We start from the raw sequence: 449,237 nt of genomic DNA, 5'->3' as shown, positions 1-449,237 counted from the left end.
ACCCGGCGGCGGGCCTGTACGAGCATCTCGGCTGGGAACGGCAGCAGGTGCACGTCTTCGCGCGCTGGCTGGCCTGAGGCGATTTGGAGCGCTCGCGAAAGTAAGGCATGATGGGCCCGAAAGGAACCCGTCATGACCGAGCCTTCCCGCCCCAGCCGCCGCGAGCTGATCGCCGCCGCCGCCGCCCTCACCGCCGCGCCCGCCCTGCTCCATGCCGCTGTCCCCGATGCGCCGTCGCTGAAAGGACGCACCATATTGATTACCGGCGCATCGAGCGGTTTCGGCCGCGTCGGCGCGCTGCTCTATGCGCGGGCGGGTGCCAGGGTGATTGCGACGATGCGCGGCGTCCCGCGTCCGGAGGCCGAGACGCTGGCGGCCGAGGCCGCCAAGGACGGTCTGGACCTGCACATCGTCGAGATCGACGTGACCGACGACGCATCGGTCGCCGCGGGCACCGCGAAGGCGCTCGCCCTCGCCGGCGGGCGCATCGACACGCTGATCAACAATGCCGGGATCGGCATCACCGGCCCCGTCGAGGTGCAGGATATGGAGGCGACGAAGCTGATCTTCGACACCAACGTCCTCGGTATCCAGCGCATGCTTCGCGCGCTCCTGCCGCAGATGCGGGCGGCGAAAAGCGGACAGATCTTCAACATCTCGTCGCAGCTCGGCCGCGTCATCGTGCCCGGCGGCGGCCATTATTCGGCAACCAAGTTCGCGGTCGAGGCTTTGTCCGAACAGCTTGCCTATGAACTCGTCCCGCACGGGATCGAAGTGACGATCATCCAGCCCGGCGGCTATCCGACGCGCGTGTGGCAGAACCGCAATGTCTATACCGGCGCGTTGAAACAGCGCAGCGATGCCGCGCTGCTCGCCGCCTATGAGCCTTTCACCAAGGGCATGGGCGAGGAGGACGGCAGCGGGCGCAGCGCCGATCCCGCCGATGTACCGCGCGCGATCGCCGAGATCATGGCGATGCCGGCGGGCACGCGCCCGCTCCGCCGTGCGGTGCACCCCGGCGCCAAGCCGCAGGAAGCGATCAACAAGATCTCGTCGGACGTGCAACTCGCCTGGCTCGGCGAATCGCCGCTGGGACCGCTGATCAAGGCGGTGCACGACTGAGCGGAGCGGCTCCTGTCACAGGAGCGTCACCGAAGTCGCATCGTCCCGACATGCCGGAGCAATGCTGCTGACACCTGCCTCTGCAATCGGGGGGCTCCACCGGGACCAGTCAGGCCCGGGGCCCACCAAAAACAGGGGATCTGCATGTCACATCTTACCGACGAGGCGCGCGCGCCTTATCGCCGCGAAACCGCCGATCTCGGCGGCAGCGGCAGCCTCGAGGCGATCGTTGCCGAAAATCCGTCGCGCCGTTCGATCCTCCGCCAGGGCCTGTTCGGCCTGTCGGTGATTCCCGCCGCTGTGCTGGCGGGCTGCGACAGTGATGGCAGCGAACCGCCGGTCACCGTCCCGCCGACGCCCACCCCGACGCCGACGCCGACCCCCACCCCGCCGCCGAGCTATACGGTCAGCTTCGCGTCGGTCGCGGCGAACCAGAACGACACCGTCACCGTGCCCGAGGGTTACAGCGTCGACGTCCTCCTGAAAGCCGGCGATTCGATCGAGAGCGGCACCGCTTATGCGGGCAGCTACCCGACCCCGGCGGTTGCCGAGAAATGGGCCGGCGGCAACCACGACGGAATGGAATATTTCGCGCTTTCGGGCGTCGATCCCAACGTCGGCGGCCTGCTGGCGATGAATTACGAATATCCCGACTTCAACATCCTGATGGCGGACGCGTATGACGCCGCCATCGCGACGCCCGAGCAAAAAGCGCTCGCGCTGTCGGCGGTCGGGATCGGCGTCGTCGAGGTCGCCAAGGGCAGCGACGGCAAATGGGCCGTCAAGGCGGGTTCGACCTACAACAAGCGTTACACCGGCAACAGCAGCTATCGCGCCGGCGGCCCCGCCGCGGGCCTGCTGTCGGGCACGATCAAGGGCATGCTCAACAATTGTTCGAGCGGCCGCACGCCGTGGAACACCTATCTGACCTGCGAAGAAACGATGAACAATTATTTCGATCCGACGCAGCCGGCGACCAACTATGGCTGGGTGGTCGAGATCGATCCGCTGCGCGAACTGGCGCAGCCGACGAAGCGCACCGCGATGGGCCGCTTCAACCACGAGAATGTCGCCTTCATGGCGAACAGCGACCGCCGCGTCGCTTTCTATATGGGCGACGATACGACGCCGGGCTGCATCTATAAGTTCATCCCCGAACGCGCGTACAGCGACGCAAACCGGGCGGCGAACACCGATCTGCTCGACTATGGCACGCTCTATGTCGCGCGCTTCAACGCCGACGGATCGGGCGAATGGCGCGCGCTCGTTGTCGGTGAGAACGGCCTGGTCGCCGGCGCGCCGGACCCCGGCAACGTCAGCCAGAGCACGACGCCGCCGACGCCGGTAACGGTCGATTTCAACAATCAGGCCGACGTGCTGATCAACTGCCAGGCGGCGGCGCGCGTCGCCGGGGGCACCGTAATGGACCGCCCCGAATGGCTGACCGTCGCTCCCGACAACAAGGCGGTGTTCGTGACGCTGACCAACAACAGCGGCCGCAAGGTCACCGACGCCGCCAATCCGCGCGTGACCAACCTCCACGGTCATATCGTCAAGTTCCGCGAGGAAGGCGATTCACCGGTGGCGACGAAGTTCAGCTGGGAAATCTTCCTGCTGGCGGGCGATCCGGCGCTGGCGTCGGGGGGCAGCAACCTGGTCGGCAATATCGACGGCGACACCTTCTCCAGCCCCGACGGGCTGCGGATCGACCCGCAGGGCCGCCTGTGGGTGCAGACCGACCATAGCGTCCCGGGCAATTCGGGCGTCGCGGGCACGACGATCGATCAGGCGTTCGGCCACAATGCGATGTTCTATGTCGACCAGACGACGAAGAAGTCAAAGCGCTTCCTCGTCGGGCCCGTCGGCTGCGAGATCACCGGCCTCGCCTATACCCCCGATCTCACGACCTTCTTCGTGAACATCCAGCATCCGACGGGCGACTGGCCGATCGCAGGCGAAGAGCCGCGTTCGTCGACCGTCGTGGTGCGGCGCACCGACAGCCAGCCGGTCGGCAACTGACCGGACCGGGGCCGGCTTCGTATCAAGGCCGGCCCCGTCCTTCGCTTATTCGGCTTTCGCCGCAGGCCTTCCCGGCGGCGGGGCCGATCCGTCGGGAGTCTGCGACATCAGGGTCACGCACATCGTCCGGTGCACCGGATGCCGGCCGCACGCGATGCCGACATAACGATGCGTCGGCCGGAGCAGGCTGTGACGGTGGCCGCGATCGGGTACCCCGTCGTCGATCAGCAATTGCTGGATCACGCCTTCGGGACTGTGATGGCCATAGGTGATCACCTCGTTGACATAGGGCCCGCCGCCGATTGCCTTCATCCGCTCGCCCGGACCGCGCCCCTTTGTATAATGGCCGACCGCGCCCGACCGCGACTGATCGGCGACATGGCTGGCAGCGGCGCGCGCGAGCAGGTCGCTTTGCGCGAGGCGCGACAAGGGCTTCTGGTGGCGAAGGTCGCGGATCGCCTCGTCGACCGCCGCCACGCCTTCGTTGGTCATGATGTCGATCTCGCCGCCCTCTTCGGCGAGCAATATCTTGCCGTCGAAGCGCGGGCGATAGCTGCGCAGGATGTCGGCATAGCCCGCGGGATCCTCGCGAAAATAATTGAGTTCGGCGAGCACGTCGACCTCGAAGCGGCTGGGTGCGGCCGCAGCGCCGGCCGCGCCGAGCGCCAGCGGCAGCGCTGCGGCGATCCATCGGGACGATCTGATCATGCTATGGCGAATAAAGGCGCGAGGCTGAACGCGCCACAACCATATTGAGCGGAAGGCTGGCGCCGGGGCGCACTTGGCGCTAGGGGCGCTGCAACACCGGCCTCTTGCCGATCTACGGAGTTTTTATGGGTTTCAAATGCGGGATCGTCGGGCTGCCCAATGTCGGCAAGTCCACCCTGTTCAATGCGCTGACCGAAACGGCGGCGGCGCAGGCGGCCAACTATCCTTTCTGCACGATCGAGCCGAATATCGGCAATGTCGCGGTGCCCGACGCGCGCCTCGAAAAACTGGCGGCGATCGCGAGCAGCAAGAAGATCATCGCGACACAGCTCGCCTTCGTCGATATCGCCGGGCTCGTCCGGGGCGCGTCGAAGGGCGAAGGGCTCGGCAACCAGTTCCTCGGCAATATTCGCGAGGTCGATGCGATCGTCCACGTGCTGCGCTGCTTCGAGGATGACGACATCCAGCATGTCGAGAACAAGGTCGACCCGGTCGCCGACGCCGAGACGGTCGAGACCGAGCTGTTGCTCGCCGACCTCGAAAGCCTCGAGAAGCGCGTTCCCGCCTTTGCCAAGAAGGCGGCGCAGGGCGACAAGGAAGCGAAGATCGCCGCCTCAGTGCTCGGTCAGGCGCTCGACCTGCTCCGCGACGGCAAGCCCGCGCGGCTCGTCGAACCGAAGGATGTCGAGGAAGCCCGCGTCCTTCGCACTGCGCAATTGCTGACCTCGAAGCCCGTCCTCTATGTCTGCAACGTCGACGAGGGCAGCGCCGCGAACGGCAACGCCTTTTCCGAAAAGGTGTTCGCTAAGGCGGCCAGCGAGGGTGCGCAGGCGGTCGTCGTTTCGGCCGCGATCGAAAGCGAGCTGGTGACGATGGACATGGCCGACCGGATGGAATTCCTGTCCGAAATGGGGCTCAGCGAAACCGGTCTCGCGCGCGTCATCCGCGCCGGCTACGAACTGCTTCACCTGATCACCTTCTTCACCGTCGGCCCGCAGGAAGCGCGGGCATGGACCGTCCACACCGGCGCCACCGCGCCCGAAGCCGCGGGCGAAATCCACAGCGATTTCCAGAAGGGCTTCATCCGCGCCGAGACGATCGCCTATGACGATTATGTCACGCTGGGCGGCGAAGCGCGCGCCCGCGAAGCCGGCAAGCTACGCGCCGAAGGCAAGGCCTATGTCGTGCATGACGGCGATGTGATGCACTTCCTGCATAGTTGATAAATTCGTCATTGCGAGGAGCGCAGCGACGGCTTTGGGGATGGAGAGCAGCCATCTCCAATCTTCGTCATCCCCGCGAAAGCGGGGACCCAGTGTGGGGTAAGCTGACGCACGCCCTGGGTCCCCGCTTTCGCGGGGATGACGAAGTAAGGAATGGCAACTACCGGCCGGAACCGTCCCTTCGGATGCCCAAATATCACGGCTCGAACGCCGCAAGGATCGGGCACGGCCCCTTCTCGCTCGCCGCGCATTGATCGGCGAGGCGCGCCAGCGCGGCGCGGGTTTCGGTCATCTGCGCGATCTTGGCGTCGAGCGCGTCGATCCGCTGGCGCGCGAGGCTGCGCACGCGAGCGCGGTCGTCGCTCGCTTCGAGCGCCAGCAGTTCGGAAATCTCGTCGAGCGTGAATCCCGAGGCCTGCGCCGCGCGGATGAACTTCAGACGGCGCAGGTCGCCGCCGCTATAGCGGCGAACCCCGCCGCCCCAGCCGTCGCCGCCGCTGCGTACCGGCGTGTCGAGCAGGCCGCGGCGCTGGTAATAGCGGACCGTTTCGACGCCGACATCGCCTGCCTGTGCCAATTTGCCGATCGTAAATTGCATCGCTTGACTCCGTACCATGGTACGGAAGCTATATGGGGTGGATGACGAAACACGCAACACTCTATCGCATGGTCATGCCCGGCCATATCTGCCCCTATGGCTTGAAGTCGAAGCACCTTCTCGAAAGCCAAGGCTTCGCGGTCGACGACCGCTGGCTGACCACCCGCGAAGAGACCGACGCGTTCAAGGCCGAACATGGCGTCAGGACGACGCCGCAGACCTTCATCGACGGGGTGCGCATCGGCGGCCACGACGATTTGCGCCGCCATTTCGGGCTGACGGTGGCCGATCCCGACGCCACCAGCTACACGCCGGTGATCGCATTGTTCGCGATGACGGCACTGATGGCGTCCGCCGCGAGCTTCGCGGTAGAAGGGCATGTCCTGACCATCCGCGCCGCCGAGTGGTTCATCTCGTTCAGCATGGTCGTGCTCGCGCTGCTCAAGCTGCAGGACGTCGACAGGTTTGCGACGATGTTCCTCAATTACGACCTGCTCGCGCGGCGCTGGGTTCCCTATGCGAGTATCTACCCCTTTGCCGAAGGCCTTGCCGGCGTGCTGATGACCGCGCATGCGCTGCCCTGGCTGTCGATCCCGGTCGCGCTCTTCATCGGCGGCATAGGCGCCGTATCGGTGTTCAAGGCGGTCTATATCGACAAGCGCGACATCAAATGCGCGTGCGTCGGCGGCAGCAGCAAGGTGCCGCTGGGTTTCGTGTCGCTGACCGAGAATGTGATGATGATCGCGATGGCGCTGTGGATGCTCGGGAGGATGATGTGAGCATGGTTATCGGCCGGCGATCGCTCCTCGCTGCGGGCGGCGCCGCAGCGCTGGTGCCGTGGCTTCCCGCCTGGGCGCAGCCGATATCGTCGGGCCTCCCGACCGTCGTCGGCAGCGACATCCACCTCAAGATCGCGCACCGCATGCTGACCGTCGACGGCAAGACGAGCCATGCGATCGGGATCAACGGCACGATTCCCGGCCCGCTCGTGCGGCTGAAGGAAGGGACAGAGGCGCGCATCCACGTCACCAACGCGCTGCCGGACGAGGACAGCTCGATCCACTGGCACGGGCTGATCCTGCCCTTTCACATGGACGGCGTCCCCGGCATCAGCTTCCCCGGCATCGCACCGGGCGCGACCTTCACTTACGAATTCCCGGTCAAACAGTCGGGCACCTACTGGTACCACAGCCATTCGGGGTTGCAGGAACAGATGGGCCATTACGGCCCGCTGGTCATCGATCCCGCAGGTACCGACCCGGTCGCTTACGACCGCGAGCATGTCATCGTCCTGTCGGATCACAGCCCGCTTCATCCGCACGTCATCTTCAAGAAGCTCAAGCAGATGGGCGGTTATTTCAACCATCAGAAGCAGACGCTGGCAGGGCTGCTCGCGGGCAAGGACCAGCCGCTGAAGGACCGCATGGCGTGGGGTGCGATGCGGATGGACCCGACCGACATCAGCGACGTCACCGGCGCCGCCTACACCTATCTGGTCAACGGCCTCGGCCCCGATGACAACTGGACCGGATTGTTCCGGCCGGGCGAACGGGTGCGGCTGCGGATCATCAACGCTTCGGCGATGACGACCTTCAACGTCCGTATCCGGGGGCTGAAGATGGAGGTGGTGCAGGCCGATGGGCTCAATGTACGGCCGGTCGAGGTCGGCGAGTTCCAGATCGCGGTCGCCGAAACCTATGATGTCGTCGTCACGCCGGGCGACGGGGCGTATTCGCTGATCGCCGAAAGCTCCGACCGCTCAGGCATGGCGCGCGCGACCTTGGCGCCGCGCGCCGGGATGACCGCGCCGGTTCCGCCGCTGCGCCGGCGCCCGCTCGCGACGATGCAGGATATGGGGATGGGCGGCATGGATCATGGCGCGATGGACCATGGCGGGGAAACCATGAAGCACAGCATGCGCGACATGAGCCTTGCCCCCGCGGTCAAGGACACGCCGACCGTGCAGAGCATCTCGCCGATGCCCGTCGATCGCACCGGCGATCCCGGACAGGGCCTGGACGGCGAACCCGGTGTGCTGACCTACCGCGACCTCGTCGCGCTCGACCGCAATCCCGACACGCGCACGCCGTCGCGGCAGCTGCAGATCCACCTCACCGGCAATATGGAACGCTATATGTGGGCGTTCGACGGGGTGAAGATGAACGAGGTCAAGGCGCCGATCCCCTTTACCGAGGGCGAACGGGTGCGGGTGACGCTGGTCAACGACACCATGATGACGCACCCCATCCACCTGCACGGCCATTTCTTCGAACTGGTGACCGGCAAGGGCGACCATGCGCCGCGCAAGCACACCGTCAACGTCCAGCCGGGCGGCAAGGTGACGTTCGACCTCACCGCCGATGCGCCGGGCGACTGGGCGTTCCACTGTCACCTGCTCTATCACATGCACGCCGGGATGATGCAGGTGGTGACGGTCCGGCCGGCGGGGGAAGCCGCATGAGCCTGCTCGCCCTCCTCCTCCTTGCCGCGCAGCACCAGCATCACGAGATGCCCGCTCCCGCGCCCGCCTGTTCGCCCGAACACGCCGCGATGGGGCATTGCACGACGCCGGTGCCTGCCCCGCCGCCCCCGCCCGCCTGCACCGCGGAACATGCCGCGATGGGTCATTGCACGCTCCCCGAAACACCTCCCACCCCCGGCGCGGGCAACGCCGCTCCCCCGCCCGCGCCGCGCGTGGGCGCCGCAGATGCAATCTTCGGCGCCGATGCGATGGCGGCCGCGCGCGCGCGGCTCTATGCCGAACATGGCGGCGGCACGATCTCGCAGGTCATGGTCGACATGGCCGAAGCGCGCATCGGCAAGGGCGGTGACAGCTATGCTTGGGATGCCGAAGCGCGTTTCGGCGGCGATATCGACAAGCTGGCGATCAAGTCCGAAGGCGAAGGCGATTTCGGCGGCCGGCTGGAAGGCGCCGAGGTTCAGGCACTGTGGAGCCATGCGGTCGGGCCCTATTTCGACGTGCAGGCCGGGGTGAGGCAGGATTTCGGCCCCGGCCCGTCGCCGACGCACGCCGTGCTCGGCTTCGAAGGTCTCGCACCCTATTGGTTCGACGTCGAAGGCGCGCTGTTCCTGTCCGACAAGGGCGACGTCACCGCGCGCCTCGCGGGCAGCTATGACCAGCGCATTACCCAGCGGCTGATCGTGCAACCGATGACTGAAGTCGAGGCGGCGTTTCAGGATGTCGCCGAGCGCGGCATCGGCGGCGGCTTTTCGAATATCGAGTTCGGTGTCCGCCTGCGCTACGAAATCGCCCGCGAATTTGCGCCCTATGTCGGCTTCGCGTGGGAGCGCAAGCTCGGCAAGACGGCGCGGCTGGCGCGCGCGGCTGGTGACGACATATCGCGCCCGGCCTTCGTCGCGGGCATTCGTTTCTGGTTCTGACGACGCATTGATGTAACTTTCGGCTCGTCTAGCGAAAGCCATCGATTCGCATCTCCACGGAGCCGCCATGGTCAGCCGCCGCCACTTCCTTGCCTCTGCGACGCTCGTGGGGCTTGCCGCCCCCGCGATCCTTCGTGCCGAAGGCGGGCTGTTCCGCGAGTTCCCGTTCAGCCTCGGCGTCGCGGCGGGCGATCCGGTGAGCGATGGTTTCGTCATCTGGACCCGCCTCGCGCCCGAGCCGATGGCGCCGCACGGCGGCATGCCGCTGGCGCCGGTGCCCGTCGACTGGGAGGTTGCAAACGACAGCGGCTTTCGCGAGATCGTCGCGAAGGGCATCGAACTGGCGCGACCCGAACTCGGTCACAGCGTCCATGTCGAGGTCGCCGGGCTGCAACCCGACCGTCCCTATTATTACCGCTTCACCGCCGGCGGCGAACGCAGCCTGCGCGGCCGTGCGCGCACCCTGCCGCGTGTCGGCGCACCCGTCGAGGCGCTCAAATTCGGCGTCTGCGGCTGTCAGCATTTCGAAAGCGGCTTTTTCGGCGCCTACCGCCACCTCGCGCGCGAGGAGCTCGCCTTCGTCTATCATTATGGCGACTTCATTTACGAATATAGCCAGGACTATCTGTTCAACGACGGCCTGCCGAGCCGTCCGGTGCGCAAGCATGCGTTCCGCAATCTTGTCGACCTTGGCGACTACCGCCTCGCCTATGCGCAGCAGCTCGGCGACATGGACCTGCAGGCGGCGCGCTGCACCCACGCCTTTCTGTCGAGCTTCGACGACCATGAAATCCGCAACGACTGGGTTTCGGACATCGACAACTGGAAGCTCGGCCTCGCCACCAACGACCCCGACGCGCCGCCGCCCGAAGTTTTCATGCTGAAGAAGCAGGCGGCGATTCAGGCGTGGTACGAACATATGCCGGTACGCCGCGCGCTGTTGCCGCGCGGCGGCATGGTCGCACTCAACCGCGAGCTTCGGTACGGCGACCTGATGGCGATGCAATTGCTCGACACGCGGCAATATCGCAGCGACCAGCCGTGCGACGACGGGTTCAAACCCGCCTGCCCCGGCGTCTATGACAAAAATGCCGCGGTGCTCGGCAAGGCACAGGAAGACTGGCTGAACCGCAACCTCGGCGCGGGCGGCGCGACGTGGAATGCGCTGGCGCAGCAGGTGACGATGATGTCGCTCGACCGCCGCCGCGACCCGGCCGAGCCCGCGAAGATCCTGAACCTCGATAGCTGGGCGGGTTACGAGGCGCCGCGCGAGCGGATGCTGGCGCGCATGGGCGGACTAAAGAATGTCGTCGTGCTGACCGGCGACGAGCATCAGAATTTCTGCGGCGACCTGATTCACAGGGACAAGGTCGTCGGCGGCGAATTCGTCGGCACCTCGATTTCGAGCGGCGGCGACGGCAGTGACAAGCGCAAGGGCAGCGACGAATGGCTCGCGCTGAACCCCGAACTCAAATTCGCCAACGACCAGCGCGGCTATATGGTCTGCGACGTCGGCCGCGCGGCGTGGCAGACGCACTTCATGGTCGTCGACAAGGTGACGACCCCGGTCAACACGCTGTCGAAGCGCGCGACGGGGGTGGTCGAGAATGGCCGCGCCGGGATCACGATGGCGTGACCCCGGCGTGATCCGGCGGCGTCAGGCGCCGCAGGCCCATTCGCCGTCGAAGCTCTGCTCGCCGCCATAGGTCCGGCTGGCGACCAGCTTGGCCGGATAGACGGTCTGCTCGTTCCCGGTCTTCTTCGACATTTCCGACGTCCGCTCGACCGCCAGCTTCAGGCCGGGGCCCGACAATTCCATGCCTTTTTCGAGCGCGCCGAAACCGCCCGAGCCCGCGACGCGCTGGACGCGATCGCCGATCTTCACCGCACCCTCGGTCAGGGCGTCGGCGCCGACGTCGGCCTTGGCGACCAGCGCCGCGCCATCCTGTCCCTTGACGGTGAAGCTGCAACCGAGTTCACCCTTGAGCGCGAGCAGTTCGCCCTTGCCGATGGCCTTAAGCTCGATCGGCGTATCGCCGCCGGTGTCGGGCAGCTTCTTCTCGGCGGTTTCGGTCTTGGCGGGGGGTGTCTTGGCTTCGGACTGGGGTTCGCCCGAACAGCCGGCAAGCAGAAGCAAGGCGCACAGCGGCGCCGCAAGAGGGGATTTCATCGACTTTTTTCTCCTTTGGTCGGGGGACTGGCGAGCAAGGGGAGCCCGTTCGTTTCGACGACGCTGAGCTTACTAACGATCGAGGTTAAGGGGTGCAATACCGTGAAAGCGGCGGTGCGGTGTACGTGGGCTTTCGGCCGGTTTTTGCCGTTTGGGCCAACCTTACCCGTTCGCATCGAGCGAAGTCGAGATGCCCCTCAGGCTGGGCGTAAGGCCGACGGGTGTCTCGACTTCGCTCGACACGAACGGAAATAGAGGACGGTCAGGAATCCACCCCGAAACGGCCGTTCCTCATTTGCGCCCGAACAGCTTCTCCACATCGTCCATCGCCAGCTTCACCCAGGTCGGACGGCCATGGTTGCACTGGCCCGAATGCGGGGTGATTTCCATCTGGCGGAGCAGCGCATTCATCTCGGCAACGTTGAGCGTCCGGCCGGCGCGCACCGATCCGTGACAGGCCATCGTGGCGGCGACGAGTTCGAGCTTTTCATTGAGGCCGAGCGCCGCGTCATAGCCGGCGAGATCGTCGGCGATGTCGGTGACCAGCTTCTGGCAATCGACGGCGCCGAGCATCGCCGGGGTTGCGCGAACCATGACCGCCGCGGGGCCAAAGCGTTCGACCTCGACGCCCAGCGCAGCGAGTTCGGCCGTCGCCGCCTCGACCCGGTCGCACGCCGGTTCGTCGAGTTCGACGACCTCGGGCAGCAGCAGCCCCTGCGACGGCACGCGCTGGCCGCTCATCCCGCGGCGCAATTGTTCGAGCACCAGCCGTTCGTGCGCCGCATGTTGGTCGACGATGACGAGTCCGTCCTCCGCCTCGGCGACGATATAGGTGCGCGCGATCTGGCCGCGCGCGATGCCGAGCGGATGCTCGGCGGCGTGCGGCACCGGCGCGGTTGCGGCTTCGGCGCGTCCCATCGGCAGCGTGTCAGGTGCCGCTTCGCGCGGCGCCGAAAAATCGACGACGCGGTCGCGGAGCAGCGCAAGCGTCGCGGTGTCGCCGTCGGCCCCAAACAGGTGCGTCGCGGGCGCGTGCGGATACGGCAGATGTGCCGCGAACAGAGTCGGCACCGGCGCCACCGGTTCCTGCTGCCATGCGACCGCCGCAACTTCAGCGGGACGCTGGATGCTGCGAAAGCCATGTTCGTCGAGTGCACGGCGAAGCCCGCCGACGATCATCCCGCGGATAAGCTGCGGGTCGCGAAAGCGCACTTCGGTCTTGGCGGGATGGACGTTCACGTCGACCTCGCTGGTCGGCACGTCGAGGAACAAGGCGACGACGGGATGACGGTCGCGCGCGAGCAGGTCGGCATAGGCGCCGCGCAGCGCCCCGACGAGCAGCCGGTCCTTCACCGGCCGCCCGTTGACGAACAGATATTGGTGATCGGCGATGCCGCGATTGTAGGTCGGCAGGCTGATCACGCCGCCGAGATGGACCTCGCCGCGGTCCAAATCGACGCCGATGCTGTTCGCAGCGAGTTCGCGCTGGGTCAGCGCCGCGACGCGCGCCAGCCGGTCCTGCCCGCCCTGCACGTCCAGCACACGGCGCCCGTCATGCTCAACGGTGAAGCCCACGTCGGGCCGCGCCATCGCCAGCCGCCGAACGACATCGAGGCAGGCGGCATATTCGCTCCGCCCGCTGCGCAGGAATTTGCGCCGTGCCGGAACGCGGGCGAACAGGTCCTCGACGAGGACGCGCGTTCCCTTGCCGAGCGCCGCCGGGCCTTCGGCAACGACCGCGCCATTATCGACGATGCGCCTCCAGCCATCGCCGCCGGCGACGCGGCTTTCGAGCGTGAGCCGCGCGACGCTGGCAATCGAGGGCAGCGCCTCGCCGCGAAAGCCCAATGTCGTGACATCCTCGATCGCATCGTCGGGCAGCTTCGACGTAGCATGGCGTTCGAGCGCCAGCGCTATGTCGGCGGCGGTCATGCCGCACCCGTCGTCCTCGACTTCAAGGCGTAATATTCCGCCCTCGGCGATTCGCACCGAAATGCGAGTCGCACCGGCGTCGATGGCGTTTTCAACCAGTTCTTTGAGCGCCGCGGCGGGTCTTTCGACCACTTCACCGGCTGCGATCCGATTTACGAGCTTTTCCGGCAGGCGGCGTATTGACATAAGGCCTCTCGTAGCGCAGTCGGACGCAAATCGCGACCCACCCGCACAGCCCCGATCATTTTGTCCAGCCAGCCCCCGTGGACGAGCCGGAATCTCCCCCTGATTGCTGCTGTCGCCGGCCGGGCGCGCGGGTAAAAATCACGACAGGGGCGCACTCCGTTCGGGGCGCGGCTTCGATGACAGGAAGCAGTATCGATGTCCTTCTTTTCTCGCTGGTTCAAATTCAATTCCCAAGACATGGCGATCGACCTCGGCACCGCGAACACCGTCGTGTACGTGCGTGGCAAGGGTATCGTGCTGAACGAACCTTCGGTCGTCGCGGTCGAGACGCTGAACGGGATCAAGCGGGTGAAGGCGGTCGGCGACGACGCGAAGCTGATGATGGGCAAGACCCCCGACAGCATCGAGGCGATCCGCCCGCTGCGCGATGGCGTCATCGCCGACATCGACGTCGCCGAGCAGATGATCAAGCATTTCATCACCAAGGTGCACGGCGGCAAGCCCAACGCGTTCCGCAGCCCCGAAATCGTGATCTGCGTCCCCTCGGGCTCGACCAGCGTCGAACGCCGCGCCATCCGCGACGCCGCGTCGAACGCCGGCGCCAGCGAAGTGTGGCTGATCGAGGAGCCGATGGCCGCCGCGATCGGCGCCGACATGCCGGTGACCGAACCGATCGGCTCGATGGTTGTCGACATCGGCGGCGGCACCACCGAAGTCGCGGTGCTCTCGCTCCGCGGCCTCGCATACACCACCTCGGTCCGCGCCGGCGGCGACAAGATGGACGAAGCGATCGTCTCCTACGTCCGCCGCCACCACAACCTCCTGATCGGCGAAGCGACCGCCGAGCGGATCAAGAAGGATTTCGGCATCGCCCGCATCCCCGCCGACGGCGTCGGCATGACGATCCACATCAAGGGCCGCGATCTCGTCAACGGCGTACCCAAGGAAATCTCGATCAACCAGGCGCAGATCGCCGAGGCGCTGTCCGAACCGATCGGCACGATCGTCGAAGGCGTGCGCATCGCGCTCGAAAACACCGCGCCCGAACTCGCGGCCGATATCGTCGATCAGGGCATCGTTCTGACCGGTGGCGGCGCGCTGATCAGCGAGCTCGACGAACTGCTGCGCGACGCGACCGGCCTGCCCGTCACCGTCGCCGAGGATCCGCTGACCTGCGTCGCGATCGGCACCGGCCGGGCGATGGAAGATCCCGCCTTCCGCGGCGTGTTGCAGCAAGCTTGATACCCAGGCGCTGAACCATGGCTCGCCCGGCACATCGGCGTCCGGGGCAATCCCGAAAGGCCCAGTACAGCCTGTTCGCTGCCTATGTCATCGCGGTGACCGGGGCGGTGGCGGGACTGTTGCTCGCGATCCTTTCGGTCGTTGATCCCGTCGGCTTCGCCGCGCTGCGCGTGGCGAGCCAGGAAGTCACCGCGCCCATCGCGCGCGTGACGCGATCGGTGACGGGGTCGATTTCGGGGATCGACGACAGCGTCGGCGCCTATGTCGCAGCGGGATCGCAGAACCGGCGGCTGCGCAAGGAACTGGCCGAAACGCGCCGCAAGCTCGTCGCGACGAGTTCATTGCAGGAAGAGAATCGGCAACTCAAGGGCCTGCTGGACCTGCAGCAGATCGATAAGGCGGCGCTCGCCAACGGCTATCTGCTGACCTCGACGTCGACGAGCAGCAAGCGCATCGCGCTGCTCAGCATCGGCCGCAATCTCGGCGTCGCGTCGGGACAGCCGGTGCGCGGTGCCGACGGACTGATCGGCCGCGTACTCAGCGCCGGTCCATCGGTGTCGCAGGTCCTGCTGCTCACCGACGTCGATAATGTCGTTCCGGTCCGCCGCGCCAGCGACGGTCTGCCCGCGCTCGCCACCGGCCGCGGCAACGGCGACCTCGACGTGCGGACGCTCAACATCGCCAACAACCCGTTCAAGCCCGGCGACATCCTCGTCACATCGGGCACCGGCGGGCTCTATCCGCCCAATATCCCGGTCGCGATCGTCGTGCGCCGCCAGGACGACGGCGCGCTGGCGCGGCCGCTCGCCGATCCCGGCAAGGTCGATGCGGTTGCAGTGCTGCGCCCCTATACGCCCGATAATATCGAGGCGCAGGCCGCACCGGCGCCGCCGCCCGCCGCTGCGCCATGAACCAGAAGGGCCCTCGCCTCGGCGAACCGGCATCGCTGTGGCGGATGCGAATCGTTCCGGTCGCGACGGTGATGGTCGCGTCCGCACTGCCGCTGATGCTGCCGCTGATCGCCAATTCGCCCGTGCTGCCGCCGCTCGGCCTGCTCTTCTTCCTGTGCTGGCAGCTCCTGCGCACCGAAATGTGGCCGGTGTGGGTCGGCCTGCCGCTCGGTCTGTGGGACGATCTGTTCAGCGGCGCACCGATCGGCACGGCGGTCGGGCTGTGGACGCTCGCGAGCATCGCGATCCATTATTCGTCGCAGCGCATCTATTGGCGCGGCTTCTTCCACGACTGGGCGATTGCCGCGCTGCTGATCGCGATCATCCAGTCGCTTGCGGCGTTGATCGCGCATCCCCACGCGGCGCCGGGCCATGTCCTCGGGCTCGTCGTGCCGCAGATCGTTATATCGGCACTGCTCGTCCCGCTCTTCCTTCGCCTCACCGGCAAGTTTGACAATTTCCGCCTGAAACGCAGATAAACCCACGACAATGTTTGGCCGCAAGAACCAGCGCAAGAGCCCGCCGATCACCGAGGCATGGCGGGGTATTACCTTCACACGCCGCGCGCTGGTCGTCGGCGGCGCGCAAGCGGCGGTCGGCGTCGCGCTCGCCGCGCGCATGGCCTATATTTCGGTCATCGACAACGACCGCTATGTGCTTGAATCGGAAAGCAACCGCGTCAACCTGACGCTCGTGCCGCCCCGCCGGGGCTGGATCGTCGACCGGCACGGCAAGGCGCTGGCGAACAACCGTGTGTCGCTGCGCGTCGACATCATCCCCGACCGGCTTCACAACAAGGATCTGGTGCTCGGCCAATTGAAGACGCTGCTCCGGCTCGACGGCGATGCAATGGAGCGGATCGAACGTGACCTGAAGGCGGCATCGGGTTTCCAGCCGGTCGCGGTCGCCGAAGACATGACCGAGGCCGAATATTCGTCGATCCTCGTCCGCCTGCCCGAGCTCCCCGGCATTGCGCCGCAGCGCGGCTTCGCCCGCAATTATCCGACAGGCGCCGCGGTCGGACACCTGATCGGCTATGTCGGCGCGCCAACCGCCGAGGAATATGAGAAGGTCAAGGACCCGCTCTACATCACTCCGGGCTTCCGCACGGGCAAGGACGGGCTCGAGAAATATTTCCAGCCGATGTTGCGCGGCAAACCCGGTGCGAAGCGCGTCGAGGTCACTGCGCGCGGCAAGGTGGTGCGCGAACTGGATACGACGCCCGACACCCAGGGCAAGACGGTTCATCTGACGATCGACGCCGACCTGCAGGAATATGTGGCACGGCGCATGGGGCGCGAATCGGGCGCGGCGATCGTCATCGATTGCCAGAACGGCGACATCCTCGCCTTTTGTTCGATGCCGAGCTTCGATCCGAACAGCTTTTCGGACGGGATCAGCAATAGCGAATATAGCTGGCTGCGCGCCGACGACCATCAGCCGCTGATCAACAAGGCGACGCGCGGCCTTTATCCGCCCGGATCGACGCTGAAGCCGATGGCCGCGATCGCGGCGATCGAACATGGCGTCGACCCGAGCGAGCGCCACACCTGCATCGGCGGCTATCGCCTCGGCAGCCGCTTCTTCCGCTGCCTCGGAGTCCACGGCAGCCTCGACATGCCGTCGGCGATCATGAAAAGCTGCAACAGCTATTTCTACTGGCTGGCGCACCGGCTCGGCTACGACGCGATCGCACCGACCGCCCGCTTGATGGGGCTCGGCGAGGAATTTCAGCTCGCGGGCAGCAACCAGCGTTATGGCACCATCCCCGACAGCGCGTGGAAGATGAAGAAATATAAACAGGCCTGGTCGGCATCGGATTCGCTGAATGCGGTGATCGGTCAGGGCTATGTCAGCGTCAATCCGCTCCAGCTCGCGGTGATGGCGGCGCGGATCGCATCGGGGCGCCGGCTGTATCCGCGCCTGATCAACCGCGAATTCAAGAACGAACCCTTGCCCTTCTCGGCCGAAGCGCTCGCCACCGCGCGCCACGGCATGGACCTGGTGGTCAACGGCGCCGGCACCGCGGTGCGCAGCCGCCTGCCGCTCGACGGCATCACCATGGCGGGCAAGACTGGCACCGCACAGGTGCGCGGGCTCGGCACCGGCAACGGCAAGAGCGGGACGTGGAAGTTCCGCGACCATGGCCTGTTCATCGGTTTCGCGCCGGTCGACAATCCGCGTTATGCCACGGCGGTGGTCATCGAGCACGGCATGGGCGGCAGCCGCGCGGCGGCACCGGTCGCCAAGGATTTCATGACCTTCCTGTTCGACCGCGAAAAGGCGATGGAAGCACTCGAAGGTTTCGAGGCCGGCTGGGGCGGCACGATCAAGGAACGCATGGACCGCGATTACGCGGCTTGGAAATCGGGCGCCTCGCGCGGCCCCGATCCGGAGCCGCCGGCATGATCCCCGTTCCGCCAGCGATCCAGCGCATCCCGTGGAAACTGATCGCGCTGCTGTCCGCGATCACCGGTTTCGGGCTGCTCGTGCTCTATTCGGCGGCGGGCGGCAGCTTCACGCCATGGGCGTTGCAGCAAGGCGTGCGCTTCCTCGTTTTCCTCGGCGTCGCGCTGATAATCGGCCGCTTTCCCCTGCGGATTTTCGAGGATTTCGCCTATCTCGGCTATATCGGGGTCCTGATATTGCTCGTCGCGGTCGAACTGCTCGGCTTCGTCGGCGGCGGCAGCCAGCGATGGCTTAACCTCGGCTTCATGAACCTGCAGCCGTCCGAACTGATGAAGGTGGCGATCGTGCTCGCGCTCGCGCGCTTCTACGCGCAGCTCCCGCCCGGCGAGACACGCAACTGGACCGCGCTGTGGCCCGCGCTGATCGTCATCGGGCTGCCCGCCGCGCTCGTCATGCTCCAGCCGGACCTTGGAACCGCGCTCGCCATCTGCGCGAGCGGTATCATCGTGATGTTCGTCGCCGGCCTGCCCTTCTGGTGGTTCGGCGGCGCCGCCATCGCCGGGGCTGCTGCCTTGCCGGTGCTGTTCTCGATGCTGCACGACTATCAGCAAAAGCGCGTGCTGATCTTCCTCGACCCCGAAAGCGACCCCTTGGGCGCCGGTTACCACATCAGCCAGTCGAAGATCGCGATCGGCTCGGGCGGGATCGGCGGCAAGGGCTTCCTCAACGGATCGCAGAGCCACCTCGATTATCTCCCCGAAGGCCACACCGACTTCATCTTCGCGACGATGGCCGAGGAATGGGGTCTGATCGGCGGCATCGGGCTGCTATTCGCCTTCTTCCTGCTGCTCCGCTGGTCGACGCGCGTGGCGCTGCGGGCACGGACGCGCTTCGGTCAGCTCGTTGCGGCCGGCCTCACCATGACGATCTTCTTCTACATCGCGATCAACCTGTCGATGGTGATGGGCATGGCGCCGGTGGTCGGCATTCCCCTGCCCCTCTTCTCCTATGGCGGCTCGTCGATGCTGACGATCATGGCGTGCGTCGGCATCATTCTCGCGATCGAAAACGACAGCAAAACCGGCACCCGCCGCTTCCACTGACAAAAACTTCAATCAGCCCATTGCCATCCCCGCAACGCCATGATAGCTGGCCGCTCGCTTAGCAGCAAAGAGGCTCTCTCGATGCTGCAAGGTGCGCCGGAAAACGGCACGTGGACGCATAGCTCAGTTGGTAGAGCAGCTGACTCTTAATCAGCGGGTCCTAGGTTCGAGCCCTAGTGCGTCCACCACCTTCCCCTTGAAAATATTAGACTTTTTCGGAGCGCTGCTTCGCGCACCGTCATAGAATCCGAATTATGACGGTAATTATGACGGTGGAATCGATTCGAATCATGATCGGAAGATTCGAACTGTGCGGAGCGATTTCGCTCGGCGAGCACCAGGCTGAATAGCACGAAGCCGGCACCGACTTTTGTCGCTACCGGCCTCCCACTGTCTCTCAGCCATTTTGGTCAGTCCCGGCGACGTTCCCTTGCGAACACCCGATCCGAGGCGATGAAGCGCGCGATCATCGGTCCGACCAACTTCTCCGGGCTCAACGGCTCGCTCAGACTGTTTAGTCTCGCGTGGACACGGGCATAGTCAACCAGTTCGCGATGGGCGTGTCCTGTCAGTTCGATCGTAAGGCGAACCGGCTTCTCTTCGGCGATAGCGCCGAGCCGCAAGCCCGTCATTGTCTCTCCTCCCTGCTCTCGAGGATCAGGTCACGCGTTACGATCACACGAAAGGCGAAGCCCGGTCGCACCTCGATTGTTGGCGCGATCCCGATCTCGCGCTCCACAAGCCTCCTCCCGGCTTGGCTGAACGCATCCTGTGACCCGTCGCGAAGCGCGCGGACGAGCTGGTCATCCCCATCCGAACCTAGCTCGGCGCCGGCTCCAAGAAGCGTGGATGTCAAACGGCGTTCAAAAGGGACCCCCGATCGGCGTCGAAGAGGGACCCCCTTTTCGGATAATATGATGCTGGTTTGTTGAAGATGGCCTTGCGCTGCGTGCGGCGGAGGGCGGGCGTAGCCCGACCGGAGGCGCGCGCAGCGCAAGATAGATTTTTGAAGGCGCCGAAGGTGGCTGTCAGCTGCGGTTTTTGAAGCGCCAGCTGTCGTTGCCCGTCTCGACGATATCGCAGTGGTGGGTGACGCGGTCGAGCAGCGCCGTGGTCATCTTGGGATCGCCGAACACGGTCGGCCATTCGCCGAAGGCGAGGTTCGTGGTGATGATGACGCTGGTCCGCTCATAAAGCTTGCTGATGAGGTGGAACAGCAACTGCCCTCCCGAGCGGGCGAACGGCAGATAACCGAGCTCGTCGAGCACGATCAGGTCGAGCCGCGACAGCTGCGCCGCCAGGGTCCCGCCTTTGCCGATCCGGGTCTCCTCTTCGAGGCGTGTCACCAGATCGACGGTGTTGAAGTAGCGGGCGCGAGCGCCCCTTCGCACGACATTGGCGGTGATCGCGATGGCGAGGTGGGTCTTGCCTGTCCCCGTGCCGCCGACCAGCACGATATTGCGGCGAGGCGGGAGGAAGGAGCCATCGTGAAGGGAGCGGATCATCTCCTCATTGATCGGTGTGCCCTCGAAGCTGAACCGCTCCAGGTCCTTCACCACGGGCAGCCTCGCAGCCGTCATCCGATAGCGGATGGAGGCTGCATCCCGGTGGGTCGCCTCAGCACGGAGCAGGTCGGTCAGTATCTCCATGGTGGTGCGCTTGCGCTGGAGGCCGGTGGTGACCGCCTCGTCGAACGCCGCCGCCATGCCCTTGAGTCCGAGGCCGCGCATCGTGTCGATCATATCATGCCGCTGCATCATAGCCTCGCAGCAGATCATAGCGGGCACAGTCGGCGAGCGGAGGATGCTGCAGCATCCGGTCTTCCGAAGTGACGATGCTGTGGGGTGTCGCCGGCTCGCGGCGCCGGGAGAGGATGTTGAGGATCAGCTCGTCGCTGGCCGTTCCGTTCGCCAACGCTTCGCGCACGGCAGCCTCTACCGGCTCCAGGCCATCGGTGAGCACCGCCGAGAGGACCCGCACGAACCTGCGATCGGCCTCGTCCCCGGTGCCGAGCCTTCGCCGTAATCGGTGCAGGGCGGGCGGCAGATCCCAGTCCTGGAACGGTGCGCCGTTACGCAGCGCGCCGGGCTTGTGCGCGAGGACCGGCAGATAATGCCAGGGATCGTATATCGTGCGGTTCCGACCGAAGTGGCGCTCATGCTCCCCGACGATCGCATCGCCGCAGCGTATGACGATGCGATCGGCATAGGAGCGCACCTGAACGGTCCGGCGTGCGGCCGTCGACATGACCGAGTAGCGGTTGCGATCGAAGCTGATGAGGCAGGTGCCGGTGACGGCATGCTCGCTCTCATGGAAGCCGTCGAACGGTGCCAGGATCGGCTGCAGGGCCGGTCGCTCCATATCCAGCGCCTCGGCGACGGTAATATCCCCGCGTTCGGGATGGGCATGATGCTCGGCCCAGCGCCGGCACTCGGCCTCCAGCCACCCGTTGAGCTCGGCCAGGCTGGCGAACCGGAGTCGCGGCTGGAAGAAGCGGCCTCGGATCGTCTGGACCTGCTGCTCGACCTGGCCCTTCTCCCATCCCGCCGCCGGCGAGCAGGCGGTCGGCTCGACCATGTAATGATCGGTCATGATCAGGAAGCGGCGGTTGAACACACGCTCCTTGCCGGTGAACACGGCCGTCACCGCCGTCTTCATATTATCGTAGATACCGCGTCGCGGCACACCGCCGAAGAACGCGAACGCCCGGGCATGGGCATCGAACAGCATCTCCTGGCCCTCGCGCGGATAGGCCCGGACATAGGGTGCGCGCGAGTCGCAGAGACGCATATGCGCCACCTTCACCCGCATCGGCTTGCCGGCGATCTCCACATCCTCGTGGCTCCAGTCGAACTGGTAGGCCTCACCCGGCTGGAAGGTCATCGGGATGAACGCCGGTGCGCCTTCGCCAGCATCCTTCCGCCGCGCAGCACGCCAGCGCGCCGCATAGCGGCGCACCGCATCATAGGATCCATCGAACCCCTCGCGCACCAGCAGGTCATGGATACGCGTCATCCGTAGCCGATCGCGGCGGCCGCGACCTTCGTTCTCCTCAAGCAGCGCATCGAGACGATCCTGATAAGGACCGATCCGCGGCAGCGGCTGGACTTTGCGCTGATAGTTGAACGCCGCCTCCGGCGACCGGATCGCTTTGCGGACGACCTTCCGCGACAAACGAAGGTCACGAGCGATCGCCTTGATCGCCTTACCCGCTGCATGCTCACGCCGAATCCGAACCACTGTCTCCACGATCAACATCCCGTTCTCGCCAACTGATCAAAACCAGTCGGCCGACTAAATCCCCGGGATGAAGGGGTCCTTTTTGCACGCCGATCACCCCACGAAGGGGGTGCCTATTGCACGCTGATCCTCAGTTGTACGGGTCAAAGCCCAGATAGCCATTCCGGATCATCGGTGGACGCTGGTCAAAGACATTAGCGGCGACAAGTTGCACCTCCGCATCGGCCAATGCGGGCGACTTCGTGAGGCGCCCGAGATCGAACCCTAGGAACAGCGACGCGGTCGTGTAGGAGCCGACTTTAGCCGGCGTCACACCCGGACGGTTGTCGGTAAAACCGTCCACATAGTTTACCACCGAGCCGATCGATAAACCGCCGCGCCCCCACACCAAGCTGCCATTGAGCCTCAGATCCGAAGCCTGCGCATAGCCGTCGAGACGCGAAACCGGCGCGCCGCTTCCCGCGCGCAAATCAAGGTTCAATATGTACTGCCCGGTGACATGCAGTCGCGCGGTTCCGCCAAACAGGCCCGTGTCATAGGCAAGATCGAGATCGATCCCGTCGGTAGACTCGACCGCAAAATTCTGCGGTCTGATATCGATGATCGCCTGAACCTGCGAGATCAGGTCGCCCGGTATTTCGCTCGCGGCGTTCCAGACCAGTGTCTCGCCGCCATTGATGAACGGAACATTCGCCGCAAACCAGCGGAAGGTCGTCGGATTGTCGATAATGTCCCCCACCTGCCCTGCACTCGGATTCAGCAGGTTGAACCGTTGAAGGTCCGCCAACGTCGCCGCATCATCCTGCGACGGGGTAACGACCCGGCCCTTGATCTTGATGCGGTAATAGCCCGCCTTGACCGTTAGCCCCGGAAGAAAAACTGGAGTGAAGTCGGCTCCCACCGTAAATGAATCGGCCTGCTGCGTGCCGAGTCCAGGGTTGGCTCCGGCACGATAGATGACGAGTGCATCGCCATCGGGAATCGCCGGGTTCTGCTGCCCGGCGGGCAGATAAGGAAAAGGCTGGCTCCAGAAGGACACCTGCTCGGCGATGCCGATCGTGTCGCGAAAGCGCGGGACTAAGAAGGAGCGTGCAAAGGTGCCGCGCAGGGCCAGCGAACGATCGATTTGCCAGCGCACACCGACCTTTGGCGCGAGCGCGGAATCGAAACCCAGATCCTCATAGCGCGCTGCCGCCGACAGGGTCAGGCTCCGGACAAGCGGCACCGCCATGTCGGGGCCGACGATCGGCACATTCACTTCGCCGAACAGCGATTTCGCGCGCCGCTTCGCGCCGGCAAGGTGGAAGAAGATGGCGGCGTCGGTTGCGAGCGTCTCGACGCGATACTGCGCGCCGCCTGCAACGATGAGCGGCCCGGCAGGAAGCGCCGCGAGCGCGGTCTGTCCCGTGGCCTCCGCGACAAATAAAGTATTGCGGTGATTATAGCCGGTGACCCGTCCGCTGCCATAGGTGAGACGGCTGCCCGAATCCGTTTCGCCATAGTCGAAGTTCACATCGACTGCGGTCTCGCCCTCGCCGTCCCAGTGCATATTGCCATTGATCGTCCAGCCCGTCGTCTTGCTTCGATAGTCGCGGTTGCTGCGCGGGGTGTCGGGGAAATCGAGCCGCGCGCGCCGGTCGCGTCGGAAGCGCGAAGCATCGAGCGAGAGGGTGATATCACCGGCTTCCTGGCGGATGCCCGCATAAAAACCGCTCAAATCTTCCTGCGGCAACTGGCTGATCTGCAGCGGTGTTCCGCTCGAGACGACGGGATCGCCGACGAACTCGTCGCGGCGTTGATAGCTCGCCATCCCATAGATACTGCCGCTGCCCCAGCTGGTCGCGGCGAGCGCGCTGGCATCCCAGCTCTTCGCCCCCGTCTCGGTCATGACCCCGCCCCGCGCGCGCAGTTCGACCCCGTCCGTCGCCTTGCGAGTCACGATATTGACCACTCCTGCAACCGCGTCGGCGCCATAGGTCGCGGACGCCCCGTCGGAGATGATGTCGATCCGTTCTATGAGCGCCGAGGGGATGACCGAGACGGTCGAGGCCTCGACCATTCCGACCGAGGGCATGCGCCGGCCATTTACAAGCGTCAGCGTCGCGTCGGAAGCAAGACCGCGCAATGCGAAGGCGGAGAAGGCGTCGAACTGGTTGTAGGATGTCGCGGTGCTCAGCGAAGTCCCGATGCTGGTCGCCGCCGTGCCGAAATCGCTGAGGTCGGATGCGAAGTTCTGCGGGATAGTGAGGATATATTCCGACATCGAGTTCGAACCCGAACGCACAACGTCGCTCTTGTCATAAGTGAAGACCGGACTTGCTATATATTCGCGCGGCAGGCCGCGGATCAGCGAGCCGGTGACGACTATGTCCTTCCCTTCATCGACCGAAGATGTGTCTTCTGTCGGCTCACCCGTTTCATCGACAAGCTGCGCGCATACAGGTGATCCAAACAACAGGCACGCCGCGGCAACCGCGGCTCTCGAATATTCCATCGAATCCCCCAAGGCAGAAATGATATAGTATATCCTATCATTCGTGCCACCCTGTTCCGTCAAGCCGCAATCGGGTCCGCAACAAAATCGGCTTGGCATCACATCCGGGTTTGGCCGTTTGCGGACTGTCCGTTTTCGGTGCGATCCTGGATGAAACAGACATAGATATGCAGCTCGCATTGTCACGTGCGGGACAGGAACTGCCAAACTCGTCGCTTCCCGACGTCCGCTGAAAGCTGCGAACGTCGGGGCGATGACCTCAGAGGGTCGGAACCGTGCCGCCGTCAATAACGAACTCGGCGCCGTGGATCGCGGCAGCGTGATCCGAAGCGAGGTAGGCGATGAGGTCGGCGACCTCATGAGGATCGGCCGGACGCCCGATCGGGATCCCGCCGAGGCCGTCGAGAACGACCTGCCGCGCGTCCTCGATCGTACCGCCCTTGGCAGCCTGCAGCCGCTTCAGCAATTCCTCGGACGCTTCGGTCATGATCCAGCCCGGGGACACGACGTTGACCCGCACGCCCTTCGGCCCGAGCTACTTGGACACGGACTTGCTGTAGGTCCTGAGCGCGGCCTTCGCGGCGGCATAGGCAGTCGTCGATTCAGGAAGCGGCAGCACCGACTGGATGGAGGTGACATGCACCACCGCGCCGGCGCCACGCTCGATCATCTGCGGGACCAGAAGGCGATCGAGCCGGACCGTGGCCAGAAGGTTGAGGTTCAGTTCGTCGAGCCAGTGATCGTCGGTCAGGGCGACAAAGCCGCCCCCCGGCGAGGACGAGCCACCTATCACATGGGCCAAGATGTCCACGCCCCCCATATGCGCGAGCGCCGCTGCAGCGAGGCTCTCCCCGCCCGCCGCTGTCGTCAGGTCGGCCCGGACGAACTCTACGCCAGCAATGGGGTCAGGGTTTCCGCGGGCCGCGGTTATCACTCTGGCGCCACCTGCCAGGAAACGCTCGACGGTGGCGCGGCCCAACCCCTTGGTGCCGCCGCTGACGACGACACGCTTGCCGGCGAACTCGGTCGGATCAACGGTGACGCTCATAGCGTGATCTCCAGCGTCTGGATGGCGTCGTTCTCGAGCGTGAAGTCATAGGTGAAGCGGATCGGGCTGCCCTTGAAGTCGCCATGTGCGGGGCCCTCGACAACGATCTTGCCGTTCTCTTGGCGCACGCTGTCCGGCGTGAAGATCGCTTTTACGGCGACGACCTCGTCTTCGAACAGGGTCCTGATTTCGGGGAGGCCCGCGTGACGGTGGCCGTTGTCCACAATGAGCGCATCGGCTGCGAACGGCTTCAGCATGCCGTCAACGTCGAGCCGTGCATTGGCCTCGACAAAGTCGGCAATGGGTTTGGGCAGGGATGCAACAACCGCTTGGGTGCCGCGCTGCTTGGTGTCGGATTCGCTCCTGGTCTGCATGACAAGTCTCCTTCATTTGACTTGCCCCCGTTGTAAGACCAGCGCACTATCCAGATAAGTAGGCCAATCTGGCATGAGCTAGTGAAGGATTCGGGATAATGTCGCGACTGGCGCTTCGGGACTTCGACGCCGTTCTGGGCGTTGCACGCCGCGGATCCTTCCGGCAGGCCGCAATCGATCTGGGCATGTCGACGACGGCGCTCAGTCACATGATTGCGCGGATCGAAGCCGAGCTTGGCGTGCGCCTGTTCAACCGCACAACACGGAGCGTCGCATTGACCGACGCCGGTAGGATCTTCGTCGATCGCCTAGGTCCCTCGCTTCAGGACGTTCGCGAAACCATCGAGATCGTCCGCGAGCGCCGTGCAACGCCGACAGGAACGCTGCGGATCAACGCGCCGCCATTCGCAGCGCGTTCGCCTGCCTTCACCACTCTTCTCCTGGAATATTCGCGCCGCTATCCCGACATGCATGTCGATGTCGTGACCGAGGGACAACTGCGCGACATCGTCGCCGAGGGTTTCGACCTTGGCATTCGTGTGGCCTCGCTCGTTCCGACCGATATGATCGCCCTGTCACTCGGCGAGGCGCAGCGCTTCGCGGTGGTCGCCTCGCCAGCCTATCTGGCCACGCGATCACCACCGCTCGTGCCGACCGATCTCGTTTCACACGACTGCATTCGTGTCCGCTTGCCCGATGGCGCGCTCTACCGCTGGCATTTCGAGAAGGGCGGCGACACGGCGCAGATCGAGGTGAACGGCCCGATGACGTTCGACGAATTCAACCTGTCGCGCGCCGCTGTGCTGGCGGGCTTCGGTATCGGCTTCTATTTCGAACAGGATGTGATCGCCTATACCGAATCAGGAACGCTCGTCCGCCTGCTCGAAGACTGGACACCGCCTTTTCCGGGCCTTTGTCTTTACTATCCCGGCCGAAGGCATCCTTCCGCCGGGTTGGCCGCCTTCCTGTCTGTCGCTCGCGAGCTGGCGTCAACCCAGGCAAAATCGTAAACATCGACTGGGGGCCGAAAGAGGTCAGTCCTGTTCGGTACCTAATGATATGAAAGCAGCACTCTGGCTGGCTGACGCTTTCTCCCATCACGAACAGAGCAAAAGCTCGCCCGAACGTCGTCTTGATCAGTCAGAACCACTCATCTGGACTATGGTGGCCATACGCACGAGATCGGACAATGTTCTCGCCTGCATCTTCATCATTGCATTGGCGCGGTATACTTCAACGGTTCGCGCGCTGATCGAGAGATCGAAGGCGATCGCTTTGTTCGCTTTTCCGGCGACCAGCCTGTCGACGACCTCGCGCTCTCGAGCTGATAATGTCGCCAGTCGTTCGCCGATCGCTTTCGTCTCAGCACGCGCGGCTTCGCTCCCCGCCTGATGAGCCAGCGCCTGACGGATCGCACCAAGCATCGCCTCATCGTCGAACGGTTTTTCGATGAACTCGGCGACGCCGGCCTTCATCGCCTGAATCGCGAGCGGAACGTCAGCGTGGCCGGTGATGACGATGACGGGAGCCGTACCCCCCTGCGCTCTGATTTTCTCGACGAGTTCCATCCCGTTCGTGCCGGGCATACGTACGTCGGTCACAATACAGGCGCCGTCAAGCGCCGGCGACGCCGTCAGGAAGGCGTCGGCCGACGCGAAACCGCGAACGCGAATGCCGGCGCAGTCGAGCAGAAACTCCAGCGAATGCCGCGCCGCGTCGTCGTCATCGATCACATAGACGATTGGATCACTCGCCATCCAAAAATTCCTCCTCGCTGGCGGCCGGCAATGTGAAATGAAATTTCGAACCCCGACCGTTTTCGGACTCGACCCCGATTTTTCCCCCATGGGCTTCCACAATGGTCCGGGAAATCGACAAGCCTACGCCCATGCCTGTGCGTTTTGTCGTCACGAAGGGCTGAAACAACTGGCTTGCGATTTCCGGGGCAATGCCTGGCCCATTATCGGTCACACTGACCCGCGCCATGTCGGCATCCGGATCAATTGAGATGGTGAGCTCGCGCGTCCCGGGCAGCGATCCGGCCAGAGCATCAACGGCGTTGCGGACCAGATTGAGCACCACCTGCTGAATCTGAACCTTGTCGACGAGGACCCGGTCGATGACGGGATCGAAGGCGAATCTCACATGAATGTCATGCTCGCGCGCCCCGACGAGCGCGAGCGCGCTCGCCTCCTCGACGAGCTTGGGCAGGCTTTCAACGGCGCGTTCGGTTTCGCCGCGCGCTACGAAATCGCGCAAGCGCCGAATGATATCGCCCGCGCGAAGCGCCTCGCTCGCCGCCCGATCAACCGCATCGCCGAGGCGGTCGTGCGGCACTTCGTCGCGTGCCAATAACATCCGGCTGCCTTTCAGATAGTTTGCGATCGCCGAGAGGGGCTGATTGATCTCGTGGGCGAGCGCCGAGGCCATTTCGCCGAGGCTGGTCAGGCGCGAGACATGAACCAGCTCGTTCTGCAGTTCCTGCAGGCGCGTCTCTGCCTGCTGCCGCTCGGTGAGATCGCGAATGAAGCCGGTAAAGAAACGTTCGCCGCCCGCGCGCATCTCGCCGACCGATAATTCGATTGGGAAGGTCGAGCCGTCGCGGCGTTCGCCGACGACGACGCGACCCTTGCCGATGATACGCCGTTCGCCTGTCCGGTAATATCGGTCGAGATAATCATCGTGCGCGGTGCGGTAGGGCTCGGGCATGAGCATGCGGACGTTGCGTCCGATCGCTTCATGCGCCTGCCAGCCGAACATGCGTGTGGCGGCCGGACTGAAGTCCCGAACCGTTCCGCCTTCGTCGATGACGACCATCGCGTCGGGTACGGTTTCGAGGATCGAGCGCAGATGCGCCTCACGACCGGCGAGGCTAGCGGCAGCGGCCTCGGTCTCCACCCGTGCGTGCTGAAACCATTCGCCACCAACCGCAATTGCAAGGGAGATCACAAGAAAGGCCGATGCCGCGATCCAGCTGCCGCTCTCGACAGGGCCGATGCGGCTGTCACACAACAGCCCCGCGACGGCGCCCGCGAGCGCCGCCAGGACCCCGGCCCGCCAGCCCGACAAGGCGCCAGCGAGGACGACGCCGGGCACGAAGAAGATGAACGTCGCACGCTGGCCAAGATCGTCGGCGAACAATAGCCGGATGCCGGCGCCAGCCGCAATCGCCAGCATCGCAATCCCGAAGGCGGCAGCCACCGGGATACGCGGCAGAAAGCGGCTCGCAAAGCTCGCGCGAGGTACCTCCGTTAAATCCCCTAGGGGAGTTGCGGTAGGGACATCATCCAAATTTCAGCGCTCCAGCAACCAGCCTATTCCCGATCCAACGACGGCATCCGTAACCCCTGCCGCCGGAACGGAGAAGTTCCCATGACCGCACCTTTCATCGATCTCAGCGTCCATCACAACCCCAAGGGCGTATCCGATCGGGTCGCTTACGGCTTCACCAAAGTTCTGAGGTGGTGCGCCGATACCTTCTTTGCCGAACGCTATGGGCATCGCGCAGTGGTGCTGGAGACGGTGGCGGCCGTCCCGGGAATGGTCGGCGCGACAATCAACCATCTCGCTTGCCTCCGGCGCATGTGCGACGACAGGGGCTGGATCAAGACGCTCATGGACGAAGCCGAGAATGAGCGCATGCACCTGATGACCTTTATCGAGATTTCGAAGCCGACGCTCTTCGAACGGGCCGTGATTATCGGCGTCCAGTGGGTATTTTATCTGTGCTTCTTCGCGCTGTATCTCGTCAGCTCGAAGACCGCACACCGCGTCGTCGGCTATTTCGAGGAAGAGGCGGTGATCAGCTATACGCATTATCTCGCCGAGATCGACGAAGGCCGCAGCATGAATGTGCCGGCGCCGAAAATCGCGCGCGATTATTGGGGACTGCCGTTCAATGCGACCTTGCGCGATGTCGTTCTGGTCGTGCGGGCGGACGAAGCGCACCACCGCGACGTGAACCATGGCTTCGCTAACGAACTCGCCGGCTTGCCCGTCGGTCCCGTCGCCGAATGCCCGCCGCACATCACGCTCGAGCCGCATTGGAAGACGGCCGCCTGACGGCTCGCGGAGGAAGGAGAAGGATCATGGATCGCACCATCGCACTCTTTGGGAGCGATCCTGCCCTTCTCTCCTCGCTCCGGTTCGCGCTGACGCTCGACGGCTTCACGCTCTCGCAGGAGGCCAAGGAACCCGCAAGCGAGGCTTGCCTCATAATCGACCAGGACTTCCAGGGCGACGGCCTCGCCTGGCTCGCAAGCCAGCGGGCGTTGGGAAACCTGTCGCCGGCCCTCCTGCTCGTGACCCATCCCGACCGCGCCTTGCGGGCATCAGCGGCCGCGCTTGGTTGCCGACTGATCGACAAACCGCTGACCGGTGACGAACTCACGGAAGCCCTGACCGATATATTCGCGGACCGACAAATTGCCTGACCGGCCGCTCCCTCGCCTCCCCAAAAAAGGATTACACAATGCGCACTGCATCCGCCGAAGCCATGGTCATCGTCAAATCGACGGCCCCGGCGCTGGAAAAGCACGGGCTTGCAATCACGACGGCGATGTACGCCCGCCTGTTCCAAAACCGCGACATTGAAGCAATGTTCGATCGCGCCGCCCAGGACAGCGGCGAGCAGCCCAAGCGGCTGGCCGGAGCGATCATTGCTTATGCGCGCAACATCGACAAGCTGCCCAATCTTGGTCCCGCCGTCTCGCGCATGGTGGCGCGTCACCTAGAAACCGGGGTCAAACCGGATCATTATCCCCATGTCGCCGAGGCGCTTCTCCCTGCTATCCGCGAGGTGCTGGGTGACGAGGTGGCGACCGACGAAGTCCTGGCGGCGTGGGGCGAAGCCTATTGGATGCTCGCCGACATTCTCATAGCGGCGGAGGCGCAGGCATATGAAGATACCGCTGCCGCATAGGAGAACTTTGATGTCGGATGAAAAGCTCTCGGAACAGGATATTAATCACCTCATTCCGGAATTCTATAGTCGGGTGCGCGCCGATACGATCTTGGGTCCGATTTTCGACGGAGCCATCACGGACTGGCCTGATCATCTTCGCAAGCTTCAGGATTTCTGGCATTCGATCATGTTCACGAGCGGGCGCTACAAGGGACAGCCGATGGTCGCGCATGTCCGGCACGCAGAGCACATGACATCGCAGAATTTCGAGCGCTGGCTGAGTATCTGGCGGCGTACAACCGACGAGCTGCTCGCCCCCGATGTCGCTGCAACGCTCCAGGTCAAGGCAGATCGCATCGCCGAAAGCCTGCAACTCGGGGTCCAATTTCACCGCGAGCGATCGGCGACGTCATGACCACGGAACTGCCGCGCGACGTCAAGCCCTATAAACGCACCCCAAGCTTTACCGAAGCGACCATTCCCGCGGGCCTGCTCGGGGATCATGCGACGAAAGCCGGCACTTGGGGCCTGATCCGCGTCGAGGAAGGCCTACTGCGCTATATAGTGAGCGACCCGCGCCGGCCGCGTCGGGTATCGATCCTGTCCGCCGGCGGTGACGCTGGCATTGTCGAGCCGACAATTATTCATTGCGTCGAACCCGTCGGATCAGTTCGCTTCCACGTCGAATTTTTCCGCGAGGAGTGAAACGCTGGCCGGTTGCAGTCAGGCAAGTTTCAGGCAGGAAATTTCGGAAGCGGACGTCGCCGTCGCCGAGCCGCTACGATGGATCGGTGGGCGGAAAGCGCAATGTGGTCGCGATCTGAGCTTCGGCCGTGGTTGCTTCAGCAATGAGCAGGCGCAGTGCCTTTACGGTGTCTTCCAAAAGCCCATCACCGAGAGGCCGCTCGCCATTAATGAAACGGCGGACGGCCCGCTCGTCTATGCCAAGGCGCCGCGAGAATGCCGTGGTGCCGCCAAACAGTTGGACGCAATAAGCAAAATGCTCGCGTCGCTCGTCCACTGAAAATGACGCGGCCATTGTTTCCCCTTTTCGTTCGCTGCCAGTGGCCATAGGCGATCTGTCGGATGAGGCGCAATCGACCAATTGCGGGTATTGGAAGTTGCGCCAAGCCGCGCACCGCGGGAGTTGGCCGACAGCGGCTACCCTATCAGAATTTGAGAGTGTTCGTGGTTTTGCCTGAGCAGTTTGTGCGCTGAAAGCGATGACCGCCGGGTGGGATGTCGGGCGGCATCGACGTGGCGGGCGGGAGGTGACGCCGGGCAAAAGCGCCTAACGGTTCGTCGCAATTAACAATGTTTGCCGAAGCTTTGTTTACGCGATTTCGCGAGTGATTTTCCGTTGCACAGAGCCGGGGGGCACACTGCGGCAGAAGCCGCGCGACGGAGAATCGAAGTGCTCGAAAACCAGAAAATACGGCCGGCGGCGGTGATCGGCCCGCACGGCGAAGAATTGACATTGGATAATCTTCCACCGCCGGAAACGACGCGCTGGGTCAGCCGGCGCAAGGCACAGGTCGTCGCCGCCATCGAAGGCGGGTTGATTACCTCCGAAGAAGCGTGCGCCCGTTATCGAATGAGCCGGGAGGAACTCGCGAATTGGCAGCGTCTGTTCGACCGGATCGGCGTACCCGGCCTGCGCACGACGCGCATACAGCATTATCGCGAGCAATTTCCCGATCGGTTGTTGTCTTCATAGCGCCCCGCGCGGCAACTCGTCGCAAAGCGGCCCTGAAATCAATATTTCGTTAACTATATCGGACGATCCTCTCCGCATCGGAACATCGATGCCGCAAAGTCTCCTAACCCCCACGGGCGGCAGCGATCAGGGCGGCGGTTGCTGGTCCCAGCCGCCGCCCTTTCCGTGCCGGTTCCGATCGGGTTCCGCGCGGGCGTCCGATACAGCGCCGGTCGTGCAAATCTTGTCGAAAGAGACCGATCGGCCGCTTCGACCCGCCATGCCCGGTCGGGCGGCGATGATGCTGCGAGCCAGGCGGTCCGCCCCGTACATCGCCGTCGGATCCGGCGTCGCGTTATACCTCGGCGCACGCGGCCACGCCGAGTTCTGCTATGCGACAACTATCGGATCGACGTCGAGCATGCGTCATCGGCGATGGCGATGGCACGAATGCAAGCTAGATCGGCCCGCGTTCAATGGGGCCCAGCAGCATGATTTTCACGGAGCGCCCTCTAAGCGGCTTCCGGCCGATCCATCGTCTACATGCGTCATAGAGTGGCCGCTCGCTGACCCTCCTAACTTAACCGCGCATTCTTGGGCGGCAGGAATGCGCGGGTGAAGATACTGCGCGTTGCCGGGGTTCGCGGGAGAGATTTGGTTTCGACCATCGCGGCGATCGCACGCGACAGGCGCGCGTCGCTGGCGTCGCCGATACCCAGCGCAGCGCGTTCGGCATGGTTCATTTCGTGGCGCAGCGTTTCGGTAAGGCGCGATAACTCCACTTCGCGGCGCAGACTCGAATCGCGGCGCATCGCCGCTGCCACAGCCGCCTCCGGATCGCGGACGGCATCGATCACGCCACGATTGAAGGCTCGCACGATCCGCTTCACGTCGTGGGGGTTGACGTGCTCCCCTGAAATGTGACCGATTTTGAGTAGAGTCCGACGCGAAGGAGTCGGACGTAATGAAGCGAAGCAGGTTCAGCGAAGAGCAGATCATCGCGATATTGAAGGAGCATGAGGCGGGGATGCCGACGGCGGATGTATGCCGCCGGCACGGGATCAGCTCGGCGACCTTCTACAAGTATAAGGCCAAGTTCGGGGGTCTGGACGTGTCGGAGGCGCGGCGGCTTCGGGCGCTTGAGGACGAGAATGCGAAGCTGAAGAAGCTTCTGGCCGAGGCGATGCTGGACAATGCGGTGCTGAAGGATCTGACATCAAAAAAATGGTGACGCCCGGCGCCAAGCGGGAAGCCGTCGCATATGCTCGTGACCATCACGGGCTGAGCGAGCGTCGGGCGTGCAGCCTGGTCGGCGTGAGCCGCCGGGTGATCAGATATGAGCCGACGAGGCCGGATGACGGTGCTCTGCGGCAACGCCTGCGCGAGCTGGCGGCCGAGCGCCGCCGGTTCGGCTATCGTCGTCTGGGGTATCTTCTGGCGCGGGAGGGCATGCGCCCGAACCACAAGAAGCTGCTGCGTATCTATCGCGAAGAGGGACTGCGGGTCCGCCGCCGTGGTGGCCGCAAGCGGGCCTTGGGCACGCGGGCGCCGATGGCACTGCCGCAGGGTCCGAACCAGCGCTGGTCGCTCGACTTCGTATCGGACAGCCTGGTGTGCGGTCGGCGGTTCCGCATCCTGTGCATCGTCGATGACTTTACGCGGGAGTGTCTGGCGCTGGTGGCCGATACGTCGCTGTCGGGCATCCGCGTTGCCCGGGAACTGACGACGCTGATCGGCCTGCAGGGGAAGCCTCACATGGTCGTCAGCGACAACGGCACCGAACTGACCTCGTCGGCGATCCTGCGCTGGTCGCAGGAGCGTCAGGTCGAATGGCATTATATCGCGCCGGGGAAGCCGATGCAGAACGGCTTCGTTGAAAGCTTCAACGGACGCCTGCGTGACGAATGCCTCAACGAGACCCTGTTCACGTCGCTGGCGCATGCCCGCTTCGTGCTCATGGCTTGGCGATACGATTATAATCACGTCAGGCCGCACTCGAAACTGGGCGGGCAAACACCCGCCGAGATCGCCGCCATCCCATCAATCAACCATCATGAAGGAGCCGGACTCTACCTCTGACTGGTAACAATCAGGGGAGCACGTCAATCCGGACACCTACATCTGGATGGAAGGCTGCTTTCGGGCGTCAGGCAATCGAGGTCGGAACGGCCGACATCGGGCGCGAAGCGGCCAGCTTTGACCTGCCCATAGAGAGCCGATTCAACGCGTGTCTGCGCTCCTGCAAGATGGATGGGCAGGGCGGATTGTAAGGCGCGTCCCGCTTCCCATGTCGCCTCAAGATTTAGGCTCTATCGAGTAGCAAGGTGACCGCATCATACGGCTCAGACCTACTTACGGCGGATGAATTCGCTCTGAAGGCTCGGCTTTCGCGGCGCCAGATCGACCGATTGCGGAAACAACGACCGGACGGATTCCCCAGAGAGTATGAACTTGGTAGCGGACGGAGCAAACATCGGAACTGCCCCCGCTTCCGGTTGTCCGATGTCGAGGCGTGGCTGGATTCGCGCGCTCTCTGGTAGGTTGAACCGCACGGAATAGCTCGCCGGCTTTGGCGCAACAGCATCAGGAACACCAAGCTGCGCCGCAACGCCGATCCGCTTCGCGATGCTCACAATCTCCTGCTCCCATTTGAGAAACCAAGCCGCCTTTTCTTCTTCATACTCATAGCCATCGTAGATGCGCTCCATTCCGGAACGCAGATGATTCAACATGGCTTCCGCCGTCTCGAAATCGACCTTGAGACGTTTTGTATTGCTGCGGACAGTCCGCCGCAGGTCATGCGGGGTAAAGCGTTCGACAGGATGACCGGCGATGACCGCCATCCGCGCAAGCACCCGGTCGCGCGCCTTGTACCAGATGCTTTCGTTTCGCGGCCCACCCTTGCGCGGCGCGGGAAAGACCCACTCGTCGTCGCTCGCGATGAGCGAGCGTCCCCAAGGTCCGAGCGCGATTGTGTGGGCAGAAGAGTTTTTGGAGCGCGACACCGGAATCGTCCAGACCCCCGCGACGACCTCGTCCGAGCGCGCACCGCCGACCTCCGATATGCGCGCCGCAGTCAGCAGCCAGAGCAGCATTCCTCTTTGGAACTCCCGCTTTTCGTCGACCAAGGCTTTCAGAAACCACTCGATCTCCAAAAGACTGAGTTTCCTGGTGCGAGACTTCTCCGGAAAGCGAAGATCGTTGAGCCGCTTCGAGGGATCGCTTTCAAGCCCGACCTCCAGACCTCGAAGTGAAGCGGCCCACCCGAAGAACACTTTCAGTTCAGCCGCGAGGCGGTTCGCGCGCACCTTGGCAGTCTTGCCTTTCGCCTGAACGAGCTTGATGAGATCGCGCTCTGTCACGTCGTAGATGCAGCGCTTGCCGAGCTTCGGCTCGATGTCGCACGCGAAAATCTTGCGCTTGTCCTTGATAGTCCGCGGCTTGTTCGGCCGCCTTGCGCGCGAAGATCGCCCTTCATCCACCGCTATCATGTAGAGGGCATGTGCCTTGGCAACCGTCATTCCGGACCGCTTCTCCGCCTCGCGGCGCGCCTCCCGAGGATCGATTCCGGCTTCCACCTGCTCGTTGAGCGGGCGTGCCCACTCCCGCGCCGTAGCGATCGACGTCGCCGGATATCGACCCCCGAAGACCGAAATAATGACAAGTTTTCCGGCAATCTTGCGCCGAAAACGCCAGCGTTTCTTGCCGCCTTCCAAGACCTCGATCATCAATCCGGGCGTCAGTGGATCTGATAAATGCCCATTTTTCAACGCGTCCAGCGTCGCAGGCGTGAATGCAATCGTCTTTGCCATGCCGAACTCCGTCGGCTCCCGGCGCAAATCAAATCATGACAAGAATCGTGACAACAGAGCCGTCAAACCCGGTCTATCCGAGGCGGACCGAGTCTAACTGAGGCGCGGAGGCGCCGATTGTCCATCTTGTGCTAAGTTGCTGCGCGGGCTCCGAATTTTAAGGATTCAGAGCCCGGTTCCTAGGTTCCGGCTGGCTGGGGCGGCAGGATTCGAACCTGCGAATGGCGGCATCAAAAGCCGCTGCCTTACCACTTGGCGACGCCCCAACGGGCCGGTGCGAGCGCGTCTATAGCGCCTGACGGCTGCTTGGCAAGCGAAGGGTCAGAGCCGCGTGACCCAGCCGTGCGGGTCTTCGGCGCGGCCGCGCTGGATGTCGACGAGCTTGCTCTTGAGCATCTCGGTAACCTGTCCCGGACCGCCGGCGCCGATCGTGAAGCTCGTCTCGCCGCGCGTCACCTTGCCGACCGGCGTCACCACCGCCGCGGTGCCGCAGGCAAAGCTTTCGGTCAGGCGGCCGCTTTCCGCATCGGCCTGCCACTGGTCGATCGCATAGGGCTCTTCGCGCACCGTCAGGCCGGCATCGCGGGCCAGCGTGATGATCGCGTCGCGGGTGATGCCGGGCAGGATCGTACCCGTCAGCGGCGGCGTCACGATGCTGCCGTCGTCGAAGACGAAGAACATGTTCATGCCACCCAGTTCCTCGATCCAGCGATGCTCGGCGGCGTCGAGGAAAACGACCTGGTCGTGCCCCTTGGCGATCGCCTCGCGCTGCGCGATGAGGCTGGAGGCATAGTTGCCGCCGCATTTCGCGGCGCCGGTGCCGCCCGGGGCGGCGCGCGTATAATCTTCCGACACCCACAGCGAGATCGCCGGCGCCCCCGACTTGAAATAATTGCCGACCGGCGAGGTGATGACGAGGAACTGATATTCCGACGCCGGCTTGACGCCGAGGAACACCTCGCTCGCGAACATGAAGGGGCGCAGGTACAGCGCGCCGCCGTCGACCGGCGGGAACCAGTGTGCGTCGGCGGCGACGGCTTCCTTTACCGCGGCGATGAACATCTCCTCGGGCAGTTCGGCCATCGCCATCCGGCGCGCGCTGGCGTTGAAACGCGCGGCATTGGCTCCGGGGCGGAACAGCGCCATCGAGCCGTCTTCGAGCCGATAGGCCTTCAGCCCTTCAAAGATTTCCTGCGCATAATGGAGCACCGCGGTCGCGGGATCGATCGCCAGCGGTCCGCGCGGCATCACCTGCGCATCGTGCCAGCCCTTGTCGTCCGAATAGCGGATTGAGACCATGTGATCGGTGAAAACGCGCCCGAACGCCGGGTCCGCGATCGCCGCCGCGCGTACATCGTCCGCAGTCGGGTTGGGATGCGGCAGACGGTTGAAGGCGGGAGCGAGCATGGCGTAAATACCTGTTGGCTGGGGTTGAATGGTGCGCGCCTCTTGCCAAAGCACGGCCTCGCGCGCAACGGTAGCGACTATGCCGGATGAAAATTTTCTTTCACAAGTTCCTGCCGCCTCTGCCCTTTTCTTGCGCGAGGAGGAGGTGCGCCGGGGTATCGAATATCTGTTTTTCGCCCATGGTGCGCTGTGGCGCGCGATCGACGCGCGCCTTGCCGAAAACGAGCTTGGACGGGCGCATTACCGGGCGCTTTATTTCATCGCGCGCCAACCGGGACTGACGATTACCGACCTTCTGACCCTGCTCGGCATCACCAAGCAGTCGCTCGGCCGGGTGGTCAAGGAACTCGAAGCGCGCGAGATGCTGGTCACGCGTCCGGGCAACCGCGACCGACGGCAAAAGGAACTGCGCCTGACCGAAGCAGGCCGCGCGCTCGAAAAATCGGTCTTCGTGTTACTTCGCGACGCGATGAGCCGCGCCTACACCCACGCCGGACAGGCCGCCGTGACCGGCTTCTGGCAGGTCAGCGAAGCGCTGGTTCCGGCGCGCGAGCGTAGCCGGATCGCGGCGCTGGGGCGGGAGCCCGGTTAGGGTCAGCCGTCGCCGCGCGCGATGTCGGCGAGTTCGCGGCCGCGATCGCGCGCTGCGCGCAGCACATTGGTCATCAACGCGACAAGCTGCCCACCCTCATCGAGCACGTCGAGCCCGGCCTGCGTCGTGCCGCCCTTGCTCGCGACCTGCGCCGCGAGCGCGCCCGGCTTCTCACCGCTGCTTTCGAGCAGCGCGGTCGCGCCGCCGAAGGTCGCGATCGCCAGTCGCAGCGAATCGTCGGCCGACAGGCCCAGCCGCTCGCCCGCGGCGGCATAGGATTCGATCAGGCGAAACACGAAGGCAGGACCGCTGCCGGTAAAGGCCGTGACGAGGTCCATCGTCGAATCGTCGGCAAGCGCGACAACCGTGCCCAGCGGCTTGAGAAGCGATGTGACGGCCGCCTCGTCGATCTCGCCCAGGCTGGCGACCGCCGACACGCCCGCGCCGATGCGCGCGGCAAGGTTGGGCAGGATGCGCACCTGCGCCTTCGCGGCGGGAAAGCGCGCGGCCAGATCGGCAAGCGAGACGCCAGCGAGGATCGAGAGCAGGTGCGTATCGCCCTGCACGACCGGCGCGAGATCGCCCGCCACTTCGCCGAGCTGCTGCGGCTTCATGCCCAGCATCACCCATTCGGCGGCACCCTCGGCGGCCGACCAGTCGGCGAGCGAGGCGAAATGCGCGATTCCCTCGCGCGGCGCCGCAAACGGATCGACGATCGCGACCTGCGCCGGATCGAGCCCCGCCGCGAGCCAGCGGTCGAGCATGGCCCCCGCCATATTCCCGCAGCCGACCAGCAGCATGCGCCCCGCAAATTTCCCCAATGTTTTCGTCATGGTCCCTGTCTTCTTGTCCGTTTTCTTTTATGTTTCTCTACCGGCAACTGCTTTCGGGGCCCGAAATCAGGTCGAGGCAGCGCCCATCGATCTTGCTCGCGTCGACCGTCAGGCCGATCAGCGATGCCAGCGTCGGCAGGATATCGACCGTCATCACCGCGTTGCTCTGCTCGAAACCGGCAAGGCCCTTGCGCCAGAACAGCATCGGCACCCGCCGGTCATAATCCCATACCGAGCCGTGCGTCGCAACATAACCGCGGCTCATATCGGCGATCGGCGTGACGCGCGACTTCAGCACGACGATGAAGTCGCCCGACCGCTGCGCATTATAGGAGGCGCGCAGCTTGTCCAGCATGCTCCAGCTATCGGGTGCTTCTTTCGAGATCGGCCGTGCCGCAAGCTCCTCGCCCGTCACCACCGCCTCGACCTGCGGAAAGGCCCGGAAGCGCGCGATGAATTCGGCCATTGCCGCCTTGCGCTGCGCCACGGTCAGCATTTTCGCCAGATACATGTCGCCGAACGGTCCGTCGCTGTAGAGCAGCGGCTCTGGCAGCCCGAGCTTCTCGGCGACCGCCTTGGCGATCGCATCGGGATTGATCGCGGTATCGACCCGCGTGGCGGCGGGCCAGCCGTTCTGGCGATTGCGCTCGGGAATATCGTGCCCGCCATGATCTGCGGTCAGCGCCACGGCATAGTCGATCCCCGTCGCATCGAGCCGCGCAAAGAAATCGCCGAGTTCGCGGTCGAGGCCCATGATCTGCAGGCACATTTCAGTGCCCTCGGTCCCGAAGCCATGGCCAACATAGTCGGTCGCGGACAGGCCGAGGATAAGGAGGTCGGTCGTGCTTCCCTCGCCCAGCTTGCGCGCCTGACGGAGTGCTGCCCCGGCGGCAAGGACGGCGCCATCGGCCTCGGGCGACGCCATGAAGCGGCGGAAGTCGCCGCCATCGCGGGCGAGGCGGCCGTTGCCGACGACCCGGTCACCGACCGGGATCGCTACGTCCTGACCCGAACAATCGGCGGGAAGCGGCAAGCCTTGGCGCGGCTGGGCGATCGCGGCGGCGATCGCCGCGCCCGCCTGCGTCGCGGTCGGCGACAGCGGCGTTCCGCGATAGCTGGTGAGCCCCGTCGGCGCGAGCCAAAGCAGCTCGTCCGCCTTGCGTCCGCCCATCATGATCGCGGCGCGATCCTTGCCGGCGACCGACACCACCTGCGCGTTCGGATCACGCGCCTTCATCAGATCGCCGAGCGTCGGCACGAGCAAATGATCGACCGACGGCGCATATTTGCCGCTGCCCGAACTGGTGCCCGGCACCTTTTCGTCCTCGGCGCAATAGAGTCGCTTGTCCTCGCGCGCCGCCGACAGGTCGAAATAATTGTTCGCGATGATCCCGGTGTGCGCCGGATGGTTGCCGGTCAGGATCGTCGAATGGCCGGGACATGTCTCGGTCGCGCCGTGCGCCTGATAGCCCGACGGGAAGACGACGCCCGACGCAAGCCGCGCCAGGCCGCCCGTGAAATGGCCACGATATTGCGCGAACAGGTCGGCCGAAAACTGGTCGACCGAGATCATCACTATTAACTTGGGAGGCGGCGTCGCTGCGGTGACCTTCTGCGCCGGCGGCGCTGCATCCTGCGCCAGGCCTGTGCCGGGACCCGCGACACAGAGCACGGCTGCCAGCGCAGTCGTCAGATATTTGAGCTTCACGGACGGCTTCTCCATTTGCGGGGTGTCAGCGCGGGCTGTCCTCTCGACGAAAGCCGCCTATATGGCAAGCCTCGAACTACGGGCAGGCGCGGGTTGAGCATGGAACGCGGGCAAGACGGATTTGTGACAAGGACGTGGCGCGGCGCGCTCGCGCTGCTGGCGCTTGCCGCGCTTGCATTTACGCCCGCCGCCGCCCGCTCGACGCATATCACGCCAAAGCTGGTGGCCGAATCGGCGGCGCCGGCCCCCGGCGGTACGACGACGCTGGCGCTGACCATGGTCCCCGAAAAGACCTGGCACGGCTATTGGTCGAACGGCGGCGACGCCGGTTTCGGTCTGCAGGTCGAATGGAATGCGCCTGAAGGCGTCACCGTCGAACCGTTTCGCTATCCGGTCCCCGACGCGCTGATCCTCTTCGGCATGATGAACCATGTCTACGAGCACCCCTATGCGCTGCTCGCCGACGTGCACATCGACAAAAGCATCGCGCCCGGCACCGACCTTACCCTGTCGGGCATCGCCAACTGGCTCGCCTGCACCGACAAGGTGTGCGTCCCCGAAAAGGCGGTGATCTCGGCCGCGTTGAAGGCCGGCGACGGCAAGGTTGCTGCCTCCGACCGTGAGCGCTTCGACGCATGGCGCGCGCTGCTCCCGCAGCCGCTCGACCGCCATGGCACCTGGGAACGCCGCGGCGACACCCTGCGCTTTGCCATCCCCCTACCCGCGAGTACGGCGATCGACGCGCCGCATCTGTTCGTCGAGACACGCAATCTGGTCGACTATGCGGCCCCGCAAAATTTCAGCCGCAACGGCGACCAGATCATCGTCGAAACACGCACCAAGGGCGAGGCGGGCGGACCGGTCACAGCGCTGCTAAAGCTTGGCAGCGGGCGCGGGCTGTCGCTGGAACTCGAACCGGGCACCGTCCCCGCCGCCGGAGAAGCCATTGCCGGGCTGTCGGACGAGGTCGACATGGGACTGTTCTGGACCGCGCTCGGCGGCGCGATCGTCGGCGGGTTGATCCTCAACCTGATGCCCTGCGTCTTCCCGATCCTCAGCCTCAAGGCGCTCAGCCTCGCGCGCTCGGGCGGCGACGCGCGCGCGGCAAAGGTGGAGGCGCTGGCCTATACCGCAGGCGCCGCCCTCACCGCGCTGTTGCTCGGCGCCATCCTGCTCGGACTGCGCGCCGCCGGCGAGCAGGTCGGCTGGGCATTCCAGCTCCAGCATCCGCTCAGCGTGTTCGTGCTGCTATTGCTGGCCATAGCTATCACGCTCAATCTCGCCGGAGTTTATGAGCTGCCGTCGTTCGGCGGCGGTCAAAAGCTTGTGGAGCAGGGCGGCGCGGCGGGCGGCTTCTGGACCGGCGCCCTCGCCGCCTTTGTCGCGACCCCATGCAGCGGGCCGTTGCTCGGCGCCGCACTCGGCGCGACGCTCGTCCTGCCGGCATGGGCCGCGCTACCGATCTTCGGCGGCCTCGGTTTCGGCATTGCCCTCCCCTTCCTCGCCATCGGCTTCGTCCCGGCACTCCGCAACCGCCTCCCCAAGCCCGGTCCGTGGATGGCCCGTTTCCGCAAATGGATGGCGGTGCCGATGGCGCTGACCGCGCTCGCGCTCGCGGTGCTGCTGTGGCGGCAAATCGATGGCGGATGGCAGGATCGCGGCGCGCAAACTGCGGCCTCGGCAAATAGCTTCTCCCCCGCCGCACTCGCCAAGGCGCGAGCCACCGGCAAACCCGTCTTCGTCTATTTCACCGCCGACTGGTGCCTGTCGTGCAAGGCGAACGAGGCGGGCGCGATCAACCGCGAGGCCGTGCAGGACGTCTTCAAGGACAAGGGCGTCGTCACGCTCGTCGGCGACTGGACGAACGGCGATCCCGTCATCACCCGCACGCTTGCCGAGCACGGCCGCAACAGCGTGCCGCTCTATCTCTGGTACGCGCCCGGCGCGGCGAAACCCGAAATTCTGCCGCAGATCCTCACCCCCGGCCTGCTCACCGACAAGGCTGGCGGCTGATGGCGAAACAGCGCGCCGACCAGTTGCTCGTCGACCGCGGCCTCGCCGAAAGCCGGACGCGCGCGCAGGCACTAATTCTCGCCGGGCTCGCCTTCGTCGGCGACCGCAAGATCGACAAGGCGGGGCAACAGGTCGCCGATGATGCCGAGATCAGCGTCAAGGGCCGCGACCATCCGTGGGTGTCGCGCGGCGGGATCAAGCTCGACCATGCGCTGAGCCACCTCAACTGGGACGTAACCGGCGCGATCGCGATCGACGTCGGATCGTCGACCGGCGGCTTTACCGACGTGCTGCTCGGCCGCGGCGCGGCGCGCGTCTATGCCGTCGATTCGGGTACCAACCAGCTCGCGTGGAAATTGCGGCAGGACGAGCGCGTCGTCGTCCACGAACAAACGAGCGCGCGCATCCTGACGCCCGCGCATATCCCCGAACCCGTCGACCTGATCGTCTGCGACGCCAGCTTCATCGCCCTGTCGAAAGTGCTTCCGGTGCCGATGTCCTTCGCGAAAGACCGCGCCCGCCTCGTCGCGCTGATCAAACCGCAGTTCGAGGCCGAACGCCACGAGGTCGGCAAAAAGGGCGTCGTGCGCGATGCCGCCGTCCATGCCCGCGTCTGCGCTGCAGTCCGCGGCTGGCTCGAAAGCGAAGGCTGGCGCGTCGCCGATCTGGTTGAAAGCCCGATCACCGGACCCGAGGGCAATGTCGAATTCCTGATTGCGGCCACAAAATCTGCGGCTTGACGCTGGGCACGCCAGCCGCGACACCTCATCCGTTGGGAATCAAGAAATTGGTGGGGTCGCGTCGATGAGTGAAATCGCCACTGCGGGGCAGCTGCGCCTGTCCTATCTGCGCTGGGCGCTCGTCACCGTGCCCGCGATCGTGCTGATCGGCAGCCTGTCGGGGCTGCTCTCGAACAGCGGCTATGGCAACCGCTGGTTCGACGCCCTCGACCTGCCGCCGATCACCCCAGAGGGCTGGGTTTTCGCGACTGTCTGGCCGATCCTCTATATCTGCCTCGGCCTGTCGCTCGCGATGGTGCTGCACGCGCGCGGCGCGAAGGGACGCGGGTTTGCGCTCATCCTCTTCTTCGTCCAACTCGTCGCCAACTTCGCCTGGTCGCCGCTCTTCTTCGGCGCCCATCAGGTGACCACCGCGCTGTACCTGATCATCTTCATCCTGATGGTGACGATCGCGACCGCCTTCGCCTTCGCGCCGATCCGCAAGGCGGCAGCATGGCTGCTCGTCCCCTATATGGCGTGGCTTTGCTTCGCGGCGATCCTCAATTTCCAGATCGACCAGCGCAATCCGGACGCCGAGACCCTTGTCCCGCGCGCCGCGAGCACCCAGATATAGGCCGGCAAGGGGCATTCCCCGACGAAGGAATTTGAAATGCAGAGCGAAAACCGCTTTTTCGACGATCTCGCCAAGATGGTGAACGGCATCGCCGGAACCGTCGCCGGCGCCGGCCGCGAGGCAGAGTCCGCGATGCGCGAACGCGCGAAGGAATTTGTCGGCCGCATGGACTTCGTCAGCCGCGAGGAATTCGAGGCGGTGAAGGAAATGGCCGCGAAAGCCCGTGCCGAAGCCGAAGCGCTGAAGGCGCGGCTCGACAAGCTGGAAGGCGCATCGAAGCCTGCGGCAGCGCCAAAAGCCGCCGCGAAGCCCGCTGCCGCTCCGAAAGCGGCAAAGCCGGCCGCCAAACCGGCAGCGCGCAAGCCCAAGGCCTGACGCGCCACCAACGTCGATACCCAAAGATGTTACCCCCAATCCGGTGGGGACGCGGACTCGCGTCTCCGCCGTTTTCCGTCTAAGGCGCAGGGATGAGCGACGATATTTACGACGATGACGACGGCCAGGAAGCGGCACCGATGGAGATGCTGGCATCCTATTTCGCCGCGCACGACTGGCCGCACGAAATGGTCGGCGAGGACGAGATCGTCGCGACGGCGCAGGGTAGCTGGACGGCCTATGAGCTGCGCGCGGTGTGGCGTGCCGACGACGGCGTCATCCAGCTTCTCGCCTTCCCCGATATCCGCGTCGTCGAGGACAAGCGTGCCGTCGCGCACGAAGCGCTCGCGATGATCAACGAACAGCTATGGCTTGGCCATTTCGAACTGTGGTCGAACAGCGGTACGATCCTGTTCCGCCACGGCATGCTCGTCGGCAGCGACGCCGCGCTGCCGCTCGACCTGACCGAGACACTGATCGAAAGTGCGATCGACGAGTGCGAGCGCTTCTATCCGGTGTTCCAGTTCGTGCTGTGGGGCGGCAAGACCCCTGCCGAAGCGCTCGCCGCATCGCTGATCGAAACGCGCGGCGAGGCTTAGAGACAGCCTTTATTTTCCGTTCGCATCGAGCGAAGTCGAGATGCCCCTCGATCTTACGCGATCCCGATGGGTGTCTCGACTTCGCTCGACACGAACGGATTGAGGTATCGGTTTACCGCTTCTCGAACTTCGTCAGCCCCGCGCCCAATTCGTTGGGCCCGATCGCCAGCGCTTCGCCGCTCCAGTCGGCGACGAACACCGTCTTGCCCGACAGTTCGGCCGGCACGCTGGCGCGGTTGCCGGTGATCGACAGGCCGCGCGACGGGTTCTTGCGTTCCTCGGCCGCAACCGCGATCAGCGCCGAGTGATTTTCCTTGTCGCGGCCCTGGATGATCAGGTTGTTCGCGATCCGCCCGGTCGAACCCGACGGCAGGTCGATCGCATAGTTGGTCGCTTTGCCCTGCGTATCGTCGAAGCTGTTGTCGCTGATGTCGACCTGCACGCCGCGCGTTTTCAGATAATGGCCGCCGCTGCCCTTTTCGAAGCGCGAACGGGTGACGGTGACGCGGCCATAGACACCGGTATAGACGCTGTGCGCGCAGCTCAGACCGCGGTCGCAGCGGCCGAGGCGCGAGAAGGTCGAGCGGTCGATGGTCAGAGCCGCCCCTTCATCGTCGCCGGTCAAAATGCCCTCTTCGCTGTTGCGGAACAGGCTGTTGACGATGTCGAGGTTGCTCTTCTCCAGCCGGATGCCCGCGCCGTTGCCGTCGGGCACGCGGATATTCTGGAATACGATGCCGTCGACCTTCGCGCCGTCGCCGCGCAGCACCAGCGCCGCCTTGTCCTCGCAGGCCACCCCGTCGAAGATCGCCCGGCCGGGTTCGACCGCGACGAAGGCGATGCGACCCTCGGTCTGGACCGCGCAATCGCGGTGATAGCCGGGCGCGATGCGGATCGTGCCGCCACCCTCGCCGATCGCGTCGACCGCGTCCTGCAGCCGCCCGAAAGCGCGGCCCGATTCGGCCACCACATAGGGTCCGCCGCCTGCCTGCGCCGGCAGCGGCGCGGGGGCGAAAAGCAACGGAAGGGCGAGCAGCGGCAGCAACGGCCGGCGAAAAAGAGACTGTGCCATGAAGGGCTTATAGCCGATCCGGCGCCCCCAGTCGTGTCCAAGGCTGGTTAACCGCACGGCCGTCCCTTTTTCGGACAGCCGCGCGGGGCAAAGTTAATCGAGGTTGGGGCGCAGCCAGCGCGTTGCGGTCTCGATATCGACCCCGCGCCGCTGTGCATAATCCTCGAGCTGGTCGCTGCCGATCCGCGCCACCCCGAAATACTGGCTTTCGGGATGTCCGAAATAAAAGCCGCTGACCGCCGCAGTCGGCAGCATGGCAAAGCTTTCGGTCAGCACCAGCCCGGCATTGTCGCCCGCCTGCAACAGGTCGAACAGGATCGGCTTCAGACTGTGGTCGGGGCACGCCGGATAGCCCGGCGCCGGACGAATACCGCGATATTCCTCCTTGATCAGCGCCTCATTGGTGAGCTGTTCGCCGGGCGCATAGCCCCAGAGGGTCGTGCGGACATGCTGGTGCAGCCGCTCGGCAAAGGCTTCGGCGAAGCGGTCCGCCAGCGCCTTCAGCAAGATGTCCGAATAATCGTCCTTGTCGGCGCGGAAGCGTTCCGAATAGGGTTCGATGCCGTGGATGCCGACCGCGAAACCGCCCATCCAGTCGCCCGCCGGGTCGATGAAATCGGCAAGGCACATGTTCGCCCGGTCGCGGCTCTTCTTGATCTGCTGGCGCAGGAAGGGCAGCGTCACATGCCGCTCCTCCTCGGCAAGATGGATCGTCACGCTGTCGCCGTCGCGCGCGCACGGCCAGAAGGCGCAGACGCCGCGCGCGGTCAGCCACTTCTCGGCGATCAGCTTGTCGAGCATCGCATCGGCGTCGGCCTTCAAGGCCCGCGCCGTTTCGCCGACGACATCGTCGTCGAGGATCGACGGGTAAGTGCCGTGCAACTCCCATGCGCGAAAGAAGGGCGTCCAGTCGATGCATTCGCGCAGGTCTTCGAGCGACCAGTCGTCGAACCGGTGCAGTCCGGGCTGCAGCGGCGGTGCGGGCTTGTCGCTGAGATAGGCGTCGTAATAATTGGCCCGCGCCTCCTCGAGGGTGTGAAGCACGCTCTGCCCCTTGCCCGCGCGCACGTCGCGGATATGCTCATAATCCTGCTTGTAGCCGCCGACGAAGGCGTCGAACCCGGTATCGCTGACCAGCGCGGTCGCAACGCCCACCGCGCGGCTGGCGTCGAGGACATGAAGCACCGGCCCCTGATAGGCCGGATCGATACGCAGCGCGGTATGAACCTTCGACGTCGTCGCGCCGCCGATCAGCAGCGGCATCGTCATGCCTGCGCGCTGCATCTCCTCGGCCACCGTCACCATCTCGTCGAGCGACGGCGTGATGAGGCCCGACAGTCCGATCATGTCGGCGTCATTCTCGTTCGCCGCCTCGAGTATCTTGCTCCACGGCACCATGACGCCGAGGTCGACGATCTCGAAGCCGTTGCACTGGAGGACGACGCCGACGATGTTCTTGCCAATGTCATGGACGTCGCCCTTGACGGTCGCCATCACGACCTTGCCCTTGCCCTTCGCGCCAGGTTCCTTCGACGCCTCGATAAACGGCAGCAGGTGCGCGACCGCCTTTTTCATCACGCGCGCCGATTTCACCACTTGCGGCAGGAACATCTTGCCCGATCCGAACAGGTCGCCGACGACGTTCATTCCGTCCATCAGCGGACCTTCGATCACCTCGATCGGCCGGTCCATTGCCAGGCGCATTTCCTCGGTATCCGGGACGATATGCGCGTCGATGCCCTTGACCAGCGCATGTTCGAGCCGCTTGCGCACCTCCCAGCCGCGCCATTCCTCGGCCGCCTTTTCCTGCGCGGCATTGGTGCCTTTGTAGCGTTCGGCAAGCGCGATCAGCCGCTCGGTCGGGCTCAGTTCCTCGCCTTCGACCTTGCGGTTGAGGATGACATCCTCGCACGCATTGCGCAGTTCGGGATCGATCGTGTCATAGACGTCGAGTTGCCCCGCATTGACGATCGCCATATCGAGCCCGGCGGGGATCGCATGATAGAGGAAGACGCTGTGCATCGCGCGGCGCACCGTCTCGTTGCCGCGAAACCCGAACGACAAGTTGGAAAGCCCGCCCGAAAAATGGACATGCGGGCAGCGGACACGGATTTCCTTCACCGCCTCGATGAAATCGACTGCATAATTGTCATGCTCCTCGAGCCCCGTCGCGACCGCGAAGATATTGGGATCGAAGATGATATCTTCGGGTGGAAAACCGATGGTCATCAGCAATTTATAGGCGCGCTCGCAAATCTCGACCTTGCGCGCCTCGGTATCGGCCTGTCCGACCTCGTCGAACGCCATGACGACGACCGCGGCGCCATAGGCCATGCACTTGCGGGCATGCGCAAGGAACGGTTCCTCGCCTTCCTTCATGCTGATTGAATTGACGATCGGCTTGCCCGGCACGCATTTCAGGCCCGCTTCGATAACGTCCCATTTCGAACTGTCGATCATGACCGGCACCCGCGCGATGTCGGGCTCGGCGGCGATCAGCTTCAAAAATGTCGTCATCGCATATTCGGCGTCGAGCAGACCCTCGTCCATGTTGACGTCGATAACTTGCGCGCCGTTCTCGACCTGCTGGCGCGCGACCTCGACCGCCGCGGTATAGTCGTCGGCGAGGATCAGCTTCTTGAACGCCGCCGATCCGGTGACGTTGGTGCGCTCGCCGATGTTGACGAAGCTGGAAGACGCGGCGGTGGTCATCGGATCATCCTGGGCATGAGCATTAGGCGGCGAGCGGACGGGCAAGCACGAGATCGTCATAGAGCTTGCCGCCGACATTGAACCGGCGGGTGCCGAGGTCGGCAAACCCCTGTTTGCGATAAAAGGCGAGCGCCCGGTCGTTCTGCGCATAAACGCCAAGCAACAGGCGGCGATGGCCGCGGGCGGCTTCCAGCGCCTGATTCATCAACGCGGCGCCGAGGCCGGTGCCATGAAAGCGCGACAGCGAATAGATGCGCTTCAATTCGATATCGCCGTCGCGGGCGGCCGCAAGGTCGGGCTTGCCGACGAGCACGAATCCGACGGGCGCCCCGCCAGGCTGCGCTTCGGCAAGCCACGCCCGGGCGCCGTCGGCCAGGGCGGCGCGATAGGCCGCTTCGCAATGCTGCGCGGCGCAATGGCCGACGATCGCATCGCCATCGAGGATGCCGGCAAAGGTTTCGAGAAAGGTCGCCGCGCCGATCAGCGCGAGCGCCGGCGCGTCATCCGCTCCGGCCTCCCGGATCGTCCATGTCGGAATGTCCGTCATCGGTTCAGGCGGCCATGGTGAAGGGCTCAAGCCCCGCGAGCCGCGTCCGCACCGGGACGTCGGGGACGGGCCGCGGTGCCAGCCCCTCGATCGCCTTCGCCATCGCCGCGATATGCGCCGGGGTCGACCCGCAGCAACCGCCGAGGATGTTGACCTGGCCGTTTTCGGCCCATTCGCCGACGAGCCCCGCGGTGGTGTCGGGCAGCTCGTCATATTCGCCGAGCTCATTGGGCAAACCGGCGTTCGGGTAAACCATCACCAGCGCGTCGGCGAGGTCCGAGAGCACCTTCACATGCGGGCGAAGCTGCGATGCGCCGAACGAGCAGTTGAGTCCGATCGTCAGCGGCTTCGCATGGCGCACCGCATACCAGAAGGCCTCGACCGTATGTCCCGACAGGTTGCGGCCGCTGAGGTCAGTCAGCGTCATCGAGATCATCAGTGGCAATTCGCGCCCGACCTTCGCCTCGGCCTCGAGTGTCGCGGCGATCCCCGCCTTGGCATTGAGCGTGTCGAAGATCGTCTCGATCAGGATGAAATCGGCACCGCCCTCGGCGAGCGCCACGACCTGATCGAGATAGACGTCCTTCAACTCGTCGAAATCGATCTCGCGATAGCCCGGGTTGTTGACGTCGGGCGACAGCGACAAGGTCTTGTTCGTCGGCCCGACCGCGCCGGCCACAAAGCGGCGGCGGCCGTCGATCGCTTCATATTTCACCGCCGTCTCGCGGCCCAGCCGGGCGCTTTCGATATTGATGTCGGCGACCAGATGCTCGGCGCCATAATCGGCCTGGCTGATCCGGTTGGCGCTGAAGGTGTTGGTGGAGACGATGTCCGACCCCGCCGCCAGATAGGCCTCGCCGATTGCGGTCACGACATCGGGCCGCGTCAGCGCGAGGATGTCGTTATTGCCCTTCTGGTCGTGCGACAAGCCAAGGTTGCCGGCATAATCGGCCTCGGCGAGCTTGCGGAGCTGGATCTGCGTGCCCCAGCCGCCGTCGGTGAGCAGGATGCGTTCTTTCGCTGCCGCTTGCAGCGCTTCACGTGCACTCGTCATGCCGCCTGATCCTTTGCCGTCGCCACCGGCCGCAGCCCCAGCAAATGACAGATCGCATAGCTGAGTTCGGCCCGGTTGAGCGTGTAGAAGTGGAAATCGCGTACCCCGCCCGCATAAAGACGGCGGCACATTTCGGCCGCGATCGTGGCCGCGACGAGCTGGCGTGCCGCCGGATGATCGTCGAGCCCGTCGAACAGCGACACCATCCAAGCCGGAATTGCGGTGCCGCACATATCCGCCATGCGGCGCGTCTGCGCCACGCTCGATACGGGCAGAATGCCGGGGATGATCGGCGCTGTGATCCCCGCCGCCGCGGCCGTGTCGCGAAACCGCAGAAAGCTGTCGGGCGAGAAGAAGAATTGCGTGATCGCGCGCGTCGCACCCGCGTCGAGCTTGCGCTTCAGATTGTCGAGGTCGGACTGCGCGCAGTCGGCGTCGGGATGGACCTCGGGATAGGCGGCAACCGAAATGTCGAACGGCGCAACCGCCTTCAGCCCTGCGACCAGCTCGATCGCATTGGCATAGCCTTGCGCGTGCGGACGATAGGGACCGCCCGACGGCACGTCACCGCGTAAGGCCACGATGTGCCGCACCCCGGCTTCCCAATAGGCCTCGGCCACCGCGTCGATCTCGGCGCGCGACGCCTCGACGCAGGTCAGATGTGCGGCGGGCGGCACGCCGCTCGTCGCCGCGATCCGCGCGACCGTCGCGTGGGTGCGCTCGCGTGTCGATCCCCCCGCCCCGTAGGTCACCGACACGAAACGCGGCGCGAGCGGTTCGAGCGCATGGAAAGTATCCCATAGCTGGGCTTCCATCTTCTCGGTCTTGGGTGGGAAAAATTCGAAGCTGACGCCGATATCGCCGTCGAGATTGGCGAACAAAGGCGAAGCCGCGGCGCGGCGGGCTTCCGCGAGCGAGTCGAGGTTCGATGTCATGCCGCAAGCCTTTTACGCTGGCCGTCGCTGCCTTGCGCGACGGGGGATTGATCTTCGTCACTGCGCCGCCGGCCAAGCCACAGCTTGACCGCCAGTTCGCCGCCTTCGAGCGTCTGCGAGGTTTCCAGCCCCATGCCCGCCGATGCGAACCAGCCGCGGATCTGGGCATCGGAAAAGCCAAGGCGGGCATGCGCTGCAAGCGTCCGCATCTCCTCATCCTCATGCGGCGCGAAATCGACGATCAGTAGGTGCCCGCCGCCGCGCAGCACGCGGCCCGCCTCGGCGATCACGCGGTCGGGTTCGTGCGCGAAGTGCAGCGCCTGGTGGATGACAATGCTGTCGACGCTGGCATCGGCCACTGGCAGGTTCAGGAAATCGCCCTGCACCAGATCGATCGGCACCGGCTGGCCGGCAAGCTTGGCGCGCGCGATGCGCAGCATTTCGGGGCTGCGGTCGAGCGCGGTGATGCGGCGCGCGGTCGGCGCGAAAATCTCCGCCATCCGCCCGGTCCCGGTCCCGATGTCGAGCAGGTGGCCGAGCCGGCGATTGTGCATGATCGCGAGGATCGCCGCCTCGACCTCGCTCTCGGCGACATGGCGCGAGCGGATAGCATCCCATTCGGCGGCATGTTCGGCGAAATAGCGCTCGGCGGCGGCGGCACGTTCGGTCCGGACCGCGACGAGGCGGCGGGCGTCGTGCGCGATCACCAGCGCCTCGCGCGGCGAGAAGGGCCATTTATCGGCGCGCGCGATCGTTTCGCCGACGGGTCCGTCCTGCGCAAGGCGGAGGAAGACCCAGCTCCCCTCGCGACGGCGTTCGACAACCCCCGCGTCGACGAGGATACGGACGTGCCGCGACACGCGCGGCTGGCTCTGGTCGAGCACGACCGCGAGTTCGCCGATCGCCAGCTCCATCTCGCGCAGCAGCGCAAGGATACGCAGGCGCGTCGGGTCGGCAAGGGCACGAAAAATGTCGAGCAGCTCAGTCACAAACTAACATATAAAGCTTTCTTTATATCTGGTCAATCGTTGACGAAGCCCCATTTCCCGCCACTTGCGGCGCCGCGATCCACTCGATCCATCGATTTGCGCCCATGATCACACAAAAGGCCGTTGCGCCCATTTTGGCGAGATTGTAGCTCTTTGGGCGATTGGCAATTTGCCGGGTCGAAAGGTTCGTGTCCGAAATGCCGGTCGATCAATTCAATCGAGAGGGGTATTCCCAAATGAAGAAATCGATCACTCTGTCGCTCGTTCTCGCGGCCTCGATGGGCCTCGCCGCTTGTGGTGAAAAGGCTGCCGAAGCCCCCGCCACCACCGACGAATCGGCGGCAACCGTCGAAGGCGCTGCTGACGGCGCGATGGAAGCAGCCGAAGGCGCTGCCGACGCAAGCGCTGCTGCCGGCGACGCTGCTGCCGCTGCCGGCGCTGCTGGCGACGCCGCTGCTGCTGGCGACGCTGCGACCGCGACCGACAAGGCCGCCGAAGCTGCCGGCGCTGCCAAGGAAGCGACCGACGCTGCCAAGGCTGCAACCGAAGAAGCCAAGAAGTAAGCTTCTTTCGGGCCATTCGGCCAGAATAAGGAGGGGGGTTGCCGACTTGGTCGGCCGCCCCTTTTCTTTTGGCCATGCGGCAGGAACCCTGGGCATGCAGGGTAGTTGCCAAGCCCTGAATCCACAGCTAATCCTTCACGACCGTGCCCGGTCTCGGTCACTCGGATGTTCGAAAGGAAATTTCATGCGCAAAATCATCATCGCCTCGATGGCCGCTGCAGCCTTCAGCCTCGCCGCTTGCTCGGAAAAGGCGCAGGAAGAAACCTCGGAAGCTGGCGCCGCCGTCGCTGATGATGCCGCCGCTGCCGGTGACGCCGTCGCCGAAGGCGCCGCTGATGCCGCCGATGCCACCGCCGCCGCTGCGGGCGAAGCTGCCGACGCGACCGCCGCTGCCGCCAAGGATGCCGGCAACGCCGTCGAAGGCACGGTGAATGCCGCTGGCGACGCCGCTGACAAGGCCGGCGACAAGATCGCCGAAGAAACGAAGAAGGCGGAAGCCAACGACAAGCAGTAATCGGGCCTGCGCGCTTCGGCGCGCGACCCGGAACAGGGGCCCCATTCGCACGAATGGGGCCCTTTTTCGTCGGAGACAAGAATGCCGAGAATGGGTCTTGCCCTGTGCGCCGCCGCGACGGTCCTGACCGGGGGATGCAGCCGTACCGACAATGAACCCGGCCCCGGCGGGGTGACGGTCAGCGAAGCGAAAGCGCTCGACGATGCCGCCGAAATGCTCGAAAGCCGCGACGGCGTCCCGGCCCCCGAACCGCAAAAGGCCGTGAAGGCCGAGGCTGGGGAATAGCACCTTCCGTTTGGCCGGGCGCAAGACTAGACTGCAGCGTCCCGCAACTGGCGCTGATGATGGAGCTCCATCGGGAAGCGGGATTGGTCGAAAGCCGGAGAGCCGCGCGCCTGGGTGATCCGTTGCAACGCAAGGACCATCCGCATGACCGAACCCCAGCTCGCGCCGATCCAGATCGTCTTCCTTCTCTTTCCTGGCATCACCCAGCTCGACTTCACCGCGCCGGCGCAGGCGCTTTCACGCATGCCCGGCGCTCGCTTGGCCGGGGCCGCCGCCACCCGCGACCCGATCGTGACCGACAGCGGCTTTTCCATCCTGCCGACCCATGATTTCGCGAGCTGTCCGCAGGCGGATATTCTCTGCGTCCCCGGCGGGCATGGCGTCGCCGAGGCATTGGGCGATGCCGCGACCATCAATTTTATCGCGCAGCAAGCGGCCGACGCGCGCTGGGTAACGAGCGTCTGCACCGGCGCCTTCCTGCTCGGCCGGGCCGGGCTGCTGGCTGGCAGGCGCGCAACGACGCATTGGGGCTATACCCATTTGTTGCCGCTCATCGGCGCCGAAGCCGTTCCCGGGCGCGTCATCGAGGACGGGAATATCGTCACCAGTGGCGGAGTGACCTCGGGGCTCGACTTCGCGCTGACATTGATCGCGCGGCTCCAGGGTGACGCGGTCGCGCAGGCGATCCAGCTCGCCATCGAATATGACCCCGCCCCGCCCTTCGCCAGCGGCCATCCGGATCGCGCCCCGGCCGCTGTCACCGCCGGACTGCAGGCACGCGTCTATGATGCCGCGGCGGCGCGAATGGAAGAAGCGCTCAAGACTTAACGGCAGTCGGCGAGCGCGATCTCGTAGAGTTTGGGCCAATATTTTCCGGTCACGAACAAGCGTTTCTTCTTCGCATCCCATGCGATGCCGTTGAGGACGCTGTCGTCGCCCGAAACGCCTGCATCGGCCTTCAGCCCCGACAGGTCGACGAGCGAGGCGACGTCACCGCTCGCCGGGTCGATCCGGACGATGAAATCGGTCATCCAGATATTGGCCCAGACCTGTCCCTCGATCGCCTCAAGCTCGTTGATCATGCCGATCGGCCGACCGCCGAAGCGCACGGTAACCCGCCTTTTCTCGGTCATCGTTTCGGGATCGAGGAACCGGAGTTCCGAGGTGCCGTCGCTCAGCACCAGCTGGTCGCCGACCGTCGTCAGCCCCCACCCTTCGCCCGCATAAGCAAAGTTACCCTGCGGCTTCAGATCCTTGATCGACCAGCGATGGCCGACGCCGTTCTGCCAGGTCACACCGATGATCTGGTCCTTCCACCGCGCGATGCCTTCGCCGAACTGGTCGACGGGCAAGCTGGTCTGAGCCACCGCCTTGCCGGTGTCGAGATCGAGCCGGGCGATACGCGACTTACCATATTGGCCCGTGCCCTCGTAAAGATAACCGTCGTCCCAGAACAGACCCTGTGTGAAGCTGGTCGTATCGTGCGGATAGCTTTGCACGATGCGATAACCGCAGCGCTCGACCGGGGCGGGGTCCGCGGCGGCGGCGGCAAGGGCGAAGAGCAGGATCATCCTGCATAGCTATGCCGGGCGGAATGAACTGGCAATGTCCCACTTTCGTCACCCCGGACTTGATCCGGGGTCCCGCTCCGCAACGGTGAAAAGCGGGACCTCGGATCAAGTCCGGGGTGACGGGATGGTAAAAGCCCAAAGAAAAAGGGCCGGAGCATCGCTGCTCCGGCCCTTGTTTCTGTCGGCGGGTGGCCGAACGGTTTGGACTTAGAAGTCCATGCCGCCCATGCCGCCCATGCCGCCGCCACCCATGGGCATGGCGGGCTTGTCGTCGGGCAGTTCGCTCACCGCCGCTTCGGTGGTGATGAGCAGACCGGCAACCGAGGCCGAATCCTGCAGCGCGGTGCGGACGACCTTGGTCGGGTCGATGACGCCGGCCTTGACCAGGTCTTCATAGACGTCGGTCGAAGCGTTGAAGCCGAAGTTGCTGTCGTTCTGGTCGAACAGCTTGCCCGCGACGACACCGCCGTCGAAGCCCGCGTTCTCGGCGATCTGGCGGACCGGAGCCTGCAGCGCGCGACGGATGATGTCGATGCCGCGGGTCTGGTCTTCGTTCGCACCGGCGAGGCCGTCGAGCGCCTTGGTCGCATAGAGGAGCGCGGTACCGCCGCCGGGGACGATGCCTTCCTCGACCGCAGCGCGGGTCGCGTGCAGCGCGTCGTCGACGCGGTCCTTGCGTTCCTTCACTTCGACTTCCGACGCACCACCGACCTTGATCACCGCAACACCGCCGGCGAGCTTCGCCAGACGTTCCTGCAGCTTTTCACGGTCGTAATCCGACGTCGTGGTTTCGATCTGCGCGCGGATCTGTTCGACGCGACCCTTGATCGCATCGGCTTCACCCGCACCATCGACGATGGTGGTGTTGTCCTTGTCGATGGTGACGCGCTTGGCCTGACCGAGCATGTTCAGCGTGACCGACTCGAGCTTGATGCCGAGGTCTTCGCTGATCATTTCACCGGCGGTGAGGATCGCGATGTCCTGCAGCATCGCCTTGCGACGATCGCCGAAGCCCGGCGCCTTGACGGCCGCGACCTTCAGACCGCCGCGCAGGCGGTTGACGACGAGGGTGGCGAGCGCTTCGCCTTCGATGTCCTCGGCGATGATCAGCAGCGGACGGCCTGACTGCACCACGGCTTCGAGGATCGGCAGCATCGACTGGAGATTCGACAACTTCTTCTCGAAGATCAGGATGTACGGATCATTCAGCTCGACGAGCATCTTTTCGGGGTTGGTGATGAAGTAGGGCGACAGGTAGCCGCGGTCGAACTGCATGCCTTCGACGACGTCGAGTTCGAAATCGAGGCCCTTGGCTTCCTCGACGGTGATCACGCCTTCCTTGCCAACCTTTTCCATCGCTTCGGCGATCTTCTCACCGACTTCGGTGTCGCCATTGGCCGAGATGATGCCGACCTGCGCGATTTCCGAGGTGCCCGAAACGGGCTTCGACTGCGCCTTCAGCGTCTCGACGACCTTGGTCACCGCGAGGTCGATGCCGCGCTTCAGGTCCATCGGGTTCATGCCGGCGGCAACCGACTTCATGCCTTCGCGGACGATCGCCTGCGCGAGCACGGTCGCGGTGGTGGTGCCGTCGCCGGCCTTGTCGTTCGCCTTCGATGCGACTTCGCGCAGCATCTGAGCGCCCATATTCTCGAACTTGTCCTTCAGTTCGATTTCCTTGGCGACAGTGACGCCGTCCTTGGTGATGCGGGGCGCGCCGAAGCTCTTGTCGATGACGACGTTACGGCCCTTGGGGCCGAGGGTCACCTTCACCGCATCGGCGAGGGTGTCGACGCCGCGCAGGATGCGCTCACGCGCGTCGCGGCTGAATTTTACGTCTTTAGCAGCCATGTGCTTATTCCTTTCAAAGGCGCAGAAAACTGCGCAACTTTACTCGCAAATCGATGAAATCGCTCAGGCGATGACGCCGAGGATGTCCGATTCCTTCATGATCAGCAGCTCTTCGCCGTCGACCTTGACTTCGGTGCCCGACCATTTGCCGAACAGGATGCGGTCGCCGGCCTTGACGTCGAGCGGGGTCACCTTGCCGTCGTCGGCGCGGGCGCCGGTGCCGACGGAGACGACTTCGCCTTCCTGCGGCTTTTCCTTGGCGGTGTCGGGGATGATGATGCCGCCGGCCGTCTTTTCTTCGGCTTCGATACGGCGAACGAGCACGCGGTCGTGCAGCGGTCGGAACTGGGTCATGAAACTCCCTCCAGAAGTGCAAATGATATCATTTTAGCACTCACATGCCGGGAGCGCTAACAGGCGGGCATATGGGTGGGAGTCAGAAGGCCGTCAAGCAGCGGCGGTCAACTTTTTTGCGTCAGGCCGGAAGAAGGCCGAGACGGCCGCGCATCCGCCAGCGCGTCAGCAGCACCGCCGACACGACGATCAGCCCGACCGCCAGCCCGATCCACACCCCGACACCGCGCAGCGGCGTCCAGAAGCCGAGGTAGATGGCGGTGCCGTATCCGGCGATCCAGTAACCGCACACCGCGATGATCATCGGGATGCGCGTGTCCTGCAGCCCGCGCAGCACCCCCGCCGCCACCGCCTGTGCGCCGTCGAAGAGCTGGAACGCCGCCGCGACGACGAGAAACTGCATCGCAAAGCCGACCAGCGCGGCATTGCGCGCCGCATCGACGTCGACATAGATCGACAGCACCAGCTTCGGGAACAGCCACATGATCAGCGCGGTAAAGGCCATGAAGCCGATGCCGAGCAGCAGCGACGCCTGCCCCGCGAAGCCGATGCCGCGATGGTCGCGCGCGCCATAGGCCAGCCCGACGCGGATCGTCGCCGCCTGCGCCACCCCGAACGGGATCTGGAACGCGAGCGCCGCGACCTGCAGCGCGATCGTGTGCCCCGCCAGTTCGGTCTCGCCGATCCGCCCCATCAGGAAAGCGGCGCCGGTGAACAGCCCCGCTTCAGCAAGGATGGTCAGACTGATCGGCGTGCCGATGCGCAGCATCTCGAAGAAGCGCGACCATTCGGAGCGCCACCAGTTGCCGAACAGGCGGTAACGCCGCAGCCGCCGGTCGGTCTGGATGACGACGACATAGGCGAGCAGCATCAGCGCGCTGGTCATCACGCTCGAAATCGCCGAACCGTGGAGCCCGAGCGCGGGGAGGCCGAGATGGCCGAAGACGAGCACCCAGTTGCCGAGCGCATTGACGCCGAGCGCGAAGAAGGTGATCGCCGTCGCAATCGTCGGCCGGCCGAGCGCCGAAACGAAGATACGCAGCACGCTCGCCGCGATCATCGGAAACATGCCGAACATCAGGATGAGGAGGAAGCTCGCCGCGCGCGCCGTCAGGTCGGCGGGCTGGCCGGTCGCGCGCATGATCGGGCCGCCCGCTGCGCACACGCCCATGAAAATGAGCGACACCAGCGCGCTCAGCCAGAGTGCCATGCGCACCGTGCGCCGTACTTCGCGCACGCTGTGCTTGCGGCGGCCGAGTTCCGCCGCGATCAGCGGCGCCGCCGCGCCGACCAGACCCGTCCCTGTCCAGAGAAGCAGCCCGAAGATTGAAACGCCGAGCGACGAAGCGGCGAGCGCCGTATCGCCCAGCCGGGCGACGAAGATCACGTCGATCGCGTGCACCATCATCTGGAGCAGGTTCGCCGCCGCCAGCGGCAGCGCAAGCGCCCACGTCGCGCGGAATTCAGCGCGGAAATTCTGCGGACGATCCGCAGTCAGGGGGTGGGCCTGCTCGAGCATAGCCGGCCCGGATAGGCGCGGGCGCGCGGCGCTTCAATCCCCCGGCAGCGCGCGAAGCGAAATTCCCGTCCATGGTGGCAAATCGGCCACATCGGCCGTTGGTCAGCGCGATGGGTCGAGGTAGATTTCGACGCGGCGATTGGCGATCGCATCGACCGCCCTCCCCGCCAGCGGCCGGGCATCACCATATCCTGCGGTCGCAATCGCTTTCGGATCGATCCCGCGCGCGCGCAATTCGTTCGCGACGATATCGGCCATCCTCCGGCTATCGGCCAGAGTGCCGCCGCCGCTTTCGACATGACCTTCGACGCGAACCGGACCACGGCATTCGCGCCACGCAAGCCAGGCGTTGCCGATCGTCAGATTGCCCACGGGCGGCATGTCGGTGCGCCGGGCAACGAAGGACAGGACAAAGGGATCATCGGGACGGCAGAAGAGCGGCTTGCCGCCGCCGGCCGCCGCCATCGGAACGACCTCCGCCGGTCGCGGCAGGATGGGAAGGTCCGACGATGCGGTCGCGGCGACGGGCGCCTGCTGCGGCGGATCGGGGTCGTCACGTCCAAAGGTGAGTGCGGCGACCGCGACGAGCAGCAGGATACTCCCGGCGAACAACGGCCAATAGCGTGCCGGCCCGCCGCGAGCAGCTTCCGCCGCCACCGGATTTGCGGGAGCGGCCCGGGCCGGGCCCGGCAGCGCGCGATGCGCCAGTGCAGCGACACGCTGCTGCGCGGTTTCGACGAGCGGATCGCCCGGATTGGCGGCAATCCAGCCGCGCCACAGCCCCGCATCGGCCGCCTGTTCGCAGCGGACATAATCGCCCAGCCCCGGCCGCCCGACGAGGCGACCGATCCGCCCGACCACCTGCCGCCAGCCCTCGCCAGTGTGGAAATCGCGGCGGTCGAACAGGTCGACCGCCTGCACCGAGGCGAATTCCAGCGGCGGCAGGCAATCGTCGAGCCGCGCCGCGACGAGCCGCTCGTTCTGCCGCCCGGTGCGCGCCTCGGCGCGGATCCAGTCGCTGTCGGCGGCGAGCGCCGACCAGAGCACGAGAACGGCTTTCGCCGAGCGCACCTCGCGCTCGATCTCGCGGTCGAAATCGGTGCCGGGCTCGATATGGGCATCGAACCAGACCGCCAGTTTCAGATCGACAAGCGCGTTATAGATGGCGACGCAGCGGCCGCGCTCCTCGCGCTTGTAGCTGATGAAGACGTCGGTCATCGTCCCGGGATAATGCGCAGGACGGCTATTTGCTCCACAGCATCGCCATCTCGACGGCGAAGGCGATGAAGGTCAGCGTCAGCCCGACCACGAACAGTCGGTAGGCATAAGCGAGATAGCGGTATTTGCGCCGCGCCAGCACGATGCCGTTCTGATAGGTGTCGCGCAGCATCGTCTCGTACAGATCTTCCTCGGTCCGGAGGCGCGCCTTCACCGCCCCGATGAACTCGTCCTCGTCCATCTGCGCGAAGCGGCCGAAGAAGAGGATATTGCTGTGATCCTTGCCGTCGCGATAGACGACCGGCGGCGCCTTGCCGACGCGCGGCAGCACCGCCGAAATCGCAAACAGCGCCGACAGGAAGGAAAAGGTCGCAAGGATCGCGAGCGGCATCGCCAGCGCCCCGCCCCCCGACCGGGCCTGCCCGATCGCAAGCGTGAAGACGACGAAGGTCGCGCCCATCAGGATCGATGCCTTCTGGTCGGCCATCTGCGACAATTGCATCGTGATCTGCTGGTTCGTGCGGACGAGATGCACGGCGTTCGGCGGGAAGGAAATCGGCGGCGGCGCCGGCGATGTCGTTGATTCTGCGCTGTCCATGCTGCCATGCCCCCTGCCAGCGACCCTGTCACAGGAATGGCATGAAGTACCGCAACCGGCAAGATGCTGCCCTGTTCCCGCCGCATTCGCTTGCCAATCGGGCGGCAGCGCGGCATTCCCGCGCGCAATCTTATTTCTTTACGGGACGCACCTGCATGAGCACCGCCCTTCGCGACCAAATTTACGGCCTGATCGCCCCCTTCAACAAAAAGGGCGTCGAGTTGACCGATGCGACCACCTTTGCCGGCGACCTCGAATGGGACAGCCTGACGGTGATGGATTTCGTAGCCGAGGTCGAGGACACGTTCGACATCATCATCAGCATGAACATGCAGGCCGAAATCGAAACCGTCGGCCAGCTCGTCGCCGCGGTCGAGAAACTGCAGGGCTGACACCGCGATGACCGATCTTTTCAGCAAGTTCGACCCGCTGATCCAGCAGCGCGAGGCGCTGCTCGCGACCGGCGTCACGGACCCGTTCAGCCTGGTGATGGAAAAGGTTGTCTCGCCGACCGTCGCGATCTGCAACGGGCGCGAGACGATCCTGCTCGGCACTTATAATTATATGGGGATGACCTTCGACGACGACGTCATCGCCGCCGGCAAGGACGCGCTCGACAAGTTCGGCAGCGGCACGACCGGCAGCCGCGTCCTCAACGGCACCTATCAGGGGCACAAGGAGTGCGAGGAAGCGCTCAAGGAATTTTACGCCATGGATCATGCCATGGTGTTTTCGACCGGCTATCAGGCGAATCTCGGCATCATTTCGACGATCGCCGGCAAGGGCGATTATGTCATCCTCGACATCGACAGCCATGCGTCGATCTATGACGGGTGCAAGATGGGCGACGCCGAAATCGTCGCCTTCCGCCACAACGACGTCGAGGCGCTCGAAAAGCGGCTGAAGCGCCTGCCCCCCGAAGCGGGCAAGCTCGTCGTGCTCGAAGGCGTCTATTCGATGCTCGGCGACGTCGCGCCGCTGAAAGAGATGATCCGCGTCTCCAAGGAAGCCGGCGCGATGGTTCTGGTCGACGAAGCGCATTCGATGGGTTTCATTGGCGAGCATGGCCGCGGCGTCGCCGAGGCGCAGGGCGTCATCGACGACGTCGATTTCATCATCGGAACGTTCAGCAAGAGCGTCGGCACCGTCGGCGGCTTCTGCGTGTCGAACCACCCGAAATTCGAAATCATGCGGCTCGTCTGCCGTCCCTATGTCTTCACCGCCTCGCTGCCGCCGAGCGTCGTCGCGACCGCTGCGACGAGCATCCGCAAGCTGATGCACGGGTCGAACAAGCGCGCGCACCTGTGGGAAAATTCGAAGACGCTGCACAAGGGCCTCAAGGACCTTGGCTTCCAGCTCGGCACCGAAGAGCCGCAGTCGGCGATCATTGCGGTGATCATGCCCGACCTCGAAAAGGGCGCGATGATGTGGGAAGCGCTGCTCGAGGAAGGGCTCTACGTCAATCTCGCGCGTCCGCCGGCGACCCCCGCGGGTATGACGCTGCTGCGCTGCTCGCTCTGCGCCGAGCATTCGAGCGAGCAGGTCGGCGAGATCCTTACGCGCTTCGAGCGCGCGGGCAAACGCGTCGGCATCATCGGCTGAAACCCCCGCACGACCCGACCAGCGGATTCCTTTTCGGGTTGAATCGAAGCATCGTCGGCGCGCTGCCCGCTTCGCCGCTTTGCGGCCGGGCGCTTGTCCGGTAAAGACGGCGGGTGTTCGAGAGGGATTTCGATATCGAGACCGAAAGCCGGCGGGAGCGTGTTCGCTTCTGGCTGACGATCGGGGTCGCGACCATCCTGGTCGGCGTCGTCGCGGCGCTCGTCCTGCTGCTGTCGCGCGCCAACGACAATTACGAACGCTCGCTCGGCTGGCAGACGCAGAGCATGGAGGTCATCTCGCAGACCCGCTCGCTCGACGCCTCGCTCGCGCGTGCGGAAGCCGCGCTCGGCCGCTTCGCGGTCGGTTTGCAGAAGGAAGACGGGCGCGTCTTCGAGCAGCAATGGGGCCGCGCGCGCCAATATCGCGTCCAGCTCCAGCGCAACGTCCGCGACAATCCGGCGCAGGCAAAGCTGGTCGCGGAACTGACGCACGAAATGGACCGGCGCGGCGCCCAGCTCGGCGACGCGGCGCTCAGCGCCAACTACCGCCAGACCGTCGCCGCCATTTCCAAATATCACGCCGCCGGGCACGATCAGGGGCTCGGCAAGATCGACAAGCTGCTGACGCGGATTATCGACAACGAACGCACCTTGCTCCGCGAACGCAACCGCCTCGCGGCGGCCGATCGCGCCAGCCTCAACCAAGCGATGCTGCTCTTCTCACTGCTCGGCGCCGGCGCCGCGGTGATCGCGATCGGCGCGACCTTTTCGCTCGTCCGCGCCGATGCCGAACGGCGGCTGGCGCGACGCGAGCAGCTCGCCGAAAGCGACCGTGCGATGCAACTCGAAGCCGCCGTCGAGGCGCGCACCGCCGAACTGGAACAGGCGAACACCGCACTGCGCGGCGAAATGACCGAGCGCCTCTCGGCCGAGGAACAACTGCGCCAGGCGCAGAAGATGGAGGCCGTCGGCCAGCTTACCGGCGGCATCGCGCACGACTTCAACAATATGCTCGCGGTCGTCGTCGGCGGGCTCGAACTTGCGCAGCGCTGGTTGTCGGAAGCCCCCGACAAGGCACAGCGTCACCTCGCCAACGCCCTCGACGGCGCTAACCGCGCCGCCGACCTGACCCGGCGGCTGCTGACCTTTGCGCGATCCGAACCGGCACGCCCCGAAATGACGGTGGTCGACGAATGCATCGCGTCGTTCGCCGAACTCATAGAGCGGACGATCGGTGACCGGATCGCACTGACGCTCGATCTTCAGGCGGCCGACCTTACTTGCCTGCTCGACCGGCGCCAGTTCGAAAACGCTTTGCTCAACCTCGCGGTCAATGCGCGCGACGCGATGGACGGCCACGGGTCGCTGACCATCCGTACCCTGCGCGACGAGGAAGAGGAAACCGCGGCGCTGGCGGTGCAGGTGATCGATACCGGCTGCGGCATGTCGCCCGAAGTCCTCGAACGCGTCTTCGATCCCTTCTACACCACCAAGCCCGCCGGCCAGGGCACCGGTCTCGGCATGAGCCAGGTCTTCGCCTTTTGCCGCCAGTCGGGCGGCGAGGTGCAGATTTCGTCGACCGAGGGCGAAGGAACGAGCGTCGCGATGCTGCTGCCCGTCGCCCGCGCCGAGGACGCCGCCGACGCCGACGGCGATACCGGCGAAGGTGTGGCGCACCCCACCCTCGCCGATGCGCTCAGCATCCTCGTCGTCGAGGACGACCAGCGCGTCCTTGCCGCGACCGTCGACGCGGTCGCCGAACTGGGCCACAGGCCCGTCGCGTGCGGCAATCCGCTGGAGGCCGAGGCCCTTGTCGAGGGGCAGTTCGCCGCCGGCGGCGGTTTCGACCTTATCCTCTCCGACGTGTTGATGCCCGAACTCACCGGGCCCGAAATGGTCGCGCAACTCAAGCAGCGCTGGCCCGAACTGTCGGTGCTGTTCGTCACCGGCTATGCCGGCGATGCCAGCGAAGACGCCGCCTTCGGCGACCATGACGTGCTGCGCAAGCCCTTCACGCTGAGCGCGCTCGACCAGGCGATCCGGCGGAGCGGCGATACGCGGCCGGGCGATGGACAACGGCTGGCAAGCTAGCTCTTTCTGTCATCCCGGCGAAGGCCGGGATCTCGCCGGAGCGTAATAGTGTGACGTTGAGATCCCGGCCTTCGCCGGGATGACGACAGGGTTACCGTATCGCACCGCTTTTCATCAATCGCGGCACTAACGTCAGCGCCGCGACGAGCGGCCAGCGGCGTTGCCAAGGCTTGATCTCGATCTTCGTGCCCGCGTGGCGGTTGATCTTCCACGCCAGATAATCGATCCCGCCGGCATAGGTCAGGCTCGCCTTGGCCAGCCGGACGATGCTGAGCGCCTTACCTTCGGCGCGGCGCCGCGCCCATCCCCCGCTCCGCACGCCCGCCGGGATCGCGGCGATCGCCGGGGTGCTGAAAGCGAGATAGCGCCCGGCATCGGCGTCAACCACCGACTGCGCACGCCCCGTCCGCTCGGCGCGGAGTTCAACCGAATAGGTCAGCGCAAAGGCGCGCCGCCACCAGTCGAGCGGCGCTTCGCCTGCGACGCCCCCCGCCGCCGCGAGCAACGCCGGCGCGGCGCGGGCGACCGCTGCGACTGCGCGGTCCGCCGCGGTATCGTCGACCGCCCAGACCAGTCGCGACGGCTGCGCGAAACGCGCCCAGACCGACACATTGCGTGTTTCCGGCCCGTTCAACCGGTGAAAATCGGCTTCGCTGAGCACCGCATATTTGGCAATCAGCCCGTCATGCTGGAACGGATAGACGTTCGGCGGGATCAGCCGGTTCGCGACGGCCTGCCAGCGCTTCGGATAGGCATCGCCATAATCCGACACGATCAGGTAGAAATCGAGCATCAGCCCGTCGAGCTCGCTTTCGCGGAGGCAGCTTCCGTAAAACAGCACCGCGCGCGCACTGCCCGGATATTCGGCCGCAATCGCCGCCGCCATCGCCGCGACGCGCGGATCGACCGGGGCCGATAATTCGGCGCGGACCAGTTCCCCGATATCGGTCATGACGCGATGCTTCTCAGGCGGCGAGGCGCAGGAACGGCACCGGCTGCGTCGAGGTCAGGATGATCGGTTGGCCGCCCTTCGCCTCGAAAATCTCGCCGTCGAGGATGACGTTCGACCGCTCGCCCTCGATGCGGATCTCGTCGCCTTGCTGGAAATGCACGCCCTCCAGCTCTTTCTGCCCCAGCGTCCCCCGCCAGGTCGCGCCGAGCATGCGGAACAGCGCGCCGACGCTGCTGTCGGTCGCCAGCAATTTCATATGACCGTTCGTCCCGCCGCCGTCGCTCGTCCGGATGCTGAGCAGCAGCTTTTCGAGCGTCGTGACGATGAGCAGCGAGAATTTGCCCTTGAACTCGCCCTGCCGCACCAGCGACACGGTCATCGGTTCGGGCTTGGGCGGCAGGCGTCCGCCGCCGAGGCCGAAGATGATCGAAAACAGCCCGAGCACCGCAGCCAGAAAATGCGACAGTCCGTTCGGCAGGCCGAGCGGATAGATGCGGTTGCGGCAATAGAGCATGACGTCGGCCAGATAGGCGCCGCCCAGGAACATGCCGAGCACCGGCCGCGTCTCGCCGCCGCTGTCGAGCGAAATCAGCTGGCGCTCGATCACATGATCCTCGAGCCGCCCCGATTCGACCAGTTCGACGACGCGTTCGAGCGCCTTCAGCGGGTCGCCTTCGGCGCCGAGGTCGAGCGCGATCAAATTGGTCTTGCCGTTGGGAAGCACCGCGACCGGCGGCGGCGAACCACCGAAATGGCCGCCCGAATAAAGTTCGGTCAGCGCCGCCTGCACCGTGCCGTCGCCGCCATTGATCACGATGATCCGCGGGCTGACCATCGCGATGGTGCGGATCGCCTCGCCGATCTGGTCGACGTCCTCGACCTCGTAATGAAAAATGTCGGGGTGCGCCGCGCAATATTCGCGAACCCGGGGCAACAGGGCACGGTTGCCCGTCGAACGCGGATTGGAAAGAAGCGCGACGCTGGCCATTGCCCCTTACATATATTTCATCGTGATGGAGATCGTCCGGGGGGCGTCTCCAACCGAAAAGGCCGTCTTCTTGTAGCTCGGCTTGCCGAGGTTGAAGACGTTGATGCTGGGATTGTTCGACATCCCGCCGCCGTCCTTCGACAGATCGGTCTTGCCGTTACCGTTGACGTCGTGACGCACCGCAATGCCATAGGTCCCGGCTTCGGGCAGCGGCACGCAGACGGTCATCGACCCGGCGCGCGCCGGCACTTCGATACGCGTGATCCAGCGGCCCTTGGCAAGCCAGTCGGCGGCGGTGCCGCGATAGCTTTGCACGCGAATCTTGCCGGTCGACGCCTTGACGCCGCTGATCTGGACCAGGGTCGACGGTCCGCTCTTGCACTTCGACAGATCGTTCGAGATGACCCGGCCTTCGGCCTGCGCCGAGGCTGCGAAAGCCAACAGAGCAATGCACAGCGAGGCGGATACAAATTTCGACATGACCTCAAAACCTCCAGACGCTATAGCCATGCCAGCCACGCAAAAAGCATGTGCCGGCACGGGTCCCTGTCGCCCTTGAATCGGTATATCGGAACCATTTGCGGCCAAATCATGGTGATGGGGCGACGAAAGATTGAATAAGCTACCTGCCATCGACCGCTATATCGCGCGGCTCATCTTCTTTCCCATGCTCGGCACGCTCGTCCTGTCGGCGATGCTGCTCGTGCTCGAAAAAATGCTGCGGCTGTTCGATTTCGTTGCCACCGAAGGCGGCCCGGTCAGCGTCGTGTGGCGGATGCTCGCCAACCTGATCCCCGAATATCTCTCGCTCGGCATCCCCATCGGGCTGATGCTCGGCATCCTGCTCGCCTTCCGCCGGCTCGCGACGTCGAGCGAACTCGACGTGCTGAAGGGCGTCGGCATGAGCTTCGGGCGGCTGATGCGCGTACCCTTTGCCTATGCCGTTGCGCTGGCCGCGCTCAATCTCGCGATTGTCGGCTTTATTCAGCCAGTTGCGCGCTATGCTTATGAAGGCCTCCAGTTCGAGCTGCGCTCGGGCGCGCTCGGCGCGTCGATCAAGGTCGGCGAATTCACCAAGCTCGGAGAGCGCATGACGTTGCGGATCGAGGAAAGCTACAACGACGGCCGCAGCCTGCGCGGCATCTTCGTGCGCGGCGAGCAAAAGGATGGGCAGAGTGTCTCGGCGACCGCCTCGCAGGGGCAGTTCCTCGCGACCGACGATCCCGACACGATCATCCTCCGCCTGACGCAGGGCGTGCTGATCCACGAATCGCCGAAATTCGCGGTGCCGCGCGTGCTCAGTTTCGACAACCACGATCTGCCGATCCCGCTGCCCAAGATCGAAGCTTTCCGCACCCGCGGCGGGTCGGACCGCGAAATGACGATCCCCGAACTGTTCGTCGCCGGCAAGGACAAGGCCGAATCCGCCGCCACCCGGCTGGAAATACGCGCGAATTTCCATTTTCGTATCGTCGAGGTGATGTCGATGTTCCTGATCCCGCTGATTGCGATCGCGCTCGCCATCCCCCCGAAGCGGTCGACCTCGTCGCTCGGCGTCTTTCTGTCGATCGTCCTCCTCGTCACCCAGCACAAGATCAACCAATATGCCGAGGATCTCGGCGCCCGCGGTACCGTCGACCCGATCATCGCGCTATGGGTGCCCTTCCTCTTGTTCGCGGCGCTCGCGGTGTGGATGTATTATACCGTCGCGCACGTCCCCGGCGGCCAGCCGATCGGCGCGCTCGAACGCGTCGCCGCCAAGGCCGGCCAGAAAGTCCGCAAGCTGCTCACCATTTTCCAGCGCAAGCCCAAGATCGCCTGATGCACCAGCTCCATTTCTTCCCGTCGCGCACGATGGCGCTTTACGTCGGACGCCTGTTCCTCGTCCGCAGCTTCGCGATCCTGTTCGCGCTGGTGCTGATCCTGCAGACGCTCGACCTGCTCGGCGAGAGCGGCAAGATCCTCGCGGTCGCGGGCAACAGCGACAGCGACGTCTGGCGCTATGTCGGCTTGCGCCTGCCGCAGATCGTCGAGACCTTCCTGCCCTTTTCGGTGCTGCTCGGGACGATCCTGACGCTGATCACGCTCAACCAGAACAGCGAGGTGATCGCGATGAAGGCGTCGGGCATGTCGGCGCACCAGGTGCTCGCGCCGCTGTTCCTCGCCGCGCTGCTCGTCGCCGGGATCAGCTTCGTCTTCAACGAACGCATCGTGACGCGCGCCAACGCCGCGCTCAGCGCGTGGCAGAAGGTGCAATACGCGCAGGTGCCCGCCGACAGCGGACTGCGCAGCAACATCTGGGTGCGCGCCGGCGACGACCTGATCAACGCGCAGACGGTGCAGACCGGCGGGCCGACTGTCGTCTTGGGCAAGGTCGCGATCTACGAACGCACGCAGGGCGTCCTCTCGTCGATCCTGTCGGCCGACAGCGCCCGTGCGGTCGACGGCGGCTGGGAGCTCACCAATGCCAAGCGCTTCCTGCGCCGCTCGGGAACGCTCGAATCGCTCGGCAACATCGTCGCGGCGAAGGGCGTGCGTCCCGACCAGTTCACGCTGGCGCAGGTCGACGGCGACGAACTGCCCTTCCTCCAGCTCCAGTCGGCGATCGCCGATCTCGAAGCCGCCGGGCGGCCGGTCGACGCGCTGAAGGGCGTGCTCTGGCACAAGATTTCGGGGCCGCTGTCGGCGATATTGATGCCGCTCTTGGGCGCCGTCGCGGCCTTCGGCCTCGCGCGCTCGGGTAAACTGTTCGTCCGCGCGATCCTCGGCATGGCATTGGGCTTCGCCTATTTCGTCGCCGACAATTTCGCCCTCGCGATGGGCGATCTCGGCGCCTACACGCCCTTCCTCGCGGCATGGGGACCGTTCATCCTCTTCGCGCTGATCGGTGAGATGATCTTGATCCGGACCGAGGAATAGCTTTTTCTTGCTCAGGCGGTGGGGCTGCTTTCGGCCGTTTGCAAACCTTCGTCATCCCCGCGAAGGCGGGGATCCCGCTTGACAACGGTGGAGGAAAAGCGGGATTCCCGCCTTCGCGCGAATGACGAAATGAAGAAGTGCGAGACGTGCGCTTCCGGCCGGTTGCTGACGTTTGTTTCTTCGTCACCCTGAACTTGTTTCAGGGTCCATGGCCTGCCGTTTCCTGCGACGCAGCGCTAGCCGAGAGTGCTGGTCATGGATGCTGAAACAAGTTCAGCATGACGAACTTTAGAGGCAGTTTCCCATCCCAAGGCCGACATCTGCCGCACCGCTAGCAGCCTTTAAATTCAGGCCGCCGCCCCGCCTCGTGTCGACCCCGCCACCAGCCGCGCGACCAGCCCCGGAAGCCCGGCGTAATTGGCGCCATGATATTGCGAGTCCGCAGGCAGCGCGTCCTTAAGGCGGCGATGCGCCTCCGGGAGCGCATGATAGGGAACCCCCGGCAGCAGATGGTGGAGCGCATGATAGCGCAGCCCCACGGGCGCCCATAGTTCGGGCAACAGCCCCGGCGGCGGAACGTTGACGCTGTCGAGGAACTGCGCGGTCACGGTGAGCACGCCGCCGTCATTTTCCCACAGATGCGCAACGAGGGTACGAATCTGGTTGAGCACGACGGTCGCCGACGCGATGGCGCCGAAGATGATCAGCGCGCGCAGCGGCACCCAGCCGAAAACGCCCGCGGCGATCAGCAAGGTCGACCACGCCCACGCGCCGCCTTCCTGCCACGCCCATTGGCGGCGGAATTCGCCTTCGGGCGGCTTGCGCCGGAACATCGGGTTGATGATCAGCCCCGAATAGCGTTCGACGACGATCCGGCGCAGCGGCGGGATCAGGAACGACAGCGGGGTCAGCACCGCATAGCGGAAGACGAAGGCCAGCGGGCCAAAGGCGGCCGCGACGACGAACAACGGCACCGTCCACGGCTTCATCAGCGCGAGGGGCAGATATTCGGGATCGTCGACCGTGCCATATTTGGTGCGATTGTGGTGCAGGCTGTGAATGCCCTCATACATGAACGACGGGATCAGCAGCGGCACGCCGATGAGCAGGTTCCAGCCGAGGCGGAACCCCGGCAGCGCATTCTTCCGGATATGCGTGATCTCGTGGATGAAGCTGCCGGCGCGATAGAGGGCGAGCACGGCGACCAGCGACGCGGCGAGCACCCACGGCGTCGACGGCGCGAAAATCGCCGCGGCGATGCCGGCATAGCCGACGAAGGCCGAGAGCAGGAAATCGCTCCAGTAGATGCGCGGGCTGGGCGCGGTCAGGTCGCGCGTCAACTCCGACGCCGCGCGGATCATCGCCATATCGTCGGCGATCGCCGATTTCGGGGTCGCCGCCGCGGACGGCTCCGACGCCCGGTCGACAAGAGTGTTCATCGCAAACATAGGCTGCTCTTCATCATGATTTCGTGGCAGCAAAATGGCCGAATGCGGGTCGCCAGTGCCTCATCAATGCCCTAATGCGTCGCCAGCAAAGATAGGAAGCCTTCTTCAGGAAACCAGTATGAGCGGACATTCGCAAGGCCCCGTCACTATCCATCCCGTCAAGTCCAAGGCCGATCTGCGCGAGTTCGTCGAACTGGCTTTCCGGCTCAATCGCGGCGATCCGGCGTGGGTGCCGCCGCTGAAGGGCGAAGTCTACGGCCTGCTTACCCCCGGCGAGAATCCGTGGTTCGAACATGGCAAAGCGCAGTTTTTCCTCGCCCGGCTCGACGGGCGGACGGTGGGCCGGATTTCGGCGCATATCGACGATCTCGCGCTCGCGCAGCCTGTCGAGCAAGGCATGGGCCCCGGCACCGGCAACTGGGGCTTGCTCGAGGCCGAGGACGCCGAGGTGACCCATGCGCTGCTCGTCGCCGCCGAGGACTGGCTGCGCAGGCAGGGGATGCACCGCGCGCTCGGGCCGCTGTCGATTTCGATCTGGGACGAACCCGGCCTGCTGGTCGAGGGGTTCGAACGGCCGCCGACGATCATGCTCGGCCACAACAGTCCGCTCTACCGCGACTGGATCGAGGCCGAGGGCTATCGGCCGGTCAAGAAGCTCCAGAACTTCTCGGTCGAGATATTGGATGGCTTTCCGCCGCTGGTGAACCGCATTGTCGCGGCGGGCGAAAAGAACGAACGCATCCGCATCCGCCGCGTCGACAAGCGCCGGTTCAACGAGGAAGCGCGCCTGATCATGGGCATCCTCAACGATGCCTGGTCGGACAATTGGGGCTTTGTCCCGCTCACCGACAGCGAGATCGCCTATATCGGCAAGAAGCTGAAAGACATCGTCTTCGAGGATCTGATCCGCGTCGCGGAAGTCGATGGCGAAGCGGTCGCGTTCATGATCGTGCTGCCGAATATCAACGAAAAGCTGATCGACATGGACGGGTCGCTATGGCCCTTCAACTGGGCGCGCCTGCTCTGGTGGCTGCGCAAACCCAAAAGCCGGCGGCTGCGCGTGCCGCTGATGGGCGTCGTCAAGAAATTGCAGAACAGCCGCATGGCGAGCACCCTCGCCTTCATGATGATCGAATATATCCGCCGCGACGGCGTCGCCGAATATGGCGCCGCAGAAGGCGACATCGGCTGGGTGCTCGACGACAATCAGGGCATGAATGCGGTCGCCGAAGCGATCAACGCGACGGTAAACCGCGTCTATCAGATTTACGACAAGCCGCTGGGCTGAAAAAACCCGCTGCCGCTCGGGCAGCGGGCCTCCGCATGATCAGAACGAAAAGCCGAGCGAGAAGACGACGCCCGAATCGAAATATTTGTCGACCGCCTTCACCCCGGTGGTCGGAATGTCGGTGTCGACATATTTGACCCCGGCGGTGATCGGCCCGAAGCTTGCCGAGGCGCCGATCGACCAGTCCCAATAATGGCCCGCCGGCGCCAGCGCGCCGAGCCCGCCGTCGGTGTAGCCCGCCTGCGCCGACAGCGTCACCGGCGTCGTCGGAATGCCCGCCGAAAGCCCGGCGCTGAGATAGATGCTGTCTTCACCGCCCAGTGACTGCTGATCCCAGGCATAGCCGACGGTGCCCGTCGCCTCGACCGGCCCTAGCGTGTGCGACACCTTGCCGATGATCTCGAAATAATCGGCCGGGCCCGCCGCCTTCTCGCCGCCGGGATAGCCGTAATAGGTCAGCCCGATGTCGAATTCGGTCCCCGGCGCGATTTCGGTCGCATAGCCGCCATAGATGTCGATCTCGGTCTTGCCATAGGTCGGCGTGTCTTCGAGGTTCGAGCCCCAGGCGCCGAGATAAAGGCCGCTGTCGTGGCTGACGGTGAGCGTCGGCTGGACCGCGACATCGCCGCCGGTCAGCGATATGCCGCGAAACCGGTAGTCGGAGACGACCTCGATCCCGCCCGAAACGGTGATCGGACCGGCGGAAACGCCGCCCTCCTCTTCCTCCGCCATGGCCGGCGTCGACATTGCGGACGCCGCGAGCAGCACGCCGAGGCACGCCTTGCTGAGAAACTTCATGGATGATCCCCTCACATTGTTTTTCCGGATCGTCCCCACCCTGCCGAACGCGCTCTCACCTGTCTGATGCGGGCCTGCAGCGACGAACGCGCTAAAAAGTGCCGATTTTGACGCAATGCACAATCGGAAACTGCACCTGCGGTCCATTCCGGCCATCGGGTGTGACATTGCCGCCACATTGCCGGTCTGCACGCTTCGCTTTGCCAAGCGCCGCCCGCGGGGCTAAAGAGCGGCGCATATCTCCCCCTTCACGAGCATCGTCGAGCAGCATCATGAGCGATCACAATCCCGGCCTGCGCCCTTGGCGCGACATCGCGCGGCGGACCAGCCGCCAGATCATGGTCGGCAGCGTCCCGGTCGGCGGCGGCGCGCCGATCACGGTGCAGACGATGACCAACACGCTGACGTCGGATGCGGTGGCAACGATCGACCAGATCCGCCGCTGCGAAGAGGCGGGCGCCGACCTCATCCGCGTCTCCTGCCCCGACACCGACAGCACCGCGGCGCTCGGCAAGATCGTCCGCGCGGCGCGCATCCCGATCATCGCCGACATCCATTTCCATTATAAACGCGCGCTCGAAGCCGCCGACGCCGGTGCCGCGTGCCTGCGGATCAACCCCGGCAACATCGGCAGCAGCGAACGTGTCGGCGAGGTCGTCCGCGCCGCCAAGGCCAACGGCTGCGCGATCCGCATCGGCGTCAATGCCGGCAGTCTCGAAAAGGACCTGCTCGAAAAATATGGTGAGCCTTGCCCCGAGGCGCTCGTCGAAAGCGCGCTCGACCATATCAAGCTGCTGCAGGATCACGACTTCCACGAATATAAGGTCGCGGTGAAGGCGAGCGACGTCTTCCTTGCGGTCGCAGCCTATATGCAGCTCGCCGACGCGGTCGACTGCCCGCTCCACCTCGGCATTACCGAGGCGGGCGGGCTGATCGGCGGCACTGTCAAATCGGCGCTTGGCATCGGCAATCTGCTGTGGGGCGGCGTCGGCGACACGATCCGTGTCAGCCTGTCGGCCGAACCCGAAGAGGAAGTGCGCGTCGGCTATGAAATCCTGAAAGCGCTCGGGCTGCGCACCCGCGGCGTTCGCGTCGTATCGTGCCCGAGCTGCGCGCGGCAGGGCTTCGACGTCATCCGCACCGTCCAGGCGCTCGAAGATGCGCTCGGCCATATCAAGACCCCGATGTCGCTCTCTGTCCTCGGCTGCGTCGTAAACGGCCCCGGCGAGGCGCGCGAAACCGACATCGGCATCACCGGCGGCGGCAACGGCAAGCATATGGTCTATCTCTCGGGCGTCACCGATCATCATGTCGAAGACGCCGACATGATCGCGCATATCGTCCGGCTCGTCGAAGCCAAGGCGGCTGAAATCGACGCCGGCAGCGCGGTGAGCATGGACACGCTGCACGGCAAGGCGGCGTAGAGCGGGCCAGCCCTCCGTCACCCCGGACTTGATCCGGGGTCCAGACAGCGCCGGTCGTCATGGATCCCGGATCAAGTCCGGGATGACGAGAATTGGTGCACAATCGCCTTTTACATCGCTGTCAGCAAGCGCTAGCCTCGCGCCATCGCGAGGAGCACCGCCATGCCCGACAAGTTCGATAGCTTCGACCGCATCGCCCAGTTGCTGCTGTTGATCGCGGCGGTCACCACCGTCGCCAACGGCGCCTTCATGCTGGTCAAGCCGCTCGACTGGTATGTCTTCGTCCCCACCGTCGTCACCACCGGCCCGCCGAACGCCCATTTCATCCGCGACATCGGCCTCGCCTATCTCGGGTCGGGGCTGATCCTCTTTTACGCGGCATTCGACCCCGTTCGGCGCTGGCGCGCAGCGGTGGTCGGCGGGCTGTGGCTGAGCTTCCATGGCCTGCTGCATATCTATGAGGTCGCCGCCGGTATCTGCGGTCCCGCGACCTTCTGGGCCGATGCGCCGGCGGTGATCGGCCAGCCGGCGCTCGTCATCGCGGCGCTCGTCCTGCTGCGCGTGCGAAAGCGCATTTGACAGCGGCGGCGGCGTTCGACAGACGGGCGCGATGACGCTTTCGATCCGCCCCGCCACCCCCGCCGACCTGCCGCTGATCGCGCAGTTCATCCGCGACCTTGCCGACTATGAAAAGCTCGCCCACGAGGTGCGCTTCGATGAGGCAAAGCTGGGCGAAAAGCTGTTCGGCCCGCGCCCCTATGCCGAAGTCCTGATCGGCGAGATCGAGGGCACGGCGCAGGGCTTCGCGCTGTTCTTCCACAATTTCTCGACCTTCGAGGGGCGGCCCGGCATCTATCTCGAAGATCTGTTCGTCCGCCCCGGAGCGCGCGGCTCGGGGCTCGGCAAGGCGCTGCTCGCGCATCTCGCCAAGCTCTGCGTCGAACGCGATTGCGCGCGGCTCGAATGGTGGGTGCTCGACTGGAACACCCCGTCGATCGGCTTTTACCAGAGCCTCGGGGCAAAGCTGATGGACGAATGGACGGTGATGCGCGTCGATGGCGCGGCGCTGACGGGACTTGCCGCCAGCGCGCACGCCTGACGCCTTCACTTCGGCTTGCGGAACCGCAGCACGAACTGGTCGGTCTTGCCCTGCACCGCGGGATCGAACACCGGCTTCGTCCGGTCGTCGCTTACGTTCGCCAGCAGGTTGCTTTCGCCGTCGAGGACGAATCCCGCCGCCTGCACCTCGGTCTTCACCGCCTCGGCATCGATGCGGTGCAGGCTGCCGGCGTCGCGCGCGCCCGATCCCGCTGCGGCGCTGTGGTCGGTGACGATATAGGTGCCGCCGGGCTTCAGCGCCGCGAACGCCGCGCGGTTGACCTGCTCGGCGAGGTCCGAAGACGCATCGCCGCCTTTCAGGTCGTGATAATTGCGCGATGTCCACACGACGTCGGCGGGGCCCGCGCGGGCGAGGTCGGCGAGCGCCCCGATCTGGAGCTTCACATTGCCGCGGCCCGGCTCGCGCACCAGCTTGCGCAGCGGATCGGATTCGCGCGGGATCACCGCGACGACCGTGCCGCGCGGACCGACCGCCGCCGACAGGACGCGCGTGAAATAACCGCCGCCGGGCAGGATTTCGACGACACGCTGCCCTGCCTTGACGTTCGCAAAGCGCAGCATCATCCCGGGCTTGCGTGCCGCGTCCTCGGCAATATCGGCGGCGGGTCGCGATGGCTTTGCGGTTCCCATCATCTGGGCGGCGGAGGGCATGGACGGCAAGGCGATCGCGCCCGCCAAGGCAAGGCCGCAAACGGTGAGCAGGCGAATCTTGTGCGATGGTTTCAGCATGGCCAACCTCCCTGAATATATGCCGGACCGGGAATAGCCGGACCGCCGCCATCAGAGGCGTGTTATTCGACCAATACAGTTCAGGTGCCGACCAACCGACGAATGGCGGAACGATGGCCACGGGCGCCGCGTTTTCTCGGCATGTTCGACCATACCGGAATCGTCGTCAGCGACCTCGCCCGCGCCCGCGCCTTTTACGATGCGATCGGCAAGCCGCTCGGTCTCGTCACCGCCGACAATGGCGAGCAGGCCTTTATCTTCGGCAAAAGCAAGGCGGAGCCGATCCCCTATCTGTGGGTCGGCACGCTTCGCCCGAGCTATTGGGCCGACGGCTCGCGCACCGGCGTCAACCAGATGCACGTCGCTTTCGTCGCGCCGTCGAAAGACGCTGTCGACGCGTTTCACGCGGCAGGCATCGCGGCGGGCGGGACTGATCATGGCGCGCCGGGTCCGCGCGAAGGCGCCGAGGGCTATTATGGCGCCTTCCTGCTCGACCCCGACGGCAATAATATCGAGGCCGCCTTTCGCGACAATCTGCCCTATCTGCATGCAAGCTGAAGCTACCACTCCCGTCATCCCGGCGAAGGCCGGGACCTCGCCGGTGCGTTTTATGGCGAAGGCGAGATCCCGGCCTTCGCCGGGATGACGATCGAGTAGGTCAGCGCGCCGGAGCGGGCTTGCGCCGCTCCATCGGCCGGCTCGGCATATGCGTGTCGGACAGTTTCTTCGCTTCGCCCGCCTCGACGCCCAGGTCGGTGAGTACGCGCACCAGCGCCTCGGCGGGCGGAACCGCGATATCGGGTTGCACTCCGTCGCCTTCCCAATCCTTGCCCGTCACCGGATCATAGGTGCGCCCGACCGGGATGAACGCCTCATAACCGCTGCCCAGTTCCTCGCCGCGGCCGAAATGATTGGCGCCCGCGGTCGGCGCGCCGACCAGCGTCCCGCGCCCCGTGTGCTTCATTGCCAGCGAGAAATGCTCGGCCGCCGACGCGGTGCCGCCCGATGTCAGCACATAGACTTTTGCATCGCGCAGCCGCGCGTCGCCGTTCGGGGTCGCCCAATGTTCGCGCGTCACCATCCCCGGATCGCCGTCGACCTTGCGCATTGAGGGGATGCCTTCGATCGGCGAACCGCCCTCGGCATCGACCGAGGCGCGCGTCGCCATCGTCACCAGCCGGGTCGGCGCCGAAAACAGCCAGGGGAACATCACGTCCATCTGGTCCATGCCGCCGCCGCCGTTGGTGCGCAGGTCGAAAATGATCGCCCTCGCGTCGGCATGATCGGCGATGAATTTCGCCGCCGCCGCGGTCACCGCCGGATCGTCGGGGAAGATGTTGAAGCGGATATAGGCGATCCCCGGCGCGATCCACCCCGGCTGTTCGATCGGCACCCGCGGCGGGTAGCGCGTCGGCGCAGTGCCGCCCGGCGCGGCGGCGCCCTCCGGCACGCGGACCCTCAGATGCCCGTCGGGAGACACGGCATTGACATCGGCATCGATCGCCTCGCCCAATGCCTCGCCGGAGAGCGGCGCATAGCGGCCCGCGGCGATGGCCGCGCGGATCGCCGCGGCATAGCGCTTGCCGGTCTCGGGATAGACATAATCACTCTCGAGCAGCGCGGCATATTTTTCGGCGATGGCGTTGGCGCTGTCATCGTCGGCGGCCAGCACCGGGGCCGTGGGCAAGGCGGCAACCGCAGCAACGCTCGCGGCAATCAGCAAGGCAGGCAAAATGCGCATGATTCTTGTCTCCATCGGCCCCTGTCGGAACGAGGTGTATCACACTTACAACACGGATCAACTACATTTGTAGTCGATGGTTCAGGCTCGACGGTTGCGCGAGAACCAGACCAGCGCCGCGCCGACGGCGGCAAGGATCGCGCCGTTGCGCGTCCAGGTCGTATCGCCGAGCATGAAGCTGCTCGCCGGCCAGCGTATGATATCGAGCCCCTGCAGCATCCAGAGCCCGCCCATCAGCAACGCCGCGACGCCGACAACCGCCATGACCGCTTTCAATGCTCCCATGTCGTCTCCCCTACCCGCGCTGCAATCCGATCAGCGGCCGCAGCCAGCCGATGCTGCGCCCGATCGCGTAGAAAAGCCAGCATCCCGATACGGTCGCGGCAAAAAGGATCAGGAACGACGGCAGCGCTGAAACCTCGCCGCGCAGCAGGTACCAGCCCACCACGACGATGATCGTCTGATGGATGATGTAAAAAGGGAACACTGCCTCGGCGAGCGTCGCGCGCCAGCGGTGGTCGCGATTCCAATAATGGTCGGCGATCCCGACCAGCGCGACGATCGCCGCCCAGCCCTGCACCAGCCGCGCGATGTGATAGGGCGGAAACACCCAGTCGGGCGCGATCGTGTCGCCCGGCCAAGTCCATTCGATCCATGCCACGGGTACGAAGGCGACAACGGCCAGCACCGCCGCGACCTTCCACCAGCGCGCCACCGCGTCGAACAGCAACGGCCGGACGCGGAGCAGCCAGCCGGCGGCAAAGGCCACCAGATAATGGAGGTGCGACGGCCCGTCGTCGAACAGCGCATGCGTCTCGTCATGGCCCGGAAACAGCGCATAGACGACCAGCCACGCCGCAAGCGGCCATACGAGCAGCCCCCAGCCGCCCAGCCACCGCGCCGCCGCGTCGGCGATCCGCGCCCGGACGCCTTCGGGCACGACCGCGAGCAGCAACGCCGCGAGCATCGTATAAACCCACAGATAGACGACGAACCACAGATGCTGCCAGGTCGGCAGCGCAATGCCGTCGATGAACCGGAAACCGAAATAGTCGTGCAGCCAGAAGTGCAGGAAGCCTTGGCGGTAGCCATGCTGCCCGACAAGGTCGATCCACGGCTGCGGCGGGATGACGACGGCCATGCCGAACAGCAGCGGTACCAGCAGCCGCGCGCTGCGCGACCGCGCGAAGGTTCCGCTGCCACCGAGCTTCGCGAACAGCGCCGCGCTGGCATAGCCCGAGACGAGGAACAGCAGGGCCAGCCGCCAGCCATTGGTTGCCAGCATCGGGATCGCGACCCAGTCGATCGGCTCGGCGATCTTCACATGCCAGTCCCACGGCACGAAATACATGCCGATATGATAGAGGATCAGCAGCGCAAACGCGCCGATCCGCAGCCAGTCCATCCCGTAATGGCGTGCGGTGGTCATGCCTCTCCCCTCCCCGTCATTGCGAGGGCCAAAGGCCCGCGGCAATCCAGAGTCGCCTATTCCGCTCTGGATTGCTTCGCTTCGCTCGCAATGACGAGCCCTTTTCTACAAACGGCTGTTCAGCACCCGCCAGGCCAGTTCGGCAAATTCGCACAGCAACGGCCGCGTATCGCGCGGGTCGATGATATCCTCGACGCCGAACTTCTCCGCCGTCCGGAACGGCGAACGCACCCGGTTCAATCTTTCGCGGATCGCCTCGAGATGGGCCGCCGGATCCGCAGCCGCCTCCAGCTCGCTCTTGTAGGCAACCTCGACCCCGCCCTCGATCGGCAGGCTGCCCCAGTCGCCCGACGGCCAGGCGAAGCGATACTGGAAACGCTCGGCGTTCGACATCGCGCTCCCCGCGATCCCGTAAGCCCGCCGCACCACGACCGACGCCAGCGGCACCGTCGCGCGATAGATGGCGTTCATCGCCTGCACCCCGTAACGGATCGTCCCCGTCCGCTCGGCCTCGCCGCCGATCATGAAGCCCGGATTGTCGACGAGATGGACGATCGGCAGCCGGAACTGGTCCGCCAGTTTCACGAAGCGCTCGGCCTTCTCGCTCGTCTTCGCGTCCCACGATCCGCCGAGATAGGATGGATCGCTCGCGAGCACCGCAACCGGATAACCGTCGAGCCGCGCGAAGGCGGTGATCACCGCCCGCCCCCAGCGCGCGCCCATTTCGAAGAAACTGCCTTGATCGAACACCGCATTGGCGATGCGCCGCATCGAATAGACCATCTTCGCCTCGCGCGGCACGACCGACAGCAGCGCCTCCTCGCGGCGATCCACCGGATCGCGGCTTTCGGTCCGCGCCGCGCGCTCATGGATCGACGACGGCAGGTATGACAGGAAACGCCGCGCCGCGGCGAAGGCTTCGGCCTCCGACGCCACCTCGTCATCGACGACGCCGTTGCGCGTATGCACATCGGTTCCGCCCAATTCCTCGCGATCCAGCGTGTCGCCGATCGCCGCCGCAACCGCTGGCCCCGCCGCGAAGAGCTGCGACAGCCCGCGCACCATCACGCTGTAATGGCTCGCGACAACGCGCGCCGCGCCCAGCCCCGCGGTTGGTCCGAGCGCGAGCGCCACCACCGGCACGGTATCGAGATTGGCGATGATCTCGTGCCACCCCGGAACGTGCGGGATATAGGTATAGCCCATATCCTCCAGCGTCTTGACCGACCCGCCGCCGCCGGTGCCGTCGATCATGCGGATCAGCGGCAGGCGATATTCGTGCGCCATCGCCTCGCACTGGACGAACTTGCGGTGCAGCGCCGCGTCGGCAGCGCCGCCGCGCACCGTGAAATCGTCGGCCGAGGCGACGACCGGGCGACCGTCGATATTCGCCCGCCCGAAGATGAAGTTAGACGCCGCCAGATCTTCGAGTTCGCCGTCGGCGCCGTAACTGCCGCGCCCCGCGATCTTGCCGATCTCGCGAAAACTGTCCGCGTCGACCAGCCCGGCGAGCCGCGCCCGCGCGTCCATCTTGCCGCGCCCGTGCTGGCGCGCGACCTTTTCCGCGCCGCCCATCTTCTCGGCCATCGCGCGGCGCTGCGCGAGTTCCTCGATCTCTTTTTTCCAGCTCATGGGGACGGAGGCTATCTTACGTTGACGGAAACGTCATGCAAAACCTATCGTCCGACCATGACGCGCCGGTTCGCCCTTCCCCTCGCCATCGCGCTGCTGGCGCTCGCGCCTGCCGCCGCCGGCGAAACGCGCGCCATCCCCGGCGTCGAAGACCCGTATCAGACCGACGCCTTCGTCGCCGACCCGATGCCGGCGATCGACGCCGCACTCGCGAGGGCGCGGCAGGCGGGTAAGCCGGTCCTCCTCGTCATGGGCGCGAACAATTGTCACGACAGCGCCTGGCTTGCCAACCTGCTCGGAACCGCGCGCTTCGCGCCGGTCCGCGACCGCTACGAGATCGTCTATGCCGATATCGGCATGCCGCATGTCCGCGGTCTCGGCCGCAGCCCCGGGGTGCCGAAACGCTTCGGCTTCCGGATCAGGGGCACGCCGACCGTCGCGATCCTCGATGACGAGGGCCGCGTCCTCAACCGCAAGGCCGCACCGAAGTGGCGCAATGCCGCCAGCCGCAGCGACGTTGAAATCTATCAAGAACTTATGGGGAGAGACTGATGACCGACATGAACCTTGCGGGGCGCGTCGCGCTCGTCACCGGCGCGTCGCGCGGGATCGGCCGCGGCATTGCGATCGGCCTCGCCGAAGCGGGCGCCGATGTCGCGGTCAACTATACGCGTGGCGAGGAAGCCGCCGCCGAAACCGTCGCCGCGATCCGGGCGCTCGGCCGCAGGGCAAAGGCCTATCAGGCGTCGGTCATCGACGAGGCCGCCTGCGCCGCGATGGTCGCAGGCATCGAAGCCGACCTCGGCCCGCTGTCGATCCTCGTCAACAATGCCGGCATCGCCAGCCGCGGCCTCGCGGTCGCCGACACCGACCCCGCCGAGGTCGACAAGCTCTTCGCCGTCCATGCCGCCGGCCCGCACCGCCTGTCGCGCCTTGCGCTGCCGCAGCTTCGCCGGCACGACCGCAGCGACATTATCGTCATTTCGAGCATCGCGACGCTTGCCAACGCCCCGAACGGCGCCCCCTATACGATGGCGAAAGCGGCCGGCGAGGCGCTCGCGCTGACCCTCGCGAAAGAGGAGCTCAAGCACGGCGTCCGCGTCAACATCGTCGCCCCCGCGCTCACCGTCAGCGACATGGGCGAAAAGCTCTCGCGCGCGATCACCGGCAACGACGACATCCACCACCTCGACACCAGAATGCCCTTCGGCCGCGTCGCCGTCCCCGCCGACGTCGCCGCGGCGGTCGTCTGGTTCGTCAGCGACGCGAACCCCTATTGTTCGGGGCAGAAGCTCAACATCGACGGCGCCAGGCAAGCGACGTTTCGGTAAATCGCACACCCCAGCTTTGAGACGGGCGCGGCTGGACGCGGAGAACTGGAGACGGCCGGCAGTGGGCATTGAAATTCTCCCCACGGCTTCGCTGCAGGGAGGATAATGTCTTCGTCACCCCGGACTTGATCCGGGGTCCATGACTTCGGCGCCGCAGTGGATCCCGGATCAAGTCCGGGATGACGAAAATGTGGGAAGCAACGTCCGCTCCCCACCCCAAAGCCGACATTCGAACCACCATCTCTAAAGCAAGACGCGCTCCACGCATCATTCTCGGCTACAGCCGCTGCCATGCGCCCCGATTCGGCCTCTCCCCTTGTCCCGTTCCTGATCGCGTGCGCGGGCATTGCGACCTTTTCGGCGATGGACGTGCTGATGAAGGGGCTGTCGATCGACATCGGCGCCTATAATGCAGTGCTCTGGCGCACCGGGACGGGGACGCTGGTCAGCGGCGCGATCTATCTGGCGACGCGGCCGAAATGGCCCGACAGCGCGGCGATGCAGATCCACGCATGGCGCTCGCTGTTCGTATCGGGGATGGCGCTCAGCTTTTTCTGGGGGCTCGCGCGGCTGCCGATGGCCGAAGCCATCGCCCTCGCCTTCGTCGCCCCGCTGATGGCGCTTTATATGGCCGCGATTTTCCTCGGCGAGAAGATCGGACCGCGCTCGATCGCCGCCTCGCTGCTCGGTCTTGCGGGGGTGGTCGTGATCGTCGCGGGCAAACTGGGCGGCAGCGACTATTCGGACGAGGCGCTCTGGGCGGTCGGCGCCGTATTCCTGTCGGCGATCTTCTACGCCTATAATCTCATCCTCGCGCGGCGGCAGGCCAAGATGGCCGAGCCGCTGGAGATCGCCTTCTTCCAGAATTTCTTCGTCGCCGCGATCCTCGCGCTCGGCGCGCCATGGTTCCTCGCGGTGCCCGACGCCGGACAGGCGCCGCATATCTTCGGCGCCGCAGTGCTGGCGACCACCTCGCTGCTGCTCCTGAGCTGGGCCTATGCCCGCGCCGAGACGCAGATCCTTGCGACGACCGAATATACCGGTTTCCTGTGGGCGATGCTGTTCGGCTGGTTCTTCTTCGATGAGGCGGTAGCATTGCCGACGCTCGCAGGCGCCGCGCTGATCGTCGCGGCCTGTCTGATCGTCATCCGCAAGGCGCCGCACGGCGACCCGATCGAGCCGGCGGCGGCCTAGCTTCTCCTCTCCCATTTATGGGAGCGGTCGGGGGAGGGCATGTCGACTTGGGGAATGGCTGACACAGGCCCTCCCCTAACCCCTCCCGCAAGCGGGAGGGGAACTTACACCGCAGCTCTCGCCAGCCGGTCGTTGATCGCGGCGCCCAGCCCGTCCTCGGGGATCGCCGCCACCGCAATCCGCCCCTTCGCGCTCGCTGCGCCCGCGTGCAGCGCGTCGAACAGTCGCGCCGCCGCCTCGGTCAGGTCGCCCGCCGCGCTCAGATCATAATCGCCCGCGACGGCGCCGAAGCCTATCCCATATTCGTCGTCGGCAAATTCCGTCGCGCCCAACCGCACCGGTTTCCCCGGCGCATAATGGCTGGCGAGCATGCCCGGCGCGACGACCTCCGATCCCGCCACCCCCGTCACCGGCAGCCCGCTCGCCTCGCCGAGCATCGCGGCGGTCACCGGGCCCGGCCGCAGCATTTCGACCGCGCCGTCCCCGACCCGCGCGATCGTCGATTCGACCCCCGCCGTCGTGGGTCCGTCGTCGATCACCAGCGCGATCCGCCCGTCGAGGCTGGCGAGCACATGCTCCGCCCTTGTCGGACTCACCTTCCCGCTGGCATTGGCGCTCGGCGCCGCCAGCGGCGCGCCGGTGGCGACGAGCAGCGCCTGCATCGCGCGATGCCCGGGCACCCGGATCGCGATCGTCCCCAGCCCCGCCGTCGCGATGCTCGCGACCGGGCAGTCGTGGGTGCGCGGCACGACCAACGTCAGCGGCCCGGGCCAGAAGGCCGCTGCCAGCGCGCGCTCGGCAGCGCCGAAGACCCCCAGCTTTTCGGCCGCCGCCAGATGCGGGACATGGACGATCAGTGGGTTGAAATCAGGCCGGCCTTTCGCCGCATAGATACCCGCGACCGCCCCCGAATCGCGCGCGTCGGCGGCGAGGCCATAGACGGTCTCGGTCGGCACCGCGACCGGCTGGCCGCGTGCGACCAGCGCCGCCGCGCGCGAAATCGCGTCGCTGCCGTAGGGGCAGGTTTCGGTATTCATGCTCTCGTTTGACCCTCAGCCATGCCGCGCTATAGCGCCCGCGAATGGGGATTCACCAGTAAAGTCGGGACAAGAGATGACCTATACTCCGCCCACCACCGAACAATTGTTCGTTCTCGACCATATCGCCCGCGTCGACGCGATGGCCAGCCACGACAAATTCGCCGCGGCGACCCCCGACATGGTCGAAGCGATCGTCACCGGCATCGGCGACTTCGCTGCCGAGGTTTACGCCCCGCTCAACCGCGTCGGCGACGTCCAATACCCCAAATGGGACAATGGCAAGGTCACCATGCCGCCGGGCTTCAAGGAAGCGTACCGGCAGTTCGTCGAGGCGGGCTGGGGCAGCCTCGACGGCCCCGGCGAATATGGCGGGCAGGACCTGCCCTTCACGCTCGCGACCGTGGTGATCGAGACGCTCGGCAGCGGCAACATGGGCTTCACGCTTTGCCCAATTCTGACCGCGGGCGCGATCCACGCGCTGATGGCCTATGGCACCGAGGAGCAGCGCCAGACCTGGCTGCCCAAGCTGGTCAACGGCGAGTGGAACGGCACGATGAACCTGACCGAGCCCGCCGCGGGCAGCGACGTCGGCGCGCTGCGCTCGACCGCCGAGAAAGTGACCGAGGGCGAGCACGCGGGCCTCTACAGGATCAAGGGCCAGAAGATCTTCATCACCTTCGGCGAGCATGACCTCACCGACAATATCGTTCACCTCGTCCTCGCGCGTACGCCCGGCGCGCCCGAGGGAACGCGTGGTATCTCGCTGTTCCTCGTCCCCAAATACCGCCTCGACGAGGCCGGCAATCCGACGATTTCGAACGGTGTCCATTGTGCCTCGATCGAGCACAAGCTTGGTATCCACGGCTCGCCGACCGCGGTGATGGTCTATGGCGACGGCGAGGATTGCCTCGGCGAGATCGTCGGCGACGAGATGGGCGGCATGCGCGCGATGTTCGTGATGATGAACAACGCCCGTCTGATGGTCGGCTGTCAGGGCGTTCAGATCGCCGAGCGTGCGACGCAGCAGGCGCAGCGCTACGCCGCCGAACGCGTCCAGTCGTCGCTCGCTGGTTCGCCCGACCGCACCCCGGTGACGATCGACCAGCACCCCGACGTCCGCCGCATGCTGTGGCGGATGCGCGCGCAGACCGAGGCCGCACGCGCGCTGACCTATTATGCCGCAGCGCAAATCGACTTCGGAAAATTGGGCGACGAGGCCGCAGCGATGCGCGCCGAGGTGCTCATCCCGCTGGTCAAGGCGCATGCGACCGACATCGGCTGCGAGGTCGCCAGCCTTGGCGTGCAGGTGCACGGCGGCATGGGCTTCATCGAGGAAACCGGCGCCGCACAGCATTATCGCGACGCGCGTATCGCGCCGATCTATGAAGGCACCAACGGCATCCAGGCCGCCGATCTCGTCGGGCGCAAGCTCGGCATGGCGGGCGGCGACCTTGTCCGTGGCCTGATCGACGACATCGCGCACGGCGCCGCCGACTTCCCCGAACTCCAGCAGCTCGTCGACGCCTGCCGCGCGGTCACCGACTGGATGGTCAATGCGAACACCGGCGACCGGCTCGCGGGCAGCTACCCCTATCTCACCATGCTTTCGACCGCGACGTGCGGCTGGCTGATGGCGCTCCAGCACAAGGCGGCGAAGACCGCGCTCGACGAAGGCAATGGCGACGCCGCCTTCCTCGAAGCGAAAATCGCCTCGACGCGCTTCTACCTGCAGCAGATCGTGCCTGCGGCGACCGGCCTCGCCCCCTCGGCGCTCGCCGGCGACGCGGCGCTCGCGCCGCTGCCCGCGCTCGGCTGAGCGGAAGCAGCGGCGAAATAGCGAGCGGCGGTCGCGCCACCAACTTTCGTCACCCCGGACTTGATCCGGGGTCCAAGCAACGGGCATTGTCATGGATCCCGGATCAAGTCCGGGATGACGAAGGGAGACATACCCTCCCTGTCGCGCAGCGATGGGGAGGTGGCAGCCCATAGGGCTGACGGAGGGGCTAATGGCGCAAGCCTCGCGGCCCCTCCACCATCCTACGGATGGTCCCCCTCCCCACGGCTTCGCCGCAGGGAGGATTCAGTCGCCGCTCAATAAGCCAGCGCACAGCCGTCGGCGCGCATCTCGCTTGCCGCGGCGTAGACGCGCGTGTCGCCGTCCATCCGGTGTTCGACGCACTGGTAACGGCCGAACCCGCCATCGGGCTCGCCCAGCGTCCAGCCGATATCGGCGAGCCGCTGCCGCGTCGCCTCGGGCACCCCGCTTTCGAGGCGGAGCAGGCCGTTCGTGCCGAGGTCGGGGGCGTCCTCGCCCATCGTTTCCGACGACCCCTCATGGTGCCAGCGCGGCGAATCGCCCGCCGCCTGAATTTCCAGCCCGTAATCGACGCGGTTGACGACGATCTGCGTCTGCCCCTGCGGCTGCATGTCGCCGCCCATCACGCCAAAGCTCATCCACGGCACCTGACCACGCGCCGCGAAACCCGGGATGATCGTCTGGAACGGCCGCTTGCCCGGCGCATAGATGTTCGGATGCCCGTCAGCCAAGCTGAAGAGCTGCCCGCGGTCCTGGAACATGAAGCCGAGCCCGTCGGCGACGAGCCCCGACCCCATGCCGCGGAAGTTCGACTGGATCATCGACACCATCATGCCGTCCTTGTCGGCGCAACTGAAATAGGTCGTATCGCCGCGGCTCGGCGCCTGCCCCGGATGGACCGGCGACAGCAGCCGGTCGGGGCGGATCAGCTTGGCGCGCTCGACAGCATATTCCTTGGAGATCAGCCATTTGACCGGCACCTGGGCGAAGTGCGGATCGGCGTAATATCGCGCGCGATCCTCGTAAGCGAGGCGCTTCGCCTCGGCCTGCAGGTGGATCGAAAGCGCCGACTGGAATCCTGCGCCCTTCAGGTCGAAATTCTCGAGGATATTGAGCATTTGCAGCGTCGCGATGCCCTGCGTGTTGGCGCCGAGCGCATAGACGTCGGTGCCGCGATAGGCCGTCCGGTGCGGCTCGATCCATTCGGATTTGTGCGCGGCCATGTCCTCGTAGCGCAACCAGCCGCCGATCCGCTTGAAATAGGCGTCGATCGTCCGCGCGATCTCGCCTTCGTAAAAGGCATCGCGGCCACCCTCGGCGATCAGGCGGAAAGTGCGCGCTAGGTCGGGGTTGCGAAAGACCTGCCCCGCCGCCGGTCCCTTGCCGTCTTCGAGGCCATAGGTCCGCAGCGCATTGTCGACCTCCTCGATGCCGCGCCCCGGCTGGCGAAAGCCCGTCAGGCTGCGGCGGATATAATAAGCGATCATGTCGGGCACCGGCGCCCCTGCCTCGGCATGCGCGATCACCGGTTCGAACAATTCCTTCCACGGCAGCTTGCCGTAGCGCTGGTGCATCGTCCACCAGCCATCGACCGCCCCCGGCACCGACACGCTGATCGCGCCATGGGCCGGCAGCGTGCCGCCCTTGGCGCGGCTGCGCACCGTCGCGAGGTCGAGCCCACGCGGGCTTTTCCCCGAACCGGCCAGACCCGCCAGCTTCTTTGCCTTCGGGTCCCAGATCATCGCATAGACGTCGCCGCCGATGCCGTTCGCCGTCGGTTCGAGCAGCCCGAGGCAGGCGTTGATCGCGATCGCCGCGTCCACCGCCGATCCGCCGCGCTTCAACATGTCGATCCCCGCCTGCGTCGCCAGCGGATGCGCCGTCCCCGCGGCACCGCTCAGCCCGTAGGCCGCGGTCCGCGACGCAAAGCTTGCGCCGACCGGCCGGTCGCCGCCCTGGACATCGGGCCGGACGAAGCGGTCCGCGCCGGCTTCCCAGACCGGCGGCTGCGCGGCGGCACCGCCTGCTTTCGGGGTGGCCTTCGGCTTGCCCTCCTGCGCGAAGCCGACCGTGGGCAACATTGCGGCGGCGGGTACGGCGGCCAGAAGTGTGCGACGATCCATGGACTTGTCTCCCGGGGAAAAATCCACTTTCGCGGCAAGCGATGAGGATGACAAGACCGGATATCCCAGGGTCAGAACCCATCTTTCGCCGCGACCGCTAACCTTCTTTTAACCGGCGAAACCCAACAACCGGATATGGCCATTTCCGGATATTTTCTTCCCTCGCCGCAGAGCACCGACAAACGTCAGGACGCGCGCCGAAAACTCAGCCTTCTGGCCCACGGCGTCCAACATGACGGCACAGGCATCGCGGTACAAATCCACAATATCTCGGGCACCGGCCTGCTGTTCGAAAGCGACATCGAACTCGCGTCCGGCGACCGGATCGAAATCGCGCTGCCGCACGCGGGCGACATCAGCGCGGTGGTCATCTGGGCCAGCGGGCGGCTGTTCGGATGCCAGTTCGAAGGCCCCGTCTCGCCCGCGACGCTGAGCGCGGTGGAACTCAAGAGCGCTCCCGCCCCGGCGCCCGTCTTCGACGAAGAAACCGCGGCCCCGGCAATGGACGACAGCTTCGGGCTCCGCCTGCAGCGGCTTCGCACCATGGCCGGGCTCAAACAGGCCGATCTCGCGGTGCGCATGGGCGTCGGCGCGGCGTCGGTTTCGAGCTGGGAAAAGGGCCGCGCGCGCCCCAAGCGGAGCAGCATGGCAAAGCTCGCCGCCATTCTCGGCGTTCAGACCGCCGACCTGATCGAGGACGCCGCGCCCGAGGGATTGCAGAAGCTGCTCGACCGTTGCCGCGAACAGATTGCGCGCGCCGTCGGCACCCGCCCCGACCGGATCCGGATCGTCGTCGAACTCTAGCGTGATACCCTAGGGTCCGTACTCAATCACAGCGGCGTCGAGGTTTGTAGCAAAATGGCCCAGTGCGAGGACAGAAGGCGAAGACATATGTCGATATTTCAAGACTTCTCGACGAAGCAATGGGCCATTTTGATCAAATCCCTGCGGGACGCCGCTGTAATTGAGTACGGACCCTAGGCGGCGAGCACCTTCGCCATCATCCGCTCTTCCTTTTCGATCCACGGCGCCATGCTCGGCCGCGACAGGATCGCTTCGCTCCACGCCGCAATCTTCGGATGAACCGCCGGGTCGATGACGGTCCCGCAATGGCGAAAATTCATCAGCGGCGACGCGACGGCAAGGTCGGCAAGCGTCAACCGGTCGCCGACGAGGAACCCCGATGCCGGGATCGCGCCTTCGAGATAGTCGAGCAATTTCGGCAGCTCCTCGCTCTCGGCCAGCGCCGCGGCGGCAAGGTCGCCCTCGCGCCCGAGGAATTTCGGCGCGACGATGCGGTTGAAGAACATCTTGCCGCTGCACAGCGCAAACACCGTATCGGCAAATTCCTCCCACCAGATCACCTGTCCGCGCTGCTGTGGATCGGCTGGGATCAGCGGCGGCTCGGGATGCTTGGCTTCAAGATACTGGATGATCGCGCTCGAATCGGCGAGCAGGAAACCGTCGTCGTCCATCGCGGGCATCTTGCCCAGCGGCGACGCCGCGCGGAACCCCGGATCGGGGTCGCCGATCCCGACGCCCTTCAACTCGAACGCCAACCCCTTTTCGCCAAGATAGCCCAGCAATTTGCGGACAAATGGCGACACGACCGACCCGTAAACGATCATCTTTTTCCTCCTCGGCAGGCTGTCCAGCATAGGAGAAAGGTTGCCCGTTGCAACCCGTCGCAGCGTCCGCATCCGAGCTGCTGCGAAAGGCGCTTGCCTTCGTCCCATCAGCGTGGAAAAGATTGCTGCAGGGGTCGCTGCCGCGGCAGATATCATGCGGGGATAATCGCCAATGCGTCCTTCGCTCTGGGCAGACCGGTTGATGGGGCTGCTCGTCCGTTTCGTCGGGCTGCTCATCCTGCTGGCCACCCTCGCCGCTTCGGCCGCGAGCTTCTTCTACAATCAGTCGCAGGAATCGGATCAGGCCGCGCGCGTCGCGATGCAGGTCAATATGCGGCTGCGCGATCAGGTCGCGATCCTCGAAGGCGTGCGTGCGCTCTATCAGTCGGACAGCGCGACCAGCGGTCCCGGCATCAAGGCCTATCTCGGCGCGCTGCAGCCGCAAGTGCAGGCGCCGGGGATGGAGGGCGTCGGTATCGCCGCCGCGATGCGCGCCGCGACCCCCGCCGCGCTCGAGGCAAAGCTGCGCGAAAACTATGGCGAGGATATCAAGGTCTGGCCGGCGACCGACCAGCCGATCGGCTTCGCGGTCGTCCTTGTCGAGCCCTACACGCCGCGCCGCCACGTCGCGCTCGGCTTCGATATGTACAGCGAACCGGTCCGGCGCGCAGCGATGCGCCGCGCCTGGCAGACGGGCCGCCCGGCGGCGAGCGGTATCGTCCAGCTCGCGCAGGAAAAAGCCGCCAAGGTCAAGCAGCCCGGTTTCCTCGTCTACATCCCCGTCTACACCCGCGATCCGCTGCCCGGTGAAGAACCGGGCGGCGACACCATCGCGACCACCGCCGGCACCCGCCCGGTGGAGGCGTTCGTCTATGCGCCGTTCCGGGTCCACGACCTGATGCGCGCGGTGCTCGGCACCCAGCTCGATTCAATCGACGGGATCGAAGTGCGCGCCGGCGCCGGCCCGGCCGCCCCGGTCGTTTTCCGGCAGGGCAAGATCGGCTGGGACGCGCACGAACAGACGCTGCGCATCGCCGACCGCGAATGGACGATGCGCATCTCCTACGGCCGGTTCATCGACCGGCTCGGCCGCCCGCTCGGCATCCTGCTGTTCGGTATCGCGCTCGCCCTGCTCGCGACCCAGCTTCACCGCGTCCAGCGCCGCCGGATCGACGTCGCGCAGGCGCTCGCCGAACAGCAGGCGCGCCATGCCGAGGATCGCGAGCTGATGATCGGCGAAATGGCGCACCGGATGAAGAACGCCTTTGCCCGCATCGGCGCGCTGGCGCGGATCACGCTGCGCGAAGCGAAGGATCTCGGCGACTTTGAAACCAAGTTCGACGGCCGGATGCGCGCGCTCTCCGATGCGAAGCAGATGCTGGTGACCGGCGCGGTCGATCATGTCGAGCTTGGCCGGATCGTCCGCCGCGAACTCGAACTCGCTGGCCGCTCCGCCGACCAGCTCGCCGCCGTCGAGGGCCCCGAAGTCCGCCTCGACGACGACGGCGCGCAGGCGATCTCGCTCGCGATCCACGAATTCGTCACCAACAGCATCAAATATGGCGCGCTCGCCGGCAGGGGCGACCTCGCCGTCGGCTGGCGGCGCGATGCGGGCGACATCGAATTGTCGTGGGTCGAAAGCGGCCTGCCCGAAACGCCGCAGATCGACCATGAAAGCTTCGGGACGCAATTCATCCGCACCCTGATCGAGCGGCAATTGAAGGGAAGCTGGGAGCGGACCGCGGTTGACAAGCGCCTCGCCATCGTCATTCGCTGGCCGGACAATGCCCCCACCGACTGACGTTAGGGTCAGAATCCATGGATTGCGTGCCCGAGGTTTGAAGCGATTTTGTCTAGGGCTAGGAGGCAAGGCGCAGGAATATGTCAATATTTCAAGACTTGCCGACAACGCCATGGACAAAATCGGTCAAGTCCCGAAGGGACACCGAAATGGCTTCGATCTCGCATTCGCGCAACCTTGCGGGTAGCGCTGCTACCCGCGGCGGCAGCGCGAACACGATATCTTCGCCATTTCGGCGCCTCGGACGTGCAATCCATGGGTTCTGACCCTTACTGGCATATCTGGATCGACCGCGGCGGCACCTTCACCGACGTCGTCGCGCGCGCTCCCGATGGCGCGGTGGTTACCGCCAAATATCTCAGCGAAGACCCCGCCCGCCCCGGCGACGCAGCGGTTAATGCGATCCACGACCTGACCGGCTCGGGCGGCGGTACCCTTCCCCCGCTCGCGATCCGCATGGGCAGCACCGTCGCCACCAACGCACTGCTCGAACGCAAGGGCGAGCCGACCTTGCTTGCGATCACCAAGGGATTCGGCGATGCGCTGACCATCGGCTATCAGGACCGCTCCGAACTGTTCGCGCGCAGGCTCGACCGCACCCCGCCGCCCCATGCGGAAGTGGCGGAAATCATCGAACGCGCCGGCCCCGGCGGCGATATCCTGACCCCGCTCGACGAGGATGCCGCACGCGCGGCGCTGCAGTCGGCGCGCGACGCCGGTCTCACCAGCATCGCGATCGTGCTGATGCACGGCTACCGCTATCCCGCGCACGAACAGCGGCTTGCTGAAATCGCCGCCGAAATCGGCTTCGCGCAAATCTCGACCAGCCACGACGTCAGCGCGCTGATCAAGCTGGTCGGACGCGGCGACACGACGCTCGCCGACGCCTATCTTTCGCCAGTCTTGCACCACTATGTCGATCAATTCTCAGCGCAGCTCGGTGACGGCATCGACCCGCAATTCATGAAAAGCTCAGGCGGCCTTGCCGCAGGCGGCGCCTTCCATGGCCGCGATGCGATCCTCTCGGGCCCCGCGGGCGGCATCGTCGGCATGGTCGGCAGCGCTGCCCCCTTGGGTAAGAACCGCCTCATCGGCTTCGACATGGGGGGCACCTCGACCGACGTCAGCCATTATGCCGGCCGTCTCGAGCGCGATAACGAGACGATCGTCGCGGGCACTCGCATCCGCTCCCCGATGCTGCGGATCCACACCGTGGCGGCGGGTGGCGGCTCGATCTGCCGCTGGGACGGCGCGCGCCTGCTCGTCGGTCCCGAAAGCGCCGGCGCCAACCCCGGCCCGGCCGCTTATGGCCGCGGCGGACCGCTCACCGTCACCGACTGCAATGTCCTGCTCGGCAAGATCCAGCCCGATCATTTCCCCAAGCTGTTCGGCCCGAACGGCGACCAACCGCTCGACCGCGATATCGTCGTGCAGAAATTCGCCGCGATGGCGGCCGAGGTCGGAGGCATCACCCCCGAAACGCTCGCCGAAGGGCTGCTCGCCATCGCGGTGCAGCAGATGGCGAACGCCATCAAGCGCATCACCATCGCGCGCGGCCACGACATTACGCAGGGTTACAGCCTCGTCGGCTTCGGCGGCGCGGCGGGCCAGCATGTCTGCCTCGTCGCCGACGCGCTCGGCATCGACGAAATCCTCCTTCACCCGCTTGCCGGGGTGCTCTCGGCCTATGGCATGGGCCTCGCCCGCCCCTCGGCGATCCGCGAGCAGACGCTGGCGCTGAAACTCGACGAAGACTGCGCGGCCACACTCGCAGCCGCCGAAGCCGAATTAGCGGACGCGGCCCGCGCCGACCTCGCGGCGAACGCCGAAACCGCCCGCGAAACCTTGCTCTTTGTCCGACTCGCCGACAGCGACAATGCGATCGAACTCCCGCTCGCCCCGCCAGCCGAGGTCGCAAGCGCCTTCGCCGCTGCCTTCCGCCAACGCTTCGGCTACGCCCCGCACGCCAATCTCGTCGTAGACCGCATCCGCGTCGAACTCACCGAGCGCGGCGATGCGCCCGCGACGCTGCCGCCACCATCCGCCGCCGCCGAGACCGAGCCCGAAACCGTCACCGCCTCGCTCGCCGGGGGCGAGCATCGAGTCCCGCTCCATCGGCGTAGCGCTCTCGCTCCCGGCCGCACCGTCGCCGGCCCTGCGATCATCATCGACGCGCTCTCGACCACGGTCGTCGAGCCGGGCTGGACTGCGACGGTCGAGCAGGAAGGGACGCTGCGCCTCGCAAAAACATCGAACATCCTCCCCATCGACGTGCGATGGGGAGGTGGCAGCCCCGCAGGGGCTGACGGAGGGGCCGAGCGCGCAGCGCTCGCTGACGCTCGCGACCCCTCCACCACCGCTTCGCGGAGTGCTGGGTCGTCCAGTCCCCCGGACTGGACTTGGATTGCTGGGGGCAATCCAACCCAGCACTCCCCCTCCCCATCGCAAGTCGATGGGGAGGATCAATCGACCCCCGACCCCGTCCGCCTCGAAATCTTCAACAGCCTGTTCATGGCGATCGCCGAGGAAATGGGCGGCGCGCTCCAGCACAGCGCCTCGTCGATCAACATCCGCGAGCGGCTCGACTTCTCCTGCGCGATCTTTGACGCGGGCGGCAGCCTCGTCGCCAATGCGCCGCACATGCCCGTCCACCTCGGCTCGATGGGCGAGAGCGTCCGCACCATCCTGCGCCAACGCACGGGCGACGGGCGCGGCATTCGCAAGGGCGACGCCTACGCCCTCAACGCCCCCTACGACGGCGGCACGCACCTCCCCGACATCACCGTCATCATGCCGGTATTCGTAGAGGGCAATGCGCCGAGCTTCTTCGTCGCCGCACGCGGCCATCACGCCGACCTCGGCGGCATCGCCCCGGGCTCGATGCCGCCTGACAGCACGAGCATCGCCGACGAAGGCATTCTCTTCGACAATGTCCTGATCGTCGACGACGGCAATTTTCTCGACGCAAAGGTCCACGCACACCTGCTCGACAGCGAATGGCCCGCGCGCAACCCCGCGCTCAACATCGCCGACCTGAAGGCGCAGGTCGCCGCCTGTCAGCGCGGCGCCGGCGCGCTCGCCGACCTTGCGACCACCCACGGCGCCGCCACCGTCGCCGCCTATATGGCGCACGGCCAGCGGCAGGCCGAAGCGGCGGTGCGTCTGCTCGTCGCGCGCCTCGACGACGGTGCTTTCCGCTATGCGATGGACAATGGCGCCGAGGTCGCCGTCGCGGTCACGGTCGATCGCGAGGCACGCCATGTCACCATCGACTTCACCGGTTCGTCGGCGACGCTGCCCGACAATTTCAACGCCCCGCTGCCCGTCGTCCGCGCTGCGGTCCTCTATGTCCTGCGCACGATGCTCGACGATCCGATCCCGATGAACGAAGGCTGCCTCGCGCCGGTGACGCTGATCGTTCCGGAAAACTCGATGCTCTCGCCGGCCTTTCCCGCCGCGGTCGTCGCGGGCAATGTCGAAACGAGCCAGGTCATCACCGACGCCCTTTTCATCGCCTTCGGCGCGATGGCGGGGGCGCAGGGAACGATGAACAATTTCACCTTCGGCGGCGACGCGCATCAATATTACGAAACGATCGCCGGCGGCTCGGGCGCCGGTCCCGGCTTCGACGGCACCAGCGTCATCCAGACGCATATGACCAACAGCCGCATGACCGACCCCGAAGTGATGGAAACGCGCTTCCCCGTCATCGTCGAGGAATTTTCGATCCGCCGCGGCTCGGGCGGTACGGGCAAGTGGCACGGCGGCGACGGCGCGACCCGCCGCATCCGCTTCCGCGAGCCGATGACCGCCAACATCCTCGCCAACCGCCGCAGGATCGCTCCCGCGGGCCTCGCCGGCGGCGGAGACGGCGCACCGGGCCGCAACCGGGTCGAGCGCGCCGATGGCTCGGTCGAAACGCTCGGCGCCACGGGCAGCGCGACACTCAAAGCCGGCGATGCTTTCGTGATCGAAACCCCCGGCGGCGGCGGCTACGGGAAAGCGGAGGGGGATTGATGGGGCGGCCAACACTGTTGCTGTTCCCCGGCGAAGGCCGGGGTCCAGAGCGTTCTAAAACCGGCGTCGCTTTGTACCGCTCTGGACCCCGGCCTTCGCCGGGGAACTGGCCTGGACAAGGCCGATAATATGCTCGTCCTGATCGGCATCCTGATCATCATCGCGGGCTTCCTGCTCCGCTTCAATCCTTTGCTCGTGATCATGGCCTCGGCGCTCGCGACCGGGCTCGCCGCAGGGCTCGATATCACAGCCATCGTCGCCGCGTTCGGCAAGGCGTTCAACGACACGCGCTATGTCTCGATTATCTGGATCGTCCTTCCCGTCATCGGTCTGCTTGAGGCCTATGGCCTGCAACAACATGCGCGCAACATCATCGGCCGCTTGAAGGGCGCAACGCTGGGCCGCCTGCTCACCGGCTATCTTTTCCTGCGTCAGGCCTTCGCCGCCGTCGGCCTCACCTCGGTCGCGGGCCACGCCCAGACCGTCCGTCCGCTCGTCGCGCCGATGGCTGAAGCCGCGGCCGAAGCGCAGAGCCCGGCCCTGACCGACGACGAGCGCGAAGAAGTAAAGGCCTATGCCGCGGCGACCGACAATGTCGGCGTCTTTTTCGGCGAGGATATCTTTCTCGCTTTCGGTTCGATCCTGCTGATGCGCAGCATCCTCGAAGGCTATGGCTACCAGATCGAGCCGCTCCACCTCTCGCTCTGGGCGATCCCGACCGCGATCGCCGCCTTCCTGATCCACGGCTTCCGTCTCCGGCGCTTCGACCGAAGGATCCGCGCGACCGGGGACGGCGGCGCATGATCACGCTCGGGCACGTCTATCTCTTTGCGGGCCTGATCTTCGCGCTCTTCGCGCTGCTCGGCCTCTATGACCGCAGCAATTCCAAACGCTTCGGCAACGCCGCCTTCTGGGGGCTGGTCGCGACCTCGATGATCGCGGGGGATTATCTCGGCGATTTCGGCAACGGGCTGCTCGTGCTCGCGCTCGTCGCGATTGCCGGCGCGGGCCAGATCGGCCGTGCCCCCGGCGGCGAAGTTCCCGCCGAGGTGCAGGCCGAACGTGCCACGAAATACGGCAATTTCCTGCTCCTCGTCGCGCTCATCATCCCCGCGACCGCGCTGATCGGCACCTTCCTGTTCAAATGGGTCCCCGGCCTCGCCGATCCGAAGCAGGCGACGCTGATCTCGCTCGCACTCGGTGTCCTCATCGCGCTCGCGGTCGGCATGGCGCGGCTCAAACCGCCGCCTTTGCTCCCGCTTCAGCAGGGCCGCCGCCTGCTCGACGCGGTCGGCTGGGCGGCGATCCTGCCGCAGATGCTCGCCAGCCTCGGTGCGGTCTTCGCGCTCGCGGGAGTCGGCGAAGTCGTCGGCGACCTGATCGGTACCACGATTCCAAAGGGCAGCCTGTTCGGTGCGACGCTCGCCTTCGGGCTCGGCATGGCGCTGTTCACGATGGTGATGGGCAATGCCTTCGCGGCGTTCCCCGTGATGCTCGCCGCGGTCGGCATGCCCTTGCTCATCAAGCAATATGACGGCGACCCCGCGGTCGTCGCGGCGATCGGCATGCTCGCCGGCTTCTGCGGCACGCTGATGACCCCGATGGCGGCGAACTTCAATCTGGTGCCCGCCGCGCTGCTCGAACTCAAAAACCCCTATGGCGTGATCAAGGCGCAGATCGGTACGGCGGTGCCGCTGCTCGCGGTCAACATCGTCTTCATCTACTTGTTCGCTTTCTAGCGCCCCTGTTTCCGTTCGTGTCGAGCGAAGTCGAGACACCCCGAAGGCACGCACAACCGATGGGCATCTCGACTTCGCTCGATGCGAACGGATAAGGAGGTCCCATGCACCTCACCCCCGAACACGCCACCCGCTTCGCGACAGCAACGCTCGCCCACCTCGGCCGCGAATATCCCTACAAGATGGACCTGGTGCTGAACGGCCCCGAGGATGCGAGGCCACCGCGCGAGCATCACCCGATCTTCCACGGCAGTTTCGACTGGCATAGCGGCGTCCATGGCTGGTGGCAGATCCTCCGCCTCGCGCGCCGCTTCCCCGATCTTCCTGTCGCCGCTGATATCCGCGCCCGTGCCGACGCGATGCTCGTCCCCGACAAGGTTGCGGGCGAGCTGGCGTTCCTCAGTCGCCCCTATTCCGCCGCCTTCGAGCGCCCCTATGGCTGGGCGTGGCTCCTCGCGCTGCATGCCGAAGCCGCCCGCCACGACGCCCCCTGGGCCGCCGCCCTCGAACCGCTCGCCGCCGCTTTCGCGGCGCGCTTCCACGCCTTCCTGCCCAAGCTCACCTATCCGCTGCGCGTCGGCACCCATTTCAACATCGCCTTTGCGCTCCTGCTCGCCCGCCACTGGGCCGAGACCCGCGACCCCGCGCTCGTCGCCCTTATCGACACCCGCGCCCGCGACTGGTTCGCCGCCGACCGCGACTGTCAGGCGTGGGAGCCCGGCGGCGACGAATTCCTCTCCCCGGCACTCACCGAAGCGCATCTGATGGTAGCCGTCCTCGGGGACAGCTTCGCCCCATGGTTCGACGCCTTCCTCCCGCGCACAGCCGCCGGACAACCCGCGACCCTCTTCACCCCCGCCACAGTCTCCGATCGCAGCGACGGCAAGATCGCCCATCTCGATGGACTCAATCTCAGCCGCGCATGGAGCTGGCGCACCATCGGCGCCGCGCTCGGCTCCGCCCATCCCGCCAGCCCCGTCGCCGAAGCCACCGCGCAGCGCCATCTCGACGCCGCGCTTCCGCACGTCACCGGCGACTATATGGGCGAACATTGGCTCGCGAGCTTCGCGCTGCTTGCACTCGACGGCCTCACCGATTGACAAGCCTCCCCCTCGCGGCGACAGACGGCGCAAAGGGGAGAAGGACTGCCATGAAGACGCTGCGCCCGACATCGTTCGACGTCGCCGAACGCGCCGGGGTTTCGCAATCGACCGTCTCGCGTGCGCTACGGAACAGTCCGGGCGTCAATGCCGAGACACGGGCGCGCGTCTCCACCGCCGCGCGCGAACTCGGCTATGTCGTCGACCGCCATGCCTCGTCGCTGCGCCTCAAGAGCAGCGAGACGATCGCGCTCGTCACCATCTGCCGCCCCGGCGAAGATCGCAGCGCGATCAACCCCTTCTATTTCGCCTTGCTCGGCAGCATCGCCGCCGCGACCTCGGCACGCGGCTTCAACCTGCTCGTCTCGTTTCAGGAGAGCGAGGCCAATTTCCGTGCCGATTTCGTCGCCTCGGGGCTCGCCGACGCGATGATCGTCATCGGCACCACCAGCAACCGCGCCGCTTGGCAATATTTCGCCGAGGCGCAGGCGTCGGGCCTCGATTTCGTCTGCTGGGGCAGCCCCGGCAGCCCGTTCCACTGGATGCGCAGCGAAAATGACGAGGGCGGCCAGCTCGCCGCCGCGCATTTCGCGAAGACCGGGCGCCGCCGCATCGCCTTCATCGGGTCGCAGCAGTCGCCGCAGCGCCAGTTCGACGAACGGCGCGACGGTTTCGCGGCGACGCTCGCCGGACACGGCCTGACCCCCATCGTCGTCGAGCCGCCCGCCGCGGCCGACCGGCACGCGCAGGGCGTCGCCGCAACGCGCGCCTTGCTGGAGGCCCATCCCGACATCGACGCCATCTTTGCCGCGTCGGACATGCTCGCGCTCGGCGTGCTGCAGGGGCTGAAGGATGCCGGACGCCGCGTGCCGCAGGATATCGCGCTGATCGGCTTCGACGGTATTCGCGCGGGCACGCTGGCCGATCCCGCGCTCACCACGCTCGAACCCGATCTCGACGCCGCCGGCGAAGCGCTCGTCGCGATGGCGCTCGAGGACGACGAGCATACGCGCAGCGGCACGCGCATCCCCGTCCACCTCGTCATACGCGGCACCGCCTGACAGAAATTCTGCGGTAACCGTGACTTAACTCCCCAAAAAGTAACTTCCTGTTATCCACGCCGGCGTATCCCGGACGGGCGGGAGGCGGGAACGGCAAATTGAACGGACAGCTTTTCATTTCGCTGCTCAATCCGGGCATCGGCCTGCTGTTCGCCGCTGCCTTTTTCCTGCTGTGGCTGAACCGCCGCGAAGCCTATGTCGCTTATGCCTCTGCCGCCTATGTCGCCACCGCCGCCGCCTTCCTGATCCAGGACGTCGCGCCCGCGCTGCCGATGGAGTTGCAGCGCCTGCCCGCCAATTTCGGCTTCCTGCTCACCGGCATGCTGTTCGCCGCCGCGATCATCAAACGCTATGCGCTGCCCGTTCCCTGGCGCGCGATGGCGGTGACGATTGCGATATCGATGGCCTTCTTCACCTGGTTCCTGCTCGTCCAGCCCGACATCCCCGCGCGCATCTATTCGGTCAGCGTCGGCGCCGGCGTGATCGCGCTGATGATCGTCCGCGCGCTGTGGCCGCTCGACAAACCCCATCTGATCGACCGCGTGCTGTTCTGGGTCTCGGCGCTGTCGGCGGCCAATCTGATCGTCCGCCCGGTCGTGATCCTCACCTTCAGCGGCGGCTTCGACGATTATGTCGGTTTCCAGCAGTCGGTCTATTGGACCACCGTCCAGTTCAGCCAGGCGATGGTGTCGATCGCCGCGGCGATCAGCCTGATGGTCGCGGTCGCCATCGACATCATCGCCGAACTGCGCCAGCAGGTCGACGACGACGAGCTTTCGGGCCTGCTCAACCGCCGCGGTTTCGAGGCAAAGGCGGGCGCGGCGCTTCGCCGCTCGGCCGACGAAGGCCTTCCCGCGGCGCTGCTGATCGCAGACCTCGACAATTTCAAGCAGGTCAACGACAGCCACGGCCACGCGTGCGGCGACGCGATCATCGCCGCCTTTGGCGCCCACGTCCGCGCCGTCGGCCCCGACAGCATGATCGCCGGACGGATCGGCGGCGAGGAATTCGCCCTGCTGCTTCCCGGCACCGGAATCGAGGCGGCACGCCGGCTCGCCGAAGCGGTGCGCACCGGCCTTGCCGACGCCTGCGGCGACCAGATTCCGCCCGCCCTGACCCCGACGGCCAGCATCGGCCTTGCCGCGAACGTCCCCGGCACCGGGCTGTCGCAATTGATGCGGCAGGCCGACGAGGCGCTTTATGTGGCGAAGCGTTCGGGTCGCAACTGCGTCCGCACCTTCACCCCCGCCCCGGTCCTTCTCGCCACCGCCTGAAATTTCCGGCCGCGCCGGACCTGCGCGCCCCGCGCCTCCTGTCCGCTCGCGATTTTTGTGCATTGCACACTAAGCAGGCATATACTAACATAGCTTATTAATTTCACTCAGGGGGTTCCCATGCGTTTCCATTTCGTCATCGCACCGTTCATTCTCGCCGCCGCGACCGTGCCCGCGGTCGCCGCGCAAGCCACCGACACGTCGGCCGCTAGCGCGCTGCCCCGCGCGCCCGTCGAAGGCGAAGTTCTGCGCGACGCCAAGGCGCGCATCCTTGGCAAGGTCTACAAAGTCCAGCCGTCGGGCGGCGTCCTCGCCATCGTCAACCGCCAGACCGTCCGCATCCCCGCCGACACGCTCAGCATCGTCGGCGGCAAGCTGGTCACCAGCCTGACCAAGAGCGAAGCGCTCAAGCAGAAATAGGGCCCGGCGCCGTCCCAATCGGTAGCTTCTGCAATGGCCGGTTGGAGGTGGAGAGCGGACGTTCCAAATCTTTGTCATTCCCGCGAAAGCGGGAACCCAGTGTGGGGTAAGCGCACACACGCTCTGGGTCCCCGCTTTCGCGGGGATGACAAAACAGGAAAGAATGAGCCGTCCGACTTCGGCCGATAACCGCCCCGCGGTCGCTTCTACCCCGCCTCGCGCGGGTCACACCCTGCGACCACCGCCGGATCGACATCGCCGCCCAGATTGGCGGCGATGCGTTCGAGCATCACGTCGAGCGCGGCGATTTCGGTGGCGCTGAAGCCGGCCAGCGCGTCGGCATCCTCGGCCGCACCGATCGCCGCCAGCTCGGCAAGCAGCGGATCGATCGCGCCGGTCAGGTGGATGCGATAGGCACGCCGGTCGGCGGGGTCGGCGCGGCGTTCGAGCCAGCCCGCCTCAGCCAGCCGGTCGATTGAGCGTCCGACCGTTACTTCGCCGACTTCGAGCAGCCCGGCAATCTCGCGCTGCGTCGCGCCGGGAAAGCGCCGCACGCACGCGATCGTCCGCCACTGCGCGCTGGTCAGCCCGGCGCCCGCCGCGCGGCGGTCGAAGCGCAGCCGCAACAGGCGCGACAGCTTCATGATCCGCATGCCCAGCGTCATGTCGCCCTCTGCCTCCACGCCCGCCTCCCTTCGCACCTTCCGTGTCGCAGCCGCGCCCGCGCGGCGCAAGAGGGCGCAGCGCCCGTCCCTGTGATTGCTGTCACCCCGCAGCCACCGGTTTCGGACCATATCCCCGGCAACAGGGTCGACAAAGAAAGACAGATGCGATTGCGCCATATTCTCAAACTTTTGCCGCTACTGCTGCTGATCCCTGCGACCGCCGCCGACGCGCGGCTGACCGGCAAGGCGGGCGCGCAGGCTCCGTCGATCCCCGTACCGCCGCTGCGCGAAAGCTGGCGCTATCGCTGCGATGCCGAACGGGTGCTGGCGGGCGGGACGGTCAGCCTAACGCGCCTCTATGCCGACGAAGGAAAGCTCGACGGCGGCGACTTCATGCGCTGGACCCCGGCCGCCTATGATCCGCAGCGACCGCAGCGACCTCTCGATCTCGAACTTTCCTATATTTGGGACCCCGCGCGCCAGCCCGCGGTCGAGCCGCGCGCGATCGAGGTCAAGCTCCGCGTCGGGATCGAAACCGACCTGCCCGAGGTCGCGCTGATCCGCATGCAGCGCCCTTTCCCGGTCGAACCGCACGGCATCATCGGCAGCACCGCGCTTTCGACACAGGTCTTCCCCTACGCGGCTTATGACATGCGGAACGGCCATGGCGAACTGCCGCTCGGCGACCTCCTCGCCTATGCCGAGGGCTATGATGTGCTGGATTGGACGCTTGTCCGCCCGTCCGACCGGCTGGGCGGCGACAAGGAGCTCGCCCGCGGCACGATCGACATCGCGGCACTGCGCGAAGCGGTGGCCGCGATCCCGGCGCTGCGAACCATGCTCGCGGCGAAGACCGCCGAGCCAAAGACGCGCTGCGAACGCGTGCTATGGCCCGAACATATCCTCTATTGACCGCGCCCCGCGATCAGAAGCCGAAGCGGATCGTCGCGCGCACGTTCCGCGGTTCGCCATAGACATAGCCGTCGAACCACAGATTGTTGTTGAAATAGCGCTTGTCGAACAGATTGTTGACGTTGACCTGCAACTCGACATGCTCGCCGAGCGCATAGCGCGCCATCGCATTGACCAGCAGATAGGCAGGCTGCCCGACCGCGACAATCTCATCGGTCGCCGGGTTGGTCGCCGTCTTCGGCGGGGTGCTTTCCCAGCGCAGCGAACCGCCGAGGCTCAGCCCGTCGAGCGCGCCGCCGAAATCATAGCGGGTCGCCATACGCAGCACCCGCCGCGGGTGATGCGCCTGCACCGCCAGGCCATCGATATCGCGCGCCGAAAACTCGCTCCAGCCGAGGTTGAGGTCCCAGCCGGGCAGGATCTCGCCGGCCAGTTCGGCCTCATATCCCTTCGACACCGTGCCCATCGCTGGACGGAACGCGGGGTCCTGTGTGCCGGGAACCTTATGTGGGAAATCCACCACCGCAAAATTGTCCTGCTCGATGCGGAACACCGCCGCCGATGCACGCAACCGTCCGTCCAGCCATTCGCCCTTCAGCCCCGCCTCATAATTGGCGCCTTCGAGCGGCGGCAGATAATCGCCATTGCGGTCCTTTGCCGTCTGCGGGTTGAAGATGCTGGTATAACTTGCATAGGCCGACAGATTGTCGGTCACGTCGAACACCAGCCCCGCATAGGGGGTGAAGCGGTGATTGTGGCGGATCGTATAAGCTTCGGGGGTGTAAAGCGCGACCTCTTCGCTCCGCTTGTACCAGCTCAGCCGCCCGCCCGCGATCAGCTTCAGCCGCGCGCCGAGCTGCAGCCGCGTCGCGCCATAGACCGCATATTGCTCAGTGGTGCCGATGCCGCTCATGTCATAGCGCGGCCCCCATGTCGGCTCGGGATAGACATTGCCGTCCCATTCGTTGAAATCCTCGATCGGCGCGACGCTGGCGGCGTCGGGATCGCGGTTGGTCCAGCCGGTCTTCAGATGGCTGTACATGCCGCCGACGATCAGCTCGTGGCGCTGCCCGAACAGGTCGAACCCGCCCTTGACCGTCGCGCTGCCGTGCCACTGCTCGGGCTTGCTCTCGTACCAATAGGCCCAGGGGTTGATCCCCGCGCCGGTAACCGGGTCGGGATAGCCGTCGGTCCACAGCAGCTTCGATTCTTCGAATTGCTGGTGATAGCTGACGTCGCCGCGCAGCGTCCAGTCACTGCCCAGCCGCTGCTCGATCGTCAGGAAGGCGGTCTTTTCGACCGTGTCCCACAGGTTCCACCGCGCGCCAGTCGTCTTCGGCCGCGGCCAGTTGGTGCGCGACCCGTCGCTGTACCAATAGGGAAGCTGCCCCCACAAAATCCCGTCGCGATTGTCGCGCTGGTAACTCGCGCCGACGCTGACGCGCGTGCTGTCGCCCAGATCGGCGTCGATCACGCCATAGAAGAGGTAACCGTCGCTCTTCTCGAGGTCGACGAAGCTCTCCTGCGTATAATATTGCGCGACGAAGCGGCCGCGCACCGACCCGTCGCTGGTCAGCGGCACGGTGACGTCGCCGGTCGCCGCCATCCGTCCCCACGAGCCCGCTTCGAGCTCGAAGCTGCCGGTCAGCGAACGCGAGTCCGCGTGCTTGCGAACGAGGTTGATCGTTGCCGACGGCTCGCCCAGCCCCTGCATCAGCCCGTTGGCGCCGCGGATCACCTCGACCCGGTCGTACAGCGCGCTGCTGTTTTCCTCGAGCCCGATATTGCCGGTGGCAAAGGGCGCTCCGTCGAGCTGGAAATTGCTGATCTCGAAACCGCGCGCCGCCAGCATGTTGCGGCCGCGGTCGACCGCCTTGACCGAGACGCCAGTGGTATAGGAAAGCACGTCGGCGATATTGACCGCGCCCTGATCCTCGATCTGCTCGCGGGTGATGACGCTGATCGACTGCGGCGTCTGGCGCGGTGACAGCGACAGTCCGGTCGCCAGCGTATTGTCCTCTTCGCCGCGACCATAGACGACGATCTCGTCCTTGCGGTCCTGATCGTCGGTGCCGGCGTCCGCACCGGCATCGCCCTCGGCCGCCATCGCGCCTGCCGGGACTGTCAGCGCGCCCGCAAAAAGCGCCAGCGCGCTCGTCGCAGCGGTCAGCAAGCGATGCGTTCTCATCATAATCCCCTTTTCGAACCGGCACGTCCGTGCCCGCCGCCGATGCGGCGCGCGGCGTCGGGGCGGGCCCTAGGGGTTAACGCTATTGCAAGTCAATCTTAATTACGCCCGGTCGCTGCGACGCCTGCGCCGCGCCACAAGGGATCAGACCGGCACCGCCGCCGGCCGGATTTCGCCAGGTCTCAGGTCGATGCGGATCGATGCCCGCGTGCCGGGCTGCGTCTTCGCCGGGTCGACCGGCACATAGGAAACCGCCGCCTTGTGCGTCCGCGCGAGGGCTTCGATCAGCCGCGTGCCGAGCCCGGTGCCGCGCGCGACGCCGTCGTCCGGCATCCCCGCCCCGTCGTCCTCGACCGCCAGCTCAATCGTCGCGCTGCCCATCTGGCGCAGCGACAGGCGGATTTCCCCGCCATGATCGTGGGCATAGGCATATTTGCACGCATTGCTGACCCACTCGTTCGCGATCATGCCCAGCGCCACCGCCTTGTCGGTCGCAACGCGGACGGGCTCGACGGCGGCGGTGACCCGCCGGACGCCCGCGCCGTTCGACCAGGTTTCGGACAGGTCGTGCGCCAATCCTTCGAGATAATCGTCCATCGCGACGAATTCGACGTCGTCGGTGGTGTAGAGGCGGCGGTTCACCTGCGCGACCGTCGCGATCCGCTGCTGCGTCTTTTGCAGCGCCTCGCGCGCGCCGGCGTCGGCGAGGCTTTTCGACTGCAGCGCGACGAACGACATGATCATCTGGAGGTTGTTCGCGACCCGGTGGTTCACTTCCTTGAGCAGCGCCTCCAGCCGGGCGTTGCTGGCGCGCAGCTCGGCCTCGGCGGCTTCGCGGCCCCGACGGAGCTCGGCGCGGTCGAGCACCTGATCGAAGCTCGACGCGAGCAGGTCGAAGAAATCCTCGCCCACCGATTTCACGACATAATCGTCGGCGCCCGCCTTGAGCGCCGCGACCGCGATCCGGCTTTCCTCGGACCCCGTGACATAGACGACCGGCGGGCATTCGGGCAGCGCGCGCAGCGCCTCCAGCGTCGCGAGGCCGTCCTGCCCAGGCATATAATGGTCGACCGCGATCAGGTCGAAGGCCGCGGCCTTCGCCATTTCGAAGCCCTCGCCGCCGCTCGCCGCGAGGCTGACCTCGAAGCCCTTGCGCGCAAGCGCCCGCGACGCAAGCCGGCGCATGCCCTCGTCGTCGTCGATATAAAGAATGTGGGTCAGCGTGGGTCTCAGGCGAGATCGGGATCGGGGACCTGGATCACCGACAGGAACAGCCCGAGCTGACGGATCGCATCGGCGAAATTCTCGTAATTGACCGGCTTGGTGATATAGACGTTGCAGCCGAGATCGTAGCAGCGCTGGATCTCGATCTTGTCGTCGGTCGTCGTCAGCACGACGACCGGCGTCCGGCGCAGCGGGCTGCTCTCGGCCTTCAACTTCGCAAGGATGTCGGTGCCGCTCATGTCGGGCAGGTTGAGGTCGAGCAGCACGAGCGCCGGCCCGTTGCGCACCGGCCCCTCGGCACCGTCATAGAGGAATTCCAGCGCCGACGTGCCGTCGAGGAAATGGTGGATCGCGTTCGAGATGCCGGCGCGGCGGATATTCTTCTCGATCAGGCGCGCATGCCCCTCATCGTCCTCGATCATCACGATATTGACGGGTTTCTGGTCAGGCATCCTCTTCTCCGCTTTGCCATTCGAGTGGCAGGATCAGCCGGAAGGTGGACCCCACACCTGGTTCGGACTGGATTTCGATAGTACCGCCGAGGCGATATGCGAGCGCGCGGGCGTGCGCAAGCCCGATCCCTTCGCCCGGCTGGTCCTGCATGCCCGAGCGGCGGAACAGGTCGAACACCCGTTCATGGTCGCGCGGTTCGATGCCGCGGCCATTGTCGGTCACCGCGACCCACGCGCGCCCCAGATCGGCGCCGCCGCTCACGCCGATGACGCCCGCACGGCCCGGCTGCAGATATTTGAGCGCATTTTCGATCAGGTTCGACAGGATCTGTTCGACCGCCACCCGGTCGTTGACCACCACCGGCAGATTGCCGACCGCGACATCGGTCCCCGTTTCGTCGATCCGGTGCTGCAGGCTGCCGACGATCCCCTCCACCAGCGCGGTCAGGTCAAGCCGTTCGGGCGCCAGCGTCCGCCGCCCCTGCCGCGACAGGTTGAGGATGGCGTTGATCAGCCGGTCCATCTTCTGCGTCGAGGTGCGGATAAAGCCGATCGATTCGGGCAGATCCTCCTCGATCGCCAGCCGCGTCGCCGCATCGGGCGGCCCCCACCCCTCGGCATCCCCCTTGTCCAGATAGGCCGCGATCGCCTTGCGCGCCGTCTCCAGCTCGGCGGTAAAGCCCATGACGTTGACAAGCGGCGAGCGCAGGTCATGGCTGACGATATAGGCAAAGCGCTGGATTTCGGCATTGGCGCGCTTGAGCTCGCCGGTGCGCGCCTCGACCAGCTCTTCCAGCCCGTCGTTAAGCCGCCGCAGCTCGGCGCGCGAGGTCCGCAGTTCGACCAGATTGCGCCGCACCAGCAACAGGGTGGCCGCCGCTACGGCCACGACCAGCAGCCCGGTTGCGAGCAGCAGCGTGCTGAACAGCCGCTGCGTCCGCCGCTGCCGCTCTTCGCGGTCGCGGAGCAGCGCCAGTTCGTCGTTCAGCATCGCCTCGACCACCGCGCGCGAGGCGCGCACCTCCTGCACGCCCTTGTCCAACGAAAAGGAGGCGAGCAGCGCGTCGCGATCGGCGCCGCGCAGCCCGAGCGTCCGGCGATAATGGGCGCCATAGACGTCCAGATGCGTGCGCAGCCGCGCCACCCGCGCCCGCTGCTCCGGATTGTCGGCGATCAGCCGCGCCAGCGCGTCGAGCTGGTTGCGCGACACCTTCTCGGCCTCGGCCATGATCGCCGAAAATTCGGGGTTCTGGGTGAGGATCAGCCCGCGCCGCGCGGTCTCCATACGTTCGGTCGCGCTCGCATAGGCGCCCAGCGCCGCCTCGACCGCCAGCGTATGCGCGACCAGCTGTGCATCGGCCTCATTCTGCCGCTGGACGTAAAAGGCAACGCTCGCCGCCACCAGAATCGCGGCAAAGCCCACCGCGAGCAGCGTGATGATCAGCCGGTTCGCGCGCGTATCACGGCCGAGCGAGGACAGTCTGGTCGATTCCATATTCTCCCAATGCCCTGCGAAGACCCGCCCCGCAAGCATTGGCCAGCCGCCCGCGCCGCGGCGCGTTGATCTGGGTTATAAGTTTCGCACAAAAGGCCGCTTGCCCCGGCTCGGCTCTCTGCAGGGAAAAGAGCGATGCCGGGGGAAAGTCGGCTTCGGGGGGCTGAAAACGGCCGGTTGGGGACGTTGCCATGCTGTACCCTGGCGAAAGCCGGGGCCCAGAGCGCGATTACGCCACATCAGCTTTCCAGCGTCCCCTCCCCGCCCCCGAACCGGCGCCCCCGATCACCCCTAATCGACCGGCTCACCGCAGTTGTCGCACAGCGGCGTGTTGAGCCCGCGCTGCTTGCGCAGGATGGCGAGCCGCGCGACGATCGCCGCGTCGGTCTCCTCGGACGTCGGCCGCTGCACCTTGCCGCCGTCGCGCCCGTCAAAGGTGATGCCGCCGTAAAACTCGTCGACCGACAGGAAGCGGTGCGCGACCGCCGCGGGCAGCACATAGGCCGCAGCCTCCTCGGCCGTCAGATGCAGATTCTGCCCGCCTTTCAGGTCGCCGCGCTTGATCAGCAGCCCCAGCATCGAATCCGACGGCATGATCCGCCGCTCGACCTCGCGCCCGTCGCGAATGACGACCATCTCGCGCCCCTCGACCGCGCGCTCGTAAGCGACCGCCTCCAGCCCGCGCAGCGCCCGCGCGATCGCCTCGCCGCACGCCGCGTCGAAGGGAGGAAACAGCGCCCGCGAGCGATTGACCGACGTCCGGCTGACCCCCGCGATCCGCGCCGCGTCGGTGATGCACCCCGTCTGCCCCAGCGTCGCCAGAAACACCTGCGTCCGCGCCGCCGTCCACCCGTCCGAGCGTACGCGCAGCCCGGGCATGAAGGGATTCTCGCGCTCGCGCACCCCGGACTTGATCCAGGGCCCGGCGGCGCCACGCGCGTTGCTCCCCTCCCGCTTGCGGGAGGGGGCGATCGGAGACCCGTGGCCCCGACCACGGGAGGGCCTGTTCCGGCCTTCACCGCTGCCTGAAGCCGCAGCCACACCTCCCGATTTCCCCCGCGAACCCCGCGCCATTTTACGCCCCATAACTCCATCTCCCGAATCACTTGGAATGAATCGGAGTGATTTTGAACCTATTTGGATAATGTAGGAAAGAGGGGAAATACGCTATGGCCCTCATCAGCAGCGGGCTTGATGTTCTAAGTATAGGAAAATATAAATCTCTCTATCTGACGCAGGGGGCGGAACGGATATGGAATTAGACAGATATCAGAATCTATGCTCGAAAACGCTCAGGACTGACGATATTGAAGTCCTTACCCTTGGCTTACTCGGAGAAGCCGGAAGCGTTGCAAGCTCTATAAAGAAGATAAAGCGCGACAACAAAACCCCTGATGTTGTCAAAAAGGAGATCGCTACAGAGCTAGGAGACACGCTCTGGTATCTCTCCGCTGTTGCTTCATATTGTGATCTTAAACTTTCTCAGATCGCATCTGATAATCTCGTGAAGACGCTGTATCTTTTTTCCGATGACAAGCGCGACTTCGATGAAAAATCGCCTCACGATCAGCGTTTACCGGAAAAGGGCGAGTTCGTTTTTCACCAAAATCCGAAAGATGGGCGAGTGCGAATTGAGTTCGAAGGAAGAGATTTAGGGGACTCGTTAGATGACAATGCCTACATCGACGATGGGTACCGCTTCCATGACGTGTTCCATTTGGCTTACGTCGCGAAGTTAGGCTGGTCACCTGTTTTCAGAAAACTGATGAATGCAAAGAGGCGCTACAATCCGGAGATAGATCGCGTCGAGGACGGCGCTCGTTCGATTTTCTTAGAAGAAGGTATTAGCGTTTTTGTCTTCAACCAGAACAAAATATCTGCAAACGGAGTTTCATCATTTTCCGACAGGGGAAATATTCCTTTTACTATCGGACAAACGATAAAAACGATGACAAGCGGCCTAGAAGTTAATTCTAGAAGTATTTCCGACTGGTTTGACGCAATATCCTTTGGATTTAGATGTTATGACAAATTGGTTAGGAACAGCGGAGGAATAATAAGGATAAATAGGAAAAGAAAAACTATAACCTACACGATGAAGTGATATGGATATTTCCGAACCCGACATTGTTACCGCATGGCGTAGTGCGAGCGATTTGCTCCTCGGAAACAATGCGCCATACATTCTGACGCTCAGCGCGAGCGGCGCGTCTGAGTTTACGGCGGCCGACCTTAGACGTGTTGACGCGGCCGCGAGGGCGGTTCGAACCGAGACGCCGTCATCCGTCGCCAACATGCTTCTTCCCGCTGTGGTTGAGCGCCACGCAGGAACTGTGGCTGAAGCAACCGAAGCCGGGCTAAACCTATTTGGCAGAGGCCGTCGACGAGGCCGCAAATTTAGCCAATGGCAACACACCTATTTCGAACGGCTCGTGGGATCATCCGTTCTCGGGAACGGAACACGAGTCGAGTTCGGGGATAACAAATTGGCGGCGTTGATCCAGGTCGCGTCCGTCAAGGTGGTGTAATTTCGGCTGTGGCCGTGGGCCATCGTCAGGCGGCTTTGGCGGTGATGTGTAGGGGCTGATTTTCCTCCTCGATCATGGGTTGGTTGAGTTCGGCCATGCCTTCGATCTGCATGTATCGGTGCTGGAGCTGCCACTCGTCGTTCTGCTCCATCAGCACAGCCCCGACGAGGCGGATGATGCTGTCTTCGTTCGGGAAGATTCCGACGACGTCGGCGCGGCGCTTGACCTCCTTGTTGAGCCGCTCGAGCGGATTGGTTGAGTGTAACTTCGTGCGGTGCTGGGTGGGGAAGCCGGTGTAGGCGAGCACGTCGGTTTCGGCCTCGTCCATGCAGGCGCCGAGCTTGGGCCAACGGGTGCGCAACTGGTCGGCGACCTGTCGCCAGACCTGCGTTGCGCTTTTCTGATCGGGCTGCAGGAAGACCTGGCGGATCGCGGCGGCGACGACAGTGTTCTGGCCCTTGGGCACATAGGACAGGGCATTGCGCATGAAGTGCACCCGGCAGCGCTGCCAGGTGGCGCCCATGACGCGGGTGATCGCGCCCTTGAGGCCCTCGTGAGCATCGGAGATGACCAGCTTCACGCCGGTAAGACCGCGCCGAACAAGGTCCTTCAGGAAGTCGGACCAGAAGACCTCCGCTTCCGAGGGGCCGATATGCAGGCCGACGATCTCGCGCCGGCCCTCGGTGTTGACGGCCATGGCGATTATTGCGGCAACGCTGATGATCCGCCCGCCTTCGCGTACCTTGAGATAGGTGGCATCGAGCCAGAGATACGGCCATTCGCCGGTGAGCGGGCGTTTCAGAAAGGCATGGACGCGCTCGTCAATGTCCTTGCAAAGCTTGGAGACGGTGGACTTGGAGATGCCGGTCATGCCCATGGCCTGGACGAGTTCATCGACCCGCCGGGTGCTGACCCCGCCGATCCACGCTTCCTGGATCACCGCAACCAGCGCTTTCTCGACCATCTTGCGGGGCTCAAGGAAGCCCGGAAAATAGGACCCAGCACGCAGCTTGGGGATTTTCAGGTTCAGCGTGCCTACCCGGGTATCCAGCGAACGGTCGCGATAGCCGTTGCGCCAGGTCGCGCGCTCGCTGCTGCGTTCGTGGCGACCCGCGCCGATCAGGCCATCAACGTCGGCCTCCATGATCAGCTGCAGCACGTTCTCGGCGATGGTGCGCAAAAAATCCGGTTGGCCGCCCTTTGCAGCCAGCTCTTCGATCAGTAATCTGTCCTCGGTCATCGGGAACTCCTCTTCGTCACGGTTGAAGTGTGCAAACTCCACCATAACGATGAACCCGGTGGCCACCAGCGACGCCGCATTCCGGGGTGGGGCATGCCCCACCCCGGAATACACCATCGCCTACACCGGAAATTACACCACGAGCGCGGACGCTAACTTGATCCATAAGCTTCTAACTTGGCCCAATGACGTTCAAGCAGCCTTGTATCTCCACAATTTTCGACCAACTGACACATTCCGAACTCGTGGAAGCCCTTGCCTCCAGTATCTTCAGTTTCGACCACACTCGCGAGGTCGACTCGATCTAGTCGCCCTTTATCGTTCGCACGACTACAGCGCCAAGGCTCTTGGAAATCTCATAGCATTACAGAGACTTGGTCAGTTTGTTGCTCGGCACAGCGGTCGCCGTTATGAGGCGACGCAAGTGGTTTCACTGCACCCTCACATATCTTTGTCGAAAGGCCTTCAGCGACGTTATGCTGACGACGTTCTCGGAAATTGAATTTGATAAGTTGGTAGACGACGTATCCGCCTGTCGAAAATGCGCCCGCATGGAAGGTTGCGTCAGGGTATTGAGCTGGGCGAACGGAAGCATTGAAGCTCCCTTGATGTTCATCGGCGAGGCGCCGGGGCGGCTCGGCGCCGATCGAACTGCCATTCCCTTCCATGGTGACAAGTCGGGAGACAACTTTGAAAAGCTTCTCGACACTGCTGGAATATCGAGAAAAGATATATTCGTTACCAATGCCGTCCTTTGTAACCCAAAGGACGAAAAGGGAAACAACTCTCCTCCCGCGAAGAGGGAAATAGAAAACTGCGTTGATAATCTTCAACGCCAGATTGAGCTTATCAAACCCGCCTTGGTTATGACGTTAGGCGGCGTCGCCCTTGAAGCTACGCGGATAATAGAACATCATGATCTAACACTTAGAGATTCTGTAAGAACCAGTAACAAATGGAATAGTCGCCTCCTTTTGCCTTTGTACCACCCTGGCGCTCGGGCGATGATTCATCGCAGTTTTCATAATCAAGTTTCCGATTACTACTTCGTCGGTGAAACCCTAAAACGCCTCGGGAACAAAAAACGGCGCGCCTCGACGAGCATTCGTGATGACAACTCTTGGAACGTGGTGGCGAAAGTACTGAAGATTCATGGAAGTATCTCACTGTTTCGGCTTCACAAAATTCTATATTTGATCGACAACTTGGCCGCCGCCCGCCTCGGCGGCCCGATAACGCGGTTTTTCTATATTCGCCAGAAAGACGGACCTTATTGCGTCGATCTAGGCGGTCGTTGGTATAGCCGTTTTCCTGATAGCCTTGAGGCGACTAAAAGCGCGATGCCAATTCTGACTTGGCGGACGCGCGGACTCTTCGACGAGGAAGAACATCAGGTCTCTGATGAGGCTTTGGCTTTAATCAGAGAAGTCGCCAATCAAACCGAGATGTTGAATGAAGGCCAACTCAAAACGAAAGTCTATCTTACGGAACCCATGAAGCGTTATCTGAAAATGGAAAAGCAGGGCTTCTCCTCGCTCAACATGCGGCTTCTGTAAGTTACCTCACCCCCTTGCATTTCCCCACCCCCGGCGTAAGGCGGCGCCAACATAAACCTGCGCGTGCGACTCCCGCTGGCCCCGCTCTCCTGCTTTGCCACCGGACGGTCATTCCCCGCCGCGCCAACATGGGGACTGCTTGTTCTATGACCACCACGGGCAACGACACGCTGGGCACCCGTTCGACGCTGAGCGTCGGCGGCAAGGACTATGCCTATTATTCGCTCGACAAGGCCGCGGCACAGCTCGGCGACGTCTCGCGCCTGCCCTTCTCGATGAAGGTGCTGCTCGAAAATCTGCTGCGCTTCGAGGATGGCGGCTTCACCGTTTCGACCGACGATGTGCAGGCGCTGGTCGACTGGCAGAAGGACCCGCATTCGAACCGCGAGATCCAGTATCGCCCGGCGCGCGTGCTGCTCCAGGATTTCACCGGCGTCCCTTGTGTGGTCGACCTCGCCGCGATGCGCGATGCGATCGCCAAGCTCGGCGGCGACACGACGAAGATCAACCCGCTCGTCCCCGTTCACCTCGTCATCGACCACTCGGTGATGGTCGACGAATTCGGCACCCCGAAAGCGTTCGAGCAGAATGTCGAGATCGAATATTATCGCAACGGCGAGCGTTACGACTTCCTGAAATGGGGATCGAAGTCGCTGTCGAACTTCAAGGCGGTGCCCCCGGGCACCGGCATCTGCCACCAGGTCAATCTGGAACATATCGCGCAGGCGGTGTGGTCGAGCGAGGATGCGGACGGCACCACGGTCGCCTATCCCGACACCTGCGTCGGCACCGACAGCCACACGACGATGATCAACGGGCTGGGCGTGCTCGGCTGGGGCGTCGGCGGGATCGAGGCCGAGGCCGCAATGCTTGGCCAGCCGGTGTCGATGCTGATCCCCGAAGTCGTCGGCTTCAAATTCACCGGGACGCTGAAGGAAGGCGTCACCGCGACCGACCTTGTGCTCACCGCGACGCAGATGCTGCGCGCCAAGGGCGTCGTCGGCCGCTTCGTCGAATATTTCGGCCCCGGGCTCGCCTCGCTGACCCTCGCCGACCGCGCGACGCTCGCCAATATGGCGCCCGAATATGGCGCGACCTGCGGTTTCTTCGGCGTCGACGACAAGACGCTCGATTATATGCGCCTGACCGGCCGCTCGGAAGAGAATATCGCGCTGGTCGAGGCTTATGCCAAGCGCCAAGGGCTGTGGATCGTCGAGGGCGCGGCGGACCCCGTGTTCACCGACACGCTCGAACTCGATCTTGCCACCGTCGTGCCGTCGCTCGCGGGGCCGAAGCGGCCGCAGGACCGCGTCTCGCTTCCCGATGTCGACGATGTGTTCAATGCCGACATGGTCAACACTTACAAAAAGGCGCAGACGCGCGTTCCGGTCGAGGGCAAGGATTTCGACATCGGCGACGGCGACGTCACCATCGCCGCGATCACCAGCTGCACCAACACCTCGAACCCCGGCGTCCTCGTCGCCGCTGGGCTGGTCGCGAAAAAGGCCGATGCATTCGGGCTGAAGCCCAAACCGTGGGTCAAGACCTCGCTCGCGCCGGGGTCGCAGGTCGTCACCGACTATCTCGAAAAGGCGGGCCTGCAGAAGCATCTCGACAATATCGGTTTCAACCTCGTCGGCTATGGCTGCACGACCTGCATCGGTAACTCGGGCCCGCTGGCCGAGCCGATTTCGAAGGCGATCAACGAGAACGGCCTCGTCGCCGCGGCGGTGATCTCGGGCAACCGCAACTTCGAAGGCCGCGTGTCGCCCGACGTGCGCGCCAACTTCCTCGCCTCGCCGCCGCTCGTCGTTGCCTATGCGCTGAAGGGCACCGTGATCGAGGATTTCACCACCACCCCGATCGGGCAGGCCGAGAACGGTCAGGACGTCTTCCTCAAGGATATCTGGCCGACCAACCAGGAGGTTGCCGACGTAATGGCCGGGGCGCTCGACCGCGGCATGTTCGAGGCGCGCTACGCCAATGTCTACAAGGGCGACGAGCACTGGCAGAAGATTTCGGTCGAAGGGTCGGACACCTATCAGTGGCGCGCCGGCTCGACCTATGTCGCCAACCCGCCCTATTTCGAGGGCATGACGATGACCCCGGCGCCGGTCGCCGATATCATCGACGCCAAGCCGCTCGCGATCCTCGGCGACAGCATCACGACCGACCACATCAGCCCCGCCGGCAGCATCAAGGCAGACAGCCCGGCCGGAAAATGGCTGATGGAACATCAGGTTAGCAAGGCCGACTTCAACAGCTACGGCGCCCGCCGCGGCCACCACGACGTCATGATGCGCGGCACCTTCGCCAACATCCGCATCAAGAACGAAATGGTCCCCGGCATCGAGGGCGGCATGTCGCGCTACGGCACCGAGGTCATGCCGATCTACGACGCCGCGATGCGCCACAAGGCGGACGGCACCCCGCTGGTCGTGATCGCGGGCAAGGAATATGGCACCGGCTCGTCGCGCGACTGGGCGGCGAAGGGCACCAACCTGCTCGGCGTCCGCGCGGTGATCGTCGAGAGCTTCGAGCGCATCCACCGCTCGAACCTCGTCGGCATGGGCGTGCTGCCGCTGCAGTTCCTCGAGGGCGACACGCGCGAAACGCTCGGCCTGACCGGCGACGATATTTTCACCATCACCGGCGTCGCGGATCTGAAGCCGCGCCAGACGGTCACGGTGAACGTCACCCGCGCCGACGGCTCGACATTCAGCTTCGACACGCTCTGCCGCATCGATACAGCGAACGAGGTCGAATATTATATGAACGGCGGCATTCTGCACTACGTACTGCGCAAGCTCGCAGCGTAACGGATAGGGACCGGCGGCGATGGTCGGCAAACTGCTCTTTCTCGCCGCCGGCCTGCTGATCGGGCTTCTCCTCGCGCGCTTCCTGCGCGGCGGCGGGCGCCGCGACCTCACCGCGCCGCCGCCGGCGCGCCCGCCGATGCCGCGCATCGGCGAAGCGCGGGTCGTCGATGCGCAGATCGACGACGATGAAATCCGCGAATTGATCCGTCAGAACCGCAAGATTGAGGCGATCAAGCGGCTCCGCGACCAGACCGGCCTCGGTCTCAAGGAAGCGAAAGACGCAGTCGAGGCGATCGAAGTCCGGATGCCGCGCTAGGCGCGCTCACCCGAAAAGGACAGGTTATGGACGCGCTGGGACTGGCGATCGAAGTCATCGGCTGGTCGGCCGCGGTGGTGATCCTCGTCGCCTATGTGCTGCTGTCGCTCGGCAAGCTCGAGGCGCGGAGCTATCTCTATCAATGGATGAACGTCATCGGCGCCGCCGGTTTCATTCTCAACTCGGGCTATAACGGCGCGATCCCGTCGGCGGTGCTCAACGTCATCTGGGCCGGGATCGGCCTTTTCACCATCGGCATCGTCTGGCGCGCACGCCGGACGCCGCTGGTGCACTAGGGCTTCGCAGCCTCCCCCTTCCACGCCGCGACCTTCGCGCGGGTGTCGGCGAGCATCTTGTCCAGCGCCGCGCGGTCGTGCACCTGCCCCCGCATCACCACCGTATGGATCGCGCGCGTCGCCGCGATGTCCTGCAGCGGGTTCTTGTCGAGCAAGACCAGATTGGCTGCCATGCCTGGCTTGACCGCGCCATAGCGGTCGAGCCAGCCGAACCACGCGGGCCCAGCGCGCGTCGCAGAAGCGAGCGCCTGCGCGGGGGTCAGGCCTCTTTTCGTGAACAGCTCGATCTCGTCGTGCAGCCCGAAGCCCGGATAGTTAAAGCTGTTGAGGAAGCCCGCGTCGGTTCCGGCGATGATCGGAACGCCGGCCTCGGCGAGCATCGGCAGCACCTCGCTCACCGCATCGCTGTGCGCGTGGCGCGCCGCGATCGCCGCAGCATCCGCCTTCGCCGCGCGTTCGATGCGCCAGTCATAAGTCTTGCGCAGCTTCGGGCCGATATAGGCGAGGCCGGCATCCATGCTGTGATCGTCGCGGTCGAGATAGTCGAGAATGCGGCTGCCGTTGAGCGTCGGGGTAACATACACGCCTTTAGCGGCAAAATCGCGATAGGCGGCTATCGCGGTGGCGCGATCGAATCCGGCGCTCAGCCGCCGGTTCGCCTCGGCGCGATCGATCCGTCCCGCCGCGAAATCGGCGGCGATCGCGGCCTCGTCCTTCGCTCCCGCATTATAGGCATAGTCGAGATGCTCGATCGAGCTGATCCCTGCATCGACCGCCTGCTCGACCGTCAGCGCCATGGGAATATGCCCCGAGGTGCGGAGCCCCAGCGCCTTCGCCTGCCGCAGCGCATAGAGGAACAGCTCGGGTTTCAGCGTATTGTCGGTGATCTTGACGAAATCGACCTTGTCGCGGTTTTTCAGCCGATCGAGCGCCGCATCGACATCGGCCTCGCTGCCGACCTCGATCGTCCCCTTCCACACCGGCGCGATCCCCTCGATCTTCGCGCCCGAGGTCAGCAGGCGCGGGCCGAACAGGCTGCCGTTCGCGATCTCGCTCCGCCACGCCAGCACCTGATCGGCAAGGTCGCCCGAACAGTCGCGGATCGTCGTGATTCCGTTCGCGACATAGAGCGGGAACAGCGCCCGGTTCTCCTCGATCAGTTCGGGCCCGCCACCGAAATGGACATGCATGTCCCACAGGCCGGGGATGAGGTAGCGCTCCTTGCCCTCGATCGTCCGTTCTGCACGCCAGCCCTTCGCGACGCCGGCGTCATCGCCGACCGCAACGATATCGGCCCCGCGCAGCACGACCGCCTGCCCGGCGACGGCCTTCGCCGCCTCGACATCGATGACGGTCACATGGCGGATGATGACATCGCCCTGTTGCGGCCCGGCAAGCGCAGGCGAAGCAAGTGACAGCGCGGCAGCAAGGGTGACAAGCAGGCGTTTCATCAGGCGACCTTTCGGATCAGGGCAGTTCCATAATATACCGGGAAATATCATCCGGCACCGCGAGAGAAAGAACAAAGCGCGCCGTGGCATCATCATGCCCCGCGCTCATATCCGCAATGACCCAACGGTCTTTGCGACGTTGCCCCCGGCCAACTACGCTCCTTCCCCGCCGGAAGACCGACCGGCGAAGAGGAAGGATATCGCCCCGATGGATGCCGCCCGCACGGAGATCGAAGCCCTCGAACGCGACCGTGCCGCCGCGATTGCTGTCGGCGATCTCGATCGGCTCGCGGCCATGGTGACCGATGACTATCACCATGTCGATGCCGATGGTTGCGTGCGCGACAAGGCCGGCTATCTTGCCGCCATCCGCTCGGCCGCCGGCCGCTATCTGGACTATAAACTGCGCGACAACCGGATCGAGGTGTCCGGAACCGTCGCCTGGGTTCATGGCAGTTTCGACAATCGGTTCGAGGCCGCGGATCGCTCGGTCAGACGCAAGCTCGCCCGACACATGCGCCTCTACCGGTTCGAAAACGGCGGCTGGCGCAATTTCTATCATCAGGGCACTTTGATCGCGGCGGCCGAATGACCTCGCTGCGAAGCCCGAAAATTGACGCGCGCCGTGCAGCCGCTATCAGATTTGCGGATCGGGGTGCGAGGAACCCGGCCCGCCGGCGGCCGGATCTGTGAAGGTGGGCGCGATGGAACTCAGGCAACTGCGCTATTTCAAGGCGGTCGCCGATGCGTCCAGTTTCGTCCGCGGCGCCTATTATCTGAATGTCGCGCAGCCCGCGCTCAGCCGATCGATCGCCAAGCTGGAGGATGATGTCGGGCAGGCGCTTTTCGTTCGCCACAACAAGGGTGTCTCGCTGACCGACGCCGGCGAGCGCTTCTACGAACGCGCCGCCGCCATCCTCGAATCGGTCCGCCAGCTCGGCGACGAAATGGCGACCGAGGGCGGCGACTTCTCCGGCATCGCCACCCTCGGCGCGCCGCAGTCGATCCACAACAAGCTGTTGCTCCCGGTGATGACCAGCTTCCTCGCACGCTACCCCGAGTGCCGCGTCGACCTGGTGCAGGGGTCGAGCTCCTATCTGCGCGACAAGGTCGCCGACGGCGATATCGATGTGGCGCTGGTATCGAACATGCCCGAGGCCAGCGGTGTCCTGATGACCCCGCTCGTTGACGAAAGCTTCTGCCTGATCTGCCCGAAGGAACGGCTCGGCGATTTCGGGGCGAGCGTGGACGTTCCCGATCTCGTCGGCCTGCCGCTGATCCTCGTCGGCTATCCGAACAGCATTGTCGACAAATTTCAGGAAACGCATCCCGAACACGCCGCCAAGCTCATCGTCCGCAGCAAGGTGAACAGTTCCGCGCTCATGAGCGACCTTGTCGAACGCGGTGCGGGTTTCGGCATCGCGCCGAGCTGCGTGATGGCGCCGCAAGGCAATTCCTCCGTCGGCTTCGTCCCGATCGAGGGCCTGCGCACGTCATGGGCGATCGCCACCCACTGGAACCGGCAGGGATTCAAGGCGATTTGCGAGATACAGGACATGCTCGTCGCCTTGTGCGACGACCTGCTGGAGCGCGGCGAATGGCCGACGGCCGAGAGCAGGAGAGCCACCGCTGCCTAGCCGGACAGGCCGCATGCCCCCCAGGCATATGTTCGATGAAAACTCAGTCTTGGACAGGCAGCGCCCGCGGTTCCTATGCATGACAATAAGGTGACACGGCAGGCTTTTGCGGTGATGACGCTGGGAGATCGGGCCATGGAACGGGCCATTGCTGAGACAGTCGCGCTGCGCTTCGACGAAAACGGGCGCGGCGAACCGCTTATCCTGCTGCACGGCAGCAACGCCGATCGCCGCCAATATGCGAATTTCATGCCGCTGCTCGGCGAAGGCATTCGCGCCATCGCGACCGACCAGCGCGATTCGCCCGACAGCCCCTGCGCGCCCGAGCCTTATGGCATGGCGGACCATGCACACGACCTCGCGCATTTTCTCGACGAGCGCGGGATCGATCGGACGCATGTCTTCGGCGCCTCCTATGGCGGGGCGGTCGCGATGACCTTCGCGATCCTCTATCCCGACCGCGTCAAAAGCCTGATATTGGGGGTGACCGGTTCGGAGCGCTCGCGCTTTCACGCCCCCGATCTCAGCGCGCTTCGCAACGACGATCCCGATGCCGTCCGCCGCTTCATGATGGAAGCGGTGATCAGCCCCGAGGCGATCGATAACGAGCCCGATCTCGTCGCCGAAATCAACGACGTCCTGCTCATCCGCGAGCCCGAGGCTTTTGCCCGGCGCGCGGCCGCCATCGAGGCGCATGATATGACCGCGCGCCTCGGCGAAATAACCGCGCCGACCCTTGTCCTTGCCGGCGAGCATGATCCGATCGCACACGCCGCAGAAGCCCGCGAAATGGCCGCCGCCATTCCCGGTGCGCGTTTCGAGATGCTGACAGACAGCCGCCACGGCATCACGCTGCAGTATCGCGAACGCACGGCGAAGATGATTCGCGACTTCGTCCTCATCAACAGCCAGGAGGCGGAAGCATGAGCCGCGCACGCAAAGCTCTGGTCAGCGGCGCCAGCATCGCAGGTCCGACCGTCGCCTACTGGCTCGACCGCCATGGCTTCGATGTCACCGTCGTCGAACGCGCCGACGCGCTCCGCAGCGGCGGCTATGCCATCGACATTCGCGGCACGGCGATCGATGCGGTCGAACGGATGGGCATGCTGCCCGAGCTTCGCGAAGCGCATATCCGCACCCGCCACTGGCGCTTTCGCGGTCCGCGCGGCGTCATCGCGAGCATCCCCATGGAGGATATTACAGGCGGCGTGGCCGGCCGCGACGTCGAGATTCCGCGCGGCGCGCTCGCCGAGATTCTCTATGCGCGAACCCGCGACAACATACCCTATCGGTTCAACGACTGCATCGTCGCGATGAAGGAAGATCGCGACGGCATCGACGTCACCTTCCGCAGCGGCCTCGAGGAACGCTATGACGTCGTCATCGCCGCCGACGGCCTGCATTCGACGACGCGCGAGCAGGCCTTCGGCCCCGAAAGCCGGTTCAGCAGCTATCTCGGCTGCTGCTTCATCGGCTTCACGGCGCCGAACAGCTTCGGCTTCGACCACGAACTCAATATCTACAATGTCCCGGGGCTTGCCGCCGGCGCTTATGAAACCGGCGCGGAGAGGATGAATTGCCTCTTCGCCTATCGCCGGCCGGAACCCGCCTCGTCCGAATATGCCGACCTCGACGGCGTTCGCCGCGATATTCGCGCGCGCTACGCCGGACAGGGCTGGATCATTCCCCAGCTCCTCGACGCGATGGATGCCGCGGACGATCTCTATTTCGATTCAATGATGCAGATCCATATGCCGAAATGGTCGAGCGGCCGTGTCGCCGTCGTCGGCGATGCAGCCTACGGGCCGTCCTTCTTTTCGGGACAGGGCACGAGCACCGCGATCGCCGGCGCCTATGTTCTCGCGGGCGAACTCGCCGCGCATGACAGCCATCAGGCGGCCTTCGACGCCTATGACCGCGAAGCGAGAAAGTTTATCGAGGATAATCAGGCAACGGCCTATGGCGGCAGCGACCTGATGGTGCCGCCGACCCGGCTGAAGCTCTGGAAACGCAACCGCATGATGAATCTGGCGCCGATCCTCACCCGCCTCGGGATGATGCGGCAGGAAGAGCGCGACATCAACAGCTCGCTGAAATTGAAGGATTATACGCCGCAGCCCAAGGCGCAGGCGGCAGCCTGACGGCGCGGCCCCAAGGCCGCCCCGCAAGGAAGCACGGAACGAAAATCATTCGCTGCGAGGTGACTCGCGGCACGGGAAACCATTGCCCGCGTCAGACGGGCGGGAACCACGGCAACGAGATAAAGGGGATGGAGTTATGCACGTTCGAAAGTTGATCCTGACCGGCTCTGCTCTCGCGGCCCTCGTCGCGCCGCTGATGGCGGCGCCATCGGCCCATGCGCAGGAAGCGACGGAGCAAGCCGAAGAGCAGAGCTATCCCAACGAGATCGTCGTCATGGCGCGCAAGCGCGCCGAGCGCCTTATCGACATTCCCGAAACCATCGCGGCGATCAGCGCCGACACAATCAAGGATGCCGGCATCGCCTCGCTCGAGGATGTCGGCCGCCAGACGCCGAACATCGTCCTCAACCGGCGCCAAGATAACGAACCCAATGTGGTCATTCGCGGCGTCGGCGGCTTCGGCAACACCCAGGGCGTCGGCTTCTATGTCGACGACGTCCAGAATTTCACCGATCAGTCGGCGGCGATCGAAGATGTCGAGCGGATCGAAATCCTGAAAGGCCCGCAGGGCACGCTCTATGGCGGCAGCAATATCGGCGGCGCGATCAAATATGTGCTGAAGCGCCCGACCGACACATTCGGCGGCGAAGCCCGCGTCGAATATGGCAGCTTCGACACGATCAACGCCTTCGGCGCGGTGAACCTTCCCGTGGGCGAGACTTTCGCCGCCCGCGTGTCAGCCTATTATAACCACACCCGCGGCTTCGTCGCCAACACTTTCCTCGGCGGATATGCCGACCGCAGCACCGAATGGGGCACGCGCATCGCGATCGGCTGGCAGCCGACCGACAATCTCGATATCCAGCTCAGCTATCGCCATAACGAACTCGCCAACGGCGGCAACGTCTATACGACCGCGACCGAACGCCCCGACGGCAGCGCCATCTATCGCCGGACGATCGAACTCAACACCGATGTCGAGAACCGGAAGCGCGTCGACGGCGTCATCTTCAGCCTTGCCTATGACATGGGGCCGGTCGAACTCACCAATGTAACGTCTTACACCCGCCGCAAGGTCAACTTCGCTTGGGATCTCGATTACAGCGCAGCCGATGCGGTCGTCGCCTTCAATGGCGACCGCAACACGGCGAAGGTCTTTACGCAGGAACTCCGCCTCGCCTCGACAGGGACTAGCGACTTCGACTGGCTCGTCGGCGCCTATTATTCGTCGGTCGCCGACCGCGGCATCACCAACAACGCCGACCTGTACCTCGGCCCCGATGCCGGCGGGCCGGTCTTCATTCCCGATTTCAACAACGGCGACTCGCTCGAGAAGCAATATGCGCTGTTCGGGACCGCCAACTACCGGATGGGCGCTTTCCGGATCGGCGCCGGCGTCCGCGTCGGCCGCGTCGAGTTCAAGGGCACCGACAACAACATCCCGATCACTGTCCCGGTCAACGAAACGGTGGTGCTGCCGAAGATCACCCTGTCCTACGACGTCGCTCCCGATGTCATGCTTTATGCCAACTACGCGCTCGGCACCGAGCCCGGCCGGGTCAACCTGACCAGCGGCACGGCGGGCGCCTACAGGTCGGAAAAGGCCTCGGCGTTCGAGGCGGGTATCAAGGGCACAACGCTCGACCGCACGCTGACCTTCGAGCTCGCGGGCTACTACATCGACTACAAGCGCCGCCAGTTTGAAACGCAGATTGTACTGCCGAGCGGCGTGATCACTGAGGAAGTGGCGAATATCGGCCGCTCGGTCAGTTGGGGTTTTGAAGGGGGTCTGACCTATCGTCCGATCGACGGTCTCACCCTCTCTGGCTCGGCGGGCTATCTGAATTCGAAGTGGAAGGACAAGAACGCCCTCTACTATCTCCAGCCGGTCGACGGCCTCACCGTTCCCAATGCCCCCGAATTCACGGCCAACGCCAGCATCGACTACAAGATCCTGGTCGGCAGCGACCTCGAGATCGGACTGCGTGCCGATTACAATCACGTCAGCAAATTCTTCTGGAATATCAGGAACACCGCGAACCAGCCGGCTTATGATCTGGTCAACCTGCGGGCGTCGATCGGCGATCCCGAAGGGCGCTGGGAGTTCGCCGTCCGCGCCGAAAATGTGTTCAACCAGAAATATTTCAACGAGCTGACAGCGGACGTGTTCACGGTCGGCGAAGCGCTCGCGGTGCCGGGTGCTCCCGCGCGCGTCATGGCGTCGCTTTCCTTCAAGATGTGAAGCCGCGCGGCCGGGCGTCATGTGTCCGGCCGCGCCCCGTCCGCCAAGCGAAGCGGGCGACGGATACAGACCAGCAGCACTCCGACAGCCGATACGTTTCAAGGAATCCCTCCCCATGACCGAATTCACCACGCGTCCCGAACTCAGCGGCACCTTCGGCGCCGTCGCGTCGACGCACTGGATCGCGAGCGCGGTCGGCATGCGGTTGCTGGAGGCCGGGGGCAATGCGTTCGACGCCGCGGTGGCGGCGGGCTTTACGCTGCAGATCGTCGAGCCGCACCTCAACGGCCCGGGCGGCGACGCGCCGATCCTCGCCGCGCGCGCAGACGATGCGCAGCCGACGGTTATTTGCGGACAGGGTCCTTCGCCGTCGACGGCAACCATCGCCGCTTTCGACGAGCGCGGCCTCGAAATGATCCCGGGGACCGGCCTGCTCGCCGCCTGCGTGCCGGGTGCATTCGGCGCATGGATGACGCTGCTTCGCGATTTCGGCACCCGGTCGCTGCGCGACGTCATCGAGCCCGCGGTCTATTATGCACGCGCCGGCCATCCTTTGCTGGGCAATGCGGCCGATGCGATCGCTTCGGTCGCCACGCTGTTTGCCGACGAGTGGACCAGTTCGGCGGAGCTCTACCTCGGGCGCGACGGCGTCCCCGCGGCGGGCTCGCTGTTCCGTAACCTAGTGCTGGCGGATTTTTACGAGACACTCATCGATCACGCCGAAGCCGTGTCGGGGAATCGCGAGGCGCAGATCGAGGCCGCGCTCGCTTACTGGTATGACGGACGCGTCGCCGAAACGATCGACCGCTTCATGCGCACCACCGAAGCGATGGACACCAGCGGCCGGCGCCACCACGGCCTGCTCAGCGGCGCCGACATGAACGGCTGGCGGCCGCCGGTCGAGCGGCCGATCAGCATCGACCACGGCGATTACCGGCTGTTCAAATGCGGCGCATGGAGCCAGGGACCCGCCTTGCTTCAGGCCATCCAGATTCTGAAGGGCACCGATATCGGCGCGATGCCGCCCGAATCCGCCGACTATGTCCATATCGTCGGCGAAACATTGAAGCTCGTCATGGCCGATCGCGACGCCTGGTACGGTGACGCGATCCCGGGCGGCGTGCTCGAAGAACTGCTCAGCGAAACCTATGCCGCGGAAAGGCGGGCGCTGATCGGCAGCGCGGCGAGTCACGAATTGCGCCCCGGATCGCCGCTCGGCTTGGCGCCGCGCATTCCGTCGCGTCGGCAGAAGACGGCCAGCGCCGGCGTCGCCGGCGGCGGCGTCGCCGGCGGCGGCGAACCCACGATGGCGCGGCCGCTCGAAGTCAACGCGTTGCAACGCGGCGATACCTGTCATGTCGATGTCGTCGACAAATGGGGCAATATGGTTTCGGCGACGCCATCGGGCGGCTGGCTCCAGTCGAGCCCGGCGGTTCCCGGTCTCGGCTTCGCGCTCGGCACGCGCATGCAGATGTTCTGGCTCGACGAGGGTCTGCCCGGGTCGCTCGCGCCATCGACCCGGCCGCGCACGACGCTGACCCCTTCGCTCGCCTACCGCGACGGCAAGCCCTATCTCGCCTTCGGCACCCCCGGCGGCGACCAGCAGGAACAATGGTCGCTGCTCCTTTGGCTGGCGCATGCGGTCCACGGCCGCCCCTTGCAGGCGGCGATCGAAACCCCGGCCTTCCACACTAATCACATGCTCGCGAGCTTCTGGCCGCGCGAGGCGCAACTCGGTTCGCTTGTCCTCGAAAGCCGCTTCCCCGCGGCGACAATTGCCGGACTGAAAGCCCGTGGCCACCAGGTCACGCTGGGTGGTCCATGGTCCGAAGGGCGCCTGTCGGCCTGCGCCCTCGACCGGCAGCCCGGCGGATCGCTGCTTCGCGCCGCCGCGAACCCGCGCGGCATGCAGGGCTATGCCATCGCTCGCTGATCGTTCGATCGCGCCGCCGGTCTGTCAGGACAGCGCAGGTACCAGGAACTGGGCGATAATCCTTGCCGCCGCGATGTCATCATCGGAAAAGCTGCCTTCGGCATCGAGAATGTTGAACGTACCGAGGCATCGTCCGTTATACAGCACCGGGGTGTTGATCACCGCGCCGAGCCCCATGCCGGCGAGTGTCGCATGATCGTCGAACGCCCAGCGCAGCGCCTCGGCGTCGCGGCCGACATATTGCTCGCCGCGGATCAGGACCAGCTCGCCCCATGGCACCCCGCGCTTCGATTTGCGCCCGCCGACCGGATATTCGGCGCCGACGCTCGTAAACAGGCGTTCGAGCGCCATCTCCTCGGGATGAAATCGCATGACGGTGCAGAGGCGGTGGCCGATGATCTGCCGTGCGCAATCGGAAGTCGCCCCGAACAGTGCCGACGGCGTATGCGGGCCGCGCGATACGGCAGCCAGCGCCGCGAGCGAAGCAAATAAGGCCTGACTGCTCACCCCATCGTCTCCGTGTCAGTGCGCAGCTGGATCACCCGTTCGCGGGCACCACAGCCGCGACCGGCGCCTCTGCCTGCCCCCGCCGGACATAGCGCCGCGCAAGGGCCGAGCAAGCGACGAGCTGCAACGGATGATAGAGCATCAACGGCAACAGGATCGCGCCGAGCGCCGGATTGGCTCCGAAGATGATCTTCGCGATCGGCGCGCCGTTGGCGAGGCTCTTCTGCGAGCCACAGAACACCGCCGTGATCTCGTCTTCGCGCGAGAAGCCCAACGCGCGGCCGGTCAGCGTTGTCGCTGCAATCACGGCCAAGAGCATCACGATCACCAGCGCCGCGACGATGATCATCGTCGTCACCGGATAGCGCGACCATATCCCCTGCGCCGTCGAATTGCAGAAGGCGGCATAGACGATCAGCAGAATGACCCCGCGATCGAGCTTGGTCACGACCGGCTTGTGCTTCGAGACGAAACCGACGAGCCAGCGGCGGAGCAACTGGCCGACCGCAAAGGGCAGCAACAGCTTGGTCGCAATGTCGATCACCGTATCGGCGAGCGGAAGCTGGTGCGCGGTGCCGGTGGTCTGGAGCAGCGCGATCAGCGCCGGCGTGATGAGCATCCCGGCAAGGCTCGACAGCGTGACGTTGAATATCGCCGCGGGAATATTGCCCTGCGCCATCGATACCGTCGCAACCGACGACGAAATGGTGGTCGAGAGCGCACAGAGGTAGAAGAAGCCCAGCCGCATCTCGGGCGCGATGAAGCCGGCCGTGCCGACATAGACCAGCGCGCCCAGCAACGGGAACAGCCCGAAGGTGCAGAGCTGGACGACGATATGCAGTTTCCAGGCCTGCGCCCCTGCCCTCAAGGCCTGCGGCGACAGGTTGACCCCGTGGAGGAAGAAGACGAGCGCGATGCCCGCTTCGGTAATTGGCGCGAGCGGAATAGGGCCGCCCGAAGCGCCGATCCCCGGCGCGACAAGGGCCAACCCGACGGCTGCGACGAGAGCCAGGACGAAGCCGTCGGGAAGAAAACGCCGGAGGCCGGTATCGGAGGTCTGAGAGCTTGCCATGGCCGGCCGTTAGCACCCCGCCCGGCCCCGGGGCCAAGACTGTCTTTTCATCGCCCGGATACCCGGGGTGAATAGCGATCCGCCCGCGTCACACCTTGTCGCGAAAACGCGGCAGCAGCGTGAAGAGGATCATCGTCACGATCAGCAGCGCCGCGCCGGCCCACAGCCCGATCATATAATTGCCGAACCGGTCATAGAGAAAGCCGAGGATCAGCGGGCTGACCCCCGTGCCGGCGATGAAGGCGGCATAGAGCCAGCCGAAAGCACGGGTATACCCCTGGCGCCCGAAATAGCGCGAGACGAGATAGGCCATCAGGTCGGCCTCGGCACCCAGCGAAAAGCCGATCGTGACCGCCGCGATCGCCGCATAGGTCGCGCCCCAAACCGCCAGCAATGCAAAGCCGGTGACGGCGGCGCACGAGATCAGGATCAGCACGTGCGGCGCAAAGAAACGGTCAGCCGCGGCACCTCCTGCGACGCGCCCGACCATGCCCGACAATCCAATCAGCCCAGCCATCGCCGCTGCGTCGGCGCCGCTGAGGCCCGCATCGGTCAGCATCGGTACGAAATGGACGAGCAGCCCGCCGATCGAGAGTGCGAAAAAGCCGAAAGCGCAGAACAGGATGACAAAGATCCGGCGAAGCTGCGGCGCCGGGTAAAGCGGTCCGGTCACCGGCGCGCCCTCGAGCGTGAGCGGAACCGCGGGCGCATTGTCGCGCAGCAGGAGCAGGAACGGCAGCATCGCCGCGATCAACGCCGCGAGCATCAGATAACCGCCGCTCCACCCGCCGCGGTCGATCGCCGCCGACACCAACGGCGGCCCGATGGTGGCGGCGAGGCTCGGACCGAGCAGCGTGATGCCGAGCGCGAGACCCCGCGCCTTGGCGAAATGATTGGTAACGACGCGGGTATAGGCGATCGGCGCCGCCGCCGCGCCGACGGCAGCGATCAATATGTGACCGGCGTAAAGGAGTGCGAGCCCCGAAAGAAAGAAGGCGAGCGCGACATAGAGCGACGAGGCGCCGACGATCGAAAATGCAACCGTCCGCCGGACGCCGAAACGGTCGATGACCCGCCCGACCACGGGCGAGGCCGCCGCCAGCGCCAGTGTGAAGAGGAGCACCGCCAGCGACAACTCGGCTCGCCCCCAGCCGAAATCCTTCTCCAGATGCGGAATGAAGACGCCCGCCGTATAGATCGGCAAGGCCGATACGCCGAGGCAGCAGCCGAGCATACCCGCCAGCAACAGCGGCCACCCCGTCCGGAACTCGCCCGTCGCTCCGCGCTCGATCGCCATCGTCACACCATGTCTCCCGTCCCTTGCCGCCGCCGACCGCTCGCCCCGCCCATCATCCCAAGGCGCGACCATGTCCGTGACCCGCAGACATAGGAAGCGCGGCCGACATATGTCCAAGACCCTTGAGGAATGCGGCCCATGACTATGTTCTATATGACCGGAACCGGCCGATGCGATATGCCCCTTCCCCAACAGGCGTCCCCGCGCGGATCGCGCCCGGCGCTCACAAACGAGCGGTCGGGAGCCCCGGCATCGCGGTGATCGACGAAGATATCGCCGTCAATCGGGACGGTCAGGAAAGGAGCCGCACATGCACCTGAAAGGCCTCGATCATGTTACGATCAACACCGCCGACCTTGATGCAACCCTCGCCTATTATTCGCGCTTCCTCGGCATGGAGTCGGGCTGGCGGCCGGTGATGCCGGTGCCAGGCATCTGGCTCTACGCGCCCGGCGGCGATTATCCGATCCTGCATGTCATCAGCGTCAGCGCGACGACCACGCCCGACGAGCGCCGCGCCGTCGACCACCTTGCCTTCCGCTGCGAGGGGCTTGCCGATCATCTCGCCAAGATGGACGCGGCCGGCGAAAGTTATGAGGCGCGCCCGGTCCCAGAAACCAACCTTGTGCAGGTTCACCAGAACGACCCGAACGGCATCCGTGTCGAACTGACGTTCGAGGACGAACCGCTTCCCGATCATATCGTCTGGACCGATTTCCAGGCGGCTTCGGACGAGTGACCGCTACGCCGGCACTTTCCCGCCCGCAGATCGAGGGCAAGCGCCACGTCGTCTCGTGCGGCAATTTCCTCGCGGCGCGGGTCGCCGACGCCATTCTCGCCGCCGGCGGTAACGCGGTCGATGCCGGGGTTGCCGCGGGCATCGCGCTCGGCGTCGTCGAAAGCGAGATGGTCGGCTTCGCAGGTGTTGCGCCGATCGTGGTCCGGATGGCCGCCACCGGCGATGTGATCACGATCGCGGGCCTCGGCTGGTGGCCGAAGCTCGCGACGGAGGGCATGTATGCCGATACCGGCGCGATTCCCGACGGGCTCGGGCGGACCGTCGTCCCTGCGGCGCCCGACGCCTGGCTGACGGCGCTCGAAAATTACGGCACCATGTCCTTCGCCGAAGTCGCGGCGGGAGCCGAGGATCTCGCGACCAACGGCTTCACCATGTACCCCTTCATGTCCGAAATCATCGGCATGTTCGCCGCCGATCATGCGCGGTGGGAAAGCAATGCTGCAATCTACCTCCCGGGCGGAAAGCCGCCCGAGCCCGGCAGCCTCTTCGTCCAGTCGGATCTCGGCGCGACGATCCGCTATCTCATCGATCAGGAAAAGGCGCACGCGAAAGGCGACCGGCGCCGCGGCCTGCAAGCGGTCCGCGATGCCTTTTATCGGGGCGACATCGCGCGCACGATCGTTGCCTATCATGAAGCGAACGGCGGACTCCTGCGCATGGACGATCTGGCGGGCTACAGCTCGGAGATCGAACGCGCGGTAAGCCGCAAGTTCGGCAACGCCGACGTCCACAGCTGCGCGCCATGGTGTCAGGGCCCGGCGCTGCTCCAGATGCTGGCGATGGTCGACAGGCACGCCGTCGCGGCGATGGGCCACAACAGCGCCGATTATGTCCACCATCTCGCCGAAATCATCAAACTGGCCTTCGCCGACCGGCACGCCTTTTTCGGCGACCCGCGGTTCGTCGACGTGCCGGTCGAGCGTCTGATATCGGATGCCTATGCGGCCGAAAGGCGGCAGATGATCGATCGCGCAAGGGCGGCGCCTGAAATGCCCGCCCCCGGCCCTGCGCTCGGCCCCGCACTTCAAGCCCCCGTCCTCGAACCAAGCGCCGCCGCGGGACGCTCGCTCGACACCTCTTACGTTGCGGTGGTCGACCAATGGGGTAACGCCTTTTCGGCAACGCCGAGCGACATATCGAACGACACGCCGGTGATCCCGGGCCTCGGCATCGCGGTTTCGTCGCGCGGCAGCCAGAGTTGGGCGTCTGCCTCGCATCCCTGCTCGATCGCCCCCGGCAAGCGCCCGCGGCTGACCCCCAGCCCGGCGCTCGTCTCCTATGCCGACGGCTCGGTGATGGCGTTCGGCACCCCCGGCGGCGATGTCCAGTTGCAGTCGCTGCTGCAGGTCTTCCTCGCGATCGAACTGTTCGGCATGGAGCCGCAGGCGGCCGTCGAGGCACCGCGCTTCGCAAGCTACAGCTTCCCCGACTCGTTCGAACCGCACAATTATCTGCCGGGCCGGCTGGCGATCGAAAAGCGGCTCGCGGATCGGGTCGGCGAAGATCTTGCGGCGCGCGGCCACGACATCCAGACATGGCCCGATTATCCGTGGCGGGCTGGCGCCGTCTGTATTGCGCGGCGCGACGGCAAGAGCGGCCGCCTCACTGCCGCCGCCGACCCGCGCCGGCCAGCCTACGCCATTGGCTGGTAGGGGCCTCCGTAACGCGAAAAGGGGAGCAAATGACAGGCGAGTTCGACAGCGCACATGGCCGCGCCACGCGCGCCCGCATCATGGGCGACGAGTTGGTGGACGCGGTCTATTCGGCCGCCGACGATATGCAGCAGGATGTGCAGGATTATGTCAGCGCCTTATGCTGGGGCGAGATATTCAACCGCGACGGCCTGTCGCAACAGGTGCGGATTCTCATCAACATCGCCGCGCTGGCGTCGATCGGCGAACGCGACACGATGAAGCATCATGTCCGCGCTGCCGTCCGCCTCGGCTGTTCGCGCGTCGAGATTCGCGAAGCGATCATCCAGGCCGCAGCATGACCGGCATCGGCCGCCCGCCCTCGCCTGCCGCGCCGCGAGCGAAGCGCTCGGCGAAGAGTAACCCCGGTCCGCAGACAGCGCCTTGCGGCGTCTACCGACCGCGCTCGATGCCGCGGAGAAAGTCTGCACATCCGGATCGTTACGGGGCACTCCGGACACGAATCATCCCGAACGCCGCACGAAGCTTTGTCCTTAATGGATGGCTACGGATGTCGGGGAGACCCCGGCGCAGGGCTTGTATCGAACTTATATATTAAACCATTGACTTAATTTATTTTTTCTTTGAACGAGAACTCCCTTCCTCCACACTCTCCCCCACATTTCCGACGGTCTAACGCTTGTTGGATTCCCAAAAAGATGCGCTTGATCTGGTTTTGGGTAAGCTATGGCGGATCCCGGCAAGGCGTTTTCGGGCACGGCAATCAAATGCCCGAATCCCAAAAACGGGCCGTCTTCAATCCAGTCCGTATCGGTCGTGAATCGCCGATTTGGATGGAATGAGCGATGCTGTCGAGGCGGCGCGGAATGCCGCAAGGCTCAGCGAGACGTAGGTCTCCCTGGAGACCATCCCTGCAGCGTGAGCAGGGACAGGCCGGGCTTAAGGAAACGGCGCGCACGCAAAGCGCCGCAGCGCATGCGAAGGACGGAAGGAACGGCGCTTTTTAGACCCGGGAACCGCGTCGGCGCGAGGAGCCCACACGGCCTGCGGGGTAAAAAGCGTGAGGGACGGCCGTTGCGCGGCGTTTCGCGCCCGGCCAGACGGCTCACTCGGGCACCGGGATGGTCCCGGCGGTGACAGGCACGAAGCGCGGCTAAAGAATTTTTGCTGAACACTTCATCGAAATTGGCATGGCCAGCGCCGGGGGATCGGAGCAATGCGTGAGCACGCGGTCACCGGATTCGCGGACGGGGCGGTCCGCGGCGGGTTTTCGACCGCGACGAGGGCGCGGACCAGGGGGATCGAATGGAAGGCAGGGCAGAGCTTCTGATCGCGGGCGAGCATGGCGATATCCAGCAGATCGCTGCGCGCAGCGCGGGAATCTGGGTTGGATTATCGATCGACGATGCCGCGCATGCCGCCCTGCGCCGCGACGGGCTCGATCCGGCACGGCTGCGGCTGACGGGGCTCCACCCGTTCGAATTTTCCGGTGCGGCCGATGGCGGGCTCCAGGTCGTGGCGTGCGCGAACGACAATGAGACGGCGGAAGCGCTGCTCGACCTGTTCCGGATTTACTTCCTCCGGCGCCTGCTCGCGTGATCATAGCTTTCGGGGATGCGCCGCCGGGCCCCGACCGGGGCTGAAGGCGGATAGCCGTCACGACAATCGGGCGAAGGCCTCGGCGATGAAATCGCGGCCGAGCCGCAATCCGACCGGATCGACACTGTGGCCCACGCCATAGGAGACGTGCGTCGTGACATCGACGCCAAGGCGCTTGAGGTCGCTTTCGGACATGTGGAGCGCGGCAATCGGTACGACCGGATCGGCCGTTCCGTGCACCAACAGCACCGGCGGCTTTGGGGAGGCGTCATGGGCAAGGCCGAGCGTTCCGGCGAGCATGCCCGAGTAACCGACGATCGCGGCGACGGCGCGCGGCCGACGCAGACCGACATGAAGCGCCATCATCGTGCCCTGGCTGAAGCCGACGAGCGCGAGATCGGCTTCGGTCAGTTCATATTGGGCGAGCTTGCGGTCGATGAAGGCGTCGATCGCCGGTGCAGCCGATGCCGCGCCGGCCGCCAGTGCCGAGGGTGCAAATCCCGACAGGCCCCACCATTGATAGCCTGCGCCCATCATGCTGCAACGCTGCGGCGCGTGCGGCGCGAGGAACAGCGTGTCGGGGAGCGCCTCCTGCCACTGGGGCGCGAGCGAAATCATGTCGGTGCCGCTCGATCCGAAGCCGTGCAACAGCAAGACGATCTTTTTCGGTGCGTTGCCCGAGCGCGGTTGCAGGCTGGCGCCATTCACGATTTTCGACAAATATGACCTCTTTCCGGTTGCCGAAGGTTATTTGGTCATTGGCAATTCGCTCGACAAGCCATGAGTGGTCCGGCGCTGCGGTCAGGATTTGCACGACCACCGGAGCGTTGCGGTCGCGTGAGCACTGCTTGCCGGGTCTTGAGACGGACGTCAGGGCCGCGCCGCCGCTGCCCCCATCGCAGCGGGACCAGTCGATGCGGGTGACGACGGGTCGGCCGCTCGTCGCCCGCCGAAGTAACGGATTGAATGAAGGTCGTTCAGACAGTCTGCAACCTGGGACCAGAATTCGTCTTCCCGATCTTCTCCGCGGGCCCGAAGCGCCTGAATCCTATCGGCAATGATTGCCGACGCGCGGTCGCCATATCGGGTTTCGAGTGCGAGCACCTGACCCCAAAGGTCATGGTCGGCATTACTTCCCATCGCTGCGACTCCGATGTGTTTGCCCAACGCTAGCACATCGACGCCAGTGCACCAAAAGGCCGGTAGCCGACCAACGCTCAACCCAGCTCCTCGGCAAGCCCGATGAGAATCCCTTCGGGTCCACGGATATAGCAGAGCCGGTATATGTCCTGATAGTCGACGACCTCGCCTACGAGCTCCGCGCCGCGCGCGCGAACCCGTTCCAGCGTGTCGTCGATGTCGTCGACGGCGAACATCGCGCGAAGATAGCCGAGGGCGTTGACGGGGGCGTGTCGGTGATCGGCAACGACGGACGGCCGCAAAAAGCGAGAAAGCTCAAGCCTGCTGTGGCCGTCGGGTGTGCGCATCATCGCAACTTCGACATGCTGGTCGCCGAGACCCGTGACACGGCCCGCCCATTCACCTTCGATCGTAGCCCGCCCCTCGAGCTCGAGGCCGAGTTCGAGAAAGAAATCCACCGTCGCATCGAGATCCTCGACGACGATTCCCATATTATCCATCCGCTTGATCGCCATGATGCCAGTCTCCTGATGTCGCGCTTGTTGTCAGGGCGTCCCTGCCCCTAACCGCCCTTCTTTTGCGCCCGCGCCGCCCTGACACCGGCGAGGAACTGTTTTTCATCGACCTTCATCGCCAGCCCTCGCGCTGACAGAAAAAATGCCGCCCGCGGCATGGTGATATTGCCCTCGCTGGTGGTCAGTATTGCGCCCTGAGGCGCCATCGCCATGACCTTGCCGAGCACCGTGGCACCGTCGGCGCTCCGCACCTCGGCGCCAGGTTTCAATGCTCCATCGACCGCCGCTGCATCGGCCTCGGCCTGCCTCAGGACCGCGACAATCTTCGCCTTCGGGGCTTTCAGCGCCGGGCCCTTGGCGCTCTTCACGAAGGCATTCTTCGGCACGACGAGCCCGTTGCCATCGATGGACACCGCAACCCTGTCTCCGGACACTTTCGCGATCTCGCCGACCTGTTCGCCATTCTGGTCATAGACCCTGGTCCCGACAACCAGCGAAACAGCAGGCGCGGCATCCTGCGCGTGCGCGGCGGGCGCAGCGAGCACTAGGGCGCTCGCAAGGCACAGCGCCGCCGTCGGGGTGAATGATCTGGGCATGAAAGACTCCTCTGGAACCAGAGTGCCTTCCCGTGCCGCACTGCATGACAGCACGCCAAATGCGATGCTGATCGGGCGTGCAATGGACGCGGCGAGACGACGTCCCTGCCCCTCAAAGCCATCGGACGCGTCCCTGCCGGCTGCCGGCGTCCGCCGCGAGGTGCGAGCGTCGGGGCAATGACCTCAGACGGTCGGAACGGTGCCGCCGTCGATGACGAACTCGGCGCCGTGGATGGCGGCAGCGCGATCCGAAGCCAGATAGGCGATGAGATCCGCAACCTCATGCGGATCGGCCGGACGCCCGATCGGGATTCCGCCAAGGCCTTCAAGGACGACCTGCCGCGCGTCTTCGATCGTACCGCCATTGGCGGCCTGCAGCCGCTTCAGCAGTTCCTCGGACGCTTCGGTCATAATCCAGCCGGGGGAGACGATATTGACCCGCACCCCCTTCGACCCGAGCTCCTTGGACACCGACTTGCTGTAGGTCCTGAGCGCAGCCTTGGCGGCGGCGTAGGCGGTCGTCGATTCCGGAAGCGGCAGCACCGACTGGATCGAGGTGACATGCACCACCGTGCCGGCGCCGCGTTCGACCATCTGCGGAATCAGAAGTCGATCAAGGCGAACCGTGGCCAAAAGGTTGAGGTTCAGCTCTCCGAGCCAGTGATCGTCGGTCAGGGCGGCGAAGCCCCCGCCCGGTGAGGATGAACCGCCGATCACATGGGCGACGATGTCGACGCCGCCCATTTGCGCGAGCGCCGCGGCAGCGAGGCTTTCCCCGCCCGCCGCTGTCGTCAGGTCGGCCCGGACGAACTCGACGCCGGCAATGGGGTCGGGGTTTCCGCGGGCGGCGGTCATCACCCGGGCGCCGCCGGCAAGCAAACGCTCGACGGTGGCGCGGCCCAAACCCTTGGTGCCGCCGCTGACGATAACGCGCTTGCCCGCGAACTCGGTCGGATCAACGTTAATGCTCATAGGGTGATCTCCAGCGTCTTGATCAGGTCATTCTCGAGCGTGAAGGCATAGGTGAAGCGGATCGGGCTGCCCTTGAAGTCGCCATGGGCCGGGCCTTCTACGACGATCCTGCCCTTCTCGTGGCGCACGCTGTCCGGCGTGAAGATGGCCTTCACGGCGACGACCTCGTCTTCGAACAGCGTCCTGATTTCGGGGTGGCCCGCGTGGCGATGGCCATTGTCCACAATAAGCGCATCGGCGGCAAACGGCTTCAGCATTCCGTCGACATCCAGCCGCGCGTTGGCCTCGACAAAGTCAGCGATCGGTTTGGGCAAGGCTGCGACAAGCGCTTCTGCGCCGGGATTATTGGTGTCGGATTTGCTCTTGGTCTGCATGACAAGTCTCCTTCATTTGACTTGCCCCCGTTTTAAGACCAGCACACTATCCGGATAAGTAGGCCAATCTGGCATGAGCCAGTGAAGGATTCGGGATAATGTCGCGACTGGCGCTTAGGGACTTCGATGCCGTTCTGGCCGTTGCGCGGCGCACATCCTTCCGGCAGGCGGCCATTGATCTCGGCATGTCGACCACCGCACTCAGCCATATGATTGCGCGGATCGAAGTCGAACTCGGTGTGCGCCTGTTTAACCGGACGACGCGGAGCGTCGCGCTGACCGACGCGGGACGGGTCTTCGTCGATCGCCTTGGTCCCTCGCTTCAGGATGTTCGCGAAACTATCGAGATCGTCCGCGAACGCCGCGCGACGCCGACAGGCACGCTGCGGATCAATGCGCCGCCCTTCGCGGTACGCTCGCCCGCTTTCACCCATTTGCTCCTGGAATATTCGCGCCGCTATCCCGACATGCATGTCGACGTCGTAACCGAGGGCCAGCTGCGCGACATCGTCGCCGAAGGTTTCGATCTCGGCGTTCGCGTCGCCTCGCTCGTTCCGACCGACATGATCGCCCTGTCGCTCGGGGAAGCGCAGCGCTTCGCGGCGGTCGTCTCGCCAGCCTATCTTAAGACACGGTCGGGACCGCTGGTACCGACCGATCTCCTTTCCCACGACTGCATTCGCGTCCGCCTACCCGATGGCGCGCTCTACCGTTGGCATTTCGAGAAGGGCGGCGACCTCGCGCAGATCGAGGTGAGCGGCCCGATGACGTTCGATGAGTTCAACCTGTCGCGCGCCGCTGTAATCGCGGGACGCGGGATTGGTTTTTATTTCGAACAGGATGTCATCGCCGATATCGAAGCAGGAACGCTTGTCCGCCTGCTTGAAGACTGGACCCCGCCCTTTCCCGGCCTCTGTCTTTATTATCCAGGCCGGAGGCATCCGTCCGCCGGGCTGGCCGCATTCCTTTCGGTCGCTCGCGAGCTGGCGTCAACTGGAACAAAATCGTAGATCTCGGCGCGTGCTGGTCGATAACGGTCAGGCAGCTTTCCGGTGAATTACAACGAAAGCCGACGTAACTGTCACGGGGCAGAGTTGTGTCGTTAAACCGAGCGCATGCCTCATTTTGTCGGCCTGGCTGTCGGCGCAATTGCCGACCCCGAATTTCCGATGCCGGAGCAAGCCGCATGGACCGAAGATATGCATAGCGGGGTGGAGCTTCCCGAGGTGACGTCCGCCTATTTGCGCAATCCTGCACCCAAGTCTGCGTTCCGCGACCAGCCTGCGCCGGAGTAAAGCCAAATCCTTTTCGCGGGCCTCAGCCAAAGCTGCCGGCGGAAGCACGGGTCTCCTAGCCTTCGATCAGCATCAGGCTCGCTGGTGTCTCCGCTGCAACCGCCAGGCTGGCTTCGTTCTGTATTGCCAGACCTTCGTGGCGTGTCATGCGATGGCGCCCGATCACGACCTTGCCAGCCATGACGACGAGATAAACGAACTCGCTTGCGAGACGAACATCGATTGCCTGCCCCGCCGCCACATCCAGCCATCTCACCCGCGCCAATGTCCGAAGGCGAACGGGGGCAACATCGTCGTTCTCGCCGCTGGCCAGCCAGTCGGGTACGGCCGGCAAGGCAAGAGATTCGCGAAAGGCGGCGGGCTCATCAGCGAAGCTCGACAGCCCGACCGTTGTAAAGGAAGCGGGCTTCGGCGATCGATTGGCGATACCGAACTCCGCGCCAGTGCCCGCGGCGACATAGGCGAACCGGTTTCGCCCGATCACCATGTCACGGTCCGAAGGGCGCGTGATGCGGATTTCGCCCTCATCGACGATCACAAGCATTTCAACTGCGAAATGGAAACTGGGTTGCAGCTCGGCGCCACCGGCAAGAACATCGTGATTGAGATAGCGCGTGCGCCCCCATTCGAGGCGCTCGACATCCTGGTAGCCGGCGAAACAGAAATGGTGCCGCGCCTGAAGCCATGCGAGGTCGGTCTCGCCAAGACCCAACGCGGGGCGATATTCGATCATGGCCGCGCGCGTTCGACCGGGGTCATGACCCACCACAGTTCGAGCCTGGCACCGCCTGCCGCCATCCGTACCGATTCTTCGGGCAAGCCGAGCGCGGCGGCGACTTTCGCGCGCCGGGCCGGATTGCCGCCCACGATATCGAGGGCCAGATCGCGCCGCCGCGCGGCCCATGCTGCCGTCCCCACGGCCTCACGGCCAGTGGCGTCCAGTTCATCCTTGTCGAACGTCACCGCCGGTAAGTCGAGAACCGGCGGCACAAGCTCGACGGTCCAGTTCGGCTCGGTGTGCGCGACACGCGCTTCGAGTTCGCGATAGGTCGCAAGATCGGCCGTACCGATCCTGGCCGCCCGGACCAGCGCGCGGCGCCGCTCGGCATCGACCAGGACTTTTTCCCTGTCGACCCCGGAAACGAGCGCCAGCTTGTCGGCCACCCGCTCACCTGCAAGTCCGCGCGCGGGACCGCGTGCGGCCGCGACCTGATTGGTCTCGGCGTCGCCGCTGCCGACACGTAGCTGATCGATTTCGAGCCGCACGGGCTGACCGAGCGACAGTGTCAGCGCCGCGGCCGCGGACCGCTCGGCGTCTTTGACCAGGGCCGGGGTGAGCACGGTCGTGGTGATGGCGAGTGGCCGTGCCTCATAATCGATCTGGAGATCGCTGATCCGCGCATCACGGCCGAACTGTCCGGCAACAATTTCGCCGGTCTGACGCGACGTCACGGCTTCCCACGCGATTTGCTTCAACGCGAGGCCGAGCGGAACGCCGAGCGCCAGAAAGACGATCATGATCAGGGTCGCCTGAAGTCGCGTCTGCTGGGGCGACAGCGTATGGCCGAAGCCATAAAGCCGCGCCATGATGGCCGCGGCCAGCGCGATCACCATCAGGTTGGTCAGAAACAGCAGACCGGCCCCGGCGAATACGGTGCCATTTCCCGTCGCAAGTCCGAAGCCGATTGTCGCGAGCGGCGGCATGAGGGCGGTGGCGATCGCCACGCCGACGATCGCGCCGTGGCGGCCGCGCACCATCGCATATGCACCCGCAAGGCCCGAAAAGAGGGCGACGAGAAGATCGAAGAAGTTGGGGCGGGTGCGCGCCGCAATTTCGGCGGTCACCGTCTGGAGCGGCGAGAGCACGACGATGATCGCGCTGAAGCCGACAGCCAGAATGATGCCGAGCCCGAGGGCGACGAGCGAGCGATAAACCTCCTCGGAATCGAAGGTCGCGAGCCCGAAACCGAGCGCGACGATCGGCCCCATCAGCGGCGATATGAGCATCGCGCCGATCACAACGGCAGGCGAAGACAGCAGAAGGCCGAGTATGGCGATGCCGCCCGACATCAGCGTCATGAAGACGTAATGGCCATTCCAGCCACCTTCGTCGCGGACGCGATCGACGACATCGGCATAATCGACGGTGCCGACGACCTCGCGCAGCCACCACCGCTCCAGCAAGCCGGTGCGCCGCGACGAAAAGAAGCTTCTCCATGCCTTCATTCGTTTGTGCCTGTCGCAGCGAGGCTTAGAACGCAAGGCAAGACGACCTAGACTGGTTTGGCGCCAGCGCGTCGCGCGGGTCGCCGAGCGGCCGGAAGCTTGGCCGGAATCCGGCGAAATCGTGACTTGCAGGAGCGAAAGAGCCGCTCCGAAAGGACCGCCCATACATGCCGCAATGCCACCCTTGAAGCTTTTCGCGCTTTGCGCTTTCCTTGCCATGATGGTGGGGGGAATGGGTTTTTCGCTCTACAACATGATCCCGACGCGGCGGGCACGGCTTGCGGTTCTCGCTATTGGCCTGTCAGGCCTTGCGGTAGGCGCTATCCTGCTCCTTCCACTATGAGCGCTTGAGGACCGCCGCGCGGTGATAGGCAACAACGTCATGATCGCGGGCGGACATAGGTCAGGGAGCAGGTCAACGACCAGAGAGCGGGTGCAACTATGTGGGTCAGCAGCGCGCAACGTCGCCGTTCTGCTCGATCTCCTCATTCAGCACGGCTTCTTCGCGCAGCGGCCCGGACGCGGGTGGTGCACGGCGCAACAGGATATATCCGAGCAGCGCGGCCAGCAGCGAACCCGTCAATGTGCCGAGCTTTGCTTCCTTGACAAGCGAGGGATCGGCAAATGCCAGACCACCAATGAAGAGACTCATGGTGAATCCGATGCCGCACAGCACCGAGACGGCATAGATTTGCAGCCATGTGGCGCCGCGCGGACACGTGGCGAACCCGGTCTTTACGGCAACCCAGACCGCGCCGAAGATGCCGAGTTGTTTCCCGAGAAACAGTCCGGCCGCGATCCCCACCGGCAGAGGGGCAAGGATTTCGTTCCATGTGATCCCGGCCAGATGCACACCGGCGTTCGCGAACCCGAAAAGCGGAACGATGAAGAAAGCCACGGGTGCATCGAGAAGATGTTCGAGCCTTTGGAGCGGCGAGTCCGCATCGTCGGGAGTGCCCGGCGTCGCGATCAGAGGGACCGCAAAGGCTGCGACAACGCCCGCAATCGTCGCGTGGATGCCCGACAGCAGGACGGCGTACCAGAGCATGGCAAAGCCGAGAAGATAAAGGGAGATCGCCCGAACGCCGAGGCAATTGAGGATGAACAGCGCGGCGACGATAGCTGCAGCCGCCGCGAGCGGAACGAGCGCGAGACTCGAGGTATAGAAGGCGGCAATGATCGCGACGGCACCCATGTCGTCGACGATGGCGACGGTCACGAGAAAGAGTTTCAGCGACGTCGGTGCGCGGCGGCCAAGAAGCGCCAGCACGCCCATGGCGAAAGCGATATCGGTGGCCGACGGGATGGCCCAGCCGTTTGCAAGCGCCGGGTCGGCACCAGCAATGAGCAGGTAAATGACGGCCGGAAAGGCCATGCCGGCGGCGGCCGCGAGAATGGGCAACCGGCGCTGATCCATGTCGAGAGGCGTCCATCGACAAGCTCGCGCTTGATCTCGAGGCCAACGAACAGGAAGAAAATCGCCATCAACCCGTCGTTGATCCACAGGTGTGGCGTCATCGGTCCGAGCTTGTCGTTGATCCCCGGACTGACCGGCATGTGCAGCCAGTCGTGATACTGCGATGCGAAAGGTGAATTTGCGACGGTCATGGCAAGCGCGGCGGCAAACATCAGGATGATGCCGCCCGCCGCTTCGCTGGCCATGAAAGCGCGGAGCGCTGATCGGGTTTTTGGAGCCATGCGAGGCTCCCTAGCTCGCGCCCGCGCCGCACCAAAGGTGCGCAGGAAAAAAGAATGACCGAGCCGTAACCGGTTCAGGCAAGGTCGGCGCCCCCTGTCCGGTCAATGGCGCCACTGTCGAGCAGGGGAGCGGCGTCCATTTCCCCGGCGTCCAGCAAGGCCACCAGGCGTTCGGTGCTGGCGAGGATCATCGCCTGCTCCCACGGCGGAAGCGCGGCAAAGCGGTCGATGAAGATTCCCTGCAGCATATCGGGCGCCTCGGCCACGCGGCGGCGTCCCTCGGCGGTCGCGCTCAAGAGGATTTGACGCTTGTCGCGATCGTTGCGCGTTCGAACCGCGAGGTCGAGGGCGACGAGCCGGTCGACGATGGCCGTGATCGTCGCCTGGCTGAACTGCAACTGCTTGGCGAGAGCACTCGGCGTGCCTTCGGCATGGGCATCGATTTCGCGCAGGACGAGCATTTGCGACGGCGTGAGGCCGGTCGCCACGGCGAGCTTGCGGCTGCCACCTTCGGTCGCCCGCAGGATACGCCGAAGCGCTTTCAAGGTGGCATTTGCAATCTCGGATTCCATCCGGATTTGTTAGCCGCACAGCGAGCCCGGACAACCCAGTATTTCAATATCAACCCATTTTATTATATTTCAGTGTATGAAGTATATTTGGTCGCACGGGTTGAACGCCTCGACGTTTGCCCTATATTTTTCGTATCCACTCGGCGAGTCGCGATGTGCTCGCCCCAAATTATCTTTCAGGAGATGAACAATATTTGACCGGCAACAGGACGAAGAGTCATTGCCTTCAGAAAAAGAAGCGGGCGTCCCATCTTCCCCCGTCGGGTTCGCGTTCAGAGTGCCCGTCGCCACAGACGGACCGGCGATAACGGCGCTTATCTCGCGCTGCCCGCCGCTTGATCGTAATTCGGCTTACTGCAATCTCATCCAGTCGACCCATTTCGCCGACCATTGCGTGGTCGCGCAGCAGGGCGAGCGGATCGTCGGTTGGGTATCGGGACATCGTCCCCCATCCGACCCCACGAGCTTTTTCGTCTGGCAGGTCGCCGTCGCGTCAGAGGGACGCGGACAAGGCCTTGCAAAGCGGATGATCAAGTCTCTGCTCGTGCGGCCAGCGCAGCGGGGCGTCACCTCCCTGACGACCACCGTGACCGAAGACAATAACGCGTCCTGGGCACTGTTTCACTCGCTCGCTCGCGACTGGAATGCGCCGCTCGAACGCACCGCGCTGTTCGAGCGCGAGGCGCACTTCGCCGGGGCCTATCCGACCGAATATGAGGCCCGCATCGGCCCGTTCGATCTCAAAAAGATTAAAGAAGCACAGGGGTAAATCCATGACTATGCAACCGAAGCCGTCCGGCGCGATTCCGGACAGGACCCTCTATGAGCGCCGCGAGTCCGGGGTGCGAAGCTATGCCCGGTCGATGCCGCGCCAGTTCGGCAAGGCCGAAGGGGTCTGGATGCACGATAGCGAGGGTGGGCGCTATATCGACTTCCTGTCGGGCTGCTCGACGCTCAACTATGGTCACAACCATCCACTGCTGAAACAGGCGCTGCTCGATTATATCGCCGCCGACGGGATCGCGCATGGTCTCGACCTGCACACCGACGCCAAGGAGGCCTTTCTTCGCGCGTTCGAGGATGTCATCCTCACTCCGCGGGAGCTCGATTATCGCATCATGTTCACTGGCCCGACCGGGACCAATGCGGTCGAGGCCGCGATCAAGCTCGCGCGCAAGATCACGGGCCGCGAGATGGTCATCGCCTTTACCAATGGTTTTCACGGCATGACGCTTGGCGCGCTCGCCTGCACCGGCAACGCCGCCAAGCGCGGCGGCGCCGGGGTGCCGCTCAGTCACGTCGCGCACGAACCTTATGATGGCTATTATGGCCCCGAGGTCGACACTGCCGATTTGCTTGAACAGCGATTGTCCGATCCGTCGAGCGGCCTCGACGCGCCAGCCGCCATTCTCGTCGAAACCGTCCAGGGCGAAGGCGGGCTCAACGCCGCGTCGCCCGAATGGCTGCGCCGGATCGCGGCCATCGCAAAGGCACATGGCGCCCTCTTGATCGTCGATGACATCCAGGCGGGCTGCGGCCGGACCGGCGGCTTCTTCAGCTTCGAGACGATGGGGTTCACCCCCGACATCATCACGATGGCCAAATCGCTGTCGGGCATGGGACTGCCCTTCGCGCTCACGCTTTTCCGTCCCGAGTTCGACCAGTTCTCGCCCGGCGAGCATAATGGCACCTTCCGCGGCAATAACCATGCCTTTGTTACAGCAACCGCGGCCCTCCGCCACTTCTGGAGCGACGACGCCTTCCAAAGCGACGTCCGTCGCCGCGGTGACCTGCTCGAAGGCCGGCTGGCGCGCATCGCGGCGGAGCATGGCTTCGAACTTCGCGGGCGCGGCATGATGCGCGGCGTGAGCACAGGCTCGGGCGACCTCGCGGGCGCGATTACCGCCGCCTGCTTCGACGCCGGCCTGATCATCGAAACCAGCGGCGCGCACGACGAGGTGATCAAGGTGCTGGCGCCGCTCGTCATCGACGATGCCGTGTTCAGCGCCGGCCTCGACATTCTCGAAACCCGGATCCGCGAAGCGATGGCCGCCGATTACGCCGCCGCCGCCGAATAAATCAGGAGACAGACATGATCATTCGTAACCTCAACGACGTCCGCAAGACCGACCGCAATGTCCGTTCGGACGGCTGGGCCAGCGCCCGAATGCTGCTCAAGGACGACGGGATGGGCTTTTCCTTCCACATCACCACCATGTTCGCCGGCACCGAATTGAAGATGCATTACCAAAACCATCTGGAATCGGTCTTCGTGCTGAAGGGCAAGGGCACCATCGAAGATCTCGCCACCGGAGAGATTCACAAACTCGAGCCGGGCGTCATGTACGCGCTCAACGACAATGATCGCCACATCGTGCGCCCCGAGACCGATATCTTGACCGCCTGCGCCTTCAATCCGCCGGTGACCGGCACGGAAGTGCATGACGAAACCGGCGCCTATCCCGCCGATCCGGACCATGTGCGCGCGACCGTTCTTGCCGAATGATAGAAGAAAAACAGGGATTTTCCATGATTGACCTCTACCCCTCGCGCCATGCCGCGGCCGCAGAGATGCGGCCGCGGCAGGATCCGGTCGTTCATAGCGAATGGAGCAATGACGCGCCGATCAGCCCGGCGCAGGCCGCGCAGTTCGACCGCGACGGCTATATCGTGCTCGAAGATATCTTCTCGGCTGATGAAGTGGCCTTTCTGCAAAAGGCCGCTGGCGCGCTGCTCGCCGATCCCGCCGCGCTCGACGAGGACACAATCGTCACCGAGCCGCAGGAAAAGGAAATCCGTTCGATCTTCGAGATTCACCGGCAGAATGCGGTGATGGCCCGCCTCGCCGCCGACGCACGCCTCGCCGACGTTGCAAGGTTCCTGCTCGGCGACGAGGTTTATATTCACCAGTCGCGTCTCAACTATAAACCGGGTTTTACCGGCAAGGAATTCTATTGGCACAGCGATTTCGAAACCTGGCATGTCGAGGACGGCATGCCGCGGATGCGCGCGCTGTCGATGTCGATCCTGCTCGCCGAGAATACCCCGCACAATGGCCCGCTGATGGTCCTGCCGGGATCGCACCGCACCTTTCTCACCTGCATCGGCGAGACGCCCGACGATCATTATCTGAGCTCGCTCAAGCGCCAGGAATATGGTGTTCCCGACGAGGTGAGCCTCGCCGAGCTGGCGCATAGGCACGGTATCGTCGCGCCGACCGGCAATCCCGGGACAGTAATCCTGTTCGACTGCAACCTGATGCATGGCTCGAACGGCAACATCACGCCCTTCCCGCGCGCCAATGCCTTTCTGGTCTATAACGCCGTCAGCAACCGGCTCGAAGAACCGTTTGGCGCGCCCAAGCCCCGCCCCTGGTTTCTCGCTCATCGCGGCGATCCGAAGCCCTTGCGGAGCGAACGCGGGCGTCTCGACGAACCGGTGCCCGTATGACGGGCCGTCATAGCGTCGAGAAGATCGGCGGCACCTCGATGGTTGCGACCGAGACGCTGCTCGACAATGTCCTCATCGCAGACCGCAAGGGCTCCGATCTCTACCAGCGCATCTTCGTCGTCTCGGCTTACGCAGGCATGACCGATCTGCTGCTTGAGAACAAGAAAACCGGCGCCCCCGGCGTCTATGGGCGCTTCGTCGCCGACGAAAGCGCCGAAGGCTGGCGCAACGCGCTCGGCATCGTCCGCGAAGCGGTGCGCGATCGCAACGCCGCGATGTTCGCGCGGGCGAAGAGCCGCGCCGAAGCCGATGCCTTTATCGAGCAACGGATCAGGGCCGTTGCCGCGTGCCTTGAGGATCTGGCGCGGCTGCGCAGTCACGGCCGCTTCTGCGTCAAGGAGCAGTTGCTGACGCTTCGCGAGCTTCTCGCGGGGATCGGCGAAGCGCATAGCGCCCACAGCCTGGCACTGTTGCTGCGCGATCGCGACGTGAATGCCCGGTTCGTCGATCTCAGCTTGTGGGACCAGGATGACCTGCGCAGCCTCGACCAAAGGATCGAGGAGGCGTTCGCGACGATCAACCTGGCCAACACCCTGCCGATCGTCACCGGCTATGCTGGCTGTGAAGGTGGAATGGTACGCCGCTACGCACGCGGCTATACCGAAATGACCTTTTCGCGCCTCGCGGTGCTGACCGGCGCGCGCGAGGCGATTATCCACAAGGAATTCCATCTGTCGAGCGCCGACCCGAAACTGGTCGGCGCCGACAAGGCGCGCAAGATCGGGCGGACAAATTATGACGTTGCCGACCAGCTTGCCAATCTCGGCATGGAGGCGATCCATCCGGGCGCGGGGCGCGGGCTTCGCCAGACCGATATTCCGCTGCGCGTCCGCAATACGTTCGATCGCGAGGATGAAGGCACGCTGGTGACCGGGGACTATGTTTCGGACGTCCCGCGGGTCGAGATCGTCACCGGCATTCGCCAAATGCAGGCGCTGCAGTTCTTCGAACAGGACATGGTGGGAATCAAGGGTTATGACTCCGCGATCCTCGATGCACTGGCGCGCCACGGGCTGTGGATCGTCAGCAAATCGTCGAACGCCAACACGATCACCCATTATCTCGCGGCCTCTCCCGACGCGGTGAAGAAGGTGATCGCCGACCTGCAGAAAGACTATCCGGAGGCCGCCATCTCGGCCCACCCCGTGGCGATGGTCTCAGCGATCGGCAGCGATATCTCGCGTCCCGGGCTCGTCCCCGATGCCCTGCGTGCGCTCGATGAAGCGGGCATCCCGATGATCGCCATGCAGCACCAGATCCGAAACGTCGATATCCAGTTCATCATCGAGACCCGCGATTTCGATGAAGCGGTGCGCGCGCTCCATCGGGCGCTGGTCGAGAATGAGGGTCTTCAGGCTGCCGAAGGCCGGCGCGCCGCCTGACGCGGCCCTGCGACGACGCCTGATGCTTGCAACGATCCTGCCGGTCCGCAGTCTGCTGATCGCCATCTTTATCATGATGGCGGGCAGCGGCTTTCTGTCGACCTTGATCGGGCTCCGGCTTGAGCGCGCCGGCAGCGGGACGATGATCATCGGTCTCGTCGCAACCGCCTATTTTGCCGGACTTGTGATCGGCGCGCTCAGGGCGGGCGATATCGTCCGCCGCGTCGGCCATATTCGCGCCTTTGCGGCGCTTGTCGCACTACTGTCCGCGAGCACCCTCGCCTATGCGCTGTTCGCGCATCCCCTGCTTTGGGGCGCGCTGCGACTGGTTGACGGTCTCTGCGTCGCCGGCGTTTTTGTTTGTGTCGAGAGCTGGCTCAACGACCGGGCCGAAACCGGCACGCGTGGCACCATACTCGCGTGGTATATGGTCGCGCTCTATTCGGGGCAGGCGTTCGGCCAGTTGATCCTGCGTTCGGGCAACACCGCGCCGCAGGTCCCTTTCGAAATCGCCGCGATCCTGATTTCGCTCGCGATCATCCCGGTCTGTCTGACCCGGAGTAGCGCGCCGGTTCTCGAGGAGGCCGCGTCGCTGCCACTGCGGCGCCTGTTCGAGGCCTCGCCGCTCGGCGTCGTGGGAGCGGGCGTCACCGGGCTTTTGCTTGGCGCCTTCTATGGCCTCGCAGCCATCTACGCGCGTCGGATCGGCCTCGATCTCGGCGAGACCGCGACCTTCATGATGACGGTCATCCTCGGCGGCGTCGCGCTGCAATGGCCGCTCGGCCGGTTGTCGGACCGCTATGACCGCCGCCGGGTCATCCTCGCCTGCTTCGCCGCCACCTGGGCAGCGAGCATCGCGCTGGCGACGCAGCCGCAGGGCCTGCTCCTTTTCGGCCTTGGCGCCGCCTTTGGCGGCCTGAGCTTCGCGCTCTATCCGCTCTGCGTCGCCTATGCGAACGACCGGCTTCTTCCGTCCGAGCGAGTCTCGGCAAGCGGTCAGCTCGTGCTTCTCTATTCCGCCGGCGCCGCGCTCGGCCCGCTCGGCGCGGCCGCCTCGATGACGCTCACCGATGCGGGCGGGCTCTTCCTCTTCATCGCGCTGGCCGCCGCGGCGATGCTGGCCTTCGGCATGTGGCGCGTCGCGATGAGCGATCCCGTCCCTGGAGACCGGCAGCAGGATTTCCAGATTCTGCCGCGCACGACCCCGGTCGCCGCGCTGCTCGACCCCGCCGGCCCCGATCAGCCCGTCTTGTCAACCGAACCCAACACCATAGGTGACCAATGGATAACCCGATGACGCTTCACGCCCCCGGGCACCCCCCGCCCTTTCCCGAGCCTTCGCCGCTCCACCGCGCGGTCGGCGCCTCGGCGCTCGGCAATGCGGTCGAATGGTTCGATTATGGCATATATGCCTATGGCCTGACCTATATTTCGGCCGCACTTTTCCCGGGCGATACCGAAGAGGCGGTGCTGTTCGCGCTCGCAACCTTCGCTATATCCTTCCTCATCCGCCCGCTTGGTGGCCTGTTCTGGGGACCGCTCGGCGACCGGATCGGCCGCAAGTCGGTGCTCGCGATGACGATCCTCCTGATGGCGGGCGCGACCTTCGCCGTCGGGCTGATTCCGTCCTATGACACGGTGGGTTTCTGGGCTCCGACGGCGCTCGTCATCCTGCGCATGCTCCAGGGATTTTCGACCGGCGGCGAATATGGCGGCGCCGCGACCTTCATGGCCGAATATGCCCCCGACGACCGCCGCGGCTTCTATGGCAGCTTCCTCGAATTCGGTACGCTGGCGGGCTTCTCGCTCGGCGCGGCCATCATGCTTGGTTATTCGCTTCACCTCGGCGACAAGGCGATGCACGAGTGGGGCTGGCGTATTCCGTTTCTGATCGCCGGGCCGATCGGTCTCGTTGGCATGTATCTGCGGTCAAAGATGGAAGACACGCCGATCTTCCGCGAAGAAATGGCGGCCGCCGCGGAACGCAAGCCGCCGGGTCTCGGGTCCCTGATACGCAATCACTGGCGCCCCTTGCTCGTCGTCAGCGGACTTGTCGTCGCGCTCAACGTCGTCAACTATTCGCTGCTGAGCTATATGCCGACCTATCTGCAGCGGCGCATCGGCCTGTCCAGCGAGGAGGCCTTGCTCGTGCCGATCATCGGCATGGTCTTCATGATGGTCTTCCTGCCCTTCGCCGGCGCCCTCTCGGATCGCGTCGGCCGCAAGCCGATGTGGCGCTGGTCGCTGATCGGCCTGCTCGTTTTCGTCGTACCGCTCTACATGTTGATCGGAACGGGGTTCGCGGGCGCAATCATCGGCTTCATGGCGCTGGGGCTGCTCTACGTCCCGCAGCTCGCGACCATCTCGGCGACCTTTCCTGCCATGTTCCCGACCGCCGTGCGGTTCGCGGGCTTCGCGATCGCTTACAATGTCTCGACGTCGATCTTCGGCGGCACTGCGCCGATCGTCGGGAGCGGCCTGATCAGCCTGACCCGCGATCCGCTGATGCCGGCCTATTATATGGTGCTCGCGTGCCTGATGGGGCTCGTCGCCTTGCGCTTCATGCCCGAGACAGCCGGCCGGTCGCTGCGCGAAGATCCGTTCGCCCCCAACACCGTCGCCAAAAACGAATGAAAGGAGACCGATCCGCATCGCACGGACCCGAAACCATGCAGAACATGATGAGCGAAGCTTTTCCGACCGTGACCGACATCCGCTTGCTTGCCGGCACGCCGCCATGGGCCGAAACCCTCATTGCGCTCGCCATACTCGGCGCGGTTGCCTGGCTCGCGAATTTCGTCGTCCGGAAAATTGTCCTGCGTTTCGTCCTGCGCTGGCTGCCGCATGACGGTCCCACCCCCGCGCCGATCGCGGCGCGTCTCGCCAATATCGTCCCGGCGCTCATCATCGCGTCGGGCATCAGCGCAGTCCCGCATCTCGCGCCGACCGTCGCGATCGTCGTCGGCAATGTCGTTTCCGCCTCGATCATCCTGTTCGCCGCCACGGCAATCGGCGAAGCGCTCGGTCTGGCCAACCAGCTTTACGAGCGCCGGCCCGAATCGGCGAACCGCCCGATCAAGGGCTATGTTCAGGTCCTCAAGATCCTTCTGTATGCGGGTGCGGCGATCCTGATCGTCGCCGCGCTGATGGAGCAGTCGCCGCTGCTATTGCTCTCGGGCCTGGGCGCTATGGCCGCCGTGCTGATGCTGGTGTTCAAGGACACGATTCTCTCGCTGGTCGCTTCGGTCCAGCTGACGTCGAACGACATGCTGCGCGTCGGCGACTGGATCGAGATGCCCCAGCTCAATGCGGACGGCGATGTGATCGATATCGCGCTTCACACGATCAAGGTGCAGAATTGGGACAAGACGATCACGACCATCCCCACCCACCGCTTGATCGCCGACAGCTTCAAGAACTGGCGCGGCATGGCGGAATCCGGCGGGCGGCGGATCAAGCGCGCGCTCCTGCTCGACCAGAATTGCATCCGCTTCCTGTCCACCGGGGAGCGAAGGGAACTGGGCCGGATTGCACTGATCCGCGATTATCTCGATCGTAAGCAGGACGAGCTTGGCGAATGGAACGCGCGCCTTGGCGATGCCGGACGCGAGCCGGCGAATGCCCGCCGCGTGACGAACATCGGGACTTTCCGAGCCTATGTCTTAGCCTATCTGCGGGCGAATGCCGACATTGCCGGCGGAATGACGCTGATCGTTCGCCAGCTCGCCCCGACGCCGCAAGGCCTGCCGCTCGAGATATATTGCTTCACCGGCACGACCGCCTGGAGCGAGTATGAGGACATCCAGGCCGACATCTTCGACCATCTGCTGGCGATCCTGCCGGCATTTCATCTGCGCGCATTTCAAGAACCGAGCGGCCGCGACCTGCAAGTTCGTCTAGCGGCATGACGACGTGGCAAGCGCACCAACCCCAACCGCCACAGCCCGTCTGGCAGCAAGCTGAGCATGACCGATGACCGTACAGGAACGGGCGCGCAGCTGGTCGGGCTGATGATCCTGACCTTGCCGGCGCTGCTCGTGTTTCGATTTGATTTGCGTTGGCCAAGCCCGATGTCTCGGGGAAGCGGCCACCTATTTCATCAGCTGGTCAGGATTGCCTTTCCCCCGGGCGCCCGCACATTGCCGCTTTCATGCTCCGCGACGAGGCTGAGCCTCCCCTGTGCAATTCAGCCGGATTGCGGGTCGGGCGCAGCGTTTCGAGCGACCGTCCGCGGGCAGCTTCCATTTCTGCAGCGGATGTGGTTCGACGCTCTGGTGGGCGCCCGAAACAAATGCCGCATCTGATCGGCGTCGCCGTCGGGTCCTTCGCCGACCCGATTTTCCAATGCCGGGCCAAGCGGTCTGGGCACAGGATCGGCATCCCTGGCTCGAACTTCCGCATGGCGTTCGGGTCCACGACCGAACCCCGAAAAAGTCGTCTGCGACGACTGATCGTCTGCGGCCGCAGGGCCAAGCGCCGAGGGTCAGAGGCCGGGAGATTGCGGCGCGTCACGCCGCGGATCGTCCGAGGTGCGCGCCGAAGATACCACCCGCTTCGACAGCCCGTGGTACAGGCGGGTGGGACAAATCTGCGCGCTCGCCCAGTCGGCGATCAGGGCGGTGGCGAATAGCGGCAGGATGACGCCACGGGCCGCGGTTGCCTCGATCAGGATGATGACCGCCGTCAAGGGCGCACGGACGACGCCGACGAAATAGGCCACCATGCCCATCATGACGACAGCGCCCGCAGGACTGCCGGGAAAGATCGGCGTCAGGAGATTTCCGAAGCCCGCGCCGACTGCGAGCGAAGGCGCGAAAATCCCTCCGGGCGCACCGCTCAAGGTCGATGCCAGGGCGGCCGTGAATTTGGCTGGGAAGAGCCAGAGTTCTCCGCGATGGCCTTCGACGAGGAATTTTGTGATGTCATAGCCTGTGCCCCAGGTCGCGCCGCCCGACGCGATACCGACGATCGCGACGACGAGGCCGCAGCCGGCTGCAAAAAGGACGGGCCGCGACGCGGCGCGGCGCGCCCACGGCGACGCCCGTTCGCTCGCGGCAAGGACGACGCGCGAAAACAGGCCGCCGAGCAGGCCGCCACCTAAACCGACCACGGGTGCGACCAGCAGCACATCGGATACGGGCAGCGTGTCGCGCATCACACCGAAATAGATATAGTCGCCAGCGATCGAGAGGCTGACAAGACCGGAGATCATCACCGCGCCCATTGTGAGGACGGCCACGCGCTGCTCATAAGCCGCCGCAAGTTCTTCGATCGCAAATGCGATCCCGCCCAACGGCGTGTTGAACGCCGCCGCGACGCCCGCTGCGCCGCCTGCAATGAAGACGCCGGGGGTAATGCGCACGCGCAGCAAGCGGTGCACCGCTACCATGATTGCCGCGCTTACCTGCACCGTCGGCCCCTCACGGCCGACCGATCCGCCCACCGCGAGTGTGGCGAGCGTGAGCCCCAGCTTGGCAAAGGCTGTGCGAAGCGAGACCAGCGGTCCCTTCGCTTCCTGCTCGGGACGCCGGCTCGCGGCAATGATCTGGGGGATGCCCGACCCGCGCGATGCCGGGAAATAGCGGTTCGCAGTCCACACGATCAACGCGAAGCCGGCGGGCGTGATCAGGAGCGGAAGCCACCATATCCGGGCGGTCGCCATGAAGATCAGTCGCTGGGCGCGATCGCCGGCAGCGGCGAATGCCAGCGCCACAAGACCGAGCAGCACCGCGCCGCTGATCATCGCGATGCGGCGGTGAATATCGACCACTTCGGTTTTCGCGCGTCGGTTGATGCGCAGCTGCCAGAGGCGCAGCCAGCGCGGACGAGTCGGCTTGGCGGGCATGGGTCCCTGTGGACGCAGCGTCGTGCGGGTGCAACCCTGCCGGGGATTCGAGCAAGGCCAAGCCAAGCTCTGCCGTCGTCTTTGTCGGAAGGTTTCCAACGGGAGACCTATCGACAATTTCGGCTTTGGCCTTCCAGAGACGCGTGATTGCCTGTAATCGACAATTGGCCGTTTGCGGACGGTCTGCATTACGGGCGCGAGACGGGAAAAGCAGCCGTACCAACCAACGCCCACCACTATGCGCCTTCCGGCCAAACCAAGATTTGGGAGCGAACTTCACACGGCCGCCGGCCGCCGCGCATAGATGCCGAACGCCGCGATGATCGCGTAGCAAGCGGCTGGCAACAGCAGCGCCAGCCCGAGACTCCCGGTCACATCGGCGAGCGCGCCGGTTGCGAGCGGGATGACCGCGCCGCCGAAGATGGCGACATTGATGATTCCCGAACCGTCGGCCGCCCGGCTGCCGAGCCGCTCGGACGCGAGGCTGAAGATCGTCGGGAACATGATGGCGTTCATCAGGCCGATCGCGAGCAGGCTGTAGCCCGAGACGGCGCCGGTCGTGCTGATCGAGATCAGGATCAGCCCGATCGCACCCGCCGCGACACAGGCGAGCAGCTTGCCCGGGCTCACCAGACGCATCGCCGCCGAGCCGATGAAGCGGCCGATCATCGCGCCACCCCAGTACAGCCCGATCAGCTTGCCCGCCGCCTGTTCGGGCAGCGCCATGACATGCCCCTGCATCAGATAGCTGACGATCAGCGACCCGATCGACACTTCGGCGCCGACATAAAGGAAGATGCAGAGCGCGCCGAAGCCGAAGCGCGGGCGCTTCAGCAGGTCGAAGCCCGCCAGCCCGGCGCTCGCCTCGTGCCGTTCGCCCTGCAGCCGGTTACGGAACAGCCACACCGCGCCCGCGACCACCAGCAGCGCGACCGCGATGCCCAGATAGCCATGGACGATCGCCTGGCTCTCGGCGATGCGATAGGCGTCGAGTTCGGCGCCCGAAAGCTGGTCGGCGGTGACCGTCGCAAGACTGCCGAGGATCAGCGCCGACCCGGCGATCGGAAAGATCGTCGTGCCCAGCGAATTGAACGCCTGCGCAAAGGTCAGCCGGCTGTGTGCGGTCTCGGGCTTGCCGAGCAGCGAGATCAGCGGATTGGCGACGACCTGGACGATCACCACCCCGCTCGCCAGCACGAACAGCGCGAAGAGGAACAGTTCGTAGACCGCGTTCTGCGATGCCGGAATGAACAGCAGGCAGCCGACGTGAAGCAGTCGAACGGCGTCATCCACGTTATCGACACGGTTTTGATGCCAAACTGATATAGGCGCGCTCGGCCTGCCTCACTCGCTGATTGGGGCAGGTCGGAGCCGTTCGAAGCCGGCCCATCTACTTTCCTTACCAGCGCAGTAGCGGAGTGAGAATGAGCCGGCCAGCGGCCGCCGACGATATGACGACCAGGCCGTGCCAGACAGCGATGTGGACCATATCGTCCGACGAACAGTGCAGCGCGAGGATCGTCGCACCCGCCGCTCCGGCAGCAACCCCGACAACCCAGCCCGCACGCGTGGGCGAGGTCGGTGCGCTGCTCTTTAGCCAGCAGAAGAGCGCAATTCCGACGCCAAGTCCTCCGACCAACCCGTCGAGGGTGCATCGCAATCCGTTCTGGGGGCGCATTGCTTCCATGGCGCCATGGCTGTCGCCGAAGCCCATGAACAGCGCAGTGAGCGGCAACGCGAGCGATGCCAACCCGGCCCAGCGCCAGCCGCTATAATCCCGCCCGACCCCCGGCAACCCCATGCGCAGCGCACTCCACGCGGCCGACAGGCCGAGCGCTGCGATCAGCCAGAAGGCCAACATCGGCAGCGGTGCCATCATCGCGCCCGCCGCAAGATCGTGTCGCATGCCGAGCAGCCACAGCAGCAGCGTGCCGACGGCAATCCACGCGGCCGCGACCCAAAGCCCGCCCTGAGCCAACCGCCGCGGCCGCACCGGCCTGAGATCGTCGGCCAGCCCGTCGATGAGCGCGTCGGTCGATGCGTCGGTCATTCTCATTCGCTTTCAATCAGGGAGGCAAGTTTTTTGAGCCCACGGTGGATATTCACTTTGACCAGGCTCTCGCTCTGGCCGCAAATTTTCGATGCCTCGGCGATCGAGGCGCCCTCGATCTTGACGAGCGTGATGGCCTGCGCCTGCTTTGGCGGCAGCAACGTCATCAGATGATCGATGCTGAGCCGCGCATGGACCGACTCATCTTCTGCACCGACCGCTGCGTCATTGTCGCCGAGTTCGGCCTCGTCGCGCTGACGGCGCAGCATGTCGATCCAGCGATAGCGTGCGATCGCCGCGATCCAGGGCAAGAAGGGCCGCCGGTTATCCCATGTCGCAAGCTTGCGATGCATCGATGCAAGTGTATCCTGCACCAGGTCGTCAATGTGATGCGGCGCGATGCGGCGGGCGAAGTAGCGTTCAAGCCATTTGCGGCAGTCCCCGAGCAACGCACGATAGGCCGCACGATCCCCTCGCTGCGATGCAGCCATCAAGCGCGCGAGCGAGGATTCATCGAGGCTCATTGCGCGCGCATTCTAGCAGCCAGCGCGTCGAGCGAGAACAGTCCGCCGCCGCGGACGATCAGGATCGCCGCCATCGCCACCCACAACGAATGCTCTGGCCACCAGGCATCCGGAAAGACGAATATCTGGATGACGAGCGTCATCACCAGCAAAGCGCCAGCAGAAAAGCGCGTCGCGAGGCCGAAGAGGAGCAGGAACGGGAAGATATGCTCGGCATAGGTGGTCAGCGGCACCGCGAAGACAGGATCGAGCGGCAGGCCCGAAAATTCGGATGCGAACAGATCATATTGCGACGGGTTGATCCGCAGGAAGGTGCCTTCGACCACCTTCGTCTGACCCGACCGCCAAAACACGCCCGCAAGCGCGAGGCGGAGCAGGAATAAAGCGGCGGATTCGGGAATATGCGAGGCAGCGATCTCTATGCCGCGGTCGTAGAATGCGACTAAGCGTTTCATCATCAAAGCCTTTCGAATGCCCTGCGCCGATCGGTACCGCTCATCCGGCAGCACCCTCGGGCTGATCTTCGGCGAAACGCACGAGAAAGTTACCGGGCGGCAAGCACGAAGCTGTGAAACATGTCGCTCCGCAAAACGGAAGCGCCGGGCAGCGTGCGCGCCGCCCGACGCTCGCGTGGGCCGAGACGCGTCAGGCCTTTGGCGTCAGCGATCCGGTGCCCTTGGGTGTCTTGATCGCAGTACAGGTACCGGCCTTCACCAGCTTCCACGCATTACCCTGGTAGTCGACCTTGGACGTACCCGCACAGCTGGTTCCCGCGCCGGCCTTGCAGTCATTCTTCCCGGCGAGCGAAACGCCATAGCATTTCTCCATGGCCTTGGGCGCCGCAGAGGCATTGGTCGCGGTCGCAGCGATCGCGAGCGCCAGCGTTGCAGCGACGGTGGCATAGGTCTTGATCATCATCATTCTCCTGAAAAGGGGATGCCCACTCACGAGGTCGGGCATGAACAGGAGTTCGCGGACCATCGACGGATGGTTACAAAGACGTGCTGTGCGATGCGCAACAGCTTCGCTCTGTGAACGAGATGGTCGCACGCACCGCCCGTTGTCCACAATCCGTGCCACCGCGCCGCGGCGACGCGGCCCGCGAGCTTTGACACTGTGGCCGCGCCTCGCCTTTTGCGTTGGGGATGTAACCCCGGGGCGGTCCGCGACGAACTGGAGAGGCCAATCCGGCGAAAAATTCTCCAGGAGACCGATATGATCACGCTTCGTACCAGCACCAGCATCGCCGCTTCCGCCGCCCTCATCGCCATGGGCGCTGCAGCCGTCCCGACGGCGGCCGTCGCCAAGGGCGCCACCACTACCGTCCATTGCTATGGCATCAACACCTGCAAGGGCACGTCGGACTGCAAGACCGCGCACAACGAATGCAAGGGCCTGAACGACTGCAAGGGCCAGGGCTTCAAGGCGATGTCCGCCAAGAAATGTGCTGCCGCCGGCGGCAGCCTGACCGAGAAATAATCCCCCCGGTCCGGCGGGTTTCCCTGACGCCCCCCTCCCGCCGGGCCACCTTCCTTCTGTTCCGCGAGGTCCCGATGACCCCTCCCTTTTCCGGCTTCGGTCTCGGCCTGCGCAAGCCGCATTATGCCGAATTTCTCGAACAGCGCGTTGCGGTTGATTTTGTTGAGGTCATCTCGGAAAATTTCATGGTCGACGGCGGCCGCCCGAAACGCATCCTGCAGGAGATACGCGAGCGCTATCCGGTCGCCTTGCACGGCGTGTCGATGTCGGTCGGTTCGGCTGATGGCCTGAACGCGGTTTATCTCGCGCGATTGAGGGCCCTCGTCGATGAAATTGAGCCCTTGTTCGTGTCGGACCATCTCTGCTGGACGCAATTCGACGGGTTCAACTCGCACGATCTTCTGCCGCTCCCCTACACGGATGAAGCGCTCGACATCGTCTGTGCGAATGTAGACCAGACGCAGGACATGTTGGGCCGGCAGATGCTGATCGAAAATCCGTCGAGCTATATCGAATTCGATGGCGACACGATGCGCGAATGGGGATTTCTCGATGCGCTGTGCGCACGCACGGGATGCGGATTGCTGCTCGACATCAACAATATCTTCGTCAGCGCGACCAACCATGGTTTCGACCCGATCGCCTATCTCGAGGGTGTCCCGCACGACCGCGTCCGCCAGATCCACCTGGCCGGACATTCGCAGGGAGACAAGATGCTGATCGATACGCATGACAGCCCCGTGCCGTCGTCGGTATGGGACTTGTATGCGCATGTCCTGCCGCGCCTCGGGCCGGTTGCGACGATGATCGAGCGCGACGACGCGATCCCGCCGCTGCATGAGTTGCTCGCCGAACTGGATCATGCCCGCGCCACCAGCACGGCGGCGCGGTCGCTAGCAGCATGAGCCTCGCTCAAACGCAGCGCGCGTTCAGCGCCTGGTTGCGAACCGGAGCGAGCGACGACGCCATGCCTTTCGGGTCCAGCGCACTGCCAGGCTTGGCCATCTACCAGAATAACTTCCGGGCGCAGCTCGCTGACTGTCTGGAAGACAGCTTCCCGCAAACGCGCCAATGGATCGGCGGTGAGGCTTTTCACGATGCCGTCGTCCACCATGTCGAGCGCGTACCGCCGAGCAGCTGGACGCTAGACGCCTATCCGCGCGATTTCCCTGCGACGCTCGCGCTGCTCTATCCGGACGATCCCGAAGTCAATGAACTGGCGGATCTCGAATTGGCATTGGCCGAGGCCTTCGTGGGGCCGGATGCCGAACCGCTCGCTGCCGAGCGCATCGCGCAGGTCGATTGGGATCGTGCCATCCTGCGGTTCACGCCGACGCTCGATCTGAGGCCCTTGACGACCAACGCGCCCGACATATGGAAGACTCTTACCGGGGAAGAAATGCCGCCAGCCGCCGCGCTCTTGCCGGAGCAAGCCGCGTTGATGACCTGGCGCCAAGGCGAAATGTCGCGATTTCGTGTCATTGACGGCGCCGAACAACGGGGCATCCTGCTGACGCGCAATGGCCTGCCGTTCGCAGCGCTCTGCGCGCAACTGGTCGACGAGATGGGCGAGAGCGAAGGCGTGGCGCTGGGCGGGGCCTGGCTCGGCAGCTGGCTGGCCGATGGTCTTCTGACGGACATTGCCTGACAGGACCAATGATCCTGGGCCCCATCCCGCCCACGCGTCTCGCCAGTGAGGCCATTTCTGCGCGCGCCGGTCGGCGTCGGCGTCTATTTCGCGGCGCCGACGATCGACCCCGTCAGCGACGAACTTGCGGGCCGCGCCGGCACGGCGCTCGGCCTCGGCATATTTGCGAGCCCCGTGGGCCTGATCATTCCGTTCATCGATCCCGGCGATGCGAAGGCGGCGCAGTGCGGTCCGGTGCTCGCGGGCGCCACCGCGGCGGCCCAGCGTACCAGCAAGGATAAGCCGCGCGACGATGTCGGCAAGGGCACCACCGCGAAGTCCGAGGATGGCAAGCAGTCGGCCGACGGCCAGAAGAAGAAGCACAAGAAATTTCTCGGGATATTCTGAGGCTTCGCAGGTGCAAGGGAGCTTTCGTCACGGCGCGGCGGTTCATCGCAGCCTGCAGAAGGCGGGCGCGGGTGACCCCGAAGACCGCGCCAACGCGCGGGTGTTGCTGTGACGCCTGCCATTCTGCCCTGCCCGCTCAGTCCATCGCGGAGAGCATTGCCTCGATCGTGGTGGTCGCAAAGCCGATGGCGCTATCCGAAATGCCGTAAGGGATGAACAGCTGCCCGCCGACCCGGGTGGCGCCGCAGGTGTACACGACGTTCGGCACATAGCCTTCGCGGTCGCTCTCGGCAGCGGACAAGATCGGGCAACGCGTCCGCGCGATGACCCGCGACGGATCTTCGCGGTCGAGGAGCGCCGCTCCGAGGCTGTACTTGCGCATCGCGCCGACGCCATGGGTGAGCAAAATCCAGCCTTCGTCGCATTCGATCGGGCTGCCGCAGTTGCCCATCTGGACAAATTCCCAGGGAAATTCGGGCCGGATGAGGATCTGCCCCTCGTCGTTCCACTCATCGAGGCTGTCCGACGTCAGGATCGTGATATTTTTTCCGTCCTGGCGCGCGACCATCCGGTAACGGCCGTCGATACGGCGCGGGAAAAGAGCCATCCCCTTGTGCCGCGCCGCGTGCCCCCGGAGCGGCTCGAGACAGAAGCTGCTGAAATCCCGCGTCCGGAGCAGCTCCGACCGGATCGCGCGACCCGAATAGGCGGTGTAGGTGCCGAGATATTCGATCTCGCCATCGTCCTCGACGAAGCGGACCAGGCGCAGGTCTTCGAGACCGTTGCGCTGTGCCTCGGTAACGGGGAACAACACGCTGTTCGAAATCGCGCTGCCTGCGTGGCGATGGACGCTGACCGCCTCGTCGTGGCCCATCTGGTGACGGTCGTCGGCGACGGCCGCCATCGCCGGTCCTGACTGCGGCCAAAGCTGGAAACCGGCCCCCGGACCGATGATCCCCTCACGGAAGGCGACCGAAGAAATATGCCCTTCGCCAACCGCGCGCATCGACATGATAAAGCGGAGCTGCTCGCCGCCAAGACCGCTTTGATCGGGATGCGGGACGATGCTCGGGTTCATGAGCGCCGCGGCGGCATAGCTATATTCGTGGCAGAAATAGGCGCCGATAAGGCGGCGTTTGACAGGCGACACCGCCTGATCGTCGAGATCGAGGTCTTCCGAGATTTCGCGATAGCGCTCGTCGAAAATCTCCCCGATCTGCCAGTGGCGCTCCGAGAAATCCTTCCAGATCAATCCGAGTTCGAGCTCGGCCTGATCGTCGTCGAGACCGAGAATGTCGCTTACCAGCTGCGCCGCGCGCGGGGGCTCCGAGACGTTCGACTGCCAGGCAAGGTGGAACGGCCGCAGCACCACACGACCGGGATCGGCCGTCAGCTTTTCATCAAGAATCTTAAGCGGGGACTGCTCGGGCCGGCAGATCAGCATGGATGGTCTCGACCTTTCATATCGTCGCCTTCCACCGGCAACTGGTCGCGCACGATGAAGCGATCGGGGAGAAAAGCAAATGGTCTTCGCGCCGCAACGTTCCCGTCGCCCGATCAAAATCGACCGCGCAAGGTGCGCCGCCGGACACGGCCGGGCGGCCTCGCCCTCGCTGTCGCTGCTTCGAAGGCGGCTATGTCGCGCTAGGCGGACGAAGATCCGGCCCCGGCGCCGGGCATGGCGGGGGCTTCGCGCCGCGACGGCGCACGGGCCGTTCGCACGCCGCCGATCTGCCACATATTGGCGCCCGATTTCGTCATCCGGGCGAGGAGATGTTCGCCTTCGAACAGCTCGACCTCGACGCCGTCCTTTTCGTTGCGGGCCAACAGGAAAGCCTGTTCGGGACTGTCCGCATGAAAATCGACGCGGCGATGTCGCGCCGACGCGTCGGTGACGATCATATGAAATACGCCCATGGCCATGATCCTCGAACATTCGAGACGGCACGCATGCCGGCGCCGGCTTGGCGAATGGCGCAATCACCCGCGATTGTGCCGGCAGCCGTGCAAGCCATCGGATGCGACCCGATTCCCTTCGCCTCTGTATAGCAGCAACGGGGGTCTTTTCCGACTCCCGCGCGGCCGCGCCGGTGCTCCCCGCACAGCGACAGCTTGGCGCCGTAGAGCGCGGAATTCGCATGGTTTGGCCGCGCAGCGCCTTTTCGGTGACCCGGCTGCCGGGCGGCGGAATCGTTATAACCTGAGTTAATCGGAGGGCTTTATTTCCCGATCCCATCATGTTGCACTGCAACCCGAACGCACGTGCCGCGTTAAGCATGCACACAATCAGCCAGTTCCCGAGCCCGGTCTTGAGGCCGGCCTCTTCTTCGCGCGCATCCGCGAGCGAGGCGGAAGGCGCGCGCGTGCGAGGGAATGCCAGCCACGAGGACGGATATGAAGCACGACAGCGAAGGCCGTTTTTTCCGGAATGTTTGCGAAAACGATGGTCCCGTCTCTGATATCGCTCTTGCCGCCAGCGGTATCGAGACGACCGCGCGCGTGGCCCTGATCGGATGTTTCAGACCGCGTCGATGCGGCATCGCGACCTTTACCGCCGACACCCATGATCATCTGCGCGCGGTCCGGCCCGATCTCGCCATCGACGTCTATGCGATGTGCGGCGAAGGCGATCGGGCGCTTGGCGCCGAAGTGGCGTGCACGATCCGCGAGCAAGAGGCCGCAAGCTATCGCGCGGCCGCCGAGGCGATCAACGACAGCGACGCGAGCGCGATATGGCTTCAGCATGAGTTCGGCATTTTCGGCGGCGTCGCCGGCGACATGATCCTCGAGCTGATCGATCGGGTTGCCGCGCCGCTGATCGTGACGCTTCACACGGTGCTCGCCGAGCCTAACCCCGACCAGCGCCGGGTCATGGAACGACTGATCGCCCGCGCAAGCAAGCTTGTGGTGATGAGCGATTTCGGCCGCGAAATCTTACGCGACGTCTACGGGGCGAGCAGCGACCAGATCGTCCATATCGAGCATGGCACGCCCGATCGCCCCTTCGTCGATGTCACGCCGCTGCGCGAGACCTTGGGAATCGCCGACCGACCGGTTCTCTCGACCTTCGGTCTCATCGGGCCGGGGAAAGGCCTCGAAACGGCGATCCGGGCCCTGCCGGCGATCACCGCCCAATATCCCGATATTCTCTACCGGATCGTCGGCGCGACCCATCCCAACCTGGTCGCCGCCGAGGGGGAAGCCTATCGGCAAAGCCTCGAACGGCTCGCCGAGAGCCTCGGCGTCGAAGATAATATCGCCTGGGAAAATCGCTTCCTCGATACCGGCGAACTGCTCGACCAGATCGAACTCTGCGACATCTATCTTGCCCCCTACCCCAATCTTCAGCAAATCACCTCGGGCACGCTGGCATATGCCGTCGCGCTGGGCCGCGCGGTCGTATCGACCCCGTTCGTTCATGCGCGCGAACTGCTGGGCGATGACGTCGGCATCTTGCTCCCCGGCGCCGACAGCGAGGCGATCGCGGAGGCGGTGCTCCTGCTTCTCGCGGTCCCGGAAGAACGGCGCGCGTTGCAGCGCCGCGCCTATGCCCGCGGCCGGCGGACCGCCTGGACGGTCATCGCACAGACGTGCGGTGCGTTGGTCGACGGAGTCACCCGGCGCGATCGACCGACGGCGCGCGGGCGCGCCGCGCCTGCGCTGGAGGGCGCATGGTCGCTCTGCGACGAAGTCGGCATGTTCCAGCACTGCAACCACTTTGTCCCCGACCGCGCGCATGGTTACTGCATCGACGACAATGCGCGCGCGCTCATGCTCTTGCACAGCCTGCCGCCGCGAGCGCAGGAAGAAGCGATGTCGCGCGCGCAAACCTTCGCGAGCTTTATCCAGCACGGATGGAACGCCGAGCGCGGCCGCTTCCGCAATTTCATGGGTTACGACCGCCGGTGGCTGGAAGACGCAGGGTCGGAAGACAGCAATGGCCGGACATTGTGGGCGCTGGGCCATGCCGCCGCGCACGCCGCGGCGCCCGCGATGCGCGATTGGGCGGCGAGCTGGTTCGATCGAAGCGCCGCCATGTTCGAGCAGTTCGAGAATCCGCGGGCGATTGCCTTCGCGATGCTCGGCGCCGACGACCGGCTCGGACACGACCCCGGAAATGCGCATGCGCGCGCGATCGTCGAGCGCGGCGCGGCCTTTCTCTCGGCGCTATGGAAAACGGAACGCCGTCCCGGCTGGGACTGGTTCGAAGCCGATCTCGCGTACGACAACGCGCGTCTCGCCGAAGCCCTCATCCGCGCCGGGAGGCGGCTGCCATCGGTTCCGCTCGTGGAGATCGGTCTCGACGCCCTGGCTTGGCTGACCTCTTACCAAACGGCGCCGGACGGTCATTTTCGTCCGGTCGGATCCGAAAGCTTCGGCAAGCCTGGCGAAAGCCTGCCTTTCGACCAGCAGCCGCTCGAGGCGTGGGCGACGATCGCGGCCTGCGCGGCCGCGTCGGCAGCCACGGGCAACGCGCTCTGGTCGACGCACGCCGAGACCGCCTACGCTTGGTTCCTCGGCCGGAACGACCGCCACCTGCCGCTGGGCGATGCCAGAACGGGGCGCTGCTTCGACGGGCTCACCCCGCGCGGCGTCAATCGCAACAGCGGTGCTGAGTCGGTGCTCGCCTTTCATCTCGCCTATCGGACGATGGCCGACATGTTCTGGCGCGAAGCCATAGCCGATTCCCCGGACTGGCGCAGCGCCGGCACGGGTCCGCTTCCTGCCGCGGCACCGGCGCCGGCGCCGGCGCTCGCCCACTGAGGAGACTGCGAATGAGCGCGCCGATCCAACCCGTCATCCTTTGCGGGGGTGCCGGGACCCGCCTTTGGCCTGCGTCCCGCGGCGCCCGCGCGAAGCAGTTCCTCGATATCGTCGACGACGAAAGCCTGTTCGCGCAGACTCTCGCGCGCGTCGCGGGGCCGGCCTTCGCCGACCCGCTGGTCATTTGCGGCGCCTCACACGTCGAGACGGTCCGCGAGCAGGCAGGCGGACGCGCGATCCGGCTGCTCGTCGAGTCGTCCGCCCGCAATACCGCGCCCGCGATCGCGCTCGCGGTCGCAGCGTCGTCGCCCGATGCCCTTCTGCTCATCATGCCGAGCGATCATATTATCGACGATGTCCCGGCCTTCCACGCCGCGATCGAACGGGGCTCGCAGCTCGCGCGCGACGGCTGGATCGTGACCTTCGGAATTGCGCCCGACCGTCCCGACACGGGTTTCGGCTATATCGCGAGCGGCATGGCCATCGGCAACACCGGTTTCGCCGTCGAGCGGTTCGTCGAAAAGCCGCCCCTAGATGTCGCAAAGTCCATGATCGCCGCCGGCGGCTACAGCTGGAATGCAGGGATATTCCTGTTTCGTGCCGGGGCCATGCGCGACGCGATGCGCGTCCATTGTCCCGACATCCTTGCCGCAGCCGAAGACGCGCTGGCCAACGGGGGTGACAACGGCACCGCACGCTATGCCGACCTCGCCAGCTTCGAGGCGGCGCCCGCCGTCTCGATCGATTATGCCGTCATGGAGAAGTACGACCGGGTGGCCGTCGTACCCGTGTCGATGGGCTGGTCCGACCTTGGAAGCTGGCATGCCGTTCACAGCCGTGCCGCGCACGATATGGCCGACAACAGTTGCCGCGGCGACGGGCTCTTTCACGACAGCAGGGGTTGTCTCGTGCGCGCCGACGGGCGCCGCGTCTCGCTCATCGGCATGGAAAATGTCGCAGTGGTCGTCGACGGCGACGATATTCTCGTGATGCCGCTCGCCCGATCGCAAGAGGTTCGCGCGGCGGCTGCGCTGCGCGAATGAACTTGCCGGGCACTGCCGGATCAGAGGCCGAAACGGTGCTTCGGAATGTGAGTGATCCGGCACGCGAGGTCGGATTCACCCGAGGCGACGATATAATGATCGCCGGCATCGGCGATCCCCGTGGTGAAGACGATATCGCGAACATACATCCTGTCTTCGATCGGCCGGGTAAGCTCGGGGTTCGCCTCGAGCAGCGGACCATGGTCACCGCGCAGGACCCGCGACGGATCGTCCGGATCGAGCAGGGACCAATAGGTGCGATAGATGCCCACGATCTCCTTCGGTTCCACCCCGTGCCAGAGCGTCAACCAACCGTCCGGCGTCAGGATCGGCGGCGTTCCGCCGCCCATTCGCGCGGTCGCAACGGTGTCGGCATGCGGGCGCAGGCCGGGCTCGCGATGGGGCTTCCAGTGCAGCGCGTCGGGCGAGGTCGCGAGGTTGATCGAAGGACCCGCACGCCACGGGCTTCCCGGCGGGTAAGCGAAATAGAGGCTGCCGAGCGGGCGCGTCTGGGCCCAGTATTGCCCGTCGATCCGTCCCTCGAAGATCAGCATGTCCTTGTTCTGATGATCGAGGACGATGTCTTCAAAGCGCCAGTCGAGGCCGTTGTCGGAACTGTAGAGCGTCGTCGAATGGCGCTCGGGGCTCACCGAGCAACAGGTCATCAGCCATCGGCCGTCGACGCGGCTGATGCGCGCGTCTTCGATACCATAGCATTGGAAGGGCGCCGCGGGTGCGATGGCGCGGTCATAATGGATCGCGACGATGGCGAGCCCGTCCGGCGTCAGCTCGACCGGCAGGAGCCAGGAAAGCGATGTCAGCGCGATAACCTGCCAAGCGCCGCCGCGCACGAGAAACGTGCGCGGGTCGGACGTATCGCAAAGTTCGAGCGGCCAGGCATCGCGCGCATAGCGACCGGCGTCCCATCTTATGCTGTGGACATGGCCGTTTTCGACTGGTTCGCGCAGCGCCTCGGCTACGCGCACCATCATCAGCAAATTGCCGCTCGCGAGGCGGGTCAGGCCGGGATTGAAAGCGCCGAGCACAAAGGTTTCGGCATCGAGCGAGCCCGCAAGCGGCGAACGGGAGAGATCGACATCGTCGGGGCCGAAAATCAGGCGATCGGTTTCGAATGGCATCGGGCACTCCGGTTGACGGCGCGGGAGCGGCTTCGCGACCTCGAGGCCGCCCCGCCGATGCTTCATCAAGGCTCGAAGCGGGCCAATGTTCCTCTTCTGCGCGTCCGGATCGTCATTCACGCGGCGCGCGCTGCCGCCCATCGCATATCGTACGGCCCCTCCAAGGAATTTATCGCATGAAACAACTCATTGCCTTCGACCTCGATGGAACGCTCGCCGAAAGCAAGCAGCCGCTCGAGGCCGAAATGGGGGAGGCATTGGCGGATCTGCTGGAAGTCGCCGATGTCGCCGTCATTTCGGGGGGCGACTGGCCGCAGTTCGACAAGCAGGTCGCGAGCCGCCTCCCGGCTCGCGCCGACCGGTTTCGCCTGTGGTTGATGCCGACGACCGGCACCAAGCTCTACACGCATCGCGAGGGCGCGTGGGCGGCCGTCTATGCTGAGCTTTTCGACGATGAGCAGAAGCGCCATATCTTGGACGCCTTCGACGCGTCGCTCGAAGCGACCGGATTTGTACCCGAGGAAACCTGGGGCGAACGGATCGAGGATCGCGGCAGCCAGATCACCTTCTCCGCGCTCGGGCAACAGGCACCTATCCACGCGAAAGAGATATGGGATCCCGATTTCGCGAAGCGCAAGATCATCCAGGCCGACCTGACGAGCCGGCTCCCGGGCCTGTCGATCAACATGGGCGGCGCCACGTCGATCGACATCACGCGCGAAGGCGTCGACAAGGGTTACGGACTGAAGAAACTTGCCGAGGCGAGCGGCTTCCCGCTCGATGCGATGCTGTTCATCGGCGACGCGATCTTCCCGGGGGGCAATGACTATCCGGCCAAACAGATCGGCCTCGACACCGTTCGCGTCCGCGACCCGCAAGAGACGCTTGCCGTCGTCTCCGCGATCATCGCCTGCCAGAGATAGGCCGGCGCGACCTTCGTCGGGCACCGGTCGGCCCCGGCAGGACCGGCGGTATGTTCCGCGCCCGTCCGCCGCTGCGCGAGGCAAGCAAAGATGGCGCCGGGATCAGGGATGCTCCAGCCGCGTCTCGACGCGAATGAGCGACACCGCGGAGCGCCGCGGCTGGGTCAGCATGAAGTGGACCGCCACCGCGATATCCTCGGCGCGAAGCATCTTGTCCTCGTTGATGAGCTCGCGCTGCTTCTCGGGCGGGAACTCGGGATATTGGAAGTCGGCGCCGGTGAATCCGGGCTCGATTAGCCCGACCTTGATGTCTTCTTCGGCAAGCTCCTTGCGGAAGGAGGGCACAAAGCCCTGGATGCCCGATTTGGCGGCCACATAGATCGAACCACCCGCTCCTCTCGATACCGCCGACATCGATCCGATGAAGACGATGTCGCTCCCCGCCGACATCCTTCGGGCCGCTTCCTGCGCGCAGATGAGATAGGCAGTGAGGTCGGTGTCGAGCTGGTAGCGCGTTTCGCTCTCCCCGCTGTCGGCGAGCGCTGCCGCAGGGATCGCAGCGTTGATAATCGCGATGTCGATCTCGCCGAGATAGGCGGCCGCTGCCTCGAAGAAGCGATCGACATCGTCGGCGATCGAGAGATCGACATTGATGCCGTCGCCCTCGCCCACCTCGTCGATGCGGCGCAGCGCATCGGCAAGATGCTCGGGGGTGCGCCCGCAAACGAAAACCCGCACGCCGTAGCTTGCCAGCAGGACGGCGATGGCACGCCCGATCCCCGTCGTGCCGCCGGTTATGATGGCGCGGCGACCGTCGAGACCGGGCTGCTGCGTATGCGCGTCCTGTTCGTCTATCATTCCGGGCTCCTTCCTGTCGCGCCGCGCGCGGGGCCCCGCCCTCCCCTCAGCGACGTCTGGAGACCGCCGAAGTTCCCGTCGGACGGGTTGAAGCGAGGCTGCGCCGCGCGAGCGGCCGGTCGCCATCGCGAAAAAATTCGCCTGGCCTCACGCTCGCGGGCCCGACGCTCGTCGTGGCGGGCACCGGCGATGCATTCATCGGCCGAATAGCGGATTGTTCCGGGTCAGAACTTGCGATGAAAGCTGACCAGATCGGCGTCAGGATCGCCATAACCGCAAATCAGGCCGCGCAGCATCTGCGCCGCCATCATCGAGAAGGTGATCCCGTTTCCGCCATATCCCATCGCCGCATAGCAGTTCGGCATACCGGGAATGCGGCCGATGGTCGGAGTCCCGACCGGGCTGTCGCCGAAACTTCCGGCCCAGCTATACGCAGGTGCCGCGTCCACCCCCGGCAACAGCGCAGCAAGCTTTCGCGACAGCGTCGCTGCCTTGTCGGGTAGCTTCGCGTCACGAAGAGCCGCATCGGCTATTTCCTCATCCTCGCCGCCGCAGATGATTTCTCCGCGCGGGGTGGTTCGGATGTAGAGATAGGGGTCGGCCGCTTCCCATATCATCGCCGCGGTCGGCCAGATTGCGCGGGGCTGCGGGCGCGTCGCGATCGACCAGCTCGAGATGATCCTGTTTCCCTTGCGCGGGATTCCCTTTATCATCTCATAGCCCGTCGCCATGACGACATGGCGCGCGCGAATGCTCGGCCCGCGAACCGAGACCAAGGTGACCCCCTCGCCCATCGGCGCGATGTCATAGATATCGACGGGCGCGTAGAGCCGGGCGCCCCGCGCCAGCGCGACATTCAGATAACCTGCAGTGAGACGCCGCGGATCGGCGGAGTAATTGCCGAATCCAATCAGCGCATGGCGTCCCTTGATTCCGTAACGCTCCTGAACCGCAGCGGGTTTGAGCAATTCCACCTCGAAGCCCGCACGCCGCCGGGCGTCGGCTTCGACCGCAAGCCCGGCAGCATCGAGCACATTGCCGTCGAGATAGATCGAGCCGCGCGTCGCACCATCGACGGCAAGGCCCAGCCGTTCGGTCCGTTCACGGAGCGCGTCGACCGACTGGCGGGATCGCCGCCAGATGCGTTCGGCCTTTTCACGACCGATCCGCTCGGCCATCAAGGTCAGCGGCGTGTCGAGTTCATATTGCAGCATCGCGGTCGACGCCGCGGTTGATCCCTCTGCCGGTCCCCGGCGATCGACGATAACGGTCTTGAGCCCCGCTTCCGACAACGCCTCAGCGATCAGGGCGCCCGACACGCCTGCCCCCACGACGACTACATCGCACGCAATGTCCCTTGTCAGCGGCTGCGCAGCGATCGCAGGACGACGCCGAGCCGACCAGATCGACTGGCCGGTCCGGAGGTCGCGATGATGGGTCGCCGATGCGCGGTTCACCATGACGGGCGATCAGGCAAGATCGCGCACCTTGGTTTCGCGCGCCCAGTGGCGCCGCGTTCCAACGTCGGCGAACTTGTCGATCGCAACGACCCCGCCGTCCTTTTCGACCCCCGCCTTGTCGAGCAGCAACTGTGTCGCCTCGTCATGCGCGATCGTCTTGCAATGGCCATAGGCGTCCATGAACCACTGGACCGCGGCGCCCTGCTTTGAGAGAGCCTCGGCCTGTTCATCGGTCAGGATCGACGCCACCGCATCGAACAATACCGAGGGCGAGCCCGCAAGCTGGCCGTCGGCCTTAAGCGTGCCGCCCTTGACCTTGATCCCGCCGACTTTCGGCGCGACGAGGAAGGCGGTGCCGCCGGCGCTTTCGATATCGCCTTTCAGCTTGTCGATCGCCGCCTTGTCCGATCCTTCGGCGAACAGGATCGCGACCTTGCGTCCCTCCATCGTGTCGTCGGCATTCTTCTGGATCGACAGCGCGTCGGAAGGTTCAAGATCGACCGGCGCGCGCGCGGCCTTTTCCTTCGCTGGCAGGTCGATCGCGAGACCCGCGGCGACACGCTTGGCCAGGTCCTCATCGATGTTGCGGAGCTGACCGACGACGCGGGCGCGAACATGATCGAGCGTGACCTTCGACAGTTCAAAGACCAGCGCCGAGGCGATATGCGCCTGCTCATTCTCGGTCTGCGAGAGGTAGAACAGCCGTGCCTGGCTGAAATGATCGGCGAAAAGCTCGGCGCGAATGCGCAGCTTCTGCGCAGGGTCGTTCCGCTCGTCATTGGCCGTGAAGGTCTTGAAGCCCGTTTCGGCGCTTGCGCGCGGACCGCCATTCTCGCCCGCCTCGGCCAAGCTGTTCGGCTCGTAATTCGCGCGCCCGGTCGGGACGAGCGTCTGCATCATCCCGTCGCGCTGGAAATTGTGGAACGGGCATTTGGGCGCATTGATCGGGATCTGGTGGAAGTTGGTCGTCCCCAGCCGCGATTTCTGCGTGTCGAGATAAGAGAAGAGCCGGCCCTGAAGGAGTGGGTCGTTGCTGAAATCGATGCCCGGAATGATATTCGACGGCAGAAAGGCGACCTGTTCGGTTTCGGCGAAGAAATTGTCGACATTGCGGTTGAGCGTCATGCGGCCGACGATCTCGACCGGGATATCCTCCTCCGGGATCAGCTTGGTCGCGTCGAGCACGTCATAAGGTTGCTTGGCCGCAAACGCTTCGTCGAAGACCTGCACGCCGAGGTCCCACGCCGGGAAATCGCCCGCGTCGATCGCCTCGAACAGGTCGCGGCGGTGGAAGTCGGGATCGGCCCCCGCGATCTTGACCGCTTCGTCCCATGTCGTCGACTGGATGCCTAGCACCGGCTTCCAGTGGAATTTGACGAATTTGCCGTCACCCTTTTCATTGACGAAACGGAAGGTGTGGACGCCGAAGCCCTCGATCATGCGAAAGCTGCGCGGGATCGTGCGGTCGGACATCGCCCACATGATCATGTGCATCGCCTCGGGCATCAGTCCGATGAAGTCCCAGAAGGTGTCGTGCGCGCTCGCCGCCTGCGGATATCCGCGATCGGCCTCCATCTTGACGCTGTGGACGAGGTCGGGGAACTTCATCGCGTCCTGGATGAAGAACACCGGGATGTTGTTGCCGACGAGGTCCCAGTTGCCGCTGTCGGTGTAGAGCTTGACCGCAAAGCCGCGCACGTCGCGCGGGGTGTCGACCGAGCCCGCGCCGCCCGCGACGGTCGAGAAGCGCACGAAGACCGGGCAGGTCGCGCCCTCCTTCTGGAAGATCGACGCCTTGGTAAGCCCGGGGATCGCCTTGGTGCATTCGAACACGCCGTGTGCGCCCGACCCGCGGGCGTGGACGATACGCTCGGGGATGCGCTCGTGGTCGAAGTGGAAAATCTTCTCGCGGAGAACAAAGTCCTCGAGCAGCGTCGGCCCACGCTCGCCGGCGCGCAGCGAATTCTGGTTGTCGGATATGCGATGGCCGAAATTGTCGGTGAGATAGGCGCCCGCATCGGCCCCCTTATCGCCGACGTCCTGATGGAGTTCGTCGCCATTTCCCCGGCGGTCGGCCGGCGCAGCTTGCCCCGCTCCCGGCTGATGGTCGCGAAGGGCGTGCTCGGTGGTAGGGGACGGTGCGGGCTTCTTGGCCATGGTCGGTTCCTTGGATTTCGAGGGAATTGCATCTTCAACCCCCCGCTCGCCCTTAGGTTTCGCGGCGCGCCCGCATTCTGTCCTATTTCTGGTCCGCCATCACATGCCCCTCCTGTTCGCGGAGCCAGTTGTGGAGCCGCGTCGCCGCCATCGCGCCCTGCCCCGTCGCGACGCTGATCTGGTCGAGACCTTCAAGGACGTCGCCCGCGGCATAAACGCCGGGAAGCAGTCCGTCCGAAAAAGCGCTGAACGGGATGCAGCCATTGGGGTCGGTCCACGGCCCCAGCATCGCGGCGAGTTCGCTGCGCGGCGTCGATCCGAACGCCGGATAGAGCGTATCGAACCGGCGCGGCGCGGCTTCGCCCTCGATTGCGACGAGCATCGCGTCCTTCGTCGCGTCGAGGCGCATCACCCGGCCTTCGAGGACATCGACGCCGCTCGCCGCCAGTTCGCTGCGCTGCGCGTCGGTGAGCGCTACCTGCCATTTCGGGATGAGCGTGACATCGCTCGAATATTGCCGCAGGAACATCGCCTCGGCCGCGCCATGAAGGTCGGAGCCGAGGACCGCGATCCGTTCGTCGCTATGCTCAAATCCGTCGCAGATCGGGCAATAGCGCAGCACGCCGCTGCGCACGGCCGCCCCATGATCGCCGCTGTCGAGCTGAGCCAGATTGGTGTCGACGCCGGTCGCGAGGATCAGTCCGCGCGCGTCGATGATCGCACCGCCTTCGAGGATTGCGCGAAAGCCGCCCTCGTCGTCTCGCCGCGCGATTTCGACAACTTTCCCCTCGGCAATCTCGGCGCCGTAACGCATGGCGTGGTCGGTCATGCGCGCGATGAGATCGGCCCCGATGATCCCATCAGGAAAGCCCGGAACGTTGCGCGAGCGCGGGACCCAGAGCGCGCGCGAACTGCCGTCGTGCACGATCCGGACTCGGCGCCTATAGCGTGCGATATACAAGCCGGCCGCAAGACCGGCGGGGCCCGCGCCCACGATCAGAACATCTATCATGTCGCCGTCCGCACGCTGTTCCGTCTCCATCAGCGCGACACCTGCGAAACAAGTTCAAACGCGTCACCCATCGCCGCCATCGCGGCAGTGTTGTCGAAAATGCACCATGCTGGTGCCTCTCCCTGGCCCTCGCGCTCGATCAGCGTTGCATAACCTCTGAGCCGCTCGGCGCCATAAGGCGAACGATATATGGTCGGCGATCCGTGGAGGCGCCAATAGGAGAGCCCGCGCCAGCCGCCCGGCACCCCGGCCGCAGGGACGCGCGCCGGATCGGCGGCGACGCGCGCGACTTCGCGCGTCGCCAGCAGGCGCCCAGCGCCGGGTTCGAACCAGCTCGCATGGCGCGGCTCGCAGGCGATACGAGCGGATGTCGAGGCTCCAAGCTCGGTAAAGAAGCGCTCGGCCACTTCGACATCGAGCGTCAGATTGGGTGGCAACTGAACGAGCAGGACGCCGAGCTTCGGCCCCAGCCCGGCGATCTCATCGACGAAACGCGCAATCAAGTCACCGCAATCGCGAAGGCGGCGTTCATGCGTGATCGTGCGCGGCACTTTCACCGCAAAGCGAAAGTCCTCGGGTACGATCGCCGCCCACCGCGTCCAGGTGGCGGGACGATGCGAGCGGTAAAAGGAGGAATTGATCTCTACGCACGAAAAGCGGTGCGCATAGCGTTCGAGCGCAAAGCCCGCATCCGGAAACCGGTCGGCATATTGCGACGCGATGCTCCACCCTGCTGTTCCGATCCGCCATCTCATCGTTCGAGAACGCAGCTTCCGTCAACTGGATGCGCGTGACGGCGATTTGGCGATATGTCGGAAGAGGTGCCGCGACGAGATCATGCGCGGGTCGAACGCATCCCCCCTCGCCGCAGCGCTGCTCGCGTAGCGCGGCAGCATTGGTCACACACTAACCTGGATCAAGTCTCCTCGCGTTAGATGTGGGCTACGCACAGGAACGTTTCGCGGCGAACGGGATTTGACGATCGGCAAGCAGGGAGAATGACGGCGAATGGCGACAGCAGACACTCCGCGCAGTCGCTTTCCCAAAAAGGCAAAAATCGCCGTCGGGGCTATCGTCATTGCAATCGTCGCCGTGGTGCTTGCGGCCGCCGCTTTTCCCGTCGGGCTGTTGAAGGGCGTCGCCGAGCGCCGGCTTTCGGCCGAGTTCGGCGCGCCGGTTACGATCGGCGCGCTGTCACGAACGAGCATCTTTTCCTTCACCCCCGAGATTGTCGTGAACGACCTGCGGATCGCACAACCGGCATGGGCCGGCAAAGGCGATTTCCTGAAAATCGTCCGCGCCAGCGCACACCTGTCGATCTTCGATGTCATGACCGGCAACGCCCATCCGCGGTCGATCAACGTCACGGGCCTCGATGTCGCGCTCGTGCGCGACGCCAAAGGCAACAGCAATTGGGCGGGACGCCCCGACAAGAAATCGTCGCCGGGCAATGATGCGCCATCTCTCGATCGCCTGCTGATCGACAAGGGCCGCTTCACACTGCGCGATGCGAAGCGCCGACTCGACATTGCGGGCACGATCACCGCCAACGGCGCCACCGGCCTCGCGGTCGACGCCGCGGGCAGCTTCGACGGAGCGCCCGCTCGCCTCACGGCGCGCGGCAAGCCGGTAACGGGTCAAGGCACAAGCGATGCCTGGCCCTTTTCTGCAAACCTCGCCTCCGCTGTTCTCGACCTCACCGCAACCGGCACAACCGCCGGCCCACTCAACTTCCGCGACATGACGATGAAGATGACGGCGAGGGGCACCAGCCTCAAGAAGCTCGACCATGTCATCGAGGCCGGCCTGTTCGGAACGCAGGATATCGATCTCGCCGGTTGGGTGCGCCACGTCGGCGAGGACTGGTTCATCGACCGGCTGAACGGCACGATCGGCCGCTCGCGGATCAACGCAAAAGCGACGGTCCTGAAACGCGACGGCCGCACGAAGATCGATGCGACGATCGATGCGCCGCAGTTCGATTTCGACGACCTCGCCGACGATGCGGGGCTGGCTGCAGCGCGCGCCAAAGAGGCACGGATCGGCAAGCGCGTCATTCCCGACACGCGGATCGATCTCAGCCGGATGGGACCGACCGACGGCATCATTCGATTCTCCATCGCCCGGCTCCTCGTCGAGGGCGGATCGGCCTTCCGGAGCCTGAAGGGCAATCTCACGCTCGATCACCGTGTCCTCAAGCTCGAGAATGCCGTCGCCAAGCTCGACTCCGGGCGCATGACCGGCTGGGTGAAGGTCGATTCCACGAAGCCCATGCCGACCTTCTCGACCGAACTCAGGGTCGAGGGCGCGCTGCTCGAAACGCTGGTCGGTCAGCCCGACATGATCCGTGGCGCGGTGCAGGGCCTCGTCCGGATAACGGGCCACGGGACGACGATCCGCGAGGCTTTCGGCAACGGGTCGGGCAAGATCGCCTTTACCGCCAGCCGCGGCTCGATGAACCGGGCCGCCGCCTTCGTGCTCGGCCAGGATCTGGGCGGTGCCATCGGCCAGAAGCTCGGCGACGATGACGCGATGACCCCGCTTACCTGCGCGATCATTGCCTTCGATGCCAAAAATGGCGTTCTTCGGCCCGCACCGTTCCTGATCGCGACCGCCGTGTCGCGCGGCAGCGGCCGTGGACAGATCAACCTCGACGGCGAAACGGTCGCGCTGACGGTAGTCGGAGCGTCGAAAGACAAGCCTGTCCTGAAGCTCGTCGACCCGTTGCGGGTCGGAGGCACCTTCTCGGCCCCCTCGATCACCGTCGAGAGCCAACCGGCTAAAGGCAAGGGTTCCGGCAAGGGCATCATCGGATCGATCGGCCGTTCGATCGGCAGTGCTCTGGGCCTGCGAAAGAGCGACGGCAAAAAAGCCGAAGCTCCGCCTCCTTCGGCGGCCAATTGCAAGGCGCTGACGCAGGCAGCGCTACGCTAGTCCGGACCGCGCACGCGCGGCCCGGTAGAAAGCGTTCAATCCTTCGTGTTTTGAAGCTCGGCGTAGATACGCGGATATTCCCAAGCGGTTCCATTCACGCGAAATTTTCCGGCGGCCCGGAAAAATCGCCGCACGAGCAGATGATCGGACGCCGGTCAGTGCCTGCAGGGTTTTTGCAACCGGTCGACGGGCGGGTCGGCAACGAACCTCGACAAATATCTGCTGATTGCAAAGCGAATCTTTCCGAGGGTGGCAGTCCCGGTGTTTCCCGATTGCAGGCCTCGCCGATCTGTCGGCCCATTCGAACGTCCTGGCTCCGGGCAGCAGGCCCCGCGGAACAATTCGCTCTGGAGACCGTAATCCCCGGCAGAGGGCAATTCGCCTTCGCTGTCGGAGAAAGTGAATGAAGAAGCTTCTGACAATATTCGCAATCAGTTCGATGCTGGTTCTTTCGGCCTGCAATACGGTCAAGGGCGCCGGACGGGATGTCGAATCCGCCGGAGACTGTGTCGACGGCGTCAAAGGCAACTGTTGAGCCGCCAGCCAAAGTTTAGCGCGGCCCAGGCTTTCAGGAGCGACATGCTATGTCAGGTCGCCGCGAGACTCATGCGAAACGCAAAGCGCGTTTCGGTCGGCGAAGACTGGACTGTCAGACTGCCGCCATGCGCCTTGGCGATCGTCGAGGCGATATAGAGGCCGAGGCCGAGGCTTCCGCTTGCGTGCGATTCTGCGCCCTGTTCGAAGGGCTGGAACAATGTTTCGCGCACCTGCATCGGGATCTCGGGGCCATTGTTCGTGACCGACAAGGTGAATTCGTCGTCGCTTTCGCGGCACGCGACGACGACCGGCGTCCCCTGCTCGCCATGCGTTAGCGCATTACCGACGAGATTGGACACGAGCTGGCCGATCCGCTGGGCGTCGCACATCAGCGGCGTAGCGGAATCGCAATGCAAGACGATCTCTCGGTCCGGATGGGCAATCGCCAGTTCGTTTACGATCTGCGTCACGATCGCTTCCGCAGACTCGGCCTTGAAGCGGAGCGGCAAATCGCCGACCAGCCGTCCGCGCGCGAAATCGAGGATATTGCCGACCATGGCATTCATGCGGTCGATCGTCGTCTGCATAGCCGACATGATGAATTCGGCCCGCTTCTGGTCGGGCGCCCGCTTCATCAAGGAAAGCCCAGCCTCTAGTGCCGCCAGCGGATTGCGAAGATCGTGGCCCAGCACGGCGATGAACTGCTCGCGCTGGATTCCGGTCTGGCGCTCGCGACCCAGATCCGCCTGCGTTTCGGACAGCTCCTGCCCCATGCCCAGATGAAAGCCGATCAGGTCGGCGAACATCCGGAAGATGTTGCCCACCTCGGGCCGGTCAAGATCGCGCGGTTCGGGATCGATCGCACACAAGGTTCCGAAAAAACGCCCGTCGCGAAGGACGATCGGAAAGGAGATATAGCTGCGGAACCCGTAATGGGCGGGGGTATGGTGGTTGCGGTAGACAGCGTCCCTCGCGACGTCGGGTATGACCACGGCCTGCCGGCTGTCACGTATCTCGTGGCAGATTGTGGTCTCGAGCTTCAACTCGCCGCCCGGTTCGAGGCCGAATGCAATGTCGTCCTTGACGCTGCACGCGACCCAGCGCGCTTCGGTAACGCGGGCAATGGCGGCAAAGCCCATCCCCGTCACGCGGCACACGGTATCGAGGATGGCAGGCACGACATCGATCGCGCGGATCGCTTCGACACTGCTGGCCGGGTCGATTTCCACTCATCCTCCGTCGTTCAGTGAGTTGTGGTCGCGCTGTAAATGGACCTAGACGGCAGCAGGGCGCCGGCGTCAATCGCGAACGCCAAGCCCATGAGCAGTTCACCGCGCAGCCTCGAGGGCGGCGGCGTCACTGGAGCGCAAGGATTTTGGCGGTAAGGTCGTTCGCGCTATAGGGTTTGCGCAGGAACTGCCCTTGCGGCGGGAGCGACGTTTCGCCAACGCGCACACCGCCCGAGGTCACGAGTATCTTGATATCGGGCCATCGCTCGCGAATGCAGGTCGCGAGCTCCAGCCCGTCCATCGAACCGGGCATCTCGATATCGGTAAAGACGATGCCAATCTCGGAACTCCGCTCAAGCAGGACCATGGCCTCGTCGGCATCGGACGCTTTGAGAACGATATATCCCTCGTCTTCGATGATGCCGAGAGCCATCATCAAAATCAGCGGATCGTCCTCCACGACGAGTATATGCGAGACCGGCATCAAATTCTCCTTGCGGCCCAAAACCGCAAAGCCGGATCGGCACCTCATGTGCCCCATATGGCACAGACAGGGAAGCAACGCCCGGGATCGCGATTCGTCCCACGGTTCGTCCGATATTGTCGCTCCCTACCCACTTTCGTTTACGTTCGCAGCTTTCGACGTCGCCATCCGTATAAAAGACGACGGATCCGCCTTTCATACGACTCCCATCAAGGGCTCCAATCAATGATTCAACACATCGCGCCGCGCAGCGGCACCGCCTTTTCCTTGCGCGAGGGCGATATCTTGCGGGTGATCGATCCCGAAGGCGGCCAGGTGAGCGACCTGCTCGCCTTCATGCAGGGCGATATCCGCGAAGCGCTCTCGAACGGCCGCACCTTCGATTATGAAGAGACGATCCGGCTCACGACGGGGAACTGGCTCTGGTCCAACCGATCGAACCCGATGCTCGAAATCGTCGAGGACGGCGTCGGCACGCATGACTTTCTTCTGACGCCGTGCAGCGAGGCGACCTTCCGCCATTTCTATGCCGACAAGCCGGTCCACCGCGGCTGCTTCGGCAACCTCGCCGCGGCCCTCGCCCCTTTTGGAATCGGCGAAGACGCCATTCCGGTTGCCTTCAACATCTTCATGAATGTCCCGTTGGATGGAAAGGGAACGCTCAAAGTATTGCCGCCGCCGACCGCACCTGGCGACTATATCCGGCTGCGCGCCCTGAGCGATCTAGTGATCGGCCTCACCGCCTGTTCGGCTTACGACAGCTGCGGAGGCAGTTTCAAACCGATCCATTATGAGATCGAGAGCCAGGCCGGCACAGCTGCTGCGACCGGCGACCTTTAAAGACCGGCACCCGCGATGTGAGGCCTGCGATGGAATGCCGGCCGCCGCACCTTGTCGGCGAATGCCCGTTACGATGGTCTCGGTTCAGATCGCGCCCGCCGGCCGATCTCTCTTGCTTCCCGCCACATCGTCAGTCGCCGGTGTGCGCATGCGAAGCCGCAACCGCCTTCGATTCGGGAGATTCCTTCTGACGCAGAAAGATCGAAAGCAGCACGAGCACGGCGGTCGACAGAAATTCGCTTTGCCAGTTCTGGAAGGATTCAAACCACAGTTGCGGATCGCCAAGATAGGCGATCGTCGACAGTGCGGCCTCGCCATGGTCTTTCGCCTCGATAGCCGCAGCGCGCGCGCTTTGCGTCCAGTGCATCACGAAGGAGAGGAGAAAGAGCAGGAACAATGCGATGCCGAGCGAACGGGCATAGAGCGCACGTGCGAGGCGGCCTTTGCGCAAGATGGCCGGCGCGCCCGGCTTCGATGCCTGCGCCGCGAGGTCGGCGTCGCGCGGCGGGCTGTCGGGGTCCTTCGATTCCGACGAGCCGCGCTGGATGAGCATGGCGGTCAGCACGACATAGGCCGACATCTGCAGAAATTCGCTTTCCCAATTCTCGAACACGCTCGACAGAAATTCCGGGCTTTGCGTGTAATTCATCAGCGACGTCGCTGCCCGGCCATGTTGCAACGCGTCCGCAGTCGCCACTTGCCAGCCGGTCAGCCACTGACCAACGATGGTGGCACCAAAGAGCAGCAGCAAAACGACAGTGAGGCTGTTGTTCCTAAACAGTCGCATGCACATCCTCCTTGTCGACGGCGGAACGCCGCGAAGCTTCCGATTTCCGGCGATCCGCACCCGGCACATGCGCCGGCCACTCGCCCGCGCCGAGTTCGGGGCGACGTTCGAACTGCGATTTCGCCTCCAGGAGAATGAGCCCGTCGGCATGGCAGTCGACGCTGGCGAGCGGGACGGGGCGCAGCGTCTCCTCGATCCCCCCAAGGCCGCCGCTCGCAACGACGACATAGCTTACCCGCCCGGTTTCGCATTCGATCATCGCATCGACCGAGGATCCTACGGTCTCTCCGCGCATATCGCTCACCGGCAGGCCCGACAGGCTGGTGGCGGAAAACAAGCTCGAACCAGGGCTTTTCCGGCTGGACCTCGATGCCGACCGCGCTCCATCCTCATAGCCGCGCTGCCGCCCGAGCCATCGCCACACGCCGACAAGATTGACGAGGGTCAGGAAGACATTGGTCGCAACGAGATTGGTCTGACCGGATCCGAGGCCGACGAGCGACCAGCCGATCGAGCCGACCGTGAAGACGACGAACCCCCAGCCGGTGACACGCGCGCCAAGATTGGCGGCGGTCATCATCGCGGCAATCATCGTGGCGACCGGCGCCACCAGCCCAGCAATCAGTTCCAGCCCGTTATCCTTTCACATGATCGTCATCGCCGCATCCTCGCGGCGCATCGGCGCCAATCAACGCGCCCGCGAGCGCCCTGTTCGACCTGGCTTCCGTTCCGCAACCTTCAACCGGCGGACATTTGCCCGCACCTGACCGCGCACGGGCGCCAGGCTCGCCGAACCAAGCCTTGCACCGGCCTCCACGGAGCGTAACGCGAGAACGGCACTGCGCTGCCCGAGGTCGGCGAGTTCGGCGACGGTTGGCGGTCGTCCGCGCATGGCCATGACGCCAAGGTGCTGCAGATATTTCATCCACAGCGATTCATTGTCCCACCAGACGGTGGCGATCGCGGAGCCGGCAAGCGCGAAGGCTTCCATCTTTTCGGGGATCATGCGCCCGAGCTCGGCATGATCGGCGGTCCAGGGCGATACAAGGGCCTCGCCGATGATCGCGCTGCGCGCCGCGACGACGCGGCTCGCGCCATCGAGCGTTTCGGCGGCGTGCCGGCCCGTGGCGTGCATCGAATGGCCGGCCGAGAGATAGCGGCTCCACTGGCCGAACGGGTCAAACATCGCCGTTCGCCCTCTGTGCTTCGGCAATCGCCGCCGCGTCGATCAGGCTTTGACCGGTCCGCGCCGCAGCATCGGCGGTCATCGTCTTGGCGATCCCGTCGGGCCCGTCGAGGAAAACAAGCCCCCCTTCGGCGCTGGCGATGCCGGGTTCGGTTTCGGGCTCGAGTCCGGCTGGGATGGATCTCATGATTTTGGCCTTTGGCGGGAGGAGAGATGCTCGACGTCGTGGTTGTTGTAGAGATAGGCGGGGTTGAACTGGCCGCGCGCCGCCAGACCGGCCGGATCGAGGATTTCGACGAGCGACGAACGGAAGATGCATAATTTCTCTTCGCGAAGCTGACGCATCACGCGGTTCACATGCACCGTCGTGAGCCCGCAGATTTCGGCGAGGTCGGCCTGCGTCAGCCCGAGCGCGAACCTTCGTCCGTCGCTGAGTCCGGCCGAAAAGAGCCTTGCGTTCGTCTCGCAGAGGAAGTGGGCAACGCGCCCGGTGGCGTCGAGCCGCCCGAGACGAAAAAGCCAGGCGCGATGAATCGCCGCATCGAGCAATGTCGCGAACCAGAGCTTGCGGACGAGCTGCGGCATTTCCTCGGCGATCGCCTCGAGCTCGGCGTGGGGCACGATTGCGACCGTCGCGGGGGTCAGCGTCGCCACGTCGTGATCGAGCACCTTGAGCGGGAAAGCGTGAAGATCGAGAAAATCGCCCGGAAGGTGGATCGCGACCAACTGCCGGAGTCCGTTCCGGTCGTCGAGATAGCGCGACATGATGCCTTCGACGAGCAATGTGCTCTGATCGAGCGGCTCGCCTGCACGCGCGATCATCTTGCGTGCAGCAAAGGTCTTCACCTCGCTGATCGCCGCCTCGAGCCGCGTGCGTTCGGCGGTATCGAGGCTTGCGCCGCGTTTGTCTCTCAGGAAGCGTTCGGTGAACATGTCTGACGATCCTCGTTCGGTTTCGGGAAGCATCAGTGGAAGGCCTGTGCTTCCTCGCAACGACCGATAAGCGCGAGCGTTGCATCGGGCGCCAGGGCATTCGTCATGACGGAGATTCAGTTCGCCGGGGCGACCCGCGGGCCGCTCGCTGAAGAGGCGGTCCAACGGGTCGGGCATTGGGCCGGTTACTTACCGGCCGCGGCCATCAGTTCGGCCTTTCGCGCAGCGAGCTGAACGCCCAGCGCCTTCAGGTCGAGATCGCTGTCGCGCGCCTCGGGGAACATTTCCTCTTCTTCTTCCCCGACATGATGATCGATATATTCGCCGAGCACGATGACCTTGGCGTCGAACAGACGGTCGCCGGCCTTCATCGCCTGGATTTCCGCGATCAACTGCTTCGCGCTGCCATGCTCGACCTCGGCTTCGTCGAAGAGGGCATCGTCGTCGACCGCCGGTCGCGCGGCGGGATAGAAGATTTCCTCCTCGATCTGCGCGTGAACGGTGAGCGCGAGGCAAATTTTGTCGGCGAGCGCCTGCTTGTCGCCCTTCGCGTCGAGTTTTTCATATTCCTTGAACCAGGTCTTCACTTCCTTGTGATCGGCCTTGAGCAGCTTGATCGCGTCGACGGGGTGCTGCGCGGAAGGGCCGGGCTTGCCGTCGCCCTTCGCTTTCGATGCGCGCTCGGATTGTTTTCCGGCGCCGCTCGAAGCGGCTTTCCGGGAGGCGGTTTTGGTTGCAGCCATGATGGTCATCCTGTGACGAGGAGCGGAATGTGCCCGTTCAACGAACGAACGCCGGGCGCGGGCAATCGTCGCGCCGCGCGCGCGATTATTAACCTCGCTCAATCTCTTTTGCCGCCGTGCGGACAATCGCCACGATCCGGATTGCGCTTTGCGCGCGCGGCGAGGTCATTACCCGAACCTCGGACGGTGCCTCGGCGAAATGCCCTCGGTGGCCGCGATGGCCAATCGCAGACAGTCGGTCGTCGCGGACGACAGGCCGCGCTGCGGACCGCGCCCATTCGATCAGTCGCCGCGGCCTGCCAGGACATTTCGTGGTGCAGGTGCGCCGCTCCGCCCCGCGAAGGGACAGACCCAGTCGCTGCCGACCGCCCGTCCCGAATATTGGCGCGCCTCCGACATGGTCCCATGGCGCGCGAGCATCGGATTGATGTCGCCGGCGAGCGCGACATCGCGCGCCAGGATCGTGCTGCGCATTTTGTCATAGACCCCGCTCGCGCGAAGCTGTTCGAACTGGTCGTGCAGGTTGAAGACCAGCGCCGGCCGCTCGAAGCGCCGCGCCGGACGGCTCGCGCGCGGGTGAAGACCGACGACGAAAAAGGCCTCGCCGCCAAAGCTCAGCGAGAAATGCGGGTCGCCGGGATCGGCGCTGACTCGCGGGTCGGCGATCTGGCCGTGGAAGTCGTCCTTCCGGGTCAGCGATTCGAGACGCTCCCACAGGCAGCGTTCGAACCCTTCCTCATCGAGCCCGCTATCCTCCTCGAACACGACCGCTAGCGAATGAAAGAGGCTCGGTTCGCGCGCGTAAGTCCAGGCCAGATCGAGCAGGTTGGGATAGATGCGCAGGTCGTCCCACGCCGACCGCATGTCGCGGCCGACGACGATCCGTATCTGCCCCTTGGCGAGGGCGGATTTGGCACCAACACAAGGAAAAGCCGGATCGCGCACGAAGGCGTCGAAGCGGCGAGCCAGCGGGTGGTCGCGATCGTCGGTGGGTGGCAGCATGACCGGTAAACCGCTGAGAGGGTGGCCAGTTGCGCCCGACTAACTTCGGTTATAGCGATTTGCAGCAATTCGCGTGCCCGCCGATACGGGAAAATCTCAGTCGCGTCGCGGCGGCGGATACACCACGGCATCGCTCCGTTTCTCGGGACGGATGTAGATCGAGCTGATCCGCGGTTCGGCCATCTTGAGTTCGGTCTCCATCTCCTCGATCAAGCTTTCCACACGGCCCATCGAGAGAGCGTCGTCGAAGTCGGCGCTGACCGCGACGAAGACGGTGTCGGGCGACGTGTGGATCGTTCGCACATGGTTCACCGCCGTAATCTCGGGGCGGCGATCGACGAGGCGCCAGATCGCGGCGACCAGATCGGGATCGGCGCTCTCGCCGATCAGCAGCCCTTTGGCCTCGCGCGCGAGAAGAACCGCGACGGCCGCCAGCACGCCGCCGATCGCAACCGACGCGATGCCGTCGATCCGTGCATCGCCGGTCCAGTGGCTCGCCCAGACACCCAGAGCGGCGATCGCAAGCCCGAGCAGCGCGGCGCTGTCTTCGAACAGCACGATGAAGCCTGCCGGGTCCTTCGAGCGTCTGACCGCTTCCCACCACCCCCGATCGCCCCGCGCGGTATTGAATTCGCGAACCGCGATGCTCCACGACATGCCTTCGAGGACGAAGGCGATGCCGAGCACCATATAGTTGATCGTCGGATCGCGCAGCGGCTCGGGGTCGAGGATATGGCTCCAGCCTTCATAGATCGACACCCCCGCGCCGATCGCGAAAATCAGGATCGCGACGACAAAGGCCCAGAAATAGAGCTCGCGCCCATAGCCGAAGGGGTGGAAGGCGTCGGCGGGCCGTTTCGCGCGTGACTGGCCATAGAGGAGCAGCAACTGGTTCCCGCTGTCGACGAGCGAGTGGACCCCCTCGGTCAGCATCGAGGACGAGCCGCTGATGGCGGCGGCGATGAACTTGGCGATGGCGATGCCAAGATTGGCGATCAGCGCGCCGTAGAGCACGATATTCGCTTTCATGTGACGATAGGCGGACGCGCTCTGCATGATTTCTCCGGGGCATCGTCTGGGAAAAAGCCATGGCCCGGCGGTCGGTTCCGCGAGCACGCCGGGCCTTCTGCCGCCCATTCCACAAACGGACTGATCCAGATCAACCCGGCAACCTTGGCCGCAGCGCGCCGTTTCTTCCTCGAAGAGGAGAAGATCATGACCGCAGCAACCCATCAACCCGGAAAATCCTCGGGCATCGGCAAGATCATGAGCGTCGCCGTAATCGGCGCGCTCTATTGGTTCACGCGCAAGAAAGCACCGAAATTTCCGAAGAGCGATACGCATTCGGCGGCTTTCGCCGACAGCGAAACCGATCCTGAAAATTTCGACCAGACGCGTTCGGCCGGACCCGACGGCATGCGCAGCGATGCGCGGCGCGCCTGGGACGGCGTCGATCAGGCGGCCGACGAATCCTTCCCCGCCAGCGATCCGCCCTCGACATATTGAGCGGCTGAACCTCCACACCCGAAAAGGAGATCGTCATGACCGATAAAGCTTCCACGCCGGGCTCGCTCCCGTCCGAGAATGCCGAGGACCGCGACAATGTCGGAACGGTTCGTCCCGGCGATTACCCGAAAGAGGAACGCGACGACGGCGATATTACCGGCGCCTCGAACCGTGCGCACCGCGCGAACAAGGCCGGCAGCGGCCCGGTCACGGGCAGCGGTGCCGGCGCGGGCGGCGGTGGAAATCCGGAGGACTATGATTCGGATACACAGGCCGGCGGAGGCCATAAGCCGGTCCGCACCGGCAATGGGCCGAGGACCGGAGCGGATGCTCCGCTTGGCGGGAGCCGCTGATTCCCCTGCATCGTGAGGGGCGCGGGCGCAAGGCCGCCCGCGCCCTTCCCGCTTCCCTCACTGCGCCTTGGGCCTGCCGTGCCGATCAGCGCCATGATCGCTTCCTGTGCCGCCCCGCGCGCAGGCCCGGCCGCTTCGGCGGCGCGATCGCGCGCCACGCCGATACGTTCACGGCGTCCATCGACCTCACTTGGCCGGCCCGGCCGCTGCGCCGCCGCCTATGCTTCACGGCAGTATCGGCAGGTCGCTGGCACGCGGCCGGCGGTATCGTCTAGGCGGGAGGGTGAATGCCCTACTGGCCGTTCTTCCGGGTGCCGCGCCGATGGAACGATGTGGAAGGAACCGGACGCCGCTCACGAAGTTTCCTCTTCCGAATGGGAAAACGTCATGCATCACAATGAAAATACGCCCGTTGTCGCGGTGCCGAACATCGACCTCGCGCGATATGTGGGTAGTTGGTTCGAGATATGCCGCCTTCCTCTGAAATGGGAGGATGCGGCTGCCAGCGATATCACCGCCACCTACAGCCAGACCGCGGATGGTCGCATTCGGGTCGAGAACCGCTGCCTGGACAAGGACGGGAAGCCCGATCGGTCGATCGGGCTCGCGGTTCCCCAGGACGCAAGCAACGCGAAGCTCAAGGTCAGTTTTCTTCCCGAATATCTGCGATGGATTCCGTTCACGCAGGGCGATTACTGGGTCCTCGCGATTGATCCCGATTATACCGTCGCGCTCGTCGGAACACCCGACCGCGAGCATCTCTGGCTGATCGCCCGTACAGCCGCGCTGCCGAGCGAGGTCGTCGAGAATTATCTCGCCGTGGCGAAGACGCAGGGCTTCGACCTTGGCCGGCTGATCACTCCGCGCCAGTCCGGACATATGGTCCCCGATACCGCTTTCGAAGCATGACGGCCGAGGAGCGGACGGGGCCATCCGACGCCCACACCCGGCGCGGGCCGGCTCGCGTCCAATATCGATGATGCGGATAGGATATTCGTCGATCGCCCCCCCGGCGCCATTGGCAGAAGATGAAGCGCAGCCCGAGGTCGCGCTACAACGAGCGCCACGTCGTCTGTTCGAAAAGTTGGGATTTATCCGGCAGGTCGATCATCGATAATCCGGCTCGGCATCGGATCTGTCGGCGCTGTTCATCCAGCCACAGAAGCGGAACCGCAATCCCGTCAGAATGATTGGCCGCGTCTCCTGACATCCTTGAGACGATAGGGCGTCAGGAGACGGGTTGCCAGCAGTACGCGGCGCCGCGGCTTAAGTTGCGGCAGTTCGGTTCGAGGCTGCGTGACATCGTCAGCCGCCCTATCGTCATGATGCAGGTTAGTTTCCGCCCGCCCTTCGCAACCCTCGCGCGCGGCAGTGGTTGGGGATCGTACGGCCCTCGAAACTTCGATGGCGCCCCCTCCCAGAAGGATATCACAATGTTCGATAACAAGAATGTCTCAACGCTCAATTCGCTGATCGCGACAACGCTCGACAGCGTCGATGGCTATCGCAAGGCCGCCGAAGAAGCCAATGCCGCGCAGTTCCGGGACCAGTTTCTGAGCCGCGCCAACGAGCGTCAGACCATCGTCGCGAATTTCCAGGCGAAGGTCCGCGAACTTGGCGGCAACCCCGAGGACGACGGTACCGTGCTTGCGTCGGCGCACCGCGCTTTCCTCGGACTGCGGGACAAGCTGACCGGCGAGCGCGACGATTCGGCGGTCGTCGCCGAGGTCGAGCGCGGCGAGGATCACATCAAGGCGAAGTTCGAAAGCGCGCTGAAGGACGACGATCTCGACCCCGCAGTCCGCCAGCTGATTCAGACCGCCTTTACCTCGGTGCGCGAAGGCCATGACCAGATGTCGGCGCTGAAGCACGGGCTCAACGCGAGCTAGTCTCCGCCGTCGAACATCGACATGAAGCGGCGGCCCGGCGAAAGTCGGAGCCGCCGTTTTCACGCTCGCCCGCAACACGGCAGGGAGCTTCCGCGGCGAGCGCGCGTTTCATCGACGGAGACAGGCCATGGCCAATGGTTGGGCGCGCGACGGCGCCGTGCAGGATCAGATCGACGATACGGTGTCCGACGCGGTAAAGAATGCGCGGGCGCGACTTCCCGCTGGCAAGGGGACCGATTTTTGCGACGATTGCGGAGCGGAAATACCGGCAGCGCGCCGCGAGGCGTTACCCGGAACGCGAACATGCTTAGCCTGCCAGACGTCACGCGATGCATCGGTCCGACCGGCGGGCATTAACCGCCGCGGCAGCAAGGACAGTCAACTGCGCTAATCGCCCGAGAGCCGAAACTCCCTGCGCGGCCGTCTCGCAGCGGAGTCGGCCGCGGGCAATCTTCGACCGCCGACGTACATGTGTCCCGTGCGACCTTCCGTTCGATTCCGCCGAAGGCAGCCTGCTCGACGAGACGCCGGAACCTTGGCTCCCGGCTGGCGTTGACCCCATATCCGGACAGGATGATTTGGCGGCGCCGCGAAGCTCGTGCACCCTGACGCGCGGGCAGCAGCTGCGTGCGTCTCGACAGGAGACTCACATGTTCAGATGGGCCATCATTTTCGCGGTCGTTGCACTGGTCGCGGCACTCCTCGGTTTCGGCGGCATTGCCGGGCTCTCGGCCGATTTCGCCAAGATCCTGCTGGTTGTTGCGGTCGTGCTCGTCATCGTCGGCTTTGTTTTCGGCCGCGGGGGACGCAAGCTCCCGTGAATTTCCGGGGTCGCTTCGCCGCTCTCGGCCGCGGTCCCTGACGATGTCGGCGGTCTCATGGAGCCCGCCGGCAAGCCGTTGATTCCGGGCATCCAGCAGCAGCGGCCTCACCTTATCCGGAGCGGAATCACCGCGGATGGACCTTATCAATCTGCTTTTGGTGCCGCTTCTCGGCTTGGTCAGATATTACGCCTTCGCGTCGGGATTGGCATATGTCCGCGCCCGCAAATGGGTGAACGGCGTGTTTGCGATGACCGCCGCGACGCTGCTCGCAGGCTGCGGATTCTATTTGATTGCCAGAGCCGTGATCTTATGACGGGAATAGTTCCGACCGCGATCCCGCCGCCTATCTTGGCAAGCCGCTCAACACGCCGGCGATGTCCAGGTCGCTGGCCGGTGCGTCGTAGGCGACCTGCATGGTCGGCGCCGTTCGCTCTCGCGCCGCGCATCTTGGCCGCCGCGCGGCGAATTCGATCGGGATGAGCATGGATTGACCCGAGCGGCCACGGCCCTTCCCTCTTTTTGCCCCCCGGGCGGTGCCGGGGCCGGCGCCGCAGCGGGACGTGGAGCATCGTGGTTCGTCCGCGCCCCATTGCATCGCAAGACCCTGTCATTCGCTCGCAACCACGGATGGATCGCACGCGTTGAAGCCGAACCCTTTCCGAAAGGATGACCCGATGCGAACGATCATGCTTGCCGCCCTGTCCGCCACCTTGCTGGCCGCCTGCTCCGATGCGAACGAGGCCGCCGAGGACAGGCTGGAGAAATCCGCCGAAACGAGCGCGAGCGTCGCGGGGCCGGTCCCCGCAGCCTTCGGCCTGAGCGAGGCCGAGCTTCTCAACGCCGATATCGTCGGTGCGGAGGGCAAGGAGGTTGGCGACGTCGCGCAGGTGCTTCGCGCCTCGGACGGCAAGGTTGATCGGCTTCTGGTCGAAGTGGAAGGAAGCAATCCCGACCGCTATGTCGAACTTCCGATTCTCGGCCTGCGCACCGTGGTGAACGGCGACGACACCGATCTTGCCACCTCGTTGACGCGAGCCGACCTCATGGCGATGCCCGAAGTTCCCCTTCCGAAGGCATAGGCCGATATGGCTGATCATCCCGTCACGCCCGACGGCCGCTACCTGGTGGTGCGCGAACGGCTCTGGCGCCGCGCGAACCCCGCGCTTGGTACCGGCGAAAGCGAACGGCTGGTACAGAGCCTCATGACCGCGCGGCGCGCGGTCGCGGCGGCAAAAATGTCCGGCGATGCGCTCGCGCTGCGCAAGGCGCGCGCCGGCGTCGATGCGAGCAAGCGGGCGCTTGGCGAGCGCGGTCCGGTCTGGTGGACCGACGGCGCTCCCGACTATAACCGGCATATGGCGCGCAACACGCCTTATGCCGACTGGTTCGCGGCGCAGTCCAGGGAAGGTCGCTGATGCCGATTACGCTCGAAGGCTCCTGCCATTGCGGCGCAGTGACGTTCACGGTCGAAAGCAATACGCCGGTTCCTTATCAGCGCTGCTATTGTTCGATCTGCCGCAAGCAACAGGGCGGTGGCGGCTATGCCATCAATCTGGGTGCCAATGCGGCCTCACTCAGGGTCGAAGGCGAGGTGAAACTCGGCACCTATCGCGCAAGGATCGCCGATGCGGAGCATGAGCGCTGCGAGCTTTCCGGCGGAAGGCGGCGGTTCTGCAAGGACTGCGGGGCGGCGCTCTGGCTCTACGACCCCGCCTGGCCCGATCTGGTGCATCCGTTCGCGAGCGCGATCGACACGCCCCTGCCGGCGCCTCGATCCTCGGTGCATCTGATGCTCAAATATAAGGCGGACTGGGTCGCGCCCTATATCGCGCCGGCGGACGAGAGCTACGCGCTCTACCCGCCATTATCGATCGCCGAGTGGCACCGGACGAACGGCGTCTGGATCGACTGATCCACCCGGCGCCGCGTGGCGATTTCCGGATGCCGCCACACGCGGGACGCGACCTCGCGCCTGTCCGTTGCAAGGTCGCCGCTTACCCTTCCTCGCCCGGACCGCGCCGCGCGACGCGATCGCCATCGGGCAAGCAGCTTTTCTTGACGCCATGCGTAATGTGCCGCGAGGCATTTTACCGGAGGCAAGCTTATGGAGACGCCGTGGATGATCGCAGGCGGGCTGGCCGCGGCGGCAATCGCCGTAACCGTGGCGATCGCGAAGCTGCGCGCGCATCGGCGCGCCTCGAACCGGCTGATTTGGAGGCAGTGGCGACGTGCTTGATCTCAATTCCACCCCCGCAGCGGGCGGTCGCGAGACCGACTTTTATCCGGCGCTTCGCGTTGCCGAGGCTCCGCCGGCCCGGGATCGGATCGGCGAAATCGCCGACTGGGTGCTGGCGAATGTGCCGTGGACCGTCCCGGTCCCCGACTGGCCATGCTTTCACGATCGCTGGCCGCTGCTGTCGCGGCGCGACCTTGCAGCGGTGGAAGCCGAACTGCAGCGGCGCGGCGCGGCGCTCGATGCCCCGGGCGCCGATCTGGACGCAATGGCCGCGCGGCTGACGGGCCGCACGACCTGTTGCGCCGCCGCAGCCGACTGGCTGACACTGAACCCGGCCGCCGCCATCACCGATCCCGAATTCGTCCGGCGATTCAGCCTGTTGTCGCGCGCCGAACTGATCCTCGCAGCGATCGAGCATCGGCGCCGCATCGTCGAGCGCTTGTCCGGAGGGGAGCCGCGCGCGACCCGGTAGGCGCGCGCTGACCGGCCGGCGAAATCAGGACGTCCCGAGGCCGGACCGATCCTCCATAGCACGCAGCCACAATCGCCCGAGCTCGAGATCGATCCAGTCGGCAGCGAACGGATCGAACCCCGATCCGGGGTACAGGCAAAATTCCCCGAACCGGGGCTTTCCGTCGACCTCGTAGAAGTCGACACGCAAAAACGCCGTATCGCGCGCCAGCGCTTCGGCTGCCTCGAGCATCGCGGCAAGCGATGCCGGTGCCGGTGGCCGGTCGGCACATGCCACCAGCTGTCGCCAGCCACGGTCGTGCAGGATCCAGCGGTGGCGGCCGCCGCGATCGAGATGGACCTGCACATGTGTCGCCGTCCCGCCGAACACATAGATCTTATAGTCCACGGGCAGCGGCAGCGCGCCGCCCAACAAGGGCTCGGCGATCAGTCCGCGCGGGACGCCCCGATAGGCCCATTCGTCGAGCCATATCCCGTAAGGCCTTCGCTGCCAGCGCGCGGCCGTGCGCTGGAGGAGGCGCCATTCGCGCGCGCTCGGCACGTCGCACAGCACCGCACATTGATTGCAGCCGTGCCGTGCCTTCAAAATGGCGGGCACGTCGAACGGGAGCGATGCCGGCAGCGCTTGCCCGTGCCACAGCGTCGGGATGATCCACTCCGTCCCGAGGCGCGCGGACACCATGGCCTTCACGCCGAGCTTGTCGAGAAACTGCGACTGTCGCGGCGAGCGATCGGTGAGCTTTCGCCGCTGTACCAGCTCGGTGAAGCGGGTCGGCGCGTCGAGATCCGGATAGCGGCGGTGCCGCCATAGATAGCTTGCGACGACGCGCCACCGCGCAAGCGACGATCCGGTCTCCGCCGCTGTGCCGTCGGCATCGCCGACGAACGGTATCGCGCGATCCATCGCCGTCATGGCCGGGCCGCTCCCCGCTGCCGCACCGTCATGACGCGATATCGTCCGTATCGACCTCGTCGGTATGAACTTGGAAGGATATGACGCGCGCCGGGCCAAAGGCGGTGGTGAGCGCGGTATCGGTTGCGTCGCGCCCGCGGGCCATCAGGATGCGTCCGATGCGCGGCCGGTTATGCCGCGCGTCATATGTATACCAGTCGCCCCCGATATAGACATCGAACCAGGCCGAAAAATCCATGGGAGCATCGACCGGCGCGATGCCGATATCGCCCAGATAGCCGGTGCAATAGCGCGCGGGGATATTCATGCAGCGACACAGGGTCACCGCGAGGTGGGCAAAGTCGCGGCACACGCCCTGCCGCTCCTGATAGGCGTTCCACGCTGTCTTGTCCGGGCGCGCATGTTCGTAGCCGAAGACGATATGGTCGTGGACGAAGGCGACGATCGCATCGACCCGGTCGCGCGCCGAGGCGAGATGCGCGAACTCCGCCCAGGCCACGCCCATGAGCCGGTCGGTCTCGCAGTAGCGGCTTCCGAGCAGATAAATGAGGATGTCGTCGGGCAGGTCCTCGACCGGGGCCGGTGCCGCATCGGGCGCGCGCGCGTCGACGAGCCCGCTGTCCTCGATCACGAAATCGGCGGCGAGCGTCACCCCGCCCGCGGGCACGGTCAGGCGCGTGCAGATGTTCCCGAAGCTGTCTTCATAATTGTAAATGGGAATGACGGGAGACGTCTCGATCTGCTGCGGGGTCTTGAGGTCCTTCTGGCGGGACGGATGGATGCTGAGCATCGCCATCATCGGCGTCGGGTTCGCGGTCTCGAAGCGGATCTCGTATCCAGCCCTGATCAACATCTGGCAGCATTCCTTGCAACGTGGGTCCGGTCCGAAGCGGCGATATCGGTCTCGCCCGCGGCGGCATCGCCGAGCTCGACGTCGACGGCGACGTCCATGCCGATGTAACTTGCGGGATAGCCGCTCCAGCTGCCCGAGAGCGGCACGGCCTGGTACGGATCGCGCGCGACCGCGACGCGAACAAGCCCCCGGTTTCCGACAATGCCGTTGGTCGGGTCGAACTCGATCCAGCCCGATCCGGGCAGAAAGACGCGGACCCAGGCGTGGGTATTGCCGCCTCCGACGCGTCCTTCGCTGCGGCTGGGATTGTAGACGTAGCCCGAGACGAAACGCGCGGCGAGACCGAGCGCGCGGACCGCCTCGATCATCAGCACCGCGAAATCGCGGCAGGTTCCCTGCCGGCGAGACAGCGTCTCGATCGGGGACTGCGTGCCCTTTTCATGCCGCGGCACATAAGTGAAGCTGCGCTTGATCGTCGTCGCCATGTCGGTGAGCAGGCCCAGCGTATCGGTCGGACCATGATCGTTCAGAAACCCGTTCGCCCATTTGTCGACGATGCGGCCGACGTCGAGATATCCACGCTCGATCGAGCGAAGCAGGTCGGGCATGTCTTCCGAGGCATAGGTGAAGGGAAAGTGCCGGGCATAGTCCTCGATGTCGATCTGGTCGCTCGCGAGGGGCGCGTGATCGAGTGTCATTTCGCTCACCACGCGCAAGGCGTTCGCGCGCTTGTCGAACAGCGCGATCGCGACCGAGTTGCCGAGCACGTCGTGCAACCATCGCAGTTCGCAAGGATGGGGTGAAATGAGAAGATCCGCTTTCACGAGACGCTGGTCGAAACTCTCGCGCGGGCGCATCATGATCCGGTGCTCGCCGAAGGCGACGGGCTGGCGATATCTATATTCGGTCGTATGGCGGATCGTGAGCCGGGGCATGGGAGACTTTCGTGATGTCGCTGTCGGACAGCCTCTTGCTCGCAGACGAACCGGCGCCCGCTCAGTGGGTCAACGCAGGCGGACGCGCTCCGTTCCTCCTGCTCGGCGATCATGCAGGCAACGCGATTCCCCGCGCGCTCGGCACGCTGGGCCTGTCCGGACAGGATCGCGAGCGCCACATCGCTTGGGATATCGGAGTTCATGCGCTCGGCATCGCGCTCGCCGGGGCGCTCGACGCGCCGTTCCTCTTCCAACCCTATTCGCGGCTCGTGATCGACTGCAACCGCGACCCGGCGCACCCCGAGGCGGCGCCGGCCATATCCGACGGCAGCGCGATCCCGGGCAATCGCCGGCTTCAGGCCCGTGACCTTGCGGCGCGGATCGCGGCAATCCACGCCCCCTATCATGCCGAAATCGCGGCGGAGATCGCGCGGCGCGGCGCGGCGGCGCGACCGACGATCCTGCTGGCGCTCCACAGCTTCACGCCCGCGCTCGGCGGCCGCGCCCGTCCCTGGCACGCTGGAGTCCTCTACGATCGGGGCGACACACGATTTGCCGAGGCACTGCTCGCGGGACTGCGCGCGCAAGCCGACCTCGTCGTCGGCGATAACGAGCCCTACCGCATGGATGCCACCGACTTTAGCGTCCCGCACCATGCCTATCCGGCCGGCCTCCCTTATGCCGAAATCGAGGTCCGGCAGGACGGTCTCGAAATGCCCGCCGCCGTCGAGCGCTGGTGCGAAGCGCTGCGCCGCGCCTGCACGGCAGCGCTGCCCTCCGTTATCGCCTGACCGGCTTATCCGTTCACCGCAGACCCGGGAACGGAGCGCGCCGGGCGCGCGTTCAACAGACGGCGATTTTCGACGCCGACGGGATGGAGCAGGATGCAGGCACAAATCGTACCGGACGGCGGCCGGATCAATCGCAGCAGTGTGGACGCGATGCGCGCCTGGTCGGCGATCCTCGGCGTTACCCAGGTCGAAATCCTCGTCGCGGTCGCCGCGGTCGGTTCCCGATATCAGGATGTGCAATCCTATCTCGCCGAAGATTTCTGCTTTTCGAGCCGCGAAGGCGAAACCGCGCTGGCCCCCGTCCCGCCCGAGGCGAGCAGTCTCGCCGCCTGACGGCAACGCCCAGGCATTATGATTACACGGCCGTTTCGCGCCGATGTCCACGCGGAGTGCCAAAGGGCACATGAGAGCGCGGCGTTTTTCGGGGTGCGGCGCCCGCAACGATCGCAACTACCGTCATTGTTGCGCGCCGGCGTCGCCAGCGTGCGCGGGAGCGCGCGCCCGGCGGCGCCCCGCGCGCGCTGTTCCCGGCGCGCGCTCAGTCGGCGTGCGCCACTGCGGCGGCGACGGCGGTTATGATCGCGTTGCAGAAGGCATCGAGATCGTCGGGACACCGGCTCGTGATGAGGTTGCCGTCGACGACGACGGCTTCGTCGACCACATCGGCGCCTGCGTTCGCGACATCGGTACGGATCGATTTGTAGCTCGTCATGCGGCGCCCTTTCGCAAGGCCCGCCTCGACGAGAAGCCAGGGTGCATGACAGATGGCGGCGACGGGCTTGTCAGCCGCTGCGAAGCCCTTGATCAGCGCGATCGCCGCCGTCTCGACGCGCAGAAGATCGGGATTGATCTGTCCGCCGGGAAGAACCAGCGCATCATAATCGTCGATGTCGACGTCGGCGATCTTGAGATCGACCTCGATATCGTCGCCCCAATCATCTTCGTCCCAGCCGGTGATCTCGGCCGTGTCGAGCGAGGCGACATCGACGGTGGCGCCCGCCTCGCGCAGCCGCGCGAGCGGCACCTCGAGTTCGGACTGTTCGAAGCCATCGGTGGCCATGATCAGGATGCGATGCGCGGCGAGAGGGGTCGAGGCTGCCATGGTAAAACTCCTTGTCTGTTCCTGTGACAATGCACGGGAGAGTCAGATGTTGCCTCGCTCATCCCGTCTTTGCCCGCCCGGTCGGAACCCCCGCGCGGCTCGCCTGTTGTGAGGATGACCACAAGGAGGCCCGATGACCGATATTGACGAACCGACCCAGCTGCTGTGCCAGTCGAACAAGGCCGACACGATGGGGGCCAAGACGCGTGACGGCGACAAGCTCGGATCGATCCACGCATTCATGATCAACAAGCGAACCGGCCAGGCGGTCTATGCGGTACTCTCCATCGGCGGATTCCTCGGCATGGGGAAAGCCTATTATCCCCTACCCTTCCGCCTGCTCGCATTCGAGGCGACAAGCGATTCCTATGTCGTAACCATCGACCGGCGCGTACTCGAGGGCGGACCGAGCTGGGCCGCCAATGCGCCGCTGTTCGATCAGGCCTATGCCGATCGCGTCGCAAGCTATTACGAGGTCGCCAAGGAAGATTTGACGCTCGGCTAGGCCGACGCGCTCCTCCGGGCAATTCTCGCCCACCCAGTGGAAATCTTGGTTCCACGAGCCTCGGCGTCGATGACTGGAGATCGGTCCGAGCGGGTCTATACCGCAACGCTCGACCGGCTCGAAACCGGGCGCATCGAAGCAAGAAAGCTCAAGGTCGTCATCTCGCGGGCTCTCCGCAACAGTCTCGTGCCCGGCATGAATCTCCCTGTCCGCGTTCCAGTGCTGGCGCGTCGAGCGCGGCACCCTCACCCTCGTTCTCCCGCGGAAGACACCGACCGGCCAGTGGAACCGGCGCCCGGACCGATCATTGTAGGGAGGGGGCTCAAGGAGACGTCCCGTGCCCTCGCTCACCGCATCCGCCATCAACTGCTCGCTCTCGGCGAAGGGGCGCAAGAGTTCGACCGACGCCATGATCGCGGTCCTTGCCGAGCATTTCGCCGAGCATGACATCGAGGTCGGCGACCCGATCCGCATCGCCGCACACAAGGTCAAATGGGGCGTCTCGTCCGACGAGGGCGACGGCGACGCCTGGCCAGCTATCCGTGAGCGGATTCTCGCCTCCGACATCCTCATCTTCGGCACCCCGATCTGGATGGGGCAGCCATCGAGCGTCGCAAAGCTCGTGCTCGAACGCATGGACGCGTTTCTCGCGGAGACCGACGAGGCCGGCCGCATGCCGAGCTATTCGAAAGTCGCTGTCGCGGCGATCGTCGGCAACGAAGATGGGGCGCATCATGTCTGCGCCGAACTGTTCCAGGCGTTGAACGACGTCGGCTGGACGATCCCGGCGGTCGCGGGGTGCTACTGGGTCGGCGAAGCCATGGGATCAGTCGACTTCAAGAATCTCGACCACCGCCCGCGCATGATCACGAGGACCGCGAAGATGGTGGCGGCAAACGCAGCGCATCTGGCGGGCCTTCTCAAGCGATCACCCTATCCCGGATGACGCTGTCACGGTGCGGCACCGCAATGGCGGCACGCGAAACGCACGGCCGGATCTTCCTTTCGGAGATGGAAATCGTGCGCCGCGAGCCCTCCGACGAGGGGCGCAGGCGGCCCGCGGCGGCACGAGATTGGTCGCACATGGCACCGGCAGACCCCGGGATCTCCGCATGACCCGTGCAGGATCGAAACCCCGGAATATCGCGAAAGTTGCGCCGCGAGATGAAGATAAATTCTCCGGCCGGAACGCAACTTTCGATACCGGTCGCCGGTTTTTTCCGCATCAACGAAGGAGATGATCATGAGCGTCAAAGGACAGATCAAAGAAGCCGCCGGTTATGTGAAGGAAGAAGCCTTCGAGAACGGCGACAGCCCCGAGGCCAAGCGCAAGGCGCAGGAAGGCCGCAACCTTCGCAACGAAGGCCGCATCGAAGATGGCAAGCCGCCGAAGACCGGCACGCCGGGTACCGAAAACTAGGAATCCTCCGCCACTCCTCCCGTGGCAAACTTGGCCCGCTTCGGCGGGCCTTTTATCAGCTCGCAGACCGCCGCCGCCCCCTCGACGTCGGGTCACATGTCGGTAATGCGGATATCCTTGCGCGCAGGCACATTCGGTACGCATTCGGGCATATCCATCCTGATATGGAGATCGTCGAAATTTTCGGCGATCGACGCGACATCGATCTCGAGCCCATAATTTTTACACATCGGCAGTGGTCCGTTGCCCTTGCGACTCCTTACCGTTCCCATTATGTTCCAAGCATGGACATCGCGCCAACGCCTTTCGGGCCGCTGCGCAAGCAAGCCGGACTTCCGCTGTGACCCGGCCCGCCGCAGGGGTACCGCCGCCGCCGCAGGGAGACCTTTTCGGCCCTGCGCTTCTTCCCGGCCTGACATACGCCGACGAGGTCGTGAGCGCGAGCGAAGAGGAGGAGCTAGTCGCGCGCATCGAAACCGCCGGACTGGCGCCATTCCAGTTCCAGCAATGGGAAGGCAAGCGTCTCACCCGCTCGTTCGGCTGGACATACGACTTCCAGACCGGTCGCTTCGCCCCGGGCGAGCCGATCCCCGACTGGCTCGAGGACGTTCGCGGCCGCGCCGCAGGATTTTCGGGTATCGACCCCGCCTCCCTCGAGCAGGCGCTCGTCATTCAATATGGTCCGGGCGCGGGCATCGGCTGGCACAAGGATCGCCCGGTCTTCGGGCACGTCATCGGCCTCTCGCTCGGCGCGCCCGCGACCATGCGTTTCCGGCGGAGGGGCGGCACCAGGTTCGAGCGCGCGACGGCCGATCTCGCGCCGCGATCGATTTATCATATGCAGGGCGAAGTCCGCGATGACTGGGAGCATAGCATTGCGGCGATGCATGCGCCGCGCTGGTCGGTCACCTTCCGAAGCCTTCGCTGACCGGCCGCCGCGGCCGGCAAGCGGTGCGGCGCGATCAGTTGTCGGCGATCGTCTCGTCCTCGATCGCCGCGCGGATCATTCGCTCCCAGACGTCGCCGTCGCCGACCGCGAGCATGCGCCCGCTCGGCTCGCGCAGCGTGCGCAGGACGGCCAGGGCGGCGTCGGTATATTCGGGCCAGAGATCGTTGACAGCTTCGCCCGCCGAGGCGAGGTCGCCTTCGGCATTCCGGCTGAGCGCATGACCCGCAAGCGCGCGCGCGATGCGCTCGACGGGCGCGGTCGCCGCGCGATCATGTTCGCGCTCCATCACGGACACCTCAGATAGGCACGCACGGCGTCGACCGAGTTGCCGACCGCGTCGACCGCCTCGCGCAGTTCGTCCTCGCTCACGCCGAGAGTCGCCATCCAGTCGCGGACCTCATGATCTTCGCCAAGGCTGATCCGGTCGCGGTCAGGCGAACCGACGCTGTTCATCTTCACAGTCATGCTGCGCTCCTGATTGATGCCCGGTCAACGCCCGCTTGCATAAAGGGTTGCCGCGCCGGGACGGAACGAAGCACGCCTCTTCGAGTAGTGACGTCATGTCCCGCACCTCCACCCGGACATCGGCGCCCGCGCCTGTCCCGTCGCCGGGACCGGCGGCCTTGCCCGACGCGGTGGTGAGGTCCGGCATCTGCTCCGCGACGGATTTCGATGGTTGCCGCGCGCCGACCATCGTCGGCGAGACAAAGGTGCGTCTGGAGCGCGCCAGCACCGGGCTCGCAGGCCGCGGCGGTGCCGATCGCAAGCTTCCGGACCTGTGAAAATCGCGACCTTCAATGTGAACGGGATCGGCGGCCGCTTGCCCATCCTCCTCAAATGGCTCGCCCTCGCCGAGCCCGACATCGTCGTACTGCAGGAACTCAAGGCGCCGCAGGAAGCCTTTCCGCACGCGGCCATCGCGGAGGCGGGGTACCAGGCGATCTGGCATGGCCAGCGTCGCTGGAACGGGGTTGCGCTCCTCAGCCGCGTCGGCGAAATCCACGAGACCCGCCGCGGCCTGCCCGGCGATCCAGGGGACGAGCAAAGCCGTTATATCGAGGCAGCGGTCGGCGGCGTGCTGATCGCGGGCCTCTATCTCCCCAACGGCAACCCCCGTCCCGGCCCCAAGTTCGACTACAAGCTCGCCTGGATGGAACGCCTCGACGCGCACCTCGCCACGCTCGTCGACCTCAAGGCGCCGGTCGTCGTCGTCGGCGACTTCAACGTCATCCCGACCGACGAAGATGTCTACAAGCCCGAGCGCTGGAAGGACGACGCCCTCTTCGCGCCCGAAGCGAAGGCCGCATTCAAGCGCCTGCTCGATCAGGGCTGGACCGATGCGGTCCGCCATCTTCACCCGGATGAGACCCTCTATACGTTCTGGCCTTATTGGCGGAACGCCTTCGCGCGCAACGCCGGAATCCGCATCGATCACCTGCTGCTCAACCCTCTCGCCAAGGCTTTGCTCAAGGCCGCCGCAGTCGATCTTCGCCCGCGCAGGTGGGAGAAAACCAGCGATCACACGCCCGTCTGGATCGAGCTTGCCGAGCCGGCGAAACGCAAACGCGCAAAGCGCGTCGCGTGACCCGAGCCGATGCCATCCGCCACGAGAAGGGCTGCCGCGCGGAGCGATGAACGGCGCCCGCCGCGCGCGACATAGGAAAGGCTTCGCTCGCCGCGCGGGCTGGTCGGGCGAGGATGCGAGAGCCTGTGTGAGGCGATTTTTCCCGAGGCCGGGCGTATCCGCCGAACGGGCCGTCGCAGTGCGTTCGATTAGGGGAACTTCCGCCAAGCCGACGCGTCAATTCGTCAGGCTTGGGGGTTGCCGCCCCAGGCAACCTGCCCGCCGTCCAAGATGAGGAGACGCAAGATGGACAGGTTTGACGACCGCACCCCGCTCTGGGATTATAGCGACAATCGAAGCCCCGATGACCGCGAGGCAGCCCCGCGCTGGGACCGTGCCCGTGCCGAGGAAGCTGCTCGCACCTATGTCGCTGACGAGGAAGGCGACGATCGTTCGCGCGACCGGTACAGCCAGCAGCGCCGGGATCGCGCAAATTATCGCCGCGAAAGCGGCCAGCGCGAGCACTATGGCGCCGACTACGCGCGCGAGCCGGGTGGTCGTCGCCGGGACTATTATGGCAGCCGAAGCGACTATGACCGGTATCGGGACGCCGCGGGCGACGCGCGCGGCGGCGCTTGGGATCGTTCGGGTTTCGGCTGGCCCGCCGAACTCGGTTACCCGCCCGCACCCGGCTACTCGCCTTATGCGCGCTCGAACCCGACGCGCGAGCGCGATTATCGCTCCGACGAGCGCGGGTTCCTGGAGCGCGCCGGCGACGAAGTCATGTCTTGGTTCGGCGATCGCGATGCGCAGCGCCGGCGCGAGCTCGACCACCGGGGCCGGGGTCCCAAAAACTACGCACGATCCGACGAGCGTATCCGCGAGGATGTCAATGACCGGCTGACCGAAGATGTGTGGATCGATGCTTCCGAGATCGAGGTGAGCGTCGCCGATGGCGAGGTGACCCTCGCCGGCACGGTAGAAGACCGCCGTGGGAAGCGCCGCGCCGAGGATATTGCCGACGGCGTCTCGGGCGTCAAACATGTGCAGAATAATCTGCGCTACACCTCGGGCGTCGTCAGCCCGAAGATCCGGAGCTGAGCTCGAGCCTCGAATGAGGGAGCGGGTGATGGCCCGCTCCCTTTTTCGGTACGCAAGCGGTTGGGGGCGCGACACATATGGGTAGCTCCCGACCCGCCGCCTCTCACGATCGAAGGCGCGCGCTGGCGTCCCGCTGCCTCGGCCGTATTGCTTCGACGACTCCGATTATCGGAATGGCAGGGTCGACGGCAAAGCCTCTCCTGCCCGGCGGCAACGCGAGCTGCAATCCGATGAGACGGGGCCGCGACCCGCTGCCGCGACCCCGCAACCGTCCCACGCCTGGAGGGAGCCCGAGCGCGAGCCGATCGGATCAGCGCTTCGCGGCAAGCTTGCCAAGTTCGGCGCGGTGCACCTCGACGACCGGCACGATCTCGGAAGCCGCCTTCTTCAGGCTCGGCGTGTCCCCGCTCGCGGCATAAGCCTTATGAAGCGCGAGCGCGGCATCATGCGCGGCCGCCTGGTTCGCGAGATAAAGCGCGTCGATCGAGGCCGCGTCGGTGGCCTTGATGTCATCGAGCATCTTCTGCTGGTCGGCATCGAGCTTTGGCGGGGCGACATCGATCTTCGCCTCGGCCGCCGCGGCCTTCACCTTCGCGGTCGACTTGGCGTGATTGTCGATCATCATCTGCGCGAAGGCCTTCACATCTGCGTTGGTCGACTTGGCAAGCAGCGCCTTCGAGGTTTCGATTTCCCACATGTCGCCGGCGCCGGCCTTGGCGATATAACCCGCCGCGTCGACCGGGGTCGCCGGCGTGCCGGCGGGCGCGGTCATTTCGGCGGGAGCAGCCTGATCGACCGTTGCCGTTTCGGCGGGAGGCGGTGCGGAGTCGTTGTTCGACCCGCAAGCCGCCAAAAACACGGCGAGGCTGAGAACAGAGGCGTTTTTCATCGGGATTCTCCAAGACAAGTCGCCCGCCCCGCGGTGATCCAGCAACGTGGCGCACGCGGGGAGGTTCCCCCGCCGGAGCGGTCGTCCGCGAACGGTTCGGCCATGCGCGCGCACGGTGCGGCGCGTCCGGCGCTTGGCGGGCCTTCAATCGCTCCGCCGGTCGCCTATATGGGGCCGATGACCGACCAGCCCTTTCGACCGGGCCGGCGAACCCTGATGATGTCGGGCGCAGCGGTAGCGGCCAGCCTCCTGACCCGCTCGACCGCGGGACCGCTTTCGAGCGTCTTGCCGGAGCGACCCGTTGCCGTGGCTCCGTCGCCGCGTCCGCAAACGCAGAGCATCGGGGACGCCGCACTCGATCCGCAGCTGCTGCGCAAGGCGCTTGCAGCGCTCGACAGCCACGCCGGCGCGATCCGGCACCGTGACCGCATCGCCATCGTCGATTTTGCGGCGCCCTCGTCCGACGCGCGTTTCCACTTCCTCGACGTGGCGAGCGGCCAGGCGTCGCGGCTGCTCGTGGCGCACGGAAGCGGATCCGATCCGCGGCATACGGGCTGGGCCGAGCGCTTCTCCAACGCGTCGGGATCGAACGCGTCGAGCGAGGGTGCGTTTGTGACCGGCGACTATTATGTCGGCAAGCATGGCCGCTCGCAGCGGCTCGCCGGGCTCGACCCGACCAACGATCATGCGATGGAGCGCGCGATCGTCATTCACGGCGCCTGGTACGCCGATGAGACCATGATTGCGGCGCATGGCAAATTGGGACGCAGCCAAGGCTGCTTCGCGGTGGGCGATGCGTGCCTCGACGCGGTGTTCGACCATCTCGGGACGGGCCGGCTGCTGTACGCGGCCCGCGCCTAGGCAAATCGCCGACAATATATCACCCGGTTCGCGACCGCGCCGGAACGCCGCCTCCGTTCCCGGGTTATCTCTTCGGGCCGCCGAGGAGATTTGCGTGCATTATGGTGTGATTGCGTGTTCGTTGCTTGCCCTGTCCCTTACCCTTTCCGGATGCAATTCCTCATCTAGCTCCTCGCCATCGGGCCTGACCGCCGAAAATGCCCGCTGGACCGACGCCACCGCGAAGCAATTGCGCGCCGCGATCGATGGCCGCGCCGCGCATGGCCTCGACCGGATCCGCTTCGAGATGCCCGAAGACACAAGCGACCAGGCCGCGCTCACGCAAAGCGCGCTCCGATATGCGAGCGCCTTGGCGCGCGGTGCGTCGGATCCGGCGAAGCTTAGCGACATCTACTCGGTTCCGCGGCCGAACCCGAATTTGAAGAACGGCCTTGCCGAGGCGCTTGCCAGGGGAAGGGTCGACGACTGGCTCGGAAGCCTCGTACCGCAGGGTGATAATTATCAGGCGCTTTCGAAGGCCTATCGCGTGCTGCGCAGGGCGAACGAGGCCCCGGCGACCGCGATTCCCGACGCGGGAAAGCCGCTCGACCCAGGCGCGCGCGACGCCCGCGTTCCTGCCATCGCACGCCAGCTTGTCGCTTCCGGCTATCTCGACGCGGGCGCGCAGGGAGAGACCTACAGCCCCGATATGGTGAAGGCGGTCCAGCGGATGCAGGCCGATTATGGCATCAAGGCCGACGGCGTAATCGGCAGCGACGCGCTTGAAATTCTCAATCTTTCGGACGGCGACCGCGCCCGCACGCTCGCGGTAGCGATGGAGCGACTGCGCTGGCTCGACCGCGATCCCCCCGCGACCCGCATCGACGTCAACCTCGCCTCCGCGCGGCTCGCCTATTGGCGCGACGGCAAGCTCGCCGACACGCGCAAGGTTGTGGTCGGCAAGCCCGAGACCGAGACGCCGCAGCTCGGATCGCCCATCTACCGGCTTGTTGCGAACCCGACCTGGACCGTCCCGCGCTCGATCCAGAACAGGGAGATCGCAGGAAAAGGCTCCGCCTACCTCCGCCGCAACAACATGATGTGGAAAGACGGCTGGATCGTCCAGAAGCCCGGACCGAAGAACTCGCTCGGCCTCGTCAAGTTCGACATGCAGAACGAGCATCAAATCTATCTTCACGACACGCCCGCGAAGCAATTGTTCAGCGAGGTGCAGCGCCAGCGCAGCCATGGCTGCGTCCGCGTCGAGGATGCGCTGGGCTTCGCCGCGATGCTCGCGAAGGATGAGGGCATTTCGGCCGAGTGGGAGAAGGCGCGCGCCACGGGCAAGGAAAGCTTCGTTCCCCTGCCCCGCCCGATCCCGGTTCGCCTCACCTACCAGACAGTCCTGTTCGACGATGCGGGCGAGCCCGTCATCCGCGCCGATCCTTATGGCTGGAACGACCGTGTGGCGGCCGCGCTCGGTTTCCCGGCGAGCGAAGGCCATCGCCTCCGCCCGTCGAGCTCCGATGTCGGACCGTGAACCGATGAGGCGCCCTGACGCGCAGAGCGGTGGGCAACGGCATCGAACAAGGATTTTGCGCAACCGCATACCGTGCGATCGAAGGATGCAGAGCGGTTTTTCCTGATAAAAAGACACCCGCCCGTTGTCCCGGGCGGTTGTCAGAAGAAGATATCTGTCCTCAAAAGAGGAAGGGCTCTTCAGGATCGCGCGCCGCATTTACTGCGCACCGGATCGTCGTGATTGTACCGGGGCGCCAAAAGAGACACCTCTCGCTCGACAATGCGTCCCCACACCGGGCTGCGAAGCCGCTATCGCCTACGGGAACGCTTTTCGAACCGGTCTGTTTGAGCTTCGATGAGTTGCAACGAACCGGAGGGGCATGTGCACAGAGAAATCGACGCGCCGTTTCGCTGGATGGGCGACGCCGTCCAGGCGCACCGACATGGTCGCCTTGGCATCTTCGTTCGCAAGCTGATCAGTCACAGCCGCCTTTCCGCCGACGACCAGGCGGCCATCGCATCGCTACCCTTCAGCATCAAGACCCTCGAACCGAATGATCATATCCTCCGCGAAGGCGAGCGCGCGGAAATCTGCCCGGTGCTGCTGTCGGGCTTCGCATACCGGCAAAAAATTTCCGCCGATGGCGGTCGGCAGATCGTCGCGCTCAAGATTCCGGGCGATCCGCTCGATTTCCAGTCACTCTATCTCGACCGCGCCGACCACAATCTCCAGGCGCTAACCAAGGTCGAGCTTGCGATCTTCGCGCTGAAGGATCTCGAAAACCTCGTAGCGCCGCGCCCTGGTCTTGCACGCGCGGTGCTCGTCGACATTTTGATCGAAGCCTCGATCGGGCGCGAATGGCTTCTCAACATCGGTCGCCGCAATGCGCTGACCCGCCTCGCGCACCTGCTTTGCGAATTGCTATACCGGGTCGAGCAGATCGCCGGCGAGACGATCGGCAATTTCGAGCTGCCGCTGACGCAGGAACAACTCGCCGACCTGCTCGGCCTGACCCCGGTTCACATCAACCGGACATTGCGGGAACTCGAGAAGGAGGGCGCGATCCGGCGCGTTTCGCGGCGTGTCTCGATCGCCGATATCGCCACGCTGCACAGAATTGCCCAATTTTCCGATATTTACCTGCATCGAAACCAGAGTTCGGCGGTTGTCTGAGCAAGGGCGGGCCATATTTGGAGACGCCTGCCCATGCCCCGCTTTTTTTTCCATCTTTTCGACGGCGCCGAGGAGATCGACGCGCAAGGCAGCGAGCTCGACGACGATGCGTCGGCCCTGCGCGAAGCGATCCGATTCGGCGGCGGCCTGCTGAGGGACGACCCCGACATGCTCGTCCGCGACCAGGGGCTGCGGATCAACGTCACCGATGAAAGCGGCGAGTTGAACTGCGCGCTGATCGTGCAGATTGTCGACGCCAAATGGCGACCGCCGCCGGGCGGGTAGGACGCCTGCGGCCTTCAACCCAGGACGAGCCTGAGCCTGTCGAGCAGCGCATCGCGCTCGAAGGGCTTTCGCACGACGGGCACCGCGGCCATGTCGTCGGGGATCGCACCGTCGTCGCCATAACCCGTGGCGAAGAGAAAGGGAGTGCCGCGCTCTGTGAGGAGGCGCGCGATCGGCTCGGACGTCCCCTGCCCGAGGTTGATGTCGAGGATCGCAAAATCGGGAAGACTGCCCGCAAGAAAGTCGAGCGCGTCGCGCGACGAGGTCAGCGTGTTGAGCACGGTTACACCGACATCGTCCAATATCTGCTCGAGATCGATCGCAATGAGAAGCTAGTCCTCGACGATCAGCGCTGTCTTGCCCTTGAGGTCGAGATTGTCGTGACGGTCGACCATCGGCAGCTCCTCGTTCGTGAAGGCCGCCTCGGCCTGGCGCAGCGCGACGAAGCGCGACGGCAGGATGAAGTCGGCCTCGAGCCCATCGGGACGATATTCGATCGCCGCGTCACCGCCAAGATCGAAGGGTATGCTGCGCTCGATGAGGACCGAGCCGAAACCGCGACGCGCGGGCGCGGCGACGCGCGGACCGCCCGCCTCGCGCCAGGCGATCCGGCATCCGCCGACGGGCGTCAGCGACCAGGTCACCGAAAGGCGGCCGGTGGGAAGCGACAAGGCGCCATATTTGGCGGCATTGGTCGAAAGCTCGTGCAGGACGAGTGCCATGATCGAATAGGCGCGCGCGTCCATCCAGATCGCCGGGCCATCGAGCGTAACACGCTCGCCATCTCCCCAATAGGGCATGAGTTCGGCATGCAAAAGATCGCGCAGCGCGCCGCCGCCATCGTTGCGCACGACCTGGTCGTGCGCGAGCGACAAGGCCTGGATGCGGCCGCGCAACGATGCAGCGTAATTTTCGAGCGTCTCGCCGTCGGCGGTTGGATGCACGACGAGCGAGCGGATCACGGCGAGGATGTTCTTCACCCGGTGATTGAGCTCCTCGTTGAGCATGCGCTGGCGAAGCTCGGCCTTGGTACGTTCGTCGGCGAGCCGCTCGCTGTGCTGGAGGATGACCTCGACGAGCGCGATGCGCGTTGCCTCGCCAAAGCGTCGCTCCTGCTCGGTCCAGTGCGCGCTCTCGCTGCGCACGGTTTCCTTCCATATCGCGAAGCTCTTGCGCGGCGTCAGCCGATCGCCAAGCGGCCCCGTCTCATAGGTCTTGTCGGGATTTCCCGCCCAGTCGAGCGTGTGGACGAGTTCCTTGCGGAAAAAGAAGAGGAAGTCCCGAGGCCGCTGCGAAAGCGGCACGACGAGCATGCCGGCCGCCATCGGCGCATAATCTTCGGCTCCCGGCACGACATTGGCGAGTTTGTGGGTTGCCCATATCTGGCCATCGGCGACGGTTTCTGCAAAACGCGCGAGCGCGAGAATGGCCGCCTCGGGCGGCACCGACCCCACGACCGACATCTGTCCGTCGAGCCACATCGCTACGCCGTCGCAAGGAATGAGCCCGGCGAACTGCGACAGCTTGTCGCGGAGCAACCCGTTGATGTCGTGCGAGCCGACCGTATCGCGCAGGAAGCTGTCGAGCGCCTCGCGCGCGCGGTGCGCAGCGTCCAGTGTTTGCTTGTGTCGCAGCGCATTAAGATGGAGCGAGAAGAATTCGCCGAACATCTCGGCCGCAACGCGCTCGGCCATCGACAAGGTGCGGGGGCTGTAATGGTGGCACGCGATCAGCCCCCATAGCTCGCCGTCGACGATGATCGAGATCGACATCGAGGCGCCGACGCCCATGTTGCGCAGATATTCGCAGTGGATCGGCGAGACGCTGCGCAGGTGCGCGAAGGAGAGGTCGAGCGGTTCGCCCGACGCGTCGAGCACCGGCTCGACCGGTATGCGTTCGAAATCGGCGTCCGAGATGATCCGGATCGTGTTCTTGAGATAGAGCGCCCGTGCCTGCTGCGGGATGTCGGTCGCCGGAAAATATTGGCCCAGGAAGCTTTCGAGATCGGCGCGCTTCGCTTCGCTCACCACCTTGCCGGCACCGTCGGGCCCGAACTGGTAGATCATCACCCGGTCGTAACCGAGGGCGGCGCGCACCAGCCGCGTACTGTCCTTCGCCAGCCGTTCGACGCTGTCGATTGCCGCGATGCGTCCGATCATCGCGCGCGCCATTTCGAGCGGCGCGGCGAGATTGGCCTCTGCGGATTCGAACTCGATGATCGCGCTGCCCTTGAAGCGGTGCACCGCGACATCGAAGCGACGGCCGTTTTCGAGCGCGCAATCGAACATCAGCGCCGAGCGTCCGCTGAGCTGGGCGCGCCCGAGCGCGTTCCGAATATCGTGCGCGGTCTTTGCACCGAGGACCGACGCAAGGTCACGCCCGTTAAGATTGCCCGCCGCACCGAGCATGTTGCCGCAGTTGAGCGAATGCCGCAGGATCGTCACCGCCCCGGCATCACAGGCGACAAGACAGCCGTGCGGCTGGATGCTCCCCGGGATGTGGATGGGCTCGCGGTCGCAGTTGGTGAGGTCGACGCCCGTCGTCATACCGTCTCCACAGTATAGATGCCGAGCGCGAAGTCGAAGGCCGCGACGGCGCCGGCGACCACCGCATCGGTTTGACTGTCCGGGATCGTCTCGAGCAGCGCCAGAAAGCGCCTCCAGCGCGCCATGTCCTCCACCTGCCTCGCGAGGTGCCGCGCGCCGTAGCGCGCGCCATAACCGAGTGCGGCCGCGCGGCGGACGAGCAGCCGGGCGCCGAGTGCCGAGCCCTCGAGGACATAGGCGATACCGACCTCGCCGGCCCCCCCAGGCGCCTTCGCGAACACGCCTTCGGGGCGCGGCGCCACGTCAAGGTCGGCCAGATCCTCGCGCATCAGGTCCGCCAGCGGCAGAAGCGGCCACCGGGTGCCGCGCGCAAGCAGCGTCTCGACCGGAGCGCGGAACGCGAGACTGTTCGCGACGAAGCGTCCATAGGCCTCGACCGTCGCAAACGACCCGACGGCATCGTCGAGCAATCGATGTTGTGAAGCCGTTTGCGCTCTGAGCGCGCGGCGTAGCGTTTCGTTGGGCAAGGGTTCGTCCGGTTGCGGGCGAGCACAGCACCCTCAAACATTCTGCCATTACGGCAAAGAAACGACTTATCTTATGTTATTACCGGGCAAATCTTCAATCTCTTCGTCGTGCCGGAACTACGGCCTGCCGTCCTCGTTATCGGTCTGGTTCCGGATTGTGCACCGTGCAATATCGCGCAGCGCGGGGCAGAGAGAAAGGGCGTTGCGTGAACGAAGGCGGTAGCGGCGTGGGGCCGATCCTCGCGCATATGTTCGAGCAGGCGCCCAATTTCATGGCGCTCCTTCGCGGGAGCGATCACCGGTTCGAACTCGCCAACCCGGCCTATATCGAACTGGTCGGCGGCCGAGACATCGTCGGCCGCACCGTTGCGGAGGCGTTGCCCGACGCCGCAGCGCAAGGATTTGTCGCCATCCTCGACGAGATCTACCGAACCGGCGAGGCCTATTCCGCGCGCGGCGCCCTCTTCCGGCGCCAGGGTCGGCCCGGCGAGCCGGCAAGCGACCATTATCTCGACTTCGTCTACCAGCCGCTGCTCGGGGCAGACGGCAAGGTCGACGGCGTGTTCGTCCAGGGCGCCGATGTCACCGAGCGCTTCCGTGTCCAGCAAGCGCAGCGCGAGAGCGAAGAACTCTACAAGGGTCTCTTCGATGCGATCGACGAGGGCTTCTGCATCATCGAATTCTTCGATGGCCCGCATGGGCCCGACAGCGACTATATCCACCTCGAGGCCAACGCGGCCTACGCACGGCACGCGGGCATCGAGAATGTCGTCGGCCAGAAACTGCGCGAGATGGTCGGCGACGAAGCCGATGCCTGGATCGAGCGTTACGGCAAGGTCCTGCGCACCGGCGAGCCTATCCGCTTCCAGCAGGAGCTGGTCGCGACGGGCCGCTTCCTCGAACTGGCGGCGGTGCGCATCGAACCACCGAACCGCAAGCAGGTCGCGGTGCTCTTCCAGGATATCACGGCACGCCGCCGCGCCGAGCTCGCGCTGGCCGAGCTCAACACGACGCTCGAACGGCAGGTCGAGGAGCGCACCGCTGAACTGATGGCCGCCGAGGAGACACTTCGTCACAGCCAGAAGATGGAAGCCGTCGGCCAACTGACGGGCGGCCTCGCGCACGATTTCAATAATATTCTTGCGGGGATCAGCGGCAGTCTCGAGGTGATGGCGGCGCGGATCGCGCAGGGCCGTGTCGCGGAACTCGACCGTTATATCACGGCTGCAAGCGGCGCGACCCGCCGCGCCGCCAGTCTGACGCAGCGGTTGCTGGCCTTCTCGCGGCGGCAGACACTCGAGCCGAAGCCGGTCGCCGCGAACAAGCTCGTCGAGGGCATGCAGGAACTGATCGAACGGAGCGTGGGACCGGCCATCGCGGTCGAGACCGCGGGCGCTGCGGGTCTGTGGACGTGCTTCGTCGATGCCGACCAGCTCGAGAATGCCCTGCTCAACCTCTGCATCAACGCGCGCGACGCGATGCCCGACGGCGGCAAGATTACGATCGAGACGTCGAACCGCTGGATGGATGAGAGCAGCGCGCAGCAGCGCGGGCTCACTCCGGGCCAATATGTGTCGATTTGTGTATCGGACACCGGGACGGGCATGACCCCCGAGGTTGCCGCGCGCGCCTTCGACCCCTTCTATACGACAAAGCCCATGGGGCACGGCACGGGGCTCGGCCTTTCGATGGTCTATGGTTTCGCGGGCCAGTCGGGCGGCGCCGCCCGCATCTATTCCGAGCCCGGCCAGGGCAGCATGGTATGCATCTATCTTCCGCGCTACGGAGCCGCCGATGCCGCCGAGCAGGCGCGCGAAATCGAGAAGGGCGAAGCGCCGCGATCCTCGGCGGGCGAGGCCATCCTGCTCGTCGACGACGAGCCGCTGATCCGAATGCTTGCGAGCGAGCAGCTCGAGGCGCTCGGCTATCACGTCGTCGAGGCCGAGGATGGCGCATCGGCGCTCAGGCTGTTCGAGAGCCAGGGCCCGTTCGATCTGCTGATTACCGATGTCGGCTTGCCCGGCGGTATGAACGGCCGTCAGCTTGCCGAATCCATCCGTGCGCTCGCGCCCGATCTCGAGGTGCTCTTCGTCACCGGCTATGCGGAGAATGCCGTGCTCAACCACGGCCATCTCGATTCGGGCATGCACGTCATGACCAAGCCGTTTCAGCTCGACCATTTTGCCCGCCGCGTGAAGGCGCTGATCGCGCGCACGGACGACTGACGGGCGTGCCAGGCCCGGTCACCCCGTTGCGGGAACCGCCGAACAATGCGCTTGCGCAACGCGCCATCCGTTCGGCCCGCGCGTCCACACGCGCGAATAGACGAAGCGTCCGGAGAAAGCGGCACCGTCGAAGGTTCCTCTGATTTCTGCTGTGACGCAGGTCGCCGCCGCCTCGCCGTAGCAGCGAACAAGCATGTCCGGGGCATAATCGAGCGACGCGATTTCGAGACGCCCCGAGCGGTGCATCGCAAGATCGGCGGCTTTGGAAATTTGCGCACCATTCTGGTCGATAAACAGGGCATCGTCGCAGAGCAGCGCGTCGAGCGCGGCGATATCGCGCGCCAGCATGGCGCTGCGGAGCCGTTCCTCGCTGGCGATGATTTCGGCGCGCTGCGTCATGTTCCGTTGCTTCGAACCCGCTCGCATCGCCGGCCCGGCAAAAGCCCCGGAGAATGGCCGAAGGGCGCCATCGAACAGCTCAGAGCCCGAGGCGCGCCCAGAACTCTCTTGCGGTCAGCCGCGCGGGCTTTTCTTTCGCCTCCGGCGGTCCGTGGCGCCACGAAGGGTGCGGCAGCGGCGGCGCAACACGATCATATTTTCCGTCGGGCTTTCTGTCACGGCTCATCGTCAACTCCTCGCGGTCCAGAAAACCTGCCGACGACACGCAAGTTCCCCGACTAAAGAATTTTGCAAAGCGGCGGGGAGCGCGGGTGACGAATTGTCGCAGCGGATACGAACCTTCTTTAGGATCCCGCAGCACGCGGCCAGGAAGCATCGCCCGCGATGCTCGCTGCGTCGGGAAACAGCTTGTCGAGAAAGGCAAGTGTTTCGATGAGACGCCCCCGCAGCGCGGACACCTCGAGAGCGATCAGGGCATGCGCCGACCGGACGCGATGAGAAGCCTTCTCAGCACCTCATCGGAATGACGGATCAATCCTAAGAGATGAATTGCGCGAGGCGCATGCGTTCCGGCTAGCCAGTGCTTGACGCTTCTTTCGCTGGCACCCGTCCAGCGCATGGCGATTTTCACAGCCTGGTGGGTGGGCCCGAGGCCTTCTGTCAGCGCCTCCGCCATGATCGCGGCGAATGCCAATTCGTCCTTATCCTGGTGCAGGTTCTTGCCCGTTTTCGGCAACATGTTGCTGCTCCTTCAAGTCTATACTCGCTAAAAGCGCCTTGCGGAGTTCGTTCGCTTTCTGGCGAGCCTACACGAGCGGCAGCAATCTGGCGCTACCCAAGCCTATGTCCTGCCGCTTGCCATCGCGTTGCAGGCGCAGGAGCCAATAAGCCCCGCCCCGTTTATCCACCTTCAGGAAGAGCCCATCGCCGTCCTGATAGGTACCAGGATTCGCCAATGCTGCCTTGATCGCCAAAGCCGTGAGCTTTTTCATAGGGTTAACCTGATTTTTTTACCGCCACACTCGGAAGCCCGATTCTTAGGGGTCGAAAAATTTACCCCCACATTCTCCCCACACTTTTCACTGCGCTGCAGTGATAAGGCATGGGATGCAGAGGAACGACCGAGGGGTAATACCCTAGGTTTTCTGCGGCTTCCAGCGATTTTAGGAGATGCCCTCGGACCAGAGGGTGGTGGCAGGGCTTGTACCGAACCACCTCATTAAGTACTGTATTTTATAGATAAATAATGGATTTTCAGATGTATTCTCCCACATTTCCTCCCACATAATGGGTTCCTTGCGACGTACAGTCGTTCGCCTTAGGCGTTTTATCTGACCTCAGAAGGTGCACAATCCATGTGACCGATCGGCTCAACCCGAGCGACAATCGCTGGTTCAACCCCTGAAAGAGCGGTACGCGCTAGAGCCAGATCGTGGGACTTTTCGGCCATCAGATTTCAATGTCCTCAATGCCAGCTCTCAAGGCGATTGTGTTGAAAAACCCGCCCCTGAGGCTGGCGCGGGCGCGAGCCTGATCGTGTCGCTGAGGCTTGGCCCCCGCTTATGCGGGGGCTGGAGTGGCTGGCATGGGGATCAGCTTGGCCATCTTGCGGAGGTTTTGGGCGGTGGCGGCGAGGAGGAACTCGTCTCTTGCGCCATTTGGACCTCGCAAGCGCAGGCGATCCATCCTGAGGATGCGCTTGAGGTGCGCGAACAGCATCTCGACCTTCTTGCGCTGGCGGCGCGAGACCAGATAGGCATCGGTCGTGGCGATATCGCGGGCCAGATCGCGGGCGCCCTCGTGGACGGAACGCAGGATCTTACGCGCTGGCTGGGTCGGGCAACAGCGCGGCTTGAGAGCGCAGGCGTCACAGTCGAGCTTGCTGGCGCGGTAGCGCAGCATGCCGTTCTCATCGACGAACGGCCGATCCTCGCGATAGACCTTCTGCCTCTGGCGCAGTCGCTTGCCGGCAGGACAGATATAGCTGTCGTCGTCGTGGTCGTAGCTGAAGGCCGAACGCTCGAAGGTATCGTCGCGGCGGGCGGACTTGTCGAACACGGGGATGTGCGGCTCGATCCCGCGCTCCTCGACCAGCCAGGACAGGTTCCTGGCATCGCCATACCCGGCATCGCCCACGAGCCGCTCGGGCCACAGACCAAAGCGCTCCTGCGTTCTGTCGATCATGCGGCGCTGGGCGGTCACCTCGGCCTGACGGATGGCGGTGGTCGCCTCGACATCGACGATCACCGCGTTCTGGAGATCAATAAGGTAATTGGTGGCATAGGCGAAGAAGGCGCGCTCGCGGCTTGCTGCCGTCCAGCGTGCGGCCGGATCGGCCACCGCCAGCTGCTTGGGCGGCACCGGGGTTGCGCCCCCGAAGGCCGCATCGTCGAGCACAGCCAGATACTCGCGAACGGCATGGCTGGTGGCCGGGTCCGGCAGGCCATCTGCCTGATCCACGGCATGCTGGCGGTTCACGTCGGCGCGCACGAGGCTGCCATCGACCGCGAAGCCTTCACCGCCAACCAACCCCTCGGCAATGCAGCGCGCCACGGTCGTCTCGAACAGCTGGCGCAGCAGATCACTGTCGCGGAAGCGTCCGTGCCGGTTCTTTGAGAAGGTCGAGTGGTCGGGCACATCGCCTTCCAGCCCGAGGCGGCAGAACCAGCGATAGGCGAGGTTGACATGGACCTCCTCACACAGCCGCCGCTCGGACCGGATACCCAGGCAGTAGCCGATGATCAGCATCCGGATCATCAGCTCGGGATCGACCGAGGGCCGACCGGTCGCGCTGTAAAAGGGGCGCAGATGTTCACGAATGCCCGACAGGTCAACGAACCGGTCGATCGAGCGCAGCAGGTGATCCGCCGGCACATGCCGCTCCAGGTTGAAGCTGTAGAACAGCGCCTCCTGCGCCACCGTCCGCTCGCCCATCATCATGACATCTCCGTCTGCCTACGGAGACATAGAATCAATACTTTAGTGCCATTGCAAGACCGAGTTTTTCAACAGAATCAAGGCAAAACCGGACATTACGGCTCACTCAGGCATTGACCCTATCGATTCTGTGACTGAGCTGATTGCAAAATGCCGGCGTTGATCACGCATTCCGGAGAGGCCGCTGTCCTCCAATCTGTCTTCAGAGTTAGCCAGCACCCCGTCTCGCCGATTATGGCGTCGCAAAATCAAGGCGGCATCGCAGCCGCGTGACAGCTGAATAGAGCGGCGGCGATGACCTGCCATGCGTGTTCATTAATCGGAAACAAGGCTCCTCTCCCGGCACGAGCTCACCAGTCGCCAAGGCCTAAAATTGGCTCAGATGCGTTGCCTATAGAGGGTCTCGGTGCTCGAGACTTGCCTGCACCATAGACCCCTGCGAGCGACGCACGGGGAAAGACATATTGCTTCGAGCATAGTTTGGCCCTAGCCTTTTCCAGATGTTTGCCCGGCTTGGCCTGCTCCTTGTCCTCTGCGCGATGCTCCTTTCGGGCAGAGCTTGGGATGCGCATTTGGCTGTGCACGAGCAGTTGTCCTCTGCCACGGCCGTTCATACGCACCATTCGGACCATGTTCACGCTGTGGACCCGGGGGCAAGCTTCGAGAAGGCGGCGCTTGGGGACGCACCGGCCGATCAGCGGGATCCGGAGAGAGGCCTGACGCATAGTCATGGCTCCATGGCCGGGCATGGCTTCGCCCTGCTGTCCGCCGATCATACCGAATTTGGAGGCCTGCCATCGGCGAAGGAGCTCCATTTTCCGCCGCCTGCATCGCTTGCGGCTATCTCCCGCCCCAACTCGCTTCTGAGACCTCCGCGAACCGCCTGACATCGTTGCACGGTGCTGCCGGCTGAGTCCGGCCGCGCCTTGAGCAGACGTGTCAGGAGCAGGTGAAATGAAGACGATACTGCGTGCCGCACTGCTTGCGGTCACGTTCCTGTCAGCGGGAGCGGCCAATGCCGATACGCTGACCCTCGAAGAGGCGATCCGCCAGTCTGTGGCCAACTCGCCGCTGGGTGCCGCAGCAACAGCCCGGGTGGAAGTGCTGGGGGCCGCGCGCGCGGCTGCTGATACAAAGCCCGCTGCGACCATCGACGGCGCCGTCGAGAACATCGGGACGAATGGTTTCAACCAGTTCCAGATCGATGCCACCTATAATCAGCGCATCGAGCGGGGCGGCAAGCGTGCGGCCCGGGTGGCACTGGCCGAAGGCGACATCGGGGTCGCGCAGGCGCAGGGGCTGATCGCGCGGCTCGATCTCGCCCAGAAGGTCCAGCAACTCTACGTCGAGGTGCAGGCCGCGACGCTCGATCTCGAACTCGCGCGCAGCCGGGTCGAGATCGCCGAAGCGCTCCAGAAAGACGTGCAGCGCCGGGTGGACGATGCCCGCGATCCGCTCTTTGCAGGAACGCGCGCGCGCACGCAGCTGGCGGAAGCCAAGGTCGATTTGGAATTGGCCGAACATGCGGTGGAAGCGGCCAAGGCCCGACTTGCTTTGCTCACCGGACAGGCCGACAAAGAGTTCGCGGTTGTGACCGACGCCTTTCTCGACTTTGCGCCAGCAGGCACAGTGCCGGACGATCTCGCCTCGATCGATCTGGCCTTGTATGAGGCGCGCAGCCGCCGCGCCGATGCCAATATCCGATTGCAGGCCGCGAACGCGCGCACCGATCCGACCGTGTTCGCCGGCCCGCGTTTCCTTGGCACGGGCGATGTCGCTCTTGTTGGCGGCTTCTCGCTGCCGCTATCGAACCGCGCACTCAACCAGGCCAATCGCGACCGCGCCGAAGCCGAGAAGCGCCAGATCGAAGCCGACCTTGCCGTCGAGCGGTTCGAGCGGCGCCGCGCCATTGGCTTTGCCGTGGAGCGGGTCGAGGAAGCGGGCCACGAGGCGGAGGCGATCCGCACCAAGGTCGTGCCCGGCGCCGAGCAGACGCTGCGCGAAGTGCTGGCGGGCTACAAGCGCGGCGGCTTCACCTTTCTCGACGTCTCGACCGCGCAAAACGCGCTGCATGACGCACGCGTGCGGATGGTCGATGCCATGACCGAATATCACCGTGCCAAGGCTGAACTTGATCGCCTGACCGGCCGGTTTGCCGAACTCGTTGGGGGTAACTGACCATGCGCCGTATCTATCTCATCGCAGCCGCTCTTCTCGCGGCACCTCTCATCGCCTGCGGTCAAGCGGGTGAGAATGCCGGGACCGCAGAAAGCGCCGAAGCCGAAGCTGCTGCGGCCGCCGATTACGAGCGCGGGCCGCACAACGGGCGGATGCTGCGCGACGGCGATTTTGCCATCGAGGTCACCGTGTTCGAGGATGGCGTGCCGCCCGAATACCGGCTCTACGCCTACCGTGACGACAAGCCGCTTGATCCCAAAGAGGTCAAGGCGCGCGTCATGATCGCGCGGCTCGACGGGGAGAAGACCACCTTCGACTTCGCCCCGCAGGACGATTTCCTGCGCGGCAATGCGGTGCTGGTCGAGCCGCACAGCTTCGATGTCGTGGTCGAGGCGAGCATGGGCGGCAAGGCTCACAAGTGGAGCTTTGCATCCTACGAGGGCCGCGCGACCATCACCGATGCGGCCGCGCGTGCTGCCGGCATCGAGACGGAGACCGTCGGCTCGCAAGCGATCGGCGATACGGTCGAGATCATTGGCCGGGTCGAACTCGATCCGGCCGGCAGCGCCGAGGTGGGCGCCAAGTATCCCGGCCCGGTGGTGGCGGTGTTCAGGAACGTCGGCGACCGGGTGGCCAAGGGAACGCTGCTCGCGAAGGTGGAGAGCAGCTATTCGCTCCAGACCTATGCGATCTACGCACCGATGGCGGGCGTGATCAGTGCGCGCAATGCCAATGTGGGGTCGATTGCCGATAGCGAGCCGCTGTTCGTGATTTCCGACCCGGCGCGCACCGTGGCGACCTTCCCGATCTTCCCGCGCGACATCGAGCGGGTGCGCCCCGGCCAGCAGGTCCAGATCCGCGGATTGGAAGGCGAGCGCACGCAGAGCGCGGTGATCCGCGATTTCCTCCCGCTTGCCGATGTCACCAGCCAGGCCGTGACCGCGCGGGCTGCGCTTCCCAACCGCGACGGCTTCTGGCGTCCCGGCATGGCAGTGCGCGGGCTGGTGACCGTGGAACAGCGCCAGGTGCCGCTGGCGGTCAGGACCGACGCGATCCAGCAGTTCCGCGACTTCCGCGTGGTCTTTGCCAAGATCGGCCAGACCTATGAAGTGCGAATGCTCGAACTCGGCAAGGAGGGGCCGGAATGGACCGAGGTGATCAGCGGCATCAAGCCGGGCACGGTCTACGCCGCCGAGAACAGCTACGTCATTAAGGCCGACATCGAAAAGTCCGGCGCAAGCCACGATCACTGAGGGGCCCCCGGAAATGCTTGAGAAAATTATCGAGCTGTCGATCCGGCAGCGTGTCGCGGTGCTGGTCGCGGCCCTGCTGCTGGCCGCCATCGGGGCCTACAGCTTCGGGCGGCTGAAGATCGATGCCGTGCCCGACATCACCAATGTCCAGGTGCAGATCAATACCGCCGCGCCCGGCTTCTCGCCGCTGGAGGCCGAGCAGCGCATCACCTTCCCGATCGAAACGGCGATCGCCGGCCTGCCGGGGCTCGAATACACGCGCTCGGTCTCGCGCTACGGCCTGAGCCAGGTGACGGTGGTGTTCGCCGACGGCACCGACATCTATTTCGCCCGCCAGCTCGTCAACGAGCGCCTGCAAGGCGTGCGTTCGACCCTGCCCGCCGGTATCGAGCCCGAACTGGGCCCGATCGCGACCGGGCTGGGCGAAATCTTCATGTATACGATCGAGGCCAAGCCGGGGGCGGTCAAAAGCGATGGCTCGCGCTACACCGCGCAGGATCTGCGCACGCTGCATGACTGGGTCGTTCGCCCCCAGCTGCGCAACGTGCCGGGGGTCACCGAAGTCAATTCGGTGGGTGGCTACCGCAAGGAATATGTGGTCGCCCCCGATCCATCGCGGCTCGCAGGCTTCGGCCTTACGGTCGAGGATGTCATCGCCGCGCTCGAAGCCAACAACGGCAATGTCGGCGCGGGTTACATCGAGCGTTCGGGCGCGCAATACCTGATCCGCGTGCCGGGGCAGGCGCAGGGCGAGCGTGACCTGGCCGGCATCATCGTCGCGACGCGCGGCGGCGTGCCAGTGCGGATCGCGGATGTCGCCGATGTCGAGATCGGCTCGGAAATCCGCAACGGCGCGGCGACCAAGGACGGGCAGGAGGTGGTGCTCGGCACCATCTACATGCTGGTCGGCGAGAACGCGCGCGAAGTCAGCGTTGCAGTGGCCGAACGCCTTGAGGAGGTGAACCGTTCGCTTCCCGGCGGGGTTGTCGCCAAGACGGTCTATGACCGCTCCAAGCTGGTCGAGGCCACCGTCTCCACCGTCGAGCGCAACCTTGCCGAAGGCGCGCTGCTGGTGATCGTGGTGCTGTTCGTGCTACTCGGCAATATCCGCGCGGCGCTGATCACGGCGGCGGTGATCCCGCTGTCGTTCCTGATGACCATAACCGGCATGGTGCAGACCAACGTGTCGGGCAATCTGATGAGCCTTGGCGCGCTCGACTTTGGCCTCATCGTCGATGGTGCGGTGATCATCGTCGAAAACTGCCTCAGGCGGTTCGGCGAGGCACAGCACAGGCTTGGCCGGGTGCTTGACCGCGAGGAGCGGTTCAAGCTCGCCGCCGGTGCCTCGGCGGAGGTTATCCGCCCAAGCCTGTTCGGCATCCTGATCATCACCATTGTCTACATCCCGATCTTCGCGCTGGAGGGCGTGGAAGGGAAGACCTTCCACCCGATGGCGCTGGTGGTGGTGATGGCGCTGACGGCCGCCTTGCTGCTGTCGCTCACCTTCGTGCCCGCAGCCGTGGCGACTTTCGTCACCGGCCGGGTCGAGGAGAAAGAGAACCGCGTCATGCGCGCGGCCAAATCCCGCTATGTCCCGATGCTCGATTTCGCGATCCGTCAGCGCCGGATCGTCGTTGGCGCAGCGGCCGTGCTGGTGGCGCTGAGCGGGCTCGCCGCGACGCGTCTGGGGTCGGAGTTCATTCCCAATCTCGATGAAGGCGACATAGCGCTGCACGCGCTACGCATTCCCGGGACGAGCCTGACCCAAGCGGTGCAGATGCAGAGCGCCCTCGAAGACCGGATCAAGAAGTTCCCGGAGGTCGACATGTTGTTCGCCAAGATCGGCACCGCCGATGTTGCCACAGATCCGGTGCCGCCTTCGGTCGCCGATACCTTCGTCATCATGAAGCCGCGCGATCAATGGCCCGATCCGCGCAAGCCAAAGGCCCAACTGGTCGCGGAGATGAACAAGGCCGTGCAGGAAGTGCCGGGCTCGCGCTACGAGTTCATCCAGCCGATCCAGATGCGTTTCAACGAACTGATCGCGGGCGTGCGTTCGGATGTCGCGATCAAGGTCTATGGTGACGATCTCGATCAGCTGGCGGCAACCGCAGCCGAAATCGAGAACGTGGTCGGCAGCATTGCCGGATCGCAGGACGCCCAGACCGAACAGGTTACCGGCCTGCCGTTCATCCAGGTTGTGCCCGACCGGCTCAAGCTCACCCAGCTCGGCCTCAATGTCGATGATGTCCAGACCGTGGTCGCCACCGCCATCGGTGGTGCCGAGGCGGGGCAGATCTTCGAGGGTGACCGGCGTTTCGACATCGTCGTGCGTCTGCCCGAGCAGCTGCGGCAGGACCCGCAGGTGATCGAGCGCCTGCCCATCCCGCTTCCTAGCGGCGGCGCTGTGCCGCTGTCCGAGGTCGCCAGCATCGAGCGCATTCAGGGGCCGAACCAGATCAGCCGCGAGGACGGCAAGCGCCGCGCGGTGGTGACCACCAATGTCCGTGGCCGCGATCTGGGATCGTTCATCGCCGAGGCGAAGGAGCGGATCGGTGCCGAGGTCGAGCTGCCCGAAGGCTACTGGATCGATTACGGCGGGACCTTCGAGCAATTGCAATCGGCGGCGACGCGCTTGCAGATCGTCGTCCCGCTCGCGCTGCTGCTGATCTTCGGCCTGCTCGTCACCCTGTTCCGATCATGGAAGGATGCCCTGGTGGTGTTCTCCGGCGTGCCGCTTGCGCTGACCGGCGGGATCGCGGCGCTGCTGCTGCGCGGTATCCCGTTCTCGATCTCGGCCGGGGTCGGGTTCATCGCCCTGTCCGGGGTTGCGGTGCTCAACGGGGTGGTGATGCTGACCTTTATCAAGCAGTTGATGGAGGAAGGCAGCGGGCTGGAGGACGCGATCCGCGACGGTGCACAGGCGCGCCTGCGCCCGGTGCTGATGACCGCGCTGGTCGCAAGCCTCGGCTTCGTGCCGATGGCGCTCAACGTCGGGCTCGGCTCCGAAGTCCAGCGTCCGCTGGCGACCGTGGTGATCGGCGGGATCATTTCCTCGACCATCCTGACCCTCATCGTCCTGCCCGCGCTCTACCGCATGGTGCGCGGGAGGGACGTGGAGGCGCAACAAGGTTCGGCCATGCCGGCGAACGTGGCATGATACATCTGGGCGGCAAGGGATAGGAGAACCCGATCATGCTATCCGTGCTTGCACACCGCACCTACCGGCATCTGTTTCTGGCGCAGGTCATCGCGCTGGTGGGGACGGGGCTTGCCACGGTTGCCCTCGGTCTGCTGGCTTACGAGATCGCCGGCGCGGATGCGGGTGCGGTGCTGGGCACGGCGCTGGCGATCAAGATGGTGGCTTATATCGGCGTCGCGCCGGTGGTCGGGGCCTATGCCGACAGGCTGCCGCGCAAGGGACTGTTGGTGGCGATGGACCTGCTGCGCGCCGGTGCTGCACTGACGCTACCGTTCGTCGATGCGGTCTGGCAGGTCTATCTGCTGATCTTCCTGCTGCAATCGGCCTCGGCGACCTTCACGCCGACGTTTCAGGCGACCATCCCCGATATTCTCCCGGACGAGGAGGAATACACCCGCGCACTCTCGCTTTCGCGCCTCGCCTATGATCTGGAAAGCCTGCTGAGCCCGATTCTGGCCGCTGCGCTCCTGACGGTGATCAGCTTCCACTGGCTGTTCGCGGGCACAGCGATCGGCTTTGCGATCTCGGCGCTGCTGGTCGTCACGGCCGCGCTGCCGCATCGCAAGGCTGCCGCGGCGATTGTCGAGAGTGTCTGGCGCAAGACCACGCGCGGCGCGCGCATCTATTTGAAGACACCCCGCCTGCTCGGCCTGCTGGCCGTGACCCTCACTGCTGCGGCGGGCAGCGCAATGGTGATCGTCAACACGGTCGTCATTGTGAAGGGCATGGGCCGCAGTCAGGGTGATGTGGCTCTGGCGCTTGCGGCCTATGGCGGCGGCTCGATGCTGGCCGCACTCGCGCTGCCGCGGGTGTTGCAGCACATCGCCGACCGGACGGTCATGCTCACGGGGGCTCTAATCCTCACCGTGACGTTTGGCGGACTGGCAGGTCTGGCGCTCGATTGGCCCCATCTTCTTGCCGGGTGGCTGGTGATGGGTATCGGCTATTCGCTCTGCGTTACGCCGGGTGGCAGGCTGCTGCGGCGGTCATCCAGCGAGGCTGATCGCCCCGCGCTCTTCGCCGCGCAGTTCGCGCTCAGCCATGTCTGCTGGCTGATGGCCTATCCGATCGCGGGGCAGGCGGGCGCCCGCTTCGGCATGACAACCGCCTTGGTCGCACTGGCGGGGCTCGGCGCTGCGGGACTGTTGCTGGCGCTATGGCGCTGGCCGACGAACGACCCCGCCGCATTGGCCCACGACCACCCCGATCTGCCCGCAGACCATCCACATCTGGCCGGGCATGGCGGTGGGCAACACGCCCATCCCTATGTCATCGACGACTTGCACGGACACTGGCCGGGCCGCTCCTGATCAGGCAATCGCCGCGCGATACCGCGCGTCGACCACCTCCCAGTCGAGATTGGCCATGAAAGCATCGACATAGCGCGCGGCGGCGGTGCCATAGTCCATGTGATAGGCATGTTCATACATGTCGAGCGCGATCAGCGGGGTGCCGGTCACCGCGCCGTGCATGTGATCCCAAGCCCAGTAATTGTGGAGCGACCGGGTGTGCGCGTTCCACGTGAGCACGCACCAGCCCGATCCGCCGGCAAGGCTCATCGCGGTGCGCCGGAACTCGGCCGCCCAGGCATCGTATCCGCCGAACCAGCTTGTCAGCGCTTCGGTGATCGATCCGCCGGGAGTGCCATTCCCGCCGAGCGCGCCGAAATAGAGCTCGTGCAGCACCACCGATCCGGTGCGGTGCAGTTCCTCGCGCTTGAGCCCGGAGTAGGCGACCGGCGGAAATTCGGGATCGGCCATCGCCGCGGCGAGCCGGGTCTCGATGGTATTGAGCCCGCGCACCGAGCCCTGGTAATTGTTCTCCCAGTGCGAGGTGATGAGCTTCTCCGACAGCCCGGTTAGTTTAGCGGGGTTAAAGCGCAGCGGCTTGGGGGTGTGCTTTCCGGCGAAGGCGGCGGCAGCAGAGGCCGGCGCCTGCCCGGCAACGCTGCCATGGGTTGCTACCAGCGCCGCGCCGGCTGCGGAAAGGGCGGCGGTGCCGATTGCCTGCCTTCGGGTAATATCGCTCATATCGTCCTCCTCACGTCGCCAGAACCAGAACCAGTCCGCCCACCCCGCAGGCCGCCAGCACGCGCAGCACCGACCACTTCAAGCCGAAGGCGAGCGTGAAGGCCAGTAGTGCCAGCAAGCCCGCGCGCCAGTCGAAGCTGGCAAGCTCGGGCCAGTAGAGCCGAACCGGGCCGACATGGCGCTGGCCCACCGCGGTAAACAGCACGTGCAGCGCGAACCACGCGGTCAGGTTGCCGATCACCCCCACCACCGCCGCCGTCACCGCTGCCAGCCCGCCTTTCAGCGCCACCGCACGGCCGAGCCGGTCAATCCACGGGGCAAAGGCGAAGATCCACATGAAGCACGGCGCAAAGGTGACCCAGGTCGTCAGCATCGCCCCGAGGAACCCTGCCATCAGCGGCGAGAACGGCTCGGGCGCGCGGAAGGCGGCGAGATAACCGACGAATTGGGTGACAAGGATCAGTGGCCCCGGTGTGGTCTCGGCCAGGCCGAGCCCGTCGGCCATTTCACCGGGCTGGAGCCAGCCGAAACCCTGCACTGCCTCCTGCGCCATATAGGCGAGCACAGCATAGGCCCCGCCAAAGGTCACCACGGCAAGCTGCGAGAAGAAGGCCCCGATATCCCACAACACATGCTCGCGCCCCAGCGTCGCCGCAATCAGCACCATCGGCGCCGCCCACACTGCGCCCCACAGCGCAATCGAGAAGAAGGTGGTGCGCCATGGCCGCTCCGGCACAGTGTCAGCCCCTGTGGCTGGCTTGAGCGCCAGCAGATCGGGTCGCCTCTTCCCCGCGATCATGCCGATGACCCCTGACCCCAGCACGATCAGCGGGAATGGGAGATCGAAGAAGAACAGGCCGACAAAGGCCGCCGCCGCGAGCCCGCGCTTCAGGCCCGTATCGAGTGCGCGCCCGGCAATCCGCAGGAGAGCTTGCACGACGATGGCCAGCACCGCCGCCTTCACGCCCAGAAACAGCGCTTCGACCCATGCGAGATTGGCGGCGATCGCATAAAGCACCGACAGCGCGAGGATGATCAGCGCACCGGGAATTACGAACAGCAAGCCCGCAGCCAGCCCGCCGCGCCAGCCATGCAGTCGCCAGCCAATCCACGTCGCCAGCTGCTGCGCTTCGGGGCCGGGAAGCAGGTGGCAAAAATTGAGCGCGTGGAGAAAGTCCTCCTCGCTTATCCATTTGTGCTCATCCACCAGCTCGCGGTGCATGAGGGCGATCTGTCCGGCGGGGCCTCCGAAACTAAGGAAGCCGATACGGGTAAACACCCGCAGCAGTTCGGCAAATGTGATGGACGGGGAAGTAGCCAGTGAAGCCAAGATAACCTCGCGCAATTCGCCCCACCGGAAATGGCAAGGCAACGAGGCAACGCTTGGGCCTGTCTTGACCTCGGCGGGAGGTTGCTTAGCCCCGCTGGGGTGCTGTTTAGCGTCCAAATAAAGGGAGATCAAGCAGACACCCGCGCGCCAATCATCCAGCCGCGCCGCTTGTTAGCATCCCTTGCATCCCACTTTTTCAGCAGAATATTATCCGGGTGACGCAGACTGTCAGTATGACCACTGTAAGTGCCTGCAGTCAGGTCGGCCGCCGACATACCGTGCCAAATTGGCCCGGAAACGCCTTTAGCTCGACACAATATCTCGCATCCAGTCGTTGATTTCCGCTTCGACCCATACGACACATTTCGGCCCCAGCGATCGCGATCTCGGGAACCGGCCCTCGCTCATACGCTGATAGATAGCGGAGCGGCGCAGTCCGACCCGGGCGATCACTTCCGGCAGGCGCAAAAGCCTCGCCGGCGGTGCTGCTTCGGGCGGTTGAGGCGTGTGCATTTCATCTGGTGTTGCATGCGGCATTGTTGATCTCACTTGCTTGGGTTCGGTCCCCTCCGAACTTTGGGATTTACCGCGACAGCGACATCGCGATGTCGCGCCCCACAAAATCATCGATGTGCTTGGCAAGCATTCGCGCCACCAGCTGCGAGGTGCCGTTGGCCCAGCGGGGCCGCAGATCCTCAATCCGTCGCCCGAGGGTCCGCTGCAGATGGACTGGAAGGCTCGTGAAAAATTCTTCGAGAAATTCGCCCATCTCGCCATGCATCCACTCACAGGCGAGCTCTTCCTGCCCGGCAAGAGCAAGGATCATGGTCGCGCGGGGGTGCGCTCCACAGGCGGCGAGCACAAGTGTCGCTTCGTCGAGCCGGATAGGCCGCTCGCCACGCGCTACGCGAAGCAGGGTTTCGCGGTGCATCCCGCATTCACTGGCAATCCGGTGGCGAGGTTTGTCAGCGGCTTCGATCGCATGGGCAAGGACGCGGGCCAGGCTTTCATTGGCCGGTCTGGCGGCAGCGGTTGGATGGTACATGGTTGTCTCCTAGGTTCTGGACTGGTGCGACTCGCAGACATAACGCGAAGCATCCCATGTAGGAAAATGAAAAGAACATACGTGGAACATCTCGTTTAGAGGCGAATCAGTTCCTCTATCCGAGTCGTCGCCAAATCCCGGCTACCGTGACGGCAGTTACCGACGTAAAAAGACTGATTTTACGTCGTTATCGTCGATTTCAAGCGCTGGACTGGATAAGATGCGTCCGCATCCTTCCACGTCCAGGCGGTATTGTCGCTGAACACTTTCCTACGAACATTTCCTAGATGCATGTGGAACACACAGCGAACGCAAGAACGCTGTGACCACCCCTCCAAGCGGAGCTTCACATGCAGTCTCTCACCCTCCCCCGGCGCGCCAGCGTCAATGGTCTCGGCAAGACCCTCAACATTGCCATCCCGGTCGCAATCGCGGCGCTTGCGGCGAGCGCCGCCTATGCCGGCGCTGACACGACCTTCACCCCAGCCCTCACGAAGTTCACGGACTTTCTGGAAGGCTCGGGCGGCAAGATCATCACGGTTCTCAGCCTCGCTGGCGGCCTGATCGGTCTGGCATCCGGGCGTTTTTCGCTCGGCCAGGTCGCCGTTCCGGTGGGTGTCGGCATCGGTGTCGGCACGGGTGTTCCGATCGTCACCTCGGTCGTGACCGCGGTCATCTGAGCGCGGCAAGGGAAGGCGGCGTCGCCATGACAGACCCCTACATCATTCCTCGGCGGCTCGATGACCCGGAGCTTATCGGCTTCTGGACCATCGACGAGTTCGCGGGAATGCTGGCCCCCTTCACTTGGGGGATCCTCACCCAGCATATCTTTATCGGCATCATAGTCGCCTTCGGCGCCTGGTTCGCATTGCGAAAGGCAAAAGCAGGACGCGCCAGCTCCTGGGTAGCCCACGCCGCATACTGGTATCTGCCTGCAGGATTTCTGGGCCTAAAGGCAACACCGCCTTCCCACTGCCGACTACTCGCCGGTTGAGGGGCACTTCCATGTATTCCGACATATCCCACGAACGGCAGCAATCGCTGCTGCGCCAGCGGAACCTCTATGCGCTCACCAGCGCCGGCCTTGGCCTTGCACTGGTCGTCGCCGGGAGCCTTGCCGCCACCCGCGACCGCGAACTGGTGCTGGTTCCGACTGTTCCCAAAGCGCTCACCGTGAGCAGTGCCGGGGTCGAGGCCGATTATCTGGAGCTCGTCACCCGCGATGCGGCCCTTGTTCTTCTCAATCGCAGTCCGGAAGGCCTCGATTACTGGATGAACGAAATCCTGAAGCTGGCAGATCCCGCAAGTTATGGCCGCCTCAAGGCCGAGCTCGTCCGGATCGTCGAAGAGCAGCGGGGCTCGGATGTCACCCAGGCATTCGTGATCCGGTCGATGACTGTCGACCCGAAAGACCTCACCTCGGATGTGACGGGCACGCTCAAGACCTTCGTCGGCGCGCAGGTGATTGCCAGCGACGAGCGCCGTTTCCGCTTCAGCTGGACTTACCGCGGCCTGCGCCTGGCGCTCGCCGGGTTTGCCCAGCTCCCCCCGCAGGACAAATCGAAGGAGGCCCAGTGATGGCTTACCGAAAAGGGACCCATATACGGGGTCTATTTCTGAGCGCGGCCGCTCTGCTCACCGCAGCATCCCCCGCTCATGCCGCCGACCAGTTCAAGCAAACGGCTGACGGCGCCGGAATCGAGTGCAGCGTTTCAGCGCGCGAGCTGACCCGCTTCGCATTGGTCGACGACCAGTTCGCCAGCGTCTCCAAGATCTCGACCGGCACGCCCTACAACGACTTTGCAGTGACCAACGAGCCGGTGCGCGGCGACATCTATGTCTCGGTGCCGGAAACTTACGCGGCGCGGTCGATCAGCTTCTTCACCACCACCAAGAAGGGCTTCGTCTACAAGGTGGCGTGCCGGGTTGAGCAAATTCCGGCGACCCAGGTCTTCATCACCAACCCCGTCATCGCGAAGAACCGGGCGGCGGATTGGGAAAGCCAGACCCCGATCGAGACCAGCGCCGTCAGGCTCATCCAGGCGATGGCCAATGACCGGACGGTCGACGGTTTCGAGGTCCGCCAATCGACTGCCATACCCGCACGGGTCGGCGATCTCGAAGTCCAGCTCATCGCTGATTATCGCGGCGCCAGCCTCACTGGGAAGGTCGTCCGCATCCACAATCGCGGAACGAAACCCGTGACGCTCGCCGAACGCGATCTCGCACCGCGCGACACGCTCGCCGTCTCGATCGCCGATCCGAAGCTCGAACCCGGGGCCAGCACAACCGCCTTTGTTGTCGGCGCAAGCGGGGAGACCGGCAATGACTGATGCAACCCATACGCCAAGCACTGCCCCTTTGCAGGCCGAGAGCGCGGCATCGTCCGAACTTTCCGGGCTCAACGCCCGCACCGCGCGCCGTCAGAAGCTGCTGCTGGGGTCGCTGGGAGCACTCGCCCTCATCGGCGGAAGCTGGTTCATCCTTGGCGGCGACGACAAGGCCAAGACCGGCGATCCCAATGCGGCGCAGACGATCGACACGGCAGGCCTGGTCAACCGCGACCTGTCCCAGCGCGAGTTCGTCGCGACCTACGGCAACAGGCTCGATGCGGTCACCCGCGAGCAGAAGGCGCTGAAGGATGGGAGCGTCCCGCGGACGGAGATCGAGGCGCAGCTGGCGGCTCTCAAAGCCGAGAACCAGGCCATGCGGGTCGATGGACAAGCTGCGATCGATGCTATCTCGGCAGAGAACGCCGAGCTCAAGACCCGGCTTGCCGCGCAGCCTGCATCACCGGCACCGGCTGTACCGCCACCGGCTTATGGGCCGCAGGCAGGCGGCTATGACGCAAGGGCCCGGTCACCTCAGACCAGTACCGGCGCCGCAGCAGGCGATCCGCAGGGCGGCATGATCTCGTCGCCTGGCGAGGTGAAGCTGATGAGCTTCAGCTCCGACAAGGCAACGACCAATGGCCTCCGTGTGGGCCGGCCCGATGCGCCACCGGTCGTCGTCGAGGATTCGCCCGATTACCTGCCGCCCAACTCCTACGCGCCGGCACGCGTAATCGTCGGCGTCGATGCCTCGGCAGGCGTCGCAAGCCAGACCGATCCGCTGCCTGTGGTGCTTCGGATCACCGGCCCTGCTCGTTCGGTCATGCAGAACGGAAAGGTTCTGACCACCCGGATCCAGGGCTGCGTTGTCAACGGCGCGGCACGCGGGGATCTCAGCAGTGAGAAGGTCTACGTGAAGCTCGCCCGCATGACCTGCGATCAGCCTGGCGGCAGGGTCGCAGTGAGCGAGGTCAAAGGCTTCATCAGCTTCGCTGGCAAGTCCGGGGTCCGCGGCCGCGTCGTCAGCCGCGAAGGCAGCCTTGTCAGCCAGGCCCTGCTGGCCGGGATCGTCGGCGGCTTCGGGCGCGGCTTCTCGGCCAATGCCAACAGCGTCTTTTCCGGCGTCACGACCAACCCCGACGGCAGTCGCTCCAAGCTCTCGGCCGGCGACATTCTCGGTGGCGGGCTTGGCCAGGGTGCCGCCGACGCTGCCGACACGGTCAGCAAATACCTGATCGAGCGCGCCGAACAGTACCAACCCGTCGTCGAGATGCCGACCGGCATCGATGTCGAGATCGTGTTCCTCGACGGCGTCTACGTGAGGAACTCCCAATGATCGAAAATACTCTCCTCGAGCAGGACAATCGTCGGCGCCGCTGGTTGCGTACCAGCGCCGGACTGGCGGCGATCATCGCCGTGTCGGCCGCGACGGGATGGGGTGTGGCAAGCCTTGCTGCCCCTGCTGCCGCTCCGGACACGGCGAAAGTTCGAGAGGCGCTCAAGCTGCGCCTGCCCAAGACGCCGATCGACGCGATCAACTGCAAGGGCCTTGGCGGCCTGTGCGAGGTCGCGTCCAAATCAACACTCTTCTACGTCGACCGGGCTGCGAAGTATCTGGTGATCGGCCGGGTCTACGACATGGAAGCCCGTCAGGATCTCACGGCTGCCCGGTTGCTTGCCCTTAATCCGGACTTGTTGGCAGCGGGGGCAGCGCGGCGCAGCAATTCCGAGACGCAAGCGGAAGGCGGTCCAAGCGCAGCCGCAGCGTCAGCCCGGACCACCCCGCCGCGCCATGTCCCGCTCGGCAATCTTCCCGCCAAAGGCGCGATCACCTGGGGTCCTGCCAACGGTCCGCGTGTCGTCGTCTTTTCAGACTTCCACTGCGGCTATTGCAAGAAGCTCGAGGCCGAATTGAAGGCAATCGGAGCGCGGGTTGAAGAGCGGCCGATCTCGATCTTCGGGGCGGAAAGCCGGCGCGATGCCGAACGGGTGCTGTGCTCGCCGCGGCCTGAGCTGGCGCTGCATATGGCCTATTCGGGTCTCGCGCTCGCCAATCCCAAACCCTGCGACACGAGCGGTCTCGATGCCAACGAGGCCTTCGCGCGAGCCCACGGCTTTGGCGGCACCCCTGTGATCGTGCGCCCCGCCGATGGCGCCGTTCTCGAAGGCTACCGGCCTGCCGCTGTACTCCGGGACTTCCTGCGCGCTGGCCCCTCCCTGGCCCCCACCCCTGCTCCCAAAGGATAGACCCATGCTTTTTCCGACACGTCTCCTTGCCTGCGCCTGTCTGGCCGGCCTTGCCAGTGGCTGCGCCACGTTCGGCACCAACGTCGAGGGCGATTTCACCTGCCGCGCACCGAAGGGCGACTGCGCACCGGCTCACGTTATCGATGCCAAGGCGACGGACAATCTGTCGAACGGCACGCTGCTCCATGCTGACGCGCGGCAGAAGTCAGGCGTCGTGGATGCCGACACCAGCCGCACAGCGGAACGCACCTTGCGCGTCGTCTTCCCCGCTCATGTCGATGAAGCTGGAACGCTGCATGACGAAGCGGTCGCCTGGACCGTCGTCGAAAATCCGCGCTGGGCCACCGAGCTGCGCCGCAAGGCGGGCGAGGGCCAGGGCGGATCCCTGATGCGCCAGGTCCATCGGCAGCTGAAAGCCGCCCAGAGAGCCCCAGCACCGGACGGTGCGGAAGGAGACCCGAACGTAGCTGACGAGGCGTCGCCCTTCTCGTCTGCACGCGACGACGCGGGTCAGGCTGGGGGCATCTGGGGCGCCGATGCCCCCAGTCCCTTCAACGAAACTTCAGATGCCTCGCCGCTGGTCCTCCCCTCCACGGCGCGCGAGGCCGTTGCCGGTGCCAAGGCACCGGCGGTCGAGGGGTTCGACACGTCGCCTCCCCCGCGTGATCGAGCCCCTCGGCCTGGGGCGGGGCAGAGCGCTCCGGTGTTCCCGAGCGAAGCGGCGATTGAAGCCGCGAAAGCTGCAATCCGCCCGGCAGTCAGAAACGGCGAACAGCCGATCGTCAGCACCTCGCAGCCCAAGGAGCCCAAGTGATGGCCGAACAACTCAAGACCGTCGTCGATCGGCTGCTCAGCGGATTGCTGGGTGATGCCGAGCACGCCGACAAAGCCCGCCCGCAGCTCATGGTCGACATGCTCTCCGACTGGCTCCCCTACCGGGTCTACGATCCGGCAACCCGCCTTTACTTCAACGCACGCTCGAAGGGCTTTGTCCTTTCGGTTACGCCGCTGATCGGAGCCGACGAGCGCACCGGCGAAATCCTAGGACAGTTCTTCTCGGAAGGCCTGCCAGCAGGCGCCTGCCTGCAGGTGCTCCACCTCGCCAGCCCGCGCATCAGCAGGATCATCGCCCCGTGGTTCGCCCCTCGATACATCCAGGGCGGCGTGTACGAGGCGATTGCCCGGCACCGGGCGCGGCGGCTCTATTCGCTCGTCTGGGAGTCCGGCTCGCCGGATGCGCCCTTCCATGCGCGGCATCACCAGGTGATCGTCTCGGTCGGGGTGCCGAGCTCCAAGTCGGTCAGCAATGAGGATCTCAAGCAGACCCGCGATGGCCTGGTGGCGATGCTCAAGTCGCTCAATCTCGGCGTGGTCGAAGTCGGGCCGGAAGCGCTCATCGCTGTCATTGATGATCTGACTTCGCCCACCACCGCCCCGCAGGACGATGCGGTGCCCTACAACCCGAATGATCCAATTGCATCCCAGGCGATCCGCCACGACATCGAACTGGTGGTGGCTGAAGATCGCATGCGGCTCGTGACCGAGCGTTTCCGCCCCACTGGCAAGGTCAATGACGGCGTGCCCGAGATCGGGACCGTCTATCCCGATGTCTTCGATGTCCGGCATTTTGCCGTACGCAACATGCCATCGCGCTGGGCTCCGTGGGAATGCGCGCGGCTGATCGGCGACCTGTTCACCGACAAGCTGCGCTTTCCCTGCCCGGCCGCGACCATGCTCTGTCTCGTCTATCCGGACCAGGAGGCGGCTTCGGCGAAGGCCGGGTTCAAGTTCATGCGGACCACCAGCCTCGCCGGGACCCGCAGCGCCCGGTTCCTGCCTCGGATTGGCGAACAGGCCGCCGAGTGGCAGCATGTTCAGGCCGAGCTCCAGGAAGGCCGCCGTCTCGTGCGGGTTTTCTACGGTGTGACGACCTATTCACCGCTGGGCCAGGGCGACCGCCACGAACGCGCGATCAAATCGATCTACAAGGCGGCGGGCTGGGACCTTACGGACGAGCGCTACCTCCAGATCCAGGGATTGCTCGCCGCGATGCCGCTCACCCTGGCTGACGGGCTCGGCGCCGACATGGAGCGGCTGAAGCGGTTCAAGACCGTGTTGTCGACGACCGCCGCCAATATCGCGCCCATGCAGGGCGAGTATCTCGGCAGCGCCCACCCCCACCTGCTGTTCGTCGGGCGGCGCGGCCAGCCCTTCTTCTGGTCCCCGTTCGAGAACGAGGCCGGCAACCACAATGTCGCGATCTGCGGCAAGTCGGGATCGGGGAAGTCGGTGCTGCTCCAGGAGATGTGCGCCGCGCTGCGCGGTGCCGGCGCACAGGTTGTCGTGATCGACGATGGCCGCAGTTTCGAGCACTCGGTCAAGCTGCAGGGCGGCCGCTTTGTCGAGTTCACGATTGCTGCGGGCTTCTGCCTCAACCCGTTCTCGATGATCGATGCCACCCGCGCCGCGGAAGACGAGGACTACCGCCTCGACTGCTTCGGGATGATCAAGGCCATCGTCGGGCAAATGGCTCGCCACAGCGCGAAGCTGACGGATACCGAACGCGGATTGATCGACCGGGCGGTCAACCTCGTCTGGGCGCAGCACGGCGCGGCTGCCACGGTCACGACCGTCGGCGAGATGCTGGCCAGTATCGGCCATGACACTGCGGCAGATATCGCAACCGCGCTTGCACCCTACATGGCGGGCGGAACCTACGGCGCCTTCTTTGAAGGCCAGGCGAGCCTCGACCTCGATGCGGACTTCACGGTCTTCGAGATGTCCGACCTTGCGAGCCGTGAGGATCTGCGCAGCGTCGTGCTCTCAGCCATCATGTTCATGACCAGCCAGGCCATGACGCGAAGCCCAAGGTCGCTGCGCAAGCTTCTGCTGATCGATGAAGCCTGGTCGATGCTCAAGGGCGGCTCGATGGGTGAATTCGTCGAAACCTACGCCCGGACCTGCCGCAAATATGGCGGCGCGCTGGCGACCGCTACCCAGTCGCTCAACGACTACTACAAGTCCGACGGGGCAACGGCGGCGCTCGAGAACAGCGACTGGATGCTGATCCTTCAGCAGAAGCCGGAGACGATCGCCGATTTCAAGGCGAGCAAGCGCCTCGATATGGACGATCGCACCGAGACGCTGATCCGCAGTCTCAAGCGCTCCGGGAGCGACTATTCCGAGGTGTTCATCAAGGGGCCGGAGACCGAGGCGATCGGGCGGCTCGTGCTCGATGACTATTCGGCAACGCTCTTCTCGAGTTCGCCCCAAACCTTCGCCGCCATCGATGCCGAGATCGCGCGCGGGCACCAGCTCGCCGATGCGATCGAGCGCATCGCTCATCCCAACCGCTGACACCCCATCACCAAAGGATCCCTAATTCCATGCCTCTCCACCTCGTCACCCCCTTCGACCGGAACGACCCGTCCGAAGACGAACAGCCCGTCAGCCAGCCAGTCCAGACCTTGCGCTCGCGCATGGCCGATGGCTGCTACATTCTGCTTCGCGGCTGCCTGTTTCTCGGCTCATCCTACCTGATGGCGCTGGGCCTGCCGCTGTTGTTCTTCCTGCTGTTGTCGGGCGGCAATCCCGATGCCTTCTTCGCCCATGTCGCCAATCTCGGTGACCGCTTCCTCGCGGCCGACCTCGCACGGCGCGTGACATTCCTCGGCCAGTGCAAGTTCGTTCTGATCGGTCTCGCGACGCTCGTCGTCGTGTGGCGCATGCCGCGCTTCATCCGCGATCTCGACCGCGAACTTTCGGGAGAAAAGCTGTGAAGAACATTCTGGCAACATCGAGCCTGCAGGGGCGGCTTTCAGCGATCAATCTCACCGCTGTCGTGGTCGGCGCTGGCATGGTCGGTCAGGTTCTGTGGGGTGTCTGGGCGACGGACAAGCTGCTCACCCTGGAAAAACGCGAGGTCGTCACGGTCCAGCTGAGCCGGATCATGGGCGACTTCATCGAAGCCGAAGCGCGTGCCGGTCGGCCGCCTGAAGAAACCAGACTGCGCGTCCAGGCCTACCTCAAGGCCGTGGAAGCCTCGGTACAGAAGCTCGGACGCGAAGGCCGGACAGTTCTGGTTGCCGAAGCAGTGGTCGCCGGGAGCACACCGGACCTGACCGGGTCTGTGCGTGCCGACGTCGTGCGCCGCATGGGAGCCCTTCCCGATGCTGCCCGCTGATCTCTTGATCCGCTCAGCATCGGCGCGCCGGCTCGTGCTTTGGGGCGGGCTCGGCGCCGGGGCACTGGCGCTCTCCTCGCTTGCCGCCTTCGCGCAGGGCCATGCGCTCATGATCAATGTGAGCCCCAGCCTGCCCTACTGGGCCATCTGGGTCACGCGAGGGGCACCCGTGCATCGCGGGGACATCATCCTGTTCGAACCGCCCACCTCGCCTTTGTTGGTCAAGCATTTCGGGGCGAAGCCCAAGCCGTTCGGCAAGCGGGTGAGCGGTGTTCCGGGCGACATCATCACCGAGCAAAACCGCATCTACTTCGTCAACGGTGAGGCCGTGGCCAAGGCCAAGCTTGAGAGCCGCCTCGGCGAACCGCTGGCGCTTGGACCTACGGGGCGCGTGCCGAAAGGCTGCTACTTCGTCACCAGCGAACACAAGGATGGCTTCGACAGTCGTTATGCCGCGATCGGTTGGATCTGTGGACCGCGCATACTCGGGGTCGGGAGGCCAATCCTGTGAGGCTCCTCACTCTGCCGGTTTGCACCACTGCGCTGGCGCTGGCCATCGCACCACAGGCAATGGCTCGCGATTACGGCCAGCACGGCGCGGTATGGCCGGTCATCGAACCGGACCTGCTTCAGCAGATCCATGCCAGGCTCACCCAGCTTGAGAAGACCGGCGAAACGGCCCGTCTCAACGAAGAGCTGAAGCGGCGGACAATCGCTCGGGTGGACCGGCCAGAGCCGGTCGCGGGCGTTACGCTCGCCTCGGCACTGCGCAGCTGGCGCTTCGATCCGACGATCACCGCCCCGCGCGATATTGCCGACGACAAAGGCCGGGTCATCATTGCTGCAGGCACGCGGGTCAATCCGCTCGATACCGTGCCGCTGCGCGCACCTCTCGTCTTTCTCGATGGGGACGACCCGGCACAACTCGCCTGGGCCACTCGTCGCTATGCCAGCACAAAGGCCAAGCTCATCCTCGTAGCCGGTGCGCCGCTCGAACTCATGAAGGCCCGTCAGCGGCGCTTCTACTTCGATCAGGGCGGCACGCTGGTGAAACACTTCGGCATTCGCGCGGTGCCCGCAACCGTCGAGCAGCAGGGCCGCGCGCTCATCATCACCGAACACCCCGTGGCTCTCAAGGAGCGTGCGCCGTCATGAGCAAGAAAATACGCCTTCTGTCATGGCTTTGCGGAGCACTTCTGCTCACCAGCCTGAGCGTCGTGTCCAGTGCTCCTGCCCAGGCTGCGGCCGGCCCCGGGCGCTGCACTGGCAAGTTCGTCAATCCGATCACGGACATTTGCTGGTCATGCCTGTTTCCGATCTCGATCGGTGGCCTGAAGATCTGGCCGTCGAGCCGTCCCGATCCGAGCAACCCGGCTCTCCCCGTTTGCCTCTGCGGTTTGCGGCCCGGCATCGCCATGGGGTTCTGGGAGCCGGTCCGGCTTGCCGACGTCAGCATGAAGCCATGGTGCTTTGTCAATCTCGGCGGGATGAAGCTCGATCCGGGGTTCGACATCGGCTTCAAGTCGATGGCGGGGCCATCGGCGGTTGGCGGCGCCACGCAGTACAGCTCGCAGTGGCATGTCCACTGGTATGCCTATCCGCTGATATACTGGATGGAGATCGTCGCCGATTTCCTTTGTCTCGAGTCCGGCTCGATCGACATCCTCTACATCACCGAGATTGATCCGCTGTGGCAGGACAGCGAGCTAACCGCGATTATCAATCCCGAGGCGGTCCTCTTCGCCAATCCCTTGGCGCTTGCCGCATGTGCAGCGGACTGCGTGGCGGCAACGGCCAAGCTGCCGACCGATGAGCTGTTCTGGTGCGCAGGCTGCCAGGGCACGATGTATCCGCTCAACGGCAATGTCTCGGCAACGATCGGCCATGTGCAGGCATCGCGGCTCGCGCTCGCCCGCTTCTCCTACAAGCTCCACCGCGAACTCGTCGCTTGGGGGACGATGGGCAGCAAAGGGCTTTGCGGCAAGTACCTCATGCCGGTGATGCGCAAGCAGCAATACCGCTTCCAGGCCACCAATCCCAATCCGCAGACCAAGGGCCGCTACGCCTGCGCGCCCATTGGTGCCTCTACCACCTTCATGTCGGCAGGCCAGGTCTATCCCGCCATTGGCGAGGACATGGGCTACCTGGTCTGGCGCAAGCGGAATTGCTGTGCGCTATGAACAAACTTCCTCATCTTCTTGTCGTCGCATCGCTTTCCAGCCTTGCTGCTTTGGCTGGCGCCTCGGCGCAGACGGCCGAACCGGACCTCGATCTGGCCGCTATCCGGGCGCGGGCCAGTGCTGGTGCCCCCGATGCCGACGCGCTGTCCGCCAATGCCCGCGCCAGAGCCGAAGCCCTCGCGCGGGAGGCGAGGACCAGCTCCGACGAGGCCGAGGCGCACGCTCGCCGCTACACACGTGAGGCCGCCGCAAACACGAAGCCTGGTGAGGCCAGCACATTCGATTTTGACCGAATGGTGGCCGATGCAGGCGCCATGACCAGCGAAGGCATGGGCGAGGCGCCGAGGTTCATCGCCTTTGCTTCGCTATCGATGCCGCCTGCAGCGCTGCGTGCGATGATCGACGACGTGACCAAGGCTGGCGGTGTTGTTGCCTTGCGCGGGCTGCCCGGCAACAGCGTCAAGGCTCTCACCACGGCATTGGCCAAAGTTGCCAAGCCCGGCGAGCAGCTGGACGGCGTCGGCATCGACCCGCGACTGTTCCGCGCCTTCGGGATCGAGTCGGTTCCCACCTACGTCGTCACCAGCAGCGACTTCGATCTGTGCGACGGGTTCGACTGCCGGACGCAAGTTCCGCCGCACGACCGGATGAGCGGCAATGTCAGCGCAGCTTACGCGCTCGAGACCTTCGCGCGCGGCGGCGGCCCCGGCGCTTTGCTCGCCGCCCAGCACCTCGCCCGTCTTGAAAGGCAGGTTCCATGAAACGATCGGTCCTCTCTCTGGCTGGCGTGGGCGGGCTTCTTCTCGCCCTCGCCGGCCCGCTCTACGCCCAGACTACAACCGATGCTGCCAAGGCCGATGGCAAGGCTTTCGGACAGGACAAGGCAGCCGCGGCGCAAAGCGCGGCAACGACGAACCCGGATGCAAGCCGCATCCCCAATTTCGGCGGCACGCCGAGCCAGTCGGGTTACTTCGACGATCCTGACCGGATGAGCCGCGAAGCGGCGAGCCAGGCGACGACCAACACAGGCTACAAGGCCATGCGGGATTCGATGGACCGGCGCGCCCGGTTTGCGCCGCAGGATCTCGATGCAACGATCGCGCGCAGCAATGTGATCAGCGATGACCCGCTCGCCTATACGAGCGGAATGGCCATCGGCGGCTCACAGGGACGCTGCGTGCCCTTGCCGCCGGCCAGCGGAACCGCGGCGCGCTACATGGCGACCTGCAATGTCGGCTATACGGCGACACAGGAAACGCGGACCTGCCCCGTGACGTTGACCGCGCGTGTCGAGCAGCGGCAGGTCTACGGCTACTATTGCGTAGGCGGCAGCGGTGTGGACCCGGCTTCGATCTACAATTGCAACCGCTACCCCGCTCCGCAATGCACGGTCACGCAGTCCTATCCGATCAACCTGTGCGATCCCTATTTCGGGATCTACTGGGGCTGTAACTCGGGCGATCTGAGGGTCGATCTCGTGAGTTGCACGGCGCCGGTCGATGGCGCGACGCCCTACACGGTGACAGGCGAGAACGTCGTCACGACCACGCGCGATGAAAGCCAGTGTGCTGGTCTTGCGGCTGATACCTCGTGCCAGCAGGACACCGAGACGTGCACGGACAGCGACCCGGTGACCCGCATCGTCGATGGCATCGCCGTGACGCAGCCGTGCTGGGCGTGGAGCCGCAGTTATAGCTGCGCGCAGTTCATCGAGGCACAGGACTGCCAGACACTTGAAGCCACTCCGGGCTGCAAGCTGGTGCGCGAAGACTGCCTCGCGGGGGAGCCCTGCCGCACCTGGGAGCGGGTCTATGATTGTCCGGTTCCAGACCAGCCTGCGAACACCAACCAGTTCATCTGCGACGGCGATGTCTACTGCATCGATGGCTCGTGCGAGACCATCCAGCGCGAGGCCAACGACGAGTTCAAGGACGCGGCCGTCGCCTTGAACGCGATGAACCAGGCGCGCCGCGAATTCGATCCGGACAACCTCACTCTGTTCAAGGGGACCCGGGAAAGCTGCTCGTCCAAGGTCTTCGGCGTGCTCAACTGCTGCAAGGGCAAGGGTTTCCCGCTCATCCCGGGCATCCAGCTGCTCGTAGCGCTGGGCTGCAGCCGCGAGGAGATGCTGCTGCATCAGAAGGATGCGCAGGGTCTGTGCGCCTACGTCGGCACTTATTGCTCGTCCTCCTTCCTTGGCGTGTGCCTGACCAAGCGCAAGGTCTACTGCTGCTTTGAATCCAAGCTCTCGCGGATCCTGCAGGAGCAAGGCCGCCAGCAGCTGAACAAGCCCTGGGGCAAGCCGAAGACCGAGCAATGCCAGGGCTTCACCATCGACGAGTTCGCCCGGCTCGACCTCTCGAAAATGGACTTCAGCGAGGTCTACGCCGAGTTCACCGACGCCGCCCGCCTGCCCGACGAGCTTCAGGCCACCCAGGACATCCAACAGAAGATCGAGGACTACTATGCACGCGCCCGCCAGTAAGGTCGCGTGGCGGCTGCTTGCCGCCTGCGCAATTGCCAATTCCGTTTTCCAGTTTTCTGCGGCGACCGCCCAGCCGGTCGCAAGCCGGACCGATGCGCCGCCCAGCGCACAATCGGCCGAGCGCCAGGATAGCTTCTATTGCGAAGAGCGGCGGCTCGGATACTGGTTCTACTGCGAGCGGCCCAAGCCGCCGGAGCAGAATTCGCCCTCGCCAGCACCTACGTCCAGCGCGACCAGCCAACTTGACGCGATCACTGCGACGTTGCGCGAACTGAAGGCCAAGGCGATCCTCGAGCCGACGCCAGCAAATGTGACGGCCTATATTCGGTTCCAGCGCGCCCAGCTCGACCGGGCATCGCTCTTCAGCGACGTCTGGCAGCGGGCGATGTGGCAGGATCCCGAGCTCGACTACACGCTGCAGCGCCCGGTCTCGACGCTTGGCAAGCGCCAGTGGCAGGATTCGCGAAGCGCGGAACGGAACGCCGCGATGGCCCAGCTTTCCGAGCGTTACGGGCTCTTCTACTTCTTCGCCCAGAGCTGCGGCGCTTGCGAAGTCATGTCGCCGATCGTGCAGAGCGTTGCCTCGACGTGGCATATCGCGGTGCGCGCGATTTCGACCGATGGCGGCCCGTCGCGGCATTTCCCGAACTACACGGTCGAGACCAACCAGCGCAGCCGCATGGGGCTCGAGCCCAAGATCACGCCAGCGGTCGTGCTCTGGGACGCGCGGACCGGCCGCCCCATTCCGATCGGCTACGGCGTCATGAGCGCCGACGAGCTTCAGGACCGGATTTACCTCCTCACATCGAAGGAAGCTGGACGTGACTACTAGGATGAAAAGAGCCATCGCTGCGCTTCTGGCAGCCGCCCTCCCCTTCGCCCTCCCGCTGTCTGGCGCATCGGCCGATGTCGGCAGTTCGATGGACTCGTTTCTGAACGACGTCGGGGGGGCTGCCAACGTCAACGGACCGACCGCGTTCCAGGGGCAGTCTGCTGGCTATTACAGCCTCGGCAATGTCTGGACACGCTTCCCGCAGAAGACCACCAACATCGCCAATCTGCAGTTGCCGCGCGCTCGCGCCGGTTGCGGCGGCATCGACATCTTTGCGGGGTCCTTCAGCTTCATCAACGCGAGCGAGATCGTCGCGATGCTGAAGGCAGTCGCGAACAATGCGGTCGGCTTTGCCTTCAGCCTAGCGATCGACACGGTCTGCCCGGAATGCTCGAAGATCATGCAGGAGTTCAGCCAGAAGGCTCAGCTCATGAACAACCTCAACATCAACTCCTGCGAAATGGCCCAGGGTCTGGTGGGCGGGATCTGGCCCAAGGGCGACCTTGCCGACAAGGCGATCTGCGAAGCGATCGGCAACTCCGAAGGGATTTTCACCGACTATGCCGCGGCCAAGCATGGGTGCGGCACCAGGGGGCAGCGCTCGAGCACGACCGCGCAAGGCTCGGGCAAGTATGACGACGTCAATCCCGGTGTGCCGCGAAACTACACCTGGACGATCCTCAAGAAGTCGGCGTTCTTCTCGCCAGGCGGCCGGTTCGACGAAGAGCTCGCCGAATATGCGATGACGCTGCTGGGCACGATCATCTACGTGCCCCCAAAGGACGATGAGCCGGGCAAGTTCGTGCCAATCGTCGGCGAAGCCTCGTCCACCCTCGTGACTTCGCTGCTGGATGGCACGGCGAATGGCAATGTCCTCATCTTCGACTGCGACGAAACGGAGAAGTGCCTCAACCCGGGCTTCAAGTCGCTGAGCCTGCCGGCATCGAAAGCGCTGCGGCCGCGCGTGGCTGCGCTCATCGGCGGTATGGTTCAGGCCATCCGGGACGACACCGCGATCAGCGAAGAGCAGAAGGAACTGCTGCAAGTCGCGTCTATCCCGCTCTACAAGATCCTGACCGTCCAGGCGGCCTATGGCCGGGGCATGCCGACCGACGACCGGGAGACCCTGGCCGAGATCGCCAGTGTCGACCTGTTGTTTGCCGTGCTCGACCGGATCGTGAGCGAGGCGGGCCGCTCGATGTCGAGCTTCATCGGGGCCGACGAAGCCAAGATCGCCATGTGGCAGAATCAGGTCAATGTCGTGCGTCAGGCTCTCGCTGACCGGCAGGCCAACACGCACCTCAAGGTCAATGCGGTGCTGCAGATCATCGAGAAGACGGCGTTCATCGAGAACGTGCTGGCCGCCTCGATGTCGCCCGGAATGGCCGCATCGCTGGACTGGTCGCGCGGCGTCCAGAACCGCGCCCTCACCCACTGATCGGACCAACCACATCCAGGCGGGACAACAGACATGGTCGAGATTTTCACGGTCGGCGGCGGGGACTATCTGGTCAACGTCTTCCAGGCAGTCGCCGCCTGGACCGGTAACGGGGGCTACAAGAGCCTGCTCCAGGTGGTGATGGTAATGGGGCTTGGCCTGTCTGCCATCACCCTCGCGTTCAATCAGGACTGGCGCGCCTGGATAAACTGGTTCCTCGGCGCAACGCTCATCTACTCCTGCCTCATGGTGCCGCGGCTCGATGTCCATGTGACCGACCGGCTCAATCCGAGCCTCGCCCCGGCCAATGTCAGCAACGTGCCGCTGGGTCTTGCCTTGATGGCGAGCTTTACCAGCCAGGTCGGCGACTATCTGACGGGCTCGGCAGAAGTGGTGTTCGGCCTGCCCGGTGATCTCAACTATTCAAAAAACGGGATGATCTACGGCGCTCGGCTCTACGATGCGACCCGGTCCTTGCGGATTTCCGATCCGGAGTTTGCTGCCAATCTCGACGAGCACTTCCGGCAATGCGTGTTCTACGACGTTCTGCTCGGCCGCTACTCGATGAAGGAGTTGGCAGAAACCGGCAACATCTGGGCGACAATCGCGCCGGGCAGTCAGGCGCGCGCGCAGCGGTTCCTGACGCGGGATACCGCTTCAGGCCAGGTGAGCTCGAACATCGTGACCTGCCGCGAGGCCTACGACACGCTCAATGCGCAGTGGGCCGGACTGGTCGATGCGATGGGATCGGTGTTTGGCCGTCAGCTTTACCCCAACCAGACGGCCGCGCTCGCCAAGGCGAAGCTCTTTGCCGACCTGCCGGTGGCCTATCAGTATCTCACCGGCGTCTCGGCCAACGCGACCGAAATCTTCAAGCAGACGCTGACCATCAACGCGATGAGCCAGGCCATGCATTCGATGTCCGGCACCAGCGGCGCGGGCAATGTCGACGTCTACGCGCAGACCCGCGCCGACATTCAGACCGAGCGGACCTATGGCTCGATTGCGAGCAACGCCATGAAGTGGGTCCCACTCCTGAACGTCGTGCTGACCGTGCTGTTCTATGCGCTATTTCCGGTGCTCTTCCCGCTCTTCCTGCTCCCCAAGACGGGACCTGTCGCACTCAAGGGCTATGTGACAGGCTTCTTCTATCTCGCGGCCTGGGGACCGCTGTTCGTGATCCTCCACATGATGCTGATGTACAAGGGCGCCGCCGACATAAGCGCGGTCACGGGCAGCAACGGCCTCAGCTTGGCGAGCTTTACCGGAATGGCCGACGTCAACAGCGATATCGGTCTGCTGGCCGGCTATCTCATCGCATCGGTGCCGTTCCTGGCAGGCGGTGTGGCCAAGGGCGCCATGGCGATTTCACACCACGCCACGAGCTACCTCAACCCGAGCCAGAACGCGGCCGAGGAAGCGGCCCGCGAGGCGAGTACCGGCAACGTCTCGCTCGGCAACACGAGCTTCGAAAACTCGAGTGTCCTCACCCGCCAGTTCGCACAAGGCACGATCGCGCCGAGCTTCACCTATGGCGCGCCGCAGACGCGGACCTTCAGCGACACCGGGGCAATGACCACGAGCTTTCCTGACGGCAGCTACGATCAGATCCCGACATCCAGCTATCCTTTCACGCCGACGCTGGGCCAGGAATTCACGGCACGCCTTTCGACGATGGCATCGCAGGCCCGCGCCAACAGCGAGACCTATGCGAATGTCGCAACGGAATCGACGACCAGCGCGGTCACGAAGTTCCGCGAGCTCAGGGACCAGTTCAGCCGCGGCACATCCTTCGAGAGCGCGACCGGCACCTCGAACTCCGACAGCATCCAGACCGCGTTCAGCGAGGTCGATCAGGCATCGACCAGTCTGCAGCGGCAATTCGGGCTGTCGCGCAGAGCGGCCGATGACATCTCTACTGCTTGGTTTCTCGGCGGTGAGGCCGGGGCAAAGGCCGGAATTTCAAATGGCGTGCTGTCTGGAAGCATCGGAGCAAAGGGCGGTGGGACACGCACGTGGACCGACAGCGATATCGGGATCGCTTCGGAAGACCGTTCGCGGATCTTCGGGAGCCTGTCCCAGATGTCTGACAGCCGCAATTGGTCGAGCACCCGCGATGGGTTCGTTCGCTCAGTCAGTACCTCATCAAGCTCGTCGATCTCGAGCACCGCGAGCGGCATGAACGCATCTCTGACAGAAGCCCAGAGCTTCACCATCGAGGCTCGCCGGGCCGAGGAGCTTGCCAATCGTCTCGAGAGCCAGGCGTCATTCTTCGAAGGAAACAGCGCTGCAGGCAGTCTCAATCTGTCCCAAGCCTACCGCGAATGGGGTCTCGCCGAGATCGAGAGCAACCGCGATTTCTATGGCAATGCGCGGTTCGACGATGTCACTTTCCAGCTTAGCCCGGAAGGTCAGGCATTGCAGGCAAAGTTCATCGAAAGCTATGCCGAGCAGCTTCGCGACGGGATCGACGATCGCCTCGTACTCGTCCCTGGACAGCCCGTATCCCGTCCGACCGTCTCCGGCGAGGCGTCAGTGCGCGGCCGATCACAAACCGGCGGCGGGGATTCCGGTTCAGTACCACGGATGGGGGTCGGCGATGTCCGTGAAGATGTGCAAAGGGCTCAGGCGGCCGGTCGCCAGAAGATTACCGACTCTAGGGGACGTCTGGACGCAATCACCAAGGGAGCCCAAGGTGCCAGTGCAGAAGCAGCGGATGATGTAAAGGAGTGGTGACCTGCAACGGTCACCACAGGCCGAAGGATGCTCCAGCCAGAAACGCGAAAACTGCGCCAATGACGATAAGGCCGATTATCGTCAGCTTGCGTCCCCAAGGATCAGCCCACGACTTCTTGAGCCTGTACTCCATTAGGCGATTGTCGCGAATTGCCTGATCAAGCTCAGAGAGGCCTTCCCACTTGCGGGATCCGTGCGCCTCGGAGGTATCAACGTCGAAATTCGTCATAATGGCGCTCATCTCGGTCCTCCCTAGAACATAGGGGAAACACTCGCGCAGGGCTAGGAGAAGTTAGCGTCCGCGCTCGTGGTGTAATTTCCGGTGTAGGCGATGGTGTATTCCGGGGTGGGGCATGCCCCACCCCGGAATGCGGCGTCGCTGGTGGCCACCGGGTTCATCGTTATGGTGGAGTTTGCACACTTCAACCGTGACGAAGAGGAGTTCCCGATGACCGAGGACAGATTACTGATCGAAGAGCTTGCTGCGAAGGGCGGCCAACCGGATTTTTTGCGCACCATCGCCGAGAACGTGCTGCAGCTGATCATGGAGGCCGACGTTGATGGCCTGATCGGCGCGGGTCGCCACGAACGCAGCAGCGAGCGCGCGACCTGGCGCAACGGCTATCGCGACCGTTCGCTGGATACCCGGGTAGGCACGCTGAACCTGAAAATCCCCAAGCTGCGTGCTGGGTCCTACTTTCCGGGCTTCCTTGAGCCCCGCAAGATGGTCGAGAAAGCGCTGGTTGCGGTGATCCAGGAAGCGTGGATCGGCGGGGTCAGCACCCGGCGGGTCGATGAACTCGTCCAGGCCATGGGCATGACCGGCATCTCCAAGTCCACCGTCTCCAAGCTTTGCAAGGACATTGACGAGCGCGTCCATGCCTTTCTGAAACGCCCGCTCACCGGCGAATGGCCGTATCTCTGGCTCGATGCCACCTATCTCAAGGTACGCGAAGGCGGGCGGATCATCAGCGTTGCCGCAATAATCGCCATGGCCGTCAACACCGAGGGCCGGCGCGAGATCGTCGGCCTGCATATCGGCCCCTCGGAAGCGGAGGTCTTCTGGTCCGACTTCCTGAAGGACCTTGTTCGGCGCGGTCTTACCGGCGTGAAGCTGGTCATCTCCGATGCTCACGAGGGCCTCAAGGGCGCGATCACCCGCGTCATGGGCGCCACCTGGCAGCGCTGCCGGGTGCACTTCATGCGCAATGCCCTGTCCTATGTGCCCAAGGGCCAGAACACTGTCGTCGCCGCCGCGATCCGCCAGGTCTTCCTGCAGCCCGATCAGAAAAGCGCAACGCAGGTCTGGCGACAGGTCGCCGACCAGTTGCGCACCCGTTGGCCCAAGCTCGGCGCCTGCATGGACGAGGCCGAAACCGACGTGCTCGCCTACACCGGCTTTCCCACCCAGCACCGCACGAAGTTACACTCAACCAATCCGCTCGAGCGGCTCAACAAGGAGGTCAAGCGCCGCGCCGACGTCGTCGGAATCTTCCCGAACGAAGACAGCATCATCCGCCTCGTCGGGGCTGTGCTGATGGAGCAGAACGACGAGTGGCAGCTCCAGCACCGATACATGCAGATCGAAGGCATGGCCGAACTCAACCAACCCATGATCGAGGAGGAAAATCAGCCCCTACACATCACCGCCAAAGCCGCCTGACGATGGCCCACGGCCACAGCCGAAATTACACCACCTTGACGGACGCGACCTAAAGGCATAGCCTTCGCGAACCTCTATTGGGGAGAAACGGCATGAAAAAGCTTGTTTTGATCGCCGCGCTCGCCGCGCTGTCGGCCTGCTCGCAAAAGACTGAAGAGTCGAAGGAAACGACCCCGACGCCGACCGAGACCGCCGCACCGGCAACGCCCGCGCCCGCTGCCGACTCGGGAACGCCGGCAGGCACCTATGACGTTAAAATGGCGGACGGCACGATGGGCACGACGGTGATCAACGCCGACGGCACCTATGTCTACACCGATGCCAAGGGCAAGGAGGTCAAGGGCAAATTCGCGCGCAAGGACGGCAAGGACTGTTACGACCCTGACGGCGACGAGACCGAGGCATGCTGGACCGTCACTGCCCCCGGCGCGGACGGCAGCTTCACGGCGACGGCACCCAACGGAACCGTGGTGACGGTAACGCCGAAGAAAAGCTGATCGATACAGGCCGACGCTGTCGCCGGACGCTCAATCGCCCCAGATATGGTCGGTCTGGCTCCAGCCTTTGCGGCCCTTGACGTCGAACAGGCACCAGCCGTCGGCGCATTCGGTGATCTTGCCCACCACGCCGGGCTCGGCGCGAAAGGCGACCGCCGCCGACGCGCTCGGTTCCTTGCGCATCGCACGGACCTGGCCGGTGACAATGGCGGTGCGCGTCCGGCTGAGCAGCCGCGCCGCCATCCATCCCTGCGTGCCGTCGGGGTCCTCGATCTTGCGCCAGGTTTCGAACCGCGCGATCACTTTGACGGGCAGGTCCTTGCGCCGATATTCCCAGATCACCGGCACGTCGGGAGACGGCCCCTTGCGCATACGCGCCTCGTCGACGCTGATCGACGCCCAATAGGGCAGCGCGACGTCGGACTGTGCGGCCACCGGTCCCACGGCGGCCATCAACGCTGCCGCCTGACGATGGCCCACGGCCACAGCCGAAATTACACCACCTTGACGGACGCGACCCTAGGAGAATTTGACAGACGCCCGTGGGTTCCCGGAAAAGCTGAGCGCCCTCTCCTTTTGGGTAGGGATGGTCGCGTGCGGTCGGACGTACCTTATGTTACCGCATTTCCATATGCTTCGATCCTTAGGTCATGCGGCCACTACACAAGTATATCGTTGCACTAAACTATCACTGTTCATGCGCTTTGATACCATCACTTGGCGCACAATCACGCTTCTCATGATCCAAAGCACATGATGCGGGCAATATCGTCAGGGCTCCCAGCAAGTTCCAGCAGTATGTTTGCACGGCTTGTAGCGACATAAATGGTCTCGGGGTCGGTGAGTCCCTCGAGTCCTATCACGAAAACGCACGGTCGCGACAGGCCCTTGAAACGGCGTACCGTATCCACGATGACGCAGTTTTTAGCGATTTTGTCGGCCCTACATGCGCGCGCACCGCCGATATTGTCACCAAAGTTTATGGAGCCCGACGCATCTAAAACTGCAATGTCGCCAGGTTGCAGCTGGCCTGATGTTACCAACGTGCGAATACGGTCGGCGACTACCTTCACCGCTTGTTCCCGTGATCTGCACTCGTGAATAGCAACCTGCTCACCTTCCGGGCCAGCGGGCGTCGATCGCTTTCCCTCGTACCACTTCGACATCACAGCATGAATACGACGTGTGTTGCGGAGATTTCTCGACAACGGAATGACCGACTGCGGCAAGGCCGACACAAAACTCCCCTCGTGGGAAAAGAGGCGCTGATTGTCGTCATAGAAAACGTAGAAACGCCCCGTGTCGAGGTCGCCAAGGGCCAACTTGAGTGCGTCGAGCCATGAGTCTTTGAAGTCCTGACCCTCATCAACGATTACCGTATCGAAACGGAGATCGGGCATCCGGTCCACCGCTTCCACCAAGGCATTGGGGAGCACGTTTTGATAAAAGTCGTCGTCATGCTTTTGCGAGATTGTCAGACCAGCCTTTTCAGAAAACATTCCGCACAGCGAGTGAAAGCCTGCGACGACAAGGTTGGGGTGTGACGGACATAGCTCGCGAAGATGGTTCGCGAGCGGCACGTTGAAGCACGTGAGGAGCGTTCTGCAGCCACCTTCTGCCGACCGCACAGCCGCCTCAATCGCGAGAACCGTCTTACCCGAACCCGCTCCTCCGGTAATGGCGAGCTGCTGATTATGATCTAGCGAGTCGAGAATCCACGCTTGTTCGCTGGTAAGGCGCTCGATCTCCTTGGCGTCGTCGGAGAGGCTGCAGCCGATGTGAGCCTGCAGTTCAAAATGCCCTGCAAGGATTTCTTCGAGCGCCCGCTCCCCGTCCATGCCCAACGGCATTTCTCGATCATCGCTGACGCCGGCCATCCGGTTAACAATCCACTGATCCAGCTTGGCCATGTCGTTGCCGAATGCGACAATTTCGTGCGGTGCATCAGCTGCCAGAGCGCGGACAGGTCGTGTGCTTCCGGGCAAGATCACTCCGTGCCGGGCGCGGATATAGCGGCTACCCAGTCGCTCCTTCAGCCGCTTCAGAAAATGGTGTTTGCTTTTCATGGCCTGCGACACAGGACTCGTGATTTTGAACGTGAAATCGTCCCGGTCAGTGGTGAGCCACTGGTTGTCTGACTCTCTACAGCTGACCCGGCCACCCTTCACTTCGAGGAAAAGTAAACCGTTTTCACGATGTGCCACTATGAAATCGGCTTCACCGTCAAACTCACCGCCATCTCCGTCTGCCTGGTGCCACGATCTGGAGTAGTAGCATCGATAGTCGGCTGAAAGTCTGTCGCGGATTGTGTTGTAGACTCTGATTTCTGACGACAATTTCGGATTCTTGAGGACGTGCTCTGGCAACGTTCCGGGGTACATTCGCGCCATATCAGCCCTCGTTCTTCAGCAATGCGTGGAAGTACCCAATTTCAGGAGCTTCCGGAGTTCCGATCAACATCGCCCTGTCGAGATGGCGGTTGAAATGCTCACACGATGTTTCCGGAAGAAAGCAGCAGGAGTGGCACGCTGCCGAGCCCGATCCTTCGGACAGTGTCAGAATGCCGCTCCCGCAAAGCGGGTCAGCCGAGCACCATTCCGAACCGCGCAATGCTCCCAGGAGAATGGGGACAAGTTCACGGGACCGGCCTTTGCGGGAAAGTCCACCCAGCGTCCCGTCAGAGTCTGGTGCTGACGTGTAGAGCAGAAAACCGCACATGCCGCCCGGCCCGGAGGAGACATACAGCCGTTCGCGTATCGAGGCAGTCGAGTATCCGCTATCCAGCGAGAGCTGCTCAACAAGGGCATGAGCCGTTGTATGCACGAGCAGGAACCGTGGGGAGATCGTCATCGGGAACTCGCGGTCGTCGTCGTTATGCTCGCGCCAGCTTCGTTCCGCCGCCTCATGGGCAACCCGAGCTCGCGCAACCACGGACGGGATTTGCTCCCATTGTGTGACACGGCCTTCATCGAAATTAAGGAAGATGCCTTCGCCCCGAACCTCGATTGCCGGAAGCCAGTTCATGGGGGCCTCCGATAGAGGCGCTATGTGGAGGCTGCTGACACTCTCGGCAGGGCTGAGGCGAGTGAAACCTCTGAGTGCCCGCACTTCGCGGAGGCGTTCTACTGACACTACCTGATCAAACGTGCCCAAGAGTTCCGCCGGCAGATTTTGAGGGACGATTTTAAACTCGGGAAAATGTTCGTCGGCACTGCCACCTGAGCAAAGCATCAGGTGCTCGTTGACACGTAAATCGCTGCTTTCGTCGTCGAGAATATGAAGCAGCGTCAGGATCTTCGCGTTCAACTGCTCGAGCGTGACCGTCGGATCAGGCCAATATGGGTGGATCCTTTTCCTGACAAAATCGGGAACCTGCGCCCGGTCGGCAAGGGTCGTCAGGTCGGCCCAGAACTCGTCCAGCCAATCACGAAACGTGCCACCAAAGGGCGGGACGTCAAGCGCAGACGCGACCACCGGGAAATACGCATTGGAAGCACCACGCTGAATGGCAACGGGTTCGTTTGAGCAAGCCGCCGGTGCCGACTGCAGCCACGGCGAACGTCCCTCACAGGGAATTTTGCCCAAGGCTCCCGGCGACAAGGCGCCGTCCAGATCCCTCTCCTCGAGGCATTCGGTACAGTGCACCCTGAGGCCTTTCAGCCCCGCGCCTTTCCCGATCAGCTTCAGAGGACGCTTGCGGGAACAAGCTGAATTGTGCCGCGGCCAGGATGCCCAGGGAAAGTCCTGAAGATGCCCAGACGCGCAAGTAACAACGAAGCGGACCGGCACAACGAATGACTTTCTGGCGCGTTTGCCTCGGCCTGTTGTACACTCGCTGCAAAACAGTTCCGGGCGATCGAGTTCGGAACTCCAGAATCGGCTGCGTTGAAGTCGGTCGCATTTCGGGCACACATGCCAGTCCGGGAACCGGTAGGCTGGGAGTAACCTGTCCCTTGTCGAAGTTCCCACCTTTTCCTTACCGACAGGCGGCAGTCGGAAGCCTTTGACGTTCAACCTTGCCTGCAAGGGTTCATGACTGATGCGTTGCTCATTAAGCAAGCCTGGTTTGGCCGACATCTTGTCCCAGGCTTCCAAACCCGCAGCGACGACCGACAAAGGAGCTCCGCTGTCTCCCCGGAAATCGATAATGGCGCCTGGGCCGTTTGAAAGGACCTGACTGCGGCGTATTTTCCCGATCGATTTCATCGTCCGTTGCCCTCCGGGGGGGCGCCTTCAAGCAATACAAACATGGTGGATGCCTCGACGGAACGAAGTGAATTTGGCGTTGGCCGCTGATTGGCGAAGCGAGCTCTGTTACCCCGCTCAGCTGCCGCTTCCGCCGATGTCAGCAGGGCATCGCCGTAGTCTTGCCAATAATCCTTGAGATTGTCGCGATCGAACCATTCATCGAGAAACTTGTCCAATTGATCGCGGGCAGGTCCGGCCTCTGGCTGGTCAATGCGCTGAACTCGATCGACAATCCGTTGTAGCAGACTTTCCGCTTCGGCCTGATGATGCTCAATCTGTGAGGGGTTCTCCATTCCGGGAATCAGATGACGGACGAGTGCGACGTAGGGTGCATGAAGCGCCCTGTCACGGGCACGTGGTGCAAACGGAGTCACGCTCGTCGCCTCGACATCGCGGTAAAGGCTGCGATGCCAAGTCGAAAACGTCTCGTACCGGCTTCGGTCCCTCGACTTGGCCGCATTGAACAGCGTCACGACAAGGCCGGGAATGCTGCGGCTGCGGCCTACCCGGCTCGTCGCCTGGATGTACTCTGCAATAGTTTTGGGCTGGCCGTTGACGACCATCAGTCCAAGGCGCGACACATCCATTCCGACTGAGATCATGTTGCTGGCGAGGACGATGTCGATGTGTTCGGGGTCCTGCCAGTGACGTTCAAGATCTTTCAGGTATTTGGGAATGTCGCTGGAGCTCACCCGACTGGTAAGCTCGATCTGCGTTCCAGCCTCCCTTTGAATCTCGCCTGGTCTGCGCGAGGTGTAATCGCTGATGCTGCGCTCAACGTCGTCTCGCATGAGCGAGAGTGCCCCACCAAGCTCGCGCAATGAATTGAAGTAATTGACCAATGTCCAGTAGCCATCCCGGACCGTATCAGGGATATTGCTGTCTCCGGCTGACTGGAGCAGTGACGCGGCGACTGCCTGTTGAACAAACTTGGCGGATCGGCCCACGGTCGTAACGCCGATGTAGCGCCTGCCGGGAGCCTCACGATCCTCAACAGCAAAGCCTGAGTTGGTGTGGGATAGCCCCGGCGGAGGGAACTGGAACGATTGCCGATCAAAAAGTGCCAGAATTTGATCCTCGGCTCGCCTGATTGTTGCCGTTGAACCGAGAATCTTTGCCCGGTGGCCCGACGAATTACGGCAGAGCTCATCGACGGCGGCTTCGTAAAGTCCAGCCAGACTGCCGAGGGGGCCGGAGATCAGGTGAAGCTCGTCCTGGATCACCAGAGCCGGGGTATCGGCTTCGGTACCGATTCCAAACAGGCGCCCACTCACCTGTTTACGCACAAGTTGGGCAAACTTATCGACTGTTCCGATGAGTAGCGTCGGCTGTGCACGATAGACATCATCATCCACAGTCCACACAGGCAGATGGGCCATGCTTTTCGCGACGAGGCAGGCCGCCGACACGCACCGCACTTCGATCTGCGTTTTGTCAGCGGATATGGCCCAGCTGAGATCCTTACTACAGCAAGGGCATGCCTTCAGTTGCGCCGGGGAATTGTCGCTGTTTAATTCTAGCGCCTCTTCTGCATCACTGACCGAGTTGGGTGTCGCGCCTTCGCCGACCCAAAGCCCCAAGGATATCGGGACATCGCTTTTGAAATGAGCCGGGAGTAAAGCTGCGCCTGCGGGTGCGTGGCCCATCCGGACTAATTCGCAGGCACAAATGAGGGCGGCGGCACGCTCGAACTGCTGAATAGTCAGTAGACGCAGAGTATAACGCATGAAAACCGTAACGCCCGCGCCGGACGGATTTCCCTTGGCGCGTATCCGTCTCAGGAAAGTGGTGAACGCGGTGAGAAGCAGATAGGCTTCGGTCTTGCCGCCGCCCGTAGGAAACCAAAGCAAATCCATCGTCTCACGGTCTGGCGAACCGTCGTCGGCAATCGATTCCAGACATAGGAGCGCGAATCCCAACTGGAAGGGGCGCCAGGAAAGCTCGGGTGGTTCCGGATTCTGCCTCCACGAATACTGGAGCGCCATCGCCGCGTTGGCCATTCGGAACGCATCGAGCACCTCAGCGTCGTCAAACAGGAGCGCGACGCCGCGGCGCATCCGCTGCTCGGCTTCGCGGCAGCGCCTTATATGAGTTTTACCTTGCTCGGCGCTTTCCGCAGGCACGGTGCCGAGCTCTGACTCCGTCTTCTTGATCCACTGTGAATAAGCGTCGACAAATGCATTCAGCCCGGCTGATAGCTTTTCATCATCTTCGGTTGCTAACCAGGTCGCGCCGAGGGGGGCTCGGGCGGCAGCGTCCTTGAATTCGACGTCACCGGCTGCGCTGACGACATGAACGGTTGTCTCTGGCAACCAGCTCGATGACACTTCCTTGATTGAAGCGCCTTCCAGCTCATCCCAGACCGCCGAGCATGTGTGCCCCACAGCCCACTGCCGTACGTCACGGTACAGCAAGGCTGATGCTTTAGCGTCGTCGTCCACATCGCTATTTCCGGATCGATCAGGTTTGGGGACGAAATGGCAGTCCTCGAGACAGCTTACGGCAAGCTCGACTTGGAAGAGTGCGGCCTCCTCGCTGGCCTGCCGGCTTCGGGCCTTCGCTGGCCGGGCATCGTTGGTGAGCGCCACAGTGACCAGCAGGACTCCCGCCCAGCGCGCAATACGAATATGAAGGCTGGCATCCGCTATGCCGCTTTCGGCCAGGCTGACAGGCTTAACACCAGCAGCCTCCCAATCCGACAACACCAGCTCGACATCAGCGTTCAGCGGAAAACGCTGCCAAAGTTTGGAACGGCTTTTCTGTGTCGCTGCCTCTTCATCCGGTTCAGTGCCCGCTATCCTATAACGAGCGGCTCGGACGGAGATCTTTAATGACGCCCGCGAGGACATCGGCCGGATAGCAAAGGAGAGGCCGGCTGAGCTCGGGCGGAAAGTGGATGCAGTTTTGATGCTATCCAATGACGTGCCGGCGAACTCTGGGTTATCTGCTTCGGCAGACTCGTCATCTTCGTCGGGCGAAACTTCAGTCCGAGGCGGAAAGAGTATTCCTGTCAGATAGCGGTCGGTAGGCCTGTCCGATATCGTTTCGTTATCTTCGCCCGGACCAATCAGGTCCGTTTTCATCCGCGCGAGCAGAATGTCGCGTGCCTCCACCTTTAGTCCCCTCAAAGCATACTGGTCTCAGCGATCGACCCGGCAAAATCCGCTCAGCAAGGGCATAAGCCCGATTGGAGGTGAATTTCCGGTTACGCCAGAAGAGAATACTGTCGTTGCTCCGGACATAGCTATTGCGTCCACCGCGTCGGGCCCGGGGCTTTCGGGATCAGCTTGCGTAATTCCATGCAGAATCTCGAGAAACGTTGCGGACAGGCAGCCCAGCGGTGTGGAGTTCTCATCAAGGAGGGACAGGATGTACTGCCCTGCATTGTTCCGCACCGCCCTTAACGATGATTGGGCGCGAGCAGCCGCCCAGATTGCAGAAACGGTTTCGCGCGGCTTTGGAACGAGACCGTTTTTAAGAAGATCGCTCCAGCTCAACAGATCACCGTCTAGTCCAATCTCAAGCATTCGATAGCCTGCGCGCGGAGCCCAGTATCGTTCAGGTCTCCCTGTTCGGAAGTATCTGTTCGGGGTAACCCATCCCGTCCGCAATTCCGCAGATGCACGGGTCGCTCCAACATAAAGCGTCCTCGCTTCTTCGTCCCAGTCAACATCTTCTCCAGTTGGAGCTTTCGTCAACAGCAACATCACGCGGTCGCTCTCTCGACCCTTGATTGCGTGAATGGTAGACAGCAGTGGGCCCGTGTTCCCCTCATGATCGCGGACGATCTCGAGGACTGGATCTTCAAGCGCCTCGGCAATGTTGGAAACGATGACATGGGGTCCAGTTGCACCTTCAAGTTCCTGCAGGATTTCCCAGCATTCGGCAATATCCCGGTCACAGGCAGGTGCCAGTTCGTCGAACAGGGCGGAAAAGCCATCTCTCGATATACGCTCATTTCCGGGCAAGCCGCCCAAGGTCGCCCCGATCCACGCTTCGATGTGCAATGGGCGATCTGGAACACGGATCCGAAATTCCCGGCCTCGATACCTCAACGCTTCTGCGGCGGTGATAAGCGCGCCGCGCCCCCGCGTGAGGATCAGACCACGCGTCGTGGAAGCGTGACCGGCGAACCCAGAAATGCCGCTCTCTGATGCAGCAGCTTGGATACGATCGCGCACCTTGAAGTAGCGTGCCCGCTGATCTGAGGCAGGGGACAGCAGCTCATCGCGGCATTCGGCGAACATATCACCCAGTGCCGGAGTTTTCGTCCGGTGATCCTGTTCAAGACGGATGGTCGAAAATTCGGCACGATTGCAGACGGTTTCGACGAACGCGTCTCTCTCAGCTTCCGTGACCTGATAGCCGTAGATAGCCTGCGCAGGATCACCCAGAACAGTGACTCCGCAACCGTCGTGCAGCGCCTCAACGAGTGCGTCACAGAAGGCTTTCCGATCCCCCACAAGGTCCTGCGCCTCATCGATGACGACGTGCTCGAATCCCGAAACAATATCAAGAACAAGCGGATCTTTGCGCACGAGCAGCCGTGTCGCCGCTCGGATCGAAGCATCGTGCCCCCCCTTGACCGGCTGGCCTGCGGCCCCAAGCAAGCGCGCAGCAAATGCATCGAATGTTCGCGTGTGGATCGCAGAGGTTGCCGAAGAAGGGCTCAATGCGGCGACGCGATCACGAAGTTCGGCCACTGCCACGCGCGTGAAACTCAAAACGAGAATTCGTGACGGGACGACCTCTCCAAGGTCCACGAGTGAAGCTATCCGTGCGCATGCCACGAAAGTCTTGCCTGAACCGGGCCCTGCCTCCACCAACAATCGCGCATTCGCAGGCGCTTCAATTACGCGTTGCTGCTCCGGGTCAGGCCCGGCGGCGTCTGCCAGGCTTTGCCATTGCTCATGAAGCCCGAGCCAGTCGTTGATGAAACTGGCGTTCTGATCGCTGATGAACCACGACTTTGTAGCTGGATCAAAACTGCCGCATAGTGCGAGTGCGCGTGACAGCGCCTTTGGAATTTCGGCTACCTCCGCCCACGTGCCTGAGGGAGTCACGAATCGCTCCAGATGCGGCGGCGGTGCGTCATCGATTTCCTGCAAATACTCCAACAAGCTGCAACACGGAGGCAAGGCGGCGTCGGGAAAGAGACCGATACCTTCTTCAGACATAGGCATTCCGTGATCACCCACGCGAATCACCCGACCGTCCGGCAGTTCCACTCGCCGCTCCGGCAGAGCGATCAGAACCTGCTCCTCGCGTACGCTTCCAAATCCAAAATCTCCGGCCTCGCAAAGGAGCGAAATCAGCGGCCGTATCCGGGCATCCTCGCTTGCGCCAAGCGGATCGAGGAATCGGCTCGCCCACTCACAGACCTCCGCGACACTCGCCGATCTCCGAGCATGCACAAAGCTGCGGATGAAGTCGGCTATGCGTCGTAGCTCCTGGAACTCCTGCGAAATGCGCATATCCCTGACGTTAGAACGCATCTTCACCAAGATTTCTCGCCGCTTCAATAAATCCGAGTTGACCGGAGAAAGGTCTGTAGGCCAGTGTGTTGCGCATAGGGGAATGAGGGGCAATCAATTTTTTTGGATCCGCCCCGACCACGCCTCTTGTGCATGAAAGTAACAATGTCGGCGCTAGATCTCCTAAAAGAAAAACACCAAGAGATCGGCAGTCGCATTTCAAGGATGTCCGAAGACCGCCGCTCTTTTCCTGTTTTCATGATAGAGCACGGCCTGCGTGCTGACGATCTAATCGGGGTAAGGGATTTACTTTGGCGCGCGCTCGAGCGTGACCCCAGCCTTTCAAGCCCTCAGTGGAACTGGTCGTACCTCCCGCTTTTGGCTGTAACGGCTGAGGTGGGATATCGATATCGAGGGACCGGAACCGACTTCTGGCCCGTAGTCGAGCAAGACCTTCACCACATCGCTGGTGGTGGATTTCGGTCAGCACTAGTCCGATTTTTCGAACTCGGGCATCGCGAGTTCGCCATAGCGAAACCAGGAAACAGTGCTTGGGAGCGCCATTTCCCACTAATCGCCTGGCCAATTGCAAACGCTCTGGTTCCGCTGGAGCTGCAACCGCAGCTCGCTCGCGCATTGCGGCAAGCGCTCCGGGCTGGAATCTCGGGAAATGATCCCGAAGCGCTTCATCAATACCTAGTGCAAATCGCCGTCGGTCAGGCAAGTCGTCGTTTCGAAAACTGGCTTCAGCAGACGGATACAGCGTCGGAAGTAATGAGGCGCTTGCTGCACCCAGCATCCGATGGCTGGCTGTCGGGCGCTATACTGGAGCGGATCGACCGCGATCTGCGAAAAGACGCGGGCGCGTCGCGCGCGATCCACGAAGCACGACGCATAACGGAGCGGAAGTTCAGGAACGTCGTCAGTGTTCCGCCGGCTCGCTACGTGTTGGCGCTTAAGGAGCAATCGCCGACTCATCTGCTCGTCAGAGGCCCCGTTCTCCCGACTGAAGTGCGGCAGGAGGTGGCAGGATTGTTGCGCTCTCCGGGCGATCGGATCAGAGCTGTTGGCGCGGATAGGGCGGTTCCCCTGCGGACATTTCTGTTCGGTGGAGCGATTGCAATCGGGCTTCCGGCAGAGCTTCCCGCTGCTCCGCTCTGCCTAGACGGTGAACTGGAACAACTCGACGAATCCGGTGAGAAGATCCTTGCTGCTCTCCAGCCGAGTAGCACATCCTTCTTCCTTGTCGGTGCCGGGTTTGTAGAGGCACAGGCTGTTTTCCCGGGTGAGCAATTACCTGCTCGTTCGCATGTAATTCGATGGATTGCGACCGGCGAACCGTCCGCGCCGGAATTCAGTTGGCTTTCGACGGCTGACAAAGCAGATGCGGAAGTCTTGCGCCGATCAGGCTTTGTCATTGGCAAGACCGGACTGCAAGTTATGGGCTTGCCGTTACCTGGTGCAGCCTCAAAGTTCGCTGCAGCATTTCCCGTTTTTGTCTCGGCCAGCAGCGTGGGCATCTCACCGAAACTGGATGGCAGCATTGATCCCGGCCGTGTCATGCGGGTTGGCGATCAAAGTTGGTCGGTCTTCAAACCTGCATGCGGCGAGCATTGGATCGAGTGTAGCGAGGCGGGCGACAGCAAAATCCTGTTTGAAATGGTTGAGCTTCCGGAGGCAGAGTCCGCCGAGATTGCACTGGACCCTCCACGGCCGACATTGGCGGATCTGGAAAGTGGAAATCTTTCGGTTCGTGTATCCGCACCTGTTGCTCTTGAGGGTGTTCGAGTGCGTTTGCGGCTAACTGCAGGAGGAATGCCAACGATCACCTCTGAAGGAGTTCTCGAGAGAGTTCCGGCGCTCGTTCGCGGCACCTCCAAGATTTTTCAGGAACTCCGGGCGCAGCTTTTTAAGACTCCGATCACGTCAGGCGCTGCAAAGTTGCGAGTCTCGGTTGACGGATTTCGAACGGAGGTTGTGGAGCTGCTACCGCCGATCAACCGTCTGACGTATGATCGTGACACCGGCCTGTGGTCGGCGGAAGACGGACTTTCCAGGGAAATCCCAACACTCATTGCAACGGCCGATGCCCCGATACTCAAGAGCGGCCGAGCTGATCCAAGAGGCTTGCAACTTTTGGTAGCGGACGCCCGCGACCACGAAGCGCTCTCTGCGGCATTAGTGCTGGATCATGGGCAACCCGCATTCGCACCGCAAAATTGCATCGTGCCGCCTGTTGTTCGCGAGGCAGTGAGCCTCTCGGACCGCTTCGGCATTGTTGATCTGGCACGCTCGGCGGTGGCGTGGAGACTGGCGCAATGCCGAAACGCGATCAGTGATTGGCAGCGATCATCGATCGCAGGCGAGCTCGAAGCAGCGGTGACTCGCATGCTATGCGGCGATGCCTGGCTGGAGCTGGAAGAAGGCCTCGATCTTACTATTTTGTCGTCACATGGTGCCGTCGTCCACTGCGCCTGGCGGAAGTGGCTGACCAGAGGTAATGATCTCCCCGTGATCTCGAGCCGATCTGACCGCGCGCGACTGAACGGATATTTAATTCAACGACTTCGCGATGAGATTCCCGATGTCTCTTTGGCACTCTCTGAATGGGACGACGACACCGCAGGCAACCTCGATTTGGCCGTCATAGACGCATACGACGATCTGCGGAGGTATCATGAAGACCTCGGTCACGAAACTTTCGAAGAGCCTGATATGAGCCGCCCAGCTCACGTCTGGAAAGCTGCACTTCAAGAGGCTGCTGTCCTTGCCACGTTACCCATGTTCAGGCCATTGATCCTACCCGCACGCCGCTGGAACGCGCTAGTCAACGCATGGTATGGAGAGCTCACACAAGACGACTTGGTAGATCTCCTCGACAGCTGCCACGTCGACAGTTTCAGGAGGCCCGGATTTCGATGGATGGGGAGGTCTGAAATCCGGACGCTTCTCCAGTTCTGGCTTTGCCCGGCTCAGGTGATTGCGGGCGAAAACTGGGGTGAAACCCTCGCTCACGCACTCTCTGACACGCAAACGGCTCGCGCCGTCCGATATGTCTGCTTGCGGTGGCGCCTTGCGGCGCGAGACCTGCCGGAGATTGCCACAGCGTGACGGATCCGTTTCTCAGGTTCGTAAACTGCGTCGGCGCGTACCGGATGCGTGCGTTTGCTCTTAACGAAGGGCTGGGCGGCGCGCTCGGGGTGGCTGCTGAACCACTTCCGCATCAGCTGGCGACTGTCCGCCGGGTGCTTTCTGAAGCCGAAATACGTCATTTGATTAGCGATGAAGTGGGTCTCGGCAAAACAGTTCAGGCGCTGATGATCGTGAATGCGCTCAGGTTTCAGGACCCGACGCATCGAACGCTCGTTGTTGCCCCTGACAACCTTCTTTCGCAATGGCAGGACGAATGCTGGACCAAGGGTCACGTCATGCCTGCTCTGGTTGGCGCTTCGGACTTTGACCCTGCAAATCTGCCATCCGTGACCTTGGTGCGCCCGCGCGACCTTACGGTCAGAGACGATGAAGGAGGCCGCATTTTCCAAGCCGACAACAAGGTGTTCGATCTACTCATTGTCGATGAGCCGCAGACGATGCCCCGAGATGCGGTTCAAACGATTTCTCAACTTGCTGACGGCTTCAGACAAGTCTTGGTGCTTTCGGCGACACCTCGCCTTGGAGATGGTGCCTGGCGCAACATGCTGATGCGAATTCTGGAACCTGAAATTGCTCAGCTCGCGCAACTTCAGAATAAGACGATTGATGAGCTGCTCGCGGAACGGGAAGCGGGCGCAGCGACTGAACTTCTGAAAGGTGCCGACGCATTTCCACTGGTTCACGCCCGGTTCGCGGCTGGGCGGCGAATCGTGAGAAATAGCCGAAGTGACTGGAACGATCGGCTCCCGCGCAGGCGCAACCACTCCATACGTGTGCAGCCGTTGCACCATGAACGGCTCAGGATTGAAATTGCTCGCGCTCTCGTTCGCAACGCAGATTCGCGCCTCGGTTTTGAAGGCCCCCAATGGACCTCGGCAAAGTCTCTGCAGCGCAGTGCGCGCGCGGCGCGCGTTGTCCTCGCAGAGATAGCTAGCCGTGGCGGGGAACTAAGCGAACTGGCCCGCACTGCGCGTCAGCTCACGCTCGACGATCCCGGCGACGCCCGGCTTGGCGCGCTCCTCGATATTCTCGCAAGCCAGTGGACGAAGGACCCGGACCAGACATTTATTATCGTATGCGGCGATAATCCGACGATCGATCTGCTGCAGGCGGCGTTGCCGAGGTACTTTCCAGAGCTTGAGGCAGCAATCTCCGTGCTGCGGAGGCCGTCTTCGGGGGAGGTCGACCGGGTTACCAATCTGCGGGAAATGCAGGCGACGCTTGCCCCACTCAACTCAGGAGTTAGCCGTCTACTTCTGGTGGGCGATTGGGTTCAGGCCGGGCTAAATCTCCATCAGATCTCCAGCGGTATGATTTTCTACTCACTCCCTTGGGAGATCGACAGCATTGACCAGCTAATCGGGCGCATCGACCGGTTGGGCGGCGGCCGCGCTGACCGTCATGGGCAACGGTGGATAGATATTTGGCGAATACTCGTCGAAGGAGCGCAGGAAACTGCGGTAGCTGACTGTATGGCTGCGATGGGCGTCTTCGACGCCCCCCTTCCGCCACTTTCCCCGGAGCAGCTTACTGATGTTCAGCAGATCTTGGCACAAACAGCCGTCGTGGGATCAAGCCCGGATCCCGTCTCAAAGCTCGCCGCGGCAGATCAAGGGCTTCCGAGCAGTATCAAACTTGACCCGTCAGTGAACACCGTTGCGGCACGGGAGCTTTACGCTACGTGGCAACAGCCGGACCAGGAGCGCCAGTCTATGGGAGCGAACTTCGCCGGACATACGCCAGTAGCGAGAAAAGAGAGCGCCATGTCCATCTGGCTCAAGACGATGGATCGAGCGGGGGATTTCGATGTCGGGCGCAGGGCTGACAAGGTCGACAGCTATTGCTTTCGAACACTGTGGTATCCACGTCAGGCAGCATCCGGCAGAGCAGGTCAAAGCCCATTCTTGCTACCGGGGGTTAATCATGAGCGCTGGATGTCGGACCATCTTCCCTTCATCCTGCGCCGTTCCGACGTCTCGTCTCCCCCGCGCAGGACAGTCCTGACGGACGAAGGCGAAGACACGCCGCGCCCGCTCCACTTCCTCGATAACGGTAGCGTCATCTTCGACACCCTCGTGGGCGGGTACTGCGCTGCGGCGGCTTCCACGTTTAGTCGGGCCAAGCGCCTCACGCAGACCGTTGTCATGATGCCAGAAGGCCACCCGGCGCTCGCAATCGGCTCCACGGTTCTGTTGGTCGCCGCGCAACTGGACCCATTTCCCGACGAGTTTTTGCCAAGTCTGTGGTCCACCGAGGCGGAGGAACTGCTTGCCACCGCCCCGACCGACGCGCAACGCATCGCCCTTCTTGCAGATCGCAAGGCGCTCATGAGCCGGTGGCGGGCGGTCCAGCGCGCGGTTCGGCTTGCCGCACCTCCGCGACTGCTCCTCATCGGATCGGCTCACGGGAAGGAGGGCTGGTGCATGTTGTCACGAGAGCAAATCGAAACATGCCTGCAGCCGTTTGCACCACCAGACTGGAAGGCGGTTGCAAGGGGCAGACCTGCTTCTCAGCCGCTAATAAAACAGGAGTCGGTTGAGCGTTTGGAAGCGGTGCACCGGGATCTGGTGACAGAAGCTGCAAAGCATTTTCATGAAGATGCAGTCGCACGGTCAAAAAGCGCCCTCGAGATCGTAGCGGCTCAGATGTCGGCAACTTTCGAAGCCGAACTCCGAAACCGGAACCTTACTGCGGAACGTCGGAGAACCGCTCGACCGGAGGGCGTGCCGGAAGAGCTTTGGCTGGGGCAAGTGGCCGCTCTCGAACGACTGTCGACATCAAGCGCCATCAACTTAAGTGAGGCTCTGGCTCTGATCCATCGGTATCAAGCCGGAGAGCTTCGAGCGGGTGAACCCCAAACAATCTCAATTTTGATGGGCCTCAGGTGTATCGATTAGTCCAGCCCTATGTGCGGCTGCGAAGCAGGCGCGAGCAACTCTTGGTTCCGTGGCGAGGGCAATGAATCGTCGAAGTCCAAGGAAGTGGAGCTACGGTGCGGTCAGATTTGCTGCCTTGATCTCACTAGCGGCACGAAGTCACCGAGCCGCATAAGCCACGCTCGTTGCGCCGGACGATATGTGGCGTGAAGCCGTTGCGGCACTACCAACTGTAGCTTCTTGGCCTGCATTTCGTCGGTCTGGTTCTCTGAAATGCCCGGCTCCAGCGTGAGCAGATGCTTTTCCTCAATGCGAACAGCCTCGGATAGAACCTGACGCCAGCGGTCCTTGAGAGTCGATTTTGCGCCCAGCATCGTGAGGCGCTCTGCCGGGAATGCTGGGTCCCGATATTCAGCCTGTCCCGGGAAGAGGAAGTCAGGCTTGTTGCGGTTCTCGGTCTCGGCACCGCGTAGATAGCGGATACCTTGAGCCTGAAATACAGCCTCGAGATGGTTCTCTAAAGCCTGACCAGCACGAGCCTTGCGCCGATTCTGGACGCTCAGGGAGAAGGACAGAAATCCGTCGACGTCGGCGCCGTCGGCTGCCCGGAACCCGTCGCCAATTCGCGCTGCCACGATCCTGCGCTCGAGGCGTCGGAACAGCTGTTCCTCGCGGTCCATCCAGTCAATCAGCGCCTGATCCGGGTCATCTGCCGCTGAAACCTCAGGCAGCGATGCACGGGCGAGGTCCGAAAACACCCGGGTGGTGGGGAATTGCAGCCCAAATTGCTCTATAAGGCCATCGAGCCGATCAGCCTCGGGCTCCTCGGGCTCAATGCCGAGCTCGTCGAGAATGTACCGGGCTGCGAAGTCCAGCTCGGCACCTCGGTCAGCCGTGATTTCCTGGTAGGTAAAGCCAAGCTCACGCTGCTCCTCCAGCCCGAACAGCCACATCAGCTGGTTCTGGATGGTGCCGGCGGGAGTGATGACGACCAGTACGGAGCCATCCCGTTGCAGCGCGAGAAACAGCATATCGCCCGCCTGCATCATTTCGGTGACCGAGTTGCCCGAATAATAGAGGTGGTATTCCGGCGCGCGAGGTTTGCCCTTGCGGACGTTGGACCAGCTCATGAAGCCGTCCTCCGCCAGCGCTTCCTGCTCGCCGGAGATCCAGATGAAGCGTGTCGGGATGCCGCGCCGGTCCTCGTCGCCCAGTAGGCGCCGCAGCGGCTTCGTCCCCTGAAACTCGTGCTGGTTCGACCGCTCCGTAATAGTCTCGACAAGCGTCAGCTGCTTGGCGACCACACCAAGGAAAAGGTCCGACAACATCCCCCGACGCATTTATGCTCCCCTGATTTCCATCCGCTGCAGGTCGGACCTGATCCAGTTCTCACAGCTGTCGATTACGTTGTCCAATAGCAATCGGGTCCGCCCCTTGAGCGCGCATTCCCAGACGACCGCCTGCCGCCATCCGGCAGTGGCGAGCGCGATGTCGGTACGGGCATCAACCTCCCGATTACGGGCGATTTTCGCCTGCCAAAAATCAGGGCGCGTCGAGGGCCACTTGAACAGGTGACAATTGTGCCCATGCCAGAAGCAACCATGGGCGAGGATCACGGCCCGATGGCGCGGGAACACGATGTCAGGCTTACCCGGCAACGCGGGATCGTGGAGCCGAAAACGCAGACCGCGCGCATGAAGTCCCTTGCGCAGCAGCAATTCGGGTTTGGTGTTCGTCGCCCTAATCCCTGCCATCATCCGGCTGCGGACATCAGCCGGTACAATGTCAGCCATGTGCGAGTGCTGGTTCCCGATCGGGACGGGTCACGGTGACCGGTCCATCGGCAGGCCGTTCGTTTTCGTTCGCCAGCGCCGCCTCGATATGGGGCTTCATTGCCTCAGCAATGAACTCTACGACCGGCACCACGACGGCGTTGCCGAACTGGCGGTATGCCTGCGTATCCGAAACCGGGATCTTCCATCGCCGGTCGCCATGATCGAAGCCCATTAGCCGGGCGCATTCCAGCGGCGTCAGGCGCCGCGGACGTTTGCCCGGTTGGGCGACGAGTACTTCCGAGCCATCCTTGTAATAGCGGGCCGACAGAGTGCGCGTGACATCGTCCGGTCCAAACAGGCTGTAGCCGAAGCCATTACCCTTGGCGTTGTGCTTCTCCTTATAAGCCTGAAGGTATTCCCACAGCCGTTCGGTCAGCGTGTACCGCGGATCGACATCTTCATGCCGCTCTAGAATGCTGCCAAGTTTTGGACCACCTGCCGGCAGCTTTAGCCCCTTGAGATCGAAATTCGTTGGCTCACGAAATCCGACGATGAAGATGCGTTCGCGCTTCTGCGGCACCCAGTGTTCGGAACTGATTACCCGCGTCTGTACATGGTAGCCGAGCTCGTTCGTCAGCACGTTCATGATCGTCGCAAAAGTGCGGCCTTTGTCATGGCTTTCGAGATTCTTGACGTTTTCCAGTACGAACGCAGCAGGACGATGGTGCGCGATGATCTGGGCCGTATCGAAGAATAGCGTGCCTTGGGTATCGCAAAGGAAGCCATGCGGCCGCCCCATTGCATTCTTCTTCGATACGCCGGCGATCGAGAACGGCTGACAGGGGAAACCCGCAAGAAGCACGTCATGCTCGGGGATCTTCGCCGGGTTCTCGGCATATTCCCGAATGTCACCAGCCAGCGGATGATTGTCCCGAAAGTTTTGCGCATAGGTCTTCTGCGCGTTGGCATCCCACTCGGACGTGAACACGCAATGGCCGCCAATGCCCTGAAAACCGATCCTCAGCCCGCCGATACCGGCGAACAGATCAATAAAACGAAACGATACCTGGCGCGGTGGCTGCACCGCCCTCCGGGCCGCCTCTTCAAGAACGCGTCGCCCCAGTGCTGACGGATGTCCGGTGCCGTTTGCATAGCGAGCAATGGTCCGCTCGGACACCGAAAGCAGGGCAGCAGCTTCGGCATGAGACAGGCCCGCGCGGTCGCACAGCTGATTGAAGTCGTTTTGCCGTACCACTGATCTGCGCATCGCCGCCTCGCTGTGTAGATTTACGTTACAGTGGCAGATTGATTCCCAGAGGGCAAGTTTGTTCTTCCAATGTTCACTTAGTGGTGGGTAACTCGGCAGCAGTTTCATCTTCGGCGGCAAGCCGTCGGGTTGCGAGCTTGTTGGTCAGTTCGGAAGATTTCACCACCTGCTGCGACATCTTTCAGGTAGTCGCGCAAGCGTTCCTCGGTCCGCTGCCGCAGGCGGCGACCCGACCGAAGGTCTCCAACGAGTCTCGGATCGCCGGCGGCCAATCTGCCAAACGTGCTAGGCGTGACACTACTACACGCCAAGTATGCCTCGATCTGCTCCAGTAGCTCCATCGCACTCGACTCGCTTTCGGCTTGTGTTCTTTGTTTGTTCTTACTAGGAAGGCTTCCTAGAGTCTAGGATCAATTTCCTAGGTGCCCGCGATAGGACTGGCAGTCATGGACGACGCACGAAGAGCCCTGGACGAGTTGATCCAGCAACGAGGAGTGAACTATTCCTCGGTTTCGCGCCTGCTGGGGCGCAATGCCGCTTACATCCAGCAGTACATTCGGCGCGGTAGCCCGCGACAGCTGGACGAGCAGGATCGCTCGGTTCTGGCGCGATTTTTCGGGGTCGATGAGAAGGTTCTTGGAGCCCCTGCCCGCCGCTCAGGCCCGGTCGTCGAACTGGTCCATGTGCCTTTGCTCAATGTCGAGGCATCGGCCGGCCATGGCGCTCTGGCCGAAATGGAAGCCAAATCCGCGCAGTTCGGCTTCGACGAGAAGTGGCTTCGCCGACTGACCGCGAGCAAGGCATCGAGCCTCTCGATTATCGCGGTCCATGGGGACTCCATGGAGCCCACCCTCCACGATGGCGACGAGGTTATGGTCGATCTCGGGGATGGCCAGTCGCGGCTGAGAGACGGGATCTATGTCCTGCGGATGGACGACATGTTGAGCGTAAAGCGCATTGCTCTCGAACCACAGGGCAAGCGCGCGTCGGTTCTGAGCGACAACCCGGCCTATCCAAGCTGGCGCGGCCTCGAGAAACGCACGCTCAATATCGTCGGACGGGTTCTCTGGTTTGGTCGGGCGCTCTAAGGTGGCCTTCTGATGCTTGCCCTCCTTGCCGCTTCGATCGTCGCTTCCGGACAGACCTTTACCTGCACACCCACACATGTCTGGGATGGTGACGGTCCGGTCTGGTGTGCGGAAGGCCCTCACCTGCGGATCGCGGGCATCGCGGCCCGCGAGATGGACGGCACCTGCCGCACCAATCAGCCCTGCCCCGATGCCACGGCGATTGAAGCGCGTGATGCGCTCGTACAGCTGATGGGCGGTGCCAAGGGAACAATCTCGACCGGTCATGTAGTGGTCAGAGGTCCGCGGCTGACATGCCGCTCTGAGGGGTCCGCAGGCGGAAACAGGACCGCTGCCTGGTGCCGTCTGCCGTCAGGTGCCGATCTGTCATGCGCCATGATCAAGACCGGCAAGGTCCTGCGCTGGGATCGCTACTGGAAAGGCCCGGCTTGCCGGTGAGCAGCACCACGCATCTGACCGGCATCGTCGAATGGGCGGCCAACGGACCAGTGCTGCGAACTGACGGTGGCGGGACTTGGGAACTCGACAACACCCGCCAGGTACGGAAATTCATCGGCGCCCGCGTCGAAGTGGTCGGGGAGCGTTCAGGGTTCAACGGATTTGCCTGCGACCAGATATGGCCTGCCGGAAAGCCTCGACCGACTGCATTCAAACTCCGGCTCGAATTCCTGCTTGCCGCAGCCTTCGTCGCCTACGGTCTCTACGCGACGGTTGGCGGGGTGGTGAGCGCGCTCGGCTGATGCTCAGCGACTGGGAGCTCTGGGCCTGCGCCAACCATGTCCTGCAATCCCATGGGGACAAAGCACCCATGCACGTCGCCGAACAGATCGGGGCGCTCGCACTTCCTGGCGATGAGGCAGGCATTCGGACATGGCAGGCTATCGCTGAGCGAATTGTTCGGCTGAGCTCCAACGCCCAAGACCGACGACTCCAGTAACCCTGCTCGACAAGGCTAACAGTTCATCCGATCGGCGAGAGATCGCCCGGAAACAGGCACGGCTGCGCGCGTCGACCGCCATGGCTGTCGCCTTCGATGGTGAAGCCGCGCATGCGCTCGACAAGATGACGAGCCAGATCGACCCTGGCACTGCGCTGGGCGCGTGGATCATCGGCATTGAGACGGACGAACGTGTGCTCCGGCGCAACAGCCAGCGCGACTTCGAGATGGGTAAGGAGGATATCGTCGGAGATTCGGGGCATGGACCAATGAGAACAAATAAAGAACTTTGAGTCAACCGGCCATGTGCGGACGCATGAGGACAGTAGGACGCTAGATGCCGATCTCGAACGGCTTCGTGATCAACCGGTCAAGCTCTGGCGGCTTGCGTTCCGGCGCAGGAGCCACACGATCTTTGGCCTGCCCTTTGGCTGCCGCATCGCGGAGGAGATCGACCGCTTCAAGCGCCGAGCGCTTCATGCCGGCATTGCGCTCGACCGCCGCCTCGAGCTTGCCAGCATTATCGACATAAAGCGTGAGACCATCGCGCAGCCGTGTAACTGTCACCAGGAACGTCTGCTGGTTGGCTAGATTACGCTCGCGACTGTCCATGACAGCAATGCCGCGATCGGAGGTCAGCCCCTGCGCCATATGGGCATTGAGCGCATAGGCAAGATCAAGACGGCGGAGCATCGGGTCGCCCTGCTCCAGCCTGTGCTCTGCGCCCAACGATGTCTTCACCACGACAGCCTCTTTGTCGACTGCGACAATCCGGGCCTGGTCGGCATTGAGCAGGCCCCGCTGGTGATCGGTCTCGGTCCACCGAATCTTGTCACCAGTATAAATGTCGAGGGAACGAATTTCGAACAGGCGTAGCGGATCCTGCTCACCTTGCGGCCGGATCTGACCGGGACGAAACTCGAACTGGCGGCCACGCTCGTTCTCCAGCGTGACCCGCTCGCGTGCCACATCGGTTCCGACCACCCGGTATTCGCCTGCTGCAAGGCCTTGGCTGCGCTGACGCCGCGCGACATCGACCACCATGCCGGTGGCATAGGTGCTCGCATAGCGCAGCTCCTCGCGGGTCACATTGACGCGGGACAGGGTCTCAAGCCGCATGGTTTCAGGACCGAGCTCTCCGCTCGCTTTAAGGCCGGTCTGCACCGCATCGTTCACGGCACTGCGCAAGTTTCGGCCTGAGGCATAGATTGCGGTTGCCTCGCGCTCGGCTGTCGAGAGCGACAGCCAGGCTGCTGCAGCTTCGACAGCAGCATCATTTCCCACCTCGATCACCTGGGGTGCCAAATGGCGCATGGCGTCTTCGATGCGCCCTTCTTGCGCTGCCTCTTGGGCTTCACGCAGGCCTTCGCTGCGCGCGCGAAGATTGGTGCTCATCACCGCAGTCTCGATCCCGGCCTGCTGCATCACATCGAATGGCTTTCCGGCATCGACGGCACCCAACTGCTTGCGGTCGCCAATGCTGGCAAAGCGGCCGAGTTCGAGCAGGTTTGCCAGCCGAACCAGCTTTTCCTTGTCGGCATTGCCAACCATCGATGCCTCGTCGAGCAGCACGACGGTGCCGCGCATGTCGGCCCGCGCCTCGGCGAGACGGTCCGCATCGGCCCCTTCGAGGAGATCGCGGTGCCGGGCGAGGAACCGCGACACCGTCATCGATGGAATTCCCGTATCGCGCTCGAGCATCTGGACCAGCGTGTTCTGCACCGCGAGCCCGAGCACGCCCCTGCCCTCCTCGCGCAGGATATCGGCGACAGGTTTGAGGACCGTGCTCTTGCCTGCGCCCGCGACGCCCTGGATCGCGACGATGCGGTTCTTCGAGCCAAGCAGCAAACGCCCTGCCCCTTCCTGTCCCGCGTTCAAGGTCAGGCCATATTTGATCTGGGACAGGGCCTGCAGACGGGACCCGGCATGGTCGGGAGAAACAATCGCCGGCGCAGCGCCGCGCCCGTCTTCGACCCCGGCAATGATGCGCTGTTCGAGGCTGATAGCATCGCGTGTCGTGAGCAGTTCCCGGTCGGCGCCCTTGCCCTTCTCCAGATGTCCCTGGCGGATTAGCTGGTCGACGCGCTGCTCGATATCAGCGAGCGAGGTCGGGAGCGAAAAGCCCAGCGCTGCACGGTAGATGTCGGCCCGGGTGAAAGCTGCCTCCCGCTCGCCCAGATGCCGCACAGCCGAGGCGACTGCATGAATTGCGGTGACCTGCTCGACACTGCGATTGGCCAGCCTGCTAGGTATTAGCGGATCACCTTCCCGCAGGCCAAGCCGCTCGGCAAAGGAGGTTGCAAGGGCCTGAGCATTGCGGACGAGCGCGCGCATCGTGGACCCAACACCAGTCACATTGCCAAGGTCTTGCGCGGTGCGCGCATTGGCTCGGGCAATGACCATGGTGGGATCAAAGCCCAGCCTTGTGGACGTATCCTGCCACTGCTGCCGCAGCGCATCGCGATCGTCGATCCGCCCCTTGGCGGCCCGGGTCATGAGGTTTGCTGCGTTGCGAGCGGCGAGCCCCCTTCCTTCCATCGTTGCCAGGCGGTCGAGAATCTCCGCCCGCCGCGAACTGAAGGCATCGCGGACCGCCTTGGGCACACCTGCGGCCTCGAAATTGCCGTGCTTGCCGAACTCCCCGACCTCGTAGCCGAGCTTCTCGACGCTCAGCCGAAACCGCGCCATCGTCATGGCATTGAGCAAAGTATTGTGCTGCCAGAGCTTGTCATTGCGCAGCGCCCGCCATTTACCATCGGCCCCTCGCGTCACATTGGCAATGACGGCATGGAAGTGGGCGTTGGGCTCCTGGTTGCGGTTGGTGTCGTGCTGGAAGAGCGCGATCGCAAGGTTGCCGGTCTGGACCGCACGCTCTCTGCCCCGAACCTCCATCCGGGTCTCGGCAAGGTTCTTCTCGGCCCAGCGCAGGGTTTCCCGGACGGCCGACGCGTAGGCATCGAGGATCCGTTTGTCGCCGCCCACCAGAGCGAGGACCGACCAGCTTTTCGGCATCGAAAAGGTGAGATCGGTCCCCGCCCGGTGCGCCCGGTTGTCACTGCCGACGCGGCTGCCATCGGGCAGCAGTCCCTTAAGAACCGCCTCGAACTGCCGTGCGTCGACTGTCCCCTCGAGCCCGAGCGCGGCAGCGCCCTTGCCCAGCCATTCACCCGAGCGATCGGCATCAGCCCGCGTGTAGTAATTGTCGGCAGCGAAGTAGTTGGCCGCGCCGCCAGCGGTGCGGACATTGGCTACCGACAGCATCGATCGGTCCCCAACGCTAAGGCAGTTGGCGACATGGTCACATCTCCATGTCGCCAAGATCCGGACCAGTGATCGGCGGAGGCTCGTGCTCCCGCAAACCATCCTCGATCATCAGCTTGCGCGCGGCGGCATCGCTGGAGCTTTGGCTCTTCGGGTTATCCGGATTGCCCCGTTGCAGCCCCTCGGTTCCGGGCGTGCTGGCATGGGGCGTGCTCTTAGGAGAAGCCGACTGATCCGGGACTGCAGCGGCTTCGCCTGTCGGGAGAAGTGGGCGGGCGGAAGGTCCAGCTTTACGCGCACGCGCATCGGTTCTGGTATTCGACCGCTCCTTCCTGGCCTTGCCCGCCTTATCTTGCCCGGAACGAGTTGCCGGTTCTCGCTCCTTCGACGTCTTGCCGGGTGGGTGTTCCACTGCTCGCCCAATATCCTTGGCTGGCGCGTGAGGCTCCTGTCTCGGCGCGGCTTTCGGTCCCTGATCCAGCGCCAGTTCGCCCTGCTTTGGGACGACCGGCTTGCCCGCTCCGTCATCGTTGGACGAGGGATGCTCGCTGCCTGTTGGCGCTGCCTTCTGCTCGGCCTGCTCCGCCGCTGGATGGGGCACCGTGACCCTTGCCTTCGGGCTTTCCTTGACCCTGGCAATGAAAGTCTCCGCCCGCTTGGGTCGGTCGACGGGCTTCAGCTTGACCGGTGCAGCGGGAAAGCCGTCGGGGAACTTGATGTACCCTGACAGGCGCGGCAGGTTCATCAACTGGTCGGGCAACAGGAGCGGCTCGATGTGCTTGCGCGGGGTGAGGCTGACCGCATCACGGGCATTGTTGTAACCGTAAGTGTAGCCCTCCTCCATGTCCCTGACCTGGCGATGGCCGATGAAGTCGGAGCACCAGGTGGCCGTTTCGCGGTCAGCGGTTCCAAGGATCAGTTTGGTTCGGGCGAGCGATGCCAGCGTCATCGCCATGTTCTCGCCGTAGACCTCCTTGAGCTTGGCATAGGCGTGAAGGCCAAGGACAATGGCGCCGCCGAAATTGCGCGCCGTCTGCAAGCCTTTCTCGAGGGCCGGCAGGCGGTGCAATGCGCCGAGCTCATCGACGAAGAACCAGCACTTGAGATCGCGGGTGCGGGGCATCGTCATCAGTGTGTTCATGGCCGTGTCGAGCCAGAGCGTGAGCAGCTGCGCGCAGACGCTCATGTCGACATAGCGAGCCGAAATGAACAGGATCGAGCCTTCGCTTCGGGCGCTATCGGCCCCATCCTCGATCCACTGGCGAACCGAGAAACGAGGTCCGGCAGTCGGCAGCAGCTTGAGCGCCTTGGCGTTCACGTTGAAAACGGCCCGGATCGATTCTGCCATGCGGGCGGCTTCCGGCGCGGTCAGCGGATCGGCGATCGTTCCGCGCATCATGGCATGCACGCGTGAGAGGTCCGCGGTCATCAGCTCGCGCGCCAGGGCGTCGTTGGTCGCCCTGCCCTCGGCCACAAGTTTGAGGCAGAATTCGACGAACAGGGCGCGGGCAGCGATCACCCAGAACTGGGCTTCGCCACCCCCGTCGTGGGGGACGAGCGCGTCCGCAGCGGCCCAGAACTCACCTTCGGAACGGCATTCATCGAAGATGCTCCACTGGGGGCAGCGCGCATCGAGCGGGTTCAGAATGATGTCGCAATGGGCAGCATGGAAGTGCTGGATAAAGGCCCCGGTCAGATCGAAGACCACGCAGCGCTGCCCCTTGGCTCTGGCTTCCGCGATCATGTCGGAGATCGCTACGGTCTTGCCCATACCGGTCGTGCCAATGAGCATCGCGTGGCTCTGTTCGAGCCGCCAGGGATAGGTCACAGTGGCGATCTGCGATGGCCGATAGGGAAAGACCCGGGCGATCTCTCGCGGCATGCTGAGCCGCCATTTCCAGCCCAGCGCGGAATCGAGCTCGCGGGTGCGCTCGCGCCGGTTGTGGGTGGTCAATTCATCGACGAGCTCGGGGAGCGTAACAAGCATCGCGCCGCGCTCGTGTTTGCGCTCCTTGGAGCGGCCGCCGAACCGCTCGGCGAACCAGTAGAAGACGGCAAACGCGGGAACCAACAGGAACCCGGAACGCCACAACGCACTGGTCATCAGATCCGTCAGCTTCTCCCACGCATGGACCACCGGTGCGTAGTGGTCGAGCTGGGCAATCGGAAACTGGATGGACGCGCCAAAGGCGGTTTCCAGAGTGATACGCTTGGCGGGATCGAACTCCATGAAGCCGTAGATGGCGGCATAGATCCGCATCCAGACCAGGTAGACTTCATGATCGGTGAGGCCTGCCGAAATGGTCCACCATGATGTCCATGAGATCACAAGCGCGGCAACGATCAACGGGCCCTTGAGCCCCGCCGCGAACATGAAGCTGAAGTGTCCGAGCAGCTGGCTGCCGCGCGTGAAATTGACGAGGTTACGCTTCATCGGAACCTCCATCGCCGCTAGCGGTGGAGAGACCCAGCTCCTTGCATTTGCGCGCGTAAGCCTGGTGCGCCCGACCGCGCAAAGCGTGATCGGGGTGCCCTGCCAACAGCGCATCCACACCGACCATCAGGAACACCGAGCGGCGGGAAATACGTTCAATGGAAGCGTCGAGCCGCGAGGCAAGCTCGTCCTCGGTGCAGGCATTGGCGAGCAGGGCGCGAACCCACTCGCTCATGCTGATCCCTTTGGCCTTGGCAGCCTTGCGGATCAGCGAACTGAGCTCGCTGGAGATGTAAACCTGGAGACAGATTGGCCGTGTCATGCACGGACTCCTTGTGGTCAGGAGCCCGGTTCACACTGCGAAAGGCGAAGTAGAAGCTAAGTCAGATTCAAGAACATGTCAAGAACATATAGGACGGCGGAATTCCGCCATTCTCGGCCTCGCTTTGGTCAAATCCACGTAACTCCCCTCGCCCACGTCATTTTTGACGGAGAAGCTGCCATTTCGCCGAATTCGATCCATGAAACTGTAATTACTTGCTTTTCCGTCAATCATTCCAGCGATTTGTCGCGTACGGTGTGCCCAACTGTCCCCAACTGCGAGGAGAGGAACCAGCTATTGATCCTGTAACGGATGATGCGTTTTGCGATCCCCATTCCCAGGGTCCTCGGCAAGTAGCCGATCTGCGGATCGCGATAGGCACAGACGGGATCGACGCCTATGATGCAGCCAGTATTCCGGGCAGAAAGGAAGCGCCGCATGGGCCAGGTCACATTGAGTGCGACACCGAAGGGCAATGGTTTCCAGGCGACAGTCACTTACCCGAACGGGGTGTCGATCAGTTCTTCCGAGGCTTTCCCGACACAGGCAGAAGCCATTGAGGCCGCAGCGATGAAGGTTCTGGGTATGCCGGAACGGCTCGCCGATCTCGACCGTCCCGATACCCCCGACTGACGCTGGTAACCCGCCTCTCCGTACCGGCCTAGGGATGCCGAAACGGTCTGCGAGCAAAAAGAAAGGAGGAAGCCCTGACGGACTTCCTCCCAAACCGGCGAGTCAGAATTCATCGCTGAGACGGCCCGGCACAGTATCGATGACACGGTCCAGCATGGCCTTGGGCAAGGCGCCGTAGTCGCCTTCATCGACCGCGATATAGCCTGCCTCGTCATCGGTCAGGACGTACTGCGTGAAGTAGCTGTGAAGGGACCGGGCATGAGCCTGATCCAGGGCAGCAACGAAGGCTGCCTGATCGGCGGCGGGACTAGCAGCGGCAATGTTCAGTGAAGCGTACATGATCTTTCCTCCTGATGTTCGATGCGTCGCATCAGGAGCTGCGAAGGATGTGGGTGACGGGCTGGGTCAGGGACCGCGATAGCGGCCGCGAAGCGGCGATGGGGGCAACGATTTTTGCCGGGCTTGCCCGGTAAAAATGGTGGGGCCCCGTCGTCCTTGACGCAGCCCCAAAGCCCGCATCACACTTGGTCTTTCTGCGAGAGAGACCTCTCCAACGCCTGCGCAGAAGCGCAACGCCTGCCCCACAAACCATTTTCCTACATGCGCCCGCAGTGCCAAGATCGGCAGCGGAGGGGACCAACGGCCAGCAAGAAGGAAGCACTATGGCCAGGTCCAAACCCACTGCCCGCGATGCGCTGAAGAAGCTGCGTGAACAGCGTGCCCAACTCGAGAACGAGGAGGCGCGTCTTCGCGAAGAAGCAGCGACCGAACTCGGAAAGCTGCTGATCGAGTGCGGTGCAGAGACGATCGAACCGGCACAGTTACGCCAGATCGTTCGCGCATCGATGGCGCTCGGGATCGAGGAAACGCTGAAGCGGATTGCTCCCGCGTAAAGCCCATCCGGCGGCGGCAAGGGGTTCGATGCCCCGCGCCGCCGCATCGCCGGCGTACAAAAGAAAAGGCCCCGATGGCGTCTGCCACCGGGGCCTTGTCGTGAGGCAAGGACATTCAGTCCTCGTCGATATCGGGAGCACCTTCGTTGCTGCCGGACCGGCCCTTGGTGAGGAAGTCGACCTTGTCGGCGATAATCTCGCAGCCGTAGCGCTTGGTGCCGCTCTGATCTTCCCACTGGGTGTAGTGGATGCGCCCTTCGACCGTCACGAGTTGACCCTTGGTGCAATACTTGGCGACGTTCTGACCCAGGCCGTTGAAGCAGGTGATCCGGTGGAATTCGCTGTCCTTGGCGGTGTAGCCGTTCTCGTCCTTGTAGGTCTTGCCTTCCTTGCGGGCGGGACGGTCGGTCACGACCGAGACCGAGGTGATGCTGGTTCCACCCTGGGTGGTGCGGGTCTCGGGGTCGCGAGCGATGCGGCCAACGAGGATAACGAGATTGGTCATGGGCTTTCTCCTGATCGAGCAATCCGGGTCCATCCCGGCTGCAAACCCGAGCAGAAGCGCCCCATGGCGAAGCGCACCGAAGGGGAACCCGGAACTGGGTCGGGTGGAGCGGGCAGCCGGGCACAGCCCGGCAACTCGGCCGGACCTGATCCGGGTTGCGCGTCTCGACGGGGGGTGATTCAGGGACAGGTTTGCATCGAAGCCGGGTGGAGCTGGATGCCTTGAACAGGTTTGCCCTGACTCGCTTCCCTCCGGTCTTGGCAGGATCATCCACCCCGCCCCTTCACCGGAGAACCCCCTCTTAGATCACGGTACCGACCGCTTCAGCAGGTGGTACGCTCCTGGGCGCAACTGCTTCACCGCGGCCAGGCATGTCGATCGTCACCCCTTCAGCGCCGTCCAAAGGGTTGCCGCGAAGCATCCAGGCCTGCGGCGTGATCAAGCGCGCCCAATCGGCAAATGAGGGGATCGAGCCCAAGTCTTCGCGCACGTGCTGTTCGCCGACCAGACGCACCGGAACGACCCGGCCATCGGCATTGACGAGGGTCTCGCCGAACAGGGTTTCGAGCATGAATATCCCCTCGGCATGGTGCCGCAGCGCGCGGTGTCGTGGGTCTGCCAGGATTGCCTTGGACTGGTCGAACCACTGGTGCAGCGGGAGATAATCATCGACCGTGCCGCCCCATTTCCGGACCGACGAGAGAGCGTGGTAGTAGCAGTGGGCCATGCCGGGTCTCCTAGAGCTCGGTCGAATGATCATCGGTGGCGATGAAGCGCAGACTGCAGTCGAGCACGAAAGTCGCCTCAGTCACATCAATCACCAGTTCGCCGCAGGCACCGTCGTTGATCTCCCAGCCAGGATGGTGACGTTCGAGCGCCAGGTAGGTCAGCTGTTCGAGTGCCTGCCCGAGTGATTGCGGCTCTGCGGAACCAGTACGATCAACGCTGTCTGCTTCGCCTTCCATGAGGGAGACTTCCGGGCACGGGATCCCCGCGCCGGCTGCATCGAGGCATACACATTCTTCAACGGCACCGCTGTCGCCGCAGCCGTCAAAGCGGATCTCGACACGGGCGATGCCGGCTTCCTGCAAGCGCGGAAGAATGGCGACCTTGAGCTGCTGAATCTCTTCGACCACCTGGGTCTGCCGCTCGGCCTGGCGAACGGCAAAATCGGCCATCACAGCCTCGATATCGATCATGAACTGCCTCCTGTAGAAAGGAGCCAACGACCTCCGCTGGCTCAAACTGACAGGCGCGCGCCTTTCCTCTGATGGGCGACGCCAGCGCCGATCCGGCGCTGGCGCCAAGACCGACAGGGCCTTAGTCGGTCCTGACCGAAGAGTTCTTCGGATTGGTACCGAGGGGCCCGCGCCGATCGACCACGGTGATCCGCCGGGCCTTGGCTTCGATGACCAGACGTTCGAGCACGCCATTGCCCGGAAAGGCGATGACGTAGCGCGGATCGAGGGAGAGCATCCGCTCGTTGCGCTTGAAGCCGGCACGGGCGCCCAGCCGCATTTCGAGCGAGAACGTGACCTGCGGGATGCCGCGCCGTTCGGCCCAGCTCGATGCCAGGCGGTCGACGCCCTTGGTGTCACCGCCATGGATGAGCACCATGTCGGGCACGCGGTCGCGGACCTTGTCGAGCGTTGCCCAGACGTTGTTGCCGAAGGTCAGTGCATCGTCCTGGGTCGCATGACGGGTGCGCCCGCCAGCGAAGACGACAGGGGTTCCTTCGGGCACCGCCGCACGGCGCTTGGCCTCGGCACGGGCGCGCAGGAAGTCGCGCCCTTCGACGAGCGCAGAAGTCAGCATGACGCTGTGATTGAAGCGAGAACTGGAGACCGGCTTCCAGGAGGAACCGAACTCGTTGAGGTAAAGGGCTGCTGCGACCTCGCGCATCTCTTCAAGCGCCAGCATCGCACTTTCGGCGCACTGCGCCCGCTCGACCTGGGTCTCAAGGTCATGGGTGTGAACCTCGGATCCATCGGCCGTAGCAATCAGCGCGCGGACCTCGTCGGTCGCCCGGTCAAGGGCCGTCGATTTGCGTTCCGCCGAGCGATGAAAGATGTTGACGAAGGCCCAGCCAAGATCCTCGGCATCGGCTTCAAGAGCGGTCCCGGACACCATGGCAAAAAGATCGGACCAGACCGCTTCGAGGGTTTGGACAACCGCCTCCCGGACCGGGAAATCGCTTGTCGATATGGGAGCAGGACCGATGGAGAAGCCGGCGAGATCGAGCCCGGCGAGTTGGTCGGCAAATGACGTGTGCATGGGATTTCCTCCTGACTGGCGTGAGGCCGACGCACCCGTTCATGGCTGCGCCAGCGAGAGCCCGTCAGGGCCAGCTTCAGGCAGGATTGCGCACCCGCCAGGGGAAACCCGTCTTGGCGGGCTGGCGCGGGCAGGCCTTGAGCCCGAAGGGCCAAGGCCAACACGGGCCCGCCCAAGCCGGGTTGCGCAAAGCTGGCGGCTGGCCCAGGGCCTCTCTCGCATGGCGCCAGACCATGAGCGGCCGGCAAAGCTCAGTCAGGGATGGCAACCCAAAGCGCTGCTTCTGGCCAACTCGCAGACCTCAAGCTGCGCGCTTGGTGTAGACCCCCTCGCCGTTCGACATATGCCCGAGGCATTCATAGTCGCCAAACATGGCATCGAAGCGGGATGCGATCTGTGACAGCCAGCACTGTGCCCGCGGTGACCGGGCCGTGCGCCAATCGGCGTCCCAATAGGCCCCGTCATCGCGTTCGACGATCCAGACGGCAACCAGCCCACCATAGACCGACACACCGAAATCCGCATAGGCATTGCGCATGAGGATCCGGTCCTCCCGTCCGCGCCAGCCATCATGCGGGATCAGCGACGGGAAGGCTTTGGCGGCCCGTTCGCACAGATCGTTACGCAGCCATTCATACTCGAATTCCCAGTCGTCCTCGGCTTCGACCTCGAGAACCGTGAATGCGACGATTGCGCCGCTGGGATAGCTGACCGATCGGCCCATGGCATCCTCCCTCAGGCCGCGAGCGCCGCGTCGTCTGACGCGTCGTCAAACTGGCCAGGGGTGACCCTCCCGCCGAGCTTGAGCAGCAGGCTCGCGGCTTCTTCGGCCTTGGCTGCAGCGGTTAGGATGGCGCGGTCATCGTCCTTCAGCAGCTTGAGCCAGTGCTCGATATAGCTGGCGTGATTGTCGAGATGCGTGACCGGCAGACCCAGCTCGGCGCCGAGCATGGCGCTAGATAGTTCGGCGACCAGTTCTTCGGCGGCATAGGCCGCCGTGCCGAAGCGGTTCTTGAGATCACGTCCCAACCGGCTTGCATGGCCGGTCCAGTGCGACAGCTCGTGGGCGAGCGTGGCATAATAGTGGTCGAAGCCGGAAAACAGGCTCGTCGGCGGCATCGTGACACGATCCGCAGTCGGTTCGTAGTAAGCCTCGCAGCCCTGGTGGCGCAGGTTGACGGGGATGGCGGCGAAGAAGGCGTCGAGCTCGGCCTCGCGTCCTTCAGGCTCGACGAGCTCAAGCGTTGCAGCCGGATGGAAGCGCTCGGGCAGACCGTCGACCTGATCGGCGTTGAAGACTGGATAGGCCTTCAGCACCCTGCGGGCTTCATCGGCTTTTTCGCCGGTATCAGGCGTTTCAACCTCCTTGGTGTAGCTCTTGTAGAAGATCGCGATGGTCGACTTCTCGCCCTTGCGGACCTGGGCTCCGAGCGATTTTGCCTGGTTGTAGGTCATCCAGAATGGCGAGGCGTAGCCGCAGATGTCGGCGACCATCCAGAGCCAGAAGACATTCATGCCGCGGTACGGGATCCCGCAGGCCCGCAAGGGCCGGGAGACCGGGACACCGCGCCACGGCTTGATCCACGGCTTCGTGCCCGCTTCCAGACGGGCGATGATTTCCTGGGTGATACGGGTGGCGGGCGACAGGCCGCCGCCCTGCTCCTTGCGATAGGCCATGATGGTTCTCCTGATTGCGGCATCTGGACAATCGGCGACGGGTTCGCCGGTCAGTGCCACAGGGTCCCGAGCCCCCTCTGCTCTTCTTCCAAAAAGGAAGCGGCCCTCCGGCGTGAGCCGAAGGACCGCTTCTCTTGGGTCACGAGTAGCCTTGCCTGTCAGGAGGAGGTCAGGCGGCCAGCTCGCGGGGGGGCTGATGTTCGTTGTCGAAACCTGGCTCGGCGTCAGTGGCGTCAATCTCCGGCTCGCCAGCCTCTGGCGCAGCGGAAGTGAAGCGCATGACCTCAGGCACCCAGGCCAGAGCCTTCTCGCGTACTTCGACTTCGGTGATGTAGGTGCCGGCGAAGACACGCTCGGCGCTCATCGCGAGATCACCCTTCTTGACCGAGGCAAAGCGCGAGGAAAGCTCGAGACCGCCAACATCGGTCAGCGCGTCGAGGATCACCTGCTTCGGCACCCGGTCAAAGTAGTTGGCCGCAGTCGGTCTCCACCATTGCGCCATGTCGATGCCGATCAGGCTGCCAAGGTAATCCTGGAACGGCAACTGACGCTCGCCCGTCATGTTGAGGCTCGCCTCGAGCGACCGGGCGACGACATAGCCAAGCCATGCGGCGCGGCTGTCATCGGACAGCGCGCGAAACAGGTCGAAGCGGGCAGTCGCATCGGTGCCCGCACGCCAGCTTTCGTCGAGACTGGACCTGAGCTCGGCAAGCGCGCTGCTCGCCGGAGCATCCTTGGCTTCGAAGCCGATGATCGGCCCTGCCGGAACAGGCGCGCGCAGCGTGGTGGCAGCCCGCGTCCGCCAGTCGTGCGTGTCGGCATCCGCCAGACTGAAGACCATAATGTCGAGCGCAAGCCCGGGGTCAGAGGCAACATGCAGTGCCAGGACATCACGGCGCTGCATGGCCAGCTCGTCCACCAGGCGCTTGGACAAGGTGGTCCGGCGCTTGTCCGACCCATCTTCCGTCGGAACGACTTCGATCCCGCTATCGGCTTCGGCAGGTTCAGTCTTTCGCTCGCCGTAGAACACGGGTTGGAGAACCGGCGTGCCATCGCGCGAGAGGACCAGGATCATCCCCGCCTCGGCCTTGAGGTCAGCCGCTATGACTGGCGGGCGGGCGCGGATTTCCTGGCATTCGTGTTCGATCGCTTCGATGGCCGCTTCGGCCGCAGCCACAGCCTCCGCGGCGCTGTCCTCGTCTTCGAGGATCGCCGCATGCTCGTCATAGGAAGCATCGAGTTCGTCGAGCCTCGCCAATTCCGCTTCGGTCAGCGGCGCCGGTTCGGCAGGAAGCCGGACCAGCCCTTCGACCAGATCATGGCTGGCATAGGGATCGAGCGTGGGCTTGACCCAGGCGAGACCCTGTTCGGCTGCGAGCACCTTCGCCTGTTCTTCCATCTTCGCCGCCGCGAGGCTCTCGAGCAAGGCGACATCGACCCAGGATTCGCTGTTATCGTCGTCGAACAGTTCGCGCTCGATTCGGCCGCCGGCGGCAATGTAGGAGTCGCGGCCGACAAGGCGGGCACGGGGATCGCTGCCCCGGACGGTCCCGGATAGGACCATTCGCCGAATGCTGTCGGGATTGGGCGCATAGTAGGCCGATGAAACCTGCTCAAATACGCGGGTCTGGATCTCCTGGTCCGAGGTCGCGCCAAAGGCTTTGGCGATGTCGAGAGTGATCTGGCCTGAGGCAAGAGCCTCGAACACGACCGGCGCAAGCGTCGCGAGACGCAGCCGGCCCTCGACGAAGCGGACGGTCAGGCCGAAGCGGTGCGCAACATCCTCAACAGTCGCACCGCCTGCCACGAGCGCGGCAAAGGCCTGGGCCTCATCGGCTGGGTTCATGGCGAGGCGATGAAAGTTTTCTGCGAGGCTGGTCTCGACCGCGACTTCGGCGCTGTCCTCGAGCACGAGGCACGTGACTTCGTGATCGCGGGCGAGGATCTTGTCGTAAGCGAGCGCCAGCATCGCGCGGCGGCGGCGTTCGCCGGCTTCGACCTCGAACTTACCCTTCGCGGCCGGCCAGACGATCAGGTTCTGCAGCAGCCCATGGGCTGCGATGCTGGCCTTGAGCTCGGCATCGGCAGCGGGGTCACTGTGACGGCGGACATTGCGGGGAGACTGGACGAGCTTGTTCAGCGGGATCGACTTGATCATGGGACACACTCCTGACTGTGAGCCAGGTGCATCGACCATCGACGCCCATTTGGCTCAATCAGGGCAAAGCCCCCTCCCCTCTGATGCGTTCGTAGCAGATCTGCTTATATGCGCTGGCCAATGACGGACGACTATGCTTGCGGACTGTCCGGACAGGCAGCTTCTAGCTGCAGAAATGGAACAACTGACGTTGGGACGCGTCGTCGCTGGCTTTCGGGGGCGACCCTTCCTAGGCATTAAGTCGCCGATATTGCAGCCCCAAGCGCAGACCGTCGGCTATCGAGCGGCAGGCCCCCGAATGTCCACTAATTGACCGACAGTTTTCAGGGCGCAACGCCAGCGAAGCTGACTTTGATCGCGCGACTTGCCATCTTACAGACGCGTGGTGAGGTCTATATCTGCGCTGTCCGGGACGCCGCGACGATCTAGCGATCACGCGCAAACGCACTTGATACCGCACGGGCAACCGATCCCAGAAGCCGTCAGCGTGATTAGGTAGGAAGGTCTTGCGGTTCGGGCTTTGACGGGACGGCGGCAACGAGCTTCGCCCGCTCCTTGGCGTCCCGCGCCCTATTGAGATCTTCCGTCGCCTCGACAGATTGAACATAGACCGCGACATAGTCGGCCGGCAGCCCATGCTCGGCGCAACCAGCCAGAACGAAGTCCTTATACCAAGTATAGGGCGCGAGGCTGTCGTCGATCGCGTTCGGGCTGGCGAGGTACGTCAGAACCTTCTGCCGCCGGCCTTGGTCATTGATGACCGTGACCGTCGCATGCTCATAGCCGTTGCCGACACCCTCGGCCTTGTCGAGTGTCGGGCGTTCGGCGGGGTCAAAGGCAAAAAGGACCCCCATCACGCCCTGGTCATCGTCGGTGGCAAAAGCGTTGCACTTCCCCGACTGGTCCTTGCTCCGCTTATGGAAGCGTAGCGCGTGGCCCGGCAGCTTCGCTATGCCAAGCGGCTTGCAACTCGGCATCCGCTCGCGCAGTCGGGCGGTCAACATGTTGGACCCGTATGCGAAATAGACGACGGGTTCCGGCGGCCCAGACTCCGCTTCCGGCAGCGGCTTGATCGGTGGATCACCCGCCTTCATGATCGTTCGCAGCGGCACCGTCATAATGCTGTGCTCGTGCGTGTATCTGCCCTCTCGCATGATGATCGGACGCGCAGCTTCTGAGTCGAGGATCGGGACAGGCCTGCCGGTCCAGTCGCACCCAGTACAGGTCGGCCGCTCCCAGAGGGTGCCGGGCGCGGCACTATTCTCGCCTTGCTCGGGCTCGAGATGAGGCGATCCACATTTCGGACATTCCTCGGGCACTCCTCGCAGCGCTCGCAGAATCTGCGTCATCGCCATGGTCACGGCCTGCTGCGTCAACGCATGCGCCATATCCGCGTCGAGCCATGTCGCCGATTTGGCGTGTGTCAGCCAGTTTGTGAAGGTCCAGGCGGATTCAAGCGTCTGCTTGATCGCGCCCCGACGCTCCTTGTTCGTCTCGCTCGGAAGGAGGTCGTTAATGATGATGTCGACCCAAGCGCGAAAATTTGCGCGTTGCGGCGGTGCCTCGGTCCAGACCGCTGCATCTTGCGCCGCGCCAATTAGTGCAAGCAGGGTCTCGCGGCACCGTACTCCGACGGTCTGGTAATCCGCGAGATTGTGTGCCTGTGTCATCGCGGCGCCGACGTCTTCCATCTTCTCAAGGACGGGCTCGAACTGGAGAATGCGGAGATCATTCACCTGCTGCTTTTCCGTTCGCGGGATTCGCAGCATCAGGCCGATGTGGAATGTGAGCGCTAGATCCATGTTCGGAAACTGCGCCTGCGAGTAAAGGTTCGTGCCGCCCGTAATGATCCACCAGCGATCTTTGTTGGTGTGAACGTCCCAAACGTCATGGCGGGTGTTCAGGACGGCTTCGGAATAGACCTTCTGCAGGAAAGTGACCTGGAGATCGGGTGCCTGCCACTCGAAATATTCCCGTACTTCCTCGGTTTCGGCTTCTGTCGCTTTCAGCATGGTCGCCCCCTACGATGACTTATGGCGCCACTCCGCACAAAATTGCGCATGCGCAGAAATTGCCAAGGATTACTTGGTTACTAGCATTCGCGAAGGAATGCGAAAATGCTATGTCAGTCGCCAATGGAACGGTCGATCCAAGCCATATGGAATCAAGAGAAAATCCCCGTCGTCTTGAGACGATCGGGAAAGGGCGAGCTTCTTCGGGTCCGGCTGCCGTTCGATCCGGACAACCGGCGGTGGTTGCAGAATGAGCGTCGCAACACACCATGCTGGAAAGCATCAAGGAAGTTCTGGGAGATTCCGAAAGCTTGGTTCGACGATCTCGTAAACCGCGCACTAGAAAGATACGGTTGCATTTACGTCAGTTAGCGTCCGCGCTCGTGGTGTAATTTCCGGTGTAGGCGATGGTGTATTCCGGGGTGGGGCATGCCCCACCCCGGAATGCGGCGTCGCTGGTGGCCACCGGGTTCATCGTTATGGTGGAGTTTGCACACTTCAACCGTGACGAAGAGGAGTTCCCGATGACCGAGGACAGATTACTGATCGAAGAGCTTGCTGCGAAGGGCGGCCAACCGGATTTTTTGCGCACCATCGCCGAGAACGTGCTGCAGCTGATCATGGAGGCCGACGTTGATGGCCTGATCGGCGCGGGTCGCCACGAACGCAGCAGCGAGCGCGCGACCTGGCGCAACGGCTATCGCGACCGTTCGCTGGATACCCGGGTAGGCACGCTGAACCTGAAAATCCCCAAGCTGCGTGCTGGGTCCTACTTTCCGGGCTTCCTTGAGCCCCGCAAGATGGTCGAGAAAGCGCTGGTTGCGGTGATCCAGGAAGCGTGGATCGGCGGGGTCAGCACCCGGCGGGTCGATGAACTCGTCCAGGCCATGGGCATGACCGGCATCTCCAAGTCCACCGTCTCCAAGCTTTGCAAGGACATTGACGAGCGCGTCCATGCCTTTCTGAAACGCCCGCTCACCGGCGAATGGCCGTATCTCTGGCTCGATGCCACCTATCTCAAGGTACGCGAAGGCGGGCGGATCATCAGCGTTGCCGCAATAATCGCCATGGCCGTCAACACCGAGGGCCGGCGCGAGATCGTCGGCCTGCATATCGGCCCCTCGGAAGCGGAGGTCTTCTGGTCCGACTTCCTGAAGGACCTTGTTCGGCGCGGTCTTACCGGCGTGAAGCTGGTCATCTCCGATGCTCACGAGGGCCTCAAGGGCGCGATCACCCGCGTCATGGGCGCCACCTGGCAGCGCTGCCGGGTGCACTTCATGCGCAATGCCCTGTCCTATGTGCCCAAGGGCCAGAACACTGTCGTCGCCGCCGCGATCCGCCAGGTCTTCCTGCAGCCCGATCAGAAAAGCGCAACGCAGGTCTGGCGACAGGTCGCCGACCAGTTGCGCACCCGTTGGCCCAAGCTCGGCGCCTGCATGGACGAGGCCGAAACCGACGTGCTCGCCTACACCGGCTTTCCCACCCAGCACCGCACGAAGTTACACTCAACCAATCCGCTCGAGCGGCTCAACAAGGAGGTCAAGCGCCGCGCCGACGTCGTCGGAATCTTCCCGAACGAAGACAGCATCATCCGCCTCGTCGGGGCTGTGCTGATGGAGCAGAACGACGAGTGGCAGCTCCAGCACCGATACATGCAGATCGAAGGCATGGCCGAACTCAACCAACCCATGATCGAGGAGGAAAATCAGCCCCTACACATCACCGCCAAAGCCGCCTGACGATGGCCCACGGCCACAGCCGAAATTACACCACCTTGACGGACGCGACCTTTACGTCATCCAGCCTTTTCGCGAGCAGGAGATATGCTCGCCGTCCTGCCAGAACGCCAAGGGTCATGAGTGCCAATGTTCTTGTATCGGTGTGCATCACGGTGCTGGCAGTGACGGTAGTTGGTTTGAGGTCTCAGACGCATTCTCGACGCGGTGGGGAGAGCGAGAGCTCGCCTGCCGCCTGATGGTCGCCAAGAAGAAAGGATGATCGATCCGCCCTTTCCATTCTTCGCCGCACTGGACCCGTTAGCCGACTAAGCCCAAGAGCCCGACTCGAAAGACGGCCATGATGGTGTTCGGTTTCAGACGAGCGAGAATGGCGGGAAACGAACGGCAATGGCGCATGGCCGCCGTCAACCGCTCAGCGGCGCCGATTTCGTTAAGCGGGGTGACTGTTTGTATTGTCCAAGTCGCTTCAAATTTCTTTTAATCTGCAAGGCGAGTGCCCCCATGCCTAGGTTACTGATCGTTTCCAGTTCACCCAAGCAATCGTAAGCCTGCCACGGCATCAAAGGGTTTTCGCCATCTCGTGCGAAAGGTGCATCCGTTTCCGTCAACAGCCGATCCAGCGGCATGGCTGCCGCCAACTCGCGGCCCTTCCGGGAGCGGAGCATCGCAGGTCCTATGGAGAACCAGCAACCGAGTTGAACTGCCCGTTCCAACTCTCTCATTGTGCCGCTGAACCAATGAAGGATAGGCACCCCGGCATCGGGCTGGCGCTCAAGTGCATCCAGCACTGCAGTTGCAGCTCCGCGAGAATGGATCGTCATGACCCGCCCGCCGTGCGTCGCACATTCGGCAAGTATGCGATCGAAGACAGATTTCTGTAGATCGAGCGAACCCCGGTGCGGCGGGCTTCCGTCGATCCCGATTTCCCCGACATATGGAGCTTCTGGGAGTAGGCCGCATAGCAGGGGAACTTCCTGATAGCGCTGTGCGACCAGCTCGGGATGCAGACCAAGAGCAACGCGAACCCGCTGGCGATCTCCGACCAGCTTTTTTGTCCCACGCCAAGCCTTCGGCGTCGTCGTGACCGCCAATACATAGGTCCCTCTTGCATCGACTTCGTCAAGGACGGCCAGAGGGTCGGGATACAGATCAATATGGCAGTGGAAGTCGATCAAGTGACACCGAGATGAGCATGGAGCGCGGCCAATTCCGCGATGCCACGCCGGACGACCTCACGATAGGGGGTAACGTCGCCGAGCATACGCGCATTCATCGCACCGCCAATCAGCTCGTCGATGCCATATCGGCGCACTGTTTCAACGGCCATGGCGACAGACCGAACGTCATCGAACCGGGCATGCCGCACGTCATCTTGGCCCAATGGTCCGTATTTGTAGCCGTCGGTGGTTTCGTCGTTCTGCCCCCACGCGAGATAGGCGCCACGCCGCACTTGGCAGGGCACACAGCGACCACAATGCTGGAAGCCTGTTCTAGAATAACGCCCGCAGCTGGTCGAATCGGCGACCAGCTGAGCCAGAAGGGCTTGGTCCGTACAACCCGAGAGCATCTCGCCCTTCGTGCTGTGCTCATAGGGGTTATTCAAGCGGACCCGCAAGCCGGCCGCGTCGAGGGTCTCTTGAATGAGGCGCAGGAAATATGGGTGCGTCGTGCGCGTACTGAGGCTTCCGGTGCGCAGCGGGGTCAGCGGCACGTTCTGGCTGATAAAGCCGTTTTCAGGGATGCGGAGTTCCACCTCATAGCCATCATGATGCCGCCGCAGGCAGGTCGCTGCCAACACTCCGAAGCCGAGGAAGGCGATCGAGCGAGCACGCTGAGATCGTTCTGATGGCCCGGGTGGACGGGCATGATGGTTGAGTTGAAGATGCAGGCTATGGGGCGCGATGGCGTGAGCGAACATCTTTTGGTCCGCAGTGTCGCCTTTGGCCATCTGGCTTACGAAAAGCGGACTGCGCCCTTCACCAACGACGTCGATTGCTCCGATTAGGCTGTCCATGCCGCCTGATAGCAAACAGACCATGTCCTCGTTGCGCAGTCGCGAGGGATCGCTGGTCGTGGGAGCAGCACCGTCTCCGATGAAATCCAGTTCCCAGATGTCTCCAGACAGGAAGCGGAGCGCCTGGGTCAGGCGGGCGCGCTGCGAGTTCCAGAAATCTGGCAAGGAGACGGCAACCGTCAGCCCGATCTCACGTGTCCATCCATCTGGGCTACGCTCGCGTGATACCGCCTCGTCGGCAGCAACCACGGCCATCGCGAACGACGTGAAATCCCAGGCATCGACCGATGGCCGGAGGCCAAACCGACGGACACGGCCGGGAACCAAGTTGCCGACCCGCCCGCGTCCTGCGAGACGCGATCGGGAATAAATGTCGAACCGCAGATCAGTCCCGGCTTGGTCCGGGAGATTCTCGGGAAGGCATGCGACTCTGATCACAGCTCGCCATCCTCCTCAAACACTTCGAATGCCTGTTGAATCGCGTTGCGCGAAATCCGCTCAATAGCTGCGCGACCGACGGTCCCAACGCTGGAGCGCTCCTCTGCGTATTCAGCAGCTACGATCTCGCGCACATAGTCCTTCATTTCCTGGAGCCGCTCCAATCCGTCACCCTTCGTGGGGGCCTTGGCGATGATCGCTTTTCCGACATCCAGCTCGATGCGCAGGGCGACGTCATATCCAAGGGTCGAGGCTGTGACCTGATCGACCTGTTGCGGCGTCAAGCTGGTGATATCGGCATTCTGGTCCAGCATGTCGGATAGCGCTCGCGCCACCGAATCACGTGTTGCCTCGGCGTCTTGCGTTCCGTCGATCGGGCGGATAGCATCCACGAGAGCGTCAGCAAACTCTGATGGTGACAGCCCGACCAGGGCCTGCGGGTCAATCCCCAGTTCCTGAGGAAGAGGTTCTCCATTCGCCAGCGCGGTCAGAGCGCTGTGCAGGACGCTGGCTGTTCTGGCCGAACCACCCATCCGGCGCGCAGCATTGCCGCTGCCTCCCATGCCGCTCCGCGAATAGTGGCCGAGTCCACGGCGCAAGTGCCTGCCGCGGTCGTCGCCCCCGCCTCCGAATTTGCCGAGCGACGTCCTTACCCCGCGCCACCGGCCAGGTGGCGAGGGTTCGGGCTGAGGCTGCGGCTGGGGGTTTGGTGGCGGGAGAACCTGAGGATTTGGCGACTGAGGCGCCTGCGGAGAGGGGGACGTCGGCGTTTGCCCCGGTGTGGGTATTGGCTGCGGAGGTTGGGGCGCGGGCTGCTGTGGCGGACTGTCGACCCACGGGGGTACAATCGGAATGTCGGGGCCAGATCCCGGGCCGCGGCTAGAGGCGGACGTGCCCATCATTTCTCCCCCTTCATTGATTTCGTGACGGCATTCTTTGCCGGAACGGCCAAGTCACCTCGCTTGTGGAAAGCGGTGAGCACCTCTTGCCCCCAGACAAGCGCTGCGAGACGCGGTACGATGGATGCCTTGATCTGACTGGACGGCACCTCACTGAAGAAGGCGACGACTGCACGGGCAGAAGTCGTTGAAGCGGCAGCGAGCGCCTGCAAGGCGTTGAGGATCGGGGGTGTCCCCCAAGATACCTCGTTCCTTGCCCTCACGATGATCTTGTCGGTGATTCGGCCGATTTCCGGATTCGACAATTTCGCGATCTCGTCGCTGACAATCGGACTCGCCGAATTCAGCTTCAGGAGCATGTCGAGCACCTCCATCGCCTCGGACGACAATTCGTCCGCACGGGAAATGATTGGATGGCTTTCTCGACCGACGTAGAGCGCGCCGCGCAGATCCTTATCAGCAAGCGGGGGGTCCAGCGTGAGCCAGTTCATATGGAACGCTTCGTTCCATGGCTTTTCCAGCTCTGGCGCGGTGTCATCGCCGCGAGCGCGCCGCTCCATGTCCCCAAGAAATGCAGCGTAGCCGTCCTCGGATTCGTTCACCGCGCGAAGCAGTTCGGCATAGGCATCCTTGTCGCCGCAGCGTTCGAACAGCAGAAGCTTGACCAGCACTTCCTCGTCCACAGTTACTGACTGGATTCGCGCCATGGAGGTGCGCATTGATAGGGTGTTGAGGAAGCGCTTGATGAGGCGGGGATTGCCACGAATCTTGGGCGATGTCGTCAGAATAGGAGCGATCCGCTCAGCAAGCGCGAGGCGGTTCAGCAAGCCCGATGGGCATTCGGCGTTCGGTGGGCAGTTCTTGATCGCGTCCGATACGAATGCCTTATCGACCCGAGCTCCGGTCCAAGATTGAGCCAGGCGCTTGCAGACGGCCTCGCGGACACTGTCCTTCACCGTACCGTCGAGATCCGGCTCGGCATCTACGAACAGCATCATCAGATATGCCCGCACTTCCTGGGTGCCGAGCGCGGGCACGCGGATGGGCAGCTGGATTAGCTTGTCGAAATAGTTGGTGACGAGATCGTCATCGAGCGTCGCGTTCTCGAAATGCGAGCGCACGGCCTGCCGGATCATGCCCTCGTCAGCGGCAATGACGAAGGCGGTGTGCTTCAGGAAGAGAAACAAACGCATCGATTCGAGCGTCGCGATTGCGGTCTTGGGCAGACAGCGGTCCAGATCGTCAATTAGCACCACGAGGGTTACGCCAAGTTCGGTCAGCGTCGCTTCCAAATCATCACGAAAGGCCTGGATGGCTTTGCGCGGACTATCAGCCTCTTCCGGTTCGGGCGCCGCGTCCGGCTTCTTGTCGCCGACCAGCTTTTTCCCGCCCTCGTAGGTGTCCGTAGCGAGTTTCTCGGCCTTCTTTAGGTCTTCGCCAGTAACTTCACCGTCGAGCAAGCCGGTTACCGTCCCCATCCCCGCCGCGAGGAATGGCGTAAGATGACCGCCTGAGTAGATGTCAATCGCCGTAGAGCCGATGAGACCCAGCAGTCTGAGCTTCTTCACGCGACCGAACAGACTACGGGCGTGCTTCAGCGCCGTTTCCGAAAGCGAGTCCTTCTTCGCAACGGCCTGTTCGACCACGGCAGCGGCGATTGCCTCCATCAGGGCGGCACGGGCGTCATCGTAATTCTGATAGAGCCAGGCGTTGAATTCCACGAAGCGGAACTCGACGTCCGTGTGCTTGCCGAGCGAGGTACGCAACAGCTTCATCATCGACGATTTGCCAACGCCCCAGTCACCTGAAATGCCGACCGATAGCGGCTCGCCCATTGCGCCGACTATCCGTTCGGCAGCGATATCTGCAACATGAGAGAAGTTGACCAAGTCACGGATAGTCTCGTTATCTGACCACATCTAAGCCTCACCCCCGAATATTCGCAGCATGTTCCACGTTGATTGCTGACGTCAAGCCGGAACTTCATCAAAATCTGAGAGGTTTCTGTGGGTTACGCGTGGATATTACTGACCGGCAGCTGTGTTATCTCTCTCCTGAAAGCCAACCGTCGTAACCGTCCCATGCCGGTTGATCGGGGTCGCCAACGCTGCCTGTGAAAGTAGGGCAGCTTTTAGGGGTGCCATTTGCCGCCTCGAACGACGGCTGTGTTGCCGGGCAGGGTCAGAGACTTCTCACGAAACGCAGCAGTTCATCACCCATCAAGAAGCCACAGGGCCAATAGCCATTGCCACCCGAGTGTTCGATGGGCTGGACTATCCGCGCTGAGACCAGATAGGCGGCCGCCGCGTTGAAGCGGCGGGCCCCCCAGCCAAGCGCCTGATCCACCTCCTCGGCATCCGCTTGGTCGGTGTCGAGATTGATGAGCCGGACCGCGAGATCGCGGGCGTCAATCTCGGGATTCCAGTCCATGAATACGCCATCGAATGTCGCGAAAAGGTCGCCCTTCGGCCAGATATGCGATTCTCCGCCGATATAATCCCACATTCTCCAAGTAAGTCGCTGATTTCGCTGTCGTAATCGTGATATTTCGCATATAAATCATGGCGTTGACGGCTGCGAGGGGCGCGTTTCATGGATCACCTGGAGGGTGCGGGCTTGGCGCGGGGAGATCGGGTTGATTTCGACCGCCGTGTGCGTCTGGAGTTCCGTGGTGCGCAGATCAGTTCAGACGGTGGCCTGCTGGTGATGCGCGAGCTTGATGACGTGCTCGGCCTGTCCAATCTGGCGTCGGAGGCGCTGCGAGACAGCCGCACCGGGAAGAACACGCTCCATCGGCTTGACGGATTGTTCCGGCAATCGGTGTTCGGACGACTGGCCGGATACGAGGATGTGAACGATGCCGACCGCTTGGCCCTCGATCCCGTGATGCGTCAGGTCGTTGGCGGCAGGGCCGTCGAGGCGCAAGCTGCTTCGGCATCGCAGATGGGACGGTTCGAGACCGAGACGCTGGCTCTGGCCGCGAACCGGGCGGCGCTGGCCGATCTGAACGGCCAATGGATCGACCGGTTTCATGACCGCAACGGGTTGAAATACATCGTGCTGGACATGGACAGCTCGGTCAGCCCCACCCACGGCGATCAGGAAGGTGCTGCCTGGAACGGGCATTTCGACTGCACCTGCTATCACCCCATCTTCTTGTTCAACCAGTTTGGCATGCTGGAGCGCTGCGCCCTGCGTAACGGCAATGTCCACAGCGCCGATGGCTGGCGGGATGTCCTTGATCCCGTCATTGCCCGATATGCTGGCCGCGACCTTGGTGGACGCTTCTTCCGGGCCGACGCTGCCTACGCGATCCCCGCGATCTATATGCGGCTGGAAGAAGCCAGGTTCTTCTACGCCATCCGTCTGCCCGCCAACGCCGTCTTGCGCGAGAAGATCGCGCATCGGCTGACACGGCCCGTGGGACGGCCTTCGCTGACCAAGGTCAAACGGTTCTTCGAGGACTTCGAGTATCAGGCGGCGTCCTGGGACAAGCCGCGCCGCGTCATCGCCAAGATCGAATGGCATCCGGGCGAGCTGTTCCCCAAAGTCGGCTTCATCGTCACCAACCTGCCGATGGAGCCAGACTGGGTGGTGAGGTTCTACAACCAGCGCGGCACCGCAGAGCAGCACATCAAGGAAGGCAAATATGCCTTTCGCTGGACGCGGCTGTCATGCCGGAAGTTCCGGCACAACGAGGTGCGGCTGCAACTGCACGCGCTGGCCTACAACCTGGCAACCTTCCTGCGCTGCATCGAACTGCCCGAGGCCATGGCGGACTGGTCGTTGACCAGCCTGCAACTCAAGCTGATCAAGATCGGCGCCCGCGTCGTCCGCCACGCCCGCGCCATTACCTTCCAGTTGGCCGAGGTCGCCGTCACCGGCCCGATGGTGCGGGCCGTCCTTGCCGCCATCCGCCGTCTTCGAACGCCTCCGTCATGCGCATGACCACGATCCATGCCCAAGCTGAACGAAAGCGGCAGGACAGGTCCGTCTGCCGCGCGGAAAAGCGGCTCTGCCGGGCCAGAATGCTGCGGGTTCGAGGCTTGATCCACCCGACTTCGGCCGTTTGCGCGACGACAGACACCGCTCGGGGCGAAAAACGCTTGCCCAGCGAGCAAAATCAGGCGATCTTGAAGTCAAGCGGCAGGCCACTTGGGGAATGTCGGGTAAAATGCAAGATGGGCCGAGCAATTACGATACTCATCGAATTGCATGGCGGTCGCGTGAGCCATTCATGCACACAATTCTATGGAATAATCCAGGAGACCATAATGAAAGCTGCGATACTTAACAATCTCGACGGAACATTCCAGATCGAGGAGATTGAGATCGACGTTCCGCGCGGCCGAGAGGTGCTAGTGGAAGTCAAGGCTTCGGGTCTGTGTCATTCTGACCTGCATTTTGCCGAACAGGATTTCGGGGTCCCCCTGCCGGCCGTCTTGGGTCACGAACTGGCAGGCGTCGTTCTCGCTGTCGGCCCTGAAGTACGAGAATTTTCGGTAGGGGACCATGTAGTAGGATCATTGATCCAGTTTTGCGGTCATTGCCGGGCCTGTATTGGCGGCCGAACCTATCAATGCACCAGGCCTGAAGAAACATTGCGTGACGATCCCAACCATATGCATCGCTTGACCAGGGACGGCGAGGGGGTTGCACAGGGATTCGGTACAGGCGCCTTTGCAGAACGCGCGCTGGTGCATGAGAATCAGCTGGCCCTTGTACCAAAGGAACTGCCTTTCGCTCAGGCTTCGCTACTGGGCTGCGGCACGATCACCGGTGCGGGCGCGGCCATCAACACGGCTTCGGTCCGGCCAGGAGATACTGTGGCGGTAATCGGCATCGGCGGCGTTGGCCTCAATGTGATTTCCGGCGCTAAGCTGGCCGGTGCGTCACGGATCATTGCGATCGATATGCAACCCAAAAAGGCTGACCTAGCCCGCAAGTTCGGTGCAACCGACTTTATCGATGCGTCGGCTGGCGACACCGTGAATGCGGTGCAGGCCCTGACTGACGGCGGCGTCGATCATGCCTTCGAGGTTGTAGGAATCAAAGCGACTTCGCAACAGGCGATCCAGATGGTTCGCAAAGGCGGTGGCGCCTATTTGATTGGCGTTCACTCTCCCACGAGCACGATCGACGTCAATGTGACGATTGATCTGCTGACCCAACAGGTCGATCTGCGCGGCGTCTATATGGGATCGTCCAATATCAAGCACGATATTCCAATGTACGCCCACCTCTATCTGCAGGGAAAGATCAACCTCGATGATCTGATTTCCCGCGAGATCAATCTGAGCGATATTAACGAGGCTTATAAGGAACTGAAGGGGGGCTCAATTGCGCGCAGCGTAATTACATCCTTCTAAGCCTGATCCACGGTTAATTGATTTGATCAAGTGAGCCGATGGTTGCGCAAAATGGCGACCATCGGCAATGATATGCGGACATCCTAATCAAGCTCGCCTTTAAGGATAGGGCGACTGTTGTTCAAACGCATCGACCGGCGCGTCGTTGAAGCGAATCAAGGTTTGCAATAAAACATCTGTAAGCGGTGGCCTCAGCCCACGGCGGTCCAGGGCATGAGTTCATGAACGCGATTGGCGGGATGGCCGTTGGCGAGCGCAGTGAGGGTCTGGGTCAGCCAGTCGTTGGGGTTAATCGCGCCCAGCTTGCAGTTTTCGATGAGCGTGGCGATGACCGCCCAGTTGTCGCCGCCTTCGTCGGAGCCGGCGAAGAGCGCGTTCTTTCGGTTCAAAGAGAGGTGGCCTGGAGAATCTGGAGTCATGGCGATTCGCGATTTGATCCCCTGGAGCCGGCAGGAAAACAGGGTCCCTGCTCAGGTCAGCGCGGCGGGCGAGGCGAGCGACCCCCTGCTTTCGTTGCATCGTGAAGTGAACCGTTTGTTCGACGACGTTTTCCGGGGCTTCGGCGTGCCGTCGCTTGCCAGCGCGGAACGCGGCATTCTCTCGCCGAGCCTGGAGCTTGCCGAGACCGACAAGGAGATCCGCGTCACGGCCGAGCTGCCCGGGCTCGACGAGAAGGATGTTGAAGTGATCGTCGAGGAGGGCGTTCTGACGCTTCGCGGCGAAAAGAAGTCCGAGGTCGAGGACAAGGACCGGGGCTATTCCGAACGCAGCTACGGACGGTTCGAGCGCCGCATCGGCCTTCCTCGAGGCATCGAGCAGGACAAGGCCAACGCGACCTTCAAGAACGGCGTTCTCACCGTCACCGTACCGAAATCGGCATCGGCCGCAGAGAACGTCCGTCGGATTCCGGTGAATTCCAAATAATCTTCCTTTTCCAGAAGTCCGGCGCCGACAAGATCGAGCACCCCGATCCGCACATCAGGCATAGGCAGTCCGGTCGCCTCCTGGATCTCTGCATAATTAGCCTGCGGATCCATCGAATGGCCCAACTCACTGTTCCGCACGAAATATTCGGCGACGACGCGCGCAGACGACGACCAGGTGGAGCCAGCCTCGTGCTGTTGCACATACCGGGGTGTCTGACCGAGCGGAGGCTTTTTACTAACGCCGAAAATCTCAGCAGCCAGCGCTTCGATGCCGTCTTCTCCCGGGCTATATTCGGGAGTGAGCCGGGTCTTGAGAAACCGCGATACAGACGACAATGGCAGGTCATGGCGCAGGCCGATGAACTTTGCCGTCCCTTCGACCGCGCTCATCAGCCCGGCGTCGATTTCTTCATTGACCCACGGCTTGGCAATCGAAGTCCGGGTTAGCAGGACGACGAAATGCGTGCAGTTGCCGAGGCCTTCCTCCATCTTGCGACGCAGGCTGTCGCCATATCCGATTTCCCAATTATCATACCAGACATTGATACCGCGCTGCAGCAGGCCTTCGGCCAGAGGCTTCACGATTGGCTTGTCTTCTGATGCGTGCGCGAGATAGACTAGGCGTTCACGATCTGCCGGTTCATTCATGCCGTGGACTTCTCCCCTGTCGAGCCCCAATCTTTGTTCCAGCGCTCGCGCGAAGGCAGGCGACCCGCTGGTGAAGACGGTCCAGCCCTGTTTCCCGATACGTCGCACGAAGACCGGTGCGTGTTTGCCGGTCGCTGGATCGACGACCGAAGCCGCCTTGCCATGCACCTCTTCGGCATAGCTGTTCATTACCTCGTCGAAAGCATCATCCATCATGCCCTTGAAGAATTCTCCGCTGGATACCTTGCGGCCGCCACGCCGGAACTCGATCGCCATGATGCCCCCGCCAGCAAGTTGAATTCGCAAACCGTCATAATCGCTATGCCATAAGCGCCGATGATATTCGATCTCTTTTTGTTCCCTTTTGAGTGTGCTCACTATGGCTTTTTCCCCGCCACCGCCGACTACGCTCAACGTCGCCAGGCGCGACCGAGCTGATGGAAGGGCCTGATTAGTTTTCAGTCGCTACGAAGCTTGCTGCTTGAAATCGCTGGGAGTTCGAAGGAATGTCGCCGCCTTAGCGTCCGCTTTCCACGATAATTTGGCCGCTAAGCGGGCCACGGGCGAGGCCTGAGAGCAGTCAATCCTCGGTACTGAATGAAGGGCGGGTTTCAGCAGTGATCCCCAGCTGGTGAACGGCGGCTATGTCGGCGGTTCTTGCCATTTCGGCAGCAAGGTCGGCAGCTTCAGTGGACGCGCTGGAAGCCAAACCCTATCCTGCGCCGTGATGTTCCAACTCCATTGCACCAAGAAGCTGCTTGATCGCATTAAGCCGGAAATCGTTGCGTCTGGGCCAAGCGACACAGCACTGGGCAGCTGGTATGCCACGGCCATATTCTGGAAGCCGCAAGTCGCTGTGCTGGTTTCTGAGCGCACGCTGCTTCCCGTGCTAATGCCGCTAGCCCCAGCGGCCACTCTTGCTCGACGCTTTCCCGCACAACTGGCGCTGGTTCTGAAGGAGCACGGCGTCTCATCTGAATTCATCGCACAGGAAGTCTGGCGAATGGACAAGGTCCAGTACGCTAAGACGGCGAACCGGAGCGTCGTAGGCATCCTCAATGAGTTCGTTAAGCAGGCCGAGTTCTGGCTGGCCGCCTATGCCTATGAGAAGGGTGATGATGACGACCTCCTGGCGATTTCCGCCAAGTTAGCGGAGACACCATGTAGCCCGCTGTATAAGGGCCCGGTGTCGCCGGACAAAGCCCTTCATGAACTCGTTAAGGCTGGTTCGCAGGCATGAGCCAGCGGCCGTCAACTGCGCTCGGAGATCCTACAGCACCTGTCTGGAAACCCAGCTGGTTCGGTCAGACGAGATCGGGCGGCAAATCGACAATCCGGAAGACAGCGCCCGATCCCGCATCACGAAACAGATCAACCCGCGCGCCATCCCAGTGATAGTCGAGGTGCCGCCCCTGAAGCGGATTTGATGCGCAATCCGGGTAGAATAGCGCGACGCATTCCCCGCCGGGGTGCCGGATGCTCGGGTAAGCAATCCCGTCCGATCCCGCACCCCAAAGGTGCCGCGCGAGCGCTTGAGACGCGGCATAGCTGTCGGGATCGAGCGCCGAATCCGGCTTCCCCGCCTGAGGCCGGAGATCATGCAGGTCTGCATCGACCGTCATGACGATCTCCCGGAACTGCGAGGTCCAGCCAGGCGCTTCGTGGGTTCGTGCCATGAATCGGGCATGGTGGTGGATCGTCTCGAACAGCGCGGTCTCGAACCGGTCGCCGACATAGAGCACGCCATAACTTCCGTCGGTAAAACGGCTTGGCCGGTCAATGCTGACATGGGTGAACGGCGCCATGAGGTAGGAGGCGCCGTTGCCGCCAACGCGGCGGTCAACCGGAACGAGGTCGAGATTACCAATCTTCGCCATGATGCGAGGATTGGTCTTCTGCTCGGCCAAGATCAGCAGCGGCCAGTCTGCGGGATCGGCGATGTCTTCGAACAGGTCGATCGGCGGAAAGGCACTGCGGATGATCCTGACAGCGCCCTTCCACTCAACTCTAGAAACGGGGATTTCTGGTGCTTCGCTCACCAGCCACCGCGCTCGGCGTCGAGGTAGCGACGCACCCGCATGATGTCGGTCAGCTCGCCTCCCAGCATCACGTCGAGCGCACTGGCTCCGCCGAACGCTTCATTAGCTGCTCTGATCCAAGAATACCCGCGGGTCGCTTCGGAGAAGATGATCCGGAGCGCCTTGTGGATCCCCATGAGGTTGGACAGGCGCGCACGCCCATCACGCGAAATACGCCCGGGGCCTTCTGCCTTCCATCGGCGATAGGAGCGCACCGGCATGTCGAGCAGGGTTGCAGCCTGCTCGTCGGTCAGTTCCCATTTGCCGAACAGATTGAGGACTGCCCGGAACATGGCAGATGCCTCGTCCTGGGTTATCGGATCGGGACGGAAAGCAGTAACGGCAGTATCAACGGGTTGCAGCGCCAGCATGGCAGTTCTCCATATGGCATCATGTACGCCGAACAATGCCATTTGGCAAGGAGCTATACCGATGATGCCAGTCTGGCAATCACGCTCGCCGCGCCCTCGATCGGCACGAACAGCCGGGTCTGATAGCGGACGATCTCGGTAAAGCAGCCTTGGGCCTTGTACCAGTCGAGCCGAGCAGCACTCCATCCCGTAAGCTCAATTCGCTGTGAGCCATTGACCAAGCTGCGCTTGACCATGAGCAGCTCGCGGCCCGCGAACTCGATGGCCCTGCCCGTTGCCAAGACGGTCTTTACAACGTCGTCGGCGGAAAGAGTTTGCTCGCGTTCCAGACCCAGCGCTCGGCACAGTTCGGGCACGCAGTGGACGGGAACCTCCCGGCCAAGGAGCGACCGGCCATCCGCAGCCGAGATGCGGTTCACCCTCACGAAATCCGAAGGCAGCTTGTCCCAGACCGGCAGCAGGAGGCCCGTCGCAAGATAGAGGCGCTCGCGCTTGTGGCTGGTCCTCGCCTCTTCCACCTCGGCGGCCCACGCCTCGCGGAATGCGCCGATGGCAATGTCCTCCCAGCTGCTCTCAGCCAATTGATCTTCGGTGATATGACTGCGCCCCAGCGGACGCAGCAATTCGAAGCGGACCACGCGCGTGCCGTCATCGGCAAGAATGCTACGCGCGGGGACCAGCAGGGCGACCCGACCTGAACGGGCGTTCCGAACCGGTCGCTGCCGTTGCCCCGTGATGCCGTGAGTCTCCTCGAGCCGCGTCAGCGTGAGCGGCTTCAGGGCCCTGGCGATCTCCAGTTCGAGGAGATGGGTCGTCGCGCCCGATGCCGGATCGGTGCGTAGCAGCGTGTCCGATAGGACCGTGAACTCCTCGACTGCAATCGTCTCGAGGCCGAGATCGAGCGTGCCAGCCTGCCGGGCGGCATCGATACGCGCTTCGACCAGCCCCATGAACTCATCGAAGATCGCGTTCTGCAGGGCTATGGGAAGCGCCAGGATGCGGTTGAGCCAGCGCTGGATCGACGGCAGGTCATCGACCATCGACCCGTCAGGCGCCTCGATCCGCAGGCCTGTCAGGTCCTGAAAGCGTCCGAGGCTTACCGCTTCGAGGTTGCCGGTGAACAACAGGCCGAACCAGCGATGGAGCGCCTCCTTGGCGTAGATGCTCTCGAGATTGTCGGCAGGATCGAACAGGTTCTGGCCACCGGTCTGGCGCTGCCCGCGGGTCAGAGCGCCGAGGCTGTCGAGGCGCCGGGCGATCGTCGAGATGAAGCGGCGCTCGCCGCGCACATCGGTGGTCACGGGCCTGAACAGCGGCGCCGACGCCTGATTGGTGCGATTGGTCCGGCCAAGCCCCTGGATTGCGGCGTCAGCCCTCCAGCCCGGCTCAAGCAGGAAGTGGACGCGGCGGGCCTGGTTCTTCGCGGCCAGATCGGCATGGTAGCTGCGCCCGGTTCCACCAGCATCGGAGAACACCAGTATGCGCTTGTCACCGTCCATGAATGCCTGGGTTTCGGCCACATTGGCTCTCGGCGAGCGGGATTGGAGTTTCTGACGACCATCGCGGCCGACGATGAGCCGACGGGTGCGACCGGTGACTTCCGCAACCTGGTCAACGCCGAAGCGTTCGATGATGGCATCGAGGGCTGTGGCGATGGGCGGCAATGCACAGAGCTGCTCGATCATCCGGTCGCGCGCGGCGAGTGCTGATCGGCACAGCACGGGCGCGCCGAGTTCGTCGCTCATCGGCTCGGAGCGAGGATTGCCATTTTCGTCGGTAAACACGGCCATCAGGCGAACGGGAAAGCTCTTGGCGAGATAGTCGATCACGTATTCTTTGCAGTCGCAGTTTATGTCGAGCGTGGCGGCGAGAGACGCAGGTTTCCTTCGGTTTTCCATGATTTCACTCCAGATAATTACGGTTCCCTCGACCTGAACAAGTCGAAGGAACCAACATGCGATCAAGATCATTATTGTCGTTTCGAGCGGCCCGGCTCCGGGTCGAAGACCCGCCCAGTCACGACGCTCTACTCACCGCATTCCTCTCCTCTCTGTCGCTCGACGAGAGGTCAGGCAGTGCGATTCTGTTTGGCGCTGCGGCCCGTCATTTCCTGCATTGGATGGAACTGCATGGGATCGCGATCCGCACGATCGACGATCGGACCGTTCGGCGGTTCGAGAAGCATCGGTGCCGTTGCCACCGGTATTCGGCGCAGCAGCCAGTCTATAAGGCGGACATTGCAGCGCGAGTCAGGCGCTTCGTCCGCTTCCTGGAGGATCAAGGCTACGTCGGTGTCGACGACGGGATCGACGATCTGCCACGGCACCTCGCCGACTATTTCGATGGGATCGATCGCTTGCAACTCGCGCAAGGACCGGCCCAGTCCTATCGATCCGAGGCCGAGCATTTCGCGGCCTGGCTTCGCATTGCGCGACGACAATGGGCCGATATCGATGACACGATCATCGACCAGTACGGCGCGCATGATTGTCGATGTCCGGTCTGGCGCAAGCGAGGCAAGCTTGTTGCCTCGGGCGCGAAGCGGCGGCGGCGAGGCGCTCGGCACTTCGTCGAGTTCTTGCGCGACCGCGGTGTCATCCCTTCAGTCGAACTGGTGTCGGATGACGACCCGCACATGGCGGCATATCTGGCATGGCTCAAGCAACACCGCGGCGCGACCGATGAGACGATCCGGCGCTACCGGGCCGATATCAGGCGGCTCGCGCCTATGCTCGGCGAGCCTTCACAATGGGATGCAGCCGTCCTCAGACGGGCGTTTCAACAACGAAGCAAGGAGACGCCGGGTTCGGCATCACTGCTCGTCACGATAATACGGAGCTATATTCGGTTCCTGGTCGTGCAGGGTATTTGCCGTCCAGCTTTGTTGCACGCGATCCCATCAGTGCAACGCTACCGTCTTTCGACGCTGCCCCGGCACGTTAACCCGGCAACGATCGAGCAGATCATCGGCGCATGTCCGACTGATCGCCCGGTGGAAGTTCGGGACAAGGCCATCATTCTCCTGCTCGCCCGGCTTGGCCTGCGTGCCGGTGATATTCGGGATATGCACCTCGACGATATCGACTGGCGCTCGGGCCACCTGACGGTCAAGGGCAAGACGCGTCGGCCTGATCGCCTGCCATTGCCTCAGGACGTCGGTGACGCGATCCTGGACTACATTGCCACGGCGCGTCCCAAGACCGCCGATCCGCATCTGTTCGTGCGCGCGCAAGCCCCGTTCCGTTCGTTCCGCTCATCGGCGGAGATCGCCGGCATCGTTGCACGCACGCATGAGCGCGGCGGGATCGAAGGCGTGCCGACCGGATCGCACATTTTCCGGCATTCGCTTGCCACCAACTTGCTGCGCGCGGGCGCAGGGCTGGAGTCCGTTGGAACGATCCTGCGCCACAGCTCGCCCGAGACCACCGCCATCTACGCCAAGGTCGACCTGCCGATGCTCATGAAAATCGCGCAGCCATGGCCGGGAGAACCGTCATGCTGAGCACGCAGATTGCCAGATACGTCTCGCTGTATCGCAGCTTGGGGCGGAAGTTCTCGGAACAGGAACGACTGCTGCGCCAATACGCCGCTTTCGCTGAACGCTTCGGTGACCGGCACACCCGAGTGCAGCGCATCTACGACTGGTGCCACACGGCAAGCTCGCAAAACGTGGCTCGCCATAGGTACGACGCTGCTCGTAACTTCAGCCTTTTCGCTCATGCCGAGAACCCAGACAACGAAGTCCCGCCTGTCGGCGTTTTCGGCCGGGGGAAGCGGCCACGTCCCACTCCGACCATAATCGAAGCGGACCAGGTGCGGGCGATCATGGCGGCGGCATTGAACGTTCCGCCCCATGGCACGATTAGCCCATACACGTACCATTACCTGTTCGGCCTGCTCGCGGCGACAGGTCTCCGGATTTCCGAGGCTCTCGCGCTACAGTGCAACGATCTGGTCGAGGATGGGCTGGTCGTCCGCAACGGCAAGTTCGGCAAGCAGCGACTGATCGCCTTGCAGCCATCGACGCGCCAAGCACTCGAAGCCTACATTGCGATCCGCGCGAAGCACCCGGCCAAGTGTAATGACCTGTTCGTCACTATCCGGGGGCGGGCGCCGCACAAGGTGCGCGCCCACGTCGTGTTCGTCAGGTTGGCCCGGCTTCTCGGATATCGTGGAGCAACCGGTACGGCAGGCATGCGACTCCACGATCTGCGACATACGTTCGCTGTTCGCTCGCTTGAGTCCTGCCCGCGTGACAGGGAGGCCATTGCCCACCACATGGCCGGTCTCAGTGTCTACCTGGGGCACGCGTCGATCGCCAACACGTACTGGTATCTCGAAGCCACGCCAGTGCTGCTGCGCGACATTGCGGCTGCAAGCGAGCAACTTTTTCAAGGAGAAGCGGCATGACGGCGCTTGCTCCCCATCTCTCGGCATATCTGCGGGAACATCTGCCGCGCGAACGCGCCGTCAGCCCGCACACGGTGAAGACCTATGCCAACTGCTTCGTCCTCCTCGTCCAGTTCGCTGCCGATCGGCTGAAGCGCCGACCGACCGATCTCGAGGTTGAGGATCTCGGCACAGACATGATCATGGCCTTCCTCGATCATGTGGAGATCGGCCGCGGCAGCTGCGTGCGGACCCGCAATGGCAGGCTCGCCGCGATCCGATCCTTCTTCCGATACATCGAGTACCGGATTCCAGCCTGCCTCGATCAGGCACTCCGTGTCAGAGCAATCCCGACCAAGAAGACAGACAAGGCGCTGATCGATTACCTCGACCGGGCCGAGATCAAGGCTTTGCTCGATACACCCGATCCCCGGACACGCCTCGGCACCCGTGATCGCGCGATGCTGCATCTTACCTATGCTGGCGGACTGAGGGTGTCGGAACTCGTAACGCTGCAACTGGGCGATTTCCCGGACCGCTCCCTGTCCACCATGCACATCATGGGCAAAGGGCGACGTGAACGGGTCCTGCCGCTGTGGAAGGAGACCCAGATCGCATTGCGCGCATGGCTTGCGATCCGGCCTCAAGTTGAGGTCACCGAGATTTTCCTCAATGCCAACGGGCAGCCGATGACCCGCGACGGATTTGCGTTCCGATTGGCCGAGCACGTCAAGACGGCAGCGACGAAGCAGCCGTCGATCCTTGGGAAGCGCGTCACACCCCACGTGCTTCGTCATTCTTGCGCGATGCACACGCTCGCGGCGACGGGGGACATTCGCAAGGTCGCATTATGGCTCGGCCACGCCAGTATCCAGAGCACCGAGACCTACTTGCGCGCCGATCCCGAAGAGAAGCTGCAGATTCTCGCAGCCCACGGTGCCCCTGCGATCAAGCCGGGGCGCTTCAAGCCGCCTTCCGACGCCTTGATCACAATGCTCACCGACGTTCGAAGGCGGGCCTGACCCGTCTTCGAACACTCCCTCTAACCCGCATATTATCTGGAGTGAAATCATGGAAAACCGAAGGAAACCTGCGTCTCTCGCCGCCACGCTCGACATAAACTGCGACTGCAAAGAATACGTGTAATGTGGAGCTCCACATTAGATCAGTTCCCGCGGGGAGAGGTCGATCTCGAGAGCTTCGCGTTCCTCGTCAGACAGGTCGGCAAGTCGCCGGTCGAGCATGGCCTCGGCCGTCGAGACGAGTTGCACGACAACGGCATGCCCATCGGCGATCGCCGTATCGATCGCAGGCAGCAAGCTCGGGAGCTTCATCGACAGAAGCAGCTGCGCGAAGAAGCGTTGCTTTGTTCCCTCAAAGATCGACAGCGCTGCGGACTTGGCCCCGGAGTTGAGCGTCCCGCCGGTCTCGCTGTCGACGATCCGCGTGGCTTCCAGCGCGTCGCGCAGGTTAGCGTGGATGATCGCTTATCGCGAGGAAGCGGTAATGCGGAGGAACGCGGCGTAGTCCTGCAAAGCTGCGGAACATTTCGCCACGTCCTTCACATTATTCTATAGGGTGTCGAGCCATCCCATCAGATTGGCATCTCGCTTCCACGAAGGTGGCACGTTGCTCGCCGCCGGGGCGCCAACCTGTTCCAGCGCCTTTCGTTTGGTCTCCAGATTGGCCTGAGCATAGTGATTGGTCGTATCGAGACTGACGTGCCCGAGCCAACTGCGGATGACGGTGATATCGACCCCGGCGGCAACGAGGTGGACGGCGGTCGCGTGCCGGAAGCTGTGAGGCGTAACGTGTTTTGACTGGAGGGTCAGCGTCGATTTCGCGGCTTGTTCCACGTAGGCGTTGAGCTTGAACCGCACCCCTGACGCCCCTAGCGGTTCACCGTATCGATTGACGAAGATCCGCTCATCGGGCGCACGCGGCTGTCGCTCCAGTAGCTTCCTGAGCAATGCCACGGTTTCTGGCCAGAGCGGGCAGATGCGTTCCTTGCGCCCCTTGCCGTAAAGACGCACGAAGTTCGGTGCATCGAACCGGATTGCTTCGGGACAGAGGTCAAGCGCCTCTTGGATTCGCGCGCCACTGTTATAGAGGAACGAGAGCAGTACATGGTCGCGCAGCCCTTCGAGTGTCGATCGGTTGGGCTGGGCGAGGATGGCCTCGACCTCCTCGGGCTCGAGGTAGCACGGCGCGGAGGTGGGCTCCCGCTTCAACGGAACAGCCAGGACCTCTGAGCACTGCGCGATGTATTCCGGATTCTTGTCCGCCACGAAGCTGAAGAAGCTGCGGATGGCGGCCAGTCGGCAGTTCCGCGTGCCGATCGTGGTCTTGCGGCCATGCTCGGTATGATGAAGGAACGCGCGCACCTCGCCGGCCGAGACGTCGGTGAGCGTCAGCCGCGCGACCCCGCAGCCTTTTCGCTCCGCGACGAACCGAAGCAGCAGCCGCCAGGTGTCGCGATAAGAGCGGATCGTGTGGATTGACGCGCTGCGCTGCTCGGCCAGCCACTCCTGGAAGAACGCCCGCAACAACGCGGGCAATGGATTGCCTTTCCTCATGGCCGCGCCTCCGTGACAAGGCACGGGGCGCCGAGCGCGCGGAACCGTTCACTGGCTTCCTGCAACAGATCCTGCGTGACGGTGATGTAGACCAGCGTGGAGTGGAGATCCCGGTGCCCCATGTAGGTCGAGAGGAAGTGCAGTTTTTCCTGAGGGTTAATGCCGGACCGGTACCACTGGAGGATGCGGTTCACCACCATCGAGTGACGAAGGTCATGGACCCGCGGCCCGGTCCGGCCCGAAGCGGGCTTGAGCCCAGCACGGCGCATGACGTTGGTAATCATTGTCGTAACCGCCTCGGGCCTGTAGCGGTCATTTAAGTGGGCATGCCAGAACAGCCCTGATTTCGGGTTCTGTGGGCCGCCAGCGCGCCGCCTCGCATCGATGTACGCGCGCAGTTCGACCGCGACACTGTCGGATAGAGGCAAGATCCTGGTCTTGTAGAACTTCGTTTCCCGGATCGTGATCGTGCTTGATTGCAGGTCCACGTCACCAAGATCGAGCCATGCCAGCTCGCTTCGCCGTAGCCCGGCACAATAGGCCAGCATGATCATGGTGTAGAGGGTCAACGGCCGCAGCGGAGCGTCCGGCGACGGATAAGTCCGTGCGGTATCGAGCATACGCCGAACGTCAGCCGGGCTGAAGATATGCGGTTGCCGATGCTCCCGCGCTACTTCCCGCTCTGGCCGGGGATTGAAGCGCTTTGGCGGGATAGTCGGATCGAGGCGGAACCGCGCCTTGGTCAGGATGCGCGCCAGCTTCTGGCATTCAGCCGCGTGGTTGCGGGTCGGCTTGGCAGCCGCCCAGCTCGCAATCATTGCCTCAAGTGGTTGCTCCGCGAGGTCGGGACGGGCCTGAAGGAACCGATCGAACCGCAGCAGCCAGTGAGCCTGCGCTTCATATTGATATCCCCGGCTGCGCATCAGCATGACATGGTCTTGCATGAAGTCACCCAGCACGCTGCCGAAGGGCGCAGGCCGTCGTAACGCGGCCAAGGATTCGTCGGGATTCGGGGAAGCCAAGGCCCGCCAGATCGGCTTGCTTTGCTTGACGTTGTACCGACGGCGAAGTGCAGCAACAGGGTTGTCGGCGATCAGCCCGATTTCGACGAGGTGGTCGAGGAAGCGGTCGACAATGCAGACCTGATTGAGCAGCGTCGACAATCGCCAACGTTTTTGCATCTCCTTCAGCCAGGCGTCGAGCATCTGCCGGTCCACCGCCGGATGCCGGCGGGCAACATCTTCGAAGGTGCAAAGGAACCAGCGATATGTCGGTACGCTTCCCGGCCGGAACTGCGATTTTACCAGGAAGGCGTCGACGACGGTGCGATCGGGATCGTGCCAGGCGCTCATGACAGCACCTCCATTCCAGGCACCTCGAGTGCCACGGCTCGGAGATCATCTGTTGCCAGTTTGAGATAAGTATTGGTGGATTCGGTGGATCGATGCCCGAGCACGTCGCCGATGATCTTTTGCGGGACCGATGCCCGCAGCATTTCGACCGCACGTGCGTGGCGGAAGACATGCGGCCCCCGCTTTCCTGCTGGCACTACGCCTGCGGCGGCCAACCGACCGCGGATCATGCCGTACAGGTTCGTCATTGCGATATAGGGTGCGCAGGATCGGACGAAGATTTCCCGCACTTCAACCTGGGGCCGCCCAAGGCGCAGATAATCCAGCAGCGCTTCACCAACAGTCACCATTAGCGGCATGTACGAGTACGCGTTGGTCTTGGTGTGGCAGATCCGGAGGGATTCTGCGCGCCAGTCCACGTCATCGAGCCGAAGGCGGCATATCTCACCTTCGCGCAGCCCATACGTGGCAAGCAGCTGAAGTATCGCATAATCGCGTAGTCCGCGTGGCGATCTGTCCTCCTGCGTTGTCGCCAGAACCGCGGCGATTTGGCTCCTTTCCAGCGTCGACGGCACATCTTCGTAGGCATAGAGCATGGGGCCGATGATGTGTGGCGTCAGATCGGTCGGGATGCGACCCGTCCGATGCAGATGGCGAACCACCGAACGGAGACGCTCAGCGACATCGGCCAATGATTTGCGCCGTAAACCAGGCGCGCGCATGTCCATGTAGAGATCGATGTCCACGATGCTCAACGTTTCGAGGCTGGCGGCACCGGCCCGGTCGAACTGCCATCGCAGGAAGTTTCGCGCCTCCCACATCAGCGCCGCAATGGACGCGCTTGCCAAACCGCGCTCCTCGCGCAGCCATGCCTCGTATTCGCGGCAAATTTCATGTCGATGCTCGTCATCGGGACCGATCATTTCTGCGTCCGGGGGCCAATTGCCTTGAGCAAGCCGGAGGAGCTTGGCGATCGCGGTGCGGGGCAACATGTGCCAACGCGCACTGGGAGGCCGACCGTACTGGATCTCAAAATCTTGAACCGCATAGCCAAAATACTGATCGACCTGCTGCGGCGTCACAGTCTCGACCTGTATATCGCACTCGGCCAGATAATCGAGAAACGCGCGGGCGTAGAGACGGTGGTTCGCCACGACCACGGGATTGTAATTCTGTGTGGTGAGCGAATTCGAGAGTTCGGTGATCAACTCGTCATGCAACTTCAACATGATTGCCTCCTCAGCTGGTCCAGGGACCGCCGAGGTTCGCAACCAATATAATGCGCAGCAACTGCGCACACTATCATGGGAATTCGCCGGTTACGCCGCGCTCCTCCGCATTACCGCTTCCTCGCGATAACAAGTCTTATGCGCAGCTCGCCATAAGATGGTCCAAGCTTCGGCATAGGCATCGTAGACCGCGATCTGATCCTCGGTCAGGCAATGCTCGAGGATCTCATATTCGACACCGGCGAATGAAAGGGCCCGGGCTGTGTAGAGTCCGAGCGACTTGAGGTCCCGCGCGACCAGTTCCATCGCGGCGATGCCGCCATCGCGAATGTCGGCCACGAAGGCCTCACGGTTGGCGAAGGCGGTTTCCGGACCCCAGAGACCAAGGCGCGTCGCATAGGCCAAATTGTTGACGTCGGACGCACCTGTTGCCGAAGCGTAAAGCACCCTTGAGCGGGGCAGGAGGTTCTGCAGGCGCACGCCAGCGATACCCTGCTCCGATCCCTTGACCTTGCCTCGCGATCCTTCGCCGCCAGCAGCATTGGCCATGGCGTGCGCCTCGTCGAACACGATCACGCCGTCGAAGTCATCACCCGCCCACGCGAGGATCTGGTCGAGGCGGGTCGCATCGTTTCGACCCGAACGCAGGGTCGGATAGGTCACGAAGAGAATGCCGTCGCGCATCGCGATCGGGGTGCCCAGCTTCCAGGACGCCAGCGGCTGGATGTCGATCGGGAGACCGCTAAGCGCGGCCCAGTCGCGCCGGGCATCTTCGAGCAACGCCTCGTTCTTCGAAATCCAGATATGGCGGCGCTCGCCGCGCACCCAGCGATCGAGAATGACGCTCGCGACCTGGCGTCCTTTACCAGCGCCGGTGCCGTCCCCGAGGAAATAGCCTTGCCGGTAGACCTGACCTTCCGCCGCGGCGTTGAGCGAACAGCCCTTGTCCTCGGGTTCAAACCGGCCGGGAAGATCGCGGGCGTGAGCGCTGGCGGCGTAGATCAGGGTCTCGGCCTGTGCGGCCGACAGCAGTCCCTTGGCAATCAGCCCCTCAGGAAGCTGCGGCACTGCGTCAGGCATCGGAGCGGCGATCGACCCCATGGCGACGGACTCAACAAGCGGCGTCGGATGCCCGGCCGCGCCATCGATGGCGATCCTGCTCGGGCGATAGGGCAGATAGTGGCCGACCTGAGGGGCGACCGGCGCAGGGGTTGCAAGCGGCACGTAGTTGAGCGGCTGGATGGCGGAGGCTGCCGGCGTAATCCTTGCTGGCGTCGGCAGCGGCCTGCGCGGCGCAGTAACCGGAAGGAACGGAGCACGAGCTGGAAGGCTCGACTTTTGGGGAGCGACCCTGAGGCTGGCGCGAGCCGGTAAAGCATCGACAAGTTCGGCCAGCTGGCGGAACACGTTCGTGCGGATAGAGACAGCCTCATTGGGGCCTTCAACCTTGTCGAGTACTAGCAGCCGCGTGGTGATCCCGGTGCCATTCTTGATGAAGGCACGTTCGACCGCGACATTGAGCCGCAACGACACTGGCCCCTTCGCCCCGGCCAGAAACCGTGCGCAATCGAACCATTCAGGCATGATCGTGACAAGCCGCCCCCCGGACACCAGACGGTTCCAGGCCGACCGCAGATGGCGCAAGCCAGTGCGACTATCGTGCCCTCGCTCAATGCCGTGGGAATAGGGAGGGTTCATCAATACGACGCTCGGGATGATGGGTGGATCGAGCAGTTCTTCGATCAGCTCAGCGTCATGGCCGGTCACTCGGGCCGCAAGGAACAAGGCGCTCAGGCAGTCGCGGCGCAGCGGCGAGATTTCGTTGAGGGCAAGGCGCGAGCCGGCCTTGGCGGCCCAGACCGCGAGCATGCCCGTTCCGGCCGAGGGTTCCAGCACAAGCTCGCCAGTGGCCAGCGCGCAAGCCCGGGCAGCAAGCCAGGCAAGGCGCGGCGGCGTTGCAAACTGCTGCCATTCGATCTGCTCGTCGCTGCGATTGGTCTGGGTCGGAACCCGGGCATCGAGACCGCAGAAGAACTGTTCGGCCTCGTCAATCGGGCTCGAGAGCTGGATTTGATCTGATGCTTGCAGGTGTTGAACCTGCGCCAGCTCGAGCGCAGCGTGAGCATCACGGACTGACCATGCCCCGAGTGCATCGGTTCCGCCGAAGTGGTCCGTCATGATGCGGTTGATGTCGCTACGCGAAATCGCGCTGCCTGCCGCCAATTGCAACGCCATTGCTTTGGCTGCCGTCACGACGAGCGGCGGAGATGGTGGATCGAATGCGAAGGCGAGGGAAGAGTTGGACATGGGAAACCTCCTGAGGAGGTCCTGCGTCTCGCAGGCCTCAATCAGCCGAGGGCCCCCTCCCCTCTGGCTGGCTGATCAGGTTTGCCGAGCGAGCCTCGCCTTGAGTTCATCGTTCCAGTCGAAACCGATCGATGCTGGTGCTCGCGAGCGGATCACACGGCCTGATGCAGAATAGGCCTGTCGCGCGCGCTGATCCGCGAGTTCGCCTCCCGGATCATTGTCGATGAACAAGTGGAGCTCGCGCACACTCTCTGGAATCGCGACGAGGCCGAACCGCTCGTTACCAAGCGTTGCCCAACAAGGGACGCCAAACATCTGCGTGGCTGACAGGGCGCTTTCGATACCTTCGGCAAGGCCCAACCGGCCTGCGGCCGGCGGGGCAAGTCTGACTGCACCACAGCCGAGGCTTCCCAATGCACGCTTCGGCCGATCGAAAGCGGCGAGCCTTGCGCTCGGCGCGTCGAGAAATGTCCTGTGTATCGCGATTATGCCGATGTCAGTCGTGACGGCCGCCAACATTGCAGGGAGGTACTGTACTGCACCGCGTGGTCCGAGCGGCGTACGCTCGAGATAACGGAGCTGATCAGAGGCACGCAGAATCCCGCGCTGCGCGAGGTATCCTTCGGCAGAGCTGCCCGAGATCGCCGTCGCCGAATGCCACAAACGCCGCGCGTTGGAATTGAAGGCCCTTTTTTCCGGTCGATCAGCGGCCACGGCGCCAGAGCTATCGAACAGGTCACAGCTGCGAACACCCTGGCGGTCTAGTGCCGCAATGACCTCCTCATTCGAGCATCCCGCAAAGCAATGAAACAGGATCGCTTTCCGACCCAGTGTCACACTCAGCGAGGGGGTACGGTCGTCGTGTGCGGGGCAGCAGCACATGCCTTTGCCGCGACTCCATCTACCCTGAAGGCTTTCGACGATCGTGCGGGCGCGGCGTTCGAGTTGATGAACTTTGTCTAACGGGGGCATCGACCTTCTCCGGTTGAGGTGCCTTCCCCGCGCAGCCTCCGCTCTGCACTCGCGCCAATCCAGTTTTCCTACATCACTTGTTCTTTATATGTTCTCACTCGATTCGACTAGACAAGGATCGAGAAATGACAATCAGAACTCTCTTGATCGCGAGCATCGCGATCACTTCTGCTATCCCGGCCGGTGCTCAGGACATAGCAGCGCCAGCCACGAACGGCGCTGCGGCGATCCCATCCGAAGGCATTCGGATTGCGGAAGCATCAAACGGCTTCCAACTGGTCGAGCATGGACTCTGGCGTTCCGCGCAGACCGCCCCAGCACCGCGCCTGTCAGTGGCGGACGATAGCCGGGTCAACCTGCCATATAGATACGAACCCAATGCCAAGCCGGCCCCATCCGGGTTTCGGCGAGCGAGCTACTTGCCTCACATCTATGCCGCTGAGGCGAAGTACTCATTGCCTGCGGGCCTGCTTGATGCGCTCGTATGGACAGAATCTCGTTACAACCCTTTGGCTGTCAGCCCGGCGGGTGCCGCGGGCCTTGGGCAGCTGATGCCCGCTACGGCAAAAGAGCTTGGGGTCTTCAATCGCTTCGATCCAATGGCCAACATCTTCGGCGCAGCGCGATACCTGCGGCAGATGCTCGACAGGTTTGGCGTGGTCCACCTCGCGGTAGCTGCCTACAATGCAGGTCCCGGCGCCGTTGAGCGTGCAGGCGGCATTCCCCGCAATGGTGAGACTCCTGGCTATGTCCGCGAAGTGCTTCGCCATTGGCGCTTTTAGCGGTCGCTCCGAATTGTAGAGCGACGCTCAAGGTGAGAGTTTGCCTCTCGTCTCAGTTGCTGCGCGAGAGCATCGGTAAGCTGATCCCACACTCAAGCCGGCGGGGCTGCCCTGTCCGCGCCCGTCGCCACCCCTAGGCAGTAACGCCCCCAAGCTGCCATCAACTTCACGCGGGCGCCCGGCTGGTCGGGTGTGCCGAGATAGGTTGTGCGGCGATAGGCAGCCTGGACAGCGTCGGGCGTCTTGTGCGCGAGAGCAGCTTCTACCACGGCATCGGGGATGCCCTCATTTGCTGCCCAATCGGTGAACGCAGAGCGGAAGCCGTGGACGTGGTATGGTTCGCTCATGTCCCGCAGCACCTTGAGCAGCGTCATGTCAGACATAGGCTTACCAGCCACGCCGGGGAACACGACATCGCTCTCAGACATCCGCAGGGCATCGGCTTTTGCAAGCACGGCCAGAGCCTCGTCAGACAGCGGCACGATATGCGCCTTGTTTCGCTTCATGTGCTCGGCGGGGATGGTCCACAACCGGCTCTCCAGGTCAAATTCAGACCATGTCGCCAGGCGGACCTCCTGACTGCGCACTCCAGTCAGGATGAGCAACTCCAGCGCAAGCCGCCCGAAGGATGGCTTACGCCGTAAGGCGGTGAGGAATCCGGGCAGCGCGACATAGGGCATCGCTTTGCGATTCTCACGTACCTTCACTTGCCGTGGCAGACCGCGACCCGCCTTCAGACTGCCATTGCCCGATGGAGCCTCGCGGGAGCGCCAGCCCTTCGCGTGGGAATAATCCAGCACGGCGCAAATCCGGTTGCGGACCTGGCGGGCGGTATCGGGGATTTCCTGCCAGATCGGGGTCAGCACAGCGATGATATCAGCACTGCTGATGCTACCCGTCGGCATGTCACCCAGCTTCGGAAAGGCATAGTTTTCGAGACTGGCGAGCCACTGGCGCGCATAGACCGTGCTTTTCCAGCCCGCCTCGTTTTCGCTGTGGTACTGAGTCGCGGCAGCGCGGAACGTCACCTTGGCAGCGGCCTCGTCTTTTTTCTCGGCCAGAACATCGCGGTGGTCGACCTTAACCGCCTTACGCAAGACCGTGGCTTTTTGCCGCGCTTCTGCGAGTGTCATCTGCTTGGCGCTACCCAAGCCGATATCCTGTCGCTTGCCGTCTCGCTGGAGCCTTAGGACCCAATAGGCTCCACCACGCTTATCGACCCTGAGCACCAATCCATCGCCATCCTGATAGGTGCCAGGATTCGCCATCGCTGCCTTGACCGCTACCGCCGTGAGCTTGCCCATTTCTTCCTCCCACACTTTCAAGCCCACCTTGGGAGGGGTGCAGTGTGGGAGTAAGCCAACTTACTCCCACATCCCTCCCACACTAGCCTCCGGCTGCATGCAAACAGCAGCGGACAAATGCGGGCCAAGAAGTGCAGAATACCCTAGGTTTTCTGGGATTTCCACGGTCATTCGTGGATGCTTGCGGATAAGGGGGTGGTGGACAGGGCTGGATTCGAACCAGCGTACGGAAAACCGGGCAGATTTACAGTCTGCTGCCTTTAACCACTCGGCCACCTGTCCTTGGGGCCCGCTTTGGGAAGCGGTCCAATGGCGAAACGAGGCTTGCCTGTCAATGCCGCTCGTGGGAAAGGCGCGGCCATGAGACAATTTTCCCGTCACCGCCGCCCGCAGGGCCAGAGCACGCGCGGCCAGCCCATCCGCTTCTGGGGCCGCCATGCCGTGTTGGCGGCGCTCGCCAATCCCAAACGCACCGTCAAGCGCATCTGGGGCACCCGCGAGGCGCTCGGCCAGCTCGACCTGCCGCCGGTGATTCCGATCAGCTATGCCGACGTCACCGACCTCGCGCGCCTCGTCGCGCGCGATGCGCCCCATCAGGGGCTGGTGATCGAGGTCGATCCGCTCGAAAGCGTCTATCTCGGCGATCTGCTGCAGGAAGAGGTCGATGCCGACAGTCGGCGCCCGCTGATCGTCCTCGATCAGGTCACCGACCCGCATAATATCGGCGCGGTGCTGCGCTCGGCCGCCGCCTTCAATGCCGCCGCCATCATCACACAGGACCGCCACAGCCCGCCCGAAAGCGGCGTCATCGCCCGCTCGGCGTCGGGCGCGCTCGAAACCGTGCCGTGGGTGCGCGTCGTCAACCTGTCGCGCGCGCTCGAGGAAATCGCCGAGGCGCAATATTGGCGCATCGGGCTGATGGGCGACACCGAAACGACCCTCGGCTCGACGCTCGACGGCAGCAAGGTCGCGCTCGTGCTTGGCTCCGAAGGCGACGGCATGCGCCACAATGTCATGGAGCATTGCGACGTGCTGGCAAGGCTGCCGATCTCGCCGCGAATGGAAAGCCTCAACATCTCGAATGCCGCCGCGATCGCGCTCTACGCGGTCGCAACGGCGTGACAATAAGCCCCATATCAGGCGAAATCAGTCCTCGGCGGCGATCCGTACGCGCAGGCCGTCGAGCGCGTCGCTGAACGGGAGCTGACACGACAAGCGCGAATTGTCGTCGCGGTCGGTCGTCGAATCGAGCAGGTCGTTCTCGTCCTCGCTCATCGCGGGCATCGCCGCTTTGTCGCCCGCCTCGACATGGACGTGGCAGGTCGCGCACGAACAGCAGCCGCCGCACAGCGCCAACAGTTCGTCGAAGCCGGCGTCGCGGATATTTTCCATCACGGTCAGGCTGGTGTCGCCTTCGATTTCATGTTCGGTCCCGTCGCGCGTCACCACAATCAGCTTGGCCATGTGCATCCCCATATCGTTCGATTCGGATGGGCTATGTCGCGCGTTGCGCGGCAAATCAAGCGCTGCTAGAGCGGAAATCAGGAACAAAAGGAGAATATGCGATGGGCCTGAGCCAGCAGCAGCTCAACGCCGGAATCGACGCCCTCGCGGCGCGCGATACCAATTTCGCGCGCGCGTTCGGCCATGCGGGCTATCCCGAACCGCGTATCCGCGCACCGGGTTACACCACGCTTTTACGTACCATCGTCGGCCAGCAGGTCAGCGTCGCCGCCGCCAATTCGATCTGGAACAAGCTGGAAGCGGGTTTTGGCGAGGGCTGCCCGGCCGAAGCGGTGGCCGCCGCCGATTTCGATGCGCTGCGTGCATGCGGCCTGTCGGGACAGAAACAGGGCTATGCGAAGAGCCTCGCGCAATTGATCCTCGACGGCGAACTGAAATTCGACGCCCTGCCCGCCGACGACGAGGAAGCGATCGCGCTGCTTACCAAGGTCAAGGGCATCGGCCGCTGGTCGGCCGAAATTTACCTGCTCTTTGCCGAGGGACGCCCCGACATCTGGCCCGCGGGCGACCTTGCGGTACAGGAGGCGGTCGGCCGCATTCTCCAGCTCGAAGCGCGGCCGAGCGAGAAACGGGTACGCGAACTTGGCGAAGCCTGGCGCCCGCACCGCGGCGCCGCCGCCATCTTTAGCTGGCACTGCTATAATATGGACGTCATCTAGGGCTCACCCCTGCTATTTCTATATTGCGGGGAACCGGACAAGACGCCAATCGGGATCGCACAATCCCAGTCGATGAGGCTTTCATGACCACCACCCGCGATATCGTCACCACTTATTATGCGGCGTTCAACGCCGGCGACAGCGAAGCGATGCTCGCCTGTCTTGCCGAGGACGTCCGCCACGACGTCAACCAGGGTGATCCGCGCCACGGCAAGGCGCTGTTCCGCGAATTCAACGCGCATATGGCGAAATGCTATCGCGAACAGCTCACCGACATGGTGATCTTCGCCGAAGGCGACCGCGCCGCCGCCGAGTTCATCGTCAACGGCACCTATCTCGCCACCGACGAGGGACTTCCGGAAGCGAACGGCCAGACCTACCGCCTGCCCGGCGGCGCCTTCCTGTCGGTCAATGCCGACGGGCTGATCGATCGCGTCACCACCTATTACAACCTTACCGACTGGATGCAGCAGGTCGGCGCATGACGGTCACCGTCGCGCCGGTGACGGGGGCGGGACTGGCCGAGGTCATCCCCGCGCTCGCCCGGCTGCGAATCGCGGTGTTTCGCGACTTTCCCTATCTTTACGACGGCGACGCCGCCTATGAGGCCGATTATCTGGCCGACTTTGCCGCCGCCGACGGTGCGGTTGTCGTGGTAGCACGCGACGGCACGGAAATTGTCGGCGCCGCGACCGCCGCGCCGCTGGGGGCGCAGGACGACGCATGGCAAGCCCCGCTCGCCGCCGCGGGTTTCGATATCGCCCGCACCTTCTACTTCGGCGAATCGGTGCTGCTCGAAGATTACCGCGGGCAGGGCATCGGCCACGCCTTTTTCGACCATCGCGAAGCGCAGGCGCGTGCCGAGGGCGCCGCGCACGCCGCCTTTTGCAGCGTCATCCGCGCCGCCGACCACCCCCAGCGCCCTGCAACCTATCGCCCACTCGACGCCTTCTGGCGCGGCCGCGGCTATGCCCCGCTGGACGGCGTGACGGCATGGTTCGACTGGAAGAGCATCGGCGGTGCGGAGGAAGAGCGGCACCAGCTTCAATACTGGACGCGGAGGCTCTGATTTCCGTCATCGCCGGAACCAGTGAGCGGTAGGTATCGGCCGGTTGCGGCCGTTAGGCCAACTCTTATCCGTTCGCATCGAGCGAAGTCGAGATGCCCCTCGGGCTGGGCACAACCTCGATGGGTGTCTCGACTTCGCTCGACACGAACGGAAACGGGAAAGTCTGGAAACCACCCCACTGCCGACATCGCGTGCAGTTCGCGCTCAAATCAAAAAGGCCGGATGGATCGCTCCACCCGGCCTTTTTGATTAGTTATGCGCGAAGCTTATTTCTTCGCGGCAGCCTTCTTGGCCGGAGCCTTCTTGGCGACAGGCTCTGCCTTTTCAGCAGCCGCCTCCGGCGCCGCGGCCTTCTTCGCTGCAGGCTTTTCCTCGCTCTTGGCGGGCACTGCTTCGGCGTTCTTCGCCGGTGCCTTCTTGGCGGGCGCAGCCTCGGCGGCTTCTTCCTTCACCGCTTCCTTCTTGGCGGCGGGCTTTTTCGCCGCTGCCTTCTTGGCCGGCTTGTGGTCGTGATCATGGTCGTGACCGCAGCCCGGGCCATGGACATGGCCATCGTCGTCGGCTTCGATCGCCGCTTCGATCTCTTCGCGGGTCACTTCGCGGTCGGTGATCTCGGCCTTGTCGAACAGGAAGTCGACGACCTTGTCCTCATAGAGCGGGGCGCGGATCTGCGCGGCGGCGAGCGCGTCCTGCTGGACATATTCGACGAAGCGCTGGCGGTCTTCGGGGCGATACTGCTGCGCCGCCTGCATGATCAGCCGCTGCATTTCCTGCTGCGAAACCTGCACGCCATGCGCCTGGCCGATTTCCGAAAGGAGCAGGCCCAGACGGACGCGGCGCACCGCGATAGCGCGGTAATCGTCGCGATCCTTTTCGAGTTCGGCCTTCGCCGCCTCGGGATCTTCCTCGTGGCTGACTTCATGCTCGAGCTGCTGCCAGATCTGGTTGAACTCGGCCTCGACCATCGTCGGCGGCACGTCGAAATCGTGCGCGGCGGCGAGCTGGTCGAGCAGCTTGCGCTTCATATAGGTGCGCGTCAGGCCGTTGAGTTCCTGCTCGACCTGATCCTTCATCAGCTCTTTCAGCTTGTCGAGGCTTTCGAGGCCGAGCGACTTGGCGAACTCGTCGTCGATCTTCGAAGCCGCGGGAACCTTCACTTCCTTCACCTTGACGGCGAATTCGGCGGGCTGGCCCTTCAGATCCTCGACCGGATATTCGTCGGGGAAGGTAACCTTCAGTACCTTTTCGTCGCCGACCTTGACGCCGACGAGCTGGTCCTCGAAGCCGGGAATGAGCTGGCCCGAGCCGATCTCGACCGCCATGTCCTCGCCCGTGCCGCCGTCAAAGGCAACGCCATCCACCGAGCCGGCGAAATCGATGATCACCTGATCGCCGGTCGCGGCCTTCTTGGTCTTCGGCGCTTCCTCGAAACGCTTCATCTGGGCGGCGAATTCCTCGATCTTCGCCATCACCGCCTTGTCGTCGGCGGGGACGGTCAGGCGCTCGAGCTTCAGCCCGTCGATCGACGGCGCCGCGATGTCGGGCAGCACTTCGAGCGCCACGGTCAGCTCGGCGTCCTTGCCGCGCTCATAGCCATCGGCGAGGGTGACGGCGGGCTGCAGCGCCGGGCGCAGCTTTTCCTTCGCCATCAGGTCCTTGACGCCCTGGTCGATCGCCTTGTTCAGCGCGTCGGCCGACAGCGCCTCGCCATGCATCTTGCGGATCAAATTCGGCGGCACCTTGCCGGGGCGGAAGCCGGGCATGCGCACGGTGGGCGCAACCGCCTTCACTTCGTCCTCGACGCGCGCGTCGATGTCCTTGGCGGTGATGGTCAGGCTATATTCGCGCTTCAGGCCTTCGTTCAGCGTTTCGACGGTCTTCATTGCCTTGATCTTATCCTTGCTCAAAATCTCGTATCGACAACCCAGCCGAAATGGCGGAGTTCCCCTGTCCCGGCTTGCTGCTCGCGAAGGTGGTGCGGGCGAAGGGACTCGAACCCCCACATCTTGCGATACTGGTACCTAAAACCAGCGCGTCTACCAATTCCGCCACGCCCGCTTGAGAAGCCTCGGCCGGGTGCACGAAATCGCGCGCTGCCGCGCACGCCCGTGCGGGCCGCGCGGGGCTATAGCAGACGCGTGGCCAAGGGCAAGGGCGGAAAGCCCCCTTTACCTAGGCACATCACGCTGTCGGAACATGGCGGCCGGCCGTTCGTTGGTAAAGCAAGGAGAGCCACCATGAGCTTCAAGTCCAACCTTTACGTCCACGCCGCCGATCCGCTTCCCAAGCCGAAGCCCGACGTCATCGATCCGGTCGCCCCGCCCGAACAGCCGGTCCAGCCGACGCCGCTCGAGGATCCCGCCGGCCAGCCGCAGGAAATCCCCGGCAGCCCGGGCGGCGGCGATATCGACCAGCCCGGCCGCGGCCCCAGCGAAGTACCCCCGCAGCAGGTCTGACGCATCGCGCACCGCCGCCGTTCGATAGCATGCGAAGCACTTGACCCGTCCCTCCCGCCCCACCACGATGGCGGCGGGAGAGACATATGAGATTGACCGCCGCACTCGCCGCGCTGTTGCTGGCCACCGCCACACCCGCCGCCGCGCAGGATATCATCCTGTATCGCGGCGGCCCGATCGTCACGATGGACGGCGACACGCCGCAGACCGTCGAGGCCGTCGTCACGCGCGGCGACCGCATCGTCTTCGCCGGCACCGAAAAGGAAGCCCGCAGCGCTGCGGGCAACGACGCGTCCGTCCGCGACCTTGCCGGCGCTACCATGCTGCCGGGCTTCATCGACGCACATTCACACTTCACAGTGGCGACGATGAGTGCGGGCGGGCTTGATCTCCGCGACGGCGCGCATGCGGCGGTCACCGATATCGCCGGGCTGCAGCGGGCGATTGCCGACCATATCGCCGCAAAGGCGATCCCGCCCGGCGGCTGGGTCATCGTCTGGCAATATGATCAGGAAAATCTCGCCGAAAAGCGCCACATTACCCGCGCCGAACTCGACGCGGTCGCCGCCGACCGGCCGATCGTCGTGCTGCACGTCTCGCTCCACGGCCTTGTCGCCAACAGCGCCGCGCTTGCCGCCGCGAAGCTGACCGATGCCAGCCAGCCGCCGCCCGGCGGCATGCTGCTGCGCGACGGCGACGGCCGCCTCAATGGCGTACTCCTCGAAAAAGCGACCTTCCTGATGCTCGCCGCGATGCCGCAACCGACGGCGGACCAGAAGCTCGCCGCGCTCGACGCGGCACAAAATGCCTATTTCGCCGAAGGTTACACGCATGCGCAGGACGGCGCGACGCTGCCGCCCGACATCGCCTTCCTGACCGGCGATGCGGCGCGCGAGCGGCTGAAAATCGACCTCGCGCTGCTCCCCTTCTCGACCGGTCTCGACGCGCTACTCGCGAACCCCGACCTCCGGTTCGGCGAATATCGCGGGCACGTGAAGCTGCAGGGGATCAAGTTCGTGCTCGACGGATCGGTGCAGGCGCGCACCGGCTATTTCACCCGCGATTACCGGCGCGGCAGCCCCGAGGGACACCATCCCTGGCACGGCGAGCCCGTCCTTTCCGAAGCGGCGTTCCTCGCACAGGCAAGGAAGGTCCATGAACGCGGCTGGCAGCTCTTCGTCCACGCCAATGGCGACGCTGCGATCGACATGGCGATCCGCGGCTTCGACGCACTCGGCATCGAGGCGGCCGATAACCGCCGCCCGATCGTCATCCATTCGCAGTTCCAGCGCCCCGACCAGCTACCGGCCTACCGGCGGATCGGCGTCGGGCCGTCCTATTTCTCCAACCACAGCTGGTATTGGGGCGACGTCCACCGCACCAACTTCCCCGCCGAGGTCGTCGACTTCATCAGCCCCCTTCGCTCGGCGCGCGCCGCGGGACTGATCGCATCGAACCACAGCGACTATAGCGTCACCCCGCTCGACACGCGCTTCATGCTCTGGACCGCGATGGCACGCGTCTCGCCGACCGGCGTCGTCAGCGGCCCCGCCGAGCGCCTGACCGCTTACGAAGCCTTACAAGCGCTGACCACCGGCCCCGCCTGGCAAGTCTTCGAGGAAGACCGCAAGGGCCGCATCAAGCCCGGCCTGCTCGCCGATTTCGTCATTCTCGACAAGAACCCGCTGACCACCCCGGTCGACGGCATCAAGGCGATCAAGGTCCGCGAAACGATCAAGGAAGGCCGCAGCGTCTGGAAGGCTGCGGATTAGCGACCGGCGCGCACCGCCGCCACCTCGGCCAACATCGCTTGCAGCGCCGCCGCATCATGCCAGCGGCCACCCGTCATCACGCCCAGCGGCGCCCGCAACGTGGCGAGTTTTTCCAGCGGATTGTCGGCGACCAGCAACAGATCGGCGCGGTAGCCCGGCGCCACGATGCCGAACTTCGCCGCGCCCGGGACCGTCTTCGCGATGAACTCGCCCGGGGTGCGCGTTGCCGCCGACAGCGCCTGCCACGGCGTCAGCCCGGCGCCGCGCATCGCGTCGATCTCGTCATGCAGCGCAAAGCCGGGCACCAGCCCCGCGATCGTCGGCGCGTCGCCGCCCGCGATCAGCGGGACCCCCGCATGGGCCATCGCCTTGACGAAGCGCGCCTCGAACGCCACCCGCCGCGACAGGTCGACCGCCTTTTTTTGATAGCCCGACCGCGCCCAGTCGATCCGGTCGCCGGGCGACACATAGCGCGCCTCGGGCGCCGCGAGATAGGCTTTCACGGCCTCGGGCCTGCCGAACTGCGCCGCGATCGTGCGATAGGTGAACAGGTCGGACGTGACGAACGCGCCATGCGCCTTCACCACCGCGATCGCGTCGGCGATCCGCGCTTCGTCGGGCGGCGCCTGCTGGTCGTCCGCGGGCGGTTCGGGGAAGAAGCCGGTGAAAAATTCCTCGACATGTGCGACCATCGCCTGCCCGGCGGCGAGCTGTTTCGCGAGGCCGACCGCTGCGACATTATGCCCAACGACGCCGATCCCCTGCACGCGCGCTTCGTCGGCCAGCGCCGCGAACGCCTCCGCCGACAGGTTGGTATAGACCTTCATGAAGCTGTAGCCGTTCGCCTTTGCCAGCCGCACGATGGCGCGCGCCTCGTCGGGGGTGCGGACGATGAAATGGCCATATTGCGGGTCGCCGTCGACGACGAAGGCGGTGAAGACATAGGGCCCGGGAACGTCGCCGCGGTTCACCGCGATCCGCGTCCGTCCGGCAAAGGCGTTGGTCGCCTCGCCCATGTTGAGCATCGTCGTCACGCCATTGGCGAGCAGCAGCGTCAGGTCATCGCGCTGCGTCACATGATTGTGCATGTCGGCAAGGCCCGGCATCAGCCACGCACCGTTGCCGTCGATCACCGGCGTTCCGGCGGGCAACTTCGCCTTGATCCCGATGCTCGCGATCGCCCCGTCGGTGACGATCACGGTGGTGCGTGGAATCACGCGTTCGCGGTCCATCGGCACGACATTGACGTTTTCGAAGACGATCGTCTCGGCCCGCGCCAGTGCGGCGCAGGCGAGCATCATCGACAGCGCCAGCAGCACGCGCAGCATCCGCTGCGCCGCGTCAGCCGGCGCAGAAAGCGACAAAGCGCGCGATCGCCTGTTTGCCCGCCGGCGTCGCCGCCATATCGGTCGCGGCGCCGTCGGCCGTCATGCGCAGCCAGCCATTCGCGGCAAAGGCGCGGATGAAGGCCGCATCGCCGGCGATTTCGTCGGTCGACGAGAAATAGGGCATTTCCTCGGCCTCGGTCGTGCCCGCCAGCCGCAAGCTCTGGTCGCCCGATACCAGCTCGATGGCGCTGAGGTCGGGGGCGCCGCCTGAGATTCCGGCAAAGATGCGATTGCCGCCCTCTTCGCAGGTGAAATTCAGCGGCTGGTCGTCGGTGTCGGCGACTTCATAGGCAAGGATGGCGCTGTTCGCCCGATCCTCGTCATTGACGCGCATCGTCCAGTCGTAGCCGTCGTTCACAGCAGGCGTCCCTGCCGCCGCGCCCGAAGCGAACAGCAAGGCACCGCCAACCGAAACCAGAAACCGCTTCATCGCCATTCCACCCTTCGTCATCTCATGCATTGATTGCAATGCTTATGGCCGCGAAGCGATTGAATTGCCTGTGAACTTGATCACCGTCAAGCGAGCGCCTTCTTCAGCAACTCGTTGACGACCTGCGGGTTCGCTTTGCCCTGCATCGCCTTCATCGTCTGACCGACGAAGAAGCCGAACAGCGCTTCCTTGCCGCCCTTATACTGCTCGACCTTGTCGGCATTGGCGGCGAGGACCTTGGCGATCTCGGCCTCGATCGCGCCGGTGTCGCTGGTCTGCTTCAGGCCCTCGCGATCGACGATGGCGGCGGCACCGTCGCCGGTCTCCAGCATCTTTTCGAACACCGCCTTGGCGATCGTCCCCGAAATCGTCCCGTCGGCAACGAGCCCGAGCAATTCGCCCGCCTGCGCCGGTGTTACCGGGCAATCCTCGAAGCTCTTGCCGAGGCGGTTGAGCGCCCCGAACAGCTCGCTCGATACCCAGTTCGCCGCCGCCGCCGGCTTCGCGCCGGTTTCCAGCAGCGTGTCGAACCACAGCGCGCTCTCGACCTCGGCGGTCAGCACGTCGGCGTTGTACGCCGAAATCCCGGCCGCCAGATAGCGCGCGCGCTTGGCGTCGGGCAGTTCGGGCAAGCTGTCGCGGCATTCTGCCAGAAACGCATCGTCGAGTTCGAGCGGCAACAGGTCGGGATCGGGGAAGTAGCGGTAATCATGCGCGTCTTCCTTCGACCGCATCGATCGCGTCTCGTTGCGGTCGGGGTCGTAGAGGCGCGTTTCCTGCAGCACTGTGCCGCCGCTTTCGATCAATTCGACCTGACGCTTCGCCTCGCCCTCGATCACCGCCATCACGAAGCGCACCGAATTGACGTTCTTCGTCTCGGTGCGCGTGCCGAATTCGTCGCCGGGCTTGCGCACGCTGACATTGACGTCGGCGCGCATCGAGCCCTCCTCCATATTGCCGTCGCACGACCCGACATAGCGCAGAATCGAGCGCAGCTTGCGCACATAGGCCCCGGCCTCGGCGGGCGAGCGCATGTCGGGGCGCGAGACGATCTCCATCAGCGCGACGCCCGAGCGGTTGAGGTCGACATAGGACATCGTCGGATGCTGGTCGTGCATCAGCTTGCCGGCGTCCTGCTCGACATGGATGCGCTCGATCCCGATGCGCTTGGGCTCGGGAATCCCGGCCTTCTCATCCTCCTCGATCATCAGCGAACCTTCGCCAACAAGCGGATGATAAAGCTGCGAAATCTGGTAACCCTGCGGCAGGTCGGCGTAGAAATAATTCTTGCGGTCGAACCGCGACCATTTGTTGATCTCGGCCTCGATCGCCATCCCTGTGCGCACCGCCTGGCGGATGCACTCGCGGTTCGGCACCGGCAGCATGCCCGGCATTGCGGCATCGACCAGCGACACCTGCGTGTTCGGCTCGGCCCCGAACGCCGTCGCGGCGCCCGAGAACAGCTTGGCGTTGGAGGTGACCTGCGCATGGACCTCGAGGCCAATCACGACCTCCCACTCGCCGGTTTCGCCCTTGATGCGATAATCGCTCATCTTACCACCACTTCTCGGCACGGGCGTTGAAGCCCGCCCGCTCTTCAATTGCCAGCCCAGCGTTCAGCACGCCCTGCTCGTCGAATGCCTTGCCGATGATCTGCAAGCCCAGCGGCAACCCTTCGCGGTTCAGCGCTGCGGGGACCGACATCGCAGGCAGGCCTGCGAGGCTCGCGGGGACCGCGAACACGTCGTTGAGGTACATCGACAGCGGATCGGAGGTCTTCTCGCCGAGCCCGAACGCCGCCGACGGCGCGGTCGGCGCGAGGATGACGTCGCACACTCCGAACGCCTGTTCGAAATCGCGCGCGATCAGCGTCCGCACCTTCTGCGCCTGCGTGTAATAGGCGTCGTAGAAGCCCGCCGACAGCACATAGGTGCCGATCATGATGCGGCGCTTGACCTCGGGCCCGAAACCGTCGGCGCGCGTCGCGGCGTACATGTCCTGCAAGCCCGCCTTTTCGGGCAGATCGCGAAGCCCATACCGCACGCCGTCATAGCGCGCGAGGTTCGACGACGCTTCGGCTGGCGCGATGATATAGTAAGCCGGCAGCGCATATTTGGTGTGCGGCAGGCTGATCTCGACGACCTCGGCCCCGGCATCCTTCAGCATCGCGATACCCGCGTCCCACATCGCGTCGATGTCGGGATCGATGCCTTCAAGGCGATATTCCTTGGGAATACCGACTTTCTTGCCCTTGAGATCGCTCGACAAAGCGACTTCCCAATTGGGTACGGGCAGATTCAGGCTCGTCGCGTCCTTCGGATCGAAGCCCGCCATATTCTCGAGCATGATCGCGCAATCCTTGACGTCGCGCGCCATCGGCCCCGCCTGATCGAGCGAGCTCGCGAACGCCACGATGCCCCAGCGCGAGCAGCGGCCATAGGTCGGCTTGATCCCGCTGATGCCCACGAACGCCGCGGGCTGGCGGATCGAGCCGCCGGTGTCGGTCCCCGTCGCCGCGGGGCACAGCCGCGCCGCGATCGCCGACGAGCTGCCGCCCGACGAGCCGCCCGGCGCGAGCGCGGCATTGCCGCCGTCGTTGCGCTTCCACGGGCTGATGACGTTACCGAAATAGCTCGTCTCGTTCGACGACCCCATCGCGAACTGGTCGAGGTTGAGCTTGCCGAGCATCCCGCAACCCGCATCCCACAATTTCTGCGAAACGGTGGATTCATAACGCGGCACGAAACCTTCGAGCATATGGCTCGCCGCGGTCGTCTGGACGCCGTTCGTCGCGAACAGGTCCTTCATCCCGATCGGCACGCCCGACAGCGGCTTCAGCGTCCCCGCGGCGCGGTCGGCATCGGCCGCCTTCGCTGCCGCGATCGCATGCTCGGGCGTCTCGACAATAAACGCATTGAGCGCCTTCGCGCCCGCGACATTGGCGTTGAACGCCTCGGCGACCTCGACGGCGCTGAAATCGCCCGCGCGGTGCCCGTCGCGGATATCGGCGACGGTCAGGTTCGTAAGTTCGGTCATTATTCGATTACCTTGGGAACGCCAAAGAACCCATGCTGCGGCGCAGGCGCATTGGCGAGAATATCGTCGCGGCGGTTGCCGCCGGTCAGCGGGTCGGCGTCGACGACGTCGTCGCGCAGCCGCAGGTTGTTCGGGATCACCGCAGTCATCGGTTCGACCCCGGTCACATCGACCTCGCCGAGTTGCTCGACCCAGCCCAGAATGCCGTTCAATTCGCCTTCCATCGCGGCGGCTTCCGCATCGCTGATCGCGATGCGCGCCAGCGACGCGATTTTCCTCACTGTTGCCTGATCGATTGCCATTCTAGTCGCCTTATCGGGAGAAGCTGCGCCGCTAGCATCCTCCCCCGCGCGCTTCAAGGCAGGCGCGCGATTCTCACTCGAAATCCTCGCCGAGCGGCTTGCCGTTGACGAAGAGCTGCCGCCGCTCGACCGGCCGCACCTCGATCGCCGCCTTTTCGAGTTCGCCCGGCGTCAGACCCTCCGCGATCGCGCCGCCGCGAAACCCTTCATAATCCTCGGCCCATTCGCCGGTCTTTGCATCGCGCGCGAACAGCACGACATTGTTGCCGCGTCCGGCCACGACGATGCGGTCGGGACCCAGCACATAGGCAGCGCACGGCGCGGTCTTGCACTGGCCGCGCGTATCGAGCGCCGCATAGGCCTCGGGCGGCAATCGCTGCCCCGCCGGCAGCACCCGCACCTTGTCGCGGATCGGCTTGGCGCCATAGGTCACATCGGCGGCATTGACGGCCTCGCCCGGGACGTTCAGGTCCCAGCGATTCTTCGCGGCGAGCGCCCATTTCGCCAGCCCGGCGCGCGCCTTGTCGGGCGACTTCGCCAGATCGGCGAGCGCCCGCCGCCCGGCAGGCCCGAAATCGAACGCCAGCGCCGCCCAGTCGAACGTCTCGGCCTTCGTCGTCCCGGTTTTCAATCGCGCCAACTGGTCGCGCGTCGAAATCGCGCCGAAATCCATCGCCGGCAACGCGAGGAACAGCGCCAGCAGCATCAATCCGATCGCCAGCTTCTGCTGCAAAGGCCGCAGCAGATCGTCAAAATCGCGGCGCCCCTTCGCAACCGACCACAATCCCGCCGCGCCATAAGCGAGCGCGATGATCGCCGCGATCACGCCCCAGATGCGCTCGGGCGTCCAGCCGTACTGAATGACGCGCAAATGCATCGAATAAAAGGCGATGACCGCGAGCGGCAGCACCGCCGCGACCAGCACCGCCGCCGCGATCTGCAGGAAGCGGTTCGCGGACCGGTCGTCGCGCCCGTTGCCGATCACCGCATTGGCGAGCAGCACTGCGAACGCCGCCGCCGCCATCATCAACGCCGCGGTCGAAAACCCCGAATCCCAGAGCGGCGTCAGCCCGGTGCCAAGCAGCGACAGCAGGAACAGCGCCAGCGCGGCCGCCAGAACCGGCGCCAGCACGCCGAGCACGATCATCACCAGCCGCTGTAAGGTCGCGACCAGCTTGTCGCGCTCGCGCAGCAGCCCGACCGCGCCGCCGAACGCCGCGCCCGCGAGCATCCAGCCGAACCATTCGCCGTTCAGCAAGCGCTCGATCAGGTCGATTCCGATCAGCTTGAACATCTGCCCGATCAGCACGACGAGCAGAAAGGTGATGCCGACGAAGACAAGCCCCGCCGCGCCGATCACCGCGTCGGTCCAGGCATGGCTGTGCAGCCGCTCGTACGGCATCTGCCACAGCCTCCAGAAGCGCCAGTCGCGCGCGACGTCGCGGCGCGTCTGGAACAGCGGCGTCGCGACGAGCACCGCCAGGATTCCTGACCAGAACGGCCATTCGATCGGCGACCCATTGAGATTGTAACCCGCCGAATAGCCGCTGATCAGCCCCATCACCGCGCCCCAAAGCAGCGCGAAACCCAGCGCCCAGTGCCAGCGGCGGATTTCGACGCCGAGCAGGAAAACCACCGTTGAAACGGCGATAAAGGCCGCAAGCGCGTCGAGCAGCGGCGCCGGTTCGGCGACATATTGACGGTCGACAAGCATGTGAAACAATAGCCCCGCGAGCGCCCCGATCGCCGCCATGATCCACGGGCGCAACGGCCAGGGTGCGTCATTTTCGTCGAGGCGTACCGAGGCGAGCCGGGGCGAATCGGGGGCGGGCGTGCTTGCGGGGGCGTCGGTCATGCCCAATGTCTAACTTCCAATTTCGTCATGCTGAACTTGTTTCAGCATCCATGGCCTGCCATCCCGACACGCGCCGCATATCATCGCACCTTGGGCCGTGGACCCTGAACCAAGTTCAGGGTGACGAGTATTTGAAGGGCCGCTAGATAGCGCCCAAACTTTTTCTCCCCATGGAGCCCAAATGGCCCGCAAATTCCTCTACCTCATCGCCGCGATCATCATCCTCGTCCTCGGTATCGGCATCGCCTGGCAACTCGCCCCCGGCTGGTTCGGCCGCGTCGCCTTCGTGCCGTCGACGGAATTCAAACCGCAGGCTGCAATCGCCCCCAACGCCTATGACGATCCTGCGATGTGGATTTCGCGCCCGGGTCTCGAAAACGACCCGTCGAACTGGCGCCCGCCGGCGGAAGGCGATGCGGCTGCCAAGGCCGACGGCGACAAGCTGATCCCGCCCGCCCGCGCCGCGACGACAACCGCCCCCGCCGAAGCCGCCGCGGCCAAGGGCGATGCCGCGATCTTCTTCGTCCACCCGACCAGCTATTACAGCAAGTCGAGCTGGAACGCGCCGCTCGAAGACCGCGACGCCAATTACCGCACCACCCTGTTCATGCAGGGCATGGCGAGCGCTTTCGGCGACGCCGGCGAACTCTGGGCCCCGCGCTACCGCCAGGCGACGCTCGGTGCCTTCCTCGCCGAGGATCGCGTGACCGCGGGCAAGGCGATCGATGCCGCCTATCGCGACGTCGAACAGGCCTTCGACGCTTTCCTCGCCGCGCAGCCCAAAAACCGGCCGATCATCCTCGCCGGGCACAGCCAGGGCGCGCTGCACATCGAAACGCTGATCAAGAACCGCATCGCCGGCACCCCGCTCGCGAAGCGGATTGTCGCCGCTTACATCATCGGCTGGCCGATCAGCGTCGATACCGACATCGCGGCGCTTGGCCTCCCCGCCTGCCAGACCCCCGAGCAAAAGGGTTGCCTGATCAGTTGGGCCACCTTCGCCGAGCCCGCCGATCCGATCATGGTCACCGACGCCTATGACGGCACGATCGGCTACGACGGCCGCCCGCGCGCGGGCACGCGCATGCTGTGCACCAATCCGCTCACCGGCATCCCCGATACCGCGGCGGGCCCGGAGGCCAATATCGGCACGCTCAAGCCCGCCGACGGCTTCAAGAAGGGGTCGCTCGTCGCGGGCAAGATCGGCGCGAAATGCGACGATACGCGCGGTCTGCTGATGATCGGCGATGCCGAGGTCGCCAAGGATTATGCGCCAAGCTATGTGCTGCCGGGCAATAATTACCACGTCTTCGACATCACGCTGTTCTGGGCGAACGTCCGCGCCGACGTGCTGCGGCGCCTCGCGACGTTCGAAGGCAAGCCCTCGCCGGTACCGCCGGCGGCGGCGCCGTTGCCCGCTCCGGCTGCTCCGACAGCCCCGCTAGCTGCGGCACCGAAAACCTGATTCCGTTCGCATCGAGCGAAGTCGAGATGCCCAGAAGAAGCGCCTGCCCTCACGGTGTCTCGACTTCGCTCGACACGAACGGATAGAGAGGGGGTGATGATCACCACCACCGCTCCCGACTTTGCCGCCGCGCTCCCGAACGGCGGCCGCCTGATGGGCCTCGACGTCGGCACCAAGACGATCGGCGTCGCCTTCTGCGACGCCGGCTGGAGCTTCGCGACTCCCGACAAGACGATCGTCCGCAAGAAATTCTCGGCCGACCTCGACGCGCTCAGGATGCTCGTCGCCGCGCATTCGATCACCGGCCTCGTCGTCGGCCTCCCCCTCAACATGGACGGCAGCGACAGCCCGCGTACCCAAAGCACCCGCGCCTTCGCGCGCAACCTCGCCCCGCTCGCCCTCCCCCTCCTCCTCTGGGACGAACGCTGGTCGACCGCCGCGGTCGAGCGCGCGATGATCGCCGCCGACGTCAGCCGCGCCAAACGCGCCGAACGCGTCGACAGCGCCGCCGCCGCCTTCATTCTGCAGGGCGCAATCGACGCCCTGACCCGGGCTTGATCCGCTATTTCCTCTATTGGCTCGCTGCCGCGAACGGCATCGCCTTTGGCCTGATGGTCGCCGACAAGCGCCGCGCCGAAGCAGGTGTGCGCCGGATAGCGGAAAGCACCCTGCTCGGCTGGTCGTGGCTCGGCGGCGCGATCGGGACCTATGCCGCCTCGCGCATCGTGCGACACAAGACGCGAAAACAGCCGTTTGCGACAAAGATGGTCATGCTTTGCGGTGCGGAAATCGTCCTGCTCGGGCTTTGGACGTTTGGGTTTCTCGACCCGCTGTTCCGCCATTGGCACGTGTCCCCGCGAAGGCGGGGACCCAGAGCACCGATAAGCCGTCTTGCAACGCTCTGGATCTCCGCCTCCGCGGGAATACAAGAAAGAAGTCGATGTGCGATTTTCGCACGCAACAACTTGCGATTATCGCGACTCCGGCCTAGACGCTCGGCTTTAATGACAAACACAACCATCCGACCCGCCAGCGATTATCCGCCCGGCGGCGATGCCTTTCGCCATCGCCACCTCACCGGCATCGCCCAGCTCACGCCGTGGGAGATTTCCTACGTCCTCGACGCCGCCGAACAATGGGTCGAGATGAACCGCAGCGGCGCCGCCAAACATGACGACCGGCTCGCCGGGCTGACGATCATCAACGCCTTTTTCGAAAATTCGACGCGCACCCTGCTGTCTTTCGAAATCGCCGGAAAGCGCCTCGGCGCCGACGTCGTCAACATGCACGCCGCACAGTCGAGCGTGAAGAAGGGCGAGACGCTGATCGACACCGCGATGACGCTCAACGCGATGCGCGCCGACGCCATCGTCATCCGCCATCAAAGCTCGGGCGCGGTGCAACTGATCGCCGACAAGGTCGATTGTCCGGTGCTCAACGCCGGCGACGGCCGCCACGAACATCCGACGCAGGCGCTGCTCGACGCGCTGACCATCCGGCGCCGCAAGGGCCGGGTCGAGGGCCTCACCATCGCCATCTGCGGCGACGTCCTCCACAGCCGCGTTGCACGCTCGAACATCCTCGCGCTGACGCTGCTCGGCAACGAGGTACGGATCGTCGCGCCGCCGACGCTCACCCCGCCGGCGATCGACCGCATGCATGTCACGACCTTCGCCGACATGGACGAAGGCATCAAGGACGCCGACGTCGTGATGATGCTCCGCCTCCAGAACGAGCGCATGGACGGCGCCTACCTACCGTCGGCGCGCGAATATCATGCGCTCTACGGCCTGACCCCGAAGCGGCTCGAAAAAGCGAAACCCGATGCGATCGTCATGCACCCCGGCCCGATGAACCGCGGGGTGGAGATCGACAGCAGCGTCGCCGACGATGTCAAACGCTCGACAATCACCGAGCAGGTCGAAATGGGGGTCGCGGTCCGCATGGCGTGCCTCGACATATTGACGCGCCGCAAGCGGGGAGTGCCGGGATGGAACTGAAACCGCTCCACATCACCGGCGCGCTGCTGGTCGACGGCGACACGCCGCGTCCGGGCAGCCTGCTCGTCATCGATGGCCGCATCGCCGCGCTCGACCCGGCCGAAGTTCCCGAAGGCACCGAAACCGTGGACGCTCGCGGCCAGTGGCTCGCCCCCGGAATCATCGATCTCGGCGTCTTTGCCACCGACAAGCCCGCCTTCCACTTCGGCGGCATCACGCGCGCCGCGCTGATGCCCGACAGCGGGCCGCTCGACAGCGCCGGGCTCGTCGAGCGCGCCGCCAAGGGCGGCAAGCCCGACCTCTGGGTCCACCCCCTCGCCGCCGCGACCAAGGGGCTCGAAGGCCGCGAACTCGCCGAAATCGGCCTGATGAAGCAGGCCGGCGCGCGCGCCATCGCGACCGGCCGCAACCGCATCCCCGACAGCGGCGTCATGCGGCGCGTGCTGACCTATGCCGCCTCGCTCGGCCTCGTCACGATCATCCATGCCGAGGATGAAGGGCTGACGGCGGGTGCCGTTGCCACCGACGGCGAGATGGCGACCCGGCTCGGCCTGTCCTCTGCCCCCGCCATCGCCGAAGCGATAGCGATCACGCGCGACCTCGCGCTGGTCGAGGAAACCGGCGCGCCCGTCCATTTCCGTCAGGTCACGACCGCGCGCGGGCTCGACCTGATCCGCGCCGCCAAGGCGAAGGGCTTGCCCGTCCTCTGCGGCATCACCCCCGCACACCTGCTGCTCTCGGATACGGCAATCGGCGATTTCCGTACCTTCGCGCGCCTGTCGCCGCCGCTGCGCAGCGAGGACGACCGTCAGGCGTGCCTCGCCGCAATCGCCGACGGCACGATCGACATCCTCGCCTCCGGCCACGACCCGCGCGGCCCCGAGGACAAGCGCCTCCCCTTCGCCGAAGCGTTGCCCGGCATGGCGGGCGCCGAGACGCTGCTCGCGCTCGGCCTGGGCCTCGTCCGCGACGGCGATATTTCTCCGGGACGCCTGTTCGAACTGCTCGCGGCCACCCCCGCCTGCCTCCTCGGCGTCGATGCCGGCCGCCTCGCCGTGGGCATGGAAGCCGACCTGATCCTCGTCAACGACGGAACGCCCTGGCAGGTCGATGCCAAGAAAATGGCGGCCTGGGCGGGCAACACCCCCTTCGACGGCATGCCGGTGCAAGGCCGCGCGACCGCGATGTGGAAGGGCGGCCTGCGCATCCGCTAGGCGCTCTCCGGCGTCTGCTTTCTTCGGGTAGTGGACCTTTCCATTCGTCATCCCGGACTTGATTCGGGATGACGAATGCGGGGGAGGCAACGACAGCTCCCCACCCAAAGCGGCGACCGCTCCACCCATTTCCAGGTAATACGACGGGCACAAAAAAGGCCCCGTCTTTCGACGGAGCCTTCATCATCTGTCCGGCGAAAGGATCAGACGCTCGCCGGATTGTCCTTGTCGTCGAGGATCAGCACGAGACCGATGATCGCGGCCAGCGCGATCAGACCATAGAGCCAGGTCGAATTGTCGAGTTCGTTCTGGCCTTCGACCGTCGAGGTCGCGCGCGTGCCTTCAACAGCCGCCACGGGCGCAGCCGAAGCCACAACCGGCGCCATAACCATCGAGGTTGCCGCGAGGGAGATCGCAGCCTTCTTCAAAAGATTCATAATAAACTCCGTCCACTGTTAGCGGCTGCCGCCTAAGCATCATTTTGTTACTTATCAATATATTTCATCTCAATTCGGTACAAAATAAATTTGGTACTGTTGCGAAACCTTTCGCGCCGGCCGCCGCAATGGACAAGGCGAAGGGGCGCAGCCTGCCGGCCACGCCCCTTCCTCGGTCCACTCCCCCCGGAGTGTCGAAACTATCGCGACGCGAGGCGCAGCGGGCTCGATTTCGCGGCCCACTGGATGTTTTCGGCGCCGCCCATCTGGCGGATGAAGCACACCTGCCCCTGCGCTTTCAGTTGGCGGCACATCTCGGTCGCGTCGCCGCGCGTTGCCAGGCCGTTGACCGTCAGGCGATAGAAGGTGCGCCCCTTCACGACCGCCGCATGGCTGGACGCCGGGAAGCTGGTGAGCATGCTGTTCCGCTTTTTCAGCACGTCCCATTTTTCCTTGGCGATGCCAAGGCTGTCATAGGCGCCGAGCTGGACGGCCCAACCGTTCGGCTTCTTGGAATTGAAGGCGGCGGGAACGATCCGCGTCGCGAGCTCGAGCGCCTGCGCCTGCGCGGGGCGCACGGTTTCGGCGGGTGCGCCGGGTGCGGCGCGATAGGGCGCTGCGTCGGCCATGATCACGTCCGGAGCCGCTGACGGCTGCGGCAGTTCGGTCACCGGGACGACGCCATTCTCGTCGCGCTGCGGCATCGGCAGTTCGACCGTACGGATGCTGGTGTCGGCGCTCGCCAGCACGGGCGGCGGCGGGGCGTAGCTCTCGACCGGCGCCGGGTCGGCGGCGGCAAGCACGACCTTGTCGTCCGCCGCGGCGGCCATCCGCAACTCAGGCGCATTGGCCAGCGCGAGACGGACCGGCATGCCGGTGTCGGCCTTCGCCTTCGTGCCGATCAGCGTCGCGACACGCAGGCGCGCGTCGGGCTGCGATGCGAGTTTCGACCATTCGCCCATGCGCGCGTCGAGCTTTGCGAGCGACAGATCCTGCGCGGCGAGTACGCGGGCCTGCGCCCAGCGGCCCGACAGCGCGAAGGCCAGCGCCAGATTCTGCCGCGTGCGGGCGCTCGCGCCCTCGGCACGCGCCGCTTCGGTCAGGACATAGATCGCCGATTCGCTGTCGCCCGCCAGCGCCAGCGCCAACCCGGCGTCGGGCGCGGGCACGGTCGCCTGGTGGGCATTCAGCAACGCGACGGCATCGGGCGTCTTGCCCTGCGCAATCTGCGCCAGCGTCAGCGCAAGGATGGTGTTCGCGTCGGTCGCACCGAGCTCCATCGCCTCGGTAAGCGCCGCCGCAGCCGAATCGAAACGGCCGTCGTTAAGATAGGCCTGGCCGAGCAGCGCGCGATAGCCGGCGTCGCGCGGGCTTGCGGCAACCGCGGCTTCGGCATGGCCGACCGCCTTGTTCGCCTTGCCCTTTTCGAGCGCGACACGCGCCGCACCCGCCGACTTTTCGGCGACCGTCGGCTTGTTCGAAGCCGAGGCGAGCGTGCCGTTCCCAAAGGTCGTCACGCCGAGGACGAAGCCCGAAATGGCCAGCTTCATCAGCATGTTGCGTTTCATGGTCAGTCCCCCTTGTGCATCGTCCGGCGCGTCGGACGCGCCGCCGGGAGGCGGCTTGCCATCGCGTCGATTTCGGGCAGCGTCGACAGATATTCGTCGAGCAAATCGGTCAGGATCACCTGCGAAGACCGGTTGGTCACCGCACTCGCCAGCCGCAGCCGCAGATGGCGCTCGGCGTCGAGGCGCAGCGTGAACGCCGCCTTTTCGCGGGCGCGCAGCGCGCGTGGCCCCCGCTCGACGGGGCGCTGTTCGACCTTGCGCGCCACCGCGGCGACGCGGTCGACCAGCGATTCCTGCTGGCGGACGACCTCGGGGATCGCCGGCGGTTCGGCCCGATAGGCTTCCTCGTTCGCCAGTGCATCGGTGAGTTCGTGGCCGGCGCTTTCATCGACCGCATGTTCGGCCTCGGCATTGTGCGCCAGCACCGATCCGGCCAGCATCGGCTTCAGGTCGACCATGTTCGTCGGTTCGGCCGACTGGTCGGGATCGACATCATATCCCATGTCGTTCCAGCCAAGGTCGTCGTAACCGGTGGTGTTCAGCGTCGCGGGGCCGCTGCCCAGCGGCTGGCGGCGCATGGCGGGGCGCGCGGCGCCCTTGCGCGCCAGCAGGCCGGCGCTCAGCGATGCGAGGGGTTTGGGTTCGCCCATCATTCCGGCTCCCCTTACTGGCCCGCGATGCGGCGGCCGAAACCGCCGCCCATCGGACGGACCGCGCCGTAACCCGCCTGCGAAGGCAGCGGCGCCGAGAAGATGGTGCGGCGGAAATTCTTCTCCAGCCGGTCGTTCATATAGGACCAGAGCTGGCGGATTTCCTCGGCCGAGCGGCCGTTGGGATCGACTTCCATCACCGTGCGGCCGTCGATCATCGACGCGGCATAATCGGTGCGGTGATGCAGGGTGACCGGGGCGACGGTGCCATGCTGCGACAGCGCGACCGCGGCCTCGCTGGTGATCTTTGCCTTCGGCGTCGCGGCGTTGACGACGAACACCAGCGGTTTGCCCGCGCGCTCGCACAGGTCGACGGTGGCGCCGACGGCACGCAGGTCGTGCGGGCTCGGGCGCGTCGGGACGACGATCAGTTCGGCAACGCCGATAACGCTCTGGATCGCCATGGTGATCGCCGGGGGCGTATCGATGACGGCCAGTTTAAAGCCTTGCTGGCGCAGGATTTCGAGGTCGGAAGCAAGCCGCGCAACGGTGGTCTGCGCAAAGGCCGGCAGGTCGGTTTCGCGTTCGTTCCACCAGTCGGCAAGCGAACCCTGCGGATCGATATCGATCAGCACGACCGGTCCGGCGCCGGCAAGCTGCGCCTGCACCGCCAGATGCCCCGACAATGTCGTCTTGCCCGACCCGCCTTTTTGTGAAGCCAATGCCAAAACGCGCACGACTGTCCCCCTCAAAACCTCAATCGCGATGGGGAATGCCACGCAGGCCGCTAAAATTGGGTTAACGATGGCAAAAAGAGGGTGAACGACTTCTTCGCACCTATGGTAAACAAAGACTTAGTGAATAACTGTCCCGGAACGGATCAGGATTCGCGCACCCCTTACCCGTCGCTAACGCGCTGTTAGCCATTTGGGGTTAGGGCAGCTTCGGGACTGCACACCGCCAAGGGATATCGCCCCTGCGCGACGCAAGTCATTGGAGAATAAAGATGCGTTCATTCCGCACCGCCCTTTTGCTGGCGCTCCCGCTCGTTTCGGCGGCGATGCTCGCCGCCCCCGCGCACGCCGATGTCAAACAGGGCGTCGAGGCATGGCAGGCGGGCGATTATCAGGCGGCGGTCGCCGAATGGCGCCCGCTCGCGCTGGCGGGCGACGCCGATGCGCAGTTCAACCTCGGTCAGGCATACAAGCTCGGCCGCGGCGTGCCGTCCGACCTCTCCCAGGCCGAAGCCTGGTACCGCAAGGCCGCCAAACAGGGCCATCTCCAGGCCGAGGACAATCTCGGCCTCATCCTCTTCACTGCCAATCGCCGCGACGAGGCGATGACCTATATCACCCGGTCGGCCGAGCGCGGCGAACCGCGCGCGCAATATGTCCTCGGCACCGCGATGTTCAACGGCGACCTCGCGGCGCAGGACTGGCCGCGCGCCTATGCGCTGACCAAGCGCGCCAGCGACGCCGGGCTCGGCATCGCTTCGGCGCGGCTCGCCCAGCTCGACAATCTGATCCCGCTCGAACAGCGCCAACGCGGCCTCGCGATGCTTCCCGAAATGGAAAAGAGCGAACAGCGCGCGCGCCTCGCCGCGGTGAACGCCGCCGCGCCGGCGCCCGCCAAGCCCGCGCCGTCGCCGGTCAAGACCGCCAGTCTGCCCGCATCGCAGCCCGGCACCAGCTACACCCCGCCGCCGGTGATCACGCCCGCGCCCGCTCCGGCGCCTGTCCCGGTTCGCGCGCCTGCGCCTGCGCCCGTCGCCGCAGCACCGGTCGCCGTGCCTCCGGCGCCCGCCCCGCTTTCGTCGCCCGCGGCCGAAGCCGCTGCCGCCGCAGCCGTTCAGGCGACCGCTAACGCCGCCGCCGCGACCGCTGCCGCCCCCGTTCCCGTCCGCGCCGTGCCGACGCCGATCCAGACCGCCGCGATCCCGCCGTCGCAGCCCGCCGCCGCGCCCGTGCAGCCCGGCACCACCTATGCCGCGCCGCCCGAAAGCGGCGAACTGCCGCTCGCTGCGGCCCCGGCTCCCGCGCCTGCGCCTGAGCCCGTTGCGGCCTCACCCGCGCCGGTCGAGGCCGCACCGCCGCCCGCTCCGGCGCCTGCCGCCGCACCGGCGCCCGCCCCGGTCCGCCACGCCGCCGCCAGCCCGTGGCGCGCGCAGCTCGGCGCCTTCGGAGTCGAGGGCAACGCCCGCAAACTGTGGCTCAGCCTCGAAAAGAAGCATCCCTCCTTCGCCGCCCGCCAACCCTATCTGGTCCAGGGCAAGCTCACCCGCCTGCAGGTCGGCGACTTCGCCAACAAGGGCGAAGCCGAAAGCTTCTGCGCCACCCTCCGCAAATCGGGTCAGGCCTGCCTCGTCGTCGACAAATAGCCGGTCGGCGCATCGGTTCGGGATAGAGAACGGACATTCGCCCCCTCCTCTCGTCATCCCGGACTTGATCCGGGATCTTCAGCCGCGCCGTCGCCATGGACCCCGGATCAGGTCCGGGGTGACGATAAGGGATAGGGCCGTGATCGGTCTTTAGCCGTCGCTGTCACCAGATCGGCAGCGAACGGCCGGTATGGGGTGGAAAGCGGACGGTTGCGGTCGGAATGATGTGGTTAGGATGTAAAGATGCAGGGGAAACAATTTCCCATCTCCTAGTTGTCTGGCTATTCTGGCCTCCATGCTGGTGGATGAAAAGGACGCAGGGGGACGAAGGCTGTCTACTGCCGACGCAACACGCGCTCGCATTTTGACCTCCGCTCAGCACGCGTTTTCCTCGCGGGGTTATGGGGACGTGGGCCTGAGAGCGATTGCCGCGATGGCCGGTTGCGACACGACCCTCATTCAACGCTACTTTGGACCCAAGGAGCGTCTATTCGAGCGTGCGCTGGCAGAGACACTCAACGTGGGGCCACTTCTCGACGGACCGCGCGAGACCTTCGGAGCACGAGCCGCCGCCTTTTTTGGGCGTGAACGCGGCACCGACGTTCAACCCGTCCAAATGCTGATCTTTGCAACGTCCGACCCCACTTCGCGCGCCATCGCACTTCGTCTCATGGAACAGCAGGTTGTGCAGCCAATCGCCGATTGGTTGGGCGGTTCTGCTGCGAGGAAACTGGCGGTTCGCATATCAATGATCTGTAGCGGATATTTTTTGTACAGCCGCATACTCAACCTAGAGCCCGAAACCGCTGATGCTGGTGACATGACAGATCAATGGTTAGCCGAACAACTTCAGATGGTTGTCGAAAGCTCCCACTAGCCACGCTCCCCACATGCGCTTATGTCCACACCTGTGGACACGATTCGTGTGGCGAACAAAGTTGGGGAGAATGCGAAAATGAGAGCCATCGAATTTAACATCGATGTGACGCCCGCTGTCGAACTTGGGGAGGACGCGCACATAGCCGTCACCGTGACGCTGCCCGATCCCTCAACCATGCCGTCCCCACCTATCGTTTGCTTTGCCAAACCCGGCGGTGGTTATTCCCGCGGTTATTACACGGTTGATCTACCCGGTCCCGCTCGCGGCGCGCAGGCGGATTGGCACGCACAGCGCGGCTGGATTTTCGTCTCTGTCGATCATCTCGGCGTCGGTGACTCCAGCATCCACGACGCCGCAAAACTCGACTATACGACGACGGCCGCCGCCAATATGGCGGCAGAGACGGAAATATTGCGTCTTCTGGCCGAGGGCGCATTAGTCGAGGAATTTCCAAAGATTATCGATCCGGTCAAAATCGGCATCGGCCAATCGATGGGAGGCTGTCTGACTATCATCCAGCAGGGACGCTACCACTGCTACGACGGCATTGCAGTGCTCGGCTATTCAGCGGTGCATACTCATCCACCCGTGCGCCCTGGGACAGAACCGATTGTCGCGCCATGGCTGCCACGCGACACGCTGCTTCACGGCGCTGTTCCCGTTGTGGTGAACGCGGGGGCCGTCCAGCGCTTCAAAAGCAAGATGGCAATAGGGGGGGATGCCGCTTCAGCGGTAGCCGAGCATCCGATGCTATGGGGATTTCATTTCGCCGACGATTATGATGCCGAAATGAAATCAATCGCGCTGGTCGACCTTGCGCGGTTCTTTCACATCCATGACCCAGCCAGACAAGTGGGCGTCGTCTGCCAACCGTGGGGATCATTAACGACGCCAGGAGCGGTAGCTCAGAGTTGCCTAACGCCAGGAGCGGTTGCGCCTGAGGCTGCTGCAGTCACCGTGCCGGTGCTCGTCGGGATGGGTGAACGAGACACGACAGCGGATGTGCCAGGTGAGCCTCGCGCTTATCGATCATCACCCTCTGTCGACATCTTTGTCTGCCCACGGATGAGTCACATGCATAACTTTGCAGCCACGCGCGGCTTGTTTTGGGAGCGTATCGCTCGATTTGCCGATTGGGCCGCTTTCTACAAGATGAGCAGATAAGGCGCGTCCCAATGAGTGCCGGATATGATGAAGCGCCGCTTACGGTCCGCAATCGGTCGTTACCGGTCATTCGATCCCGATCGGCGGCGAACGGCGACTTTGGGGTGGAAGCGGACATCAGCCGCGTAATTTTTGCCTCTGCCAACTTTCTCGACGGGCTAGGTGAGAGATCGAACTAAAGTAACTCGTCCCAGCCCAAAGATAATAAAGCAGAATGGTCCCAAGGATGAACGCGAATACCCAGAAATTGTCCGGAAAGAGATTGTAGCCGCCGCGGCCTAGGCCGCGTTGACAAAAGACTTCAGCCATAGCCGCGTGGCGGCGAGGTTTAGGAAGCTCTCGAACGAGAGAAGGGTTTTGTCATATCGAGTGGCGATGCGTCGTTGCTGTTTGAGCTTTCCGAACATGCGCTCGACGCGGTTGCGGTCCTTGTAACGGCGATAGTCGGGATGCTCTGGCACCTTGCGGTTCGAGCGGGGCGGGATGATCGGCAGGATGCCCCGGGTCAGCAGGCTTTCCCGGAAGCGATCACCATCATAGCCCTTGTCCGCGAGCAGCGCCTTGGGTGTGGCGACGGGGATCGCCATCAGCGGTTCGGCAGCGGTGTAATCAGAAGCCTCGCCGCCGGTCAGGATGAAGCCGACAGGCAGTCCTTGATTGTCGCAGCGGGCGTGGATTTTGCTCGTAAAGCCGCCGCGTGATCGACCAAGAGCGTTCGCACAAGCCCCCCTTTTCCGCCCGCTGCCGAAACATGGCCGCGAACGCTGGTGCTGTCGATCATATGTTGCCAGTCGTCGGTCAGACCCAGATCGACCAGCGTTTGCAGCAGGGCATCCCAGACACCCTGTTCGGCCCAGCGCCGGAAGCGGACATAGACCGAGTTCCACTTGCCGTAGCGCTCGTGCATGTCGCGCCAAGGGCAGCCGACCCGCAGCACGTGAAGCATGCCGTTGAGAAAGCGACGATTATCGCCCGACGGCCGCGCCCAGCGACCACGTTCAGGCGGCAGCAGCGGCCCAATCAGGTCCCACTCCGCATCCGACAAATCCCCGCGACCCATGACTGATCCTCAAAAAGCAGTCTTGAATCAGAAGGAGGAGGATTTGGGAATCCCTTTTGTCAACACGGCCTAAGAGCGCAGCCGCAGCGCCGAAACAACCTAGATAGCAGCACCGGAAGAATGCCCCGCGTGGGCTGTATACTCGGCGTTCGACTTCGCCACTGTCTTGATTAAAATACATTGCTCCAATCTGCGCTGCTGTCTGAGATGTCGACGCTTCGACTCCAACAGCGAATGCAATGACGATCAGTGCCCATGCCACTGGATTCTCGCCTAGTAAGAGCCACAAGCCTACACTCAGCGTGAGCGCTATTCCGGCCATAAACCACAGAAAATTTGGAGAACGGTAGTTGAGCATGCTGTGACAGTGCACCGTTATGCCAACGTCCGCAATCGGTCGTTTTCTGACATTGCCCCGACCAGCGCCGTGCGGCGATTTCGGAGTGTTAGCTGCCTTCCGGGAAGTCGCTGTCCACTACTCCATATGCGGCAATTTCGCGCCCCTCCTCGCCTACTTCTCTCGACCAATCTACGAGGGTAACGACCTCGCAGTGGAGCCGCCTTCCATCATCCCAACAAAGACTCAACTTGGCAGCCGGGGGGATGGAGATTCCGTCCAGCTCCGTCGCATGTTCCTGTGCGTTATAATTGGGGTTGGGACAGAAAAGGCCGCCCGCAACGGCCATCCCGCCGTCCCATTGCCTTAATGCCACCGTCCCGATGGCGGTGTTCCCAGCACGAACGACAAAGGGGCTTTCCGACATCGGCTAAACATACCGTCAACTTGATCGTTCGCAACCGGTCAAACCCGCCTCCCCGGCCACCCCCCGTCACGCCGCCATGCGCAGCCGGTTCCGGCCCTCGCGCTTGGCGCGGTACAGCGCTTCGTCGGCGCGGTGCAGCAGGTCTTCGACGCTGGCTTCGCCGCCATAGACCGCCAGCCCGATGCTCACAGTCACGCGCGCGGGCCCGTCGCCCGACCGGTCCTCGGCCTCGATCGCCTTTCGCACGCGTTCGGCGACGATCTCCGCTCCCTGCGCGCTCGACCGCTGGAAGACGCAGACGAATTCCTCGCCGCCGAAGCGGCCGACCATATCCTCTTCGCGCAGCGATGCCTTGGCGCGCTGTCCGACGCGGCGGATCACGACGTCGCCGACGGCGTGGCCATAGCTGTCGTTGATCCGCTTGAAATGGTCGATGTCGAAAATCGCGACAGCCAGCGGCGCGCCATTGTCACGCGCGCCGATCAGCGCGCGTTCGAGGAAGGCGAGCGTGTGGCGCCGGTTCGGCAGCCCGGTCAGCAGGTCGGTGTTCGCCGCTTCCTCGGCCGAATTGCGCGCCGCCTCCAGCGCGCGGGCATTGTCGACCGTCTCGGTGATGTCCTGGATCGTCCCGAAAATGCCGACCGGCCGTCCCGAGCGGCTGAATTCGATCGAGCCGTGCGACACGATATCGCGGATTTCATCGTCGTGCGGGCGGATCACCTGCCCGCGATACTCGAACGGCACCCCGTCGCGGACCGCATCCTCGAGCGTCTGGCGCAGCCGCGTGCCGTCACCGGGCATATAGAGGTCAAGGCTGCCCTCGATGCTCATTTCGGTGCCCGGATCGAGCCCGTGGATACGATAGGCCTGATCGGACCAGTGGATCGTCCAGCGCACCAGGTCGACGCGCCAGTGGCCGACCAGCGCCGCGGCCTCGGCCTGCAACAGCCAGCGGTTGCTCTGTTCGAGCCGCCGCGACAGCCGCTGCCGCACGACGAGCAGCGCCGCGAGCGGCAGCACCGTGCCGAGCAATGTGAGCAGGTAGAATTGCAGGAAGAAGACCTTCATCTTCGGCGCCGCATCGATGCCCGCGATCGGACCATAGCCTTGCCCGGTCAGCAGCGACGCGATGATCGCGACGACCAGCATGCCCGCCGCGGCGCCGAACGGGCCGAGCCGATAGGCGGCGGCGACGACCGCGACGCAGGGGACGAAGGTCACCGGAAATTGCGACTGCGAAAAGGACGCCGTCGTCACCAGCGCCGCGAGCGTCAGGATCACCATGGACTCGACGCGCATCGCCAGCGGCATGTTGCGGAGCGCTTTCGATTCGGCGAGCCGGGCGAGCATGATGATCGGCGGCGTGACGATCAACATGCCGAGCGCGACCGTCGTCAGCCACGACAGGAAGAAGTCGGCGCTGCCGCCGGTGAGTGCCCATGCGATCGCCGCGCTCACCGTGCTCGCGGACAGCGCCGCGACACAGAAATTGCCGACCGAACGCGGCACCATGAACGACAGTTCGCCCGCCTCGCGGCGGCGCAGCACCCACAGCGCGATCGCGGCCTCGGCGCCGTTGGCGAGCGAGAAGGCGGCCGACGTCCACAGCGGCGATCCGGCCATCATGTTGGCGGCAAGACTCGCCGCGGCCATCGCGGCAAAAGATGGCAGCCTGGCATGCGACGGCATCAGCAAAAGCAGCGCGAGGAAATAGCCGCTCGGCGGCCAGATCGCAGCGATATTGTCGGCACCCTTCGTCGCGTACAACGACAGGCTCGCCAACAGATAATAGCCGAGCGCCGTGGCCGAAAACCAGAAAGCCGCCTCGACTCTTGGGGGGAGCGATCGCGTCATGCCCCCAAAATCGCCGAAACTGGCAAATAAATTGCTAAGATTGCGGCGGGTTGCCGCATGCGACGGGAGTGGCGAGGTACGACTGGAAGCGGGCTTTTCTTTATCGTCACCCCGGGCTTGACCCGGGGCCTGCCTTTTCTTTCGAGCGTACCAAGGCAGGCGGGTCCCGGGTCAAGCCCGGGGTGACGGCGGTGACGGGGGCTACGTCCACTCCCGCGGCACCTCAGGCGACCCCGCCAAAGGTCAGCGCGACGACATCGGCAACTTTCGCCTCGTCCCATTCGATGCGGCGGTCGAGGATCAGCATCGCCAGGCCATGGACGAGCGACCAGGCGTGGAGCGCCGCGACGTCGGGGTCCTTCACTCCGGGCAAAGCCTCACCGACCCCGGCGCGCAGCAGGTTGTACGCTGTCTCGCCGCCATCGCCGCCGGTCTCGCGATAACGCTCGGGGATCTTGCGCGTGAAGCTCAGGCGGAACAGCGCCGGTTCCTCGTGCGCGAAGCGGACATAGGCGATGCCGGTGGCCTTGAACCCCGCGCTGCCGCCGCCCGCTTTCAACCACGCCTGCGCCTGCAATGCGCCGAGCCGCCGCAGCCCCTCGTCGGCGAGCGCGTCGAGCAGCGCCTCCTTGTCGGGGAAGTGGCGATAGAGCGCGGTCGCGCTCACTCCGACGTCGCGCGCCAGCGCGCGCAGCCCCAGTTCGCTTTCGTCACCTGCCGCGAGCCGTTTCATCCCCGCCGCGATCACCGCCGCGCGCAGGTCGCCATGATGATAGGCGCCCTCGGCCTTCGGTTTCGCTTCCGGACGCGCCTTCGCATTTTTCATGTTGACACTGTTACCTTTGTTCGCCATATATGTTGTCACTGTAAACATATCGAGTCGTCCGCGCAAGCCCACGCTGTGCGGCACTTTCGCCAACTTCCGCTCGAGGAGCAACATCATGGCCAGCAGCGTCGAAACCCTGATCCGCAGCGCCGTCACCAAGGGCATCGTCAAGGTCGCGGACTTCAACCGCAAGCGCCTCCCCCGCCCCACCGACGCGCACCCCTATCTCACCGGCATCCACAAACTGATGACCGAGGAACTGACGCTCGAAGCGCTGCGCGTCGACGGCGAGATCCCCGCGGCGCTGAAAGGCCGCTATCTCCGCAACGGCCCCAATCCCGCTATCGCCCCCGATCCCGCCAGCTATCACTGGTTCACCGGTGCGGGCATGGTCCACGGCATCCGTATCGAAGGCGGCAAGGCCGACTGGTATCGCAACCGCTGGGTGCGCGGCAGCGAAGCTTGCGCCGCACTCGGCGAGGCGATCCCGCCCGGACCGCGCAGCGACGGCAACGACGCGCCGAACACCAATGTCGTCGGTTTCGCCGGCCGCACCTTTGCGATCGTCGAGGCCGGCGGCAAGCCGGTCGAGCTCAGCGATACGCTCGAAACCATCGCGCACAACCCGTTCGACGGCACGCTCGCCGGTTCCTACACCGCGCATCCGCACCACGACCCGTTCGCGAACGAGACGCACGCGATCACCTACGCCGGAAACAACCCGAACCAGGTGTGGCACGTCGTCCTCGACGCCGACGCACAGGTGATCCGCGAGGAAGCGATCACCGTCGCCGACGGGCCGTCGATCCACGACTGTGCGATCACCGAAAACCATGTACTCGTCTTCGACCTGCCCGTCACCTTTTCGATGAAGTCGCTGCTCGCCGGCTATCGTTTTCCCTATGAATGGAACGACGCGCACCCGGCACGCGTCGGTCTGCTTCCCCGCAAGGGCCGCGGCGACGAGATCGTCTGGGTCCCGGTCGAGCCCTGCTATGTCTTCCACCCCGCCAACGCCCATGAGACCGCCGACGGCAAGGTGATCGTCGACGTCGTCGCGCACGAAACGATGTTCGCGCGCTCGAAACGCGGCCCCGACAGCGAGCGGTCGCGGATGGAACGCTGGACGATCGACCCCGTCGCCGGAACGACGGTGCGCACGGTCGTCCACGACCATGGCCAGGAATTTCCGCGCTACGACGAGCGGCTGACGACGCGCCCCTACCGCTATGTTTACAGTGTTTCCTTGCCCGAGGGCGAGGCGGTCGAGATGATGATCGCCGACACGCGGCTATTCCGCCACGACCTTGAACGCGGAACCACCGACACGCGCGATTTCGGCCCCGGCCGCCATCCCGGCGAATTCGTCTTCGTTCCGCGCAGCGCCGATGGCGCCGAGGATGATGGCTGGCTGATCGGGCTCGTCGTCGACATGAACGACGAAACCACCGATCTCGTCATCCTCAACGCCGACGATTTCAATGGGCCGGCACAAGCCGTCGTTCATCTGCCGCACCGCGTTCCGCCGGGATTTCACGGCAACTGGGTCGCGGACTGACGAGACCGCGGCGCCACATCAGCATTTCGGTCACTGCCAGCGACCGCGCATTGTCGACATCGATCGCCGTCGCCCCGTCGCTCACCAGCAACGGGGCGATATCGACCTTCAGGTGGCGCGAGATGCGCTGGAAGATATGGTGGATCGGTCCCAGCCCGAAACGAAAGCGAAGCAGGTTGATGAGGCCGAATGCCTGCATCACGCGGATCGGCTTCTTGATGAACTGCCCGCCGCCGCGGAACGCCTCGACGGCGCGCAAGGCGTGGCGATCACCGATCCAATAGGCGTTGCAGTTCGACACCGCCACGTCCGAAAATTCATAGAAGCGCCGCTGCCCCTCGGGATGGGCGGCCAACACATCCTCGCGCCGCGCGAGCGCCACTCCGGCGCCGGCGCCCAGCCGCGCCGCCTCGCTGCCGATCTCGGCGATTGTCGCGGGCGTGAGCAGGCAATTGTCGGCGGTCGTGATGAACAACGGAAATTCTGCACGGTCGGCGACGGCCAGGACCGAGTCCGCCAGATTGTCGGCGGCCGGAACGATGACGAGCCGTTCGCCGAGCCGCTCGACCACGGGGTCGGCCAGATCGTCGAGCAAGCTTTCATGGGTCGAGACGAATATCCGCGCCGCATCGGTCTGAGCCGCGCTGTCGAGCACATGCGCGATCATCGCCCGGCCTGCCACGGGGACAAGGCATTTGTCGCCGACCCCATGCGCTTCGGCGAGCGCGTCGACGGCACCCGGACGGCGACCGGCAAGGATCAGGATCGAACCGCTCATGCCGCATCCCTCCGCGCAAAACCGACGAGCTGGCGGATCATGCTTTCAGACACGATCGTCTCGATCAGGTCGGCCTGCGTAAAGCCCGCCGCGACCGCCGCGCGGCCGAAGACCTTCTCCGACCACAGGTTGCAGTTGAGATTGACTTCGAGCAGCCGGATATCGCCAGTCGAGAAATCGACGCGAAATTCGAACCGTCCATAATCGAAAGGCCGGAATATCTCGGCCATCTCCGTCGTATAGCGGGTCAGCCGCGCGCCGATCTCGGCATCGTCGAACAGCTTCAGGCTGTACTTCTGGCTGCGGTCGACCAGATCGCGCTTTTCTTGATAGGTGCGCAAATGGCTCGGATCGGCCTGCTCGAAGATCATCATCGGAAGCATCGCGGGTGCGCCGTCGATCGTGACGACCGGCACCTCGACATCGCTGCCGTCGATGAAGGGCTCGACGATCGCATCATGATCGAGCGCCTGCACCTCGGCGATCGCCTGCGCCAGTTCGACCCGGTCGTGCGCATCGCGAATGCCCCACGACGCCGAACTGTTGTTCGGCTTGATCACCCAGCGCCGCGCCGGCGGACAGCGCGACACGTCGATTGGCGCCCCGCGACGAAACAATCCCCAAGGGGCGGTCGGAACGCCCCGCGCTGCGGCTTCGAGCTTGGTGAGATGCTTGTCGTCCGACAGTCCGCGGACGATCGGCGAGGCGCCCACATAGGGCAGGCCCAGCCGGTTGCAGAGCAAGGGCAGCAACATCTCGCTGTTATAGAAGCCGCCGCGATTCAGCAGCGCAAAGACGAAATCGGCATCCGGGCGCGCAAAGAGGTCGGCATAATTGTCGGCAACGACGAGCGGCATGCCGAGCCCTTCGAGTATCTCGCGCGTCTCGCGATGGTAAAGCGCGTGATTACCGTCCTCGCTATGGAGTCCGCCGGTCCATTTCGCATGTTTGGCGATGAAGAGAAGCCGCTGGGTATCGCGCAGGCGATCCGGCAGCCGGGTCGGGGTGAGATCGGTGGTTCGCATATGACGCTCTGACCATAGTCAGGTTTCATGCCGATGACTTTTCGATGACCACGCTGAAACCAAAACGCCAAATCTCTGTCATCTTGGACCGGTAATTCGGAAGGGTAGACCCCAATCCGATCGGATCCATCCGCATGCTTTTGAACCCGAAAAGTTTCGACAAAGACGGCTCGCGGTCGCACGGCGAATATGCCGCGCGGCTCGCTTCGGCGCTCGTCAGCGGAGGGGACGGGCGCATCCGGCTCGATGCGCAGGGCCGCAACCAATATTATGCCAGCGCCGCACCCAGCGACGCGCTGGCCTATGGCTCATCGACGATCAGCAGCATTTCTGACCATGCTTTCGAGACGCTGGTCGGCCGGTGGCAAGACCGCCTCCACCGGCCGGTCGCGGCCGCCGACTATGCCGCGGAGTTGGACACAATCCGTGACCGGCTGGGCGCCTATTTCGGCCTTGGCGGTGAAGACGCGATCGTCTTCGCCGCGTCGGGAACCGATCTCGAATATGTCGGCCTGGCCGCCGCCTATGACGGGCGTCCGATCACGGCGGTCCTACTCGGCCGCGACGAGGTGGGCAGCGGCTGCGTCCACAGCGCGGCGGGCCGTTTCTTCGCCGAAGAAACCGCCACCGGCGCCCGCGTCGTTGCCCAATCGGCAATCGACCAAGTCTTTGCCGGGATCGAACTTGTCGACGTCGCGGTCCGCGATGCCGCGGGTCGCCCGCGCGCATCGGCCGCTGTCGCTGCCGAACTGTCGCTTCATGTCGAGCGCGCCGCCGCGGGCGGCCGTCGCGCCGTCGTCCATGTCGTTCATGGATCGAAGTCGGGGCTGACGCTCCCCGCGCTCGCCGATGTCGAGCGGCTCGTCGCAACGCATGGCGACGCGATGACCATCGTCGTCGACGCCTGCCAGCTCCGCATCGCACCGCATGTCGTTCGCCGCTATGCCGATCTCGGCTGCGTGGTGCTGATGACGGGCTCGAAGTTTGCCGGAGGCCCTCCCTTCAGTGGTTTCGCGCTCGTTCCCGCTGCGCTGCGCGACCGCGCACAGCCGCTGCCGCAAGGCTTCCGCCGCCTCGCCAACCGCGCCGAATGGCCGGCCGACTGGCTAGGCGCCGACTGCCTGCCTGCGAACGGCAATTTCGGACTGTTGCTCCGGCTGCAGGCGGCGCTGATCGAAATCGAACGCTTTGCGGCCTTGCCCGTGGACCGTGTGACGCACGTCGCGGGACGGTTCAGCCATCATGTCATGCGCCTCGTCAAACGCCTCGAACTTGCCGAAGTCCCGGGCGCCGGCGCAAGCTGCCTCGCCACGGAAACGCTGCGCACCCTCGACCTCTCGGCGCGCTGGCCGCAATGCGATTTCGACACGGCAAAGGCGATGCACGGTCACATCGCCCGTCAGTCCCGCCAATGGTTCGGCCAAGAAATCCGCCTCGGCCAGCCGGTGAAGACGCATCCGCTGCTCGATGGCCGGATGGCGGGCACATTGCGCTTGTCGCTCTCGATGCCGCTGATCGTCGAGATGGCCGCGATGGACGATATGGCGCTCGATCAAAGGCTGGATCGCGACATGTCGCTCCTCGGCGCCGCGATTTCGACAGCGGGGGCGATGACGCTCGACACGCCCCAACCTGCCCCCATCGGCTGACCGCAAAACAGGTCTCACAACGCGATAAACAGGCCCGGATTCTTCGCCACGCCGTCCCGGCCGCACGGCTCATCGTGGAATCCGGCCTATTTTCGCAGCGCTTTCCCGTCGTGGGTCGTTTCTTCTTCACTATGACCCAGAAACTTCCCCTCTCCCGCCCCGCCATGAGCGCGATTGCCGCGTTCCTGGCCCTGTCCACGCCGGCCGCCTTTGCGCAGGAAGCCCCGGTAGTCCCGATGACGCCGCCGGTCGCCACGACGCCCCCGGTTGCCTCGCCGCCGACGGTGGCGCAGCCGAGCACGACGGCGCCTGTCGCCGCGCCGCAGACGGCGCAGCCGCCCGCACCAAAGCCGGTAATCCGGGTACCGCTCGATCTTCCTGCGGTTGAAGCTGAGCCGGCTCCCAAGGCGGCCGAGCCCAAAGCAGCTGCGGCACCGCAACGCGCTGAACGTCCGGCGTCGCGCCCGGCCGCACGCGCCGCGGCCGAGCCGGTCGCGACGCCCGAACCTGCGGCTCCGGCCGCTGCCGAAACCGCCCCGCTGGCGAGCGAAGCAACCCCGGTCGTCGCGCCCGTGATGGCGCCCGCCGAACCGGTTGCCGAGCCCGCCCCGCAGCCCGTCGAGAGGGCGGCCACGGGCGATAGCTTCCCTTGGGAGCTCGCTGGCGGGGCCGCCGCGCTGCTGATCGTCGGCGGTGCAGGCTTGGCGTTCGCGCGCCGTCGTCGTCGCAGCGAAGTCGATGCTGTCGACGAGGGCATGAGCTATGAGGCGATGAAAGCCGCCGAGGCGGTGCCCTATAATCCGCCGCGCGAAGAACCGGCGGCTTCGCGCCCCGCGCTTGCCAGCACGCCGTCTTTCGCCGCCGCACCGAGCGGCAGCATGGGCCGTCACGAAGCGATGGCGCTTGCCGGTCCGACACCCGACAATCCCTTCGCCACGCTCAAGAAGCGGCTCGCCCGCGCACGCTTCCTCGATAGTCAGGAACGCGCCGAATATGATGCGACGCTCGCAGCGCAGAAGGATATGGCCCGCAAGCCGGTCAGCGCTTGGGAAATCGCCCAGCGTCCGGCGCCGGCCCCCGCCGAACAGGAAGTGCGCCGCCCCGAACCGGCTCGCGTCCGCACCAGCTTCCGTCCGGCCTATTCGAAGAACTGACCCTGACGTTCGCTCAAAAGAAAAGGGCGGTGCCTCGCGGCACCGCCCTTTTCTTTTTCATCGCGAGCGCGGCGGGCATGCCCGCCGGCCCCGAACCGAATTACTTCAGTTCGACGGTCGCGCCGGCGGCGAGCAGCTTGGCCTTCAGCTCTTCGGCTTCGGCCTTGTTGACGCCTTCCTTGACGGCCTTCGGCGCGCCTTCGACGAGCGCCTTGGCTTCGCCCAGGCCCAGGCCGGTGATCGCACGGACTTCCTTAATCACGTTGATCTTGTTGCCGCCGTCGCCGGTCAGAATGACGTCGAATTCGGTCTGCTCTTCAGCAGCCGGGCCAGCAGCGGCAGCGGCCGGAGCGGCAGCAACGGCAGCGGCGGCCGAAACGCCCCACTTTTCTTCGAGCAGCTTCGAAAGCTCGGCAGCTTCCAGAACGGTCAGCGCCGACAGGTCTTCAACGATCTTTGCGAGATCAGCCATGTTCATTCTCCATCAGAACCGGGATATCCCGGCAGTAAGTTTCAAGGGTTAGTTCGAAATCACGCTGCTTCTTTGGCGGCATATGCGCCAAAAACCCGCGCCAGCTGGCCCGCCGGGGCTGCGGCAATCTGCGCAACCTTGGTGGCCGGAGCCTGCACCAGACCGATGATCTTGGCGCGGAGCTCGTCGAGCGAGGGAAGCGAAGCCAGCGCTTTGACGCCATTCACGTCGAGGACCACGTCGCCCATGCCGCCGCCAACGATTTCAAGCTTGTCGTTGGTCTTGGCAAATTCCACGGCGATCTTTGCAGCCGAGACCGGATCGGTCGAGGTTGCAAGGGCCGTGGGACCGGTCAGCAGTTCGCCGATACCGGTGTAGGACGTGCCATCGAGCGCGATTTTGGCAAGACGGTTCTTCGTGACGCGAAAGTCGGCCCCTGCATCGCGCATCTGCTGGCGCAGCACCGTCGACTGGGCGACGGTCATGCCGAGGTTGCGGACGACCACAACCGAGGCAGCTGACGACAGCGTAGCGTTCAGCGAGGATACGGCTTCGGCCTTTTCCGTACGATCCATGCCTATACTCCACTCATCTGCCCGGATGCGCGGGCGCCAAAAACGCTCGCGCCGCCGGGCCGCTAACACACGCAAATCCGGACGCGAGCCATGGCTCACCCGTCTTTGCGCAACGATGTCCGATGGGGTCGGTCAAGACGCGTCGCCTGACAAACAGGCGGGCGACCGAAAAAGACTGTTCCCCGTCTCGGCTGGAAATTAAGAAGGGCAAATCCCCTTCACCAACTGTCTCGGACGGAATTGCCCCAAATCCGCAGAGCGCGAACCCGTAACAACACGGGGGCGCTCATAGCGCTCGCGTGCGCAAAGTCAAGCCGGCGGGACGCTTGGCGGATGCCACGCGGTGTCATAAGGGCAAAGGCATGCTGACCATCCGCAAATCCACTTCAGCCGACGCGGTGCGCGTGATCCAGATCTGGCGCGACGCCGTCGATGCGACGCACGACTTCCTTACCCGCGAAGACAGGATAGCAATCGAGGAAGAGGTCCGGTCTTTCCTCCCTGCCGCGCCACTCTGGCTCGCCGTCGATCGCAGCGACCAGCCGCTGGGCTTCATGCTGCTCGACGGGTCCAGCATGGAAGCGCTGTTCATCGACCCCGCGCATCGCAGCCGGGGTGTCGGCCGCATGCTCGTCGAACATGCCCTCACCCTGCTCCCGACGCTGACCACCGATGTGAACGAGCAAAATGCGCAGGCGGTCGGCTTTTACGAGCGCATGGGTTTTGTACGGACAGGCCGGTCCGACCGCGACGGCCAGGGCCGTCCCTATCCATTGATCCACCTGCGTCACGCGCCGCGCGGCTAGGACGGATCGACATTCAGGAGATGGCGAGCCGAAAATGGTGATTTTCCGAGACCCGGAGCGCAGCGTACTTCAGTACGTGAGCACCGGAAGCTCTGGAAAGCGCCATTTGCAGGCCGCCAGAACTGAATGTCGATCCGTCCTAGATCGCAGCCGCCCCTTTCCTCCATGTCATTCGCCCGTTTCTCCAAAACACCCCTTGCGCATCTTTCATTAAGATATATCTTAGAAATATCAAGAATCACTCTAAGGAAAGATATGATGCGATTTTACGGATATATGGGCGGCGGCTGCGGGAAGCGCCACGCCATGCATCGCGGCGGCCGCGGCCGCGGTTTCGGTCATGGCTTCGGCGGGCGTCACGGCCATGACGACGAAGGACGCGGCGGCCGCCGGCGGATGTTCGACAGCGGCGAGCTCCGTCTCGTGCTGCTCAAGCTGATCGCCGAGGAACCGCGCCACGGCTACGATCTCATTCGCCAGATCGAGGAACTGACCGGCGGCGCCTATGCCCCCAGCCCCGGGGTCATCTACCCCACGCTGACGCTGCTCGACGACATGGGCCAGATCGAGGCGCAACAGAGCGACGGAGCCAAGAAGCTGTTCGCGATTACCGACGACGGCCGGGCCGAACTCGACGCGAACGCCCGGCTGGTCGACGGACTGATCGCCCGCCTCGCTGCGATCGGTGAGGAACGGCAGCGCACGGATTCGGCTTCCGTGCGCCGCGCCATGGGCAATTTGCGGCAGGTGCTGGTCGACCGGCTCGGCCATCGCGATGTCGATCAGGAAACCCTGCACGCCGTCGTCGCGCTGATCGACGAAGCGGCGCAGAAGATTGAGCGGCTGTGATGACGATATCCGCCACCGCAAATGTGCCGACTGCGCATGCGAGCAATTATCTGCAGCAGCTGTGCAAGCACTGGCAGCATAATCTGGCGGTCGAATTCGACGCCGGACATGGCACGGTGACTTTCCCGAAAGACGCACGCGGCGCCGACTGGCCCGGCGACGGACTGGTCACCTTCGATGCCGGACCCGACGCGCTCGCGGTCCGCATCGACGCCAGCATCGACGGCCAGCTCGAGGGACTGAAGGGCGCCGTCGCGCGCCACCTCGACCGCTTCGCCTTTCGCGAAGCGCCGCTGACCTTCGACTGGCAGGCGGCCTGACAGAATTCATATCGTTTTTCGATATTATCGATTGACGATAAACATGAATCGGCATATTGTTTTTCGATAAACATCCATCGGAGAATGACATGTCGACCGCCAGCCCGGCCCTTCTCGGTGCGACACGCGGCCTGCTCTGGCTCTTCCTCGGGCTGGTCGCCGTCGCCACGCTGCTCGTCCTCACGATCGGTGTCGCGCTGGCCTTTGCATGGCCGGAAACGCTCGCCCATTTCAAGGACACCGGCGTTTTCCTCGACGTCGCCTCGGCGCGTGCGCCGCTCGGCTTCATGATGCTGCTGTTTCTCGCCATTCTCCTCGCGACCGCCTTCATGCTGCGCCAGCTTCAGGCGCTGGTCGCGAGCGCGGCAACCGGCGATCCTTTCGCGCCGACCAGCGCGCAGCGATTGCGCCGCGTCGGCTGGGCGCTGGTCGTAACGCAGGCGGCTGCGCTGCCGATCCACTGGATTTCCAGCCGCATCGTCGCGACCGGCAGCGACCTCGGCAGTGCCGGCGGCCTGTCGCTTGGCGGGGTACTGGCAATCCTGCTCGCCTTCGTGCTTGCCGCGGTGTTCGAACAGGGCAGCGCGATGCGCGACGAACTCGAGGGCACCGTCTGATGGCGATCGTCGTGAAGCTCGACGATCTGCTCCTCGACCGGCAGATGACGCTCACCGATCTGTCGGACCGCATCGGCATCACGCTCGCCAACCTTTCGATCCTCAAGACCGGCAAGGCCAAGGCGATGCGTTTTTCGACGCTCGAAGCGATCTGCACCGAACTCAATTGCCAGCCCGGCGACCTGCTGGCGTTCGAATCCGACGGCTGAACACAGCGCGGTTATCCCTCCCCCTCACCCGCCCCGGAATCTTGCGCCGGGGCGGGTTTTCTTTTGCCTTGGCCCCGGAACGCAAGTCATGGCAGGACGTTGGATCGGTGCGGCCCATCCGGCCGCCTTTTGTGCAAGCGATGAAAGGAACATCCGTGACCGATGCCCAGGGGCTGCTATGCCCGACCTGCCGCGTGAACCTCACCATGTCGGAACGCCAGGGGATCGAGATCGATTACTGCCCGCAATGCCGCGGCGTCTGGCTCGACCGCGGCGAACTCGACAAGATCATCGAACGCAGCGAAACGGCCGGCGCGCCTGCCCCGCGCGCATCCGCACCGCCGCCGCAGCCCGAATATCGTGAGCGCGGCTATGACGACCGCCATTACGGCAAGCCGTACAAGAAGAAGTATAAAAGCTTCCTCAGCGACCTGTTCGACTAACCGTCAGCCGATGACCGCGTTCCGGCGCGCATAGATGAAATAGACGCCGAGCCCGACGACGTTCCAGATCACGAACCAGAACTGCGTCTGCGCCGGCAGGCTGAAAAACAGATAGATGCAGCCGAACACCGCGATGCCGCCGACCACCCACGGCAGCGGTGTACGGAAGGTGCGCGGCGCGTCGGGCGCGCGGCGGCGCATGATCAGCATGCACACCGACACCGCGCTGAACGCGGCGAGCGTCCCGGCGTTGGCCAGCGCCGCCAGTTCACCGAGCGGGATGAAGCCGGCGAGCACAGCCACGACGAGCGCGGTGAAGATGGTGATGCGCACCGGGGTCCCGCGCGAGGACAGCTTGGCGAGGCTGGCAGGGAGCAGTCCGTCGCGTGCCATGGTGAAGAAGATGCGGCTCTGCCCGTAAAAGAAGGCAAGGATGACCGTCGGCAGCGCGATGATCGCCGATACCGCCAGATATTGCGCCGCGAGCGGGCTGCCGAGCTGGCGCAGGATCAGCGCCAGCGGCTCGGGGCTGTTGGCGAAACGTGTATAGGCGATGGCGCCGACCGCGGCGACGGCGACGGCGATGTAGATGGCGACGCAGGCAACCATCGATCCGACGATGCCGATCTTGAGATCGCGGTCGGGATTCTTCGCTTCCTCGGCCGCAGTCGCGATCGCGTCGAAGCCGTAAAAGGCGAAAAAGATGATCGCCGCCGCCGCCATCACCCCGCGTTCGACGCCGTCGGGACCCATATGCTTGGCAAAGCCATAGGGGCTGAAGGGTTCGAGGTTCGCGGCATCGAACGCCGGCAGGGCCACCGCGACGAAGACCACCAACGCGACGATCTTCACCAGCACCAGAACGGCGTTGAGCGTCGCGCTTTCGCGCGTCCCGACGAGCAGCAGCCCGGCAACGATGGCGATGATCGCGATCGCCGGCAGGTTGACGATCCCGCCGAGTTCGGGCCCCTGCATCAGCGCCATCGGCACCCCCGCCCATGCCTGTAACAGTGGCGCGGAATAACCCGACCAGCCGACCGCGACGGCGCTGACCACCAGCGAATATTCGAGGATCAGGCTCCAGCCGACGACCCAGGCAAGCAGTTCGCCGACCACGACATAGCTATAGGTATAGGCGCTGCCCGACGCCGGGATCATTGTCGCCATTTCGGCGTAGGCGAGCGCGGCGCAGGCACAGATCAGTCCGGCGATGCCGAACGACAGGATCACGGCGGGCCCCGCCTTATCGGCGCCGACACCGATCAGCGTCAAAATACCCGTGCCGACGATCGCCCCGACGCCAAGCGCAATCAGATGCGGCCAGCCGAGCGTCCGCGCCAGCGCCTGCCCTTCATGTGGTTCGGGAACGATCGGTTTGCGGCGAAACAGGCTGTCGGTCATGCGTGGGCTCCCCATTTTGCCCGCTTGTGCGATGGGACGGGCCCGAAGGCAAGGCGGTCAGGCGGGAATCCGCATGATCGACCGGGCATAAAGCGACAGTGCGGCGGAAAGCAGGGCGGCGCAGCCATAAGCCGCCAGCGGCCGCCAGGTCACCATGGCGGCGCCGGCCGATGCGCCGGCGACCAGCCCGCCCCACAGCCCGAGATGCGGCAACCAGTGGCCGTCGCCCTCGCGCCGCAGCGCATTGGCGATCTTTTGCCCCATCTGTACCAATGTTCCGGTCATATAGGTTACGCCGACCACCGCCCCGTCGCGTCCCTCGAACGCCGCATTGGCGACGCCCATCGCGAGGGCCAGGCAGGCGATGGCCGGCCATCCAGCGTCGGCGAGACGCAGCGCGAAAGCCACGCCCAGCAGCGACGTAACGCATGCGAGCACCAGCAGCGTCCGCACCCGCCGGAAGCGCGCCGCGATCAGCGAACCGGCGACCACACCGCTCACGAAGATGGCGATGAGCGCGCCCGCGATCAGCGCGGCATCGCGCCACTCCGCGACCCCCACCGCAAAGCGCGTCGAGTTGCCGGTCATGAAGGAAACGAAAAAGCCCGCCGATTCGACGAACCCGGTCGCATCGACGAAGCCGGCAAGCATTGCCGTTCCGACCGCAAGCATCCGAACCCGGCGGTCGAAACGGATCATCGCCTCAGACCAGCGCTTCGATCGCTTCGGCCAGTTTCGCGTCGCGTTCGGACAGGCCGTCGGCGTCGTGCGTGGTCAGCAGGATGTCGACGCGGTTATAGACGTTCGACCATTCGGGATGATGATCCATTTTCTCGGCGATGATCGCAACGCTCGCCATGAAGCCGAAGGCTTGCGCGAAATCGGCGAATTTGAACTGGCGGGTAATGGCGTCGCGCTGCGGCTCGTGCGTCCACTCGGGGAAGCGGGCAAGGAGAGCGCTGCGCTGCGCATCGTCGAGTTTCTGGACCATGTCTTTTCTCCCGCTGGTCAATATCGTGCGGCCGCCATAAGGAAGGGCGCGATGAGCGACAAGAGTGCCCTTGACCGATTGCCCGCCGGCTGGACCGGCGGCGCACCCGATGCCGATGCGCTGTTCGCGATGGCGGAGGCGGCGCTGGAGACGATGCCCGCCGCTTTCGCGCCACATATCGCCGGCGTCGTGATCGCGATCGAGGAGTTTGCGGACGACGAGGTGCTGGCATCGCTCGACATCGAACACCCTTATGATCTGACCGGCCTGTACGAGGGCCGGCCGCTGACCGAGCGCAGCATCGACCAGAGCGGCGGCATGCCCGACCGGGTAACGCTCTATCGTGTCCCGATTCTCGTCGAATGGATCGAAACGGGCGAAAAACTCGAATGGCTGGTGCGTCACGTCCTGATCCACGAAATCGGCCATCATTTCGGCTTTTCCGACGACGATATGCACGCATTGGAAGATATGGCGTGACCGGGCTTTTGCGGCTCGACGACGTGGCGTGCATCCGCGGCGACCGGCTGCTCTTCGAAAAGCTGTCGCTGGTGCTGAACCGTGGCGATGCCTTGTGGCTGCGCGGTCCGAATGGCGCGGGTAAGTCGAGCCTGATCCGCCTTGCCGCGGGGCTGCTCCGCCCCGCCGCGGGTATCGTCGAGCGGCGCGAGCGGGTCGCCCTGATCGACGAGGCGTCCGCGCTCGACGCCGAACTTCCCCTGCGCCGCGCGCTCGATTTCTGGGCGCGGGTCGACACGGTCGACGGGCATACCGTCGACCGGGCGATGGCGGACATGGCGCTCGCCCCGCTCGCCGAGGTGCCGGTGTCGATGCTGTCGACCGGCCAGCGCAAGCGCGCCGCGATGGTGCGGGTGATCGCAAGCGGCGCGCCGATCTGGCTGCTCGACGAGCCTGCGAACGGCATGGACGATGCGGCGCAGGCGCGGCTCGTCGCGGCCGTCGCAAAGCACCGCGCGAACGGCGGCGCCGTGCTGCTCGCCTCGCATTTCGCGCTCGGCATTCCCGACCTCGCCGAACTCGACATGGGCGCGCTGGCGTGACCGCGCTGGTCGCCCTGTTCTGGCGCGACATGCGCCGCGCCTGGGGCAGCGGGGCGCTGTGGCTGCCGGTGCTCTTCTTCCTGCTCGTCGCAACCGCCTTTCCCTTTGCCGTCGGCCCCGACGCGCCGCTGCTGCGCCGCGCGGGCGGCGGCATGGTGTGGGTCGCGGCGTTGCTCGCGGCGCTGCTCCCGATCGACCGATTGGTAAAGCCCGACCGGGATACGGGCGTGCTCGACCAGCTTGCGGTGCGCGGCTTCGCCGACGAGGTGATCGCGGCGGTCAAGATCGGCGCCCATGGCATTGGTTTCGGATTGCCGCTCCTCATCGCGCTCTTTCCGGCGGCGGCGCTGCTCGCGCAGGATGGCGAGCGGGTCGAGTTGCTCGCGGCCGGCATCGCGATCGCGATCCCCGCGCTGGCGTCGCTCGCGGTGCTAAGCGCGGCGCTGACCGCGAACCACAAGGGTGGCAGCGCGATCGGTGGGCTGCTAATCCTGCCGCTCGCCGTACCGCTGCTGATCTTCGGTGCCGGGATGCTTGATCCGTCGGGGCGCGGCGCGGTCAAGCTGCTCGCGGCGACCAGCCTGCTGCTGACTGTCATCGGGCCGTTCGCGGCAGGCGCGGCGCTGCGGGGGCTGCGCGAATGACGCGCCAGTCGCTCGCGCATGTCGCGCTTGTCGTGCGCGACTATGACGAGGCGATCGATTTCTATGTCGGAACCCTCGGCTTCACGCTCGTTGCCGACAATTATCAGCCCGCGCAGGACAAGCGCTGGGTGCTCGTCGCCCCGCCGGGCAATCCCCCGGGCGGCGCGACGATCCTGCTGGCGCGCGCGGCAAACGAACATCAGGCCGCATTCATCGGCGACCAGTCGGGTGGCCGCGTTTTCCTGTTCCTGCAGACCGACGATTTCGCCCGCGACTATCAGCGGCTGCTCGACAAGGGCGTACGGATCGAGCGCGAACCGCTCGAGGCCGATTATGGAACCGTCGCGGTGTTCCTCGATCTCTATGGCAACAAATGGGACCTGATCGAGTTTCGCAAGTCCGAATAAGAAAAGGGCCGGAGTTTCCCCCGGCCCTTCCCTTAAATCGTTGCAGTGCCGATCAGGCGCCGGCGACGTCGGCCGTGTCGACCTTCACGCCCGGGCCCATCGACGACGACAGCGCGACCTTGCGGACGTACTTGCCCTTGGCGCCGGCCGGCTTCGCCTTGACGATCGCGTCGACGAAGGCGTCGAAGTTCTGGCGGAGCTTTTCCTCGCCGAACGACAGCTTGCCGAGGCCGGCGTGGATGATGCCGACCTTTTCAACGCGGAATTCGATCTGACCACCCTTGGCGGCCTTCACGGCTTCGGCGACGTTCGGGGTCACGGTGCCCAGCTTCGGGTTCGGCATCAGGCCCTTCGGACCCAGCGTCTTGCCGAGGCGGCCGACGATGCCCATCATGTCCGGCGTCGCGATGACGCGGCCATAGTCGAGGTTGCCCGCGAGCATGTCTTCCATCAGGTCTTCGGCACCGACCTTGTCGGCGCCGGCGGCCAGCGCCTTGTCGGCATTGTCGCCGCGCGCGAATACGGCAACCTTGACGTCCTTGCCGGTACCGGCGGGCAGCGTGACGACGCCGCGGACCATCTGGTCGGCGTGGCGCGGATCGACGCCGAGGTTCATCGCGATTTCGAGCGTTTCGTCGAACTTGGCCGAGGCCAGCTCGCGCACCAGCTTGATCGCTTCGTCGACGCCGTGCAGCTTCAGCGCGTCGACCTTGCCCTCGAGGGCCTTCTGCTTCTTGGTCAGCTTAGCCATGGGTTCAGCCCTCCGTCACTTCGAGGCCCATCGAACGGGCGCTGCCTTCGATGATCTTCGTCGCCTGTTCGATGTCGTTCGCGTTGAGATCCTTCATCTTGATCTCGGCGATTTCGGTCAGCTTCGAACGGGCGATCTTGCCGCCGCTGATTTTGCCGGGCTCCTTCGAACCCGACTTCAGGTTCGCGGCCTTCTTGATCAGATAGGTTGCCGGCGGCGTCTTGGTGACGAAAGAGAAGCTCTTGTCGGCATAAACGGTAATGATGGTCGGGGTGGGCGTGCCCTTGTCCATGCCATCGGTCGCGGCGTTGAACGCCTTGCAGAATTCCATGATGTTGACGCCGCGCTGACCGAGCGCCGGCCCGAGCGGCGGCGACGGGTTGGCGGTGCCGGCGGGCACCTGCAGCTTGATGTAGCCGCTGATCTTCTTGGCCATGATAGCCTCCTGTCTTTCTGTCGCCCTGAACCTGAGTCCGGGGCTCAAAATAAGCGGTCGAACAGAAGGGCATCACACCTTCCTCCCGCGCGGAATCACGCCTATCTGACGCGAAGCGGCGCCGTTAGCGGCAAAACGGCCGCAAAGCAAGGCTTTTACCCCTGCGGCACCAGCCGCAGCAGCCCTTCCTGCATCGCCGATGCAATCAGCGTGCCGTCCTGCCGATAGATCAGCCCGCGATTGATGCCCCGGCTGCCGCCGGTCCAGTCGCTGTCCATCACATAGACGAACCATTCGTCGACGCGGATGTCGTCGTGAAACCACATCGCATGATCGAGGCTGGTCGAGAACAGGCCGGGCGTCATGAAATTGAGCCCGTGCGGCAGCATCGCCGAGGACAGGAGCCCCATGTCCGACGCGAAGGCCAGGAAGGCACGGTGGACGAGCGGGTCGTCGCCGACCGGTGCCGCGACGCGAAACCATTGATAATGCTGCGTTGCCTTCGCCGACGCGGGCGGGCGATGATTGCGCAGTTCGAAGGGGCGGCGGCGCGCCATATGAAAGAAGGTGTCCTCGGACACATTCGGATCGGCGGCGATCGTCTCGAGAAAGTCGCGGCATGCCTCCGGCGCCAGCAGGTCGGGCATCGGAACCTGATGCGAGAGCCCCGGCGTCGGAAGCTGGAACGAAGCGGTCAGGTTGAAGATCACCTTGCCGTCCTGCCGCACGACGACGCGGCGGTTGGCAAAGCTGCGCCCGTCGAAGTCGCGGTGGACACGGAAATGCAGCGGCTTCGTCTCGTCCCCGCCGCGCAGGAAATAGGCGTGCAGCGAATGGACTTGCTTTCCGGCATCGACGGTGCGCGCGGCGGCGACCATCGCCTGCGCGATCACCTGCCCGCCGAAGATGCGGTCGCGCGCCGTGGTAGCCAGCGCGGGAAAGGTGAATTCGTCGGCCTCGTCCGCAGGTTCAAGGTCGAACAGTCGCGCCACCGCGGCGACGACTTCACCGGCATCGACGCTGGCGTTGATCGCACGCGCACGTTCGAGACGAGCCTGAACTGCATAGGGAGTCAGGCTCATATGCTCATCCGCCGTTGGGGAAGGATGACGGCGCAGGCCGTCACTTCATGCGTTCGACCTGCTCGAAATCGAGCTCGACCGGGGTGGCGCGACCGAAAATCGACACGCTGACCTTGACGCGCGCCTTTTCGAAATCGAGTTCCTCGACCAGCCCGTTGAAGCTGGCGAACGGACCGTCGAGCACCTTGACCTGGTCGCCGATTTCGTAATCGACGCGGATTTCCTGCTTCGGACGGGCCGCAGCCTCTTCCTTGCTGTTCAGGATGCGCGCGGCCTCCGCCTCGCTGATCGCCTGTGGCTTGCCCGACGAACCGAGGAATCCGGTGACCTTCGGGGTGTTCTTGACGAGGTGATAGACATCGTCGGTCATCGTCAGCTTGGCGAGCACGTAACCGGGGAAAAATTTGCGTTCGGCCTGCACCTTCTTGCCGCGCTTCACCTCGGTAACCGTCTCGACCGGCACTTCGACCGCTTCGACGAGCTGGGTCAGCCCCATGCGTTCGGCTTCGGCGATCACCGAATCGCGCACTTTGTTTTCGAAACCCGAATAGGCGTGAATGATGTACCAGCGCGCCATAATCTGCGTATCCTGTCCCTGTAAATCCGTGAAGGTCGCGCGGCTTAGCGCGCGAGCGACGTCAGCCAGCTGACGATCGCGTTGAAAACCGTGTCGACGCCGACGAAGAACAGCGCGAGAATCGTCGTCATGATCAGCACCATGATCGTCGTCTGCACCGTTTCACGACCGGTCGGCCACACGATCTTGGTGGCTTCCGACTTCACCTGATTGACGAATTCGCCGATGCTGGTCTTGGCCATGTCGATCGTCCTGTCCTTCGTGCGTCCAATAACTGACGGCCAGATGGGTTGCCGCCCCCCGCACGTCAAGCGCGCTTCGGGCAATAGTCCGCCCACCCTCCCCGAGCATGTCGGCGAAAGGCGGAAGGAAAACGGCGCATCTGTCCGAATGGGCGGCCTTTACTTGGGCCGCGCGGCGATTGCAAGTCAAAGGCGGGCCAGTCCGCGCTGCATCAATACGAGCAGTCCGGCCATGACGATCCAGCTCGCCGTCGGCTGGAGCGCAAACAGGAGATGGAGTTCGCGCGCCGCCGCCTGTCCGTTCTGCGGATCGAAACCGACAATATCGAGCATCGCGTAGCTGACCGCGATCGCAGCGGCGACCCCGAACTTCTGCATCAGGTTCAACAGTGCGAACAGGAAGGCCGACCGGTTCCGCCCGCACCGCCCGGCATCGTGCGGGATCAGGTCGGCGAGCATCGAATAGGTGAAGAGCAGCCCGACGAAGCCCGTGCCGAGCGCCAGCGAAAAGCCGACCGCCTGCCCGAGCCCCTCCGGCTGCCGGAACAGCGTCGTGACGAGCAGCGTGGAAATCAGCAGCCCCATCGCCATCATCATCGGCGGCTTGCCGAACCGCCGCGCGAGGAAGGTCCAGACCGGCGAGGCGAGCGCGCCACCGACAAAGCTCGCGAACAGGAGCACCGCGCTCTGCGCGTCCAGGTCGAGCACCGCCGCGGCGAAGAAAACGAACAGCGAGGTCAGCGACCCGAAAGCGAAGCTGTTGAGGAACTGCACCCCGAGCAGCAACATCAGCGGCGGAAAGCCGAGCGATGCCCGAATTTCCTGCCGCCAGCCGATCCCCGGTTCGGCGACCACCGGGCGGCGCGGGACGTGACGGATCGCGAACAGCGCGATCGGCACCATGACGAGGAAGACGCTGGCATAGGCAATGATCCTGCCCTGCAAGCTGATGCCGGGGATGAGCAGCTGCGCCGCCGCGGGCGCCGCAAAGGCGAGGATCAGCGCGATCTTCGCGAACCAGTCGCGCATCCCGTAAAGCAGCGCGCTGTCGGCCGGCGAACGAACCAGCGCCGCGCCCCACGACAATTGCGCGACTTCGTAGAGGCTGTAGCTCGAATAAAAGAGCACCATCATCAGGAACAGCGTCGCGAAGGGCAACCTATCGCCCACCGTCACCAGCGCGAGCAGCAGCAGCGACAGCGGCACGATCGCCTGTAACATCCAGCGCCGGTGCGCACCGATACCGGTGCGGACGCGGTCGACCATCGTCCCGATCAGCGGGTCGACGATGCCGTCCCAGATCGTGGTCAGCGAAAAGAGCAACCCGACCAGCGCGACCGAAATTACCCCGCCCTCGGCGATATAAGGCGGCAGATAGACGCTGAACGGCAGCCCGAGGATGACCGTCGGTCCCGCGGTCGCCGCATAGGCCGCGACGACGCGCGGACGCAGAGCCGCGGGTTCGGACAAGGTAACGGTCGAAGGCAAGACAGTGGCCAAGCAATGAGGCTCCCGCAAGAAACGGCAGGGTCTCAGTTGCTGACAATGTTGTCAATATATCGATTGGGGTGGGGAGCGGCCGTTCGAGCAAACTCCTGCCCTCCCCCTTCAGGGGAGGGCGGCGAGACTTGGCAGCTTGCTGCCTAGTCGCAGTGGGTGGGGTCCATCGGCCTTGCGCGAGGCCGATGGACCCCACCCCAACCCCTCCCCTGAAGGGGAGGGGGCTTGATGTCTACAACCGGCCGGTTGCGGACATCCTTTTCCGGACGCCGAATATTAAGCTGGCGACGACAGCTTCATCAGCAGCAGCCCGCCGACGATCAGCAGCGCCGCCGCGATCCGCATCGCATTCGCCTGTTCGCCGAGCCACAGGATCCCGACGAGAAATGCGCCGACCGCCCCGATCCCGGTCCAGATCGTGTAGGCGGTGCCGAGCGGCAGCGACTTCATCGACAGCGACAACAGGACGAAACTGCCGATCATCGCGACCAGCGTGACGATCGACGGCCCCAATCGGGTGAAACCGTCCGATTGTTTCATCGCAAAAGCCCAGACGATTTCGAGCAGTCCGGCGATACCAAGATAGACCCAGGCCATGGGCAGCCTCCTTCAAAGCCGCCGGGCCGTCCCGGACCTGAAACCCACGCATGCGGCGGGCGAGGACGTGGCCTCCTTTACGGGCCGCGCCATAGCTCCAGGCAGCGGGGGCGGCAAGCCTTGGGGTCGCCGCCTGCACCGCCGCGGATCAGAAGCGGGCGCCCCCCTACCCCGCCTGACCCCACTTAGCCGAACAGCGTCGCCATATTTGTTTTCGACTAATTCCGAACAGTTTTGTACGCTCGCCTAAGCGGCCCGGACGTGCGTGCAATATAGCAAGGCCATACGGAAACCTCTGGGGTATAAATGGCAAATATCGCTCTGATCGACCCGCCGGTGCAATCGATGACCCTTGCCGACGGGCGAAAATTGACTTGGCAGGAGTTCGGTGTGCCCGACGGGCGGCCCGTGCTCTATTTCCACGGCGGCGGCAGCTTCAGCCTTGAAGCGGGAATTTTCCATCGCGAAGCGGTGCTGAATAATATCCGCCTCATCTCGACCAACCGGCCGGGCGCCGGGGACTCGACGCTTTGTCCGGGCCGCCCAGTCGCCGCCTACGCAGACGATTTGGCCGAGCTGCTCGACCGGCTGAAAATCGATAAATTCGCGTGCCTCGGCGAATCGAACGGCGGCATGATGACGCTAGCCGTCGCCGCGACGATGTCGCCGCGCGTTCTCGGCGCCGTTCCGATAAACCCGACCGTTCCGTGGTTCGACCTGGTGGCAAGGCGTGTCTCCCCGGGTTCGGTGGCCATCGCCTATCGGATGCTACGCTACGCGCCCTGGCTGCTCGCCACGATGGCGAAATTGGCGGCAGCCCCGATGCAGAGGATGAGGACGGCCCGACGGCCAAGCACCGGGCGGTTCGACCCCTCGAACCTGATCGGCCCGCCGCCGGGCACCGAGCCGGATGTCGCCGACCTGCAATGGCGGATCATGGCATGCTACAACAAGGCGGCGCTGCTCGCCGAGGTGCGCTGGGCATCGGCGAACTGGGGATTCGACCCTCACTCGATCCCCGCCCGGCTGGATTTCTTCTGCGGCGTCCACGATGCGCAGGCGCCCTTTGCGCTGGTTCTCGCGGATCATAACCCCGACGCCAGCTTCCATTATTTTTCATACGGGCATAGCGCCTTCTCGCACCCCGATGTGCGGCGGCGGGTCATGGATATGATCGCGAGCTATTTCGAACGCTGAGCGGAGCGACCCCGGCGCGGAATGCCCAAGATCAGATCGCCGGCAGTCCGCGCCGCCGCAATTCGCTCGGCGAGGTGCCGAAACGGCGCTGCACCGCGAGCGAGAAGCTCGACGGATGGCTGTACCCGACCGCATAGGCAATCTCGGTGATCGAGGCATCGCGCTGGTTCAGCAAGGCGAGGGCGTGCTGCATGCGAAGGTCGGCGACATAATCGAACACCGTCTGGCCGACGATCTGGCGAAAGCCGGCACACAGGCTGCTGCGGCTGAGCCCCGCCTCGCGCGCGAGATCGTCGAGCGACGGCGGGCTGACGAAATTGTCGATCAGCAGACGCTGCGCCCTGAGTACCCCGCGCGTCATCAGCGCCGATGCCTCGGGCGACCCGAAATCCTCCTCCTGTGCCATCGCTTTGAAGGCATGGCAGAGGATTTCGATGGCCTTCGAACGGATGAAAAGGCGGCGGCTATGTTCGGTAAGGTCGCAGGCGTGCAGATCGTCTAGGCAACGGATGAAGCCTGCCCCGAGCGGCAAACGCCGCGCGACCGTCTGGCGGAGGTTGCCAGCGACAAAGGCCTGCAGCACGGCGGGCAGTTCATGTTCGCGCCCCGCGTAAAGGCGCTGGAGCGCGCTGCGGTGGATATAGGCGCTGGCGGTCCGGCAATGGCCGGAAAAAACGGCCTGGGCGGGCGGCATGCCGGCGGGTTCGATGATGATCGCACATCCAGCGCCCTTGAGGTCGAGGCGATCGCCACGCGGCGCAACATATTCGGCATCGTCGTCGCTTGCGACGCGCACCCGCAGCACGTCCGGCGCCGACATGGACATCGGATAGGGCGCCGCGTGGGTGATATCGTTGAAATGGATCAGGAACCCGTCGGCCAGGCCGCAACACTCCAAATATCCGGTGCCAATATCCTTTGCCGGATAGGCCCGGCAATGATGGGGGTCGCCCAAGGGTTCGACCGCTTCGACTTCGCGCTCCGCATCCCGCGCAGCTTCCGCGGCCCATTCCTTCATCGCGTAGTTAAGCGACATGGAGGGAAGGTCGCCGGCGATCGCAAAGCGCCGAAATCCGAGTGCCGTCGCAGATCGCGACCCGACGGCGAGTTCGGTGCGCGCGCGCCGCTTCGCCATTCGCCGGGTCGGCACCGAATCGGCAGGGGCGGTGCCGGCATCGACAAGGCTCGATCGCATGACATTCTCCCCGGCAGGCCGTGAATTCGACGATTAACAAACAGTTTTGTACGATAAGCTAAGCCGCCGGTCCAGTCCGCAGTTAAGCTGCCCATCCAGAACAGACGGGAGATGACGAGCGTGCCGACGAATATCGAAGAAGTGAAGCAGGCGCTCGACGCGCTTGTCACCGAAACCTGGGAAGCCTTGCTCGAGCGCGACCCCTTCATCGCCTCCTCGGCTGGCCGGAAGGTCATGGGCTTCGGCCGCGGCGACCTCGCCGAAGCCGAAGCGGTCGCGGCTGCGGCGCAGGTCCGGCGCAAGCGTCTGGACAGCATCGATGTTTCGGGGCTCGATCGCACCGACCGGCTGACCGCCGCCTTCCTCGCCAGCCTGCTCGACGCCGAAATCGACGAACCGCAGCGCTGGTGGACGAGTTTCGGCATTGCGCCTTATTCCAGCCTGTTCCTGTCGATGGTTCCGCAAATGCTGTTCGCACCGATCGACCTGACCGATCCCGCCGAGGCGGATCGTTACCTGAAGCTGGCTGGGGATTTCGCCGATCTGGTCGAGGCGCTGCGCGAACGTGTCGAGGCACAGGCCGGGCGCGGCTGGCGGCTGCCCAAGCCTGCGCTTCCTGGTGCCCGCCGCGCGTTGGAAGGCAATGGCTCGATGGCGGTCGCCGCCATCCTTCCCGTCGACGACCGCGTCGCGAGCGACGAGACACGCACGGCGATCGCGACGCTGGTCGAAACCCGGCTCAAGCCCGCCTTCGCGCGCCTGATCGACACGATCGGCCCCGATTATGAAGCCGCGGCGCCCGAAGCCGCGGGCATGATGCACCAGCCGGGCGGCGCCGACGCCTATCGCCTGTGGCTGCGCTATCATCTCGGCGCCGACCTCGACCCCGCCGACCTCCACCAGACCGGCCTCGACGAAGTCGCCGCGCTGGCCGCCGAGATGGAACGCGTGCGGGTCGAACAGTTCGGCCACAACGGCGACGAAGCCTCGTTCCACGAATTGCTGGCGCGCGACCCGAAAGCGAAAGCGCCGTCGGCCGAGGCGCTCGAGGCGACCTATAACCGCCATCTCGATCGCATGGCGCCGGTGTTCGCGCGCATGTTTCGCAAGGCGCCGCTCGCCAAAGGCATTGTGAAGCGCCTGCCCGCCGAACTCGAGGCGGGAATGACCTTCGGCTATTATTTGCAGCCGAAGGAGATCGGCGCCGACGGCATCTATTATTACAGCGGCAACGGTATCCCCGATCGGATGCAGATGAACGCCGCGGCGCTTATCTTTCACGAGCTGGTTCCCGGCCACCACGTTCATCTGTCGCGCCAGCAGGAGAATGAGGCGCTTCCCGAAATTCGCCGTAACCTGTTGATCTCGACCGCCTTCAACGAAGGATGGGCCGAATATGCGTCGGGGCTCGGCGAGGAAGCGGGTCTTTTCGACAACCCGTACGAGTATTACGGCTTCCTGTCGCACCAGCGGTTCGTGTCGCAGCGGCTCGTCGTCGACACCGGACTCAACGCGCTCGGCTGGACGCTCGATCAGGCGCACGCCTATATGAGCGCCAACACGCTCGAAAAGCCCGAGCAGGTGACGAGCGACATCTTGCGCTATGCCACCGACCTGCCTGGACAGGCGCTCTGCTATCGCTGGGGCTGCCTGAAGTTCCGCGAATTGCGTGCCAAGGCCGAAGCCGCGCTGGGGCGGAAGTTCGAACTTGCCGATTTCCACGAAGCCATCCTCGACCAGGGGGCGCTGCCCATCCCGGTGCTCGAACAAAGCCTCGACGAATGGGCGCGCGAACGCGCGGCAATCGAAGCATGAGCGACGGAGCGAGCAACATGACAGATATTCTTTCCACGCATCCCGCCTATCCCGCGACCGAGAGCCGCCCCGAGACCGTCGAATTCGGCGGCGTACGCTATGACGATCCGTTCCGCTGGCTCGAGGAAGACGCCGACCCTGTGGTGGCAACGTGGCAACGCGCGCAGGACGAGTATGCGCAGGCGCATCTCGCCGCGCTGCCTGCGTCGGGGGCCTTTACGGATCGGCTGCAGGCGATCGGCGAAACCGACGACGTGACGGTCCCGATGTTCGCGGGCGGGCGCTGGTTCCGGCGCCATGTGCCCGAGGATCAAGATCTCGCGGTGGTCGAGGTCAGCGCAGGGCCCGGCGAACCCGGCCGGCGCATCGTCGATCTCAACGCGATGCGGTCCGGCGAACCGCTGCACCTCGCCGGGTTTCACCCCTCGCCCGACGGCCGCAAAGCGATCTTCGCGTGGACAGCGGGCGGCCGCGAAGAGCCCGATATCCGCGTCATCGACATCGACACCGGCGCGACAATCGTCGACGGTCTGCCGCACCGCAAACCGCAGAATTTCGCATGGCTGCCCGACGGCAGCGGCTTCCTCTATCTCGCGCTCGATGCCGCGCTCGCCGGCGAACCGGCGCTCCGGCGCCTCTTGCTAAACTCGCCGTCGGAAGCGCCGGCCGAGGATGTCGTCCTCGACCACCCCGTCGCGCGGCCGATCCTGTGCGCCGACCGCCGTCATATCGTGCTGGCGCTCGACCATCTCGCGCCGCGGCTCGACTATATCCTCGATACGCAGGGTGACGCGGGTTGGCAGCCCTTTCTGAAGGGTGTCCCCGGTATCTTCCGCGGCGATATCCTCGGCGACCATTTCCTTGCCATCACCGACGCCGGCGCCCCGCGCGGCCGGCTCGTCGCGATCCCGCTCGCGACCCCGGCCGACCGCGACACCTGGATCGAGATCGTCCCGGCCTCGGATAATGTGCTGGCCTTCGTGCTGGTAACGGGCGGCCGCGCCGTTCTACTCGAATGGATCGACACCTATTCGCGCCTCCGCGTGATCGGCAAGAATGGCGGCTTCGAGGGCGAGATCGCCCTGCCCGGCCGCGGCATGGTCAACAGCTTCGGCGCCAACATGGTGCTGCCAACGATGCTCGACCCGATCGCGCGCGCCGCGGATGGGGAAATCCTTTTCGTCTTCTCCGCCTTCGATCAAGCACCGGCGCTCTACGGCGCGAACCTCGCGACGCGCGAAACCCGCAAGCTCGGCGAGCCGAAACACCGGCTCGATGTGCAGATCTGCGACCTCGATTGCCGCAGCGCCGATGGCGCACGCGTGCTTTATCATGTCGTGGCGCGATCGGATCTCGACCGCACCAAACCGCAACCGACGGTGATCACCGGCTATGGCGGCTTCAATGTGACGGTGGCGCCGGGCTGGCTCGGGACCCAGTGGGCGGCGTGGATTGAAGCCGGCGGCGTCGTCGCGCTTGCGCATCTGCGCGGCGGCGGCGAGCATGGCACGCCGTGGTTCGAACAGGGACGGATGAAGCTTAAGCAGAACAGCTTCAACGACGTTCACGCGATCGCCGAGGATCTGATTGTGCGCGGCATCACCGCGCCCGAAAGGCTCGGCGTCACCGGCGGTTCGAACGGCGGCGTCATGGCGTCTGCGGTCGCGGTGCAGCGTCCCGACCTCTATCGCGCCAGCATCCCGGTCGTCCCGATCACCGACGTCCTCGCCCGCGTGCGCGACCCGGTCACGATGGTCTCCTCGCTCGATTATGGCGATCCCGCCGATCCGGAGATGGCGGAGGCCATCCATCGCTGGTCGCCATACCAGAATGTCCGCGATGGCCTCGCCTACCCGGCGATGCTGATCGACTGCGGCGCGAACGACCCCCGCTGCCCGCCCTGGCACGGGCGCAAATTCGCGGCGCGCGTACAACAGGCCTCGACCGGCGACCTGCCGATCCTGCTCCGCGTCCGCGCCGACGCCGGGCACGGATCGGTCGGCAAGGCACAGAAGGTTCGCATGTCCGCTGATAACCTCGCTTTCTTCGCCCACCAGCTGGGGCTCGACGACTAACCCGACACGCGCTGATTCAGACGATGTCCGAACAGTTTCGTACGTTCGGCTAAGCGCTGGAAGCGGTCGAAGATTAGCTTGCGACCAAGAACCCCGGGGATCGGGCCGTTCGATAATGACAGAAAAAATGGGGAATATTTATGACCAGATGGATCGCCGCCTTAATGGCCGGCACCGCAATGCTTCCGGTAGCCGCCCATGCACAGGACACCGCCGGCGGCGCCGCCGAAAGCACCGACAGCCTGCCGGGCGACATCATCGTCACCGCGCAGCGTTACAAGCAGCGGCTGCAGGACGTTCCCCTGTCAGTGAGCGCGGTGAGCGGCGACGAGCTTGCGGCGCGCGGGACGACCGACCTCAAGGACCTGCAATATTCGGTCCCGGGCTTTTCGACCTATGAAACCGGCGCTGGCCGCTCGACCGTCCAGCTCCGCGGCATTGCGACCACCATCGGCTCGTCGACGGTCGGCGTCTATTTCGACGAAACCCCGCTCGCGCTCGATTCGATCAGCGACGGGTTCAACGTCCGCATGCTCGACCTCGAACGCGTAGAGGTGCTCCGCGGCCCGCAAGCAACGCTATACGGACAGGGCTCGATGGGCGGCACGATACGTTACATTCCGGCCGCTCCGCGGCTCGACGCGGTGAGCGGGTCGTTCAACGGCGAATATTCGACGACGCGTTACGGCGCGGACAATTACAAGGCGGTTGGCGTCCTCAACCTGCCGCTCACCACCGATGTCGCGGCCATCCGCCTTGTCGCCGGTTACGAACGCATCGGCGGCTTCATCGACAATGTCGCGACCGGCGAGAACAACGTCAATTCGGCGGATATCTACACAGTGCGCGGCAGCTTCCTGTTGCAGCCGAACGACCGTTTCTCGCTGTCGCTGCTGGGCCTCTACCAAAAAATCGATCAGGACAATCAGGACAATGGCATAAATTACCGGACAAGCGCCGTCCTCCCGTCGCCGCTGCGTGATCGCTACACGCTCGTTCAGGGCAAGATCGGCTATGATCTCGATTTCGCCGAACTCACGACGTCGGCAAGCTGGATCGACCGGCGCAATGTGACGCAATTCGACCTTTCGGACGCGTTCGTGCCGGCGCTGGTCGGCGTGTTCGGCCTGCCGCCCGGCTTCATCGATCAGATCGGGATCGCCGCGGCGACCGACTATGAAATTTTCAACAGCGAAGTGCGGCTGGCGTCGCAGAGCGACGGCCCGCTCGGCTGGCAGGTCGGGGCGTCGTACAACAGCACGAACATCCACCAATATGGCGGGACCTTCAACGCGCCGGGCGCGCTCCCCTTTGCGATCATCGCCAGCGACGATTTTCGCGAGAACAAGGCCTTCACCCTCTATGGGGAAGCCAATTACGCCTTTACGCCGCAACTGAAAGCGATCGTCGGCGTGCGCTATTATCGCGAGCACAAGCAGCGCAATGTCCGCAGCACCAACTTCGGCCTCACGACGACCGATACCGGCGACGCGACGTTCGAGACGGTCAATCCGCGCGTCAACGTCAGCTATGAATTCACGCCGGACTCGATGATCTATGCCAATGTCGCCAAGGGGTTCCGCAGCGGCGGTTTCAACCAGACCTCGGCTGGCGGCGGCATCATCGACGTTCCCCCGTCATTCGAGCCCGACAAGATCTGGACCTATGAGCTGGGCACCAAGCACCAGCTGTTCGGGAACAAGCTGATCCTCGACGCCAGCGTCTATCGCAGCACATGGTCGGACGTGCAGTCGAACAATTTCGCTCCCGGCGGCGTGCTCCTCATCGTCAACAATTCAGGGCATGTGTCGGGCTGGGGCGTCGATCTTTCCGCTACCGTACGGCCGGTCCGGGAGCTGACGCTCACCGCGACCTATGGCTGGAACAATCTGAAGTTCGACCAGGCGACCGCCGACAAAGCGCCTGGCGACCCGGTCGACGCGGCGGTGCGCAACAGCTGGTCGGCATCGTTCGATTATCGTCCCCAGCTTTCGGGCAATGTCACCGGCATCTTCCGCATCGATTACCAGCACGCGGGCAAGGGCCAGTTCACCCTGCGCAACCAGCCGACGCCGATCATCGAACGGCCGCGCCGCGATATCGTCAACCTGCGCATCGGCGTGGCGGCGGGGCCGGTCGAGGTCGCCTTATTCGCGAACAACCTGTTCGACGAGAATGCGCCGATCATCACCGGCCCCTTCGCGCTCTTTTCGGAAAATGTCGAGCAGCGCCCGCGCGTGATCGGGATCAGCGCGAGCGGACGATTCTGAACAAGGATAATGCCATTCGGCATCGGTTCCCCGGCCACACGGACCCGCTGCATCTGCTAGGCCGGCACAGACGATGAGGAAGGCGAAGGCATGCACGAGGCGGCGAGCGATTCGGGAACGCAGAACGAGTTCCGGTCATGACCGGATTGGCACATCCCGGAATAGCCGCCGCCACAGAGGCCGGCGATCATGCGGCCGGTGCGGGGGCGAAAGCTCCCGCGTCGGCGTGGTATGCCCTCGCGATCCTGATCGGCACCACGCTGTTCGCCTTTGTCGACAGGCAGATCATCAACCTGATCGCGCCGTCATTGCAGCGCGACCTCGGCATCAGCGACCTGCAACTCGGTATGTTGCAGGGCCTAGGCTTCGCCTTCTTCGCCAGCCTCGCCGCTTATCCGATCGGCTGGCTTTCCGATCGCTTCGGCCGCCGGCTGGTGCTGGGGTGCTGCATCATGGTCTGGTCGATCTCGACCGCCGCCTGCGCCTTCCAGACCAGCTTTACCGGCATCTTCGCAGCCGCCGCCGGGATCGCGATCGGCGAAGCGGCGCTGACGCCGGTTATCTTCTCGATGCTGCCTGACCTGTTCCCGGAACGGCAGCGCAACACCGCGAATTTCATCTTCTTCGCCGTCGCCCTGCTCGGCGCTGCCTTGGGTCTGGCGCTTGGCGGCGTGACGCTGAATCTGCTCGAGGCAAACCACGGCTCCCTGCCGGCATTCTTTGCCAGCATGGATAGCTGGCGGGTCGCGCTGATCCTTGTCGCCGCGCCCGGCCCGCTCTTTGTCCTGCTGCTGACGACGATCCGGATGACGAGCAATTCGGGCCGCGTCGCTGTGGAGGGCGAACCCGCCCTGAACCATATCCTGCCTTTCCTACGCGAACACTGGCGTGCGATCGCGTCCATATATGGCGCCATCTTTGCCTACAGCCTCCCGCTTGGCGCGGTGGGCGCCTGGTTGCCCGTCGCGATGCCGCGTGCCTTCGACGGGATCGATGCGGCGTCGGTCGGCGTCCAGCTCGGACTCGCGATGGGGGTGGGCTCGATCGCCGGCCTGATCATGGCGCCGATCGGCATCAAGCTGCTGCGCGGCGACGCCGACCTCAAGCCCCTGCGGACAGCCCGCTTCTATCTGACGGTCGCCAGCCTGCCGACCTTGTTCATCCTGTTCGCCTGGCAGCCGTGGCAAATCTATGCCGCGGTCGGCGTCCAGGTCGCACTCCTGCTCGCGACGGGCGCGTTGATGCCCGGCGTCTTGCAGCAACTGTCACCGCCCCACCTGCGCTCGCGCCTGCTGTCGTTGCTGGGCATCTCCGGCGCGATAGCGACCGGCCTCGCCCCGATGATCGTCGGCGCGATGTCGGGCCTGCTCGATCCCGATCGGGGGCTGCTGACCGCTATGGTCCTCGTCGGCCTGCCGGCATGGATCGTCGCGGCGGTCCTGATGTCGCTGGCGCGTCGTCCGTTCGTCACGACGATTGCTGCAATCCGCGGCTGAGGCGTCAATTCGACGACATCAATTCTCCCGGCCTGCCATCCACAAGGTCTGGCCGAGCGGTTCGACGAGATAGGCGAGCGCAGTCCGCTTGCGCAGCGGGATCATGATGTCGACCGGCAGGCCGGCACGCAGCCCGCCGTCCCGGCGGACCTGCCGCAGCTTTGCCAGCTCGCTGGGCGGGACGAGCAATTGGATGTTGAAAAAGCGCATTCCGGTCCGTTCGTCCTCGAAACTGTCGGCCGACACTTTTGAAATCTTGCCGACAAGGATCGGCAGATTGCGTTCCTGAAGCGCGGTAAAGCGAATCTGCGTCGTCATTCCCGGCGCCAGATCGTCCGCGTCGGTGGGCAAGGCCTTCCCCTCAATGACCAGCATGCGATCTTGCGGGACGATTTCCATCAACGTCTCGCCCGGCGTGACCACCCCGCCGACCGTGAAGATCTTGAGACCGACGACGCGGCCGCTGGCGGGGGCCCTGACCGTCGATCGCGCGAGCTGCTCGCGCAACGCAACCAGCTTGGGTTGCAATTCGTCGAGACGGATCTGTCCGTCGCGCATCTGCGTCGCGACCTCCTCCATCATCTGCCTGTCGAGCGCGACGACCTGCATCCGCGCTTCGCCGATTGCTTCCGAAGAGCGGGCAATGTCGGCGCGATAGGCGCCATAACTGCCGTCGAGCGCCGCCGCGTCACGCTCCATCGCGCGGACCCGATTGATCGAGACGAAGCCCTTGGGCAGCAGCGTGCGCATCCCGTCGAGTTCTTCGCCGATCAGCCGTTGCTGCTCCTTGTTCGAGCGCATCTGATGGGCATAGCCGTTTATCTGCTCCGCATGCTGGCGCATCCGCTGGCCGAGCACCCCGCGCTCGGTCTGGAGCGAGCCCCGCCGCGCTTCGAACAACCGGCGCTGGCCGCGCAAGGCCTCTGCAGCGAGCACCCGGTCGGCGGGCGCAAAGGACGCGAATTCGGCGGGCTCGGCGACCCTCGACAACCCGTTCTGTTCGGCGACCAGCCGCGCGCGCTGCGCCAGCAGGGCGACGACCTCGCCGGTCATGCCGCGTTCGGTGGCGATCAGTTCGGAGGCCGATATTTTGAGCAGCGGTTCACCTTTGGCGACCAACTGTCCCTCAACGACATGGAGTGCGGTGACGATGCCTCCGTCACGGTGCTGGACCGCCTGGCGATTTCCCGAAACCGCGACAAAGCCTTGCGCCGATGCCGCGGCATCGAGCGGCGTGGCGGCTGCCCACCCCAGCAAGCCAATGAAAAACACGGCCACGATGGCAGCGCCGAGCCGCAATTCGCGATGCGGCTTGTCGCTGCTGTCGTTATCAATCGCATCCGCCGCGACCGGCGATGTCCACAATGCTTCGTTCACGGCCGTACCCCCTCGTTGATCGGAACGACATTCGGCGGTGGCGCCGATTTTTGCAGCGCGGCGAAGATTTCGCCCCGCGGCCCGACGCCCACGATCTCGCCTCCGGTCAGCACCGCCAGCCTTTCGGCATTGGCGAGGACGGCGGCGCGATGCGCGACGATCATGATGGCGGCGCCCTGCATCTTGGCGGCGGCGATCGCCCGCGACAGGGCTTCCTCGCCATCGCTGTCGAGCGCCGAATTGGGTTCGTCGAGGATCAGGATGCGCGGGCTGCCGTAGAGGGCGCGAGCGAGCGCGACCCGCTGCGCCTGTCCCGCCGAAAGCCGGTGCCCGCCGCCCTCGATACAGGTATCATAGCCATTGGGCAGGCGCAGAATCAGCTCATGGACTCCGGCCATGCGCGCCGCCTTGACGACCTCTGTATCGATGACCGGCTGCTCGACGCCGCGCGCGCCGGCAAAGCGCGAGATATTCTCGCTGACCGTTCCGGGCAGCAACGCGCAATCCTGCGGCAGATAGCCGATATGCCGGGCAAGGGCTTCGGGATCCCAGTCGGCGGTGCTGGCATCGTCGATGCGGATCTCACCGAAGTCGGGCGGCAGGGCGCCGGCGGCGACGCGCGCCAAGGTGGTCTTGCCCGCGCCCGACGGCCCGATGACGCCGAGCACTTCGCCCGGCGCCAGTTTCAGCGAAACATTCTTGAGCAGGATGGCGCTGCCCTCGGCGTTGCGGACAACCACCCGGTCCAGTTCCACAAAGCCTTCGGGATCGGGCAAGGTCGTGCGCGCTTCGGGCGCAGAGGGCGCGTTTGTGAACAAGCGGTCCAGCGTTTGCAGCGCCTGGCGCGACTGGACGATGCTAGGCCAGGCGCCGACGAGCTGTTCGATCGGTTGCAGCGCGCGGCTCAGCAGGACCGAGGCAGCGATGATCGCGCCGACCGAGATCTGGCCGTGAATCGCGAGCCAGGCACCGACCCCCAAGGCGAAGGACTGCATGAACATGCGCACGAACTTGACGAGCGAATTGTAACGGCTGCCGGAAAACTGGAGGTCAGCGCTCGCATCGAGCCCGGCGCTGCGCTGCCGGATATGGCGCGCCACCATCGCGCGGCGCATGCCGAGCGCCCGCACCACCTCGGCCTTGCGCAGCGTCGCCTCATGCGCTTCATAGGCGCGCGCATTGGCCTGGTGCGCTTGCTCCGCCTTGGCCTTGCTGCCCCGTTCGTTGGTGATCGCCAGCGCGATGAGGATCGCGCCGGCCCCGAGCACCAATCCCCCCAGCATCGGGTGGATCAGAAAGGCGACAAACAGGTAAAGCGGCGTCCATGGCACGTCGAACAGGGCCGTCGCCGCCTGACCGCCCAGCGTCTGGCGCAGCGTGTCGAACTCGCGCATCGCCTGCTGGGTCGAGGGATCGCCGGGCTTCGCCCGGCTCCGCGCGAGCAGGCGGTCGAGGATATCGCCCGACAGCAGGCGGTTGAGGCGCAGCGAAGCGCGCATCATCAACCGGGCGCGGACCGCGTCGAGCGCCGACAGGGTCGCGATCGCAGCCCCGACGACGAGGGTGATGAAGACGAGGGTCAGGACGCCGTTCGTCGGGACCACCCGGTCGTAGACCTGCATCATGTAAATGGTCGGAGCGAGGTAGAGAATATTGATCAGCGCGCTGAAAGCGGCAGCGAGCATGAAGTGGCCCCGGCAGGCCCGCACGGCGTTCGTCAATGCGGGCGGTACCGGCATCCAGAACAGGCGCATCTTATGCTCCCTCGATTACCGAAAGGGAAAATGGCGCCGGCCGGGGGCCATGGGAGGGACCGGCGCCAAGCTCTTTACCCGAACATATGATCGAGGTGCCCAAGGTCGATCTGCCGGAACTCCGGTTCGAACCCGTGATCGCGCAGCGTCTCGAGCAGCCGCACCTGATCGAACAGGTGGCCGCGGTTGAACCATCCGCCGAGGTCCGCGAGACCCGCGAAGTCGCCGCGGCCGTTCCCGAGGTCGACCACATCCTGCGGGCGCAGATCCCCGACCACACGATCGTTGCCGCCGCCCGAGTTGAACACGAGCCGGTGCGCGGAGGTCAGCCCGGAGATATTGACCGTATCGCTCCCCTGCCCGCCGTTCACCGTGATGGTGTTGAAGTTGAGGCTGGTGGGGTTGAAGTCGCCGATCACCTGGATCGTATCGCCGCCGTTCGCGCCCGATCCGCCCGGGGCGACACCACCCGGCGAAGAGACGTTGAGGGCGTTGATGTTGATCTCCTCGATATTGTCGAGTTCGGCGATCACCTGGGCGTTCCCCGTGCCGTTGCGGGTGATGACGATCTCGGTGTTGGCATTGAGCCCCGTGATCCCCGCCGCTTCGGCCGCGGCCCGCGCATAGATGCGGAAGGTCTCCGCCCCGGCCACGCCGTTCAGGACATAGGTATCGGTGCCATTGCCGCCGTTGACGATGTCGCGGCCGCCGGTTCCTCCCGTCTGGTTTATCCGGTCGTCGCCGTCGCCGGTATGGATGAAGTCGTTGCCCGCGCCGCCGTTGGCGACATCGTTGCCGCCAAAGCCGAACACCGCCTGCGACCCCGCCATGCCGTTCGCGCCGTTGAGGTTGTTGTTGTTGCCGCCGGTGCCGGCGGTCACAGCATAGTTGACGCCGTTGAAACGCAGCACCTCGACATTGGCGAGCGTATCGACCCCTTCGGTCCCCGTATTGTCGGTGACGACGATTGAGGTGCCGACGGTCTCGAAGCCGAAGTTGCCGATCGCCCCGGCGAATATCGCGGTATCGCTGTTGCCGCCGCCGTCATGGCTGTCGTTGCCGGCGCCGCCGGTCATCAGGTCGGCACCGGTCCCGCCGACCAGCGTGTCGTTGCCCGCGCCGCCGTTCAGCGTATCGTTGGCCCCGCCGCCGTTCAGAAGGTCGGCCCCGCCATTGCCGTTCAGCGTGTCGCCGCCGTCGCCGCCCGCGCCGATATCGTCGCCGGCCGTGCCGTTCAGCGTGTTGTTGCCGCCATTGCCGCTCCAGTTGACCCCGACCGGCCCGGTCGCCGCCGAAAACACCTGCTCGGCCGCGCCGCTGCCGTCGGTGAAGCTCACCGCCACCCGCAGCTGCTGGCCCGCCTGGTCGCCGAAGACCTGCCCCGGATTATCGTCCGGCGTAAAGGTCGACCCCGTCGCCCCGGCAATGTTGATCCACGTCACGCCGTCCACCGACCGCTGCCACTGGTAGCTGAACGCCCCCAGACCGTTCACATCCGCAATCCCCGTCGTGTTCAACGTCAGTTGCTGCCCCTCCGTCGGCGTCAAATCATTGATCACCGGCGCGCCCGTGGCCGAGGTATCGATGGTGACATCTTCATCGAGGAAACGCATGATTTCGATGTTGCGCAGCGTGTCCGTACCGTCGGCCTGGGTACCGCGCGCATGCGCCACGGTGACCGTGCCGTTGGCGTTATAGGTGATGTCGTAATTTTCCAGCAGGTCCGAAAAGACTGCGACATCAGTATCGCCGGTGCCGTTGGCAGTCAGTATTTCCCGTACGATGGTCAACTGGCCGGGATTGAACGTCCGGTTGAACATGCGCGTGACGAGCTGCGTCATGCTGTCGGCAGTGGCGATTTCCGCGCCGGTGCCGCCGTTGGGGCCAATATTCTCGCGAACGCTGATCCGCACGTTCAGCCATTTGTCGCCGTCGATGATGTCGTCGCCGCCGTTGCCGCGAATGAGGTCGCTCCCGTCGCCGCCGAGGATGATGTCCCCCGCATTGTACGACGTTACGCCTGTCCCGACGACAGCCTGCAATCCGGCGATCCGCGCGATGCCCGCCGCATCGAGGTTGCTGCCGGTGTAACCTTCCGACCCGCTGAGCAGCGGATCCGGATTGAACGGCGCCCGTTCGGCCGCGGTGACGTCGGAGCCCGACAGGATGTCGTCGAACCGCGACCCCGACAGGCCTTCGACCGATTCATAGGCGTCCTGCGTCGCGTTGATCGGCGGCGTGGGGTTCTCGTCGAACACGATACCGCGCGTCAGGTCGGCATCGACACCGAAGGTATTGTCCTTGTAGATCGCCCAGTCCCAGCCGGACATGCCGGCCAGCTTTCCGCGGCCCGGACTGCCGACCATGATGTCGTCGCCGCCTTCGGCGATGAACTCGTCGAAGCCGCCGAGGCCGAAGAATACGTCGTGGCCAACCACACCGTCGCGCGCGAAAATCTCGTCGAAATTGTCGCCGGGCGCACCATCGAACGTGCCGTGCTCGATCCAGTCGTCACCCTCGTTGCCGAGAATGCGTTCGGCGGTCAGATTACCGAGGATGAAGTCATTGCCTTCGCCCGCGAACACTTCCGAACCCGCGTCATTCCCCAAGACGATGAAGTCCTGACCGGCACCGCCGAGCACGAGATCGAGCCCGGGCCCGGTGTTGAGAACGTCGTGGCCGTCGCCGAGCTTGATATTGTCGTCGCCGCCGAGATCGCGGACGACGTCGTCGCCCGTCCCGGCATTGATGATGTCGTTGCCGGCGCCGCCTTCGAGCGTGTCGTTGCCGCCGTCGCCGAAGATCGTGTCGTCGCCTTCGCTGGCGATGATGATATCGCCGGCCTCGGTGCCGCCGAGCACGACATGCTCACCGCCGGTATAGCGGAGATAATTGCTGTCGGGCCCGACGGTGCCGGGGTTGTTGCGCACCACGAGCGGGGTCAGGATACCGCCCCCGGTCGGATCGATGCTTTCCAGCACGCCGTCGCCGTTCAGGTCGTTGAACTGCCGCGACTGGTCGACTTCGAGGATCAGTCCCGGGGTCGAGAAAACATCCGACGGCAAGTGCGTCGCGTCGGTATTGCGCATAATCATCGCGGCGAAGCTGTTCGCTTCCATCTCGCCGAACAGGTGCAGCCCGTCGAGGCGCTGGAGGTAATAGAAGCGGTCGCCGTTCTGGAGCTGCTCCATCTGCACTTCGAAGACGAAGTTGAAGGTGGAGCCGAGCATGCCGCCGAACGGCAGGATCTTTTCGGCGAGGCCGCCGATCCACAGGTCGACATTGTCGAGACCCGTCGTCGTCACCCCGTCCGGGCCGCTTGCCCAGGCCCCCTCGCTGTTGAGGAAGTCGACCGCGTCGGCGGGCGCCGTGATCGTCCGCGCCTCGTTCGCCGGGGTGTCCGGATCGTCGAGAATCTGTTGATCGACGCCGAAGATGATCGCCATCGCCGCGGCGCGCTTGCCCTCGACCGTCGTTTCGCCGGTGATCAGCGGATGCGTGCCATAGGCCGCGATGAAGTTGATGATCGAAGCCTCGTTCTTGAGGTTGCCGGCGTAATCCACCCAGCTTTCATAGGGTTTGAGCACCGCGGCATTGTTGGTGACCTCGTAGAACTCGCGCCGCGCGGCATTGAGCGAGGGTACGCCGGTGTCGCGACCGCGCGCGAGGTTGATCGTCGCAAGGTCGAGCGGCAGGCCGAGCAAATTGTTGCGCAGCGCGCTGGTCACGAACTCGTCGATCTCGTTGCCGACCTGGCGCGTCATCCCGCGAATGATGTCGCCCGCAGCAAGCCCGTCGGCGACTCCGTGGTTCTGGTCGAACGCGACCGGATTGAGGAAGCCCTCGATCAGGCTGATATCGTCTTCGGTAAAGGTCGGATCGAAGCGATCGATCGACTCGGTCAGCATCGAATGGCCGAAGCGATAGACGACGTGCGCGAATTCGGCGACGATATCGGGATTGATCGTCGTGTCGAAGCCGTCGGGAACCACGAAGGGATCGATCTGCGGCTGCACCTTGCGCGCAAATTCTTCAAAGACGAGGTGCTGATATTGCATCTCGGTGCCGAACTTGGCGGCCTGGAACAGGCGTTCGCCATCCCACACCAGGGCATCGATCGCCGCCTGGCCGACCGGAACCGTCGTCACATCGTCGATAAGCCATTCGTTGAGGAACGCCACCGCTTCCGCCTGGGTCGCGCCGTTCGCCAGCATTTGCGCGGCGTCGGCCAGCGTTACATCCTTCGTATGCTCGACCAGCCGATTATGTTCCGAATGGAAGACGTGATGGACCGCGGTCAGGCCGATATTCTCGTTCACGCGGCCGTCGCCGGCGATGAAGTGCGCGTCGAGCAGTTCATTGTCGTAAACGAGCGGATTGTTGCCCGGATTGAGCAATCCGATCTCGATATCGCCGTCGGCAAGGCCGTTGGGCACCGCGTCATGCGCGATATCGGCCAAAAAGGCATGGCCGGTGCGAATGGCCGCGGTCAGCGCGACGGGAGCATCGGGCGTACCCGAGATCACGATATCGTCGGCGGTATTCGGGATCCCGTCGGCGCCGATCCCGGTGATGACCTGCGCATAACCTTCGGCATTCGGAATGAAATTGCCGTATTGGTCGGTGCGCAACAGCGGGACGCTGCCGACATCCTGATCGGTCAGTTCAATGCCCAGCATCAGCGCCTGCGCCTTGACCTCGCCCCAGGTGGCCATGCCGCCCGGCGACGCGCCGCCGCCTTCGATCAGCTTGCCCGTCGCGACCGGGTGGCCGTCTGCGTTGACGACATATTGGCGCAGGAAGACCTGGTGCGAGGAATGCGAGGTATAGGTCTGGTTCTGGTCGACATAGGAGGTCGTGGTGTTGACCGGTCCGACGTCGTCGGCCGTCCCCATGACACCGTCGGCACCGGCGGAGACCGTCGCGCGCGTCAACACCATGAAGTTGGTGTGGCTTCCTTCGACATAGAGCGGATCGTCGGGCTGGAGCGGAATAAACACCGTGCCGCTGCCGCCCTTGTTGACCAGGTCGAGGCCGTGATCGAAGAACTGGCCGAACAGGGTGAACCACGAGTTGAAGGGCGCCGAAAGGCCGCCGTCGGGCGAAGTGTTCGGAAGGCTGACATTGTCGCCGTCCATGGTGATCCCAAACGGTTCGACCGCGGCGTCGCGTACCGCCCGCGCCGCATTCAGGTCGGCCAGCGCCGCATCATGCGTCGCCGTTGCCGCCGCAAGCGCTGCTGCCGCGGCTTGCTCGGCTGCGGTATTGGTTCCGGCATCGCCATCGTCGGCCGCAGTCACCGCGACCTGCGCGTTATCCCGGACGACGCGGGCCTGATATTCGGCTTCGGCAGCCGGTTTGAAGGCCTGATAGATCGTCGTGATCGCGGCGAGGTCGGCGAACGGATCCGCGCTTCCTGCCCGCTCCAGCCCTTCCAGCACCGCAGCCGGATTGCCGAGGGTCTGATCGACGAGCAGGTTCGAGATGGTGCGCAGATTCTGATCGAAAACGAGCGAACCGGGGTTGTTGGACGGGCTATAATCGGCCTGCGTGGGCATCGCGGGGGCGCCCCCGGGGCCGTCTGGATCGAAGGGCGTGCCGTCGGCCGGCCGATATGCGGGGTCGAGCAGCGTCGGGAACTCGACATCGGCCGCGCCCCACTTTTCTTGCCCCGGAAGCAGGTGATTGTTGCTGCCATCGACGGTACGCAAGCCAAAGGAGAGGTTATAGGCGGGAACGAGGCCGCCCGGTCCGTACAGCGGCTGACCGGCCGCATGGGCTTCGGCAATCTTGATCTGTTCAAGAATGAAATCGAGATCGCTACGGATGTACGTGACCATGGTGTTCCTCCCTGATGCGAATCTGGATCAACGGCCATCGACAGGCCGCTTCCGCCCGGCACACAGCGCACCGGGTTTCAAATCTAACGGGATGAAACTTATCGCTAATTGCGAAAGGTCGTCGAGTTGGACTGACGGACTATTACCTTTTCGATTTTCTATATTCCGGCGTTATAGATATCTATTACTTTCGATATATTACGCTGGCTCTATACAGCGCGCGCCGGCACCGGCCGACCGGAGGTCGCCCCTGCCGTCATCGCCCTTGCGCGATGGTCAGTAACGCTGAAATCCCGAAGATCCGGTGGCCGGCGCAGACGGGCCCTCCCCGCCGCCCCTCGCCGCCACGATAGCGTCGAGCGCGTGCGATACGGCGTTGACGCTCCAGGGCTTGGAGATGCAGCCCAGAGCGAATTCGGGAATGGGAAATGGCGGCGCATGCCCGGTGACGAACAGACAGACAATGCCGTGGCGGGTCAGATCGCACGCGATACCATAGCCGGACGACTGATGCGCAAGCTGGATATCGACGAGAGCGCAATCGATCCGGTGTTCGGTGACGGCGAGCGCCGACGACGCGGCATCGTCGGCAATCGCGACAACGCGAAGCCGCCCGTCGATCTCGACAAGGTCCCGCAATATTGCCGCAACCTCGGCATCATCTTCGACGATAAGGGCGTTCAACATTGTCCATCATCCTCTAGGCGGCCCCCTAGGGAAAAGGCTGGAGAGCGGCGCGGGATCAGCGCCGGAACGAAATATGCGCTACATTGTTTTGCGCGCGCTCCAAAATCGGCCTTTTTATCTGTTCGTCGAACAGGCCCGGCAGGTAAGTATCAATCGCGCCATCGTTGGATGCCCGCGCGCGCATCGCTGCTGCAGCACTCACCCGATTATGTACGCCAAGCATCCGGAAAGCGGCCGCGATATGAACCTTCACGGTTCCTTCCGCGATATGAAGCGTGCGCGCGATTTCCTTGTTCGAACGCCCGGCGGCCAGCAGATTGAGCACTTCGAACTGCCGGTCGGTCAGCGGTCCGTCATGCATCGCGACATCGTCGCCGTGCCCGTGTTCCTTCCGTGCCGCGAGGTCGGAAACCAGGGCCGGAACGAAAATCTGGCCGGCCACCACCATCTGAAGCGCCGCCAGCATCTCGTCGACCGGCAGGTCCTTCGGAATATAGCCGTGCACCCCTGCGCAAAGCGAATCGAGCACCCGTTCACGGTCGCGGTCGGCCGCGACGACGACGAGCCGCACGGCCGGGAATCTCATCCGGAGATCGCGCAGACCCGCCCCGGCGCGAAGCCCCGGCAAATCCAGATCAATGGTCACCAGACCGATCGAGGGATGCGCCGTGATTTTCGCCAGCACGGTCGAAAAATCCTGCGCTTCCCAGAGCTCCGGAACGCCGAGATCCCGCCTGAATATCGTTGTCAAACCTGCACGGCAGAGCGGATGATCGTCCGCAATCAATACCGCGCCTGAATCATTTGCCATGGTACCGCCCCCAACCGGGTATCCCATTTACCCACGGCACATGTCGCATATCAGTTTTCAATAAGGCCTCTACCCGGCGTTGCGACCCATCCGGGAGGATATTCCTTACACAATACGACTCGGCCAAAGAGTTAACTTAGACCGCTATTCTGACGCCAACCTGACGGATGTGATTTTATTTGGGACAATTATTGATCCATATCGTCCAATTCCGGGAACGACAGCCGGATTTCCTGCCGGTGAGGATTGGTCGCCAGTTCTCCGCGATGGATTTCCATGATCCGCGCCACGATCGCCAGACCGAGCCCCGCACCGCTCGCGCTGGCATGATCGCCCCGCGCGAAGCGCTGGCTGAGTATAGCCAATTCCGTCGGCGACAGCCCGCAGCCCCCATCGTGAACCCCGATTTGCGCCGCCGGACCTACGGTGACGACGACATTTCCGCCGACCGGCGTCACCCGCAGTCCGTTGTCGACCAGATTGCTGACCGCCGCCACGATCGTTTCCCGGATACCGCGAACGACGGGACGGCTTTCGACCCGCAGTTCGATATGCTTGCCCTGCGCCGCCGCAATCGGCGCATAACGGTTTATGACGTTCATTACCGCCTGCTCGAGCGACACCCTGTCGCGGGCAATCGGGGCTGCGACATGCGCCTCGACCTGCGCGATCATCATGATCTGGCCGACAAGCCGGTTCATTGCCGCCACATCTTTTTTCAGGCGAGCGGCATCCGGCGATTCCAGCCTGTCGAGTTCCGCCATCAATATTGCGAGCGGCGTACGGAGTTCGTGGGCCGCATTGGCCGCGAAAGCCTCGCGCTGCCCCGCCGCGTCATCGAGCCGCCGGAGCAGATTGTTGATCGCGTGCGCGAAATGCTGCGTCTCGACCGGTAGGTCGTCGACGTTCAGGCGAAACCCGCGATCGGTGCCGGCGGCGGCATCGATATGCGCCGCAGCGATCCCGAGCGGGGCAAGCGACGTGCGAATGACCCATCGCCCCGCGATGAACATCGGCATCATCAATACGATGAGCGGCAGGACGACATGCTCGGCTATTTCGAGCCATTCGCCCCGCCAGCCCTCTTCGGCCGATCGTTGCTCCAGCATGACCTCGACATCGAAACTGACGAAGACGATCAGGGACAATCCGCCGAACAGTCCGATCCAGCTCATCCCGCGCGTGAGGCGGCGGGTAACGGAAAGCGGCGCGGTCAAGCGCCGCTGTCCCTGATCATATATCCCATCCCGCGCACGGTAATCAGCACATCGGGTCGATCGGCATCGTTCAGCTTGTGCCGCAGACGCGACACGATCGCTTCCACTGCGTTCGGCGTCACCGCCTCGTCAAATCGATAGAGCGCCTCTTCGATCATCGATCTCCGGACGACTGTCCCGGCGCGACGGACCAGCAACTCGAGCAGATCGGCTTCGCGCCGCGTGAGTTCGAGCGTCCGGCCGTCGATCGCCCCCGACCTCGCCGCGACGTCGAACGTCAGCCTGCCGATCCGGATCACCGGCTGTCCGCGCGGTCCCGGCCGGCGGAGCAAAGCGCGCAGACGCGCCGCGAGTTCTTCGATCTCGACCGGCTTGATCAGATAATCGTCTCCGCCGGCGTCGAGCCCGGCAACGCGGTCGCCCAGGCCGTCCCGGGCAGTCAGAATGAGAACCGGAGCAAGCGGCGCTTTCGACCGTTCCTGGCGGAGCCATGCCAGTCCGTCGCCATCGGGCAATCCCAGATCGAGGATGATCGCATCATAATTGGCGTCCGCCAATGCTGCTTCCGCGTCGCCGATGCTGGAAACGATGTCCGGGCTGAAGCCGCAGTTCGCGATGCCGCGACCGATCAGCGCCGCCAGCCGGAAATTGTCCTCTATTATCAGGACACGCATATCGCAGCCAATTGCGTCAAGGTCCCCACCCCGTCGACAGGCAGAAAAATACCAAGTAGCGATGCGACCCAGACAACTAGGTTAAATAACATATTTCAGAATCGACTGTAAGTATATTTGTCGGCGCACAGAAAACCCGAAAACCCGCCGAATAGTGCACATTATTCAAAAAGAAGGCGACGTCATTGGCGTTGCCGAAAAGGGAGCGAACGCGTGAACTGCCGCGCGAAACGCGCCTGAATGTCCTTGGGTGGAAAATGGTGCCCGGGGACGGGATCGAACCGCCGACACTGCGATTTTCAGTCGCATGCTCTACCAACTGAGCTACCCGGGCAAGGCCGCTGCGGCCGGTCGGCCGCGCTGCGAGCGGCGGCTATAGGCAGGGCTTTCGATCCTGTCCAGTGGCTTTGTGACCGCTTTTTTCGCGGGTCAGCCCTCGTCGAAACGGTCGTCGTCGGCGGAGCCGTCGGGCGGCTGGTCGACGGGTACGCGATAGCCTTCGCCGAACCAGCTCAGGAGGTCCCGGTCCCGGCAACCGCGGCTGCAGAAAGGCTTGTACTCGTCGACACGCGGCGCTCCGCACAGCGGGCACTTGCGGCGTTTGGCGCCGGTTTCACTGGGCATGACCCGCTCCTTTCATCGCGACGTCGGCGGCCAGCTCGACGCGCCGTCCGGTCCGTGTCTGCAGCGCATCGATCCACGTGGGGTTCGCGGCGATATGATCGATCACCGCAGGACGCGCGGCGATCCGGAGCGTTCCCGTCCCCGCCGCGCGTTCGGCCTGCCGCAGCAGCAGCGCCGCATCGGTGGCGACCGGATCGAACCGGATTTGTTCGATCAACGACGGCCGTTCGCGGCGGCGGATGATCTGCATGAGGCCGAAGCCGTTGACCGCGGTGCGCTCGAACGGCGGCGGCAACGCCGCGTCGACCAGCGCGTCGATCGCCTGCCGTCCCGCCCGGTCGGGCAGCGACGGGAAATCGATCCCGATCGACCCGCCGATATCGCAGCAACGGATCACCGCGACGGCTGCTTTTCCCCCGGACTTGGCGAGCGCCAGGGCGTCGCCGTCGCCATCGATATCGATCAGCACCATCGCCGGGGTCGCGTCGACCCACAGCGCGCCGCCGGCAAACGGCCAGTGCCCAACCCGGACGTGGTCGATGAGTTCGGACCAGCCCGCCTGTTCGAGCAGGTCGGGGCCGGTCGGCCGCACCTCGGTAACCGCAACGCCGCTCGCCGCAATGCGCGCGCGCAGGTCCGGCCCGTCGGCAAGCGGTGCGTCCGGTTCCGCCAGCACTGCACGCGCGGGTTTGTCGCGGCCGCGTTCGCGAAGCGCCATGCGGGTGATTTCGACGACCAGCCGCGCGCCGGTCGACGTTGCGGGCGGCACCACCGCAAGTGTCGCCTGCGGCTCGCCGGGCCGGTCGAGCGCGACGAGCGCGCCCTTGCCGCCGCGCCCCGCCTCGACCAGCCGCGCCGCGACGACCGCGCCGATGCGCGGGCCGTCGCCGTCACGCTCGACGCGGGCTTCGATGATTTCGCCATCCTCGACGAGCGCGGCGCGCGTCTCGCCGATCCCGGCTTCGTACAGCCACTCAGCCAAGTGCGATTCTGGCGCTGGCGAGGAGCGTCGCCGTTTCGAACATCGGCAAGCCGACGACGTTGCTATGGCTGCCCGACAGGAAGCGGACAAAGGTTTCGGCGCGGCCCTGGATCGCATAGCCGCCCGCCTTGCCCATCCCTTCGCCGCTTTCGACATACCAGTCGATCTCGGCGGCGCTCAGCGCCTTGAAGGCGACGATCGTATCGACGACGCGCACCCGCGCCCGGCCGTCAGTGCCGACGACGCACAGCCCCGACCAGACATGGTGCCGCCGGCCCGACAACAGCCCGAGCATGCGGCGAAGATCGGCCTCGTCGGCGGGTTTTTCGAGGATGCGGCGCCCCACCGCAACCGTCGTGTCGCCCGCCAGCACGACCTCGTGCGGCGCGCGTTCGATCGCCAGCGCCTTTCCCTCGGCAAGCCGGGCGACATAGTCGCGCGGCAGCTCGCCCTTGCGCGGCGTTTCGTCGATGTCGGGCGCAGCGATACGCGCCGGAATCACGCCGATCCGCGCCAGCAATTCACGCCGGCGCGGCGAAGTCGAAGCCAGAACGAGCACGGGCATAGTCGCCGCGCCGCTCACTTGAAGCGATAGGTGATCCGACCCTTGGTCAGGTCATAGGGGGTGAGTTCGACGAGCACTTCGTCGCCCACGAGAACGCGGATGCGGTTCTTGCGCATCTTGCCGGCCGTGTGACCCAGAATCTCGTGGTCGTTTTCCAGTTTGACGCGAAACATCGCGTTGGGCAGCAGTTCGACCACCTGGCCGCGCATTTCCAGAAGTTCTTCTTTCGCCATCAATCCTCTATGGGCTCGAAATACAAGGATGGGCGCCCATAGCTCCAAAACGCGCCGATGGGAAGCAATCTGTCACGGACGGCCCAGTTTGAGATTCTGCCCTCTTCGTCGCCCCGGACTTGATCCGGGGTGACGACAATATGGTTCACGACACCAGCCGAAGTTTCCGCGCGACCCGCCAGCCGACCGTCTTCGCCCAGGCATAGCTCGGCCAGCGCGGCGGCATCGCCGGATCGAGCCCCATGCGGCGGAGCGCCGCGTTGGCGGCGTGCGCTTCGGATTCGCGGTAGCTCCATTCGCTGCGCCAGGTGATCGACAGCGAGATCGACGGCGCGTCGCCATTGGCGACGAAGTGCGGCGCCATCACCGGCATCAACACCGCATCGCCGGGGGAAAGCGGCACCTGCTGCGCGCCTTCGCGATAGGCCTCTTCCCACGGCAGGTTGCGATGTCCGCCGGTGTGATAGCGTTCATGCTCGCGGCGGTGCGCGAAGCGTTCGTCGCCGGCGGGCCAGACGTTCATCATCTTCGTGCCCCGAAGTTGCAGCAGAATATTATGTTCGGGATCGAAGTGGAACGGCGTAATCGATCCAGGCGACGAGATGAAGATGAAACCCTGCGGCGTCAGCATCGCGCCGGTGCGCGGCTCGACCACATGCTTGAGTTCGCCGAGCAGGTCCATGAGCAGGGTGCGATAGGCCTCCTCGCTCTCGATATTCTTGAGCACCGCCCAGCTACGGTTGGAGTCGATGGTGCGGATCGTCTCGCCGATCGACAGGCCGTTCGACGGCACATCCTCGGGCCGGATGCCGATCGGCACGTCGCCGGGGTTATATTCGACCTGCCCCGCCGGCAGGCCTTCGCCGAGCACCGCGAGCGCCTCCAGCGACAGCAACGGATGATCGCGCAGGCCGTGATGAAGCAGCCCCGCCTGCTGCGGATAAAGTTCCTCCATCCGGCCCAGCGTTTCAGCGGAAAATACGGTACGGGCAATCGGCTGGTGCATGGTCATGCGGGGTCCTGTGATTCTTCAACAGCGGGGGCCGGACGCTTCCAGCGCCGCCAGCCGCGTTCGAGTTTCGTGAGAAGGGCGAAGCGCAGGCGGTCCGCGGCGCCGGACAATGGCACATTGACCCACAGGAGGTGGCGGCGTTCGCGCCACACGCTGTCGATCATCGGATGGCCCGGCGCAGCGCAGCTATCGACCCATGCGATCCGGTTGTCTTCGAGCAGGTCGAGATTGGCCTGCTGGAGCAGCACGCCGGGAGAGAAGCGCGCATAATCCTCGTCGAAGGCGGTCTTGAACGAAAAGCCGCCCGGCGGGCAGAGGAAATTGACCAGCATCGCGAGCGGCCGGCCGTCGAAATCGAGCGCGCGGAGGTCGAGCTTGCCGGCGTCGGCCGCGCCGGTAAGGATCGCGCGGAACCAGGCCTCGGTATCGCCATGGCTCGCGAGCGCCGATCGCGCCCGCCCTTTCCAGCCGCGCGCTTCGAGATTCAAAAAGGCATCGATCCACGGATCGAGCGGTTCGCCGGCCTGCCAGCGGCGGAACGCAACCGCGCCCTGCTCGGCCAGCCGGTTCGCCTGCCGCCGGAGCTCCTTGCGTTTCTTGCCGCGCACCGCCGCCTCCCAATAGGCATCGGGCGACAGGTCGCTTTCGAGCAGCGCGCGTTCCTCGCGGTGGACCACCTCGACCTCGCCGCCGCGCATCCGGACAACGTCGACGAGCGCGCGGTGGAGCGGCCCGTCCTCGGTCAGCCGCGGCAGGTGCAGCAAGGTCTTCGCCCATGGCGCCGCGTCGCACCAGCCGAGCAGGATCGACCAGAAAAGATTTTCGAACCCGGCGCGGACCAGCGGCGCGCCATGGAAATGATTGGGATGCGCCCAGCTATCGACATGGCGCAGTGGCAGGCGGCCGTAATGGGCGGCAGGGGCGAGCGGCATAACGCCGATCACCGGCCCGTCGCTGCCATCGCGAACAAGGATGAGGCGCGCGTGGCGGTCGGGATCAAGCAGGTGTAGCGCCGACTGCAGACACCAGCGCTCGGCAAAGGGATTGGGCTCGCTCGCTTCTACCGCCAGCCGGTCCCACGCCTCGGCAAGCGGCGGCGACAGCGCCAGCGGATCGACGACACGGACGGTCAGCGGCGCGTCGTCGGCAGGCACGGCGATGCCGTTGATCGGAAAGGCGGGATGGACCGTCATCGGCAGCGAGCCTAGCAGCGAAGCGTTAAGGATGGGTGGCAATTTCGATGGGATTATTCCTGGGCGGTCCGGGTGAAATGACTGTTTTCGGCTGATAGTTGCCATCAATGCTGTGTACCCCGGCGAAAACCGGGGCCCAGAGCGCAATAGCGCAATCTTTGCTTTCCGACGCCCTGGGCCCCGGCTTTCGCCGGGGTACACTGTAAGGGGAACGTCCGCTCCCCACCCCAAAGCCGCCCTTCACGCCGGCTCTAAATCCCGAACAGCTTCGCCAGCGACTTTTCCAGCATGAAGAATTGCCAGATCAGCCGCCCGTGATCGCGGCGTCCCGACTGGTGCGCGGCGACGATACGTTCGATCTCGGCCATGTCGAACCAGCCCGACCGGGCGAGCGTCGACGAGGTTGCAAGGCCCTTGGCGGCATCGACGAGCGGGCCGCGGAACCAGTGCGACACCGGCGTCACAAACCCCATCTTGGGCCGATAGAGGATGTCGTGCGGCAGATAGGGCTCCATCGCCTGTTTGAGGATCGCCTTGCCCGTCCCGCCCTTGACCCGCATCGACGCCGGCAGGCTCGCCGCAAATTCGATCAGGCAGTAATCGAGCAAGGGCTCGCGCGCCTCGAGGCTCACCGCCATGCTCATCCGGTCGGTCTTGGTCAGGATGTCGCCGGGCAGCCAGATCAGCATGTCCGCATATTGGGCGCGGTCGAGCGCCTCGCGCGCCGGCGCCTCGGCCATCGCCCGCCAGTAGCGCGCCTCGGCAACATGATCGCCGAGCGCGTGCTTCGCGGCATCGTTGAACAGCCGCGCGCGCTGGTCGGGGCCGGTGACGCCGACCGCATCGGCATAGCCTTCGGCGCCGCTCTTCGACAGGCTCGCGAGCGTCGCGCGTGCGCGCAGCGGCCGCGGCGCCCAGTCCATCTGCGGCCAGACGCGCGCCAGCGGTCCCAGCACGCCGCGCCGCAGAAAGCCGGGAATCAGCCCGCGCAGCCGCTCTTCCTGATGCTGGAAAACGAGGCGGCGATAGCCGGCAAAGGCCTCGTCGGCGCCGTCGCCCGACAGCGCAACGGTCACCTCTTCGCGTGCGAGTTCGCAGACGCGATACGTCGGCAACGCGCTGGCGTCGGCGAAGGGCTCGTCGAACATGTCGGCGATATGGTCGACGAGCGCGAAGTCGCCCGCCGCGACGGTGCGGGTGCGATGATCGGTGGCGAACCGCTCGGCGATCTGCTGCGCATAGGCGGTTTCGTCGAGCGCCGCCTGATCGAACCCGATGGTGCAGGTCTTGACCGCCTTCGCGCTCGCCTCTGCCATCAGCGCGACGACGGCGCTGCTATCGACGCCGCCCGACAGGAAAGCACCGAGCGGCACATCGGCAACCATGCGGTCGGTCACCGCGGCGCGCATCAGATGGACGAGATGTTCGGCGGCTTCGTCTTCGGAAGCGCGAATGCGCTTCGAGAAGTCGGGGCCCCACCAGCGCGTCGGTGCCGGAACCACCTTGCCGCGTTCGAGCAGCAGATAATGGCCCGCGGGTAATTTCTGTACGCCCGCGACGATGCAATTATCGTCGGGCACATAACCGAGCGCGAGGAAATCCTCGATCGCGCTGAGGTTCGCCTCCTGCCGCAGCAGCGGATGCCGCAACAGCCCCTTGAGTTCGGATGCGAACGCCACCGAGCCGTCCGACAGGCGCGCGTGGTGGAGCGGCTTCACCCCCAGCCGGTCGCGAGCGAGGAACAGGCAACCCCGCGTATGGTCGTGGATCGCGAACGCGAACATCCCGTTGAACCGAGACAGGCAATCGACGCCCCACTGGCGCCACGCCGCGATGATCACCTCGGTATCGCCGCTGGTGCGGAACCGGTAACCGCGATCCTCGAGTTCGGTGCGCAGCTCACGGAAATTATAAATTTCGCCGTTATAGGTCAGCGTGACCGCCTCGTCGTCGCTGGCCATCGGCTGCGGGCTACCCTCGATATCGATGATAGACAGACGCAGATGCGCGAGGCCGACGCCGGGCGCGGTCCATTCGCCCGCGCCGTCGGGCCCGCGATGCGCCATCGGATGGAGCATCGCGCGCAGCCGCGCCGGATCGACCGGCTTCGCGGTTTCGAGATGATAGATGCCTGCGATCCCACACATATCGTTGTCGCTTAGCGGGTTTCGAGCGCGCGGTCAGCCATTGCCTGCGCGCCGCCCGAAGCCGACACGAAATCGGCGATGGCATCGCGCCCACCCTGCCCCGCCTCGCTCGATACGATCAGCGACAGCGCGCGCGGGTCGCCGCCGAACAGGCGCGCCTGCAATCCGGCGAGTTTGGCGCGGCGCGGGCTCCCCGTCGCCTCGCCGCCGACGACATACCAGGTCGCCGCGTCGCGCAGCACCGGGCCGGGGTGAAGCAGCCGCTCGGTCTTTGCGCCATCGACCGCCGGCAAGGGCGCACTCCACGCCCATTTGCTGTCGAGATCGACTGCGCCCTGTCCGAAGGCGACGACTTCGCGCCCTTCGGCCTGCCGCTCGTAACCGCCGATCGCGACAGTCACGCGGCGACCCTTGGCATCGGTGAAGTGCCGCATCAGGCGTTCGTCGGCGCCATCGTAACGCGGTGCCCATGGCGTTCCCGTCGCCAGCGTCCCGGCCCAGCCCGCGGGCGTTTCGACCATCATTGTGCCCGGCAACGGCGCCGACCGGCCGCCGACCAGCACCGCCCAGCCGAGAAAGAAGAGCGGCAACGCAAGAGCAGCAGGCAGCACCGCCTTGGTGGGCCCGGCAAAACGCGGCACTCCATCGAGGCCGCGGGTGTCAATCGCCGCGTCGTTCGCGGGCCGATCGAACCAGCGCCAAGCGACGAACATCACGAGCAGGATGACCAGCCCGAAGAATATCCAGCCATAGAAGACATGGTCGATGCCGCCCGCCGCCTCGATCCCCCAGATCTCGGCCGCGACCATCGTGCCATAGGCACGCAGCGCGTTGGCGATGATCGTCGTCGCGAGCGCCAGCGCGACGAAGACGATCCGCCGCGTCCAGCTCCGGAAACAGAGATGCGCCGCAAACACCGAATAAGCGAGCATCGCGATCAGGAAATTGACCCCCGAACATTCCTCCGCGACCTCGAAGAAGCCGGCCTTCGTCGTCACGAACACGCCCTGCATCTCAGCGGCGATCCCCGACAGGTGGAGCAGAACGACGCTGATGTGCGCGGTGAACGTCTGGAGCATCGGCACCAGTTCCTCCCCGAACGGCACCAGCAGCAGCGCATAGCCGAGCGGAAAGAGCAGCCCGCGCACCAGCTTCTCGCCGAGCGTCGCTGCGACCACGCCCTGCAGCATCAGCACCAGTCCGACCTGCCGGAACAGCCCGACGCCCGCCGCCTCGCCGACGAGCCAGACCAATCCGGCCCCAGCGATCCAGATCAACGCGGGCCACCAGAAGGCGGGCGTCAACGTCCTGAGTTGCGGCACCCGCTGCGCGACCAGCCAGCCGATCATCGGCACCATCAGCAGGCAGTGGGTAAAGGTCGAGCTGTGCCACCAGATGCCCGCCATATCGGCAGCGTCGCGATAGAACAGTATGAGAATTGCCGCCGACAAGGCGACCAGCGCCGCGATATGCTGCTGCCAGCGCGACCAGCCTTGCGGGCGATCGAGAGCGTGCAAGGACGGGGTCATGCGGCAAGTCCAAGCAGTTGCCCGAGCGGCGCAAGGCGCGCGTCCCAGCCGTAGCGCTCGATCATCCGTGCGCGCGCCGCCGCTCCCATCGCCGCAGCGGCGTTCCGGTCGTCGAACAGCGTGCAAACCGCCGCGGCCATCGCCTGCGCGTCATCGGCGACCAGCAAATGCTCGCCCGCGACGGCGTCGATTCCGGTTGCCGCCGCCGCGCTTGCGGCCACCGGCCGCGCCATCGCCATCGCTTCGAGCAGCTTGTTCTGTACCCCGCGCGCCAGCAGCAGCGGTGCGACGACCGCGTCCGCGGCGGCCAGCCACGGCCGCACGTCGGGAACCTCGCCGGTCACCCTCACCCCGGCATGTTTTTCAAGCGCCCTCACCTCATCGGTCGGCGCGCGGCCGACAATCGCGAAGCGCGCCGCAGGATGCCGCCGACGAACCAGCGGCAAGATGTCTTCGGTGAACCAGCGCACGGCGTCGATATTGGGGCGGTAGTCCATCTGGCCGGTGAACACCGCGAGCGGCCCCTCGCCCGCCGCGACCGGGTCGAACGCTAATGCGGGGTCGAACTTCGCCGTGTCGATGCCATTTTCAACCGCGCGGACCTTGTCGCTGCCTAGTCCGCTGCGCGAGCGAAACAGCGCCGCCTCGGCTTCGCTCACGAACAGGCTTGCATCGACCCCGCGCGCGATATCGGACTCGAATGCCGCCAGCTTCTTCGCCTCGCGCCGGTGAAGCCAGTTCAGCGGCTGGCGGCCATCCTGTTCGGCATAGGTCGCGAACTTCGCCGAATCGACGTCGACGAAATCCATGATCACCCGCCCGGTGAAGCCGGCCGGCAGATACTCCGCCATCTGGCCCGAGAAGGCGACGATGTGGCTGATCCGGCCTTCCGCCAGCAGGTCGTCGATTTGGTGCGCGAGCGCGAGGTTGCGGAACAGCCGGTTCGATACCGGCTCGCCATGCAGCAACGCCTGCGCGAGCGCGACCGGCCGCGAAACGTCACGCACTTCGATCGCCAAGCTCTTGCAAAGCGAGGCCATTTTGTCGCGAGCCAAGGCCGCATCCGCAGCATTGTCCGCGAGCGCCGCGACATGCACCGGCGCAAGCTTGGCCAGCGCTTCGAACATATGCCAGCTACGGATGCGGTCGCCGCGGTCGGGCGGCCACGGCGCGCGGTGCACGAGGAACAGGATTTCGGCCATCACCCCAGAAACCTAACCAAGTCCGCGGGCGATCAGCGGGCCGATCCGGTTTGCCGCCCACAGCGGCAGCTTCTTCCACAGGTCGACCTGCAGCCGGTATTTTGCGCTGTTCGGATTGGTGTCGCGCGGCTTTTCGCCGGCCGCGAGCCAGCGCGCATAGACCAGCGGCTGCGGCTCGAAGCCCCAGTTCTTCTTGTAGCTGTACGGACCGGTGCCGACCTTCGACCGGCCGAAATCGAAGCGCGTGCACCCGCGTTCGCGCGCATGGCGCATCAGCGCGAAATACATGAGTTCATTGGCGCGCAGCCCACGCGCCTCGGCAAGGCCCCCGCCCCAAAAGGGCATCACCGTGCCGCGCCAGGTGAGGCTAAGCACGCTCGCCACCGCCCGTCCGTCGCTGCGAACGGTCAGGATGTCGGCGTCGTCGCCGAACGCATCGAGCACCGCGTCGAACAGCGCTTTCGGAAACACCGGCGTTCCAAGGTTGCGGACGCTCGTCGCGTAGATGCGGTAATGGTCGCGCCGCTCGGTCGTGTCGTCACCGGTGGTGACGGTCAGGTCGCTGCCCAGCGCCTTGCGCACCTCGGCCCGCTGCTTGCGCGGAATGGCGAGCAGTTCGGCTTCGTCATCGGCCGAAAGATCGCGCGCAAAGCCGGCATAGATGCCTTCCTCGTGATACCAGCCGGTCCCTTCGGGCAGCGCCCCGCCGCGCAGTTCGACCGAAGGAACGGCCAGCGACGCGGCCATTTCGGCGGCGCCCTGCGCCAGAATGGCGGCCACCGTCGGATCGTTGGCGAGGATGCCGCCATCGACCGCAAAGCCGCTGCCGACCAGCGCCTGTCCGAACAGCGGCGAACGGACGTGATGAAGCGGCAGTATGCCGGTCAGCGTTCCGGCCGTATCGCGTGCGGTGACGAGGTGACAGCGATGCCCGGTCGCCCGGGTGATCGCCTCGCACCAGGCACGGCTGTGAAACGGCGTTGCGTCGGGGTGCTCCTCGACATAGGCGTCCCATTCGGCCGCTTCGGACAGCGGCGCGCCGGAAAAGCCCTGCTTCATCGGGAGGCTTGGCGCATTCACGCCGCCGCGCGCCACGATTGCGCCCGCTGCTGCTGCATAGGCAACAGCGCGTCGGCTCGCGTCCATTCGAAATCGGCGAGCAGTTTCTTCAGTTTGCCAGCCATGGCCGACAAGCCGCTGTAATGGCGTATTTTCGATTTGAGCGGCGCATCGGCGACGCGCGGCTGGCCGGGGTCGATTTCCCACGGGTGAAAATAAAGGATCGCGGGATGCCCCTCGGCATTCATCCGCGCAATCGCCCAGCGCGTGAAGCCATAGGGCAAGAGGCGCATGAAGCCTCCCCCGCCCGCCGCGAGCGTGCGCCCCGCAACGCGCGCGGTCGTCACCGGCCACTCGACGAGATCGCTGTCTGCCAACGGACGCCACGCATGGCGTGGGCTCGCGGGCCAGCCATAATGATCGTGCACCACCGGCGCGACGCTCGACGAATAGGCATATCCCTGTTCGGCAAGGATCGGGTGCGCCCAAGGCGTGCGCTGATCGACCGAGAAACTCGGCGCGCGATAGCCGCGGACCGGCACACCGCCGATATCCTCGAGGATCGCCTGCGTTTTCTTCAGGTCGGCGGCAAATTCACCGGCGGTCATCGCGAAGACCCGCTTGTGGTCATAGCCATGGCTCGCGAGTTCGTGCCCCGCGGCGACGATCCGCCCGATCAGCGCCGGATAGCGTTCGGCGACCCAGCCCAGGGTAAAGAAGGTGCCTTGCACCCCGGCCTCGGCGAACAAGGCCAGCACCGCGTCGCAATTCGCCTCGACGCGGCACTCGAACCCGTCCCAGTCGTCGCGGCCGATCGTGCGCTCAAAGGCGCCGACCTGGAACCAGTCCTCGACATCGACCGAGAGGCCGTTCTGCATTGTCTCTCACCTTCATCGGCCCCGGCTCGTTTCCGGCCAAGCGATGGACGTCAGGCGGCCCAGACCTGCGACCGGGCCGGATTGGGCGCATTCTCCGGATCGCGTTCGACCCATTCGATCAACAAATCAAGCACGCGGCGCAGCGCGGCGTCCTGCTCGACCAGCCGTTCCTCGAGGCTCGCGATCTGCCGTTGCAGCGCTTCCAGATGCGCCGCGTCGATCGCCGGCGGCACTGCGACAGGCGTTTCGGCCGGGGTTTCGATTGCCGTTTCGGCCGCAAGTTCGAAAATGTCGGCCGTATCGTCGGCGCCGGTTTCCACCACTTCCGCCGCAGGGGCGACGCCCAGCTGTTCGGCGACGAGCGACCGCGCTTCGGCGAAGCTCGGGCTGGCATAGGCGGGCGGCGAGGTGTCGGCGGGTCCGGCGAACGGCGGGCGTTCGGGAACAGCCGGCGCGTCGTCATAGACCGCCGAAGCGCGCGGCCATTCGAGCGGCCGTGCGATTTCGGCGCTTGCCTCCGCAACCGGGGCCGGCTCAGCAACAGCAGCCGCAATCGGCGCTGCGGCAATCTCGGCCTGCGCCACGACGTCCTCGACCGGCAGCGGCGCGAGCGCGGCTTCGTCGATGCCGCGATCGGCCTCGATCTCGGCGACGACGGCGCGGACCTGCTGCCCGGTGATGCGGGTCATCTGCTCGACGGCGCCGTAGAGGAGCAGACGGCTGACCAGCACGTTGAGCTTGCGCGGCACGCCCGCGCTATAATCGAAAATCTCCTCGAACGCGTCGGGGCTGAAGCTGGGGTTGCCGGTCCAGCCGACCTTGCCGAGGCGGTGCAGGATATAGGGCTCCACCTCTTCGGGCTCCATCGGATCGAGATGGTGCGTCGCGATCACCCGCTGGCGCAGCTGTTCGAGCGTCGGCGAGTGGAACAGCGTCTGGCGGAATTCGGGCTGGCCGAGCAGGAAAATCTGCAGCAGCGAATGGCCGCCGAGCTGGAAGTTCGACAGCATGCGCAGCTCTTCGAGCGCCGAAATGGCAAGGTTCTGCCCTTCGTCGACGATCAGCAACGTGCGGCGCCCGGCGCGCGCCTGTTCGCGTAGATACTGCTCCATCGAGCGCAGCAGTTCGGCCTTGCTCTCGGTTTCCCATTCCAGGCCGAATTGTTCAGCGACGAGGCGGAGCAGATCGTCGCCCTCGACCTGCGTCGACACCAGCTTGACCGCGGTCAGGCGATTGGGGTCGATCGTGTTCATCAGATGGCCGACCAGCGTCGTCTTGCCCGCGCCGACATCGCCGGTGATGACGATGAAGCCTTCGCCCTGCGCGAGGCCGTAACCGAGGTAGGACATCGCCTTGCGGTGCGTGCCGCTCTCGAAATAGAAATGCGGGTCAGGCGTCAGCTGGAACGGGCGTCCGGTGAAGCCATAAAATTGATCGTACATCGCTAAATCCTTCGTTCCGGATCAGAAGCTGTATCGCATGCCGACAAGCGCCGATCCGATAAGTTCGCTGTTGAACCCTTCCTGGTCGAACGCCGTCAGGCTGGCCGCGGCGTGGCCGGTCAGGCCGCGCCAGAGCCGCCGCGAATAGGCGGCCGAAATGCCCGCCGACTGGACATTGGCGGCGCCCGGCGCGCCATTGTCGAAATAATTATAATAAGCGGCGAGGGTGAGGTCGGAATCGCGGTCGAGCTGGCGCCCGGCGGACAGGAACAGATAATAATTCTCGTCGATCACGCCGTTGAGATCGGCAATCGCCGACAGGCTAGGCAGCAGCAGTTTCCGGCGATCGTAACCGGCGCCGATGCCATAGCTCCAGCCGCCGAGACGCGACGAGAACACCGCCTGCACGCCGCGGTTGCGGAACTGCGCGGTGGTCGTGTTGCCGAGCTGATTGGCGAGGCAGCCGCCGCCCTGATCGCCGAACACGCACGGGTTGATGCTGCCGTCGACGGGATTGCGGATCGGATCGAACTGGGTCGGCAGTGCGGCGAGCCCGCCGGACAGGCCGCGCCCAAAGCTCGACAGCCCGTCATAGACGCCGACCGACAGGGTCGCATGATTGGCGCGATAGGTGAAGCTGCCCGTATAGATGGTGTCGCCATAGCGGCGGCCGACCTTCGCGGTCAGCGCCGTGCGGCGGTTCGGCTGCCACATCACGCCGGCGTCCCAGATCAGCCCGTCGGTATCGAAGGACAGCTCACGCGGCTTGGATTTGTCGGTGATGAAACGACCGTTCGCATCGCGGACGGGCACGCCGTTCGCATCGACCACCGGATCGCGCTGGCCGATCTCGATGTCTTCGTAGCCGAGACCGCCGAGCAGCGCCAGCGTCGGTCCGATCGGCACCGTCACGTCGGCGCGGGCAAATTTGCCTTCATACCGTTGATCGAGCTGACTGGCGTCCTCGCGTTGGTAGCCGCCCGACACCTGCCAGCCGAACGGCAGGTCGCCGGGCCTGGCGCCGACGCTGGCCCAGGCGACATGGTTCGTCGAACTGTCGAAAATGTCCTGCGCCGTCACGCCGGGAGGCGTCGGGTCGTCGACGTCGATCTTGGTGTAGCCGAAGCGATAGCCCGCCCCGACGTCGAGCCCGCCGATGCGGCGCGCAAAGGTCGGGCCGGCATAAACCGAGTAGAGATTGGAGACGTTGGTGCCGTCGCGAAGGAACACGCCGGTGTCGCCGCCATAACCATCCGCACGGGTCCGCGTCGCGAGTGCCCCGGCTTCGAGATTCAGCCCGCGCGCCGCTTCGATCCGGCCGCGCGCAAGACCGCTCAGCGAGCTCGAATTGCCGAGCCCGCCCGATTCGCCGATGCGATATTCATAGCGAACGCTGCCCGCGAGTTCGGCGCGGCGCGTCACGATCGACGCATCGACCCCGGCGGCGAGCGTCGTATAGGTGAGCACATCGCCGTCGCCCTTGAGATCGGCGGACAGAACCTGTCCGACCTCAAGATAGGGGCTGACATTCACCTGCTTCTTCGCACGCCGACGCTCGGCGCGTGCCTCGCTGCGCCCGCCTTCGCTTGAAGATGCAGCAGGGCCACCCGCCGACGGCGCATCGCCGTCCGATCCCGGATCGCCCGAAAATTGTGCGTGCGCGCTCGTCGCCGTCCCGGCAAGCAGCAAGGCAGCCAGCGTCCCCACACGACGCATGGTGATTTTGGTGCGCATCACGACGCGCCTCCTTGTCCGTAATAGGTGCCGAAGCGGCGACCGCCCGGCGAATATTTCACCCCGTTGAGGAGCAGCTGGATATGCGGGCATGCGCCCATCAGCCCGATCGCGTCGCGCAGCGAGGATTCAAGCGTCTCATCGGCGCGCACGACCATGATCAGCTGGCCGACATGTCCCGCCAGCACCGCCGCGGGCGAGGCCGCAAGCACCGGTGGCGAATCGAGGATCAGGATGCGACCCGGCGCGCCGGCTTCGAGCTGGCCGAGCAGCGCTTCGGTGCGCGCCGAGGCGAGCAATTCGGTGTCATGCATATGCTGCATGCCCGCCGGCATCACCTTCAGCCCTGCGATGTCGGTCTGGATCATGCAGTCACCAAGCGGCAGGTGCGGATCGGCAAGCGCGTCCATCAGGCCGGGACCGTCCTCCAGCCCCAGCGCGTCGAGCACGCTCGGCTTGGCAATATCGGCATCAATCAGCAGCACGTCGTGGTCGGCCTCGACCGCGAGGCTGAGCGCTAGGTTGACCGCCGAAAAAGTCTTGCCTTCGCCGGGGTTCGCCGACGCGATCAGCACGCGGTGGCCGCGCGGCACCACCGGGCGGTTCGGGGTTCCGGCGAAGTTGCGGATGATCTCGCGCTTCACGATCCGATATTCTTCGGAAATGCCCGTCACCGGGGCGCCGGGGACGATCATCCCGCGCGCCGCGAGGCGGTCGCGATCGATGCGGCCCTGCCGCGTCGGCACGATCGCCGGCGCGGCGCGTGCGATATCCTTGCGCGGCGACGGTTTGACCGCGGGCGCGGGATCGACGGCGGGTGCCTCGGGGCCGAGGATTTCGGCCGCAGGCGTTTCGGCCTTCGGTTCGTCCTTGGGCTTCTTCGCCTTCTTCACCGGCTCGGGCGGCAGGTTCGACACGTCGATCGTCGGCGCATTGGCCGCGGGATCGATACCGAACATGTCGGCAGCGCGTTCAAGGAGCGAGGGCGGGCGCTTGACGGGGCGTTGATCGGTCATTTTCTTCTTGTCCCCCGTCACGCGACCATGCCGCGCTGGATGAATTCGGCGACGAGCAGCAGCGCATAGAGGCCGACGAGCGCACCGCCGCCGCCCGCGAGCCAGACGAGCCGTTTCTTGCGCTCGACATGGCGTTCGGGGGTCACGACTTCGGTGATCGAACCGATCACCGGCAGCCCGCTCGCCCGTTCGAGCTTCGCCGCGGTCGCATAGCTGGTGCGCACCTGGCCGAGGCCAAAGGCCACCGCGACCCCGCCGCCGATGCCGGCGAACAGCACGAGGGTCAGGAACAGCGGCCGGTTGGGCGCCGCCGGGCTGGTCGGCTTCGATGGCGGGTCGAGCAGCTCGATCTTGATCGCGTCGGTTTCGGTCTGTACCTCGCCGCGCATCCGCACCTGTTCGCGCTGGGTGAGCAGCCGGTCATATTGCGTCTTGAACGCGGTATATTCGCCGTTGATCCGGTCATATTCGGCCGCGATGCCGGGGTTCTGGATCTGCTGCGTCGTGATCTTGGCGATATCGCCGGTGAGCTGCGCCTTGCGCGCCGACAGCGCGCTCACCGTCGCCTGACGTTCGGCGCGCATCGCGGCGAGCGACGCATAGGCCGGGTTCTGGGCATTGCCGCTGCCCCCGCCGCCGGTACCTTCGCGGTCGGCGATGGCTTTCAGCGACGCGATCTGGCTCTTGAGTGCGATGACGTCGGGGTGCGCGTCGGTCAGCCCGCGCGCGCGCATCGCTGACAATTCGCCCTGTGCGCCGGCAAGCTGCTGCCGCGCGACCCCGCCGCCGACGCCGCCCATGCCGGGGACGTTGATCGTCGCCGGGGTCGAGGCAAGCTGGCCGTTGGCGGCGGCAAGCTGCGCCTGCGCCGACACAAGCTGCGAATCGATCTGGTTGAGTTCGGCGCGTGCTGCATCGACGCGCTGCGCCGGCGATCCGGCGCCGCCGGGGATCAGGCCGATATTCTGCGCCTCGAAGGCGGCGCGGCGCGCTTCGACCTCGCGCAGCGCCTTTTCGCGGTCGGCGATCTGCGAATCGAGGAATTTCAACCCCTCGCGTGCATTCATCCGGCCGCCGCGCAACTGGTCGTCGCGGAACACGGTGATCAGGCTGTCGAGAACCCCCGACGCGAGCTTCGCATTATCGGCATCGGACAGGCTGCCCACGCCGACCGAAGAAGTGATCTCGAAGATATTCTGCTGCTGCGGGACGACCTTGATATTCTTTTGCAGCATCGCGACGGCGCCCGCCTTTTCGCGGTCGCTGGCCCCCGCAGGAAGCAGGCCGGTGGTGATCGCGACCTTTTCGAGGTTGCGCGCGCTGGTCAGCGTTTCGCGAATCTGGTCGATCTGCTGATTGCCGCCGAACGAACCCGCCTGTCCGTCGTCGGGCAGGATCTGGTTGATGTCGACGAGCAGCCGGGCACGCGAATCATAGCGGTTCGGGATCGACGCGATCGCCAGCCAGCCGAGAATGCAAATCCCCCACGCGACGCCGAGCACCAGCCAGCGGCGCGTCCAGACGCTGTGCAGCGCCACCCGGAATTCGTCGTAGAGGCTGTTCATCGGTCGGGGTCAGTCCTTGGGGGTTGATCGGGAGGCGCGCGCCGGGCTGCGTCAGAACATGCTTTCGGGAATGATGATCACATCACCCGGCTGCAGACGGACGTTCGCCTTCACATCGCCGCGCTTTATCAGGTCGTTAAGCCGCAGCCCATATTCATGCTGCTTGCCGCTGCCCTTGTCGTAACGGACCAGCCGCGCCTTGTTGCCCGCCGCATATTCGCCGAGCCCGCCGACCGCAATCATCGCGTCGAGCACGGTCATGTTGGCGCGGAACGGGATCGATGCGGGCTTTTCGGTCGCCCCGACGACGCGCACCTGCTGCGAGAAGGTGCTGTTGAAGCTGGTGACGATCACGCTGACGATCGGGTCGGTGATATATTGGCTGAGCTGCAGCTTGATGTCCTGCTGCAGCATCGTCGGCGTCTTGCCGACCGCGGGCATGTCGGTGATCAGCGGTGTCGTGATCCGCCCGTCGGGGCGGACCTGCACCTTGCCGCCCAATTCGGGGTTGCGCCAGACGAATATCTGCAGCTCGTCGAGCGGCCCGATGATATATTCCTCGCCCGGCCCTTCCTGATTGGCGACGAAGCTCGCGCTCGGCAGTTGCGGCGCCGTCCCGACCGACGCGCATCCCGTCAGCGCGGTCGCGGCGATGCCAGAAAGCAGGGCCGCGCGCGCGGCACCAAGCGGGGAGAAGCAAGCCATATTCGTATCACCTTTCGAGCGGCTGGCCCCGTCGCAGCAGGGCATCCCCTACCACGACAGCCATTGCGTCAGGATCAGCCATGCTCGAAAAGGGTGAACATACCGTTAGTATTGGAATAAGTTTGGACCGCACCCGTCGCAAACTGTGCCGTATTGACACAACTCTGCAATGATCAGACGAGCATCTCGCGCGCCGGCCCCTGCCCAAGAAACGTCGCCGGGCTCGCCGAAGCGCCATAAGCACCGGCCTGAAATACCGCGATCAGGTCGCCGACATCGGCGCGCGGCAATGCGACCTGGTCGCCGAGACGGTCGAGCGGCGTGCAGAGGCAGCCGACGACCGAAACCGTCTCGACCGCCTCGCCGCCGAAGCGGTTCACGACCGCGATCGGATAGTTGCGACGGATCACCGTCCCGAAATTGCCGCTCGCGGCGAGCTGGTGATGGAGCCCGCCGTCGGTGACGAGGAAGGTCTCGCCATGGCTGACCTTCCGGTCGACGATGCGGGTCAGGTAAACACCCGCCTCGGCGACAAGCCAGCGGCCAAGTTCCATCGCGAAGCGGCTGTCCTCGAGCGCCCGGTCGCGCGCATCGAGCGTCTCGGCAAGCGCCGCGCCGACCGCGGCGGCATCGACCGCCTTGTCGCCCGGAAAATAAGGCACCCCCATCCCGCCGCCGAGGTTGACGAGCGGCGGCACCGCCCCGATCTCGTTCGCCAGCCGCGCCGCCAGCGCGACGGTCTGCGCCTGTGTCTCCGCAATCGCCCCCGCATCAAGTGCCTGCGATCCTGCGAAAATATGAAAGCCCTGCCAGTCGGCCCCGGTATCGATCAGGCGGCGCACCAGTATCGGCACGTCGTCGGCATCGACCCCGAACGGCTTGGCGCCGCCGCCCATCTTCATCCCCGATCCCTTGAGATCGAAATCGGGATTGACCCGTACCGCGAGCTTCGGCGTCACGCCGAGCCGCGCGCCGATCGACAGCGCGCGTTCGGCTTCGCCAGCCGATTCGAGGTTGAGCGTCGCGCCCGCCGCAATCGCCGCTTCGAGTTCGCGGTCGCGCTTGCCCGGACCCGCGAAGCTAATGTGCTCCGCCGCCATGCCGCTGGCGAGCGCCGCCTTGAGCTCGCCCCCCGACGCGACATCGAACCCGTCGACCAGCTGCGCCATATAGGCCAGCAGTGGCGCATAGGGGTTCGCCTTCATCGCGAAATGCAATTGGACATTGTCGGGCATCGCCGCCCGCCATTCGGCGACGCGCGCGGTCAGCAGTGCGCTGTCATAGACGAACAGCGGCGTGTCGCCCGCGGCATCGACCAGCGCCTCGGCGCGGTCGCTGCCGATCATCAGCATGCCGTCGTCGTCGGCGGCAAAACCGGGCGGGATCGGACCGTGCGGCTTCATGCCGTCACCTCCTGACTCCAGTCGGCGGCAATCGCAACCCGGTCGAGCTTGCCGTTGGGATTGCGCGGCAGTTCGCCCCGCCATTCGATCACCTGCGGCTGCATGAAATTGGGCAGGTTCTGGCGCAGATATGCCGCCAGCCCCTCCTCATCCGCCGCACCGCCCTTGCCGCGCACGATCAATATGATCGCCGCGCCGAGCCGCTGGTCAGGAACACCGAAGGCCACCGCCTCGAAGATCAGCCCAGACGCAACCGCGACATCCTCGACCTCGGTCGGGCTGACGCGATTGCCCGCAGTCTTGATCATCGCATCGTCGCGGCCGACGAAATAGAGCAGATGGTTCGCATCGCGGCGCACCGTGTCGCCCGACCAGACTGCCAGGCCGCCATAGTGCGACGCATTCGGCGCCGGCTTGAAGCGCTGCGCGGTCCGCTCCGCGTCCTGCCAATAGCCCTTGGCGACCAGCGGCCCGCAATGGACAAGTTCGCCCGGCTCCTCATCGGCGGTGATCGTCCCGTCGGGGCGGCACACCAATATTTCCGCATGCGGAATCGCGCGGCCCATCGAGGTCGGATGGTCGGCAACGAACTTCGGATCGAGATAGGTCGACCGGAACGCCTCGGTCAGCCCATACATCGGATAGATATCGGCGCTGGGGAAAGTCGCCCGCATCGCGTCGATCAGCGAAGGCGTCAGCGCGCCGCCACTGTTCGTCAATCGCCGCAGCAATCTGGCGGTTTCGGAGGGCCATTCGCTCTCGACAAGCTGCACCCAGAGCGGCGGCACCCCGGCGAGCGTCGTCGCGCCGTGCCGCGCGACCGCCTTCACCACATCGCGCGGAGTAAGATAATCGAGCGGGGCGACTGCGCCGCCGGCAAACCAGGTCGAGAGCAACTGGTTCTGCCCGTAATCGAAACTCAGCGGCAGAACGCCGAGCACCCGATCTTCGGGAGCGAGTTTCAGATAAGAGGCGACGCTTTCGGCGCCGAGCCACAGATTGGCGTGGCTCAGCATCACGCCCTTCGGCCGTCCGGTCGAACCGCTCGTATAAAGGATCGCCGCGAGATCGTCGGGTTCGGCCAGCGACGGGGGCAGCCCCTCGCCATCCGAATCAATCACTTCCTCGGCGACCTTCAAATCCTGCACCGCGCATTCGTCCGGCCGCGTGTCGCCGAGCATATCGGCGCGGGCGTTGTTGGTGACGAGCAGCTTCGCGCCGCTATCGGCAAGAATATATGCGACTTGCGGACCTTTGAGCAGCGGATTCACCGGCACATGGATCAGCCCGGCGCGCGCCGCGGCGAGCGGCATCATGCACGCGAGCCGCGTCTTCGCGCTCCAGCTCGCAACGCGCTCGCCCGGGCCGCCGGCCTGTTCGAGCAGCCATGATGCGAGCCGCCCGACACCGGCGTCGAGTTCGGCAAAGCGCGTTACCTTCTCGCCGATCAGCAGCGCAGCCGCATCCGGCGCGCCGCAGCGGGCGAGATGATCGATCGGATGCGAGGGCGGTTTTGCGGCTTTGGTCATCGGCTGTTAGGAGACTGGTGATAGAGGCCCGCACCATGCAAGGGAACGGTGAACATCCCGCTAATGATAGCAAAGTGGCAGCGGATGCGCGCGCCACGGGCTTTGCCTCGCCCTTCGACCGCGGCGAATGGTTCGACCTGCTCGAAGCGCATGGCTTCGCGGGCGCCGGCCGTGTTGATGCTCGCGGCACCAGCGACGGCGTCGTCGCCTGGCTGCCACTTCGCTGCGAAGGGCCAGGGCATTTCGCGGGCCTCACCAACTGGTACAGCTTCTCGATCCGGCCACTTTTCCGCGGTTCCGGGGATCGCACGGCCGCGCTCGCCGACCTGTTCGGCAAGCTGCGCGAACAGGCCGCTCGCGTGTCGCTCTATCCCGTGCCCGATGCCGACCGCGCCGCGATCGCCGATGCGCTGCGTGCCGCCGGCTGGTGGGTGAAGGCGCTTCCGACCGGCGACCGCCACTGGCTCGACCTCTCCGATATGGATCATCATGGCTGGTGGGACAGCCGCCCCGGCGCGCTCAAGAATACGGTGAAGCGCAAGGCGAAGAAGGGCGTCGTCGATATCGCGCTGTTCGACGTCTTCGATGCCGACGCATGGGCCGCCTATGAGCAAATCTATGCCGCAAGCTGGAAACCCGAGGAAGGCGACCCCGCCCTGCTGCGCGCCTTTGCCGAGGCCGAGAGCGCGCGCGGCACCTTTCGCATGGGGCTCGCACGGATCGCGGGCGAGCCGGTGGCGGCGCAATATTGGACGGTCGAGGACGGCACCGCCTTCATCCACAAGCTCGCGCATGTCGAGGACAGCCTGAAGGCCTCGCCCGGCACCTTGCTCTCGGCCGCGCTCTTCCGTCATGTGATCGAGGTCGACGGCGTGAAGCGCATCGATTTCGGCACCGGCAACGACGCCTACAAGCGCGACTGGATGAACCGCCACGAACCGCTGTGGCGGATCGAGGCTTTCAATCCATCGCGCATCGCGGCATGGGGACCGGCACTGAAGGCTTTTGGCCGCTCCATGCTGGGGAAAGATACGTGACCGATCACATCAATGTCGATGCCACCTTGCGCGCGCTGCTCGCCGATGTTCTCGGCCTCGGCGAAGAGCGCGCCGCTGCGCTGACCGCCGACGGCGGCCTCTTCGGCGAGCTGCCCGAGTTCGATTCGATGGCAGTGGCGACGGTGCTCACCGAGATGGAGGACCGCCTCGGCATCCTCATCGACGATGACGAGATCGACGGTGAAATCTTTGAAACCTACGGCAATCTCCTCGCCTTCTCCGAACGCAAGGTCGCCGGCTGAGGCGGATGCGGAGCGGCATGGGCGAACAGCAGCTCCGCTTTGATCCCGCCGGCACCCCGCGCGCGACGATCCTGATCGTTCCGCCGCTGTTCGAGGAAGCGAACCGCACCCGCCGCACGCTGGTGCTTGCGATGCGCGCGCTCGCCGCGGACGGCTTCGCGGCGCTCCTTCCCGACCTCCCCGGACAGAATGAAAGCCTCGTGCCGCTGGCCGATGTCGACCTCGCGCGCTGGCAGGATGCGCTTGCGGAGGTGGCGGCGGGCATCGACGGTCCCGTGATCGTCGCTTCCGTGCGCGGCGGCGCGCTGATCGATCATCGGGCGAAGGCGACCGCATGGTGGCGCCTCGCGCCCGTCGGCGGCGCCTCGCTGCTCCGCACGCTGATGCGCGCACGCGTATCGGCCGACCGCGAAGCGGGGCTCGCCACCTCGCTCGAAAGCCTGCAGGCCGAAGCGAAGGCCGCGCCGCTGCTGCTCGCCGGCAACCGCCTGTCGCCCGCGATGACGGAGCAGCTCGGTGCAGCCGAGGCCCAGCCCGTAAGCCCGCTGTGCAGCATCGGGCTCGGCGCCGACGGCATCGCGGGCACCCCGCTCTGGCTCCGCGCCGAGCCGGGCGAGGATGGCTCGATGGCGCAAGCCATTGCAGCCGATATCTCGGAATGGAGCCGGTCATGCGGCATCGGCTGACCTTTGCCTGCGACGGCGCCATGCTCGCCGCGACGCTCGACGAAGCGCCGGGGACGACCGGCCTGCTGATCGTCTCGGGCGGCAACGAAATCCGCAGCGGCGCGCACCGCGGCATGGCGATGCTCGCCGGGCGGGTGGCGGCGGCCGGCTATCCGGTGTTCCGCTTCGACCGCCGCGGCATCGGCGACAGCGAAGGCGCGAACGGCGGCTATACGAACAGCGGCCCCGACATCGCGGCGGCGATTGCCGCGTTTCGCGACGCGGCGCCGCAGCTCACCCGCATCGTCGCATTCGGCAATTGCGATGCCGCGAGTGCGCTGCTGCTTCATCAGCCCCTGGCGCTCGACGCCCTGCTCCTCGCCAACCCCTGGACTTATGAGAGCGACGAAGCCGAGGCGGAAGCGCCGGCATTGCCGCCCGCCTCGGCGATCCGCGCGCGCTATCTGTCGCGGTTGAAGGACCCGAAGAGCCTGCTGCGGCTGTTCAAGGGCGAAATCGATATCGCCAAGCTCTTCCGCGGAATTGCGGCACTCGGGAAACCGGCGGCACCCGCCGCCCCGGACGGTCTGCCGGCGCGCCTCGATGCAGCGCTTGCCGGGCTGGCCTGCCCCGCGACGATCCTGCTCGCGACCGGCGACCGGACGGCGCAGGCGTTTATCGAAAATTGCCGGACCGACAACTTGTCGATCGAACGCCTCGCCAGCCCGTCGCACAGCTTCGCCGGCGATGATGCCGACTGGCTGTTCCAGCGGATTCAGGCCGCCCTCGCGGGCTCGATTCGGACCGCCCTCGCGGACTAGGCGTCGACCAGCGCGTGATATTCGGCTTCGGCGAGGAAGCGTTCGGCGTCGAGCGCCGCCATGCAGCCCATGCCCGCCGCGGTGACCGCCTGCCGATAGACCTTGTCGGTGACGTCGCCCGCGGCGAACACGCCGGGGATCGAAGTCAGCGAAGTCCCCGGCGTGACCTCCAGATAGCCATCGGCGTCGAGCGGCAGCTTGCCCTTGAACAGCTCGGTCGATGGACTGTGGCCGATCGCGACGAAGCCGCCGTCGGTCGGCTCGTGGCTTGCTTCGCCGGTCACCGTGTCGATCAGGTCGACGCCGACAAGGCCTGAAACGCCCTCACCCGCGACGAAACGGTCGACGCGCTTGTTCCACAGGACCTTGATCTTTGGATTGGCGAAGAGCCGATCCTGCAAAATCTTCTCGGCGCGCAAGTGGTCGCGGCGGTGGATCAGCGTCACGTCGTCGCTATGGTTGGTGAGGTAGAGCGCTTCCTCGACCGCAGTGTTGCCGCCGCCGATTACCACGACCTTCTTGCCGCGATAGAAAAAGCCGTCGCAGGTGGCGCAGGCCGACACGCCCTTGCCGCCCAGTTCCTGCTCGCCCTCGACGCCCAGCCATTTCGCCTGCGCCCCGGTCGCGATCACCAGCGTTTCGGCCATATAGACGTCGCCGCCGTCGCCGGTCAGTTTGAACGGCCGCTGCGACAGGTCGACATCGACGATCGTGTCCCAGATCATACTGGTGCCGACATGCGTCGCCTGCGCGGTCATCTGTTCCATCAGCCACGGGCCCTGGATCACCTCGGCGAAACCCGGGTAGTTTTCGACATCGGTGGTGATCGTCAGCTGGCCGCCCGGCTGCAGCCCCTGCACGACGATCGGCATCATGCCGGCGCGCGCGGCATAGATGGCGGCGGACAGGCCGGCAGGGCCCGAGCCGAGGATGAGCATCTTGGTGTGGTGGACGGCGGCCATGATTTTCCTTTGCAGCGCACTGTACGGACAAGCACAGATGGGTGTTGCCAACCGCGCTAGCAAGGGTCACCTTCCGCGCCAAGGGGAGTCGGGAAAATGGCGAGTTGGTGGGAGCGTCACGGGGTACCGAGGCTGATCAAATGCGCCTGCTCGCAGGGGCAGATCATGAAGCTGCGCAGCAAGATCGTGCCGCATGCACAGGGCGACGTGCTCGAACTCGGCTGCGGCGGCGGCATCAACATTGAATTTTACGCGCCGAAGCGAATCGCAAGTTTCACCGGGCTCGATCCCTCGCCCGAATTGCTGGCGATGAGCCGCGCGGCGGCGCAGGCGCGCGGCATGACCGCCGACATCCGGGGCGGCGTCGGCGAAGCGATGCCGTTCGAAAGCGCGCGCTTCGACACCGTCGTCACCACCTTCACTCTCTGCTCGGTCGCCGACCAGGCCGCGGTGCTCGCCGAGATCCGCCGCGTGCTCAAGCCCGGCGGGACCGCGCTGTTCCTCGAACATGGCGAGGCGCCCGACCCGGGCGTCGCGAAATGGCAGCGCCGAATCGAGCCGGTATGGAAGCGAATCGGCGGCAATTGCCACCTGACCCGGCCGATCGCCGACGCCTATGAACGCGCAGGATTTTCGGTCGACCGGCGTGGCGCCGCCTATGTTCCCAAGACGCCGCGTCCGTTCGGCTGGACCGAATATGGTACAGCACGCGCCGCAGGCTGAGATTAGCGCCCGCGGCCTTGCCTTGCACGATCCTCCCGGTCGCCCTTCGGCTGGCCGGCAGGCCAGCCGCTCAGGATAAACTGCCCTTCGGGCAGCCACAGGGAGGATTCAGCCGCTGGCATGTTTTGCGGCCTTTGCGGCCGGCGCCGGATCGTTGGCGGGGGTCGGCAGGCCGAAAAAGGCGCGGCGGGCGGCTTCGCCGGCGGCGCGCAGCGGGGCGATGGCTTCGGCGAAGGCGGCGTCGAGGGCGATTTCCTCGTCGACGTCGAGCGCGCGTTCATAGCCTTCGTCGCCGAACCGGCCTTCCTCGTCGCCGATGAAATCGTCGGGCGGCGGGAAATTGGTGCGCCATTCGCCGCTGTCCTCGTCGGGCCAGACGGTCATCGCGGCCGCCTCTTCCTCCGGGGTCGGTTCGGCGTCGGGTTCTTCGTCGCAATCCGCGGAAATCTGCGCAACTTCATTCGCGATTCCCGTGCCGCGCCAGAGGGTGGCGAGGGGGCCCGCGCGGTTGTCGCGGCCGGCGAGCCAGAGCGCGAGCGCGGCCGCCATGCCGGTGGCCGAACCGGTGTCCGCTTCGCTGTCGGGCGGCGCGTCGGCCGATGCGGCGGTGGCAGCGGTGCGCGCGGCCTCCGCGGCGTCGAACAGCGACAGGAATCCCGGCCAGTCGCCGGCAATGACCTGCGCGAGCATCTCCTCGCCCGCCCGCGCCCGCGTTTCGACCATCTTGTCGAGCCGCGCGAGCATCGCGAGGCCGAGGCGGCTGTCGATGCGGCGGCGCTTGTAGAGGCTGCGGTCCTCCTCGCGCATCACGGTGGTCGTCTCGTCATGCCCCCAGATCGCGCGGTCGAGCAGCTCGTCGACCAGCCGCCCGCGCGCGATCAGCAGCGCCGCGGCGCAGCCGAGCCGGAACGCCGCCCCCTCGGGCCGCTGTTTGAGCTGATAGACGGCGCCGGGCGACATGCAGACCTTCGCCGCCGAAATCTTCACCGACCCGTTGGTGGCGAAAGCTTCGAGAAATTCGCGCTGGAGCCGCGGCGTCCAGTGATAGCTGCCGGGGGCGGGGATATAGGCGGGATCGTGCGGGGAGTCGTCCATTGATTCGTCCTTTCGGTTGGGTGAAACCCATAGAATGAACCATATGGGTGAAATGTAGGAAAGGGCGGCGGCGTCCTATTTCGACCGGTTGCGGACATAAATCTTCCCTGCGGCGTCGCCGTGGGGGCGGGGGGAGTGCAGGGTTGGATTGCCCCCGGCAATCCAAGTCCAGTCTGGGAGACTGGACGACCCTGCGCTCCCGCGAAGCGGTGGCGGAGGGGCCGCGACGTTGCGCCATAGGCCCCTCCGTCAGCGCTTCGCGCTGCCACCTCCCCATCGCTGCGCGACAGGGAGGATCGTCCGAAAACGACCGAAAGCGGACATTCGCGTAAACCCCAGCCGTCACCCCGGGCTTGACCCGGGGCCTGCCTTTTCTTTGATCCGGCGTCGAAAGAAGAAAGGCGGGTCCCGGGTCAAGCCCGGGATGACGCCGCGATAGAAGCCATGTCCGCTCCCCACCCCAAAGCCGACGGATGCCTACTCCTGCTCGCCGACTTCGACGAGCCCGTGTCCGACGCTCACCCGTTCGTCGAAGACGAAACAGCTTCCGTGCCAGCGGCTCTCCGCCTCGGGCACCTGTTCGAGATAGGCGAGAATGCCGCCCTTGAGGTGGACGACATCCTCGACGCCCTCGCTGCGGAGGAAGGCCGTCGATTTTTCGCAGCGGATGCCGCCGGTGCAGAACATCGCGATGCGCTTGCCCGCGAATTCGGCAGCATGGGCACGCCACCAGTCGGGGAAATCGCCGAAGCTTCCGGTCTGCGGATCGACCGCGCCGGAAAAGCTGCCGTAGCCGACCTCGAAGGCATTGCGCGTGTCGATCAGCACCGTATCGGGATCGTCGACCAGCGCGTTCCAGTCGGCGGGATCGACATAGGGCGCCGCATTGCGTGCGGGGTCGAGCCCCGGCACCTTCATCGTCACGATTTCCTTCTTCAGCCGAACCTTCATGCGCTGGAAGGGCATCGCGGCGGCGAAAGCATATTTGACGTCGAGGCCGGCGCAATCGGGCAACGCCCGGATATGGGCGATCATCGCGGCTATTCCTTCCGCGCTGGCCGCGATCGTGCCGTTGATACCTTCGCGCGCCAGCAGCAGCGTGCCCTTGACGCCATGGGCAGCGCAAAGGTCTAGCAACGGCTGGCGCAGCGCGGCGGGGTCGTCGAACGGCGCGAAACGGTAAAGGGCGGCGACGGTGTATGACATAATCGGCCGCGCTTACCCGCTTACTCCTTCGAACAAAAGCGACGTCATTGCGAGGAGCCGAAGGCGACGCGGCAATCTCCAGCTCTCATCCGTCGAACCGTGGCCGATGGCTGGAGATTGCTTCGCTCCGCTCGCAATGACAGAGAATTTTATCCGAAGGGATCGCTCCGTCCGGTCGCATAGTGCGCCATCGCCATCGTCGTCCACTGCGCATTGACGCGAATGCAGCTCGGGAAAACGCTGGCGTCGGTAACGAGGACGTTGGTCGTCCCGTGGACCCGGCAGCGGGGATCGACGACGCCATATTGCGGGTTCTCGTTGATCGCATTGCCGCCGTGCGGATGGCTGCTCGACAGGGTGATATCGTCCTGTTCGCGAATCTCGCGCGCGAAAAAGGCGTCGATATCCATATCCGCGGTCAACTTTCGTCCGCTCGCGACCGCCGGATAGCATTCGATCGCGCCGGCGGCGAAATGCACCTTGGTCAATGTCGCCATCGCGCGGCGCAGCACCGGCAGGTCGTCGGTCGCATCGAGCCGGAATTCGAGCTTGTCGTCCTTCACCCGGCCGCGCCGGTCGGCGGGGAACAAGATGCCCGCCGAATGGACGCGGCCGAAATTCTGCATCCGCGCCGCATGATCGGCGAACCAGCCGGGCATCAGCGACGCCATCGACATCGGCGGCTGAAAATGGCTTTCGAGCAGGAAGTCGCCGCAATCGACATAGCTCGCCATCTGGTCCTCGTCCCACGCATCGCCGCCGACGCCGTCGGGCATCAATGCGACGACCGGCGAAGCGACGTTGAGCGAGACCTGATAGCCGGTGCCGTCGATATCGCTGCGGTCGAGCAGCTTCGACGAAGCGATCGTCCCGCACGCGACGACCACCCCGACCCGGGCGCGGACGAGGCGTTGCGATCCGTCGGGGAGGATCAGCTTCACCGCCTCGGCCTCGCGCCGCCCGTCGATCGCGGTCTGCCAGACGATCCGCTCGGCCTTTGTCCCCGGCAGGATGCGCGCGCCGTGATCGCGGCACGCCTCGGGCAGATAGGTCTGCGCGATCCCCATGCGGCGGCCATAGGCGCAGCCCGAATTGCAATAGCCGCAATAGGCGCAGGCGGTCGGCGTGAAGGGCGGCCCGAAATTCTTCGCGAACCAGTCGGCGACCGCGCGCTGCTCGCGCGGGTCCGAAGAAGCGGCGGCATAGGCCGCCCAGCCGTTCAGCAGGTGCGGGCCGTTGTGCCGCCCGCTGCGCGGTTCGATCTTCGCGATGCCGAGCTTTGTCTGCACCGCGTCATAGCTGGCGTGGAAGGCCGCAGCGTCGATCGGCGCCCCGATGCTGGCCCATTTCGCCAGCACGTCGAGCGCGTCGGGGTGGGTGCGCCCCGGCTCGTTGACGCGCAGACATATCCCGTTGTTGATCGTCGACGATCCGCCGACGCAGCGCCCCTGAAAGACCACGAAATCGCGGTTGGTCGATGTCTGCAGAGCGCCATGCTTGTAAAGGCTGGCGACCATGTCGAGTTCGTGATGGGTAATCGCGTGGCTGGGGTAGAAAGGGCCCGCCTCGACGACCAGCACCTTGTAACCTTGGGCCGCGATGTTGAACGCCGCGACCCCGCCGCCAGCGCCCGACCCGAGCACGATCACGTCATATTCGTCGCCGAGCGTATCGGCATCGAGGATATGCGCCGGATCGATCTCGCGCCCGTGCACGGCTTCGATCGGCATCTCGCCCGCGCCGCGCTGGCGGAATTTGGGCAGGGTAAAGCCGATCTGGCGATGCACCGGGTTCGCCGCATTGGCGTCCTGATCGCCGGGTTCGAGCCCCGGATGCCAATGCCCGTAATAGCAGGCATAAACGATGCCGCGCAGCCGGGCCATGTCCTGAAACAGGTCGATCTGGCTGTTCTGAAACCGGTCCCTGATCTTCTCCGCGCGTCCCGCGATATCGTCTTCGGTGAAGAAGGGGCCGCCGAGCACGAGCTCGGTCGCGGTCAGCGACAGGCGGATTTCATCGAGCTTCGTCCCGCCGACCTTGGCAAACAGGTCGCAGATGTTGGCGACGACCTGATCGGCCGAAATCACCATATCGGCGTCGTGAAACAACGCCTCGGTGAGCGCCTTCAGAAATTTGAGTTGGCCGAAATTAAACGGTGCCGTCATCGCCCCTGCCCCCTGTTTCGGGGACCATCTTACGCGATCTGGCTGCCTCCATCCACCGGAACGAGCGCGCCATTGATATAGCTCGCGCGGGCGGAGAGCAGGAAGACGATCGCGTCGGCATATTCGCCGGGTTCGCCCATGCGCTGCCCCCAGAAGGCGGCGCCGTGCCCGGCCATCATCCGCCGCTCGATCTCGCGCGGCGACACGCCCGCCGCCGCGGCCTCGTCGGCGATCGCAGCGTCGAGCCGCGCGGTGCGGATCCATCCCGGCAACACCGCGTTGACGCGCACGCCGCTGCCCGCGACATCGCGCGCGAGATTCTTGACGAGATGCGCGAGCGCCGCCTTCATCGCGCCATATTGCGCGGTGCTTTCGCTGTAATGGCGCACCGAATTGGCCAGCACATTGACCACCGCCCCCTGCCCCGCCGCCTTCATCGCCGGGATCACCGCCCGGTTGAGGCGCGCGGCGGTCAGGAAAATCCCCTCGAAGGCTGCGATCCACGACGCGTCGCTGCCATAGGGCGGCGCGACGTCGGGTTCGCGCGCCGGAAAGGGTCCGACGGTGTTCGCGAACAGGTCGATCCGGCCGTGCCGTTCGAGCATCGCGCCGACCGCCGCAGCAACGCTGTCCGCATCCGCCGCGTCGAAGGCATGGACGGTCGCCTTGCAGCCTGCGTCGCGGACCATCGCCGCCGTTTCCTCAAGGCTGTCGGCGCTGCGCCCGCCGAGCAGCAAATGCGCGCCCTCGCGCGCGAGCCCAAGCGCGACCGCCCGGCCAAGGTCGCGCCCCGCGCCCGCGACCAACGCGATCTTTCCGTCGATACCAAGGTCCATCGTCCTGCCCCGCCGCCTGTCAGCGCACCGCGATCGTCAGATGCGCGATCGGACCGAGATCGCCGAGCCGGGTACGAACCTCGGCCGCCGACAGGGCGCCCTCGACCTCAAGAATAGCGGCCCGCGCCTCGGGGCCGACGCGCCAGACGTGCAGGTCGGCTACGCGCAGGCCGTCGATCGCAGCGATCCGGCTGCGCAGCTCTGCCGCCAGCCGGTCGTCGGTCTCGTCGAGCAATATCGCGGCCGTGTCGCGCATCAGGCCCCACGACCAGCGCGCGATCACCAGCGCGCCGACGATCCCCATCGCCGGGTCCATCCACCCCAGCCCGAGATAGCGTCCGGCGAGCAGCGCCGCGATCGCGAGCACCGACGTCAGCGCGTCGGCGAGAACGTGGAAATAAGCCGAGCGAAGATTGTTGTCGTGGCCGTGCGAATGACCATGAGCGTGATCGTGGTCATGACCATGATGATGTCCGGCCATCAGCAGCAGCGCGCTGACGATGTTGACCGCAAGCCCGAGCACCGCGACCAGCGTCGCGCTCGCAAAATCGACGCGCACCGGATCGACCAGCCGCAGGATCGATTCAAAGGCGATCCCGACCGAGAAGATGCCGAGAATCACCGCCGAGGCAAAGGCGGTAAGGTCGCCGACCTTGCCCGTCCCGAAGCTGAACCGCGGATCGTGCCGGTGCCGTTTGGCATAGCGATAGGCGAGCGCCGCGAGCCCGAGCGCGCCGGCGTGGGTCGCCATATGGAAACCGTCGGCCAGCAGCGCCATCGAGCCGGTCCAGTAACCGGCCGCAATCTCGCCGACCATCATCACCGCGGTCAGCGCGACTACCCACAGGGTGCGCTGGGCATTTTCGTCGTGTGCGGAGCCGAGGAAGTCGTGCAGCGGCTGCGTCGCCGAAGATTCGGTCGTCGACATCGCCCGCTCCCCTATTTGGAATAACGGCGGATGACCGCCAGCAATTCGTCGGCCCCCGCCTTGCGCTCCGCAGCAGCGAGACCCGGTGCCGCAACATGCGACTCGAGATGTTCGGCGATCACCTCGTCGAGCAGACCATTCACCGCCCCGCGCACCGCGGCGACGCGGTGCAGGACCGTGGCGCAGGGTTCGCCCGCGACGATCGCCTTCTCGACCGCACCGACCTGGCCGGCGATGCGGTGGACGCGGGCAAGCAGTTCGGGATTTGTGGATGTGTGACCCATATCATACCCCCCTACCCTATTTTACTATGTGGCGCAAGTGTTTGGAAGGGGGATATGTGTCTGTTCTGGCTTGGGATCTGCCCTTCAAATCTCGTCATGCTGAACTCGTTTCAGCATCTATGGCCTGAACTCGAATTTGGCGCAGCGCCGAAGTAAACGACAGACCATGGATCCTGAAACAAGTTCAGGATGACGATGAAAGAGACGGCAACTACCGCCCGAAACCGGTCACGCCAGTTCGTTCAGCCCCAGCGTCTCCAGCAACGCGGCCCGCGCGCGGCGCACGTCGGCGGCGAGGCCCGGTGAGCCAAGGTCGGCGGCGGAAATCGCTTCGGGCCAATGGCCCGCGATGACGTCGGCGATCCGGTCGAGCTTCGTCTCGTCGGCGATGAAGCGCGGATCGACCGCCCCCGGATCGGCGACGACGCGCAGTCGCAGGCAGGCGGGACCGCCGCCGTTCGCCATCGACTGGCGGACGTCGACCGGGAACAGCTTGCGGATCGGCCCGTTGCCCGCGACATGCGCCTCCAGCCAATTCCACACTGACGGCGTTTCGCGCGCTTCGGTCGGCAGCACCAGCCCCATGCCTGCACCACCCGGCAGGCTCACGAGCTGCGCATTGAACAGATAGGATTTGATCGCGTCGGGCAGGCTCACGGCATTCGCCGGGACCTCAACGATTTCGACCTCGGGAAAGGCGGCGCGGATCTGCGCATGCGCGTCTTCGCGATCCTCGAACGCGGTTTCGTGGGTGAAGAGGACGCGTTCGTTCGCGACCGCGACGACGTCGTTGTGGAAGGCGCCGCCCTGGATCGCCGTGTCCGACTGGCGGATGAACAAAGTCCGCGCCGGATCGAGCCGGTGCCGCCGCGCAATCGCTTTCGAGGCGTCGAGATGCTGGCGCGCCGGAAAGCGTCCGCCGCTTAACCCATAGACGAAAATCTCGACCCCCGCCGACGCGTGCCCGTCGCAAAGCCGCATGTGGTTCGCGGCGCCCTCATCACCGAAGGGAGCGGGAACGGGCGCGTGAACCGCGAAGGCGGGGTTTGCGAAGGCGACGCGAAGCTGCGCCAGCGTGCCCTGCCATTCGTGGCTGCGATGCGGCATGGTGACGAGATTGGCGACGGTCAGATGGCATTTGCCGTCGCTGCTGTCCGCGGCGGGCGAGACGGTCGCGGCGTTCGCCGCCCACATCGACGATGCCGACCACGCCTGTGCACGCAGGTGCGGCTCGGCGGCGTCGAGCGTGGTCGCGAGCGTTTCGAGCCAGGCCGCGTCGGGGCGATCGAGCGGGACGAAAAAGCCCTGCGGCAGCCCGAGCGCGAGGTTGTGGCGCATCTTGTCGATGCCCTGCAGCGCCGCCGCGCGCGGCTGCGACACATCGCCGGCATTGCTGGCCGACGCGATATTGCCGCGGCTCAGGCCGGCATAATTATGCGTCGGGCCGATGATGCCGTCGAAATTGATTTCGGTCGTCATGGCTCAGCGTCCGATCCAGCTGATCGCGTCGCCCTTGCCGACGCCCAATATGCGCGCCGCCTCGGCATCGATCGTCCCGTCGGCGCCGACCTTTCCGAAGCAGCAGCGGAAACCGGCGAGGCGGCCGGTCGCGATCAACGCATCCTCGCCACCTTCCGCAATCCCCGTCACCTCGACATGTCTTGCGTTGCGGATGCTCGCGACCTGATCGGTGCGCGCGGTCATCGTCGGACCGCCGTCGAAGATGTCGACATAATTTTCGAAGGCGAAGCCCTCATTCTCCAGCATCCGCATCGCGGCACGGCCGGTCGGATGCGGCACGCCGATGACGCTGCGCGCATTTTCGCCCAGCATTGCGATATAGACGGGATGCTTGGGCATCAGGTCGGCGATGAACTGGTTGCCGTGGACGGCGTTGAACTGATCGGCCTCCTGGAAATTCATCCCGAAGAATTTACCCGCAACCCCGTCCCAGAAAGGCGAGCCGCCCGCTTCGTCGATCACCCCGCGCAGTTCGGCGAGGATACGGTCGCCGAAACGCACCCGATGCCGCGCGATAAACAGGTAGCGCGAGCGGGCGAGCAGCAGCCCGAGACCGCCGGCGCGCGCCGCGGGGTGAAGAAACAGTCCGCCGACCTCGCTCGCGCCGTTGAGGTCGTTGCTCAGCATCAGCACCTGCGCATGAAAGGTGCGACCCAGCTGTTCGCTATGCTTGCTGTCGGTCCCGATGCGATAGCTGTAAAACGGCCAGCGCTGGCCGACCTGCCCGAAAATCTGGCACGTGCCGCGCACCTCGCCGCTGTCGAGATCCTCGAGCACCATCAGATACAGTTCGTCGGCGGGATATTCCTTGTCGGAATTGAACCCCGCCTCGGCGCGGTCGAGCTTGGCGCGGAGCGCCTTCTTGTCGGGGGGGAGGTTGGTAAAGCCGCCACCGGTCAGCTTCGCCATCTCGTAAATGCTCTGCAAATCGCCCGGCTTGGCCGCCCGGATCACATAGTTCACACAGTCCCCCGTTCCGCTATTCTCATCATGGTGAGCGCCGACAGTTGCGCGCGTTCGGCAAGGCTGTCGACGATCAGAAATTCGTCCGATGAATGGATCGCGCCGCCGCGCGGCCCCATCGTATCCACCACCGGAATCCCGCACGCCGCGATATTATTGCCGTCGCAGACGCCGCCGGTCGCATTCCAGCCGATCGGCGGCAGGCCGAGCGCGGCGCCGCAGTCGCGGACCAGTTCGAACAACCGCGTCGCAGCCGGATCGAGCGGCTTGGGCGGGCGGTTGAAATTGCCGTAAAGGTGGCAATGAACGTCGTGCTCGCGCGACACCGCCGCGACCGCATCGCGCAGCGCCGCCTCGGCCGCCGCCATCGCATCGGGCGTCGACGGCCGCATGTTGACGCGCAAGATCGCCTGATCGGGCACGACATTATTGGGGCCGCCGCCGTCGATCTTCGCCGGATTGACCTTGAGTTCGGCCGATTTCAATGCGTTCAATCGCAGCGCGAGATCGGCCGCGGCGATCAGTGCGTTGCGCCCCTCCTCGGGATTGCGCCCCGCGTGCGCCGAACGGCCGTGAATGAGGATCGAGAAATTGCCGCTTCCCGGCCGCGCGCCGGCGAGCGTGCCGTCGGGCAACGCGGGTTCGTAGGTAAGCGCCGCGGTCTTGCCCTTCGCCAGCTCGGCGATCAGCGCCGCCGAGGCATGGCTGCCGGTTTCCTCGTCGCTGTTGATCATCACGTCATAGCCGACGCGTCCGGCGAAGGGCGAGCCTTCAAGCGCGCCGAGCGCGGCAAGGATGACCGAAATTCCTGCCTTCATGTCGGCGGTACCGGGGCCGTTCAGCACGCCGTCTTCCAGCCAGCGCAGCGACTGGAACGGATGATCGGCAGCGAACACGGTGTCCATATGACCGGTGAGCAGCAGTTGCACCGGCGCTTCGGGGCGGACGCGAAGATGCAGATGGTCGCCGCGCTGGATCGTCTTCACATGGCCTGCGGCGTCGACATTTTCGACCGGATCGGGCGCGACGAGCCGCACCTCGCCGGGCAAGGCGGCAAAGGCATCGGCGAGCAGGCCGGCGACCGCCTTGAGGCCCGCGAGATTGCCGGTGCCGCTGTTCACCGCGGCCCATTGTTCGACCTGCGCCAGCATCGGGGCATCGGCGGCGCGCTCGAGCGTCGCGCTTTCACTGGCGGAGAGGCTGGTCATCCACCGCCTATAGCCAGCCCGAGGGCGCTTTGCGACCCCTCTCGCCGTTGCCGATGGTTTCCAGCGCAACCGGTCAGGTGGCGCGCGCGAACCAGATCAGGTGGCGCGGCCCCTTGCCGCTCGCCCGCGCACGGACCGTCACTTCCTCGACCGTGAATCCCGAATCCTTCAGCCGGCGCGTAAACCGGGCATCGGGGGCCGCCGACCACACCGCCAATATGCCGCCGGGACTGAGCGCCGCTTTGGCGCGGGCGAGCCCGCCCATCGAATAGATGCGGTCGTTGCCTTCGCGCGTCAGCCCGTCGGGGCCATTGTCGACGTCGAGCAGGATCGCGTCATATTGCCCGACCGCACCCCCGATCACGCCCGAGACGTCGGCGAGCAGCAGTTCGACGCGCGGGTCGTCGAGCCCGCCGGCGGTCAGCGCCGCCATCGGCCCGCGTGCCCAGTCGATGATCTCCGGTACCAGTTCGGCAACGGTCACATGGGCGTCCGGACCCAGCCGGGCCAGCGCCGCACGCAGGGTGAAGCCCATGCCGTAACCGCCGATCAGCAGGTGCGGAGCGGCATCGCTGCGCAGGCGGTCACAGCTCATCTCGGCGAGCGCTTCCTCGGACCCGCTCATCCGGCTGTTCATCAACTCGTTGCCGCCGATGGCGATGATGAAATCGCCGCCGCGCCGGTACAGACGCAACTGTTCGCCGCCGGGGACATTTGCGGTGTCGATGAGTTCGCGGGGTGTCATGAAGGGCGTATAACGAGCGGCCGTCGGTTTGCCACCCGCCTCGACATATCATCCTATGCCGATCACGCACCAATCAACGAATTTTTACGCCCCCCTCCTCTCCGGCAGTGAAACCAACATTATAGGACCTAATTCCCCGGACTGGCGCTCCCGACGCATCCTTGACCGGGATCGCAATCTCAGGTCTATTTGCGGCGCTACAAGCCAACTGATTTTGTTCGATTTTTGCAGGCCGGCTCGTTGCATGGCACATTTCGACGTTGCCGGATGCTTCGATCACCTGCACGATCTCGACGAGAACCGGCTTCTTGTTCAGCGGCAGGCCGGTCGAAACGACGATATCGGCGGCTTCATACTGATAATTCTCCCCGTAACGGTTGGGACGCCAATTGATCTGGTTCCGCATAACCGATGGTAGGGCCCGTCCCGATGCGTCTCGCGCGGGCTTGAAATGCGCTCTTTTCATCAGCAATTTGCAGACCGTCGTGTCGAGCGTTTCCGAACCGCTGGAATGCAGAATTTCGCACCGCATCGGCCTGCCTTGCGCGTCGATGGTGAGGTCGAAACGTACACTTGCGCGCTGTTTCCATTCGGACTCGGGAATATCCGTTCCACGCACCCAGCCTCTCGCCGGATTGCCGATTGCTTCAGCATCTACCGGCGGATTTGCAACCGCCGCCGCGACCAATATCCAGATCGACATTGTTCCCTCCGATCTAAATGGAACGATTCAGGTAATCACGGAAGCAATGAAAAAACAATCACCTACCCGCTATAACCGATAGGCTCTCCATCCAAATTGAAGCTGGCGCCGCGCCTATCGAAGGACGGGCCTTAGTATCGCGGTATAGCCGCGAAGCTGGAGCGCCATGCGCGGCGACAGGGCGGCGGCGACCCGGTCGAGCTCCTGCGCCGCCGGCTGATCCTTCCCCTGCGCGAACAGGCTGCGCGCGCGTTCGATCCGCGCGCGCTGACGCACGTCGAGGTTGCCGAACGGATCGAAGAAGGAATCGATCCGCGTCCTGTCCTGCACCCCATTCCAGGTGAAGGAAACGGCGGCGGCCGGATCGTCGGCGATCACCGTATAGCGCCGCGCGGCCTCGGCTTGCGAAAGCTTGCCGGTCAGCACCGCGTGCCGCGTCCGGAACAATTCGGCCTCGCCCTTATTCTTCCCCGCCGCGAAATCGCCGAGCACGCGTTCGATCCAGCCCCAGTCGACATTGCCGGTCGCCGCCTGCATGCCCAGCAGGTTGAAGGCGAGGATGGCGGCGCGCTGTTCGTCGGTCGTCGCTTCACGGACCTGCTCCGGCGTCGGCCGGCCAAGGCTGGCGGGCGACACCAGTTCGATATCGCCATCATGCTTCAGGATCGCCTCGATATCGGGCTTGTGGAAATAGCCGACGACGACGAGCAACGTCTCGCCGCGATGCGCGCGAGCGGCGGCACGGATATTCTGCGCCTGCATGAAGGTGCGGTAGAGATAGAGGCGGCGCGGCAGGTCGCGATCGGCGCGCGGCGCGGGCTCGCGCGCCCATTGCTGCTGCGCTTCGACCGTCTTCGGATCTTCGGCAGAAAAGAAGTCCCACGCCAGCACCTTCTTGTCGGGGAAAGTGAGAAAGCCCTGAAACCCCTGCGCCTTGCGAACTTCGAGCGGAGTTTCGACATCGAGGCCGAAGCCCAGCTTCTGATCCTCGATCGGCGGCATCCAGTCGATCGGGCACAGCGCGGTCGGATGCGTTTTCGCAAAAGGCAGGATCACACCCTGGACCTCATAGGTATATTCGTAGAAGTCGCCGCGCGCCGCCGGCGCGGGCGGACGCTCGATGCAGATCGCCGCCGGCTTCACCAGCTTCAGATAGGCGGCGAGCATCGCCGGCTGGTCCTTTTCGGACACGAGCTGTGTGGCGTGATCGACGCCGAGAATCGCGACCTTCGTCCGGGGCGCCTGCGCGAATGCCGTGGCGGCCGAAAGAAGGAGGGCCACCAACATCGCCATATGCCGCACCATGATTTGCATCTCCCGCTTCCGTTGCTTTCCGACCAGATGACGACGCGGTGGCGACGAACCCGTAATGGTTGTCGCATGACGGCAGGCGGTTGCCAACGCTCGCCGATCGCGGCATAGGGCAGCGGCCCTTTCCTCCCCGGGTTCACTGGCGCGGCGCGCCGACCAAAGGGTGTTTCATGACTGATTTTCTCGATCGCAGTGGTTTGTCCGTCGATTCGCGCCTGATCGATTTCGTCGAGCAGCAGGCGCTTCCCGGTACCGGGCTCGATGCCGCGGGTTTCTGGAACGACTTTGCGGCACTGCTCGGTACGTTCGCGCCCGAAAATGCGGCGCTGCTGCAAAAGCGCGAGGATTTGCAGGCGCAGATCGATGCGTGGCACCGGGCACGCGAGGGACAGGCACATGATGCTGCCGCCTATCAGGCCTTCCTGCGCGAGATCGGCTATCTCGTCGCGGAGCCCGCACCGTTTCAGGTCGGCACGCAGAATGTCGATCCCGAAATCGCGACGATGGCGGGACCGCAGCTCGTCGTCCCGGCGCTCAACGCGCGCTTCGCGCTCAACGCCGCCAACGCGCGCTGGGGCAGCCTTTACGACGCCTTTTACGGCACCGACGCGCTCGACGCGCCGCCCGCGAAGCCCGGCGGTTATGATGCGGAACGCGGCGCGGTGGTAATCGCGCAGGCGAAGGCCTTCCTCGACGAAGCGGTCCCGCTGGCCTCGGGAAGCTGGGCCGACTGGCAGGGCGGCGAGCCGGCACTGGCCGACCCGTCGCAGCGTGTCGGCAGCAAGCCCGGCGGCATCCTGCTCCGCCACAATGGCCTGCACATCGAACTGGTGATCGATCCCGCCAGCGCGATCGGCAAGACGGACCCCGCCGGCATCGCCGACGTCCTCCTCGAAGCGGCGCTGACGACGATCATCGACCTCGAGGACTCGGTCGCCGCGGTCGACGGCGAGGACAAGGTGCTCGGCTATACCAACTGGCTCGGGCTGATGCGCGGCGACCTCACCGAAAGCTTCGCCAAGGGCGGCACGAACGTCACCCGCGCGATGGAGCCCGACCGCGAATGGACCGCGCCGGACGGCACGGCGATCGCCCTGCCCGGCCGCAGCGTGATGTTCGTCCGCAACGTCGGCCATCTGATGACGACGCCGATGATCAAGCTGCCGAACGGCGCCGAAGCGCCCGAGGGGTTGTGCGACGCGGTGATCACCAGCCTTTGCTCGCTGCACGACCTCAAGGGACTCGGCAACCTCAAGAACAGCCGCGCGGGCAGCATCTATATCGTGAAGCCCAAACAGCACGGCCCCGAAGAATGCGGTTTCACCGACCGGCTGTTCGACGCGGTCGAGGATATGCTCGGCCTCGCGCGCCATACGATCAAGGTGGGGGTGATGGACGAGGAGCGCCGCACCAGCGCGAACCTCGCCGCCTGCATCCACGCGGTGAAGGACCGTATCGTCTTCATCAACACCGGCTTCCTCGACCGCACCGGCGACGAGATTCACACCTCGATGCGCGCGGGCCCGATGATCCCCAAGGGCGAGATGAAGGCGTCGGACTGGATCGCCTCCTACGAGGATCGCAACGTCCGCATTGGCCTCGCCTGCGGCCTGTCGGGCAAGGCGCAGATCGGCAAAGGCATGTGGGCGATGCCCGACCTGATGAAGGCGATGCTCGAGGCGAAGATCGGCCATCCCAAGTCGGGCGCGAACACCGCATGGGTGCCGTCGCCGACCGCCGCGACGTTGCACGCGCTGCACTATCATCAGGTCGATGTCTTCGCGCGGCAGCAGGAAATCGCCGGCGAGGCGGTGCCGTCGCTGGGCCGCCTGCTGAATATCCCCGTCGCCACCGGACGCAACTGGAGCGAGGCGGAAATCACGCGCGAACTCGACAATAATTGCCAGGGCATCCTTGGTTATGTCGTCCGCTGGATCGATCAGGGCGTCGGCTGCTCGAAGGTGCCCGACATCGACGACGTCGGCCTGATGGAAGACCGCGCCACGCTGCGCATTTCAAGCCAAGCGCTCGCCAACTGGCTGCTCCACGGTGTGTGCAGCGAAGCGCAGGTCGATGCCGCGCTGACGCGCATGGCGGCAAAGGTCGACGCGCAAAATGCAGGCGACCCGCTGTACGAGAAGCTGTCGCCCGACGGGATCGCCTGGCAGGCAGCGCGCGCGCTGATCTTCGAGGGCGTCACGCAGCCGTCGGGCTACACCGAGCCGCTGCTCCATAAATACCGGCAAGTGAAGAAGGCGGCCTGAGCGCAGCGCCAACCGTCGTCAGCGGCCGATACTTTTCGCGGCCGCGGCGGCTTGAGCGCTGCCCTTGGCAAACAGGAAGGCTTCGGCACACGGACGCTGCAAAACGGTGAAAACGCCGCGCGCCGCATTGCCCGAAATGGCGTCCGAGCCAGGATGGCGCAAGGCGATCAGGAACGGGCCGGCCGGCATCGCTTCCGGCAGGCCGAAGGTGGAGTTGTCCCAGGTCGCGGTGACCCGATCGGTCGCCGTGCCTTTCAACACATCGTCGACCAATATGTCGAAACGGGCGTGCCTGCCCGGATTGCGTTCGTTCGGGACGATGGCATAGTTCGAGATGCGTCCCCACAGGATGACGTCCGCTTCCGGCAGATCGGCCATCTCGGCGGGATGATGGACCCGGCCCGCGAACGCCGGAGTCGCGACGCCGGTAAGCGCCGACAACAGCAGCAGATGGACAAGGTGGTTTCGCATCGACCTCTCCCTGGCGAAGGCATCGCGCCGGGCCGGTGATGCGGTGCGACCGCTTAACGATCGATGAGCATTTTTCCAGCCTCGCACCGTAAGTATTCCCTCTCCTGTCGGATTAACTTACAGTTTACCATAAGCGCGGCGCAGCGAATCGCGCTTTTGCGCCACTGGCATGGCTCTTGCCTAGGATATGGCAATGCTGAAGAAAATCGGACGCCTGTTCGTCATCAAGACCCGGTTCGAGGCGTGCCTCATCATCTATGCGCTTGCGCTTGGCGCGATGGCGCGGGGTCATGCCTATCTCGACCAGTTCCCGGGGTTCGGCGGCAAGCTGTTGATGGTGGCGTGCAGCGGCGCTGTCTTCCTTGCCGGCGCGAAGATTTTCGACTGCCTCCGCTACGAACAGGCGGCAAAGGCGGCTCAACAGAGCGACACGCCGGCCTGACGGCCTTTCCCCCGTAACCGAAACATGCCAAGGCGGGCGCCATGACGAGGATCAGCGGGCGCCCCGCCATCAGCATGGAACATGTCTATGGCATGACGCTGCGCGTCGCGCGCTGGCACGTCGGCGAGGCGGGCACGCCCTTGTTGTTCCTGAACGGCATCGGCGCCGATATCGCCGCGGCGGCGCCGCTGCTCGCGCAGATCGCAGGGCGCGAGGTGTGGACGGTCGACATGCCCGGCGTCGGGGGATCGCCCGACGCGCTGCTGCCCTATGGCGCCCCGACGATGGCGGCGGTGGTCATGGAGATCGCCGGCCGGCTGGGGCACAAGGCGCTCGACGTCGCCGGCTTCAGTTGGGGCGGTGCGCTGGCGCAGCAGGTGGCGATCCAGTTTCCCGGCCGCGTCCGCCGCCTTGTCCTGATGGCGACGACCCCGACGGTGACCGCACCGGGGATCGGCTGGGCGGCGTTGCTCGACGAGGACATGCTCGCGAGCGGGCTCAAGCTGCCGACCGCGACCCCGCTCGGCCTCGCTTACCAGACGATGGCGATGGCGGGCTGGACCAGCGCGGCGATGCTGCCGCAGCTCAGGAACGTGCCGGTCCTCGTCCTCATGGGCGAGCGCGACGGCGTCGTCCCCGCGTGCCATGGACAGGCGATCACCGAACTGGTCGACGGCGCGCTACTCGAAGTCGTGCCGGGGTCGCACCTCTTCCCCTTTACCCACGCCGCCGCGACGGCCGAGCGGATCAGCGCGTTTCTGGATCGGGAACCGGTGAAGCAACCGCATTCGGGGCGGCAAGCCGCCGCCTGAGGAAATCGGCGATCGCGTTGGCGGTCGCATCGGGCGCTTCTTCCATCGGCAGATGCCCGATATCGTCGAGCAGCACGACCTCCGATCCCGCGATACGTTCGTGGAAGGTCTGGGCAGCGCTCGGGTTGATCAACCGGTCTTTCTTGCCGAACAGGATCAGCGTCGGCACCTTGATGGCGCCGATGCGGTCGGCCATCGCCGGCTCGCGGTCCAACGTCGCGCGGAGCGACGTCGCCTCGCGATTGCCGGGGAAACGCAGCAATTGCCAGTAACGATCGACCATCGCATCGTCGACGATGTCCTGCCGTTCGACCGACCCGCGCAGCGAGCTTTCGACCAGCGCGCGCGGCGTGATCTGTCCGGCGAGCCAGCGCCCGGCGGGATATTTGAGGATGCGGAAGCCGATGTTCGACGGCGGCGGCTTGTCGCCCTTGCGCGGCGGCATACCCGCGGCGTCGAGCAGCAGCAGCGCGTCGACCCGCGCCGGTTCGGCGAGCGCATAGCGCCACGCTACCCAGCCGCCCATCGAATTGCCGCCGAGGGTGAAACGATCGAGCCCGAGCTTCGCCGCGATCACATCGACCGCGGCGATCATGCCGTCGGCGCTATAATCGCGGTCGGGGGTGCCGCCGGTCAGCCCGTGTCCGGGCAGATCGAGCGTCACGATGCGATAACGGTCGCCGAGCCGCTGGACGAGCGGCTCCCAGGTGTGGAGGCTGCTGTTCGATCCGTGGAGCAGGACGACGACCGGCGCATCACGCGGCCCCTGATCGCGATAATGGATGCGCTGCCCCGCCGGCCCTGCGGCAAATTCGGAGGTCTCGCCGCCATATTTGGCGATCATTTCGTCGCGGTCGGTGTCGGGGGTCCGCAGCATCAGGAAGAGCAGGACGAGCGCGACAACCAGGCCGAGCGGGATGAGCACCCGCTTGCGGCGAAGCAAAGGGCGCCGCGGCGGCAGCGGCTCAAACTCGTCCTGGTCGATCATCGCGTCATCGTCCCCCAACGACCCGATGCAAACCTAGCCGCGCGGCGCGGCGGCCGTCAACGTCCGTGGTCCGTTTCCGACGCTATTGATGGATCGAACGGCGGAAGGTTTCCGGAAGGAACAGCAGACCGACGATCACCGTGATCACCGCGACCACCACCGGATACCAGAGACCGTAGTAGATATTGCCGGTCGCCGCGACCATCGCGAACGCCGTCGTCGGCAGGAAGCCGCCGAACCAGCCGTTGCCGATATGATAGGGCAGCGACATGGCGGTATAGCGGATGCGGCTGGGGAAAAGCTCGACCAGCAGCGCCGCGATCGGGCCGTAGACCATCGTCACGAGCAGGACGAGGTAGAAGAGGATCGCGACGACGAGCGGCTTGTTGATCGCCTTTGGATCGGCGGCGGCGGGATAGCCCGCCGCGGCGGTCGCGGCAGCCAGTTCCTCGCGAAAAACTTCGATCGCGCCGGCGCGTTCGCTTTCGGCGAGGCGCCATGGTTCGGGTGCGACCAGCACGCGGTCGCCGATCCGCACGTGCGCCGACTGCCCCGCCACGCGGGCGCGCGTGTGGCTCGTGTAGCTGACACCCGCCTTGGCCAGCGCCGATTTGGCGATGTCGCAGCCGGTGCTTTCGAACTTCTCCTTGCCCACCGGATCGAACTGGAACGCGCAGGCACCGGGATCGGCGGTGACCGAAACCGCGGCGCTCGTCTGTGCCTTCGCCATCGCCGGGTTGGCGGCGGCAGTCAGCATCTGGAAAGCCGGGAAATAGGTGATTGCGGCGAGCGCGCAGCCGGCAAGGATGATCGGCTTGCGGCCGACCTTGTCGCTGAGCCAGCCGAAAAAGATGAAGAAAGGCGTGCCGAGCGCCAGCGCAATCGCGATCAATATGTTCGCGGTCGCGCCGTCGACCTTCAGCGTCTTTTCGAGGAAAAAGAGCGCATAGAATTGCCCCGAATACCAGACGACCGCCTGCCCCGCGACCGCCCCGAACAGCGCGATGATCACCCATTTGAGGTTCGCCCAGCGCCCGAAGGCTTCGGTCAAGGGCGCCTTCGACGTCGTGCCCTCCTCCTTCATCTGCTTGAAGACCGGACTTTCCTCGAGCTGGAGGCGGATCCACAGCGAGACGCCGAGCAGGATCACCGAGATCAGGAACGGCAGGCGCCACCCCCAGTCGGCAAAGGCTTCCTCGCCGATCGCCGAGCGGATCGCGATGACGACGCCGAGCGCCGCGAACAGGCCGAGTGTCGCGGTGGTCTGGATGAAACTGGTGAACAGGCCGCGTTTACCCTCCGGCGCATGTTCGGCGACATAGGTCGCGGCGCCGCCATATTCGCCGCCGAGCGCAAGCCCCTGCACGAGACGCAGCAACACGAGGAGGATCGGCGCCGCGACGCCGATCGACGCATAGCTGGGCAGCATGCCGACGAGGAAGGTCGAAACCCCCATCAGGCCCATGGTGACGAGGAAGGTGTTCTTGCGGCCGACCAGATCGCCGATGCGGCCGAAGACGAGCGCCCCGAACGGGCGCACCGCAAAGCCCGCGGCAAAGGCCGCGAGCGCGAAGATGAAGCCCGTGGTTTCGTTGACGCCCGAAAAGAATTGCGCCGAGATGATCGTCGCGAGCAGGCCGTAGAGGTAGAAATCATACCATTCGAACACCGTGCCGAGAGAGGACGCAAGGATGACCTTGCGCTCGCTCTGCCGGGTGTCGGCCGCTACCGCTGCCTCGCCGTTCGTCATCCCCTGCCCCTTCCTGTCGTTGGTGGCGGGAAGGTAGACGGTGCGGACTCGGCGTCAATGGGCCAGATGCCGGATGCGAGGGCGTCCAAGCCGCCCTCGCATCAATTCGGCCGATCAGCCGACGCGCTTCACCGCGCCCTTGTGCGCGCCGACGCTCTTGTTGCGCGGGCGGAAGCGGCGCTTGCGCTGCGGCTGGCCGTCGGCCGTCACCGGACCGTCGCGGCGCGGACCACGATCGCCGCGCGGCTGGCCCCCGTCACGGTGCCCGGCGTCGCGCTGCCCGCCATCGCGCTGACGCAGCGCATCTTCGCGCTGGCGCTGCGGATTGCGGCCCTTGCTGCCGGTATCGCGCGGCGGCTGCGCCGGCTTCGGCAGGTTGCGCACCAACTCGTTGAAATTCTCGGGCAGCGGCATCGGTTCGGACTTGCTCCGCGTGACGCGTTCGATGTCGCGCATGTACGGACGCTCATCAGGCGCGATGAAGCTGATCGCCTTGCCCTCGGCGCCGGCGCGCGCGGTGCGGCCGATGCGGTGGACATATTGTTCGGGAACGTTCGGGATCTCGAAGTTGATCACATGGCTGACACCCGACACGTCGATACCGCGCGCAGCGATGTCGGTCGCGACGAGCAGCTTGATATCGCCCGATCGGAACGCCTGCAGCGCCTGGGTGCGCTGCGACTGGCTCTTGTTGCCGTGGATCGCCATCGCCTTGATCTTCGCGCCGGCGAGATGGCGCACGACGCGGTCGGCGCCATGCTTGGTGCGGGTGAAGATCAGGGCGCGGTCGATATCTTCGCTGGCGATGACCGAATGGAGCAGCGCCTGCTTTTCCTTCTGTTCGACGAAGGTCGAATATTGGCTGATCTTTTCGACGGTCGTCGCGGCGGGCGTCACCGATACGGTGACGGGGTCGTTAAGGAACTGGTCGGCAAGCCCGGCGATTTCCTTCGGCATCGTCGCCGAGAAGAACAGGTTCTGGCGGCGCGACGGCAGCAGTTTGGCGATACGGCGCAGCGAGTGGATGAAGCCCATGTCCATCATCTGGTCGGCTTCGTCGAGGACGAAGATTTCGACGTCGTCAAGACGCAGCGCGCGCTGGTCGATCAGGTCGAGCAGGCGGCCGGGGGTGGCGACGAGAATATCGACGCCGCTCGACAGGTCGCGAATCTGCTTGTTGATCGGCACGCCGCCGAACACGGTCGTCACCGATAATTTGGTGAAGCGGCCATAGTCGCGGCAGCTCTGCGCGATCTGCGCCGCGAGCTCGCGCGTCGGGGCGAGCACCAGCATCCGGCAACTACGCGGATTGGCGCGATGCGGATAGGTCAGCAGGTGATGGATCGAGGGCAGCGAGAAGCCCGCGGTCTTGCCGGTACCGGTCTGCGCGATGCCACACAGGTCACGGCCCTTCATCAGCGGCGGGATCGCCTGCGTCTGGATCGGGGTCGGCTGGGTATAATCCTTGGCGGCGAGCGCGCGATTGATGTCGGCGTGCAGGCCAAAGTCGTTAAAAGTCGTCATGTTCTACTCACAATGGGCGACGCGCACAGCGTCCGTTCGCATCGAACGGACGGCGCGCGGCCGCGGGTTCGAAACGACCCGCGTGAAAGGGTGCCTCTGGGGACAAAGCGCTGGTCCGGCTCGTCCCGCGCCTGAAACGGGCGGGAAAATCACGCTGCCGGTGGTTGCGGCGGATCGGTCCGCCATGCTGCGCTGCACCATCATATGGCACGGGTTGCGCGAAATTGCAAGATTATTGCGCTGGGCGGGATTGCCCCCCTTCCCCGTTCGTGCTGAATTTGCCGAAACACGAAGAATGGGAGGGCAGCATGGCCGAGAAGATCATCGTCATCGACGAGGGCACCACCTCGACCCGCACGATGCTTTTCGCCGCCGACGGCACCCCGCTCGGCAGTGCCCAGCGCGAGTTCCGACAGCACTATCCCGCCCCCGGCCGCGTCGAGCATGATGCCGCCGAAATATGGGACGCGACGCTCGCCTGCACGCGCGAGATGATCGCGCAGGCGGGCGGCGCGGCTGCGGTGGCGGCGATCGGCATCACCAACCAGCGCGAAACGGTCGTGTTCTGGGACCGCAATACCGGCGAACCGCTCGCGCCCGCCATCGTCTGGCAGGATCGCCGCACCGCGGCCGACTGCACCGCGCTCAAGGATGCGGGGCATGAAAAGGCCGTGCAGGAAAAAAGCGGCCTCCTGCTCGATCCCTATTTTTCCGGCAGCAAAATCGGCTGGGCGCTGAAGCATTGGCCGCAGCTCGAAGAGGCCGGCGACCGGCTCGCGGTCGGCACGATCGAATCCTATCTCGTCTACCGGCTGACCGGCGGGGTGCACGTCACCGATGCGAGCAACGCGTCGCGCACGCTGTTGATGGATATCAACGGGAATGGCGGCTGGGACGCCGGCCTTTGCGACTTGCTTGGCGTTCCGATGCGGCTGCTGCCCGAGATCGCCGGCTGCACCGCGACGGTCGGCACGACCGACCCGGCGCTGTTCGGCGGCGCGATCCCGATCACGGGCATGGCGGGCGACCAGCAGGCGGCGACGATCGGGCAGGCGTGTCTCGCGCCGGGGCAGACCAAGGCGACCTTCGGGACCGGCGCCTTCATCCTGTCGGCGAGCGGCACCGAACGGCCGCACTCGAACAACCGCCTGCTCGCGACGGTGCTGGTGCAGGAAGGCGATGTCCGCTCCTACGCCCTCGAAGGATCGGTGTTCGTCGCCGGCAGCCTGATCAAATGGCTCCGCGACGGGCTCGGCCTGCTCGCCAGCGCGGGTGAGAGCGAGGGGCTGGCGCGGTCGATCGAGGACAATGGCGGGGTCTATCTGGTCCCGGCCCTGACCGGCCTCGGTGCCCCGCACTGGCGGCCCGACGCGCTGGGCGCGATATCGGGGCTAAGTTTCGCCAGCGGCAAGGCGCATGTCGCACGGGCAGCGCTCGAGGCGCAGGCCTATCAGGCACACGACCTTAAATCGGCCTTCGCCGCCGACGGGGTCGACTGGGCCGAACTGCGCATCGACGGCGGCATGGCCGCGAACGACTGGATGGCACAGGATCTGGCCGATATGCTGGATCTGGTGGTCGAGCGGCCGGGCTTCGTCGAGAGCACGGCGCTGGGTGCCGCGATGCTCGCGGCGACCGGCGCAGGGATTTATCCCGACCTCGCGAGCGCGGCGGCCGCGATGCGCGGCACCGCGACGCGCTTCACCCCCGCGCTCGATGCCGCAAAACGCAAAACGCGCCTCGCCGGGTGGCAAAGCGCGCTTGCAAAGGTTCTTTCATAACGTCGTCCCATCGAAAGCTGGGACCGCGATCGTTCTGAAGTACCGCCAGCGATCCCAGCTTTCGCTGGGATGACGGGCTTTTAACGCTTGAGGGTGAGACCACCGAAGCGCTTGTTGAACTTCGCAACCTGACCGCCCGCGTCGAGCATGCGGCCCGTGCCGCCGGTCCATGCCGGGTGCGCCGTCGGGTCGATTTCGAGCGTCATCACGTCGCCCTCTTTGCCCCAGGTCGAGCGCGTCTGATATTCGGTGCCATCGGTCATCTTGACCGTGATGGTGTGATAGTCGGGGTGAATGTCTTTTTTCATCTCTTGGCTCCTGTGCCACTGGTTTCCGACCAGCGGCTGAGTCGATGCTGTCCCCGCTATGGGGCCCGCGAAGCGGTGGCCCCTAACGGCGAATGGTGGAAAATGCAACACCTTCCCCGCGTCACCACGGACTTGATCCGGGGTCCACGGCTTCGGCGCGGCAATGGATCCCGGATCAAGTCCGGGATGACGAAGAAGGGACGTCTTGCTTAGTCGCCGGGCGGATCGGCGATCATGGCGGTGAACTGGCATTCGGTCGCCAGTTGTCCGCCGAGCATCGCCTTGCCTTCGAACTTGCAGATATTCCGCTTGGCCTGAAGGATGGTGACGTGAAGGTCGAGCAGGACGCCGGGTTCGACCGGTTTCCTGAACTTCACGCCGTCGATGCCCATGAAATAGACGAGCTTGCCCGAACCGCCGAGGCCGAGCGATTCGACCGCGAGGATACCGCCGGCCTGCGCCAGCGCCTCGACGATGAGGACGCCGGGCATGATCGGCCGGCCGGGGAAATGGCCCTGAAAAAAGGGCTCGTTCATCGTCACTGCCTTGACCGCGTGGATCGAGGTGTCCTTCACCATCGATTCCACCCGGTCGACGAGCAGCATCGGATAACGATGCGGCAGCAGCGTCAGGATCCGGCGGATATCCAACGGACCCAGTGCCCCCGCGTCCTTTTCCCCGTCAGCCACCAGGATCAGCGCGTCGTCGGCGGCGTGCCGGTCGCCGGCGCGGCGGGAGCAGGCGTGCCCTGTGCGGCGCGCGCGGCGTCCATCAGCTGCTGGTTGCGCTGCTGGACGAGCTGGCCGGGCTGGTAGCCGGCCGGCGCCGCGGTCGACACGCTGGGCAGGATGCGGTTGAGTTCGGTCACCACCGCGTCGGTGATGTCGACATTATTCTCGCGTGCCAGCACCGCGTCGGGGTTGAGCAGCAGGTCGACCTTCTTCGCGGTCATCGCCGCCTTGATCGCTTCGTTCATGCGAACGCTGATCTGGTCCTCGACATAGGCGATTGCGAGATCCACCGGTGCGCTGATCTTGGCGAGTTCGGTCTGCGCAGCCTGACGCTTGTCCTGCACGGCCTTGGCGGCCGCCTGCAGCGCAGCCTGATTCTGCGGCGTCTTCTTCGCTTCTTCGTTATATTTGGCGATCAAGACGTTAATTTCGGCCTGCAGCGTCTGGCCGCGCGACTGCTGCTGATCGATCTGCGCCTTGTAGGTGGTCTCGATCTGCTGCGTGGCGGTCTGGAAGGCGGCCGAGCGCGCGGCGGCGGCACGGACGTCGGCGACGGCAACCGCCTTTGCCTGCGCGAAGGCGGGAGCCGATACGACGGGCGAAACCGACAGCGCGGCAAAGGCCAGCGCCGAAGCGACAAAAATTTTCTTCATCAGAATTGGGTTCCTACGTTGAATGAGAAGCGTTTGGTATCATCGCCCTCTTCTTTGCGAAGGGCGTAAGCGAAGTCGATCCGGAAGGGACCGAAAGGCGAGTTCCAGTTGACACCGGCACCGATCGAGACGCGCGGCATCCAGCTATCGCCGAAATAACGTTCCTCGAACGGGGAGAGGTTGGAGGTCGTCCCGGTCGGACAGCTGCTGTACGACCCCTGCGGGATCGCCGGGGTCGCAGCGTTGTTGTCATGATCGACCAGAGCCTGCGTACCAAAGCTGATCGCGCCGGTGGTGCCGTTGCGGCAAAGATTCTTGGTGAGACCGTCGGACGGATCCTTGAAGTCGGCGAGCGTGGTGAGGTCGGGGCGCTTCACCCCGAAGACCGAACCGACGTCGAGGAAGACTGACGGCCGCAAGCCCAGTTCCTTGGCCCCGGTGCCGAGCGGAATGTCGATCTCGAGCCGCCCCTGATAATAGGCGCGGCCGCCGAGCGCGTCGTCGATGCGCTGTTTGGTCGTCGTGTCGAGGATCGGGTTCGCCGGATCGGTCACGTCGACCGACGCATAGCGGATGACGCGCGGGCCGACGCCGCGAATGTCGAAGCCGCGCATCTGCGGTTCGCCGAGGAAGAAGCGGTCGGTCAGGCGGACCTTGTCGCTCGTCGGGGTCGGGCGCCCGCCGAGCGGGTAGATATAACCGCCCTCGGCCGAAACATTGAGGATGAAGCGGCTGCCGAGGTTGAAGTGCTTGCTCGCCGCGGCGCGGGTACGGACATATTTGACGCTGCCGCCGAGGCCGGCGAAATCCTGGCTGAGCGACAGCGACTGGCCGCGCGTCGGGCGCAGACGGTTGTCGCGGTCGTCATAGGCGATGGTGAAGCCGAGCAGCGACGTCGTGCGCTTGCCGATCGCGTCGCAGAGGTAACGGCCGGCGACCAGCGGGTCGCACTCGTCGCGGAAATAATAGAGATTCTTGTCGAGCGACACATCGTCGAAGTTCAGGCTGTAACGCGTGAAGAACGACAGGAATTCGGTGAGCGGCACACCGGCGTTGATCTGGAAGCCCGTCGTCGACTGTTCGAACGTCGTACGGCGATCGCTGCCGATGAAGTTGAACGAGTTGAGATCGCGGCGATAGACGGTGCCGCCGATCGAGATGTTGCGGTCGAACAGATAGGGCTCGGTAAAGCCGAGTTCGACCGACTTCGAATAGCTCGAATAGTTGACCGACGCCTGCAACTGCTGGCCGAGGCCGCGAAAGTTGCGCTGGCGGATCGATCCCTGCAGCAGGAAATTCTCGATCGACGAGAAACCGGCCGACAGCGACAGTTCGCCGGTCGGCTTTTCCTCGACATTGGTTTCGAGGATGATGCGGTCGGGGGCGCTGCCTTCCTTGCGCTCGATCTCCAGATTTTCCTGGAAATAGCCGAGGCTGTTGATGCGGTTCTCGGTCCGCTTAACGCCGAAGCTGTTGAACGCGTCGCCTTCGTTCAGGCGAAACTCGCGGCGAACGACCTTATCGTGGGTCAGCGTGTTGCCGTTGACGTCGATGCGCTCGACATAAGTACGCGGGCTTTCGGCGACGTTGAAGGTGATCCCCATCGTCCGCGTTTCGGGATCGCGGCGAAACTCGGGGCTGATGTCGGCAAAGGCGTAACCGAACAGACCGGCGGTCTCGCTCAGGCTTTCGACGGTGTCCTCGACCAGCTTGGCGTCGTACCAGTCGTCCTTCTTCATCGGCAGCAGCGTCTTCAGCGTTTCCGGCCGGAAATCGCGGATTTCGCTCTTCACGTCGACATCGCCGAACTTGTAGCGCTCGCCTTCCTCGACGACATAGGTGATGATGAAGTCCTGCTTGTTGCTGGTCAGCTCGGCGACCGCCGAAATGACGCGGAAGTCGGCATAGCCGTTCTGCAGGTAGAAAAGGCGCAGCTTTTGCTGGTCATAGGCGAGGCGATCGGGGTCGTAGCTGGTGTTCGACGACAGGATCGTCAGCAGGCCCGATTCCTTCGTCGCCATCTCGTCGCGAAGGTCACCGTCGCTGAACTTCTCGTTGCCGATGATGTTGATCTGGCGGACCTTCGACTTTGGACCTTCATTGATTTCGAAGACGACATCGACACGGTTCTGGTCGAGCGACACCATCTTCGGCTCGACGGTCGCGGCGAAGCGGCCCTGGCGCTTGTAGAGTTCGATGATGCGCGCAACGTCGGCGCGGACTTTCGACCGGGTAAAGATCTGGCGCGGCGCGAGCTTGATCTCGGGGCGGATCTTGTCTTCCTTCAGGCGCTTGTTGCCCTCCAGAATGACGCGGTTGATCACGGGGTTTTCGGTGACCTGGATTGTCAGCGCACCGGCATTGTCGGTGATCTGGAAATCCTTGAAGAGTTCGGTCGCGGCAAGGTCCTTGAGCGCCTGGTCGAGTACCGACCGGTCATAGGGCTGGCCGACGCGCAGGCGCAGGTATGACAGGATCGTCTGCGCCTCAAGCCGCTGGTTGCCGGTGACCGTGATCGACTGGACGGTCGTCGCCGACGGCACAGCCTCGGGCGCGGGGGGTGCCGGGACGGTCGGCACGGTAGCCGGCGGTGCAGCTTCCTGCGCCATGAGCGGCGCGACGGGAGCCAGCATCGTTCCTGCCATGAGGAGTGCCGACAGCTGCATCCGCGCCGAAATTTTGTGTGAAGCCACGCTGTTCATCCCGCAAAAATAACCCACAAGCGGCGAACGCCCTTTTTCGGCAGTTCGCGCGCACTCCCTGCCCCAGTCCGGCTATCCAATCAAGCGGGCGATCCGGTCCCACAGGCCGAATGAGCCCAAATCATTGAAAGTCACGACCAGCATCAGCGTCACGACCGCCGCAAAGCCGAATCGGAACGCCCATTCCTGCACCTTGGCGGGCGCGGGACGTCGCCTGATCGCCTCATATCCGTAAAAAAGCAAATGACCGCCATCGAGCATGGGCAATGGCAACAGGTTTATGAACCCCAGATTGATGGAGATCAGCGCGATCAGGAAGATCAGCGACGCAATCCCGAGGCTCGCGGCCTCACCCGACACCTTCGCGATGTTGAGCGGCCCGCTCAGATCCTTGACCGACCGGTTGCCGGTCAGAAGCTGGCCCAGCACTTCGCCCGTCTGCCGGACGATCTGCGCGGTCTGCTTGAGCCCGATCAACGGCGCCTCGACGAGCGACACCTTCTCGAACACCACCTCGCCCGCGGCGATGCCGATGACGCCGCGTTCGAAGCTGTTGCCGAACCGGTCCTGCTCCTTCACCAGCCGCGGGGTCAGGCGCAGCGTCTCTTCGGCGCCGCCGCGTTCGATCCGCACGTCCATGGCCTCGCCGGGGCGGTGCGCGACCGCCATCGGAATATCGGTAAAGACGTCCATGGCGCGGCCGTCGATCGAGACGATACGATCGCCCTCGCGAATACCCGCGGCGGCGGCGGCCGAACCCTCCATCACCGAGCCCGCGACGGGCGGCGTGGTCGGCGTGCCGCCGATCCACGCGAAACCGGCGAGGATCAGGATCGCGAACAGGAAATTGGTCACCGGCCCCGCGAGGACGATCAGGGTGCGTTTCCACACCGGCTGGGCGGGAAAGCTGTGCGAGCGCTCGGCTTCGGGCAGCTTTTCCCATTCGGCGTCGGGCTGGCTGACCGCGTCGCGGTCGCCCGCGAACTGGACATAGCCGCCAAGCGGCAGCCAGCCGATCTTCCATTCGGTGCCGCGCTTGTCGGTCCACGCGAGGATCTTGCGGCCGAAGCCGATCGAGAAGGTATCGGCCTTCACGCCGCACCAGCGCCCGACGATATAATGCCCATATTCGTGCACGAAGACGAGCGGGCCGAGCACCAGCAGGAAGGCCAGAATCGTGAAAGGAATGCCGGGGGCTTCAAGCATGTTCGTAATGGTCCACAAAATGCTGCGCAGCCGCGCGTGATGCGGCGTCGACGCTGAATATGTCGTGAAGCGATACCGGCATCGGCGGCGCTTCGGCGTCGATCACCCGGCGCACTGTGTCGACGATGGCGGGAAAGGAAATGCGGCCGGCGAGGAACGCGGCGACCGCCACCTCGTTCGCGGCGTTGAGTTGCGCCGGGCGCGCGCCGCCCTCGGCGATCGCGGCGCGGCACAGCGCGGTCGCGGGGAAGCGTATTTCGTCGGGCGCCTCGAAATCGAGCCGCGAGATCGTCGCTAGGTCGAGCGGCGCGCACGGCGTCGCCATCCGTTCCGGCCAGGCAAGAGCGCTCGCGATCGGGATGCGCATGTCGGGCGAACCAAGCTGTGCCAGCGTCGAGCAGTCGATATATTCGACGAGGCTGTGGATCACCGACTGCGGGTGGACAAGAATCTCGATGCGGTCGAGGCCGACCGGGAACAGATGATAAGCCTCGATGAGTTCGAGGCCCTTGTTCATCATCGTTGCCGAATCGACGCTGATCTTGGCGCCCATCGACCAATTGGGATGCGCAACCGCCTGCGCCGGCGTGACGCGCGCCATGTCGGCGGCGCTCATGGTGCGGAACGGACCGCCGCTCGCGGTCAGGATGATCCGGCGGACCTGATCGATCTTGCCGCCCGCAAGGCACTGGAAGATCGCATTATGCTCGCTGTCGACCGGCAGCAGCGTCGAACCCGAGGCGCGCGCCGCCGCGGTCATCAATTCGCCCGCCGAAACGAGCGCCTCCTTATTCGCCAGCGCGACATCGGTGCCCGCCTCGATCGCCGCCATCGTCGGCGCGAGGCCGGCGCAGCCGACGATCGCCGCCATGACAAGGTCGGCGGGGCGCTTTGCCGCTTCGACCAGCGCTTCGGCGCCGGCACTCGCTTCGATCCCCGTCCCGGCCAGCGCCTCCTGGAGCTCGGCATGGCGCGCCTCGTCGGCGATCACCGCGACATCGGGCCGGAATTCCTTCGCCAGCTTTGCCAGCTCGGCGACGTCGCTGTTCGCGGTCAGCACGCCGATCTGCCACGCCTCGCCATCGCGCCGGACAAGGTCGAGGGTCGATTGGCCGACCGATCCGGTGGCGCCGAACAGCGAGAGGCGCCGCGCCATGTCAGCCGGCCGCGCGCACGGCGATCTGGCCCGCAACAGCGAGGCCGCCGAGGATCAACGCAACCGGAAGCAGGCCGTCGACGCGGTCGAACAGACCGCCATGGCCCGGAATCAGCTTGCCCGAATCCTTGACCCCGGCGCGGCGCTTCATCCAGCTTTGCGCCAGATCGCCAAGCTGCGCGGCGAGCCCCATGAACAAGCCGATCCACAGCGGCACGCCGATGATGCCGCCACGGTCGCCGATCGTCGCGCTGGCGACGAGCGCAGCGATCATGCCGCCGATCAGCCCCGACCAGGTCTTCGACGGGCTGATCGTCGGCGCAAGACGCGCGCCGCCAAAGGCGCGGCCGGCGAAATAGGCACCGATGTCGGTCGCCCATACCATGCCGAACACCCACAGCGCCGCCGTGACGCCCAGATGGTCGCGAATATACCAGAGCCCGGCCATCGATCCCGCGACGAGCAGCGGACCGAGCAGCAGCAATATCTTCTTCGTCCCGCCGGGAACCGCCATCACGCGGACGAGCGCGAACCATTCGACGAGCACGAGCGCGCCGCCGACCAGCAGCAGCAGGCCGAAGGCGATGCCACCGAACCACAGCGCCGTCCCCGCGATCGCGAACATCACGATCGCCGATCCGATCCGCACCCACAGGTCCGATTTGCCAGATGCCATGCTCATAATCCCCCGTAACGACGATCGCGCCGCGCAAACTGGTCGAGCGCCGCCTTCAGGTCGGCGGGCTTGAAATCCGGCCACAATGTGTCGGTAAAGTAAAGTTCGGCGTAGGCCGACTGCCAGAGCAGGAAATTCGACAGCCGGACCTCGCCCGACGTGCGGATGAGCAGATCGAGCGGTGGCATGTCGGCGGTGTCGAGATGCGCGGCGATACTATCCTCGGTAATCAGCCCCTCCGCCGCTGCCGCGGTCGCGGCGCGCACCAGTTCGTCCTGCGCGCCGTAATTGAGCGCCACCGCCAGTGTCGTGCGCTTGTTGCCCGACGTGCGCTCGAGCGCATTGTCGATCAGCGCGACAACATCGGGGGCGAGCGCGCGCCAATTGCCGATCACTTTCAGCTTCACGTCATTGGCGGCGAATTCGTCGAGGTCGGAGAGGATGAAGCGCTTCATCAGCCCCATCAGGTCGCTGACTTCCTCTTCGGGCCGCTTCCAGTTTTCGGAACTGAAAGCATAGAGCGTCATCGCCTCGATGCCGAGATCGCCGGCGGCGCGGACGATCGTGCGCACCGCCTCGACGCCCGCCTTGTGACCGGCGACGCGGGGCAGCAGGCGCTTCTTCGCCCAGCGACCGTTGCCATCCATGATGATGGCGACATGGCGCGCACCGTGATCCGAAACACTCACAGGAAGAACCTCAAAATCCGTTCGCATCGAGCGAAGTCGAGATGCCCCTCGGCCCGGCTCCAGTCCGATGGGTGTCTCGACTTCGCTCGACACGAGCGGAGGAGAGATTAGCGCCCAAAAGCACTAGCCCAGGATTTCCTTTTCCTTGGCGGTCGCGGCGGCGTCGAGTTCTGCGATCGTTGCGTCGGTCAGCTTCTGGACATCGGTTTCGGCGCGCTTGCGCTCGTCCTCGCTGATTTCCTTCTTATTCTCGTCGGCCTTCAGATTGTCCATGCCGTCGCGGCGGACGTTGCGCACCGCAACGCGGGCCTTTTCGGCATATTGGCCAGCGAGCTTCGACAGCTCCTTGCGGCGCTCCTGCGTCATTTCGGGGATCGGCAGGCGCAGCGTCTGGCCATCGACGATCGGGTTGAGCCCGAGGCCCGCCGAGCGGATCGCCTTGTCGACCGGGCCGACGTTCGACTTGTCCCACACCTGCACCGACAGCATGCGCGGTTCGGGCGCGCTGACCGAGGCGACCTGGTTGAGCGGCATGTGGCTGCCATAAACCTCGACCGTCACGGGATCGAGCAGCGCGGTGTGCGCGCGGCCGGTACGCAGACCCGCGAGGTCGTGCTTCAGCGATTCGACCGCGCCGTGCATGCGGCGTTCGAGGTCGGCCTTGTCATATTTCGCCATCTGTCTTTCCTCTCTTGATTCTTTCAGGCCGCGTCGCCGACGACGGTAGAAACGCCCTCGCCCGCCAGCACGCGCGCCAGATTGCCCGGCTCGCGGATGTTGAACACGACGATCGGGATATGGTTGTCGCGGCACAGCGCCACCGCGCTTGCGTCCATCACCTTCAAATTGTCGGCGAGCACACGATCGTAGCTCAGCGTATCGTAGCGCACCGCGGAGACATCCTTCTTCGGATCGGCATTATAAACGCCGTCGACGCTGGTACCCTTGAGCAAGGCGTCGCACTTCATTTCGGCGGCGCGGAGCGCGGCACCGCTGTCGGTGGTGAAATAAGGGGCTCCGACACCGGCGGCGAAGATCACCACGCGGCCCTTTTCCATATGGCGTTCGGCGCGGCGGCGGATGACGGGTTCGCACACCTTGTCCATCTCGATCGCCGACTGGACGCGCGTTTCGACGCCAAGCTGCTCGAGCGCATTCTGCATCGCCAGCGCGTTCATCACCGTCGCCAGCATGCCCATATAATCGGCCTGCGCGCGGTCCATGCCTTTCGCCGCCCCGGCCATGCCGCGGAAGATGTTGCCGCCGCCGATAACAAGGCAGATTTCGAGGCCGCTTTCCTTCGCCTGCTTGACCTCCGCCGCCATGCTCGCGACCGTTTCAGGGTCGATGCCGAAAGGACTGGAGCCCATCAGCGCCTCGCCCGACAGCTTGAGCAATATGCGTTTCAGGCCGGGCAATGCCATGATCGGGGGAACCTCTTGTAAACAGCAGATACGCGAATGGCGCGCACCCTAGAGCCAGTCCCAGCCAATTGGAAGTATCGGGATCGGCGTGAGAAGCGCTTCGGGTAGGAGGAGCGCGCAGCGCGGGCCGGTAGCCCATGCAAGCGATCCGACGCCCTCCGAAGCGCTTCTCACGCCGACCGCGAAGCGGCGGGCCGAATTTGCTCCATCGCTTCGTTGCTCGTCGGTCACGATGGCATTCCATCGCTCCCTCCTCGCGCCTAGCGCTGGAGCAAATTCGGCTCCGTCACGACACTTCCAATTGGCTGGGACTGGCTCTTCAGGCGCGCGCCATTGCCAAGCGGACTGCGGCGCCTGACGCGCAGCAATCCGGTTCTTCTTTTTAGACGCCGGCGGCCGCCGCGACTTCCGCCGCGAAGTCGCTTTCTTCCTTCTCGATGCCTTCGCCGAGCTGGAAGCGGACGAAGCCCTTCAGCGTGATCGTCGCGCCGACATCCTTGCCGGCGGCGGCGACGACTTCGGCGACCGGGGTCTTGCCGTCCATCACGAAGAGCTGCGACAGCAGCGCATTTTCCTTGCGGTACTTGGCGATCGCACCGTCGACCATCTTGCCGACGATCTCGGCGGGCTTGCCCGACTGGGCGGCCTTTTCCTCGGCGATCGCGCGTTCGCGCGCAACGAGGTCGGCGTCGAGATCGTCGCCGTTCAGCGCCAGCGGGTTGGCGGCGGCGACGTGCATCGCGAGCTGCTTGCCGAGCGGTTCAAGAACATCGGCACCGGCGGTCGATTCGAGCGCGACGAGCACGCCGATCTTGCCCATGCCGGGCGCGGCGGCGTTGTGGACATAGCCCGTGACGACGCCCGAGTTCACCGAAGCGATCGCGCTGCGGCGCAGCGACTGGTTTTCACCGATCGTCGCGATGTTGCTGGTCAGCTTCTCGGCGACGGTGCCGCCGGTCGGATAGGGTGCGGCGTTAAGCGCGTCGATGTCGGTGATGCTGCCGGCAAGCGCGACCTGCGTCACGTCGCGGACGAATTCCTGGAACTGCTCGTTCTTGCCGACGAAGTCGGTTTCGCTGTTCACTTCGACGAGCGCACCCTTGGTGCCGTCGGTGGCAAAGCCGACAAGACCTTCGGCGGCGACGCGGCCGGCCTTCTTGGCAGCGGCGGCGAGCCCCTTGGTGCGCAGCCAGTCGATCGACGCTTCGATATCGCCGTTGTTTTCGGCGAGCGCCTTTTTACAGTCCATCATGCCTGCGCCCGTGCGGTCGCGCAGTTCCTTGACGAGAGCGGCCGTAATCTCAGCCATGGGAAAATCCTTTCAAAAGGGGCGAGCCCATCTGGCCCGCGGGACGCCCGCGCGCATGGCGGGGCGATAAGTCAAAGCGATGACAGGGACGGCGCGAACCTGTTGCCGCGCCGTCCCGTCATGCCCGAGGACGCTTAGGCGTCGCTCTGACGTTCGGTTTCGGCCGCGGCTTCCGCCGGGACCTGTTCGTCTTCGGTCACCGGAGCGGCGACGTCGGCAGCCGGAGCGGCTTCTTCGGTCAGCACGGCTTCGGCGGCGGGCTCGACGGCCGCGCCAAGGTCTTCGCCGCGGTTCGCGCGGGCCTGCTGGCCGCCACGGGTCGCCGCCTGGGCCACCGCATCGCAGTACAGACGGATGGCGCGCGCGGCGTCATCGTTCGCCGGAACCGGGAAAGCGATGCCGTCGGGCGAGACGTTCGAATCGAGGATCGCGACGACGGGGATGCCAAGGACGTTGGCTTCCTTGATCGCCAGCTCTTCCTTGTTCGCGTCGATCACGAACATCACGTCGGGAATGCCGCCCATGTCGCGGATGCCGCCGAGCGACATTTCGAGCTTGTCGCGTTCGCGGGTGCGGTTGAGCACTTCCTTCTTGGTGAGACCCGAGGTGTCGCCCGACAGCTGCTCTTCGAGTGTCTTCAGGCGCTTGATCGAGTTCGAGATCGTCTTCCAGTTGGTGAGCATGCCGCCCAGCCAACGGTGGTTGACGAAGTGCTGGCCCGAAGCGCGGGCCGCATCGGCGATCGGACCCTGCGCCTGGCGCTTGGTGCCGACGAACAGTACCTTGCCACCAGCGGCCGACGAGGACGCGATGAAGTCGAGCGCGCGCGCGAAAAGCGGCACGGTCTGCGACAGGTCGAGAATGTGGATGCCGTTGCGCGCGCCGAAGATATACGGCTTCATGCGCGGGTTCCAGCGGTGGGTCTGGTGGCCGAAGTGGGCGCCAGCCTCGATAAGATTCTGCATCGTGACGACAGGTGCCGCCATAGTCTTTCTCCTTCCGGTTGGTCCTCTGGAAAGCAAGAACCGGGATCCGCAAGCGGATGATCCGGCACCGGTTTATGTGCGCCTTCCATGTGGAATGGGCGGCCCGTTAGCCTTCCCGGTCGGGAAAAGCAAGGGCCCGGGCGATGATTTGACGCGCGCGATTGCGACCGGCGCACGTCATTCCGGCGACAAACTGACTCCGTTCGTCGCAAAACGGTTGAGAACAAAACGAGAACATGGAACGAAGAGCCAACGGAAACCGTCCCAGGATGAGAAGGTTTCGCACAAAGAAGCCGGAAGGACAAGATCATGGTTCAGGTCGCAGCCGCACTCCTTTTCGCCCTCGCCGCCGGGCTGGGCATCACGGTCATTCTGGCGATGTTCCGCAGCAATGAAGACGCGATCCTTTCGGCGCTCCTGGGCGAAGGCGCCTTCCCGGCCATTGCCGGCCCGCAGCCCGATCCGGCGTCGCAGAAACTGACGCTGCGCCGTTCGCCGGCCCGCCGCGACGCTCCGCGTCCTGTCCGTACCGCCACCCGCGTCCAGCCGCAGCTCAGCCGCGCCGCTTGACCCTTGCATAGCTCGCGAGACCGAAAGGCAGCGTCGCGGTATAGACGGCGCACACCGCGAGCAAGGTCAGCCACGGCGCCGTGACCAGCGCAGCACCGAGCAGCCCAACGCCCGCCAGCGCGAACAGGCGCCACGAACGGCGCAGGCGGATCGATGCCCAGCTATAAGTCGGGATCGCCGAGATCATCAGCATCGCAATTCCGAGCGCCCAGGGCATGACGACATACCATTCGCGAAACAGGTCGTTCGCCGTCACCAGCCACAAATAGACCGGCACGAACGCCATCCCTGCACCCGCTGGCGCGGGAATGCCGGTATTGAAGCCCGCCGACTTATGCGGCTGGAAATCGGCGTCCATCCGCGAATTGAAGCGCGCGAGCCGCAGCGCGCAGCACACCGCCAGTGCGAGCGCCGCAGTCCAGCCGAACTTCGGTGCATTGTCGAGCGACCAGAGAAACAGGATCATCGCCGGCGCGACGCCGAAAGCAATGACGTCGGACAGCGAATCGAGTTCGGCCCCGAACTTGCTCTGTGCGCGGAGCAGCCGCGCGATCCGCCCGTCCATCCCGTCGAGCACGCCGGCGAAGATGATCGCCGCGAGCGCCTTTTCCCACTCTTCGCCGATTGCGAAGCGGACGCCGGTCAGGCCGAAGCACAGCGCCAGCGCGGTGATCGCGTTGGGCGCGAAGGCGCGCAGCGGGATACCGCCGATCCGGCGGCGCTCGGCGTCGGCGGCCGGCTGCGCTTCATCGGCCATGCCTATTGCCCGATGCCGTCGATCATTTCGGCCTTGCCGATCCGCGCGACGATGGTTTCGCCGGCCAGCGTGCGCTGGCCGAGCAACACCTGCGGCGTCGTGCCTGCGGGCAGGTAGACATCGACGCGGCTGCCGAAGCGGATGAGGCCGACGCGCTGGCCGGTCGACAGCTCGGTGCCCATGCTGACGAACGGCAGGATACGCCGTGCCACGAGCCCGGCGATCTGGGTAAAACCGACGCGCACGCCATCGGCGCGCTCGACGACGAAATGCTGGCGCTCATTCTCCTCGCTCGCCTTGTCGAGGTCGGCGTTGAGGAATTTCCCGGGAATATAGACGAGCTTGCGCAGCGTCCCGGCGACCGGGGTGCGATTGATGTGGACGTCGAACACGCTCATGAAGATCGAGACGCGCAGCATCGTCGGGGCGACGAGGCCGTCGGGCCCGGCAATCTCCGGCGGCGGCGCAACTTCGGCGATCTGCGTTACCAGCCCGTCGGCGGGCGCGACGATAAGGTCGCTGCCGGTCGGGGTGATGCGAACGGGATCGCGAAAGAAGGTGCCGACCCAGATCGTCACGCCGAGCATCAGCCAGCCCGGAATCGTCCAGCCGAGCAGCCAGAAGCAAAGGGTGACGATGCCGGCGATCAGCAGGAACTTGCGCCCCTCGGGATGGACCGACGGCCAGCGCCACTTGATACCGCCGCCGGGGCGGTTGGAAGAGATGGTTGTGGACATGGCGATCTTTCTAGGGTGCGTCCCCGGTACTGACAATCGAATAAGGCGAAGGTTCCGCATCCGTCAGGGCCATTGATCAATCGCCCCGCTTTGCCTAAGGCCCCTCGCAACTCCGACTCCCCAAGGAAAAAGGCGAAGATATGGGCAAGATCAAGGTAGCCAACCCGGTTGTCGAACTCGACGGCGACGAAATGACCCGGATCATCTGGCAATGGATCCGCGAACGGCTGATCCTGCCCTATCTCGACATCGACCTGCATTATTACGACCTCGGCATCGAGGAACGCGACCGCACCGACGACAAGATCACCGTCGAGGCCGCCAATGCGATCAAGAAGCATGGCGTCGGCGTGAAGTGCGCAACGATCACCCCCGACGAAGCCCGCGTCGAGGAATTCGGGCTCAAGAAGATGTGGAAGTCGCCGAACGGCACGATCCGCAACATCCTCGGCGGCGTCGTCTTCCGCGAACCGATCGTGATGCGCAACGTCCCCCGCCTCGTTCCCGGCTGGACCGACCCGATCGTCGTCGGCCGCCATGCCTTCGGCGACCAGTATAAGGCGACCGACTTCCGCGTCCCCGGCCCCGGCAAGCTGCGCCTGGTGTTCGAGGGTGAGGACGGCACGCTGATCGACGAGGAAGTGTTCCACTTCCCCTCGTCGGGCGTTGCGATGGGCATGTACAACCTCGACGATTCGATCCGCGACTTCGCGCGCGCCA

The 449,237-nt window shown here is 64.5% G+C and carries 433 protein-coding genes, 5 tRNA genes and 7 pseudogenes (2 of these 445 running past the window's edge); 204 read left to right on the top strand and 241 right to left on the bottom strand.

Going from position 1 to position 449,237, the window contains the following annotated elements:
* The 3 genes from AN936_RS06355 to AN936_RS06345 all read left to right on the top strand — a co-directional run.
* A protein-coding gene (locus AN936_RS06355; RefSeq protein WP_054587397.1) for a GNAT family acetyltransferase crosses the window boundary here: on the top strand, positions 1–77 show its 3' portion. Its footprint begins 334 nt before the window's first position; only the last 77 of its 411 coding nucleotides appear in the window; its start codon lies off the left edge, out of view; the stop codon is at positions 75–77.
* 55 nt (positions 78–132) lie between these two features.
* On the top strand, positions 133–1,122 hold the full coding sequence (locus tag AN936_RS06350; RefSeq protein WP_054587396.1) for an SDR family oxidoreductase: 990 nt from the start codon (positions 133–135) through the stop codon (positions 1,120–1,122).
* 144 nt (positions 1,123–1,266) lie between these two features.
* On the top strand, positions 1,267–3,141 hold the full coding sequence (locus tag AN936_RS06345) for a PhoX family protein (RefSeq protein ID WP_054587395.1): 1,875 nt from the start codon (positions 1,267–1,269) through the stop codon (positions 3,139–3,141).
* A gap of 45 nt (positions 3,142–3,186) precedes the next feature.
* Here AN936_RS06345 and AN936_RS06340 read toward each other — a convergent pair whose 3' ends face one another.
* Positions 3,187–3,849 carry a CAP domain-containing protein gene (locus tag AN936_RS06340; RefSeq protein WP_054587394.1) on the bottom strand — a complete coding sequence of 221 codons (663 nt, stop codon included), beginning with the start codon at positions 3,847–3,849 and terminating at the stop codon, positions 3,187–3,189.
* Positions 3,850–3,974: 125 nt separating this feature from the next.
* Between AN936_RS06340 and ychF the strand changes: the two genes are divergently transcribed.
* Positions 3,975–5,072 (top strand): redox-regulated ATPase YchF, encoded by a 1,098-nt coding sequence (gene ychF / locus AN936_RS06335; RefSeq protein WP_054587393.1) that lies wholly within the window; start codon positions 3,975–3,977, stop codon positions 5,070–5,072.
* Between the two features lie 196 nt (positions 5,073–5,268).
* Here ychF and AN936_RS06330 read toward each other — a convergent pair whose 3' ends face one another.
* Positions 5,269–5,670 carry a MerR family transcriptional regulator gene (locus AN936_RS06330; protein ID WP_054587392.1) on the bottom strand — a complete coding sequence of 134 codons (402 nt, stop codon included), beginning with the start codon at positions 5,668–5,670 and terminating at the stop codon, positions 5,269–5,271.
* A 41-nt stretch (positions 5,671–5,711) separates the two neighbouring features.
* Between AN936_RS06330 and AN936_RS06325 the strand changes: the two genes are divergently transcribed.
* The 4 genes from AN936_RS06325 (at position 5,712) to AN936_RS06310 (ending at position 10,708) form a co-directional block, all read left to right on the top strand.
* Positions 5,712–6,449, top strand: coding sequence for a MauE/DoxX family redox-associated membrane protein (locus tag AN936_RS06325; RefSeq protein WP_201782973.1), 738 nt, complete (start codon positions 5,712–5,714; stop codon positions 6,447–6,449).
* Positions 6,450–6,451: 2 nt separating this feature from the next.
* On the top strand, positions 6,452–8,131 hold the full coding sequence (locus AN936_RS06320) for a copper resistance system multicopper oxidase (RefSeq protein WP_054587390.1): 1,680 nt from the start codon (positions 6,452–6,454) through the stop codon (positions 8,129–8,131).
* The gene (locus AN936_RS06315; RefSeq protein ID WP_054587389.1) at positions 8,128–9,072 is read left to right on the top strand and encodes a copper resistance protein B; all 945 of its coding nucleotides are present in this window, start codon (positions 8,128–8,130) and stop codon (positions 9,070–9,072) included. The genes AN936_RS06320 and AN936_RS06315 overlap by 4 nt, the downstream gene beginning before the upstream one ends.
* A gap of 67 nt (positions 9,073–9,139) precedes the next feature.
* A complete protein-coding gene (locus AN936_RS06310) occupies positions 9,140–10,708 on the top strand; it encodes an alkaline phosphatase D family protein (protein WP_054587388.1) in 1,569 nt (522 codons plus the stop codon).
* Between the two features lie 21 nt (positions 10,709–10,729).
* On the opposite strand, the gene AN936_RS06305 is transcribed toward AN936_RS06310, so the two are convergent.
* Together AN936_RS06305 and mutL are read right to left on the bottom strand one after the other, a co-directional pair.
* Complete coding sequence (locus AN936_RS06305) at positions 10,730–11,242, bottom strand: hypothetical protein (RefSeq protein WP_054587387.1); 513 nt, start codon at positions 11,240–11,242, stop codon at positions 10,730–10,732.
* A 291-nt stretch (positions 11,243–11,533) separates the two neighbouring features.
* A complete protein-coding gene (mutL, locus tag AN936_RS06300; RefSeq protein WP_054587386.1) occupies positions 11,534–13,360 on the bottom strand; it encodes a DNA mismatch repair endonuclease MutL in 1,827 nt (608 codons plus the stop codon).
* A 195-nt stretch (positions 13,361–13,555) separates the two neighbouring features.
* On the opposite strand from mutL, the gene AN936_RS06295 reads away from it, so the two are divergent.
* From AN936_RS06295 to AN936_RS06270, 6 genes are all read left to right on the top strand, one after another.
* Positions 13,556–14,602, top strand: a complete 1,047-nt coding sequence (locus AN936_RS06295) for a rod shape-determining protein (RefSeq protein ID WP_054587385.1) — start codon at positions 13,556–13,558, stop codon at positions 14,600–14,602.
* 17 nt (positions 14,603–14,619) lie between these two features.
* Complete coding sequence (gene mreC, locus AN936_RS06290; protein ID WP_054587384.1) at positions 14,620–15,513, top strand: rod shape-determining protein MreC; 894 nt, start codon at positions 14,620–14,622, stop codon at positions 15,511–15,513.
* Positions 15,510–16,031 carry a hypothetical protein gene (locus AN936_RS06285; RefSeq protein WP_054587383.1) on the top strand — a complete coding sequence of 174 codons (522 nt, stop codon included), beginning with the start codon at positions 15,510–15,512 and terminating at the stop codon, positions 16,029–16,031. The genes mreC and AN936_RS06285 overlap by 4 nt, the downstream gene beginning before the upstream one ends.
* A 10-nt stretch (positions 16,032–16,041) precedes the next feature.
* Positions 16,042–17,961 carry a penicillin-binding protein 2 gene (gene mrdA, locus AN936_RS06280; protein ID WP_054587382.1) on the top strand — a complete coding sequence of 640 codons (1,920 nt, stop codon included), beginning with the start codon at positions 16,042–16,044 and terminating at the stop codon, positions 17,959–17,961.
* A complete protein-coding gene (gene rodA / locus AN936_RS06275; protein WP_054590140.1) occupies positions 17,958–19,064 on the top strand; it encodes a rod shape-determining protein RodA in 1,107 nt (368 codons plus the stop codon). The genes mrdA and rodA overlap by 4 nt, the downstream gene beginning before the upstream one ends.
* A gap of 112 nt (positions 19,065–19,176) precedes the next feature.
* Positions 19,177–19,252, top strand: a tRNA-Lys gene (locus AN936_RS06270).
* Positions 19,253–19,474: 222 nt separating this feature from the next.
* Here AN936_RS06270 and AN936_RS06265 read toward each other — a convergent pair.
* From AN936_RS06265 to AN936_RS06235, 7 genes and pseudogenes are all read right to left on the bottom strand, one after another.
* Entirely contained in the window at positions 19,475–19,696 is a 222-nt protein-coding gene (locus AN936_RS06265; protein WP_054587381.1) for a DUF2274 domain-containing protein, read from the bottom strand.
* Positions 19,693–19,920, bottom strand: coding sequence for a TrbI/VirB10 family protein (locus AN936_RS25440; RefSeq protein ID WP_054587380.1), 228 nt, complete (start codon positions 19,918–19,920; stop codon positions 19,693–19,695). The genes AN936_RS06265 and AN936_RS25440 overlap by 4 nt, the downstream gene beginning before the upstream one ends.
* A gap of 172 nt (positions 19,921–20,092) precedes the next feature.
* Positions 20,093–20,821, bottom strand: coding sequence for an IS21-like element helper ATPase IstB (istB, locus tag AN936_RS06255; RefSeq protein WP_031304487.1), 729 nt, complete (start codon positions 20,819–20,821; stop codon positions 20,093–20,095).
* Positions 20,808–22,322, bottom strand: coding sequence for an IS21 family transposase (istA, locus tag AN936_RS06250; RefSeq protein WP_021238707.1), 1,515 nt, complete (start codon positions 22,320–22,322; stop codon positions 20,808–20,810). Before istA ends, istB begins: the two co-directional genes overlap by 14 nt.
* A gap of 112 nt (positions 22,323–22,434) precedes the next feature.
* Positions 22,435–25,086, bottom strand: coding sequence for a TonB-dependent receptor plug domain-containing protein (locus AN936_RS06245; RefSeq protein WP_158500054.1), 2,652 nt, complete (start codon positions 25,084–25,086; stop codon positions 22,435–22,437).
* Positions 25,058–25,846 (bottom strand): annotated as a pseudogene (locus tag AN936_RS06240) (SDR family oxidoreductase). Before AN936_RS06240 ends, AN936_RS06245 begins: the two are co-directional and overlap by 29 nt.
* Positions 25,843–26,220, bottom strand: a complete 378-nt coding sequence (locus AN936_RS06235) for a nuclear transport factor 2 family protein (protein WP_054587378.1) — start codon at positions 26,218–26,220, stop codon at positions 25,843–25,845. Before AN936_RS06235 ends, AN936_RS06240 begins: the two are co-directional and overlap by 4 nt.
* Positions 26,221–26,318: 98 nt before the next feature.
* Between AN936_RS06235 and AN936_RS06230 the strand changes: the two genes are divergently transcribed.
* Positions 26,319–27,230, top strand: a complete 912-nt coding sequence (locus AN936_RS06230) for a LysR family transcriptional regulator (protein WP_054587377.1) — start codon at positions 26,319–26,321, stop codon at positions 27,228–27,230.
* Between the two features lie 126 nt (positions 27,231–27,356).
* On the opposite strand, the gene fixJ is transcribed toward AN936_RS06230, so the two are convergent.
* The gene (fixJ, locus tag AN936_RS06225) at positions 27,357–27,977 is read right to left on the bottom strand and encodes a response regulator FixJ (protein WP_054587376.1); all 621 of its coding nucleotides are present in this window, start codon (positions 27,975–27,977) and stop codon (positions 27,357–27,359) included.
* Positions 27,967–29,361, bottom strand: coding sequence for a PAS domain-containing sensor histidine kinase (locus tag AN936_RS06220; RefSeq protein WP_234715759.1), 1,395 nt, complete (start codon positions 29,359–29,361; stop codon positions 27,967–27,969). Before AN936_RS06220 ends, fixJ begins: the two co-directional genes overlap by 11 nt.
* A gap of 231 nt (positions 29,362–29,592) precedes the next feature.
* On the opposite strand from AN936_RS06220, the gene AN936_RS06215 reads away from it, so the two are divergent.
* From AN936_RS06215 to AN936_RS06195, 5 genes are read left to right on the top strand one after another with little or no spacing between them, the layout of a single operon-like run.
* The gene (locus AN936_RS06215) at positions 29,593–30,282 is read left to right on the top strand and encodes an alternative oxidase (RefSeq protein WP_054587374.1); all 690 of its coding nucleotides are present in this window, start codon (positions 29,593–29,595) and stop codon (positions 30,280–30,282) included.
* A 26-nt stretch (positions 30,283–30,308) separates the two neighbouring features.
* On the top strand, positions 30,309–30,653 hold the full coding sequence (locus AN936_RS06210; RefSeq protein WP_054587373.1) for a hypothetical protein: 345 nt from the start codon (positions 30,309–30,311) through the stop codon (positions 30,651–30,653).
* A gap of 38 nt (positions 30,654–30,691) precedes the next feature.
* Entirely contained in the window at positions 30,692–31,141 is a 450-nt protein-coding gene (locus AN936_RS06205) for a globin domain-containing protein (RefSeq protein ID WP_054587372.1), read from the top strand.
* Positions 31,142–31,151: 10 nt separating this feature from the next.
* Positions 31,152–31,538 carry a group III truncated hemoglobin gene (locus AN936_RS06200; RefSeq protein WP_054587371.1) on the top strand — a complete coding sequence of 129 codons (387 nt, stop codon included), beginning with the start codon at positions 31,152–31,154 and terminating at the stop codon, positions 31,536–31,538.
* Entirely contained in the window at positions 31,535–31,828 is a 294-nt protein-coding gene (locus tag AN936_RS06195) for a DUF1971 domain-containing protein (protein ID WP_054587370.1), read from the top strand. The genes AN936_RS06200 and AN936_RS06195 overlap by 4 nt, the downstream gene beginning before the upstream one ends.
* 73 nt (positions 31,829–31,901) lie before the next feature.
* Here the strand turns inward: AN936_RS06195 and AN936_RS06190 are convergent, their stop codons facing one another.
* Positions 31,902–32,162 carry a hypothetical protein gene (locus AN936_RS06190; RefSeq protein ID WP_054587369.1) on the bottom strand — a complete coding sequence of 87 codons (261 nt, stop codon included), beginning with the start codon at positions 32,160–32,162 and terminating at the stop codon, positions 31,902–31,904.
* Positions 32,163–32,537: 375 nt separating this feature from the next.
* Between AN936_RS06190 and AN936_RS06185 the strand changes: the two genes are divergently transcribed.
* Entirely contained in the window at positions 32,538–32,840 is a 303-nt protein-coding gene (locus AN936_RS06185) for a DUF1153 domain-containing protein (protein WP_054587368.1), read from the top strand.
* Between the two features lie 554 nt (positions 32,841–33,394).
* On the opposite strand, the gene AN936_RS06180 is transcribed toward AN936_RS06185, so the two are convergent.
* Positions 33,395–33,709: a hypothetical protein gene (locus AN936_RS06180; RefSeq protein WP_054587367.1), complete on the bottom strand. Its 315-nt coding sequence runs from the start codon at positions 33,707–33,709 to the stop codon at positions 33,395–33,397.
* Between the two features lie 74 nt (positions 33,710–33,783).
* Here AN936_RS06180 and AN936_RS06170 point away from each other — a divergent pair.
* Positions 33,784–34,898 (top strand): IS3 family transposase gene (locus AN936_RS06170; protein WP_149037603.1). Its coding sequence is split into 2 segments (ribosomal slippage): positions 33,784–34,036 and positions 34,036–34,898, totalling 1,116 coding nucleotides; the frame shifts between segments, so codons are not numbered across the junction.
* 269 nt (positions 34,899–35,167) lie between these two features.
* Here AN936_RS06170 and AN936_RS06165 read toward each other — a convergent pair.
* From AN936_RS06165 to AN936_RS06155, 3 genes are all read right to left on the bottom strand, one after another.
* A complete protein-coding gene (locus AN936_RS06165; RefSeq protein WP_084758212.1) occupies positions 35,168–36,631 on the bottom strand; it encodes a tyrosine-type recombinase/integrase in 1,464 nt (487 codons plus the stop codon).
* A gap of 191 nt (positions 36,632–36,822) precedes the next feature.
* Positions 36,823–36,897, bottom strand: a tRNA-Gln gene (locus AN936_RS06160).
* Positions 36,898–36,952: 55 nt separating this feature from the next.
* A complete protein-coding gene (locus tag AN936_RS06155) occupies positions 36,953–38,038 on the bottom strand; it encodes a branched-chain amino acid aminotransferase (protein ID WP_054587364.1) in 1,086 nt (361 codons plus the stop codon).
* A 79-nt stretch (positions 38,039–38,117) separates the two neighbouring features.
* On the opposite strand from AN936_RS06155, the gene AN936_RS06150 reads away from it, so the two are divergent.
* Complete coding sequence (locus AN936_RS06150) at positions 38,118–38,630, top strand: MarR family winged helix-turn-helix transcriptional regulator (RefSeq protein WP_054587363.1); 513 nt, start codon at positions 38,118–38,120, stop codon at positions 38,628–38,630.
* 2 nt (positions 38,631–38,632) lie between these two features.
* On the opposite strand, the gene proC is transcribed toward AN936_RS06150, so the two are convergent.
* Together proC and AN936_RS06140 are read right to left on the bottom strand one after the other, a co-directional pair.
* The gene (proC, locus tag AN936_RS06145) at positions 38,633–39,463 is read right to left on the bottom strand and encodes a pyrroline-5-carboxylate reductase (protein ID WP_054587362.1); all 831 of its coding nucleotides are present in this window, start codon (positions 39,461–39,463) and stop codon (positions 38,633–38,635) included.
* Positions 39,464–39,500: 37 nt separating this feature from the next.
* Complete coding sequence (locus tag AN936_RS06140; RefSeq protein ID WP_054587361.1) at positions 39,501–41,186, bottom strand: alkaline phosphatase family protein; 1,686 nt, start codon at positions 41,184–41,186, stop codon at positions 39,501–39,503.
* Positions 41,187–41,270: 84 nt separating this feature from the next.
* Between AN936_RS06140 and AN936_RS06135 the strand changes: the two genes are divergently transcribed.
* The 5 genes from AN936_RS06135 to AN936_RS06115 all read left to right on the top strand — a co-directional run bounded on the left by AN936_RS06135 (position 41,271) and on the right by AN936_RS06115 (position 45,511).
* Positions 41,271–43,184 (top strand): protein-disulfide reductase DsbD family protein, encoded by a 1,914-nt coding sequence (locus tag AN936_RS06135; RefSeq protein WP_054587360.1) that lies wholly within the window; start codon positions 41,271–41,273, stop codon positions 43,182–43,184.
* Entirely contained in the window at positions 43,184–43,924 is a 741-nt protein-coding gene (locus tag AN936_RS06130; RefSeq protein ID WP_054587359.1) for a TlyA family RNA methyltransferase, read from the top strand. The genes AN936_RS06135 and AN936_RS06130 overlap by 1 nt, the downstream gene beginning before the upstream one ends.
* Positions 43,925–43,988: 64 nt before the next feature.
* Complete coding sequence (locus tag AN936_RS06125; RefSeq protein ID WP_054587358.1) at positions 43,989–44,537, top strand: TspO/MBR family protein; 549 nt, start codon at positions 43,989–43,991, stop codon at positions 44,535–44,537.
* Positions 44,538–44,573: 36 nt separating this feature from the next.
* Positions 44,574–44,912, top strand: coding sequence for an accessory factor UbiK family protein (locus AN936_RS06120; protein ID WP_054587357.1), 339 nt, complete (start codon positions 44,574–44,576; stop codon positions 44,910–44,912).
* Between the two features lie 92 nt (positions 44,913–45,004).
* A complete protein-coding gene (locus tag AN936_RS06115; RefSeq protein ID WP_054587356.1) occupies positions 45,005–45,511 on the top strand; it encodes a YbjN domain-containing protein in 507 nt (168 codons plus the stop codon).
* A gap of 112 nt (positions 45,512–45,623) precedes the next feature.
* On the opposite strand, the gene AN936_RS06110 is transcribed toward AN936_RS06115, so the two are convergent.
* The 6 genes from AN936_RS06110 to AN936_RS06085 all read right to left on the bottom strand — a co-directional run bounded on the left by AN936_RS06110 (position 45,624) and on the right by AN936_RS06085 (position 52,820).
* Complete coding sequence (locus AN936_RS06110; RefSeq protein ID WP_054587355.1) at positions 45,624–46,583, bottom strand: right-handed parallel beta-helix repeat-containing protein; 960 nt, start codon at positions 46,581–46,583, stop codon at positions 45,624–45,626.
* Between the two features lie 93 nt (positions 46,584–46,676).
* Positions 46,677–49,355: a methionine synthase gene (gene metH / locus AN936_RS06105; protein ID WP_084758211.1), complete on the bottom strand. Its 2,679-nt coding sequence runs from the start codon at positions 49,353–49,355 to the stop codon at positions 46,677–46,679.
* Positions 49,318–49,842 (bottom strand): GNAT family N-acetyltransferase, encoded by a 525-nt coding sequence (locus AN936_RS06100; protein WP_054587353.1) that lies wholly within the window; start codon positions 49,840–49,842, stop codon positions 49,318–49,320. Before AN936_RS06100 ends, metH begins: the two co-directional genes overlap by 38 nt.
* 4 nt (positions 49,843–49,846) lie before the next feature.
* A complete protein-coding gene (locus AN936_RS06095; protein ID WP_054587352.1) occupies positions 49,847–50,896 on the bottom strand; it encodes a homocysteine S-methyltransferase family protein in 1,050 nt (349 codons plus the stop codon).
* Complete coding sequence (metF, locus tag AN936_RS06090) at positions 50,893–51,831, bottom strand: methylenetetrahydrofolate reductase (RefSeq protein ID WP_054587351.1); 939 nt, start codon at positions 51,829–51,831, stop codon at positions 50,893–50,895. The genes AN936_RS06095 and metF overlap by 4 nt, the downstream gene beginning before the upstream one ends.
* A complete protein-coding gene (locus tag AN936_RS06085) occupies positions 51,828–52,820 on the bottom strand; it encodes an ArsR/SmtB family transcription factor (RefSeq protein ID WP_054587350.1) in 993 nt (330 codons plus the stop codon). The genes metF and AN936_RS06085 overlap by 4 nt, the downstream gene beginning before the upstream one ends.
* A gap of 236 nt (positions 52,821–53,056) precedes the next feature.
* Here AN936_RS06085 and AN936_RS06080 point away from each other — a divergent pair, with 236 nt between their 5' ends.
* The 4 genes from AN936_RS06080 to AN936_RS06065 all read left to right on the top strand — a co-directional run bounded on the left by AN936_RS06080 (position 53,057) and on the right by AN936_RS06065 (position 55,010).
* A complete protein-coding gene (locus tag AN936_RS06080) occupies positions 53,057–53,383 on the top strand; it encodes a hypothetical protein (RefSeq protein ID WP_054587349.1) in 327 nt (108 codons plus the stop codon).
* A 184-nt stretch (positions 53,384–53,567) separates the two neighbouring features.
* Positions 53,568–53,897, top strand: a complete 330-nt coding sequence (locus AN936_RS06075) for a hypothetical protein (RefSeq protein WP_054587348.1) — start codon at positions 53,568–53,570, stop codon at positions 53,895–53,897.
* 81 nt (positions 53,898–53,978) lie between these two features.
* A complete protein-coding gene (locus AN936_RS06070) occupies positions 53,979–54,182 on the top strand; it encodes a hypothetical protein (RefSeq protein ID WP_084758210.1) in 204 nt (67 codons plus the stop codon).
* A 144-nt stretch (positions 54,183–54,326) separates the two neighbouring features.
* Complete coding sequence (locus AN936_RS06065; protein ID WP_054587346.1) at positions 54,327–55,010, top strand: DJ-1/PfpI family protein; 684 nt, start codon at positions 54,327–54,329, stop codon at positions 55,008–55,010.
* On the opposite strand, the gene AN936_RS06060 is transcribed toward AN936_RS06065, so the two are convergent.
* The 6 genes from AN936_RS06060 to AN936_RS06035 form a co-directional block, all read right to left on the bottom strand.
* Complete coding sequence (locus AN936_RS06060; protein ID WP_054587345.1) at positions 55,007–55,753, bottom strand: glutaminyl-peptide cyclotransferase; 747 nt, start codon at positions 55,751–55,753, stop codon at positions 55,007–55,009. The genes AN936_RS06065 and AN936_RS06060 overlap by 4 nt on opposite strands.
* A gap of 207 nt (positions 55,754–55,960) precedes the next feature.
* Positions 55,961–57,604: a chaperonin GroEL gene (gene groL / locus AN936_RS06055; protein ID WP_054587344.1), complete on the bottom strand. Its 1,644-nt coding sequence runs from the start codon at positions 57,602–57,604 to the stop codon at positions 55,961–55,963.
* Positions 57,605–57,667: 63 nt separating this feature from the next.
* Positions 57,668–57,958: a co-chaperone GroES gene (gene groES / locus AN936_RS06050; protein ID WP_054587343.1), complete on the bottom strand. Its 291-nt coding sequence runs from the start codon at positions 57,956–57,958 to the stop codon at positions 57,668–57,670.
* A gap of 121 nt (positions 57,959–58,079) precedes the next feature.
* Positions 58,080–59,477: an MATE family efflux transporter gene (locus tag AN936_RS06045; RefSeq protein ID WP_054587342.1), complete on the bottom strand. Its 1,398-nt coding sequence runs from the start codon at positions 59,475–59,477 to the stop codon at positions 58,080–58,082.
* Positions 59,478–59,579: 102 nt separating this feature from the next.
* On the bottom strand, positions 59,580–60,695 hold the full coding sequence (locus AN936_RS06040; RefSeq protein ID WP_054587341.1) for a TIR domain-containing protein: 1,116 nt from the start codon (positions 60,693–60,695) through the stop codon (positions 59,580–59,582).
* A gap of 25 nt (positions 60,696–60,720) precedes the next feature.
* Complete coding sequence (locus tag AN936_RS06035; RefSeq protein WP_054587340.1) at positions 60,721–61,293, bottom strand: Pycsar system effector family protein; 573 nt, start codon at positions 61,291–61,293, stop codon at positions 60,721–60,723.
* Between the two features lie 155 nt (positions 61,294–61,448).
* On the opposite strand from AN936_RS06035, the gene AN936_RS06030 reads away from it, so the two are divergent.
* The 3 genes from AN936_RS06030 (at position 61,449) to AN936_RS06020 (ending at position 64,985) form a co-directional block, all read left to right on the top strand.
* Positions 61,449–61,685, top strand: coding sequence for an acyl carrier protein (locus AN936_RS06030; RefSeq protein ID WP_054590139.1), 237 nt, complete (start codon positions 61,449–61,451; stop codon positions 61,683–61,685).
* 7 nt (positions 61,686–61,692) lie between these two features.
* A complete protein-coding gene (spt, locus tag AN936_RS06025; protein WP_054587339.1) occupies positions 61,693–62,895 on the top strand; it encodes a serine palmitoyltransferase in 1,203 nt (400 codons plus the stop codon).
* Positions 62,896–63,008: 113 nt separating this feature from the next.
* A complete protein-coding gene (locus AN936_RS06020; RefSeq protein ID WP_054587338.1) occupies positions 63,009–64,985 on the top strand; it encodes an ATP-binding protein in 1,977 nt (658 codons plus the stop codon).
* Positions 64,986–65,076: 91 nt separating this feature from the next.
* Here AN936_RS06020 and AN936_RS06015 read toward each other — a convergent pair whose 3' ends face one another.
* From AN936_RS06015 to AN936_RS06005, 3 genes are read right to left on the bottom strand one after another with little or no spacing between them, the layout of a single operon-like run.
* Entirely contained in the window at positions 65,077–65,937 is an 861-nt protein-coding gene (locus AN936_RS06015) for a hypothetical protein (protein WP_054587337.1), read from the bottom strand.
* 13 nt (positions 65,938–65,950) lie between these two features.
* A complete protein-coding gene (locus AN936_RS06010; protein WP_054587336.1) occupies positions 65,951–66,925 on the bottom strand; it encodes a diacylglycerol/lipid kinase family protein in 975 nt (324 codons plus the stop codon).
* Positions 66,926–66,931: 6 nt separating this feature from the next.
* Positions 66,932–67,405, bottom strand: a complete 474-nt coding sequence (locus AN936_RS06005; protein WP_054587335.1) for a DUF2141 domain-containing protein — start codon at positions 67,403–67,405, stop codon at positions 66,932–66,934.
* Positions 67,406–67,538: 133 nt separating this feature from the next.
* Here AN936_RS06005 and lptF point away from each other — a divergent pair, with 133 nt between their 5' ends.
* A complete protein-coding gene (gene lptF / locus AN936_RS06000; protein WP_084758209.1) occupies positions 67,539–68,747 on the top strand; it encodes an LPS export ABC transporter permease LptF in 1,209 nt (402 codons plus the stop codon).
* Positions 68,747–69,844 (top strand): LPS export ABC transporter permease LptG, encoded by a 1,098-nt coding sequence (lptG, locus tag AN936_RS05995; RefSeq protein WP_054587334.1) that lies wholly within the window; start codon positions 68,747–68,749, stop codon positions 69,842–69,844. The genes lptF and lptG overlap by 1 nt, the downstream gene beginning before the upstream one ends.
* 347 nt (positions 69,845–70,191) lie before the next feature.
* Here lptG and AN936_RS05990 read toward each other — a convergent pair whose 3' ends face one another.
* Entirely contained in the window at positions 70,192–71,283 is a 1,092-nt protein-coding gene (locus AN936_RS05990) for a fatty acid desaturase family protein (protein ID WP_234715757.1), read from the bottom strand.
* 127 nt (positions 71,284–71,410) lie between these two features.
* On the opposite strand from AN936_RS05990, the gene AN936_RS05985 reads away from it, so the two are divergent.
* On the top strand, positions 71,411–72,580 hold the full coding sequence (locus tag AN936_RS05985) for a hypothetical protein (RefSeq protein ID WP_054587332.1): 1,170 nt from the start codon (positions 71,411–71,413) through the stop codon (positions 72,578–72,580).
* 39 nt (positions 72,581–72,619) lie between these two features.
* Here the strand turns inward: AN936_RS05985 and AN936_RS05980 are convergent, their stop codons facing one another.
* Positions 72,620–73,378: a TorF family putative porin gene (locus AN936_RS05980; protein WP_054587331.1), complete on the bottom strand. Its 759-nt coding sequence runs from the start codon at positions 73,376–73,378 to the stop codon at positions 72,620–72,622.
* 91 nt (positions 73,379–73,469) lie between these two features.
* Complete coding sequence (locus AN936_RS24620; protein WP_149037602.1) at positions 73,470–73,652, bottom strand: hypothetical protein; 183 nt, start codon at positions 73,650–73,652, stop codon at positions 73,470–73,472.
* Between AN936_RS24620 and ispG the strand changes: the two genes are divergently transcribed.
* The 3 genes from ispG (at position 73,651) to AN936_RS05965 (ending at position 75,901) form a co-directional block, all read left to right on the top strand.
* Positions 73,651–74,802, top strand: a complete 1,152-nt coding sequence (gene ispG, locus AN936_RS05975) for a flavodoxin-dependent (E)-4-hydroxy-3-methylbut-2-enyl-diphosphate synthase (RefSeq protein ID WP_054587330.1) — start codon at positions 73,651–73,653, stop codon at positions 74,800–74,802. The genes AN936_RS24620 and ispG overlap by 2 nt on opposite strands.
* Before the next feature lie 162 nt (positions 74,803–74,964).
* Complete coding sequence (locus AN936_RS05970) at positions 74,965–75,381, top strand: hypothetical protein (protein WP_201782972.1); 417 nt, start codon at positions 74,965–74,967, stop codon at positions 75,379–75,381.
* 31 nt (positions 75,382–75,412) lie between these two features.
* Positions 75,413–75,901, top strand: coding sequence for a GNAT family N-acetyltransferase (locus tag AN936_RS05965; RefSeq protein WP_054587329.1), 489 nt, complete (start codon positions 75,413–75,415; stop codon positions 75,899–75,901).
* Positions 75,902–75,906: 5 nt separating this feature from the next.
* Here AN936_RS05965 and AN936_RS05960 read toward each other — a convergent pair whose 3' ends face one another.
* Positions 75,907–76,650: a class I SAM-dependent methyltransferase gene (locus AN936_RS05960; RefSeq protein ID WP_054587328.1), complete on the bottom strand. Its 744-nt coding sequence runs from the start codon at positions 76,648–76,650 to the stop codon at positions 75,907–75,909.
* Between the two features lie 141 nt (positions 76,651–76,791).
* Here AN936_RS05960 and AN936_RS05955 point away from each other — a divergent pair, with 141 nt between their 5' ends.
* Positions 76,792–77,208, top strand: coding sequence for a VOC family protein (locus AN936_RS05955; protein ID WP_054587327.1), 417 nt, complete (start codon positions 76,792–76,794; stop codon positions 77,206–77,208).
* A 100-nt stretch (positions 77,209–77,308) separates the two neighbouring features.
* On the opposite strand, the gene AN936_RS05950 is transcribed toward AN936_RS05955, so the two are convergent.
* The 4 genes from AN936_RS05950 to AN936_RS05935 all read right to left on the bottom strand — a co-directional run bounded on the left by AN936_RS05950 (position 77,309) and on the right by AN936_RS05935 (position 81,452).
* Positions 77,309–78,391 carry a S41 family peptidase gene (locus AN936_RS05950; protein WP_054587326.1) on the bottom strand — a complete coding sequence of 361 codons (1,083 nt, stop codon included), beginning with the start codon at positions 78,389–78,391 and terminating at the stop codon, positions 77,309–77,311.
* An 81-nt stretch (positions 78,392–78,472) separates the two neighbouring features.
* Positions 78,473–78,676, bottom strand: a complete 204-nt coding sequence (locus tag AN936_RS05945; protein WP_054587325.1) for a hypothetical protein — start codon at positions 78,674–78,676, stop codon at positions 78,473–78,475.
* Between the two features lie 10 nt (positions 78,677–78,686).
* Positions 78,687–79,820: an acyltransferase family protein gene (locus AN936_RS05940; RefSeq protein ID WP_054587324.1), complete on the bottom strand. Its 1,134-nt coding sequence runs from the start codon at positions 79,818–79,820 to the stop codon at positions 78,687–78,689.
* Positions 79,821–79,925: 105 nt separating this feature from the next.
* Positions 79,926–81,452 (bottom strand): acyl-CoA carboxylase subunit beta, encoded by a 1,527-nt coding sequence (locus AN936_RS05935; protein ID WP_054587323.1) that lies wholly within the window; start codon positions 81,450–81,452, stop codon positions 79,926–79,928.
* Between the two features lie 57 nt (positions 81,453–81,509).
* On the opposite strand from AN936_RS05935, the gene AN936_RS05930 reads away from it, so the two are divergent.
* From AN936_RS05930 to AN936_RS05920, 3 genes are all read left to right on the top strand, one after another.
* Positions 81,510–82,004, top strand: coding sequence for a thioredoxin family protein (locus AN936_RS05930; protein ID WP_054587322.1), 495 nt, complete (start codon positions 81,510–81,512; stop codon positions 82,002–82,004).
* Complete coding sequence (locus AN936_RS05925) at positions 82,004–82,783, top strand: SDR family NAD(P)-dependent oxidoreductase (RefSeq protein WP_084758207.1); 780 nt, start codon at positions 82,004–82,006, stop codon at positions 82,781–82,783. The genes AN936_RS05930 and AN936_RS05925 overlap by 1 nt, the downstream gene beginning before the upstream one ends.
* 291 nt (positions 82,784–83,074) lie before the next feature.
* Positions 83,075–83,977 (top strand): DMT family transporter, encoded by a 903-nt coding sequence (locus AN936_RS05920; RefSeq protein ID WP_054587321.1) that lies wholly within the window; start codon positions 83,075–83,077, stop codon positions 83,975–83,977.
* Positions 83,978–84,081: 104 nt separating this feature from the next.
* Here AN936_RS05920 and AN936_RS05915 read toward each other — a convergent pair whose 3' ends face one another.
* Positions 84,082–85,014 carry an L-threonylcarbamoyladenylate synthase gene (locus AN936_RS05915; RefSeq protein ID WP_054587320.1) on the bottom strand — a complete coding sequence of 311 codons (933 nt, stop codon included), beginning with the start codon at positions 85,012–85,014 and terminating at the stop codon, positions 84,082–84,084.
* A gap of 76 nt (positions 85,015–85,090) precedes the next feature.
* Between AN936_RS05915 and AN936_RS05910 the strand changes: the two genes are divergently transcribed.
* The gene (locus tag AN936_RS05910; protein ID WP_054587319.1) at positions 85,091–86,833 is read left to right on the top strand and encodes an acyl-CoA dehydrogenase; all 1,743 of its coding nucleotides are present in this window, start codon (positions 85,091–85,093) and stop codon (positions 86,831–86,833) included.
* A gap of 275 nt (positions 86,834–87,108) precedes the next feature.
* On the opposite strand, the gene AN936_RS05905 is transcribed toward AN936_RS05910, so the two are convergent.
* Complete coding sequence (locus AN936_RS05905) at positions 87,109–88,956, bottom strand: gamma-glutamyltransferase family protein (RefSeq protein ID WP_054587318.1); 1,848 nt, start codon at positions 88,954–88,956, stop codon at positions 87,109–87,111.
* Between the two features lie 135 nt (positions 88,957–89,091).
* Between AN936_RS05905 and AN936_RS05900 the strand changes: the two genes are divergently transcribed.
* Complete coding sequence (locus tag AN936_RS05900; protein ID WP_054587317.1) at positions 89,092–89,760, top strand: helix-turn-helix domain-containing protein; 669 nt, start codon at positions 89,092–89,094, stop codon at positions 89,758–89,760.
* A gap of 173 nt (positions 89,761–89,933) precedes the next feature.
* Here the strand turns inward: AN936_RS05900 and AN936_RS05895 are convergent, their stop codons facing one another.
* On the bottom strand, positions 89,934–90,584 hold the full coding sequence (locus AN936_RS05895; protein WP_054587316.1) for a glutathione S-transferase family protein: 651 nt from the start codon (positions 90,582–90,584) through the stop codon (positions 89,934–89,936).
* Between the two features lie 172 nt (positions 90,585–90,756).
* Here AN936_RS05895 and AN936_RS05890 point away from each other — a divergent pair, with 172 nt between their 5' ends.
* The 8 genes from AN936_RS05890 to AN936_RS05855 all read left to right on the top strand — a co-directional run bounded on the left by AN936_RS05890 (position 90,757) and on the right by AN936_RS05855 (position 101,996).
* Positions 90,757–92,385: a CHASE domain-containing protein gene (locus tag AN936_RS05890; protein WP_054587315.1), complete on the top strand. Its 1,629-nt coding sequence runs from the start codon at positions 90,757–90,759 to the stop codon at positions 92,383–92,385.
* 255 nt (positions 92,386–92,640) lie between these two features.
* Positions 92,641–96,402, top strand: a complete 3,762-nt coding sequence (locus AN936_RS25435; protein ID WP_054587314.1) for a hydantoinase B/oxoprolinase family protein — start codon at positions 92,641–92,643, stop codon at positions 96,400–96,402.
* A 129-nt stretch (positions 96,403–96,531) separates the two neighbouring features.
* Positions 96,532–97,206 carry a DUF969 domain-containing protein gene (locus AN936_RS05880; RefSeq protein WP_054587313.1) on the top strand — a complete coding sequence of 225 codons (675 nt, stop codon included), beginning with the start codon at positions 96,532–96,534 and terminating at the stop codon, positions 97,204–97,206.
* Positions 97,203–98,141, top strand: a complete 939-nt coding sequence (locus tag AN936_RS05875; protein WP_054587312.1) for a DUF979 domain-containing protein — start codon at positions 97,203–97,205, stop codon at positions 98,139–98,141. Before AN936_RS05880 ends, AN936_RS05875 begins: the two co-directional genes overlap by 4 nt.
* Positions 98,142–98,245: 104 nt before the next feature.
* Positions 98,246–99,241 carry a DUF2891 domain-containing protein gene (locus tag AN936_RS05870; protein ID WP_054587311.1) on the top strand — a complete coding sequence of 332 codons (996 nt, stop codon included), beginning with the start codon at positions 98,246–98,248 and terminating at the stop codon, positions 99,239–99,241.
* 50 nt (positions 99,242–99,291) lie between these two features.
* Positions 99,292–100,302 (top strand): LacI family DNA-binding transcriptional regulator, encoded by a 1,011-nt coding sequence (locus AN936_RS05865; protein WP_054587310.1) that lies wholly within the window; start codon positions 99,292–99,294, stop codon positions 100,300–100,302.
* Between the two features lie 98 nt (positions 100,303–100,400).
* Positions 100,401–101,576 (top strand): GGDEF domain-containing protein, encoded by a 1,176-nt coding sequence (locus tag AN936_RS05860; protein ID WP_054587309.1) that lies wholly within the window; start codon positions 100,401–100,403, stop codon positions 101,574–101,576.
* 120 nt (positions 101,577–101,696) lie between these two features.
* Positions 101,697–101,996 carry a hypothetical protein gene (locus tag AN936_RS05855; RefSeq protein ID WP_054587308.1) on the top strand — a complete coding sequence of 100 codons (300 nt, stop codon included), beginning with the start codon at positions 101,697–101,699 and terminating at the stop codon, positions 101,994–101,996.
* 206 nt (positions 101,997–102,202) lie between these two features.
* Here AN936_RS05855 and AN936_RS05850 read toward each other — a convergent pair whose 3' ends face one another.
* Positions 102,203–102,679: a MarR family winged helix-turn-helix transcriptional regulator gene (locus AN936_RS05850; RefSeq protein ID WP_158500053.1), complete on the bottom strand. Its 477-nt coding sequence runs from the start codon at positions 102,677–102,679 to the stop codon at positions 102,203–102,205.
* A gap of 144 nt (positions 102,680–102,823) precedes the next feature.
* On the opposite strand from AN936_RS05850, the gene AN936_RS05845 reads away from it, so the two are divergent.
* Positions 102,824–103,573 carry a hypothetical protein gene (locus AN936_RS05845; RefSeq protein ID WP_054587306.1) on the top strand — a complete coding sequence of 250 codons (750 nt, stop codon included), beginning with the start codon at positions 102,824–102,826 and terminating at the stop codon, positions 103,571–103,573.
* A 13-nt stretch (positions 103,574–103,586) separates the two neighbouring features.
* On the opposite strand, the gene AN936_RS05840 is transcribed toward AN936_RS05845, so the two are convergent.
* The 5 genes from AN936_RS05840 to AN936_RS05820 form a co-directional block, all read right to left on the bottom strand.
* Complete coding sequence (locus AN936_RS05840; protein WP_158500052.1) at positions 103,587–105,761, bottom strand: TonB-dependent siderophore receptor; 2,175 nt, start codon at positions 105,759–105,761, stop codon at positions 103,587–103,589.
* Between the two features lie 144 nt (positions 105,762–105,905).
* The gene (locus AN936_RS05835) at positions 105,906–106,964 is read right to left on the bottom strand and encodes a sensor histidine kinase (protein WP_257719803.1); all 1,059 of its coding nucleotides are present in this window, start codon (positions 106,962–106,964) and stop codon (positions 105,906–105,908) included.
* A 26-nt stretch (positions 106,965–106,990) separates the two neighbouring features.
* Complete coding sequence (locus AN936_RS05830; RefSeq protein ID WP_054587303.1) at positions 106,991–107,437, bottom strand: response regulator; 447 nt, start codon at positions 107,435–107,437, stop codon at positions 106,991–106,993.
* Positions 107,430–108,932 (bottom strand): sensor histidine kinase, encoded by a 1,503-nt coding sequence (locus AN936_RS05825; protein WP_054587302.1) that lies wholly within the window; start codon positions 108,930–108,932, stop codon positions 107,430–107,432. The genes AN936_RS05830 and AN936_RS05825 overlap by 8 nt, the downstream gene beginning before the upstream one ends.
* A 291-nt stretch (positions 108,933–109,223) precedes the next feature.
* Positions 109,224–109,811, bottom strand: a complete 588-nt coding sequence (locus AN936_RS05820) for a hypothetical protein (protein ID WP_054587301.1) — start codon at positions 109,809–109,811, stop codon at positions 109,224–109,226.
* Positions 109,812–110,184: 373 nt separating this feature from the next.
* Between AN936_RS05820 and AN936_RS24030 the strand changes: the two genes are divergently transcribed.
* Entirely contained in the window at positions 110,185–111,036 is an 852-nt protein-coding gene (locus tag AN936_RS24030) for a nucleoside triphosphate pyrophosphohydrolase family protein (RefSeq protein WP_084758203.1), read from the top strand.
* A 1-nt stretch (position 111,037) separates the two neighbouring features.
* Positions 111,038–111,460: a hypothetical protein gene (locus tag AN936_RS05815; protein ID WP_054587300.1), complete on the top strand. Its 423-nt coding sequence runs from the start codon at positions 111,038–111,040 to the stop codon at positions 111,458–111,460.
* A gap of 25 nt (positions 111,461–111,485) precedes the next feature.
* Here the strand turns inward: AN936_RS05815 and AN936_RS05810 are convergent, their stop codons facing one another.
* Positions 111,486–112,700 (bottom strand): IS256-like element ISSpma2 family transposase, encoded by a 1,215-nt coding sequence (locus AN936_RS05810; protein ID WP_006954973.1) that lies wholly within the window; start codon positions 112,698–112,700, stop codon positions 111,486–111,488.
* Between the two features lie 476 nt (positions 112,701–113,176).
* On the opposite strand from AN936_RS05810, the gene AN936_RS05805 reads away from it, so the two are divergent.
* The 4 genes from AN936_RS05805 to AN936_RS05790 all read left to right on the top strand — a co-directional run bounded on the left by AN936_RS05805 (position 113,177) and on the right by AN936_RS05790 (position 117,687).
* Complete coding sequence (locus tag AN936_RS05805; RefSeq protein WP_054590135.1) at positions 113,177–114,256, top strand: uracil-DNA glycosylase; 1,080 nt, start codon at positions 113,177–113,179, stop codon at positions 114,254–114,256.
* A 146-nt stretch (positions 114,257–114,402) separates the two neighbouring features.
* The gene (gene acnA / locus AN936_RS05800; protein ID WP_054587299.1) at positions 114,403–117,075 is read left to right on the top strand and encodes an aconitate hydratase AcnA; all 2,673 of its coding nucleotides are present in this window, start codon (positions 114,403–114,405) and stop codon (positions 117,073–117,075) included.
* A gap of 19 nt (positions 117,076–117,094) precedes the next feature.
* Positions 117,095–117,391: a ribosomal protein L7/L12 gene (locus AN936_RS05795; protein ID WP_054587298.1), complete on the top strand. Its 297-nt coding sequence runs from the start codon at positions 117,095–117,097 to the stop codon at positions 117,389–117,391.
* A gap of 26 nt (positions 117,392–117,417) precedes the next feature.
* Positions 117,418–117,687, top strand: a complete 270-nt coding sequence (locus AN936_RS05790; protein ID WP_054587297.1) for a CBU_0592 family membrane protein — start codon at positions 117,418–117,420, stop codon at positions 117,685–117,687.
* On the opposite strand, the gene AN936_RS05785 is transcribed toward AN936_RS05790, so the two are convergent.
* Positions 117,684–119,138: an amidohydrolase family protein gene (locus AN936_RS05785; RefSeq protein ID WP_054587296.1), complete on the bottom strand. Its 1,455-nt coding sequence runs from the start codon at positions 119,136–119,138 to the stop codon at positions 117,684–117,686. The genes AN936_RS05790 and AN936_RS05785 overlap by 4 nt on opposite strands.
* On the opposite strand from AN936_RS05785, the gene AN936_RS05780 reads away from it, so the two are divergent.
* The 6 genes from AN936_RS05780 to AN936_RS05755 all read left to right on the top strand — a co-directional run bounded on the left by AN936_RS05780 (position 119,119) and on the right by AN936_RS05755 (position 127,091).
* On the top strand, positions 119,119–119,730 hold the full coding sequence (locus AN936_RS05780; RefSeq protein ID WP_158500051.1) for a nuclear transport factor 2 family protein: 612 nt from the start codon (positions 119,119–119,121) through the stop codon (positions 119,728–119,730). The two genes, AN936_RS05785 and AN936_RS05780, sit on opposite strands and share 20 nt — an antisense overlap.
* Positions 119,731–119,842: 112 nt before the next feature.
* Positions 119,843–120,775, top strand: coding sequence for a LysR family transcriptional regulator (locus tag AN936_RS05775; protein WP_149037600.1), 933 nt, complete (start codon positions 119,843–119,845; stop codon positions 120,773–120,775).
* A 135-nt stretch (positions 120,776–120,910) separates the two neighbouring features.
* The gene (locus AN936_RS05770; RefSeq protein ID WP_054587293.1) at positions 120,911–121,702 is read left to right on the top strand and encodes an alpha/beta fold hydrolase; all 792 of its coding nucleotides are present in this window, start codon (positions 120,911–120,913) and stop codon (positions 121,700–121,702) included.
* Positions 121,699–122,916 (top strand): FAD-dependent monooxygenase, encoded by a 1,218-nt coding sequence (locus tag AN936_RS05765; RefSeq protein ID WP_054587292.1) that lies wholly within the window; start codon positions 121,699–121,701, stop codon positions 122,914–122,916. The genes AN936_RS05770 and AN936_RS05765 overlap by 4 nt, the downstream gene beginning before the upstream one ends.
* Before the next feature lie 136 nt (positions 122,917–123,052).
* Positions 123,053–125,158 carry a TonB-dependent receptor gene (locus AN936_RS05760; protein WP_054587291.1) on the top strand — a complete coding sequence of 702 codons (2,106 nt, stop codon included), beginning with the start codon at positions 123,053–123,055 and terminating at the stop codon, positions 125,156–125,158.
* 115 nt (positions 125,159–125,273) lie between these two features.
* Complete coding sequence (locus AN936_RS05755; protein ID WP_054587290.1) at positions 125,274–127,091, top strand: gamma-glutamyltransferase family protein; 1,818 nt, start codon at positions 125,274–125,276, stop codon at positions 127,089–127,091.
* Between the two features lie 24 nt (positions 127,092–127,115).
* Here AN936_RS05755 and AN936_RS05750 read toward each other — a convergent pair whose 3' ends face one another.
* From AN936_RS05750 to AN936_RS05740, 3 genes are all read right to left on the bottom strand, one after another.
* Entirely contained in the window at positions 127,116–127,598 is a 483-nt protein-coding gene (locus AN936_RS05750; protein ID WP_054587289.1) for a GAF domain-containing protein, read from the bottom strand.
* 31 nt (positions 127,599–127,629) lie between these two features.
* Positions 127,630–128,670 carry a bile acid:sodium symporter family protein gene (locus AN936_RS05745; protein ID WP_054587288.1) on the bottom strand — a complete coding sequence of 347 codons (1,041 nt, stop codon included), beginning with the start codon at positions 128,668–128,670 and terminating at the stop codon, positions 127,630–127,632.
* An 88-nt stretch (positions 128,671–128,758) separates the two neighbouring features.
* Positions 128,759–129,967: an MFS transporter gene (locus AN936_RS05740; RefSeq protein WP_054587287.1), complete on the bottom strand. Its 1,209-nt coding sequence runs from the start codon at positions 129,965–129,967 to the stop codon at positions 128,759–128,761.
* Between the two features lie 310 nt (positions 129,968–130,277).
* On the opposite strand from AN936_RS05740, the gene AN936_RS05735 reads away from it, so the two are divergent.
* The 4 genes from AN936_RS05735 (at position 130,278) to AN936_RS05720 (ending at position 134,017) form a co-directional block, all read left to right on the top strand.
* Positions 130,278–130,706: a VOC family protein gene (locus tag AN936_RS05735; protein ID WP_054587286.1), complete on the top strand. Its 429-nt coding sequence runs from the start codon at positions 130,278–130,280 to the stop codon at positions 130,704–130,706.
* A complete protein-coding gene (locus tag AN936_RS05730) occupies positions 130,703–132,418 on the top strand; it encodes a gamma-glutamyltransferase family protein (RefSeq protein ID WP_149037599.1) in 1,716 nt (571 codons plus the stop codon). Before AN936_RS05735 ends, AN936_RS05730 begins: the two co-directional genes overlap by 4 nt.
* Positions 132,419–132,447: 29 nt before the next feature.
* Entirely contained in the window at positions 132,448–132,759 is a 312-nt protein-coding gene (locus AN936_RS05725; RefSeq protein ID WP_054587284.1) for a carboxymuconolactone decarboxylase family protein, read from the top strand.
* A 964-nt stretch (positions 132,760–133,723) separates the two neighbouring features.
* Positions 133,724–134,017, top strand: a complete 294-nt coding sequence (locus tag AN936_RS05720) for a hypothetical protein (RefSeq protein ID WP_054587283.1) — start codon at positions 133,724–133,726, stop codon at positions 134,015–134,017.
* Positions 134,018–134,074: 57 nt separating this feature from the next.
* Here AN936_RS05720 and AN936_RS05715 read toward each other — a convergent pair whose 3' ends face one another.
* The 6 genes from AN936_RS05715 to AN936_RS05690 all read right to left on the bottom strand — a co-directional run bounded on the left by AN936_RS05715 (position 134,075) and on the right by AN936_RS05690 (position 137,614).
* Positions 134,075–134,737: an alpha/beta hydrolase gene (locus AN936_RS05715; protein ID WP_234715756.1), complete on the bottom strand. Its 663-nt coding sequence runs from the start codon at positions 134,735–134,737 to the stop codon at positions 134,075–134,077.
* A gap of 150 nt (positions 134,738–134,887) precedes the next feature.
* Positions 134,888–135,157 (bottom strand): DUF6961 family protein, encoded by a 270-nt coding sequence (locus AN936_RS25900; RefSeq protein ID WP_420496843.1) that lies wholly within the window; start codon positions 135,155–135,157, stop codon positions 134,888–134,890.
* Between the two features lie 77 nt (positions 135,158–135,234).
* Entirely contained in the window at positions 135,235–135,672 is a 438-nt protein-coding gene (locus AN936_RS05705; RefSeq protein WP_054587281.1) for a VOC family protein, read from the bottom strand.
* A 47-nt stretch (positions 135,673–135,719) separates the two neighbouring features.
* Entirely contained in the window at positions 135,720–136,268 is a 549-nt protein-coding gene (locus tag AN936_RS05700; protein ID WP_149037597.1) for a hypothetical protein, read from the bottom strand.
* A 183-nt stretch (positions 136,269–136,451) separates the two neighbouring features.
* Positions 136,452–137,240 (bottom strand): SDR family oxidoreductase, encoded by a 789-nt coding sequence (locus AN936_RS05695; RefSeq protein ID WP_054587279.1) that lies wholly within the window; start codon positions 137,238–137,240, stop codon positions 136,452–136,454.
* Positions 137,237–137,614 carry a nuclear transport factor 2 family protein gene (locus AN936_RS05690; protein ID WP_054587278.1) on the bottom strand — a complete coding sequence of 126 codons (378 nt, stop codon included), beginning with the start codon at positions 137,612–137,614 and terminating at the stop codon, positions 137,237–137,239. Before AN936_RS05690 ends, AN936_RS05695 begins: the two co-directional genes overlap by 4 nt.
* A gap of 98 nt (positions 137,615–137,712) precedes the next feature.
* Between AN936_RS05690 and AN936_RS05685 the strand changes: the two genes are divergently transcribed.
* A complete protein-coding gene (locus AN936_RS05685; RefSeq protein WP_054587277.1) occupies positions 137,713–138,624 on the top strand; it encodes a LysR family transcriptional regulator in 912 nt (303 codons plus the stop codon).
* Between the two features lie 105 nt (positions 138,625–138,729).
* Positions 138,730–138,909 carry a hypothetical protein gene (locus AN936_RS05680; protein WP_054587276.1) on the top strand — a complete coding sequence of 60 codons (180 nt, stop codon included), beginning with the start codon at positions 138,730–138,732 and terminating at the stop codon, positions 138,907–138,909.
* Positions 138,910–138,964: 55 nt separating this feature from the next.
* On the opposite strand, the gene AN936_RS05675 is transcribed toward AN936_RS05680, so the two are convergent.
* The 4 genes and pseudogenes from AN936_RS05675 to AN936_RS05660 all read right to left on the bottom strand — a co-directional run bounded on the left by AN936_RS05675 (position 138,965) and on the right by AN936_RS05660 (position 143,294).
* A complete protein-coding gene (locus tag AN936_RS05675) occupies positions 138,965–139,642 on the bottom strand; it encodes a hypothetical protein (RefSeq protein WP_054587275.1) in 678 nt (225 codons plus the stop codon).
* The gene (locus tag AN936_RS05670) at positions 139,639–141,135 is read right to left on the bottom strand and encodes a DUF389 domain-containing protein (RefSeq protein ID WP_054587274.1); all 1,497 of its coding nucleotides are present in this window, start codon (positions 141,133–141,135) and stop codon (positions 139,639–139,641) included. The genes AN936_RS05675 and AN936_RS05670 overlap by 4 nt, the downstream gene beginning before the upstream one ends.
* A 448-nt stretch (positions 141,136–141,583) precedes the next feature.
* A pseudogene (nhaA, locus tag AN936_RS05665) lies at positions 141,584–142,833 on the bottom strand (Na+/H+ antiporter NhaA).
* 74 nt (positions 142,834–142,907) lie between these two features.
* On the bottom strand, positions 142,908–143,294 hold the full coding sequence (locus tag AN936_RS05660; RefSeq protein ID WP_335337303.1) for a MarR family winged helix-turn-helix transcriptional regulator: 387 nt from the start codon (positions 143,292–143,294) through the stop codon (positions 142,908–142,910).
* Here AN936_RS05660 and AN936_RS25430 point away from each other — a divergent pair.
* The 10 genes from AN936_RS25430 (at position 143,265) to AN936_RS24615 (ending at position 152,601) form a co-directional block, all read left to right on the top strand.
* The gene (locus AN936_RS25430; RefSeq protein WP_234715859.1) at positions 143,265–143,603 is read left to right on the top strand and encodes a hypothetical protein; all 339 of its coding nucleotides are present in this window, start codon (positions 143,265–143,267) and stop codon (positions 143,601–143,603) included. The genes AN936_RS05660 and AN936_RS25430 overlap by 30 nt on opposite strands.
* A gap of 79 nt (positions 143,604–143,682) precedes the next feature.
* Entirely contained in the window at positions 143,683–144,174 is a 492-nt protein-coding gene (gene ectA / locus AN936_RS05655; RefSeq protein ID WP_084758197.1) for a diaminobutyrate acetyltransferase, read from the top strand.
* A gap of 4 nt (positions 144,175–144,178) precedes the next feature.
* Complete coding sequence (ectB, locus tag AN936_RS05650; protein WP_054587272.1) at positions 144,179–145,483, top strand: diaminobutyrate--2-oxoglutarate transaminase; 1,305 nt, start codon at positions 144,179–144,181, stop codon at positions 145,481–145,483.
* A gap of 14 nt (positions 145,484–145,497) precedes the next feature.
* Positions 145,498–145,911 carry an ectoine synthase gene (locus AN936_RS05645; RefSeq protein ID WP_054587271.1) on the top strand — a complete coding sequence of 138 codons (414 nt, stop codon included), beginning with the start codon at positions 145,498–145,500 and terminating at the stop codon, positions 145,909–145,911.
* 23 nt (positions 145,912–145,934) lie between these two features.
* Entirely contained in the window at positions 145,935–146,855 is a 921-nt protein-coding gene (gene thpD / locus AN936_RS05640) for an ectoine hydroxylase (RefSeq protein WP_054587270.1), read from the top strand.
* Positions 146,852–148,297 carry an aspartate kinase gene (locus AN936_RS05635; protein WP_054587269.1) on the top strand — a complete coding sequence of 482 codons (1,446 nt, stop codon included), beginning with the start codon at positions 146,852–146,854 and terminating at the stop codon, positions 148,295–148,297. Before thpD ends, AN936_RS05635 begins: the two co-directional genes overlap by 4 nt.
* Positions 148,298–148,319: 22 nt before the next feature.
* Positions 148,320–149,594 (top strand): MFS transporter, encoded by a 1,275-nt coding sequence (locus tag AN936_RS05630; protein ID WP_054590132.1) that lies wholly within the window; start codon positions 148,320–148,322, stop codon positions 149,592–149,594.
* Positions 149,591–150,931 carry an MFS transporter gene (locus AN936_RS05625; RefSeq protein WP_054587268.1) on the top strand — a complete coding sequence of 447 codons (1,341 nt, stop codon included), beginning with the start codon at positions 149,591–149,593 and terminating at the stop codon, positions 150,929–150,931. Before AN936_RS05630 ends, AN936_RS05625 begins: the two co-directional genes overlap by 4 nt.
* 47 nt (positions 150,932–150,978) lie before the next feature.
* Positions 150,979–152,205 (top strand): mechanosensitive ion channel family protein, encoded by a 1,227-nt coding sequence (locus tag AN936_RS05620; RefSeq protein WP_084758626.1) that lies wholly within the window; start codon positions 150,979–150,981, stop codon positions 152,203–152,205.
* Positions 152,206–152,262: 57 nt separating this feature from the next.
* Positions 152,263–152,601: a hypothetical protein gene (locus AN936_RS24615; RefSeq protein WP_149037596.1), complete on the top strand. Its 339-nt coding sequence runs from the start codon at positions 152,263–152,265 to the stop codon at positions 152,599–152,601.
* Positions 152,602–152,780: 179 nt separating this feature from the next.
* Here the strand turns inward: AN936_RS24615 and AN936_RS05615 are convergent, their stop codons facing one another.
* The 6 genes from AN936_RS05615 to AN936_RS05590 form a co-directional block, all read right to left on the bottom strand.
* A complete protein-coding gene (locus AN936_RS05615; RefSeq protein WP_054587267.1) occupies positions 152,781–154,142 on the bottom strand; it encodes a chloride channel protein in 1,362 nt (453 codons plus the stop codon).
* Positions 154,143–154,418: 276 nt separating this feature from the next.
* Entirely contained in the window at positions 154,419–155,435 is a 1,017-nt protein-coding gene (gluP, locus tag AN936_RS05610; RefSeq protein ID WP_054587266.1) for a glucose/galactose MFS transporter, read from the bottom strand.
* A 106-nt stretch (positions 155,436–155,541) separates the two neighbouring features.
* Complete coding sequence (locus tag AN936_RS05605) at positions 155,542–156,192, bottom strand: NrsF family protein (RefSeq protein ID WP_054587265.1); 651 nt, start codon at positions 156,190–156,192, stop codon at positions 155,542–155,544.
* A gap of 2 nt (positions 156,193–156,194) precedes the next feature.
* Positions 156,195–156,716: a sigma-70 family RNA polymerase sigma factor gene (locus tag AN936_RS05600; protein WP_054587264.1), complete on the bottom strand. Its 522-nt coding sequence runs from the start codon at positions 156,714–156,716 to the stop codon at positions 156,195–156,197.
* A complete protein-coding gene (locus tag AN936_RS05595) occupies positions 156,713–157,171 on the bottom strand; it encodes a DoxX family protein (RefSeq protein ID WP_054590130.1) in 459 nt (152 codons plus the stop codon). The genes AN936_RS05600 and AN936_RS05595 overlap by 4 nt, the downstream gene beginning before the upstream one ends.
* Before the next feature lie 190 nt (positions 157,172–157,361).
* A complete protein-coding gene (locus AN936_RS05590; protein ID WP_054590129.1) occupies positions 157,362–157,631 on the bottom strand; it encodes a DUF2282 domain-containing protein in 270 nt (89 codons plus the stop codon).
* A 300-nt stretch (positions 157,632–157,931) separates the two neighbouring features.
* Between AN936_RS05590 and AN936_RS05585 the strand changes: the two genes are divergently transcribed.
* The 4 genes from AN936_RS05585 to AN936_RS05570 all read left to right on the top strand — a co-directional run bounded on the left by AN936_RS05585 (position 157,932) and on the right by AN936_RS05570 (position 160,230).
* Positions 157,932–158,195: a hypothetical protein gene (locus tag AN936_RS05585; protein ID WP_054587263.1), complete on the top strand. Its 264-nt coding sequence runs from the start codon at positions 157,932–157,934 to the stop codon at positions 158,193–158,195.
* 74 nt (positions 158,196–158,269) lie between these two features.
* A complete protein-coding gene (locus tag AN936_RS05580; RefSeq protein WP_054587262.1) occupies positions 158,270–159,100 on the top strand; it encodes a DUF692 domain-containing protein in 831 nt (276 codons plus the stop codon).
* Positions 159,097–159,843 carry a DNA-binding domain-containing protein gene (locus tag AN936_RS05575; protein ID WP_054587261.1) on the top strand — a complete coding sequence of 249 codons (747 nt, stop codon included), beginning with the start codon at positions 159,097–159,099 and terminating at the stop codon, positions 159,841–159,843. The genes AN936_RS05580 and AN936_RS05575 overlap by 4 nt, the downstream gene beginning before the upstream one ends.
* Positions 159,844–159,888: 45 nt before the next feature.
* Positions 159,889–160,230: a hypothetical protein gene (locus AN936_RS05570; RefSeq protein WP_054587260.1), complete on the top strand. Its 342-nt coding sequence runs from the start codon at positions 159,889–159,891 to the stop codon at positions 160,228–160,230.
* A 136-nt stretch (positions 160,231–160,366) separates the two neighbouring features.
* Here the strand turns inward: AN936_RS05570 and AN936_RS05565 are convergent, their stop codons facing one another.
* Complete coding sequence (locus AN936_RS05565; protein ID WP_054587259.1) at positions 160,367–161,674, bottom strand: glycoside hydrolase family 130 protein; 1,308 nt, start codon at positions 161,672–161,674, stop codon at positions 160,367–160,369.
* A 200-nt stretch (positions 161,675–161,874) separates the two neighbouring features.
* Positions 161,875–162,147 (bottom strand): hypothetical protein, encoded by a 273-nt coding sequence (locus AN936_RS05560; RefSeq protein WP_054587258.1) that lies wholly within the window; start codon positions 162,145–162,147, stop codon positions 161,875–161,877.
* Between the two features lie 582 nt (positions 162,148–162,729).
* Here AN936_RS05560 and AN936_RS05555 point away from each other — a divergent pair.
* Together AN936_RS05555 and AN936_RS05550 are read left to right on the top strand one after the other, a co-directional pair.
* Positions 162,730–164,994 (top strand): glycosyltransferase family 4 protein, encoded by a 2,265-nt coding sequence (locus AN936_RS05555; protein ID WP_234715753.1) that lies wholly within the window; start codon positions 162,730–162,732, stop codon positions 164,992–164,994.
* Positions 164,995–165,005: 11 nt separating this feature from the next.
* A complete protein-coding gene (locus AN936_RS05550) occupies positions 165,006–166,037 on the top strand; it encodes a mannose-1-phosphate guanylyltransferase (RefSeq protein ID WP_054587257.1) in 1,032 nt (343 codons plus the stop codon).
* A 20-nt stretch (positions 166,038–166,057) separates the two neighbouring features.
* Here AN936_RS05550 and AN936_RS05545 read toward each other — a convergent pair whose 3' ends face one another.
* The gene (locus AN936_RS05545) at positions 166,058–167,176 is read right to left on the bottom strand and encodes a glycosidase (RefSeq protein ID WP_054590128.1); all 1,119 of its coding nucleotides are present in this window, start codon (positions 167,174–167,176) and stop codon (positions 166,058–166,060) included.
* A 176-nt stretch (positions 167,177–167,352) separates the two neighbouring features.
* Here AN936_RS05545 and AN936_RS05540 point away from each other — a divergent pair, with 176 nt between their 5' ends.
* Complete coding sequence (locus tag AN936_RS05540) at positions 167,353–168,099, top strand: HAD-IIB family hydrolase (RefSeq protein ID WP_054587256.1); 747 nt, start codon at positions 167,353–167,355, stop codon at positions 168,097–168,099.
* 102 nt (positions 168,100–168,201) lie between these two features.
* On the opposite strand, the gene AN936_RS05535 is transcribed toward AN936_RS05540, so the two are convergent.
* The 5 genes from AN936_RS05535 to AN936_RS05515 all read right to left on the bottom strand — a co-directional run bounded on the left by AN936_RS05535 (position 168,202) and on the right by AN936_RS05515 (position 174,341).
* Positions 168,202–168,957, bottom strand: a complete 756-nt coding sequence (locus AN936_RS05535) for an SDR family oxidoreductase (protein ID WP_054587255.1) — start codon at positions 168,955–168,957, stop codon at positions 168,202–168,204.
* Between the two features lie 224 nt (positions 168,958–169,181).
* Positions 169,182–170,417 carry an NAD(P)/FAD-dependent oxidoreductase gene (locus tag AN936_RS05530; protein ID WP_054587254.1) on the bottom strand — a complete coding sequence of 412 codons (1,236 nt, stop codon included), beginning with the start codon at positions 170,415–170,417 and terminating at the stop codon, positions 169,182–169,184.
* Positions 170,418–170,426: 9 nt separating this feature from the next.
* On the bottom strand, positions 170,427–172,574 hold the full coding sequence (locus tag AN936_RS05525; protein WP_054587253.1) for a catalase: 2,148 nt from the start codon (positions 172,572–172,574) through the stop codon (positions 170,427–170,429).
* 82 nt (positions 172,575–172,656) lie between these two features.
* Positions 172,657–173,586: an NAD(P)/FAD-dependent oxidoreductase gene (locus tag AN936_RS05520; protein ID WP_054590127.1), complete on the bottom strand. Its 930-nt coding sequence runs from the start codon at positions 173,584–173,586 to the stop codon at positions 172,657–172,659.
* Between the two features lie 29 nt (positions 173,587–173,615).
* Positions 173,616–174,341 carry a DUF72 domain-containing protein gene (locus AN936_RS05515; protein ID WP_054587252.1) on the bottom strand — a complete coding sequence of 242 codons (726 nt, stop codon included), beginning with the start codon at positions 174,339–174,341 and terminating at the stop codon, positions 173,616–173,618.
* Between the two features lie 253 nt (positions 174,342–174,594).
* Here AN936_RS05515 and AN936_RS05510 point away from each other — a divergent pair, with 253 nt between their 5' ends.
* Together AN936_RS05510 and AN936_RS24025 are read left to right on the top strand one after the other, a co-directional pair.
* Positions 174,595–176,520 (top strand): AsmA family protein, encoded by a 1,926-nt coding sequence (locus tag AN936_RS05510; protein WP_054587251.1) that lies wholly within the window; start codon positions 174,595–174,597, stop codon positions 176,518–176,520.
* Between the two features lie 403 nt (positions 176,521–176,923).
* Positions 176,924–177,055 (top strand): entericidin A/B family lipoprotein, encoded by a 132-nt coding sequence (locus AN936_RS24025; protein WP_084758193.1) that lies wholly within the window; start codon positions 176,924–176,926, stop codon positions 177,053–177,055.
* Positions 177,056–177,107: 52 nt separating this feature from the next.
* Here the strand turns inward: AN936_RS24025 and AN936_RS05505 are convergent, their stop codons facing one another.
* Positions 177,108–178,286, bottom strand: coding sequence for a GAF domain-containing sensor histidine kinase (locus AN936_RS05505; RefSeq protein ID WP_054587250.1), 1,179 nt, complete (start codon positions 178,284–178,286; stop codon positions 177,108–177,110).
* A gap of 127 nt (positions 178,287–178,413) precedes the next feature.
* Positions 178,414–178,770, bottom strand: a complete 357-nt coding sequence (locus AN936_RS05500; protein WP_054590126.1) for a response regulator — start codon at positions 178,768–178,770, stop codon at positions 178,414–178,416.
* Positions 178,771–178,995: 225 nt separating this feature from the next.
* On the opposite strand from AN936_RS05500, the gene AN936_RS05495 reads away from it, so the two are divergent.
* Entirely contained in the window at positions 178,996–179,610 is a 615-nt protein-coding gene (locus AN936_RS05495; protein WP_054587249.1) for a DUF1989 domain-containing protein, read from the top strand.
* A 130-nt stretch (positions 179,611–179,740) separates the two neighbouring features.
* Here the strand turns inward: AN936_RS05495 and AN936_RS05490 are convergent, their stop codons facing one another.
* From AN936_RS05490 to AN936_RS05455, 8 genes are all read right to left on the bottom strand, one after another.
* A complete protein-coding gene (locus tag AN936_RS05490; RefSeq protein WP_054587248.1) occupies positions 179,741–180,397 on the bottom strand; it encodes a DUF6766 family protein in 657 nt (218 codons plus the stop codon).
* Entirely contained in the window at positions 180,384–181,007 is a 624-nt protein-coding gene (locus AN936_RS05485; protein WP_335337301.1) for a PRC-barrel domain-containing protein, read from the bottom strand. Before AN936_RS05485 ends, AN936_RS05490 begins: the two co-directional genes overlap by 14 nt.
* A gap of 78 nt (positions 181,008–181,085) precedes the next feature.
* Positions 181,086–181,583: a hypothetical protein gene (locus AN936_RS05480; RefSeq protein ID WP_054587247.1), complete on the bottom strand. Its 498-nt coding sequence runs from the start codon at positions 181,581–181,583 to the stop codon at positions 181,086–181,088.
* Positions 181,576–181,770 carry a hypothetical protein gene (locus AN936_RS05475; RefSeq protein ID WP_084758192.1) on the bottom strand — a complete coding sequence of 65 codons (195 nt, stop codon included), beginning with the start codon at positions 181,768–181,770 and terminating at the stop codon, positions 181,576–181,578. The genes AN936_RS05480 and AN936_RS05475 overlap by 8 nt, the downstream gene beginning before the upstream one ends.
* A complete protein-coding gene (locus tag AN936_RS05470) occupies positions 181,767–182,516 on the bottom strand; it encodes a Crp/Fnr family transcriptional regulator (protein WP_054587246.1) in 750 nt (249 codons plus the stop codon). Before AN936_RS05470 ends, AN936_RS05475 begins: the two co-directional genes overlap by 4 nt.
* A gap of 185 nt (positions 182,517–182,701) precedes the next feature.
* Positions 182,702–183,259 carry a hemerythrin domain-containing protein gene (locus tag AN936_RS05465; RefSeq protein ID WP_084758623.1) on the bottom strand — a complete coding sequence of 186 codons (558 nt, stop codon included), beginning with the start codon at positions 183,257–183,259 and terminating at the stop codon, positions 182,702–182,704.
* A gap of 282 nt (positions 183,260–183,541) precedes the next feature.
* Positions 183,542–184,261 carry a guanitoxin biosynthesis heme-dependent pre-guanitoxin N-hydroxylase GntA gene (gene gntA, locus AN936_RS05460; RefSeq protein ID WP_054587245.1) on the bottom strand — a complete coding sequence of 240 codons (720 nt, stop codon included), beginning with the start codon at positions 184,259–184,261 and terminating at the stop codon, positions 183,542–183,544.
* Positions 184,262–184,357: 96 nt separating this feature from the next.
* Entirely contained in the window at positions 184,358–185,317 is a 960-nt protein-coding gene (locus tag AN936_RS05455; RefSeq protein WP_054587244.1) for a cation diffusion facilitator family transporter, read from the bottom strand.
* Positions 185,318–185,476: 159 nt separating this feature from the next.
* On the opposite strand from AN936_RS05455, the gene AN936_RS05450 reads away from it, so the two are divergent.
* The 7 genes from AN936_RS05450 (at position 185,477) to AN936_RS05425 (ending at position 189,146) form a co-directional block, all read left to right on the top strand.
* The gene (locus AN936_RS05450; protein ID WP_054590123.1) at positions 185,477–185,767 is read left to right on the top strand and encodes a hypothetical protein; all 291 of its coding nucleotides are present in this window, start codon (positions 185,477–185,479) and stop codon (positions 185,765–185,767) included.
* 35 nt (positions 185,768–185,802) lie between these two features.
* Positions 185,803–186,120: a hypothetical protein gene (locus tag AN936_RS05445; RefSeq protein WP_054587243.1), complete on the top strand. Its 318-nt coding sequence runs from the start codon at positions 185,803–185,805 to the stop codon at positions 186,118–186,120.
* A gap of 387 nt (positions 186,121–186,507) precedes the next feature.
* The gene (locus tag AN936_RS05440) at positions 186,508–187,029 is read left to right on the top strand and encodes a lipocalin family protein (RefSeq protein ID WP_054587242.1); all 522 of its coding nucleotides are present in this window, start codon (positions 186,508–186,510) and stop codon (positions 187,027–187,029) included.
* A gap of 524 nt (positions 187,030–187,553) precedes the next feature.
* Positions 187,554–188,009: a PA2169 family four-helix-bundle protein gene (locus AN936_RS05435; protein ID WP_054587241.1), complete on the top strand. Its 456-nt coding sequence runs from the start codon at positions 187,554–187,556 to the stop codon at positions 188,007–188,009.
* A gap of 127 nt (positions 188,010–188,136) precedes the next feature.
* Positions 188,137–188,400, top strand: coding sequence for a DksA/TraR family C4-type zinc finger protein (locus AN936_RS05430; protein ID WP_054587240.1), 264 nt, complete (start codon positions 188,137–188,139; stop codon positions 188,398–188,400).
* Positions 188,401–188,659: 259 nt separating this feature from the next.
* Positions 188,660–188,830, top strand: a complete 171-nt coding sequence (locus tag AN936_RS24020) for a DUF1328 family protein (protein WP_084758191.1) — start codon at positions 188,660–188,662, stop codon at positions 188,828–188,830.
* 136 nt (positions 188,831–188,966) lie between these two features.
* Positions 188,967–189,146 (top strand): hypothetical protein, encoded by a 180-nt coding sequence (locus tag AN936_RS05425; protein WP_054587239.1) that lies wholly within the window; start codon positions 188,967–188,969, stop codon positions 189,144–189,146.
* A gap of 30 nt (positions 189,147–189,176) precedes the next feature.
* Here the strand turns inward: AN936_RS05425 and AN936_RS25425 are convergent, their stop codons facing one another.
* Positions 189,177–189,317: a hypothetical protein gene (locus AN936_RS25425; protein ID WP_234715752.1), complete on the bottom strand. Its 141-nt coding sequence runs from the start codon at positions 189,315–189,317 to the stop codon at positions 189,177–189,179.
* A gap of 190 nt (positions 189,318–189,507) precedes the next feature.
* Between AN936_RS25425 and AN936_RS05420 the strand changes: the two genes are divergently transcribed.
* The 5 genes from AN936_RS05420 to AN936_RS05405 all read left to right on the top strand — a co-directional run bounded on the left by AN936_RS05420 (position 189,508) and on the right by AN936_RS05405 (position 191,541).
* Entirely contained in the window at positions 189,508–189,912 is a 405-nt protein-coding gene (locus tag AN936_RS05420; protein ID WP_054587238.1) for a PRC-barrel domain-containing protein, read from the top strand.
* A 6-nt stretch (positions 189,913–189,918) separates the two neighbouring features.
* Complete coding sequence (locus AN936_RS05415) at positions 189,919–190,248, top strand: hypothetical protein (protein ID WP_054587237.1); 330 nt, start codon at positions 189,919–189,921, stop codon at positions 190,246–190,248.
* Positions 190,248–190,745, top strand: coding sequence for a GFA family protein (locus AN936_RS05410; RefSeq protein ID WP_054587236.1), 498 nt, complete (start codon positions 190,248–190,250; stop codon positions 190,743–190,745). The genes AN936_RS05415 and AN936_RS05410 overlap by 1 nt, the downstream gene beginning before the upstream one ends.
* 192 nt (positions 190,746–190,937) lie before the next feature.
* On the top strand, positions 190,938–191,069 hold the full coding sequence (locus AN936_RS25740; protein WP_257719796.1) for a hypothetical protein: 132 nt from the start codon (positions 190,938–190,940) through the stop codon (positions 191,067–191,069).
* Entirely contained in the window at positions 191,062–191,541 is a 480-nt protein-coding gene (locus tag AN936_RS05405; protein WP_054587235.1) for a hypothetical protein, read from the top strand. Before AN936_RS25740 ends, AN936_RS05405 begins: the two co-directional genes overlap by 8 nt.
* Before the next feature lie 24 nt (positions 191,542–191,565).
* On the opposite strand, the gene AN936_RS05400 is transcribed toward AN936_RS05405, so the two are convergent.
* Genes AN936_RS05400 through AN936_RS05390 form a run of 3 tightly spaced genes read right to left on the bottom strand, consistent with a single transcriptional unit; the run spans position 191,566 to position 194,241 of the window.
* Positions 191,566–192,453 carry an ATP-grasp fold amidoligase family protein gene (locus AN936_RS05400; RefSeq protein WP_234715751.1) on the bottom strand — a complete coding sequence of 296 codons (888 nt, stop codon included), beginning with the start codon at positions 192,451–192,453 and terminating at the stop codon, positions 191,566–191,568.
* A gap of 28 nt (positions 192,454–192,481) precedes the next feature.
* Positions 192,482–193,306, bottom strand: coding sequence for a transglutaminase-like domain-containing protein (locus AN936_RS05395; protein WP_054587234.1), 825 nt, complete (start codon positions 193,304–193,306; stop codon positions 192,482–192,484).
* Positions 193,300–194,241 carry a transglutaminase family protein gene (locus AN936_RS05390; protein WP_054587233.1) on the bottom strand — a complete coding sequence of 314 codons (942 nt, stop codon included), beginning with the start codon at positions 194,239–194,241 and terminating at the stop codon, positions 193,300–193,302. Before AN936_RS05390 ends, AN936_RS05395 begins: the two co-directional genes overlap by 7 nt.
* Before the next feature lie 14 nt (positions 194,242–194,255).
* Here AN936_RS05390 and AN936_RS05385 point away from each other — a divergent pair, with 14 nt between their 5' ends.
* Entirely contained in the window at positions 194,256–195,032 is a 777-nt protein-coding gene (locus tag AN936_RS05385) for an N-formylglutamate amidohydrolase (protein ID WP_054587232.1), read from the top strand.
* A 93-nt stretch (positions 195,033–195,125) separates the two neighbouring features.
* Positions 195,126–195,365 (top strand): DUF3606 domain-containing protein, encoded by a 240-nt coding sequence (locus tag AN936_RS05380; protein ID WP_054587231.1) that lies wholly within the window; start codon positions 195,126–195,128, stop codon positions 195,363–195,365.
* 205 nt (positions 195,366–195,570) lie between these two features.
* Here AN936_RS05380 and AN936_RS05375 read toward each other — a convergent pair whose 3' ends face one another.
* On the bottom strand, positions 195,571–196,134 hold the full coding sequence (locus AN936_RS05375; RefSeq protein ID WP_054587230.1) for a type 1 glutamine amidotransferase domain-containing protein: 564 nt from the start codon (positions 196,132–196,134) through the stop codon (positions 195,571–195,573).
* A 133-nt stretch (positions 196,135–196,267) separates the two neighbouring features.
* On the opposite strand from AN936_RS05375, the gene AN936_RS05370 reads away from it, so the two are divergent.
* The 3 genes from AN936_RS05370 (at position 196,268) to AN936_RS25235 (ending at position 198,059) form a co-directional block, all read left to right on the top strand.
* A complete protein-coding gene (locus AN936_RS05370; RefSeq protein WP_054587229.1) occupies positions 196,268–196,639 on the top strand; it encodes a PRC-barrel domain-containing protein in 372 nt (123 codons plus the stop codon).
* A gap of 337 nt (positions 196,640–196,976) precedes the next feature.
* Complete coding sequence (locus tag AN936_RS05365; RefSeq protein WP_054587228.1) at positions 196,977–197,585, top strand: flavodoxin family protein; 609 nt, start codon at positions 196,977–196,979, stop codon at positions 197,583–197,585.
* A 297-nt stretch (positions 197,586–197,882) separates the two neighbouring features.
* Positions 197,883–198,059, top strand: a complete 177-nt coding sequence (locus tag AN936_RS25235; RefSeq protein ID WP_173585644.1) for a hypothetical protein — start codon at positions 197,883–197,885, stop codon at positions 198,057–198,059.
* Positions 198,060–198,151: 92 nt separating this feature from the next.
* On the opposite strand, the gene AN936_RS25025 is transcribed toward AN936_RS25235, so the two are convergent.
* On the bottom strand, positions 198,152–198,289 hold the full coding sequence (locus AN936_RS25025; RefSeq protein ID WP_158500049.1) for a hypothetical protein: 138 nt from the start codon (positions 198,287–198,289) through the stop codon (positions 198,152–198,154).
* Positions 198,290–198,399: 110 nt separating this feature from the next.
* On the opposite strand from AN936_RS25025, the gene AN936_RS05360 reads away from it, so the two are divergent.
* Positions 198,400–198,987: an alpha-ketoglutarate-dependent dioxygenase AlkB gene (locus AN936_RS05360; RefSeq protein WP_054587227.1), complete on the top strand. Its 588-nt coding sequence runs from the start codon at positions 198,400–198,402 to the stop codon at positions 198,985–198,987.
* Between the two features lie 34 nt (positions 198,988–199,021).
* On the opposite strand, the gene AN936_RS05355 is transcribed toward AN936_RS05360, so the two are convergent.
* A complete protein-coding gene (locus AN936_RS05355; protein WP_054587226.1) occupies positions 199,022–199,294 on the bottom strand; it encodes a hypothetical protein in 273 nt (90 codons plus the stop codon).
* Positions 199,294–199,473 carry a DUF3606 domain-containing protein gene (locus AN936_RS05350; protein ID WP_054587225.1) on the bottom strand — a complete coding sequence of 60 codons (180 nt, stop codon included), beginning with the start codon at positions 199,471–199,473 and terminating at the stop codon, positions 199,294–199,296. Before AN936_RS05350 ends, AN936_RS05355 begins: the two co-directional genes overlap by 1 nt.
* 95 nt (positions 199,474–199,568) lie before the next feature.
* Between AN936_RS05350 and AN936_RS24610 the strand changes: the two genes are divergently transcribed.
* The 3 genes from AN936_RS24610 (at position 199,569) to AN936_RS24015 (ending at position 201,673) form a co-directional block, all read left to right on the top strand.
* Entirely contained in the window at positions 199,569–199,790 is a 222-nt protein-coding gene (locus AN936_RS24610) for a hypothetical protein (protein WP_149037595.1), read from the top strand.
* Positions 199,787–200,593 (top strand): exodeoxyribonuclease III, encoded by an 807-nt coding sequence (xth, locus tag AN936_RS05345; protein ID WP_054587224.1) that lies wholly within the window; start codon positions 199,787–199,789, stop codon positions 200,591–200,593. The genes AN936_RS24610 and xth overlap by 4 nt, the downstream gene beginning before the upstream one ends.
* 285 nt (positions 200,594–200,878) lie before the next feature.
* Positions 200,879–201,673, top strand: coding sequence for a BON domain-containing protein (locus AN936_RS24015; RefSeq protein WP_149037594.1), 795 nt, complete (start codon positions 200,879–200,881; stop codon positions 201,671–201,673).
* A 310-nt stretch (positions 201,674–201,983) separates the two neighbouring features.
* Here the strand turns inward: AN936_RS24015 and AN936_RS05335 are convergent, their stop codons facing one another.
* Positions 201,984–202,562 carry a DUF4142 domain-containing protein gene (locus AN936_RS05335; protein WP_054587223.1) on the bottom strand — a complete coding sequence of 193 codons (579 nt, stop codon included), beginning with the start codon at positions 202,560–202,562 and terminating at the stop codon, positions 201,984–201,986.
* 216 nt (positions 202,563–202,778) lie between these two features.
* On the opposite strand from AN936_RS05335, the gene AN936_RS05330 reads away from it, so the two are divergent.
* The 4 genes from AN936_RS05330 to AN936_RS05315 all read left to right on the top strand — a co-directional run bounded on the left by AN936_RS05330 (position 202,779) and on the right by AN936_RS05315 (position 206,382).
* Complete coding sequence (locus AN936_RS05330) at positions 202,779–203,423, top strand: murein L,D-transpeptidase catalytic domain family protein (RefSeq protein ID WP_149037767.1); 645 nt, start codon at positions 202,779–202,781, stop codon at positions 203,421–203,423.
* Between the two features lie 94 nt (positions 203,424–203,517).
* Complete coding sequence (locus AN936_RS05325) at positions 203,518–204,942, top strand: L,D-transpeptidase family protein (protein WP_054587222.1); 1,425 nt, start codon at positions 203,518–203,520, stop codon at positions 204,940–204,942.
* 363 nt (positions 204,943–205,305) lie between these two features.
* A complete protein-coding gene (locus AN936_RS05320) occupies positions 205,306–206,097 on the top strand; it encodes a Crp/Fnr family transcriptional regulator (protein WP_158500048.1) in 792 nt (263 codons plus the stop codon).
* A gap of 33 nt (positions 206,098–206,130) precedes the next feature.
* The gene (locus AN936_RS05315; protein ID WP_054587220.1) at positions 206,131–206,382 is read left to right on the top strand and encodes a DUF6894 family protein; all 252 of its coding nucleotides are present in this window, start codon (positions 206,131–206,133) and stop codon (positions 206,380–206,382) included.
* Positions 206,383–206,396: 14 nt separating this feature from the next.
* On the opposite strand, the gene AN936_RS25300 is transcribed toward AN936_RS05315, so the two are convergent.
* From AN936_RS25300 to AN936_RS05305, 3 genes are read right to left on the bottom strand one after another with little or no spacing between them, the layout of a single operon-like run.
* Positions 206,397–206,684: a hypothetical protein gene (locus AN936_RS25300; protein ID WP_201782970.1), complete on the bottom strand. Its 288-nt coding sequence runs from the start codon at positions 206,682–206,684 to the stop codon at positions 206,397–206,399.
* Between the two features lie 30 nt (positions 206,685–206,714).
* The gene (locus AN936_RS05310; RefSeq protein ID WP_201782969.1) at positions 206,715–208,928 is read right to left on the bottom strand and encodes an HWE histidine kinase domain-containing protein; all 2,214 of its coding nucleotides are present in this window, start codon (positions 208,926–208,928) and stop codon (positions 206,715–206,717) included.
* A complete protein-coding gene (locus tag AN936_RS05305; RefSeq protein ID WP_149037593.1) occupies positions 208,925–209,455 on the bottom strand; it encodes a biliverdin-producing heme oxygenase in 531 nt (176 codons plus the stop codon). The genes AN936_RS05310 and AN936_RS05305 overlap by 4 nt, the downstream gene beginning before the upstream one ends.
* Positions 209,456–209,661: 206 nt before the next feature.
* Here AN936_RS05305 and AN936_RS05300 point away from each other — a divergent pair, with 206 nt between their 5' ends.
* Positions 209,662–211,680 carry a PAS domain-containing protein gene (locus AN936_RS05300; protein WP_201782968.1) on the top strand — a complete coding sequence of 673 codons (2,019 nt, stop codon included), beginning with the start codon at positions 209,662–209,664 and terminating at the stop codon, positions 211,678–211,680.
* Positions 211,681–211,698: 18 nt separating this feature from the next.
* Here AN936_RS05300 and AN936_RS05295 read toward each other — a convergent pair whose 3' ends face one another.
* From AN936_RS05295 to AN936_RS05280, 5 genes are all read right to left on the bottom strand, one after another.
* Positions 211,699–212,079: a nuclear transport factor 2 family protein gene (locus AN936_RS05295; RefSeq protein WP_054587218.1), complete on the bottom strand. Its 381-nt coding sequence runs from the start codon at positions 212,077–212,079 to the stop codon at positions 211,699–211,701.
* A 79-nt stretch (positions 212,080–212,158) separates the two neighbouring features.
* Positions 212,159–212,305 (bottom strand): hypothetical protein, encoded by a 147-nt coding sequence (locus tag AN936_RS25020; RefSeq protein ID WP_158500047.1) that lies wholly within the window; start codon positions 212,303–212,305, stop codon positions 212,159–212,161.
* Between the two features lie 243 nt (positions 212,306–212,548).
* Entirely contained in the window at positions 212,549–212,818 is a 270-nt protein-coding gene (locus tag AN936_RS05290; protein WP_234715750.1) for a hypothetical protein, read from the bottom strand.
* Between the two features lie 67 nt (positions 212,819–212,885).
* The gene (locus AN936_RS05285; RefSeq protein WP_054587217.1) at positions 212,886–213,071 is read right to left on the bottom strand and encodes an Arm DNA-binding domain-containing protein; all 186 of its coding nucleotides are present in this window, start codon (positions 213,069–213,071) and stop codon (positions 212,886–212,888) included.
* A gap of 568 nt (positions 213,072–213,639) precedes the next feature.
* The gene (locus tag AN936_RS05280; protein WP_054590119.1) at positions 213,640–215,016 is read right to left on the bottom strand and encodes an IS1182 family transposase; all 1,377 of its coding nucleotides are present in this window, start codon (positions 215,014–215,016) and stop codon (positions 213,640–213,642) included.
* Between the two features lie 954 nt (positions 215,017–215,970).
* On the opposite strand from AN936_RS05280, the gene AN936_RS05270 reads away from it, so the two are divergent.
* From AN936_RS05270 to AN936_RS05255, 4 genes are all read left to right on the top strand, one after another.
* The gene (locus tag AN936_RS05270; protein WP_054587215.1) at positions 215,971–217,194 is read left to right on the top strand and encodes a TolC family protein; all 1,224 of its coding nucleotides are present in this window, start codon (positions 215,971–215,973) and stop codon (positions 217,192–217,194) included.
* A gap of 152 nt (positions 217,195–217,346) precedes the next feature.
* A complete protein-coding gene (locus AN936_RS05265; RefSeq protein ID WP_234715749.1) occupies positions 217,347–218,447 on the top strand; it encodes an efflux RND transporter periplasmic adaptor subunit in 1,101 nt (366 codons plus the stop codon).
* Positions 218,448–218,460: 13 nt separating this feature from the next.
* The gene (locus AN936_RS05260; RefSeq protein WP_054587213.1) at positions 218,461–221,607 is read left to right on the top strand and encodes an efflux RND transporter permease subunit; all 3,147 of its coding nucleotides are present in this window, start codon (positions 218,461–218,463) and stop codon (positions 221,605–221,607) included.
* Between the two features lie 35 nt (positions 221,608–221,642).
* Positions 221,643–222,959, top strand: a complete 1,317-nt coding sequence (locus AN936_RS05255; protein WP_054587212.1) for an MFS transporter — start codon at positions 221,643–221,645, stop codon at positions 222,957–222,959.
* Here the strand turns inward: AN936_RS05255 and AN936_RS05250 are convergent, their stop codons facing one another.
* From AN936_RS05250 to AN936_RS05235, 4 genes are all read right to left on the bottom strand, one after another.
* Entirely contained in the window at positions 222,960–223,679 is a 720-nt protein-coding gene (locus tag AN936_RS05250; RefSeq protein WP_084758186.1) for a superoxide dismutase, read from the bottom strand.
* Positions 223,680–223,689: 10 nt separating this feature from the next.
* The gene (chrA, locus tag AN936_RS05245) at positions 223,690–225,000 is read right to left on the bottom strand and encodes a chromate efflux transporter (protein WP_054590117.1); all 1,311 of its coding nucleotides are present in this window, start codon (positions 224,998–225,000) and stop codon (positions 223,690–223,692) included.
* A gap of 312 nt (positions 225,001–225,312) precedes the next feature.
* Positions 225,313–225,546, bottom strand: a complete 234-nt coding sequence (locus AN936_RS05240) for an AlpA family phage regulatory protein (protein WP_419470483.1) — start codon at positions 225,544–225,546, stop codon at positions 225,313–225,315.
* A gap of 46 nt (positions 225,547–225,592) precedes the next feature.
* Entirely contained in the window at positions 225,593–226,054 is a 462-nt protein-coding gene (locus AN936_RS05235) for a hypothetical protein (RefSeq protein ID WP_054587210.1), read from the bottom strand.
* A 350-nt stretch (positions 226,055–226,404) separates the two neighbouring features.
* Here AN936_RS05235 and AN936_RS05230 point away from each other — a divergent pair, with 350 nt between their 5' ends.
* From AN936_RS05230 to AN936_RS05145, 18 genes are read left to right on the top strand one after another with little or no spacing between them, the layout of a single operon-like run.
* Positions 226,405–226,734 carry a hypothetical protein gene (locus AN936_RS05230; RefSeq protein WP_054587209.1) on the top strand — a complete coding sequence of 110 codons (330 nt, stop codon included), beginning with the start codon at positions 226,405–226,407 and terminating at the stop codon, positions 226,732–226,734.
* Positions 226,735–226,760: 26 nt separating this feature from the next.
* Positions 226,761–227,048 (top strand): type IV conjugative transfer system protein TraL, encoded by a 288-nt coding sequence (gene traL / locus AN936_RS05225; RefSeq protein ID WP_054587208.1) that lies wholly within the window; start codon positions 226,761–226,763, stop codon positions 227,046–227,048.
* 11 nt (positions 227,049–227,059) lie between these two features.
* Positions 227,060–227,632, top strand: coding sequence for a type IV conjugative transfer system protein TraE (locus tag AN936_RS05220; protein WP_054587207.1), 573 nt, complete (start codon positions 227,060–227,062; stop codon positions 227,630–227,632).
* Positions 227,632–228,387, top strand: a complete 756-nt coding sequence (locus AN936_RS05215; RefSeq protein WP_054587206.1) for a type-F conjugative transfer system secretin TraK — start codon at positions 227,632–227,634, stop codon at positions 228,385–228,387. The genes AN936_RS05220 and AN936_RS05215 overlap by 1 nt, the downstream gene beginning before the upstream one ends.
* Positions 228,380–229,720: a TrbI/VirB10 family protein gene (locus AN936_RS05210; RefSeq protein WP_054587205.1), complete on the top strand. Its 1,341-nt coding sequence runs from the start codon at positions 228,380–228,382 to the stop codon at positions 229,718–229,720. Before AN936_RS05215 ends, AN936_RS05210 begins: the two co-directional genes overlap by 8 nt.
* On the top strand, positions 229,717–230,631 hold the full coding sequence (locus AN936_RS05205) for a DsbC family protein (RefSeq protein ID WP_054587204.1): 915 nt from the start codon (positions 229,717–229,719) through the stop codon (positions 230,629–230,631). Before AN936_RS05210 ends, AN936_RS05205 begins: the two co-directional genes overlap by 4 nt.
* Before the next feature lie 4 nt (positions 230,632–230,635).
* Positions 230,636–231,445, top strand: coding sequence for a conjugal transfer protein TraV (locus tag AN936_RS05200; protein ID WP_054587203.1), 810 nt, complete (start codon positions 230,636–230,638; stop codon positions 231,443–231,445).
* The gene (gene traC / locus AN936_RS05195; RefSeq protein WP_054587202.1) at positions 231,445–233,988 is read left to right on the top strand and encodes a type IV secretion system protein TraC; all 2,544 of its coding nucleotides are present in this window, start codon (positions 231,445–231,447) and stop codon (positions 233,986–233,988) included. The genes AN936_RS05200 and traC overlap by 1 nt, the downstream gene beginning before the upstream one ends.
* Positions 233,989–234,017: 29 nt before the next feature.
* Positions 234,018–234,410, top strand: a complete 393-nt coding sequence (locus AN936_RS05190) for a hypothetical protein (protein WP_054587201.1) — start codon at positions 234,018–234,020, stop codon at positions 234,408–234,410.
* Entirely contained in the window at positions 234,407–234,814 is a 408-nt protein-coding gene (locus AN936_RS05185) for a type-F conjugative transfer system protein TrbI (RefSeq protein ID WP_054587200.1), read from the top strand. Before AN936_RS05190 ends, AN936_RS05185 begins: the two co-directional genes overlap by 4 nt.
* The gene (locus tag AN936_RS05180) at positions 234,801–235,325 is read left to right on the top strand and encodes a S26 family signal peptidase (protein ID WP_054587199.1); all 525 of its coding nucleotides are present in this window, start codon (positions 234,801–234,803) and stop codon (positions 235,323–235,325) included. Before AN936_RS05185 ends, AN936_RS05180 begins: the two co-directional genes overlap by 14 nt.
* Positions 235,322–235,969, top strand: a complete 648-nt coding sequence (gene traW, locus AN936_RS05175) for a type-F conjugative transfer system protein TraW (RefSeq protein ID WP_084758185.1) — start codon at positions 235,322–235,324, stop codon at positions 235,967–235,969. Before AN936_RS05180 ends, traW begins: the two co-directional genes overlap by 4 nt.
* On the top strand, positions 235,966–236,994 hold the full coding sequence (traU, locus tag AN936_RS05170) for a conjugal transfer pilus assembly protein TraU (protein WP_054587197.1): 1,029 nt from the start codon (positions 235,966–235,968) through the stop codon (positions 236,992–236,994). Before traW ends, traU begins: the two co-directional genes overlap by 4 nt.
* Positions 236,991–237,755, top strand: a complete 765-nt coding sequence (gene trbC, locus AN936_RS05165; protein ID WP_054587196.1) for a type-F conjugative transfer system pilin assembly protein TrbC — start codon at positions 236,991–236,993, stop codon at positions 237,753–237,755. Before traU ends, trbC begins: the two co-directional genes overlap by 4 nt.
* A complete protein-coding gene (locus AN936_RS05160) occupies positions 237,752–239,479 on the top strand; it encodes a conjugal transfer protein TraN (RefSeq protein ID WP_054587195.1) in 1,728 nt (575 codons plus the stop codon). The genes trbC and AN936_RS05160 overlap by 4 nt, the downstream gene beginning before the upstream one ends.
* Positions 239,460–240,311 carry a conjugal transfer protein TraF gene (locus AN936_RS05155; RefSeq protein WP_054587194.1) on the top strand — a complete coding sequence of 284 codons (852 nt, stop codon included), beginning with the start codon at positions 239,460–239,462 and terminating at the stop codon, positions 240,309–240,311. Before AN936_RS05160 ends, AN936_RS05155 begins: the two co-directional genes overlap by 20 nt.
* A gap of 1 nt (position 240,312) precedes the next feature.
* The gene (locus tag AN936_RS05150) at positions 240,313–241,749 is read left to right on the top strand and encodes a conjugal transfer protein TraH (protein ID WP_054587193.1); all 1,437 of its coding nucleotides are present in this window, start codon (positions 240,313–240,315) and stop codon (positions 241,747–241,749) included.
* A gap of 33 nt (positions 241,750–241,782) precedes the next feature.
* Positions 241,783–244,485: a conjugal transfer protein TraG N-terminal domain-containing protein gene (locus AN936_RS05145; RefSeq protein WP_054587192.1), complete on the top strand. Its 2,703-nt coding sequence runs from the start codon at positions 241,783–241,785 to the stop codon at positions 244,483–244,485.
* 10 nt (positions 244,486–244,495) lie between these two features.
* Here AN936_RS05145 and AN936_RS05140 read toward each other — a convergent pair whose 3' ends face one another.
* Positions 244,496–244,726, bottom strand: a complete 231-nt coding sequence (locus AN936_RS05140) for a hypothetical protein (RefSeq protein ID WP_054587191.1) — start codon at positions 244,724–244,726, stop codon at positions 244,496–244,498.
* Between the two features lie 207 nt (positions 244,727–244,933).
* Between AN936_RS05140 and AN936_RS05135 the strand changes: the two genes are divergently transcribed.
* Positions 244,934–246,148, top strand: a complete 1,215-nt coding sequence (locus AN936_RS05135; RefSeq protein WP_006954973.1) for an IS256-like element ISSpma2 family transposase — start codon at positions 244,934–244,936, stop codon at positions 246,146–246,148.
* Positions 246,149–246,240: 92 nt separating this feature from the next.
* Positions 246,241–246,645 (top strand): hypothetical protein, encoded by a 405-nt coding sequence (locus tag AN936_RS05130; protein WP_054587190.1) that lies wholly within the window; start codon positions 246,241–246,243, stop codon positions 246,643–246,645.
* Positions 246,646–246,675: 30 nt separating this feature from the next.
* Here AN936_RS05130 and AN936_RS05125 read toward each other — a convergent pair whose 3' ends face one another.
* The 5 genes from AN936_RS05125 to AN936_RS05100 all read right to left on the bottom strand — a co-directional run bounded on the left by AN936_RS05125 (position 246,676) and on the right by AN936_RS05100 (position 256,388).
* Positions 246,676–247,098, bottom strand: a complete 423-nt coding sequence (locus AN936_RS05125) for an SH3 domain-containing protein (RefSeq protein WP_173585643.1) — start codon at positions 247,096–247,098, stop codon at positions 246,676–246,678.
* 284 nt (positions 247,099–247,382) lie between these two features.
* Positions 247,383–249,035, bottom strand: coding sequence for an NERD domain-containing protein (locus AN936_RS05120; protein WP_054587189.1), 1,653 nt, complete (start codon positions 249,033–249,035; stop codon positions 247,383–247,385).
* Position 249,036: 1 nt separating this feature from the next.
* Positions 249,037–250,851 carry a DUF1998 domain-containing protein gene (drmB, locus tag AN936_RS05115; RefSeq protein ID WP_054587188.1) on the bottom strand — a complete coding sequence of 605 codons (1,815 nt, stop codon included), beginning with the start codon at positions 250,849–250,851 and terminating at the stop codon, positions 249,037–249,039.
* Positions 250,848–254,006, bottom strand: a complete 3,159-nt coding sequence (locus AN936_RS05110; RefSeq protein ID WP_201782967.1) for a helicase-related protein — start codon at positions 254,004–254,006, stop codon at positions 250,848–250,850. The genes drmB and AN936_RS05110 overlap by 4 nt, the downstream gene beginning before the upstream one ends.
* 27 nt (positions 254,007–254,033) lie before the next feature.
* Complete coding sequence (locus AN936_RS05100; RefSeq protein ID WP_054590114.1) at positions 254,034–256,388, bottom strand: UvrD-helicase domain-containing protein; 2,355 nt, start codon at positions 256,386–256,388, stop codon at positions 254,034–254,036.
* Positions 256,389–256,532: 144 nt separating this feature from the next.
* On the opposite strand from AN936_RS05100, the gene AN936_RS05095 reads away from it, so the two are divergent.
* Both AN936_RS05095 and AN936_RS05090 read left to right on the top strand, forming a co-directional pair.
* Complete coding sequence (locus AN936_RS05095) at positions 256,533–259,478, top strand: hypothetical protein (RefSeq protein ID WP_234715748.1); 2,946 nt, start codon at positions 256,533–256,535, stop codon at positions 259,476–259,478.
* On the top strand, positions 259,475–262,417 hold the full coding sequence (locus AN936_RS05090; RefSeq protein WP_054587185.1) for an SNF2-related protein: 2,943 nt from the start codon (positions 259,475–259,477) through the stop codon (positions 262,415–262,417). Before AN936_RS05095 ends, AN936_RS05090 begins: the two co-directional genes overlap by 4 nt.
* A 101-nt stretch (positions 262,418–262,518) precedes the next feature.
* Here the strand turns inward: AN936_RS05090 and AN936_RS05085 are convergent, their stop codons facing one another.
* The 3 genes from AN936_RS05085 to dcm are packed head-to-tail and all read right to left on the bottom strand — an operon-like array spanning position 262,519 to position 265,438.
* Positions 262,519–263,724 carry a type II restriction endonuclease gene (locus tag AN936_RS05085; RefSeq protein ID WP_201782966.1) on the bottom strand — a complete coding sequence of 402 codons (1,206 nt, stop codon included), beginning with the start codon at positions 263,722–263,724 and terminating at the stop codon, positions 262,519–262,521.
* 12 nt (positions 263,725–263,736) lie between these two features.
* Entirely contained in the window at positions 263,737–264,189 is a 453-nt protein-coding gene (locus tag AN936_RS05080) for a very short patch repair endonuclease (protein ID WP_054587183.1), read from the bottom strand.
* Entirely contained in the window at positions 264,182–265,438 is a 1,257-nt protein-coding gene (dcm, locus tag AN936_RS05075; protein ID WP_054587182.1) for a DNA (cytosine-5-)-methyltransferase, read from the bottom strand. Before dcm ends, AN936_RS05080 begins: the two co-directional genes overlap by 8 nt.
* Before the next feature lie 446 nt (positions 265,439–265,884).
* Here dcm and AN936_RS05070 point away from each other — a divergent pair, with 446 nt between their 5' ends.
* From AN936_RS05070 to AN936_RS25420, 4 genes are read left to right on the top strand one after another with little or no spacing between them, the layout of a single operon-like run.
* The gene (locus AN936_RS05070) at positions 265,885–266,526 is read left to right on the top strand and encodes a S24 family peptidase (RefSeq protein WP_007688341.1); all 642 of its coding nucleotides are present in this window, start codon (positions 265,885–265,887) and stop codon (positions 266,524–266,526) included.
* A 12-nt stretch (positions 266,527–266,538) separates the two neighbouring features.
* Entirely contained in the window at positions 266,539–266,964 is a 426-nt protein-coding gene (locus tag AN936_RS24005; RefSeq protein ID WP_084758184.1) for a thermonuclease family protein, read from the top strand.
* Positions 266,961–267,266: a DUF5818 domain-containing protein gene (locus tag AN936_RS05065; protein ID WP_054590113.1), complete on the top strand. Its 306-nt coding sequence runs from the start codon at positions 266,961–266,963 to the stop codon at positions 267,264–267,266. The genes AN936_RS24005 and AN936_RS05065 overlap by 4 nt, the downstream gene beginning before the upstream one ends.
* Positions 267,266–267,463: a DUF6961 family protein gene (locus tag AN936_RS25420; protein WP_054587181.1), complete on the top strand. Its 198-nt coding sequence runs from the start codon at positions 267,266–267,268 to the stop codon at positions 267,461–267,463. Before AN936_RS05065 ends, AN936_RS25420 begins: the two co-directional genes overlap by 1 nt.
* 23 nt (positions 267,464–267,486) lie before the next feature.
* Here AN936_RS25420 and AN936_RS25415 read toward each other — a convergent pair whose 3' ends face one another.
* The 5 genes from AN936_RS25415 to AN936_RS25010 form a co-directional block, all read right to left on the bottom strand.
* Positions 267,487–267,726, bottom strand: coding sequence for a hypothetical protein (locus tag AN936_RS25415; protein WP_084758183.1), 240 nt, complete (start codon positions 267,724–267,726; stop codon positions 267,487–267,489).
* Between the two features lie 70 nt (positions 267,727–267,796).
* On the bottom strand, positions 267,797–270,724 hold the full coding sequence (gene mobF, locus AN936_RS05050) for a MobF family relaxase (RefSeq protein WP_054587179.1): 2,928 nt from the start codon (positions 270,722–270,724) through the stop codon (positions 267,797–267,799).
* 37 nt (positions 270,725–270,761) lie between these two features.
* Positions 270,762–273,158 carry a type IV secretion system DNA-binding domain-containing protein gene (locus AN936_RS05045; protein WP_054587178.1) on the bottom strand — a complete coding sequence of 799 codons (2,397 nt, stop codon included), beginning with the start codon at positions 273,156–273,158 and terminating at the stop codon, positions 270,762–270,764.
* Positions 273,148–273,480, bottom strand: coding sequence for a hypothetical protein (locus AN936_RS05040; protein WP_054587177.1), 333 nt, complete (start codon positions 273,478–273,480; stop codon positions 273,148–273,150). Before AN936_RS05040 ends, AN936_RS05045 begins: the two co-directional genes overlap by 11 nt.
* A gap of 230 nt (positions 273,481–273,710) precedes the next feature.
* Positions 273,711–273,920 (bottom strand): hypothetical protein, encoded by a 210-nt coding sequence (locus AN936_RS25010; protein ID WP_158500046.1) that lies wholly within the window; start codon positions 273,918–273,920, stop codon positions 273,711–273,713.
* Between AN936_RS25010 and AN936_RS05035 the strand changes: the two genes are divergently transcribed.
* Complete coding sequence (locus AN936_RS05035) at positions 273,919–274,113, top strand: hypothetical protein (RefSeq protein WP_039338501.1); 195 nt, start codon at positions 273,919–273,921, stop codon at positions 274,111–274,113. The two genes, AN936_RS25010 and AN936_RS05035, sit on opposite strands and share 2 nt — an antisense overlap.
* Before the next feature lie 102 nt (positions 274,114–274,215).
* On the opposite strand, the gene AN936_RS05030 is transcribed toward AN936_RS05035, so the two are convergent.
* Positions 274,216–274,452: a hypothetical protein gene (locus AN936_RS05030; protein WP_054587176.1), complete on the bottom strand. Its 237-nt coding sequence runs from the start codon at positions 274,450–274,452 to the stop codon at positions 274,216–274,218.
* Between the two features lie 323 nt (positions 274,453–274,775).
* Here AN936_RS05030 and AN936_RS25410 point away from each other — a divergent pair, with 323 nt between their 5' ends.
* A complete protein-coding gene (locus AN936_RS25410; protein WP_007688360.1) occupies positions 274,776–275,006 on the top strand; it encodes a DUF6437 family protein in 231 nt (76 codons plus the stop codon).
* A gap of 115 nt (positions 275,007–275,121) precedes the next feature.
* Here the strand turns inward: AN936_RS25410 and AN936_RS05020 are convergent, their stop codons facing one another.
* The 8 genes from AN936_RS05020 to AN936_RS25405 form a co-directional block, all read right to left on the bottom strand.
* Positions 275,122–275,511 carry a single-stranded DNA-binding protein gene (locus AN936_RS05020; RefSeq protein ID WP_054587174.1) on the bottom strand — a complete coding sequence of 130 codons (390 nt, stop codon included), beginning with the start codon at positions 275,509–275,511 and terminating at the stop codon, positions 275,122–275,124.
* 301 nt (positions 275,512–275,812) lie between these two features.
* Positions 275,813–276,238, bottom strand: a complete 426-nt coding sequence (locus AN936_RS05015; RefSeq protein WP_054587173.1) for a DUF6915 family protein — start codon at positions 276,236–276,238, stop codon at positions 275,813–275,815.
* Between the two features lie 10 nt (positions 276,239–276,248).
* Positions 276,249–276,710: a DUF6878 family protein gene (locus tag AN936_RS05010; RefSeq protein ID WP_054587172.1), complete on the bottom strand. Its 462-nt coding sequence runs from the start codon at positions 276,708–276,710 to the stop codon at positions 276,249–276,251.
* Between the two features lie 121 nt (positions 276,711–276,831).
* Positions 276,832–277,785: a DUF2493 domain-containing protein gene (locus AN936_RS05005; RefSeq protein WP_054587171.1), complete on the bottom strand. Its 954-nt coding sequence runs from the start codon at positions 277,783–277,785 to the stop codon at positions 276,832–276,834.
* A 301-nt stretch (positions 277,786–278,086) separates the two neighbouring features.
* Positions 278,087–278,509, bottom strand: a complete 423-nt coding sequence (locus tag AN936_RS05000) for a hypothetical protein (protein WP_054587170.1) — start codon at positions 278,507–278,509, stop codon at positions 278,087–278,089.
* A gap of 11 nt (positions 278,510–278,520) precedes the next feature.
* A complete protein-coding gene (locus tag AN936_RS04995; protein ID WP_054587169.1) occupies positions 278,521–279,462 on the bottom strand; it encodes an ArdC family protein in 942 nt (313 codons plus the stop codon).
* A 169-nt stretch (positions 279,463–279,631) separates the two neighbouring features.
* Positions 279,632–281,620, bottom strand: coding sequence for a ParB/RepB/Spo0J family partition protein (locus tag AN936_RS04990; protein ID WP_054587168.1), 1,989 nt, complete (start codon positions 281,618–281,620; stop codon positions 279,632–279,634).
* 491 nt (positions 281,621–282,111) lie between these two features.
* Entirely contained in the window at positions 282,112–283,632 is a 1,521-nt protein-coding gene (locus AN936_RS25405; RefSeq protein WP_054587167.1) for a gamma-glutamylcyclotransferase family protein, read from the bottom strand.
* A gap of 524 nt (positions 283,633–284,156) precedes the next feature.
* Here AN936_RS25405 and AN936_RS04980 point away from each other — a divergent pair.
* On the top strand, positions 284,157–285,371 hold the full coding sequence (locus AN936_RS04980) for an IS256-like element ISSpma2 family transposase (RefSeq protein WP_006954973.1): 1,215 nt from the start codon (positions 284,157–284,159) through the stop codon (positions 285,369–285,371).
* Between the two features lie 404 nt (positions 285,372–285,775).
* Here AN936_RS04980 and qatD read toward each other — a convergent pair whose 3' ends face one another.
* From qatD to AN936_RS04960, 5 genes are all read right to left on the bottom strand, one after another.
* A complete protein-coding gene (gene qatD, locus AN936_RS23990; protein ID WP_084758182.1) occupies positions 285,776–286,546 on the bottom strand; it encodes a Qat anti-phage system TatD family nuclease QatD in 771 nt (256 codons plus the stop codon).
* Complete coding sequence (gene qatC, locus AN936_RS04975) at positions 286,543–287,823, bottom strand: Qat anti-phage system QueC-like protein QatC (RefSeq protein ID WP_054587166.1); 1,281 nt, start codon at positions 287,821–287,823, stop codon at positions 286,543–286,545. Before qatC ends, qatD begins: the two co-directional genes overlap by 4 nt.
* Positions 287,820–288,386 (bottom strand): Qat anti-phage system associated protein QatB, encoded by a 567-nt coding sequence (gene qatB / locus AN936_RS04970; protein ID WP_109798779.1) that lies wholly within the window; start codon positions 288,384–288,386, stop codon positions 287,820–287,822. Before qatB ends, qatC begins: the two co-directional genes overlap by 4 nt.
* A 335-nt stretch (positions 288,387–288,721) precedes the next feature.
* The gene (locus tag AN936_RS04965) at positions 288,722–290,641 is read right to left on the bottom strand and encodes a KAP family P-loop NTPase fold protein (RefSeq protein ID WP_084758181.1); all 1,920 of its coding nucleotides are present in this window, start codon (positions 290,639–290,641) and stop codon (positions 288,722–288,724) included.
* Positions 290,642–290,903: 262 nt separating this feature from the next.
* The gene (locus AN936_RS04960; protein WP_054587163.1) at positions 290,904–291,227 is read right to left on the bottom strand and encodes a hypothetical protein; all 324 of its coding nucleotides are present in this window, start codon (positions 291,225–291,227) and stop codon (positions 290,904–290,906) included.
* 87 nt (positions 291,228–291,314) lie between these two features.
* Here AN936_RS04960 and AN936_RS04955 point away from each other — a divergent pair, with 87 nt between their 5' ends.
* On the top strand, positions 291,315–292,670 hold the full coding sequence (locus AN936_RS04955; protein ID WP_012112698.1) for an IS1380-like element ISPme1 family transposase: 1,356 nt from the start codon (positions 291,315–291,317) through the stop codon (positions 292,668–292,670).
* 326 nt (positions 292,671–292,996) lie between these two features.
* Positions 292,997–294,091 carry a Zn-dependent alcohol dehydrogenase gene (locus AN936_RS04950; protein WP_054590112.1) on the top strand — a complete coding sequence of 365 codons (1,095 nt, stop codon included), beginning with the start codon at positions 292,997–292,999 and terminating at the stop codon, positions 294,089–294,091.
* 191 nt (positions 294,092–294,282) lie between these two features.
* Here AN936_RS04950 and AN936_RS04945 read toward each other — a convergent pair.
* Positions 294,283–294,486 (bottom strand): annotated as a pseudogene (locus AN936_RS04945) (transposase domain-containing protein); the annotation flags it as partial.
* Positions 294,487–294,508: 22 nt separating this feature from the next.
* Here AN936_RS04945 and AN936_RS04940 point away from each other — a divergent pair.
* Complete coding sequence (locus tag AN936_RS04940; RefSeq protein ID WP_054587161.1) at positions 294,509–295,015, top strand: Hsp20/alpha crystallin family protein; 507 nt, start codon at positions 294,509–294,511, stop codon at positions 295,013–295,015.
* 350 nt (positions 295,016–295,365) lie between these two features.
* On the opposite strand, the pseudogene AN936_RS25400 reads toward AN936_RS04940, so the two are convergent.
* Positions 295,366–295,665, bottom strand: a pseudogene (locus AN936_RS25400) (toll/interleukin-1 receptor domain-containing protein); the annotation flags it as partial.
* Between the two features lie 631 nt (positions 295,666–296,296).
* Between AN936_RS25400 and AN936_RS04935 the strand changes: the two are divergent.
* Complete coding sequence (locus AN936_RS04935; protein ID WP_234715747.1) at positions 296,297–296,905, top strand: DUF6933 domain-containing protein; 609 nt, start codon at positions 296,297–296,299, stop codon at positions 296,903–296,905.
* 64 nt (positions 296,906–296,969) lie between these two features.
* Here the strand turns inward: AN936_RS04935 and AN936_RS04930 are convergent, their stop codons facing one another.
* The 3 genes from AN936_RS04930 to AN936_RS04920 are packed head-to-tail and all read right to left on the bottom strand — an operon-like array spanning position 296,970 to position 300,084.
* Complete coding sequence (locus tag AN936_RS04930; RefSeq protein ID WP_054587159.1) at positions 296,970–297,704, bottom strand: RES family NAD+ phosphorylase; 735 nt, start codon at positions 297,702–297,704, stop codon at positions 296,970–296,972.
* The gene (locus AN936_RS04925) at positions 297,701–298,114 is read right to left on the bottom strand and encodes an MbcA/ParS/Xre antitoxin family protein (protein ID WP_054587158.1); all 414 of its coding nucleotides are present in this window, start codon (positions 298,112–298,114) and stop codon (positions 297,701–297,703) included. Before AN936_RS04925 ends, AN936_RS04930 begins: the two co-directional genes overlap by 4 nt.
* A gap of 53 nt (positions 298,115–298,167) precedes the next feature.
* Positions 298,168–300,084, bottom strand: a complete 1,917-nt coding sequence (locus AN936_RS04920) for a strawberry notch C-terminal domain-containing protein (RefSeq protein ID WP_420496837.1) — start codon at positions 300,082–300,084, stop codon at positions 298,168–298,170.
* Between AN936_RS04920 and AN936_RS04915 the strand changes: the two genes are divergently transcribed.
* From AN936_RS04915 to AN936_RS04905, 3 genes are read left to right on the top strand one after another with little or no spacing between them, the layout of a single operon-like run.
* Complete coding sequence (locus AN936_RS04915) at positions 300,069–301,616, top strand: tyrosine-type recombinase/integrase (RefSeq protein ID WP_011540750.1); 1,548 nt, start codon at positions 300,069–300,071, stop codon at positions 301,614–301,616. The two genes, AN936_RS04920 and AN936_RS04915, sit on opposite strands and share 16 nt — an antisense overlap.
* Positions 301,610–302,524, top strand: coding sequence for a tyrosine-type recombinase/integrase (locus AN936_RS04910; RefSeq protein WP_054587156.1), 915 nt, complete (start codon positions 301,610–301,612; stop codon positions 302,522–302,524). The genes AN936_RS04915 and AN936_RS04910 overlap by 7 nt, the downstream gene beginning before the upstream one ends.
* Positions 302,521–303,525, top strand: a complete 1,005-nt coding sequence (locus AN936_RS04905; RefSeq protein WP_024310637.1) for a tyrosine-type recombinase/integrase — start codon at positions 302,521–302,523, stop codon at positions 303,523–303,525. Before AN936_RS04910 ends, AN936_RS04905 begins: the two co-directional genes overlap by 4 nt.
* Before the next feature lie 138 nt (positions 303,526–303,663).
* On the opposite strand, the pseudogene AN936_RS25895 reads toward AN936_RS04905, so the two are convergent.
* From AN936_RS25895 to AN936_RS04880, 6 genes and pseudogenes are all read right to left on the bottom strand, one after another.
* A pseudogene (locus AN936_RS25895) lies at positions 303,664–303,990 on the bottom strand (methylase); the annotation flags it as partial.
* 84 nt (positions 303,991–304,074) lie between these two features.
* On the bottom strand, positions 304,075–305,079 hold the full coding sequence (locus AN936_RS04900; protein ID WP_009823939.1) for a site-specific integrase: 1,005 nt from the start codon (positions 305,077–305,079) through the stop codon (positions 304,075–304,077).
* Positions 305,076–306,431, bottom strand: coding sequence for a tyrosine-type recombinase/integrase (locus AN936_RS04895; RefSeq protein ID WP_009823940.1), 1,356 nt, complete (start codon positions 306,429–306,431; stop codon positions 305,076–305,078). The genes AN936_RS04900 and AN936_RS04895 overlap by 4 nt, the downstream gene beginning before the upstream one ends.
* Complete coding sequence (locus AN936_RS04890) at positions 306,428–307,660, bottom strand: site-specific integrase (RefSeq protein WP_007015824.1); 1,233 nt, start codon at positions 307,658–307,660, stop codon at positions 306,428–306,430. Before AN936_RS04890 ends, AN936_RS04895 begins: the two co-directional genes overlap by 4 nt.
* A gap of 90 nt (positions 307,661–307,750) precedes the next feature.
* The gene (locus tag AN936_RS04885) at positions 307,751–309,967 is read right to left on the bottom strand and encodes a strawberry notch-like NTP hydrolase domain-containing protein (protein ID WP_054587155.1); all 2,217 of its coding nucleotides are present in this window, start codon (positions 309,965–309,967) and stop codon (positions 307,751–307,753) included.
* Between the two features lie 75 nt (positions 309,968–310,042).
* The gene (locus AN936_RS04880) at positions 310,043–310,939 is read right to left on the bottom strand and encodes a DUF7146 domain-containing protein (protein WP_054587154.1); all 897 of its coding nucleotides are present in this window, start codon (positions 310,937–310,939) and stop codon (positions 310,043–310,045) included.
* A 125-nt stretch (positions 310,940–311,064) separates the two neighbouring features.
* On the opposite strand from AN936_RS04880, the gene AN936_RS23975 reads away from it, so the two are divergent.
* Entirely contained in the window at positions 311,065–311,721 is a 657-nt protein-coding gene (locus tag AN936_RS23975) for a lytic transglycosylase domain-containing protein (protein ID WP_084758179.1), read from the top strand.
* 92 nt (positions 311,722–311,813) lie between these two features.
* Here AN936_RS23975 and AN936_RS04870 read toward each other — a convergent pair whose 3' ends face one another.
* Together AN936_RS04870 and AN936_RS04865 are read right to left on the bottom strand one after the other, a co-directional pair.
* Positions 311,814–313,025, bottom strand: a complete 1,212-nt coding sequence (locus tag AN936_RS04870; RefSeq protein ID WP_054587152.1) for a tyrosine-type recombinase/integrase — start codon at positions 313,023–313,025, stop codon at positions 311,814–311,816.
* Positions 313,026–313,221: 196 nt separating this feature from the next.
* Positions 313,222–313,307: transfer RNA gene (locus AN936_RS04865), tRNA-Tyr, on the bottom strand.
* Between the two features lie 78 nt (positions 313,308–313,385).
* On the opposite strand from AN936_RS04865, the gene rlmB reads away from it, so the two are divergent.
* Positions 313,386–314,147 carry a 23S rRNA (guanosine(2251)-2'-O)-methyltransferase RlmB gene (gene rlmB, locus AN936_RS04860; protein ID WP_054587151.1) on the top strand — a complete coding sequence of 254 codons (762 nt, stop codon included), beginning with the start codon at positions 313,386–313,388 and terminating at the stop codon, positions 314,145–314,147.
* Positions 314,148–314,171: 24 nt separating this feature from the next.
* Here rlmB and AN936_RS04855 read toward each other — a convergent pair whose 3' ends face one another.
* The gene (locus AN936_RS04855) at positions 314,172–314,489 is read right to left on the bottom strand and encodes a 2Fe-2S iron-sulfur cluster-binding protein (RefSeq protein ID WP_054587150.1); all 318 of its coding nucleotides are present in this window, start codon (positions 314,487–314,489) and stop codon (positions 314,172–314,174) included.
* Between the two features lie 101 nt (positions 314,490–314,590).
* Here AN936_RS04855 and AN936_RS04850 point away from each other — a divergent pair, with 101 nt between their 5' ends.
* From AN936_RS04850 to AN936_RS04840, 3 genes are all read left to right on the top strand, one after another.
* Positions 314,591–315,208: a DNA-3-methyladenine glycosylase family protein gene (locus AN936_RS04850; protein WP_054587149.1), complete on the top strand. Its 618-nt coding sequence runs from the start codon at positions 314,591–314,593 to the stop codon at positions 315,206–315,208.
* Positions 315,209–315,291: 83 nt separating this feature from the next.
* A complete protein-coding gene (locus tag AN936_RS04845) occupies positions 315,292–315,693 on the top strand; it encodes a ketosteroid isomerase-related protein (RefSeq protein WP_054587148.1) in 402 nt (133 codons plus the stop codon).
* Positions 315,690–316,277 carry a GNAT family N-acetyltransferase gene (locus AN936_RS04840; RefSeq protein ID WP_054587147.1) on the top strand — a complete coding sequence of 196 codons (588 nt, stop codon included), beginning with the start codon at positions 315,690–315,692 and terminating at the stop codon, positions 316,275–316,277. Before AN936_RS04845 ends, AN936_RS04840 begins: the two co-directional genes overlap by 4 nt.
* A 266-nt stretch (positions 316,278–316,543) precedes the next feature.
* On the opposite strand, the gene tig is transcribed toward AN936_RS04840, so the two are convergent.
* Both tig and AN936_RS04830 read right to left on the bottom strand, forming a co-directional pair.
* Complete coding sequence (tig, locus tag AN936_RS04835; protein WP_054590111.1) at positions 316,544–318,160, bottom strand: trigger factor; 1,617 nt, start codon at positions 318,158–318,160, stop codon at positions 316,544–316,546.
* 90 nt (positions 318,161–318,250) lie between these two features.
* Positions 318,251–318,335, bottom strand: a tRNA-Leu gene (locus tag AN936_RS04830).
* Between the two features lie 179 nt (positions 318,336–318,514).
* On the opposite strand from AN936_RS04830, the gene AN936_RS04825 reads away from it, so the two are divergent.
* A complete protein-coding gene (locus AN936_RS04825) occupies positions 318,515–318,733 on the top strand; it encodes a hypothetical protein (RefSeq protein ID WP_054587146.1) in 219 nt (72 codons plus the stop codon).
* Positions 318,734–318,819: 86 nt separating this feature from the next.
* A complete protein-coding gene (locus AN936_RS04820) occupies positions 318,820–320,505 on the top strand; it encodes an amidohydrolase (protein WP_054587145.1) in 1,686 nt (561 codons plus the stop codon).
* Here the strand turns inward: AN936_RS04820 and AN936_RS04815 are convergent.
* From AN936_RS04815 to AN936_RS04790, 6 genes are all read right to left on the bottom strand, one after another.
* The gene (locus AN936_RS04815; RefSeq protein ID WP_054590110.1) at positions 320,502–321,833 is read right to left on the bottom strand and encodes an amidohydrolase family protein; all 1,332 of its coding nucleotides are present in this window, start codon (positions 321,831–321,833) and stop codon (positions 320,502–320,504) included. The two genes, AN936_RS04820 and AN936_RS04815, sit on opposite strands and share 4 nt — an antisense overlap.
* A gap of 13 nt (positions 321,834–321,846) precedes the next feature.
* Entirely contained in the window at positions 321,847–322,353 is a 507-nt protein-coding gene (locus tag AN936_RS04810; protein WP_149037590.1) for a hypothetical protein, read from the bottom strand.
* A 56-nt stretch (positions 322,354–322,409) separates the two neighbouring features.
* Complete coding sequence (gene gatB / locus AN936_RS04805; protein WP_054587143.1) at positions 322,410–323,876, bottom strand: Asp-tRNA(Asn)/Glu-tRNA(Gln) amidotransferase subunit GatB; 1,467 nt, start codon at positions 323,874–323,876, stop codon at positions 322,410–322,412.
* 1 nt (position 323,877) lies between these two features.
* Positions 323,878–325,359: an Asp-tRNA(Asn)/Glu-tRNA(Gln) amidotransferase subunit GatA gene (gene gatA, locus AN936_RS04800; protein WP_054587142.1), complete on the bottom strand. Its 1,482-nt coding sequence runs from the start codon at positions 325,357–325,359 to the stop codon at positions 323,878–323,880.
* A complete protein-coding gene (gatC, locus tag AN936_RS04795) occupies positions 325,359–325,661 on the bottom strand; it encodes an Asp-tRNA(Asn)/Glu-tRNA(Gln) amidotransferase subunit GatC (RefSeq protein ID WP_054587141.1) in 303 nt (100 codons plus the stop codon). Before gatC ends, gatA begins: the two co-directional genes overlap by 1 nt.
* A gap of 73 nt (positions 325,662–325,734) precedes the next feature.
* Complete coding sequence (locus tag AN936_RS04790; RefSeq protein WP_054587140.1) at positions 325,735–327,516, bottom strand: DUF4153 domain-containing protein; 1,782 nt, start codon at positions 327,514–327,516, stop codon at positions 325,735–325,737.
* Between the two features lie 181 nt (positions 327,517–327,697).
* On the opposite strand from AN936_RS04790, the gene AN936_RS04785 reads away from it, so the two are divergent.
* The 5 genes and pseudogenes from AN936_RS04785 (at position 327,698) to AN936_RS04770 (ending at position 332,195) form a co-directional block, all read left to right on the top strand.
* A complete protein-coding gene (locus AN936_RS04785) occupies positions 327,698–328,981 on the top strand; it encodes a DUF3089 domain-containing protein (RefSeq protein WP_054587139.1) in 1,284 nt (427 codons plus the stop codon).
* Positions 328,982–329,077: 96 nt separating this feature from the next.
* A complete protein-coding gene (ruvX, locus tag AN936_RS04780) occupies positions 329,078–329,539 on the top strand; it encodes a Holliday junction resolvase RuvX (protein WP_054587138.1) in 462 nt (153 codons plus the stop codon).
* Positions 329,536–329,724, top strand: a pseudogene (locus AN936_RS25890) (DUF1294 domain-containing protein); the annotation flags it as partial. The gene ruvX and the pseudogene AN936_RS25890, both read left to right, overlap by 4 nt.
* A gap of 261 nt (positions 329,725–329,985) precedes the next feature.
* Positions 329,986–330,981 carry an aspartate carbamoyltransferase catalytic subunit gene (locus AN936_RS04775; protein ID WP_054590109.1) on the top strand — a complete coding sequence of 332 codons (996 nt, stop codon included), beginning with the start codon at positions 329,986–329,988 and terminating at the stop codon, positions 330,979–330,981.
* The gene (locus AN936_RS04770) at positions 330,972–332,195 is read left to right on the top strand and encodes a dihydroorotase (RefSeq protein WP_054587137.1); all 1,224 of its coding nucleotides are present in this window, start codon (positions 330,972–330,974) and stop codon (positions 332,193–332,195) included. The genes AN936_RS04775 and AN936_RS04770 overlap by 10 nt, the downstream gene beginning before the upstream one ends.
* Before the next feature lie 203 nt (positions 332,196–332,398).
* On the opposite strand, the gene AN936_RS04765 is transcribed toward AN936_RS04770, so the two are convergent.
* From AN936_RS04765 to AN936_RS04750, 4 genes are all read right to left on the bottom strand, one after another.
* Positions 332,399–332,632 (bottom strand): hypothetical protein, encoded by a 234-nt coding sequence (locus tag AN936_RS04765; protein ID WP_054587136.1) that lies wholly within the window; start codon positions 332,630–332,632, stop codon positions 332,399–332,401.
* 200 nt (positions 332,633–332,832) lie between these two features.
* Entirely contained in the window at positions 332,833–334,200 is a 1,368-nt protein-coding gene (locus AN936_RS04760; RefSeq protein WP_054587135.1) for an SPOR domain-containing protein, read from the bottom strand.
* A gap of 2 nt (positions 334,201–334,202) precedes the next feature.
* Positions 334,203–334,850 (bottom strand): hypothetical protein, encoded by a 648-nt coding sequence (locus AN936_RS04755; RefSeq protein WP_054590108.1) that lies wholly within the window; start codon positions 334,848–334,850, stop codon positions 334,203–334,205.
* A 14-nt stretch (positions 334,851–334,864) separates the two neighbouring features.
* Positions 334,865–335,587, bottom strand: a complete 723-nt coding sequence (locus AN936_RS04750; RefSeq protein WP_054587134.1) for a ParA family protein — start codon at positions 335,585–335,587, stop codon at positions 334,865–334,867.
* Positions 335,588–335,856: 269 nt separating this feature from the next.
* On the opposite strand from AN936_RS04750, the gene AN936_RS04745 reads away from it, so the two are divergent.
* The 3 genes from AN936_RS04745 to AN936_RS04735 all read left to right on the top strand — a co-directional run bounded on the left by AN936_RS04745 (position 335,857) and on the right by AN936_RS04735 (position 339,271).
* The gene (locus tag AN936_RS04745) at positions 335,857–337,227 is read left to right on the top strand and encodes an SPOR domain-containing protein (RefSeq protein ID WP_054587133.1); all 1,371 of its coding nucleotides are present in this window, start codon (positions 335,857–335,859) and stop codon (positions 337,225–337,227) included.
* Between the two features lie 295 nt (positions 337,228–337,522).
* Complete coding sequence (locus AN936_RS04740; RefSeq protein WP_054587132.1) at positions 337,523–338,104, top strand: TetR/AcrR family transcriptional regulator; 582 nt, start codon at positions 337,523–337,525, stop codon at positions 338,102–338,104.
* Positions 338,105–338,137: 33 nt separating this feature from the next.
* Positions 338,138–339,271 (top strand): hypothetical protein, encoded by a 1,134-nt coding sequence (locus AN936_RS04735; RefSeq protein ID WP_149037589.1) that lies wholly within the window; start codon positions 338,138–338,140, stop codon positions 339,269–339,271.
* A gap of 278 nt (positions 339,272–339,549) precedes the next feature.
* Here the strand turns inward: AN936_RS04735 and AN936_RS23970 are convergent.
* The 3 genes and pseudogenes from AN936_RS23970 to AN936_RS04710 all read right to left on the bottom strand — a co-directional run bounded on the left by AN936_RS23970 (position 339,550) and on the right by AN936_RS04710 (position 343,775).
* Positions 339,550–340,331 (bottom strand): annotated as a pseudogene (locus AN936_RS23970) (IS5 family transposase).
* 830 nt (positions 340,332–341,161) lie between these two features.
* Complete coding sequence (locus AN936_RS04715) at positions 341,162–342,949, bottom strand: sensor domain-containing diguanylate cyclase (RefSeq protein WP_054587128.1); 1,788 nt, start codon at positions 342,947–342,949, stop codon at positions 341,162–341,164.
* 223 nt (positions 342,950–343,172) lie between these two features.
* Entirely contained in the window at positions 343,173–343,775 is a 603-nt protein-coding gene (locus AN936_RS04710) for a TetR/AcrR family transcriptional regulator (protein ID WP_234715745.1), read from the bottom strand.
* Between the two features lie 115 nt (positions 343,776–343,890).
* Here AN936_RS04710 and AN936_RS04705 point away from each other — a divergent pair, with 115 nt between their 5' ends.
* Positions 343,891–345,333 (top strand): carotenoid oxygenase family protein, encoded by a 1,443-nt coding sequence (locus AN936_RS04705; protein WP_054587127.1) that lies wholly within the window; start codon positions 343,891–343,893, stop codon positions 345,331–345,333.
* Here the strand turns inward: AN936_RS04705 and AN936_RS04700 are convergent.
* Together AN936_RS04700 and AN936_RS04695 are read right to left on the bottom strand one after the other, a co-directional pair.
* Positions 345,254–346,111, bottom strand: coding sequence for an NTP transferase domain-containing protein (locus AN936_RS04700; protein WP_084758177.1), 858 nt, complete (start codon positions 346,109–346,111; stop codon positions 345,254–345,256). The two genes, AN936_RS04705 and AN936_RS04700, sit on opposite strands and share 80 nt — an antisense overlap.
* On the bottom strand, positions 346,108–347,136 hold the full coding sequence (locus AN936_RS04695; protein WP_054587126.1) for a D-alanine--D-alanine ligase family protein: 1,029 nt from the start codon (positions 347,134–347,136) through the stop codon (positions 346,108–346,110). Before AN936_RS04695 ends, AN936_RS04700 begins: the two co-directional genes overlap by 4 nt.
* Positions 347,137–347,270: 134 nt before the next feature.
* On the opposite strand from AN936_RS04695, the gene AN936_RS04690 reads away from it, so the two are divergent.
* A complete protein-coding gene (locus AN936_RS04690; protein ID WP_054587125.1) occupies positions 347,271–348,785 on the top strand; it encodes a hypothetical protein in 1,515 nt (504 codons plus the stop codon).
* Between the two features lie 164 nt (positions 348,786–348,949).
* Positions 348,950–349,939, top strand: a complete 990-nt coding sequence (locus AN936_RS04685; protein ID WP_054587124.1) for a hypothetical protein — start codon at positions 348,950–348,952, stop codon at positions 349,937–349,939.
* A gap of 100 nt (positions 349,940–350,039) precedes the next feature.
* Here AN936_RS04685 and rplL read toward each other — a convergent pair whose 3' ends face one another.
* Positions 350,040–350,411, bottom strand: a complete 372-nt coding sequence (gene rplL / locus AN936_RS04680; RefSeq protein WP_054587123.1) for a 50S ribosomal protein L7/L12 — start codon at positions 350,409–350,411, stop codon at positions 350,040–350,042.
* Between the two features lie 59 nt (positions 350,412–350,470).
* On the bottom strand, positions 350,471–350,986 hold the full coding sequence (rplJ, locus tag AN936_RS04675; RefSeq protein WP_054587122.1) for a 50S ribosomal protein L10: 516 nt from the start codon (positions 350,984–350,986) through the stop codon (positions 350,471–350,473).
* A gap of 362 nt (positions 350,987–351,348) precedes the next feature.
* On the opposite strand from rplJ, the gene AN936_RS04670 reads away from it, so the two are divergent.
* The 6 genes from AN936_RS04670 (at position 351,349) to AN936_RS04645 (ending at position 354,230) form a co-directional block, all read left to right on the top strand.
* The gene (locus AN936_RS04670; protein ID WP_054587121.1) at positions 351,349–351,792 is read left to right on the top strand and encodes an acetyltransferase; all 444 of its coding nucleotides are present in this window, start codon (positions 351,349–351,351) and stop codon (positions 351,790–351,792) included.
* A gap of 258 nt (positions 351,793–352,050) precedes the next feature.
* Positions 352,051–352,641, top strand: a complete 591-nt coding sequence (locus tag AN936_RS04665) for a PadR family transcriptional regulator (protein WP_420496836.1) — start codon at positions 352,051–352,053, stop codon at positions 352,639–352,641.
* Complete coding sequence (locus tag AN936_RS04660; RefSeq protein WP_054587120.1) at positions 352,641–352,961, top strand: DUF2218 domain-containing protein; 321 nt, start codon at positions 352,641–352,643, stop codon at positions 352,959–352,961. Before AN936_RS04665 ends, AN936_RS04660 begins: the two co-directional genes overlap by 1 nt.
* Positions 352,962–353,050: 89 nt before the next feature.
* Positions 353,051–353,578, top strand: a complete 528-nt coding sequence (locus tag AN936_RS04655) for a DUF2975 domain-containing protein (protein ID WP_054587119.1) — start codon at positions 353,051–353,053, stop codon at positions 353,576–353,578.
* A complete protein-coding gene (locus AN936_RS04650; protein ID WP_054587118.1) occupies positions 353,578–353,787 on the top strand; it encodes a helix-turn-helix domain-containing protein in 210 nt (69 codons plus the stop codon). Before AN936_RS04655 ends, AN936_RS04650 begins: the two co-directional genes overlap by 1 nt.
* Before the next feature lie 206 nt (positions 353,788–353,993).
* Positions 353,994–354,230 carry a zf-TFIIB domain-containing protein gene (locus AN936_RS04645; protein WP_234715824.1) on the top strand — a complete coding sequence of 79 codons (237 nt, stop codon included), beginning with the start codon at positions 353,994–353,996 and terminating at the stop codon, positions 354,228–354,230.
* A 3-nt stretch (positions 354,231–354,233) separates the two neighbouring features.
* On the opposite strand, the gene AN936_RS04640 is transcribed toward AN936_RS04645, so the two are convergent.
* From AN936_RS04640 to AN936_RS04630, 3 genes are read right to left on the bottom strand one after another with little or no spacing between them, the layout of a single operon-like run.
* Positions 354,234–355,631, bottom strand: a complete 1,398-nt coding sequence (locus AN936_RS04640; RefSeq protein WP_054587116.1) for an amino acid permease — start codon at positions 355,629–355,631, stop codon at positions 354,234–354,236.
* A 57-nt stretch (positions 355,632–355,688) separates the two neighbouring features.
* Positions 355,689–356,330 (bottom strand): YoaK family protein, encoded by a 642-nt coding sequence (locus AN936_RS04635; protein WP_054587115.1) that lies wholly within the window; start codon positions 356,328–356,330, stop codon positions 355,689–355,691.
* 4 nt (positions 356,331–356,334) lie between these two features.
* A complete protein-coding gene (locus AN936_RS04630; protein WP_054587114.1) occupies positions 356,335–356,622 on the bottom strand; it encodes a 4a-hydroxytetrahydrobiopterin dehydratase in 288 nt (95 codons plus the stop codon).
* Positions 356,623–356,673: 51 nt separating this feature from the next.
* Between AN936_RS04630 and AN936_RS04625 the strand changes: the two genes are divergently transcribed.
* Genes AN936_RS04625 through AN936_RS04610 form a run of 4 tightly spaced genes read left to right on the top strand, consistent with a single transcriptional unit; the run spans position 356,674 to position 358,734 of the window.
* The gene (locus AN936_RS04625) at positions 356,674–357,102 is read left to right on the top strand and encodes a metallopeptidase family protein (protein ID WP_054587113.1); all 429 of its coding nucleotides are present in this window, start codon (positions 356,674–356,676) and stop codon (positions 357,100–357,102) included.
* On the top strand, positions 357,099–357,683 hold the full coding sequence (gene ccmA / locus AN936_RS04620; protein ID WP_054587112.1) for a heme ABC exporter ATP-binding protein CcmA: 585 nt from the start codon (positions 357,099–357,101) through the stop codon (positions 357,681–357,683). The genes AN936_RS04625 and ccmA overlap by 4 nt, the downstream gene beginning before the upstream one ends.
* The gene (locus tag AN936_RS04615; protein WP_054587111.1) at positions 357,680–358,327 is read left to right on the top strand and encodes a heme exporter protein CcmB; all 648 of its coding nucleotides are present in this window, start codon (positions 357,680–357,682) and stop codon (positions 358,325–358,327) included. Before ccmA ends, AN936_RS04615 begins: the two co-directional genes overlap by 4 nt.
* Positions 358,324–358,734, top strand: a complete 411-nt coding sequence (locus AN936_RS04610) for a VOC family protein (RefSeq protein WP_054587110.1) — start codon at positions 358,324–358,326, stop codon at positions 358,732–358,734. The genes AN936_RS04615 and AN936_RS04610 overlap by 4 nt, the downstream gene beginning before the upstream one ends.
* A gap of 52 nt (positions 358,735–358,786) precedes the next feature.
* Here the strand turns inward: AN936_RS04610 and rplA are convergent, their stop codons facing one another.
* The 7 genes from rplA to AN936_RS04575 form a co-directional block, all read right to left on the bottom strand.
* Positions 358,787–359,485 carry a 50S ribosomal protein L1 gene (gene rplA, locus AN936_RS04605; RefSeq protein ID WP_054587109.1) on the bottom strand — a complete coding sequence of 233 codons (699 nt, stop codon included), beginning with the start codon at positions 359,483–359,485 and terminating at the stop codon, positions 358,787–358,789.
* A gap of 4 nt (positions 359,486–359,489) precedes the next feature.
* On the bottom strand, positions 359,490–359,921 hold the full coding sequence (rplK, locus tag AN936_RS04600) for a 50S ribosomal protein L11 (RefSeq protein WP_054587108.1): 432 nt from the start codon (positions 359,919–359,921) through the stop codon (positions 359,490–359,492).
* 155 nt (positions 359,922–360,076) lie between these two features.
* Positions 360,077–361,003: an acyl-CoA thioesterase gene (locus AN936_RS04595; protein WP_054587107.1), complete on the bottom strand. Its 927-nt coding sequence runs from the start codon at positions 361,001–361,003 to the stop codon at positions 360,077–360,079.
* 40 nt (positions 361,004–361,043) lie between these two features.
* Positions 361,044–361,580 carry a transcription termination/antitermination protein NusG gene (gene nusG / locus AN936_RS04590; protein ID WP_054587106.1) on the bottom strand — a complete coding sequence of 179 codons (537 nt, stop codon included), beginning with the start codon at positions 361,578–361,580 and terminating at the stop codon, positions 361,044–361,046.
* Positions 361,581–361,624: 44 nt separating this feature from the next.
* Complete coding sequence (gene secE, locus AN936_RS04585) at positions 361,625–361,822, bottom strand: preprotein translocase subunit SecE (protein ID WP_054587105.1); 198 nt, start codon at positions 361,820–361,822, stop codon at positions 361,625–361,627.
* Positions 361,823–362,008: 186 nt separating this feature from the next.
* A complete protein-coding gene (locus AN936_RS04580; RefSeq protein WP_158500044.1) occupies positions 362,009–363,322 on the bottom strand; it encodes an MFS transporter in 1,314 nt (437 codons plus the stop codon).
* A 276-nt stretch (positions 363,323–363,598) separates the two neighbouring features.
* A complete protein-coding gene (locus AN936_RS04575) occupies positions 363,599–363,919 on the bottom strand; it encodes a DMT family transporter (protein WP_054587103.1) in 321 nt (106 codons plus the stop codon).
* A gap of 306 nt (positions 363,920–364,225) precedes the next feature.
* Here AN936_RS04575 and AN936_RS04570 point away from each other — a divergent pair, with 306 nt between their 5' ends.
* A complete protein-coding gene (locus AN936_RS04570; RefSeq protein ID WP_054587102.1) occupies positions 364,226–365,116 on the top strand; it encodes an alpha/beta fold hydrolase in 891 nt (296 codons plus the stop codon).
* A 31-nt stretch (positions 365,117–365,147) separates the two neighbouring features.
* Here the strand turns inward: AN936_RS04570 and AN936_RS04565 are convergent, their stop codons facing one another.
* Positions 365,148–366,311, bottom strand: a complete 1,164-nt coding sequence (locus tag AN936_RS04565; RefSeq protein WP_054587101.1) for a helix-turn-helix transcriptional regulator — start codon at positions 366,309–366,311, stop codon at positions 365,148–365,150.
* Between the two features lie 120 nt (positions 366,312–366,431).
* Here AN936_RS04565 and AN936_RS04560 point away from each other — a divergent pair, with 120 nt between their 5' ends.
* From AN936_RS04560 to AN936_RS04545, 4 genes are all read left to right on the top strand, one after another.
* A complete protein-coding gene (locus AN936_RS04560) occupies positions 366,432–368,126 on the top strand; it encodes a DUF885 domain-containing protein (protein ID WP_158500043.1) in 1,695 nt (564 codons plus the stop codon).
* 17 nt (positions 368,127–368,143) lie between these two features.
* Positions 368,144–370,201, top strand: a complete 2,058-nt coding sequence (locus tag AN936_RS04555) for a prolyl oligopeptidase family serine peptidase (RefSeq protein WP_158500042.1) — start codon at positions 368,144–368,146, stop codon at positions 370,199–370,201.
* A 140-nt stretch (positions 370,202–370,341) separates the two neighbouring features.
* Positions 370,342–372,471, top strand: coding sequence for a TonB-dependent receptor (locus AN936_RS04550; RefSeq protein WP_084758173.1), 2,130 nt, complete (start codon positions 370,342–370,344; stop codon positions 372,469–372,471).
* Positions 372,472–372,608: 137 nt separating this feature from the next.
* The gene (locus tag AN936_RS04545) at positions 372,609–373,967 is read left to right on the top strand and encodes an MFS transporter (RefSeq protein ID WP_054587097.1); all 1,359 of its coding nucleotides are present in this window, start codon (positions 372,609–372,611) and stop codon (positions 373,965–373,967) included.
* A gap of 18 nt (positions 373,968–373,985) precedes the next feature.
* Here the strand turns inward: AN936_RS04545 and AN936_RS04540 are convergent, their stop codons facing one another.
* From AN936_RS04540 to AN936_RS04415, 26 genes are all read right to left on the bottom strand, one after another.
* A complete protein-coding gene (locus AN936_RS04540) occupies positions 373,986–375,344 on the bottom strand; it encodes an HlyD family type I secretion periplasmic adaptor subunit (RefSeq protein ID WP_084758172.1) in 1,359 nt (452 codons plus the stop codon).
* The gene (locus AN936_RS04535) at positions 375,341–377,083 is read right to left on the bottom strand and encodes a type I secretion system permease/ATPase (protein ID WP_257719802.1); all 1,743 of its coding nucleotides are present in this window, start codon (positions 377,081–377,083) and stop codon (positions 375,341–375,343) included. Before AN936_RS04535 ends, AN936_RS04540 begins: the two co-directional genes overlap by 4 nt.
* 89 nt (positions 377,084–377,172) lie before the next feature.
* Complete coding sequence (locus AN936_RS04530) at positions 377,173–382,938, bottom strand: peroxidase family protein (protein ID WP_054587095.1); 5,766 nt, start codon at positions 382,936–382,938, stop codon at positions 377,173–377,175.
* 276 nt (positions 382,939–383,214) lie between these two features.
* Positions 383,215–383,625 (bottom strand): response regulator, encoded by a 411-nt coding sequence (locus AN936_RS04525; protein WP_054587094.1) that lies wholly within the window; start codon positions 383,623–383,625, stop codon positions 383,215–383,217.
* 55 nt (positions 383,626–383,680) lie between these two features.
* Complete coding sequence (locus tag AN936_RS04520; RefSeq protein ID WP_158500041.1) at positions 383,681–384,436, bottom strand: LuxR C-terminal-related transcriptional regulator; 756 nt, start codon at positions 384,434–384,436, stop codon at positions 383,681–383,683.
* A gap of 188 nt (positions 384,437–384,624) precedes the next feature.
* Positions 384,625–385,653, bottom strand: a complete 1,029-nt coding sequence (locus AN936_RS04515) for a sensor histidine kinase (protein WP_201782965.1) — start codon at positions 385,651–385,653, stop codon at positions 384,625–384,627.
* Positions 385,650–386,327, bottom strand: coding sequence for a response regulator transcription factor (locus AN936_RS04510; protein WP_054587091.1), 678 nt, complete (start codon positions 386,325–386,327; stop codon positions 385,650–385,652). Before AN936_RS04510 ends, AN936_RS04515 begins: the two co-directional genes overlap by 4 nt.
* Positions 386,328–386,585: 258 nt before the next feature.
* A tRNA-Phe gene (locus tag AN936_RS04505) sits at positions 386,586–386,661 on the bottom strand.
* A gap of 95 nt (positions 386,662–386,756) precedes the next feature.
* On the bottom strand, positions 386,757–386,951 hold the full coding sequence (locus tag AN936_RS04500) for a DNA gyrase inhibitor YacG (protein ID WP_054587090.1): 195 nt from the start codon (positions 386,949–386,951) through the stop codon (positions 386,757–386,759).
* Entirely contained in the window at positions 386,941–387,933 is a 993-nt protein-coding gene (locus AN936_RS04495; protein WP_054587089.1) for a ribonuclease, read from the bottom strand. Before AN936_RS04495 ends, AN936_RS04500 begins: the two co-directional genes overlap by 11 nt.
* On the bottom strand, positions 387,926–388,498 hold the full coding sequence (locus tag AN936_RS04490) for a Maf family protein (protein ID WP_054587088.1): 573 nt from the start codon (positions 388,496–388,498) through the stop codon (positions 387,926–387,928). The genes AN936_RS04495 and AN936_RS04490 overlap by 8 nt, the downstream gene beginning before the upstream one ends.
* 14 nt (positions 388,499–388,512) lie before the next feature.
* Positions 388,513–388,731 (bottom strand): translation initiation factor IF-1, encoded by a 219-nt coding sequence (gene infA / locus AN936_RS04485; RefSeq protein WP_010162480.1) that lies wholly within the window; start codon positions 388,729–388,731, stop codon positions 388,513–388,515.
* 145 nt (positions 388,732–388,876) lie between these two features.
* Positions 388,877–389,743, bottom strand: coding sequence for a cupin-like domain-containing protein (locus AN936_RS04480; RefSeq protein ID WP_054587087.1), 867 nt, complete (start codon positions 389,741–389,743; stop codon positions 388,877–388,879).
* Complete coding sequence (locus tag AN936_RS04475; protein ID WP_054587086.1) at positions 389,740–390,936, bottom strand: GNAT family N-acetyltransferase; 1,197 nt, start codon at positions 390,934–390,936, stop codon at positions 389,740–389,742. The genes AN936_RS04480 and AN936_RS04475 overlap by 4 nt, the downstream gene beginning before the upstream one ends.
* 251 nt (positions 390,937–391,187) lie before the next feature.
* Positions 391,188–393,083, bottom strand: coding sequence for an XrtA/PEP-CTERM system amidotransferase (locus AN936_RS04470; RefSeq protein WP_054587085.1), 1,896 nt, complete (start codon positions 393,081–393,083; stop codon positions 391,188–391,190).
* A gap of 11 nt (positions 393,084–393,094) precedes the next feature.
* Positions 393,095–394,612, bottom strand: a complete 1,518-nt coding sequence (locus AN936_RS04465) for an EpsI domain-containing exosortase (RefSeq protein ID WP_054587084.1) — start codon at positions 394,610–394,612, stop codon at positions 393,095–393,097.
* The gene (locus AN936_RS04460) at positions 394,609–395,814 is read right to left on the bottom strand and encodes a TIGR03087 family PEP-CTERM/XrtA system glycosyltransferase (protein WP_054587083.1); all 1,206 of its coding nucleotides are present in this window, start codon (positions 395,812–395,814) and stop codon (positions 394,609–394,611) included. Before AN936_RS04460 ends, AN936_RS04465 begins: the two co-directional genes overlap by 4 nt.
* A 12-nt stretch (positions 395,815–395,826) precedes the next feature.
* Positions 395,827–396,873 carry a FemAB family XrtA/PEP-CTERM system-associated protein gene (locus tag AN936_RS04455; RefSeq protein ID WP_084758620.1) on the bottom strand — a complete coding sequence of 349 codons (1,047 nt, stop codon included), beginning with the start codon at positions 396,871–396,873 and terminating at the stop codon, positions 395,827–395,829.
* A gap of 17 nt (positions 396,874–396,890) precedes the next feature.
* Positions 396,891–397,751 (bottom strand): XrtA system polysaccharide deacetylase, encoded by an 861-nt coding sequence (locus AN936_RS04450; protein WP_054587082.1) that lies wholly within the window; start codon positions 397,749–397,751, stop codon positions 396,891–396,893.
* A gap of 50 nt (positions 397,752–397,801) precedes the next feature.
* The gene (locus AN936_RS04445) at positions 397,802–399,193 is read right to left on the bottom strand and encodes an XrtA/PEP-CTERM system-associated ATPase (RefSeq protein WP_054587081.1); all 1,392 of its coding nucleotides are present in this window, start codon (positions 399,191–399,193) and stop codon (positions 397,802–397,804) included.
* 21 nt (positions 399,194–399,214) lie between these two features.
* Positions 399,215–400,927 carry a hypothetical protein gene (locus AN936_RS04440; protein WP_054587080.1) on the bottom strand — a complete coding sequence of 571 codons (1,713 nt, stop codon included), beginning with the start codon at positions 400,925–400,927 and terminating at the stop codon, positions 399,215–399,217.
* A complete protein-coding gene (locus AN936_RS04435; protein WP_054587079.1) occupies positions 400,927–401,943 on the bottom strand; it encodes a P-loop NTPase in 1,017 nt (338 codons plus the stop codon). The genes AN936_RS04440 and AN936_RS04435 overlap by 1 nt, the downstream gene beginning before the upstream one ends.
* 17 nt (positions 401,944–401,960) lie before the next feature.
* On the bottom strand, positions 401,961–403,508 hold the full coding sequence (locus AN936_RS04430; protein WP_054587078.1) for an XrtA system polysaccharide chain length determinant: 1,548 nt from the start codon (positions 403,506–403,508) through the stop codon (positions 401,961–401,963).
* 51 nt (positions 403,509–403,559) lie between these two features.
* Positions 403,560–404,213 carry an XrtA/PEP-CTERM system exopolysaccharide export protein gene (locus AN936_RS04425; RefSeq protein ID WP_054587077.1) on the bottom strand — a complete coding sequence of 218 codons (654 nt, stop codon included), beginning with the start codon at positions 404,211–404,213 and terminating at the stop codon, positions 403,560–403,562.
* A gap of 173 nt (positions 404,214–404,386) precedes the next feature.
* Positions 404,387–405,616, bottom strand: a complete 1,230-nt coding sequence (locus AN936_RS04420) for a pyridoxal-dependent decarboxylase, exosortase A system-associated (protein ID WP_054587076.1) — start codon at positions 405,614–405,616, stop codon at positions 404,387–404,389.
* Positions 405,613–407,145, bottom strand: coding sequence for an acyl-CoA ligase (AMP-forming), exosortase A system-associated (locus tag AN936_RS04415; protein ID WP_054587075.1), 1,533 nt, complete (start codon positions 407,143–407,145; stop codon positions 405,613–405,615). Before AN936_RS04415 ends, AN936_RS04420 begins: the two co-directional genes overlap by 4 nt.
* 74 nt (positions 407,146–407,219) lie before the next feature.
* Here AN936_RS04415 and AN936_RS04410 point away from each other — a divergent pair, with 74 nt between their 5' ends.
* Genes AN936_RS04410 through AN936_RS04395 form a run of 4 tightly spaced genes read left to right on the top strand, consistent with a single transcriptional unit; the run spans position 407,220 to position 409,931 of the window.
* The gene (locus AN936_RS04410; RefSeq protein ID WP_234715743.1) at positions 407,220–408,182 is read left to right on the top strand and encodes a GNAT family N-acetyltransferase; all 963 of its coding nucleotides are present in this window, start codon (positions 407,220–407,222) and stop codon (positions 408,180–408,182) included.
* Entirely contained in the window at positions 408,179–408,445 is a 267-nt protein-coding gene (locus tag AN936_RS04405) for an acyl carrier protein (protein WP_054587073.1), read from the top strand. The genes AN936_RS04410 and AN936_RS04405 overlap by 4 nt, the downstream gene beginning before the upstream one ends.
* A gap of 17 nt (positions 408,446–408,462) precedes the next feature.
* The gene (locus tag AN936_RS04400; RefSeq protein WP_054587072.1) at positions 408,463–409,131 is read left to right on the top strand and encodes a hypothetical protein; all 669 of its coding nucleotides are present in this window, start codon (positions 408,463–408,465) and stop codon (positions 409,129–409,131) included.
* Positions 409,116–409,931, top strand: coding sequence for a hydrolase 1, exosortase A system-associated (locus AN936_RS04395; RefSeq protein ID WP_054590103.1), 816 nt, complete (start codon positions 409,116–409,118; stop codon positions 409,929–409,931). Before AN936_RS04400 ends, AN936_RS04395 begins: the two co-directional genes overlap by 16 nt.
* On the opposite strand, the gene trxB is transcribed toward AN936_RS04395, so the two are convergent.
* Complete coding sequence (gene trxB, locus AN936_RS04390) at positions 409,928–410,893, bottom strand: thioredoxin-disulfide reductase (protein WP_054587071.1); 966 nt, start codon at positions 410,891–410,893, stop codon at positions 409,928–409,930. The genes AN936_RS04395 and trxB overlap by 4 nt on opposite strands.
* Before the next feature lie 96 nt (positions 410,894–410,989).
* Here trxB and AN936_RS04385 point away from each other — a divergent pair, with 96 nt between their 5' ends.
* A complete protein-coding gene (locus AN936_RS04385) occupies positions 410,990–411,616 on the top strand; it encodes a class I SAM-dependent methyltransferase (RefSeq protein ID WP_054587070.1) in 627 nt (208 codons plus the stop codon).
* Positions 411,617–411,724: 108 nt separating this feature from the next.
* Here the strand turns inward: AN936_RS04385 and AN936_RS04380 are convergent, their stop codons facing one another.
* From AN936_RS04380 to AN936_RS04325, 12 genes are all read right to left on the bottom strand, one after another.
* Positions 411,725–412,711, bottom strand: a complete 987-nt coding sequence (locus AN936_RS04380; RefSeq protein ID WP_054587069.1) for a hypothetical protein — start codon at positions 412,709–412,711, stop codon at positions 411,725–411,727.
* A 477-nt stretch (positions 412,712–413,188) separates the two neighbouring features.
* Positions 413,189–413,917 (bottom strand): rhodanese-related sulfurtransferase, encoded by a 729-nt coding sequence (locus tag AN936_RS04375; RefSeq protein WP_084758170.1) that lies wholly within the window; start codon positions 413,915–413,917, stop codon positions 413,189–413,191.
* A gap of 149 nt (positions 413,918–414,066) precedes the next feature.
* Positions 414,067–416,082, bottom strand: coding sequence for a GMC family oxidoreductase N-terminal domain-containing protein (locus tag AN936_RS04370; protein ID WP_054587068.1), 2,016 nt, complete (start codon positions 416,080–416,082; stop codon positions 414,067–414,069).
* A 29-nt stretch (positions 416,083–416,111) separates the two neighbouring features.
* Positions 416,112–416,918: an SDR family NAD(P)-dependent oxidoreductase gene (locus tag AN936_RS04365; RefSeq protein ID WP_054587067.1), complete on the bottom strand. Its 807-nt coding sequence runs from the start codon at positions 416,916–416,918 to the stop codon at positions 416,112–416,114.
* Positions 416,919–416,937: 19 nt separating this feature from the next.
* Complete coding sequence (gene dmeF, locus AN936_RS04360; RefSeq protein WP_054587066.1) at positions 416,938–417,846, bottom strand: CDF family Co(II)/Ni(II) efflux transporter DmeF; 909 nt, start codon at positions 417,844–417,846, stop codon at positions 416,938–416,940.
* A gap of 11 nt (positions 417,847–417,857) precedes the next feature.
* On the bottom strand, positions 417,858–418,130 hold the full coding sequence (locus AN936_RS04355; RefSeq protein ID WP_054587065.1) for a metal/formaldehyde-sensitive transcriptional repressor: 273 nt from the start codon (positions 418,128–418,130) through the stop codon (positions 417,858–417,860).
* Between the two features lie 228 nt (positions 418,131–418,358).
* The gene (locus AN936_RS04350; protein ID WP_054587064.1) at positions 418,359–419,609 is read right to left on the bottom strand and encodes an N-succinylarginine dihydrolase; all 1,251 of its coding nucleotides are present in this window, start codon (positions 419,607–419,609) and stop codon (positions 418,359–418,361) included.
* A gap of 3 nt (positions 419,610–419,612) precedes the next feature.
* A complete protein-coding gene (locus AN936_RS04345) occupies positions 419,613–420,614 on the bottom strand; it encodes an arginine N-succinyltransferase (RefSeq protein ID WP_054587063.1) in 1,002 nt (333 codons plus the stop codon).
* Positions 420,611–421,822, bottom strand: coding sequence for a hydrolase (locus tag AN936_RS04340; RefSeq protein ID WP_054587062.1), 1,212 nt, complete (start codon positions 421,820–421,822; stop codon positions 420,611–420,613). Before AN936_RS04340 ends, AN936_RS04345 begins: the two co-directional genes overlap by 4 nt.
* 73 nt (positions 421,823–421,895) lie before the next feature.
* Positions 421,896–422,567: a spermidine synthase gene (locus AN936_RS04335; RefSeq protein ID WP_054587061.1), complete on the bottom strand. Its 672-nt coding sequence runs from the start codon at positions 422,565–422,567 to the stop codon at positions 421,896–421,898.
* A gap of 73 nt (positions 422,568–422,640) precedes the next feature.
* Positions 422,641–423,270: a TonB family protein gene (locus AN936_RS04330; protein WP_054587060.1), complete on the bottom strand. Its 630-nt coding sequence runs from the start codon at positions 423,268–423,270 to the stop codon at positions 422,641–422,643.
* A 114-nt stretch (positions 423,271–423,384) separates the two neighbouring features.
* Positions 423,385–424,551, bottom strand: a complete 1,167-nt coding sequence (locus AN936_RS04325) for a hypothetical protein (RefSeq protein ID WP_201782964.1) — start codon at positions 424,549–424,551, stop codon at positions 423,385–423,387.
* A 200-nt stretch (positions 424,552–424,751) separates the two neighbouring features.
* Between AN936_RS04325 and AN936_RS04320 the strand changes: the two genes are divergently transcribed.
* Complete coding sequence (locus AN936_RS04320; protein WP_054587059.1) at positions 424,752–426,845, top strand: malate synthase G; 2,094 nt, start codon at positions 424,752–424,754, stop codon at positions 426,843–426,845.
* Positions 426,846–426,863: 18 nt separating this feature from the next.
* Here AN936_RS04320 and AN936_RS04315 read toward each other — a convergent pair whose 3' ends face one another.
* On the bottom strand, positions 426,864–427,403 hold the full coding sequence (locus AN936_RS04315) for a hypothetical protein (protein WP_149037588.1): 540 nt from the start codon (positions 427,401–427,403) through the stop codon (positions 426,864–426,866).
* 106 nt (positions 427,404–427,509) lie between these two features.
* Here AN936_RS04315 and AN936_RS04310 point away from each other — a divergent pair, with 106 nt between their 5' ends.
* Positions 427,510–427,758: a hypothetical protein gene (locus AN936_RS04310; protein ID WP_054590101.1), complete on the top strand. Its 249-nt coding sequence runs from the start codon at positions 427,510–427,512 to the stop codon at positions 427,756–427,758.
* Between the two features lie 41 nt (positions 427,759–427,799).
* Complete coding sequence (locus AN936_RS04305; RefSeq protein ID WP_054587057.1) at positions 427,800–428,570, top strand: alpha/beta fold hydrolase; 771 nt, start codon at positions 427,800–427,802, stop codon at positions 428,568–428,570.
* On the opposite strand, the gene AN936_RS04300 is transcribed toward AN936_RS04305, so the two are convergent.
* From AN936_RS04300 to AN936_RS04290, 3 genes are all read right to left on the bottom strand, one after another.
* Positions 428,506–429,558, bottom strand: a complete 1,053-nt coding sequence (locus tag AN936_RS04300; RefSeq protein WP_054587056.1) for an alpha/beta fold hydrolase — start codon at positions 429,556–429,558, stop codon at positions 428,506–428,508. The two genes, AN936_RS04305 and AN936_RS04300, sit on opposite strands and share 65 nt — an antisense overlap.
* Positions 429,559–429,640: 82 nt before the next feature.
* Complete coding sequence (locus AN936_RS04295) at positions 429,641–431,308, bottom strand: MFS transporter (protein ID WP_054587055.1); 1,668 nt, start codon at positions 431,306–431,308, stop codon at positions 429,641–429,643.
* Between the two features lie 114 nt (positions 431,309–431,422).
* Positions 431,423–432,832, bottom strand: a complete 1,410-nt coding sequence (locus tag AN936_RS04290; RefSeq protein WP_054587054.1) for a DEAD/DEAH box helicase — start codon at positions 432,830–432,832, stop codon at positions 431,423–431,425.
* A 308-nt stretch (positions 432,833–433,140) separates the two neighbouring features.
* Between AN936_RS04290 and AN936_RS04285 the strand changes: the two genes are divergently transcribed.
* Complete coding sequence (locus tag AN936_RS04285) at positions 433,141–434,613, top strand: glycerol kinase (RefSeq protein WP_054587053.1); 1,473 nt, start codon at positions 433,141–433,143, stop codon at positions 434,611–434,613.
* An 80-nt stretch (positions 434,614–434,693) separates the two neighbouring features.
* On the opposite strand, the gene rpmE is transcribed toward AN936_RS04285, so the two are convergent.
* The 12 genes from rpmE to rpsB all read right to left on the bottom strand — a co-directional run bounded on the left by rpmE (position 434,694) and on the right by rpsB (position 446,453).
* On the bottom strand, positions 434,694–434,921 hold the full coding sequence (gene rpmE, locus AN936_RS04280) for a 50S ribosomal protein L31 (protein ID WP_054587052.1): 228 nt from the start codon (positions 434,919–434,921) through the stop codon (positions 434,694–434,696).
* Between the two features lie 209 nt (positions 434,922–435,130).
* On the bottom strand, positions 435,131–435,610 hold the full coding sequence (gene fabZ / locus AN936_RS04275; RefSeq protein ID WP_084758169.1) for a 3-hydroxyacyl-ACP dehydratase FabZ: 480 nt from the start codon (positions 435,608–435,610) through the stop codon (positions 435,131–435,133).
* Positions 435,611–435,615: 5 nt separating this feature from the next.
* Positions 435,616–436,305: an OmpH family outer membrane protein gene (locus tag AN936_RS04270; RefSeq protein ID WP_054587050.1), complete on the bottom strand. Its 690-nt coding sequence runs from the start codon at positions 436,303–436,305 to the stop codon at positions 435,616–435,618.
* Positions 436,305–439,007, bottom strand: a complete 2,703-nt coding sequence (bamA, locus tag AN936_RS04265) for an outer membrane protein assembly factor BamA (protein WP_054587049.1) — start codon at positions 439,005–439,007, stop codon at positions 436,305–436,307. The genes AN936_RS04270 and bamA overlap by 1 nt, the downstream gene beginning before the upstream one ends.
* A 72-nt stretch (positions 439,008–439,079) precedes the next feature.
* Positions 439,080–440,213: an RIP metalloprotease RseP gene (gene rseP / locus AN936_RS04260; RefSeq protein ID WP_054587048.1), complete on the bottom strand. Its 1,134-nt coding sequence runs from the start codon at positions 440,211–440,213 to the stop codon at positions 439,080–439,082.
* Positions 440,206–441,369: a 1-deoxy-D-xylulose-5-phosphate reductoisomerase gene (locus AN936_RS04255; RefSeq protein WP_054587047.1), complete on the bottom strand. Its 1,164-nt coding sequence runs from the start codon at positions 441,367–441,369 to the stop codon at positions 440,206–440,208. Before AN936_RS04255 ends, rseP begins: the two co-directional genes overlap by 8 nt.
* A gap of 1 nt (position 441,370) precedes the next feature.
* Complete coding sequence (locus tag AN936_RS04250; RefSeq protein ID WP_054587046.1) at positions 441,371–442,045, bottom strand: phosphatidate cytidylyltransferase; 675 nt, start codon at positions 442,043–442,045, stop codon at positions 441,371–441,373.
* Positions 442,046–442,047: 2 nt separating this feature from the next.
* Entirely contained in the window at positions 442,048–442,761 is a 714-nt protein-coding gene (gene uppS / locus AN936_RS04245; protein WP_054587045.1) for a polyprenyl diphosphate synthase, read from the bottom strand.
* Between the two features lie 96 nt (positions 442,762–442,857).
* A complete protein-coding gene (gene frr / locus AN936_RS04240) occupies positions 442,858–443,412 on the bottom strand; it encodes a ribosome recycling factor (protein ID WP_054587044.1) in 555 nt (184 codons plus the stop codon).
* Between the two features lie 23 nt (positions 443,413–443,435).
* Complete coding sequence (gene pyrH, locus AN936_RS04235; protein ID WP_054587043.1) at positions 443,436–444,158, bottom strand: UMP kinase; 723 nt, start codon at positions 444,156–444,158, stop codon at positions 443,436–443,438.
* A 382-nt stretch (positions 444,159–444,540) separates the two neighbouring features.
* Positions 444,541–445,467: a translation elongation factor Ts gene (tsf, locus tag AN936_RS04230; protein ID WP_054587042.1), complete on the bottom strand. Its 927-nt coding sequence runs from the start codon at positions 445,465–445,467 to the stop codon at positions 444,541–444,543.
* A 134-nt stretch (positions 445,468–445,601) separates the two neighbouring features.
* Positions 445,602–446,453, bottom strand: coding sequence for a 30S ribosomal protein S2 (gene rpsB, locus AN936_RS04225; protein WP_054587041.1), 852 nt, complete (start codon positions 446,451–446,453; stop codon positions 445,602–445,604).
* 309 nt (positions 446,454–446,762) lie between these two features.
* Between rpsB and AN936_RS04220 the strand changes: the two genes are divergently transcribed.
* Positions 446,763–447,023: a hypothetical protein gene (locus AN936_RS04220; RefSeq protein WP_054587040.1), complete on the top strand. Its 261-nt coding sequence runs from the start codon at positions 446,763–446,765 to the stop codon at positions 447,021–447,023.
* Here the strand turns inward: AN936_RS04220 and AN936_RS04215 are convergent.
* Positions 447,007–447,780 carry a CDP-alcohol phosphatidyltransferase family protein gene (locus AN936_RS04215; protein ID WP_054587039.1) on the bottom strand — a complete coding sequence of 258 codons (774 nt, stop codon included), beginning with the start codon at positions 447,778–447,780 and terminating at the stop codon, positions 447,007–447,009. The two genes, AN936_RS04220 and AN936_RS04215, sit on opposite strands and share 17 nt — an antisense overlap.
* A 2-nt stretch (positions 447,781–447,782) precedes the next feature.
* Entirely contained in the window at positions 447,783–448,517 is a 735-nt protein-coding gene (locus tag AN936_RS04210; protein WP_054587038.1) for a phosphatidylserine decarboxylase, read from the bottom strand.
* Positions 448,518–448,657: 140 nt separating this feature from the next.
* Here AN936_RS04210 and AN936_RS04205 point away from each other — a divergent pair, with 140 nt between their 5' ends.
* Positions 448,658–449,237, top strand: partial view of an NADP-dependent isocitrate dehydrogenase gene (locus AN936_RS04205; protein WP_054587037.1) — the 5' end (the start) only. It continues 635 nt past the right edge of the window; the window shows 580 of its 1,215 coding nt (coding positions 1–580); it begins with the start codon at positions 448,658–448,660; the stop codon falls past the right edge of the window.

It is taken from the genome of Sphingopyxis macrogoltabida (genome assembly GCF_001307295.1).
In the GTDB taxonomy this organism is placed as follows: Bacteria; Pseudomonadota; Alphaproteobacteria; order Sphingomonadales; family Sphingomonadaceae; genus Sphingopyxis; species Sphingopyxis macrogoltabida_B.
The sequence above is the reverse complement of the archived record's forward strand: the minus strand, read 5'-3'. Positions and strand labels throughout refer to the sequence as shown.

What these genes read in the sequence shown, in the direction of transcription:
- AN936_RS06350 (WP_054587396.1), top strand. Translation starts at nt 133, where the DNA reads ATGACCGAGCCTTCCCGCCCCAGCCGCCGCGAGCTGATCGCCGCCGCC.
- AN936_RS06345 (WP_054587395.1), top strand. Translation starts at nt 1,267, where the DNA reads ATGTCACATCTTACCGACGAGGCGCGCGCGCCTTATCGCCGCGAAACC.
- AN936_RS06340 (WP_054587394.1), bottom strand. Translation starts at nt 3,849, where the DNA reads ATGATCAGATCGTCCCGATGGATCGCCGCAGCGCTGCCGCTGGCGCTC.
- ychF (WP_054587393.1), top strand. Translation starts at nt 3,975, where the DNA reads ATGGGTTTCAAATGCGGGATCGTCGGGCTGCCCAATGTCGGCAAGTCC.
- AN936_RS06330 (WP_054587392.1), bottom strand. Translation starts at nt 5,670, where the DNA reads ATGCAATTTACGATCGGCAAATTGGCACAGGCAGGCGATGTCGGCGTC.
- AN936_RS06325 (WP_201782973.1), top strand. Translation starts at nt 5,712, where the DNA reads ATGACGAAACACGCAACACTCTATCGCATGGTCATGCCCGGCCATATC.
- AN936_RS06320 (WP_054587390.1), top strand. Translation starts at nt 6,452, where the DNA reads ATGGTTATCGGCCGGCGATCGCTCCTCGCTGCGGGCGGCGCCGCAGCG.
- AN936_RS06315 (WP_054587389.1), top strand. Translation starts at nt 8,128, where the DNA reads ATGAGCCTGCTCGCCCTCCTCCTCCTTGCCGCGCAGCACCAGCATCAC.
- AN936_RS06310 (WP_054587388.1), top strand. Translation starts at nt 9,140, where the DNA reads ATGGTCAGCCGCCGCCACTTCCTTGCCTCTGCGACGCTCGTGGGGCTT.
- AN936_RS06305 (WP_054587387.1), bottom strand. Translation starts at nt 11,242, where the DNA reads ATGAAATCCCCTCTTGCGGCGCCGCTGTGCGCCTTGCTTCTGCTTGCC.
- mutL (WP_054587386.1), bottom strand. Translation starts at nt 13,360, where the DNA reads ATGTCAATACGCCGCCTGCCGGAAAAGCTCGTAAATCGGATCGCAGCC.
- AN936_RS06295 (WP_054587385.1), top strand. Translation starts at nt 13,556, where the DNA reads ATGTCCTTCTTTTCTCGCTGGTTCAAATTCAATTCCCAAGACATGGCG.
- mreC (WP_054587384.1), top strand. Translation starts at nt 14,620, where the DNA reads ATGGCTCGCCCGGCACATCGGCGTCCGGGGCAATCCCGAAAGGCCCAG.
- AN936_RS06285 (WP_054587383.1), top strand. Translation starts at nt 15,510, where the DNA reads ATGAACCAGAAGGGCCCTCGCCTCGGCGAACCGGCATCGCTGTGGCGG.
- mrdA (WP_054587382.1), top strand. Translation starts at nt 16,042, where the DNA reads ATGTTTGGCCGCAAGAACCAGCGCAAGAGCCCGCCGATCACCGAGGCA.
- rodA (WP_054590140.1), top strand. Translation starts at nt 17,958, where the DNA reads ATGATCCCCGTTCCGCCAGCGATCCAGCGCATCCCGTGGAAACTGATC.
- AN936_RS06265 (WP_054587381.1), bottom strand. Translation starts at nt 19,696, where the DNA reads ATGACGGGCTTGCGGCTCGGCGCTATCGCCGAAGAGAAGCCGGTTCGC.
- istB (WP_031304487.1), bottom strand. Translation starts at nt 20,821, where the DNA reads ATGCAGCGGCATGATATGATCGACACGATGCGCGGCCTCGGACTCAAG.
- istA (WP_021238707.1), bottom strand. Translation starts at nt 22,322, where the DNA reads ATGTTGATCGTGGAGACAGTGGTTCGGATTCGGCGTGAGCATGCAGCG.
- AN936_RS06235 (WP_054587378.1), bottom strand. Translation starts at nt 26,220, where the DNA reads ATGCAGACCAGGAGCGAATCCGACACCAAGCAGCGCGGCACCCAAGCG.
- AN936_RS06230 (WP_054587377.1), top strand. Translation starts at nt 26,319, where the DNA reads ATGTCGCGACTGGCGCTTCGGGACTTCGACGCCGTTCTGGGCGTTGCA.
- fixJ (WP_054587376.1), bottom strand. Translation starts at nt 27,977, where the DNA reads ATGGCGAGTGATCCAATCGTCTATGTGATCGATGACGACGACGCGGCG.
- AN936_RS06215 (WP_054587374.1), top strand. Translation starts at nt 29,593, where the DNA reads ATGACCGCACCTTTCATCGATCTCAGCGTCCATCACAACCCCAAGGGC.
- AN936_RS06210 (WP_054587373.1), top strand. Translation starts at nt 30,309, where the DNA reads ATGGATCGCACCATCGCACTCTTTGGGAGCGATCCTGCCCTTCTCTCC.
- AN936_RS06205 (WP_054587372.1), top strand. Translation starts at nt 30,692, where the DNA reads ATGCGCACTGCATCCGCCGAAGCCATGGTCATCGTCAAATCGACGGCC.
- AN936_RS06200 (WP_054587371.1), top strand. Translation starts at nt 31,152, where the DNA reads ATGTCGGATGAAAAGCTCTCGGAACAGGATATTAATCACCTCATTCCG.
- AN936_RS06195 (WP_054587370.1), top strand. Translation starts at nt 31,535, where the DNA reads ATGACCACGGAACTGCCGCGCGACGTCAAGCCCTATAAACGCACCCCA.
- AN936_RS06190 (WP_054587369.1), bottom strand. Translation starts at nt 32,162, where the DNA reads ATGGCCGCGTCATTTTCAGTGGACGAGCGACGCGAGCATTTTGCTTAT.
- AN936_RS06165 (WP_084758212.1), bottom strand. Translation starts at nt 36,631, where the DNA reads ATGGCAAAGACGATTGCATTCACGCCTGCGACGCTGGACGCGTTGAAA.
- AN936_RS06155 (WP_054587364.1), bottom strand. Translation starts at nt 38,038, where the DNA reads ATGCTCGCTCCCGCCTTCAACCGTCTGCCGCATCCCAACCCGACTGCG.
- AN936_RS06150 (WP_054587363.1), top strand. Translation starts at nt 38,118, where the DNA reads ATGCCGGATGAAAATTTTCTTTCACAAGTTCCTGCCGCCTCTGCCCTT.
- proC (WP_054587362.1), bottom strand. Translation starts at nt 39,463, where the DNA reads ATGACGAAAACATTGGGGAAATTTGCGGGGCGCATGCTGCTGGTCGGC.
- AN936_RS06140 (WP_054587361.1), bottom strand. Translation starts at nt 41,186, where the DNA reads ATGGAGAAGCCGTCCGTGAAGCTCAAATATCTGACGACTGCGCTGGCA.
- AN936_RS06135 (WP_054587360.1), top strand. Translation starts at nt 41,271, where the DNA reads ATGGAACGCGGGCAAGACGGATTTGTGACAAGGACGTGGCGCGGCGCG.
- AN936_RS06130 (WP_054587359.1), top strand. Translation starts at nt 43,184, where the DNA reads ATGGCGAAACAGCGCGCCGACCAGTTGCTCGTCGACCGCGGCCTCGCC.
- AN936_RS06125 (WP_054587358.1), top strand. Translation starts at nt 43,989, where the DNA reads ATGAGTGAAATCGCCACTGCGGGGCAGCTGCGCCTGTCCTATCTGCGC.
- AN936_RS06120 (WP_054587357.1), top strand. Translation starts at nt 44,574, where the DNA reads ATGCAGAGCGAAAACCGCTTTTTCGACGATCTCGCCAAGATGGTGAAC.
- AN936_RS06115 (WP_054587356.1), top strand. Translation starts at nt 45,005, where the DNA reads ATGAGCGACGATATTTACGACGATGACGACGGCCAGGAAGCGGCACCG.
- AN936_RS06110 (WP_054587355.1), bottom strand. Translation starts at nt 46,583, where the DNA reads ATGGCACAGTCTCTTTTTCGCCGGCCGTTGCTGCCGCTGCTCGCCCTT.
- metH (WP_084758211.1), bottom strand. Translation starts at nt 49,355, where the DNA reads ATGACGATCTCGTGCTTGCCCGTCCGCTCGCCGCCTAATGCTCATGCC.
- AN936_RS06100 (WP_054587353.1), bottom strand. Translation starts at nt 49,842, where the DNA reads ATGACGGACATTCCGACATGGACGATCCGGGAGGCCGGAGCGGATGAC.
- AN936_RS06095 (WP_054587352.1), bottom strand. Translation starts at nt 50,896, where the DNA reads ATGACGAGTGCACGTGAAGCGCTGCAAGCGGCAGCGAAAGAACGCATC.
- metF (WP_054587351.1), bottom strand. Translation starts at nt 51,831, where the DNA reads ATGACATCGAACCTCGACTCGCTCGCGGAAGCCCGCCGCGCCGCGGCT.
- AN936_RS06080 (WP_054587349.1), top strand. Translation starts at nt 53,057, where the DNA reads ATGAAGAAATCGATCACTCTGTCGCTCGTTCTCGCGGCCTCGATGGGC.
- AN936_RS06075 (WP_054587348.1), top strand. Translation starts at nt 53,568, where the DNA reads ATGCGCAAAATCATCATCGCCTCGATGGCCGCTGCAGCCTTCAGCCTC.
- AN936_RS06070 (WP_084758210.1), top strand. Translation starts at nt 53,979, where the DNA reads ATGCCGAGAATGGGTCTTGCCCTGTGCGCCGCCGCGACGGTCCTGACC.
- AN936_RS06065 (WP_054587346.1), top strand. Translation starts at nt 54,327, where the DNA reads ATGACCGAACCCCAGCTCGCGCCGATCCAGATCGTCTTCCTTCTCTTT.
- AN936_RS06060 (WP_054587345.1), bottom strand. Translation starts at nt 55,753, where the DNA reads ATGATCCTGCTCTTCGCCCTTGCCGCCGCCGCCGCGGACCCCGCCCCG.
- groL (WP_054587344.1), bottom strand. Translation starts at nt 57,604, where the DNA reads ATGGCTGCTAAAGACGTAAAATTCAGCCGCGACGCGCGTGAGCGCATC.
- groES (WP_054587343.1), bottom strand. Translation starts at nt 57,958, where the DNA reads ATGACCCAGTTCCGACCGCTGCACGACCGCGTGCTCGTTCGCCGTATC.
- AN936_RS06045 (WP_054587342.1), bottom strand. Translation starts at nt 59,477, where the DNA reads ATGCTCGAGCAGGCCCACCCCCTGACTGCGGATCGTCCGCAGAATTTC.
- AN936_RS06040 (WP_054587341.1), bottom strand. Translation starts at nt 60,695, where the DNA reads ATGACCGACGTCTTCATCAGCTACAAGCGCGAGGAGCGCGGCCGCTGC.
- AN936_RS06035 (WP_054587340.1), bottom strand. Translation starts at nt 61,293, where the DNA reads ATGGACAGCGCAGAATCAACGACATCGCCGGCGCCGCCGCCGATTTCC.
- AN936_RS06030 (WP_054590139.1), top strand. Translation starts at nt 61,449, where the DNA reads ATGAGCACCGCCCTTCGCGACCAAATTTACGGCCTGATCGCCCCCTTC.
- spt (WP_054587339.1), top strand. Translation starts at nt 61,693, where the DNA reads ATGACCGATCTTTTCAGCAAGTTCGACCCGCTGATCCAGCAGCGCGAG.
- AN936_RS06015 (WP_054587337.1), bottom strand. Translation starts at nt 65,937, where the DNA reads ATGACCGATATCGGGGAACTGGTCCGCGCCGAATTATCGGCCCCGGTC.
- AN936_RS06010 (WP_054587336.1), bottom strand. Translation starts at nt 66,925, where the DNA reads ATGGCCAGCGTCGCGCTTCTTTCCAATCCGCGTTCGACGGGCAACCGT.
- AN936_RS06005 (WP_054587335.1), bottom strand. Translation starts at nt 67,405, where the DNA reads ATGTCGAAATTTGTATCCGCCTCGCTGTGCATTGCTCTGTTGGCTTTC.
- lptG (WP_054587334.1), top strand. Translation starts at nt 68,747, where the DNA reads ATGCACCAGCTCCATTTCTTCCCGTCGCGCACGATGGCGCTTTACGTC.
- AN936_RS05990 (WP_234715757.1), bottom strand. Translation starts at nt 71,283, where the DNA reads ATGAACACTCTTGTCGACCGGGCGTCGGAGCCGTCCGCGGCGGCGACC.
- AN936_RS05985 (WP_054587332.1), top strand. Translation starts at nt 71,411, where the DNA reads ATGAGCGGACATTCGCAAGGCCCCGTCACTATCCATCCCGTCAAGTCC.
- AN936_RS05980 (WP_054587331.1), bottom strand. Translation starts at nt 73,378, where the DNA reads ATGAAGTTTCTCAGCAAGGCGTGCCTCGGCGTGCTGCTCGCGGCGTCC.
- ispG (WP_054587330.1), top strand. Translation starts at nt 73,651, where the DNA reads ATGAGCGATCACAATCCCGGCCTGCGCCCTTGGCGCGACATCGCGCGG.
- AN936_RS24620 (WP_149037602.1), bottom strand. Translation starts at nt 73,652, where the DNA reads ATGATGCTGCTCGACGATGCTCGTGAAGGGGGAGATATGCGCCGCTCT.
- AN936_RS05970 (WP_201782972.1), top strand. Translation starts at nt 74,965, where the DNA reads ATGCCCGACAAGTTCGATAGCTTCGACCGCATCGCCCAGTTGCTGCTG.
- AN936_RS05965 (WP_054587329.1), top strand. Translation starts at nt 75,413, where the DNA reads ATGACGCTTTCGATCCGCCCCGCCACCCCCGCCGACCTGCCGCTGATC.
- AN936_RS05960 (WP_054587328.1), bottom strand. Translation starts at nt 76,650, where the DNA reads ATGCTGAAACCATCGCACAAGATTCGCCTGCTCACCGTTTGCGGCCTT.
- AN936_RS05955 (WP_054587327.1), top strand. Translation starts at nt 76,792, where the DNA reads ATGTTCGACCATACCGGAATCGTCGTCAGCGACCTCGCCCGCGCCCGC.
- AN936_RS05950 (WP_054587326.1), bottom strand. Translation starts at nt 78,391, where the DNA reads ATGCGCATTTTGCCTGCCTTGCTGATTGCCGCGAGCGTTGCTGCGGTT.
- AN936_RS05945 (WP_054587325.1), bottom strand. Translation starts at nt 78,676, where the DNA reads ATGGGAGCATTGAAAGCGGTCATGGCGGTTGTCGGCGTCGCGGCGTTG.
- AN936_RS05940 (WP_054587324.1), bottom strand. Translation starts at nt 79,820, where the DNA reads ATGACCACCGCACGCCATTACGGGATGGACTGGCTGCGGATCGGCGCG.
- AN936_RS05935 (WP_054587323.1), bottom strand. Translation starts at nt 81,452, where the DNA reads ATGAGCTGGAAAAAAGAGATCGAGGAACTCGCGCAGCGCCGCGCGATG.
- AN936_RS05930 (WP_054587322.1), top strand. Translation starts at nt 81,510, where the DNA reads ATGACGCGCCGGTTCGCCCTTCCCCTCGCCATCGCGCTGCTGGCGCTC.
- AN936_RS05925 (WP_084758207.1), top strand. Translation starts at nt 82,004, where the DNA reads ATGACCGACATGAACCTTGCGGGGCGCGTCGCGCTCGTCACCGGCGCG.
- AN936_RS05920 (WP_054587321.1), top strand. Translation starts at nt 83,075, where the DNA reads ATGCGCCCCGATTCGGCCTCTCCCCTTGTCCCGTTCCTGATCGCGTGC.
- AN936_RS05915 (WP_054587320.1), bottom strand. Translation starts at nt 85,014, where the DNA reads ATGAATACCGAAACCTGCCCCTACGGCAGCGACGCGATTTCGCGCGCG.
- AN936_RS05910 (WP_054587319.1), top strand. Translation starts at nt 85,091, where the DNA reads ATGACCTATACTCCGCCCACCACCGAACAATTGTTCGTTCTCGACCAT.
- AN936_RS05905 (WP_054587318.1), bottom strand. Translation starts at nt 88,956, where the DNA reads ATGGATCGTCGCACACTTCTGGCCGCCGTACCCGCCGCCGCAATGTTG.
- AN936_RS05900 (WP_054587317.1), top strand. Translation starts at nt 89,092, where the DNA reads ATGGCCATTTCCGGATATTTTCTTCCCTCGCCGCAGAGCACCGACAAA.
- AN936_RS05895 (WP_054587316.1), bottom strand. Translation starts at nt 90,584, where the DNA reads ATGATCGTTTACGGGTCGGTCGTGTCGCCATTTGTCCGCAAATTGCTG.
- AN936_RS05890 (WP_054587315.1), top strand. Translation starts at nt 90,757, where the DNA reads ATGCGTCCTTCGCTCTGGGCAGACCGGTTGATGGGGCTGCTCGTCCGT.
- AN936_RS25435 (WP_054587314.1), top strand. Translation starts at nt 92,641, where the DNA reads ATGGGTTCTGACCCTTACTGGCATATCTGGATCGACCGCGGCGGCACC.
- AN936_RS05880 (WP_054587313.1), top strand. Translation starts at nt 96,532, where the DNA reads ATGCTCGTCCTGATCGGCATCCTGATCATCATCGCGGGCTTCCTGCTC.
- AN936_RS05875 (WP_054587312.1), top strand. Translation starts at nt 97,203, where the DNA reads ATGATCACGCTCGGGCACGTCTATCTCTTTGCGGGCCTGATCTTCGCG.
- AN936_RS05870 (WP_054587311.1), top strand. Translation starts at nt 98,246, where the DNA reads ATGCACCTCACCCCCGAACACGCCACCCGCTTCGCGACAGCAACGCTC.
- AN936_RS05865 (WP_054587310.1), top strand. Translation starts at nt 99,292, where the DNA reads ATGAAGACGCTGCGCCCGACATCGTTCGACGTCGCCGAACGCGCCGGG.
- AN936_RS05855 (WP_054587308.1), top strand. Translation starts at nt 101,697, where the DNA reads ATGCGTTTCCATTTCGTCATCGCACCGTTCATTCTCGCCGCCGCGACC.
- AN936_RS05845 (WP_054587306.1), top strand. Translation starts at nt 102,824, where the DNA reads ATGCGATTGCGCCATATTCTCAAACTTTTGCCGCTACTGCTGCTGATC.
- AN936_RS05840 (WP_158500052.1), bottom strand. Translation starts at nt 105,761, where the DNA reads ATGAGAACGCATCGCTTGCTGACCGCTGCGACGAGCGCGCTGGCGCTT.
- AN936_RS05830 (WP_054587303.1), bottom strand. Translation starts at nt 107,437, where the DNA reads ATGCCTGACCAGAAACCCGTCAATATCGTGATGATCGAGGACGATGAG.
- AN936_RS05825 (WP_054587302.1), bottom strand. Translation starts at nt 108,932, where the DNA reads ATGGAATCGACCAGACTGTCCTCGCTCGGCCGTGATACGCGCGCGAAC.
- AN936_RS05820 (WP_054587301.1), bottom strand. Translation starts at nt 109,811, where the DNA reads ATGCCCGGGCTGCGCGTACGCTCGGACGGGTGGACGGCGGCGCGGACG.
- AN936_RS24030 (WP_084758203.1), top strand. Translation starts at nt 110,185, where the DNA reads ATGGAATTAGACAGATATCAGAATCTATGCTCGAAAACGCTCAGGACT.
- AN936_RS05815 (WP_054587300.1), top strand. Translation starts at nt 111,038, where the DNA reads ATGGATATTTCCGAACCCGACATTGTTACCGCATGGCGTAGTGCGAGC.
- AN936_RS05810 (WP_006954973.1), bottom strand. Translation starts at nt 112,700, where the DNA reads ATGACCGAGGACAGATTACTGATCGAAGAGCTGGCTGCAAAGGGCGGC.
- AN936_RS05805 (WP_054590135.1), top strand. Translation starts at nt 113,177, where the DNA reads ATGCTGACGACGTTCTCGGAAATTGAATTTGATAAGTTGGTAGACGAC.
- acnA (WP_054587299.1), top strand. Translation starts at nt 114,403, where the DNA reads ATGACCACCACGGGCAACGACACGCTGGGCACCCGTTCGACGCTGAGC.
- AN936_RS05795 (WP_054587298.1), top strand. Translation starts at nt 117,095, where the DNA reads ATGGTCGGCAAACTGCTCTTTCTCGCCGCCGGCCTGCTGATCGGGCTT.
- AN936_RS05790 (WP_054587297.1), top strand. Translation starts at nt 117,418, where the DNA reads ATGGACGCGCTGGGACTGGCGATCGAAGTCATCGGCTGGTCGGCCGCG.
- AN936_RS05785 (WP_054587296.1), bottom strand. Translation starts at nt 119,138, where the DNA reads ATGAAACGCCTGCTTGTCACCCTTGCTGCCGCGCTGTCACTTGCTTCG.
- AN936_RS05775 (WP_149037600.1), top strand. Translation starts at nt 119,843, where the DNA reads ATGGAACTCAGGCAACTGCGCTATTTCAAGGCGGTCGCCGATGCGTCC.
- AN936_RS05770 (WP_054587293.1), top strand. Translation starts at nt 120,911, where the DNA reads ATGGAACGGGCCATTGCTGAGACAGTCGCGCTGCGCTTCGACGAAAAC.
- AN936_RS05765 (WP_054587292.1), top strand. Translation starts at nt 121,699, where the DNA reads ATGAGCCGCGCACGCAAAGCTCTGGTCAGCGGCGCCAGCATCGCAGGT.
- AN936_RS05760 (WP_054587291.1), top strand. Translation starts at nt 123,053, where the DNA reads ATGCACGTTCGAAAGTTGATCCTGACCGGCTCTGCTCTCGCGGCCCTC.
- AN936_RS05755 (WP_054587290.1), top strand. Translation starts at nt 125,274, where the DNA reads ATGACCGAATTCACCACGCGTCCCGAACTCAGCGGCACCTTCGGCGCC.
- AN936_RS05745 (WP_054587288.1), bottom strand. Translation starts at nt 128,670, where the DNA reads ATGGCAAGCTCTCAGACCTCCGATACCGGCCTCCGGCGTTTTCTTCCC.
- AN936_RS05740 (WP_054587287.1), bottom strand. Translation starts at nt 129,967, where the DNA reads ATGGCGATCGAGCGCGGAGCGACGGGCGAGTTCCGGACGGGGTGGCCG.
- AN936_RS05735 (WP_054587286.1), top strand. Translation starts at nt 130,278, where the DNA reads ATGCACCTGAAAGGCCTCGATCATGTTACGATCAACACCGCCGACCTT.
- AN936_RS05725 (WP_054587284.1), top strand. Translation starts at nt 132,448, where the DNA reads ATGACAGGCGAGTTCGACAGCGCACATGGCCGCGCCACGCGCGCCCGC.
- AN936_RS05720 (WP_054587283.1), top strand. Translation starts at nt 133,724, where the DNA reads ATGGAAGGCAGGGCAGAGCTTCTGATCGCGGGCGAGCATGGCGATATC.
- AN936_RS25900 (WP_420496843.1), bottom strand. Translation starts at nt 135,157, where the DNA reads ATGGGAAGTAATGCCGACCATGACCTTTGGGGTCAGGTGCTCGCACTC.
- AN936_RS05705 (WP_054587281.1), bottom strand. Translation starts at nt 135,672, where the DNA reads ATGGCGATCAAGCGGATGGATAATATGGGAATCGTCGTCGAGGATCTC.
- AN936_RS05700 (WP_149037597.1), bottom strand. Translation starts at nt 136,268, where the DNA reads ATGCCCAGATCATTCACCCCGACGGCGGCGCTGTGCCTTGCGAGCGCC.
- AN936_RS05695 (WP_054587279.1), bottom strand. Translation starts at nt 137,240, where the DNA reads ATGAGCATTAACGTTGATCCGACCGAGTTCGCGGGCAAGCGCGTTATC.
- AN936_RS05690 (WP_054587278.1), bottom strand. Translation starts at nt 137,614, where the DNA reads ATGCAGACCAAGAGCAAATCCGACACCAATAATCCCGGCGCAGAAGCG.
- AN936_RS05685 (WP_054587277.1), top strand. Translation starts at nt 137,713, where the DNA reads ATGTCGCGACTGGCGCTTAGGGACTTCGATGCCGTTCTGGCCGTTGCG.
- AN936_RS05680 (WP_054587276.1), top strand. Translation starts at nt 138,730, where the DNA reads ATGCCTCATTTTGTCGGCCTGGCTGTCGGCGCAATTGCCGACCCCGAA.
- AN936_RS05675 (WP_054587275.1), bottom strand. Translation starts at nt 139,642, where the DNA reads ATGATCGAATATCGCCCCGCGTTGGGTCTTGGCGAGACCGACCTCGCA.
- AN936_RS05670 (WP_054587274.1), bottom strand. Translation starts at nt 141,135, where the DNA reads ATGAAGGCATGGAGAAGCTTCTTTTCGTCGCGGCGCACCGGCTTGCTG.
- AN936_RS25430 (WP_234715859.1), top strand. Translation starts at nt 143,265, where the DNA reads ATGGGCATCGATTTCGCGCAGGACGAGCATTTGCGACGGCGTGAGGCC.
- AN936_RS05660 (WP_335337303.1), bottom strand. Translation starts at nt 143,294, where the DNA reads ATGCTCGTCCTGCGCGAAATCGATGCCCATGCCGAAGGCACGCCGAGT.
- ectB (WP_054587272.1), top strand. Translation starts at nt 144,179, where the DNA reads ATGACTATGCAACCGAAGCCGTCCGGCGCGATTCCGGACAGGACCCTC.
- AN936_RS05645 (WP_054587271.1), top strand. Translation starts at nt 145,498, where the DNA reads ATGATCATTCGTAACCTCAACGACGTCCGCAAGACCGACCGCAATGTC.
- thpD (WP_054587270.1), top strand. Translation starts at nt 145,935, where the DNA reads ATGATTGACCTCTACCCCTCGCGCCATGCCGCGGCCGCAGAGATGCGG.
- AN936_RS05635 (WP_054587269.1), top strand. Translation starts at nt 146,852, where the DNA reads ATGACGGGCCGTCATAGCGTCGAGAAGATCGGCGGCACCTCGATGGTT.
- AN936_RS05630 (WP_054590132.1), top strand. Translation starts at nt 148,320, where the DNA reads ATGCTTGCAACGATCCTGCCGGTCCGCAGTCTGCTGATCGCCATCTTT.
- AN936_RS05625 (WP_054587268.1), top strand. Translation starts at nt 149,591, where the DNA reads ATGACGCTTCACGCCCCCGGGCACCCCCCGCCCTTTCCCGAGCCTTCG.
- AN936_RS05620 (WP_084758626.1), top strand. Translation starts at nt 150,979, where the DNA reads ATGAGCGAAGCTTTTCCGACCGTGACCGACATCCGCTTGCTTGCCGGC.
- AN936_RS24615 (WP_149037596.1), top strand. Translation starts at nt 152,263, where the DNA reads ATGACCGATGACCGTACAGGAACGGGCGCGCAGCTGGTCGGGCTGATG.
- AN936_RS05615 (WP_054587267.1), bottom strand. Translation starts at nt 154,142, where the DNA reads ATGCCCGCCAAGCCGACTCGTCCGCGCTGGCTGCGCCTCTGGCAGCTG.
- AN936_RS05605 (WP_054587265.1), bottom strand. Translation starts at nt 156,192, where the DNA reads ATGACCGACGCATCGACCGACGCGCTCATCGACGGGCTGGCCGACGAT.
- AN936_RS05600 (WP_054587264.1), bottom strand. Translation starts at nt 156,716, where the DNA reads ATGAGCCTCGATGAATCCTCGCTCGCGCGCTTGATGGCTGCATCGCAG.
- AN936_RS05595 (WP_054590130.1), bottom strand. Translation starts at nt 157,171, where the DNA reads ATGAAACGCTTAGTCGCATTCTACGACCGCGGCATAGAGATCGCTGCC.
- AN936_RS05590 (WP_054590129.1), bottom strand. Translation starts at nt 157,631, where the DNA reads ATGATCAAGACCTATGCCACCGTCGCTGCAACGCTGGCGCTCGCGATC.
- AN936_RS05585 (WP_054587263.1), top strand. Translation starts at nt 157,932, where the DNA reads ATGATCACGCTTCGTACCAGCACCAGCATCGCCGCTTCCGCCGCCCTC.
- AN936_RS05580 (WP_054587262.1), top strand. Translation starts at nt 158,270, where the DNA reads ATGACCCCTCCCTTTTCCGGCTTCGGTCTCGGCCTGCGCAAGCCGCAT.
- AN936_RS05575 (WP_054587261.1), top strand. Translation starts at nt 159,097, where the DNA reads ATGAGCCTCGCTCAAACGCAGCGCGCGTTCAGCGCCTGGTTGCGAACC.
- AN936_RS05565 (WP_054587259.1), bottom strand. Translation starts at nt 161,674, where the DNA reads ATGCTGATCTGCCGGCCCGAGCAGTCCCCGCTTAAGATTCTTGATGAA.
- AN936_RS05560 (WP_054587258.1), bottom strand. Translation starts at nt 162,147, where the DNA reads ATGGGCGTATTTCATATGATCGTCACCGACGCGTCGGCGCGACATCGC.
- AN936_RS05550 (WP_054587257.1), top strand. Translation starts at nt 165,006, where the DNA reads ATGAGCGCGCCGATCCAACCCGTCATCCTTTGCGGGGGTGCCGGGACC.
- AN936_RS05545 (WP_054590128.1), bottom strand. Translation starts at nt 167,176, where the DNA reads ATGCCATTCGAAACCGATCGCCTGATTTTCGGCCCCGACGATGTCGAT.
- AN936_RS05540 (WP_054587256.1), top strand. Translation starts at nt 167,353, where the DNA reads ATGAAACAACTCATTGCCTTCGACCTCGATGGAACGCTCGCCGAAAGC.
- AN936_RS05535 (WP_054587255.1), bottom strand. Translation starts at nt 168,957, where the DNA reads ATGATAGACGAACAGGACGCGCATACGCAGCAGCCCGGTCTCGACGGT.
- AN936_RS05530 (WP_054587254.1), bottom strand. Translation starts at nt 170,417, where the DNA reads ATGGTGAACCGCGCATCGGCGACCCATCATCGCGACCTCCGGACCGGC.
- AN936_RS05525 (WP_054587253.1), bottom strand. Translation starts at nt 172,574, where the DNA reads ATGGCCAAGAAGCCCGCACCGTCCCCTACCACCGAGCACGCCCTTCGC.
- AN936_RS05520 (WP_054590127.1), bottom strand. Translation starts at nt 173,586, where the DNA reads ATGATAGATGTTCTGATCGTGGGCGCGGGCCCCGCCGGTCTTGCGGCC.
- AN936_RS05515 (WP_054587252.1), bottom strand. Translation starts at nt 174,341, where the DNA reads ATGAGATGGCGGATCGGAACAGCAGGGTGGAGCATCGCGTCGCAATAT.
- AN936_RS05510 (WP_054587251.1), top strand. Translation starts at nt 174,595, where the DNA reads ATGGCGACAGCAGACACTCCGCGCAGTCGCTTTCCCAAAAAGGCAAAA.
- AN936_RS24025 (WP_084758193.1), top strand. Translation starts at nt 176,924, where the DNA reads ATGAAGAAGCTTCTGACAATATTCGCAATCAGTTCGATGCTGGTTCTT.
- AN936_RS05500 (WP_054590126.1), bottom strand. Translation starts at nt 178,770, where the DNA reads ATGCCGGTCTCGCATATACTCGTCGTGGAGGACGATCCGCTGATTTTG.
- AN936_RS05495 (WP_054587249.1), top strand. Translation starts at nt 178,996, where the DNA reads ATGATTCAACACATCGCGCCGCGCAGCGGCACCGCCTTTTCCTTGCGC.
- AN936_RS05490 (WP_054587248.1), bottom strand. Translation starts at nt 180,397, where the DNA reads ATGCGACTGTTTAGGAACAACAGCCTCACTGTCGTTTTGCTGCTGCTC.
- AN936_RS05480 (WP_054587247.1), bottom strand. Translation starts at nt 181,583, where the DNA reads ATGTTTGACCCGTTCGGCCAGTGGAGCCGCTATCTCTCGGCCGGCCAT.
- AN936_RS05475 (WP_084758192.1), bottom strand. Translation starts at nt 181,770, where the DNA reads ATGAGATCCATCCCAGCCGGACTCGAGCCCGAAACCGAACCCGGCATC.
- AN936_RS05470 (WP_054587246.1), bottom strand. Translation starts at nt 182,516, where the DNA reads ATGTTCACCGAACGCTTCCTGAGAGACAAACGCGGCGCAAGCCTCGAT.
- AN936_RS05465 (WP_084758623.1), bottom strand. Translation starts at nt 183,259, where the DNA reads ATGGCTGCAACCAAAACCGCCTCCCGGAAAGCCGCTTCGAGCGGCGCC.
- gntA (WP_054587245.1), bottom strand. Translation starts at nt 184,261, where the DNA reads ATGCTGCCACCCACCGACGATCGCGACCACCCGCTGGCTCGCCGCTTC.
- AN936_RS05455 (WP_054587244.1), bottom strand. Translation starts at nt 185,317, where the DNA reads ATGCAGAGCGCGTCCGCCTATCGTCACATGAAAGCGAATATCGTGCTC.
- AN936_RS05450 (WP_054590123.1), top strand. Translation starts at nt 185,477, where the DNA reads ATGACCGCAGCAACCCATCAACCCGGAAAATCCTCGGGCATCGGCAAG.
- AN936_RS05445 (WP_054587243.1), top strand. Translation starts at nt 185,803, where the DNA reads ATGACCGATAAAGCTTCCACGCCGGGCTCGCTCCCGTCCGAGAATGCC.
- AN936_RS05440 (WP_054587242.1), top strand. Translation starts at nt 186,508, where the DNA reads ATGCATCACAATGAAAATACGCCCGTTGTCGCGGTGCCGAACATCGAC.
- AN936_RS05435 (WP_054587241.1), top strand. Translation starts at nt 187,554, where the DNA reads ATGTTCGATAACAAGAATGTCTCAACGCTCAATTCGCTGATCGCGACA.
- AN936_RS05430 (WP_054587240.1), top strand. Translation starts at nt 188,137, where the DNA reads ATGGCCAATGGTTGGGCGCGCGACGGCGCCGTGCAGGATCAGATCGAC.
- AN936_RS24020 (WP_084758191.1), top strand. Translation starts at nt 188,660, where the DNA reads ATGTTCAGATGGGCCATCATTTTCGCGGTCGTTGCACTGGTCGCGGCA.
- AN936_RS05425 (WP_054587239.1), top strand. Translation starts at nt 188,967, where the DNA reads ATGGACCTTATCAATCTGCTTTTGGTGCCGCTTCTCGGCTTGGTCAGA.
- AN936_RS25425 (WP_234715752.1), bottom strand. Translation starts at nt 189,317, where the DNA reads ATGCTCATCCCGATCGAATTCGCCGCGCGGCGGCCAAGATGCGCGGCG.
- AN936_RS05420 (WP_054587238.1), top strand. Translation starts at nt 189,508, where the DNA reads ATGCGAACGATCATGCTTGCCGCCCTGTCCGCCACCTTGCTGGCCGCC.
- AN936_RS05415 (WP_054587237.1), top strand. Translation starts at nt 189,919, where the DNA reads ATGGCTGATCATCCCGTCACGCCCGACGGCCGCTACCTGGTGGTGCGC.
- AN936_RS05410 (WP_054587236.1), top strand. Translation starts at nt 190,248, where the DNA reads ATGCCGATTACGCTCGAAGGCTCCTGCCATTGCGGCGCAGTGACGTTC.
- AN936_RS25740 (WP_257719796.1), top strand. Translation starts at nt 190,938, where the DNA reads ATGGAGACGCCGTGGATGATCGCAGGCGGGCTGGCCGCGGCGGCAATC.
- AN936_RS05400 (WP_234715751.1), bottom strand. Translation starts at nt 192,453, where the DNA reads ATGACGGCGATGGATCGCGCGATACCGTTCGTCGGCGATGCCGACGGC.
- AN936_RS05395 (WP_054587234.1), bottom strand. Translation starts at nt 193,306, where the DNA reads ATGTTGATCAGGGCTGGATACGAGATCCGCTTCGAGACCGCGAACCCG.
- AN936_RS05390 (WP_054587233.1), bottom strand. Translation starts at nt 194,241, where the DNA reads ATGCCCCGGCTCACGATCCGCCATACGACCGAATATAGATATCGCCAG.
- AN936_RS05385 (WP_054587232.1), top strand. Translation starts at nt 194,256, where the DNA reads ATGTCGCTGTCGGACAGCCTCTTGCTCGCAGACGAACCGGCGCCCGCT.
- AN936_RS05380 (WP_054587231.1), top strand. Translation starts at nt 195,126, where the DNA reads ATGCAGGCACAAATCGTACCGGACGGCGGCCGGATCAATCGCAGCAGT.
- AN936_RS05375 (WP_054587230.1), bottom strand. Translation starts at nt 196,134, where the DNA reads ATGGCAGCCTCGACCCCTCTCGCCGCGCATCGCATCCTGATCATGGCC.
- AN936_RS05370 (WP_054587229.1), top strand. Translation starts at nt 196,268, where the DNA reads ATGACCGATATTGACGAACCGACCCAGCTGCTGTGCCAGTCGAACAAG.
- AN936_RS25235 (WP_173585644.1), top strand. Translation starts at nt 197,883, where the DNA reads ATGAGCGTCAAAGGACAGATCAAAGAAGCCGCCGGTTATGTGAAGGAA.
- AN936_RS25025 (WP_158500049.1), bottom strand. Translation starts at nt 198,289, where the DNA reads ATGTGTAAAAATTATGGGCTCGAGATCGATGTCGCGTCGATCGCCGAA.
- AN936_RS05355 (WP_054587226.1), bottom strand. Translation starts at nt 199,294, where the DNA reads ATGGAGCGCGAACATGATCGCGCGGCGACCGCGCCCGTCGAGCGCATC.
- AN936_RS05350 (WP_054587225.1), bottom strand. Translation starts at nt 199,473, where the DNA reads ATGACTGTGAAGATGAACAGCGTCGGTTCGCCTGACCGCGACCGGATC.
- AN936_RS24610 (WP_149037595.1), top strand. Translation starts at nt 199,569, where the DNA reads ATGTCCCGCACCTCCACCCGGACATCGGCGCCCGCGCCTGTCCCGTCG.
- AN936_RS24015 (WP_149037594.1), top strand. Translation starts at nt 200,879, where the DNA reads ATGGACAGGTTTGACGACCGCACCCCGCTCTGGGATTATAGCGACAAT.
- AN936_RS05335 (WP_054587223.1), bottom strand. Translation starts at nt 202,562, where the DNA reads ATGAAAAACGCCTCTGTTCTCAGCCTCGCCGTGTTTTTGGCGGCTTGC.
- AN936_RS05330 (WP_149037767.1), top strand. Translation starts at nt 202,779, where the DNA reads ATGATGTCGGGCGCAGCGGTAGCGGCCAGCCTCCTGACCCGCTCGACC.
- AN936_RS05315 (WP_054587220.1), top strand. Translation starts at nt 206,131, where the DNA reads ATGCCCCGCTTTTTTTTCCATCTTTTCGACGGCGCCGAGGAGATCGAC.
- AN936_RS05310 (WP_201782969.1), bottom strand. Translation starts at nt 208,928, where the DNA reads ATGACGACGGGCGTCGACCTCACCAACTGCGACCGCGAGCCCATCCAC.
- AN936_RS05295 (WP_054587218.1), bottom strand. Translation starts at nt 212,079, where the DNA reads ATGACGCAGCGCGCCGAAATCATCGCCAGCGAGGAACGGCTCCGCAGC.
- AN936_RS25020 (WP_158500047.1), bottom strand. Translation starts at nt 212,305, where the DNA reads ATGAGCCGTGACAGAAAGCCCGACGGAAAATATGATCGTGTTGCGCCG.
- AN936_RS05290 (WP_234715750.1), bottom strand. Translation starts at nt 212,818, where the DNA reads ATGTTGCCGAAAACGGGCAAGAACCTGCACCAGGATAAGGACGAATTG.
- AN936_RS05285 (WP_054587217.1), bottom strand. Translation starts at nt 213,071, where the DNA reads ATGAAAAAGCTCACGGCTTTGGCGATCAAGGCAGCATTGGCGAATCCT.
- AN936_RS05280 (WP_054590119.1), bottom strand. Translation starts at nt 215,016, where the DNA reads ATGATGGGCGAGCGGACGGTGGCGCAGGAGGCGCTGTTCTACAGCTTC.
- AN936_RS05270 (WP_054587215.1), top strand. Translation starts at nt 215,971, where the DNA reads ATGAAGACGATACTGCGTGCCGCACTGCTTGCGGTCACGTTCCTGTCA.
- AN936_RS05265 (WP_234715749.1), top strand. Translation starts at nt 217,347, where the DNA reads ATGCTGCGCGACGGCGATTTTGCCATCGAGGTCACCGTGTTCGAGGAT.
- AN936_RS05260 (WP_054587213.1), top strand. Translation starts at nt 218,461, where the DNA reads ATGCTTGAGAAAATTATCGAGCTGTCGATCCGGCAGCGTGTCGCGGTG.
- AN936_RS05255 (WP_054587212.1), top strand. Translation starts at nt 221,643, where the DNA reads ATGCTATCCGTGCTTGCACACCGCACCTACCGGCATCTGTTTCTGGCG.
- AN936_RS05250 (WP_084758186.1), bottom strand. Translation starts at nt 223,679, where the DNA reads ATGAGCGATATTACCCGAAGGCAGGCAATCGGCACCGCCGCCCTTTCC.
- AN936_RS05240 (WP_419470483.1), bottom strand. Translation starts at nt 225,546, where the DNA reads ATGCCGCATGCAACACCAGATGAAATGCACACGCCTCAACCGCCCGAA.
- AN936_RS05235 (WP_054587210.1), bottom strand. Translation starts at nt 226,054, where the DNA reads ATGTACCATCCAACCGCTGCCGCCAGACCGGCCAATGAAAGCCTGGCC.
- AN936_RS05230 (WP_054587209.1), top strand. Translation starts at nt 226,405, where the DNA reads ATGCAGTCTCTCACCCTCCCCCGGCGCGCCAGCGTCAATGGTCTCGGC.
- traL (WP_054587208.1), top strand. Translation starts at nt 226,761, where the DNA reads ATGACAGACCCCTACATCATTCCTCGGCGGCTCGATGACCCGGAGCTT.
- AN936_RS05220 (WP_054587207.1), top strand. Translation starts at nt 227,060, where the DNA reads ATGTATTCCGACATATCCCACGAACGGCAGCAATCGCTGCTGCGCCAG.
- AN936_RS05215 (WP_054587206.1), top strand. Translation starts at nt 227,632, where the DNA reads ATGGCTTACCGAAAAGGGACCCATATACGGGGTCTATTTCTGAGCGCG.
- AN936_RS05210 (WP_054587205.1), top strand. Translation starts at nt 228,380, where the DNA reads ATGACTGATGCAACCCATACGCCAAGCACTGCCCCTTTGCAGGCCGAG.
- AN936_RS05205 (WP_054587204.1), top strand. Translation starts at nt 229,717, where the DNA reads ATGATCGAAAATACTCTCCTCGAGCAGGACAATCGTCGGCGCCGCTGG.
- AN936_RS05200 (WP_054587203.1), top strand. Translation starts at nt 230,636, where the DNA reads ATGCTTTTTCCGACACGTCTCCTTGCCTGCGCCTGTCTGGCCGGCCTT.
- traC (WP_054587202.1), top strand. Translation starts at nt 231,445, where the DNA reads ATGGCCGAACAACTCAAGACCGTCGTCGATCGGCTGCTCAGCGGATTG.
- AN936_RS05190 (WP_054587201.1), top strand. Translation starts at nt 234,018, where the DNA reads ATGCCTCTCCACCTCGTCACCCCCTTCGACCGGAACGACCCGTCCGAA.
- AN936_RS05180 (WP_054587199.1), top strand. Translation starts at nt 234,801, where the DNA reads ATGCTGCCCGCTGATCTCTTGATCCGCTCAGCATCGGCGCGCCGGCTC.
- traU (WP_054587197.1), top strand. Translation starts at nt 235,966, where the DNA reads ATGAGCAAGAAAATACGCCTTCTGTCATGGCTTTGCGGAGCACTTCTG.
- trbC (WP_054587196.1), top strand. Translation starts at nt 236,991, where the DNA reads ATGAACAAACTTCCTCATCTTCTTGTCGTCGCATCGCTTTCCAGCCTT.
- AN936_RS05160 (WP_054587195.1), top strand. Translation starts at nt 237,752, where the DNA reads ATGAAACGATCGGTCCTCTCTCTGGCTGGCGTGGGCGGGCTTCTTCTC.
- AN936_RS05155 (WP_054587194.1), top strand. Translation starts at nt 239,460, where the DNA reads ATGCACGCGCCCGCCAGTAAGGTCGCGTGGCGGCTGCTTGCCGCCTGC.
- AN936_RS05150 (WP_054587193.1), top strand. Translation starts at nt 240,313, where the DNA reads ATGAAAAGAGCCATCGCTGCGCTTCTGGCAGCCGCCCTCCCCTTCGCC.
- AN936_RS05145 (WP_054587192.1), top strand. Translation starts at nt 241,783, where the DNA reads ATGGTCGAGATTTTCACGGTCGGCGGCGGGGACTATCTGGTCAACGTC.
- AN936_RS05140 (WP_054587191.1), bottom strand. Translation starts at nt 244,726, where the DNA reads ATGAGCGCCATTATGACGAATTTCGACGTTGATACCTCCGAGGCGCAC.
- AN936_RS05135 (WP_006954973.1), top strand. Translation starts at nt 244,934, where the DNA reads ATGACCGAGGACAGATTACTGATCGAAGAGCTTGCTGCGAAGGGCGGC.
- AN936_RS05130 (WP_054587190.1), top strand. Translation starts at nt 246,241, where the DNA reads ATGAAAAAGCTTGTTTTGATCGCCGCGCTCGCCGCGCTGTCGGCCTGC.
- AN936_RS05125 (WP_173585643.1), bottom strand. Translation starts at nt 247,098, where the DNA reads ATGGCCGCCGTGGGACCGGTGGCCGCACAGTCCGACGTCGCGCTGCCC.
- AN936_RS05120 (WP_054587189.1), bottom strand. Translation starts at nt 249,035, where the DNA reads ATGGCGCGAATGTACCCCGGAACGTTGCCAGAGCACGTCCTCAAGAAT.
- drmB (WP_054587188.1), bottom strand. Translation starts at nt 250,851, where the DNA reads ATGAAATCGATCGGGAAAATACGCCGCAGTCAGGTCCTTTCAAACGGC.
- AN936_RS05100 (WP_054590114.1), bottom strand. Translation starts at nt 256,388, where the DNA reads ATGCGTTCTAACGTCAGGGATATGCGCATTTCGCAGGAGTTCCAGGAG.
- AN936_RS05095 (WP_234715748.1), top strand. Translation starts at nt 256,533, where the DNA reads ATGTCGGCGCTAGATCTCCTAAAAGAAAAACACCAAGAGATCGGCAGT.
- AN936_RS05085 (WP_201782966.1), bottom strand. Translation starts at nt 263,724, where the DNA reads ATGTTGTCGGACCTTTTCCTTGGTGTGGTCGCCAAGCAGCTGACGCTT.
- AN936_RS05080 (WP_054587183.1), bottom strand. Translation starts at nt 264,189, where the DNA reads ATGGCTGACATTGTACCGGCTGATGTCCGCAGCCGGATGATGGCAGGG.
- dcm (WP_054587182.1), bottom strand. Translation starts at nt 265,438, where the DNA reads ATGCGCAGATCAGTGGTACGGCAAAACGACTTCAATCAGCTGTGCGAC.
- AN936_RS05070 (WP_007688341.1), top strand. Translation starts at nt 265,885, where the DNA reads ATGGACGACGCACGAAGAGCCCTGGACGAGTTGATCCAGCAACGAGGA.
- AN936_RS24005 (WP_084758184.1), top strand. Translation starts at nt 266,539, where the DNA reads ATGCTTGCCCTCCTTGCCGCTTCGATCGTCGCTTCCGGACAGACCTTT.
- AN936_RS25420 (WP_054587181.1), top strand. Translation starts at nt 267,266, where the DNA reads ATGCTCAGCGACTGGGAGCTCTGGGCCTGCGCCAACCATGTCCTGCAA.
- AN936_RS25415 (WP_084758183.1), bottom strand. Translation starts at nt 267,726, where the DNA reads ATGCCCCGAATCTCCGACGATATCCTCCTTACCCATCTCGAAGTCGCG.
- mobF (WP_054587179.1), bottom strand. Translation starts at nt 270,724, where the DNA reads ATGCTGTCGGTAGCCAATGTCCGCACCGCTGGCGGCGCGGCCAACTAC.
- AN936_RS05045 (WP_054587178.1), bottom strand. Translation starts at nt 273,158, where the DNA reads ATGAAGCGTAACCTCGTCAATTTCACGCGCGGCAGCCAGCTGCTCGGA.
- AN936_RS05040 (WP_054587177.1), bottom strand. Translation starts at nt 273,480, where the DNA reads ATGACACGGCCAATCTGTCTCCAGGTTTACATCTCCAGCGAGCTCAGT.
- AN936_RS05035 (WP_039338501.1), top strand. Translation starts at nt 273,919, where the DNA reads ATGGGCCAGGTCACATTGAGTGCGACACCGAAGGGCAATGGTTTCCAG.
- AN936_RS25010 (WP_158500046.1), bottom strand. Translation starts at nt 273,920, where the DNA reads ATGCGGCGCTTCCTTTCTGCCCGGAATACTGGCTGCATCATAGGCGTC.
- AN936_RS05030 (WP_054587176.1), bottom strand. Translation starts at nt 274,452, where the DNA reads ATGTACGCTTCACTGAACATTGCCGCTGCTAGTCCCGCCGCCGATCAG.
- AN936_RS25410 (WP_007688360.1), top strand. Translation starts at nt 274,776, where the DNA reads ATGGCCAGGTCCAAACCCACTGCCCGCGATGCGCTGAAGAAGCTGCGT.
- AN936_RS05020 (WP_054587174.1), bottom strand. Translation starts at nt 275,511, where the DNA reads ATGACCAATCTCGTTATCCTCGTTGGCCGCATCGCTCGCGACCCCGAG.
- AN936_RS05015 (WP_054587173.1), bottom strand. Translation starts at nt 276,238, where the DNA reads ATGGCCCACTGCTACTACCACGCTCTCTCGTCGGTCCGGAAATGGGGC.
- AN936_RS05010 (WP_054587172.1), bottom strand. Translation starts at nt 276,710, where the DNA reads ATGATCGATATCGAGGCTGTGATGGCCGATTTTGCCGTTCGCCAGGCC.
- AN936_RS05005 (WP_054587171.1), bottom strand. Translation starts at nt 277,785, where the DNA reads ATGCACACGTCATTTGCCGACCAACTCGCCGGGCTCGATCTCGCCGGC.
- AN936_RS05000 (WP_054587170.1), bottom strand. Translation starts at nt 278,509, where the DNA reads ATGGGCCGATCGGTCAGCTATCCCAGCGGCGCAATCGTCGCATTCACG.
- AN936_RS04995 (WP_054587169.1), bottom strand. Translation starts at nt 279,462, where the DNA reads ATGGCCTATCGCAAGGAGCAGGGCGGCGGCCTGTCGCCCGCCACCCGT.
- AN936_RS04990 (WP_054587168.1), bottom strand. Translation starts at nt 281,620, where the DNA reads ATGATCAAGTCGATCCCGCTGAACAAGCTCGTCCAGTCTCCCCGCAAT.
- AN936_RS25405 (WP_054587167.1), bottom strand. Translation starts at nt 283,632, where the DNA reads ATGCTGAAAGCGACAGAAGCCGAAACCGAGGAAGTACGGGAATATTTC.
- AN936_RS04980 (WP_006954973.1), top strand. Translation starts at nt 284,157, where the DNA reads ATGACCGAGGACAGATTACTGATCGAAGAGCTTGCTGCGAAGGGCGGC.
- qatB (WP_109798779.1), bottom strand. Translation starts at nt 288,386, where the DNA reads ATGGGAGGCAGCGGCAATGCTGCGCGCCGGATGGGTGGTTCGGCCAGA.
- AN936_RS04965 (WP_084758181.1), bottom strand. Translation starts at nt 290,641, where the DNA reads ATGTGGTCAGATAACGAGACTATCCGTGACTTGGTCAACTTCTCTCAT.
- AN936_RS04960 (WP_054587163.1), bottom strand. Translation starts at nt 291,227, where the DNA reads ATGTGGGATTATATCGGCGGAGAATCGCATATCTGGCCGAAGGGCGAC.
- AN936_RS04955 (WP_012112698.1), top strand. Translation starts at nt 291,315, where the DNA reads ATGGATCACCTGGAGGGTGCGGGCTTGGCGCGGGGAGATCGGGTTGAT.
- AN936_RS04950 (WP_054590112.1), top strand. Translation starts at nt 292,997, where the DNA reads ATGAAAGCTGCGATACTTAACAATCTCGACGGAACATTCCAGATCGAG.
- AN936_RS04940 (WP_054587161.1), top strand. Translation starts at nt 294,509, where the DNA reads ATGGCGATTCGCGATTTGATCCCCTGGAGCCGGCAGGAAAACAGGGTC.
- AN936_RS04925 (WP_054587158.1), bottom strand. Translation starts at nt 298,114, where the DNA reads ATGCTGGCGCTGCAACCCGTTGATACTGCCGTTACTGCTTTCCGTCCC.
- AN936_RS04915 (WP_011540750.1), top strand. Translation starts at nt 300,069, where the DNA reads ATGCGATCAAGATCATTATTGTCGTTTCGAGCGGCCCGGCTCCGGGTC.
- AN936_RS04920 (WP_420496837.1), bottom strand. Translation starts at nt 300,084, where the DNA reads ATGATCTTGATCGCATGTTGGTTCCTTCGACTTGTTCAGGTCGAGGGA.
- AN936_RS04910 (WP_054587156.1), top strand. Translation starts at nt 301,610, where the DNA reads ATGCTGAGCACGCAGATTGCCAGATACGTCTCGCTGTATCGCAGCTTG.
- AN936_RS04905 (WP_024310637.1), top strand. Translation starts at nt 302,521, where the DNA reads ATGACGGCGCTTGCTCCCCATCTCTCGGCATATCTGCGGGAACATCTG.
- AN936_RS04900 (WP_009823939.1), bottom strand. Translation starts at nt 305,079, where the DNA reads ATGAGGAAAGGCAATCCATTGCCCGCGTTGTTGCGGGCGTTCTTCCAG.
- AN936_RS04895 (WP_009823940.1), bottom strand. Translation starts at nt 306,431, where the DNA reads ATGAGCGCCTGGCACGATCCCGATCGCACCGTCGTCGACGCCTTCCTG.
- AN936_RS04890 (WP_007015824.1), bottom strand. Translation starts at nt 307,660, where the DNA reads ATGTTGAAGTTGCATGACGAGTTGATCACCGAACTCTCGAATTCGCTC.
- AN936_RS04885 (WP_054587155.1), bottom strand. Translation starts at nt 309,967, where the DNA reads ATGTCCAACTCTTCCCTCGCCTTCGCATTCGATCCACCATCTCCGCCG.
- AN936_RS04880 (WP_054587154.1), bottom strand. Translation starts at nt 310,939, where the DNA reads ATGCCCCCGTTAGACAAAGTTCATCAACTCGAACGCCGCGCCCGCACG.
- AN936_RS23975 (WP_084758179.1), top strand. Translation starts at nt 311,065, where the DNA reads ATGACAATCAGAACTCTCTTGATCGCGAGCATCGCGATCACTTCTGCT.
- AN936_RS04870 (WP_054587152.1), bottom strand. Translation starts at nt 313,025, where the DNA reads ATGGGCAAGCTCACGGCGGTAGCGGTCAAGGCAGCGATGGCGAATCCT.
- rlmB (WP_054587151.1), top strand. Translation starts at nt 313,386, where the DNA reads ATGAGACAATTTTCCCGTCACCGCCGCCCGCAGGGCCAGAGCACGCGC.
- AN936_RS04855 (WP_054587150.1), bottom strand. Translation starts at nt 314,489, where the DNA reads ATGGCCAAGCTGATTGTGGTGACGCGCGACGGGACCGAACATGAAATC.
- AN936_RS04850 (WP_054587149.1), top strand. Translation starts at nt 314,591, where the DNA reads ATGGGCCTGAGCCAGCAGCAGCTCAACGCCGGAATCGACGCCCTCGCG.
- AN936_RS04845 (WP_054587148.1), top strand. Translation starts at nt 315,292, where the DNA reads ATGACCACCACCCGCGATATCGTCACCACTTATTATGCGGCGTTCAAC.
- AN936_RS04840 (WP_054587147.1), top strand. Translation starts at nt 315,690, where the DNA reads ATGACGGTCACCGTCGCGCCGGTGACGGGGGCGGGACTGGCCGAGGTC.
- tig (WP_054590111.1), bottom strand. Translation starts at nt 318,160, where the DNA reads ATGAAGACCGTCGAAACGCTGAACGAAGGCCTGAAGCGCGAATATAGC.
- AN936_RS04825 (WP_054587146.1), top strand. Translation starts at nt 318,515, where the DNA reads ATGAGCTTCAAGTCCAACCTTTACGTCCACGCCGCCGATCCGCTTCCC.
- AN936_RS04820 (WP_054587145.1), top strand. Translation starts at nt 318,820, where the DNA reads ATGAGATTGACCGCCGCACTCGCCGCGCTGTTGCTGGCCACCGCCACA.
- AN936_RS04815 (WP_054590110.1), bottom strand. Translation starts at nt 321,833, where the DNA reads ATGCTGCGCGTGCTGCTGGCGCTGTCGATGATGCTCGCCTGCGCCGCA.
- AN936_RS04810 (WP_149037590.1), bottom strand. Translation starts at nt 322,353, where the DNA reads ATGCATGAGATGACGAAGGGTGGAATGGCGATGAAGCGGTTTCTGGTT.
- gatB (WP_054587143.1), bottom strand. Translation starts at nt 323,876, where the DNA reads ATGAGCGATTATCGCATCAAGGGCGAAACCGGCGAGTGGGAGGTCGTG.
- gatA (WP_054587142.1), bottom strand. Translation starts at nt 325,359, where the DNA reads ATGACCGAACTTACGAACCTGACCGTCGCCGATATCCGCGACGGGCAC.
- gatC (WP_054587141.1), bottom strand. Translation starts at nt 325,661, where the DNA reads ATGGCAATCGATCAGGCAACAGTGAGGAAAATCGCGTCGCTGGCGCGC.
- AN936_RS04790 (WP_054587140.1), bottom strand. Translation starts at nt 327,516, where the DNA reads ATGACCGACGCCCCCGCAAGCACGCCCGCCCCCGATTCGCCCCGGCTC.
- AN936_RS04785 (WP_054587139.1), top strand. Translation starts at nt 327,698, where the DNA reads ATGGCCCGCAAATTCCTCTACCTCATCGCCGCGATCATCATCCTCGTC.
- ruvX (WP_054587138.1), top strand. Translation starts at nt 329,078, where the DNA reads ATGATCACCACCACCGCTCCCGACTTTGCCGCCGCGCTCCCGAACGGC.
- AN936_RS04775 (WP_054590109.1), top strand. Translation starts at nt 329,986, where the DNA reads ATGACAAACACAACCATCCGACCCGCCAGCGATTATCCGCCCGGCGGC.
- AN936_RS04770 (WP_054587137.1), top strand. Translation starts at nt 330,972, where the DNA reads ATGGAACTGAAACCGCTCCACATCACCGGCGCGCTGCTGGTCGACGGC.
- AN936_RS04765 (WP_054587136.1), bottom strand. Translation starts at nt 332,632, where the DNA reads ATGAATCTTTTGAAGAAGGCTGCGATCTCCCTCGCGGCAACCTCGATG.
- AN936_RS04760 (WP_054587135.1), bottom strand. Translation starts at nt 334,200, where the DNA reads ATGAAACGCAACATGCTGATGAAGCTGGCCATTTCGGGCTTCGTCCTC.
- AN936_RS04755 (WP_054590108.1), bottom strand. Translation starts at nt 334,850, where the DNA reads ATGGGCGAACCCAAACCCCTCGCATCGCTGAGCGCCGGCCTGCTGGCG.
- AN936_RS04745 (WP_054587133.1), top strand. Translation starts at nt 335,857, where the DNA reads ATGCGTTCATTCCGCACCGCCCTTTTGCTGGCGCTCCCGCTCGTTTCG.
- AN936_RS04740 (WP_054587132.1), top strand. Translation starts at nt 337,523, where the DNA reads ATGCTGGTGGATGAAAAGGACGCAGGGGGACGAAGGCTGTCTACTGCC.
- AN936_RS04715 (WP_054587128.1), bottom strand. Translation starts at nt 342,949, where the DNA reads ATGACGCGATCGCTCCCCCCAAGAGTCGAGGCGGCTTTCTGGTTTTCG.
- AN936_RS04710 (WP_234715745.1), bottom strand. Translation starts at nt 343,775, where the DNA reads ATGAAAAATGCGAAGGCGCGTCCGGAAGCGAAACCGAAGGCCGAGGGC.
- AN936_RS04705 (WP_054587127.1), top strand. Translation starts at nt 343,891, where the DNA reads ATGGCCAGCAGCGTCGAAACCCTGATCCGCAGCGCCGTCACCAAGGGC.
- AN936_RS04700 (WP_084758177.1), bottom strand. Translation starts at nt 346,111, where the DNA reads ATGAGCGGTTCGATCCTGATCCTTGCCGGTCGCCGTCCGGGTGCCGTC.
- AN936_RS04695 (WP_054587126.1), bottom strand. Translation starts at nt 347,136, where the DNA reads ATGCGAACCACCGATCTCACCCCGACCCGGCTGCCGGATCGCCTGCGC.
- AN936_RS04690 (WP_054587125.1), top strand. Translation starts at nt 347,271, where the DNA reads ATGCTTTTGAACCCGAAAAGTTTCGACAAAGACGGCTCGCGGTCGCAC.
- AN936_RS04685 (WP_054587124.1), top strand. Translation starts at nt 348,950, where the DNA reads ATGAGCGCGATTGCCGCGTTCCTGGCCCTGTCCACGCCGGCCGCCTTT.
- rplL (WP_054587123.1), bottom strand. Translation starts at nt 350,411, where the DNA reads ATGGCTGATCTCGCAAAGATCGTTGAAGACCTGTCGGCGCTGACCGTT.
- rplJ (WP_054587122.1), bottom strand. Translation starts at nt 350,986, where the DNA reads ATGGATCGTACGGAAAAGGCCGAAGCCGTATCCTCGCTGAACGCTACG.
- AN936_RS04670 (WP_054587121.1), top strand. Translation starts at nt 351,349, where the DNA reads ATGCTGACCATCCGCAAATCCACTTCAGCCGACGCGGTGCGCGTGATC.
- AN936_RS04665 (WP_420496836.1), top strand. Translation starts at nt 352,051, where the DNA reads ATGCGATTTTACGGATATATGGGCGGCGGCTGCGGGAAGCGCCACGCC.
- AN936_RS04660 (WP_054587120.1), top strand. Translation starts at nt 352,641, where the DNA reads ATGACGATATCCGCCACCGCAAATGTGCCGACTGCGCATGCGAGCAAT.
- AN936_RS04655 (WP_054587119.1), top strand. Translation starts at nt 353,051, where the DNA reads ATGTCGACCGCCAGCCCGGCCCTTCTCGGTGCGACACGCGGCCTGCTC.
- AN936_RS04650 (WP_054587118.1), top strand. Translation starts at nt 353,578, where the DNA reads ATGGCGATCGTCGTGAAGCTCGACGATCTGCTCCTCGACCGGCAGATG.
- AN936_RS04645 (WP_234715824.1), top strand. Translation starts at nt 353,994, where the DNA reads ATGTCGGAACGCCAGGGGATCGAGATCGATTACTGCCCGCAATGCCGC.
- AN936_RS04640 (WP_054587116.1), bottom strand. Translation starts at nt 355,631, where the DNA reads ATGACCGACAGCCTGTTTCGCCGCAAACCGATCGTTCCCGAACCACAT.
- AN936_RS04635 (WP_054587115.1), bottom strand. Translation starts at nt 356,330, where the DNA reads ATGATCCGTTTCGACCGCCGGGTTCGGATGCTTGCGGTCGGAACGGCA.
- AN936_RS04630 (WP_054587114.1), bottom strand. Translation starts at nt 356,622, where the DNA reads ATGGTCCAGAAACTCGACGATGCGCAGCGCAGCGCTCTCCTTGCCCGC.
- AN936_RS04625 (WP_054587113.1), top strand. Translation starts at nt 356,674, where the DNA reads ATGAGCGACAAGAGTGCCCTTGACCGATTGCCCGCCGGCTGGACCGGC.
- AN936_RS04610 (WP_054587110.1), top strand. Translation starts at nt 358,324, where the DNA reads ATGACGCGCCAGTCGCTCGCGCATGTCGCGCTTGTCGTGCGCGACTAT.
- rplA (WP_054587109.1), bottom strand. Translation starts at nt 359,485, where the DNA reads ATGGCTAAGCTGACCAAGAAGCAGAAGGCCCTCGAGGGCAAGGTCGAC.
- rplK (WP_054587108.1), bottom strand. Translation starts at nt 359,921, where the DNA reads ATGGCCAAGAAGATCAGCGGCTACATCAAGCTGCAGGTGCCCGCCGGC.
- AN936_RS04595 (WP_054587107.1), bottom strand. Translation starts at nt 361,003, where the DNA reads ATGAGCCTGACTCCCTATGCAGTTCAGGCTCGTCTCGAACGTGCGCGT.
- nusG (WP_054587106.1), bottom strand. Translation starts at nt 361,580, where the DNA reads ATGGCGCGCTGGTACATCATTCACGCCTATTCGGGTTTCGAAAACAAA.
- secE (WP_054587105.1), bottom strand. Translation starts at nt 361,822, where the DNA reads ATGGCCAAGACCAGCATCGGCGAATTCGTCAATCAGGTGAAGTCGGAA.
- AN936_RS04575 (WP_054587103.1), bottom strand. Translation starts at nt 363,919, where the DNA reads ATGGCCTGGGTCTATCTTGGTATCGCCGGACTGCTCGAAATCGTCTGG.
- AN936_RS04570 (WP_054587102.1), top strand. Translation starts at nt 364,226, where the DNA reads ATGGCAAATATCGCTCTGATCGACCCGCCGGTGCAATCGATGACCCTT.
- AN936_RS04565 (WP_054587101.1), bottom strand. Translation starts at nt 366,311, where the DNA reads ATGCGATCGAGCCTTGTCGATGCCGGCACCGCCCCTGCCGATTCGGTG.
- AN936_RS04555 (WP_158500042.1), top strand. Translation starts at nt 368,144, where the DNA reads ATGACAGATATTCTTTCCACGCATCCCGCCTATCCCGCGACCGAGAGC.
- AN936_RS04550 (WP_084758173.1), top strand. Translation starts at nt 370,342, where the DNA reads ATGACCAGATGGATCGCCGCCTTAATGGCCGGCACCGCAATGCTTCCG.
- AN936_RS04545 (WP_054587097.1), top strand. Translation starts at nt 372,609, where the DNA reads ATGACCGGATTGGCACATCCCGGAATAGCCGCCGCCACAGAGGCCGGC.
- AN936_RS04535 (WP_257719802.1), bottom strand. Translation starts at nt 377,083, where the DNA reads ATGCCGGTACCGCCCGCATTGACGAACGCCGTGCGGGCCTGCCGGGGC.
- AN936_RS04530 (WP_054587095.1), bottom strand. Translation starts at nt 382,938, where the DNA reads ATGGTCACGTACATCCGTAGCGATCTCGATTTCATTCTTGAACAGATC.
- AN936_RS04525 (WP_054587094.1), bottom strand. Translation starts at nt 383,625, where the DNA reads ATGTTGAACGCCCTTATCGTCGAAGATGATGCCGAGGTTGCGGCAATA.
- AN936_RS04520 (WP_158500041.1), bottom strand. Translation starts at nt 384,436, where the DNA reads ATGGCAAATGATTCAGGCGCGGTATTGATTGCGGACGATCATCCGCTC.
- AN936_RS04510 (WP_054587091.1), bottom strand. Translation starts at nt 386,327, where the DNA reads ATGCGTGTCCTGATAATAGAGGACAATTTCCGGCTGGCGGCGCTGATC.
- AN936_RS04500 (WP_054587090.1), bottom strand. Translation starts at nt 386,951, where the DNA reads ATGCCCAGTGAAACCGGCGCCAAACGCCGCAAGTGCCCGCTGTGCGGA.
- AN936_RS04490 (WP_054587088.1), bottom strand. Translation starts at nt 388,498, where the DNA reads ATGCCCGTGCTCGTTCTGGCTTCGACTTCGCCGCGCCGGCGTGAATTG.
- infA (WP_010162480.1), bottom strand. Translation starts at nt 388,731, where the DNA reads ATGGCGAAAGAAGAACTTCTGGAAATGCGCGGCCAGGTGGTCGAACTG.
- AN936_RS04480 (WP_054587087.1), bottom strand. Translation starts at nt 389,743, where the DNA reads ATGACCATGCACCAGCCGATTGCCCGTACCGTATTTTCCGCTGAAACG.
- AN936_RS04475 (WP_054587086.1), bottom strand. Translation starts at nt 390,936, where the DNA reads ATGACGGTCCATCCCGCCTTTCCGATCAACGGCATCGCCGTGCCTGCC.
- AN936_RS04470 (WP_054587085.1), bottom strand. Translation starts at nt 393,083, where the DNA reads ATGTGTGGGATCGCAGGCATCTATCATCTCGAAACCGCGAAGCCGGTC.
- AN936_RS04465 (WP_054587084.1), bottom strand. Translation starts at nt 394,612, where the DNA reads ATGACCCCGTCCTTGCACGCTCTCGATCGCCCGCAAGGCTGGTCGCGC.
- AN936_RS04460 (WP_054587083.1), bottom strand. Translation starts at nt 395,814, where the DNA reads ATGGCCGAAATCCTGTTCCTCGTGCACCGCGCGCCGTGGCCGCCCGAC.
- AN936_RS04455 (WP_084758620.1), bottom strand. Translation starts at nt 396,873, where the DNA reads ATGAAGCAGGGCTTTTCCGGCGCGCCGCTGTCCGAAGCGGCCGAATGG.
- AN936_RS04450 (WP_054587082.1), bottom strand. Translation starts at nt 397,751, where the DNA reads ATGCAGAACGGCCTCTCGGTCGATGTCGAGGACTGGTTCCAGGTCGGC.
- AN936_RS04445 (WP_054587081.1), bottom strand. Translation starts at nt 399,193, where the DNA reads ATGTACGATCAATTTTATGGCTTCACCGGACGCCCGTTCCAGCTGACG.
- AN936_RS04440 (WP_054587080.1), bottom strand. Translation starts at nt 400,927, where the DNA reads ATGCGCACCAAAATCACCATGCGTCGTGTGGGGACGCTGGCTGCCTTG.
- AN936_RS04435 (WP_054587079.1), bottom strand. Translation starts at nt 401,943, where the DNA reads ATGACCGATCAACGCCCCGTCAAGCGCCCGCCCTCGCTCCTTGAACGC.
- AN936_RS04430 (WP_054587078.1), bottom strand. Translation starts at nt 403,508, where the DNA reads ATGAACAGCCTCTACGACGAATTCCGGGTGGCGCTGCACAGCGTCTGG.
- AN936_RS04425 (WP_054587077.1), bottom strand. Translation starts at nt 404,213, where the DNA reads ATGGCTTGCTTCTCCCCGCTTGGTGCCGCGCGCGCGGCCCTGCTTTCT.
- AN936_RS04420 (WP_054587076.1), bottom strand. Translation starts at nt 405,616, where the DNA reads ATGAAGCCGCACGGTCCGATCCCGCCCGGTTTTGCCGCCGACGACGAC.
- AN936_RS04415 (WP_054587075.1), bottom strand. Translation starts at nt 407,145, where the DNA reads ATGACCAAAGCCGCAAAACCGCCCTCGCATCCGATCGATCATCTCGCC.
- AN936_RS04400 (WP_054587072.1), top strand. Translation starts at nt 408,463, where the DNA reads ATGGGCGAACAGCAGCTCCGCTTTGATCCCGCCGGCACCCCGCGCGCG.
- AN936_RS04395 (WP_054590103.1), top strand. Translation starts at nt 409,116, where the DNA reads ATGCGGCATCGGCTGACCTTTGCCTGCGACGGCGCCATGCTCGCCGCG.
- trxB (WP_054587071.1), bottom strand. Translation starts at nt 410,893, where the DNA reads ATGGCCGCCGTCCACCACACCAAGATGCTCATCCTCGGCTCGGGCCCT.
- AN936_RS04385 (WP_054587070.1), top strand. Translation starts at nt 410,990, where the DNA reads ATGGCGAGTTGGTGGGAGCGTCACGGGGTACCGAGGCTGATCAAATGC.
- AN936_RS04380 (WP_054587069.1), bottom strand. Translation starts at nt 412,711, where the DNA reads ATGGACGACTCCCCGCACGATCCCGCCTATATCCCCGCCCCCGGCAGC.
- AN936_RS04375 (WP_084758170.1), bottom strand. Translation starts at nt 413,917, where the DNA reads ATGTCATACACCGTCGCCGCCCTTTACCGTTTCGCGCCGTTCGACGAC.
- AN936_RS04370 (WP_054587068.1), bottom strand. Translation starts at nt 416,082, where the DNA reads ATGACGGCACCGTTTAATTTCGGCCAACTCAAATTTCTGAAGGCGCTC.
- AN936_RS04365 (WP_054587067.1), bottom strand. Translation starts at nt 416,918, where the DNA reads ATGGACCTTGGTATCGACGGAAAGATCGCGTTGGTCGCGGGCGCGGGG.
- dmeF (WP_054587066.1), bottom strand. Translation starts at nt 417,846, where the DNA reads ATGTCGACGACCGAATCTTCGGCGACGCAGCCGCTGCACGACTTCCTC.
- AN936_RS04355 (WP_054587065.1), bottom strand. Translation starts at nt 418,130, where the DNA reads ATGGGTCACACATCCACAAATCCCGAACTGCTTGCCCGCGTCCACCGC.
- AN936_RS04350 (WP_054587064.1), bottom strand. Translation starts at nt 419,609, where the DNA reads ATGACGACCGAAATCAATTTCGACGGCATCATCGGCCCGACGCATAAT.
- AN936_RS04340 (WP_054587062.1), bottom strand. Translation starts at nt 421,822, where the DNA reads ATGACCAGCCTCTCCGCCAGTGAAAGCGCGACGCTCGAGCGCGCCGCC.
- AN936_RS04335 (WP_054587061.1), bottom strand. Translation starts at nt 422,567, where the DNA reads ATGACACCCCGCGAACTCATCGACACCGCAAATGTCCCCGGCGGCGAA.
- AN936_RS04330 (WP_054587060.1), bottom strand. Translation starts at nt 423,270, where the DNA reads ATGTCGATCTGGATATTGGTCGCGGCGGCGGTTGCAAATCCGCCGGTA.
- AN936_RS04320 (WP_054587059.1), top strand. Translation starts at nt 424,752, where the DNA reads ATGACTGATTTTCTCGATCGCAGTGGTTTGTCCGTCGATTCGCGCCTG.
- AN936_RS04310 (WP_054590101.1), top strand. Translation starts at nt 427,510, where the DNA reads ATGCTGAAGAAAATCGGACGCCTGTTCGTCATCAAGACCCGGTTCGAG.
- AN936_RS04305 (WP_054587057.1), top strand. Translation starts at nt 427,800, where the DNA reads ATGACGAGGATCAGCGGGCGCCCCGCCATCAGCATGGAACATGTCTAT.
- AN936_RS04300 (WP_054587056.1), bottom strand. Translation starts at nt 429,558, where the DNA reads ATGATCGACCAGGACGAGTTTGAGCCGCTGCCGCCGCGGCGCCCTTTG.
- AN936_RS04295 (WP_054587055.1), bottom strand. Translation starts at nt 431,308, where the DNA reads ATGACGAACGGCGAGGCAGCGGTAGCGGCCGACACCCGGCAGAGCGAG.
- AN936_RS04290 (WP_054587054.1), bottom strand. Translation starts at nt 432,832, where the DNA reads ATGACGACTTTTAACGACTTTGGCCTGCACGCCGACATCAATCGCGCG.
- AN936_RS04285 (WP_054587053.1), top strand. Translation starts at nt 433,141, where the DNA reads ATGGCCGAGAAGATCATCGTCATCGACGAGGGCACCACCTCGACCCGC.
- rpmE (WP_054587052.1), bottom strand. Translation starts at nt 434,921, where the DNA reads ATGAAAAAAGACATTCACCCCGACTATCACACCATCACGGTCAAGATG.
- AN936_RS04270 (WP_054587050.1), bottom strand. Translation starts at nt 436,305, where the DNA reads ATGAAGAAAATTTTTGTCGCTTCGGCGCTGGCCTTTGCCGCGCTGTCG.
- bamA (WP_054587049.1), bottom strand. Translation starts at nt 439,007, where the DNA reads ATGAACAGCGTGGCTTCACACAAAATTTCGGCGCGGATGCAGCTGTCG.
- rseP (WP_054587048.1), bottom strand. Translation starts at nt 440,213, where the DNA reads ATGCTTGAAGCCCCCGGCATTCCTTTCACGATTCTGGCCTTCCTGCTG.
- AN936_RS04255 (WP_054587047.1), bottom strand. Translation starts at nt 441,369, where the DNA reads ATGGCGCGGCGCCTCTCGCTGTTCGGCGCCACCGGATCGGTCGGCCAA.
- AN936_RS04250 (WP_054587046.1), bottom strand. Translation starts at nt 442,045, where the DNA reads ATGGCATCTGGCAAATCGGACCTGTGGGTGCGGATCGGATCGGCGATC.
- uppS (WP_054587045.1), bottom strand. Translation starts at nt 442,761, where the DNA reads ATGCGAACGGATTTTGAGGTTCTTCCTGTGAGTGTTTCGGATCACGGT.
- frr (WP_054587044.1), bottom strand. Translation starts at nt 443,412, where the DNA reads ATGGCGAAATATGACAAGGCCGACCTCGAACGCCGCATGCACGGCGCG.
- pyrH (WP_054587043.1), bottom strand. Translation starts at nt 444,158, where the DNA reads ATGGCATTGCCCGGCCTGAAACGCATATTGCTCAAGCTGTCGGGCGAG.
- tsf (WP_054587042.1), bottom strand. Translation starts at nt 445,467, where the DNA reads ATGGCTGAGATTACGGCCGCTCTCGTCAAGGAACTGCGCGACCGCACG.
- rpsB (WP_054587041.1), bottom strand. Translation starts at nt 446,453, where the DNA reads ATGGCGGCACCTGTCGTCACGATGCAGAATCTTATCGAGGCTGGCGCC.
- AN936_RS04220 (WP_054587040.1), top strand. Translation starts at nt 446,763, where the DNA reads ATGGTTCAGGTCGCAGCCGCACTCCTTTTCGCCCTCGCCGCCGGGCTG.
- AN936_RS04215 (WP_054587039.1), bottom strand. Translation starts at nt 447,780, where the DNA reads ATGGCCGATGAAGCGCAGCCGGCCGCCGACGCCGAGCGCCGCCGGATC.
- AN936_RS04210 (WP_054587038.1), bottom strand. Translation starts at nt 448,517, where the DNA reads ATGTCCACAACCATCTCTTCCAACCGCCCCGGCGGCGGTATCAAGTGG.